418 protein-coding genes, 7 tRNA genes, 1 other RNA gene, 6 pseudogenes, 1 riboswitch and 1 other annotated feature (2 of these 434 running past the window's edge) are annotated in these 461,373 nt (G+C 53.1%); of the genes and pseudogenes, 198 read left to right on the top strand and 234 right to left on the bottom strand.

What is annotated here, in order from left to right; genetic code table 11:
- The 5 genes from FD428_RS10740 to FD428_RS21730 all read right to left on the bottom strand — a co-directional run.
- Nucleotides 1-1,244 carry the beginning of a YdbH family protein gene (locus FD428_RS10740; protein ID WP_114847879.1) on the bottom strand. 1,396 nt of this gene lie to the left of the window's left edge, so the window shows 1,244 of its 2,640 coding nt (coding positions 1-1,244); its start codon is at nucleotides 1,242-1,244; its stop codon lies beyond the left edge, outside the window.
- A 344-nt stretch (nucleotides 1,245-1,588) separates the two neighbouring features.
- Nucleotides 1,589-2,032 carry a DUF417 family protein gene (locus FD428_RS10735; RefSeq protein WP_114847878.1) on the bottom strand — a complete coding sequence of 148 codons (444 nt, stop codon included), beginning with the start codon at nucleotides 2,030-2,032 and terminating at the stop codon, nucleotides 1,589-1,591.
- A gap of 47 nt (nucleotides 2,033-2,079) precedes the next feature.
- Nucleotides 2,080-2,541, bottom strand: coding sequence for a helix-turn-helix domain-containing protein (locus FD428_RS10730; protein ID WP_114847877.1), 462 nt, complete (start codon nucleotides 2,539-2,541; stop codon nucleotides 2,080-2,082).
- Nucleotides 2,542-2,589: 48 nt separating this feature from the next.
- Entirely contained in the window at nucleotides 2,590-3,612 is a 1,023-nt protein-coding gene (locus tag FD428_RS10725) for a YadA C-terminal domain-containing protein (protein ID WP_114847876.1), read from the bottom strand.
- A 34-nt stretch (nucleotides 3,613-3,646) separates the two neighbouring features.
- Nucleotides 3,647-4,282, bottom strand: a complete 636-nt coding sequence (locus tag FD428_RS21730) for a hypothetical protein (RefSeq protein ID WP_123907487.1) — start codon at nucleotides 4,280-4,282, stop codon at nucleotides 3,647-3,649.
- Between the two features lie 788 nt (nucleotides 4,283-5,070).
- Here FD428_RS21730 and ldhA point away from each other — a divergent pair.
- Together ldhA and hslJ are read left to right on the top strand one after the other, a co-directional pair.
- Nucleotides 5,071-6,060, top strand: coding sequence for a D-lactate dehydrogenase (gene ldhA, locus FD428_RS10720; protein WP_012132304.1), 990 nt, complete (start codon nucleotides 5,071-5,073; stop codon nucleotides 6,058-6,060).
- A gap of 113 nt (nucleotides 6,061-6,173) precedes the next feature.
- Nucleotides 6,174-6,596 (top strand): heat shock protein HslJ, encoded by a 423-nt coding sequence (gene hslJ / locus FD428_RS10715; protein ID WP_047463583.1) that lies wholly within the window; start codon nucleotides 6,174-6,176, stop codon nucleotides 6,594-6,596.
- On the opposite strand, the gene FD428_RS10710 is transcribed toward hslJ, so the two are convergent.
- Entirely contained in the window at nucleotides 6,593-6,859 is a 267-nt protein-coding gene (locus tag FD428_RS10710) for a DUF333 domain-containing protein (RefSeq protein ID WP_012132302.1), read from the bottom strand. The two genes, hslJ and FD428_RS10710, sit on opposite strands and share 4 nt — an antisense overlap.
- A 275-nt stretch (nucleotides 6,860-7,134) precedes the next feature.
- On the opposite strand from FD428_RS10710, the gene nifJ reads away from it, so the two are divergent.
- The 5 genes from nifJ (at nucleotide 7,135) to ttcA (ending at nucleotide 14,189) form a co-directional block, all read left to right on the top strand.
- On the top strand, nucleotides 7,135-10,659 hold the full coding sequence (gene nifJ / locus FD428_RS10700) for a pyruvate:ferredoxin (flavodoxin) oxidoreductase (RefSeq protein WP_114847875.1): 3,525 nt from the start codon (nucleotides 7,135-7,137) through the stop codon (nucleotides 10,657-10,659).
- A 365-nt stretch (nucleotides 10,660-11,024) separates the two neighbouring features.
- Nucleotides 11,025-12,164, top strand: coding sequence for a porin OmpC (ompC, locus tag FD428_RS10695; RefSeq protein WP_114847874.1), 1,140 nt, complete (start codon nucleotides 11,025-11,027; stop codon nucleotides 12,162-12,164).
- Nucleotides 12,165-12,305: 141 nt separating this feature from the next.
- A complete protein-coding gene (locus tag FD428_RS10690) occupies nucleotides 12,306-12,524 on the top strand; it encodes a KTSC domain-containing protein (protein WP_012132297.1) in 219 nt (72 codons plus the stop codon).
- A gap of 75 nt (nucleotides 12,525-12,599) precedes the next feature.
- The gene (uspF, locus tag FD428_RS10685) at nucleotides 12,600-13,034 is read left to right on the top strand and encodes a universal stress protein UspF (protein WP_012132296.1); all 435 of its coding nucleotides are present in this window, start codon (nucleotides 12,600-12,602) and stop codon (nucleotides 13,032-13,034) included.
- Nucleotides 13,035-13,253: 219 nt separating this feature from the next.
- Nucleotides 13,254-14,189 (top strand): tRNA 2-thiocytidine(32) synthetase TtcA, encoded by a 936-nt coding sequence (ttcA, locus tag FD428_RS10680; protein WP_012132294.1) that lies wholly within the window; start codon nucleotides 13,254-13,256, stop codon nucleotides 14,187-14,189.
- 81 nt (nucleotides 14,190-14,270) lie between these two features.
- Here the strand turns inward: ttcA and dbpA are convergent, their stop codons facing one another.
- From dbpA to zntB, 3 genes and pseudogenes are all read right to left on the bottom strand, one after another.
- A complete protein-coding gene (dbpA, locus tag FD428_RS10675) occupies nucleotides 14,271-15,644 on the bottom strand; it encodes an ATP-dependent RNA helicase DbpA (protein WP_114847873.1) in 1,374 nt (457 codons plus the stop codon).
- A gap of 29 nt (nucleotides 15,645-15,673) precedes the next feature.
- Nucleotides 15,674-15,802 (bottom strand): annotated as a pseudogene (gene ynaL / locus FD428_RS21920) (protein YnaL); the annotation flags it as partial.
- Nucleotides 15,803-16,131: 329 nt separating this feature from the next.
- Nucleotides 16,132-17,115 carry a zinc transporter ZntB gene (gene zntB, locus FD428_RS10665; protein WP_012132292.1) on the bottom strand — a complete coding sequence of 328 codons (984 nt, stop codon included), beginning with the start codon at nucleotides 17,113-17,115 and terminating at the stop codon, nucleotides 16,132-16,134.
- A 537-nt stretch (nucleotides 17,116-17,652) separates the two neighbouring features.
- Between zntB and FD428_RS10660 the strand changes: the two genes are divergently transcribed.
- The gene (locus FD428_RS10660; protein WP_114847872.1) at nucleotides 17,653-18,885 is read left to right on the top strand and encodes a sensor domain-containing diguanylate cyclase; all 1,233 of its coding nucleotides are present in this window, start codon (nucleotides 17,653-17,655) and stop codon (nucleotides 18,883-18,885) included.
- Between the two features lie 40 nt (nucleotides 18,886-18,925).
- On the opposite strand, the gene smrA is transcribed toward FD428_RS10660, so the two are convergent.
- Nucleotides 18,926-19,489 (bottom strand): DNA endonuclease SmrA, encoded by a 564-nt coding sequence (smrA, locus tag FD428_RS10655; RefSeq protein ID WP_114847871.1) that lies wholly within the window; start codon nucleotides 19,487-19,489, stop codon nucleotides 18,926-18,928.
- A gap of 521 nt (nucleotides 19,490-20,010) precedes the next feature.
- Here smrA and ogt point away from each other — a divergent pair.
- The 4 genes from ogt (at nucleotide 20,011) to uspE (ending at nucleotide 23,398) form a co-directional block, all read left to right on the top strand.
- Nucleotides 20,011-20,526 (top strand): methylated-DNA--[protein]-cysteine S-methyltransferase, encoded by a 516-nt coding sequence (gene ogt, locus FD428_RS10645; RefSeq protein WP_012132287.1) that lies wholly within the window; start codon nucleotides 20,011-20,013, stop codon nucleotides 20,524-20,526.
- Between the two features lie 194 nt (nucleotides 20,527-20,720).
- A complete protein-coding gene (fnr, locus tag FD428_RS10640) occupies nucleotides 20,721-21,473 on the top strand; it encodes a fumarate/nitrate reduction transcriptional regulator Fnr (RefSeq protein WP_003020397.1) in 753 nt (250 codons plus the stop codon).
- Between the two features lie 511 nt (nucleotides 21,474-21,984).
- Nucleotides 21,985-22,188: a putative selenium delivery protein YdfZ gene (gene ydfZ / locus FD428_RS10635; RefSeq protein ID WP_024130312.1), complete on the top strand. Its 204-nt coding sequence runs from the start codon at nucleotides 21,985-21,987 to the stop codon at nucleotides 22,186-22,188.
- A 259-nt stretch (nucleotides 22,189-22,447) separates the two neighbouring features.
- The gene (uspE, locus tag FD428_RS10630) at nucleotides 22,448-23,398 is read left to right on the top strand and encodes a universal stress protein UspE (RefSeq protein WP_012132283.1); all 951 of its coding nucleotides are present in this window, start codon (nucleotides 22,448-22,450) and stop codon (nucleotides 23,396-23,398) included.
- Between the two features lie 56 nt (nucleotides 23,399-23,454).
- Here uspE and FD428_RS10625 read toward each other — a convergent pair whose 3' ends face one another.
- Nucleotides 23,455-23,715, bottom strand: a complete 261-nt coding sequence (locus FD428_RS10625; protein WP_012132282.1) for a DUF2534 family protein — start codon at nucleotides 23,713-23,715, stop codon at nucleotides 23,455-23,457.
- Between the two features lie 236 nt (nucleotides 23,716-23,951).
- Between FD428_RS10625 and FD428_RS10620 the strand changes: the two genes are divergently transcribed.
- Nucleotides 23,952-24,983 carry a mechanosensitive ion channel family protein gene (locus tag FD428_RS10620; protein ID WP_114847870.1) on the top strand — a complete coding sequence of 344 codons (1,032 nt, stop codon included), beginning with the start codon at nucleotides 23,952-23,954 and terminating at the stop codon, nucleotides 24,981-24,983.
- Between the two features lie 42 nt (nucleotides 24,984-25,025).
- Here FD428_RS10620 and FD428_RS10615 read toward each other — a convergent pair whose 3' ends face one another.
- Nucleotides 25,026-26,645 carry an ABC transporter substrate-binding protein gene (locus FD428_RS10615; protein ID WP_012132280.1) on the bottom strand — a complete coding sequence of 540 codons (1,620 nt, stop codon included), beginning with the start codon at nucleotides 26,643-26,645 and terminating at the stop codon, nucleotides 25,026-25,028.
- 228 nt (nucleotides 26,646-26,873) lie between these two features.
- Here FD428_RS10615 and mpaA point away from each other — a divergent pair, with 228 nt between their 5' ends.
- On the top strand, nucleotides 26,874-27,602 hold the full coding sequence (mpaA, locus tag FD428_RS10610; protein ID WP_012132279.1) for a murein tripeptide amidase MpaA: 729 nt from the start codon (nucleotides 26,874-26,876) through the stop codon (nucleotides 27,600-27,602).
- Here the strand turns inward: mpaA and ycjG are convergent.
- Nucleotides 27,577-28,542 carry an L-Ala-D/L-Glu epimerase gene (ycjG, locus tag FD428_RS10605; RefSeq protein ID WP_012132278.1) on the bottom strand — a complete coding sequence of 322 codons (966 nt, stop codon included), beginning with the start codon at nucleotides 28,540-28,542 and terminating at the stop codon, nucleotides 27,577-27,579. The two genes, mpaA and ycjG, sit on opposite strands and share 26 nt — an antisense overlap.
- 135 nt (nucleotides 28,543-28,677) lie before the next feature.
- On the opposite strand from ycjG, the gene tpx reads away from it, so the two are divergent.
- Complete coding sequence (tpx, locus tag FD428_RS10600; RefSeq protein WP_012132276.1) at nucleotides 28,678-29,184, top strand: thiol peroxidase; 507 nt, start codon at nucleotides 28,678-28,680, stop codon at nucleotides 29,182-29,184.
- A 58-nt stretch (nucleotides 29,185-29,242) separates the two neighbouring features.
- Here tpx and tyrR read toward each other — a convergent pair whose 3' ends face one another.
- The 3 genes from tyrR to FD428_RS10585 all read right to left on the bottom strand — a co-directional run bounded on the left by tyrR (nucleotide 29,243) and on the right by FD428_RS10585 (nucleotide 33,388).
- Nucleotides 29,243-30,784: a transcriptional regulator TyrR gene (gene tyrR, locus FD428_RS10595; RefSeq protein WP_012132271.1), complete on the bottom strand. Its 1,542-nt coding sequence runs from the start codon at nucleotides 30,782-30,784 to the stop codon at nucleotides 29,243-29,245.
- 148 nt (nucleotides 30,785-30,932) lie between these two features.
- Nucleotides 30,933-31,994, bottom strand: coding sequence for a YcjF family protein (locus FD428_RS10590; RefSeq protein WP_114847869.1), 1,062 nt, complete (start codon nucleotides 31,992-31,994; stop codon nucleotides 30,933-30,935).
- A complete protein-coding gene (locus FD428_RS10585) occupies nucleotides 31,991-33,388 on the bottom strand; it encodes a YcjX family protein (RefSeq protein ID WP_058669435.1) in 1,398 nt (465 codons plus the stop codon). The genes FD428_RS10590 and FD428_RS10585 overlap by 4 nt, the downstream gene beginning before the upstream one ends.
- Before the next feature lie 155 nt (nucleotides 33,389-33,543).
- On the opposite strand from FD428_RS10585, the gene FD428_RS10580 reads away from it, so the two are divergent.
- Entirely contained in the window at nucleotides 33,544-34,554 is a 1,011-nt protein-coding gene (locus FD428_RS10580) for a LacI family DNA-binding transcriptional regulator (protein ID WP_114847868.1), read from the top strand.
- 31 nt (nucleotides 34,555-34,585) lie between these two features.
- Here FD428_RS10580 and FD428_RS10575 read toward each other — a convergent pair whose 3' ends face one another.
- The 15 genes from FD428_RS10575 to pspA form a co-directional block, all read right to left on the bottom strand.
- Nucleotides 34,586-35,491 carry an OmpG family monomeric porin gene (locus tag FD428_RS10575; protein WP_071258376.1) on the bottom strand — a complete coding sequence of 302 codons (906 nt, stop codon included), beginning with the start codon at nucleotides 35,489-35,491 and terminating at the stop codon, nucleotides 34,586-34,588.
- A 73-nt stretch (nucleotides 35,492-35,564) separates the two neighbouring features.
- Nucleotides 35,565-36,647, bottom strand: a complete 1,083-nt coding sequence (locus FD428_RS10570; RefSeq protein ID WP_071258377.1) for an ABC transporter ATP-binding protein — start codon at nucleotides 36,645-36,647, stop codon at nucleotides 35,565-35,567.
- A 10-nt stretch (nucleotides 36,648-36,657) separates the two neighbouring features.
- Complete coding sequence (gene pgmB / locus FD428_RS10565; RefSeq protein WP_114847867.1) at nucleotides 36,658-37,320, bottom strand: beta-phosphoglucomutase; 663 nt, start codon at nucleotides 37,318-37,320, stop codon at nucleotides 36,658-36,660.
- The gene (locus FD428_RS10560) at nucleotides 37,317-39,587 is read right to left on the bottom strand and encodes a glycoside hydrolase family 65 protein (RefSeq protein ID WP_137675737.1); all 2,271 of its coding nucleotides are present in this window, start codon (nucleotides 39,585-39,587) and stop codon (nucleotides 37,317-37,319) included. Before FD428_RS10560 ends, pgmB begins: the two co-directional genes overlap by 4 nt.
- Nucleotides 39,584-40,639 (bottom strand): Gfo/Idh/MocA family protein, encoded by a 1,056-nt coding sequence (locus FD428_RS10555; RefSeq protein WP_114847866.1) that lies wholly within the window; start codon nucleotides 40,637-40,639, stop codon nucleotides 39,584-39,586. Before FD428_RS10555 ends, FD428_RS10560 begins: the two co-directional genes overlap by 4 nt.
- A gap of 10 nt (nucleotides 40,640-40,649) precedes the next feature.
- Nucleotides 40,650-41,438, bottom strand: a complete 789-nt coding sequence (locus FD428_RS10550) for a sugar phosphate isomerase/epimerase (RefSeq protein ID WP_071258381.1) — start codon at nucleotides 41,436-41,438, stop codon at nucleotides 40,650-40,652.
- 19 nt (nucleotides 41,439-41,457) lie between these two features.
- Complete coding sequence (locus tag FD428_RS10545; protein WP_114847865.1) at nucleotides 41,458-42,510, bottom strand: zinc-binding alcohol dehydrogenase; 1,053 nt, start codon at nucleotides 42,508-42,510, stop codon at nucleotides 41,458-41,460.
- Between the two features lie 28 nt (nucleotides 42,511-42,538).
- Nucleotides 42,539-43,381 (bottom strand): carbohydrate ABC transporter permease, encoded by an 843-nt coding sequence (locus tag FD428_RS10540; protein WP_071258384.1) that lies wholly within the window; start codon nucleotides 43,379-43,381, stop codon nucleotides 42,539-42,541.
- On the bottom strand, nucleotides 43,368-44,249 hold the full coding sequence (locus FD428_RS10535; RefSeq protein ID WP_110494216.1) for a carbohydrate ABC transporter permease: 882 nt from the start codon (nucleotides 44,247-44,249) through the stop codon (nucleotides 43,368-43,370). Before FD428_RS10535 ends, FD428_RS10540 begins: the two co-directional genes overlap by 14 nt.
- 21 nt (nucleotides 44,250-44,270) lie before the next feature.
- The gene (locus tag FD428_RS10530; protein WP_071258387.1) at nucleotides 44,271-45,563 is read right to left on the bottom strand and encodes an ABC transporter substrate-binding protein; all 1,293 of its coding nucleotides are present in this window, start codon (nucleotides 45,561-45,563) and stop codon (nucleotides 44,271-44,273) included.
- Nucleotides 45,564-45,576: 13 nt separating this feature from the next.
- The gene (locus FD428_RS10525; protein WP_114847864.1) at nucleotides 45,577-47,286 is read right to left on the bottom strand and encodes a sugar phosphorylase; all 1,710 of its coding nucleotides are present in this window, start codon (nucleotides 47,284-47,286) and stop codon (nucleotides 45,577-45,579) included.
- 164 nt (nucleotides 47,287-47,450) lie between these two features.
- The gene (gene pspD, locus FD428_RS10520; RefSeq protein ID WP_071258391.1) at nucleotides 47,451-47,681 is read right to left on the bottom strand and encodes a phage shock protein PspD; all 231 of its coding nucleotides are present in this window, start codon (nucleotides 47,679-47,681) and stop codon (nucleotides 47,451-47,453) included.
- 10 nt (nucleotides 47,682-47,691) lie between these two features.
- Nucleotides 47,692-48,051: an envelope stress response membrane protein PspC gene (pspC, locus tag FD428_RS10515; RefSeq protein WP_012132267.1), complete on the bottom strand. Its 360-nt coding sequence runs from the start codon at nucleotides 48,049-48,051 to the stop codon at nucleotides 47,692-47,694.
- On the bottom strand, nucleotides 48,051-48,275 hold the full coding sequence (gene pspB, locus FD428_RS10510) for an envelope stress response membrane protein PspB (RefSeq protein WP_012132266.1): 225 nt from the start codon (nucleotides 48,273-48,275) through the stop codon (nucleotides 48,051-48,053). Before pspB ends, pspC begins: the two co-directional genes overlap by 1 nt.
- 54 nt (nucleotides 48,276-48,329) lie before the next feature.
- The gene (gene pspA / locus FD428_RS10505) at nucleotides 48,330-48,998 is read right to left on the bottom strand and encodes a phage shock protein PspA (RefSeq protein ID WP_012132265.1); all 669 of its coding nucleotides are present in this window, start codon (nucleotides 48,996-48,998) and stop codon (nucleotides 48,330-48,332) included.
- 172 nt (nucleotides 48,999-49,170) lie between these two features.
- Here pspA and pspF point away from each other — a divergent pair, with 172 nt between their 5' ends.
- From pspF to FD428_RS10465, 8 genes are all read left to right on the top strand, one after another.
- Nucleotides 49,171-50,145, top strand: coding sequence for a phage shock protein operon transcriptional activator (gene pspF, locus FD428_RS10500; RefSeq protein ID WP_114847863.1), 975 nt, complete (start codon nucleotides 49,171-49,173; stop codon nucleotides 50,143-50,145).
- Nucleotides 50,146-50,322: 177 nt separating this feature from the next.
- Nucleotides 50,323-50,823 carry a DUF3828 domain-containing protein gene (locus tag FD428_RS10495; protein ID WP_080975402.1) on the top strand — a complete coding sequence of 167 codons (501 nt, stop codon included), beginning with the start codon at nucleotides 50,323-50,325 and terminating at the stop codon, nucleotides 50,821-50,823.
- A 178-nt stretch (nucleotides 50,824-51,001) separates the two neighbouring features.
- Complete coding sequence (gene sapA / locus FD428_RS10490; protein ID WP_012132260.1) at nucleotides 51,002-52,645, top strand: ABC transporter substrate-binding protein SapA; 1,644 nt, start codon at nucleotides 51,002-51,004, stop codon at nucleotides 52,643-52,645.
- The gene (gene sapB / locus FD428_RS10485) at nucleotides 52,642-53,607 is read left to right on the top strand and encodes a peptide ABC transporter permease SapB (RefSeq protein ID WP_114847862.1); all 966 of its coding nucleotides are present in this window, start codon (nucleotides 52,642-52,644) and stop codon (nucleotides 53,605-53,607) included. The genes sapA and sapB overlap by 4 nt, the downstream gene beginning before the upstream one ends.
- Complete coding sequence (sapC, locus tag FD428_RS10480; RefSeq protein WP_012132258.1) at nucleotides 53,594-54,484, top strand: peptide ABC transporter permease SapC; 891 nt, start codon at nucleotides 53,594-53,596, stop codon at nucleotides 54,482-54,484. Before sapB ends, sapC begins: the two co-directional genes overlap by 14 nt.
- Complete coding sequence (gene sapD / locus FD428_RS10475; protein WP_012132257.1) at nucleotides 54,484-55,476, top strand: peptide ABC transporter ATP-binding protein SapD; 993 nt, start codon at nucleotides 54,484-54,486, stop codon at nucleotides 55,474-55,476. Before sapC ends, sapD begins: the two co-directional genes overlap by 1 nt.
- 1 nt (nucleotide 55,477) lies before the next feature.
- The gene (gene sapF, locus FD428_RS10470; RefSeq protein ID WP_012132256.1) at nucleotides 55,478-56,284 is read left to right on the top strand and encodes a peptide ABC transporter ATP-binding protein SapF; all 807 of its coding nucleotides are present in this window, start codon (nucleotides 55,478-55,480) and stop codon (nucleotides 56,282-56,284) included.
- An 85-nt stretch (nucleotides 56,285-56,369) separates the two neighbouring features.
- Nucleotides 56,370-57,203: an SdiA-regulated domain-containing protein gene (locus FD428_RS10465; protein WP_114847861.1), complete on the top strand. Its 834-nt coding sequence runs from the start codon at nucleotides 56,370-56,372 to the stop codon at nucleotides 57,201-57,203.
- Between the two features lie 109 nt (nucleotides 57,204-57,312).
- Here FD428_RS10465 and FD428_RS10460 read toward each other — a convergent pair.
- Nucleotides 57,313-57,388, bottom strand: a tRNA-Thr gene (locus FD428_RS10460).
- Between the two features lie 477 nt (nucleotides 57,389-57,865).
- Here FD428_RS10460 and fabI point away from each other — a divergent pair.
- From fabI to osmB, 7 genes are all read left to right on the top strand, one after another.
- A complete protein-coding gene (gene fabI, locus FD428_RS10450; RefSeq protein ID WP_058669218.1) occupies nucleotides 57,866-58,654 on the top strand; it encodes an enoyl-ACP reductase FabI in 789 nt (262 codons plus the stop codon).
- Between the two features lie 243 nt (nucleotides 58,655-58,897).
- Nucleotides 58,898-60,055: a carboxymuconolactone decarboxylase family protein gene (locus FD428_RS10445; protein ID WP_114847860.1), complete on the top strand. Its 1,158-nt coding sequence runs from the start codon at nucleotides 58,898-58,900 to the stop codon at nucleotides 60,053-60,055.
- Nucleotides 60,056-60,143: 88 nt separating this feature from the next.
- Nucleotides 60,144-62,078: an exoribonuclease II gene (locus tag FD428_RS10440; RefSeq protein WP_047463557.1), complete on the top strand. Its 1,935-nt coding sequence runs from the start codon at nucleotides 60,144-60,146 to the stop codon at nucleotides 62,076-62,078.
- A gap of 248 nt (nucleotides 62,079-62,326) precedes the next feature.
- Nucleotides 62,327-64,318: a cyclic di-GMP phosphodiesterase gene (pdeR, locus tag FD428_RS10435; RefSeq protein ID WP_047463555.1), complete on the top strand. Its 1,992-nt coding sequence runs from the start codon at nucleotides 62,327-62,329 to the stop codon at nucleotides 64,316-64,318.
- 183 nt (nucleotides 64,319-64,501) lie between these two features.
- Nucleotides 64,502-64,684 (top strand): hypothetical protein, encoded by a 183-nt coding sequence (locus FD428_RS10425; RefSeq protein WP_024130304.1) that lies wholly within the window; start codon nucleotides 64,502-64,504, stop codon nucleotides 64,682-64,684.
- An 88-nt stretch (nucleotides 64,685-64,772) separates the two neighbouring features.
- Entirely contained in the window at nucleotides 64,773-65,525 is a 753-nt protein-coding gene (locus tag FD428_RS10420) for a DNA-binding transcriptional regulator YciT (RefSeq protein WP_024130303.1), read from the top strand.
- 279 nt (nucleotides 65,526-65,804) lie between these two features.
- Entirely contained in the window at nucleotides 65,805-66,023 is a 219-nt protein-coding gene (gene osmB / locus FD428_RS10415) for an osmotically-inducible lipoprotein OsmB (RefSeq protein WP_012132246.1), read from the top strand.
- Nucleotides 66,024-66,135: 112 nt separating this feature from the next.
- Here the strand turns inward: osmB and yciH are convergent, their stop codons facing one another.
- The 5 genes from yciH to pgpB form a co-directional block, all read right to left on the bottom strand.
- Nucleotides 66,136-66,462: a stress response translation initiation inhibitor YciH gene (gene yciH, locus FD428_RS10410; RefSeq protein ID WP_012132245.1), complete on the bottom strand. Its 327-nt coding sequence runs from the start codon at nucleotides 66,460-66,462 to the stop codon at nucleotides 66,136-66,138.
- Nucleotides 66,462-67,199 carry an orotidine-5'-phosphate decarboxylase gene (gene pyrF, locus FD428_RS10405; RefSeq protein ID WP_110494909.1) on the bottom strand — a complete coding sequence of 246 codons (738 nt, stop codon included), beginning with the start codon at nucleotides 67,197-67,199 and terminating at the stop codon, nucleotides 66,462-66,464. Before pyrF ends, yciH begins: the two co-directional genes overlap by 1 nt.
- Before the next feature lie 189 nt (nucleotides 67,200-67,388).
- Nucleotides 67,389-68,558, bottom strand: coding sequence for a lipopolysaccharide assembly protein LapB (lapB, locus tag FD428_RS10400; RefSeq protein ID WP_012132243.1), 1,170 nt, complete (start codon nucleotides 68,556-68,558; stop codon nucleotides 67,389-67,391).
- A gap of 6 nt (nucleotides 68,559-68,564) precedes the next feature.
- Complete coding sequence (lapA, locus tag FD428_RS10395) at nucleotides 68,565-68,873, bottom strand: lipopolysaccharide assembly protein LapA (RefSeq protein WP_047463550.1); 309 nt, start codon at nucleotides 68,871-68,873, stop codon at nucleotides 68,565-68,567.
- Nucleotides 68,874-69,032: 159 nt separating this feature from the next.
- The gene (pgpB, locus tag FD428_RS10390; RefSeq protein WP_114847859.1) at nucleotides 69,033-69,788 is read right to left on the bottom strand and encodes a phosphatidylglycerophosphatase B; all 756 of its coding nucleotides are present in this window, start codon (nucleotides 69,786-69,788) and stop codon (nucleotides 69,033-69,035) included.
- Nucleotides 69,789-69,975: 187 nt separating this feature from the next.
- Here pgpB and ribA point away from each other — a divergent pair, with 187 nt between their 5' ends.
- Nucleotides 69,976-70,566 (top strand): GTP cyclohydrolase II, encoded by a 591-nt coding sequence (gene ribA / locus FD428_RS10385; RefSeq protein WP_012132238.1) that lies wholly within the window; start codon nucleotides 69,976-69,978, stop codon nucleotides 70,564-70,566.
- A gap of 52 nt (nucleotides 70,567-70,618) precedes the next feature.
- Here the strand turns inward: ribA and acnA are convergent, their stop codons facing one another.
- From acnA to topA, 6 genes are all read right to left on the bottom strand, one after another.
- The gene (gene acnA / locus FD428_RS10380) at nucleotides 70,619-73,294 is read right to left on the bottom strand and encodes an aconitate hydratase AcnA (RefSeq protein ID WP_114847858.1); all 2,676 of its coding nucleotides are present in this window, start codon (nucleotides 73,292-73,294) and stop codon (nucleotides 70,619-70,621) included.
- 185 nt (nucleotides 73,295-73,479) lie between these two features.
- Nucleotides 73,480-73,575: a small membrane protein YmiC gene (gene ymiC, locus FD428_RS21840; protein ID WP_223849120.1), complete on the bottom strand. Its 96-nt coding sequence runs from the start codon at nucleotides 73,573-73,575 to the stop codon at nucleotides 73,480-73,482.
- Nucleotides 73,576-73,705: 130 nt separating this feature from the next.
- Nucleotides 73,706-73,876, bottom strand: a complete 171-nt coding sequence (locus tag FD428_RS21725; protein ID WP_096753854.1) for a hypothetical protein — start codon at nucleotides 73,874-73,876, stop codon at nucleotides 73,706-73,708.
- Nucleotides 73,877-73,879: 3 nt separating this feature from the next.
- Nucleotides 73,880-74,020 carry a YmiA family putative membrane protein gene (locus FD428_RS10375; RefSeq protein WP_213164932.1) on the bottom strand — a complete coding sequence of 47 codons (141 nt, stop codon included), beginning with the start codon at nucleotides 74,018-74,020 and terminating at the stop codon, nucleotides 73,880-73,882.
- A 324-nt stretch (nucleotides 74,021-74,344) separates the two neighbouring features.
- Nucleotides 74,345-75,319, bottom strand: coding sequence for an HTH-type transcriptional regulator CysB (gene cysB / locus FD428_RS10370; protein WP_012132231.1), 975 nt, complete (start codon nucleotides 75,317-75,319; stop codon nucleotides 74,345-74,347).
- Nucleotides 75,320-75,530: 211 nt separating this feature from the next.
- A complete protein-coding gene (topA, locus tag FD428_RS10365; protein WP_114847857.1) occupies nucleotides 75,531-78,128 on the bottom strand; it encodes a type I DNA topoisomerase in 2,598 nt (865 codons plus the stop codon).
- Nucleotides 78,129-78,528: 400 nt separating this feature from the next.
- Between topA and FD428_RS10360 the strand changes: the two genes are divergently transcribed.
- On the top strand, nucleotides 78,529-78,780 hold the full coding sequence (locus tag FD428_RS10360) for a YciN family protein (protein ID WP_003020616.1): 252 nt from the start codon (nucleotides 78,529-78,531) through the stop codon (nucleotides 78,778-78,780).
- A 176-nt stretch (nucleotides 78,781-78,956) separates the two neighbouring features.
- On the opposite strand, the gene sohB is transcribed toward FD428_RS10360, so the two are convergent.
- A complete protein-coding gene (gene sohB, locus FD428_RS10355) occupies nucleotides 78,957-80,003 on the bottom strand; it encodes a protease SohB (RefSeq protein WP_104868610.1) in 1,047 nt (348 codons plus the stop codon).
- Between the two features lie 237 nt (nucleotides 80,004-80,240).
- Here sohB and FD428_RS10350 point away from each other — a divergent pair, with 237 nt between their 5' ends.
- Together FD428_RS10350 and cobO are read left to right on the top strand one after the other, a co-directional pair.
- Complete coding sequence (locus FD428_RS10350; RefSeq protein WP_047463540.1) at nucleotides 80,241-81,002, top strand: YciK family oxidoreductase; 762 nt, start codon at nucleotides 80,241-80,243, stop codon at nucleotides 81,000-81,002.
- The gene (gene cobO, locus FD428_RS10345; RefSeq protein ID WP_104868609.1) at nucleotides 80,999-81,589 is read left to right on the top strand and encodes a cob(I)yrinic acid a,c-diamide adenosyltransferase; all 591 of its coding nucleotides are present in this window, start codon (nucleotides 80,999-81,001) and stop codon (nucleotides 81,587-81,589) included. The genes FD428_RS10350 and cobO overlap by 4 nt, the downstream gene beginning before the upstream one ends.
- A 91-nt stretch (nucleotides 81,590-81,680) precedes the next feature.
- Here cobO and rluB read toward each other — a convergent pair whose 3' ends face one another.
- The 3 genes and pseudogenes from rluB to rnm all read right to left on the bottom strand — a co-directional run bounded on the left by rluB (nucleotide 81,681) and on the right by rnm (nucleotide 84,154).
- Entirely contained in the window at nucleotides 81,681-82,556 is an 876-nt protein-coding gene (gene rluB / locus FD428_RS10340) for a 23S rRNA pseudouridine(2605) synthase RluB (RefSeq protein ID WP_012132223.1), read from the bottom strand.
- Between the two features lie 100 nt (nucleotides 82,557-82,656).
- A complete protein-coding gene (locus FD428_RS10335; protein WP_012132222.1) occupies nucleotides 82,657-83,277 on the bottom strand; it encodes an L-threonylcarbamoyladenylate synthase in 621 nt (206 codons plus the stop codon).
- Nucleotides 83,274-84,154, bottom strand: a pseudogene (gene rnm / locus FD428_RS10330) (RNase AM). Before rnm ends, FD428_RS10335 begins: the two are co-directional and overlap by 4 nt.
- 135 nt (nucleotides 84,155-84,289) lie before the next feature.
- On the opposite strand from rnm, the gene trpL reads away from it, so the two are divergent.
- From trpL to trpA, 6 genes are all read left to right on the top strand, one after another.
- Nucleotides 84,290-84,334, top strand: a complete 45-nt coding sequence (gene trpL / locus FD428_RS10325) for a trp operon leader peptide (protein WP_012905981.1) — start codon at nucleotides 84,290-84,292, stop codon at nucleotides 84,332-84,334.
- Nucleotides 84,311-84,405, top strand: a sequence feature (Trp leader region). It overlaps the preceding gene by 24 nt.
- A gap of 23 nt (nucleotides 84,406-84,428) precedes the next feature.
- The gene (locus FD428_RS10320) at nucleotides 84,429-85,991 is read left to right on the top strand and encodes an anthranilate synthase component 1 (protein WP_104868608.1); all 1,563 of its coding nucleotides are present in this window, start codon (nucleotides 84,429-84,431) and stop codon (nucleotides 85,989-85,991) included.
- On the top strand, nucleotides 85,991-87,586 hold the full coding sequence (gene trpD, locus FD428_RS10315) for a bifunctional anthranilate synthase glutamate amidotransferase component TrpG/anthranilate phosphoribosyltransferase TrpD (protein WP_104868607.1): 1,596 nt from the start codon (nucleotides 85,991-85,993) through the stop codon (nucleotides 87,584-87,586). The genes FD428_RS10320 and trpD overlap by 1 nt, the downstream gene beginning before the upstream one ends.
- Before the next feature lie 3 nt (nucleotides 87,587-87,589).
- A complete protein-coding gene (gene trpCF, locus FD428_RS10310) occupies nucleotides 87,590-88,948 on the top strand; it encodes a bifunctional indole-3-glycerol-phosphate synthase TrpC/phosphoribosylanthranilate isomerase TrpF (protein ID WP_104869128.1) in 1,359 nt (452 codons plus the stop codon).
- 10 nt (nucleotides 88,949-88,958) lie between these two features.
- Nucleotides 88,959-90,152 carry a tryptophan synthase subunit beta gene (trpB, locus tag FD428_RS10305; protein WP_012132217.1) on the top strand — a complete coding sequence of 398 codons (1,194 nt, stop codon included), beginning with the start codon at nucleotides 88,959-88,961 and terminating at the stop codon, nucleotides 90,150-90,152.
- Complete coding sequence (gene trpA, locus FD428_RS10300; protein WP_049009727.1) at nucleotides 90,152-90,958, top strand: tryptophan synthase subunit alpha; 807 nt, start codon at nucleotides 90,152-90,154, stop codon at nucleotides 90,956-90,958. The genes trpB and trpA overlap by 1 nt, the downstream gene beginning before the upstream one ends.
- Nucleotides 90,959-91,009: 51 nt before the next feature.
- Here trpA and FD428_RS10295 read toward each other — a convergent pair whose 3' ends face one another.
- The 3 genes from FD428_RS10295 to ompW form a co-directional block, all read right to left on the bottom strand.
- Nucleotides 91,010-92,479, bottom strand: coding sequence for a GGDEF domain-containing protein (locus FD428_RS10295; RefSeq protein ID WP_104868606.1), 1,470 nt, complete (start codon nucleotides 92,477-92,479; stop codon nucleotides 91,010-91,012).
- A 74-nt stretch (nucleotides 92,480-92,553) separates the two neighbouring features.
- Nucleotides 92,554-92,829, bottom strand: a complete 276-nt coding sequence (locus FD428_RS10290; protein ID WP_104868605.1) for a hypothetical protein — start codon at nucleotides 92,827-92,829, stop codon at nucleotides 92,554-92,556.
- A 125-nt stretch (nucleotides 92,830-92,954) separates the two neighbouring features.
- A complete protein-coding gene (gene ompW / locus FD428_RS10285; RefSeq protein WP_012132213.1) occupies nucleotides 92,955-93,593 on the bottom strand; it encodes an outer membrane protein OmpW in 639 nt (212 codons plus the stop codon).
- A gap of 250 nt (nucleotides 93,594-93,843) precedes the next feature.
- Between ompW and FD428_RS21835 the strand changes: the two are divergent.
- The 4 genes and pseudogenes from FD428_RS21835 to yciA form a co-directional block, all read left to right on the top strand.
- Nucleotides 93,844-93,933: pseudogene (locus FD428_RS21835) on the top strand (YkgJ family cysteine cluster protein); the annotation flags it as partial.
- 25 nt (nucleotides 93,934-93,958) lie between these two features.
- On the top strand, nucleotides 93,959-94,702 hold the full coding sequence (locus FD428_RS10280) for a YciC family protein (RefSeq protein ID WP_012132212.1): 744 nt from the start codon (nucleotides 93,959-93,961) through the stop codon (nucleotides 94,700-94,702).
- Between the two features lie 55 nt (nucleotides 94,703-94,757).
- The gene (locus tag FD428_RS10275; RefSeq protein WP_012132211.1) at nucleotides 94,758-95,297 is read left to right on the top strand and encodes a septation protein A; all 540 of its coding nucleotides are present in this window, start codon (nucleotides 94,758-94,760) and stop codon (nucleotides 95,295-95,297) included.
- Between the two features lie 131 nt (nucleotides 95,298-95,428).
- Nucleotides 95,429-95,830: an acyl-CoA thioester hydrolase YciA gene (gene yciA / locus FD428_RS10270; RefSeq protein WP_012132210.1), complete on the top strand. Its 402-nt coding sequence runs from the start codon at nucleotides 95,429-95,431 to the stop codon at nucleotides 95,828-95,830.
- Nucleotides 95,831-95,887: 57 nt separating this feature from the next.
- On the opposite strand, the gene tonB is transcribed toward yciA, so the two are convergent.
- Nucleotides 95,888-96,598: a TonB system transport protein TonB gene (tonB, locus tag FD428_RS10265; protein WP_071259038.1), complete on the bottom strand. Its 711-nt coding sequence runs from the start codon at nucleotides 96,596-96,598 to the stop codon at nucleotides 95,888-95,890.
- 224 nt (nucleotides 96,599-96,822) lie between these two features.
- On the opposite strand from tonB, the gene FD428_RS10260 reads away from it, so the two are divergent.
- Nucleotides 96,823-97,119, top strand: a complete 297-nt coding sequence (locus tag FD428_RS10260) for a YciI family protein (protein ID WP_012132208.1) — start codon at nucleotides 96,823-96,825, stop codon at nucleotides 97,117-97,119.
- A gap of 49 nt (nucleotides 97,120-97,168) precedes the next feature.
- Here FD428_RS10260 and FD428_RS10255 read toward each other — a convergent pair whose 3' ends face one another.
- Nucleotides 97,169-97,342 (bottom strand): YciY family protein, encoded by a 174-nt coding sequence (locus FD428_RS10255; RefSeq protein ID WP_012132207.1) that lies wholly within the window; start codon nucleotides 97,340-97,342, stop codon nucleotides 97,169-97,171.
- Nucleotides 97,343-97,484: 142 nt separating this feature from the next.
- Between FD428_RS10255 and cls the strand changes: the two genes are divergently transcribed.
- Both cls and FD428_RS10245 read left to right on the top strand, forming a co-directional pair.
- Complete coding sequence (gene cls, locus FD428_RS10250; RefSeq protein WP_012132206.1) at nucleotides 97,485-98,945, top strand: cardiolipin synthase; 1,461 nt, start codon at nucleotides 97,485-97,487, stop codon at nucleotides 98,943-98,945.
- A 34-nt stretch (nucleotides 98,946-98,979) separates the two neighbouring features.
- Nucleotides 98,980-99,309 (top strand): HI1450 family dsDNA-mimic protein, encoded by a 330-nt coding sequence (locus FD428_RS10245; protein ID WP_012132205.1) that lies wholly within the window; start codon nucleotides 98,980-98,982, stop codon nucleotides 99,307-99,309.
- 63 nt (nucleotides 99,310-99,372) lie between these two features.
- Here FD428_RS10245 and oppF read toward each other — a convergent pair whose 3' ends face one another.
- From oppF to FD428_RS10215, 6 genes are all read right to left on the bottom strand, one after another.
- Nucleotides 99,373-100,377: a murein tripeptide/oligopeptide ABC transporter ATP-binding protein OppF gene (gene oppF / locus FD428_RS10240; protein ID WP_012132204.1), complete on the bottom strand. Its 1,005-nt coding sequence runs from the start codon at nucleotides 100,375-100,377 to the stop codon at nucleotides 99,373-99,375.
- Complete coding sequence (gene oppD, locus FD428_RS10235) at nucleotides 100,374-101,387, bottom strand: murein tripeptide/oligopeptide ABC transporter ATP-binding protein OppD (RefSeq protein WP_012132203.1); 1,014 nt, start codon at nucleotides 101,385-101,387, stop codon at nucleotides 100,374-100,376. Before oppD ends, oppF begins: the two co-directional genes overlap by 4 nt.
- 11 nt (nucleotides 101,388-101,398) lie before the next feature.
- A complete protein-coding gene (gene oppC / locus FD428_RS10230; RefSeq protein WP_012132202.1) occupies nucleotides 101,399-102,307 on the bottom strand; it encodes an oligopeptide ABC transporter permease OppC in 909 nt (302 codons plus the stop codon).
- Between the two features lie 14 nt (nucleotides 102,308-102,321).
- The gene (gene oppB / locus FD428_RS10225; protein WP_012132201.1) at nucleotides 102,322-103,242 is read right to left on the bottom strand and encodes an oligopeptide ABC transporter permease OppB; all 921 of its coding nucleotides are present in this window, start codon (nucleotides 103,240-103,242) and stop codon (nucleotides 102,322-102,324) included.
- Nucleotides 103,243-103,365: 123 nt separating this feature from the next.
- On the bottom strand, nucleotides 103,366-104,997 hold the full coding sequence (gene oppA / locus FD428_RS10220; protein ID WP_012132200.1) for an oligopeptide ABC transporter substrate-binding protein OppA: 1,632 nt from the start codon (nucleotides 104,995-104,997) through the stop codon (nucleotides 103,366-103,368).
- 771 nt (nucleotides 104,998-105,768) lie between these two features.
- A complete protein-coding gene (locus FD428_RS10215) occupies nucleotides 105,769-106,416 on the bottom strand; it encodes a YchE family NAAT transporter (protein WP_024130298.1) in 648 nt (215 codons plus the stop codon).
- 477 nt (nucleotides 106,417-106,893) lie between these two features.
- On the opposite strand from FD428_RS10215, the gene adhE reads away from it, so the two are divergent.
- On the top strand, nucleotides 106,894-109,569 hold the full coding sequence (gene adhE, locus FD428_RS10210; RefSeq protein ID WP_047463440.1) for a bifunctional acetaldehyde-CoA/alcohol dehydrogenase: 2,676 nt from the start codon (nucleotides 106,894-106,896) through the stop codon (nucleotides 109,567-109,569).
- Nucleotides 109,570-109,732: 163 nt separating this feature from the next.
- On the opposite strand, the gene tdk is transcribed toward adhE, so the two are convergent.
- The gene (gene tdk / locus FD428_RS10205; RefSeq protein WP_012132197.1) at nucleotides 109,733-110,350 is read right to left on the bottom strand and encodes a thymidine kinase; all 618 of its coding nucleotides are present in this window, start codon (nucleotides 110,348-110,350) and stop codon (nucleotides 109,733-109,735) included.
- Nucleotides 110,351-110,891: 541 nt separating this feature from the next.
- Between tdk and hns the strand changes: the two genes are divergently transcribed.
- The gene (hns, locus tag FD428_RS10200; RefSeq protein WP_012132196.1) at nucleotides 110,892-111,305 is read left to right on the top strand and encodes a histone-like nucleoid-structuring protein H-NS; all 414 of its coding nucleotides are present in this window, start codon (nucleotides 110,892-110,894) and stop codon (nucleotides 111,303-111,305) included.
- 127 nt (nucleotides 111,306-111,432) lie between these two features.
- Here hns and galU read toward each other — a convergent pair whose 3' ends face one another.
- The 3 genes from galU to rssA all read right to left on the bottom strand — a co-directional run bounded on the left by galU (nucleotide 111,433) and on the right by rssA (nucleotide 114,552).
- Nucleotides 111,433-112,341 carry a UTP--glucose-1-phosphate uridylyltransferase GalU gene (gene galU / locus FD428_RS10195; RefSeq protein ID WP_012132194.1) on the bottom strand — a complete coding sequence of 303 codons (909 nt, stop codon included), beginning with the start codon at nucleotides 112,339-112,341 and terminating at the stop codon, nucleotides 111,433-111,435.
- 201 nt (nucleotides 112,342-112,542) lie between these two features.
- Entirely contained in the window at nucleotides 112,543-113,556 is a 1,014-nt protein-coding gene (rssB, locus tag FD428_RS10190; RefSeq protein ID WP_114847856.1) for a two-component system response regulator RssB, read from the bottom strand.
- A 90-nt stretch (nucleotides 113,557-113,646) separates the two neighbouring features.
- Nucleotides 113,647-114,552: a patatin-like phospholipase RssA gene (gene rssA / locus FD428_RS10185; protein WP_012132192.1), complete on the bottom strand. Its 906-nt coding sequence runs from the start codon at nucleotides 114,550-114,552 to the stop codon at nucleotides 113,647-113,649.
- Between the two features lie 111 nt (nucleotides 114,553-114,663).
- Between rssA and FD428_RS10180 the strand changes: the two genes are divergently transcribed.
- The 5 genes from FD428_RS10180 (at nucleotide 114,664) to FD428_RS10160 (ending at nucleotide 116,556) form a co-directional block, all read left to right on the top strand.
- Entirely contained in the window at nucleotides 114,664-115,119 is a 456-nt protein-coding gene (locus FD428_RS10180; protein WP_047464045.1) for a YchJ family protein, read from the top strand.
- 52 nt (nucleotides 115,120-115,171) lie between these two features.
- The gene (gene purU, locus FD428_RS10175; RefSeq protein WP_049011367.1) at nucleotides 115,172-116,014 is read left to right on the top strand and encodes a formyltetrahydrofolate deformylase; all 843 of its coding nucleotides are present in this window, start codon (nucleotides 115,172-115,174) and stop codon (nucleotides 116,012-116,014) included.
- Between the two features lie 158 nt (nucleotides 116,015-116,172).
- A tRNA-Tyr gene (locus FD428_RS10170) sits at nucleotides 116,173-116,257 on the top strand.
- A 36-nt stretch (nucleotides 116,258-116,293) separates the two neighbouring features.
- Nucleotides 116,294-116,378 (top strand) — tRNA-Tyr (locus tag FD428_RS10165).
- Between the two features lie 46 nt (nucleotides 116,379-116,424).
- A non-coding RNA gene (locus FD428_RS10160) (RtT sRNA) lies at nucleotides 116,425-116,556 on the top strand.
- 390 nt (nucleotides 116,557-116,946) lie between these two features.
- Here FD428_RS10160 and narI read toward each other — a convergent pair.
- The 5 genes from narI to FD428_RS10135 form a co-directional block, all read right to left on the bottom strand.
- Nucleotides 116,947-117,624 (bottom strand): respiratory nitrate reductase subunit gamma, encoded by a 678-nt coding sequence (gene narI / locus FD428_RS10155; RefSeq protein ID WP_012132187.1) that lies wholly within the window; start codon nucleotides 117,622-117,624, stop codon nucleotides 116,947-116,949.
- Entirely contained in the window at nucleotides 117,624-118,334 is a 711-nt protein-coding gene (gene narJ / locus FD428_RS10150) for a nitrate reductase molybdenum cofactor assembly chaperone (protein ID WP_012132186.1), read from the bottom strand. The genes narI and narJ overlap by 1 nt, the downstream gene beginning before the upstream one ends.
- Complete coding sequence (gene narH / locus FD428_RS10145) at nucleotides 118,331-119,866, bottom strand: nitrate reductase subunit beta (protein WP_012132185.1); 1,536 nt, start codon at nucleotides 119,864-119,866, stop codon at nucleotides 118,331-118,333. Before narH ends, narJ begins: the two co-directional genes overlap by 4 nt.
- A complete protein-coding gene (locus FD428_RS10140; protein WP_012132184.1) occupies nucleotides 119,863-123,606 on the bottom strand; it encodes a nitrate reductase subunit alpha in 3,744 nt (1,247 codons plus the stop codon). The genes narH and FD428_RS10140 overlap by 4 nt, the downstream gene beginning before the upstream one ends.
- A gap of 393 nt (nucleotides 123,607-123,999) precedes the next feature.
- Nucleotides 124,000-125,391, bottom strand: coding sequence for a NarK family nitrate/nitrite MFS transporter (locus FD428_RS10135; protein ID WP_024130296.1), 1,392 nt, complete (start codon nucleotides 125,389-125,391; stop codon nucleotides 124,000-124,002).
- 359 nt (nucleotides 125,392-125,750) lie between these two features.
- Between FD428_RS10135 and narX the strand changes: the two genes are divergently transcribed.
- Together narX and narL are read left to right on the top strand one after the other, a co-directional pair.
- Complete coding sequence (gene narX / locus FD428_RS10130) at nucleotides 125,751-127,547, top strand: nitrate/nitrite two-component system sensor histidine kinase NarX (RefSeq protein WP_114847855.1); 1,797 nt, start codon at nucleotides 125,751-125,753, stop codon at nucleotides 127,545-127,547.
- The gene (gene narL / locus FD428_RS10125) at nucleotides 127,540-128,190 is read left to right on the top strand and encodes a two-component system response regulator NarL (RefSeq protein WP_012132179.1); all 651 of its coding nucleotides are present in this window, start codon (nucleotides 127,540-127,542) and stop codon (nucleotides 128,188-128,190) included. The genes narX and narL overlap by 8 nt, the downstream gene beginning before the upstream one ends.
- On the opposite strand, the gene FD428_RS10120 is transcribed toward narL, so the two are convergent.
- The 7 genes from FD428_RS10120 to nasR form a co-directional block, all read right to left on the bottom strand.
- Entirely contained in the window at nucleotides 128,191-129,597 is a 1,407-nt protein-coding gene (locus FD428_RS10120; protein WP_024130295.1) for a YchO/YchP family invasin, read from the bottom strand.
- 94 nt (nucleotides 129,598-129,691) lie between these two features.
- A complete protein-coding gene (locus tag FD428_RS10115) occupies nucleotides 129,692-132,304 on the bottom strand; it encodes a nitrate reductase (protein WP_114847854.1) in 2,613 nt (870 codons plus the stop codon).
- Nucleotides 132,301-136,368: a nitrite reductase large subunit NirB gene (nirB, locus tag FD428_RS10110; protein WP_114847853.1), complete on the bottom strand. Its 4,068-nt coding sequence runs from the start codon at nucleotides 136,366-136,368 to the stop codon at nucleotides 132,301-132,303. Before nirB ends, FD428_RS10115 begins: the two co-directional genes overlap by 4 nt.
- 9 nt (nucleotides 136,369-136,377) lie before the next feature.
- A complete protein-coding gene (locus FD428_RS10105) occupies nucleotides 136,378-137,166 on the bottom strand; it encodes an ABC transporter ATP-binding protein (protein WP_114847852.1) in 789 nt (262 codons plus the stop codon).
- 10 nt (nucleotides 137,167-137,176) lie between these two features.
- A complete protein-coding gene (gene ntrB / locus FD428_RS10100; protein ID WP_012132174.1) occupies nucleotides 137,177-138,058 on the bottom strand; it encodes a nitrate ABC transporter permease in 882 nt (293 codons plus the stop codon).
- Between the two features lies 1 nt (nucleotide 138,059).
- Nucleotides 138,060-139,319, bottom strand: a complete 1,260-nt coding sequence (locus FD428_RS10095; RefSeq protein ID WP_114847851.1) for a CmpA/NrtA family ABC transporter substrate-binding protein — start codon at nucleotides 139,317-139,319, stop codon at nucleotides 138,060-138,062.
- Nucleotides 139,320-139,559: 240 nt separating this feature from the next.
- Nucleotides 139,560-140,756 (bottom strand): nitrate regulatory protein NasR, encoded by a 1,197-nt coding sequence (nasR, locus tag FD428_RS10090; protein WP_081353188.1) that lies wholly within the window; start codon nucleotides 140,754-140,756, stop codon nucleotides 139,560-139,562.
- A 74-nt stretch (nucleotides 140,757-140,830) separates the two neighbouring features.
- On the opposite strand from nasR, the gene FD428_RS10085 reads away from it, so the two are divergent.
- The 3 genes from FD428_RS10085 (at nucleotide 140,831) to FD428_RS10075 (ending at nucleotide 143,585) form a co-directional block, all read left to right on the top strand.
- Nucleotides 140,831-141,184 (top strand): DsrE/DsrF/TusD sulfur relay family protein, encoded by a 354-nt coding sequence (locus FD428_RS10085; protein ID WP_049010651.1) that lies wholly within the window; start codon nucleotides 140,831-140,833, stop codon nucleotides 141,182-141,184.
- A 160-nt stretch (nucleotides 141,185-141,344) separates the two neighbouring features.
- The gene (locus FD428_RS10080; protein WP_114847850.1) at nucleotides 141,345-143,129 is read left to right on the top strand and encodes a methyl-accepting chemotaxis protein; all 1,785 of its coding nucleotides are present in this window, start codon (nucleotides 141,345-141,347) and stop codon (nucleotides 143,127-143,129) included.
- A gap of 210 nt (nucleotides 143,130-143,339) precedes the next feature.
- Complete coding sequence (locus tag FD428_RS10075) at nucleotides 143,340-143,585, top strand: DUF1883 domain-containing protein (protein ID WP_012132167.1); 246 nt, start codon at nucleotides 143,340-143,342, stop codon at nucleotides 143,583-143,585.
- A gap of 30 nt (nucleotides 143,586-143,615) precedes the next feature.
- On the opposite strand, the gene FD428_RS10070 is transcribed toward FD428_RS10075, so the two are convergent.
- A complete protein-coding gene (locus tag FD428_RS10070; RefSeq protein ID WP_058669238.1) occupies nucleotides 143,616-144,311 on the bottom strand; it encodes a gamma-glutamylcyclotransferase in 696 nt (231 codons plus the stop codon).
- A gap of 168 nt (nucleotides 144,312-144,479) precedes the next feature.
- A complete protein-coding gene (gene chaB / locus FD428_RS10065) occupies nucleotides 144,480-144,710 on the bottom strand; it encodes a putative cation transport regulator ChaB (RefSeq protein ID WP_114847849.1) in 231 nt (76 codons plus the stop codon).
- A gap of 271 nt (nucleotides 144,711-144,981) precedes the next feature.
- Here chaB and chaA point away from each other — a divergent pair, with 271 nt between their 5' ends.
- Nucleotides 144,982-146,082: a sodium-potassium/proton antiporter ChaA gene (gene chaA, locus FD428_RS10060; RefSeq protein WP_012132163.1), complete on the top strand. Its 1,101-nt coding sequence runs from the start codon at nucleotides 144,982-144,984 to the stop codon at nucleotides 146,080-146,082.
- Between the two features lie 105 nt (nucleotides 146,083-146,187).
- Here the strand turns inward: chaA and kdsA are convergent, their stop codons facing one another.
- The 6 genes from kdsA to hemA are packed head-to-tail and all read right to left on the bottom strand — an operon-like array spanning nucleotide 146,188 to nucleotide 151,492.
- Entirely contained in the window at nucleotides 146,188-147,042 is an 855-nt protein-coding gene (kdsA, locus tag FD428_RS10055) for a 3-deoxy-8-phosphooctulonate synthase (RefSeq protein ID WP_012132162.1), read from the bottom strand.
- Nucleotides 147,043-147,077: 35 nt separating this feature from the next.
- A complete protein-coding gene (sirB1, locus tag FD428_RS10050; RefSeq protein WP_012132161.1) occupies nucleotides 147,078-147,887 on the bottom strand; it encodes an invasion regulator SirB1 in 810 nt (269 codons plus the stop codon).
- A gap of 3 nt (nucleotides 147,888-147,890) precedes the next feature.
- Nucleotides 147,891-148,283: an invasion regulator SirB2 gene (sirB2, locus tag FD428_RS10045; protein ID WP_047463430.1), complete on the bottom strand. Its 393-nt coding sequence runs from the start codon at nucleotides 148,281-148,283 to the stop codon at nucleotides 147,891-147,893.
- The gene (gene prmC / locus FD428_RS10040; RefSeq protein WP_114847848.1) at nucleotides 148,280-149,113 is read right to left on the bottom strand and encodes a peptide chain release factor N(5)-glutamine methyltransferase; all 834 of its coding nucleotides are present in this window, start codon (nucleotides 149,111-149,113) and stop codon (nucleotides 148,280-148,282) included. The genes sirB2 and prmC overlap by 4 nt, the downstream gene beginning before the upstream one ends.
- Complete coding sequence (gene prfA, locus FD428_RS10035; protein ID WP_012132158.1) at nucleotides 149,113-150,195, bottom strand: peptide chain release factor 1; 1,083 nt, start codon at nucleotides 150,193-150,195, stop codon at nucleotides 149,113-149,115. Before prfA ends, prmC begins: the two co-directional genes overlap by 1 nt.
- A gap of 40 nt (nucleotides 150,196-150,235) precedes the next feature.
- On the bottom strand, nucleotides 150,236-151,492 hold the full coding sequence (hemA, locus tag FD428_RS10030; RefSeq protein ID WP_012132157.1) for a glutamyl-tRNA reductase: 1,257 nt from the start codon (nucleotides 151,490-151,492) through the stop codon (nucleotides 150,236-150,238).
- Nucleotides 151,493-151,754: 262 nt separating this feature from the next.
- On the opposite strand from hemA, the gene lolB reads away from it, so the two are divergent.
- The 12 genes from lolB to FD428_RS09970 all read left to right on the top strand — a co-directional run bounded on the left by lolB (nucleotide 151,755) and on the right by FD428_RS09970 (nucleotide 163,466).
- Nucleotides 151,755-152,378, top strand: a complete 624-nt coding sequence (gene lolB, locus FD428_RS10025) for a lipoprotein insertase outer membrane protein LolB (protein WP_047463422.1) — start codon at nucleotides 151,755-151,757, stop codon at nucleotides 152,376-152,378.
- Complete coding sequence (gene ispE, locus FD428_RS10020) at nucleotides 152,375-153,226, top strand: 4-(cytidine 5'-diphospho)-2-C-methyl-D-erythritol kinase (RefSeq protein WP_012132155.1); 852 nt, start codon at nucleotides 152,375-152,377, stop codon at nucleotides 153,224-153,226. The genes lolB and ispE overlap by 4 nt, the downstream gene beginning before the upstream one ends.
- A 150-nt stretch (nucleotides 153,227-153,376) precedes the next feature.
- The gene (gene prs / locus FD428_RS10015; RefSeq protein WP_001518537.1) at nucleotides 153,377-154,324 is read left to right on the top strand and encodes a ribose-phosphate diphosphokinase; all 948 of its coding nucleotides are present in this window, start codon (nucleotides 153,377-153,379) and stop codon (nucleotides 154,322-154,324) included.
- Between the two features lie 124 nt (nucleotides 154,325-154,448).
- A complete protein-coding gene (gene dauA / locus FD428_RS10010; RefSeq protein ID WP_114847847.1) occupies nucleotides 154,449-156,128 on the top strand; it encodes a C4-dicarboxylic acid transporter DauA in 1,680 nt (559 codons plus the stop codon).
- Nucleotides 156,129-156,241: 113 nt separating this feature from the next.
- Complete coding sequence (locus tag FD428_RS10005; protein ID WP_110494184.1) at nucleotides 156,242-156,802, top strand: GNAT family N-acetyltransferase; 561 nt, start codon at nucleotides 156,242-156,244, stop codon at nucleotides 156,800-156,802.
- Nucleotides 156,803-157,002: 200 nt separating this feature from the next.
- Nucleotides 157,003-157,229, top strand: a riboswitch (cobalamin riboswitch).
- Nucleotides 157,230-157,427: 198 nt separating this feature from the next.
- Nucleotides 157,428-158,477, top strand: a complete 1,050-nt coding sequence (locus FD428_RS10000) for an ABC transporter substrate-binding protein (protein WP_024130290.1) — start codon at nucleotides 157,428-157,430, stop codon at nucleotides 158,475-158,477.
- 66 nt (nucleotides 158,478-158,543) lie between these two features.
- The gene (locus tag FD428_RS09995; protein ID WP_024130289.1) at nucleotides 158,544-159,608 is read left to right on the top strand and encodes an iron ABC transporter permease; all 1,065 of its coding nucleotides are present in this window, start codon (nucleotides 158,544-158,546) and stop codon (nucleotides 159,606-159,608) included.
- Nucleotides 159,605-160,426 carry an ABC transporter ATP-binding protein gene (locus tag FD428_RS09990; RefSeq protein WP_114847846.1) on the top strand — a complete coding sequence of 274 codons (822 nt, stop codon included), beginning with the start codon at nucleotides 159,605-159,607 and terminating at the stop codon, nucleotides 160,424-160,426. Before FD428_RS09995 ends, FD428_RS09990 begins: the two co-directional genes overlap by 4 nt.
- Before the next feature lie 18 nt (nucleotides 160,427-160,444).
- On the top strand, nucleotides 160,445-160,885 hold the full coding sequence (locus FD428_RS09985; RefSeq protein ID WP_012132148.1) for a pseudoazurin: 441 nt from the start codon (nucleotides 160,445-160,447) through the stop codon (nucleotides 160,883-160,885).
- Nucleotides 160,886-160,916: 31 nt separating this feature from the next.
- Nucleotides 160,917-161,468, top strand: coding sequence for a ubiquinol-cytochrome c reductase iron-sulfur subunit (gene petA / locus FD428_RS09980; protein ID WP_012132147.1), 552 nt, complete (start codon nucleotides 160,917-160,919; stop codon nucleotides 161,466-161,468).
- 1 nt (nucleotide 161,469) lies between these two features.
- Nucleotides 161,470-162,642, top strand: a complete 1,173-nt coding sequence (locus FD428_RS09975; protein WP_114847845.1) for a cytochrome b N-terminal domain-containing protein — start codon at nucleotides 161,470-161,472, stop codon at nucleotides 162,640-162,642.
- A gap of 5 nt (nucleotides 162,643-162,647) precedes the next feature.
- Nucleotides 162,648-163,466, top strand: a complete 819-nt coding sequence (locus tag FD428_RS09970; protein WP_114847844.1) for a cytochrome c1 — start codon at nucleotides 162,648-162,650, stop codon at nucleotides 163,464-163,466.
- Nucleotides 163,467-163,517: 51 nt separating this feature from the next.
- On the opposite strand, the gene ychH is transcribed toward FD428_RS09970, so the two are convergent.
- Nucleotides 163,518-163,796: a stress-induced protein YchH gene (gene ychH, locus FD428_RS09965; RefSeq protein ID WP_012132144.1), complete on the bottom strand. Its 279-nt coding sequence runs from the start codon at nucleotides 163,794-163,796 to the stop codon at nucleotides 163,518-163,520.
- A gap of 275 nt (nucleotides 163,797-164,071) precedes the next feature.
- On the opposite strand from ychH, the gene pth reads away from it, so the two are divergent.
- From pth to FD428_RS09950, 3 genes are all read left to right on the top strand, one after another.
- Entirely contained in the window at nucleotides 164,072-164,656 is a 585-nt protein-coding gene (gene pth / locus FD428_RS09960) for an aminoacyl-tRNA hydrolase (RefSeq protein ID WP_114847843.1), read from the top strand.
- A gap of 116 nt (nucleotides 164,657-164,772) precedes the next feature.
- Nucleotides 164,773-165,864 carry a redox-regulated ATPase YchF gene (ychF, locus tag FD428_RS09955; RefSeq protein ID WP_012132142.1) on the top strand — a complete coding sequence of 364 codons (1,092 nt, stop codon included), beginning with the start codon at nucleotides 164,773-164,775 and terminating at the stop codon, nucleotides 165,862-165,864.
- A 214-nt stretch (nucleotides 165,865-166,078) separates the two neighbouring features.
- Entirely contained in the window at nucleotides 166,079-167,227 is a 1,149-nt protein-coding gene (locus tag FD428_RS09950) for an integrase arm-type DNA-binding domain-containing protein (protein WP_114847842.1), read from the top strand.
- Between the two features lie 684 nt (nucleotides 167,228-167,911).
- Here the strand turns inward: FD428_RS09950 and FD428_RS09945 are convergent.
- On the bottom strand, nucleotides 167,912-168,769 hold the full coding sequence (locus tag FD428_RS09945) for a hypothetical protein (protein WP_114847841.1): 858 nt from the start codon (nucleotides 168,767-168,769) through the stop codon (nucleotides 167,912-167,914).
- Nucleotide 168,770: 1 nt separating this feature from the next.
- Entirely contained in the window at nucleotides 168,771-170,252 is a 1,482-nt protein-coding gene (locus tag FD428_RS09940) for a GIY-YIG nuclease family protein (protein ID WP_114847840.1), read from the bottom strand.
- Nucleotides 170,253-170,414: 162 nt separating this feature from the next.
- On the opposite strand from FD428_RS09940, the pseudogene FD428_RS09935 reads away from it, so the two are divergent.
- A pseudogene (locus FD428_RS09935) lies at nucleotides 170,415-170,612 on the top strand (Tn3 family transposase); the annotation flags it as partial.
- 176 nt (nucleotides 170,613-170,788) lie between these two features.
- Here the strand turns inward: FD428_RS09935 and FD428_RS09930 are convergent.
- From FD428_RS09930 to FD428_RS09915, 4 genes are all read right to left on the bottom strand, one after another.
- Complete coding sequence (locus FD428_RS09930; RefSeq protein ID WP_114847839.1) at nucleotides 170,789-172,261, bottom strand: hypothetical protein; 1,473 nt, start codon at nucleotides 172,259-172,261, stop codon at nucleotides 170,789-170,791.
- A 633-nt stretch (nucleotides 172,262-172,894) separates the two neighbouring features.
- Nucleotides 172,895-174,007, bottom strand: a complete 1,113-nt coding sequence (locus FD428_RS09925) for a hypothetical protein (RefSeq protein ID WP_114847926.1) — start codon at nucleotides 174,005-174,007, stop codon at nucleotides 172,895-172,897.
- A gap of 111 nt (nucleotides 174,008-174,118) precedes the next feature.
- On the bottom strand, nucleotides 174,119-174,319 hold the full coding sequence (locus tag FD428_RS09920; RefSeq protein WP_114847838.1) for an AlpA family transcriptional regulator: 201 nt from the start codon (nucleotides 174,317-174,319) through the stop codon (nucleotides 174,119-174,121).
- 515 nt (nucleotides 174,320-174,834) lie between these two features.
- Complete coding sequence (locus FD428_RS09915; RefSeq protein WP_114847837.1) at nucleotides 174,835-175,284, bottom strand: hypothetical protein; 450 nt, start codon at nucleotides 175,282-175,284, stop codon at nucleotides 174,835-174,837.
- A 415-nt stretch (nucleotides 175,285-175,699) separates the two neighbouring features.
- Here FD428_RS09915 and FD428_RS09910 point away from each other — a divergent pair, with 415 nt between their 5' ends.
- Nucleotides 175,700-176,314, top strand: a complete 615-nt coding sequence (locus FD428_RS09910) for a hypothetical protein (protein WP_114847836.1) — start codon at nucleotides 175,700-175,702, stop codon at nucleotides 176,312-176,314.
- Here the strand turns inward: FD428_RS09910 and FD428_RS09905 are convergent.
- The 5 genes from FD428_RS09905 to FD428_RS09885 form a co-directional block, all read right to left on the bottom strand.
- Nucleotides 176,301-177,230 (bottom strand): site-specific integrase, encoded by a 930-nt coding sequence (locus tag FD428_RS09905; RefSeq protein WP_114847835.1) that lies wholly within the window; start codon nucleotides 177,228-177,230, stop codon nucleotides 176,301-176,303. The two genes, FD428_RS09910 and FD428_RS09905, sit on opposite strands and share 14 nt — an antisense overlap.
- A 46-nt stretch (nucleotides 177,231-177,276) precedes the next feature.
- Nucleotides 177,277-177,729 (bottom strand): DNA repair protein RadC, encoded by a 453-nt coding sequence (gene radC / locus FD428_RS09900; protein ID WP_114847834.1) that lies wholly within the window; start codon nucleotides 177,727-177,729, stop codon nucleotides 177,277-177,279.
- A gap of 1 nt (nucleotide 177,730) precedes the next feature.
- Complete coding sequence (locus tag FD428_RS09895; protein ID WP_114847925.1) at nucleotides 177,731-178,192, bottom strand: hypothetical protein; 462 nt, start codon at nucleotides 178,190-178,192, stop codon at nucleotides 177,731-177,733.
- A gap of 119 nt (nucleotides 178,193-178,311) precedes the next feature.
- The gene (locus FD428_RS09890; protein ID WP_114847924.1) at nucleotides 178,312-178,704 is read right to left on the bottom strand and encodes a DUF2787 family protein; all 393 of its coding nucleotides are present in this window, start codon (nucleotides 178,702-178,704) and stop codon (nucleotides 178,312-178,314) included.
- 355 nt (nucleotides 178,705-179,059) lie between these two features.
- The gene (locus FD428_RS09885) at nucleotides 179,060-179,548 is read right to left on the bottom strand and encodes a hypothetical protein (RefSeq protein WP_168190567.1); all 489 of its coding nucleotides are present in this window, start codon (nucleotides 179,546-179,548) and stop codon (nucleotides 179,060-179,062) included.
- A gap of 121 nt (nucleotides 179,549-179,669) precedes the next feature.
- Here FD428_RS09885 and FD428_RS09880 point away from each other — a divergent pair, with 121 nt between their 5' ends.
- From FD428_RS09880 to FD428_RS09865, 4 genes are read left to right on the top strand one after another with little or no spacing between them, the layout of a single operon-like run.
- Nucleotides 179,670-179,939 (top strand): helix-turn-helix domain-containing protein, encoded by a 270-nt coding sequence (locus FD428_RS09880; RefSeq protein ID WP_114847833.1) that lies wholly within the window; start codon nucleotides 179,670-179,672, stop codon nucleotides 179,937-179,939.
- Between the two features lie 11 nt (nucleotides 179,940-179,950).
- On the top strand, nucleotides 179,951-180,478 hold the full coding sequence (locus tag FD428_RS09875) for a hypothetical protein (protein WP_114847832.1): 528 nt from the start codon (nucleotides 179,951-179,953) through the stop codon (nucleotides 180,476-180,478).
- A gap of 14 nt (nucleotides 180,479-180,492) precedes the next feature.
- Nucleotides 180,493-180,852, top strand: a complete 360-nt coding sequence (locus tag FD428_RS09870) for an acyl-CoA dehydrogenase (RefSeq protein ID WP_114847922.1) — start codon at nucleotides 180,493-180,495, stop codon at nucleotides 180,850-180,852.
- 34 nt (nucleotides 180,853-180,886) lie between these two features.
- Nucleotides 180,887-181,222 (top strand): hypothetical protein, encoded by a 336-nt coding sequence (locus tag FD428_RS09865; RefSeq protein WP_114847831.1) that lies wholly within the window; start codon nucleotides 180,887-180,889, stop codon nucleotides 181,220-181,222.
- Between the two features lie 220 nt (nucleotides 181,223-181,442).
- Here the strand turns inward: FD428_RS09865 and FD428_RS09860 are convergent, their stop codons facing one another.
- From FD428_RS09860 to FD428_RS09850, 3 genes are read right to left on the bottom strand one after another with little or no spacing between them, the layout of a single operon-like run.
- Nucleotides 181,443-183,242, bottom strand: coding sequence for a response regulator receiver domain (locus FD428_RS09860; protein ID WP_114847830.1), 1,800 nt, complete (start codon nucleotides 183,240-183,242; stop codon nucleotides 181,443-181,445).
- Nucleotides 183,235-186,207, bottom strand: a complete 2,973-nt coding sequence (locus tag FD428_RS09855) for an ATP-binding protein (protein WP_114847829.1) — start codon at nucleotides 186,205-186,207, stop codon at nucleotides 183,235-183,237. The genes FD428_RS09860 and FD428_RS09855 overlap by 8 nt, the downstream gene beginning before the upstream one ends.
- Nucleotides 186,204-187,415: a DNA cytosine methyltransferase gene (locus FD428_RS09850; RefSeq protein WP_114847828.1), complete on the bottom strand. Its 1,212-nt coding sequence runs from the start codon at nucleotides 187,413-187,415 to the stop codon at nucleotides 186,204-186,206. Before FD428_RS09850 ends, FD428_RS09855 begins: the two co-directional genes overlap by 4 nt.
- 282 nt (nucleotides 187,416-187,697) lie before the next feature.
- Here FD428_RS09850 and FD428_RS09845 point away from each other — a divergent pair, with 282 nt between their 5' ends.
- Nucleotides 187,698-188,411, top strand: a complete 714-nt coding sequence (locus FD428_RS09845; RefSeq protein WP_123907479.1) for a hypothetical protein — start codon at nucleotides 187,698-187,700, stop codon at nucleotides 188,409-188,411.
- A gap of 451 nt (nucleotides 188,412-188,862) precedes the next feature.
- Here FD428_RS09845 and FD428_RS09840 read toward each other — a convergent pair whose 3' ends face one another.
- From FD428_RS09840 to ybtP, 5 genes are all read right to left on the bottom strand, one after another.
- The gene (locus FD428_RS09840) at nucleotides 188,863-189,843 is read right to left on the bottom strand and encodes a Shedu immune nuclease family protein (protein WP_114847826.1); all 981 of its coding nucleotides are present in this window, start codon (nucleotides 189,841-189,843) and stop codon (nucleotides 188,863-188,865) included.
- A 334-nt stretch (nucleotides 189,844-190,177) separates the two neighbouring features.
- Nucleotides 190,178-191,494, bottom strand: coding sequence for a yersiniabactin biosynthesis salicylate synthase Irp9/YbtS (gene ybtS, locus FD428_RS09835; protein ID WP_114847825.1), 1,317 nt, complete (start codon nucleotides 191,492-191,494; stop codon nucleotides 190,178-190,180).
- Nucleotides 191,495-191,521: 27 nt separating this feature from the next.
- Entirely contained in the window at nucleotides 191,522-192,802 is a 1,281-nt protein-coding gene (ybtX, locus tag FD428_RS09830) for a yersiniabactin-associated zinc MFS transporter YbtX (protein WP_114847824.1), read from the bottom strand.
- Nucleotides 192,795-194,597, bottom strand: a complete 1,803-nt coding sequence (gene ybtQ / locus FD428_RS09825; protein WP_047066781.1) for a yersiniabactin ABC transporter ATP-binding/permease protein YbtQ — start codon at nucleotides 194,595-194,597, stop codon at nucleotides 192,795-192,797. The genes ybtX and ybtQ overlap by 8 nt, the downstream gene beginning before the upstream one ends.
- Nucleotides 194,584-196,296: a yersiniabactin ABC transporter ATP-binding/permease protein YbtP gene (gene ybtP, locus FD428_RS09820; protein WP_162790479.1), complete on the bottom strand. Its 1,713-nt coding sequence runs from the start codon at nucleotides 196,294-196,296 to the stop codon at nucleotides 194,584-194,586. The genes ybtQ and ybtP overlap by 14 nt, the downstream gene beginning before the upstream one ends.
- Before the next feature lie 381 nt (nucleotides 196,297-196,677).
- Here ybtP and ybtA point away from each other — a divergent pair, with 381 nt between their 5' ends.
- From ybtA to FD428_RS09775, 9 genes are all read left to right on the top strand, one after another.
- Nucleotides 196,678-197,637: a yersiniabactin transcriptional regulator YbtA gene (gene ybtA, locus FD428_RS09815; protein WP_047051938.1), complete on the top strand. Its 960-nt coding sequence runs from the start codon at nucleotides 196,678-196,680 to the stop codon at nucleotides 197,635-197,637.
- Nucleotides 197,638-197,827: 190 nt separating this feature from the next.
- On the top strand, nucleotides 197,828-203,935 hold the full coding sequence (gene irp2 / locus FD428_RS09810; protein ID WP_058649274.1) for a yersiniabactin non-ribosomal peptide synthetase HMWP2: 6,108 nt from the start codon (nucleotides 197,828-197,830) through the stop codon (nucleotides 203,933-203,935).
- A gap of 87 nt (nucleotides 203,936-204,022) precedes the next feature.
- Nucleotides 204,023-213,514, top strand: a complete 9,492-nt coding sequence (irp1, locus tag FD428_RS09805; protein WP_114847822.1) for a yersiniabactin polyketide synthase HMWP1 — start codon at nucleotides 204,023-204,025, stop codon at nucleotides 213,512-213,514.
- Complete coding sequence (ybtU, locus tag FD428_RS09800; RefSeq protein WP_064145963.1) at nucleotides 213,511-214,611, top strand: yersiniabactin biosynthesis oxidoreductase YbtU; 1,101 nt, start codon at nucleotides 213,511-213,513, stop codon at nucleotides 214,609-214,611. The genes irp1 and ybtU overlap by 4 nt, the downstream gene beginning before the upstream one ends.
- Nucleotides 214,608-215,411: a yersiniabactin biosynthesis thioesterase YbtT gene (gene ybtT / locus FD428_RS09795; RefSeq protein WP_064145964.1), complete on the top strand. Its 804-nt coding sequence runs from the start codon at nucleotides 214,608-214,610 to the stop codon at nucleotides 215,409-215,411. The genes ybtU and ybtT overlap by 4 nt, the downstream gene beginning before the upstream one ends.
- Nucleotides 215,412-215,414: 3 nt before the next feature.
- A complete protein-coding gene (ybtE, locus tag FD428_RS09790) occupies nucleotides 215,415-216,992 on the top strand; it encodes a yersiniabactin biosynthesis salycil-AMP ligase YbtE (protein WP_060816066.1) in 1,578 nt (525 codons plus the stop codon).
- Nucleotides 216,993-217,122: 130 nt separating this feature from the next.
- Nucleotides 217,123-219,144, top strand: coding sequence for a siderophore yersiniabactin receptor FyuA (gene fyuA / locus FD428_RS09785; protein WP_071258495.1), 2,022 nt, complete (start codon nucleotides 217,123-217,125; stop codon nucleotides 219,142-219,144).
- A 413-nt stretch (nucleotides 219,145-219,557) separates the two neighbouring features.
- Nucleotides 219,558-220,673 (top strand): zinc-binding dehydrogenase, encoded by a 1,116-nt coding sequence (locus tag FD428_RS09780; RefSeq protein WP_114847821.1) that lies wholly within the window; start codon nucleotides 219,558-219,560, stop codon nucleotides 220,671-220,673.
- A 65-nt stretch (nucleotides 220,674-220,738) separates the two neighbouring features.
- Complete coding sequence (locus tag FD428_RS09775; protein WP_114847820.1) at nucleotides 220,739-221,752, top strand: zinc-dependent alcohol dehydrogenase family protein; 1,014 nt, start codon at nucleotides 220,739-220,741, stop codon at nucleotides 221,750-221,752.
- 124 nt (nucleotides 221,753-221,876) lie between these two features.
- On the opposite strand, the gene FD428_RS09770 is transcribed toward FD428_RS09775, so the two are convergent.
- The 4 genes from FD428_RS09770 to FD428_RS09755 all read right to left on the bottom strand — a co-directional run bounded on the left by FD428_RS09770 (nucleotide 221,877) and on the right by FD428_RS09755 (nucleotide 225,957).
- Complete coding sequence (locus FD428_RS09770; protein ID WP_114847819.1) at nucleotides 221,877-223,253, bottom strand: NAD-dependent succinate-semialdehyde dehydrogenase; 1,377 nt, start codon at nucleotides 223,251-223,253, stop codon at nucleotides 221,877-221,879.
- 137 nt (nucleotides 223,254-223,390) lie between these two features.
- Nucleotides 223,391-223,801, bottom strand: a complete 411-nt coding sequence (locus FD428_RS09765) for a GFA family protein (protein ID WP_104868583.1) — start codon at nucleotides 223,799-223,801, stop codon at nucleotides 223,391-223,393.
- 98 nt (nucleotides 223,802-223,899) lie between these two features.
- A complete protein-coding gene (locus tag FD428_RS09760) occupies nucleotides 223,900-224,934 on the bottom strand; it encodes a LacI family DNA-binding transcriptional regulator (RefSeq protein ID WP_205208647.1) in 1,035 nt (344 codons plus the stop codon).
- A gap of 231 nt (nucleotides 224,935-225,165) precedes the next feature.
- Nucleotides 225,166-225,957, bottom strand: a complete 792-nt coding sequence (locus tag FD428_RS09755) for a PhzF family phenazine biosynthesis protein (protein ID WP_114847818.1) — start codon at nucleotides 225,955-225,957, stop codon at nucleotides 225,166-225,168.
- Nucleotides 225,958-226,206: 249 nt separating this feature from the next.
- Here FD428_RS09755 and FD428_RS09750 point away from each other — a divergent pair, with 249 nt between their 5' ends.
- Complete coding sequence (locus tag FD428_RS09750; protein WP_112002028.1) at nucleotides 226,207-227,160, top strand: NAD-dependent epimerase/dehydratase family protein; 954 nt, start codon at nucleotides 226,207-226,209, stop codon at nucleotides 227,158-227,160.
- A gap of 56 nt (nucleotides 227,161-227,216) precedes the next feature.
- Entirely contained in the window at nucleotides 227,217-228,194 is a 978-nt protein-coding gene (locus FD428_RS09745) for an NAD(P)H-quinone oxidoreductase (protein WP_114847817.1), read from the top strand.
- 40 nt (nucleotides 228,195-228,234) lie between these two features.
- Here the strand turns inward: FD428_RS09745 and FD428_RS09740 are convergent, their stop codons facing one another.
- Nucleotides 228,235-229,314 (bottom strand): trans-acting enoyl reductase family protein, encoded by a 1,080-nt coding sequence (locus tag FD428_RS09740; protein WP_114847816.1) that lies wholly within the window; start codon nucleotides 229,312-229,314, stop codon nucleotides 228,235-228,237.
- 325 nt (nucleotides 229,315-229,639) lie between these two features.
- Here FD428_RS09740 and FD428_RS09735 point away from each other — a divergent pair, with 325 nt between their 5' ends.
- Complete coding sequence (locus FD428_RS09735) at nucleotides 229,640-230,557, top strand: bestrophin family protein (protein ID WP_024130281.1); 918 nt, start codon at nucleotides 229,640-229,642, stop codon at nucleotides 230,555-230,557.
- 12 nt (nucleotides 230,558-230,569) lie between these two features.
- On the opposite strand, the gene moaA is transcribed toward FD428_RS09735, so the two are convergent.
- The 4 genes from moaA to FD428_RS09715 all read right to left on the bottom strand — a co-directional run bounded on the left by moaA (nucleotide 230,570) and on the right by FD428_RS09715 (nucleotide 234,224).
- Nucleotides 230,570-231,556 (bottom strand): GTP 3',8-cyclase MoaA, encoded by a 987-nt coding sequence (moaA, locus tag FD428_RS09730; RefSeq protein WP_114847815.1) that lies wholly within the window; start codon nucleotides 231,554-231,556, stop codon nucleotides 230,570-230,572.
- Nucleotides 231,557-231,632: 76 nt separating this feature from the next.
- Nucleotides 231,633-231,806, bottom strand: coding sequence for a DUF2474 domain-containing protein (locus tag FD428_RS09725; protein WP_072271878.1), 174 nt, complete (start codon nucleotides 231,804-231,806; stop codon nucleotides 231,633-231,635).
- Entirely contained in the window at nucleotides 231,806-232,816 is a 1,011-nt protein-coding gene (gene cydB / locus FD428_RS09720) for a cytochrome d ubiquinol oxidase subunit II (protein ID WP_047463333.1), read from the bottom strand. The genes FD428_RS09725 and cydB overlap by 1 nt, the downstream gene beginning before the upstream one ends.
- A gap of 1 nt (nucleotide 232,817) precedes the next feature.
- Nucleotides 232,818-234,224 carry a cytochrome ubiquinol oxidase subunit I gene (locus FD428_RS09715; RefSeq protein WP_047463330.1) on the bottom strand — a complete coding sequence of 469 codons (1,407 nt, stop codon included), beginning with the start codon at nucleotides 234,222-234,224 and terminating at the stop codon, nucleotides 232,818-232,820.
- A gap of 561 nt (nucleotides 234,225-234,785) precedes the next feature.
- Between FD428_RS09715 and FD428_RS09710 the strand changes: the two genes are divergently transcribed.
- Nucleotides 234,786-237,074, top strand: a complete 2,289-nt coding sequence (locus FD428_RS09710) for an FdhF/YdeP family oxidoreductase (RefSeq protein WP_114847814.1) — start codon at nucleotides 234,786-234,788, stop codon at nucleotides 237,072-237,074.
- Between the two features lie 201 nt (nucleotides 237,075-237,275).
- Complete coding sequence (locus FD428_RS09705) at nucleotides 237,276-238,178, top strand: LysR family transcriptional regulator (RefSeq protein ID WP_024130280.1); 903 nt, start codon at nucleotides 237,276-237,278, stop codon at nucleotides 238,176-238,178.
- 31 nt (nucleotides 238,179-238,209) lie between these two features.
- Here the strand turns inward: FD428_RS09705 and FD428_RS09700 are convergent, their stop codons facing one another.
- The 6 genes from FD428_RS09700 to FD428_RS09675 all read right to left on the bottom strand — a co-directional run bounded on the left by FD428_RS09700 (nucleotide 238,210) and on the right by FD428_RS09675 (nucleotide 244,150).
- Nucleotides 238,210-238,635, bottom strand: coding sequence for a LuxR C-terminal-related transcriptional regulator (locus tag FD428_RS09700; RefSeq protein WP_162790478.1), 426 nt, complete (start codon nucleotides 238,633-238,635; stop codon nucleotides 238,210-238,212).
- Nucleotides 238,636-238,886: 251 nt separating this feature from the next.
- On the bottom strand, nucleotides 238,887-239,402 hold the full coding sequence (locus tag FD428_RS09695) for a fimbrial protein (RefSeq protein ID WP_114847812.1): 516 nt from the start codon (nucleotides 239,400-239,402) through the stop codon (nucleotides 238,887-238,889).
- Between the two features lie 14 nt (nucleotides 239,403-239,416).
- A complete protein-coding gene (locus FD428_RS09690; RefSeq protein ID WP_114847811.1) occupies nucleotides 239,417-240,349 on the bottom strand; it encodes a fimbrial protein in 933 nt (310 codons plus the stop codon).
- Between the two features lie 29 nt (nucleotides 240,350-240,378).
- Entirely contained in the window at nucleotides 240,379-242,865 is a 2,487-nt protein-coding gene (locus FD428_RS09685) for a fimbria/pilus outer membrane usher protein (RefSeq protein WP_114847810.1), read from the bottom strand.
- A gap of 25 nt (nucleotides 242,866-242,890) precedes the next feature.
- Entirely contained in the window at nucleotides 242,891-243,568 is a 678-nt protein-coding gene (locus tag FD428_RS09680; protein ID WP_047463318.1) for a molecular chaperone, read from the bottom strand.
- Nucleotides 243,569-243,619: 51 nt separating this feature from the next.
- Complete coding sequence (locus FD428_RS09675) at nucleotides 243,620-244,150, bottom strand: fimbrial protein (RefSeq protein ID WP_024130278.1); 531 nt, start codon at nucleotides 244,148-244,150, stop codon at nucleotides 243,620-243,622.
- Between the two features lie 377 nt (nucleotides 244,151-244,527).
- Here FD428_RS09675 and FD428_RS09670 point away from each other — a divergent pair, with 377 nt between their 5' ends.
- The 12 genes from FD428_RS09670 to FD428_RS09615 all read left to right on the top strand — a co-directional run bounded on the left by FD428_RS09670 (nucleotide 244,528) and on the right by FD428_RS09615 (nucleotide 257,833).
- Entirely contained in the window at nucleotides 244,528-245,190 is a 663-nt protein-coding gene (locus FD428_RS09670; protein WP_024130277.1) for a winged helix-turn-helix transcriptional regulator, read from the top strand.
- A 72-nt stretch (nucleotides 245,191-245,262) separates the two neighbouring features.
- Entirely contained in the window at nucleotides 245,263-245,895 is a 633-nt protein-coding gene (locus FD428_RS09665) for a winged helix-turn-helix transcriptional regulator (RefSeq protein WP_012132105.1), read from the top strand.
- 242 nt (nucleotides 245,896-246,137) lie between these two features.
- Complete coding sequence (gene dhaK / locus FD428_RS09660) at nucleotides 246,138-247,208, top strand: dihydroxyacetone kinase subunit DhaK (protein WP_047463312.1); 1,071 nt, start codon at nucleotides 246,138-246,140, stop codon at nucleotides 247,206-247,208.
- A gap of 11 nt (nucleotides 247,209-247,219) precedes the next feature.
- Nucleotides 247,220-247,852 (top strand): dihydroxyacetone kinase subunit DhaL, encoded by a 633-nt coding sequence (gene dhaL / locus FD428_RS09655; protein WP_012132103.1) that lies wholly within the window; start codon nucleotides 247,220-247,222, stop codon nucleotides 247,850-247,852.
- A gap of 10 nt (nucleotides 247,853-247,862) precedes the next feature.
- Nucleotides 247,863-249,296: a dihydroxyacetone kinase phosphoryl donor subunit DhaM gene (gene dhaM / locus FD428_RS09650; protein ID WP_114847809.1), complete on the top strand. Its 1,434-nt coding sequence runs from the start codon at nucleotides 247,863-247,865 to the stop codon at nucleotides 249,294-249,296.
- A gap of 187 nt (nucleotides 249,297-249,483) precedes the next feature.
- Nucleotides 249,484-251,196: an alpha,alpha-trehalase gene (locus tag FD428_RS09645; protein ID WP_114847808.1), complete on the top strand. Its 1,713-nt coding sequence runs from the start codon at nucleotides 249,484-249,486 to the stop codon at nucleotides 251,194-251,196.
- Nucleotides 251,197-251,399: 203 nt separating this feature from the next.
- Nucleotides 251,400-252,422 (top strand): ABC transporter substrate-binding protein, encoded by a 1,023-nt coding sequence (locus FD428_RS09640; RefSeq protein ID WP_101744130.1) that lies wholly within the window; start codon nucleotides 251,400-251,402, stop codon nucleotides 252,420-252,422.
- 26 nt (nucleotides 252,423-252,448) lie between these two features.
- Complete coding sequence (locus FD428_RS09635; protein WP_370906253.1) at nucleotides 252,449-253,408, top strand: FecCD family ABC transporter permease; 960 nt, start codon at nucleotides 252,449-252,451, stop codon at nucleotides 253,406-253,408.
- Nucleotides 253,405-254,163: an ABC transporter ATP-binding protein gene (locus tag FD428_RS09630; RefSeq protein ID WP_071258548.1), complete on the top strand. Its 759-nt coding sequence runs from the start codon at nucleotides 253,405-253,407 to the stop codon at nucleotides 254,161-254,163. Before FD428_RS09635 ends, FD428_RS09630 begins: the two co-directional genes overlap by 4 nt.
- 9 nt (nucleotides 254,164-254,172) lie before the next feature.
- On the top strand, nucleotides 254,173-254,985 hold the full coding sequence (locus tag FD428_RS09625) for a class I SAM-dependent methyltransferase (RefSeq protein ID WP_114847807.1): 813 nt from the start codon (nucleotides 254,173-254,175) through the stop codon (nucleotides 254,983-254,985).
- Nucleotides 254,982-255,839, top strand: a complete 858-nt coding sequence (modD, locus tag FD428_RS09620; RefSeq protein WP_049009572.1) for a ModD protein — start codon at nucleotides 254,982-254,984, stop codon at nucleotides 255,837-255,839. Before FD428_RS09625 ends, modD begins: the two co-directional genes overlap by 4 nt.
- Nucleotides 255,840-255,862: 23 nt before the next feature.
- Nucleotides 255,863-257,833, top strand: coding sequence for a TonB-dependent siderophore receptor (locus FD428_RS09615; RefSeq protein WP_012132095.1), 1,971 nt, complete (start codon nucleotides 255,863-255,865; stop codon nucleotides 257,831-257,833).
- A 55-nt stretch (nucleotides 257,834-257,888) separates the two neighbouring features.
- Here FD428_RS09615 and FD428_RS09610 read toward each other — a convergent pair whose 3' ends face one another.
- Both FD428_RS09610 and FD428_RS09605 read right to left on the bottom strand, forming a co-directional pair.
- Nucleotides 257,889-260,003, bottom strand: coding sequence for a TonB-dependent siderophore receptor (locus FD428_RS09610; protein WP_012132094.1), 2,115 nt, complete (start codon nucleotides 260,001-260,003; stop codon nucleotides 257,889-257,891).
- Nucleotides 260,004-260,279: 276 nt separating this feature from the next.
- Entirely contained in the window at nucleotides 260,280-260,534 is a 255-nt protein-coding gene (locus tag FD428_RS09605; RefSeq protein ID WP_012132092.1) for a GlsB/YeaQ/YmgE family stress response membrane protein, read from the bottom strand.
- A gap of 203 nt (nucleotides 260,535-260,737) precedes the next feature.
- Between FD428_RS09605 and ycgR the strand changes: the two genes are divergently transcribed.
- Nucleotides 260,738-261,472: a flagellar brake protein YcgR gene (gene ycgR, locus FD428_RS09600; protein ID WP_047463290.1), complete on the top strand. Its 735-nt coding sequence runs from the start codon at nucleotides 260,738-260,740 to the stop codon at nucleotides 261,470-261,472.
- 12 nt (nucleotides 261,473-261,484) lie between these two features.
- Here the strand turns inward: ycgR and emtA are convergent, their stop codons facing one another.
- Nucleotides 261,485-262,096: a membrane-bound lytic murein transglycosylase EmtA gene (gene emtA, locus FD428_RS09595; protein WP_012132090.1), complete on the bottom strand. Its 612-nt coding sequence runs from the start codon at nucleotides 262,094-262,096 to the stop codon at nucleotides 261,485-261,487.
- A gap of 100 nt (nucleotides 262,097-262,196) precedes the next feature.
- Between emtA and ldcA the strand changes: the two genes are divergently transcribed.
- Together ldcA and FD428_RS09585 are read left to right on the top strand one after the other, a co-directional pair.
- Nucleotides 262,197-263,111: a muramoyltetrapeptide carboxypeptidase gene (gene ldcA, locus FD428_RS09590; RefSeq protein ID WP_114847806.1), complete on the top strand. Its 915-nt coding sequence runs from the start codon at nucleotides 262,197-262,199 to the stop codon at nucleotides 263,109-263,111.
- Nucleotides 263,112-263,207: 96 nt separating this feature from the next.
- Nucleotides 263,208-264,941, top strand: coding sequence for a potassium/proton antiporter (locus FD428_RS09585; protein ID WP_024130274.1), 1,734 nt, complete (start codon nucleotides 263,208-263,210; stop codon nucleotides 264,939-264,941).
- Nucleotides 264,942-265,045: 104 nt separating this feature from the next.
- Here the strand turns inward: FD428_RS09585 and dadX are convergent, their stop codons facing one another.
- The 3 genes from dadX to FD428_RS21900 form a co-directional block, all read right to left on the bottom strand.
- Nucleotides 265,046-266,116 (bottom strand): catabolic alanine racemase DadX, encoded by a 1,071-nt coding sequence (dadX, locus tag FD428_RS09580; protein ID WP_114847805.1) that lies wholly within the window; start codon nucleotides 266,114-266,116, stop codon nucleotides 265,046-265,048.
- A gap of 12 nt (nucleotides 266,117-266,128) precedes the next feature.
- Nucleotides 266,129-267,427: a D-amino acid dehydrogenase gene (locus FD428_RS09575; protein WP_114847804.1), complete on the bottom strand. Its 1,299-nt coding sequence runs from the start codon at nucleotides 267,425-267,427 to the stop codon at nucleotides 266,129-266,131.
- 117 nt (nucleotides 267,428-267,544) lie between these two features.
- A complete protein-coding gene (locus FD428_RS21900; protein ID WP_256372593.1) occupies nucleotides 267,545-267,667 on the bottom strand; it encodes a hypothetical protein in 123 nt (40 codons plus the stop codon).
- An 82-nt stretch (nucleotides 267,668-267,749) separates the two neighbouring features.
- Here FD428_RS21900 and FD428_RS09570 point away from each other — a divergent pair, with 82 nt between their 5' ends.
- On the top strand, nucleotides 267,750-269,282 hold the full coding sequence (locus FD428_RS09570; RefSeq protein WP_024130273.1) for a SpoVR family protein: 1,533 nt from the start codon (nucleotides 267,750-267,752) through the stop codon (nucleotides 269,280-269,282).
- Nucleotides 269,283-269,378: 96 nt separating this feature from the next.
- Here the strand turns inward: FD428_RS09570 and fadR are convergent, their stop codons facing one another.
- Entirely contained in the window at nucleotides 269,379-270,098 is a 720-nt protein-coding gene (gene fadR, locus FD428_RS09565) for a fatty acid metabolism transcriptional regulator FadR (RefSeq protein WP_024130272.1), read from the bottom strand.
- 222 nt (nucleotides 270,099-270,320) lie between these two features.
- Here fadR and nhaB point away from each other — a divergent pair, with 222 nt between their 5' ends.
- The 3 genes from nhaB to FD428_RS09550 all read left to right on the top strand — a co-directional run bounded on the left by nhaB (nucleotide 270,321) and on the right by FD428_RS09550 (nucleotide 272,988).
- A complete protein-coding gene (gene nhaB / locus FD428_RS09560) occupies nucleotides 270,321-271,865 on the top strand; it encodes a Na(+)/H(+) antiporter NhaB (RefSeq protein WP_114847803.1) in 1,545 nt (514 codons plus the stop codon).
- A gap of 141 nt (nucleotides 271,866-272,006) precedes the next feature.
- Nucleotides 272,007-272,537, top strand: coding sequence for a disulfide bond formation protein DsbB (gene dsbB, locus FD428_RS09555; RefSeq protein WP_024130271.1), 531 nt, complete (start codon nucleotides 272,007-272,009; stop codon nucleotides 272,535-272,537).
- A gap of 109 nt (nucleotides 272,538-272,646) precedes the next feature.
- Complete coding sequence (locus FD428_RS09550; RefSeq protein WP_047463267.1) at nucleotides 272,647-272,988, top strand: DUF1971 domain-containing protein; 342 nt, start codon at nucleotides 272,647-272,649, stop codon at nucleotides 272,986-272,988.
- Nucleotides 272,989-273,014: 26 nt separating this feature from the next.
- Here the strand turns inward: FD428_RS09550 and FD428_RS09545 are convergent, their stop codons facing one another.
- The 3 genes from FD428_RS09545 to FD428_RS09535 all read right to left on the bottom strand — a co-directional run bounded on the left by FD428_RS09545 (nucleotide 273,015) and on the right by FD428_RS09535 (nucleotide 274,577).
- Nucleotides 273,015-273,461, bottom strand: a complete 447-nt coding sequence (locus FD428_RS09545) for a YcgN family cysteine cluster protein (RefSeq protein ID WP_047464034.1) — start codon at nucleotides 273,459-273,461, stop codon at nucleotides 273,015-273,017.
- A 92-nt stretch (nucleotides 273,462-273,553) separates the two neighbouring features.
- Nucleotides 273,554-274,213: a fumarylacetoacetate hydrolase family protein gene (locus FD428_RS09540; protein WP_114847802.1), complete on the bottom strand. Its 660-nt coding sequence runs from the start codon at nucleotides 274,211-274,213 to the stop codon at nucleotides 273,554-273,556.
- Between the two features lie 70 nt (nucleotides 274,214-274,283).
- Nucleotides 274,284-274,577, bottom strand: coding sequence for a YcgL domain-containing protein (locus tag FD428_RS09535; RefSeq protein ID WP_024130270.1), 294 nt, complete (start codon nucleotides 274,575-274,577; stop codon nucleotides 274,284-274,286).
- Nucleotides 274,578-274,702: 125 nt separating this feature from the next.
- Here FD428_RS09535 and minC point away from each other — a divergent pair, with 125 nt between their 5' ends.
- From minC to minE, 3 genes are read left to right on the top strand one after another with little or no spacing between them, the layout of a single operon-like run.
- Nucleotides 274,703-275,410, top strand: coding sequence for a septum site-determining protein MinC (minC, locus tag FD428_RS09530; RefSeq protein ID WP_047463264.1), 708 nt, complete (start codon nucleotides 274,703-274,705; stop codon nucleotides 275,408-275,410).
- Nucleotides 275,411-275,433: 23 nt separating this feature from the next.
- On the top strand, nucleotides 275,434-276,246 hold the full coding sequence (minD, locus tag FD428_RS09525) for a septum site-determining protein MinD (RefSeq protein ID WP_012132073.1): 813 nt from the start codon (nucleotides 275,434-275,436) through the stop codon (nucleotides 276,244-276,246).
- 3 nt (nucleotides 276,247-276,249) lie between these two features.
- Nucleotides 276,250-276,516, top strand: coding sequence for a cell division topological specificity factor MinE (minE, locus tag FD428_RS09520; RefSeq protein ID WP_003859937.1), 267 nt, complete (start codon nucleotides 276,250-276,252; stop codon nucleotides 276,514-276,516).
- Between the two features lie 88 nt (nucleotides 276,517-276,604).
- On the opposite strand, the gene FD428_RS09515 is transcribed toward minE, so the two are convergent.
- Nucleotides 276,605-277,522 carry a LysR substrate-binding domain-containing protein gene (locus FD428_RS09515; protein ID WP_049008374.1) on the bottom strand — a complete coding sequence of 306 codons (918 nt, stop codon included), beginning with the start codon at nucleotides 277,520-277,522 and terminating at the stop codon, nucleotides 276,605-276,607.
- Between the two features lie 103 nt (nucleotides 277,523-277,625).
- Here FD428_RS09515 and FD428_RS09510 point away from each other — a divergent pair, with 103 nt between their 5' ends.
- The gene (locus FD428_RS09510; protein ID WP_104868558.1) at nucleotides 277,626-278,708 is read left to right on the top strand and encodes a tartrate dehydrogenase; all 1,083 of its coding nucleotides are present in this window, start codon (nucleotides 277,626-277,628) and stop codon (nucleotides 278,706-278,708) included.
- Between the two features lie 34 nt (nucleotides 278,709-278,742).
- Here the strand turns inward: FD428_RS09510 and rnd are convergent, their stop codons facing one another.
- From rnd to FD428_RS09485, 5 genes are all read right to left on the bottom strand, one after another.
- Nucleotides 278,743-279,870 carry a ribonuclease D gene (rnd, locus tag FD428_RS09505; protein WP_077956910.1) on the bottom strand — a complete coding sequence of 376 codons (1,128 nt, stop codon included), beginning with the start codon at nucleotides 279,868-279,870 and terminating at the stop codon, nucleotides 278,743-278,745.
- A 69-nt stretch (nucleotides 279,871-279,939) separates the two neighbouring features.
- Nucleotides 279,940-281,625, bottom strand: coding sequence for a long-chain-fatty-acid--CoA ligase FadD (gene fadD / locus FD428_RS09500; protein ID WP_080750364.1), 1,686 nt, complete (start codon nucleotides 281,623-281,625; stop codon nucleotides 279,940-279,942).
- Between the two features lie 204 nt (nucleotides 281,626-281,829).
- A complete protein-coding gene (locus tag FD428_RS09495) occupies nucleotides 281,830-282,411 on the bottom strand; it encodes a Slp family lipoprotein (RefSeq protein ID WP_047463245.1) in 582 nt (193 codons plus the stop codon).
- Nucleotides 282,412-282,510: 99 nt separating this feature from the next.
- Nucleotides 282,511-283,206 carry a tRNA (adenosine(37)-N6)-threonylcarbamoyltransferase complex dimerization subunit type 1 TsaB gene (gene tsaB, locus FD428_RS09490; protein ID WP_114847801.1) on the bottom strand — a complete coding sequence of 232 codons (696 nt, stop codon included), beginning with the start codon at nucleotides 283,204-283,206 and terminating at the stop codon, nucleotides 282,511-282,513.
- Between the two features lie 57 nt (nucleotides 283,207-283,263).
- Entirely contained in the window at nucleotides 283,264-285,174 is a 1,911-nt protein-coding gene (locus tag FD428_RS09485) for an ATP-dependent DNA helicase (protein WP_012132066.1), read from the bottom strand.
- Between the two features lie 129 nt (nucleotides 285,175-285,303).
- On the opposite strand from FD428_RS09485, the gene FD428_RS09480 reads away from it, so the two are divergent.
- Nucleotides 285,304-285,648, top strand: a complete 345-nt coding sequence (locus tag FD428_RS09480; protein ID WP_012132064.1) for a RidA family protein — start codon at nucleotides 285,304-285,306, stop codon at nucleotides 285,646-285,648.
- A 7-nt stretch (nucleotides 285,649-285,655) separates the two neighbouring features.
- On the opposite strand, the gene FD428_RS09475 is transcribed toward FD428_RS09480, so the two are convergent.
- On the bottom strand, nucleotides 285,656-285,835 hold the full coding sequence (locus tag FD428_RS09475) for a YoaH family protein (protein WP_012132063.1): 180 nt from the start codon (nucleotides 285,833-285,835) through the stop codon (nucleotides 285,656-285,658).
- Between the two features lie 72 nt (nucleotides 285,836-285,907).
- Here FD428_RS09475 and pabB point away from each other — a divergent pair, with 72 nt between their 5' ends.
- From pabB to FD428_RS09455, 4 genes are all read left to right on the top strand, one after another.
- Nucleotides 285,908-287,269 (top strand): aminodeoxychorismate synthase component 1, encoded by a 1,362-nt coding sequence (gene pabB, locus FD428_RS09470; protein WP_047463240.1) that lies wholly within the window; start codon nucleotides 285,908-285,910, stop codon nucleotides 287,267-287,269.
- A gap of 3 nt (nucleotides 287,270-287,272) precedes the next feature.
- The gene (locus FD428_RS09465) at nucleotides 287,273-287,851 is read left to right on the top strand and encodes a CoA pyrophosphatase (RefSeq protein ID WP_047463238.1); all 579 of its coding nucleotides are present in this window, start codon (nucleotides 287,273-287,275) and stop codon (nucleotides 287,849-287,851) included.
- Nucleotides 287,852-288,035: 184 nt separating this feature from the next.
- A complete protein-coding gene (sdaA, locus tag FD428_RS09460; RefSeq protein WP_024130267.1) occupies nucleotides 288,036-289,400 on the top strand; it encodes an L-serine ammonia-lyase in 1,365 nt (454 codons plus the stop codon).
- A 139-nt stretch (nucleotides 289,401-289,539) separates the two neighbouring features.
- On the top strand, nucleotides 289,540-291,138 hold the full coding sequence (locus FD428_RS09455) for an EAL domain-containing protein (protein ID WP_012132058.1): 1,599 nt from the start codon (nucleotides 289,540-289,542) through the stop codon (nucleotides 291,136-291,138).
- A 26-nt stretch (nucleotides 291,139-291,164) separates the two neighbouring features.
- Here FD428_RS09455 and yoaE read toward each other — a convergent pair whose 3' ends face one another.
- Together yoaE and FD428_RS21955 are read right to left on the bottom strand one after the other, a co-directional pair.
- A complete protein-coding gene (gene yoaE, locus FD428_RS09450) occupies nucleotides 291,165-292,724 on the bottom strand; it encodes a CNNM family cation transport protein YoaE (protein ID WP_047463233.1) in 1,560 nt (519 codons plus the stop codon).
- Nucleotides 292,712-292,852 carry a hypothetical protein gene (locus FD428_RS21955; RefSeq protein WP_371320444.1) on the bottom strand — a complete coding sequence of 47 codons (141 nt, stop codon included), beginning with the start codon at nucleotides 292,850-292,852 and terminating at the stop codon, nucleotides 292,712-292,714. The genes yoaE and FD428_RS21955 overlap by 13 nt, the downstream gene beginning before the upstream one ends.
- A gap of 315 nt (nucleotides 292,853-293,167) precedes the next feature.
- On the opposite strand from FD428_RS21955, the gene manX reads away from it, so the two are divergent.
- The 5 genes from manX to mntP all read left to right on the top strand — a co-directional run bounded on the left by manX (nucleotide 293,168) and on the right by mntP (nucleotide 297,358).
- Nucleotides 293,168-294,133 carry a PTS mannose transporter subunit IIAB gene (manX, locus tag FD428_RS09445; protein ID WP_047463231.1) on the top strand — a complete coding sequence of 322 codons (966 nt, stop codon included), beginning with the start codon at nucleotides 293,168-293,170 and terminating at the stop codon, nucleotides 294,131-294,133.
- Between the two features lie 58 nt (nucleotides 294,134-294,191).
- Nucleotides 294,192-294,992, top strand: a complete 801-nt coding sequence (gene manY, locus FD428_RS09440) for a PTS mannose transporter subunit IIC (RefSeq protein ID WP_012132054.1) — start codon at nucleotides 294,192-294,194, stop codon at nucleotides 294,990-294,992.
- 12 nt (nucleotides 294,993-295,004) lie between these two features.
- Entirely contained in the window at nucleotides 295,005-295,856 is an 852-nt protein-coding gene (manZ, locus tag FD428_RS09435) for a PTS mannose transporter subunit IID (RefSeq protein WP_012132053.1), read from the top strand.
- A gap of 55 nt (nucleotides 295,857-295,911) precedes the next feature.
- Entirely contained in the window at nucleotides 295,912-296,370 is a 459-nt protein-coding gene (locus tag FD428_RS09430; protein ID WP_012132052.1) for a DUF986 family protein, read from the top strand.
- A gap of 421 nt (nucleotides 296,371-296,791) precedes the next feature.
- Nucleotides 296,792-297,358: a manganese efflux pump MntP gene (gene mntP, locus FD428_RS09425; RefSeq protein ID WP_012132050.1), complete on the top strand. Its 567-nt coding sequence runs from the start codon at nucleotides 296,792-296,794 to the stop codon at nucleotides 297,356-297,358.
- On the opposite strand, the gene rlmA is transcribed toward mntP, so the two are convergent.
- From rlmA to mgrB, 6 genes are all read right to left on the bottom strand, one after another.
- Complete coding sequence (rlmA, locus tag FD428_RS09420; RefSeq protein ID WP_114847800.1) at nucleotides 297,355-298,164, bottom strand: 23S rRNA (guanine(745)-N(1))-methyltransferase; 810 nt, start codon at nucleotides 298,162-298,164, stop codon at nucleotides 297,355-297,357. The genes mntP and rlmA overlap by 4 nt on opposite strands.
- A 63-nt stretch (nucleotides 298,165-298,227) precedes the next feature.
- Complete coding sequence (gene ftsI, locus FD428_RS09415; RefSeq protein ID WP_071258574.1) at nucleotides 298,228-299,973, bottom strand: peptidoglycan glycosyltransferase FtsI; 1,746 nt, start codon at nucleotides 299,971-299,973, stop codon at nucleotides 298,228-298,230.
- A 219-nt stretch (nucleotides 299,974-300,192) separates the two neighbouring features.
- Nucleotides 300,193-300,402 carry a transcription antiterminator/RNA stability regulator CspE gene (gene cspE / locus FD428_RS09410; protein WP_001062678.1) on the bottom strand — a complete coding sequence of 70 codons (210 nt, stop codon included), beginning with the start codon at nucleotides 300,400-300,402 and terminating at the stop codon, nucleotides 300,193-300,195.
- A gap of 12 nt (nucleotides 300,403-300,414) precedes the next feature.
- Nucleotides 300,415-300,558 (bottom strand): DUF2627 domain-containing protein, encoded by a 144-nt coding sequence (locus FD428_RS09405; RefSeq protein ID WP_001537930.1) that lies wholly within the window; start codon nucleotides 300,556-300,558, stop codon nucleotides 300,415-300,417.
- A gap of 663 nt (nucleotides 300,559-301,221) precedes the next feature.
- The gene (locus tag FD428_RS09400; protein WP_012132046.1) at nucleotides 301,222-301,509 is read right to left on the bottom strand and encodes a YebO family protein; all 288 of its coding nucleotides are present in this window, start codon (nucleotides 301,507-301,509) and stop codon (nucleotides 301,222-301,224) included.
- Nucleotides 301,510-301,583: 74 nt separating this feature from the next.
- The gene (gene mgrB, locus FD428_RS09395) at nucleotides 301,584-301,727 is read right to left on the bottom strand and encodes a PhoP/PhoQ regulator MgrB (RefSeq protein ID WP_024130265.1); all 144 of its coding nucleotides are present in this window, start codon (nucleotides 301,725-301,727) and stop codon (nucleotides 301,584-301,586) included.
- Between the two features lie 158 nt (nucleotides 301,728-301,885).
- On the opposite strand from mgrB, the gene FD428_RS09390 reads away from it, so the two are divergent.
- Nucleotides 301,886-302,125, top strand: a complete 240-nt coding sequence (locus FD428_RS09390) for a YobH family protein (protein WP_024130264.1) — start codon at nucleotides 301,886-301,888, stop codon at nucleotides 302,123-302,125.
- Between the two features lie 170 nt (nucleotides 302,126-302,295).
- Here FD428_RS09390 and kdgR read toward each other — a convergent pair whose 3' ends face one another.
- Nucleotides 302,296-303,087 carry a DNA-binding transcriptional regulator KdgR gene (kdgR, locus tag FD428_RS09385; protein ID WP_012132042.1) on the bottom strand — a complete coding sequence of 264 codons (792 nt, stop codon included), beginning with the start codon at nucleotides 303,085-303,087 and terminating at the stop codon, nucleotides 302,296-302,298.
- A 177-nt stretch (nucleotides 303,088-303,264) separates the two neighbouring features.
- On the opposite strand from kdgR, the gene FD428_RS09380 reads away from it, so the two are divergent.
- Complete coding sequence (locus FD428_RS09380; RefSeq protein WP_114847799.1) at nucleotides 303,265-304,638, top strand: MFS transporter; 1,374 nt, start codon at nucleotides 303,265-303,267, stop codon at nucleotides 304,636-304,638.
- A gap of 50 nt (nucleotides 304,639-304,688) precedes the next feature.
- Here the strand turns inward: FD428_RS09380 and htpX are convergent, their stop codons facing one another.
- The 4 genes from htpX to FD428_RS09360 all read right to left on the bottom strand — a co-directional run bounded on the left by htpX (nucleotide 304,689) and on the right by FD428_RS09360 (nucleotide 309,111).
- The gene (gene htpX, locus FD428_RS09375; RefSeq protein ID WP_012132039.1) at nucleotides 304,689-305,570 is read right to left on the bottom strand and encodes a protease HtpX; all 882 of its coding nucleotides are present in this window, start codon (nucleotides 305,568-305,570) and stop codon (nucleotides 304,689-304,691) included.
- A 191-nt stretch (nucleotides 305,571-305,761) separates the two neighbouring features.
- Nucleotides 305,762-307,810, bottom strand: a complete 2,049-nt coding sequence (gene prc / locus FD428_RS09370) for a carboxy terminal-processing peptidase (RefSeq protein ID WP_012132038.1) — start codon at nucleotides 307,808-307,810, stop codon at nucleotides 305,762-305,764.
- 19 nt (nucleotides 307,811-307,829) lie between these two features.
- Entirely contained in the window at nucleotides 307,830-308,516 is a 687-nt protein-coding gene (proQ, locus tag FD428_RS09365) for an RNA chaperone ProQ (RefSeq protein WP_012132037.1), read from the bottom strand.
- Between the two features lie 97 nt (nucleotides 308,517-308,613).
- Nucleotides 308,614-309,111, bottom strand: coding sequence for a GAF domain-containing protein (locus tag FD428_RS09360; protein WP_012132036.1), 498 nt, complete (start codon nucleotides 309,109-309,111; stop codon nucleotides 308,614-308,616).
- A 129-nt stretch (nucleotides 309,112-309,240) separates the two neighbouring features.
- On the opposite strand from FD428_RS09360, the gene yebS reads away from it, so the two are divergent.
- The 5 genes from yebS to FD428_RS09335 all read left to right on the top strand — a co-directional run bounded on the left by yebS (nucleotide 309,241) and on the right by FD428_RS09335 (nucleotide 315,289).
- Entirely contained in the window at nucleotides 309,241-310,524 is a 1,284-nt protein-coding gene (yebS, locus tag FD428_RS09355; RefSeq protein WP_024130263.1) for a membrane integrity lipid transport subunit YebS, read from the top strand.
- On the top strand, nucleotides 310,493-313,126 hold the full coding sequence (locus FD428_RS09350; protein WP_114847798.1) for a PqiB family protein: 2,634 nt from the start codon (nucleotides 310,493-310,495) through the stop codon (nucleotides 313,124-313,126). Before yebS ends, FD428_RS09350 begins: the two co-directional genes overlap by 32 nt.
- Nucleotides 313,127-313,202: 76 nt before the next feature.
- Complete coding sequence (gene rsmF, locus FD428_RS09345) at nucleotides 313,203-314,642, top strand: 16S rRNA (cytosine(1407)-C(5))-methyltransferase RsmF (RefSeq protein WP_114847797.1); 1,440 nt, start codon at nucleotides 313,203-313,205, stop codon at nucleotides 314,640-314,642.
- A gap of 116 nt (nucleotides 314,643-314,758) precedes the next feature.
- Nucleotides 314,759-314,995 carry a YebV family protein gene (locus FD428_RS09340; RefSeq protein WP_024130262.1) on the top strand — a complete coding sequence of 79 codons (237 nt, stop codon included), beginning with the start codon at nucleotides 314,759-314,761 and terminating at the stop codon, nucleotides 314,993-314,995.
- A 102-nt stretch (nucleotides 314,996-315,097) separates the two neighbouring features.
- The gene (locus tag FD428_RS09335; RefSeq protein ID WP_012132031.1) at nucleotides 315,098-315,289 is read left to right on the top strand and encodes a YebW family protein; all 192 of its coding nucleotides are present in this window, start codon (nucleotides 315,098-315,100) and stop codon (nucleotides 315,287-315,289) included.
- On the opposite strand, the gene pphA is transcribed toward FD428_RS09335, so the two are convergent.
- Nucleotides 315,290-315,952: a protein-serine/threonine phosphatase gene (gene pphA / locus FD428_RS09330; protein ID WP_047464032.1), complete on the bottom strand. Its 663-nt coding sequence runs from the start codon at nucleotides 315,950-315,952 to the stop codon at nucleotides 315,290-315,292. It lies immediately after the preceding gene.
- Nucleotides 315,953-316,199: 247 nt separating this feature from the next.
- Here pphA and FD428_RS09325 point away from each other — a divergent pair, with 247 nt between their 5' ends.
- Entirely contained in the window at nucleotides 316,200-318,287 is a 2,088-nt protein-coding gene (locus FD428_RS09325; RefSeq protein ID WP_071259049.1) for a TonB-dependent receptor, read from the top strand.
- Nucleotides 318,288-318,656: 369 nt separating this feature from the next.
- Nucleotides 318,657-318,848: a YlcI/YnfO family protein gene (locus tag FD428_RS09320; protein WP_012132027.1), complete on the top strand. Its 192-nt coding sequence runs from the start codon at nucleotides 318,657-318,659 to the stop codon at nucleotides 318,846-318,848.
- 666 nt (nucleotides 318,849-319,514) lie between these two features.
- On the opposite strand, the gene FD428_RS09315 is transcribed toward FD428_RS09320, so the two are convergent.
- From FD428_RS09315 to yobA, 3 genes are read right to left on the bottom strand one after another with little or no spacing between them, the layout of a single operon-like run.
- The gene (locus FD428_RS09315; protein ID WP_012132024.1) at nucleotides 319,515-319,853 is read right to left on the bottom strand and encodes a YebY family protein; all 339 of its coding nucleotides are present in this window, start codon (nucleotides 319,851-319,853) and stop codon (nucleotides 319,515-319,517) included.
- Between the two features lie 16 nt (nucleotides 319,854-319,869).
- Entirely contained in the window at nucleotides 319,870-320,745 is an 876-nt protein-coding gene (gene copD, locus FD428_RS09310) for a copper homeostasis membrane protein CopD (protein WP_114847796.1), read from the bottom strand.
- Nucleotides 320,745-321,119, bottom strand: a complete 375-nt coding sequence (gene yobA, locus FD428_RS09305) for a CopC domain-containing protein YobA (protein ID WP_012132022.1) — start codon at nucleotides 321,117-321,119, stop codon at nucleotides 320,745-320,747. The genes copD and yobA overlap by 1 nt, the downstream gene beginning before the upstream one ends.
- A gap of 140 nt (nucleotides 321,120-321,259) precedes the next feature.
- On the opposite strand from yobA, the gene FD428_RS09300 reads away from it, so the two are divergent.
- From FD428_RS09300 to exoX, 3 genes are all read left to right on the top strand, one after another.
- On the top strand, nucleotides 321,260-321,490 hold the full coding sequence (locus tag FD428_RS09300; protein ID WP_024130259.1) for a DNA polymerase III subunit theta: 231 nt from the start codon (nucleotides 321,260-321,262) through the stop codon (nucleotides 321,488-321,490).
- A gap of 105 nt (nucleotides 321,491-321,595) precedes the next feature.
- The gene (locus FD428_RS09295) at nucleotides 321,596-322,252 is read left to right on the top strand and encodes a carbon-nitrogen hydrolase family protein (protein WP_114847795.1); all 657 of its coding nucleotides are present in this window, start codon (nucleotides 321,596-321,598) and stop codon (nucleotides 322,250-322,252) included.
- A 23-nt stretch (nucleotides 322,253-322,275) separates the two neighbouring features.
- Nucleotides 322,276-322,938: an exodeoxyribonuclease X gene (gene exoX / locus FD428_RS09290; RefSeq protein ID WP_012132019.1), complete on the top strand. Its 663-nt coding sequence runs from the start codon at nucleotides 322,276-322,278 to the stop codon at nucleotides 322,936-322,938.
- Here the strand turns inward: exoX and ptrB are convergent.
- The 4 genes from ptrB to yebG all read right to left on the bottom strand — a co-directional run bounded on the left by ptrB (nucleotide 322,920) and on the right by yebG (nucleotide 326,604).
- On the bottom strand, nucleotides 322,920-324,995 hold the full coding sequence (gene ptrB / locus FD428_RS09285; protein ID WP_058669275.1) for an oligopeptidase B: 2,076 nt from the start codon (nucleotides 324,993-324,995) through the stop codon (nucleotides 322,920-322,922). The genes exoX and ptrB overlap by 19 nt on opposite strands.
- 87 nt (nucleotides 324,996-325,082) lie before the next feature.
- Entirely contained in the window at nucleotides 325,083-325,742 is a 660-nt protein-coding gene (locus FD428_RS09275) for a tellurite resistance TerB family protein (RefSeq protein ID WP_058669276.1), read from the bottom strand.
- A gap of 93 nt (nucleotides 325,743-325,835) precedes the next feature.
- Complete coding sequence (gene yebF, locus FD428_RS09270) at nucleotides 325,836-326,192, bottom strand: protein YebF (protein ID WP_047463192.1); 357 nt, start codon at nucleotides 326,190-326,192, stop codon at nucleotides 325,836-325,838.
- A gap of 121 nt (nucleotides 326,193-326,313) precedes the next feature.
- Nucleotides 326,314-326,604 carry a DNA damage-inducible protein YebG gene (gene yebG / locus FD428_RS09265; RefSeq protein ID WP_058669278.1) on the bottom strand — a complete coding sequence of 97 codons (291 nt, stop codon included), beginning with the start codon at nucleotides 326,602-326,604 and terminating at the stop codon, nucleotides 326,314-326,316.
- 132 nt (nucleotides 326,605-326,736) lie between these two features.
- On the opposite strand from yebG, the gene purT reads away from it, so the two are divergent.
- Nucleotides 326,737-327,915: a formate-dependent phosphoribosylglycinamide formyltransferase gene (gene purT, locus FD428_RS09260; protein WP_071258714.1), complete on the top strand. Its 1,179-nt coding sequence runs from the start codon at nucleotides 326,737-326,739 to the stop codon at nucleotides 327,913-327,915.
- An 88-nt stretch (nucleotides 327,916-328,003) separates the two neighbouring features.
- On the opposite strand, the gene kdgA is transcribed toward purT, so the two are convergent.
- The 3 genes from kdgA to zwf form a co-directional block, all read right to left on the bottom strand.
- Nucleotides 328,004-328,645, bottom strand: a complete 642-nt coding sequence (gene kdgA, locus FD428_RS09255) for a bifunctional 4-hydroxy-2-oxoglutarate aldolase/2-dehydro-3-deoxy-phosphogluconate aldolase (protein ID WP_114847794.1) — start codon at nucleotides 328,643-328,645, stop codon at nucleotides 328,004-328,006.
- A 37-nt stretch (nucleotides 328,646-328,682) separates the two neighbouring features.
- Nucleotides 328,683-330,494, bottom strand: a complete 1,812-nt coding sequence (gene edd / locus FD428_RS09250) for a phosphogluconate dehydratase (protein WP_114847793.1) — start codon at nucleotides 330,492-330,494, stop codon at nucleotides 328,683-328,685.
- 233 nt (nucleotides 330,495-330,727) lie between these two features.
- Nucleotides 330,728-332,203 carry a glucose-6-phosphate dehydrogenase gene (gene zwf / locus FD428_RS09245; RefSeq protein WP_012132010.1) on the bottom strand — a complete coding sequence of 492 codons (1,476 nt, stop codon included), beginning with the start codon at nucleotides 332,201-332,203 and terminating at the stop codon, nucleotides 330,728-330,730.
- Nucleotides 332,204-332,560: 357 nt separating this feature from the next.
- On the opposite strand from zwf, the gene hexR reads away from it, so the two are divergent.
- Nucleotides 332,561-333,430 carry a DNA-binding transcriptional regulator HexR gene (gene hexR, locus FD428_RS09240; protein ID WP_012132008.1) on the top strand — a complete coding sequence of 290 codons (870 nt, stop codon included), beginning with the start codon at nucleotides 332,561-332,563 and terminating at the stop codon, nucleotides 333,428-333,430.
- Nucleotides 333,431-333,553: 123 nt separating this feature from the next.
- Complete coding sequence (gene pyk, locus FD428_RS09235; RefSeq protein WP_012132007.1) at nucleotides 333,554-334,996, top strand: pyruvate kinase; 1,443 nt, start codon at nucleotides 333,554-333,556, stop codon at nucleotides 334,994-334,996.
- Between the two features lie 84 nt (nucleotides 334,997-335,080).
- On the opposite strand, the gene lpxM is transcribed toward pyk, so the two are convergent.
- The 3 genes from lpxM to znuA all read right to left on the bottom strand — a co-directional run bounded on the left by lpxM (nucleotide 335,081) and on the right by znuA (nucleotide 338,451).
- Nucleotides 335,081-336,052, bottom strand: a complete 972-nt coding sequence (gene lpxM / locus FD428_RS09230) for a lauroyl-Kdo(2)-lipid IV(A) myristoyltransferase (RefSeq protein ID WP_047464025.1) — start codon at nucleotides 336,050-336,052, stop codon at nucleotides 335,081-335,083.
- Nucleotides 336,053-336,171: 119 nt separating this feature from the next.
- Nucleotides 336,172-337,491 carry a murein DD-endopeptidase MepM gene (mepM, locus tag FD428_RS09225; RefSeq protein WP_049008838.1) on the bottom strand — a complete coding sequence of 440 codons (1,320 nt, stop codon included), beginning with the start codon at nucleotides 337,489-337,491 and terminating at the stop codon, nucleotides 336,172-336,174.
- A gap of 15 nt (nucleotides 337,492-337,506) precedes the next feature.
- Nucleotides 337,507-338,451, bottom strand: coding sequence for a zinc ABC transporter substrate-binding protein ZnuA (znuA, locus tag FD428_RS09220; protein WP_060937470.1), 945 nt, complete (start codon nucleotides 338,449-338,451; stop codon nucleotides 337,507-337,509).
- A 78-nt stretch (nucleotides 338,452-338,529) separates the two neighbouring features.
- Between znuA and znuC the strand changes: the two genes are divergently transcribed.
- Nucleotides 338,530-339,285, top strand: coding sequence for a zinc ABC transporter ATP-binding protein ZnuC (znuC, locus tag FD428_RS09215; RefSeq protein ID WP_012132002.1), 756 nt, complete (start codon nucleotides 338,530-338,532; stop codon nucleotides 339,283-339,285).
- A complete protein-coding gene (znuB, locus tag FD428_RS09210; protein WP_012132001.1) occupies nucleotides 339,282-340,067 on the top strand; it encodes a zinc ABC transporter permease subunit ZnuB in 786 nt (261 codons plus the stop codon). Before znuC ends, znuB begins: the two co-directional genes overlap by 4 nt.
- An 86-nt stretch (nucleotides 340,068-340,153) precedes the next feature.
- Here znuB and ruvB read toward each other — a convergent pair whose 3' ends face one another.
- The 6 genes from ruvB to aspS all read right to left on the bottom strand — a co-directional run bounded on the left by ruvB (nucleotide 340,154) and on the right by aspS (nucleotide 345,410).
- Nucleotides 340,154-341,164 (bottom strand): Holliday junction branch migration DNA helicase RuvB, encoded by a 1,011-nt coding sequence (ruvB, locus tag FD428_RS09200; protein WP_012131998.1) that lies wholly within the window; start codon nucleotides 341,162-341,164, stop codon nucleotides 340,154-340,156.
- Nucleotides 341,165-341,172: 8 nt separating this feature from the next.
- Complete coding sequence (ruvA, locus tag FD428_RS09195) at nucleotides 341,173-341,784, bottom strand: Holliday junction branch migration protein RuvA (RefSeq protein ID WP_012131997.1); 612 nt, start codon at nucleotides 341,782-341,784, stop codon at nucleotides 341,173-341,175.
- An 80-nt stretch (nucleotides 341,785-341,864) separates the two neighbouring features.
- Nucleotides 341,865-342,386 (bottom strand): crossover junction endodeoxyribonuclease RuvC, encoded by a 522-nt coding sequence (ruvC, locus tag FD428_RS09190; protein WP_012131995.1) that lies wholly within the window; start codon nucleotides 342,384-342,386, stop codon nucleotides 341,865-341,867.
- 37 nt (nucleotides 342,387-342,423) lie between these two features.
- On the bottom strand, nucleotides 342,424-343,164 hold the full coding sequence (locus FD428_RS09185; RefSeq protein ID WP_012131994.1) for a YebC/PmpR family DNA-binding transcriptional regulator: 741 nt from the start codon (nucleotides 343,162-343,164) through the stop codon (nucleotides 342,424-342,426).
- Between the two features lie 28 nt (nucleotides 343,165-343,192).
- On the bottom strand, nucleotides 343,193-343,636 hold the full coding sequence (gene nudB / locus FD428_RS09180; RefSeq protein ID WP_012131993.1) for a dihydroneopterin triphosphate diphosphatase: 444 nt from the start codon (nucleotides 343,634-343,636) through the stop codon (nucleotides 343,193-343,195).
- Between the two features lies 1 nt (nucleotide 343,637).
- Nucleotides 343,638-345,410 (bottom strand): aspartate--tRNA ligase, encoded by a 1,773-nt coding sequence (gene aspS / locus FD428_RS09175; RefSeq protein WP_114847792.1) that lies wholly within the window; start codon nucleotides 345,408-345,410, stop codon nucleotides 343,638-343,640.
- Between the two features lie 265 nt (nucleotides 345,411-345,675).
- On the opposite strand from aspS, the gene FD428_RS09170 reads away from it, so the two are divergent.
- The 5 genes from FD428_RS09170 to cmoB are packed head-to-tail and all read left to right on the top strand — an operon-like array spanning nucleotide 345,676 to nucleotide 349,253.
- Nucleotides 345,676-346,242 (top strand): hydrolase, encoded by a 567-nt coding sequence (locus FD428_RS09170; protein ID WP_114847791.1) that lies wholly within the window; start codon nucleotides 345,676-345,678, stop codon nucleotides 346,240-346,242.
- Complete coding sequence (locus FD428_RS09165) at nucleotides 346,239-347,057, top strand: DUF72 domain-containing protein (protein ID WP_114847790.1); 819 nt, start codon at nucleotides 346,239-346,241, stop codon at nucleotides 347,055-347,057. Before FD428_RS09170 ends, FD428_RS09165 begins: the two co-directional genes overlap by 4 nt.
- Before the next feature lie 51 nt (nucleotides 347,058-347,108).
- Nucleotides 347,109-347,504 (top strand): MAPEG family protein, encoded by a 396-nt coding sequence (locus tag FD428_RS09160; RefSeq protein WP_012131989.1) that lies wholly within the window; start codon nucleotides 347,109-347,111, stop codon nucleotides 347,502-347,504.
- A 40-nt stretch (nucleotides 347,505-347,544) separates the two neighbouring features.
- The gene (cmoA, locus tag FD428_RS09155; RefSeq protein WP_049010371.1) at nucleotides 347,545-348,288 is read left to right on the top strand and encodes a carboxy-S-adenosyl-L-methionine synthase CmoA; all 744 of its coding nucleotides are present in this window, start codon (nucleotides 347,545-347,547) and stop codon (nucleotides 348,286-348,288) included.
- Nucleotides 348,285-349,253, top strand: coding sequence for a tRNA 5-methoxyuridine(34)/uridine 5-oxyacetic acid(34) synthase CmoB (gene cmoB, locus FD428_RS09150; protein ID WP_049010369.1), 969 nt, complete (start codon nucleotides 348,285-348,287; stop codon nucleotides 349,251-349,253). The genes cmoA and cmoB overlap by 4 nt, the downstream gene beginning before the upstream one ends.
- Nucleotides 349,254-349,418: 165 nt before the next feature.
- On the opposite strand, the gene cutC is transcribed toward cmoB, so the two are convergent.
- Nucleotides 349,419-350,165, bottom strand: coding sequence for a copper homeostasis protein CutC (cutC, locus tag FD428_RS09145; protein WP_012131985.1), 747 nt, complete (start codon nucleotides 350,163-350,165; stop codon nucleotides 349,419-349,421).
- A gap of 33 nt (nucleotides 350,166-350,198) precedes the next feature.
- The gene (locus FD428_RS09140; protein ID WP_071258724.1) at nucleotides 350,199-350,768 is read right to left on the bottom strand and encodes a VOC family protein; all 570 of its coding nucleotides are present in this window, start codon (nucleotides 350,766-350,768) and stop codon (nucleotides 350,199-350,201) included.
- 238 nt (nucleotides 350,769-351,006) lie between these two features.
- On the opposite strand from FD428_RS09140, the gene argS reads away from it, so the two are divergent.
- Both argS and mrdA read left to right on the top strand, forming a co-directional pair.
- On the top strand, nucleotides 351,007-352,740 hold the full coding sequence (gene argS / locus FD428_RS09135; RefSeq protein WP_114847789.1) for an arginine--tRNA ligase: 1,734 nt from the start codon (nucleotides 351,007-351,009) through the stop codon (nucleotides 352,738-352,740).
- A 285-nt stretch (nucleotides 352,741-353,025) separates the two neighbouring features.
- Nucleotides 353,026-354,867 carry a penicillin-binding protein 2 gene (gene mrdA, locus FD428_RS09130; RefSeq protein WP_114847788.1) on the top strand — a complete coding sequence of 614 codons (1,842 nt, stop codon included), beginning with the start codon at nucleotides 353,026-353,028 and terminating at the stop codon, nucleotides 354,865-354,867.
- Between the two features lie 94 nt (nucleotides 354,868-354,961).
- On the opposite strand, the gene FD428_RS09125 is transcribed toward mrdA, so the two are convergent.
- From FD428_RS09125 to flhB, 6 genes and pseudogenes are all read right to left on the bottom strand, one after another.
- Complete coding sequence (locus FD428_RS09125) at nucleotides 354,962-356,101, bottom strand: glycoside hydrolase family 105 protein (RefSeq protein WP_114847787.1); 1,140 nt, start codon at nucleotides 356,099-356,101, stop codon at nucleotides 354,962-354,964.
- Between the two features lie 4 nt (nucleotides 356,102-356,105).
- Nucleotides 356,106-357,689 (bottom strand): MFS transporter, encoded by a 1,584-nt coding sequence (locus tag FD428_RS09120; RefSeq protein WP_114847786.1) that lies wholly within the window; start codon nucleotides 357,687-357,689, stop codon nucleotides 356,106-356,108.
- A 261-nt stretch (nucleotides 357,690-357,950) separates the two neighbouring features.
- A pseudogene (gene flhe / locus FD428_RS09115) lies at nucleotides 357,951-358,250 on the bottom strand (flagellar protein FlhE); the annotation flags it as partial.
- A pseudogene (locus tag FD428_RS21950) lies at nucleotides 358,222-358,281 on the bottom strand (hypothetical protein); the annotation flags it as partial. The pseudogenes flhe and FD428_RS21950, both read right to left, overlap by 29 nt.
- A 61-nt stretch (nucleotides 358,282-358,342) precedes the next feature.
- Nucleotides 358,343-360,421 (bottom strand): flagellar biosynthesis protein FlhA, encoded by a 2,079-nt coding sequence (gene flhA / locus FD428_RS09110; RefSeq protein ID WP_012131976.1) that lies wholly within the window; start codon nucleotides 360,419-360,421, stop codon nucleotides 358,343-358,345.
- Nucleotides 360,414-361,565: a flagellar biosynthesis protein FlhB gene (gene flhB, locus FD428_RS09105; protein WP_012131975.1), complete on the bottom strand. Its 1,152-nt coding sequence runs from the start codon at nucleotides 361,563-361,565 to the stop codon at nucleotides 360,414-360,416. Before flhB ends, flhA begins: the two co-directional genes overlap by 8 nt.
- 510 nt (nucleotides 361,566-362,075) lie before the next feature.
- On the opposite strand from flhB, the gene FD428_RS09100 reads away from it, so the two are divergent.
- From FD428_RS09100 to FD428_RS09085, 4 genes are all read left to right on the top strand, one after another.
- Nucleotides 362,076-362,651, top strand: coding sequence for a fimbrial protein (locus tag FD428_RS09100; RefSeq protein ID WP_012131973.1), 576 nt, complete (start codon nucleotides 362,076-362,078; stop codon nucleotides 362,649-362,651).
- 149 nt (nucleotides 362,652-362,800) lie between these two features.
- Complete coding sequence (locus FD428_RS09095; RefSeq protein WP_012131972.1) at nucleotides 362,801-363,493, top strand: molecular chaperone; 693 nt, start codon at nucleotides 362,801-362,803, stop codon at nucleotides 363,491-363,493.
- Nucleotides 363,494-363,501: 8 nt separating this feature from the next.
- Entirely contained in the window at nucleotides 363,502-366,045 is a 2,544-nt protein-coding gene (locus tag FD428_RS09090; RefSeq protein ID WP_223849102.1) for a fimbria/pilus outer membrane usher protein, read from the top strand.
- Nucleotides 366,035-367,192 (top strand): fimbrial protein, encoded by a 1,158-nt coding sequence (locus FD428_RS09085; protein WP_058669284.1) that lies wholly within the window; start codon nucleotides 366,035-366,037, stop codon nucleotides 367,190-367,192. Before FD428_RS09090 ends, FD428_RS09085 begins: the two co-directional genes overlap by 11 nt.
- Before the next feature lie 44 nt (nucleotides 367,193-367,236).
- Here FD428_RS09085 and cheZ read toward each other — a convergent pair whose 3' ends face one another.
- From cheZ to tar, 6 genes are read right to left on the bottom strand one after another with little or no spacing between them, the layout of a single operon-like run.
- Nucleotides 367,237-367,881 carry a protein phosphatase CheZ gene (cheZ, locus tag FD428_RS09080; protein ID WP_012131968.1) on the bottom strand — a complete coding sequence of 215 codons (645 nt, stop codon included), beginning with the start codon at nucleotides 367,879-367,881 and terminating at the stop codon, nucleotides 367,237-367,239.
- 10 nt (nucleotides 367,882-367,891) lie between these two features.
- Nucleotides 367,892-368,281 carry a chemotaxis response regulator CheY gene (gene cheY / locus FD428_RS09075; RefSeq protein ID WP_012131967.1) on the bottom strand — a complete coding sequence of 130 codons (390 nt, stop codon included), beginning with the start codon at nucleotides 368,279-368,281 and terminating at the stop codon, nucleotides 367,892-367,894.
- A 16-nt stretch (nucleotides 368,282-368,297) separates the two neighbouring features.
- A complete protein-coding gene (gene cheB / locus FD428_RS09070; protein WP_012131966.1) occupies nucleotides 368,298-369,347 on the bottom strand; it encodes a protein-glutamate methylesterase/protein glutamine deamidase in 1,050 nt (349 codons plus the stop codon).
- Nucleotides 369,344-370,210, bottom strand: coding sequence for a protein-glutamate O-methyltransferase CheR (gene cheR / locus FD428_RS09065; RefSeq protein ID WP_047463139.1), 867 nt, complete (start codon nucleotides 370,208-370,210; stop codon nucleotides 369,344-369,346). The genes cheB and cheR overlap by 4 nt, the downstream gene beginning before the upstream one ends.
- Nucleotides 370,211-370,229: 19 nt before the next feature.
- Nucleotides 370,230-371,831, bottom strand: coding sequence for a methyl-accepting chemotaxis protein IV (gene tap / locus FD428_RS09060; RefSeq protein ID WP_047463136.1), 1,602 nt, complete (start codon nucleotides 371,829-371,831; stop codon nucleotides 370,230-370,232).
- 42 nt (nucleotides 371,832-371,873) lie between these two features.
- Nucleotides 371,874-373,532: a methyl-accepting chemotaxis protein II gene (gene tar, locus FD428_RS09055; RefSeq protein ID WP_012131963.1), complete on the bottom strand. Its 1,659-nt coding sequence runs from the start codon at nucleotides 373,530-373,532 to the stop codon at nucleotides 371,874-371,876.
- Nucleotides 373,533-373,936: 404 nt separating this feature from the next.
- Here tar and FD428_RS09050 point away from each other — a divergent pair, with 404 nt between their 5' ends.
- A complete protein-coding gene (locus FD428_RS09050; RefSeq protein ID WP_114847784.1) occupies nucleotides 373,937-375,205 on the top strand; it encodes a dicarboxylate/amino acid:cation symporter in 1,269 nt (422 codons plus the stop codon).
- Between the two features lie 106 nt (nucleotides 375,206-375,311).
- On the opposite strand, the gene cheW is transcribed toward FD428_RS09050, so the two are convergent.
- The 6 genes from cheW to flhD all read right to left on the bottom strand — a co-directional run bounded on the left by cheW (nucleotide 375,312) and on the right by flhD (nucleotide 380,744).
- Entirely contained in the window at nucleotides 375,312-375,815 is a 504-nt protein-coding gene (gene cheW / locus FD428_RS09045; protein WP_024130249.1) for a chemotaxis protein CheW, read from the bottom strand.
- A 21-nt stretch (nucleotides 375,816-375,836) separates the two neighbouring features.
- Nucleotides 375,837-377,870: a chemotaxis protein CheA gene (gene cheA / locus FD428_RS09040; protein WP_047463131.1), complete on the bottom strand. Its 2,034-nt coding sequence runs from the start codon at nucleotides 377,868-377,870 to the stop codon at nucleotides 375,837-375,839.
- A gap of 4 nt (nucleotides 377,871-377,874) precedes the next feature.
- Nucleotides 377,875-378,801: a flagellar motor protein MotB gene (gene motB / locus FD428_RS09035; RefSeq protein ID WP_012131957.1), complete on the bottom strand. Its 927-nt coding sequence runs from the start codon at nucleotides 378,799-378,801 to the stop codon at nucleotides 377,875-377,877.
- On the bottom strand, nucleotides 378,798-379,688 hold the full coding sequence (gene motA, locus FD428_RS09030; RefSeq protein WP_049010960.1) for a flagellar motor stator protein MotA: 891 nt from the start codon (nucleotides 379,686-379,688) through the stop codon (nucleotides 378,798-378,800). The genes motB and motA overlap by 4 nt, the downstream gene beginning before the upstream one ends.
- Nucleotides 379,689-379,812: 124 nt before the next feature.
- Nucleotides 379,813-380,391 (bottom strand): flagellar transcriptional regulator FlhC, encoded by a 579-nt coding sequence (gene flhC / locus FD428_RS09025; protein WP_024130246.1) that lies wholly within the window; start codon nucleotides 380,389-380,391, stop codon nucleotides 379,813-379,815.
- A 2-nt stretch (nucleotides 380,392-380,393) separates the two neighbouring features.
- Complete coding sequence (flhD, locus tag FD428_RS09020) at nucleotides 380,394-380,744, bottom strand: flagellar transcriptional regulator FlhD (protein WP_024130245.1); 351 nt, start codon at nucleotides 380,742-380,744, stop codon at nucleotides 380,394-380,396.
- A gap of 793 nt (nucleotides 380,745-381,537) precedes the next feature.
- Here flhD and uspC point away from each other — a divergent pair.
- On the top strand, nucleotides 381,538-381,966 hold the full coding sequence (uspC, locus tag FD428_RS09010; protein ID WP_012131952.1) for a universal stress protein UspC: 429 nt from the start codon (nucleotides 381,538-381,540) through the stop codon (nucleotides 381,964-381,966).
- A 6-nt stretch (nucleotides 381,967-381,972) separates the two neighbouring features.
- Here uspC and otsA read toward each other — a convergent pair whose 3' ends face one another.
- The 6 genes from otsA to FD428_RS08980 form a co-directional block, all read right to left on the bottom strand.
- A complete protein-coding gene (gene otsA / locus FD428_RS09005; protein ID WP_114847783.1) occupies nucleotides 381,973-383,394 on the bottom strand; it encodes an alpha,alpha-trehalose-phosphate synthase in 1,422 nt (473 codons plus the stop codon).
- Nucleotides 383,369-384,172, bottom strand: a complete 804-nt coding sequence (gene otsB, locus FD428_RS09000; RefSeq protein WP_058669454.1) for a trehalose-phosphatase — start codon at nucleotides 384,170-384,172, stop codon at nucleotides 383,369-383,371. Before otsB ends, otsA begins: the two co-directional genes overlap by 26 nt.
- Nucleotides 384,173-384,337: 165 nt before the next feature.
- Nucleotides 384,338-385,324 carry an arabinose ABC transporter permease AraH gene (araH, locus tag FD428_RS08995; RefSeq protein ID WP_024130242.1) on the bottom strand — a complete coding sequence of 329 codons (987 nt, stop codon included), beginning with the start codon at nucleotides 385,322-385,324 and terminating at the stop codon, nucleotides 384,338-384,340.
- Nucleotides 385,325-385,339: 15 nt separating this feature from the next.
- Nucleotides 385,340-386,854, bottom strand: a complete 1,515-nt coding sequence (gene araG / locus FD428_RS08990) for an arabinose ABC transporter ATP-binding protein AraG (protein ID WP_024130241.1) — start codon at nucleotides 386,852-386,854, stop codon at nucleotides 385,340-385,342.
- A gap of 114 nt (nucleotides 386,855-386,968) precedes the next feature.
- Nucleotides 386,969-387,958 (bottom strand): arabinose ABC transporter substrate-binding protein AraF, encoded by a 990-nt coding sequence (gene araF, locus FD428_RS08985; RefSeq protein WP_112001987.1) that lies wholly within the window; start codon nucleotides 387,956-387,958, stop codon nucleotides 386,969-386,971.
- A gap of 318 nt (nucleotides 387,959-388,276) precedes the next feature.
- Nucleotides 388,277-388,834 (bottom strand): DJ-1 family glyoxalase III, encoded by a 558-nt coding sequence (locus tag FD428_RS08980; RefSeq protein WP_047463114.1) that lies wholly within the window; start codon nucleotides 388,832-388,834, stop codon nucleotides 388,277-388,279.
- A gap of 486 nt (nucleotides 388,835-389,320) precedes the next feature.
- Here FD428_RS08980 and FD428_RS08975 point away from each other — a divergent pair, with 486 nt between their 5' ends.
- Nucleotides 389,321-389,824, top strand: coding sequence for a non-heme ferritin-like protein (locus tag FD428_RS08975; protein ID WP_012131943.1), 504 nt, complete (start codon nucleotides 389,321-389,323; stop codon nucleotides 389,822-389,824).
- Nucleotides 389,825-389,886: 62 nt separating this feature from the next.
- Here the strand turns inward: FD428_RS08975 and yecJ are convergent, their stop codons facing one another.
- Both yecJ and FD428_RS08965 read right to left on the bottom strand, forming a co-directional pair.
- Complete coding sequence (gene yecJ, locus FD428_RS08970) at nucleotides 389,887-390,138, bottom strand: DUF2766 family protein YecJ (RefSeq protein ID WP_012131942.1); 252 nt, start codon at nucleotides 390,136-390,138, stop codon at nucleotides 389,887-389,889.
- A gap of 111 nt (nucleotides 390,139-390,249) precedes the next feature.
- Nucleotides 390,250-390,888, bottom strand: a complete 639-nt coding sequence (locus tag FD428_RS08965) for an RpiB/LacA/LacB family sugar-phosphate isomerase (protein WP_114847782.1) — start codon at nucleotides 390,886-390,888, stop codon at nucleotides 390,250-390,252.
- A gap of 259 nt (nucleotides 390,889-391,147) precedes the next feature.
- On the opposite strand from FD428_RS08965, the gene FD428_RS08960 reads away from it, so the two are divergent.
- Together FD428_RS08960 and ftnA are read left to right on the top strand one after the other, a co-directional pair.
- Nucleotides 391,148-391,483, top strand: a complete 336-nt coding sequence (locus tag FD428_RS08960; RefSeq protein ID WP_012131940.1) for a YecR-like lipofamily protein — start codon at nucleotides 391,148-391,150, stop codon at nucleotides 391,481-391,483.
- Nucleotides 391,484-391,677: 194 nt separating this feature from the next.
- Nucleotides 391,678-392,175: a non-heme ferritin gene (gene ftnA, locus FD428_RS08955; protein WP_012131939.1), complete on the top strand. Its 498-nt coding sequence runs from the start codon at nucleotides 391,678-391,680 to the stop codon at nucleotides 392,173-392,175.
- A gap of 33 nt (nucleotides 392,176-392,208) precedes the next feature.
- On the opposite strand, the gene FD428_RS08950 is transcribed toward ftnA, so the two are convergent.
- Nucleotides 392,209-392,448 (bottom strand): YecH family metal-binding protein, encoded by a 240-nt coding sequence (locus FD428_RS08950; protein ID WP_114847781.1) that lies wholly within the window; start codon nucleotides 392,446-392,448, stop codon nucleotides 392,209-392,211.
- A gap of 228 nt (nucleotides 392,449-392,676) precedes the next feature.
- Here FD428_RS08950 and tyrP point away from each other — a divergent pair, with 228 nt between their 5' ends.
- Nucleotides 392,677-393,888, top strand: a complete 1,212-nt coding sequence (gene tyrP / locus FD428_RS08945; protein WP_024130240.1) for a tyrosine transporter TyrP — start codon at nucleotides 392,677-392,679, stop codon at nucleotides 393,886-393,888.
- A gap of 32 nt (nucleotides 393,889-393,920) precedes the next feature.
- Here the strand turns inward: tyrP and FD428_RS08940 are convergent, their stop codons facing one another.
- The 7 genes from FD428_RS08940 to uvrY form a co-directional block, all read right to left on the bottom strand.
- Complete coding sequence (locus FD428_RS08940; protein WP_047463105.1) at nucleotides 393,921-394,586, bottom strand: YecA family protein; 666 nt, start codon at nucleotides 394,584-394,586, stop codon at nucleotides 393,921-393,923.
- Nucleotides 394,587-394,770: 184 nt separating this feature from the next.
- Nucleotides 394,771-394,857: transfer RNA gene (locus FD428_RS08935), tRNA-Leu, on the bottom strand.
- A 12-nt stretch (nucleotides 394,858-394,869) separates the two neighbouring features.
- Nucleotides 394,870-394,943, bottom strand: a tRNA-Cys gene (locus tag FD428_RS08930).
- A 52-nt stretch (nucleotides 394,944-394,995) separates the two neighbouring features.
- Nucleotides 394,996-395,071 (bottom strand) — tRNA-Gly (locus FD428_RS08925).
- A gap of 151 nt (nucleotides 395,072-395,222) precedes the next feature.
- Entirely contained in the window at nucleotides 395,223-395,771 is a 549-nt protein-coding gene (gene pgsA, locus FD428_RS08920; protein WP_012131934.1) for a CDP-diacylglycerol--glycerol-3-phosphate 3-phosphatidyltransferase, read from the bottom strand.
- A 56-nt stretch (nucleotides 395,772-395,827) separates the two neighbouring features.
- Nucleotides 395,828-397,660 (bottom strand): excinuclease ABC subunit UvrC, encoded by a 1,833-nt coding sequence (uvrC, locus tag FD428_RS08915; RefSeq protein WP_012131933.1) that lies wholly within the window; start codon nucleotides 397,658-397,660, stop codon nucleotides 395,828-395,830.
- Nucleotides 397,660-398,313, bottom strand: a complete 654-nt coding sequence (gene uvrY / locus FD428_RS08910) for a UvrY/SirA/GacA family response regulator transcription factor (RefSeq protein ID WP_110494116.1) — start codon at nucleotides 398,311-398,313, stop codon at nucleotides 397,660-397,662. The genes uvrC and uvrY overlap by 1 nt, the downstream gene beginning before the upstream one ends.
- Before the next feature lie 299 nt (nucleotides 398,314-398,612).
- Between uvrY and FD428_RS21830 the strand changes: the two genes are divergently transcribed.
- Together FD428_RS21830 and FD428_RS08905 are read left to right on the top strand one after the other, a co-directional pair.
- Nucleotides 398,613-398,780 carry a hypothetical protein gene (locus FD428_RS21830; protein ID WP_223849103.1) on the top strand — a complete coding sequence of 56 codons (168 nt, stop codon included), beginning with the start codon at nucleotides 398,613-398,615 and terminating at the stop codon, nucleotides 398,778-398,780.
- Nucleotides 398,777-399,001, top strand: a complete 225-nt coding sequence (locus FD428_RS08905) for a DUF2594 family protein (protein ID WP_012131931.1) — start codon at nucleotides 398,777-398,779, stop codon at nucleotides 398,999-399,001. The genes FD428_RS21830 and FD428_RS08905 overlap by 4 nt, the downstream gene beginning before the upstream one ends.
- A 66-nt stretch (nucleotides 399,002-399,067) precedes the next feature.
- On the opposite strand, the gene sdiA is transcribed toward FD428_RS08905, so the two are convergent.
- From sdiA to FD428_RS08835, 14 genes are all read right to left on the bottom strand, one after another.
- The gene (gene sdiA, locus FD428_RS08900; RefSeq protein WP_012131930.1) at nucleotides 399,068-399,790 is read right to left on the bottom strand and encodes a transcriptional regulator SdiA; all 723 of its coding nucleotides are present in this window, start codon (nucleotides 399,788-399,790) and stop codon (nucleotides 399,068-399,070) included.
- Between the two features lie 233 nt (nucleotides 399,791-400,023).
- A complete protein-coding gene (tcyN, locus tag FD428_RS08895) occupies nucleotides 400,024-400,776 on the bottom strand; it encodes an L-cystine ABC transporter ATP-binding protein TcyN (RefSeq protein WP_047463102.1) in 753 nt (250 codons plus the stop codon).
- Nucleotides 400,773-401,441 (bottom strand): cystine ABC transporter permease, encoded by a 669-nt coding sequence (gene tcyL, locus FD428_RS08890; RefSeq protein ID WP_012131928.1) that lies wholly within the window; start codon nucleotides 401,439-401,441, stop codon nucleotides 400,773-400,775. The genes tcyN and tcyL overlap by 4 nt, the downstream gene beginning before the upstream one ends.
- A 21-nt stretch (nucleotides 401,442-401,462) precedes the next feature.
- Entirely contained in the window at nucleotides 401,463-402,449 is a 987-nt protein-coding gene (dcyD, locus tag FD428_RS08885; protein ID WP_114848767.1) for a D-cysteine desulfhydrase, read from the bottom strand.
- Nucleotides 402,450-402,556: 107 nt separating this feature from the next.
- Nucleotides 402,557-403,357 (bottom strand): cystine ABC transporter substrate-binding protein, encoded by an 801-nt coding sequence (gene tcyJ / locus FD428_RS08880; protein WP_024130238.1) that lies wholly within the window; start codon nucleotides 403,355-403,357, stop codon nucleotides 402,557-402,559.
- An 87-nt stretch (nucleotides 403,358-403,444) separates the two neighbouring features.
- Nucleotides 403,445-403,996, bottom strand: coding sequence for a flagella biosynthesis regulatory protein FliZ (gene fliZ, locus FD428_RS08875; RefSeq protein ID WP_012131925.1), 552 nt, complete (start codon nucleotides 403,994-403,996; stop codon nucleotides 403,445-403,447).
- Nucleotides 403,997-404,056: 60 nt separating this feature from the next.
- Nucleotides 404,057-404,776 carry an RNA polymerase sigma factor FliA gene (gene fliA / locus FD428_RS08870; protein ID WP_024130237.1) on the bottom strand — a complete coding sequence of 240 codons (720 nt, stop codon included), beginning with the start codon at nucleotides 404,774-404,776 and terminating at the stop codon, nucleotides 404,057-404,059.
- 146 nt (nucleotides 404,777-404,922) lie between these two features.
- Nucleotides 404,923-406,095 carry a DegT/DnrJ/EryC1/StrS aminotransferase family protein gene (locus FD428_RS08865; protein ID WP_052194516.1) on the bottom strand — a complete coding sequence of 391 codons (1,173 nt, stop codon included), beginning with the start codon at nucleotides 406,093-406,095 and terminating at the stop codon, nucleotides 404,923-404,925.
- Between the two features lie 44 nt (nucleotides 406,096-406,139).
- A complete protein-coding gene (locus tag FD428_RS08860; protein WP_071258758.1) occupies nucleotides 406,140-406,829 on the bottom strand; it encodes a WbqC family protein in 690 nt (229 codons plus the stop codon).
- Complete coding sequence (locus tag FD428_RS08855) at nucleotides 406,826-407,893, bottom strand: FkbM family methyltransferase (RefSeq protein WP_081353199.1); 1,068 nt, start codon at nucleotides 407,891-407,893, stop codon at nucleotides 406,826-406,828. The genes FD428_RS08860 and FD428_RS08855 overlap by 4 nt, the downstream gene beginning before the upstream one ends.
- A gap of 11 nt (nucleotides 407,894-407,904) precedes the next feature.
- Entirely contained in the window at nucleotides 407,905-409,185 is a 1,281-nt protein-coding gene (locus FD428_RS08850; protein WP_047463093.1) for an ATP-grasp domain-containing protein, read from the bottom strand.
- Nucleotides 409,172-410,182 carry a hypothetical protein gene (locus FD428_RS08845; RefSeq protein WP_123907470.1) on the bottom strand — a complete coding sequence of 337 codons (1,011 nt, stop codon included), beginning with the start codon at nucleotides 410,180-410,182 and terminating at the stop codon, nucleotides 409,172-409,174. Before FD428_RS08845 ends, FD428_RS08850 begins: the two co-directional genes overlap by 14 nt.
- Nucleotides 410,183-410,248: 66 nt before the next feature.
- Nucleotides 410,249-413,491, bottom strand: a complete 3,243-nt coding sequence (locus tag FD428_RS08840) for a methyltransferase regulatory domain-containing protein (RefSeq protein WP_071258761.1) — start codon at nucleotides 413,489-413,491, stop codon at nucleotides 410,249-410,251.
- A 291-nt stretch (nucleotides 413,492-413,782) separates the two neighbouring features.
- Nucleotides 413,783-414,655: a flagellin gene (locus FD428_RS08835; protein ID WP_071258764.1), complete on the bottom strand. Its 873-nt coding sequence runs from the start codon at nucleotides 414,653-414,655 to the stop codon at nucleotides 413,783-413,785.
- Nucleotides 414,656-414,992: 337 nt separating this feature from the next.
- Here FD428_RS08835 and fliD point away from each other — a divergent pair, with 337 nt between their 5' ends.
- The 4 genes from fliD (at nucleotide 414,993) to amyA (ending at nucleotide 418,757) form a co-directional block, all read left to right on the top strand.
- On the top strand, nucleotides 414,993-416,420 hold the full coding sequence (gene fliD / locus FD428_RS08830) for a flagellar filament capping protein FliD (RefSeq protein ID WP_012131916.1): 1,428 nt from the start codon (nucleotides 414,993-414,995) through the stop codon (nucleotides 416,418-416,420).
- A gap of 9 nt (nucleotides 416,421-416,429) precedes the next feature.
- Nucleotides 416,430-416,840, top strand: a complete 411-nt coding sequence (gene fliS / locus FD428_RS08825) for a flagellar export chaperone FliS (RefSeq protein ID WP_012131915.1) — start codon at nucleotides 416,430-416,432, stop codon at nucleotides 416,838-416,840.
- Complete coding sequence (fliT, locus tag FD428_RS08820) at nucleotides 416,840-417,202, top strand: flagella biosynthesis regulatory protein FliT (protein WP_012131914.1); 363 nt, start codon at nucleotides 416,840-416,842, stop codon at nucleotides 417,200-417,202. Before fliS ends, fliT begins: the two co-directional genes overlap by 1 nt.
- Before the next feature lie 67 nt (nucleotides 417,203-417,269).
- Complete coding sequence (gene amyA, locus FD428_RS08815) at nucleotides 417,270-418,757, top strand: alpha-amylase (RefSeq protein ID WP_114848769.1); 1,488 nt, start codon at nucleotides 417,270-417,272, stop codon at nucleotides 418,755-418,757.
- An 80-nt stretch (nucleotides 418,758-418,837) separates the two neighbouring features.
- Here amyA and yedD read toward each other — a convergent pair whose 3' ends face one another.
- On the bottom strand, nucleotides 418,838-419,251 hold the full coding sequence (yedD, locus tag FD428_RS08810; RefSeq protein WP_047463076.1) for a lipoprotein YedD: 414 nt from the start codon (nucleotides 419,249-419,251) through the stop codon (nucleotides 418,838-418,840).
- Nucleotides 419,252-419,437: 186 nt separating this feature from the next.
- Here yedD and yedE point away from each other — a divergent pair, with 186 nt between their 5' ends.
- Both yedE and yedF read left to right on the top strand, forming a co-directional pair.
- Nucleotides 419,438-420,643 carry a selenium metabolism membrane protein YedE/FdhT gene (yedE, locus tag FD428_RS08805; protein ID WP_114848770.1) on the top strand — a complete coding sequence of 402 codons (1,206 nt, stop codon included), beginning with the start codon at nucleotides 419,438-419,440 and terminating at the stop codon, nucleotides 420,641-420,643.
- Complete coding sequence (yedF, locus tag FD428_RS08800) at nucleotides 420,640-420,873, top strand: sulfurtransferase-like selenium metabolism protein YedF (RefSeq protein WP_000790504.1); 234 nt, start codon at nucleotides 420,640-420,642, stop codon at nucleotides 420,871-420,873. The genes yedE and yedF overlap by 4 nt, the downstream gene beginning before the upstream one ends.
- Nucleotides 420,874-420,936: 63 nt before the next feature.
- On the opposite strand, the gene fliE is transcribed toward yedF, so the two are convergent.
- Nucleotides 420,937-421,251: a flagellar hook-basal body complex protein FliE gene (gene fliE, locus FD428_RS08795; RefSeq protein ID WP_012131910.1), complete on the bottom strand. Its 315-nt coding sequence runs from the start codon at nucleotides 421,249-421,251 to the stop codon at nucleotides 420,937-420,939.
- A 216-nt stretch (nucleotides 421,252-421,467) separates the two neighbouring features.
- On the opposite strand from fliE, the gene fliF reads away from it, so the two are divergent.
- From fliF to rcsA, 14 genes are all read left to right on the top strand, one after another.
- A complete protein-coding gene (gene fliF / locus FD428_RS08790; protein WP_058669296.1) occupies nucleotides 421,468-423,144 on the top strand; it encodes a flagellar basal-body MS-ring/collar protein FliF in 1,677 nt (558 codons plus the stop codon).
- A complete protein-coding gene (gene fliG / locus FD428_RS08785) occupies nucleotides 423,134-424,132 on the top strand; it encodes a flagellar motor switch protein FliG (protein WP_012131907.1) in 999 nt (332 codons plus the stop codon). The genes fliF and fliG overlap by 11 nt, the downstream gene beginning before the upstream one ends.
- The gene (fliH, locus tag FD428_RS08780; RefSeq protein WP_058669297.1) at nucleotides 424,125-424,829 is read left to right on the top strand and encodes a flagellar assembly protein FliH; all 705 of its coding nucleotides are present in this window, start codon (nucleotides 424,125-424,127) and stop codon (nucleotides 424,827-424,829) included. Before fliG ends, fliH begins: the two co-directional genes overlap by 8 nt.
- A complete protein-coding gene (gene fliI / locus FD428_RS08775) occupies nucleotides 424,829-426,199 on the top strand; it encodes a flagellar protein export ATPase FliI (protein WP_012131905.1) in 1,371 nt (456 codons plus the stop codon). Before fliH ends, fliI begins: the two co-directional genes overlap by 1 nt.
- Before the next feature lie 21 nt (nucleotides 426,200-426,220).
- On the top strand, nucleotides 426,221-426,664 hold the full coding sequence (fliJ, locus tag FD428_RS08770) for a flagellar export protein FliJ (protein WP_012131904.1): 444 nt from the start codon (nucleotides 426,221-426,223) through the stop codon (nucleotides 426,662-426,664).
- Entirely contained in the window at nucleotides 426,661-427,875 is a 1,215-nt protein-coding gene (gene fliK / locus FD428_RS08765; protein WP_058669299.1) for a flagellar hook length control protein FliK, read from the top strand. Before fliJ ends, fliK begins: the two co-directional genes overlap by 4 nt.
- 104 nt (nucleotides 427,876-427,979) lie before the next feature.
- Nucleotides 427,980-428,447 carry a flagellar basal body-associated protein FliL gene (gene fliL / locus FD428_RS08760; RefSeq protein ID WP_047462901.1) on the top strand — a complete coding sequence of 156 codons (468 nt, stop codon included), beginning with the start codon at nucleotides 427,980-427,982 and terminating at the stop codon, nucleotides 428,445-428,447.
- A 4-nt stretch (nucleotides 428,448-428,451) separates the two neighbouring features.
- On the top strand, nucleotides 428,452-429,456 hold the full coding sequence (fliM, locus tag FD428_RS08755) for a flagellar motor switch protein FliM (protein WP_012131901.1): 1,005 nt from the start codon (nucleotides 428,452-428,454) through the stop codon (nucleotides 429,454-429,456).
- Nucleotides 429,453-429,866 (top strand): flagellar motor switch protein FliN, encoded by a 414-nt coding sequence (fliN, locus tag FD428_RS08750; protein WP_012131900.1) that lies wholly within the window; start codon nucleotides 429,453-429,455, stop codon nucleotides 429,864-429,866. The genes fliM and fliN overlap by 4 nt, the downstream gene beginning before the upstream one ends.
- 2 nt (nucleotides 429,867-429,868) lie before the next feature.
- Nucleotides 429,869-430,243: a flagellar biosynthetic protein FliO gene (fliO, locus tag FD428_RS08745; RefSeq protein ID WP_114848771.1), complete on the top strand. Its 375-nt coding sequence runs from the start codon at nucleotides 429,869-429,871 to the stop codon at nucleotides 430,241-430,243.
- Nucleotides 430,243-430,980 (top strand): flagellar type III secretion system pore protein FliP, encoded by a 738-nt coding sequence (fliP, locus tag FD428_RS08740; RefSeq protein ID WP_012131898.1) that lies wholly within the window; start codon nucleotides 430,243-430,245, stop codon nucleotides 430,978-430,980. The genes fliO and fliP overlap by 1 nt, the downstream gene beginning before the upstream one ends.
- A 9-nt stretch (nucleotides 430,981-430,989) precedes the next feature.
- Nucleotides 430,990-431,259 carry a flagellar biosynthesis protein FliQ gene (gene fliQ, locus FD428_RS08735; protein WP_012131897.1) on the top strand — a complete coding sequence of 90 codons (270 nt, stop codon included), beginning with the start codon at nucleotides 430,990-430,992 and terminating at the stop codon, nucleotides 431,257-431,259.
- A 6-nt stretch (nucleotides 431,260-431,265) separates the two neighbouring features.
- A complete protein-coding gene (gene fliR / locus FD428_RS08730; RefSeq protein WP_112001980.1) occupies nucleotides 431,266-432,060 on the top strand; it encodes a flagellar biosynthetic protein FliR in 795 nt (264 codons plus the stop codon).
- A 280-nt stretch (nucleotides 432,061-432,340) separates the two neighbouring features.
- The gene (gene rcsA / locus FD428_RS08725; protein ID WP_047462896.1) at nucleotides 432,341-432,964 is read left to right on the top strand and encodes a transcriptional regulator RcsA; all 624 of its coding nucleotides are present in this window, start codon (nucleotides 432,341-432,343) and stop codon (nucleotides 432,962-432,964) included.
- Between the two features lie 55 nt (nucleotides 432,965-433,019).
- Here rcsA and dsrB read toward each other — a convergent pair whose 3' ends face one another.
- Nucleotides 433,020-433,208: a protein DsrB gene (dsrB, locus tag FD428_RS08720; RefSeq protein ID WP_012131894.1), complete on the bottom strand. Its 189-nt coding sequence runs from the start codon at nucleotides 433,206-433,208 to the stop codon at nucleotides 433,020-433,022.
- 130 nt (nucleotides 433,209-433,338) lie between these two features.
- On the opposite strand from dsrB, the gene yodD reads away from it, so the two are divergent.
- Complete coding sequence (yodD, locus tag FD428_RS08715) at nucleotides 433,339-433,566, top strand: YodD family peroxide/acid resistance protein (protein ID WP_024130232.1); 228 nt, start codon at nucleotides 433,339-433,341, stop codon at nucleotides 433,564-433,566.
- 170 nt (nucleotides 433,567-433,736) lie between these two features.
- On the opposite strand, the gene dgcQ is transcribed toward yodD, so the two are convergent.
- The 3 genes from dgcQ to FD428_RS08700 all read right to left on the bottom strand — a co-directional run bounded on the left by dgcQ (nucleotide 433,737) and on the right by FD428_RS08700 (nucleotide 436,723).
- Nucleotides 433,737-435,452 carry a cellulose biosynthesis regulator diguanylate cyclase DgcQ gene (gene dgcQ / locus FD428_RS08710; protein WP_110494109.1) on the bottom strand — a complete coding sequence of 572 codons (1,716 nt, stop codon included), beginning with the start codon at nucleotides 435,450-435,452 and terminating at the stop codon, nucleotides 433,737-433,739.
- A gap of 98 nt (nucleotides 435,453-435,550) precedes the next feature.
- Nucleotides 435,551-435,733 carry a YodC family protein gene (locus FD428_RS08705; protein WP_024130230.1) on the bottom strand — a complete coding sequence of 61 codons (183 nt, stop codon included), beginning with the start codon at nucleotides 435,731-435,733 and terminating at the stop codon, nucleotides 435,551-435,553.
- A 78-nt stretch (nucleotides 435,734-435,811) separates the two neighbouring features.
- Nucleotides 435,812-436,723, bottom strand: a complete 912-nt coding sequence (locus FD428_RS08700) for a DUF808 domain-containing protein (RefSeq protein ID WP_071259069.1) — start codon at nucleotides 436,721-436,723, stop codon at nucleotides 435,812-435,814.
- A gap of 177 nt (nucleotides 436,724-436,900) precedes the next feature.
- Here FD428_RS08700 and yedA point away from each other — a divergent pair, with 177 nt between their 5' ends.
- Nucleotides 436,901-437,821, top strand: coding sequence for a drug/metabolite exporter YedA (gene yedA / locus FD428_RS08695; protein WP_114848772.1), 921 nt, complete (start codon nucleotides 436,901-436,903; stop codon nucleotides 437,819-437,821).
- Here the strand turns inward: yedA and FD428_RS08690 are convergent.
- From FD428_RS08690 to FD428_RS08680, 3 genes are all read right to left on the bottom strand, one after another.
- Complete coding sequence (locus FD428_RS08690) at nucleotides 437,810-438,280, bottom strand: very short patch repair endonuclease (RefSeq protein ID WP_047462890.1); 471 nt, start codon at nucleotides 438,278-438,280, stop codon at nucleotides 437,810-437,812. The two genes, yedA and FD428_RS08690, sit on opposite strands and share 12 nt — an antisense overlap.
- Nucleotides 438,261-439,694 (bottom strand): DNA cytosine methyltransferase, encoded by a 1,434-nt coding sequence (locus tag FD428_RS08685; RefSeq protein WP_071258789.1) that lies wholly within the window; start codon nucleotides 439,692-439,694, stop codon nucleotides 438,261-438,263. The genes FD428_RS08690 and FD428_RS08685 overlap by 20 nt, the downstream gene beginning before the upstream one ends.
- Before the next feature lie 72 nt (nucleotides 439,695-439,766).
- Nucleotides 439,767-440,462, bottom strand: coding sequence for a phosphohydrolase (locus FD428_RS08680; RefSeq protein ID WP_049010001.1), 696 nt, complete (start codon nucleotides 440,460-440,462; stop codon nucleotides 439,767-439,769).
- Nucleotides 440,463-440,870: 408 nt separating this feature from the next.
- Here FD428_RS08680 and ompC (FD428_RS08675) point away from each other — a divergent pair, with 408 nt between their 5' ends.
- A complete protein-coding gene (gene ompC / locus FD428_RS08675) occupies nucleotides 440,871-442,052 on the top strand; it encodes a porin OmpC (RefSeq protein ID WP_114848773.1) in 1,182 nt (393 codons plus the stop codon).
- 64 nt (nucleotides 442,053-442,116) lie between these two features.
- Here ompC (FD428_RS08675) and FD428_RS08670 read toward each other — a convergent pair whose 3' ends face one another.
- Entirely contained in the window at nucleotides 442,117-443,013 is an 897-nt protein-coding gene (locus FD428_RS08670; protein WP_071258796.1) for a siderophore-interacting protein, read from the bottom strand.
- A gap of 15 nt (nucleotides 443,014-443,028) precedes the next feature.
- The gene (locus FD428_RS08665; RefSeq protein ID WP_114848774.1) at nucleotides 443,029-444,240 is read right to left on the bottom strand and encodes an MFS transporter; all 1,212 of its coding nucleotides are present in this window, start codon (nucleotides 444,238-444,240) and stop codon (nucleotides 443,029-443,031) included.
- A 132-nt stretch (nucleotides 444,241-444,372) separates the two neighbouring features.
- Here FD428_RS08665 and iucA point away from each other — a divergent pair, with 132 nt between their 5' ends.
- From iucA to FD428_RS08625, 8 genes are all read left to right on the top strand, one after another.
- Nucleotides 444,373-446,097, top strand: a complete 1,725-nt coding sequence (iucA, locus tag FD428_RS08660) for an aerobactin synthase IucA (RefSeq protein WP_123907469.1) — start codon at nucleotides 444,373-444,375, stop codon at nucleotides 446,095-446,097.
- The gene (gene iucB, locus FD428_RS08655) at nucleotides 446,098-447,045 is read left to right on the top strand and encodes a N(6)-hydroxylysine O-acetyltransferase IucB (protein ID WP_114848775.1); all 948 of its coding nucleotides are present in this window, start codon (nucleotides 446,098-446,100) and stop codon (nucleotides 447,043-447,045) included.
- Nucleotides 447,045-448,778: an NIS family aerobactin synthetase IucC gene (gene iucC, locus FD428_RS08650; protein ID WP_114848776.1), complete on the top strand. Its 1,734-nt coding sequence runs from the start codon at nucleotides 447,045-447,047 to the stop codon at nucleotides 448,776-448,778. The genes iucB and iucC overlap by 1 nt, the downstream gene beginning before the upstream one ends.
- 3 nt (nucleotides 448,779-448,781) lie before the next feature.
- Nucleotides 448,782-450,116: an NADPH-dependent L-lysine N(6)-monooxygenase gene (gene iucD, locus FD428_RS08645; RefSeq protein ID WP_114848777.1), complete on the top strand. Its 1,335-nt coding sequence runs from the start codon at nucleotides 448,782-448,784 to the stop codon at nucleotides 450,114-450,116.
- A gap of 25 nt (nucleotides 450,117-450,141) precedes the next feature.
- Nucleotides 450,142-452,343: a ferric aerobactin receptor IutA gene (iutA, locus tag FD428_RS08640; protein WP_012131873.1), complete on the top strand. Its 2,202-nt coding sequence runs from the start codon at nucleotides 450,142-450,144 to the stop codon at nucleotides 452,341-452,343.
- Nucleotides 452,344-452,519: 176 nt separating this feature from the next.
- A complete protein-coding gene (locus tag FD428_RS08635) occupies nucleotides 452,520-453,233 on the top strand; it encodes a flagellar brake protein (RefSeq protein WP_114848157.1) in 714 nt (237 codons plus the stop codon).
- 75 nt (nucleotides 453,234-453,308) lie between these two features.
- Entirely contained in the window at nucleotides 453,309-453,833 is a 525-nt protein-coding gene (locus FD428_RS08630; protein ID WP_114848158.1) for a helix-turn-helix transcriptional regulator, read from the top strand.
- 142 nt (nucleotides 453,834-453,975) lie between these two features.
- Nucleotides 453,976-454,692, top strand: coding sequence for an EAL domain-containing protein (locus tag FD428_RS08625; RefSeq protein WP_058669307.1), 717 nt, complete (start codon nucleotides 453,976-453,978; stop codon nucleotides 454,690-454,692).
- Between the two features lie 59 nt (nucleotides 454,693-454,751).
- Here the strand turns inward: FD428_RS08625 and FD428_RS08620 are convergent, their stop codons facing one another.
- The 6 genes from FD428_RS08620 to FD428_RS08595 all read right to left on the bottom strand — a co-directional run bounded on the left by FD428_RS08620 (nucleotide 454,752) and on the right by FD428_RS08595 (nucleotide 461,005).
- A complete protein-coding gene (locus FD428_RS08620) occupies nucleotides 454,752-455,402 on the bottom strand; it encodes a fimbrial protein (RefSeq protein ID WP_104868514.1) in 651 nt (216 codons plus the stop codon).
- 14 nt (nucleotides 455,403-455,416) lie between these two features.
- The gene (locus FD428_RS08615; RefSeq protein WP_114848159.1) at nucleotides 455,417-456,412 is read right to left on the bottom strand and encodes a fimbrial protein; all 996 of its coding nucleotides are present in this window, start codon (nucleotides 456,410-456,412) and stop codon (nucleotides 455,417-455,419) included.
- Complete coding sequence (locus FD428_RS08610) at nucleotides 456,403-458,889, bottom strand: fimbria/pilus outer membrane usher protein (protein ID WP_012131867.1); 2,487 nt, start codon at nucleotides 458,887-458,889, stop codon at nucleotides 456,403-456,405. Before FD428_RS08610 ends, FD428_RS08615 begins: the two co-directional genes overlap by 10 nt.
- 11 nt (nucleotides 458,890-458,900) lie before the next feature.
- Nucleotides 458,901-459,602 (bottom strand): molecular chaperone, encoded by a 702-nt coding sequence (locus tag FD428_RS08605; protein ID WP_012131866.1) that lies wholly within the window; start codon nucleotides 459,600-459,602, stop codon nucleotides 458,901-458,903.
- 95 nt (nucleotides 459,603-459,697) lie between these two features.
- Nucleotides 459,698-460,306, bottom strand: coding sequence for a fimbrial protein (locus tag FD428_RS08600; RefSeq protein ID WP_114848160.1), 609 nt, complete (start codon nucleotides 460,304-460,306; stop codon nucleotides 459,698-459,700).
- A 609-nt stretch (nucleotides 460,307-460,915) separates the two neighbouring features.
- Nucleotides 460,916-461,005: transfer RNA gene (locus FD428_RS08595), tRNA-Ser, on the bottom strand.
- Between the two features lie 93 nt (nucleotides 461,006-461,098).
- Between FD428_RS08595 and mtfA the strand changes: the two genes are divergently transcribed.
- Nucleotides 461,099-461,373 carry the 5' portion of a DgsA anti-repressor MtfA gene (gene mtfA, locus FD428_RS08590; RefSeq protein ID WP_012131863.1) on the top strand. It continues 523 nt past the right edge of the window, so only the first 275 of its 798 coding nucleotides appear in the window; it begins with the start codon at nucleotides 461,099-461,101; the stop codon falls past the right edge of the window.

Raw genomic sequence — 461,373 nt, 5'->3', positions numbered from 1 at the left:
AAGTCGCCCATCTTATTTTCGTGCGCGCGTAAAATTGCCTGTAATCGGCCATCAACTCCGCGTTGGGTGACTTTTACACCAGCCAGCGGCCAGCGAATTTCGTCAATATCCAGAGAGTCGATCACCCGGCCACGAGAACGCAACAGCGCGCCGGGTTCAAAGGTCAGTTGTGGATCGGCCAGACTGCCGGTGAGCTGTGTCGGCAGTACCGCATAAAAAATCAGATCGTCCTGTTTCGCTTCACCGGTTAAACGCAAGGGCATGTCGCTGTTATCCATACTCAGCTTGCCTGGCCCAATCGTCAGCACCGCATTGCCTTTACCCGCATCGCCTTGCGTCAGAACATTCAACCGGCCGCTTATCACCGCATTCTCAGGACCTGCCTGCCAGTTATTAATGTTGATCCCCAGACGTCCGCTCAGCGGAAAGCCCTGATACGGCCAGTTCCAGCGTCCATCGCTGATGGCAAGTTGCTGGCGAGTAACCTGCCAGGGGAGATCGAGCAGCGGCTCCGGGTTACCGCGCGCCATGACGATCAGCTGTCCGGCGTTGTCCCGCCACTCCAGTTCCGCATCCACCAGCGACGGTTCCTGCGGCAGGCTCAGCGTTGCGACGGCGTGTCCGTTCACCGGCAGCCCGTCCGGCACCAGAGGCAGCGTAAATTCTCCTTCCAGTTTTACAGGGGGCTGATTTTCGAAGGCGCTCACCTCCAGTTGGCTGACGGTGAAGTTTTGCCCGTGCAGCCGCCCCTGAAAGTTGACCTTCTCGCCCTGATAACGAATCTGTTGGAGGGCTGGCGTCAGCGAAAGCGACAATTTCCCCTGCCATTCCTGCCAGGGAGAAAGAATAAGCCTGTCGATATTAACCCAGGTATTAGGCAGCATAGACTGCCATTCTGCGAGCGTGCGCGGCGCCGCGGGCGATGGTTCAGATTCAGGGAGTTTTGCCAGACAGGCGGAGTCCAGTTCAAGCGTACCGATATTCAGCTGCCAGCGGCTGGGATGGGTGAGTTCCGCGCCGCTCATGCGTGCTAACGGGCAGTCCTCCACCAGATAACGCAGCTCCGGGATATGCAGGCCGTGGCGCGTAAGTTTCGGGCTTTCATCCAGCGCGATACGCGTACCAACCGGTAACCAGATGCCCGCCAGCGTAGGAAGCCACAGGCCAAGCGTCATGAGCAGCGTTAACGGTATAAGGATCAATAATAAAAGTAGCGCGAGAACGGCTTTGTATTTACCCTTCATGGGTAGTTAATATCCTGATTTAGCAAAAATTAAGCCGGTAAGGCCCGTATTGTGGCATGTTTGGGCGCTCAGTTGAAGGCGTCGCCCTCACTAAGGATAGATGTTCTGCCGCGACCCAACAATTTTGAGGCCGTCTTAGAAATGATAAAGTTGATGATATAACAGAGCGTTAGTATCCGTTCTTTCTGCCATCTCACCATGATGGCGCACATCCGCAGTCAGGCAAACATTTTGTACTGAATTAACTCAGTCTCCTGATTTATTACGGAAAACAGAGGCGCAGAGGACTGAGCATTTGCAGATCCTCTGCCAGGGCTCACATTCCTGCCATCCTGTAGCAGCGTTTATACCCGGTATGTTCCATTCCTGAATGCCAGATACCGGGTAAGGTCATATTTCAGCAAAACTGCGCCAGCGCCAATCAAGAGAACATCCTTGATAATGAAGCTGTCAATTTTCCCCAGTTGTGGCAGCAGGCTCAGAGTCGTTACTCCTGTAGTGATAACAATGAGATCGCCAGATATGCCAACACCAGGTCGGGCGAAGCCAATGATCAACGCAAGAAATGTAATGGTTTCCATAACGCCAAGGAAATAACTTCCCCCGTGGACACCAAAAATCAAATACAGAATATTGAGCCATGTTGATGAAATCAGAGGCTCCAGGGCCATAACTTCAAAATCAAACCATTTATAAGTACCAAACAACATAAATACACCGATAACGCTCAGGCGAAGAATGACGATATCGTAATCTGAGTGAATAAATCGATTAATGAAATTCTTCATTCATATTCTCCGGGAAGATAATAATGAGATGCCAGCCAGATTTTATCTCAGATGAGAAATATCAGTTCAAAAAAAGCATTCCGATCAATGCCGTTACTTTTAAATGGCAGGTGCATTCCATTTTTTAAGCCGATTTTTTTCTTGATATTGTAAATATGCGAATATACTGTTTTCTTACTTCGACCTCTCACCCTGGCGATTTGCTCTACACTAAAGTGTTTATAGTATAAAAGGAAAGCGATAATTCTTTCATTATGTGTTAATGATTTACCTTGATCATTCAAACAAGATCCATGCTTCATATTGCAAGGCTCTGACTTGCAGGCAAGGTAAAAATCATACCCGTAGAAAAGTATGCTCATGAGTCCGGCGAACTCATTATCACAGATAATAAAATACGTTTCTCTTTCGCTGTTAAAATGTTCAACGCCAAGTGCCTCACACGAATTGAATAATACTTCAGCGCCTTGCTGAAAATAAAAATCATGCGTCGCGATGATAATTTTCATTATTGCTCCCTGAGCAGGGAGTAAAATACCCCCTGCTGTAAGCTTTAATCAGAACTCCAGACTAATACCCGTGTTCCATGAAACGGAGTCTCCACCGGCCGCAACTGCCATTTTACCTGCAACATTGTCTGTAAAGCGGTAGCCGATCCCAACGGCTACTGCCTGCTTATCTGAATATCCTCCCAATGCCGCAGTAGCATTAAATTTACCCACGCTATAAGGCTGGAATAAACCTGCAAGCGCCGCATTCTGAGCTGCACTTTCACGAATTTCTTTGCGGTTGTTAGATATCTGTTTTTGCAGACCATTCATTCTGTCTGCCGCCATTTTTTGCCAGGATTCATGAAGATCTAAACGGCGACTATTCTTACTGGCCGCAGACTGGTTAGCATTGATTTTTCCAGATAAATATTTGCTGGTCTGAGAAAGCTCGCCACGAACAGTTTCCGTATTGTTGTCTATACGCGCGTAAGCATCCCTTTTGACACTGCCGATTTCGCCGCGCAGGGAATCACCCTGCTGCTTAAGCTCGCCACGCACGGCTTTTGCATTACTGTCGGCCCGTGCGTAGGCATCCCTTTTGGCGCTGCCGATTTCACCACGCAGGGAGTCACCCTGCTGCTTAAGCTCGCCACGCACGACTTTCGCATTATTGTCAGCCTGTGCAATTGCATCAGCTTTGGCCTGGCCGATTTCGCCGCGCAGAACATCCTTTTGTTCATCCAGTTCTTTATTAACCTTTCCAACGCTTACGGTCACGTCCTGTTTTAGCTTATTTACTGCCTCCTGCTGTAAAGCCAGTGAGCGATTTTGAGTATTAACCTGTTCATTAATATAATTTTTCGTCGTATTTGTAGCGTTACTTACACGTCCGTCTACAAATCTAACCACCTCATCTCGATAATTCTCCCCTTTTTGAGAAATGGTTTGAGCTAATTCAACCAGGTGGTTAAATAGTTCTTTTTTGGTAATTGGTGCGTTGGGGTCGTCCTGGTCCGCTGCCCAACTGATATTGCTTAGAGCCCCGAACAAAACCACACCTAACATAGAGGCCATAACATTCTTATGCATGTAAACACCCTTAAATTAAAATTAGGAACAATTTTTATCTATTGCAGAAATAAACAGACTCAACCAGAGAACAACAATCTGGAATTCGCCATCTTTTGCGTAGGAAGTTTTCAATCAACCAGACTTGCCTGATTCCAACTTTTAAATTAATTGCTATCATCTCTCGACTGAAGCCAGAAAGTATTAGTGCAAGAACACTTTTAGACAGCTTCGATAACCTCCCGGAAGAAAGTCGCGCATGTGTTATTTCATTAAGTAAAGGTACTGTATCCGTAAGATATGCTGTATCCTGAACAGATTCTTTCCTTAGTAAAACAGGAGGAAGAAAATAAATTACACGCTGTATTGTTTTATCGTGGTGTTTTACACCGCTTCTCCCTTCAATAGTGAAGTAGTTAAAAAACTCAGCAATGGTCTCATCCACAGGCAAAAAATAGCCATGCTTAAATATCAATGCTGCGCACGGGTAACATTCCCGAACATGCAGCCAGAAACTCAAAAATAAAGACGGCCGCCCATATATTACGACAGTAGCTGAAGGATACCTGTGAAGCTGCTCCAGTAGACTACATGTAGAGCAGGCATTTTCAGTTATTGAAATTGGTTTATTCAATAAGGTTATCTTGCTTACTGTTCCAGGCTTATTCATCGACAGATTCATCGCGTACATTTTTATTCCATTAAAAAGTCGCTACGATACTGCGCGCAGTCATAATAACACCTCCAACTTAACTTCGCCGGATAAGACAGGATTTAACATGCTGTGTTGTTAATAGTATGTATTAAGTTAAGGCAATATCATCCCTCCACTCTCGTTTGTATTAAACGTGTTAATAAAAATCACGAAGATTCCAGTTAAAATAACAAAACTAATTTCTTGGTTAAATTATGCTTATTTGGAATCCTTTGACAATCCCTTGATAAACGGGATAACAGGAGCATATCAACGCCTGTTTAAATAAGTGCAAAAAATAAAAGGGAAATTACTGCTGGTCACACCAGACAGGACAATTGGTGAAATTTACAGAAATGTGATAAATATCACAGCAAATGAAAAAGTTCATGAAATTCATCATGGAATGGAGCGATGGGCGGAGCAATTATTAATTTTTGTCAATCAATTGAAGCGATAGGTGATTTCGTATGAAAGTGATGGTTTGCAGGTTATGTCTGTCGGTTGTTCGACGTTACGAACGTCTGTCAGCCTGATTCGCTACAGAAAGGATACGTCAGTCTATGGAAGAGTAACTGACCCACTGATAAGGCGTGGGTTCAGAATGACCGGAAGGGAAATATGTGTTAAAGAAAGTTGTTTAATTTTAGTATGATAGGTGCCTTAAGAAGAGATGTTCTAAAATTATTCATTATGTCATGGTCACTTCTATCAATTATTTTTTAAATTTTGTAAGATAATTTTAATTAATTCAATGTTATTCCACCATCGCTGGAGAAAGTCTTATGAAACTCGCTGTTTACAGTACAAAGCAGTACGACAAGAAGTACCTGCAACATGTTAACGAGTCCTTTGGTTTTGAACTTGAATTTTTTGACTTTCTGCTGACTGAGAAAACGGCAAAAACCGCCAACGGTTGCGAGGCGGTATGCATCTTCGTTAACGACGACGGCAGCCGCCCGGTTCTGGAAGAGCTGAAAAAACACGGCGTAAAATACATTGCGCTGCGTTGCGCTGGCTTCAATAACGTCGATCTGGACGCCGCAAAAGAGCTGGGTCTGCAAGTCGTGCGCGTCCCGGCCTATTCTCCTGAAGCCGTCGCCGAACATGCGATTGGTATGATGATGACGCTGAACCGTCGCATTCATCGCGCTTATCAACGTACCCGTGATGCAAACTTTTCACTGGAAGGTCTGACCGGTTTTACCATGCACGGTAAAACGGCTGGCGTGATCGGGACGGGCAAGATCGGCGTCGCCGCGCTGCGTATTCTGAAAGGTTTTGGTATGAGACTGCTGGCGTTTGATCCTTACCCAAGCGCCGCCGCGCTGGAGCTTGGCGTGGAGTATGTCGATCTGCCGACGCTGTTTGCAGAGTCTGATGTCATTTCTCTGCATTGCCCGCTGACAGCTGAAAACTACCATTTGCTTAATCATGCCGCGTTCGATCAGATGAAAAACGGGGTGATGGTGATCAACACCAGTCGTGGGGCGTTGATTGATTCGCAGGCGGCAATTGAAGCGCTGAAAAACCAGAAGATTGGTTCACTGGGGATGGACGTCTATGAAAACGAACGCGATCTGTTCTTTGAGGATAAGTCCAACGATGTGATTCAGGATGACGTATTCCGTCGTCTGTCTGCCTGCCATAACGTGCTATTCACCGGGCACCAGGCTTTCCTGACCGCGGAAGCGTTGACCAGCATCTCGGAAACCACTCTGCAAAATCTGGAACAGCTCTCAAAAGGTGAAACCTGCCCGAACGCCCTGTTCTGACCCTTCTGCTCCCCTGCGTTCAGGGGAGCACTTTCAGATAATCCCCGATGATATACCAGGCTATATCATTACAATTATGAATGATTTCCCGTCAGCAAATGTAGAGAGTTTTAATGAAGAAGATCGTCGCACTGGTTGCACTCAGCATGCTTATGGCAGGCTGCGTCAGCAATGGAAAAGTCTCCGTTAACCGTGATCAGCTACAGCATCACCGTTTTGTTCTGGAGAGTGTAAACGGAAAACCAGTCGCTGCGGGTAAGAACGCCCCGGAGTTAAGCTTCGGTGAAAAAATGACGGTTTCCGGCCGCATGTGCAACCGCTTCAGTGGCCAGGGCAAGCTGTCTGATGGCGAGCTGAAAGTCAAAGAAATGGCGATGACGCGTATGATGTGCGCCGACCCGCAGTTAAATGAACTGGATCACACCATCAGCGCGATGCTCAAACAAGGCGCGCAGGTCGACTTAACGGCTAACCAGTTGACGCTGGCGACCGCAGAACAAACGCTGATGTTCCGACTGGCTGATTTAGTGCATTAATAGCTGCCGCAGCTTCCAGCAGCGAGCGACTGTTCACTACAGCGTTTGCCGTTGGGTAATGCGCACATGCCGATCGCCGACCCGTCAAGCTGACGGGCAACAGAGAGCGACCCGCCAATCATGGCGCAGTTAGCTTCCCCGGAACTGGACATTGCCGCCTTTAACCCCGGCGCAACATGCGCTGCCGTCGCCTGCTGAACAGGCTCATTACTACAGGCCGACAATAATAACGCGGCACACCCCACTAAAAACGCTGCGCGCATCTCTCTCCCCTCTGAACGTTAGCCAAAACGACACCGCCATAAATAATAGGCAGGCTGCCCTGCGTCGTCGAGAGGCAAACTGCCCATTTATGCGGTTCATTGACATTTTTTAGCAATTTTTTTGCCCTCTCTTTGATCAAATCATTCATTCCCTCTATTCCAGGGACACAAAAGCGAAAATGGTAGAGATCGGGGTTTGCTAAAATAGAGAGATAACTATCAGGGCCCGCCGATGTTTCGCGAGTCCCTCTTTTTGTGCAATGTAAGGGTGTCATATGATCACTATTGACGGTAATGGCGCGGTTGCTTCGGTCGCATTCCGTACCAGCGAAGTTATCGCCATCTACCCAATTACGCCCAGTTCGACAATGGCTGAGCAGGCGGATGCCTGGGCCGGAAACGGGCTTAAGAACGTCTGGGGCGATACCCCTCGCGTCGTAGAAATGCAGTCGGAAGGCGGCGCCATCGCCACCGTTCACGGGGCATTACAGACCGGCGCGCTCTCGACCTCATTTACCTCATCTCAGGGCCTGCTGCTGATGATCCCAACGTTGTACAAACTGGCGGGACAGCTCACGCCGTTTGTACTCCACGTCGCCGCACGCACCATTGCTACTCATGCCTTGTCTATTTTTGGCGATCACTCTGATGTGATGGCGGTTCGCCAGACCGGCTGCGCCATGCTGAGCGCCGGTAGCGTTCAGGAAGCGCAGGATTTCGCGCTCATTTCGCAGATTGCCACGCTGAAAAGCCGCGTACCATTTATTCATTTCTTTGATGGTTTCCGCACCTCGCATGAAATCAATAAAATTGTGCCGCTGGCGGATGACACCATTCTGAAACTGATGCCGCAGGCTGAAATTGACGCGCACCGCTCCCGCGCGCTCAATCCTGAACATCCGGTGATTCGCGGCACGTCTGCCAACCCGGATACCTACTTCCAGTCCCGTGAAGCCACGAACCCGTGGTACAACGCGGTTTATGACCACGTTGAACAGGCAATGAATGATTTCGCCGGAGCCACCGGTCGCCAGTACAAGCCGTTTGAATACTATGGCCACCCGCAGGCGGAACGCGTCATTATTCTGATGGGTTCCGCAATCGGCACCTGTGAGGAAGTGGTGGACGAGCTGCTGGCGCGCGGCGAAAAAGTGGGCGTACTGAAAGTCCGTCTGTTCCGTCCGTTCTCAGCAAAACATTTATTACAGGCGCTGCCGGAAACCGTACGTACCGTCGCCGTACTGGATCGCACCAAAGAGCCTGGCGCGCAGGCCGAACCGCTGTATCTGGATGTGATGACCGCGCTGGCGGAGGCATTCAACAGCGGCGAGAGAGAAACCTTACCGCGCGTGATCGGCGGGCGCTATGGCCTCTCTTCAAAAGAGTTTGGCCCCGATTGCGTGCTGGCTGTTTTCAACGAACTGGCGCGCGCCAGACCCAAATCCCGCTTCACGGTTGGCATCTATGATGATGTCACTAATCTGTCTCTGCCCCTGCCGGAAAACACCCTGCCCGGTACAGCGAAACTGGAAGCGCTATTTTATGGTCTGGGCAGCGACGGCAGCGTTTCTGCAACCAAAAACAACATCAAGATTATTGGTAACTCCACGCCGTGGTATGCACAGGGTTACTTTGTCTATGACTCGAAGAAAGCTGGCGGGCTGACGGTCTCTCACCTGCGCGTCAGCGAGCAGCCGATTCGTTCCGCTTATCTGGTGGCGCAGGCTGATTTTGTCGGCTGCCACCAGTTGCAGTTTATTGATAAATATCAGATGGCGGAACGTCTGAAACCAGGCGGTATTTTCCTGCTCAATACGCCGTACAACGCAGATGAAGTCTGGGCACGTCTGCCGCAGGAAGTTCAGGCGGTGCTGAACCAGAAAAAAGCGCGGTTCTTTGTGATTAACGCGGCTAAAATCGCCCGCGAATGCGGACTGGCGGCACGTATTAATACCGTGATGCAGATGGCCTTCTTCCACCTGACGCAGATTCTGCCTGGTGAAAGCGCGCTGGCGGAATTACAGGGAGCGATAGCGAAAAGCTACAGCAGTAAAGGCCAGGAGCTGGTTGAGCGTAACTGGCAGGCGCTGGCGCTGGCGCGCGAATCGGTAACAGAAGTTCTGTTGCAGGCGGTGGACCCGCACAGCGCAAATCGTCCTCCGGTGGTGTCTGACGCAGCGCCCGATTTCGTTAAAACGGTTACAGCCGCCATGCTCGCCGGGCTTGGTGACGCCCTGCCCGTTTCAGCGTTGCCGCCAGACGGCACCTGGCCGATGGGGACGACCCGTTGGGAAAAACGCAACATCGCCGAAGAGATCCCTATCTGGAAAGAAGAGCTGTGTACCCAGTGTAACCACTGTGTCGCCGCCTGCCCGCACTCGGCGATCCGCGCTAAAGTGGTTTCGCCGGAAGCAATGGAGAACGCCCCGGCCAGTCTGCACTCGCTGGATGTGAAATCACGCGATATGCGTGGTCAGAAATACGTGTTGCAGGTGGCGCCGGAAGACTGCACGGGTTGTAACCTGTGTGTTGAAGTTTGCCCGGCGAAAGACCGCCAGAACCCTGAAATCAAGGCCATCAACATGATGTCCCGCCTTGAACATGTCGAAGAAGAAAAAGTGAATTATGACTTCTTCCTCAATCTGCCGGAAATCGACAAGAGCAAGCTGGAGCGTATTGATATTCGCACCTCTCAACTGATCACGCCGCTGTTCGAATACTCCGGCGCCTGCTCCGGTTGTGGTGAAACGCCGTATATCAAGCTGCTGACCCAGCTGTATGGCGACCGCATGTTAATTGCCAATGCGACCGGCTGTTCTTCTATTTATGGCGGTAACCTGCCTTCAACGCCTTACACCACCGATGCCAACGGTCGCGGCCCCGCATGGGCGAACTCGCTGTTTGAAGATAACGCCGAATTCGGTCTGGGCTTCCGCCTGACAGTTGATCAGCATCGCGTGCGCGTCATGCGGCTGCTGGAACAGTTCGCCGATCGCATCCCAACGGATTTAAACGACGCATTGCACGCCGACGCGACGCCGGAAGTTCGTCGTGAACAGGTCGCCGCATTACGCCAGCATCTGAAAGATGTCGACGGCGCGCATGAACTGTTAACCGATGCCGATGCGCTGATTGAGAAATCAATCTGGCTGATTGGCGGTGACGGCTGGGCCTACGATATTGGCTTTGGCGGTCTGGATCATGTGCTGAGCCTGACCGAGAACGTCAATATTCTGGTTCTGGACACGCAGTGTTATTCCAATACCGGCGGACAGGCGTCGAAGGCGACGCCACTTGGCGCGGTCACGAAGTTTGGCGAACACGGCAAGCGCAAAGCGCGTAAGGATCTGGGTGTGAGCATGATGATGTACGGTCATGTGTATGTCGCGCAGATCTCGCTGGGCGCGCAGTTAAACCAGACGGTGAAAGCAATCCAGGAAGCGGAAGCGTATCCGGGGCCATCGCTGATCATTGCATACAGCCCATGTGAAGAACACGGCTACGACCTGGCGCTGAGCCACGATCAGATGCGTCAGTTAACGGCTACCGGCTTCTGGCCGCTGTACCGCTTTGACCCGCGTCGCGCCGATGAGGGTAAACTGCCGCTGGCGCTGGATTCCCGTCCACCGTCAGACGCGCTGGCAGAGACGCTGCTCAACGAGCAACGCTTCCGCCGCCTGAATGCACAGCAGCCAGACGTTGCTGAACAGCTCTGGAAGGATGCGACGGCGGATCTGCAAAAACGCTATGACTTCCTTGCTCAACTGGCAGGTAAAGCAGAAAAGAGCGGTGCTGAATAATACGGCTGTTTGAGTATTCGTCAGGACGAAAAAAAAGCCCGAACCTTGGTTCGGGCTTGTCAATTCATTCGCTGGAAGATCAGTACTTATCGCAATGGCCCAACGAAAAAAGCAAATTGTGACAATAAAGGCATATAACCCGCGCAGAATATCGCAACAAAATTAAATTGTATAATTTTTATTTTATATGTTTTATTAAAAAACATTCATGTCAATTATCATCATTTCTGTAGAATTATTTAATTAAGATTTTACTTAAGACGTAACAATTCATATTTATCTCTTTACGGAACTTCTCCTTTAGCATGATTTCACTTCCCTTATGGGGAGTCACAGGTAAATAAAAAAACTAAAGGGTTATTTCAATGAAAAGAAAAGTACTGGCTCTCGTAATCCCTGCCCTGTTAGCAGCAGGCGCGGCCCACGCCGCTGAAGTTTATAATAAAGACGGCAATAAATTAGATCTCTATGGCAAAGTAGACGGTCTGCATTATTTCTCTGATGACGCAAATTCTGACGGCGATCAAACATACATGCGTATGGGTTTCAAAGGTGAAACTCAGGTTAACGATATGATCACGGGTTACGGCCAGTGGGAATATCAGGTTCAGGCTAACGGTACCGAAGGTGATAAAGGTGACTCCTGGACTCGTCTGGCATTCGCAGGTATTAAAGTCGGTGACTATGGTTCATTCGACTACGGCCGTAACTACGGCGTACTGTACGACGTGGAAGGCTGGACCGATATGCTGCCAGAATTCGGCGGCGACTCTTATACCAAAGCAGACAACTTCATGACCGGCCGTGCTAACGGCGTAGCAACCTACCGTAATACCGACTTCTTCGGTCTGGTGGATGGTCTGAGCTTTGCGCTGCAATATCAGGGTGCGAATGAAAACCAATCCGGCAGCGAAGACACGTATTCCCAGGAGGGGACAAATAACGGCGGTGACCGTAACGTGAAAAACTCCAACGGCGACGGCTTCGGTATCTCTTCAACTTACGATCTGGGTATGGGCGTCAGCTTCGGTGCGGCATATACCACTTCCGACCGAACGAATCAGCAAGCAAATCACTCTACTGCTGGCGGTGATAAAGCAGATGCGTGGACTGCTGGCCTGAAATATGACGCTAACAACATCTATCTGGCGACCATGTATTCTGAAACCCGTAATATGACGCCATATGGTGGAAAAGATAGCTGGAGTGATAGCACCATTGCCAACAAAACCCAGAACTTTGAAGTTACAGCTCAGTACCAGTTCGACTTCGGTCTGCGTCCTGCCGTATCTTTCCTGATGTCTAAAGGTAAGGATCTGGCCGGCGGTGAAGATAAAGACCTGGTTAAATATGCTGACGTAGGCGCGACCTACTACTTCAACAAAAACTTCTCCACTTATGTTGATTACAAAATCAACCTGCTGGATGAAGATGACAGCTTCTACACTCGCAACGATATGTCTACCGACGACGTCGTTGCTCTGGGTATGGTTTACCAGTTCTAAGTCCGTCAGCCCGCTGGCAACGGCGGGCTTTTCTCATAACAACAGTGTTTTATCTATACTAAAACAATATATTTGTTGCGCTAAAACTCTCCATTGATAGATGATATATTGCATAAAGATCTGCTGTAGAGGACGCCGGCAATGAACCATCATCCCGTTAAATCATCCCGTATTGCATCCGTCGGCTATGACGAAACCTCCAGCACGCTGGAAATTCGTTTTCATCGAACCGGTACTCTGCAATATCTCGGCGTCCCGTCGCGTATTTTTCGTGATTTTCTTGTCGTGGTTTCTAAAGGCCGCTTTTATGACGGCGTGATCAAAGGGAAATTTCCAGAGCAGAAACCAAACTCACGCTAAAATGTGACTCCTGTCATTGTACATAAAGTGCCATTAAGGGTTAAACTTTAATCGGATACTTAAACAGGAGGTTTTATGAGCAGAACGATTCTTGTGCCCATCGATATTTCAGATTCAGAATTAACTCAACGCGTTATCACCCATGTTGAAGCCGAGGCAAAAATAGATGACGCAGAGGTCCATTTCCTGACCGTTATTCCGTCACTGCCCTATTACGCCTCTTTAGGCCTGGCCTACTCAGCAGAGTTACCGGCTATGGACGATCTGAAAGCCGAAGCAAAATCTCAACTGGAAGAGATTATCAAGAAGTTCAGTATTCCTGCCGACAGAGTACAGATTCATATCGCGGAAGGTTCTCCGAAAGATAAAATTCTGGAAATGGCTAAAAAATTACCGGCAGACATGGTGATTATTGCTTCTCACCGCCCGGACATCACCACGTATCTGCTGGGCTCCAACGCCGCAGCGGTCGTACGCCATGCCGAATGTTCCGTCCTGGTGGTTCGCTAAACGCATCAGCCCGCACGCCGTTGCGGGCTTTCATATCCACTTTTCAACCCTGCACGCGCTTACCTGCAACCTGAGGTATAACGGGTATAAATGTGCTGACATTCTTCTCGCCAATCCGTACCATACACGCCACAGTTTTTATATCAGATTTCTTTTGCCGGTCTTTCCGGCGTGATGCATACTTTTCTGATGCCACACAATGAATTGAGCCTCTATTAAATGTCGCAAAATCAAGATATTAGCAAGAAAGAACAGTACAACCTGAACAAATTACAAAAGCGTCTGCGTCGTAACGTGGGCGAAGCGATTGCTGACTTCAATATGATCGAAGAAGGCGATCGCATCATGGTGTGCCTTTCCGGTGGGAAAGACAGCTATACCATGCTGGAAATTCTGCGTAATTTGCAGCAAAGCGCACCCGTCAACTTTTCACTGGTCGCCGTTAACCTTGACCAGAAGCAACCGGGTTTTCCCGAACACATTCTGCCGGAATATCTTGAGAACCTGGGCGTAGAGTATAAGATCGTTGAAGAAAACACCTATGGGATCGTTAAAGAGAAAATTCCTGAAGGCAAAACGACCTGCTCTCTGTGCTCCCGACTGCGCCGCGGTATTCTCTATCGCACCGCAACAGAACTGGGTGCAACCAAAATTGCGTTAGGCCACCACCGCGACGATATTCTGCAAACGTTATTCCTGAACATGTTCTACGGCGGGAAAATGAAGGGGATGCCGCCGAAGCTGATGAGCGATGACGGCAAACACATCGTTATCCGCCCGCTGGCCTACTGCCGCGAGAAAGATATTGAGCGTTTTTCAGAAGCCAAAGCGTTCCCTATTATTCCGTGCAACCTGTGCGGGTCGCAGCCAAACCTGCAACGCCAGGTCATCGCCGACATGCTGCGCGACTGGGATAAGCGTTATCCAGGGCGTATTGAAACCATGTTCAGCGCGATGCAGAACGTGGTGCCTTCTCATCTGAGCGATATTAATCTTTTTGATTTCAAAGGCATTAATCATGATTCCGATGTGGTGGACGGTGGTGATTTAGCCTTTGACCGCGAAGAGATCCCTCTGCAACCCGCAGGCTGGCAGCCAGAGGAAGACGATAACCAACTGGATGAACTGCGTCTGAACGTCGTGGAAGTGAAGTAATTTCTGACTCAGCCGGATGGCGACGTAAACGTCTTATCCGGCCTACGGTGCGCATAAGCACCTGTAGGCCGGAACGGGCATTTATTTCAATAAACGAACCCGACAGCTCTTCCCTTTTATCTTTCCGTTCTGCAATTGCTTCCAGGCTTTCTGCGCCACAGGCTGGCGAACCGCCACATAAACATGGGCCGGATGTACGGTAATTTTGCCAATATCAGCGCCATCCAGACCAATATCTCCCGTTAATGCTCCCAGCACGTCGCCCGGGCGCATTTTTGCTTTTTTACCGCCATCAATGCACAGCGTCGCCATTTCAGCTTCCAGCGGTACAACCGGAACGTTGCCCGGCGGCGTCAGCCAGTTCAGTTTAAGCTGCAACATTTCAGACAGAATATTGGCGCGCTGCGCCTCTTCCGGCGCGCAAAAACTGATCGCCAGACCGCTGTTGCCTGCACGGGCGGTACGACCAATACGGTGTACGTGAACTTCCGGGTCCCACGCCAGCTCGAAGTTTACGACCAGCTCCAGCGACTTGATATCCAGCCCACGCGCGGCGACGTCCGTCGCTACCAGTACGCGCGCGCTGCCGTTTGCAAAACGAACCAGCGTCTGGTCACGATCGCGCTGCTCAAGGTCGCCATGCAGCGATAATGCGCTCTGCCCAACAGAATTGAGCGCATCACAAACCGCCTGACAATCTTTTTTGGTATTACAGAAAACAACGCATGACGCAGGCTGATGCTGGCTCAGCAGCTTTTGCAGCAGCGGGATTTTCCCCTGCGAAGATGTTTCAAAAAACTGCTGCTCGATAGATGGCAGCGCATCCACCGAATCAATTTCAATCGTCAGTGGATTTTGCTGAACCCGACCGCTGATCGCCGCGATGGCCTCAGGCCAGGTGGCGGAAAACAGCAGAGTCTGACGGCGTGACGGCGCAAAGCGAATCACCTCGTCAATAGCGTCGCTAAAGCCCATATCCAGCATCCTGTCGGCTTCATCCATCACCAGCGTTTGCAGGGCATCCAGAGAAACGGTGCCTTTTTGCAGATGGTCAAGCAGGCGACCCGGCGTCGCGACAATAATATGCGGCGCATGCTGGAGAGAGTCTCGCTGCGCGCCGAAAGGTTGCCCGCCGCACAACGTCAGAATTTTGGTATTAGGCAGAAAACGCGCCAGACGACGCAGCTCCCCTGCCACCTGATCGGCCAGTTCGCGCGTAGGACAAAGCACCAGCGACTGGGTCTGGAACAGACTGGCATCAATATGCTGTAAAAGCCCGAGACCAAATGCAGCCGTTTTTCCGCTGCCGGTTTTTGCCTGCACGCGCACATCTTTTCCGGCCAGGATCGCCGGTAACGCAGCGGCCTGGACAGGCGTCATCTCAAGATAGCCCAACTCGTTAAGATTCTCGAGTTGGGCGGCAGGCAGGACATTCAGAGTAGAAAAAGCGGTCACAATTTAATCTCGCGGTAAAAGACACACAGTCAGCAGGCGCGTATCCTCGCAGATCTCCGCTCTTGATGCGACAATTTAATCGGTTCTTCATCCGGCGGCGGATCTGGCATAGGTTGTGGGCGCGGGATAGGATCGGGAATCGGCACCGGATCGGTTGGTACGGAATCCGACTGGCGCGTTTGCATTTGCAACAACGTGAACAGGCTGGTCATATTACCCTCCGGTCATACAGATTGACTCTTTTAGGGTAGACGCTGATATCCCGCAGGCAAAAAAAAGCCGACTAATCTAAGTCGGCGTCGTACGAATCAATTGTGCTATGCAGTAATTCAAAAAAGGAAGTAAGACAATATGGAGCGCAACGCCCATCGCTTGACGTTGCATTCACCTGAGAGAGAGATATTGCCCCGAATGGGTAGATTGTTTATTGACTTCGCTCAAATTATGCGGCGTTTTTCTGCTCAAAGGACGATGAAAAGCGTTGTTGTTACAACCATTTACTACGATGCAACCATAAGGTAACACCACCAATCAGGACAACTAACAGAATACAGAACATAGAAAACCCAAAATGCCATGCGCCGCCCGGAATTCCCCCGAGATTCACGCCGAACAATCCGGTTAAAAATGTGCTGGGCAGAAAGACCATCGCCATCAGCGACATCGTATAGGTTCTGCGCGCTAAGGACTCCTGCATAACTTGCGCGATTTCATCGGCCATCACGCCCGTGCGCGCAATACACGCGTCGATCTCATCCAGCCCCCTTCCCAGACGATCCGCGATATCCTGCATTCGACGACGCTGATCATCATTCATCCAGGCCAGACGCTCGCTTGCCAGCCGCGCATAAACATCACGCTGAGGCGCCATGTATCGACGCATCACAATCAGTTGCTTACGCAGTAACGCCAGGAATCCACGCGGCGGGATCTGCTGATCGAGCAGATTGTCTTCCAGGTCGATAATTTTATCGTGTAATTGCTCGATAAATTCGCTGGCGTGATCCGTCAGGGCGTCACACACGTCGACCAGCCAGCCGCCGCAATCGGACGGGCCCGTCCCTTCCTGCAAGTCGCTAACCACCTCATCAAGCGCCAGAACTTTTCGCTGTCGCGTTGAGACGATAAAACGTTCATCCATATATACACGCATCGCCACTAGCTGGTCAGGGCGTTCATCGGTACTGCCGTTGATGCAGCGTAAGGTGATCAGCGTGCCTTCCCCCATCCGACTGACGCGTGGGCGCGAACTCTCGCCAGCCAGCGCATCGCGTACAGAATTCGGTAACAAAGGCGTCGACGCCAGCCACTGCGCGCTGTCAGGGTGGGTGTAATTGAGATGCAACCAGCAGGGATGCTGGCTGTCGATAATATCGTCATTTTCAAGCGGTTTAATGCCGCCGCGACCATCCAGTAGCCAGGCAAAAACGGCATCCGGCACATTGACTTCCGATCCCTTGATGGCTTCCACAACGCCTCCACATTCATTCAACGCTTTTTCGTTAGTCTAGCCTTCGGCGTATGTTAAGCAATACCTCATTATCCCATTGCGCTGAAATGATTCAGAAAAGTACGATATGGCAGGAAAGGCGCCGGCATCACCGGCGCAAATGTGTTGTGCGAGACAATATGGGGTGTTCAACGGATGATAATTTACTTAATCGAAATTTATGAATTTTAGTCTGTAGATCGATAACCTTGCGTTGCATCATCAGCTTTAATATGTCGTACGGGAAAGGGTTAACCTCTTTCAGAATGATTAGCCTGAGTAATGTTTATATAAGTCGCCATCAACCTTTCTTCCTTTTTACTCGTTCACACTTATATCGACCATTGAAAAAAAACTTATCATTCGTGGATTTGTCCTGGTTCCCTGCTAGATTTATCTGCACGTCTATTGTTGTCTCCCGATTTGTGAAAAAACGCTCCATATCACTGTAAGCTGTTAATAAAAAAGCCATTCACCAATAAACCGGCAACACAGCATGTGAAGATAACGGGATTATCGATGATTGCTCACGAACTCAATGCTCTGGATTTATTAAGTTTTCCTGTCTGGATTGTTTTACCACACACAGAAGAGTTAGTTTTCGCTAATACCGCCGCACGCGAACTGACACAGGAACAGACTTTCAGCCGTCTCAGAAAGGGGATATTTTCAACTTATGCGCAAAATGAACTGCGCATGTACGTTGCTGATTTACACCACCATCACGATATTGTTGAAATTCTGACGGTCTGTCGTGATGGTAAAGAAATCGCCTTAACCTGCCGCCTCTCGGTTAAAACCCTGTCGACGCAGGGAGACGTTATTATTTTTGAAGGCATAGAGACACCCACGGCGCAAGGTCTCAAGGCCAGCCGTTCGGCAAACTATCAGCGTAAAAAACAAGGGTTTTACGCCCGTTTTTTCCTGACGAACTCCGCGCCGATGCTGTTGATAGACCCTTCGCGGGACGGTCTGATCGTCGATGCCAATCTGGCCGCACTCAATTTCTATGGCTACAGCCATGAAGCGATGTGCCAGAAACATACATGGGAAATCAACGTATTAGGCCGCCAGATCTTACCCGTTATGCATGAGATTGCCCGTCTGCCCGGCGGGCATAAGCCCTTAAACTTCGTCCATAAACTCTCTGACGGCACCACCCGGCACGTACAAACCTATGCGGGTCCCCTTGAGATATACGGCGATAAGCTCATGTTATGTATCATTCATGACATTACCGAGCAAAAACGGCTGGAACAGGAGCTGGAACGCGCTGCCCTGCATGATGCGCTGACCGGCTTACTGAACCGCAGGCAATTTTATCTTCTTACTGAGCAAAACCATACGCCCCATCTGTCGATGACAATGGATTACAGCCTGCTGCTCATCGATACCGATCGCTTCAAAAGCATTAACGATTTATACGGTCATTTGAAAGGCGATGAAGTGCTGTGCGCTCTGGCGCGAACGCTGGAAGCCTGCGCACGTAAAGGCGATCTGGTCTTTCGCTGGGGCGGTGAAGAATTTGTCTTGCTGCTGCCGCGAACCTCGCTGGAGGTTGCGCTTAATCTTGCAGAATCAATACGCGCCGCCGTAGCGAAAGTCTGTATTCCTGGCCTGCCCCGTTTTACCGTCAGCATCGGCGTCGCACGGCACGAATCGAATGAAAGTATTGATGAATTATTTAAGCGGGTGGACGATGCCCTGTACAAAGCCAAAAACGACGGCAGAAATCGGGTGCTGGCGGCGTAATAAACGTCACAGGCTGCCCGTAAGTAGCCTGTGAACACCCTTAACGGCTGCGTTTCGCGTGACGCTCCCAGTTTTCCTGCTTTGCCTGCGCCGTTTTACGCAACGCAACATAACACGCTCCGCTGCCGCCATGATGAGGCAGCGCCGTACAGTAAGCCTGAACGTCGTCAAATTCCGTCAGCCAACGCACCACATAACTGCGCACAATATTGGCATGCGCGTTATCTTCCCGCCCTTTGCCATGAATGATCAGCACGTTGCGTAAACCATCCTGACGCGCCTGGCAGATGAAGCTAAACAGCATCTTGCGACATTCCTCAACCGGCTGACGAAGCAAATTGAGACTCGCCTGCTGGCTGTATTTTCCCGAACGCAGTTTGTCGAGCACGCCCTGCTGCAACCCTTCCCGGCGAAATTCCAGCGGTTCGCCCAAAGGAAGAATATCCAGAAACCCGGTGGTAAGAAAATTGTCGAGCTGGAGCGTATCGATACGCTGCGGCGCCCGTGAATTGCGTGTGGGCTGCCAGTGTACATCAGCGCAACGTTTCAACGGTTGGACATCCTCCATGGCGTCAAGAAACAGCGTTTTGTCGTCAAGGTTCATGATTCCTCCTCCAGCGCGTTAAGACAGGCACTATCATAACCTCGCGCTATTATACCGACAACGGTTTACAGTTATTTCCAATAAACGACACTGGCTCAATTATCTGGCTATGCGCATCTCACTATTTCATCCCCGGTAAAGCCACGTTTTATCCTGCGTTAACCGACAATTTCAGCGGGGCTTTTGTAAAATCAATTATGCCCTGAAAGTGGAATATCTCTTTTATAGCCGTTATAACTTTATTACCCGCTGAGGGAAAACCAGGCCGGGAAAAGGTTAAGGAAGCACTGCTGTGTAGATTTTAGGGGCTGGCGGATGTCGACAGTCCCTGTTTTTTATTCTCCTGCCGTGCTTCATTTTTTCAGCATCTTTATTTGTTCGCTTTTTCAACAAACAATGACGCTAAACGTATTATGCCCGCTTATCTTTTTAGGGGTATGGTTGCGGATATTGGTCGCATGGTATCTTGTTGACCTGCTGATGAGTCCGGGAATTATCCCGCCTGCAATGAGAGATAACGGATGCTGAGATTACTTGAAGACAATATCGCGACCCCGCTGGGGCCGTTATGGGTGATTTGCGATGAGCAATTCCGCCTGCGCGCCGTCGAATGGGAGCAACACAGCGACCGTATGGAACAGTTACTGGACATACATTATCGTTCAGAGGGATACGAGCGCATCGCCGCCAAAAATCCGGGTGGCCTGAGCGATAAGCTCACCGCTTATTTTGAGGGAAATCTCAGCATCATTGATACGCTGGAGACCGCCACCGGGGGAACACCTTTTCAGCGGGAAGTGTGGCAGGCGCTGCGCACCATCCCCTGCGGTCAGGTTATGCATTATGGTCAACTTGCCGAAAAATTAGGCCGTCCGGGAGCCGCTCGCGCCGTAGGCGCCGCTAACGGATCTAACCCGGTCAGTATCGTTGTACCCTGCCATCGCGTAATCGGACGCAACGGGACAATGACGGGATATGCTGGCGGTGTGCAGAGAAAAGAGTGGTTATTACGCCATGAAGGGTATCTGCTGCTGTAGAAACCAGGCATTTTGTGCCTTACCCGTCACACTTTGATGTAAAGTAACCACTTATAAAGCATGGATTTTCAAAGGGATATAAATATTTCTCCTGCTTATGCCTGAATTATCCTCTATTGGGAGTAGCTCAGGCTTACGTGCTCACCAAAAAGATGTTAAAATTGACAAATATCAATTACGGCTTGAGCAGACCTATGATCCCGGAAAAGCGAATTATACGGCGCATTCAGTCTGGCGGTTGTGCTATCCATTGCCAGGATTGCAGTATCAGCCAGCTTTGCATCCCGTTCACACTTAACGAACATGAGCTTGATCAGCTTGATAATATCATCGAGCGTAAAAAGCCTATTCAGAAAGGGCAAACGCTGTTTAAAGCAGGTGATGAACTGAAATCGCTCTATGCTATCCGCTCCGGTACGATTAAAAGCTACACCATTACCGAGCAGGGCGACGAGCAAATCACTGGTTTTCATTTAGCAGGCGACCTGGTCGGCTTTGACGCGATTGGCAGCGGGCACCACCCGAGCTTTGCCCAGGCGCTGGAAACCTCAATGGTATGTGAAATCCCGTTTGAGACTCTGGACGATCTCTCCGGTAAGATGCCTAACCTACGTCAACAGATGATGCGTCTGATGAGCGGCGAGATCAAAGGCGATCAGGATATGATCCTGTTGCTGTCGAAGAAAAATGCGGAAGAACGTCTGGCAGCCTTTATCTACAATCTGTCCCGTCGTTTTGCCCAGCGCGGTTTCTCTCCGCGTGAATTCCGCCTGACGATGACCCGTGGCGATATCGGTAACTACCTTGGCTTAACGGTCGAAACGATCAGCCGTCTGCTGGGTCGTTTCCAGAAAAGCGGTATGCTGGCGGTGAAAGGTAAATACATCACCATCGAAAACAGCGATGCGCTCGCAGTGCTTGCTGGTCATACTCGCAACGTTGCTTAATCTTTCCGCAAATAAGTCAGTTATCCTTCTGTTAAATCATTAAATTTTCCTGATTTATTGGTTTGACAGAAGGTATCACACCACGTCAATAAGCTAAAGAAATCTCAAATACATAGCCATCACTCCAGTTGGACACCACTGGCATGGTTTACGCCCTGCCAGGCCGTTTTCGGATTAACCACATTGATTCATCATGCCGGAAAAGTACAATCCACAGCGGCTGGCAACCGTTCTATATTCATTCGCACTATCGAACGATCGCCAGCTGGCCGCAGTTGCGTTCTTGCATACGACGCAACTGCGGCAACCCTAACACCTTGTCATTTACAATGATTATTGATTTAACTCCCACCGAAAACAGCGGTTTGGTGAGTATAGAAAAAGTGTGACATTGATCAAAAACAAAAAAAGATTATGACAAAGGTGTATTTATATTACGTTCGCTTCTGGACTGCGGCCCGGATTGTTAAGCGGATTTTTTGATACCCAGATATTAAGAGGAGAAATAACCATGATCACTTATGATCGTAACCATAATCCTATTACTAATGGCAGTCGGGTTATGATTAATGGGACGGGCAGAACGGGTAAAATCGTTGCCATACATTCTAACGGGTTAACTCCAGCCCAGTTACGCCGCAACAAAACCGTCGAAGTGGAAGGCTGTGAAGGCCAGTTCGAACCCGTTGAACTGATCCGTCTTGGTTCCCACTAACGATAAGAATGCCGCTATGGCGGCATTCATGAATCAAACAGATTTAATTACAGACTCTACTAAGCCGCTATTTACCCCAGGTATGCCCCGGAAGTCTGATTTTACTGATAGAAATTGTTTACATTCAATACACTGCCCTATAGAACAGCAAATTTTCCTGATTTATTGATCTGGCAGAAGGTTCCCCCCTGTTTCATTCAACATATATGGGTTACTCTTTTAATTACAAACTGCGGTGACAGTTGTAAGGAGACCCTGTATGGCTATGTATCAAAATATGCTGGTGGTCATCGACCCAAACCAGGACGATCAACCCGCATTACGACGCGCTGTTTATTTGCATCAACGGATTGGTGGCAAAATTAAAGCCTTTTTGCCGATCTATGATTTTTCCTATGAAATGACTACCCTGCTCTCGCCTGATGAGCGTACCGCGATGCGTCAGGGCGTCATCAGCCAGCGAACAGCCTGGATACGCGAACAAGCGAAATACTACATCGAAGCAGGTGTTCCCGTTGAGATAAAAGTGGTCTGGCACAACCGTCCCTTTGAAGCCATTATCCAGGAAGTGATCAGCGACGATCACGATCTGGTGCTCAAAATGGCGCACCAGCATGACCGCCTGGAAGCGGTAATCTTTACGCCGACTGACTGGCATTTGTTACGTAAATGCCCAAGCCCGGTATGGATGGTCAAGGACCAACCGTGGCCTGAAGGCGGTAAAGCGCTGGTGGCCGTGAACCTGGCAAGCGAAGAACCTTATCACAATGCGCTGAATGAAAAGCTGGTCAAAGAAACGCTGCAACTTGCAGAACAGGTGAACCATACCGAAGTCCATCTGGTTGGCGCCTACCCCGTGACGCCCATCAATATCGCAATCGAACTGCCTGAATTTGATCCGAGCGTTTACAACGACGCGATTCGCGGTCAGCATTTGCTGGCGATGAAGGCGCTACGGCAGAAATTCAGCATTGATGAGAAAGTGACGCATGTTGAAAAAGGGTTGCCTGAAGAGGTTATCCCGGATTTAGCCGAGCACCTACAGGCGGGTATCGTTGTACTGGGTACGGTTGGTCGTACCGGGATATCTGCGGCCTTCCTGGGCAATACGGCGGAACAGGTTATCGACCATTTGCGCTGCGATCTGCTCGTCATTAAACCCGATCAGTATCAGACACCGGTCGAACTGGACGACGAAGAAGACGATTAAGCCTATTTTCGTGCCGGGTAGCGCTTATGCCTACCCGGCGAAGCCGCTCACTCACGTTACTGTTTGTCCTCACCACCGAGGAAATAGATCCCCAGCGGAATGGCCAGCAGAATGGTGAAAACCAGACTGTAGACGCAAATCATTGATGACTGGATGAAATACATCGAGGTTGTCCACTCAGACAACGGAATATCATACTGTTCGATCACGCCGCCGATAGTCGCCCGCGTAACCACTGATGCCGCAATAATAAACACCGCCAGCAGGCCCAACAGAAATTTCTTCCCCTTTGCTGTCTTCAGCTTTGTCATAATCATGGTATCGTCCTTTTGCAGATGAAAGCTCTGTTACTTGCGCGTAACAATACCATGACAATCCCCCGTTGTCTGCCACACAAGTAGTGACATAATATTCACATCGCGCGTCCCTGTCTGAAAATGCGCTACGTCTTATTCTTTTTGATCAATGACCAGCGCATTCGAAGCGGATAAAATATCTGCACCTCAGGATCTTTTAGCGTTATATCAACCATACGGGGTAGTGACAGACCAAAATGATTGCAGAATTTTTTTTCAAAAACGCGTTTAATCTGGCAATAATTTTTGGCAGTGGCGCCGCCTTACTTCTGATGAGTATTGTGTTTCGTCGTGGCGAGAAAAGAAGAAAAGGACTTATATTTCATGCCGTACAGTTCTTCGTTTATGCCCTTATCATCGGCACGCTGGGCAGTATCGCCAATAATGTTATTGAAAACTACGATCTGAAATTCATCTCTCCAAATGCCGTCGATTTTATCTGCACATCTCTGATTGCGCTGATTCTGACAATAAAACTGTTTTTACTCATCAACCGCTTTGAAAAATCACAGATCGGTAAAGGCAGAGACGTCACCAGTGCGAAGATCCTGTCTCGCATTATTAAGATCACCATTATTATCGCCATCGTTTTACTCTATGGCGAACACTTTGGCATGAGTCTGTCCGGGTTGCTGACTTTTGGCGGCATTGGCGGCATCGCTGTTGGGATGGCGGGTAAGGACATTCTGAGCAACTTTTTCTCGGGGATTATGCTCTATTTTGATCGCCCCTTTAGCATTGGCGACTGGGTCCGTTCCCCGGACAGAAATATTGAAGGCACTGTGACTGAAATCGGCTGGCGAATGACCAAAATTAACACCTTCGACCACCGCCCTTTATATGTGCCGAATTCGATTTTCTCCTCCATTAGCGTGGAGAATCCCGGCAGGATGACCAACCGACGCATTAAAACGGTGATCGGGTTACGTTATCAGGATGCCAGTAAAACAGGTGTTATTGTTGATGCGGTCAGAACGATGCTGCAAAACCACCCTGATATCGATCAGCGCCAGACGCTACTGGTCTATTTCAATGAATTCGGCGAATCATCGCTGAATATCATGGTCTATTGCTTTAGCAAAACCACCGAATGGGAAGCCTGGCTTGCGGTTCAGCAGGATGTTTATCTGAAGATTATCGACATTGTTCAAGCGAACGGCGCAGATTTTGCGTTTCCAAGCCAGACGCTTTATCTGGATAACGCCGCGTCACCGCAACCCGCAAATTAAAAAAGACGCGGTATTCCGCGTCTTTTCGCTCACTGCTGCATATTATTTGTCGTGCTTCACAATATACATTGTCCGGCTATACGCCACGTCTTCCGGGTTATTAATGGGATAACCTTTCAGCCACGGTTTGATCAAACGTCCGTTGGTGTACTGGTAAATCGGCGCAATCGGCGCCTGTTCCATCAGGATTTTCTCTGCCGCGTTATAGTCCGCATTGCGCGCCTTCGCCGTATTTTCTACTGTCGCCTGCGTCATGATTTTATCGTAGGCCGGGTTATTGAAGCGCGAGATATTGCCCGTATGGGTCGAGGTTAACAATGACAGGAAAGTAGACGGTTCATTGTAGTCCCCCACCCAGGAGGCGCGGATAACATCAAAATTACCGGTGTTGCGGCTGTCGATATAGGTTTTCCATTCCTGGTTTTGCAGCTTCACCTCTACGCCCAGATTCTTTTTCCACATCGAGGCGACTGCAATCGCGATTTTCTGATGATTTTCAGATGTGTTATATAACAGCGTCAATTTGAGCGGTTTCTGCGGGCCATAGCCAGCCGCAAGCAATAACGTTTTTGCCTGAGCATTGAGTTCTTCCTGGCTCATTTGTTCAAATGGCGAAGGATCGGGAGTGAAGCCAGCCGTCACGTCCGGGGTGAAGCGCCAGGCCGGTTTCTCCCCGGTTCCTAATACTTTTTCCGCCATGATGCGGCGATCAATCGTCATGCTCAGCGCCAGCCGAACCCGGGAATCCGCCGTCGGGCCTTTTTGGGTGTTAAACGCATAATAATAGGTGCCCAACTGCGGCGGCGTGTAAACCTGCCCTGGTATATCCTTCAGCAACTTCTGGTACAGATTTTTCGGGAAAGATTCGGTGATATCGATATCGCCAGCCAGATAACGTTTAGTCGCTGACGACTCCTGATTAATCGGCAGGAAAGTCACTTTTTGCAGCACCGTCTTCGCATTGTCCCAGTAGTGGGTATTGGGCACCACCACCAGTTTTTCGTTGACCACGCGATCATTCAACACATAGGCGCCATTGCCGATCAGGTTTCCGGGCTTCGTCCAGTCTTTACCGCTTTCTACATTGGCTTTCTGTACCGGGTAAAAAGCAAAGTTGGCAGTCAGGTTAACAAACCACGGCAGCGGTTTATCCAGCTGTATTTTTAGCGTGCGGGCGTCCACGGCGCTAACCCCAAGCGTATCCGGCGACGCTTTACCATCAATAATCGCCTGGGCGTTATTAATGCCAGCAAGGGCGGCAAACCAGGCAAACGGTGACAGGGTTTTCGGATCAACCAGACGTTGCCAGCTGTAGACAAAATCCTGCGCGGTCACCGGAGTGCCGTCCGACCACTTTGCGTTATTGCGCAGGGTAAACGTCCAGATCCGGTTATCATTGGTCTTCCAGCGCGTAGCGACGCCAGGAATGATTTCCCCTTTCTCGTTCTGATTCACCAGACCTTCAAACAAATCGCGAATGACCTGAATCTCCGGCAGCCCAACCGCTTTTGCCGGATCTAACGACGCCGGTTCATCTTTAATATGGCGGACCAGTTCTTGCTTCTCTGCCAGTACCGTTCCGCCGGGAACATCCGCAGCGTGTGTCAGGGAGACGCTGCTAATCAACAGCGCACAACAGGTAACTGAAACAGAGTGCTTCATAAGATGCCCTTAAATGATGAAGTTAGATGACTGCGTAATTATTTGTTTCGCATGAAGGAAATGCAAACGTCTTCCTACAGAAAGTTGATATTAACCCGATATACGCATCCGCTTCCAGGAAGCCAGATAGAGGATATTGCATAGCGCGCGCAACGCGTGAAAACGATTTGATTATCTGGACAATTTGCACAACACTGCGAGTAATAACAACAGCATTCAGAGACACTTATGACCGTTACCCGTCCTCGTGCCGAGCGCGGCGCATTTCCGCCAGGAACCGAACATTATGGGCGTTCATTGCTGGGAGCGCCGTTGATCTGGTTTCCGGCTCCGGCTGCCGATCGCGAAAGCGGCCTGATTCTGGCCGGAACGCACGGCGATGAGAACGCGTCGGTGGTGACGCTCTCGTGTGCGCTGCGTACGCTGAATCCTTCACTCCGCCGTCATCATGTGGTGCTGGCGGTGAACCCGGACGGTTGCCAGCTTGGTCTGCGCGCCAATGCCAATGGCGTCGATTTGAACCGTAATTTTCCGGCGGCGAACTGGAAAGCGGGTGAGACGGTTTATCGCTGGAACAGCAGCGCCGAGGAGCGCGATGTGGTGCTGCTTACCGGCGAACATCCGGGATCTGAACCCGAAACCCAGGCGCTGTGCCAACTGATACACCGGGTGCATCCTGCCTGGGTGGTCTCCTTTCACGATCCTCTTGCCTGTATTGAAGATCCCAGACATAGCGAGTTAGGCGAATGGCTGGCCCGGGCATTTGAGCTGCCGCTGGTCTCCAGCGTAGGTTACGAAACGCCCGGTTCGTTTGGAAGCTGGTGCGCCGACCTCAATCTGCACTGTATTACCGCAGAGTTCCCGCCGATCTCGTCCGATGAAGCCAGCGAAAAGTATCTGATGGCGATGTCTACTCTGCTGCGCTGGCACCCTAAAGATGAAGTTGCCCGGTCGTAAACCGTAAAGCGGGCTCGACATCCACCGCCAGCCAGGTGGGGCCATCGAGGTCAGCAAAACGCACCTGTGGGGCCAGCGGCAACGCTGCGCTGATGGCCCTGGAGGTACACAGCATACATCCCAGCATCAGCCCAAAACCCTGTTCTCTGGCTTCGGCGGCCAGCGCCAGCGCTTCCGTCAGACCACCGGTTTTATCCAGTTTGATATTGACCATATCGTAGCGCCCCTGTAACGCTTTCAGGCTACTGCGGGTATGGCAACTTTCATCCGCACAAATAGGGAGCGGATGAACAAAATTTTCCAGCGCGGCGTCATCCTGCGCAGGTAACGGTTGTTCCAGCATCGCGACGCCTAAATCCGCCAGCAGCTGGCATCGCGCCGCCAGCCCCTCTGTACGCCAGGACTCGTTTGCATCCACGATTAGCGTCGCATCAGGCACGACGGAGCGAATCGCGACCATTCGTTCGCTGATCAGGCGATCGTCCAGCTTAATTTTGAGCAGTTTCGCCCCTTTTTCCCACAGTGCCGCCGCGCTGGCCGCCATCTGTTCAGGCGTACCGATCACGACAGTCTGTGCTGTTGTCAGCGTAGCGGGCAATTCAACGGCCACAAACTCCGCCAGCGTTTGCTGCTGCTGGCGAGCGCTCAGATCCCACAGCGCGCAATCGACCGCATTTCTGGCCGCGCCGGCAGGCAGCAATTTTTGTAGTGCTTCGCGGGTCAGCCCCTGTTCCAGTTGCGGCGCGATACTCATGATCTGCGCCAGCACCGAGGCATCGCTTTCGCCATAACGTGGATAAGGCGTACATTCCCCTACGCCTTTTACGCCCTCTTCCTCCAGCTCCACGACCACAACATGCGCTTCGGTACGACTTCCCCGGGCAATCACAAAGGGCGTGTGCAGCGGCCAGGCCTCCTCATACACCTTAACAGATCTCATTGGTTCTCCTTTTCTCGCCGTTTTTCACGTTGCAGATGCGTGGCGGTGGATTAAACACAAATAGCGTTTGCCGTGTTAACTGCTGATGGCATAAACTAGCCACGACGTTAACTATATGTAAACAGGAAGATAACCATGTCACAAACCGTTCATTTCCAGGGCAATCCAGTCGCCGTCGCCAACACCATTCCTCAAGCTGGTAGCAAAGCACAGGCTTTTACCCTCGTGGCAAAAGATCTGTCTGACGTCACACTGGCTCAGTTTGCAGGCAAGCGCAAGGTACTGAATATTTTCCCAAGTATTGATACCGGCGTTTGTGCGGCATCGGTACGTAAGTTTAACCAACTGGCGACAGAAATCGACAACACCGTCGTACTGTGCGTTTCTGCGGATCTGCCGTTCGCCCAGTCTCGTTTCTGCGGCGCGGAAGGTCTGAGCAACGTCATTACCCTTTCCACTCTGCGTAATCCTGACTTCCTGAAAGACTACGGCGTTGAAATCACTGAAGGCCCGCTGAAAGGTCTGGCGGCGCGTGCCGTGGTGGTCATTGATGAAAACGACAACGTCATTTTCAGCCAGCTGGTGAACGAAATCACCAACGAACCTGACTATGCTGCTGCGCTGGACGTGCTGAAAGCGTAAGACGGTAAAAAAGCCCGATGGCGCAACGCTCATCGGGCTTCTAATACTTGTGTCGTTTCTACTCTTCGCTTTTCTTCTGATTCAAACCGTATTCACGTAACTTATTGGCAATCGCGGTATGTGAGACGCCCAGGCGTTTCGCCAGTTTGCGCGTGCTCGGATAATTGCGATAAAGCTGCGTCAACACGGAGCGTTCAAAACGGCTGGTGATCTCATCCAGCGAGCCTTCCATCGCATCTTCACCAACGGCAACGGTCGTGGCGTCGTAATCCGGCAGCAAGATATCCTGCGGACGTAATTCGTACCCTTCAAGCTGCGTCAGCGCCCGGTAGATGGCGTTTTTAAGCTGGCGCACGTTGCCCGGCCAGCCATAACGGGTTAATACGGTGCTGAGATCGGCAGAGAGTTTTGGACGCGGCACGCCCTGCTCATCGGCAAAACGCGCCACGAAAAGTTCAGTGAGCGGCATGATATCCTGCGGGCAATCACGCAGCGGCGGCAGATTGAGCGTCAGCACATTCAGACGGTAGTAGAGATCCTCGCGGAACAGCCCTTTTTGCACCAGTTCCACCAGATTCTTCTGCGTGGCGCAGATCACCCGGACATCAACGTGAACCTCATGATCCTCGCCAACGCGACGGAAAGTGCCGTCGTTAAGAAAACGCAGCAATTTGGTCTGCATGCGTGGCGACATCTCACCAATCTCATCCAGCAGCACCGACCCCCCGTTGGCCTGTTCAAAGAAGCCTTTTTTACCTTCCGGCGCATGACCAAACAGTTCGCTTTCAACCGCATCTTCAGGAATGGAGGCGCAGTTCAATGCCAGATACGGTTTTGCCGCACGCGGGCTTGCCAGGTGACAGGCATGGGCGAAGAGATCTTTACCGGTTCCGGTATCGCCGGTAATCAGCAGTGGCGCGCTCAGCGTAGCCAGCTTGCGAGCCTGCTCTACGACATGCTTCATTTTCGCGCTGACGGCGATAATCTGGCTAAACGCGCTCAAATCCTGAGTCGTCAAATTCTGCAACTGACGCCCCATTCGGATGGTGGAACGTAACATAACGACAGCGCCCGTGAGCATGTACTCGTCATTTTCCCCTTGCAAATGAACCGGGGTAATCTCCATCAGGAAGTTCTGCCCATTAATCACCACATGCTCGTTGTGAGAGACCTGCGGGTTGCTCTCCAGCCAACGCTGGAAGTTGAAGCCGTTGATCAACTGCGCGGCAGTGTGATTGCGCATACGCTCCTGATTTTGTGCGAAAAGCTGACAGCTCGCGGGGTTCGCCATCTCTATTTTACTTTTCATATCCAGAGAGAGGACGGGTTCCGGCAACGCTTCGAGCAGTGCGCTCAGCGCCAGATGCTCGCGTTCAGACGGCATCCACGGCACCGTACGGACATCGGTCACGCCGGAAATGCGGCGGATCTCCGCCATCAGGCTGCTGAAGTTGGTGAACTCCAGTTCAGCAAAATTAAGGTAAATTCGCCCGATGGGGTCAATCTCAATACCGCGTAAATCAATGCTACGAAGCACCAGCAAATCGAGTAACTCGCGGGTCAGACCAAGACGGTCTTCACAAAAGACTTCCAGACGCATGGGAACTTTCACCTAAAACAATGAGCTATTAGATAGATGATAAGCCAGTATTCGATTAGCAGGAAGGATTCTGTCAACAATTATTGACAGCATGACGGAAAATTGGGCGCCGGGCCGTAAAGTTATACGGTCAGCGCCCTTCCAGCGATCAGTTTTCGCGCGGGGTTTTGCTTTTCTGCAAGGTCTCTTTGACCTGAACGATAAGCTGGCGACGAAAATCCCCCAGACGCGGCTTATCATCGTCGATCCACGGTAAGGGACGACACAGTTCCATCGCTTTAATGCCCAGACGAGCGGTTAACAGCCCGGCACCAATACCCTGCGCCGCACGGGCAGACAAACGCGCCGCCAGATCCTGCGACATCCAGTCCATCCCGACTTCACGCACCAGCTCGCTGGCGCCCGCAAACGCAATATTGAGCAACACCAGACGAAACAGGCGCAGGCGGCTGTAATACCCCAGTTCAATGCCATACAGCGTCGCAATGCGATTGATCAGCCGCAAATTTCGCCAGGCGATAAATGCCATATCCACCAATGCCAGCGGGCTGACGGCGATCATTAACGTGGATTCGGCGGCCGAACGGCTGATTTCACGTCGCGCCTGGGCATCCAGCACCGGTTGCACCAGTTGAGCGTATAAGCTGACCACTTCCTGATCGTTTTGCGTTTCGTGAATCGAAGCATACCAGCGCTGCAACGCCGGGTGAGACTGATCGATACCGGCCTGCTGCGCCAGCTTTTCGCAAAACGCACGGCCCTTTCCCGTACCGTGGCTGTGCAACAGGTCGCGCGCTTCATCCCGTTCATGCGCCCGCTGGCGTAATCGCCATAACCGACGCCATTCTGTCGCGACCGAGCCAACGCCTGCGCCAATGATCAACGCCCCGGCAGCACAACCGCCCAGCGCCACCCAGTCCTGGGTTTGCCATGCGTTCATGGTCCATTGCACGCCCTGGCCCACAACGCTGACGCCAAACAACGCCAGTCCCCCCATCACCATCTTGCGCCACAAACTGCGTTTAGGGCGCAGTGCGGCATCAATGACCGCTTCCGCCTGTCCCTCGTCTTCCAGAGGTTCATCCACCTGCGCGGGGGCAAAGGTCTGCGCCTGCGTCTCGCTGAAGGTCTGTTGCGTTTTAAGCATCTGGTTTTGCTCCACCTCCAGTGGACCTGCGAAATCGATACGCGGTTTTAACGGTTCGCTCATCGCAATTTGTCTCCTATTAAAAATTCCAGCGCGGCATCCAGACGAATGTGCGGCAATGGTTTGTCCACATCCATCACCTGCGGGCGAAACGCTTCAAACTGGAAACCCTGACTGTCCCAGAACGCTTGTCCCGGCAGGCGTGCGGGCACTTCGCCGGGGTACACCGTTAACGGCGTTCCGTCGCTTAAACGGTTACCGCGTAAAGCCGGGATCTTTTCACCATTCACGTCGATCAATCCACTGGTCGTCGCCTGTACGGACGCCAGTCCCAGACAATCCATGCTGATGCCTTCAAACGCCGCGTTTTGCCAGGCATCCTGAATCAGTTGCTGGAGCAAAGAGACCATATTGGCATGTTGATCGACAGTCACATGGTCTGCCTTGGTCGCCGCAAACAGCAATTTATCAATCACCGGGGAAAAGAGTCGGCGAAATAGCGTTCGCTGACCATAGTGGAAACTCTGCATCAATTGCGTCAGCGCCAGACGCATATCGTTGAACGCCTGCGGCCCGCTGTTCAACGGTTGCAGGCAATCCACCAGTACAATCTGGCGATCAAACCGCAGGAAATGATTTTTATAGAACCCTTTCACCACTTTTTCACAGTAGTAATTAAAGCGTTCACGTAACATTCCGGCGTTGGTGTGTTTGTCCGCCTGCGCCAGTATCGATTCGCCATGCGCATCCACATCCGGCCACGGGAAAAACTGCAACGCAGGCGCGCCCGCCATATCGCCCGGCAGCACAAAGCGGCCAGGCTGAATAAAGTGCAGCCCCTGCTGTTTGCATTGGTGCAGATACGCCGTCCAGGCCGCGGCGATCTCCGCCAGGCGGTTTTCATCAGCAGGCGCCAGCGGGTCCAGCCCCTGGCATAACTGACGCCATTTGGCCGACCATTCGCCCCGCTGCCCTTGCAGTAAGCCGGTCATTTGCCGGGACCAGCTCAGGTAATCCTGCGCCAGCATCGGCAAGTCGAGCAGCCATTCGCCGGGATAATCGACAATCTCCAGGTATAACGTCGAGGTGTCTTTAAAATGGCGCAGCAAAGAATCATTGGATTTGTAGCGTAACGCGAGACGGATTTCGCTCACGCCGCGCGTTGGCGTCGGCCAGGCAGGCGGCTGGCCATAAAGCTGGGCCAGCCCTTCATCGTAGGTAAAACGTGGAATACCAAAATCACGTTGTGGAACGCGTTTCACGCCCAGCAAACGCTCCTCACGCACCGCGCTTAGCAGCGGCAGTCGCGATCCGGCATGGATGTTGAGCAGTTGGTTAACCATCGCAGTGATAAACGCGGTTTTTCCACTGCGGCTAAGTCCGGTAACGGCCAGACGTAAATGCCTGTCTACACCGCGATTAACCAGCGAGTTAAGTTCGTTTTTGAGTCGCTTCATCGCCATCCTGTTGTGCCTGAAGACCAGAAAAAAATTATAACCTATGCGTATTGATGTGGGGGCAGGCTGTTGATAATCAACCGCCTTGTGTTGTCATCCGCCAGTTAACTCCATAAGATGTGCGTCATTAACTCTCGAACGGAGTTCCCCCGACTATGTCCCCTACTATTTATGATATCGCGCGCGTCGCCGGAGTATCAAAATCCACGGTATCGCGCGTGCTGAATAAACAAACCAATATCTCCCCGGAAGCACGGGAGAAAGTATTACGCGCCATTGATGAACTGCAATACCAACCGAATAAACTGGCGCGCGCCCTGACCTCTTCCGGGTTTGACGCCATTATGGTTATTTCTACTCGTTCAGCAAAAACAACGGCCGGTAATCCTTTTTTCTCTGAAGTTCTGCATGCGATTACGGCAAAGGCCGAAGAGGAAGGTTTTGATGTCATATTACAGACCTCCCGCAGTACGGAAGATGACTTGCAAAAATGCGAAAGCAAAATTAAGCAGAAAATGATCAAAGGCATTATTATGCTGAGCTCCCCGGCGGATGAGTTCTTCTTTTCGCGTCTGGATAAGTATGATGTTCCTGTTGTCGTCATTGGCAAAGTGGAAGGCGAATACGCTCATGTTTACTCTGTCGATACGGATAATTTCCAGGACAGTATTCAACTCACAAATGCATTAATTGACAGTGGTCATCAGCATATTGCCTGTCTGCATGCGCCACTTGATTTCCATGTTTCCATCGACCGTGTTAATGGTTATAAAGCCAGTCTGGAAGTCCATAAAATCCAGTGCCGTGATGAATGGATCGTTGATGGTGGATACACGCATGAAAGCGCGCTACTGGCCGCCAGAAAACTGTTAAGCCAGACTCCATTGCCAAATGCCGTTTTCGCAACAGACAGCTTAAAGTTAATGAGTTTATACCGGGTGGCGGCAGAGAAAAATATCGCGATTCCACAACAACTCGCCGTTGTCGGTTACAGTAATGAACTGCTCTCGTTTATGCTGACTCCCGCCCCAGGCGGCATTGACGTTCCCACGCAGGAATTAGGCGAGCAAAGTTGTAATCTGTTATTTAACCTGATTGCCGGCAAGAAAGGCCTGCAAAATATTATCGTAAAAACGCAAATATCATTAGCCGGCTCCCTCGCTTAAAAACTGGGGCATGAATATGCCCCAGTACATTTTAGAACGCGTAGTTGATGCCGATCCCCGCATAATGGAATTTGTCACTCTCACCTTCGTCGTGATCTTCCCACTCAAAGGCATATTCCAGCGACATTGATAACCCATTCTGGAAATCATATGCATAAAGCAAACCGAGACGGTTAAAGTCGTGACCTTCACGCTCAGGATCATCCTGCCAGTCCCAGTTGGACCAGCGATCCAGACCGATACGGGTATAAGGCGTGAGGGTGGTATTGCCTAATGCTATCGGTAAATAGGCACGGATTTCCTGTGTGGAGAATTCACCGTTATCACGGTTTTCGGCAAGATTGAAGCCACGTTCCAGGTAATAATTCACCGTCAGACCAACCGTTTCATTAAAAGTGTAATTCAGGCCGGTTTCACTTTCAACACGACTGTCTGAGTAGCCGGTGATACTCAGGTCATTGACGAATTGATACATCGCCAGCCAGCCGCTGAAACGTAAATCGTCGGTCAGTTTCACATCCCAGTCCGGTTGTACTTTCCAGCGTTGCATATTGGCGGTGTCTTTACCCGCTTCATTTACGTAATGGTAGCCATAGTTACGAAAACCGCCGGTTAAACCGAAATTAACATCATCGCTTTCGAGGAATTGATAACGAACTTCCAGTTCCGGGCGATCAAACCATGTACCGCGTTTACCGGCACTATAATCGAAAGGTCCTTCCTGATAATACGCCAGTGAAATTTTCCACGGACCGGTTGCCGCATTAAAATAGATGGACGGTTCACCCAGCCCATCCATATCTTCACCATAGCCTTCGACGTTTTCTATTTCATACATAGCACCGATATTAAAATGCCAGTCATTGTTTTCAGCAGCCTGCGCGCAAGCCATTCCTGCGCATATGACCAGCGCAGTAGAGTACAGTAAGGTTTTCATTTTTATTCCTTGTTAAAATACCGACAAAAAAAATGCACCTGCTACCGGGGGATAATTCCCCCGGAGGAATTATTTATTGAATAGCCAGTTCGGTTTCAGCATCAAAGAAATGGCATTTCGCCATATCAAAATGTATGGTGATATTTTCTCCCGCAGAATAATCGTTAATCGCCCCGGCACGGACGACCAGCTCGTGCCCCCCAACGGTGGTATAAAGCATAAATTCCGCACCGGTTAACTCAGCCACGCTAATACGCGCCGTTATGCTATTACCATCCTGTTTTTCAGGATGGATATCCTCCGGGCGAATCCCCATTACCACCGCTTTATGCTCGTGGCCTTGTTTTATTAACGCGTTCAGCTTGTCATCCGGGATTGTTAATTTCAGCGTTTCGGTAACGAATTTATCGCCATCAATTGCACCACGAATAAAGTTCATTGCAGGAGAACCAATAAATCCTGCGACAAACATATTGGCCGGATGGTTATATACCATCTTAGGCGCACCGACCTGCTGAACAATGCCATCTTTCATAATGACGATTCGCGTTGCCATCGTCATGGCTTCAGTCTGATCGTGCGTAACGTAAATCATGGTGGTATTCAGCTTCTGGTGCAGCTTACTGATCTCTGCGCGCATCTGGACACGTAATTTTGCATCCAGGTTAGACAGCGGTTCATCCATCAGGAACACACCCGCTTCACGAACGATGGCGCGCCCAAGCGCAACACGCTGACGCTGTCCGCCGGAAAGCGCGCCCGGTTTGCGTTTCAGGTAATCCCGCAATCCAAGAATTTGCGCCGCCCAGTTCACGCGTTCATCAATAATGCCCGGGTCCATCTTTTGCATTTTCAGCCCAAACGCCATGTTGTCGTAAACGGTCATGTGCGGATATAAGGCGTAATTCTGAAAGACCATGGCAATATTGCGCGCTTTTGCCGGTACATCATTCATCCGCTTACCGTCGATCAATAATTCACCGGCGCTGATCTCTTCCAGCCCCGCAATCATGCGTAGCGTGGTGGATTTGCCGCAGCCCGACGGACCGACAAAAACGATGAACTCTTTATCCTCAATCTCCAGGTTAAAATCTTTAACCACATGCACCTGGTTATCGTATATTTTTTGGATATGTTGCAACGAAAGCTGTGCCATATTGATTCCTTTACTTTGCGTTTAGCCAGAAAGCCGATAAGCACGGCCACGTCAGAAATTCCGTTGAAGGAAGATGTAACTCCGCGCCGGTTAACCCCGGACCGATACCGACAGAATGCATACCGCAGGCATTGATGGCATCAATACCCGCCTGTGCATCTTCAATACCGATGCACGCATCAGGCCTCACCCCAAGACCGTTGCAGGCGGCAAGAAAAATCTCAGGATCCGGTTTCGAGCGGGATATGTGCGCTGCGTCTGCACAAAAATCAAAAAAGTCAGCAATCTCCAGCGCCTGTAAGATTGCAGGGGCATTGAGAGAGACGGATGCCAGCCCTACCGGAATCTGTAATTCATGCAGCGAGGTCAATAACGCCCGAATACCGGGCAGGACAGAGTCGGTCGTTAACTGGCGCAGAGTGTGAACGTACAGGGCATTTTTACGCGCAGCTAGCTGCAAACATTCAGCATCGGTAAACACCCCTTCTTTACCGCCATGCTGCAAAATGCGGCACAACGATTCATTACGGCTAATGCCTTTCAAACGTTCATTGAACGCCTCATCAATCACGATCCCCGTCTCATCGGCTATCTGTTTCCACGCCAGAAAATGCAGGTGCGCGGTATCAGTAATCACGCCGTCTAAATCAAAAATGATGGCCTGAGGTTTCATTTCCCCTCCCTGGTAGCGGTCCCATTAACAGGTAAAATAACGTCACTGCATTTGAATGACCGCTCACCGTCGACAGTAACCTTGCGGTTGCAAATCCACACATCGACGGGGCCGATGCTGGTGATGCTGATGTTATCTGCATCCATGGTGATAAACAGTTCTCTGCCCTGCCACTGCAACGGAAAAGCGAGGCGTTTCCACTGCGCCGGGAGCGCCGGATGCAGATGCAGTTCGCCATGACGCACGCTTAACCCTGCAAATCCTTGTATCGCGCCCAGCCAGATAGCCCCTGTCGCTGCGGCATGAATGCCGTCATCGCAACTGTGCGGATCGTCGCCAAGATCGATTTGCCCCCCATCGCGCCAGAACTGATACCCCATTGCTGGATCTTTACAGCGCGCCGCCACGATACCGTGGATCGCTTTACTCAGAGAGGAGTCATGAATCGTGCGCGCCTCATAAAAGCGCAGGTTCGCCAGGCATGTCTGCGGCGTAAACAGATCCGGCAGCATATACATCAGCATTACCACGTCCGCCTGCTTGAGAATTTGCATCTCATTAACTTCAGCGCGTGAATAATCAAGCAGGATCGTCTGCTTGCCCGCATTGGCTTTATATTTCGCTAAATCGATAACCGGTTTGCTGAGAAACGCATCATCCTGCGGCAAAATGCCATCCTGCTGAATGTCAGGCCGCCAAAGTTTCTGCAAAAAGTATTCCGCGCGATAAATAAACGTGTCATCAGCACAACCCTGCGCACGCGCAAAACGCAGCGCCTGCTCCACGTTGTACCAGGCCATGTAGTTGGTGAAGGCATTGTTATTAACGTGCTCGGTGTACTCATCCGGGCCAATAACGTCATGAATCTCCAGACGTCCGTTCACGTCAACCGCACGACTTATCCAGAATTTGGCGGTTTCCAGCAGCAGCGCCATGCCTTCACGCGCCATAAAACTCATGTCGCCTGTGGCTTGCCAGTAGCCGATAACAGCCCAGGCAATATCGGCGACAAGATGGTGTTCCGCTAATGCCGACGCCACTTTTTGCCGCAGGCCAGTACGGATGTTGATCGCCGCAAACTCCGGCGTCTCTTCCTCACCGCTACGCGCGCTTTCCCATGGAAACAACGCGCCTTGCCAGCCGTTACGTCTCGCTTTCTCACGCGCGCCGGACAGATTATGCCAACGGTAACGTAACAGGCCTCTGGCAGTGTCTGGCTCGGTAAACAGATGAAACGGCAGCAGAAAAACCTCGGTATCCCAGAATACGTGGCCCTTGTAACCTTCTCCGGTTAATCCTTTTGCCGCGATGCTGCTGCGCTCATCATGAACCGGCGTCATGATACGTAAGTGATAGAGCGCGAAATCTAACGCGCGCTGATCGCCAGGCGCCACGCTGCTGACCTGAACACGGCGACGCTGCCACCAGCGATGCCAGTTAGCGGCGGTTTCTGCTCTTAGCGCGTCGTACCCCTGCTCAGCACAGGCTTCAAGTTGACGAAGGGCCTGACTCCCCCAGGTTTCAGGCGAGGTATTCCGTTCAGATGTCCACTCAATCCAGACCAATTTCTCCAGCGTGATACGCTGGCCCACTTTTACACACAAACTGTTGTGTTGCATCAGGCGGCGATCTTTTGCCGTAAAGCAACGTTGCACATCGCCTTTCACGCGGCAGAAAGCGGAAATGGAAATATCGTTGCGGCCATCCTGAGTCGTATAGACCCCCTGCAAAAGGTGCTGTCCGAACACTCTGACCTGTGTTTCGTCCAGATGCTGACGGCCATGGTTAGTTATCGTCGCGTCAATGCCGGTCGAGAGAGAAAGCGTGGCGTCGGCGTCCAACGGCGTAATAGTCATTTCCATCGCAAACAGCGGTAACTTTTCTGCGGATGCAAAACGGCGGCTTTCGATCGCAAAGCGCATGCCGCCAGGCGAGCGCCATATCAGCGAACGGCGCAACTCTCCGGTGGCAAAATCCACATCGCGCCGCCAGCTTTCAATTGTGCCGCTCAGCAGGGAGAAAATATCGCCATTCAGCGTTATCTCTACGCCAACCACATCGGGGAGATTGACCAGTTCATTAATCTCTCCCTTGCCAGCCTGATGATAGAGGCCCGCCAGAAACATGCCGCGAGTCTGTACTGTATACGCTTCTTCGTGGCTTGCGCGGATCCCCATATAACCATTACCTGACGCCATAAGTGAGGCATATTTATTCAGGCTGTGCAGGCAAAAAAACGGGTCTGTTAACATTACAGGCTTCATCATAATTCCACGCAGGTTCCTGTTTCAGCAGAGTGATACAACGCAGCCACAAGTTGTTGAATGACAAAACCTTGTTCTGCATCGGCGATCGTCACTGGCTCCCCTTTCACATGATTGACAAAAGCATCCATACTCCGAAAATGGCGGTGATCATCCGCAACGTCACGCTGAAACAGGACCGCCAGCTCCCCCTCCCGGTCGGTGTAAACCTGTGCCGGGAAAAGCGTTGCTCCGGCCTTATCACCGCAAAAATTCACGTTCATGACCGACTGCTCTGGAATGTTGAGCGCAAAGGAGGTTTCCAGCCGCAAGATGCCGCCATTGTGAAATTCGATTGTGCCGAACAGCGCATCTTCAACGGTGTACGTTGCCGGGTCCCATTCACCAAACTGCCCGCTGTTTTTGCAGGTGCCGATTTTTTGAAAGCTGTGCGCGCAAACCCGTTTAACCGCCGGGAACCCTAAGACATACATTGCCGCATCCAGCATATGCACGCCGATATCGATCAACGGCCCCCCGCCCTGCAAGGCTTTGTTGGTGAATACACCCCAGCCGGGCACTCCGCAGCGGCGCAAGGCTCTGGCATTGGTGACATAGATTTCACCCAGCACGCCAGCCACAACCTGTTCACGCAACAATTGCGTGTCCAGCGCAAAGCGATGATGAAAATCGTAGGCCAACACCTTTCCCATTCGTCGCGCGGTTTTGCACATCTCCAGCGCCTGTTCTGGCGTCATGGCGGGAGGCTTCTCACACATCACATGACAACCGGCTTCCAGGGCCAGCATGGTGTGTTCGTAATGAAAACGATTTGGCGAACAGACGCTGACGATATCCGGCTGAGCGTCGCGCAGCATCTTCTCTGGGTCATCCCAGACCTGTGCATTACCGTATTTATCTGCCAACGCTTGCGCCTGGGACAGGCGGCTGTCACAGACAGCCACCAGTTCCAGATCCTCGCGGGTGCAGTAGTACGAAGCATGAACCTTATCCGCCACCTGCCCGGCGCCAATGATGGCGACACGCAACGGCGCGCTTGTCATTGCACTTTTCACGGGAACCCTCTTAGCAGGTACGCAACCAGGCCAATGACTGACGGTAGGCTTCCGGCAGATTATCTGCGCGTACCCGCCCTTCATACACCACATACCCCTGATAATTGTCCTGCCGCAACTGATCAAACAGCGCGCCGAAATTCAGGGTGCCGGTTCCCGGCTGATAGCGGTGGTTGTCGGCAATATGCACATGGCCAAGCAGATCCCGGTTGTCATGCAGCGCCTTCGCCATATCGTCTTCTTCGATGTTCATGTGATAAAAATCACCGATAATCTCTACATGTTTGAGATCGTTTTCGACGATATAGCGACGAGCGTCGGCAAGCGTATTGATCATGTGATCCTGGTAGCGGTTAAGCGGTTCCAGGTACACCACCGTTCCAGTGCGCTCAGCCACGTTGTCAAGGAAACGCAGCGAGTCGCTCACCGCTTTGCGATCGCCTTCCAGGCTGCGCGGCGAGGCCATTGGCGGCAAACGGAAGGTAAACATTCCCCACGCGGCCGGCACGATAATGCCTTTGCCGCCCACTTCCGCCAGCGCTTCAAGAATGCGTTCAATTTGTTTCAGGCCGTTCAGACGGCGCTCTTCAATAAAATCGCCAATCCAGCCGTCGTAACCACCGCAGGCTGTGGTAACAGGCAGACCCGTTTCTTTAATCGCCGCTTTGACGTCATCAAGGTTATTGACCAGCAATTTGCCGTCGATCTCAAACCCGTCAAACCCCATCTCTTTGATATAGCGAAATTTATCCAGAATATTTTCTGGAAAGAAAGCCTGATTCTGAGTTCCAATTTTCATAGTATTCATTCCCTTAGAATTAAAACGTCACGCCCATTTTGATGCTCTTTTCCGGGTGCTTGTCGACAAACTCCATATAGCTTTCCGGGCTGTTGGCAAACGTTACGATGGGGTCGATAATCTCTTCGCAATCGAGATAACCATTCATCAGCAATTCCCAGCAGGTTTCTTCAATACGCTTACGGTTCCAGCGCGGGTAATCAGGGTTCGGCTCACTACAGGCACGAGCGAAAACGATTTTGGCGTTATTGAAGTGCGCTTCACGCCCGAGATTGAATCCCGCCGCAAACGGTTTAGCGAAAGCCACGTAGGAGATAGTGCCGCCGTAGGCCAGCCCGCGCAGCGCCGACTGTAACGCGTCAGCATAACCACAGGTTTCGATGATCACATCAGCGCCCTGTTTCCCGGTCAGTTTTTTAATTTCCATACCGACATCCGTGCCGACCGGGTTCAGGTAGTAATCCGCGCCATGACGACGCGCAATATCACAGCGGTGAGCGATCGGGTCTACGCCGATAACCACTGACGCTCCCGCTTTTTTCGCCAGTTGCACCGCAATCTGACCAATCGCGCCCAGCCCGACAATCACGACAAAGTCACCCACGCGCACATTCGCGTCACGCACGCCGCTCATCGCGAATTGTGCCGGGTCATAGCAGACTGCGTTTTTCCAGGAACACCCTTCCGGCATTTTGCGCAGCTTATAGTTATTAACGGCGTTGATGATGACCGTCTCAGAAAGCGGACCATAACCACATACGCGATCGCCCACGGCATAGTCCGTCACGTCACTGCCGCATTCGATAATGTCGCCCACCACCATGTTACCGAGCTGGAACTTACCGAATTCGATACCGCGCGGCGCGCCTTCCGGGCGTGGCATAAACATCTGCCATTGCGCATCAAAATCTTCATCAATGAACGGGCTGGCAGCGCGGAAATCAACCACCTCAGTACCATGCTTCGGCGCGCCAAACAGAACGCGGATTTTCACTTCGTTGGCTAAAATCGCGCGATCTTCATACTCCACAAGCGCCGCAACGCGCGGTTCGGTGGCAACTAACTTTTTCATTTACAACTCCTTAATTAAACTGGCCGCCTTAGCCCTTCACGCCACCAGCGGTCAAACCACTCTTAATAAAACGTTCGGAAAGCGCATACATAATGACGACAGGTAATGCCGTTACCAGCGACGCCGCCATCATGCGTCCCCAGATATAATCCGGCGTGCTAAACAGCGTATTCAGCCCTACCGGAAGGGTGAAATTGCTGGCGCTGGAGAGGAAAATCGACGCAAACAGATAGTCATTCCAGGCCACCATAAAGCAGTAGACAAACACCGAGACCAGACCAGACATCGCCAGCGGAACGGTAATGCGGAAAATAATTTGCAGACGGTTCAAGCCATCCATCATGGCGGCCTCTTCAATCTCATCCGGGATGGTGTCGAAGTAGCTTTTCAGCATGAACACCGCGGTCGGCAGCGTCTGAGTGACCATCGTGATAATGAGCGCCATTTCGGTGTCATAAATGCCTAACGCAGTGATGATTTTGAACAACGGCACCACCAGCAAAATGCCGGAGAACATGTACACGGTGTAAAAGCTGGCATTAATGGTCATGCGACCTTTAAAGCGCAGACGTGACAGCGCGTACGCGCCAAGCGTGCCCAAAAATACGGCCACAACGGATGACACTACCGACACCACCATGCTGTTGCGGAAATAATCGACAAACGGGAAAATCAGCGGATTAAAAATGTCGATATAGTGTTCCAGCGTCCAGTGCTGCGGGAAAAGGGTCGGATGCAGTGAAATCGCCTCTTTCGCGCTTTTAAACGAGGTCATCAGCATCACAAAGAAAGGAAACAGCGTGATGAGAAGAAAGACGATCAGGCCACAGTAAAAGCCGACACGCTCAAGTTTGCGTTTATTTGTTGCCATTGAGATTCACCCGTTTTCTGGTCAGCAAGATGACGGCAAAAATAATGATGAAGAGCACCACGGAAATGGCGGCTGCTTTACCTAAGTCATTAAATGCAAATGCTGTTTTGTAGAGATACACCCCGAGAATATCGACCTTCGTCGTCAACAGATAAACATCGGCGAACATGTAGAACATCCAGATGGTGCGTAAGGTCACGACCGTCGCCAGCACCGGCATGATGGCGGGCAGCGTTACGATGCGAAATCGCTGCCAGGCATTCGCGCCATCCATTTCGGCTGCTTCATACAGCGATTTATCGATAGTCTGTAAGATCGCCAGGAATGAAATGAACGCATACGGGAAGTAACGCCAGATCGCAAACAACACCACCAGCGCGAAACTACTGCCCGGATTGTCGAACCACAGCGGCGCATGATCGTAGAGATGCAGCAGATCCACGCCGAGGTAGTTCACAATGCCGTAGCCGTTGTTGAACATGTACTTCCAGGCGAACACCAGCGAGATGGACGGCGTCACATAAGAGAGGATCACCAGCGAACGTGCCGTTTTACGCAGGCGAAACTCCCGGTTAAAGAACATCGCGACGCCCAGCCCCAGTGCGGTACTACCGGCCACAACCAGCGCGGTATACCAGATCGTCATCCACAGCGCGTGCCAGAACCCAGGATCGGAGAGAATGTTAATGTAGTTGCTAAACCCCACGAACGTTGAGGCAATTCGCGGATTAAGCGGCAAACGCAAAAAACTGATTTCGATATTCGATATCATCGGCCATGCCACCAGACCGCCCAGCAGTAATAAACTGGGCGCCAGCAGCAACATCGCGAATGGCATATCGGAACGACCGGAAAAAAGCCTGGTCATAACTGCTTTCCTCTTTCCGCATTAGCGCTGTTCAACAAGGGTATCCAGCTTTTTCTGGCTTTCCTTAAGGGCCGAAGACAGGCTGGCGTTACCCACCGTCACGTTATGCACCAGCGAACTCACCACGCCAGAGCCCGTCACGTCGCCCATACGGGTAAAGTTCTTGTCGCCCACCGCGCCAAACACCTGGATATTAGGCAGTTTTGCAATCAACTGATAAGGCAGATCGCCAAGCGCGTTGATCACATCGTTTTCCTTCCACACGGGCGTGTTCACCACGGCTTTGTTGACCGGCAGTGCCGCTCCCGGAGACATCATCACCCAGTCCGCAATGTTGTCCGCCTGCTCCATAAAGGTGACAAATTTCTCGGCCGCCTCCGTCTCTTCCGCTTTCTGTCCGCTGGTGATAGTCAGCGAAGTCAACATGCCATAGACAGCAGAGGTTTTTTCCGTCGGAACGACAAACCCCACGTTCTGCGGTTCGCCTTCTTTAATGACGGCCGGGAGGATATAGGTGGAATAAATCGCCATTGGTGCAGTCCCGTTCATGAAAGCGTCTTTCACTTCCATAATGTCGTTAGAACCCGGCATCGTATTTGCCGCCAGCGCACGATAATATTCCAGCGCCTGCGCCATCTCTGGCGTATCAAGGGTTATTTTTCCTTGTGCATCAAAGACGTTGGCCTGATTTGACAACGCAAACTGCGAGAAAGACTGTTCAGTCAGCACGCTCTCCGCCGTCGGTAGCGCAATACCGTATTTCTTACTGGCGGGATCGTTGAGTTTTTGCGCGACGGTCAGCAATTGCTGCCAGTTTTTTGGCTCTTCCAGCCCGGCTTTCGCCAGAACATCTTTGCGATACCAGATACCGCCAATCCAGGCACTTACCGGAACGCCGGTCCACGCCGCGCTATCTTCAGTACGCACAATGCGCAGCACACCGTCATAAAACGCGCTTTCACCCACGTTCTGAATAACATCCGCAACAGCATCACGGTCGATCAGTTGCTCTTTATCCATCACTTTGGCGTAATCATGGCTGGTCTCAATAACCTCCGGCAGCGAGCCGCTGCGCGCCAGCGTGATCACTTTGGTGTTATAGGCATCTTCCTCAACAGGAACCTGTTTCACTGTGATTCCAGGATTTTCTTTCTCAAAACGCGTAATCAGTTTTGTAATAACGGCCTGACGCTCCTGTTCCACCGACGAATGCATAAATTCAATGGAGACATGAGATTGTTTGTCATCTTTGCACCCTGAAATCAGGGCGCAGGAAACCAGTGCTGATAACAGCACAACGTTAGATTTAAGCATTAGATGTTCCTTATTATTTTTTAATCCACATAACCTGCCATGGGTGCAGCGTTAATGTTTCCCCGGTGATATAACTTTCACTAATTAAGTCATAACCACCCGAGCAACAAATATTCACAGTTTGAATTTGATCGCTCACATTAAACAATGCAGTAATGGCTTCGCCATCTTTTGTTGTACGCGTCACTCGCATAACTTCTGATGTGAGACTCTCTATTTCAAAAGCGCTTTTCGGATGAAAGGCATTATTATGACGACGTATAATAATAAGCTTTGATAATGTCTGAAAGACGTTATGTCTTAGCGTGTCGTCATCGTTTAAAGCCGATCCAATTGTTGCCAGATCATATTTTTTACGATTAATAGCGCGGTTATACCCCAGTTGTTCCACACCATCATAGTCATTACGAGAACCCAGAATACTTTGAATATATACCGCAGGTACGCCAGGGAAACTCAATAATATGGCATGCGCTAAAATAAACCGGGCGAGTCTCTCATCATCACTACTGTCGCGCTTGCTGAGCGCATCCATATAAGTAACATTGATTTCGTAAGGGCTTCGACTCCCGTCCGGGTTGTTTTTCCAGTTGACTAACGCCCCTTCCTGCTGCAACGCTTCAACTAATTGCAGTATTTCCTCTTCCGGCAAAATACCGCGTAATGGATTCAGGCCTATTCCGTCATGGGAAGCCAGAAAGTTAAACCAGGTCGTTTTCGAGGATGGCAGCGACAGCGTTTTCGCCCAGTCGCACAACGCACGCGTATCCTGGCGTTGCACGGCATGCAATACCAGCGGCGGAAGAGAAAACTGGTAGACCATGTGCGCTTCATCATAGCCATTACCCAGATAGGAAATGTTATCCTGATGCGGAACGTTGGTCTCAGTAATGATGACGGTCCCCGGAGCCACCTCATCAGCAATAGCCCGGAACAGCTTGATTAACTGGTGCGTTTTTTCCAGGTGAATACACGTTGTACCCGGTGCTTTCCACATAAACCCGACGGCGTCCAGACGAATATAGTCCGCCCCTTGTTCGAGGTAGGTCAGTAAAACATCAACCATCGCCAGCAGCACGTCAGGGCAAGCATAATTCAGGTCAATCTGATCATCACTGAATGTCGTCCATAAATGACGGACGGTGCCATCGTGCAATGTAAAAGGCGTCAGTAACGGTAATGCGCGCGGACGCGTCACTGCACTCAGGTCTGTCGAAGGGGCCATTTCAATAAAGAAATGCTCATAGCCCGGCTTTTGCTGTAAATAGTTTTTAAACCATTCACTTTTGGCAGACATATGATTGCAGACAAAATCAAACATTAATTGACTTGTTTGATTCAGTTCACCGATATCTTTCCACTCCCCTGTTTCCTGCGCCACCTGGTGATAATCAATGACCGAAAATCCATCATCAGATGACCATGGATAAAAAGGTAACAGATGGACATGAGAAAAACTCGCGCTTAGCCGTTCACGGAAGAACTGATTAAATGCGGGAAGCGGTTTTGACATCTCACAGTGAAATTGGTCGGCATAGGTAATAAGCACAACATCACTTTCATCCCAATGCAACTTACGCTGTTTTTTAATTAATGAACGTGATTTTTCAATACGCCTTTCCAGTACGTCGTAGTGGCGTTGCGAAAATGTTTTCCCATAGACTTCAAGCAGGTATTTCTGGATTTTTTGGCTCACTTTTGTTTTCCGTGGTAGCGGTCCCATGAAAGAAGAGACTACTCCGTGAAAAATAAGCTGTCAATCAGGCGAGCGGGTTTAGAGGGGGGATAAAAAAGAATTTTGGCAGCCCAAAAATCGTATTTGTGAGCTGCCGCAAATTACCGGGGAATATGTAATCGAAGTGTTACTCTGCGTACACAGAATCGTAGTCAGGGATGATTTCCGGTATAACGCCGGGATAATTTAGCCGCTGCCCGGCTCAGTAAAGGCTCAAGCGCCAACGCCAGCAACATCTTCAGCGGGCGCCGGGCCACGGATTTCACCGCCCACCCCGCTACGCCTGCGGGACCGTAGCGTAACGCGGTCAGGAGAACCAGCTTCCCTGCAAGTTTAAAGCCCGGCTTCACCTTTTGCCCGGCGCGTTGCCAGCGAGTATTCATCTCTGTCCTCTTACAATTGACGGAAGCGGCTGCGTAACGTGAAGGTATCAGAGGTCACATAGCGCTCCATTTCGCGTAAACGTTTTTCGCCAGCGGCCAGTTCACGATCCACCGCATCTAACAGTTCACCGCTGGAAGGCTGTTGCTCGCCCGTTGCCATGCTGTCCGGCATCGGGTCCAGTACAAAAGAGAGAATGATGTAAGCCACCAGGGTGAAAAATGCCAGACCAAAGAAGATCGATAACACCACCAGGATACGCACCAGTTTCACCGGTACATCAAGGTACTGCGCGATACCGGCACACACCCCTCGCACCATCCCTTGCTGCGGCATACGCCATAATTTCTTGTTCAGGTTAATTCCTCCCATTAGCGATCCCTCCAGTTCGGATGTTCGGCGTCAAGAATGGCTTCCAGCGCCTGAATACGCTCGCGCATGCGTTGTGCTTCGTCGGTTAGCTGCATTAAACGTTGCTGTTCGCTTTGCGACAGTTCGCCCCGACCGGAACGGTTGCTGTAATGCAGCCATAACCAAATCGGTAACACGAACAGCACGAAAATGGTTAACGGTATGGCCAGAAATAACGCGCTCATGAGTGCTCCTTACAGGTGATGAGCGGCGGCGCGTTCGGGCGCCGCCAGGTATTATTATTGGTTATCTTGCTTCATTTTGGCTTTCAACTGCGCCAGTTGTTCGCTGATTTCATCATCTGCTTTCAGATCGGCAAACTGCTGATCCAGGGTTCTCTGCTTGCCAAAGTTTTGGCTTTCCGCTTCCGCCTCCATCTGATCGATACGGCGTTCAAACGATTCAAAACGCGCCATAGCCTCATCCAGTTTGCCGCTGTCCAGTTGACGGCGGACATCACGGGAAGAGCTTGCCGCCTGGTGGCGCAACGTCAATGCCTGCTGACGGGCACGGGTTTCACTGAGTTTATTTTCCAGCTCGCCAATCTCTTTCTTCATCCGCACCAGCGTGTCGTCAACCAGTGCCGCTTCCTGATCGAGAGTGGCGATCAAATCCGTCAGTTTTTGTTTCTCAATCAGCGCGGCGCGCGCCAGATCCTCTTTGTCTTTACGCAGCGCCAGCTCGGCTTTCTCCTGCCACTCCGCCTGTTGCGCGGCGGCCTGCTCAATGCGACGGGATAACTGTTTCTTTTCTGCCAGCGCGCGCGCGGAATTAGAACGGACTTCCACCAGCGTATCTTCCATTTCCTGAATCATCAGGCGCACCAGCTTTTGCGGATCTTCCGCTTTTTCCAGCAGCGCATTAATGTTGGCGTTCACGATGTCGGCAAAACGAGAAAAAATACCCATAATTCAATCCTCACACGGTATGTTCTGATATCGGGCTATGCCCTGCTACAGGGTTAATACAATCTGCGTGCCAACTTTTTAATATATTGATTATTAAAACAATGTACGATTTTACCTCACGAGAGAAATAGGCTAAAGTGGTGAGTAACACTAACAAGTGGTGAATCTCATCATGGCAGAATACAAAGATAACCTTCTCGGCGAAGCCAACAGCTTTCTTGAAGTGCTGGAGCAGGTTTCCCATCTGGCGCCGCTGGATAAACCCGTGCTTATCATTGGCGAACGCGGAACAGGGAAAGAGCTGATCGCCAACCGACTGCATTTTCTCTCAACGCGCTGGCAAGGGCCGTTCATCTCCCTTAACTGCGCCGCGCTCAATGAAAACCTGCTCGACTCCGAGTTATTTGGTCATGAGGCAGGCGCATTTACCGGCGCGCAAAAACGTCATCCCGGGCGCTTTGAACGCGCCGATGGCGGTACGCTCTTTTTGGATGAGCTGGCGACCGCTCCCATGCTGGTTCAGGAAAAACTGCTGCGGGTGATCGAATACGGCGAACTGGAGCGCGTCGGCGGCAGCCAGCCGTTGCAGGTTAATGTGCGTCTGGTCTGCGCGACAAATGCCGATTTGCCGCAAATGGTGAGCGAAGGGACATTTCGCGCCGATCTGCTGGACCGGCTTGCTTTCGACGTCGTGCAACTCCCTCCTTTACGCCAGCGTCAAAGCGACATCATGTTAATGGCCGAACACTTTGCCATTCAGATGTGCCGTGAGATTCATCTGCCCCTCTTCCCGGGTTTTACCGCGCGGGCGAGAGAAACCCTGCTTCAGTACCGCTGGCCGGGAAATATTCGTGAGCTGAAAAACGTGGTTGAGCGTTCGGTTTATCGGCATGGCAGCAGCGATTATCCGTTAGATGAAATTATCATCGACCCGTTTAAACGTGACATTCCCGAACCGACGACGCCGGAAACGCCCGTTTCTGTGCCATCATTGCCGCTGGATTTACGCGAATTTCAGCAACAGCAGGAGAAAGACTTTCTGCAAATCAGTCTGCAACAGGCGAAATTTAATCAAAAACGGGCAGCAGAATTGCTGGGTCTGACCTACCACCAGTTGCGCGCATTGCTCAAAAAACATCAGATTTAGCGCTCATGCCCGGGACAGTTGTTCCCATTCTGTGGGGGTAATATGTTAAGTGAATTAATTAGGTTTCTTTATAATTAATTTCGATATTGGTTAATAACATAATAAAAATAATTACAAAGGTGATTGAATTTCCAGCGTAATGTTATGCCCAACGATTTTGCATACAAGGGAAATGCCATGAATTGGGATAAACACGCAGCCGTAGAATACGCACGCAGACACGCTATGATGGGTGCGAGCCTGGCTGGCTTGTTAATCAGCTCTTCTGCTTTTGCGGCGTTGTCTCCCGGCGGACCCGAAGCTACAGCTTTAACATTTAATCGCTGGTACATATCCCAGTTAATACAGGAGAAAAATCCACTGGCTGATTATGAGGGACTCCAGCCCTACGTTACAGCAAACACCATTGCTGCGTTAAAGACCTCAAATACAGCAGACCCAGACTCCGAAGATGTACCCGATTCTGATATGTTCATCAAAGCCCAGGATTTTGACGATGACTGGCAGCAAATAGAGATCGTCTCATCAGACTTAGATCCCGTATGTACACAGGTCTATGTCTCTTTCGGCGCTGAACAGAAACACACAGTAATAGACTGCATGGTGAAAGAAAACGGTACCTGGAAAGTACAATCTGTCGCAGGCCAGAAAATATTGCGAAACGTAAGCCTGAAGTAATCATGTATCAAAGCCCGTAACTTAACTGAACGGGCATTTCCTTTGGTGTTTATTCCATCAGTATGACGATTCCTTCATCGCAATTGTGTACATTTACGCCAGTTGTCCGCAGTCATTTTTACCTGGCGGGCCGAAGTGCGATACACTTTGCAGATCGAATCTAAAAACCTTAAAAATTATGCGCCTGGTTTTATCGTCTCTGATCGTGATGGCTGGACTCCTGAGTGGTCAGGCTGCGGCTGCGCCTGAACCGACTACGCACGCTGATATTCGCGACAGCGGCTTTGTCTATTGCGTCAGTGGGCAGGTCAACACCTTCAATCCACAAAAAGCGAGCAGCGGCCTGATCGTTGATACGCTTGCCGCCCAACTGTATGACAGACTGCTGGATGTGGACCCTTATACTTATCGTCTGGTGCCGGAACTGGCAGAAAGCTGGGAAGTGCTGGACAACGGCGCGACCTACCGTTTCCACCTGCGTCGCAACGTCTCCTTCCAGAAGACCGCCTGGTTCACCCCTACCCGCAAGCTGAACGCGGATGACGTGGTGTTTACCTTCGAGCGCATTTTTGATCGCAAACATCCCTGGCATAACGTTAACGGCGGCAGCTTTCCCTATTTCGACAGTTTGCAGTTTGCCGATAACGTACAGAGCGTGCGTAAGCTGGACAACAATATTGTCGAATTTCGCCTGACCCAACCAGACGCCTCCTTCTTATGGCATCTGGCGACGCACTATGCGTCGGTCATGTCAGCGGAATATGCGGCGCAGCTGACAAAGCAGGATCACCCGGAACTGATTGACCGCCAGCCGGTCGGCACCGGCCCGTTCCAGCTCTCGGAATATCGCGCCGGACAATATATTCGTCTGCAACGTCATGAGGGATTCTGGCGTGGTAAACCGCTGATGCCGCAGGTGGTGGTTGACTTAGGCTCCGGCGGCACAGGCCGTTTATCGAAATTGCTCACCGGCGAATGCGATGTGCTGGCCTGGCCCGCCGCCAGTCAGCTCACGATTCTGCGCGACGATCCGCGCCTGCGTTTGACGCTGCGCCCCGGTATGAACATCGCCTACCTGGCCTTTAATACCGATAAGCCGCCGCTGAATAATCCCGCCGTACGCCATGCGCTGGCGTTGTCGATCAACAACCAGCGGCTGATGCAGTCGATCTACTACGGTACAGCGGAAACCGCCGCCTCTATTTTGCCGCGCGCCTCGTGGGCCTATGACAACGAGGCTAAAATTACAGAATACAATCCGGCTAAATCCCGCGAGCAGTTGAAAGCGCTGGGGCTGGAAAACTTAACGCTACAGCTGTGGGTGCCGACCAGTTCCCAGGCCTGGAACCCCAGCCCGCTGAAAACCGCCGAGCTGATCCAGGCGGATATGGCGCAGGTCGGCGTAAAAGTGGTGATTGTTCCGGTAGAAGGTCGTTTCCAGGAGGCGCGGTTGATGGACATGAACCATGATCTGACGTTGTCCGGTTGGGCAACCGACAGTAACGATCCAGACAGTTTCTTCAGGCCGTTGCTGAGCTGCGCCGCCATTAACTCACAAACCAACTTTGCACACTGGTGCCATCCTGAGTTTGACGGCATTCTGCGAAAAGCGCTCTCGTCCCAGCAGCTTGCGGCGCGTATTGACGCGTATGATGAAGCGCAAAATATTCTGGCAAAAGAGCTGCCGATACTGCCGCTCGCCTCCTCGCTGCGTTTACAGGCTTATCGCTATGATATTAAAGGACTGGTTTTAAGTCCCTTTGGTAACGCCTCGTTTGCCGGTGTTTCGCGGGAAAAAGAAGATGAGGTGAAAAAACCATGATTATTTTCACCCTGCGTCGGTTTCTGCTGCTGTTGGTCACGCTGTTCTTTCTGACCTTTATCGGCTTTAGCCTGAGCTATTTCACGCCCCATGCGCCATTACAGGGCGCATCGCTGTGGAACGCCTGGGTTTTCTGGTTTAACAGCCTGATCCACTGGGATTTTGGCGTTTCCAGCATTAACGGCCAGCTGATCTCTGAACAGCTCAAAGAGGTTTTTCCCGCCACGATGGAGCTGTGCATTCTCGCCTTCGGCTTTGCCCTGATGGTCGGAATCCCGGTGGGGATGCTGGCAGGCGTAACGCGGAATAAATGGCCAGACCGTTTCATCAGCGCCCTCGCCTTAGTGGGATTTTCGATTCCGGTCTTCTGGCTGGCGCTGCTGTTGACGCTGTTCTTCTCGCTCACGCTCGGCTGGCTGCCGGTATCAGGTCGTTTTGATCTGCTTTACGAAGTGAAGCCGGTCACCGGTTTCGCCATTATTGATGCCTGGATTTCCGACTCGCCCTGGCGCGATGAGATGGTGATGAGCGCAGTGCGCCACATGGTATTGCCGGTGCTGACGCTGGCCGTCGCCCCCACCACGGAAGTAATTCGTCTGATGCGCATCAGCGCTATTGAAGTGTATGACCAGAATTACGTGAAGGCAGCGGCGACGCGCGGTCTGTCACGGCTGACGATTCTGCGTCGGCATGTGCTGCACAACGCGCTGCCGCCGGTGATCCCGCGTCTCGGCTTGCAGTTTTCCACCATGCTGACGCTGGCGATGATCACCGAGATGGTCTTTAGCTGGCCGGGGCTGGGACGCTGGTTGATCAACGCTATCCGCCAGCAGGACTACGCCGCTATTTCCGCAGGCGTAATGGTGGTTGGTTCGCTGGTGATTATCGTCAACGTGATCTCTGATATTTTGGGTGCTATGGCTAACCCTCTGAAACATAAGGAATGGTATGCCTTACGATAGTGTGTACAGCGAAAAGCGCCCACCGGGAACGCTGCGCACTGCCTGGCGCAAATTTTATGGCGACGCTTCTGCGATGGTCGGTCTTTACGGCTGCGCAGGTCTGGTGGTGCTGTGTATTTTTGGCAGCTGGTTTGCTCCCTACGGCATCGATCAGCAGTTCCTCGGCTACCAGTTGCTGCCGCCGTCCTGGTCGCGCTATGGCGAAGTCTCATTTTTTCTGGGGACGGACGATCTGGGGCGTGACGTTTTAAGTCGCCTGCTGAGCGGCGCGGCGCCCACCGTCGGCGGCGCGTTTATCGTCACGCTGGCGGCAACGCTGTGCGGCCTGATTCTGGGCGTTGTCGCCGGGGCTACGCACGGCTTACGCTCCGCCGTACTCAACCATATTCTGGACACCCTGCTCTCTATTCCGTCGTTGCTGTTGGCGATTATCGTTGTTGCCTTTGCCGGGCCGCATCTGAGTCACGCAATGTTTGCCGTCTGGCTCGCACTGCTGCCGCGTATGGTGCGCTCGGTCTACAGCATGGTGCATGACGAGCTGGAAAAAGAGTATGTGATCGCCGCGCGCCTCGATGGCGCCACCACGCTCAATATTCTCTGGTTTGCCATTCTGCCCAATATTACCGCCGGTCTGATTACCGAAATCACCCGCGCGTTGTCGATGGCGATCCTCGATATCGCCGCGCTCGGTTTTCTCGACCTCGGCGCGCAACTCCCCTCTCCTGAATGGGGCGCGATGCTCGGCGACGCGCTGGAACTGATATATGTCGCGCCGTGGACGGTGATGTTACCTGGCGCGGCAATTATGATCAGCGTTCTGCTGGTGAACCTGCTCGGCGACGGCATCCGGCGCGCGATTATCGCGGGGGTGGAATAATGCCGTTACTGGATATCCGCAACCTGACCATTGAATTTAAAACCGGCGAAGACTGGGTTAAAGCCGTAGATCGGGTCAGCATGACGTTAAATGAAGGGGAAATTCGTGGACTGGTCGGCGAATCCGGCTCCGGGAAAAGCCTGATTGCGAAAGCCATTTGCGGTGTGGCGAAAGACAACTGGCGCGTCACCGCCGACCGTATGCGCTTTGACGATATCGACCTGCTGCGTCTTTCCGCGCGCGAGCGCCGCAAACTGGTCGGCCATAACGTGTCGATGATCTTTCAGGAACCGCAGTCGTGCCTTGATCCTTCGGAGCGCATTGGCCGTCAACTGATGCAGAATATTCCCGCCTGGACCTATAAAGGTCGCTGGTGGCAGCGTATTGGCTGGCGAAAACGCCGTGCCATTGAACTGTTGCACCGGGTCGGCATTAAAGATCACAAAGACGCGATGCGCAGTTTTCCGTATGAGCTGACGGATGGCGAATGTCAGAAAGTCATGATCGCCATTGCGCTCGCCAATCAACCGCGCTTGCTGATTGCCGACGAACCGACCAACGCGATGGAACCCACCACCCAGGCGCAGATTTTCCGCCTGCTGACGCGCCTGAACCAGAACAGCAATACCACTATTTTGCTGATCAGCCATGACCTGCAAATGCTCAGCCAGTGGGCAGACAAAATCAACGTTCTGTATTGCGGGCAGACGGTTGAAACTGCGCCCAGTAAGGATCTGGTGGCTACGCCTCACCACCCTTATACTCAGGCGCTCATCCGCGCGATACCGGATTTTGGCAGCGCCATGCCGCATAAAAGCCGCCTGAATACCATGCCAGGGGCAATCCCGCTGCTGGAACAATTACCGATAGGTTGTCGTCTGGGGCCGCGTTGCCCGTATGCTCAACGAGAATGCATTGAAACCCCGCGTCTGACCGGGGCGAAGAATCATCTCTACGCCTGTCATTTTCCGCTGAATATGGAGAAAGAGTGACATGGTGGAAACCCTGCTCGAAGTGCGTAACCTGAGTAAAACCTTCCGCTACCGTACAGGATGGTTCCGGCGTCAGACCGTCGAGGCGGTAAAGCCGCTCAGCTTCACTTTACGCGAACGCCAGACGCTCGCCATTATTGGCGAGAATGGCTCCGGCAAATCCACGCTGGCGAAAATGCTGGCAGGAATGATCGCGCCGACCAGCGGCGAACTGCTGATTGACGATCATCCGCTGAAATACGGCGACTACTCGTTTCGCAGCCAGCGCATCCGCATGATTTTTCAGGACCCGTCAACGTCACTCAATCCGCGACAGCGCATCTCGCAGATTCTGGATTTCCCGCTGCGGTTGAACACCGATCTGGAACCGGAGCAGCGACGTAAGCAGATTATTGAAACCATGCGGATGGTCGGCCTTCTCCCTGACCACGTCAGCTATTATCCGCACATGCTGGCGCCAGGGCAGAAACAGCGTCTGGGATTAGCCCGCGCCCTGATTTTACGCCCGAAGGTGATCATCGCCGACGAAGCGCTGGCTTCGCTCGATATGTCGATGCGCTCGCAGCTCATCAACCTGATGCTGGAACTCCAGGAAAAACAGGGGATTTCGTATATCTACGTCACTCAGCATCTGGGGATGATGAAACACATCAGCGATCAGGTGCTGGTCATGCACCAGGGCGAAGTGGTCGAACGCGGCAGCACCGCTGATGTTCTCGCCTCTCCGTTACATGAACTCACCCGCCGTTTGATCGCAGGACACTTCGGCGAAGCCCTCACCGCCGACGCCTGGCGAAAAGATCGCTAGCCTGAAGGAGCGTTATGATGTTGTTGTCTGAATCAATTAACGGCCATTTGGCCATCTACCGCGCGCCCCGGATACAGGAGTGCCCATGAGAAAATATTCCCGGTTGATCCTGTGTCTGGCGCTGGCTGTGCTACTGGCGTCTACTTTCGCATTCACTCGCGCTGACAACCAGACTGAACCGGCATTCGGCTACACTCTGGACTTCAAAAAACCGTTGTCCGGGATCGACAATTTATCCTCCCTGAGCTACGTGCCCGAAGAAGATGTTTTTGTCGCCACCCTCAACAGACCCGCCACCATCCTCAAACTGTCTAAAAATGGAGAAATACTCGCCAGAAAAAGCATCGCAGATCGGATTAAAGATGCTGAATCAATTGAATACGTGGGTAACGGGACATACTTACTGGTCGATGAAGCAGACTCCGCGATGTATGTTTACCAGCTCAGCCAGAATCTGGACGTCAGGTCAGTGAGAAAAATAGAAACAGATCTGTTTGAGAACGCGCGCAACCGGGGAATCGAAGGCATTGCCTGGATGGCCGGACGAAATGAACTCTATTTCGCCAAAGAACGTAAACCGGTCATGCTGTACCGGACTCAAAGCGACAGTGGCCTTACTCATTTTTCTGAGATCGTCCCGCTGGATGATCTGATTAAAAATCTGGACGTAGACGATATCTCCGCCCTTCACATCCACGGTGAACATCTGCTGATCTTATCTGATGAGTCACGCAGCCTGACAGAGATAGACCTGAACGGCAATGTGCTGCGCCGGATGTCATTAACGCAGGGCGAAAATGGTCTTGAGGAAGATATCCCGCAGCCTGAAGGCGTGTCGATGGATAAGGCCGGCAACATTTATATTATGAGTGAGCCGAACCTGTTTTATCGATTTGAAAAGGTCTCGACTGGCAGGTAAACCGTAAGTTCAGACTCTTCTTTCCCGTTGAAGCCCGGTTTTGACGGGAGAGAAGAAACGGCGATACGCGGGCTTTTATGAAGTCAGAAAACACTGGAAACGTTTGAAATGGTGCCGACTACCGGAATCGAACTGGTGACCTACTGATTACAAGTCAGTTGCTCTACCTACTGAGCTAAGTCGGCCTGGGCCGCCATCGAGGCCTCGAACCCCGTTCCCTACAACACCCACAATAAATGTCGTTCGCTCTTCCAGATGAGCTAATGGCGGTTTGACAGTTCTTGTGAGTTATCACGCACTTACGCGTCATAACGAACCGGCTGCGAATAATACATAAGTAGAATTAGTCATGCAACCATTATGATTCGTCCAAATGTATTTATCCCTTATATTCGCAGCGCGTCACCCGCTCGTGCTGGTTGGATGAGGCGAACCTGATAGCGGGTGATATACTGGACGGATGCAGGAAAATATCGAAAGTAAACAGGCTCGTCCTGCGCCGCCCCGGAGCTAAGTCACGGGAAATGACGGAAAAATATCGTGACACAAAGGGCTGTGAGTGGGATATAATTTCGAGCTAATTTCGAATAACTTTGAAATGTTGCTTTTAATTTATTGATATTAAAAGCAAAAAATAAGTAATGACTATAAGGATTAAAGCTATGGGTTTTCTTTCCGGTAAGCGCATTCTGGTAACGGGTGTTGCCAGCAAATTGTCCATCGCCTACGGTATCGCTCAGGCGATGCGCCGCGAAGGAGCTGAACTGGCGTTCACCTACCAGAACGACAAACTGAAAGGCCGCGTGGAAGAGTTTGCCGCTCAACTGGATTCCAGCATCGTGTTGCAGTGTGATGTGGCTGAAGATGCCAGCATCGACGCTATGTTTGCCGAGCTGGGTAAAGTCTGGCCGAAATTCGACGGTTTCGTTCACTCTATCGGCTTCGCGCCTGGCGATCAGCTGGATGGCGACTATGTGGATGCCGTTACCCGTGAAGGCTTTAAAATCGCGCACGACATCAGCTCTTACAGCTTTGTGGCGATGGCAAAAGCTTGCCGTACCATGCTGAATCCGGGTTCCGCCCTGCTGACCCTGTCTTATCTGGGTGCTGAGCGCGCAATCCCGAACTACAACGTCATGGGTCTGGCAAAAGCGTCTCTGGAAGCAAACGTGCGTTACATGGCTAACGCGATGGGCCCGGAAGGCGTTCGTGTTAACGCAATCTCCGCAGGTCCGATCCGTACTCTGGCCGCGTCCGGCATCAAAGATTTCCGTAAAATGCTGTCGCATTGCGAAGCGGTTACGCCGATTCGCCGCACCGTTACCATTGAAGATGTGGGCAACTCTGCCGCCTTCCTGTGCTCCGATCTGTCTGCCGGTATCTCCGGTGAAGTCGTTCACGTCGACGGCGGTTTCAGCATCGCAGCCATGAACGAACTGGAACTGAAATAATCGTTTCACTTCCCGCAATGGGCGGCGCAGCGTCGCCCATTATTCCCTTCTCTGATGACGCCTTTCACCCCCTTCCATTCTTCGCGCGCTGTCGCATCGCGGTATATATCATTCTGATATTTATTATCACCTAACAATCTTTTATCCCCTCTCTTGCTTACGCCAGGATAATGCAGCGAAAACGATCCGGCGTGATTCGACGACGACGTGTCCGGGTCGCCACTTTTAGACCAAGGAACGCCCATGGAACAACGCCGAATTGAAGGCAAAAGCCACTGGTATCATGAAACCCAGTCCAGCACTTATCCGCAAGAGGTTCTCCCGCTGGTGCCGGAAGCCGCGAACGTCGAAGACAGTTTTCTGCTGGATTTAGCGATCGCCGAAGACGTGCTTTTACCCTTTCAGTCCTGGTTGCACCCTGCCCGTCAACTTGCTCAACGCCTCTTTCCCGAGCGCGTCACACAGAATCGTCTCCACACGTTCAGCGCCTATGAACGGATGAGTACCGCATTGACCGTTGCCCAGGTCTATGGCGTACAGCGGCTCTGTAACCATTACGCCGCGAGACTGACCCCGCTTCCCGGCCCGGACTCCTCCCGGGAGAGTAACCACCGACTGGCGCAAATCACGCAATACGCGCGTCAACTGGCCAGTTCCCCTGCGGTCATTAATGCCCGCGACCGCCAGCATCTTGACGATGTGGGTCTGACGACCTGCGACATCATTCTGATAAACCAGATTATTGGTTTTGTGGGTTTTCAGGCGCGCGTCGTGGCGATATTCCAGGCTTATCATGGACACCCCGTCCGCTGGGTGCCGGGCCTGGATATACAGCAATTCGCCGATGCGCAGCTTTTCCAGGAAAGGGACGCGCAATGGCACCCGGCTCAGGAAGCCGTGGAAATACGTTACGCCAGCGCCGAACAGCTGGAGTGCCTGTCTCACCATCAGCCGGTTGCAGAACTGCTGACGCTCGCGCCAGTCCTGGTTCACGAACCCGCCCTGCTTTCTTTACTTGGCACACTGCTCACCAGCGCCCTGCGTACGGATGCGCCACCGGCGTCGCTCCTGCTCGCCACGCTGCTCACGTCACGCATCAATGGCAGCGTCGCCTGTTTTAATGAACAGTCGCGCCACGCGGGCGAATGGGCAGAGACAATTTCGGTGTTCCGCCGGGGTGAACGGGAGATACAGCACTGGGAAAGCCAACATCCGGTTGAGCGTCCTGTCACGCAAGCGATACAATGGCTGACCAGGGCGCCCGATCGTTTTAGCGCTGCGCAATTCACGCCGTTACTCGAACAAGGGGCGTCACTGGAACAGGCCGTCAACTTGCTGGGCTGGTGTGGATTGTGCGGTTGGTTGAACCGTTTAAAAATCGCGTTGGGCGAAACACATTAACCGCGCCTTTACTGAAAGAGCGCTTGCTGCGCCAGGCAGAATCGCGTAAAACTGTCAGCCGCTCTTTTGGCCACGAAAATAGACAATTATGTTTCAGGACAACCCGCTGCTAGCGCAGCTTAAACAGCAACTACATTCCCAGACGCCGCGTGCTGAAGGGGTGGTAAAAGCCACGGAAAAAGGCTTTGGCTTCCTGGAAGTCGATGCACAAAAAAGTTATTTCATCCCGCCGCCGCAGATGAAAAAAGTCATGCATGGCGACCGTATTGTCGCGGTGATCCATACGGAAAAAGAACGCGAGTCCGCCGAGCCAGAAGAACTGATCGAGCCGTTCCTGACCCGCTTCGTGGGCAAAATCCAGGGTAAAAACGATCGTCTGTCCATCGTACCGGATCATCCGTTGCTGAAAGACGCTATCCCATGCCGTGCCGCCCGTGGCGTGGAACACGAATTTAAAGAGGGTGACTGGGCCGTTGCTGAAATGCGCCGTCATCCGCTGAAAGGCGACCGCTCTTTCTACGCCGAGTTAACCCAGTTTATCACCTTCGCCGACGACCACTTCGTACCGTGGTGGGTCACGCTGGCTCGCCATAATCTCGAAAAAGAAGCGCCGAACGGCGCGGCGACAGAAATGCTTGATGAAGGTCTGGTACGCCAGGATCTGACCGAGCTGGATTTTGTCACTATCGACAGCGCCAGCACCGAAGACATGGATGACGCCCTTTATGCGCAAGAGTTGGGCGAAGGTAAGCTGCAACTGACGGTTGCGATTGCTGATCCGACCGCGTGGATTGCGGAAGGCAGCAAGCTGGATAACATCGCAAAAATCCGGGCGTTTACCAACTATCTGCCGGGCTTCAACATCCCGATGTTGCCGCGCGAGCTGTCTGACGACCTCTGTTCCCTGCGCGCGCAGGAAGTTCGTCCGGCACTGGCCTGCCGCATGACCATTGCCGCCGACGGCACTATTGAAGATGACATCACCTTCTTTGCGGCCACGATCAAGTCGAAAGCCAAACTGGCCTACGACAATGTCTCCGACTGGCTGGAAAATACCGGCAGTTGGCAGCCTGAGAGTGACGCTATCGCCCAACAGATCCGCCTGCTCCAGCGCATTTGCCTGAGCCGTGGCGAATGGCGTCACAACCATGCGCTGGTGTTCAAAGATCGCCCGGACTATCGCTTTATTCTTGGAGAGAAAGGCGAAGTGCTGGATATCGTCGCGGAACCTCGCCGCATTGCGAACCGCATTGTGGAAGAGTCCATGATCGCGGCGAACATTTGCGCCGCCCGCGTGCTGCGCGACAAACTGGGCTTTGGTATTTACAACGTTCACATGGGCTTTGACCCGGCCAACGCCGACGCGCTGGCAGCGTTGTTGAAAACGCATGGCCTGCACGTTGACGCAGGAGACGTATTAACCCTGGAAGGCTTCTGCAAACTGCGCCGCGAGCTGGATGCCCAACCGTCCGGTTTCCTGGACAGCCGTATTCGTCGCTTCCAGTCATTCGCAGAGATCAGCACCGAACCGGGCCCTCACTTCGGACTGGGTCTGGAAGCGTATGCAACCTGGACCTCTCCGATTCGTAAATACGGCGACATGATTAACCACCGCCTGCTGAAGGCCGTCATCAAAGGCGAAACCATCGCGCGTCCGCAGGAAGAGACAACGCAGCAGATGGCTGAACGCCGCCGCCTGAACCGTATGGCGGAACGTGACGTCGGAGACTGGTTATATGCGCGCTTCCTGAATGATAAAGCCGGTACAGAAACACGCTTTGCGGCGGAAATCGTTGATATCAGCCGCGGCGGGATGCGCGTTCGCCTGGTCGATAATGGCGCAATGGCCTTTATCCCGGCGCCGTTCCTGCATGCCGTACGTGACGAGCTGGTTTGCAGCCAGGAAAGCGGCACCGTGCAGATCAAAGGTGAAACGGTATACAAAGTGACTGATGTGATCGATGTAACGATCGCGGAAGTTCGCATGGAAACCCGTAGCATTATCGCCCGGCCTGTCGCCTGACGTTTTTGATGTAGCGGCCTTTCTTTAACCGGAAAGGCCGTTTTTTTTCTGCCCGCCCCACCCACCGCACGCTACACTTCACTCATCCGTTCAGAATTATTTTTATCCGCTCGCTATGCTTTTTTCTGAATCTGGATTACATATAAATACATAAGTAAAACAATATGTTCAGCCATAATTACCTCGTACGAATCATGGCTAACCTTTCTCCTGAGGCTGTATGCGCTTTAAACGGGATGGTAAGCATCATGAAAGACGTTCTGGAGCCTGTTTCATTGTTTAGCGATTTGGGAACCCATAGCCCTTACTGGCGTTTATCGGATGACTGCGACACCCTGCGTTTATCCGCGACTGAGGCTGCCGACGCTGACCAGACCGTTGCGTTATCTTCCGAGCAGGCTGACCGCATCCGGGAGATGACCGTCATCACGTCAAGCCTGTTACTCACCCTTCCCGGTGAACATAATGCCGTTCCCGTGCAACTTGTCGGGCGAAAAATCAACAAGCGCGAATGGGCAGGAAATGTATCGGTCTGGCATGATGCGCCCTCAGATACGCAGGAGGCCGTTCTGGGACTCTCCTTTGCCGAGCAGGTGGTATCAGAGGCCAACTCAGCGATCGTAATCCTTGACAGCCGCGGGAATATCCAGCGTTTTAACCGTCTTTGCGAAGAATACACCGGGTTAAAAGAGCATGACGTCATTGGGCAAAGCGTCTTCAAATTATTTATGAGCCGGCGCGAAGCCGCGGCCTCCAGGCGCAACATCAGCGGTTTTTTCCGCAACGGCAACTCTTATGAGATCGAACGCTGGGTAAAGACCCGCAAAGGCCAGCGCCTGTTTCTGTTTCGGAATAAATTTGTCCATAGCGGCAGCGGTAAGAACGAAATCTTTTTAATCTGTTCAGGCACCGACATTACCGAGGAGCGGCGTACGCAGGAGCGTTTACGCGTACTGGCGAATACGGACACAATCACCGGGCTGCCTAACCGGAATGCCATTCATGAGCTGATTAACGATGCCATTGAAAACGCGGGCGACAATCAGGTCGGTATCGTCTATCTGGACCTGGACAACTTCAAAAGGGTGAACGACGCCTACGGGCATATGTTTGGAGACCAGTTGCTACAGGCCGTCTCGCTGGCGATCCTGAGTTGCCTTGAGGAGAATCAACTGCTGGCCCGCCTCGGCGGCGATGAATTCATCGTTCTCGCCACGCAGACTTCGCAAGGGTCGCTGGAGGCCATGGCATCGCGAATTCTCACACGCTTACGTCAACCCTTTCGCATTGGCCTTATCGAGGTGTATACCGGCTGTTCTATCGGTATCGCCCTTGCGCCACAGCACGGGCATGACAGTGAAAGCGTGATTCGTAATGCGGATACCGCAATGTACACCGCGAAAGAAGGCGGACGTGGACAGTTTTGCGTGTTCTCTCCCGAGATGAACCAGCGCGTCTTTGAGTATCTTTGGCTGGATACCAATCTGCGCAAAGCGCTGGAAAACGATCAGCTCCTGATCCACTACCAGCCGAAGATGACCTGGCGCGGCGAAGTCCGCAGCCTCGAAGCGCTGGTGCGCTGGCAATCACCGGAACGCGGGTTAATTCCCCCGCTGGAGTTTATCTCCTACGCCGAAGAGTCTGGGCTGATTGTCCCGCTGGGGCGATGGGTGATGATGGATGTTGTACGGCAGGTCGCCAAATGGCGCAGCAAAGGCATCAACCTGCGCGTCGCGGTGAATGTATCCGCCCGCCAGCTCGCGGATCAAACTATTTTTACCGACCTGAAGCAGGTGCTTCATGAACTGAACTTCGAATATTGCCCGATTGATGTCGAACTGACAGAAAGCTGTTTGATTGAAAACGAAGAGCTGGCGCTGACCGTCATCCAGCAATTCAGCCAGCTTGGCGCGCAGATACATCTGGACGATTTTGGCACCGGCTACTCGTCGCTTTCTCAGCTTGCCCGCTTCCCCATTGATGCGGTCAAGCTGGATCAGACGTTTGTCAGAGACATTCATAAGCGGTCGGTTTCGCAATCGTTAGTACGCGCGATCGTCGCCGTAGCGCAGGCGTTAAATCTACAGGTGATTGCGGAAGGCGTCGAAAGCGCAAAAGAAGATGCGTTTTTAACCAAGAATGGCGTCAACGAGCGCCAGGGTTTCCTGTTTGCCAAACCCATGCCCGCCGCCGCTTTTGAACGCTGGTACAAACGTTATCTGAATAAAAAGATGCGCTGAGATGGGCAAAAAACAGGCGTTCGGGACAGGGTAAGAGGCCTCTGGTAACAAACTTATCTGCATGTAATAACAGAATATATAATATTACCCAATGGTTTTGGCGAATCCTGTTTTTCCCCTTCTCTTTTGGCATTATTTTTTGCATCATGAAATTCATACATTTTTGACGTAAGGATGATAACCATGTCTGATATCGACGCCCAACGTGTTGCCGAACGCATTGATACCGTGCTGGATATCCTTGTTGCTGGCGATTACCACTCTGCCATCCACAACCTTGAAATTCTTAAAGCGGAGTTGTTAAGTCAGGTGAAAGAAGATACCGACGCCTCCTCGACGAAACCCCGGGCTCCGTGGGAGATCTAAGTGACGCGAGCTTTTCGTGGCACCTGACTCAGGAAACGCAGCATCCCTTATACTCCCCGGTACTGATACCGTTATAAAAATTAAAATTATGAATTCCCGACAACAATCAATTTTGCAAATGGTCATTGATAAAGGCCAGATGAGCGTGGCTGAGCTGGCGAAAATCACCGGCGTCTCTGAAGTCACGATCCGACAGGATCTTAACACCCTGGAAAAACAGAGCTATCTGCGCCGTGCGCATGGTTTTGCCGTCTCGCTGGACAGCGATGACGTCGAAACGCGCATGATGACCAATTACACGCTCAAACGCGAACTGGCTGAATTTGCCGCATCACTGGTCAGCCCCGGCGAATCCGTATTTATTGAAAACGGCAGCAGCAATGCCCTGCTGGCCAGAACGTTAGCGGAACAAAAGGATGTCACCATTATTACGGTGAGTAGCTATATCGCTCACTTGCTCAAAGAGACGCCGTGCGAAGTGATCCTCCTTGGCGGAATCTACCAGAAAAAAAGTGAAAGTATGGTCGGGCCATTGACCCGCCAGTTTATCCAGCAGGTTCACTTCAGTAAGGCCTTCATCGGTATCGATGGCTGGCAGCCAGATACCGGTTTTACCGGACGGGACATGATGCGATCGGATGTGGTTAATGCCGTACTGGAAAAAGGCTCTGAAGCCATTGTTCTGACGGACAGCTCTAAATTCGGCGCAGTACATCCTTATACGCTGGGGCCGTTAACACGTTTTAGCCGCGTTATCACCGATTCCAGAATAAGTGCGGACCATCAAATGCAACTGGAACGCACCGGGCTGACGGTGAACATCATCGAACCCCGCGCCTGAGCGCATTGCAGATGATTTGCCGGATGGCAAATCATCTCTCCCCTCTGAGATTTTTCCGACAATCTAATTAAGACTATTTACCTGTTATTAACAGGGTAAAGTCGTAAAATTTATATTAGCGATATAACAGGAAGTGACTATCACCTGCGTGATTTTAAGCTGTTACCCCTGCGCAACAAGGTTTTGCGGACAGTCTCTTTAATGGCTTTAATGAACATCATTTTAGCTATAATTAAAGAGAACTTACTTCCGTGAATCAATTATTCAGGAGAAAGTATTATGTTTATGACGAGCAAAAAAATGACCGCCGCTGTTCTGGCAATTACCCTGGCGATGTCTCTGAGCGCTTGCTCTAATTGGTCTAAACGTGACCGTAACACTGCGATCGGTGCAGGGGCTGGGGCGTTGGGCGGTGCCATTTTAACTGATGGTAGCACGCTGGGTACGCTTGGCGGGGCTGCGGTAGGTGGTGTTATCGGCCATCAGGTAGGTAAATAATCTACGGTCGACCGGCTCGAAATAATAATACGGTAATTCTTTACAGGTCTTTACTCTAAATATACACAGTGAAATTTAAAGCCACGATAAATAACTATCGTGGCTTTTTTCATTAGCCGCCAGCCAGTTTAACTTTCATTCCTTTGGCTTCCAGTAATGATTTAATCAGATCGCGCTTATCACCCTGAATTTCAATTATTCCCTCTTTAACCGCCCCACCGCAGCCGCATTTTTTCTTCAGCTCTGCGGCCAGTTTGGTCAGTTCAGCATCATCCATATCAATGCCGGTAACGAGGCACACCCCCTTACCTTTCCGCCCACTGGTCTGGCGCTGAATACGGACGATACCATCACCCTTTGGGCGTTCAACCGCCGCTTTCGGTTCGTCAATCCGGCCCGTTTCCGTGGAATAGACCAGACGGCTGTCAGAATTGTTCATCAGGCTCCCCGTTTCAGTGATGCATTAATGGCCTTCAGGGTTTGCGCAGGGTCAGCAGACTGCGTAACCGGTCGTCCTATAACCATATAGTCCACGCCCGCCGCCAGCGCCTGTTCCGGCGTCATGATACGACGCTGATCGCCAGCGTCAGACCCCTGAGGACGGATACCCGGCGTTACCAGTTTAAACTCTGCGCCAAATTCCTGCTTAAAGCGCACCGCTTCCTGCGCCGAGCAGACCACGCCATCCAGCCCGCAATTTTGCGTCAGGCGCGCCAGACGTTCCGCATGCTCAGCCGGTGACAACGTCACGCCAAGATCCGCCAGATCGCTGGCTTCCATGCTGGTCAGTACCGTCACCGCAATCAGCAATGGCGCATCCTTACCCAGCGGCAGTAAGGCTTCGCGCGCTGCGGTCATCATTCGCGCTCCACCCGACGCATGGACGTTAACCATCCATACGCCCAGATCTGCCGCCGCCGCAACGGCATGTGCCGTGGTATTTGGAATATCATGAAATTTCAGGTCAAGAAAGATATCGAAGCCGCGCTGCTGCAAATCACGAACTAACTGCGGGCCGAACAGCGTGAACATCTCTTTGCCGACTTTCAGGCGGCAATCACGCGGGTCGATTCTGTCGACGAAAGCCAGCGCGTTATCACGATTATTGTAATCCAGAGCAACAACGACAGGAGAATCGGTAACAGCGCGGGAAGAAGATGAAGCAGTAAACGTCATGACCAGACCTTCTTGATGATGGGCGCCGGGTGCGGCGCGAAATGGGTAAACGGCGTGCATTCTACCTGCGCAAGGGCAAAATGAACAGGCGCGATTGTGCCTCTGCGAGGCGATATTGCCCGGATGCCAATGTGAGGAACAGGTAAAAACCAACAGGATGTTGTAACTAAAATACAGGTTTTTTTTAAACTACTGCCCGTCAAGGCCGCGAATAGGTTTAATCGTCGACCACGCCCGGCAGGAAGGACAATGCCAGTACATGGTATAGGCGGTAAACCCACACTTCTGGCAGCGATAACGCGGTTTGCTGCGCACCTGCTCACCGACCATATCACGCAGCACCATCAGGCTCTCTTTCGCGCGCCCTTCTTCTGCCTCATTGAGGTGATAATCCATCAGCTTATGAAACACCCGCATGGTCGGATGGCGCTGTAACTGGCGAGTAATATAGACCTGCGCAGTGTCGTGCCCTTCCCGCGCTTCCAGAATATCGGCAAGCATCAACTCAGCGGCGGCGCCGGTGTTTTCTTCCACGGCCCGACGTAAGAACTCCGCCCATTCATCATTTTTACCAAGCTGCTGATAGCACGTCTGCAACATCTCCAGCGTTTCACTGACCAGCTCTTTATCCTGGGAGATAACCCGCTGTAAGCTCTCCACCGCTTTAGCGTATTCCCCCTTTGCCATAAACACACGGCCCATCATGATAGAAACACGGGCGCTGTTTTTGTCTGCGGCGGCGCCTTTTTTCAGCAACGTCATGGCGCGATCCATATCATCGCAGCCCATCTGTTGCAGCGCCAGCTCACAATAGAAATGTGCGATCTCAATACGCTGTTTGTCTTTGCCGAGCTTCACCAGCCGCTCTGCCACATCAATCGCTTTCTGCCAGTCGCTGGTCGCCTGATAAATTTGCAACAGCTGTTGCAACGCTCCTACGCGGAAATCCGTTTCATCCGTGAGCTGGTTGAACATATCTTCCGCCCGGTCATACAACCCGGCCGCCATGTAATCACGCCCCAGTTGCTGCACAGCCAGCAGACGCTGCTCATAAGTCAGCGACGCGCTTTCCATTAAGGTCTGGTGGATGCGGATGGCGCGGTCTACTTCACCGCGAGAGCGAAACAGGTTTCCAAGAGTGAGATGAGCCTCAACGGTGCCAGTATCCTCTTTCAGCATGTCGAGGAACAGATCCACCGCCTTATCCTGTTGGTTACTCAGGAGGAAGTTAACCCCCGCCACATAGTCGCGAGAAAGACGGTTAGCTTCGTCCTGTTTTGTTTGTTGCGCACTTCTGCGACCCATATACCAGCCATAGGCTGCCGCTACAGGTAAAAGCAGAAACAACAACTCCAGCATAAATGATTATTCCTTCACAACCGACGAATCGGCAGATACCGCAACGTCGGTCGCAGGCGAAAGCTGGTTTTCCAGTCGTTTGATTTTACGTTCGGCACGCACCAGGGAGACGCGAACACGCAGCCAGAACAGGCCGCAAATTAGCCAACCAATAGCAAAGCCTGCGGCAAATAAAACGGCAAGCAACGTAGAAATACGGTACTCCCCTTGAGCCAGCAGGTAATTAAACGTTACCTGTTGATCGTTCTGCGCACCCAATGTCACCGAAATAACAAAAATCGCCAACACCAGTAAGAAAATGAGTAAATATTTCACATTACTTCCCGTTATGTGGTTTGAGCGAATAAATCGTGTTCAACTTACCGCATTCAGCCCTTTAAATTACCATTTTCGCGACGCGCGCGAAACGGAAAAGCGTTCTGTCCACTCATGATTTAAGGGCAAATTACGGAAAATCAACCACCGTCAACGTTCTTACTCCCGCTGCGCTATCTCGCGAGCCTCTTCAACGGGTGGCGTAAGCGGCCCGCAAATGCGCTGAGCAAGCCAGGTCGCCAGCGTCACCAGAAGCCAGGATATCAACGTCGCGACAACTAAATCACGCGGCCAATGCATACCCAACAACAGGCGACTGCCCATAACACTTGTCGCCCAGACTAACAAAATCGCAATCGTAAGGGTACGCCTGCGCGGCCATAATAGTCCTACCGCCAACAACGCCCAGCTTGCGGCAAACAGGGTATGCCCGGAAGGAAACGCGAATCCGGTCTCTTTTTGCCAGTGTTGACGCAGAAAAGCCGGAATATCCTGCTGCCCGGACAGCTGTTCTTTGACTAAGTGCCCGCGTTCTTTACGTTTTAAAGTGTAGAACTCATCAACGGGAATATGGTGCGTTTTTTCCAGCCAAATAACAAAGGGTCGGGGTTCCTGCACCCGCTCCTTCACCAGCGATTTTACCCCCTGCCCCAGCAGGATCGCACCGGCCAGAATAGCAAAAAGCATCATTGCGGCTTTCAGGCGAAATCTCAGGCACCAAAGAAACCAGGCGCACAGAAGCACATGCGTAATAATTCCCCACGGCTGCGTCACCGTTTCTGTCACCCAGTATAAGGATTTTAACCACCAGACCGAGTGTCCGGGTTGCCAGTTCCAGCCTGAAATCCATACGCTAACCGGCATCACAAGCAACAGAGCAGCACCTACGGTTGTGCGCTTCGCAATCGAAAGCATGACCTCTCCTTTCGTCGATAAGTGCCACAATCATAACTGAAAACCTGGCGTGCCGGAAAATTGACAAATTTGTGCCATTCCAAAAGCGATCGCACGGCAGCGATTAGGTGAAGTCCGCCGCCTTATGGCAAAATAGAAACATACAGAAGCCAATTGGCGATGACACCAGCATTATCTGGAGAAATACATGCAGCTTAAACGAGTGGCAGAAGCCAAACTGCCAACCCCATGGGGCGATTTCCTGATGGTGGGATTTGAAGAACTGGCAACCGGACACGACCACGTCGCGCTGGTTTATGGCGATATCTCTGGTCAAACCCCTGTCCTGGCTCGCGTCCATTCAGAATGTCTGACCGGCGACGCATTGTTTAGTCTGCGCTGCGATTGTGGTTTTCAGTTAGAGGCGGCGCTGACGCATATCGCGGAAGAAGGTCGCGGTATTCTGCTCTACCATCGTCAGGAAGGACGTAATATTGGCCTGCTCAATAAGATTCGCGCCTACGCGTTGCAGGATCAGGGCTACGATACCGTGGAAGCCAACCACCAACTGGGTTTTGCCGCCGATGAGCGTGATTTCACCCTGTGTGCCGATATGTTTAAACTGCTGGGCGTCGATGAAGTCCGTCTGCTGACCAATAACCCGAAGAAAGTCGAAATTCTGACGGAAGCAGGTATCAATATTGTTGAACGCGTACCGCTGATTGTTGGCCGTAACCCAAATAACGAACACTATCTGGATACCAAAGCCGCTAAGATGGGGCATTTATTGGGTAAATAAATTTTTGATTAAAGGCCTGATAAGCACCGCGCCATCAGGCCTTTTTTATGTCTTAATGCAGCATATTACGAATCACATAATGCAGAATGCCGTCATTCTGGTAGTAGGTTAATTCAGTTGCGGTATCGATACGGCACCGGCACGAAATCACCTCTGTGCTGCCATCCACTTTGGTTAACGTCACCGGAATGGCGGCGCCAGGCTTCAGGTTTTGCAAACTGGCAATATCAATTGTCTCCTCACCGGTTAACCCGAGCGTTTTACGCGTAACGCCCTGCGGCAATTCCAGCGGTAGAATCCCCATACCAATCAGGTTTGAACGGTGAATACGTTCAAACGACTCGGCAATCACGACGCGAATACCCAGCAAACGCGGGCCTTTGGCCGCCCAGTCACGGCTGGAACCGGAACCGTACTCTTTACCCGCAATCACCGCCAGCGGCGTTTTCTCCTGCTGATACAGCATCGCTGCATCATAGATGGAGATCACCTCCGTCCCCGGCAAATGTCGGGTCATTCCTCCTTCAACACCGGGAACCATTTCGTTGCGGATACGAATATTCGCGAACGTACCGCGCATCATCACTTCATGGTTTCCACGGCGCGAACCGTAGGAGTTGAAGTCCCGACGCTCAACGCCATGATTCTGCAAATAGCGCCCTGCCGGGCTGTCCGCCTTTATGCTGCCCGCCGGGGAGATGTGGTCAGTGGTGACGGAATCACCCAGCATGGCCAGAATACGGGCGCCATGAATATCCTCCACCGGATCGGGTTGAACCTGCATTTCGTCAAAGAACGGCGACAAGCGGATATAGGTGGAGTCATCCTGCCAGCCATAGGTGTCTGAGCGATCAACATTGATCGCTTTCCATTCCGGCGTCCCTTCAAAAACCTCTGCATACTCTTTGTGGAACATTTCTGACGACACCAGCTCAACGGCGCGGGCGATCTCCTGCGCGGAAGGCCAGATATCCTTCAGATAAACCGGGTCGCCTTTGCGATCGTGGCCCAGCGGCTCTTTCGCCAGGTTAACATTCATATTGCCCGCCAGCGCATAGGCAACAACCAGCGGAGGCGACGCCAGCCAGTTGGTTTTCACCAGCGGATGGATTCGGCCTTCAAAGTTACGGTTGCCGGAAAGTACCGCGCCCACCGTCAAGTCGCCTTTTTTGATTGCCGTTTCGATAGGCTCCGGCAGTGGGCCGGAGTTACCAATACAGGTGGTGCACCCATACCCCACCAGATTAAAGCCAAGTTCATCAAGATAAGGCGTGAGTTTCGCCTGCGCCAGGTAATCCGAGACCACTTTCGATCCCGGCGCCAGCGAGGCTTTCACCCACGGCTGCCGTTTCAGTCCCAGCGTTACCGCTTTTTTCGCCAGCAAACCGGCGGCCATCAGCACGCTGGGGTTTGAAGTATTGGTACAGGAGGTGATAGCTGCAATCACGACAGCGCCGTCCGGGAGCTGGTATTGATGGCCGTTCATAACATAATCGATTGGCTGCCGGTCTTTTTGCGCGGTGTTCAGTTCCAGCTCCGTGCTCGCGGCGAAGGCTTTCGGCACATCTGCCAGCGCAACCCGATCCTGCGGGCGCTTCGGCCCGGCAAGGCTCGCCTCGACATCCCCCATATCCAGTTCCAGCGAACTGGTGAAAACAGGTTCATCGCCAGGGTTTCGCCACATCCCCTGCGCTTTGGCATAGGTTTCGACCAGCTCAACCTGCTCCTCGCTACGGCCGCTTAAACGCATATATTCGAGGGTGATGCCGTCAATCGGGAAGAAGCCGCAGGTCGCGCCATATTCCGGCGACATGTTTGCTATCGTCGCGCGATCGGCCAATGGCAAGGAGTCCAGACCGTCGCCGTAGAATTCAACGAATTTACCAACGACGCCGTGTTTACGCAGCATCTGAGTCACGGTCAGCACCAGGTCGGTCGCGGTGATACCTTCACGCAGCTTACCGGTCAACTTGAAGCCAACAACATCGGGAATGAGCATTGAGACCGGCTGGCCCAGCATCGCGGCTTCCGCTTCAATCCCCCCGACGCCCCATCCCAGCACGCCAAGGCCGTTGATCATCGTAGTGTGGGAGTCGGTACCGACCAGCGTGTCCGGGTATGCGACCCACTCTCCCGCCTGCAATTCGCTCCAGACGGCCTTACCAAGGTATTCCAGGTTCACCTGGTGGCAGATCCCGGTTCCTGGCGGCACCACGCTGAAGCGACTAAAAGCCTGTTGCCCCCATTTCAGGAACACATAGCGCTCGTGGTTGCGTTCCATTTCCAGACGCACGTTCTCTTCGAAAGCGTCATCATCGCCAAAGCGATCGACCGTTACCGAGTGGTCAATAACAAGGTCTACCGGGGATAGCGGATTCACTTTCGCAGTATCCCCGCCGAGGCGTTTGACCGCTTCGCGCATGGCGGCCAGATCCACCACCGCCGGGACGCCGGTAAAATCCTGCATTAATACACGGGCGGGTCGATAGGCAATTTCGCGGTCAGCATGGGCTTTTTTCAGCCACCCGGCTAACGCCTGAATATCTTCTTCGGTAACAGAGTCACCGTCCTGCCAGCGCAGCAGGTTTTCAAGCAGAACTTTTAGCGACTTGGGCAAGCGGGTAATATCGCCCAGTTTTTTGGCAGCCAGGGGCAGACTGTAGTAATGATAGGTTTTGTCTTTGGCCTGCAACGTGTCCTTACTGGCTTCTCGTAGGGTTGACGACATAGCTCCTCCTTAATAACAGGGTTGGATACCCTGACTCTCCTCAGGGTTAGTATTAAAGATAACACAAACAGAATGTAACGTTTTGATAACAACCCGAATTGATAAAAGAGGAGAAACCTTACGGACGGGAATCGGCATGCGCAGGCCCGATGACGTTGCGCCATCGGGCATTTACCGGCATACGATCAGAAAGAGACAATCCAGATAAGTTGAGCCCAGAACAAGAGCGATACTGAGAACGCCCCAATCCATGACCAATATTTAAGATTCACAGTTTGCATAGGCTACACCGACATTTGTTTAATACTTTATGCTGAGATTTACTCAGCGCTTATTGCTGTGGTGTATAAGGAAATACAGTACGGGATGTTAATGACCTGTACTGGAAATGATGATTAAAAAAATCGCCAATTATTGTTTCTGTTGCTCATCTTCAGCGAATGAATCAATAAATGCCTGTTGCTGTTGTGTGAGTTTCCAGGATTCTGGAATATTCGTCACACATTCGCTCCGCGCTTCCTTCACGCTATCACGAGGCTGACGTGCTGGAGTTGAGGGTTGCTGATGTTCCTGCGAAACCATGACTTACCCCCACACTTGCCAGATAACCAGCGCAATCACAACCCAGAACAGCGCAGAGCCGAGGAATACCGCCAGCCATGCTTTGCGTTTAAGCTCGGGGTCCCTGCGGGGTTCCTGGTTTCCAGAAGGCATTGCTAACCTCATACAATCGGCATCACTTATCATTTCAGCACCAAACAATCGGTACAATTAATCATCAGATGAGACAAATCCTAAAGAAACTTTAGTCAAAAATCCAGTGAATTTACGAATCGTTTCCCATGAATAAATCAATCTTTTGACCGGAAATAAATATTTGAAAGGCGGAATTTGCGAGGCGGGTAATTCGAAACTACTTTACTGGCGCTTTTCCATGAATACCATGCAGGTAATATGATCGCAGAAAAAACGAAAACCATAATCCATAAATTTAGTGGTTATTCAGGTATCTCCTCGTGTCTGGAGATACCTGAAAACTCACGCGCGTGATTACTTTTCCGGTAATTTAATATCGTTAAACATGGCTTCAATTTCTTCGTTAGAACGCAAGGCCACGGCGGTATCCACAACATCGCGCGTCAGATGCGGCGCAAAGCGTTGAATAAAGTCGTACATATAGCTGCGTAAAAACGTGCTGCGGCGAAAACCAATTTTCGTGGTGCTATGGCTGAAAATATCATGCGCATCGACACGCACCAGGTCCGGGTCGGAAATTGGATCGACGGCCATGCTGGCAATCACCCCAACCCCCAGGCCAAGCCGGACGTATGTTTTTATCACGTCCGCATCGGTTGCCGTAAAGACAATACGCGGCGTCAGCCCGGCGCGATTAAACGCGGTATCCAGCTCGGAGCGCCCGGTAAAGCCAAAGGTGTAGGTCACCAGCGGATACTGTGCCAGTTCCTCAATCGTCACCGATGATTTAGCGGCCAGCGGGTGCTCTGGCGTGACGACGATAGAGCGATTCCAGTGGTAGCATGGCAGCATCACCAGATCGTCATACAGGTGCAGCGCTTCAGTGGCGATAGCGAAGTCGGCATTCCCTTTCGAAACCGCTTCCGCGATTTGCGTGGGCGACCCCTGATGCATATGCAATGAAACGCGAGGATAGCGCTCAATAAAGCCCTTGATCACATTTGGCAGCGCATAGCGCGCCTGAGTGTGCGTGGTGGCAATATACAGAGAACCTTTATCCGGCCAGGTGTGTTCGCCCGCCACGGACTTGATGGCATCGACTTTGGACAACACTTCGCGCGCAATGCGAATAATTTCCTGCCCCGCTGGCGTCACTTGCGTCAGGTGTTTACCGCTGCGCGCGAAAATCTGGATGCCAAGCTCATCTTCCAGCATACGAACTTGCTTACTGATGCCCGGCTGGGAGGTGTAAAGCCCTTCGGCGGTGGAAGAGACATTAAGGTTGTGATTAACCACCTCAACAATGTAGCGAAGCTGCTGTAATTTCATGTTAAACCATCCAGATTAGCGCCGTCATGTCATCGTTTGATAAGCAGCACGTCACGCGCTGCTAATACGATTTAATAATAAAAAAGCCGTTAACTATAACCACTATATCATTTATATCAGAGCTGTATAGATGCGAAGAAAAAATAATAAGCCCGGAATAAAAAAGGGCCGCTTGCGCGACCCTCTTAAGTGAAATTCAGCCAGGTGACTGTTATTTCTTACCTTCTACCCACTTGCCATCAACGAAGAATGCGGACCATCCCGTCGCTTTCCCGTCTTTTTCAGCGGCAACATACTGCTGTTTCGTCTTACGGCTAAAACGCACCAGCGTCTTATTGCCTTCCGGGTCCTGCTGCGGCGCATCGGCCAGATAACGCAGTTTTTCCGGCAGACGGTCGCGGAAGCGGTACAACTCTTCCACTAACGGCGCACGCGTTTCACGCGATTTCGGGAAGGTATTCGCCGCGAGGAAGATCCCTGCGGCGCCGTCACGCAGCACGAAATACGCGTCCGATTTCTCGCACGGCAGTTCCGGCAACGGTACCGGATCTTCTTTCGGCGGCGCGACTTCACCGTTACGCAGAATCTTACGGGTATTTTTACATTCGTCGTTGGTACAGGCCATGTACTTACCAAAACGCCCCATTTTCAGGTGCATTTCAGAGCCACATTTTTCGCACTCAACGATCGGGCCGTCATAACCTTTAATACGGAACTCGCCCTCTTCGATTTCGTAACCGTCGCAGGTCGGGTTATTACCGCAGACATGCAGCTTGCGTTTCGGATCGATCAGGTAGCTGTCCATTGCGGTGCCGCACTTCTGGCAACGACGTTTTGCACGCAAAGCGTTGGTTTCCGCATCATCGCCTTCCAGTACGTTCAGCACTTCATTTTCCGGCACCAGGTTGATGGTGGTTTTGCAGCGCTCTTTCGGCGGTAGCGCATAGCCGGAACATCCCAGGAACACGCCGGTGCTGGCGGTGCGAATCCCCATTTTGCGCCCGCATGTCGGGCAGTCAATGCTGGTCAGCACCATCTGGTTAGGACGCATGCCGCCCTCTTCAGGATCTTTCTCCGCTTTATCAAGCTGCTGAGTAAAATCGCTGAAGAAGTTATCAAGCACGTTTTTCCACTCGGCTTCGTGGCTGGCCACCTTGTCGAGGCTGTCTTCCATCTGGGCGGTGAAATCGTAGTTCATCAGCTCGCGGAAGTTTTCTTCCAGTCTATCGGTGACAATCTCACCCATTTTTTCAGCATAGAAGCGACGGTTTTCCACGCGGACATAACCGCGATCCTGAATGGTCGAGATGATCGACGCATAGGTGGATGGACGACCAATACCGCGTTTTTCCAGCTCTTTAACCAGCGATGCTTCACTGAAGCGCGCCGGTGGTTTGGTGAAGTGCTGCGCCGGGGTCAGTTCAACCAGCGTCAACACATCGCCTTTATTCACCGCAGGCAACGTCCGGTCTTCATCGCCTTTACGCAGCGCAGGCATGACTTTCGTCCAGCCGTCGAAACGCAGAATGCGGCCACGCGCTTTCAGGCGGAAATCACCCGCACCGACCGTCAGCGTGGTGGAATCGTACTGGGCTGGCGTCATCTGACAGGCGACAAACTGACGCCAGATCAGCTGATACAGTTTCTGCGCGTCCGCTTCCATATCCTTCAGCGCTTCGGCCATCACCGCGACATCAGAAGGACGGATCGCTTCGTGCGCTTCCTGTGAATTTTCTTTGCTGGCGTACTGGTTCGGGTTCTCCGGCAGGTATTTCTTGCCGAAGCTATCGCTGATATAACCGCGAACCATGTTTACCGCATCCTGGCTCAGGTTGGTGGAGTCAGTACGCATGTAGGTGATGTAGCCCGCTTCGTACAAGCGCTGCGCCATCATCATGGTTTTTTTCACGCCAAAGCCCAGACGCGTGCTCGCCGCCTGTTGCAGCGTCGACGTGATAAACGGCGCGCCAGGCTTGCTGCTGGTCGGTTTATCTTCACGCTCCAGTACGCTGTAACGCGCTTTTTCCAGTAGGCTGACCGCCGCCAGCGTTTGCTCGCGGTTAACCGGACGGAACGGTTTATCATTCTGGTGCGTAACGTCAAGCGGCAAGGCATCGCCAGAAGGCGTTGTTGTGCTGGCGTTCACTTCCCAGAACTCTTCCGGTACGAACGCTTTGATGTCACGTTCGCGCTCAACAACCAGACGCACGGCAACGGACTGTACGCGGCCTGCCGACAGGCCTCGCGCAATTTTTTTCCACAGCAATGGCGACACCATATAGCCCACAACGCGGTCCATAAAGCGGCGCGCCTGCTGCGCGTTAACACGGTCGATATTCAGTTCGCCTGGCTTATCAAACGCCTGGCGAATCGCGTTTTTGGTTATTTCGTTAAACACCACGCGGCTATAGCGCGTGTCATCACCCCCGATTACTTCCCGCAGGTGCCAGGCAATGGCTTCCCCTTCGCGGTCAAGGTCGGTTGCGAGATAGATGTGGTCGGCTTTTTCAGCCAATTGTTTCAGTTCAGAGACGACCTTCTCTTTACCGGGCAGCACTTCATAATGCGCATCCCAGTTATGCCAAGGGTCAACCCCCATTCGGTTGACGAGAGCGCCACGTTCATCCTTTTTGGGCTTTTTAGCCGTTTTGGTGGAGGTAGAGTCGGCGCTCTTTTTAGCTGCTGAGCCACTGGTCGGCAAATCACGGATATGACCGACGCTGGACTTAACCACGTAATCATTACCCAGATACTTGTTGATCGTTTTGGCTTTTGCCGGGGACTCAACGATGACAAGAGCTTTACCCATATTCACCTTTACCTAAATTGATTCTTCCTGGAATGCGTCGCACGTTGATTCACCTTCCACTGGCGACGAGACACCGATATGGTCTCTGTGTCGGCGGATATCAACCCCTTGTACTGACTCAGTGCGCGAAACGTGATCCTCAGGTGACTGAGTTAACAGGCTTTTTAGCACACAAGCGCTATAGCACGACGGAATTTTGGTCGAATGTCAAGCAAATCTGTTGCCAGATTGACGAAAGCGTCACACTGTACCTGATAAAATTCGTTACGCAACTTTATTAGCATGCAAAAACAAATCTCGCCAGTAACAGCACCTTTACAAGACCTTCGTGTTTATCAGGGAATATTTGCCCATAAGCAGCGCCCGGCGTAGACTAATGTCCTTGTTTAAGGAGTAAATAATGCATAAAGACACCCAACCTATCGATCGTGAAACACTGCTGATTGAAGCCAACAAAATCATTCGTGAGCATGAGGACACGCTGGCGGGGATTGTCGCCACCGGTGTGACGCAGCGAAACGGCGTGCTGGTCTTCAGCGGCGATTACTTTTTAGACGAGCAAGGTTTACCGACGCCCAAAAGCACCGCCGTGTTTAATATGTTTAAACATCTGGCGCATGTGCTTTCTGAGAAGTATCACCTGATCGATTAACGCTGGAAAGGTTTTGCCGGATGGCGGCTGCGCCTTATCCGGCCCACAAAACAGTCCGCAGGCCTGGTAAGCATTAGCGCCACCGGGCTGTTTGCCGGATGGCGGCTGCGCCTTATCCGGCCTACAAAACAGTCCGTAGGCCCGGTAAGCGTTAGCGCCACCGGGCAATGACAATTTTACATCAGCGGTTTTTGTCCGCGCTGCCACCAGCGTAGCAACAAACGATCGGCGCTTTCTGCGGCGCTACCCGTAAACCGATCCATCAATTTCTTACGCTGCATAAAGCGAACGTTGAACACCTCATAACCGTCCATCAAGCGGAGAATGACGTCATCACTGGTGTTGATTTCGTCCACCAGACCTTTCTCCAGCGCCTGTTGGCCATACCAGTGCTCGCCTGTGGCCACCTGTTCGATATCCAGCACAGGGCGCATCTGCTGCACAAAATGCTTAAACAGGTGATGGGTTTCATTCAGATCTTCACGGAATTTCTGACGCCCTTCCTCCGTGTTTTCGCCAAGCAGCGTTAGCGTGCGCTTATACTGGCCCGCCGTGTGCAGCTCAATATCGATATCCTTCCCTTTCAAAAAGCGATTAAAGTTAGGGATTTGCGCCACAACGCCAATAGAGCCGACAATCGCAAACGGCGCCGAAACAATTTTGTCGGCCACACAGGCCATCATGTAACCGCCGCTGGCGGCGACTTTGTCCACCGTTACCGTCAACGGGATCTGCTTATCGCGCAGACGCTGCAATTGCGAAGCCGCCAGGCCATAGCCATGCACAACGCCGCCGGGGCTTTCCAGACGCACGACCACCTGATCCTGCGGTTTAAACGCTGCTAACACCGCCGTCACCTCCTCACGCAGCGCGCTGACTTCGTGGGCATCCATACTGCCTTTAAAATCCAGCACCCAGGCACGAGGTTTCTCCGTCGCGGCATTTCCCCCCTGCTTTGCTTTCGCTTTCGCCGCTTTTGCCTCCAGCTTCTGCTTCTTTTTCTGCGCTTTATGCCAGAGTTTTTGTTGATGACCGTCCATCAGCGCCGTCGCCAGATCGTCCTTCATCTCTTTATATTGCTCGCTGAGATTCGTTACCCGCAGCTCCCCACGCTGGCGTTTACGCTGGGCAGCATTCACGATCAGCATCACAATGACGGCGATTGCCACCACGACAGTGACGATTTTTGCCAAAAACAACCCATATTCAGACAACAATTCCACGAGTCCCACCTTGGTTACACAACGCTATTTTGGCTCAGTGTACAACAGGCGTGTTAGCCCGTCTCGTTTGATCCTGCGTTGCGGTTACTGGGTGAAAAGTATGACAAAGTGTTCATTTTTCGGCGTTATCGCCGTTGACTGATTGAAATGACGCGGGCTTTCAGGCATAAAGCCGAAAAGTTAAAGAGAAGATAAGACAACTGGCAGGGTGACCCAACGCGTCGCCGAGGAGTAGCCGTGCATTACCAACCTAAACAAGATCTATTGCAAAATCGCATTATTCTGGTCACCGGCGCCAGTGATGGCATTGGTCGCGAAGCCGCGCTCACCTATGCGCGTTACGGCGCAAACGTTATTTTGCTGGGTCGAAATGAAGAAAAACTGCGTCAGGTCGCACAGACTGTCGCCGAAGATACAGGCGCATTGCCACAGTGGTTTACACTGGATCTACTGACCTGCACCGCTGAAGAATGCCACCAGTTAGGCCAGCGGATTGCGGCACACTATCCACGACTGGATGGCGTTCTGCATAACGCCGGGTTACTGGGCGATATCTGCCCAATGAGCGAACAAAATCCGCACGTCTGGCAGGATGTTATGCAGGTTAACGTCAATGCGACATTCATGCTGACCCAGGCGCTGCTTCCTTTATTACTTAAATCCGACGCCGGTTCGCTGGTCTTTACCTCATCAAGCGTCGGTCGTCAGGGACGCGCCAACTGGGGCGCTTACGCCACCTCTAAATTCGCCACCGAAGGCATGATGCAGGTACTGGCGGACGAATACCAGAACCACCCCTTACGTGTAAATTGCATCAACCCAGGCGGCACGCGCACGAGTATGCGCGCCAGCGCCTTCCCTACGGAAGATCCGCAGAAGTTAAAAACGCCCGCCGATATCATGCCCCTCTATTTGTGGCTGATGGGCGACGACAGCCGCCGTAAAACCGGTATGACTTTTGATGCCCAGCCGGGCCGTAAACCAGGAATCGCCCAATGACTGAAGAACGCTATCAACAACGCCAGCAGCGTGTGAAAGACCGGGTCGACGCCCGCGTTGCGGCGGCGCAGGACGAACGCGGCGTCATCATCGTGTTTACCGGCAACGGTAAAGGCAAAACCACGGCGGCATTCGGCACCGCAACGCGCGCCGTCGGCCACGGTAAAAAAGTGGGCGTGGTGCAGTTCATTAAAGGCACATGGCCTAACGGCGAGCGCAATCTGCTGGAGCCCCACGGCGTGGAATTTCAGGTGATGGCGACCGGGTTCACCTGGGAAACGCAAAATCGCGAAACCGACACCGCAGCCTGTATGGCTGTCTGGGAACATGGCAAACGTATGCTGGCGGACCCAACGTTGGATATGGTCGTGCTGGATGAACTGACCTACATGGTGGCGTATGACTATCTGCCGCTTGAAGAGGTCATCAATGCCTTAAATGCCCGTCCGCAGAATCAGACGGTGATTATTACCGGTCGCGGTTGTCATCGCGATATTCTGGAACTGGCCGACACGGTCAGCGAGCTGCGTCCGGTCAAACATGCTTTTGAAGCGGGCGTGAAGGCCCAGATGGGAATTGATTATTAGGAAACGGTGCCGGATGACGGCGTAAACGCTTTATCCGGCCTACGGCCAAAACGTAGGCCCGGTAAGCGTAAGCGCCACCGGGCATTCAGCATCAACCGTTGTTGTTACGACCGCCTGAACGACGACCGCCGCCAACCTGGCTGTGACGCTTCACCGCACGGCGAATCTGGTTCGCCTTCATACGACGTCGGTCTTTCTCCACGGCCACTTTGGAGGTGGTTTCCGGCGCCAGTTGCACCAGTTCACGCAGATAGTTGGTCTGCGCCAGATCCAGTTCAGTCCAGCCACCGCGCGGCAGCCCTTTCGGCAATGGAATATCACCATAGCGCACGCGGATCAGTCGGCTAACCTGCACGCCAACCGCTTCCCACAGACGACGCACCTCACGGTTACGCCCTTCGGTCAGCGTGACGTTGTACCACTGGTTAATACCTTCACCACCGCTGAATTTGATGGTTTTAAATGCCGCCGGGCCATCTTCCAGTTGAACGCCACGACTCAGGTCACGCAGCTTGGCGTCATCAACCTGACCAAATACGCGCACGGCGTATTCACGCTCAACTTCACGACTCGGGTGCATCAGACGGTTCGCCAGTTCGCCATCCGTCGTGAACAACAGCAAACCACAGGTATTCACATCCAGACGACCTACGGCAATCCAGCGTGCGCCGCGCAGTTTCGGTAAGCGATCAAAAACGGTAGGACGACCTTCCGGGTCGTTACGGGTGCACAGCTCACCTTCTGGTTTGTAATAGGCCAGAACGCGACAAATTTGTTCCGCAGACTCTTTCACCGAGATCAGATGACCGTCGATACGGATTTTCAGACCCGGCGTGATTTCAACGCGATCGCCAAGCGTGGCGATTTTGCCGTCAACGCTTACACGGCCTGCTTCAATAATGGATTCAATTTCACGGCGAGAACCGTGGCCAGCGCGAGCCAGCACTTTTTGTAACTTTTCGCTCATAGAGCTTCCTTCAGGTGTCGCCTTCACAGGCGTCGAACAGGAGAATCAACGGCGCTTTACAGCGCCATTTTAAGGCCGCGTAGTATACAGAGTTGCGCCCTTATAAGAAAGGTTTAACGTCACCAACGCCTTCGCGCAAGACAACCGGAGAATCATCGGTTAAATCAATCACCGTGGTCGGTTGCTGGCCGAGGTAACCGCCGTGAATGATCAAATCGACCTGTTTTTCCAGGCGGTCTTTGATCTCTTCCGGGTCGGACTCGGTAAATTCGCTGCCGGGCAGCATCAGCGAGGTGGAGAGCATCGGTTCGCCCAGCGCTTCCAGCAGTGCCAGCGCGATCGGGTTCGACGGCACGCGCAGACCGATTGTTTTCCGTTTTTCCTGTAACAGGCGGCGCGGCACGTCTTTCGTTCCCTTCAGGATAAAAGTGTAGTTGCCCGGCGTATTGTTTTTAATTAAGCGAAAAGCAACGTTATCGACAAACGAATAGGTCGATAACTCAGACAGATCCCGACACATCAGCGTGAAGTTATGCCCGTCCGGCAGGTGGCGAATGCGGCAGATGCGCTCCATCGCCCCTTTATCTTCGATTTTACAACCCAGCGCATAGCCGGAATCGGTTGGATAAACAATCACCCCACCTTTACGCACAATTTCAACCGCCTGATTGATCAGCCGTTGTTGCGGGTTTTCAGGATGAATATAAAAAAACTGGCTCATACTTCCCTCACTGTGGTGTTTGTGGCTCTTCCCACAGCTGCCATACGCCTTCGACGCCTGCTGGCAGCCAGAGCTTGCGACCCAGTTCAATCCACGGGCACGGCTGATGAAAATCAGAGCCTTGTGATGCCCATAAATGGTGCTGGCGCGCATAGGTCGCCAGTTGGGTTCGCTCATTGGGCGACTGCTGGCATTGCGCCACTTCCATCGCATCACCGCGATGCAGCGCAAAATACGCAATCAACCTTTTCAGCCACTTAGCGCTAAGGTCGTAGCGGCCTGGATGGGCCAATACTGCCTTACCGCCAGAATGATGAATCACATCAATAGCTTGTTCTATTGTACACCACTGTGGCGGAACGTATCCGGTTTTCCCACGCGCAAGGTATTTTTTAAAAACATCGGCAATGCTCCCGGCTTTGCCGCACTCCACCAGAAAACGGGCGAAATGCCCGCGCGTCACGGCCCCACCGTCGGCAAGCCGCAAAGCGCCTTCCCACGCCCCAGGAATATGCGCTTTCTCCAGACGCTCGGCAATCAGACGCGCACGCTGCTGACGACGTTCGGTTTGTTCCGCCAGGAACGCACACATCGCCGGATGCGCAATGTCGATATTCAGACCCACAATATGGATCTCATGATTTTCCCAGACAGTTGAAATTTCCACGCCAGGAATCAGGTTCAGGGCAAGCCCGGAACGTGAAATTTCTTCTCTTGCCGCCGGAATAGCGGCTGTGGTGTCATGATCGGTGATCGCCAGTGTGCCGACTCGCATCTCTACCGCACGATGTACTAACGCTTCTGGCGTTAACCGACCATCGGACGCCGTTGTATGACTGTGCAGGTCGTAAATCACTGCGTAATTCGTGTCGCTCAAGGCGGCTCCCGTCTTAATAAATGTTCTTTCACAAACATCATAACGGTTCCGGCAAATATACTGAAATCAGGTGTTGACTTTATTTCATCGAACTAGTTAACTAGTACGCAAGTTCACATGAAGAAGGTATCTGAGATGAAAGCAACATTCGTACTGCACGGTTGGTGGCGCACTTCCTGATTTCGGGCAGTGTATGACGTCTGCAATAAGCAACCAGATACCCGGCCCGCCAGATGAGCGGGCTTTTTTTTGAACAGAATGAATGAGAATAACGATGCAAATACAAAAACCAACACTCGAATTGCTTTCCTGCAATGCCGCCTACCGTGAGAACCCGACGGCGTTGTTCCATCAGGTTTGTGGCGACCGCCCGGCAACGCTGCTGCTGGAATCCGCTGATATCGACAGTAAAAATGATCTGAAAAGCCTGCTATTGGTCGATAGTGCGCTGCGCATTACCGCTTTGGGTGACACTGTCACTATCGAAGCGTTAACGGATAACGGTGCATCCCTGCTCCCGCTGCTGGATGCCGCGCTGCCCGCAGGCGTTGAAAATACAGCGCAGCCCGGCAACCGGAAGCTGCGCTTTCCCGCAGTAAGCTCGCTGTTAGATGAGGATGCGCGTCTGTGTTCGCTGTCGGTATTTGACGCATTCCGTCTGTTGCAGAACCTGGTGAATGTGCCTGCTGAAGAGCGCGAAGCCATGTTTTTCGGCGGTTTGTTTGCCTATGACCTGGTGGCGGGATTTGAAGCGTTACCGCAACTGGAAGCCGGTAATCGCTGCCCGGATTACTGCTTCTATCTTGCGGAAACGCTGATGGTGATTGACCATCAGAAGAAAAGCACCCGTATTCAGGCAAGCCTCTTTACCGATAATGAAGCGGAAAAACAGCGTCTGACGGCGCGCCTCGTGCAGCTGACGCAGCAATTAACCGAACCCGCGCCGCCGTTGCCCGTTACACCAGTGCCGCAAATGCGCTGCGAATGCAGCCAGAGCGACGAAGAGTTTGGCGCCGTTGTGCGTACCATGCAGAAAGCGATTCGCGCAGGAGAGATTTTCCAGGTGGTGCCTTCCCGCCGCTTCTCATTACCCTGCCCGTCACCGCTGGCGGCCTATTACGTACTGAAAAAGAGCAACCCAAGTCCATACATGTTCTTTATGCAGGATAACGATTTCACCCTGTTTGGCGCCTCCCCGGAAAGCTCGCTGAAGTACGACGCGACCAGTCGCCAGATTGAGATCTACCCCATCGCCGGCACGCGCCCGCGCGGTCGCCGTGCCGACGGCTCGCTGGATCGCGATCTCGACAGCCGCATTGAGCTGGAGATGCGCACCGACCATAAAGAGCTGTCTGAACACCTGATGCTGGTCGATCTGGCGCGTAATGATCTGGCGCGCATTTGTACTCCCGGCAGCCGCTACGTTGCCGACCTGACGAAAGTCGATCGTTATTCGTTCGTTATGCACCTGGTGTCCCGCGTGGTGGGTGAATTACGCAGCGATCTGGATGTGCTGCATGCTTACCGCGCCTGTATGAATATGGGCACGCTGAGTGGCGCGCCAAAAGTTCGCGCCATGCAGCTTATCGCCGGTGCCGAAGGGCGTCGTCGCGGCAGTTATGGCGGTGCGGTGGGCTACTTCACCGCGCATGGCGATCTCGATACCTGCATTGTGATTCGCTCTGCTCTGGTGGAAGACGGCATCGCCACCGTGCAGGCCGGTGCCGGAATCGTGCTGGATTCTGTTCCGCAGTCTGAAGCCGACGAAACCCGTAATAAAGCGCGCGCGGTTCTGCGTGCTATTGCCACCGCGCACCATGCACAGGAGATTTTCTAATGGCTGACATTCTGCTGCTCGATAACATCGACTCTTTTACTTACAACCTGGCAGATCAGCTACGGGCCAACGGCCACAATGTGGTGATTTACCGTAACCATATCCCGGCGCAGACCTTAATCGACCGTCTTGCGACGATGAAAAACCCGGTGCTGATGCTTTCCCCTGGACCAGGCGTCCCCAGCGAAGCCGGTTGTATGCCGGAGTTGTTGACCCGTTTGCGTGGCAAGCTGCCCATTATCGGCATCTGCCTCGGACACCAGGCGATTGTTGAAGCCTACGGTGGCTACGTCGGTCAGGCGGGCGAGATTCTCCACGGCAAAGCGTCGAGCATTGAACATGACGGACAGGCGATGTTTGCCGGTCTGGTGAACCCGCTGCCGGTTGCTCGTTATCACTCTCTGGTGGGCAGCAACGTGCCTGCGGGGCTGACGATTAACGCCCATTTTAACGGCATGGTGATGGCGGTACGTCACGACACGGATCGCGTCTGTGGTTTTCAGTTCCACCCGGAGTCCATTCTTACTACGCAAGGTGCGCTGTTGCTGGAACAAACGCTGGCCTGGGCGCAACAAAAACTGGAGCCGACCAATACGCTGCAACCGATTCTGGAAAAATTGTACCAGGCGCAAACCATGACCCAGCAGGAAAGCCACCAGCTTTTCTCTGCCGTGGTTCGTGGCGAACTGAAGCCAGAACAACTGGCGGCGGCGCTGGTCAGTATGAAAGTGCGTGGCGAACATCCGAATGAAATCGCTGGCGCCGCTACCGCGCTGCTGGAAAATGCCGCGCCGTTCCCGCGCCCGGACTATCTGTTTGCCGATATTGTCGGCACCGGCGGTGATGGCAGCAACAGCATCAATATCTCCACCGCCAGCGCCTTTGTGGCGGCGGCCTGTGGACTGAAGGTGGCCAAACATGGCAACCGCAGCGTCTCCAGTAAATCCGGTTCGTCCGATCTGTTGGCGGCATTCGGTATCAATCTGGATATGAACGCCGATAAATCGCGTCAGGCGCTGGACGACCTGGGCGTCTGCTTCCTGTTCGCACCGAAATACCATACGGGTTTCCGTCATGCGATGCCGGTTCGCCAGCAGCTTAAAACCCGCACCTTGTTCAATGTGCTGGGGCCGCTGATCAACCCGGCTCACCCGCCACTGGCGCTGATTGGCGTCTACAGCCCGGAGCTGGTACTGCCCATTGCCGAAACTCTGCGGGTACTGGGTTATCAGCGTGCGGCGGTGGTTCACAGCGGCGGTATGGATGAAGTGTCGCTGCATGCGCCAACCATTGTGGCTGAACTGCACGATGGTGAAATCAAGAGCTACCAGCTCACGGCGGAAGACTTCGGCCTCACCCCGTATCACCAGGAACAGCTGGCAGGCGGCACGCCGGAAGAAAACCGTGACATTCTCACCCGCTTGTTACAAGGTAAAGGTGAAGTCGCTCACGAGGCCGCTGTCGCTGCGAATGTCGCCATGTTAATGCGCCTGCATGGTAAGGAAGATTTAAAGGCCAATGCGCAAACTGTGATTGATGTACTGCGCAGTGGCGCAGCTTATGACCGGGTTACCGCACTGGCGGCAAGAGGGTAAATGATGCAAACCGTTTTAGCGAAAATCGTCGCGGATAAGGCGATCTGGGTAGAAGCCCGTAAACAACAACAACCGTTAGCCAGTTTCCAGAATGAGGTTCAGCCAAGTGCCCGCCATTTCTATGATGCGCTGCAAGGCACGCGTACCGCATTTATTCTGGAGTGTAAAAAAGCGTCCCCCTCCAAAGGGGTGATTCGTGATGACTTCGACCCCGCGCAGATTGCCGGTGTTTATAAACATTACGCGTCGGCGATTTCCGTTCTGACCGATGAGAAATATTTCCAGGGGAGTTTTGACTTTCTCACTGTTGTCAGCCGTATCGCGCCGCAGCCGGTTCTGTGTAAGGACTTCATCATCGATCCTTACCAAATCTATCTGGCGCGTTACTACCAGGCCGATGCCTGTCTGCTGATGCTCTCCGTACTGGATGACGAGCAATATCGCCAGCTTTCCGCCGTCGCCCACAGTCTGAAAATGGGCGTGCTGACGGAAGTCAGTAACGAAGAAGAACTGGAGCGCGCCATCGCACTGGGTGCGAAAGTCGTCGGCATTAATAACCGCGACCTGCGCGATCTGTCGATTGACCTTAACCGTACCCGTCAGCTTGCGCCGAAACTGGGGCACGGCGTGACCGTGATCAGCGAGTCCGGGATTAATACCTATGCACAGGTGCGCGAGCTAAGCCACTTCGCTAACGGTTTCCTGATCGGTTCTGCGTTGATGTCCCATGCCGATCTGCACGCCGCCGTGCGTCGCGTGCTGCTTGGCGAGAACAAAGTCTGCGGCCTGACGCGCGGGCAGGATGCAAAAGCCGCTTACGAAGCTGGCGCCATTTATGGCGGGCTGATTTTTGTTCCCTCGTCGCCTCGCGTCGTAAATCTCGACCAGGCGCGCGAGGTGATAGCCGCCGCCCCCCTGCAATATGTCGGCGTATTCCGCAATACCGCTATCACCGAGGTATGTGAAAAAGCGACCACCTTGTCGCTCAAGGCCGTGCAACTGCATGGCAGTGAAGACCAGGCTTATGTCGATGCTCTGCGCGCCGCATTACCGGAACAGGTACAAATCTGGAAAGCGCTTAGCGTGGGCGACGCACTGCCAGCTCGTGATTACCAGCACGTTGATAAGTACGTTCTCGATAACGGTCAGGGCGGCAGCGGCCAACGTTTTGACTGGTCGTTATTGAACGGTGAAACGCTGGACAACGTATTGCTGGCGGGCGGATTAGGCGCAGACAACTGCGTGGAAGCGGCAAAAACCGGCTGTGCCGGTCTCGATTTTAATTCTGGTGTAGAGTCACAGCCGGGCATCAAAGATGCACACCTTCTGGCCTCGGTCTTTCAGACACTGCGCGCATATTAAGGAAGAAAACATGACAACATTACTCAATCCCTACTTTGGTGAATTTGGCGGCATGTATGTCCCGCAGATTCTGATGCCTGCCCTGCGCCAGCTGGAAGAAGCGTTCGTCAGCGCGCAGAAAGATCCGCAGTTTCAGGCCCAGTTTGCCGATCTGCTGAAGAACTATGCAGGCCGTCCAACCGCGCTGACCAAATGCCAGAATATCACCGCCGGCACCAAAACCACGCTGTATCTGAAGCGTGAAGATTTACTGCACGGCGGCGCGCACAAAACAAACCAGGTACTGGGTCAGGCGCTGCTGGCGAAACGCATGGGTAAAACAGAGATTATCGCCGAAACGGGCGCAGGTCAGCATGGCGTGGCTTCCGCGCTCGCCAGCGCCCTGCTCGGTCTGAAATGCCGTATCTATATGGGCGCAAAAGACGTCGAGCGTCAGTCGCCAAACGTCTTTCGTATGCGACTGATGGGCGCGGAAGTGATCCCTGTACACAGCGGCTCCGCCACCCTGAAAGACGCCTGCAACGAAGCGCTTCGCGACTGGTCCGGCAGCTATGAATCCGCGCACTATATGCTCGGTACTGCGGCAGGCCCGCACCCGTTCCCGACCATCGTCCGTGAATTTCAGCGCATGATCGGGGAAGAGACGAAAGCGCAGATCCTCGAAAAAGAAGGTCGTCTGCCGGATGCCGTGATTGCCTGCGTGGGCGGCGGCTCCAACGCAATCGGCATGTTTGCGGACTTCATCAACGAAACCAGCGTGGGTTTGATTGGCGTCGAACCTGGCGGCCACGGGATTGAAACAGGCGAGCACGGCGCGCCGCTGAAGCACGGTCGCGTAGGCATCTATTTCGGCATGAAAGCGCCGATGATGCAAACCGAGGAAGGGCAAATTGAAGAGTCCTACTCCATTTCCGCCGGGCTGGATTTCCCGTCCGTTGGGCCGCAGCACGCGTATCTGAACAGCATTGGTCGCGCCGATTATGTGTCGATCACCGATGACGAAGCGCTGGAAGCCTTTAAAACGCTCTGTCTGCATGAAGGGATTATTCCGGCGCTGGAGTCGTCCCACGCCCTGGCTCACGCCCTGAAAATGATGCGTGAAAATCCAGAAAAAGAACAATTGCTGGTCGTTAACCTTTCCGGTCGCGGCGACAAAGACATTTTCACCGTACACGATATTCTGAAAGCGCGAGGGGAAATCTGATGGAACGCTATGAAAACCTGTTTGCACAGCTGAAGGATCGCAAGGAAGGCGCATTTGTCCCCTTCGTGACCTTGGGCGATCCTTCCGTTGAACAGTCACTGAACATTATTGATACGCTGATTGAAGCCGGCGCCGACGCCCTTGAACTCGGCATTCCGTTCTCCGATCCGCTGGCAGACGGGCCGACCATCCAGGAAGCCACGCTGCGCGCGTTTGCCGCAGGCGTAACGCCTACGCAATGCTTTGAGATGCTGGCGCTGATTCGTCAGAAACACCCGACGATTCCGATTGGTCTGCTGATGTACGCCAACCTGGTGTTCAGCAAAGGGATCGACGAATTTTACGCGCAGTGCGAGAAAGTCGGCGTGGATTCCGTACTGGTGGCGGATGTGCCTGTTGAGGAGTCTGCGCCCTTCCGTCAGGCGGCATTACGCTACAACGTGGCGCCGATTTTCATCTGCCCGCCCAATGCCGATGACGATCTGTTGCGCCAGATAGCCTCTTATGGACGCGGTTATACCTATCTGCTTTCGCGGGCAGGCGTGACGGGCGCAGAAAACCGCGCCGCATTACCGCTGCATCATCTGGTGGAAAAACTGAAAGAGTATAACGCCGCGCCCCCGTTGCAGGGCTTTGGCATCTCTTCCCCGGAACAGGTTACAGGTGCCATTGAAGCCGGCGCCGCCGGGGCGATTTCCGGGTCAGCGATCGTTAAGCTCATTGAGAAAAACGTCGCAAACCCCGGGCAGATGCTGACCGAGCTGAAAGCGTTTGTCACGGCAATGAAAGCCGCGACCCGCGCATAATATTGCGCAGGCAACAGGCCCGATAATGCCATGCTTATCGGGCCAATCCCGTCATTCCCTCACCTGCTTCATTTTGTACATTTCGTTATCCGCATGCTGAATAGCCGTATCCAGATCGCGGGTTACTTCTGCGACGCCCCATGACACCGACAGCGGTACAACATGACCATCAACCATAAATGCATAATCATTTATCTGGCCGGTTATCCGCTCCGCGATGGCTATCGCGTCACCAATCTGCGCACGGTAAAGCAAAATAACGAACTCATCGCCGCCGGTACGAATCACCAGGTCATGACTGGTGCGGGTGTTAGAGAGCATTCTGTTGGCGATGATTTGCAACGCCCGGTCTCCCGCCACATGCCCCCAGGTGTCGTTGATGGCTTTAAACTTATTACAATCCAGCAGCACCACGCAGCTGCGCGTTAAATCCCTGCGCTTCACAATATCAAGGATCTTGCGGTTAAAGCAGCCCGTCAGCGAGTCGATATACACCTTCAGGTCGCTCGCGTTCAGCCAGAATTTTAAGCCGAGGAAGATCAGGATAAAGAAGAATGGCGCCAGCAGAATCGCAATCCCGGCCTGCGTGTCGTATCTGACGAACCGATGCAGAGAGAGCGAGGAATGGAACGCATATTTTGCAGACATTGCACGGATGGACTCCCCGGCGACAGGCTGGCAATCACCGCTCAGGCAGAGATTTTCCTGCGTGGGCGTATGCACCAGAGCCACATTAAGGCCGGGTGGAATATGATGTTCAAAGGCCTCCGTCAGCGCCTCCTGTAGCTCAGGTTTAGAATGGTCATACACCAGATACGCAACGATATGATCGGAGATCTCTTTTCCAGAAAGATCGTAAATATAACTGACTACGCTGTACGCTTTTTCATTCGTGATTTTGTCCGTATAAAAGTCCGTTGAACTGAGCGACTTGGATTTGACATTCTTTTGCAGCAGACGCGTATAAAAGCCCACGGGCGGTAAGAAAAAGTCGGTGATATCGCCCGCCATTTTAGAGTCGCTAAAATAGAAGGGTTTTGCATCTGCTGGCGTGAACCAATAAAAATAGCTGGCATCTTTGGCGATAATGTAGCGATGCGCGGCATAATCCCCCGGATTAAGGGTGTTCATCCGATCCCGAATAAACTCCGCCGCCGCAAACATACATAAAGCGTTAATATTGGGCTGACGGGAAACAATAGTGCCCGTTGCGGAATGGATCCGCGCCCGGTCGGCATTGATACCCCATGAATCCGCATCTCTGGGGGAAAACCTTGAGAGGTTGCCGCACTGCCCGGCATTTTTGATCTGGTGATAGCGAACCCCTGTCGCATCGGCGATGAGTTCGTTATCGTTGAAAATATCCATCATCCGCGTTTGCAGACGACTCATCCCTTCATTCACAACGGCCTGTCGTTGTTCGTAAATAATAAAGAGATACAGTGAAGTAAAAAGTAAAGTGATAAGCGCTGACATCAACAACGCCTGGCTATTTCTTAGGCTGTCCTGAACAATCTTCACTGAGGCACCTTAAGCCTGAATCGCGGGGCCGAATACGTTAGTAGATTTTGCTGATACAGTACAGTTTTCAGTGATTAATCATCTCCTTCAATCGGGTATCCCGCCCTGCGAATAGCCTCACGGCAGTCACTGACGCCAGCGGCGTACCCGGCTTCAATCTCACAAACCGGACTCGAACTGCAATAAGGTAAACGGACGGGCGTAGTAATATTCTCTTCCAGCGAATCAATCTTATGCATTGCATCCAGCAGCATACGCAGCGCCTGTAAAGTGAACTCAGTCTCTTCATCTCTGACTATCGATTCCAGGGTCGCGATTTTTTGTTGCAGAAGGGCTTGAGTTACTATCATCGTCAATGCTCTCAAAACAGGCTTGTTTCAAAGATAGCATCTCAGGGAGAGGTATGATGTTGAAATCAGCAGAATATAAAAAGCGGGCTGTATGACAGCCCGCTTTTTAGATGGGTCACATAAACTCAGAAACGATAACCGGCAGAGAACATAAATACCCACGGGTCGAGGCGGACGCTGTCATGCTGCTGGGCACCACCGAGTTTATAGCTTGCGGTAGTATCGATATCCATATACCAGACCGACATGTTAATTAACCAGTCCCGGTTAATCAGGTAATCCATACCCACCTGCCCGGCCATTCCCCAGGAATCCTTCAGACTCAGATCGGACAACCCTGTCTCTTTACCATTGTTGTTGAAACCTTCGTCAAAGAAGGTGGTGTAGTTTACACCTGCGCCAATATAAGGGCGCAGTTTGCTACTGGCGTCGCCAAAGTACCACTGCGCCATTAATGTCGGCGGCAGGTGACGCACGGTAGCGATATCACCGGTATCCCCTGTCCCAATTTTATGGCGGAACGGCGTCGCCGCCAGCAGTTCAATACCAATGTTGTCGGTTGCCATATAAGTAAAAGTCAAACCGAGTTGCGTATTGTTACTGACATCAAAACCGTTCAGACTCCCCAGCGTTCCGCCTGCCCCTTCCGTCGGTCTCACGGTCGCCGAGCCCGCACGGATAAAAAACTCACCGCTCTCATGCGCAAGCGCACTACCAGAGAGAAGAGTACTTACTGCCAGGGCTGCCACTGTTAACTTTTTCATATCCGCTCCATCGTTATGGTTATAAATGCGTCACGAATATACCTACAATGGAGTAATAAGTGATCCAATACAGATCACATTAGGCCCTGTAATTTAACCTTTATTGATCCAGATTAATTTAGAACTTGCATCTAAAATCCTGGTTAAAGCCGTTTGAATCAAACTTTCCGAATTTTAGTGATAAATGGCTTTTTTCAACCAGGCGGATGGATTGTAAAAGAGAGGACGGCTGGCGCTTTCGCAGCCAAAATTACCCGCGCTTTACAAAGATATGCTTTTCCATACACCCCGTGATGCTGCCACTGTAGAGTTATCCAGGGTACAATTGCCCGCAAATTAACACCTGCAAAACTCAAGGAGAGTGCATGTCTATCACGGCGAAGTCCGTTTACCGTGACACGGGGAACTTTTTCCGTAATCAATTTGTAACCATCTTGCTGGTTTCGTTGCTGTGCGCATTTATTACGGTGGTTTTAGGTCATGCCTTTTCCCCCAGCGATGCCCAAATCGCGCAACTCAGTGAAGGAGATCATCTGACCGGTAGCGTCGGCCTGTTCGATCTGGTGCAGAACATGACGCCGGAACAGCAGCAAATATTATTACGGGCTTCAGCGGCATCAACATTTTCAGGACTCATTGGCAATGCGATCCTGGCTGGGGGCGTTTTGCTGATGATCCAGCTGATTTCCGCCGGTCATCGGGTCAGCGCATTACGTGCTATCGGTGCCAGCGCGCCGGTTTTACCTAAATTGTTTGTCCTGATTTTTCTGACTACCCTGTTAGTGCAAATCGGTATTATGCTGATTGTCGTACCGGGGATTTTGATGGCGATTCTGCTGGCGCTTGCGCCGGTGATGCTGGTTCAGGACAAGATGGGCGTATTTGCCGCCATGCGCAACAGTATGCGTCTGGCGTGGTCTAATATGCGACTGGTCGCTCCGGCGGTGATCGGCTGGTTACTGGCGAAAACGCTCTTGCTGCTGTTTGCCCCCAGCTTTGCAGCGCTGACGCCGAATGTTGGCGCAGTGTTGGCGAATACGCTGAGCAATTTGATTTCCGCCATATTGCTCATCTATTTGTTCCGCCTGTATATGTTGATTCGCCAATAACCCTGAACGTGTTAAGGGCCAGTTTGCCCAAAACTTTTGATTACGGAATCGAAGAATGAAGCAGTTTCTTGATTTTTTACCGCTGGTTGTCTTTTTTGCTTTTTATAAGCTGTACGACATCTATGCGGCGACCTCCGCCCTGATTGTCGCGACAGCCATTGTGTTGATCTACAGTTGGGTTCGCTATCGCAAGGTCGAAAAGATGGCGTTGATCACTTTCGTTCTGGTTGCCGTGTTCGGCGGCCTGACCATTTTCTTCCACAACGATGAGTTTATTAAGTGGAAGGTGACGGTGATTTACGGCCTGTTTGCCGGTGCGCTGCTGATAAGCCAGTGGGTCATGAAAAAGCCGCTGATTCAACGCATGTTAGGGAAAGAACTGACGTTGCCGCAGCCGGTCTGGTCTAAGCTGAACCTGGCATGGGCCGTATTTTTCATCCTCTGCGGGCTCGCCAATATCTACATCGCGTTTTGGCTGCCGCAAAACATCTGGGTCAACTTCAAAGTGTTCGGTTTAACTGCGCTGACGCTGATTTTTACCCTTCTGAGCGGAGTCTACATTTACCGCCATCTGCCGCAGGAAGATAAATCCTGAGTTCTGTTTGCCAGACCGTCTGGTCTGGCATCCCCTTCACGCCAGCCTGGCGCGCGTTTCCCCCTCTGTTCTCCCTGCGCAAATCATAGTAGCATTCGCGCCTGAAATCTTTCTTCACAGTCGGTTCTACAATGACAACAACAAATAACGCTCCTCAGGGCGAACTGGTTTTACGCACGCTGGCCATGCCCGCCGATACCAATGCTAACGGCGATATTTTTGGCGGCTGGCTCATGTCTCAAATGGATATTGGCGGCGCGATTCAGGCTAAAGAAATTGCTCATGGTCGCGTAGTGACCGTGCGCGTTGAGGGAATGAGTTTTCTGCGCCCTGTCGCCGTAGGCGACGTCGTATGCTGTTATGCCCGCTGCGTTAAGCGCGGCACAACGTCTGTCAGCATTAATATTGAAGTGTGGGTGAAAAAGGTGGCGTCAGAGCCAATCGGTCAGCGTTATAAAGCAACCGAGGCGCTGTTCATCTATGTGGCGGTAGACAGTGACGGTAAACCTCGCCCGCTGCCGGTTCAGGCATGAATTACCGGATAAGGCGGTGCGCCGCCTTATCCGCTCTACGATTTAAGGGGATCGCGATTACTCGATCTGCGTGGTGCCGTTCAGACGGAAGATGATATTAACCACTAAGCCCGACCCCGGTTTCCCTGCTTCATAGCGCCATCTGCGCATCGCGTTTTTCACTTCACGCTCAAACATGTTCGCCGGCTGAGCGGAAAGCACCTGAACATTCTCCACTCGCCCGTCCGAGGTGACGTCGAATTTCACTTTCACGCGGCCTTCAATACGCAACGCTTGCGCTCGTGCCGGATACTGCGGCTGGTTGCGGCTCAATGCGCGAGGCCCCGCAGGAACACTGACGGCCGGTTTGCTGGTTGCCGCTGCGGTATTCGTTGTCGGACGTGACGGCGCCGTATTTTCAAACGGTGCGGCCGGGCGCGGTTCAGCAGGCTTAACATCACGTTTAGGCTGCTCCTGAACCTTTTTCACCGGTTTAGGTTTTGGCTTCGGCTTAGGTTTCGGCTTCTCAATCACCACCGGCGCCTCTTTTGGCGGCTCAGGAACAGGTTCCGGCTCAGGTTCGACGACGGGTTCCGGCGGCGGCTGAACCGCCTGTGGTGGTTCAAGATCGGCAGGCGCGACCATTGTGATTGAGATCGGCTGCGCGGGCGCAGGCAGTTCAATAACCTGATGTACCGAGGTATACAGCAGACCCGCCACTACAGCACCATGAATGCCAACGGAAAGTAACGTCGGCCAGGGAAAGCGACGAGGTAAATCAAGGGTCATTGAAGTCATAATCGTTTCAGTTAAAAAACCAGGTCTCGATTTTAAATGCAAATAGCAATCATATTCAATAAGACATCACGGTAAGCCGCATTTAAAACGCAATATTACCGCAAAAAGTCCCTGTGTTATGCACGGTCTTAACAAAGTCGTTATCTTTGCGTTGCAGTTGAAAGACCTTTCCAATAACGTAATTAACGACTTTTACCGATTAAGGAGCTCTACCCGTGCTGTATGTCATTTACGCTCAGGATATCGCCGATTCTCTTGAAAAACGTCTTTCCGTCCGCCCTGCCCATCTGGCGCGCCTGCAACTGCTCCATGATGAGGGCCGACTGTTGACCGCAGGCCCTATGCCAGCCGTCGACAGCAACGATCCCGGTGCCGCCGGGTTTACCGGCTCAACCGTGATTGCACAATTCGAATCGCTGGAAGAAGCGCAGTCCTGGGCAGACGCAGACCCGTATGTGGCTGCGGGCGTGTATGCGCAAGTCTCTGTAAAACCGTATAAAAAAGTCTTTTAAATCAGGCGGGGCTGCATTCATGGGCACCGAATACGGTGCCCTGGTTGTATCAGATGCTGTGAATCGCAAACAATAACGTGTTACGTTGATGATTGAGAATGCATTTTCTGATTGAGTGGATACGCATATTACGACGCGATTGTCCTTCAAGCCAACGCGCTTTACGGCGGCTAGCCTGACGTTGCATGCGCCAGCGTCCCACTTCCGTTCTACTACGCTTCATGTTAACTACTCTTACAGTGCCAGAGCAGGCATTATACCCTCTCGTCAGGAGCAGACCAGCGCTTTTCCGGTGTTTTTATTTGCCAGATGAAGCCTGATGCGTAAACTCTTAACAATACGCTTTCAAAAGGATTTTTAAATTTATGACAACCTTCTACACAGTGGTGAGTTGGCTGGTCATTCTGGGGTACTGGATACTTATTGCCGGTGTGACGTTACGTATTTTAATGAAACGACGCGCCGTTCCCTCCGCGATGGCCTGGCTCTTAATCATCTATATTCTGCCGCTGGTAGGGATTATTGCTTATTTATCATTCGGCGAGCTGCATTTAGGGAAACGCCGCGCCGAACGCGCCAGAGCAATGTGGCCGTCCACCGCTAAGTGGCTGAACGACCTCAAAGCCTGTAAACACATTTTCGCCGAAGAGAACAGCAGCGTCGCTTCGTCACTGTTTAAGCTGTGTGAACGACGCCAGGGAATCGCTGGCGTTAAAGGCAATCAGCTGCAACTGCTGACCGACTCTGACGATGTGATGCAGGCGCTTATCCGCGACATTCAACTGGCGCGCCATAACATTGAGATGGTGTTCTACATCTGGCAGCCCGGCGGCATGGCGGATCAGGTTGCAGAGTCGCTGATGGCGGCGGCGCGACGCGGCATTCATTGCCGTCTGATGCTGGACTCCGCCGGGAGCGTGGCCTTTTTCCGCAGCCCGTGGGCGGCCATGATGCGTAACGCCGGAATTGAAGTGGTTGAGGCGCTGAAGGTCAATCTGATGCGTGTCTTTCTGCGCCGTATGGATTTGCGCCAGCACCGCAAGATGGTGATGATTGATAACTACATCGCCTATACCGGCAGCATGAATATGGTCGATCCGCGTTTCTTCAAACAGGACGCCGGCGTGGGACAATGGGTTGATCTGATGGCAAGAATGGAAGGCCCGGTAGCGACCGCGATGGGGATTGTCTACTCCTGCGACTGGGAAATCGAAACGGGTAAACGCATCCTGCCGCCGCCTCCAGACGTCAATATCATGCCGTTTGAACAGGCCAGCGGACACACCATTCATACTATCGCCTCAGGACCCGGCTTCCCGGAAGATCTGATTCACCAGGCGCTGCTGACGGCAGCCTATTCCGCTCGTGAATATCTGATCATGACAACGCCCTATTTCGTCCCCAGCGACGATTTACTGCACGCGATCTGCACAGCGGCGCAGCGCGGCGTGGATGTCAGCATCATCCTGCCGCGTAAAAATGACTCCATGCTGGTCGGTTGGGCCAGCCGCGCCTTTTTCACTGAACTGCTGGCCGCCGGAGTCAAAATCTATCAGTTTGAAGGTGGATTATTGCACACCAAGAGCGTGCTGGTGGATGGCGAGCTGAGTCTGGTTGGCACCGTGAACCTGGATATGCGCAGCCTGTGGTTAAATTTTGAAATCACGCTGGTAATTGACGACGCCGGATTCGGCGGCGATCTGGCTGCGGTTCAGGATGATTATATTTCACGTTCTCGCCTGCTTGATGCCCGCCTGTGGGTAAAACGGCCATTATGGCAGCGGATTACTGAGCGACTGTTTTACTTCTTCAGTCCGTTGCTGTAAAACGTGCCCAAGAGACGGTAAACGGGTAGTCATTATGGAAATGGATCTGAACAATCGCCTGACTGAAGATGAAACGCTTGAGCAGGCTTATGATATTTTTCTCGAACTGGCGGCAGATAATCTCGATCCGGCAGATATTATTCTGTTCAATTTACAGTTCGAAGAGCGCGGCGGCGCGGAGTTATTCGATCCGTCAGAAGACTGGCAGGAACACGTTGATTTTGACCTCAACCCTGACTTTTTTGCCGAAGTCGTGATTGGCCTGGCGGATAGCGAAGACGGTGAAATTAACGATATTTTTGCCCGCGTGCTGTTATGCCGCGAAAAAGATCACAAACTTTGCCATATCCTTTGGCGTGAATAAGAAAGACGTCGAGCGATCGGGCTGATGCCAAAAAAAGGGCTGACATCATGTCAGCCCTTAAATTTATAGCGGGTCCACCTTCAGGCAGGAAACCGCATGCCTGAAACTGCCCTCCAGCACCGGTCGGGTTTTCGCACACTCCGGCCCGGCAATCGGGCAACGCGTGCGGAAAACACACCCCGACGGCGGATTGATGGGTGACGGTAATTCCCCTTCCAGCAACTGAATCGTCTTGTTCTTTTCCAGATCGGGGTCGGGAATCGGCACGGCGGACATCAGCGCTTTGGTATAAGGGTGCAGCGGATTATGATACACCTCATCGTAGGTTCCCAATTCCACCGCATGACCCAGGTACATCACCAGCACACGATCGGAAATATGCTTCACCACCGCCAGATCGTGAGCGATGAAGATCAGCGATAATCCCATTTCACGCTGTAGCTGTTGCAGCAGATTCACCACCTGCGCCTGAATCGATACGTCCAGCGCCGAAACCGGCTCATCGCAAATAATCAGCTTCGGCTCCAGGATCAGAGCACGCGCGATACCAATACGCTGGCACTGCCCGCCAGAAAACTCATGCGGGTAACGGTTAATCAGATTCGGCAGCAGCCCCACCTTCATCATCATCGCTTTCACCCGATCGCGCACTTCCTGGCGCGGCAATTTTGGATGATAAGTGCGTAATGGTTCAGCGATGATTTCTCCAATGGTCATGCGTGGGTTCAATGACGCCAGCGGGTCCTGGAAAATCATCTGAATATCGCTGCGTACGTCCCGCCATTCATCAGGTTTCATCCCCAGCAGATCTTTCCCTAACCACGCCACGCGGCCATCGGTTGCTTTCACCAGACCAATAATCGCCCGCGCAAAGGTTGATTTACCGCAGCCGGATTCCCCAACCACCCCCAGCGTTTCACCTTCATACAATCGCAGCGTAACGCCATCGACCGCTTTCAGGGTTTTCGCCGGCTGCCAGAACCACTGTTTGCCATCTTTGATATCGAAATGCACTTTGAGATCGGCAATTTCGAGGAGCACTTTTCTCTCCTGGGTCACAGCATTCATACCAGCTCCTCCACCGGTTTAAAGCAGGCGCGCAAACGCCCCGGACTGAACTCCTCCAGGGGTGGAGTTGAACTGCAAATCTCCATCGCATACGGGCAACGCGGCTGGAATGGACACCCTTTAGGCAAGCGCAGCAAATTCGGCGGGTTGCCCGGAATGGTCAACATCGTTTCCCCTTCGGCATCCAGACGCGGAACCGCATTAAGCAAACCGATGGAATACGGATGAACAGGCTGGTAAAAGACGTCGCGCGCCTTGCCGTATTCCATCGTACGACCAGCGTACATCACCAGCACCTTATCGCAAATACCGGCCACGACGCCAAGGTCGTGCGTAATCATGATAATCGCCGTGTTAAATTCGCGTTTCAGTTCATTAAGCAGCGTCATGATCTGCGCCTGAACGGTCACGTCCAGCGCGGTTGTCGGTTCATCCGCAATCAGTAATTTCGGCCGACACAGCAGCGCCATCGCAATCATCACACGCTGGCGCATCCCGCCGGAAAACTCATGCGGATACATCTTCATCCGTTTCCGCGCTTCCGGCATTTTCACCGCGTCCAGCATTCTGACAGACTCTTCAAACGCTTCAGCCTTGCTCATACCTTTATGCAGCATCAGCACTTCCATTAACTGCTCGCCAACCCGCATATACGGGTTAAGAGAGGTCATTGGGTCCTGAAAAATCATTGAGATTTGTTCAGCGCGTAGCCTGTTGAGTTCACGCTCCGGCAGGTTGAGAATTTCGCGGCCGTTAAACGTCGCAGAACCACCAATGCGGCCATTCGCCGCCAGTAGCCCCATCAACGCAAACGCCGTTTGCGATTTGCCTGAACCTGACTCGCCGACAATGCCTAAGGTCTCCCCGGCACGCAGCGTAAAGTTCAGGTCGTTTACGGCCGTCACATCGCCGTCGGGTGTACTAAACGTCACGCGAAGATCTTTCACGTCCAGCAGTGCGTTAGCCCGTTGTTGCGCGAGTGGCGCGGTTGAGGTTTCAATTACGCTCATGGCTGCACTCCTTAACGATCTTTCGGGTCGAGGGCGTCACGCAGGCCATCGCCGATAAAGTTAAAACAGAATAAGGTCACAACGAGAAAACACGCCGGGAACAGCAGCAACCAGGGTGAGACCTCCATAGAGTTCGCGCCATCGCTCAACAATGCGCCCCAACTACTCAGCGGCTCCTGCGTCCCTAAACCCAGAAAGCTGAGGAAGGATTCAAACAGGATCATGCTCGGCACCAGCAGCGATGCATAAACCACCACCACGCCCAGCACGTTCGGCACAATATGACGCACAACAATGCTGACCGTTGAAACCCCGCCAACCTGCGCCGCTTCGATAAACTCTTTGCGTTTCAGGCTTAACGTCTGCCCGCGAACGATACGCGCCATATCCAGCCAGGAGACCATCCCGATCGCCACAAAAATCAGCAGGATGTTTTGGCCGAAGAAGGTCACCAGCAAAATGACGAAGAACATAAACGGAAAGGAGTTGAGGATTTCCAGCAGACGCATCATTACGGAGTCAATTTTGCCGCCAAGATAGCCGGACAGCGACCCGTACAGCGTACCGACAACCACCGCCACCAGCGCGGCAGCAATGCCGACCATCAGCGAGATTCGCCCGCCTATCGCCACACGAACCAGCAGATCGCGCCCGGAGGAGTCCGTACCAAAATAGTGGCCCGACTCCATATCCGGCGCGCTGGACATCATGCCCCAGTCGGTATCGAAATAGGTGAACTGCGACAGCATCGGCGCCAGTGTGACAAACAGCGCGATAATGACCAGAACGACAAGGCTGGCCACCGCCGCGCGGTTATGCATAAAACGACGGCGAGCATCCTGCCACAGGCTGCGCCCTTCAACCTCCAGCTTCTCACTGAAATTCTCCAGCGTCTCGCTGTTTTTCTTACTTAACATCATAGCGAGCTCCAGTATCAGTAACGAATTTTCGGGTCGATAACGGCGTACAGCACATCGACAATCGCATTAAACAGAATGGTGAGCGTACCGACGAGAATGGTCAGACTCAGCACCAGCGAATAGTCACGGTTCAGCGCCCCATTCACGAAAAGTTGCCCGATCCCCGGCAAACCATAAATCGTCTCGATAACCATTGAACCCGTAATGATACCGACAAAGGCCGGGCCCATATAAGACAGTACGGGTAACAACGCCGGTTTTAAGGCATGACGGAAGATAATCCGGCGCATCGGCAAACCTTTTGCGCGCGCGGTACGGATAAAGTTGGAGTGCAACACTTCAATCATGGAGCCACGGGTAATACGGGCGATACTGGCGATATAGGCGAGCGACAGCGCGACCATCGGCAAAATCATAAATTTCAGCGCCCCGCCATTCCAGCCGCCGCCGGGCAGCCATTTTAAGGTGATGGCAAATATCATGACTAATAAGGGGGCGACCACGAAACTGGGAATCACGACCCCGGTCATTGCCACCCCCATCACCGTATAATCCCAGCGCGTATTTTGTTTCAGCGCCGCAATCACGCCCGCGCTCACGCCAATAATCACGGCAAGGAAAAAGGCGGCTGCACCCAGCTTCGCCGAAACCGGGAAACTCGATGCCACCAGATCGTTGACCGTATAGTCCTTATATTTAAACGAAGGCCCAAAATCGCCATGCGCCAGTTGTTTCAGATAGCTGAAGTACTGCGTCATGATGGGATCATTAAGATGGTATTTCGCTTCAATATTCGCCAGCACTTCCGGCGGTAATGCGCGCTCTCCGGTGAAAGGGCTTCCCGGTGCAAGACGCATCATAAAGAACGAAATCGTAATAAGTATAAAAAGCGTCGGAATCGCTTCCAGACAGCGACGTAAAATAAATTTTAACATTGCCCGTACCTTCTGGCGTGTGCCTTTACATCTCGTCATTCAGACGCACTGAAAGAGAGATGTTTATAGTGCGATGAAAATAAGACACTGTGGGGCAAAACACATTTGCCCCACGCTTTGCCATTAATGCTTGATAATATACAAGTTCTTAACGTAGATATTATCCATCGGGTCTTTACCGGTATAGCCGCCTACCCACGGTTTCACCAGACGCGCGTTCACATAGTAATAGAGCGGCACAATCGCAGAATCTTTATCAAGCTGCTGTTCCGCTTTGGCATACAACTCGGTGCGTTGTGCTTCGTCGGTCACTTTCAGCGTATCGGCAATCAGCTTGTCAAACTCCGGGCTCTTATAGTGAGCGGTGTTGTTTGAGCTGTCGGACAGCATGGTGTTCAGGAAGGACGTCGGTTCATTGTAGTCTGCGCACCAGCCCGCACGCGCGACATCAAACGTCCCCTGATGACGGGTATCAAGGAAGGTTTTCCACTCCTGGTTTTCCAGCTTCACGTTGGCGCCCAGGTTTTTCTTCCAGATTGATGCGACCGCGATCGCCAGTTTTTTATGCAGATCGGAGGTGTTGTACAGCAGGTCAAACGTTAACGGCTTATCGGCGGTATAACCGGCTTCCGCCAGCAGTTTTTTCGCTTCTTCGTTACGTTTTTCCTGTGACCATGTGAACCACTCAGGCTCAACCAGTTTCGCGCCATCGGTATACGGAGGGGTGTAGCTGTAGGCTGGCAAATCGCCCTGGTTCTTCACTTTATTAACGATAATGTCGCGATCCATCGCCAGTTTCAGCGCGGTGCGAACGCGCACGTCGTTAAACGGCGCTTTCTGGTTATTAATTTCGTAATAGTAAGTGCACAGATACGGGTCAACGCGCACTTCATTTGGGATCTCTTTTTTCAGCTTCTGGAATAACTCAATCGGCATGTTGTTATAGGTCATGTCGATTTCACCGCTGCGATAGCGGTTCACATCCGTCACTTCAGAAGAGATTGGCAGATAAGTCACCTGGTTGATAACCGTTTTATCGTTATCCCAGTACTGGGTATTACGTTCCAGAACAATCCGCTCGTTGACGACCCAGTTTTTGAGTTTATACGCGCCGTTGGTCACGATATTCGCAGGTTGGGTCCATTTCTCGCCAAATTTTTCCACAGCCGCTTTAGGAACCGGAGAAACGGACGGGTGAACCAACAGTTTGTAGAAATAAGGCACCGGTTCGCTCAGCGTCACTTCGAACGTATTATCGTCGATGGCTTTTACGCCGAGATCGGTCGCCGGTTTTTTGCCCGCAATAATGTCATCGATATTCGCGATGTGCCCGTATTGCAAATAGCTGGCATACGGTGATGCGGTATTCGGATTCGCCAGGCGCTGCCAGCTATATACAAAATCGTGCGCGGTAACAGGCGTGCCGTCTGACCATTTTGCGTTTTTACGCAGATGGAATGTCCAGACTTTAAAATCTTTATTTTCCCACTTTTCAGCGACGCCCGGTGACGGGTGGCCTTCAACGTCGCTGATCAGTAAACCTTCAAACAGGTCGCGGCTGACGTTTGACTCCGGGACACCCTCAATTTTATGTGGGTCGAGAGACTGAACTTCAGAACCATTATTGCGAACCAGCGTCTGCTTGTCAGACAGCTGAACACCCGCCGGGACATCTGCGGCCATTGCGACATTCCCGCCGATTAGCGCAGTTAAAATCCCCGCCGCCAGCAAACTTTTTTTTGTGATGTTGGACATTGTGTTTGTACTCCACTCATTATAATTACTGGTTTTCTTAACCAGCCTGTTTAATCCCGTTAGGGTCCTGTACAGCACTGGAGATTTTGCTGCTGCCAGGTCGTTTACTGCTTTGCTATCACCGACTTTATTTATTCTGACGATTCGTACGATCGCCTTACGTCGATTCCGTATCCGCCTCCCCTGTCAGAGACGGACATTTATTCTGTCTGGTGCAAGAAGCTTATTGAAAATAATTCTCATCACCGCAAAATCTTCTGCAAAATATCTGGCCGGAAAGTACCAAATGCGTTTCTTAACCGCCAATACATTTTACAGATTTGTTAACTAATTCTCTTTTACGGAAAAATTTTTGACCAGAAAGACATATCCAAAAGAGACGTTTAGGAAAAATTATTTGCCCAGTCAATACGTTAACTACTCACCCACAGTCTGACCTCGTTCTGTTGCTGCCGTCAGGCAAAAATGCACATAAATTTAACAATTGGTTATTATTTAGCACATTCATCTGAGAGAGCGTTGAAATAACTAATAACATTTCGATAATCCTTCATCAAGCCCCAGAGTATGATGTTAAGAAAATAACAGGCGGCATAACGGCAGGCGTGAGTGTTATTAGAATAATTTATAATAGAATCAATAACAAAGAGGCATAAACATTATTAGTATCTTTTATTATTTCAACGCTGAATTTCAACTTTAGTGAGAAGATTTACTGATAATGGAAAAGAAACGGAGCCTGAAGCGGCTCCGTTTTATCGGTCAGGATCGTTAATTCAGTAAACCGGGGAAAATCGCTTTAATCCCCGTAACAATGAATTCAATGCCCAATGCCATCAGCAACAAGCCCATAATACGCGTAATGACGTTGATACCCGTTTGCCCCAATAACCGCACCAGCCAGGGCGCCATGCGGAACACTCCCCAACAACAGAACGCAAACAGAGCGATGGCCACAGAGAAGCCGATTAAATGCATAATGGTGTGGTAACGCGTTCCCCACACAATCGTCGAACTAATGGCCCCCGGCCCTGCCATTAATGGTAAGGCCAGCGGAACCACGCCAATACTTTCGCGAATGGCGGTCTCTGATTTTTCCTGTTTGTTTTGCTTATCTTCACCCAGCTTCCCGCTGATCATCGACATCGCGATCGTCACCACCAGAATCCCACCGGCAATTCTGAACGAATCGATCGAAATGCCGAAGAGTTGCAAAATGCCATCTCCGAGAAAGAGCGAAATCCACAAAATGATGGCTACCGACAGGTTTGCCGTGAGATTTGTTTTGTTGCGCGCCGCTGCCGTCTGGTAGCTGGTCATGCTGATAAAGACGGGGATAATCCCCACCGGGTTTACCAGCGCAAATAACCCTATGAAAAACTTGGAATAAACAGGAAAATCAAAAAGCGTTTGGGTCACGGTTAGCTCCGAAACGTTAGCCGGATAAATGATGTCGATAAAAATGGTGAAAAACGCGCTGAAGATACGCCTTTTGTCAGCATATTTCACCTCCTGACTGCTTGAAATTACGACTATTTCTCGGTGTTATAAATATGTGTAGATTATGCTAACTTCACCTCTATTCATCACCACTATTTATTAACACTTGGCGGAAATGGCTCAAATGGGCTGCTGAAAGGTGTCAGCTTTGCTTAAATTTGATCTGGATCACGCAATTACTACTCAGAAGTGAGTAACCTTGCTTACGCCACCTGGAGGTAACGCGTTAGAGTTAGATAACGCTATCGCTTAAGCTCTTTTAGTAAATCAGAGCGAAATGGACGTTAAGTAACCGTTTGATTTTCAGACTGTTATACAAACTTTCGTCAATCTGTCTATACTCTCGTATCGAGCAGATGATTTACTAAAAAAGTTTAACATTATCAGGAGAGCATTATGGCTGTTACTAATGTCGCTGAACTTAACGCACTCGTAGAGCGTGTGAAAAAAGCCCAGCGTGAATATGCCAGTTTCACTCAAGAACAGGTTGACAAAATCTTCCGCGCCGCCGCTCTGGCTGCCGCAGATGCTCGAATTCCCCTCGCTAAGATGGCCGTTGCCGAATCCGGCATGGGTATCATCGAAGATAAAGTGATTAAAAACCACTTCGCCTCCGAATACATCTATAACGCCTATAAAGATGAAAAAACCTGTGGTGTGCTGTCTGAAGACGACACCTTCGGAACTATCACCATTGCTGAACCGATTGGTATCATCTGCGGTATCGTACCGACCACTAACCCGACGTCTACTGCGATCTTTAAGTCTCTGATTAGCCTGAAGACGCGTAACGCAATCATCTTCTCTCCGCATCCGCGCGCCAAAGATGCAACGAACAAAGCGGCTGACATCGTTTTGCAGGCGGCTATCGCTGCGGGCGCGCCGAAAGACCTGATTGGCTGGATCGATCAACCTTCCGTTGAACTGTCTAACGCGCTGATGCACCACCCTGATATCAACCTGATCCTGGCGACAGGCGGTCCGGGCATGGTTAAAGCTGCATACAGTTCTGGTAAACCGGCTATCGGCGTTGGTGCAGGTAATACGCCGGTTGTTATCGACGAAACAGCAGATATCAAACGTGCGGTGGCTTCCGTACTGATGTCCAAAACTTTCGATAACGGCGTAATCTGTGCATCTGAGCAGTCCGTTGTTGTTGTTGACTCCGTTTATGACGCAGTTCGCGAACGTTTCGCCAGCCACGGCGGCTACCTGCTGCAAGGCAAAGAGCTGAAAGCCGTTCAGGACGTTATCCTGAAAAATGGCGCGCTGAACGCGGCTATCGTTGGTCAACCGGCATATAAAATTGCTGAACTGGCAGGCTTCACCGTACCAGAAACCACTAAGATTCTGATCGGCGAAGTAACGGCTGTTGATGATAGCGAACCGTTCGCTCACGAAAAACTGTCTCCGACGCTGGCAATGTATCGCGCTAAAGACTTCGAAGACGCTGTTGATAAAGCAGAAAAACTGGTTGCAATGGGCGGTATCGGTCATACCTCCTGTCTGTACACCGACCAGGACAACCAGCCAGAACGCGTTGCTTACTTCGGTCAGATGATGAAAACCGCGCGTATCCTGATTAACACCCCGGCTTCTCAGGGTGGTATCGGCGACCTGTATAACTTCAAACTCGCACCTTCCCTGACTCTGGGTTGTGGTTCCTGGGGTGGTAACTCCATCTCTGAAAACGTTGGTCCGAAACACCTGATCAACAAGAAAACCGTTGCTAAGCGAGCTGAAAACATGTTGTGGCACAAACTTCCGAAATCTATCTACTTCCGCCGTGGCTCTCTGCCAATCGCGCTGGATGAAGTGATTACTGATGGCCACAAACGTGCGCTCATCGTGACCGACCGTTTCCTGTTCAACAATGGCTATGCTGACCAGATCACCTCCGTGCTGAAAGCGGCTGGCGTTGAAACTGAAGTCTTCTTTGAAGTTGAAGCTGACCCGACGCTGACTATCGTTCGTAAAGGCGCAGAGCTGGCGAACTCCTTCAAACCAGACGTGATCATCGCGCTGGGCGGCGGCTCCCCGATGGATGCGGCGAAAATCATGTGGGTCATGTACGAACATCCTGAAACCCACTTCGAAGAACTGGCGCTGCGCTTTATGGACATCCGTAAACGTATCTACAAGTTCCCGAAAATGGGCGTGAAAGCGAAAATGGTCGCAATCACTACCACTTCCGGTACCGGTTCTGAAGTAACGCCGTTTGCTGTTGTTACCGACGATGCGACCGGTCAGAAATATCCGCTGGCAGACTATGCGCTGACGCCGGATATGGCGATTGTCGATGCGAACCTGGTTATGGACATGCCGAAGTCTCTGTGTGCTTTCGGTGGTCTGGATGCGGTCACTCACGCTCTGGAAGCCTACGTTTCCGTACTGGCATCTGAGTTCTCTGACGGTCAGGCTTTGCAGGCACTGAAACTGCTGAAAGAAAACCTGCCAGCGTCCTACCACGAAGGGTCTAAAAACCCGGTAGCGCGTGAACGCGTTCACAGTGCAGCGACTATCGCCGGTATCGCGTTTGCGAACGCCTTCCTGGGTGTGTGCCACTCTATGGCGCATAAACTGGGTTCTCAGTTCCACATTCCGCACGGTCTGGCAAACGCCCTGCTGATTTGTAACGTTATCCGTTACAACGCGAACGACAACCCGACCAAGCAGACTGCGTTCAGCCAGTATGACCGTCCGCAGGCTCGCCGTCGCTATGCAGAAATCGCCGACCATCTGGGTCTGAGCGCACCGGGCGACCGTACTGCCGCTAAGATCGAGAAACTGCTGGCATGGCTGGAAAGCGTGAAAGCGGAACTGGGTATTCCTAAGTCTATCCGTGAAGCTGGCGTGCAGGAAGCTGACTTCCTGGCTCATGTAGACAAGCTGTCTGAAGATGCATTCGATGACCAGTGCACCGGCGCTAACCCGCGTTACCCGCTGATCTCCGAGCTGAAACAGATTCTGCTGGATACCTACTACGGCCGTGAATTCACTGAAGGTGAAGTTGCTGCGAAGAAAGAAGCTGCCGCACCGAAAGCTGACAAGAAAGCGAAGAAATCTGCTTAATTCGTTAGCCCAGGCGACATTCTGAAAAAGCCCCCGTCTTCGGGGGCTTTTTTTTGCCTGATGGCGGCACAAGCGCCTTATCAGGCCTACAGGTTCTGCATAGCGTTGTAGGGGTTGCCTGATGGCGGCGCAAGCGCCTTATCCGGCCTACAGAACGCACGAATCACGCGTGGCGGTGTTTCTCCTGAATCGACGTCAGGGAGCCTTCGGCAAGGGCTTCTTTGTAATGCTTGCGGCATACGGAGACATAACGCTCGTTCCCACCAATCACAACCTGCTCCCCTTCATTATAAGGTCTGCCAGCCTGATCAAGACGCAATACCATGCTTGCCTTACGGCCACAAAAACAGATTGTCTTTAATTCGACGAGTTTATCTGACCACGCGAGTAAGTATTGGCTGCCGCCAAATAACTCGCCACGAAAATCAGTACGTAGCCCGTAACACAACACCGGAATATCCAGTTGGTCAACAACCTCAGATAATTCGTACACCTGCTGGCGAGTCAAAAACTGACACTCATCAACCAGAACGCAATGTATTGTCTGTTGCGCATTCTCGGTGCGAATCTCTTCAAACAACGATGAATTTTGGTTAAACAATTTTGCTGGCGAGGAGAGACCGATACGCGAACTGACTTTACCGGCGCCGAAGCGGTCATCAATTTCCGCTGTATATACAACGGTACGCATCCCGCGTTCCTGATAATTGTATGAAGATTGCAGCAATGCAGTCGACTTACCCGCATTCATTGCCGAATAGTAGAAATATAGCTGTGCCATTGGCAGCAGGCCCTCACCTGGCTGAAATAAAGATTGGGCGGGATTGTATCATAATTTACCGGCATGTCGGGGGCGCCTCGTCACGCCTCCAGTATAAAGAATTGAGCAAACATCGTTCGGTTATACACATTCCTTCACAAATTGTGCCTAAGATATTCATCAATGCTGCTTATCATCTCATCGCATAACCGGGCGCTCATACTTATTGTTACGCTTCCTCATAAATGTGGCAACGTATTAGGACTTTCCCGTAAGGGAAACTAATACAAAAGGTTGAAATTACTGCAATGACAGCCTATTCCACCCTGATAAAATGTGACTAAAATCCTGGAATTTTAACGTTATGCCATGAGTAACCTCGTTGCCAATAAGCTCTTTTTTGTGCGGTTCTTCAAGAAAAATTTAAGATGGGATAATTAATATCTGTACTTAATAAAGAGCAATTTTGAATTCCTTACATTCCAGGCTATTGCACATCTGAATTTATCGCTCTATTATTAGCTCAACAAACCACCCCCAATATAAGTTTGAGATTACTACAATGAGCGAAGCACTTAAAATTCTGAACAACATCCGTACTCTTCGTGCACAGGCAAGAGAATGTACCCTGGAAACGCTTGAAGAAATGCTGGAAAAATTAGAAGTTGTTGTTAACGAGCGTCGCGAAGAAGAAAGCGCCGCAGCAGCTGAAGTTGAAGAGCGTACCCGTAAACTGCAACAATATCGTGAAATGCTGATTGCCGACGGTATTGATCCGAACGAACTGCTGAATAGCATGGCTGCCGTTAAATCTGGCACTAAAGCTAAACGCGCTGCTCGTCCGGCTAAATATAGCTACGTTGATGAAAACGGTGAAACGAAAACCTGGACTGGCCAGGGTCGTACACCGGCAGTGATCAAAAAAGCGATGGAAGAACAAGGTAAACAACTGGACGATTTCCTGATCAAGGGATAATTCGGAATATGTTTGCTTAAAATCCCGCCAGTGGCGGGATTTTTTTTGCCCTTCCCCCATACCTCGTCTGTTCAGGGCAAAAAAAACGGCGCTGTTAAACAGCGCCGCGCCTTTCAGATTATACCGCTTACTTCTTAATACCCAGCTCGTCTTCAAGCCATGCTTTAAATTCAGCGCCCAGAGAATTATGACGGATGCCATATTCAACGAACGCCTGCATGTAACCTAATTTATTACCGCAGTCGTGGCTTTTGCCCTTCATATGGTAGGCTTCGACCGTTTCTTTTTCGATCAGCATATCAATCGCGTCGGTCAACTGAATTTCGTCGCCCGCTCCCGGAGGGGTTTTCGCCAGCAGAGGCCAGATGTCCGCGCTCAGGACATAACGGCCAACTACCGCGAGATTAGACGGCGCGACATCCGCTTTCGGCTTCTCTACAACGCCAACCATCGGCACGCTTTCGCCCGGTGCCAGCGCCGCGCCTTTGCAATCAACAACGCCGTACGCGGTAACATCTTCAACAGGCTCAACCATAATCTGGCTACAGCCGGTTTCGTCAAAACGACGAATCATTTCAGCAAGGTTATCCTGAGACAGATCGGATTCGTATTCATCCAGAATAACGTCCGGCAGAATCACCGCGACGGGCTCATTACCAACAACAGGATGCGCGCACAATACGGCATGACCCAGGCCTTTCGCCAGCCCCTGACGCACCTGCATAATCGTTACGTGCGGAGGGCAAATAGATTGCACCTCTTCCAGCAGCTGACGCTTAACACGTTTTTCCAGCATAGCTTCCAGCTCGAAGCTGGTATCGAAATGGTTTTCGATCGAGTTTTTGGAAGAGTGCGTCACCAGTACAATTTCAGTGATGCCCGCAGCAATACATTCATTCACGACATACTGAATTAATGGCTTATCAACCAGCGGCAGCATCTCTTTCGGGATCGCTTTCGTCGCCGGTAACATCCTGGTTCCTAATCCCGCGACCGGGATAACGGCTTTTTTGACTTTCGAATTTAGGGCAGCCATTTAAAAATCTCCTGGACTGTTCATGTATTGAACGTGTTCATCAATCTGTATCGCATCCGAGTATATCAGCACTGGTACAAGCCTCAGTTCCGAAAAGGACGCGTGTTAGTATAATTAAGACAAATACGTATAATCTGGCGCTGATAGTAGCACCCACAGAGAAAGGCGGGTAAATCAATTTCACTTTGCCTTTTCATTTGCTCATTCCGCAGACAACATAAGACGCAAACGCCCACCCGCGCCCCAAATTTGGCACTGCCATGACTCACAGCGTTGGCTTAATTGGTTCAGGTAGGTATTGCCCAATGTGCCCAGCGGAACGCCATTACTGATCTGTACCTGGTGAGAACCGGTATTTAACGTCGCATTCAGGCCTGCTGAAACCAGTATCAAATTTTTAAGACCGCTGTGGTAATAACCCACTAATAGCGGAAACTGTCCCGGCAAATTCGCCTGCCGAAGCAGATGATTGACCTGTTTCAATAACGCCCCCAGTTCCGGCAGACGCTGATTCTGATGAGTGAGCTGTTCCTGCAATAAGCCATTAAATAGCGCCCGCAGTAATAACGCGGCCAGTACGCCATTATCCCCTGCCCGCGTCACGTCGAGGCAATAAAAAGCGAGATCGTTATCAGACAGCGGCGCAATATCCAGCACCAGACCGGGTTTGTCTGCCGCAACAAGTTGGCGGTAATTGATTCGGCAATGCGAGATAACCTGCTGAACCGGAGGTTGCAACTCCTGCAACAGCTTTGCTGCCGCCACCGGGTTATCAACCATCGCATCCCAATCCCGAAACAGGCGTTCTTCTTCTTCAACCCGAGAGTTAAACATATTGGGATAGAGGCAGGCGAAGACGGTTTCCCGCAGACGATTGAGATCTTTCACTGGCTTTAGCAGGACGTCCTCAACGCCCAGTCGCAGCGCTTTGGCGATATCTGCCATATTTTCTGTCGCCGAGATAACCAGAATGGGGGTCTGATCGCCCCGATTACGTAAATGCTCTACCAGTTTGAGACCGTTCATCCTTGGCATCGCAAGATCGCAGATCATCAGATCAGGCGTAAAACTTCCCAGTAACTCCAGGGCGTCAAGACCATCGCCCGCCAGTGCCGTTGTCGCTCCCAAAGAGGAAAACCACGAATCCAGAAGCGAGCGAAATACAGGCTCGTCCTCCACAATAAGAATCTGTTTTCCGACCAATGGCTGCGTCATGTTTTCTCCCCTGACTGGCTTTAGTAAATAGTGGCATGCTATTGCCGCTCGCGCCTGTCAGAATTTGCTTAAGTGTGTATAAAAGGTGCGTTAAACGTCGGTACGCACCAAAGGCAAAAGTTCGTCCATCTTTTTCTCTACCGCCAGTTGTCCCGCAGCAATAGCGGCACTGGCACGGTGGAAGTCCAACGTGGATATTTGCGGACAGAACGGTTGAATCAGAATATCCGGCGGGTCGCCTGCCATTCGGTTGCGTTTAAGGCGGTTTTCCAGCACCTGAATGGACGTTGTCATAATCTCCATCGCCGTTGGCGCGGTGACCGCACGGCGTGAAGTCATGCTGCTGAGGCGCTCTTTCAAACGCGCATGCCAGGAGAGCGAATCATCACTCTCGTCGTTATCATTGCTGACATTCAAAGACAGAAGATCTTGCTGCATGAGGTGCGCATCGTGCTGAAGATCGACCGCAATAACAATATCGGCGCCCATCGCACGCGTCAGAGAGACAGGAACAGGGTTAACGACGGCGCCATCCACCAGCCAGTAGCCGTTATGCGCCACCGGAGACATCAGGCCAGGCATACTGCAAGACGCGCGAACCGCAAGGTGCAGGTCGCCTTCGGTAAACCACAATTCTCGCCCTGTACTCAGGTTGGTCGCCACCGTACCAAAACGTCGGGTGCATTGTTCAAAATCCAGTACCGGCATAACATTCCGGTACTGATTGAAAACGCGCTCGCCGCGCAATAACCCTCCTCTGCGCCAGGAGAGATCCATCAGGCGCAGGACATCCCAGTAGCTGAACGAACACACCCACTGTTCAAGCGCGGGCAGCTTATTGCAGGCGTATGCGGCGCCAACCAGCGAACCAATTGAACATCCCGCCACGATATCGATATCAATGCCCATGTGTTTCAGGGCTTTGATGACACCAATATGCGACCATCCTCTTGCGGCGCCGGAACCTAGCGCCAGCCCTATTTTAATTTTTCTCATCGTACGTAAAAACTTCCCCTGGCTTCCAGACGTAGCAACATCGTCACCACTCGGTTAACATAGCGCTACCCTGGCGTTTGTACGCCGTTTTTTTTATCCAGGGAGATGATTGTGTCTCAGCTTTGTCCCTGCGGTAGCGCTGTCGAGTATAGCCTATGTTGCGGCCCTATTGTGTCCGGTGAGCGAGTTGCACCCGATCCGTCACATCTCATGCGTTCTCGCTACTGCGCTTTTGTGATGAAAGACGCAAATTACCTGATTAGAACCTGGCACCCCGCGTGTGGTGCAACCGCCTTTCGGGACGATATTGTCGCGGGGTTCGCCCATACTGAGTGGCTTGGGTTGACCATTTTTGAAGAGAGCGGGTCAGACGCGGAAAACACAGGGTATGTTAGTTTTGTGGCCCGTTTTATCGAACAGGGAATACCCGGCGCGATTATTGAACGTTCGCGTTTCTTAAAAGAAAACGGTCAGTGGTACTATATTGACGGTACGCGCCCCCAGTTTGGTCGAAACGATCCCTGCCCCTGCGGGTCCGGCAAAAAATTTAAAAAGTGCTGCGGCTAAAACGCCTGACAGTGCTGATACAGCAAACACATTAAACAGGATTTACCCGGTAATGCATTCACTACAACGAAAAGTTCTGCGCACTATCTGCCCCGATCAGAAGGGCCTCATCGCGCGTATTACAAATATCTGCTACAAGCACGAACTCAATATCGTGCAAAACAACGAATTTGTTGACCACCGGACCGGGCGCTTCTTTATGCGCACAGAGCTGGAAGGCATTTTTAATGATGTCACGCTGCTTGCCGATCTCGACAGCGCATTACCGGAAGGTTCGGTACGCGAGTTAAATCCTGCCGGGCGTCGCCGCGTCGTTATTCTGGTCACCAAAGAAGCGCATTGTCTGGGCGATCTGTTAATGAAAGCCAACTATGGCGGGCTCGACGTTGAGATTTCCGCCGTAATCGGCAACCACGAAACCCTGCGACCTCTGGTTGAACGTTTTGATATTCCTTTCGAGCTGGTCAGCCACGAAGGGTTAACGCGCGATGAGCACGATAAACAGATGGCGGACGCCATTGATGCGCACCAGCCTGATTATGTCGTGCTGGCTAAGTATATGCGCGTCCTGACGCCGGAATTCGTTTCCCGCTTCCCGAATAAGATTATCAATATTCACCATTCGTTCCTGCCGGCTTTTATTGGCGCGCGTCCTTACCATCAGGCTTATGAGCGTGGCGTGAAAATTATCGGCGCTACCGCGCACTACGTGAACGATAATCTGGACGAAGGCCCGATCATTATGCAGGACGTAATTCATGTCGATCACACCTATACGGCTGAGGATATGATGCGTGCAGGGCGTGATGTTGAAAAGAATGTGTTAAGCCGCGCATTGTATAAGGTGCTGGCCCAGCGTGTGTTTGTTTACGGGAATCGCACCATCATTCTGTAATCGTCAACGATATGAATTGATTAGCTTTACTCCGTTACGGATGAAAAGTACGCAAACAGTTCATTTTAAGCAAAGGAATGCTTTACAGCGGCGTGTCATTTGATATGATGCGCCCCGCTTCCCAACAGGAAGCAGGCCAGTACAAAGCATTACCCCGTGGTGGGGTTCCCGAGCGGCCAAAGGGAGCAGACTGTAAATCTGCCGTCATCGACTTCGAAGGTTCGAATCCTTCCCCCACCACCATCTCTTCGCAAGACCTCTACAATTTGAATTACCCTTGGTGGGGTTCCCGAGTGGCCAAAGGGAGCAGACTGTAAATCTGCCGTCATCGACTTCGAAGGTTCGAATCCTTCCCCCACCACCATTATTTCCTGAAAGCACACAAACTACTTTTAATAACCTTGCCCCATATTCTGCCCTCACGGGGAAGGATGAGAAGCTTCGACTAAGGTTCGATTCGAGCGGAAGCGAGAAAGCGTTGCCGAAGGCAACGACCCGAAGGGCGAGGCGCAACGCGCCGAGTAATCCTTCCCCCACCACCATTACTTATCTGTTGCACCCCAGCCAAATTAAATTCCTGTACTCCATATTTTGCCCGGTGGCACTCCGTTTACCGGGCCTACATGATTACATATGTCCGATCGTAGGCCGGATAAGGCGCAGCCGCCATCCGGCAGACAGGCATAAAAAAACCTGCCAAAGCAGGGTTTAGCAACGCGCCGAGTAATCCTTCCCCCACCACCATTATTTATCTGTTGCACCCCAGCCAAATTAAATTCCTGTGCTCCATGTTTTGCCCGGTGGCACTCCGTTTACCGGGCCTACATGATTACATATGTCCGATCGTAGGCCGGATAAGGCGCAGCCGCCATCCGGCAGACAGGCATAAAAAAACCCTGCCGAAGCAGGGTTTAGCCGCACGCAAAGCCGTATCAGCGACGGGCGCGCACGACCTGGTATTTACGCGTCAGGTACTCGACCGGCGCGCTCCAGATGTGAACCAGGCGCGAGAACGGGAACAGCAGGAACAACGTCATCCCCAGCACCAGGTGCAGGCGGAAAATGAACGCTACGCCCTCTAAATGCTCAGACGCGCCGCCGTGGAACGTCACCACAGATTGCGCCCATCCCACTAGTTTCATCATTTCGCTACCGTCCATGTGTTGCGCAGAGAACGGAATAGTCAGCAGTCCCAGCGCGCACTGAATCACCAGCAGAGAAAGGATCAAAATATCCGCTCCCGTGGTCGTTGCACGCACGCGTGGGCTGAACAGACGGCGTTTGAGCAGCAGTACGCCACCGACCAGCGTCATCACGCCACAGGCGCCACCGGCAATCATCGCCATTTTCTGCTTCACTTCAATCGGCAGGAACGCTTCGTACATCCAGTGCGGCGTCAGCATCCCCAGGAAGTGACCCGCGAAGATCCCCAGAATACCGAAGTGGAACAGGTTCGAAGCCAGGTTCATCCCTTTGCGATCCAGCATCTGGCTGGAAGCCGCACGCCAGGTGTACTGACCGTAGTCATAGCGCAGCCAACTGCCAATCAGGAACACTGACCCGGCAATGTACGGATAGATATCAAAGAAGAACATATTCAGGAAGTGCATTATTGCTGTCCTCCGGTGGTGATATTCAAATATTGCGGAGCGACAGCCCCGGCAAAACGACGCTGGTGAGCGGAAATCTCCGACTCGCCGCAACCCTGCTCAGCAAAGAATTTCACCTGTTCTTCTTCCCAGACGGCATCCAGTGCTTGCGGGGTATCGTCACGGACTTCATCCGCAATTTTCTCTGCCACTTTGTCGCTGTCGATAACGGTATTAGCCAGCTTCAGCAGCAGATCGAACAGCACCGCATAGCGACTTTCCCGCTGTTGCAGACGTGCGCCCAGCAACGCCAGAATCGGCGCGATGTCCTGCAAGCCGCCAAGCGCGTCGTTTTTCGGCAACTGCGCCAGATACTCCAGATACAGCGGCAGATGGTCAGGCAACTCACGACTGTCGAGTTGCAGGCCGTGCTGCTCGTACTGCGCCATCAAATCGACCATTGCCTGGCCGCGATCGCGGGATTCGCCATGAACATGCTCAAACAGCAACAGCGACGTGGCGCGACCGCGATCAAACAGTTCGCTGTAGCTTGCCTGTACATCCAGCATCTCCTGCGCAGTGAGATCGCGCAGGAAAACCGCCAGACTCTGGGCATCTTCTTTATCCAGGTTTTCGGATGACGCGAGTGCATCGAAAAGTTCCTGTTGATGCTGCCATAAGGCAGCATCCGGGTACTCGAGCAGACGCGAAACAATGACGAGTTCAATCATTGGTGCGGCTCCGTTTTGCTGCTCACATCGATGGCATCAATGCGGCGGCTGTTGAACAGGTTGAATTTGGTATCTGAACCGTGGCAACCATCGCCGAACGTAAAGCCGCAACCGCTTTTCTCCGGGAACGCCTCACGCGCCAGCTCACGATGGCTGCTAGGGATAACGAAACGATCTTCATAGTTCGCAATTGCCAGGTAACGGTACATTTCCTGCGCCTGCGCTTCGCTCAGACCCACCTCTTCCAGCGCGCGGGTATCCAGTTTACCGTCAACGGTTTCCGCACGTTTGTAGTGACGCATCGCCAGCATACGTTTCAGCGCCAGCAGTACCGGCTGGGTGTCGCCTGCGGTCAGCAGGTTCGCCAGGTACTGAACCGGGATACGCAGGCTTTCCACGTCCGGCAGGATGCCGTTGCTGCCCAGTTCGCCGGCGTCCGCCGCAGACTGAATCGGTGACAACGGCGGCACGTACCAGACCATCGGCAGCGTACGGTATTCCGGGTGCAGCGGCAGCGCCAGCTTCCAGTCCATCGCCATTTTGTAAACCGGGGACTGCTGCGCCGCATCGATAACGCTCTGCGGAACGCCGTCTTTCAGCGCTTGTTCAATGACCGCTGGATCGTTCGGATCGAGGAACACATCCAGTTGGCGTTGATACAGATCTTTCTCGTTCTCGGTGCTGGCTGCGCTTTCAATCGCATCGGCGTCATACAGCAGCACGCCAAGGTAACGGATACGACCCACGCAGGTTTCGGAACATACGGTCGGTTGACCCGCTTCAATACGCGGATAGCAGAAAATACACTTCTCGGACTTCCCGCTCTTCCAGTTGAAGTAGATCTTCTTGTACGGACAACCGGTGATGCACATACGCCAGCCGCGGCATTTGTCCTGGTCGATCAGCACAATGCCGTCCTCTTCACGCTTGTAGATGGCGCCGCTCGGGCAGGTCGCCACGCACGCCGGGTTGAGGCAGTGCTCACACAGGCGCGGCAGATACATCATGAAGGTGTTTTCGAACTGGCCGTACATCGCCTTCTGCATGTTTTCGAAGTTCTGGTCTTTGGCGCGTTTTTCAAATTCGCCGCCCAGAATTTCTTCCCAGTTCGGACCGCTGGTGATTTTGTTCATCCGCTGACCGGTGATCAGCGAGCGCGGGCGCGCAATCGGCTGATGCTTGCTTTCCGGCGCGGTATGCAGGTTCTGGTAGTCGTAATCAAACGGCTCGTAGTAATCATCAATGCCCGGCAGATGCGGGTTAGCGAAGATTTTACCCAGCAGCATCGCGCGGTTGCCCATGCGAGGTTGCAGTTTGCCGTTAATTTTACGGACCCAGCCGCCTTTCCATTTTTCCTGATTTTCCCAGTCGTTCGGGAAACCGACGCCAGGCTTACTTTCCACGTTATTGAACCAGGCGTATTCCATACCTTCACGGCTGGTCCAGACGTTTTTACAGGTCACTGAACAGGTGTGGCAGCCGATGCATTTATCGAGATTCAGCACCATGCCGACTTGTGAACGAATTTTCATTTTACGCTCTCCTGTACCTGGTCATTGCCTTCGCCATCCAACCAGTTAATGTTCTTCATCTTACGCACCACAACAAACTCATCGCGGTTTGAACCGACCGTACCGTAGTAGTTAAAGCCGTAGGCCAGCTGCGCATAGCCGCCGATCATGTGGGTCGGCTTCGGCGTGATACGGGTTACAGAGTTGTGAATACCGCCGCGCTGCTGGGTAATTTCTGAACCCGGCAGGTTAACGATACGTTCCTGCGCGTGGTACATCATGGTCATCCCGGCCGGAACACGCTGGCTTACCACCGCGCGTGCCGTCAGCGCACCGTTGCTGTTAAAGACCTCGATCCAGTCGTTATCTTCAATACCCAGATCTTTGGCATCGGTTTCGCTCATCCAGACAATCGGCCCACCGCGCGACAGCGTCAGCATCAGTAGGTTGTCGCTGTAGGTAGAGTGGATACCCCACTTCTGGTGCGGCGTCAGGAAGTTGAGCGCTTTTTCCGGGTTGCCGTTAGATTTCTCACCCATCACCGCTTTCACTGAACGCGTGTCGATCGGCGGACGGTAAACCAGCAGGCTTTCGCCAAAGTCACGCATCCACTGATGATCCTGATACAGGGACTGGCGGCCAGACAGCGTACGCCACGGAATCAGCTCGTGAACGTTGGTATAACCGGCGTTGTAAGAGACGTGTTCATCTTCCAGGCCAGACCAGGTCGGGCTGGAGATAATCTTACGCGGCTGCGCCTGAATATCGCGGAAGCGGATTTTCTCTTCTTCTTTATTGGTCGCCAGATGCGTATGGTCACGACCGGTGAACTCACTCAGCGCCGCCCAGGCTTTCACCGCTACGTGGCCGTTAGTTTCCGGCGCCAGCGTGAGGATCATCTCGGCGGCATCAATCGCGGTATTCAGCATCGGCTGGCCTTTTGCCGGGCCTTCAGCTTTGGTGTAATTGAGCTTGCGCAGCAAATCCATTTCGCTCTGAGTGTTCCAGGCTATGCCTTTGCCACCGTTGCCGATTTTCTCCATCAGCGGGCCGATAGAGGTAAAGCGCTCATACGTCGCCGGGTAGTCGCGTTCCACCGGAATAATGTGCGGCGCGGTTTTACCTGGGATCAGGTCGCATTCGCCTTTTTTCCAGTCTTTCACGTCCAGCGGCTGCGCCAGTTCGGCAGCGGAGTCGTGCTGAATAGGCAGCGTCACCACATCGGTTTCTTTGCCAAGGTGTCCCACGCAGACTTCAGAGAATTTCTTCGCGATGCCTTTATAGATTTCCCAGTCGCTTTTCGATTCCCAGGCCGGGTCAACGGCGGCAGACAACGGGTGAATAAACGGATGCATATCCGAGGTATTCATGTCGTCTTTTTCATACCAGGTCGCGGTCGGCAGCACGATGTCGGAGTACAGGCAGGTGCTCGACAGACGGAAGTCCAGCGTCACCACCAGGTCCAGCTTGCCGTCAAGACCGTTATCCTGCCATTCCACTTCTTCCGGCTTCACGCCGCCCTGCATACCCAGATCTTTGCCCTGAATACCGTTTTCCGTACCCAGCAGGTACTTCAGCATGTACTCATGCCCTTTACCGGATGAACCCAGCAGGTTCGAGCGCCAGATAAACAGGTTACGCGGGTGGTTTTTCCCGTTTTCCGGCTGTTCCGCCGCAAAACGAATCGAGCCTTCTTTCAGCGATTTAACGGTGTAATCCACCGCCGTCATCCCGGCTTTTTCCGCTTCACGCGCGATGTACAGCGGGTTGGTGCCCAACTGCGGCGCAGACGGCAGCCAGCCCATGCGTTCAGCACGCACGTTGAAGTCGATCAGATGACCGCTGTAACGGGATTTATCCGCCATCGGCGACAGCAGTTCCTGCGCGGTAACCGTCTCGTAGCGCCACTGGCTGGAGTGGTTATAGAAATAGGAGGTGCTGTTCATGTGACGCGCCGGACGCTGCCAGTCAAGAGCAAACGCCAGCGGCTGCCAGCCGGTCTGCGGACGCAGTTTTTCCTGGCCGACATAGTGCGCCCAGCCGCCGCCGCTCTGACCGATACAGCCGCAGAACACCAGCATGTTGATAAGCCCACGATAGTTCATATCGAGGTGATACCAGTGGTTCAGACCGGCGCCAACGATGATCATTGAACGACCATGCGTCTTATCGGCGTTATCCGCAAATTCACGAGCGATACGAGTGATTTGCGCACGCGGTACGCCGGTTATCTGCTCTGCCCACGCCGGAGTATAGGCTTTAATGTCGTCGTAGCTGGTTGCGCAGTTTTCGTCGTTCAGACCGCGTTCCAGGCCATAGTTCGCCATCGTCAGATCGTAAACGGTAGTCACCAGCGCGGTGGTTCCGTCCGCCAGTTGCAGGCGTTTCACCGGCAGCTTGTGCAACAGAACGTTTTGCAACTCGACTTTGTTGAAGTGTTCAGTGCCTTCACCGCCAAAGTACGGGAAGCCCACTTCTGCGATATCGTCCTGGCTACCCAGCAGGCTGAGTTGCAGTTCGGTTTCTTCGCCTGACGTACCGTCACGCTGTTCGAGGTTCCATTTGCCTTTCTCGCCCCAGCGGAAGCCAATAGAACCGTTCGGCGCAACCATATCGCCGCGGGTGTTGATGGCAACGGTTTTCCATTCCGGGTTGTTTTCCTGACCCAGCGCGTCAATAAGATCGGCGGCGCGCAGCATACGGCCAGCGGCATAGTAACCGTCGCGTTCTTCAAGCATCACCAGCATCGGCATGTCGGTATAGCGACGGACGTAATCGGTGAAATACTGGCTCGGGTTATCAAGGTGGAATTCACGCAGCATAACGTGGCCCATCGCCAGCGCCATCGCGGCGTCAGTCCCCTGCTTCGGCGCCAGCCACAGGTCGCACAGCTTGGCGATTTCAGCGTAGTCAGGCGTAACGGCAACCGTTTTGGTGCCTTTGTAACGCACTTCAGTAAAGAAGTGGGCATCCGGGGTACGGGTCTGCGGAACGTTAGAGCCCCAGGCGATGATGTAGCTGGAGTTGTACCAGTCAGCGGATTCCGGTACGTCCGTCTGCTCGCCCCAGGTCTGCGGAGACGCAGGCGGCAGATCGCAGTACCAGTCGTAGAAGCTCAGGCAAGTCCCGCCGATCAGAGACAGGTAACGAGCGCCGGATGCGTAAGAGACCATCGACATTGCCGGAATCGGCGAGAAGCCCGCCACGCGATCGGGACCGTAATTTTTGATGGTATAAACGTTGGATGCCGCAATCAGTTCGTTCACTTCCTGCCAGGAAGAACGAACGAAGCCACCACGACCACGCGCTTGTTTGAAGCTTTTTGCTTTATCGGCGTCTTCGATGATGGAAGCCCAGGCTTCTACCGGATCGCTGTGCAGTTTTTTCGCATCACGCCACATTTTCATCAGGCGCTTACGCATCAGCGGATATTTCAGGCGGTTTGCGCTGTAGAGATACCAGGAGTAGCTCGCGCCGCGCGGGCAGCCGCGAGGTTCATGGTTCGGCATATCCGGGCGGGTGCGCGGGTAGTCTGTCTGCTGGGTTTCCCAGGTGACCAGACCGTTTTTCACATAAATTTTCCAGCTGCAAGAGCCGGTACAGTTTACCCCGTGGGTTGAACGCACGACTTTGTCATGCTGCCAACGTTGGCGGTATCCATCCTCCCAGTCCCGGTTTGTTTCGAGAAGCTGGCCGTGCCCATCGGCAAAGGTTTCGCCCTTCTGTTTGAAGTAGCGAAACCGGTCCAGGAATTTACTCATCGGGTTTCTCCTGTTTGGAGCCTGACGGCTCTCTGATAAATCGACATTGCTGGATTGGCTGTGAAGGTAACGCTCTGAAAGGGCGTCAGAATTGATAACGATCAAGGCAGACGGGGATGAAAATCGGGGGTGTTTTTTGACATACCCCTTAAGGAGGATGATTTTTATTCATTCAACATGCTGATTAATATAAATATTTTCAAATTCATCCATTATGTAAATGTTAAATTCTTTATAAGTGGGTATTAAGGGGTATGCCCCCTGCAAGGCATAAATGAACGCTGTTCTGACAAACCGGCGCTATTTATTTATAAATAAGTATGTTGTAACTAAAAACAGGCAAAAAAAAGCGCGGTCTAACGCCGCGCAATGGATAATCAAACAATTACTTTTTTATTTTTTAGAATGACGTCCGTATACCGCCCAGGTGATGACTACGCAGGCGATATAGAAAATCAGGAACACTTTCATCGCATCGACCGGTGAGCCGGTTAATGCCAGAGATGTCCCGAATGCTTTCGGAATAAAGAAACCGCCGATTGCGCCAATCGCAGAGATAAAGCCCAATGCGGCTGCGGTATCGGTCGCAGCTTCACGCAGCGCTTTCTCTTCAGAGCCCCCTTCCGCTTTAACCCTGTCCATCGTCAGCTTGCGGAAAATAACGGAGATCATCTGGAAAGTAGACCCACTGCCCAACCCGGCAGTCAGGAACAGCGCCAGGAAGACAACGAAGAAGGCGATAAAGCTGCCGCCCTGGCCGTTAGAAGGCAAGGTCAGGAACAGTAAAGCGCTGAAAATCGCCATCAGCACAAAATTAACCAGCGTCACCCGCGTTCCGCCCAGACGGTCGGAAATTGCCCCGCCCGCAGAACGGGCCAGCGCGCCGATTAACGGGCCGAAGAAGGCATAATGCAGGATCTGTACTTCCGGGAACTGCGTTTTAGACAGCATCGCAAACCCGGCGGAGAAGCCGATGAATGAACCGAACGTCGCCAGATACAGCAGGCTCATCATCCACAGGTGCCCACGTTTAAGTACCGGCAACTGATCTTTCAGCGAAGCCTTCGAGGTCGCCAGCTCATTCATACCGAACCAGGCGGCCAGGGTGAAAATGGCCAGGAACGGCACCCAAATCCAGGCGGCGTTCGCCAGATACAGCTGCGAACCGTCCGGCTGTTCCACACCGTGACTGCCAAATACGGCAAAGACAGACAACGAGACCACCAGCGGCGCGACCAGCTGCATAACGCTCACGCCCATGTTGCCTAAACCGCCGTTCAGACCCAGCGCACCGCCCTGTTTCTGTTTTGGAAAGAAGAAGCTGATGTTAGCCATGCTGGAGGCAAAGTTCGCGCCGGCAAAACCGCACAGCAGAGAAATCAGAATAAAGGTGCTAAACGGCGTGGAGGTGTCCTGCACGGCAAAACCTAACCATACGCAAGGAATGACCAGAATCCCGGTGCTGAACGCCGTCCAGCGGCGGCCGCCAAACAGAGGAACCATAAAGGAGTACGGCACACGCAGTAATGCGCCAGAAACAGACGGCAAGGCGGTCAGCATGAACAGCTGATCGGTGGTGAAGTTAAAACCGACCTTCGGTAAATTCACCGCGACAGCGCTGAATAACATCCATACACAAAACGCCAGCAGCAAACAGGGGACGGAAATCCACAGGTTGCGGCTGGCAACACGATGACCACGCTGTTCCCAGAAAGCGGGATCTTCCGGCCGCCATTCTGTGATTACAGCTCCAGATGCCCTTTCGGGGGCAGATGAGTGACTCATAGACACCTCTGTTACTCGATTCGATGTCTGCCACATTAGGGTTTACAGCCGGGGGTAAGTTGATATAAATCAAAGGAAAAGCCGTCATTATTCGCGGCTAAAAATTATCATACCCCTTAGTGAGTAGGCTTTGTCGACAAAAAAGATGTGGTTTTTCACGGTGCTGTATAACCCTACCCCCCGGCTTCGCGATCCCCTCCCACCACCAGCAATTAAGAGGTAACTCGTTATAGGTATGGGTATACTCCAGGGTATGGCTGAGAATAACGTCACTGTCGAAACGCCCCTCGGTGAGCATCCCGGCAGAATCGTCATTCATTAAGGTTTCCTGAGCAGGAAGCCTGAAGGAAGAAGTCTACATGTTTAAACGTTGTCTCTCTCCACTCACGCTGGTCAACCAACTGGCGCTTATTGTTCTCCTGTCCACCGCTATCGGTGTGGCGGGCATGGCTATCTCTGGCTGGCTGGTTCAGGGCGTACAAGGCAGCGCCCATGCGATCAACAAGGCCGGTTCGCTGCGTATGCAGAGCTATCGCCTGCTGGCAGCAGTGCCGCTGAGCGCCCACGACCAAAAACTGCTGGATGAGATGAAACAGACGGCGTTCAGCCCTGAACTGACCCGCGCTGCGGAACGCGACGGGCAACAAGAGCAGCTTCGCGCGCTACAGGACTACTGGCATACGGAACTGGCGCCTGGGCTGCAACGCGCGCAGGACAGAAACGCCGTTGCCGGAGATGTTATGCGTTTTGTCTCCGGTCTGGATCGGTTAGTCACCGCCTTTGATCACACGACCGAGCTGCGCATTGAGCGCGTGGTGATGGTGCATCGGTTAATGGCCATCTTTATGGCGCTGCTGTTCGTCTTTACGATCATCTGGCTACGGGCGCGCCTGCTGCAACCGTGGAAACAACTGCTTTCGATGGCGCGAGCCGTCAGCCAGCGCGACTTCACCCAGCGGGCGCATATCAGCGGGCGCAATGAGATGGCGATGTTAGGCTCAGCGCTCAACAACATGTCGGAAGAGCTGGCCGAAAGTTACGCCGTACTGGAACAACGCGTGCAGGAAAAGACAGCCGGGCTGGAGCATAAAAATCAGATCCTCTCATTCCTGTGGCAGGCCAACCGCCGCCTGCATTCCCAGGTGCCGCTGTGCGAGCGCCTCTCCCCGGTGCTGAACGGCCTGCAAAACCTGACGCTGCTGCACGATATTGAACTGCGGGTTTATGACCTGGAAGATGAAGATAATCATCAGGAGTTCACCTGCCAGTCCGACAGCAGTTGTGATGACAAAGGGTGCCACCTCTGCCCGCGCGGCGCGCTGCCCGCGATCAACGGCGGCACCACGCTGAAATGGCGACTTACCGATGCCCATACGCAATACGGCATTCTGCTGGCGACGCTGCCGCACGGGCGCCATCTGAGTCACGATCAGCAGCAGATGATTGATACGCTGGTCGAGCAATTGACCGCTACGCTGGCGCTGGACAGAAATCAGGAACGCCAGCAACAGTTGATTGTGATGGAAGAGCGTGCCACCATTGCCCGCGAACTTCATGATTCTATTGCACAATCGCTCTCCTGCATGAAGATGCAGGTCAGCTGTCTGCAAATGCAGGGCGCGACGTTGCCGGAAAGCAGCCGCGAGTTGCTCAGCCAGATCCGCAACGAACTGAATACCTCCTGGGTACAGCTACGTGAACTGTTGACCACCTTCCGGTTACAGTTGACCGAACCCGGCCTGCGGCCTGCGCTGGAGGCGAGCTGTCAGGAATATAGCGCCCGATTTGGTTTTACGGTGAAGCTGGATTATCAGCTCCCGCCGCGACGGGTGCCGTCGCATCAGGCTATCCACCTGTTGCAAATTGCCCGCGAAGCGTTAAGTAACGCCCTCAAGCATTCCCATGCCGATGAGGTGGCCGTCGCCGTGGTGCAAAATGGCAATCAGGTCAAACTGACAGTAAAAGACAACGGCTGCGGCGTACCAGAAAACGCCGAGCGCAGTAACCATTATGGCATGATTATTATGCGTGACCGCGCGCAGAGCCTGCGTGGCGATTGTCGTGTACGCCGTCGTGAGACGGGCGGTACGGAAGTTGCTGTCACCTTTATTCCCGAAACAAACTTCACAGAAGTCCAAGGAGATACCCATGAGTAATCAGGAACCGGCTACCATCCTGCTGATCGACGATCATCCGATGTTACGGACCGGTGTTAAACAGCTTGTCAGCATGGCGCCCGATATTAGCGTGATCGGCGAAGCCAGTAATGGCGAGCAGGGTATTGAGCTGGCAGAGTCTCTTGATCCCGATCTGATCCTGCTGGATCTGAACATGCCGGGCATGAACGGTCTGGAAACCCTGGATAAGCTGCGTGAGAAATCACTGTCAGGCCGTATCGTGGTATTCAGCGTGTCCAATCATGAAGAAGACGTGGTGACGGCGCTGAAGCGCGGCGCAGACGGCTATCTGTTAAAAGATATGGAGCCGGAAGATCTGCTGAAAGCCTTACAGCAAGCGGCCGCTGGCGAAATGGTGCTGAGCGAAGCGTTAACGCCGGTTCTGGCCGCCAGCCTGCGGGCAAACCGCGCGACCTCTGACCGCGACGTGACCCAACTGACGCCGCGCGAACGCGATATCCTGAAGCTGATCGCCCAGGGACTGCCGAATAAAATGATCGCCCGCCGCCTGGATATCACCGAGAGTACGGTCAAAGTGCATGTGAAACATATGCTGAAGAAGATGAAGCTGAAGTCACGCGTCGAAGCGGCGGTATGGGTGCATCAGGAACGCATCTTCTGATTACTCCTCCGGGAGCAGCTTCCAGCGCGGATCGTTATCGGGCATCGCCATAAACGGTTCAGTCAGTGATAGCGTGATCTCATTGGAGGAGACACGCTGGCCCTGCTCATCTTCAACAACGACCGACAGCCGCCAGCGATTTGTCGCCCCTTCGCTGCTGTCCCAGGCAGGCATGATAATGGTCCAGCCCTCTGCGCTGTCCGCCTTCGCTCCTGCCGTCAGACTCAGCGCCTGCGTATCGCCCTGCCACGTCACATGACGAACGCCATGCCGACTGCGAATCTGCACCTTCAGCGGCACCGTCTCGCCAGGCTGGAGATCCCACGGCGGCGTCGCCAGAAAAACAGTGAGCGTTTTACGCTGACGATACTCCATCGTCGGGAGATTATTGCGCTGCGGGTTGTCATAGCGACTGCCGCGCAACGACTGACTCTCCGCCACCTCGCTGGCCGACAGCTGTTTGTTCAGCGGCACGCCGAAACGGTAATTCAGGTTCAACCCCAGATTATTCTGGCTCACCCCGCTCTCGCCCTGTTTATGTTGCGCCGTCACCGTCACCAACGGCACCGGCGTGTAATTAAGCCCCAGTTTTACCGCTACCGGATTATGGTATCCCGTGCCTGAGTCAAACAGATCCACCCGTTCGCCGAAATACTGTTCCACGCTGACGCTGGTGTTGAGGTGTTGATAAAACGGCATACGCATCTGCGCGGTAACATCGTAGCCGCGCGCCATACGCTGCTCTAAGGCGGTGGTCTGTTCATGCCAGGAAGCGAAAGGCTGGTAGTAATTGGCGGATAATCGCAGGTATTCGCCCCACGCTTCCGCGCCAAATCCCGCCCGTTGCAGATTTTCATCCAGCAGATTGTCATAAAAAGTGTTATACCCTAACAGCCAGCCGTCGCGTGCCCAACGTTGGCCGATGCCGACATTACTGACCAGGCCATCGTCCTGCTGAGTCAGCCCGAGTTGACTCCAGGTCAGATACCGCGTGTTGTCCTGCCAGGGAATAAACCAGCCTCCACGACTGCCGGTAAAGCTCCCTTCGTTATCAATCCTGAGATCGACACTCGCATTCCCCCAGGGCGAAAGCCAGGACTCCAGTTGATGATTAACCTGTTCACTCACGGCGTCCCGCACCTGGCCAAACGCAAACTGACGCGCCTGCTCGCCGGTATCCAGCCCATTGTCGGTCATGCTCGCTTCGCCAAAGGCTTTCACCATCTCAGCAAACTGTTTTTCACCTTCGTGTGACTCAGGCGTCATGCCCAAATCAGGTAAACCATCCTGGTTGTTATCGAAGGGATTTTCCGCCTGTTGAATAAACGAGGATTGCGCGCTGGCAGTACCGCCTGCCAGCAGCAAGAGTATGCAAAGGGAAAGAGGGCGATAAACAATACGGCTCAAATTGTCAGCTGCTTTTACATTAAACGAATGAAATCTCACACTTAACTAAAACCATAACGTTTCCATCCGCGTTTTGCAGCCCTTTATCGCATTTTCAGGAGAATCCCAGGCTTCCGGCGGATGCCGTTTGCGCCAGCAGCGCTTTCAGCTCCGGTACGCATGAGCCGCAGTTGGTGCCGCAGCGTAATGTTTTGCCCAGCGCCTGAACGGAGTCGCACCCTTGTGCGATAGCCTGCTGAATAGCACACTCCCCCACGCTAAAGCAGCTACAGATAATGCGTCCCTGGTCGGGCATCCCGCCGCCCGGTTTGCCACTCAACAGGCCATGCCGTTCAGGGGCGTTTTCCGGCGGATGGCGGAACGCGGCAATCACCGCCGCATCGTCTGTTTCGGGTTTTATCGCATCTGACCAGAACCCCAGCATTAATTGTCCCGCCTGCCAGGCCAGAATATTCAGCCCCTGCGACGTCTGTGCGGTCTGCAATTGCCAGCGCTGTTCGCGGCACATCGCCAGCAACCAGTCGCGATCGTCACGATCGCTTGCGAGAGTGAAACGCGCCACGCCTTCCGCCGCTTTACGCCACCAGTGAACAAAAGGAGGAAAGGTTATCTCCTCGCGGATGAACAGTTCCCCCTGCCAGCGCGGCTGCCACGGCGTGATGCGCACCGCCGTTTGTTTACTCTCCGGCTGCCCAGATTGAGGATCGCAGACAGGCGCGACCAGCGCATTCACCCTTCCCTGACGGGCAAAGCGATTATTCCAGTGCATCGGCGTAAACGCCGTCCCTTCCCGCAAGCCGGCCTGAATCACCACTCTGGCGACCATTACCCCACGTGAAGAGCTGATACGGCCAAATGCGCCATCCACCAGGTGAAAACGGGCGGCATCGGACGGTGAAACCTCAACAATCGGTTCGCTAATGTGCTGCATAAGCCGAACCACCGTTCCGGTTCGGGTCATGGTGTGCCACTGATCGCGCAGGCGGCCACTGTTTAAAATAAGCGGATAGAGCGCGTCACAGCGTGTTCTCATGCCCTCCGGTTCAACGGGCACCAGCCGCAGACGCTTATTGCGATGCCAGCCGCGAGCCAGGTCCAGCGCTCCGTGGTGACGGCTGACCGGCCAGCGGACAGGCGCCATTTCATCCCACGCCGCGCGGTTCAGATCCGCCAGCGCGCCAATATCAAACGCGCGGTCGCCGTCATTTTCAAACCCCGACAGCGCAGCGTGTTCCCGAAAGACATCCCACGCATCCTGCCAGGCGAATGCCTCACCAAAACCGAGTTGTTTCGCCATCTGCGCGACAATCCACCAGTCTGCTCTGGCCTCGCCGGGGGCGGTTAAAAATGCGCGCTGACGCGAGATGCGCCGTTCAGAGTTGGTGACGGTGCCGTTTTTCTCCCCCCAGGCCAGCGCCGGAAACCGGATATGCGCCAGTCGACTGGTATCGGTATCGGCCACCACCTCCGAGACAATGACCAACGGGCAGGCAGACAGCGCCTGGCAAACGGCATGAGTGTCCGGCAGCGATACCGCCGGATTCGTGCCCATGATCCACACCGCCTTCACCTCGCCGCGCGCGATAGCGTCGAACAGATCCACCGCCATCAACCCCGGCGTCTGCGCCAGCCGCTCCGTGCCCCAGAAACGGGCAACCCGCGACAGATCCTGTGGCTCAAAATTCATGTGCGCCGCCAGCTGTGTCGCCAGCCCGCCGACTTCACGCCCTCCCATCGCATTTGGCTGTCCGGTCAGCGAAAAGGGCCCGCAGCCTTCCCGCCCGTATTTACCGCAGGCAAGGTGTACATTAATGATCGCGTTACATTTATCACTGCCGCTGGCGGACTGGTTAATCCCCATCGTGTAAAGAGTGATTGCGCGCGGCGCGGTCAGAAAACCATCATAAAACCGGCGAATTTCCGCGGGTTCCAGACCACAAAATTGCGCGACTCGCTCAACAGGCCAGCGGCTGGCGCGGGCAAACGCCGCCTGCGCATCATCAAAATCGACGTCATATTCGCCGCTTGTCGCGATGGCGTGCAGCAGCCCGACAAACAGCCCGCCATCGCTGCCGGGCGTCAGGGCAAGGTGCATATCCGCAATATCACAGGTGGCGGTGCGCCGGGGATCAATCACCACCACTTTCATGGACGGGTTCTCTTTTCGCGCCTGCACCAGGCGCTGATAGAGCACCGGATGCGTCCACGCCGCGTTCGAGCCGACCAGAATCACCAGATCGCTGCGTTCTATATCTTCGTAGCTGCATGGCACCACATCCGCGCCAAACGCGCGTTTGTAGCCCGTAACGGCTGACGACATGCACAGGCGCGAATTGGTATCGATATTGGCCGCACCGATGAATCCCTTCATCAGTTTATTCGCCGCATAGTAGTCTTCCGTCAGCAGTTGTCCCGAGGCGTAGAAAGCCACCGACGTTGGGCCATATTGCGCGATGATGCTGCGCAGGCGCTCGCCCGCCGTGTTCAGCGCCTGCTGCCAGCTTACCGTTTCACCGTTAACCTGCGGATGTAATAACCGTCCGGTCAGTCCGGTGGTTTCCCCCAGCGCGGCGCCTTTCACACACAGTCGCCCAAAATTGGCCGGGTGATCGGGATCGCCCTGAACCGTGACGCCCTGTTCGCTGACGCGGGCAATCACCCCACAGCCGACGCCGCAGTAAGGGCACGTTGTCCGGGTTTCATTCATGACGCCTCCGCGCGCAGCAGTAGTGCCTGATTCCCGACCCATACCTTGCCCGCTTCGACTTTCACTGGCCAGGCGCGCACAACGGGCTCACCGCTGTCATACTGCCGACCATCGCGCAGGCGAATACGCTGTTTGTAGAGCGGTGAAATGACAACGGGCTCACCGCCGGCATCCCCCAGAATTCCCCGGGAAAGCACGTTTGCGTCGCTGCCGGGTTCATGGTTATCAAGGGCGTAAATCGTCTGACCAAAGCGAAACAGCGCAATTTGCAGGTTGCCTAGACGGGCGCCAATGCCCGCCTGCTCGGGGATCTCCTCCAGTTGACAAACCTCCTGCCAGGGTTTTGTCGGCAGGATGGCTCTCGCTGGCGCCGCCGGTTTCGCCAGCTGCGGCTGTCCACGTAGCATCTGGCGCGCTACGGCTTCATCCGGTTCGTCACCGTTCACGCTGGTGCGGAACAGCGCCAGACGCTGCGGATCGTTCAGCGTGGTTTGCCATTCACACTGGTATGTTTCCACAATCCGCGCCATCTCCTGTTCAAGCTCCTCGCCGATACCCAGGCTGTCGTGTATAACCACCTCGCGCAGATAGTCGATGCCCCCTTCAAGATTATCCATCCAGGTGCTGGTGCGTTGCAGGCGATCGGCGGTACGGATATAGAACATCAGGAAGCGATCCACGAATTTAATCAGCGTGGCATCATCCAGATCGCTGGCGAACAGATCCGCATGACGCGGCTTCATACCGCCGTTTCCGCAGACATACAGGTTCCAGCCCTTATCGGTGGCGATCACGCCAACGTCTTTCCCCTGCGCTTCGGCACACTCGCGGGTACAGCCGGAGACCGCCATTTTGATTTTGTGCGGGGCGCGCAGTCCCTTGTAGCGGTTCTCCAGCGTGACGGCCAGACCGGTTGAATCCTGAACGCCATAGCGACACCAGGTTGACCCGACGCAGGATTTCACCGTGCGCAACGACTTCCCGTAGGCGTGCCCGGTTTCAAAACCGGCGGCAACCAGATCGCGCCAGATATCCGGCAGTTGTTCGAGGCGCGCGCCAAACAAGTCGATACGCTGCCCGCCGGTAATTTTGCTGTAGAGCTGATAACGTTTGGCGATTTCGCCAATGGCGATCAGCCCATCCGGCGTCACCTCGCCTGCCGCCATGCGCGGTACAACGGAATACGAACCGTCTTTCTGGATATTGGCAAAATAACGATCGTTGGTGTCCTGCAACGGCAGATGCGCAGGTTTTAGCAGATACTCATTCCAGCAGGAGGCCAGCACCGAGCCCACCAGCGGTTTGCAAATCTCACAACCATGCCCGCGACCATAGCGGCTAATCAGCTGCTCAAAGGTGTGGATGCGGTTCACCCGCACCAGGTGGTAAATCTCCTGTCGCGAGTACGCAAAGTGTTCGCAGATATCCTTTTTAACCTCCACGCCCTGTGCCGCCAGTTGGAACTCCATCACCTGTTTCACCAGCGCGCTGCACCCACCGCAGCCGGTTGCCGCTTTGGTGCACTGCTTGATTGCGCCCATCTCCGTTGCGCCCGCGCTGACCGCCTGGCAAATATCTGCCTTGCTGACGTTATGACAAGAGCATATTTGCGCGCTGTCCGGTAATGCCGCAACGCCCAACGCTTTCGGCGCGCTGCCCGCCAGTGCAGGTAAAATCAGCGATTCCGGCTGCCCAGGCAGCGCCATACCGTTAAGCATCATTTGCAATAACGTGGCGTAATCCGCCGCATCCCCCACCAGCACGCCGCCCAGCAGCGTCTTGCCGTCCGCGCTGACCACAATTTTTTTGTAGATTTGCTCCGGGCCATGCGTCCACTGATAGCTTTGCGCGCCTGGCGTGCGCCCCTGCGCATCGCCGAACGAGGCCACATCCACCCCCAGTAATTTGAGTTTGGTGCTCATATCCGCCCCGCTGAACGCCGCATCTTCACCGGCCAGCTGCGCTGCCGCCACGCGCGCCATCTGGTATCCCGGCGCAACCAGCCCAAACACCCTGCCGTCCCAGAGCGCACATTCACCGATGGCAAAAACATCCGCGTCAGAGGTCAGACAGTGGTTATCAATACACACCCCGCCGCGTTCTCCGATACGAAGTCCGGCGCCGCGCGCCAGCGCATCCTGCGGGCGAATACCGGCAGAAAACACCACCATATCCGTCTCCAGACGCTCACTATCCGTAAACACCAACTGTAACCCTTGCGGGGTGGAGACAATTTCCGCAGTGGATTTCGAGGTATGCACGCTCACGCCCAGCGCCTCGATTTTTTCGCGCAGCATCGCCGCGCCAGCGTTATCAAGCTGAACCGCCATTAACGATGGCGCGAACTCGACAACATGCGTCTCCAGCCCTAATTGCCGCAAGGCGTTCGCCGCCTCCAGCCCCAACAGCCCGCCGCCAATCACCACCCCACGGCGAGAGTGTTTTGCCTTCGCGGCAATCGCATCCAGATCGTCCAGCGTGCGATAGACGAAACACGCCGCTGAATCACCGCCTTTCACCGGCGGAACAAAGGGATATGATCCGGTTGCCAGCACCAGTTTATCCCAGTGCGTTTCATGTCCGCCGGCGGTGCGAATAACGCGGGCATCCCGATCGATCGTCGTAACGCATTGCGACAACCGCAGTTCAATACCGTGGCGGGCAAAAAAATCGCCTTCCACCAGCGAGAGCGATTCTGCGCTGCGCCCGGCGAAATACTCCGACAGATGAACGCGGTCATAGGCGGCATAACGCTCTTCGCCAAAGACCACAATCTGATAGTCAAGATGCAGATTGCGGCTAACGCATTGCTCAAGAAAATGGTGGCCAACCATACCGTGTCCAACAACAGCCAACGTGGGTTTTGTCATAGTCACCTGTCCTGCAGCCGCAGGCTGCGTATCAAATCTGTCGAATAACCAGTCAGGATTCGCCGACGCAGCCTGCGCCAGCAAATCAGTCAACGGCGCGGCGCTACGGCAATCGCCCATCAGCAGCACCCCCTGTAACCGTCCATTGCGGATCAGCAGACGACGGTAATGGCCGCTCAGCGGGTCAAATGTGCGCATCAGATCATCACCTGCCGTGGCGTTTACCTCCCCGGCGCTGAACAGATCGATGCCCGTCACCTTCAGACGCGTACCGCTGTCCTGCCAGTGAAAATCAGCGCAGGGGATTCCCGCCAGGCGGGCCGCCAGCACCTCCGCGTGCGCCAGACAGGGCGCGACCAGCCCCCAGGTCTGGCCGTCGATTTCACAGCACTCGCCTATCGCGCTGATCCCCGCCACCGCCGTGCGCAGTTGCCCGTCCACCACAATTCCACGCTGACAGGGCACCCCGCTTGCCTGCGCCAGCGCCGTATTGGGTTTTACGCCAGTGGCAATCACCACGCGCGTTGCAGACAGCACGCAACCGTTCGCCAACGTGACGTCATCAGGCGTAATCCTGTCGATACCGGACGACAGCACGCAGTCAATCCCGCGTGCGGCAAGGTGTTCCGCCAGCAGTTCCCCGGCCTGCTCATCCAACTGTTGCTCCATGAACCGATTGCCACGATGAATCAACGTGACATTGTCACATTTTAGTCGCAGCGCGGCCGCTGCCTCGACCCCAAGCACACCGCCGCCCAGCACGGCAACCGGCCCGCAGCCATGCAGGATGCTGTCCACATCGTTAATCGTGCGAAAAGCATGCACATGGGGTAAATCAGCGCCGGGGATCGGCGGAATAAACGGAACCGAGCCGGTGGCAAACACCAGCGCATCCCACGCCAGCGTTCGACCGGTGGTGGTGGCGGTACGCGCTATCGCGTCAACGGCGATGACGGTTTCCCCCGTCAGCACCGTGACGCCGTGGCGCTGATACCACTCAGGCGGATGCAGCAGCGTCTGCGCAAAGCGCTTTTCGCCGCCCAGTACGGGCGAAAGCTGAATGCGGTTATACGCATGCTGCGGTTCTTCCCCCACCACGGTTATCGTGAAGGCCTGCGGCGCCTGCGCCAACAGCGCCTCCACCAGACGGGTGGCAGCCATCCCGTTGCCGATAATGACCAGTCGCTGCGTCATACCGCCTCCCTACGCCGCCTTCGGCTGCTTTTCGTAGAGGAAGTGAAGAATCTGCTGGCGCAACTGGTGGTATCGGCTGTCGTCAGCCAGCTGCACGCGATTACGCGGGCGAGGAAGCGTGGCGGGCAAAATGTCGCCTACCGTCGCCGCCGGGCCGTTGGTCATCATCAGCACGCGATCGGAGAGCAGCACCGCTTCATCCACATCGTGGGTAATCAGCACAATGGTGGTATTGAGCGACTGCTGGATTTGCATCACCGTGTCCTGCAAGTGCGCGCGCGTCAGGGCGTCCAGCGCGCCAAACGGTTCATCCATCAGCAGCACTTTGGGTTTCATCGCCAGCGCCCTGGCGATGCCGACGCGCTGCTTCATCCCCCCGGACACTTCTCCCGGATGCTTGTGCATGGCGTGCCCCATTTGCACCCGTTCAAGATTGTGTTCAATCCATTCCCGACGCTCTGTTTTCCCCATCGTGCGGCGAAAGACCCGATCAACCGCCAGCGCAACGTTATCGAAGCAGGTCAGCCACGGCAGCAGCGAGTGATTCTGGAAGACCACCGCCCTTTCCGGCCCCGGCCCGGCGATTTCCCGGTTGTCGCAAATAAGCCCCCCGTCGGTAGGGAGCGTAATTCCGGCAATCAGATTCAACAGCGTCGATTTCCCGCAGCCGGAATGCCCAATAAGGCTGACGGTTTCACCTTCATGAATGTCGAAAGAGACGTTTTGCAACGCCAGAAATTCGCCGCTGGCGGTAGAAAAACGCTGACTGACAGCCTGTACCTGAATTAACGGTTTCATGGTGTTCCCCTTATTTTTCCTGCCAGCTAAAACGACGCGCCACCAGCATTAAGCCCTGCTCCAGCAACAGGCCAACCACGCCGATGATGACGATAGCGATGAGAATGTTTTCCACATTGAGGTTGTTCCACTCGTTCCAGATCCAAAAGCCAATGCCGAGGCCGCCGGTGAGCATTTCCGCCGCCACAATCACCAGCCAGGCGATGCCGATAGACAGGCGTACGCCGGTCAGCACCGCAGGCAGAACCGCCGGAAAGAGAATACGGCGCATCACCGTCCATTCCGGGAGTTGCAGGACACGGGCAACGTTAAGGTAATCCTGTGGGATGCGTCGCACGCCTTCGGCGGTGTTGATCACCATCGGCCAGATAGAGCAGATAAAAATAGTCCAGCTTGATGCCGGTTCCGCTTTCTGAAACAGCAGCAAGCCAATTGGCAACCAGGCCAGCGGGCTGACCGGTCGCAGCAGCGCGATCAGCGGGGTAAACATGCGTGAGAAAAAGGTGAACCGGCCGATCAGGAAGCCAAGCGGAATCCCCACCAGCGCCGCCAGCCCAAAACCAATCGCCACGCGCTGTAGCGACGCCAGCACATTCCAGCCAATCCCCATATCATTAGGCCCACCGTTATAAAACGGGTCGGCAAACAGCGTCAGCGCGGAATCAAGGGTGCTGAGCGGCGTCGGGAAGCCTTTGCTGTTAATGGCCGCCAGTTGCCAGCCCACCACCAGCAGCGCCAGCCCCAGCAATGCGGGAACGGTTCGCTGCGCCAGCGTTCGCATCAGATGCGACAGCGGCGGATTACGCCTGCGCACCGTAACGGGCGGCAGCGTAATCACTTCACCGGCGGCGGGTTCAGGAATGCGTCTTTGCGCGTTTTGTACTGTTTTCATGTCAGGCCCCTTGATGATGGAGAGTGAAGCTGTTGGCGTAACGTTCGGGGTCCCGCCCGGTCCATACGGAACCATCCATGAGGGTGCTGGTGCGTAACAGCTGAGAAGGCGGCGTGATGCCGCCTACCGCTGCGGCGGCGTCCCGCCAGATGTCCGTGCGGTTAATCCGGGCGGCGATGGCGTTATAATCCGGCGCGTCCTTGAGCAGCCCCCAGCGACGAAACTGCGTCAGGAACCACATCCCGTCGGAATGCCACGGAAAACTCACTTCCGCATCGTGATAAAAACGAATGGCGTGCGCGTCCTGCCAGCGATGCCCTGCGCCGTTGTCGTACTCGCCCAACATACGTCCGGTCAGGTACTGCTCTTTGGTGTTAAGCCAGGCGCGACGGGCCAGTATTTGTGCGGTTTCACGTCGGTTTTCCACTGAGGCGTCGATCCAGCGCGCCGCCTCCAGTACCGCGCTGACCAGCGCTCTGGCGGTGTTTGGATGCTGTTCGACCCAGTCACGGCGCGTTCCCAGGATTTTTTCCGGGTGATCGGGCCAGATGGCCTGCGAGGTCGTGGCGGTAAAACCAATGCGATCATTAATCGCGCGGGCATTCCACGGCTCACCGACGCAAAAGCCCACCATGTTGCCAATACGCATGTTCATCACCATTTGCGGCGGCGGCACGACGACCATTCGGACATCAGAGAACGGGTTAATCCCCGCACTGGCCAGCCAGTAATAGAGCCACATCGCATGCGTTCCGGTCGGAAAGGTATGCGCAAAGGTGTAAGTGCCGGGCGCTTGTCCGGCGATCATGTTTTTCAATCCGCCAGCGTCGGTAATGCCTTTCTCCTGGAGCGCCGTCGACAGCGTGATTGCCTGCCCGTTCTGATTTAACGTCATCAGGTTCGCCATCGGCTGCGGCTTACTGGCAATACCAAGCTCAAGACCATAGAGCAGGCCATACAGCACATGCGCCGCGTCCAGTTCGCCGGAAACGAGTTTGTCGCGCACCGCCGCCCAACTGGCCTCTTTGGTCGGCACAAGGGTAATGCCGTATTTCTTATCAAACCCTTTCAACGCGGCGATGATCAGCGGCGCGCAGTCGGTGAGCGGAATAAAGCCGACTCTGACGGTTTCAAGTTCGGGTTTGTCCGACCCTGCCGCCCACACGGACTGCATCAAACCGGGTACCAGCAGCGCCCCGCCCATCGCGGCCCCTGCCTGCAATAATCGACGTCGCGTCAATGAAACAGACCTGTCACCCATACATGCTCCCCATTGCAAAAAAAAAGCGCCCGGCAATGCCGAAGCATTGCAGGACGCCTTTATCCCAAACGCGCGCAAACCGTCGTTGGTTTGCCGCTAAACTGTTTTCAGAACTCTTTTACCATTTCAGTCCTGCAATTCAGATGCCAACATCAACATGCCCTTATCCCGCCGCTTTTCAGGCGGTACGCGAACGCGCTTGCACCCGAATCTGGCACGCGATGCCCAGCCGTTGTGCAGCTACCCTTTGGTTGTCACCTGCCAGAGCGATTTCACCGTGAGCAGCGCACGCGCGATGTCCACCATCCGCTGGTTCTTATCCATCGCCATTTTGCGCAGCGACTGCCAGGCCTGCTCTTCAGACAGATTCTGGTGATGCATCAGCACATATTTGGCCTTATCAATAACCTTTCGCTCCTCCAGCGCATCCTGTAGCGACGCCAGTTGCCCGCTGAGCTGCTCCAGCTCCCGCGCCTGTTGCCGCACAACCAGCAGCAACTGCTTATCCCGACGCAATGAGAACGTATCGTCGGTGGCATCATCCAGCCAGCTGGCGAGCGGCAACGTTGTCTCATCCTGCGCCAGACGGCGCTCCACCGCAGACATTAACTCGGCGATCAGCATCTCCTCGATGCTGCGCAGTTGCTCCAGCCGTTGCGTCTGGAGCGTGAACCAGCGTAAAGCGCTTTCGCCCTTATCGGGCGCAGGCTGGCGCGTACAGGCCAGACGGCGCCACTGTTCGATAGCGGCTTCCGCTTCGCACTGTTGGCGAAATGCGTGAACCACCGCCGGTGACGCCAGCGATATAAAGGTGTCAAAGCAGAGCTGCTGTCCGTCAATGCGATCCACCAGTTCCTGTCGCATCTCGTGGCTGAATGCCCCTTGCGTGAACCCTATCGCCCCCAGCGCCCGCTCTTGCCCCACCAGCTCCTTACCCTGCATAAAGCTGTACAGCGCGACCATCCCTCCGGCGATGTGGGGATGGTCGATGTTGTCGTTAAGCTGCGGCACAATGCTTAGCAGGTGGCGCAGCGTGCGGCTGTACTGATCCATCGCCTGTGGCGCATCGCTATGCCGTCCACTGACCGCTTCGCGCAGCTGCGGCAACTGCTCCAGACACCAGACAGCCCCGGCGATGCGATGACAGAGCGCGCTGTTCGCCATCGGCCTCATCTCCTGTAACAGGGACTGCAACCGGGCGTGTTCTTCGTCCACCAGCGCGCGGCTGGCGCGTATCTCCGGCCCATAAAGTTGCCCTGCGGAACACAACCAGATGTTGGATGCGCCGCGTTCGCACTGTAGCATATGCACCAGATGGCTAATCCGGGACACCAGCTTCCCTGACTGCGCCAGTTGGCGAAGCTGCGTATTCTCAAGCTGGCGCGCATAATGAAACCATTGGGTGGCGCCGGGGCGGCTTTCCATATTCGTCATCATCGTTGCTCTCCCGGGTAACAGGTCTACCCGTAACTACAAGCAATATCCATGCCCCCCTGACAACAGGAGTCAAAATGCAAAAGATAGTGATCGTCGCAAACGGTGCGGCATACGGTAGCGAAGCGTTATTTAACAGCCTGCGTCTGGCCATTGCGCTACGTGAACAGGCCGGCGACCTCGACCTGCGTTTATTTTTAATGTCGGATGCCGTCACCGCAGGATTACGCGGACAGAAGCCTGCGGAAGGTTACAATATCCAGCAAATGCTGGAGATCCTGACCGCGCAGAACGTCCCGGTGAAACTGTGTAAAACCTGTACCGACGGGCGGGGAATCACCACATTGCCGCTCATTGACGGCGTGGAAGTCGGTACGCTGGTCGAACTGGCCCAGTGGACGCTGGCGGCGGATAAAGTTCTGACCTTCTGATCCCAGGCGCGGGAATTGCCCCTGGTTTCCGCGCACCTTCATTAGCGCTTAACGCGCGTTTCGCCCTGCTGATACTATTTTCTTATGGACGCGGTTGCAGCCTCAAGATTCGTCGCCCGGTAGCCGATAGGATTTCCAATACCACACTGAAGGAAATACTATGTTCAGCTCAATTCGCGCCCGTATTATTGCAGCGACAACGGGATGTCTGGTTGTCGCCCTCCTCCTTAACACGCTGATTAACCTTCAGGTAACGCGTCTCGATAACCGACAAGCGCAGCAGGATACGCTCACCAGCACCAGCGCCAGCCACAGTCTGGCGATTACCGACTGGGTTAGCAGCAAAATGAATATGATTTCCTCGTTGCAGCAGGCGGCGCTAACCGACGATCCGGTGCCGGTATTTCGTCAAATGGCGCTGGGCGGCGGCTTTACGAATATCTATGTCGGGTATGCCAGCAAAACAGCAAAATTCTCCGACCCGGCAGGCATACCGCCAGATTTCGATCCGACATCACGTCCCTGGTATCAACAGGTTGTCAGCGCTGACGCCGCCGTCGTTACGGCCCCCTATGTTGATGCCGGAACCGGCAAGCTGGTGGTAACGTTCGCCGTTCCGGTGAAAGAGAATGGCGAACTGAAAGCGGTGGTCGCCGGTGATGTCGCGATGGATGCCGTCGTGGCGAATGTACACGGTATTCAACCGACGCCCGCCAGCAGCGGTATGTTGCTCGACCAAAACGGAACGCTCATCGCCGCCAACGATCCGGCGCTGACGATGAAACCTTTCGCGCAGGTCGTCAGCGGCGTGGATTTCAATCAGGTAAAAAGCGGACACCCTGTTCAGGCGCTGATCGGCGAGAGCAGTAAAACGCTGCTGGCGACGCCGGTGCAAGGAACCCACTGGTGGCTGGTCGTGGCGTTAGACGAAAAAGAGGCGACCTCCGGCATGCTGGCGCTGCTGAAGGCGTCCACCCTGTCCCTGCTGCTGTTGGTTCTCGCGGGCGGCGCAGTGATGCACCTTCTGGTGGCTCGACTGATGAAGCGTCTGTCCACGATCCGCGACGCGATGCATGCCATTGCCAACGGGACGAACGATTTGTCTCAGCGTTTGCCGGACAACGGCACGGACGAAGTCGCGCAAATCGCCAGGGCGTTTAACGGTTTTAGCGATAAGCTGTCCGTAGTAATGGTACAGCTACGCGATGCCAGCGCCTCGGTGAAAATGGCCGCGCAGGAGATTGCCGCCGGTAACCGCGACCTTTCAGGCCGTACCGAGCAGGCCGCCTCCAGCCTGCGTGAAACCGCCAGCGCCGTTGAGCAAATCACCGCATCGGTCGCCCAGTCCACGGAATCTGCCGCCGAAGCCAACGATCAGGCGCAAAAAGCCTCACAGGCCGCCACGCGCGGTGGCGACGTGGTCTCGCAGGCAATCACGACAATGCAATCCATTGAAGGAGCATCGGCGAAAATCGGCGATATCACCAGCGTGATCGACGGCATTGCGTTCCAGACCAATATTCTGGCGCTGAATGCTTCGGTCGAAGCCGCCCGGGCGGGAGAGCAAGGCCGCGGGTTTGCCGTTGTCGCAGGTGAAGTGCGCAACCTTGCCAGCCGCAGCGCGCAGGCGGCAAAAGAGATTAAATCGCTGATCGACTCCACAACCACCAGCGTCGCGACAGGTTCACGTTATGTTCATCTGGCCGGAGAAAGTATGCAGGAGATCCTGTCCAGCATCGGCCATGTCTCCGGCATCATGCATGAAATCAGCATCGCCACCAGTGAACAGATGAAAGGCATTCAGGAAATAAATCACTCCGTGAACCACCTTGATCGCATGGTGCAACAGAACGCTGAACTGGTGGTGCAGTCTGCCGCCGCCGCAGGCGCCTTGCAGAGCCAGGCAGGCGAGCTGGCTGAAACTGCCGGGCATTTCCGAATTTAATCTTATAAGGGCGTGTTTTTGTCGAAAGTTACCACGCCCTTTCAATGATTTTCAGGCATTTTGTCATTTTTGTTTAATGGTTATGCCATTTTTTGATCAAAATCAGCATCCGTGAGCTCACCCTTTGGTGTTATGCAGTGAGTGAAATGTGAACAACATCACGCAGCACTTCCGCAAGGGAGTACGTTGTTTTCAAGAACGGGGTGAAAAATGGCATTAGTGAAAGCAAGTTTGAAATTGTTTGGTGGGGATACGGTGATAGTGCGTTGTTCTGAACGCTGCCACATCCATTTAATGAGCGAGAAAAAACACGTCAAAGACACGCAGACCGATATTTTAAGCGTGCAGAACCGTGATAATGCCTGGCTGACCGTACCGTACACCGGTGTCTGGAACGTGCTGATCGACAGCCACAGCCAGTCACTGGAACACTCCATCAGTTATATCGCAGCCTGATGTTTTTGCCCCTGGATTCAGGGGCAACGCTCAGGCAAATCCGGGGTTGAATCCCCTTTCCGGCTGATTCTCGCCTAACAAGCCTCTGACTTTCGCCACCAGATCGTTCAGGCAATCGTCCCGCATCCCCAGTCTGGCAAGCTCCTGTTCCAGCGAGAACAGATATTGCGCGTTGGTGCCCAACGGCCCACTGGCGGCAGCAATCAGCGGCGCGATAATCTGAGCGCGAGTATCCGACTCATACAGCGGGTGTCGCGGGTCCATAATAAACACCAGCGCATTGACCGTCCGGCCATCATCCAGCGCCAGCTGGCACCAGGTGGGAAGATAGCAGCCGGTAATCATTTCCCGCTTCCACAGCAGCGTCAGCTCCTGCTCCAGCGCGTTCTCCGGCAGTTTATAAGCCACGCCAGTAGTTCGCCCGCCCTCTTTCAGCGCCAGCATCCGTCCGGGCTGGCACACCGTTCCACGCCCTGCCGTCAGACGCAGACAAAACGCCCGGTGCCAGCCGACCAGCGTACCGGTACAGGACTCGTCAAATTCTAACGCCGGATTCCACATCAACGATCCATAACCGAAGATCCACACCGGTCCATCATCGGGCCTGCAAGCAAGCGTCGCCGCCAGTGAAGCGGCCCGTTGTTCTGCTGACCAAAGTAGTGATTCTTCAATAGCGCCAAACGCCGTTTTACAATCGGCATTCAGTAAAAAATCACGCGTTAACACCTTACACCTCCGCCACTGCAAACTTCCCTGCAACACTTTTTTGACGCCTTCCGGGCATTTTAACTGCTCATTTTGAAACCACTAACAGGACAATATGCAATTCAACCGCCGCTTGCAAGGCAACAGACGCTCAACGCGCATCATTTGCCTGGTCTGGCACGAAGACGATCAGCGCTTTTTATGCCACTTATCATCATCCCCTTTTTGGTAATCATTTTTGACGGCAGCCCAGGCAACCTTATGCGCGGTCTCCTCCCGGCTGGCGTCGTCACGTCTGTCCGCTTTATCTTTATATTGTTCCCAGGCGCTATTAAACGCCTCTTTATAGATATCCTGCGCGTGTGCAGGCAGCACATCCTGAACGCTTTCCGGCAAATCGCTTTTCGTTTTATAAGGCATTGCTGACTCCTCTTTTTGCTGTAAACCTTTAGTGTGGTCAACAATGTTTTGTCTCGCCAGTCGGGTGCTATTTTACTTTTTATTTGTCACTAACCCACTGTTATTCATATACTCTCTAAACAAGACGTACTTTTTTATTCACTCTGCGGGGAAAAATAGCCCATGCCGTAAAATTACGTAAAAACACAATGATGAAGCCGCGATTTCTGTTATTTTTTACAATCTTTAATACATTTATAATTAAAAACACCTGCGGAGATGGAGAATCATAATGACACACGCACATGAGGCGGTGAAAACCCGCCACAAGGAGACCTCGCTTATTTTCCCGGTTCTGGCACTGGTGGTGCTGTTCTTATGGGGAAGCAGTCAGTCACTACCAGTGGTCATCGGTATTAATATACTTGCCCTTATTGGTATTTTAAGCAGCGCTTTCAGCGTTGTCCGCCATGCGGATGTATTAGCGCACCGACTCGGCGAACCCTACGGTTCCCTGATCTTAAGTCTTTCTGTCGTTATTCTGGAAGTGAGTTTAATTTCCGCATTGATGGCCACCGGCGACGCCGCGCCAACGCTGATGCGCGATACGCTCTATTCAATCATCATGATTGTAACTGGCGGACTGGTCGGTTTTTCTCTGCTGCTTGGCGGTCGTAAATTCGCCACACAATATATGAACCTGTTTGGCATTAAACAGTATTTAATTGCCCTGTTTCCGCTGGCGATTATCGTACTGGTCTTCCCTATGGCGCTGCCAGGGGCTAATTTTACTACGGCTCAGGCGCTGTTAGTGGCGCTTATTTCCGCCGCGATGTACGGCGTTTTCCTGCTGATTCAGACGAAAACGCACCAGAGTTTATTCGTTTACGAGCATGAAGATGAAAGTGATGACGATGACCCGCACCACGGCAAACCGTCCGCGCACAGCAACATCTGGCACGCTGTATGGCTGATCGTACATCTGATTGCCGTTATCGCCGTGACGAAAATGAACGCCAATCCGCTGGAGACGCTGTTAACCGAACTGAATGCGCCAGTGGCATTTACCGGTTTCCTCGTGGCCTTGCTGATCCTCTCCCCTGAAGGGCTGGGCGCGCTGAAAGCGGTGTTGAATAACCAGGTACAGCGAGCCATGAACCTGTTCTTTGGTTCGGTACTGGCAACCATCTCCCTGACCGTACCGGTGGTGACGCTGATTGCATGGGCTACCGGAAATGACCTGCTCTTCGGTTTGGGCGCCCCGGAGATGGTGGTAATGGTGGCCTCGCTGGTGCTGTGCCACATTTCCTTCTCGACCGGGCGAACCAATGTGTTGAACGGCGCGGCGCATCTGGCTCTGTTTATCGCTTACCTGATGACCATTTTTGCCTGACGGACAAAAAAGCCCGGTAGCGCTTACGCTTACCGGGCTTACGAAACCGCGTTTATTGTAGGCCGGATACGGCGTCAGACGCCATCCGGCACACATCATCCCCGCTTAGTGTTCGGTATCCAGCTCGCCGAAGCTTTTCACCAGATCGTCAATCGCTTTAATTTGCTTCAGGAACGGTTCCAGCTTCGCTAACGGCAGCGCGGACGGACCATCACATTTCGCATGCTCCGGGTCCGGGTGCGCTTCAATGAACAGACCGGCCAGACCTACCGCCATACCGGCGCGCGCCAGTTCGGTAACCTGCGCGCGACGACCGCCAGACGCGGCGCCAAACGGGTCGCGGCACTGCAACGCATGGGTGACGTCGAAAATAACAGGCGAGTTACCGGAAACTTTCTTCATCACGCTAAAGCCCAGCATATCAACAACCAGGTTGTCGTAGCCGAAGTTCGCACCGCGATCGCACAGGATCACTTTATCGTTGCCGCCTTCGTGGAATTTGTCCACGATATTGCCCATCTGACCAGGGCTGACGAACTGCGGTTTTTTCACGTTAATGACCGCGCCGGTTTTTGCCATCGCTTCCACCAGGTCGGTCTGGCGAGCGAGGAATGCCGGAAGCTGAATGACATCCACCACGTCGGCGACAGGCTGCGCCTGACTGGCTTCATGAACGTCGGTGATCACTTTCACACCAAACGTTTGTTTCAGTTCCTGGAAAATCTTCATCCCTTCTTCCAGACCCGGGCCACGGTAAGAGTGAATAGAAGAACGGTTGGCTTTATCAAAAGAGGCTTTGAACACATAAGGAATACCCAGCTTCTGGGTCACGGTTACGTAGTGTTCACAGATACGCATCGCCAGATCGCGTGATTCCAGCACGTTCATACCGCCAAACAGCACGAATGGCAGGTCATTTGCCACGTTGATGTCGCCAATGCTAACCACTTTTTGTTTCATAAGATCGCCTTAACCATGGGTAAAATGTCGATTAATTAATGCAAAACAATTTGCTTGTGCGCAATGGTATTAATCTGCGCACGAATCATTTCGCTGATCGGGTCTTCTGGACACTGTTCAACAAAATAACTTAAATCCGTCAACGCAACATGTTCACACTCCAGTTGCGCATAAATCAGGCCCCGGTCGCGGATCTCGTAAGGGTCTTCCGGGTTAAATTGCAGTAACGCTTCGCTGGCGCGCAACGCCAGTTCCATTTGCCGCTCTTCCATCAAGGAAGATTTCAGCGTATCCAGCAACTTGCGAATGACCTCAGCGTTATCCGCCTCATCCAGATCTTCGTTAAACAGCTCAGCGACCGGGCTAATATTGCCCTTCAGCCAGACTTCCAGCGTATGCTCATCGAGCGTTTCGCCGTTAAATGGGTTGATCAGCCACATTTCCCCCTCCAGCGATTCAATACGCAGAATCAACTGGGTCGGGAAAATGACCGGCACCAATGGGAGACCCAGCCGGTGAGCCAGCCACAATAAGATTGCGCCTAACGATACCGCGCTCCCCTGGCGGTTTTTCAGAACCTGATCGAGCCACAATGCATCAGAAAGACGGTAGACGCCGTGGGTATCTCTGAACCCCCACTCGCCATAAAAAAGTGCCAGCAATTTTTCCAGTTGCTCATCCTGAGACAGGAGCTGGCTAATTTCTTCATGCGCCAGACTGGCCAGACGTTCCAGTTCGTCATAGACCGCTTGCGTCGGAAAATCCAGGCGGATCGATTCCGATGCCAGGATCATCCCATCGCACAGTGGCGCTTTATTAAATTCGAAATCAGCTAACGACCTCATGACTTACCCCAGTAACGGTATTTTTGTGGTGGCGAGTTTAATGATGATGTACAGCACCACCAGCGCCAGCGGGAAGGCGATAACGCGCGCCTGCTGACTGCGCGCCTGACGATAATCAAGCGCAATAAAACCCAAAACGATGTAGATGATAACGCCAAACAACTTCTCAGTCAGCCATGTCCCCTGTTCGGTGAATGGCAGGATGTGCGTTTTTATGATCAACCCCGCTCCGCTAAGCAGCAAAACGGTGTCAATAATCGGCGGGACAACCCGCGTCCAGCGTGCGGATGCCAGCGCATGGCGGGTATAGCGCCACCAGAAACGCAGCACGAACAGGCTAACGGAAAGCGTAACGCTGGTCAGATGGACGCCCAGCAGCAGCGTAAATGTATTCATGGCGCGATCCGCCCAAGCGTGATTCGTTCGTTGTCGCCATAATCACGGCAGGTCTCAACCTGAACGTACCCCGCCTGCGCCAACGCGGTTCTGACCGCCGCCCCTTGCTGCCAGCCGTGCTCCAGCAACAGATACCCCCCCGGCACCAGCGCATGGCGCGCCTGCGCGATAATGTGCATGATATCCGCCATGCCGTTATCGTCTGCGACCAGCGCCGACAGCGGTTCAAAACGCACATCGCCCTGCGCGAGATGGGGGTCATGCGCATCAATATATGGAGGGTTGCTGACGATCATGTCAAATTGCTGCCCCGGCAACGCCGCGAACCAGTCGCTTTGCAGTATGCGAACATTGTGAATCGCCAGATGTTGCGCATTACGGCCAGCCAGCGCCACGGCGTCCGGCATACGGTCTACCGCCGTAACTTCGCAGTCCGGTCGCTCTGTCGCCAGCGCCAGCGCAATCGCGCCGGTTCCGGTGCCGAGGTCGAGAATCCGACACGGCGAATCAGGCAGACGCGCCAGCGCCTGCTCGACCAGACATTCGGTGTCCGGGCGCGGAATCAGCGTAGCGGGCGAGACAAACAGCGGCAGTGACCAGAACTCGCGCATGCCAGTCAGGTGTGCGACCGGTTCGCCGCGCTGACGACGCGCCAGCAACTGCGCCAGTTGCTCACGCTGCGTGTCGGTCAGCGCCGTTTCGCCAAATGCCAGAATAAAGGTGCGCGCCTTACCGGTAACGTGGCCCAGCAAAATCTCGGCATCACGTCGGGGGCTTTCACTCTCCTGTAAGCGGCTTATCGCCTCACGCAACCAGTGCTGGTAATCCATTATTCCTGCTCGGACAACGCCGCCAGTTGGTCGGCCTGATGTTCCTGAACAATCGGTTCAATGAGCATGTCCAGTTTCCCCTCCATCGCCTCATCCAGACGGTAGAGGGTCAGGTTAATACGATGATCCGTCACGCGACCCTGCGGGAAGTTATAGGTACGGTTGCGATCGCTGCGGTCGCCGCTGCCTAACAGGTTACGCCGGGTTGAGGCTTCAGCCTGCTGACGCTTCGCCGTTTCTGCGGCGTGGATGCGCGCGCCCAGCACCGACAGCGCCTTCGCTTTGTTTTTATGCTGTGAACGTTCGTCCTGGCACTCCACCACGATACCGGTCGGCAAGTGCGTAATACGAATTGCGGAGTCGGTGGTGTTAACGTGCTGACCGCCCGCGCCCGAAGAGCGGAAGGTGTCGATACGTAAATCAGCCGGGTTAATATCCGGCAGTTCGGCCTCCGGCAGTTCCGGCATAACGGCGACGGTACAGGCGGATGTGTGGATACGCCCCTGCGATTCGGTCGCCGGGACGCGCTGAACGCGATGGCCGCCGGACTCAAACTTGAGTCGCCCGTAAACGCCATCGCCGCTGATTTTGGCGATGATCTCTTTATAGCCGCCATGCTCGCCTTCACTGGCGCTCATGATCTCTACTCGCCAGCGACGCGCTTCAGCGTAACGGCTGTACATGCGGAACAGATCGCCTGCGAACAGCGCGGCTTCATCGCCGCCTGTTCCGGCGCGCACTTCGAGGAAAGCGTTACGTTCGTCATCGGGATCTTTTGGCAGCAGCAGAACCTGCAACTGTTGCTCCAGTTGTTCACCTTTTTCTTTGGCTTCGCGCAGTTCATCCTGCGCCATCTCGCGCATTTCAGGATCGTCGAGCATCATCTGTGCCGTTTCGATATCATCCTGAACCTGTTGCCAGTCCGTAAAACAGCGAGAAACATCGCTTAATTGCGCATACTCACGCGACAGCGCGCGAAAGCGTTCCTGGTCTGCGATGGTTCCCGCATCACCCAACAGCGCCTGAACTTCTTCATGGCGTTCGTGCAGGGCTTCCAGTTTGGCAACGATAGAAGGCTTCATAGGCGTAAATGCACCCTGTAAAAAATAGATTGGTGTGCTGCTACTCCAGCCCGAGGCTGTCGCGCAGAATATTCAGGCGTTCGTCATCCCCGTCACGGGCGGCCTGTTGAAGAGATTTAGTTGGCGCATGGATCAGGCGGTTGGTCAGTTTCCACGCCAGATCCTGCAAAATGGCTTGCGCGTCGCCGCCCTGTTCAAGGGCTGCCAACGCTTTAACTGTCAGTTCATCGCGTACGTGCTCTGATTGACTACGGTATTCGCGGATGGTCTCGCTGGCGCTTTGCGAGCGCAGCCAGGCCATAAATTCGCTGGCTTCCTGCGCGACAATCGTTTCGGCTTCCACTGCCGCCGCTTTACGCTGCGCCAGGTTATGCGAAATGATGCTTTGCAGGTCATCAACGCTGTACAGATAGGCATTCGCCAGTTTCCCGACTTCCGGCTCCACGTCGCGCGGCACGGCAATGTCCACCAACAGCATCGGCTGGTTACGACGGCTTTTTAATGCGCGCTCTACCATCCCTTTGCCGATAATCGGCAGCGGACTGGCGGTTGAGCTGATAATAATATCGGCTTCCCGCAGACGTTCGTCGATGTCGCTCAACGAAATAACCTCGGCTCCCACTTCATCCGCCAGCACTTGCGCGCGTTCGCGGGTGCGGTTGGCGATGATCATTTTCTGTACTTTATGTTCACGCAGATGGCGCGCGACCAGTTCAATGGTTTCACCCGCCCCGACCAGCAACACCGTCACCGTGGAGAGGGATTCGAAAATTTGACGCGCCAGCGTACAGGCGGCAAAAGCAACGGACACGGCGCTGGCGCCGATGTCTGTTTCGGTGCGTACGCGTTTGGCGACGGAAAACGATTTCTGGAACATGCGTTCCAGCGCGCTGGCATGCAGATGGCCTTTTTGCGAATCCGCAAACGCTTTTTTCACCTGACCGAGAATTTGCGGTTCGCCCAGTACCAGCGAGTCCAGCCCGCTGGCGACGCGCATCAGGTGGCTGACGGCGTCGTTGTCCTGGTGCCAGTAGAGGCTATTGCGCAGGTCGTCTTCATTGAGATTATGGTAATCACATAACCAACGAATCAGCGCCTCTTGCAGGTTATCCTGTTCTTCAACGCTGAGATACAGCTCCGTACGGTTGCACGTCGACAACACCACGCCGCCCTGCACCATCGGCTGCGCAAGCAGGCTGTCCAACGCCTGATCGAGCGTATCTGGCGAAAACGTTACGCGTTCTCGCAGCGATACAGGTGCCGTTTTATGGTTAATACCGAGCGCTAAAAGGGTCATGTGTGCGGGAATAGTACCAGCGTTGATAAGGTTAGACTGGGTGCATCATACAGGATGCTCGTGGTCAATAAAAGAGACAGCCTCCTTTTGGAGTAATAGCTTACTGTTTAAATTAAGATAACGTGAACGTAGACGATGTACCCGGTCAGCGCTAGCATTAAGGGTTATAACTGCAACCAACCGACGGGTTCAGTTTGTCGGCCTGATAAGCATAGCGCCATCAGGCAATTATCGCACCGTATTACAAGGATTCGTCATCACTATGACCCTGCCTGATTTTCGCCTGATCCGCCTGCTCCCGCTGGCTAGCCTGGTCCTCACCGCCTGTACGATCAATGCGCCGAAAGGTCCTGGCAAAAGTCCCGACTCCCCTCAGTGGCGTCAGCATCAGCAGGACGTGCGCAAGTTGAATCAGTATCAGACGCGTGGCGCGTTTGCTTATATCTCCGACGATCAGAAAGTGTATGCCCGCTTCTTCTGGCAGCAAACCGGTCAGGATCGCTACCGTCTGCTGTTGACCAATCCGCTGGGCAGTACCGAACTGGAGCTGAACGCCCAGCCGGGCAATGTGCAACTGGTCGATAATAAAGGGCAGCGTTACACCGCCGACGACGCCGAAGAGATGATCGGCAAGCTGACCGGGATGCCCATTCCGCTTAACAGCTTACGCCAGTGGATTCTCGGTCTGCCGGGCGACGCCACCGATTACACCCTCGACGACCAGTACCGCCTGAGCGAAGTGAACTACCGCCAGGACGGTAAAAACTGGAAAGTGGTATACAGCGGATACGACAGTAAAACGCAGCCCGCCATGCCGGCAAATATGGAACTCTCTGACGGCGGTCAGCGCATCAAACTGAAGATGGATAACTGGATTGTAAAATGATGACCCACTGGCCATCTCCGGCAAAACTGAATCTGTTTTTATACATCACCGGACAGCGTGCGGACGGTTATCACACATTGCAAACGCTGTTCCAGTTTCTTGATTACGGCGACACAATCGGCATTACGCCGCGCGGCGACGGCGAAATTCATCTTTTGACGCCTGTCGAGGGCGTCGAAAATGACGACAATCTGATCGTCCGCGCGGCGCGGTTGCTGATGAAGACAGCGTCCGCCCACGGGCGTTTGCCCGCAGGCAGCGGCGCGGATATCAGCATCGAGAAACGTTTGCCCATGGGCGGCGGTCTGGGTGGCGGCTCGTCCAATGCGGCGACCGTTCTGGTGGCGCTGAATCATCTCTGGCAGTGCGGATTATCGGTCGATGAACTGGCGGAAACAGGCTTAACGCTGGGCGCGGACGTCCCGGTGTTTGTCCGTGGACATGCGGCCTTCGCCGAGGGCGTGGGTGAAATCCTGACGCCGGTAGACCCGCCGGAGAAGTGGTATCTGGTTGCCCACCCAGGGGTAAGCATCCCCACGCCGGTTATTTTCAAGGACCCCGAATTACCGCGCAACACGCCAAAAAGGTCAATAGAAACGTTATTAAAATGTGAATTCGGCAATGATTGCGAGGTTATCGCAAGAAAACGTTTTCGCGAGGTTGATGCGGCGCTTTCCTGGCTGTTAGAATACGCGCCGTCGCGCCTGACTGGTACAGGGGCCTGTGTCTTTGCTGAATTCGATACAGAATCCGCTGCTCGTCAGGTGCTTAAGCAAGCCCCGGAATGGCTCAATGCGTTTGTGGCGAAGGGTGTCAACCTCTCTCCATTGCAAAAAGCCATGCTTTAAGCCGGGCAAGCTGAGTTTCGGTGACAACGTCACCCTGTTCCAGACGTTGCATCGCGCTCTTTAATACACCGCCTGGATAGGATATTGCCTGGCCCGCACAGTTTTCGGCAGATTCTATCCACCAATGGACGCATGCCTGAGGTTCTTCTCGTGCCTGATATGAAGCTTTTTGCTGGTAACGCCACCCCGGAACTAGCACAACGTATTGCCAACCGCCTGTACACTTCTCTCGGCGACGCCGCTGTAGGTCGCTTTAGCGACGGCGAAGTCAGCGTACAAATTAACGAAAATGTACGCGGTGGTGATATTTTCATCATCCAGTCCACTTGTGCCCCTACTAACGACAACCTGATGGAATTGGTTGTTATGGTCGATGCGCTGCGCCGTGCTTCCGCAGGCCGTATCACCGCCGTTATCCCTTACTTTGGCTATGCGCGTCAGGACCGTCGTGTACGTTCCGCTCGTGTACCGATTACCGCAAAAGTCGTCGCTGACTTCCTGTCCAGCGTTGGCGTTGACCGCGTTCTCACCGTTGACCTGCATGCTGAACAGATCCAGGGCTTCTTTGACGTTCCGGTTGATAACGTATTCGGTAGCCCAATTCTGTTAGAAGATATGCTGCAACTGAACCTGGATAACCCGATTGTGGTTTCTCCAGATATCGGTGGCGTTGTGCGTGCCCGCGCTATCGCTAAGCTGCTGAACGATACCGATATGGCGATCATCGACAAACGTCGTCCGCGCGCTAACGTTTCTCAGGTGATGCACATCATCGGTGACGTTGCCGGCCGCGACTGCGTACTGGTTGATGATATGATCGATACCGGTGGTACGCTGTGCAAAGCAGCAGAAGCACTGAAAGAACGTGGTGCCAAACGCGTATTCGCCTACGCGACTCACCCGATTTTCTCAGGCAATGCGGCAAACAACCTGCGCAATTCGGTGATTGATGAAGTCGTTGTCTGTGACACCATTCCACTGACCGACGAAATTAAAGCACTGCCGAACGTGCGCACGTTGACACTGTCGGGTATGCTGGCCGAAGCGATTCGTCGTATCAGCAACGAAGAATCCATTTCAGCTATGTTCGAACACTAATCGAACCCGGCTAAAAAACCCGCTGCGGCGGGTTTTTTTGTCTGTAACTCTTATTTGTATGACCAATGCCTCCTTCACCTGCCATTTAGTTGACAGATGATGCGCTCATGGATGAAACATTATTGTGAACAGAATATTTTCCTCACATGTGATGCCTTTCCGCGCCCTCATCGACGCTTGCTGGAAAGAAAAATATACCGCCTCACGGTTCACCCGTGATGTGATTGCCGGGGTAACCGTCGGGATCATCGCTATCCCGCTGGCGATGGCGCTGGCAATTGGCAGTGGTGTTGCACCGCAGTACGGTCTTTATACGTCCGCTGTGGCGGGAATTGTTATTGCCTTAACCGGCGGGTCACGCTTCAGCGTCTCCGGCCCGACCGCCGCATTTGTCGTTATTCTCTACCCGGTATCGCAACAATTTGGGCTGGCAGGCCTGCTGGTCGCCACCCTCATGTCCGGGATGTTCCTGATCCTCTTCGGCCTCGCGCGTTTTGGCCGCCTGATCGAATACATTCCCGTATCGGTCACGTTAGGTTTTACATCAGGGATCGGCATCACCATCGGGACAATGCAGATTAAAGATTTCCTCGGTCTGCAAATGGCCCATGTGCCGGAGCATTACCTACAAAAAGTCGGGGCGCTGGTTATGGCGTTGCCGACCATTAATCCGGGCGATGCCGCTATTGGCGTGGTGACGCTCGGTATGCTGATTTTCTGGCCGCGTCTGGGGATTCGTCTGCCGGGCCATCTTCCGGCGCTGCTGGCGGGCTGCGCCGTTATGGCCGTGGTTAATCTGCTGGGTGGCCATGTGGCGACGATTGGTTCACAGTTCCACTATGTGTTGGCCGATGGTTCGCAGGGCAACGGCATTCCTCAGCTGCTGCCGCAGCTGGTGCTGCCGTGGAATCTCCCGGATTCAGATTTCACGCTAAGCTGGGATTCATTGCGGGCGTTATTGCCAGCCGCTTTCTCGATGGCGATGCTGGGGGCGATTGAATCCCTGCTGTGCGCGGTCGTGCTCGACGGCATGACGGGCACCAAACACAAAGCAAACAGCGAACTGATCGGCCAGGGGCTGGGGAATATCGTGGCGCCGTTCTTTGGCGGGATCACCGCGACGGCGGCGATCGCCCGTTCTGCGGCAAACGTGCGCGCAGGCGCGACCTCGCCCATTTCCGCCGTTATCCACGCAATTCTGGTCATCCTCGCCCTCCTCGCGCTGGCTCCCCTGTTGTCATGGCTGCCGCTTTCCGCCATGGCCGCGCTGCTGCTGATGGTTGCGTGGAACATGAGTGAAGCCCATAAGGTGGTCGATTTACTGCGACATGCGCCCAAAGACGACATCATCGTGATGATGATGTGTATGTCGCTGACGGTGCTCTTCGATATGGTGATTGCGATCAGCGTCGGGATTGTCCTGGCTTCCCTGCTGTTTATGCGCCGTATTGCCCGTATGACGCGCCTCGCGGCGGTAAACATCACGGTTCCCGATGATGTGCTGGTATTACGCGTTATCGGGCCGCTCTTTTTCGCCGCCGCGGAAGGGTTATTTACCGACCTCGAATCACGCATTGAGGGTAAACGCATCGTGGTGCTGAAGTGGGACGCCGTTCCGGTGCTGGATGCCGGTGGTCTGGACGCCTTCCAGCGCTTTGTGAAGCGTTTGCCGGAAGGCTGTGAACTGCGCGTCAGTAACGTGGAATTCCAGCCGCTGCGCACCATGGCCCGCGCCGGTATCAAACCCATTCCGGGTCGTCTGGCATTCTTCCCGAACAAAGATGCCGCACTGACGGATATCTAATTCCGGCTGCCGGTCTGTACCTCAACAGACCGGCAAGTTTTCTTGTTGAAAACTGGTTTTCTGCGTCTGGCTTGTTATTATCGTTTTCCTGATATTTGTTAGCGATAACCGATATGAAACCAACCTCTCCGTTTGTTTTTCGTGAAATAACGCGGGACGATATTCCTGCCGTACAGTCCTTTATTATTCGGCATCTTAATCTTTATTTTAATGCCGGCAGAGCATTACCCACTGCGAGTGACGACGTATTCGACCTCCGGGGAAATTATCTTGAGCGGGAAAGAAACCAATTGTTCGGCGTCTGGAATGAACAACAGCAGATAATTGGAACGCTGGCGATATGTCAGTACGATGACAGAATAGAGATGTTGCACGGTCGTTATAATTTACCGGAGACAGCTGAGATTTGTCGCTGCTATGTCGATCAGCATTATCGCAGGCAAGGTATTGGCAGCCAACTGGTCTCGCTGGCTGAACAATTTTGCGAGCAGCAACACTATAAAATATTATATTTGCACACCCATCATTTTTTACCCGGCGGGTATCAATTCTGGCGGCGAAATCTGTTTAACGTCTTCATGGATGTGGGCGACGAGTGGCAGATCGTGCATATGGAAAAACCGTGTAAATATATTGTTACCAGCAATAATATTGATAACATTCACTGTTTATAATAACGCCTTCTTTCTCATCGCGATTAATTGATCAACGTCAATCAATTCTCATTTGCCTTTCCGTTATTACTTGCGGTTGCAATAATCACCACCCCAACAAAAACACAACCATTTGAATTTAAATTAATTAATATAAAAATCGCCATAAAGTATGATGTTTTTGCTATTTTTTCATACGGTTGACGAGGTTATTGATTGCCGATACAGTCGCCAGTGACAGTATTCATAACACAGCCGTTGTTTTGAAAGGAATATGGTGCGGATTATTTTAATCTCATTCCATAGCTGCCCCCGCAACTGTAGGCGGATACCGAATATCTGCGTGTGGTTATTGTAACCACCGGTCACTGTAAAGATTTGCTTTATGGGAAGGCCGATATTCTGATTACCGCGAGCCAGGAGACCTGCTGTCAGGGTTGTACGCATTGAGTGGACGGGATGGTCCATGGGATGATTTATTTGGCATAAATACCATTATGAATTGATGAGCCTATTCCTGCTGAGATTTTGCATTCTCATAATTTCATCATTCAATGTCATCTATCGTCATGTACCTGTCCCGATATATGGAACCAAATAAACCATGACCAGACGTTCAGATTCTGGCATGTACAGGACGATAACAATGTACGCAGACTTTACTTTACCTCATAAAAAATACCTTCTGGCTGTGGCTGGCGCAGCGTTATTATTCACATCAGGATTGACTCATGCGGCAAAAACAGTCTATCCGTTGACGATTAAAAACTGCGGCCGTGATATTACCTTCAATAAAGCCCCGGAACGCGTTGCCACGGTCGGGCAAAACAGCACTGAAATTCTTTATTCCCTGGGGCTGGCCGAGCGCGTTGTCGGCACATCGCTGTGGTTCGGCCCCGTCCCGGATGCTTACAAAGCGGCAAATGAAAAAGTGGCCGTGATTGCGCAGAACATCCCCAGCTTTGAAGGCATTATTGCCAAAAAACCGGATTTGGTCGCCAGTCAGTTTGAATGGCAAATTGGGCCTGCCGGAACCGTCGCCTCTTACGAGCAGTTTAGCGAGTTGAACGTGCCGGTATATACCGCGCCTGCGGACTGCGCTAAAGACAACGAAGACGGTGGAGACGGTGTACGTAAAGGCATGTTTGATATTGCTATGGTTTATCAGGAAGTCTCCGATCTGGCGAAAATTTTTGACGTGCAGGACAAAGGTGATGAATTGATCGCCAGTCTGAAAGCCCGTGAAGCTGCCGCCAAAGACAAAATTGCCGGAATGGATAAAAACGTCTCCGCCGTATTCTGGTTTTCCAGCGCCGATCTGCAACTGGACCCCTATGTGGCCGGGAAATTTGGCCCTGCCGCATGGATCGCCCAGACGCTGGGGGTGAAAAATGTGATTGATTCTGCTGAAGAGTGGCCAACCGTTGGCTGGGAAACCATCGCGAAAGCCAGCCCGTCCGTCATTGTTCTCGGTGAAATGAGCCGTCGTCGTTTCCCGGCAGATGACTGGCAGGTCAAACTGGAATATCTCAAGTCCGACCCCGTGACTAAACTCATCCCCGCCGTGAAGGAGAACCATCTGCCGGTGGTGGATGTACAAACAATGAACGCCGGCATCAGAACGATAGATGGCGTCGAAAAACTCGCAGATGCGTTGGTTGAATACGGTCTGGCTCATCCGAAAACGGCTCAATAATCTTTATGTCGCGCTATGTCTTACCGGGCATAGCGCGCCTCTGGTATTCAGGATTGCAGGTAGATGATGAGCGAAACTCGCAGGACGCGTCGCGCTGTCGGCCAGTTAACGATAAGAATCGGGGGACACGCCCTTTGGGTCAGCGTGCTGATGTGCTGCGTTCTACTGGCGGGGATCTCCATTGGCGAGACGTTTATCCCCTGGCAGCATGTCATCCATACGCTTTCTAACCAGTTCTTTGATACGCGCTATGCCGTTGATGCGCTGGATGCGGGCATTATCTGGAACTATCGCCTGACGCGGGCGTTGGTTTCTGCCTGTTGTGGCGCATGTCTGGCGGTTTCCGGCGTCGTATTGCAGTCATTGCTACGAAACGCGCTGGCAGAGCCTTATCTACTGGGGATCTCTGCCGGCGCCTCGACCGGCGCTGTTCTGATCGCCTTAACAGGGCTTGGCGCTGGGATCGTCAGCATGTCGCTCGGGGCTTTTATTGGGGCGTTAACGGCTTTTCTTTTCGTGGCGTTACTGGCGATCGCCGCCGGGGGGAGACAGGGAAGCGCCACCACACAAATCATCCTGGCCGGGATCGCCAGTTCACAGTTGTTTAATGCCCTCACCTCGCTAATCATCACTCGCTCAGCGAATGCGGAACAGGCCCGTGGGATTATGTTCTGGCTGCTGGGCAATCTGAGCGGCGTTCGCTGGCCAGATGTCGTTTTGGCCGTCCCTACCGCGCTGGTCGGTGTGGCGTTATGTTTTTGTTACGCCCGTCATCTGGATGCGTTTTCGTTTGGCGCAGAGTCCGCAGCGTCACTTGGCATCCCGGTAAAACGCACGCGCGGAGTCCTGATTGCCGCCGTTACCGGGATGACGGCAATTATGGTCTCCATTGTCGGGGCGATTGGTTTTGTTGGCCTGGTGATCCCTCATGCCGCCCGCCTGCTGGTGGGTAATCAACACCATCGATTGCTGCCGGTCAGCGCCATGATCGGCGCCATTTTTCTCATTATCGCCGACGTAATCTCCAGAACATTACTTCCCGGGCAGGTGTTACCCATCGGGGTGATTACGGCGCTTGTAGGCGCACCTGCGTTTTCCATCATTTTGATCAGAGGAAACCAGACAAAATGACGGTAAATTCTGCTCTCGCCGCTCCACGCTATCCTTCTGCAACAGTCCGAAGCCTGGTGCAGGCGCAGCAACTGCACTGGGAAGTAAAAGGCAAAGCCATCGTCAGCGACGTCTCTTTTCACGTCGCTCCCGGTGAGTTTGTCGGCATTATCGGCCCCAATGGCTCAGGCAAAACATCACTGATCTCATTGCTTGCCGGTTTACTGAAACCCTCGTCAGGCAGCGTAACGCTGGAGAATAAAAATATTCGCCATTACTCACGCCGCCATTTAGCGCAAAAAGTGGCGCTGGTGGAACAACAAGCGGAAACCAGTGAACGTCTCACCGCATTGCAGGCTGTCTCTCTGGGGCGCACCCCGTGGTTGAGTCTGCTCTCGCCCTGGTCTAAACAAGATGACGATATTGTCCAGACCATGCTGGAGAAGGTAGATCTACAGCGCGTACAAAATCGCTGCTGGAATACCTTTTCTGGCGGGGAAAAACAGCGTCTGCATATCGCCCGGGCCCTGGCGCAGCAACCGAAAGTGCTGCTGATGGATGAACCCACGAACCATCTCGACATTCAACATCAGATAGGTCTGCTTAATCTGGTGAAACGCCAGAAGCTCACCGTCATTGCGGCTCTGCACGACCTGAACCATGCCGCCATGTTCTGCGACCGCATTCTCGTAATGAAAGCGGGTCAACTGGCGATGCAGGGCAGCCCTGCAACCATTTTTACGCCTGAAAACCTCAGCCAGTGGTTTGGCATTAATGCCATCGTTGAGCAGGCGCCGGATGGATTGAGCTGCTTCATCCGCTACCAACGACCGGAATAAACACCTAAGGGAGAACCCATGAAATTGATTAAGCAAAGCCTGAGCATGTTATGTCTGTTAGCGCTGACCACCACGGCTTTCGCTCAGACCCACGAAGTGCTGATGAAAAACAGAGGCGCGGGCGGCCCGATGGTATATGAACCTGATTATCTGGCGATTCAGCCAGGCGACACCGTGAAGTTTATTCGCAAGCATAAGAGCCATAACGCTGCGTCAATCGCAGAGCTTTCGCCAGCAGGCTACCCCGGATTTGTCGGCAAGATTGATGAGGAAATTGAGGTCAAGTACGACAAACCAGGATTTTACGGTATTAAATGCACCCCGCATTACGCGCAAGGGATGGTGATGCTCATTAAAGTGGGTGATGCAACCCTGCCTGACAGCTATCGAACCTTTAAGGCGCCGGGGATCGCGGATAAGCGTTTCCAGGACATTTATACACGCATTGAGAAACAGTAATCCAGATACGCGAAAATGGTGGGGGCGCACGGTGGCGGATAAAAAACAGGGCAATGAAGATGTTCAGGTACAGCGGCGAGAATGCCTGTGTAAACTCACAAAATTTGTCGGGGCTGCGGGTGTCACCGCCGCCGTCTGGCCGCTCATCTCCGCACTGGGGCCGGATGATAAAACCGTAGCGGAAAACGAACCTGTCGATGTCTCTCTCGCCGGAGTTGCCGTCGGCCAGACGGTGAAAAGAGTCTGGCAGGGAAAACTTATCCTTATTCATCACCGTACCCCGGAGGAAATTCGCTCAGCGCAGCAGGCGGATGTCCATCGTTTTATCGATCCGCAGGCTGACGGCGAACGTATCAAGACAGAGTATCCGCAGTGGCTGGTCATTCAAGGTTACTGCCCCCACGCAGGCTGTGTGCCCAATGCCAAACCCGGTGGGCAAGGCTGGGTATGCCCTTGTCATGGCTCGGAGTTTGACACTTCAGGGCGCGTCACGCGGGGGCCCGCTACGGCAAATCTCGCAATCCCCGATTACGCGTTTCATCCCGATGGCCTGACGGTGCGTATCGGCGCGAAGGAAGTCTGAAATGGCGGCAGAACATCTATCCGTACCCCGACGAGAACGAGTGTGGCGTATTCCCTTCCCTCGTACGGTCGCAGGCGTCTGGTTTTTTGCCGTCGGGATCATTCTGCTGGTGATGCTCGGAGTACAAATCCTTTCTGGTCTCGTTCTGGCGATGTTTTATGTACCCACGGAAGGGTTGGCCTTTGATTCAATCATTCATATTATGCGATCCGTGAGACACGGCGAACTGGTGCGCAACGCGCATTCTATTGGCGCATCGCTATTTTTCTTCGCCTGTTACCTGCACATCTTCCGCGCCATGTATTACAACGTGTACCGAAAGCCTTATCTCAAAATGTGGATGATAAGCGTGACGTTATACGTGTTACTGATGATCACCGCATTTCTGGGATATAGCCTGATTTGGGGGCAAAAAAGCTACTGGGCCGCCACCGTTATTACCGGATTCACTCGTGCGATCCCGTGGGTGGGAGATACGTTGTATTCGTTTTTAGTCGGCGGGTATGCTCCAGGAACACCCACATTAGGCCGGTTTTATGTGCTTCATTTTATTATTCCCTTCGTCATTGTCGGGGGAACGATATGGCATATCCGCACCGTACAGTCCGCATTTGCGCAGGCAATGAAAAAGACATTTACGCAGAGCGAGTCCCGGAAACTGTTTTTCGATTATAAAATCACCGACAGTGATGCCATCAAGCTCACTCTTTTCATGATGTTGTTCGCCTGGTTTTTATTCTTTGCCCCGCACTATCTCAGCAGCGCCGACAATTTTATCCCGGCAGATCCCACCGTAACGCCCGCTGTCGTGGCGCCTGAGTGGTATTTTTTGCCGTTCTTTTCCATTTTGCGCTGCTTCCCAAACGAACTTCTCGGGATAGCCGCCATGTGTGCTTCAGTGCTGATTTTTTATTTTCTCCCCTGGCTCGACACTTCACGCGCCCGCTTTCGCAATTACAGCAAGCTCGTTAAATGTGGTTTTTGGCTCTGGGTTGCTAATGCATTCTTTTTAGGATGGCTGGGTTCAAAAGCGCTGGTCGGCCCCGACCTGCCTGACGGTTTCAGTAATGAAGAGGGCTGGATACGCGCGGCATCGCAACTTTCAACGCTGGTTTACTTCGGATGGTTTGTCATCGTACTGCCCTGCCGACGTTTTCTGGAAAAGCAGGATTAACCGCCATGAAGGGATTAGTAAGATATAGCGTTTTATGGCTGTGCATTCTGGGTGCCAGCGCTGTCTGTGCGCAAGAGACGCCACCTCGCCAGGCGTGGAGTTTTAGCGGCATAACGGGCCACTATGATAAAGAACAACTGCGGCGCGGTTTACAGGTCTACGAAGAGAAATGCCGCGCCTGCCACGGGATGGTTCATCTTAATTTTCGCACCCTGACAAAGCCAGGCGGGCCCGAACTCTCGCTCACAGAGGCAAAGCGTCTTGCCAGCGGCTACGTCTTTCCCGACATTCAGGATGATGGTCAAACTGGCGAGCGGGAAGGCAATCTCAATGATACGTTTGTCTCGCCCTACCTTAACGATCAGGAAGCAAGATATCTTAATAATGGCGCCCTTCCCGTCGATTTAACCTATATCGTTCGCGCCAGAACGTACGACCGGGGGTTCCCGCAATTTCTGTTCGATGCCTTCTTGCCCTATACCGATCAGGGGGCGGATTACGTCTATGCCTTGTTGACAGGTTATCTGCCTGACGACCCGGAAATGAAGGCAAACCGATACGCTCCCGGCGGCATAATTAACATGCCGAAGCCGTTGTCTGATGGGGAGATCAACTGGTCAGAAAAGGACGATATACCAGAAACCGAAGAGCAGTACGCGCGGGACGTTACGGCTTTTCTGGCATGGGCTGCCGATCCGGCGCTTGAACAGCGAAAGCATCAGGGCCATTACGTAATGAGTTATCTGGTCATTATGCTGGCATTGCTGCTGATTTTGCGCCGATTAAAGAAACGCTCGTCAGAAAAAACGAGTGAGAATGGTTAAGACAATGACCAGTCAGTTCAACGCTGACTGGTCTTAAACCGACGCGATACCTTAGCTGTGACGGCGATTGTCGTTACGGCGGCAGCGTTTGTCGTAGTGGCGAACCCACCAGTAACGATCGCTCACCTGTTCATGTCCACCTACACGGGCGCCTGCCAGCCAGAGAATGGCACCGACAAAGATGCTCAGCACCGCACCATGTGCAAAAAATTGTGGCAGGTTAAACTGCGGTAACTGGTTTAAAATAGAATAACCAACACCAACCACCATGACCACTAACCCCAACCCCATGAGCACGTTACCGAGTAACGAAGCGTTTTTGCGTTTCATATGTCACCTCCGGAACTTTTGGGTTGTTTCAGGGAATACCCCTAATCCTTATGTGTAAAGTATAGACAACACTGTGCTTTATGAGTGCGTGGGCGATCACAATTACAACCTGTTATTCAACAAAACTTTACAAATAACCCTCTGAACAGCTTGACTTTCCAATAGTTCAAACAGGCAATTATTCAGCTTCCGGCGCAATCCACGCTGTTTTTTGTCAAGCGCGGCCGCAGACAGTAAACTACGCGCCAGTTATGGACACACTCAGGACAAAAAACGTGACGATTAAATTGATTGTCGGCCTGGCGAACCCCGGCGCAGAATACGCGGCGACACGCCATAATGCGGGCGCATGGTACGTCGATTTACTGGCAGAGCGACTACGCGCGCCTCTGCGTGAAGAGCCGAAATTCTTCGGTTACACCTCCAGAGTGACCCTCGAAGGGGAAGATGTTCGCCTGCTGGTGCCGACCACGTTTATGAATCTGAGCGGTAAAGCCGTCGGTGCGATGGCCAGTTTTTACCGCATCATGCCCGATGAGATTCTGGTTGCCCACGACGAACTGGATCTCCCCCCTGGCGTCGCGAAATTTAAGTTAGGCGGCGGACACGGTGGTCATAATGGACTGAAAGACATCATCAACAAACTGGGTAATAACCCTAACTTTCATCGCTTACGTGTCGGAATTGGTCATCCGGGCGATAAAAATAAAGTTGTCGGTTTTGTTCTGGGTAAACCGCCGGTGTCAGAACAAAAGTTAATTGACGACGCCATTGACGAAGCGGCACGTTGTACTGAAGTCTGGTTCAAAGACGGGTTAACCAAAGCGACGAACCGATTACATGCCTTTAAAGCACAATAAGCAGTGATGTGCGGCATTTTTGCCGCGCGATGTGTATAATAGGCAAAGTTGTTTACTTTTCTACAATCTGTTTTCTGCAACAGGTTGATTATCAAGATATTAAGGTGATTTAAATCATGGGATTCAAATGCGGTATCGTTGGTTTGCCCAACGTCGGGAAATCCACCCTGTTCAACGCCCTGACTAAAGCCGGTATTGAAGCGGCAAACTTCCCGTTCTGCACCATCGAGCCAAATACCGGTGTAGTGCCGATGCCCGATCCGCGTCTGGACAAACTGGCTGAGATTGTCAAGCCGCAGCGCATTCTCCCTACCACTATGGAGTTCGTCGACATTGCCGGTCTGGTAAAAGGCGCGTCGAAAGGCGAAGGCCTGGGTAACCAGTTCCTGACAAACATCCGTGAAACCGAAGCGATTGGTCACGTAGTACGCTGCTTTGAAAACGACAACATCATCCACGTTGCGGGGAAAGTAAACCCGGCGGAAGATATTGACGTTATCAACACCGAGCTGGCGCTGTCCGACCTTGATACCTGTGAACGCGCCATTCACCGCGTGCAGAAGAAAGCCAAAGGCGGCGATAAAGACGCGAAAGCTGAGCTGGCCGCGCTGGAAAAATGTCTGCCGCACCTGGAAAACGCCGGCATGCTGCGCTCACTGGATCTGACAGACGAAGATAAAGCGGCGATCCGCTATCTGAGCTTCCTGACGCTGAAGCCGACCATGTATATCGCTAACGTCAACGAAGATGGCTTCGAAAATAACCCGTACCTGGATCAGGTTCGCGCCATTGCCGATGCAGAAGGCTCTGTCGTGGTTCCGGTTTGTGCCGCTATCGAGGCCGACATCGCAGAACTCGACGATGCTGACCGTGACGAGTTTATGGCTGAGCTGGGTATTGAAGAACCGGGTCTCAACCGCGTAATTCGCGCTGGCTACAAGCTGCTGAATCTGCAAACTTATTTTACCGCTGGCGTGAAAGAAGTACGCGCATGGACGATTCCTGTCGGCGCAACCGCACCGCAGGCTGCGGGTAAAATTCACACCGATTTTGAGAAAGGCTTTATTCGTGCGCAGACTATCGCTTTCGACGATTTCATCACGTACAAAGGTGAACAAGGCGCGAAAGAAGCCGGTAAGATGCGTGCGGAAGGCAAAGACTACATCGTTAAAGACGGCGATGTGATGAACTTCTTGTTCAACGTCTAAATAAAATTTGTTGTCTCGTGAGATTTCGCTGAATCTCATGAAAATTAACAAACCCTATAAAATCCACGCAGTTGCGTGGATTTTTCATTTCATAATGTCTCAACTCATCTCGTAACAACGCTGTCAAAAATGAGTACATGGATGAGTACAATATTCTTCCATCTTCATTTTAAGTGAGTACAATAACGGTATAATAAATAAACAGGGCCCCGTTATGCTCACCGATACACAATGCCGCACTGCCAAGCCGAAAGAAAAACTCTATCGACTTAATGATTTCAACGGTCTCTACCTGGAAGTGAAGCCCAATGGCAAAAAGGCCTGGCGTTATCGGTTTAAACTCAACGGTAAATCCAGCATGTTTGCACTAGGTGAGTACCCGACGGTCAAACTTGCCGAAGCCCGCGAGAAATGCGAGCAAGCGCGAAAGCAGGTCGCGGATGGAGTTAGCCCAACACAGGCTCGTCAGTTAGATAAGATTCGCAAGGTCAACGACGCATCCAACACCTTTGAGCTGATCGCCAAAGAGTGGTTGCAGATGAAAGACTGGGCCGAAATTACCAAAACGCGGCGACTGGATATGCTTGAACGTGTGGTTTTTCCCGCAATCGGTAAGCTCCCAGTCAGAGAGATCACTCCACACCATATACTTAAAATTCTTCAGGAAACGGCTAAACGAGGAGCGCCAACAGTTGCCGCTGAAGCCCGTCGCACCATTTCATCAGTTTTTGAGTTGGCAGTCGCGACACTTAGAGCTGATAGTGATCCTGTCTGGCCCGTGCGCAAAGCTCTTCCGGCCAATAAGACACAGCATAAACAAGCACTAAATCCTCAGCAAATCGGAACGTTATTAAGCTGTTTTGACAATAGTCGTGGCTCGTATCAGGTTAACTATTGCATGTGGCTTATGTGGTGGACATTGGCGCGTCCTGCAGAAGCCACCGAAGCAGAATGGAAAGAATTCGATCTTGATAACGCCCTATGGACCATTCCGGCAGCGCGAATGAAAGCCCGCAGAGAACACGTTATTCCCCTACCCTTCCAAGCTGTCAAAATGCTCAGAACACTACAGGGGTTAACCGGGCATCGGCAGCACCTTTTCCCGGGCAGAGATAATCCGCTAGGGCCAATGACATCGCACTCGCTGCGCCAGCTACTTAAAAATCTCGGCTGGAGTGGCACTTATAGCCCCCATGCCACCAGAACTACAGGGAGTACGCGTTTAAATGAGATGGGTTATCGGCCAGATGCTAATGTTCGTCGCACATATAACCATGCGACCTATCTTGGTGAACGTGAAGTGATGATGCAGGAATGGGCAGATAAGCTTGATGTATGGGTAAGCAGTACTGATGTTTCGTAAACGCTGATGCGTTGGTGTTTCACCGTTGATTAATATATTAAATTTGTGATTATTTAAAATAACCTACAATTCAACCTATATTATGTATAAAGCATGAATAACGGATGTTGATTAACCTCATTATCAAGCAACCGAAATTTTCACATACCCTGGCTTGATTTAGCTGATAGGAGGTACCCTGGCGCTACGCGGCCATCTGCGTTGTCAGGTGCCGGTCGACAACACCCTGAATGATTTTAAGTCGGTTGACGTCATCCAAAGTAAAAAACTCCGCTGCATGGGCCGTTATCAGAATCCCTTGATGGTAAATCTCGTGACGGACGTCTTAAACCTAGCCCAGAACGGACATTACAACTTTGCTGTTATATAGATTATTAAGGCTCGATAGGAATGTCTAACAGCTGGCTCATTAGCAATGTCCATATGTTTCAAAAACTTTGAGACACTCAGACCGAATGACCGCTGTTTACCGCTGTTTACCGCTGCTTAAATGGTTCTAAATGGGGTCCACTTGGAAAACGGAAAACATCATACGTTAAGCCTATTTTTTGTACAGATTGCTATCTACTGAGCATAACGAACGGTATTTTCCCTGTCCCAACTTGAGGTTTGTTCGCCAGACGCAATCTCCACTCAGGTTGATGTGTTCCCATCCCAGCGGAGATAGATGTGTAAACCTCGCCGTTAAATAACGCCGTTAAAACGCATCACTTCGATAACGACCAGTCCGGCGGCAAGAGCGCTAGTCGCAAACAGCAAGTAATCGCGCAGTCCTGCACGTTTTAATCGAGACGTCTTCTCTAATTCGCTGACCCGCGCTGCCATGCCTGTTGCGACGTTTTCCTGCAAGGTCAGCTTGTCCATCAGTAAGGCCAACTGTTGCTGGTACTGATCCGCCTGCTCTTCAAGGGCCAGAGCCAGCTTCCCTGACTGTTGCCATTGCTCCTGCTGCTGTCGCTCGAATTTTGGGACAACCTGCTTCAGGAGGGCAAGCTGTGTTGCGTGCTCATCCTGACTTGCCTGCAAACGTTGAAGTATCTCCTGCTGCTGCCAGCTCAATGACTGTAACCGGTTAATCTCCTCTTCATGTTCCTCGACACGCTGTGCCTGTTCCAGTTTGTCTTCCACCTGGGATTTCAGATGTTCAAGAATAGCCAGTGAGTTTTCGCGGCTGCTGAGATCCAGCATCGTGTCGTTGTGTTTCAAGTCTCGAATCGTATTCATTAACGCCAGATGAAACTCTTTTAGCACGACATTTTTTTCTGACTGGATTTGTAATAAACACTCGATCACTTCCTGGGTGATATTCAGACTGCCGCCCAGGTTTGCAATCATCGTCGCTAAGTCAGTGTCATTACTCGAGGTGAGACTGCCAGCCCAACGCCCCAAAAAACCACGATTATTGAAGTCATCTGCCGCTTTTTGTATCCCTTTACTTCTCTCTTGTTCCTCTTTCAGCTTTTTGCCTATTTCGTGGAGATTTTTTTTGAAACTGGCGATGCTGGGATCTTTGTTCTTCTCAACAATCGTGACAACCGTCATATTAGTGCGCTCCCAGCTTTTTAATCTCTTCGGCAAGAGAGAAACGAGTCAGTCTGATGACATCATTGTTCAGTTCTGCAGTATGCTCCCGGGTTTCACTCATCAGATTCACCGTGCTACCTGCATATTTTTGCAGTTCAGCCACCATACCCACACTGCTTTCATGGTTAGTAATCAACTGCTGGAAAGCCTCCCGTCCTTTTGCGGTATAGGCAGGTTCCGTTGAGAGTATCAGGCTGACGGCTTTAGGGACGATATCGGCCAAGAGGTAACTGCTCAGCCCAAATCCCATCGCGCACAGGGAGGCAGAAATATAAGGGGCAAAGGGAGCCAGTGGAGCAAAAAGAGCCACCATACCGGATTCAATCACCGGTTCAACCGCGTCCCAGAACACCAGAGTCCCGCTGGTGATTATGACCTCAGAGACTTTATAGATGGTTTCTTCCATGGTCATGGTTTTGCTACCCTTCATCAGCGAGAGTGCCGCCATGCCCAGATCATAGATATTTTTTGCTAACTGATAAATTTTGCCGATGGCCTGAGACAGTGCATTTAACACGAACTCGAATAAACCTCTAAGCAGATTTAACGGGGCTTTTATCAGGTTAACGATAACCTGCCATATTTTATCAAAAAAGCGTTTCAGACGGATTTTCACCTGCGCTTTCTGTGTGATAAACAGGTCAACAACTTCATCCTTCAATGCTTTAATCATCGTGGTACTGAGCGTTTCAAACACATCCCACCCGACATTTTTTAATGCCTCTTTCCCTGCGCCAAAGGCCAGACCTCCCGCCTCGTTTGCCGCATCTTTCATTTTTTTTGCTTCGATATTAGAACGCGTACCCTGTTCTTTACACAGCTCTTCTTTCTTATTTACCGGGGGTTTCTCATTTTTTAAAATGTTAGCCTCGACCGCTGCAGCCGTCTCTGCTGAATCCATCACCATAAATTTGACGGTGCAGCCCTCTTCAAACTCCGCCTCCATTTTGTATTCGGTGCCATTCTTTTTGGCGTTTTTATTTTCATTAAGATGCCCGGCATGCCACCGTTTCTGTAAATCCTTAGCATCGCCGATATACCGTACCTCACCGGCGCTGTCATAAACCACATAGACACCCGGGGAATTAGGAACATCTTTCAGGCCTTCCGGCACACCATTCTTGATCGTGAACTGGCCATCAAACTTCATGGTGGAAATAGATGAAATGCCATGAGTGAAACTTTTGCTTATCATTTCCTTCCACTGAACACCCCGATTCGCTACGGCAAGCACACTCGCAGACGACGTGGCGTTAAGCGTATCATCCACCGTTGTACTGAAGTTGGGGGCCTTGGCATTCGGTTGAGAATTTCGTTTATTACGAAAACCGCCAATCAGTTTTCGTGCAACATTATCAACGGTTTTATCAACAATACTGTTCAGCAGGGGGTTAAGAGTATTGAGTTCCGGGTATTCCTGAACCATGGTAGGTGATGACATAATGGTGTGTCTCTCTAGCTGTGGATGAAAGGCCTATAAAATAACGAAAGCACTCGAATGGCAGGCTCCGAGTGAAGGTGTTCAGGTCCGTTACGGGTAATCAATCTGTTGATTTTATCAAGTTTGAGTTGATTCTACGTTGGAATCGCCAGCCATGCATCTATAGAAAGAGCCATTGAGTCATTGAAACGAAAAGGCATCCCGATTAATGAGCAACTGGTATCTCATCTTTCTCCCCTGGGTTGGGAACATATCAATCTAAGTGGAGATTACGTCTGGTGTAATAATCTTAAGCTGGGATCCGGGAAATATCAGCCATTACGCACAGTCGATGCCAAATTGTACAAAAAGCAGTCTTAACGTGGGATAATTTCCGTTTTCCAAGCGGCCCCCTAAATAACCGGGTGTAATATCGTTACACTTTTACCAGACCATGTTCCTCTATGGGGAAGGGGCTTACGGTTTCCATAACAGGCAACATCTGCTAATCGCTCAAAGCAGCCCAACTCCCCGGACAGTAAATGACATAACCTTCCCTAATGTTTTTTCTCAATCAACAGGTATGGATGTGACCAGTCCGTTACCTCCTCATATGAAACAAACCCATCGTGCTCCAGTGCGCAAACACCCTTATGGCTGGCAACGTAATCGTATACAGCCTGACTTTCCAGCCCCTGTAACATGTGCGACAACAGCTTTCGGCGCATCACATCTGACTTCCTGCGTTTACGCGCTGCCACATCTTTGTAGGTAATGTTGAAAGATTGCCCTACCGCGTTGGTAACGCATTTACCGTAACGATTGGTTTTAGCAGTGCCTTCATAATGATCCAGCAGTAAAGCCAGATCTCGCCTCAGGGGTTCCAGAAGGTGCTTCCAGCGTTTCAGTACTCGCTTTGCTTCTACCTTACCTAGCCCACGATTCAACAAGCGTCGGGTACTGGATTTAAGCGATAGCGTAACGAACCCAGCGTTGAATACACTGGAAAACCGGAATTGTTTCACCAGTTCTTCAGCAACACGTAATACCCGGCAGATATAGCCCGTTTCCAGCACCTCCAGCGACTTGGCCGAAATGCCAATACTCAACAACTCATGTCGTAGTATCTCAAGCTGGCATCCCTTGATGTCATAGTTCACACCACGCGCCAGACACGCCCACTTCATGTCAGACGGTAGACTTTGAAAGCCAGTGCCAACCTCAAAGGATCTTCCGCCAATGTACGCGGTTTTATACGATTGCCTGTAAGAAACCGTTAACGGTGACTCCTTCACCAAATCCACGCCTGTTTCAGCCAGTCGCGACAGGAAGTTGAAAATGAATATTTTGTTCTTTTTCGTGGGATTCTCATTATAGTAATCCAGCAATGCATCCAGATTGATTTCAAGCGGCTCAAGGTTGTCCCATACACTCACAACCCGTTCCCTGAAAGCAGCGTTAGGGATATCGCGTTTAGACTGCTCATGTTTGGCATGCTGCCCACGATCAATGGCAATCCCAATCAGTTCATCAAATGAGTAGCTTTTACGCTTGGTGAAAATGTCAGTCAGATAATGGTAACGATCCTGGCGGCTAAGGTATGCCTCGCGGTCGTTGCCAAACAACTTACGCAGAACACGTTGAGAAACAGCATATTCCCGGCATAAATGGTTAGTATTTGAATACCCGGTTAGCTTGATAATTCCCGCGCTTGCCAGTGCCTCCATTGCACGTTCATAGGCTGGCCCACTTTTCTTAAATACTCCGGGAAGTTTATCCCTACCCAGCTCAAATGGTACTGGCACAGAATAAGACCATTTTTTATTCGCTTTAATCTTTGCTTTTTTCCTATTCTTACGGCTACAGGTAGCGACACATATAACATGCTGAAGAAATACTGCTATATTACGATAAAATGGACGCCGCAGACTTGGTACACCATTATAAGGAACACTGAAAACGACCGACTTGAAATAGTCCAGCGTTGAATCTGTCACAAGAATATTGTTATGCGTAATGTATGGCTTCATAATTCACCTGTATATATGGACAGAGCACCATGCCCTGACCCCATTTATTTACAACTGAATTACGCAAATCTTGTGTGAACCCAACAAGGTTCAGATGCTGGATAATGATAATAATATTGGAGGCTGGAGCCTCATGATAGCTGATACTGGATAATGGCTATAGTATGTAATGACATATATACAGTAATATAGAGATAGAGTGTATACAGAGCATAATAGATACGTCTATATACCTTGTAGACGTAAATAGCGATTAAATATCAGCTTGGTCAGAATGGGATTAGCGGATACGTAAAAAGTTACCGGTTATTAAGCGGTACAACTTCCTCCCGGTGATATTCAATAGCGGTTGTAGACGCATGTTATTCTCTGGTTTTATTCTTTTGATACCTCGAATTTGCTCAAAACCGCCGCTCCTTGCAATTGTCAGAGTCAGGGAAAACCATAGGCGGTTTTCCCCTACCATTGTACGAGGTGCGAATCTGACACTAAACAGCAGCGGTAGTTAGCTGGTCTGTCACACCAAAATCCTGCAACGATGGGCGGTTTAAAACCTTCATTTTCAGGTTTCTGATTCAACATATCTGCCATTACCATACCATGAAAACAAACGGCATCCCTGCCCAACTGCCATTACCCGTCGTTCAGTCGCAACTGAAGCCACTTCTGGCGATGCTTAAATTGCCAGTATTGCGGTTGCGCGAGAATCCCAAGTTTTGCCACAACAAGCGGTAACATAGCCCATACAGCCTCTGAATCGAATAATTCCACACGGTAGCGCTCCATGAGTTTATCAACGCGCTTATCAGCAGCTTTTTTTGCCGGGCTGACCTGCTTACCATTCAGGCTGGCAGAAGGCTGGTAATCCGCTCTGGCAACCGGGTAAGGGACATATTCACGTAGCAGGCGAGAAAAATCAGGTTCAAGCTCAGAATCTACCAGCGCGTTACGGTCATAAAATGCGAGTTTAGATACCAGATTCTCCATGTTTAGCAGGTTGTTCAGCATGAGCTTTTGCTTGCCGGGTGATAAACGCAATTCCAGTCGCAGAAACCGTCGGAACTGTTGCTCATTAAGCAGAAGGACAGCTTGTTCATACCTTCTCTCAGTTGCCACACCCGGAGCATCGGCCTTTTCATATATTGACGCGACGATAGTCGTAGACCCCAGCCGTAATCCTTCCTGCTCTCCATGCAAATCATTAAAGTCGCCGCTCCTTGCACCAACCAGCCTGATTAAATAGTCGTGGATCTTCATTCCCACCACATCCAGCGCGTAATGAATAGTTGTTATCCAGGCATTACGTAATCCCCGATATAGATACTTGCCGATGCGTCCCTTCCGCCCCAGCCACACAAACAAGTCCGTTATCTGTTTCGCAGAATAGTGCTGGGGACTAAGTTCCATTCGCTGAAATCCACGCTGACTACTGGTTGGGGCAAAATGGATTGCCAGCAATATGGGGTGCTTGCGCGATTTAGCTTTCAGTCGGATTTCCACCACCCAGCGATAGTGCCCGCCACACTCATACTTACCAGCCGGTCGAACTTTGATCAGGTAGCGCCCACCTGAAGCGAGGCTAAACAAACGCTGTCTGAGTATCTGATTCTCTTCCTGGACATGCATGTCCGTTACCCATGCTATTTTGTCTATACTGCCATGCGTAGACTGGCCTGCACCATTAACTCCAAGTGAGGTTTTGTCACGTAAGGATGTTACCCGTTTACGATTAAATTGTTGCGTCATATTCTGTTCCGATAGCTCATAGCAGTAACAGTGCCCCCCTTTCATATGCAGGTATCATCACTGTTATTGGTTATATGGTTGGTGTGTCAGGGGTTGGATAAGGCTTACAGATCACTGCGTAGTGCTAATCCCGCGCGACTCAATCCAGCTTTGAATTTCATTTGATTCCCATCCCACTGCCCGCCCACTGTCTCCAGTCAGTTTCTTAGATTTTGGAAAATCTCCTTTAGCTATGAGTCGGTACATCGTGGCGGTGGAGATCCCGGTCAGGTGAAGAACTTCTTTTTTGCGGAGAATACGGTTGGTGTTCATACTTGTGCTCCTTTGAGCTGTTTCAGGAGCTGCGCTATTTACAAGCATGAAAAATCTCAAGGATTTGCTTCGGATTGGGCTACAGACGTCAATCTTTGGCTTTCTTTCGAAATTAGTACGTCATGGGACGACATAAATCATCCCAATAATGACCATTAAATCACGCCACACCCACTGAGGCTCAACGGTTAAATAACAACCAAAAAAATATAGAAATGGCGATTATTATGCTGAGAAAAAATAGCGCTCTTTGGAGTGGGAAAACAGAAAATCACATGTAATGAACAGGAGTTGAATTTAATAACGACTGGAAGGGTCATCGAATGCAGGCGAAATGATTGCCTTGATAAAATTTGGCTGGGTAAAAATGCTGGAAAGTTACATGAGAAATTGTGATGGCAGGCTCATAAGAACTACAGGCAAGGAATTACCCGTAGCACTTAAGTTTCCCCGCTAACAGCTGCATCAACGGGGAACTGTTTATTTAATCAACTTAAAGGTGTTGTTAGCAATAACTACCTACCATTATGAGACCATGAAAGGTTATGCATATCGAGCAAATCACCCGCCGACAAATCTGTGCTGCTGTACCTGACGATAACATGGTTGCGATGAATATTAAAATCACCGTATAAATCAATAGCTTGCTGGTGTAGTTGTTTTGCTGTAACACACTGTGAACAGGCCTGACTTCCACAAGGAATGTATGTGCACCTCTGTAGTATCATTGCTAACTGGCCGGCCCCTCCAATCCCCCACGCAACTTGTTTGTAGTTTTCATGATCCTCCATACTGATACGAACGTGTCGGGATCCTTCCTTATTGAGCTTTCTTATCCGCGACTGATTATCCGCTATAATGGCATCGATGGTGCGTTGCGATAAACCAATCTGTTGCCCCATAGTTTCAAACCACGGCGTTAACTTTATTGTGGATGCAGAAGTTTCACGTTTAATCGTTTTCATTTTACTCCTCCGCCAACAGTTGGATGTTGGCCCTTAAATCAATATTAGTTTCTAGGTAAGCTAATTTTTTGCTATCAAGTAGCGTCACAGCGCGGAAAATAAACCTTTCTTAATGCGTTGGTTCATTGTGGTTACAGTTCCTTATGTCATACGATGAATCTCGTTTTTACAGTGATTACGGTGGGTGTTCATACCTGTGCTCCTTATAAGCTGTTTTTGGAAGGCTTTGTTTACAACCACCAAAAAACGCAAGGATTCGCCCAACGATGCCTTCGTTGAGCAGGTTAAGGGCATCTTTCAAGTGGATGTCATTCGAGAGCACCTATTTCTGCCTCCAGAATGGTCATATAAAGACGCAATGCTCACTGAGGCTCAATGATGATATTTCGTACAAATAACTGTCACGGAGGTGACGATGATTGGTAACCAAAGCAACAAGGCTGACGCTAAATGCCACCGGGAACGGAAAAGCAGTAACGAGGTCTTTGAATTTCTGGAGAAGAAGCTTTATCTGGGACGGGATACCCGGCAAAAACTGGCACTGATTGCCCGGAAACTAACGGGAGCGGGTTTTAGCCCGGATAAATTCGACGCAGAGAAAGCGGCGGATGTGCTAAGTGCCTGCGTGAATCACATGTTTAATGACCTGCTCAATGAGGGAGAGCTAAACGGGATTTATGGGCTGGAGGAGCACCCCATGATAGTTCCGGCCAGGTCCCCAAAGGCACTGGAAATCAACACTGTTTACCAGCTTGTAAAAGGTCGTTTTGACAAGCTTCATACAGGGGAGTCAGATCGTGAGAAATATGCTTCGGTAGCAAAAAAACTTAATGAGTATGGAATATGGAAACCCCGGTTAAAACGTCTCTCTGACGGTAAAGAATGGGCGCGTGAGGATGTTGCGTGGATGCTTCAGCCTGAAAATATCAATGCACTGATTAAAGTCCAGAATCAAAAGTATGCGCGGTTAAGTGCTGAAGATAAAAATGAAGCCGAGTCTGGCAACGGCTCAACAGCTAAAAACACCTGATGCGTTTACTGGCGCTGATTTTCATGCTCTCACCACGACAGTCATAGCGGGTTGTCGTGGATATGTCGCTGTGACCTGCCAACTGGCGGACGGTGTTGATATCCACACCCTGCTCCAGTAAGCGGGTAATGAAGGTCCGCCGCATATCATGCGGGGTGAAACGTGCTATACCTGCCGTTTGCTGTAACTCAGCCAGGATACCCGTTAACCCGGTCGTAGTCAGCGGCTGGCTGGCGACCTTACCGTTGCGCTGGATACGGTTGAACAGTGCGCTGTCAGCTTCATCTGCGCCAACTTTCAGCCATGCGCGGATGGCCTTGTCCACCGCATCCGCCACGTGAATTTCACGGTATTTACGCCCCTTCCCTTGCCTGACCGTCAGGATGCCATTGTCATAGTCCCGGCGCTCAAGTTTAACCAGTTCCCCGGCCCGCAGGCCTGTTCCGCAAAGCGTCAGCACAATAGCGACATCACGGCAGTGCCGTACTGGTTGCGGATGCTGTTTTGCGGCCTGAATCAGCGCCCGGATCTCCGACTTGTCTAACGCCCTTCCCTTGCGCTGGATATCGCCGCTCACGCGCTTAACTGACCGGATACGTGCTAGCGTTTCGGCATCCATGCAATTGAGGTTAAAGGCCGTCTGCGCTACGCCCCGAAGTGCTGACAATGCCATGTTGACCGATGACACGGCGTAACCGTCATCCAGCAGTGCCGCGCGCACTTTGGCTACGGCGGCGTAGTTAAGTTGTTCCCACGGATAGTCTGCTGCATCCGCACCGTGTTTAAGTATGCCAGCGCAGCGGTTTAACAGGCTGATGATACCTCTCCGCCCCGAGGGGGCCAGACCGCCAATATAGGCGTCCAGCACGGTGGTTTGTACCACCGAAACGACCTGACGTAACGCAGCCCTGTTCATGCGCCTAACCCGCAATAACGTACATTAAACCAGGTAACTTTCAGCATCACACCAGCCCCCGTTCAGCCATCGACACCGTTTCAGTTCCTGCCACAATAAAGTGATCAAGTAACCGCACATCCAGCATTTCGAGTAGCTCCTGAAGCTTTTTGGTCAACTTGATATCGCAGCGGCTGGGTTCAGGCTCGCCGCTGGGGTGGTTGTGGACAAGGATGGCTGCGGCGGCGTTATGTTTCAGCACACGCTTGATAACTTCACGGGGGTGAACGCTGACCGAGTTTAGCGTACCCCTGAACAGGATTTCGCGGTGCAGCAGCTGATTCTGATTATCGAGCAGGATGATGCCAAACTCTTCATGTTCAAGCGGAGCCAGCTCAACCATCACACACCGCCGGACATCATCAGGGGAGCAGAGCTGAACCCCACGCTGGTAGTATCTACTGATAATGTCACGCGCCTGGTCGAGGATACGGGTTTCACGCTGGGTAAATAGGGTCATTTCAGAACTCCCGTTCAATGAAGTAAATGGCGTCGGGAAACAGCTGGCGGCGGGTTACGCCAGTACGCAGGGAGAAAGCTTTACGTGGCATGGTGGTTCGCCCGTTGCTGTCGAAGAAGCAGAGCGTTTCTTCATCCATTTTGACCAGAAGGGACCAGTGAAACTGGTCGCTGAGCATAATCAGGCGGGAGTAGTCAGTGACGTCCAGAAACCGCTGCATTTCCCTGAAAAGCCGCCCGTCTGATAATCCCCGCTTCCCGGCAAAGGGTCTGGTGATTTGAACCGGAAACTGGCGGCTGTAATGTCCTTTCTGCAACACCTGAGCTATCAGCCAGTCTAAACGGTCTTCTTCAATCCCTTCAGTCAGCCATTCCTGCAAAGGCCAGCGCTGCTGATAAGTCTGAATAAGCCGGTTCATTAACGGGCGTCGTTTCACCCTGCCGTCAAACAGCCAGCTCAGCATGTTAACCATGCAATAAGCACCGCAAAGACAGTCCAGTTCGCCCTGTTGAGACGCACGTATACCTCTGTCAGTTCTCACAGATAATTCCCCATAAAGTAGTGATAGTTAGTGCAGAGGGGTTAGCTTTCCCACAGGACGGTAATGGTGTAGACGTTCATGGTGTGATACTGAATAAAGTTGGATTGCCAGAGTTCAAATAACTCCCTTCCTGCATTAACAGGCAGATCACCAACATGAGCAAGAAAGACATATTGCTGACTCCAGCTGATATCAATTTCCTTTTCCAGTTCGGGGTATACCACTCCCATATAACTGAAGTCGGTAATGTAATCAAAATACCATTCGTCATTGCGTGTAATAATCCGTATTTCGACAGGATGGTAACCGCCCGTTTCGGCGCTGTAAGTCAGATCTTTAAATAACAGACTAACAGCGGTAATTCTGGCTTTATGCGGCGGTGGATTTCCCGCTTCATTTAATATGATATTTATTAATTCCTGATCGACGGGCATAGCTAGCCCTTCCTGATGGACAATATTCATCAGTGATTTTCCTGTTCAACATATTCTGATAAGACGTTATGTTTGCACCAGCACAGGTGGGGTTTAATCACCTAATAAATGGTAAGTGCATGACAACGTACTGACTGGGTGAAAATATAGTTCACCCACAATATTATTATACCAAAAATACACTTTCAATGCAAATAGTAACACCAAGAAACTAATATGTGGTTCAGAAATGAAATAACTGACAATAGGTTTTTATTCATTATTAAGTGATGGCATACTTTCCATTCTGCCATGTCAGACAGGTCAGGATTCCGGGGTGGTTCCTTCTGTCTGGCATAGCGGAAAACTGACGCTATCACACCTTCCCGTTCAGCTTTTCAAAGAGGCGCTTACGCTCATCTTCGGGCAGCTTCATGATTTGTACCGCCAGTTCAGAAACATTAGGACCCTGAGACATCAGATCGTCCTTTACCAGCCTGAGGGCCTGCTCCATCAGTTGCGCCCGCGAAGCTGGCGACATATTGCGATACAACTGTATCCAGAGGCTAAGCTGGCGATCGCTGTCGGTGATAGTAAACGCTTCACCCTTAGCCCTGTTTCTCTCATCATCAAGCGACATTGTGGCTGCGCTGATATGGTAAACCACACCTTTCCCGGCAGTCCTTTTACGACGTATTTCCGGGTGCAGAGATGCCAGCTTCTCCAGGCGCATCCTGGCGCCACGCGCAGTGCCTGGCATCCCCTCAACATGAGTGAATTCCTCTGCTGTCAGCCAGTCTTTTCCCTCTTCAACAGAAGCTTCAGGATGGGTCGGTATAGACGATACTGCTTTCTTGCTGCTCATATAAATTTCACCAGATATCAATGCGTTAATATGAAAACCAACAAATAGATACCAAAAGAACTTGAAAGGTATCTTTTATTCGCATTTAATATCCATGTACTGATTCCATGGAGTTAATACTGTGCGTAACTCAACAGCATCGCAGAAAAAGCAAAGCAAAGGAAGTTCAGGGAACTGGCATCGTGCCGATATTGTGGCAGCACTTCACAAGCGAGGGTTAACGCTGGCGTCACTGTCACGCAGTCACGGCCTTGCGCCACGGACATTAAATAACGCCTTAGAGCGTCATTATCCCAGGGCTGAGTGCATTATTGCCGGAGCTCTGGATACCACACCGGAAGCATTATGGCCGGAAAGGTATGCCCTTAAAAACGGAACTAAAAGCAGGTAAAGGATGTAGTAATGGCAACCACCATCACTGAAATAACGGAATGCTTTGAGTATTTTTTCAGTTCTCTTTATCGCAGGGAGTTCGTCAAAACCCTGCGTCTGAACGAATGTAGCGAGCGGGAATTACTGCCTCTGGTACGTTGCTATTTGCTGGGTTGGTTTGCAGATAACGTCTCACCGGAAGTAAAAAGCAAGCTGCCAGGAACTGTATCCGGGCACGGTTACATTGATTTTGTCATTGATGATGTAGCCGTTGAGTTTGCAGTACGTAAACCAACTGCGGCACGTTCCAATGTCTCCGCGACAGTCAACAGTACAGAAGTAAAGAAATTGATGAAGCACGATGGCAAAGCCTTGCTTGTGCTGTTTGATTTCTCTGACACGCCCTACTCAGAAGAACAGATCGAATCTTTCCGTAATTGGCCCTCCCTGGGTCGGGGGAATCACCGTAAATCAGCTTTCAACGTTGTGTATTTCTTTGTGGAAAAACGCAGACCGCCGGCACTGGGGAAAATCACCAAAAACATTCGTATCAGCTAACAGGATATTTAATGATGAAGAGAATTGTTACTGCATTAGTACTGACAGCCTTAGCCCTTCCGGCAATCGCAGCCCAATACGCTAAGCCGGGTGCTGTCTTAACGCTAAAACCAGGGAATGGTAATGCAGAGTTCAGCATCAACGCATCAACCAAAGATGGTTCAGGGACCTGCAACATGGACGGTACAGCACAACAAATAGCTGCTGGTGAGAATCAGAAACGCCGTTGGATCTGGAACGACAGTTCCAGTCAGTGTGTTGCAGTGCTGAGTGAAATGAAAAATGGGAAAACCAGCGTTATGACTCGTGGTTGCGAAGGATACTGCGGGGCTTCGGCAGCAGGCGCAATGGATGGTCAATACAGCAAAAATTAATAAAACGGCACTTTGATTTGAAGGAAAAAAACAAATGAAAATAAATATACTTCTGTTACTGATTGCAGCGGGTTTAATAGTAGCCTGCGGCGATAAGACACCAAAATGTAATAGTGATGACGCTAAGAACCTGGTCGTTGATATAGCACGTAAAACGATAGAGAAAGGAATGACCCTAGATAAGGATGTGCGTATTTGGGTCGAGAACGTCAGGACGGTAAGTCATGAGTCGGGTCTTGATATCTACCAGTGCGCCGCCGATTTAACTTTCGCCAAACCAAACATGAAAGACTCATTACCTATTACGTACCGGGTACAGAAAACAGAGGATGGAAAGGGGCAGTTTTATATAAATGTATATGGCTTATAAAAGTAAGTTTTATATTATTATTTAAAAAATTCATCCTCAAGTTTAATTTAACACACCTTCAAAAAAATATTTCTCCTGAATTAATTATTGTAGTAGAAGCAGCCATTACTGGTCACTTCTACTACATTACCTAACTTTTACCGATGATAATGTTTCTGTTTCTACGTTCGGATTAATATTCCAGTTAAAACATTCTCGCCATAGAGGATTTTTTAAGCACTTAAACCCACATATTAGTATTTTCTTGGAAATCAAGCCCTACTCGGGTTTGCGATACACCAAACTTATGCAACAGATTCAGAGCATACTCATAACGCAACTCTGCTACAGCGTAAGCAGCTAAGGGACGTATAACTAATGGTTTACCTTCGACAGCAGAATCTTCACGAACAGCGGTTACAGATACTTTATGTCCGTCTCCATATCGACCTAGGTTGTTGGCATAAAATGTATCCCAAGGTGGGTTATCTGTACCCAACCAATATGCTTTCGGTGTACCATCAATGTTGAGGTAAATATATTCATTCCGATTCGCTTTACTATTTGCTGTTTCTAAGTTCACATTGGTAAATCTAACCGCTTTAAAAACCATGTGTGATTCCCCAATACGTGACTGCCATTGAGTCACCTTTTGCCCAGGAACCAGATCACAGGCAGGAGTAATGCATACCCATATATCACCTTCGATATCCAAAACTGTACCAGTGATAAGATGATCATTATTTACTTCCATAGAACAAGAGAAGGCATTTAGATGTCCTAACGCTAAGTCTTTATTATTCATACATTCACTAAAGAATTTCTGAACAAATTCTTTACCGTCGTTTGGGCTGTCATTTTTAGCAACTGACATTATCTTTTTAGAAAAATCACGGAGTACTAAGCGTGAGGCTGTTGCTAATTGTTCCCAATGTAAGTTAATTGCCTTGTCATGAGCTGAATCATCATTAGCATGTTGAAGAAGATTGTAGAGCCAACCTGCTTGGGCATATCTATTACTTATAATTCTAGAAGCTTGTTCTATCCCATTTTCATCTAATTCATAACGCATTTTTGCCATTAAAAGATGCATGGGAGAAGCATTATGTTTGGTTAACGCCACGATAAGCGCGTCAATAAGTTCGCGCTCGGGGTTTTCCTCACTTTTTCGGATAACCGAAATGAAGGTTTTACCCGTGCTAATATAATTGGTATCGCTATCCCAATGCCATTGTAAATCAGCTCTAGATAATCCGTCGATGTTAACTTCATTTCTCACCAAAATCTCATGAAAACGCCATTTCATTAGATCGATACAAGTTAAACCAGACTCTTGAACAACATCATTTATCTCGGATAAAAATGGATTTAGTGGATGTGTTGGTTTTCGTGGATTGATAAACTTTTCAGGGGAATCCGAAAAATAAACATTAAATACTTCACGAAGGTTTATTTCTTCATTGACCCAACGGTAATCCCTTCCGTCCTCATGCGCATCCAACCACTCATTCATTCTTTCAATTGTATCTTCAGAGGGAATCAACGGATGAGCAGGATCAATATGAATAAAATCTATTAAAATTTCTTTAAATACATCTTCTATATCACCTACATATCCCTTGGTATGCACCAGAGTTATATTGTAGTGATTATTCTGATCAAGCGACTGAATGATTTTACGGGCACGAATACCTTTATCTGCGGCTGCATCTCCATCGAGATGATAGTCTAACACAATTAGATCACTATGATGAATATGTGGAGGTATCTCTTCATCCCCACCGAAATTTGGTGTTCCACCATTGAAAACATCTATACTCCACTTATAAGTAGAGTGACACATAGTAATTATTTTCTTGAGTCTCTCTGTATTTGCACCTACTAATGCAAGAGTTTCCTCACCACCAACAACCTCTTGATTTCTTTGTTCAATCAATGAAATAAGCGTAGGATACTCATCATCAATAACAGTAACGTTACGGATAGGTTTTATAAAAGCTTCCTTTATAAGATCAGGATAAGTCATTACCATATCAGTCATTGATCAATCCTTTAAACGCAATTGCAAAATTTGCACCGTTAAGTTTTTTGAAAGAGTCTCGAGCCTCATAGCGAATACGATGTCCACCAGCCATTAGGTTTTGTTTACATAGATAAAGCCCTACACCTCTCCCACCTTTTTGTTTCCGAGTGAAGAACAGGGTAAAGAGACTTTCGAGATCATCAACATCTACACCAGGACCATCATCACTGATAAACACCTCATTATCCGAATATGATAGTAATATTTCTTTTTTATTGCCTTCACTCCTCTGCACCCAATATATGGAATTGTTTATTATATTTATAAATACTGGGAAGATTCTTGACTGCAAATCCATAATCGATATATTCCTGAATTCAGGAGTGCATGAAAGCTTTATACCTGCTGTCGAGAGTTGTTTAGAAAAATATCCTGTTATATATTCCTCTATACCTAAACCTGTAATTTTCTGAATCTCTTTCTTCCCGGATAGTTTTAGAGGAGAAAGAAATTTAAGCTTATCAATTAATGAGTTATGGCAATTTAATGCCACATCGATATTTTTCGCTTGAGTAGGAGTCAACTGATCATCTTTTATCACTTTCAATGCATAGGTAAGCTCTTGATCTAATCCATCAAGTTCATGACCGATAATTTCGACTGTAATTCCGAGCTGCGCTAGCGAATGCAACCGAGCTAATTCATCTCTATAACGAACGGACTCATTCATGCTGTGGATGGCGAGGCCTTCCAGATCAATCTGTTCATTAATACGCTCAAGTGCTGTGACATATGGAGATAATTTTTGAGCATTTTCTATTTCAATTTTCTCTTGTTCGTGATCTAATTTCTCAAGCACTACTGGTAATGATATTCTCCTAAGGTTTAAGTCCTCAAGACTTTCTTCCATAACAAGTTTATATTGCTCTCGGCAATTTTTAATTAACTCTTCGAGTTCAACCTGCTGCTTGACAAGCATTTCTTTACCGCGGGAAGCATATCTTGTAATGCTATTATTGATACTTGCCAATTTGCTGCGATAAACTTCATGTGCTTTTTCGTAGTCACTTTTTTGTGTAGAATCTGCAATAGCTTTGTTTATTACATATGAGAGACCCTTGACCATCTCTTTGCAAAGTAATTCTTCTTTCCTATAAGCTCGATAATCTTCTTCCAAACGACCAAGATTTGTAGGTATAGGACTCAATGAATAGCCCTGAATTTTCTCAATAAATTCATCGGTAGTTTTCTTAAGCGCTTGTAGCTCATCAATTGAATCTAAACTCAATCTCCCTGCCAGATTATCTTTAAATTCAGATAATGTGGTTACAAGATTTATTAGAGATGCCATATTACGTTTTATTGACGTCCGTATACGTGTGCGTTCCTGGTTAAGTAATTTACTCCTATCCTCATCGGCCTTTAACTGAGCTTTCTTTTCTCTGAGATCATCAATTGTGCTTTTTCGCTCTTTAGCAAGCCTACCAAAGTGTTTTTCTGCTGAATCTAAGAGAATCTTCTCAACTATTTCACGAAACAGTTTTGAGGCGCGATTTTCAATAAACCCTTCTCGACCAGCTTTGTCCTTCAAGTTAGGATTGTCTTCGCGCGTTATAGCGATACGCCCAAACATACGACGGTTAGACCAAAAGTACCGTCCAGCATTCTTAGATCGCCGTTCTTCAATTGAGAAGTAATCACTGTCAGCCCGTCCATATGGCATAACTCTTAGCCCATCTCGATAAACTTTCAATCCACCATATTTTTCTGACTGTTCAATAAAATATGCATGCTGGGAATCATTCAATGACGAACTATTATAATTCCATTCAAAAGATCCAATTCGTAAGTGAAATGGACCAAAAGCGCTATCTTTTCGTGTTTTGTACACTTGTTTCGGTTTTATTGAATATTCTTCAATCCATTCGCCAAAAACCCTAATTCTACCTTTGAAATAACCTTCAGCATCTACTTTCCCTTCAATGATATGCTCTAAATCCTCAAGATTTCTTAGATCAAACTCTCGATTTTCTCCAATGATTGTCCTCGGCACATCATTAATCCAACCAGTGACGCTATATGAAAAATCGTCTATTACCGATTCATCATTATTACGGGAGAAAGGGTCAGTGAAATTTGAAAGTGTTTGAAAGAATCGCTCCCGAGTACTTTTTTCAGTGTCATCAGCTTGATTAAGCTCAGTATTTGATAACTGGATATAAATATCATATTGAACATCAGCGATAAACATGGCTGTTCCATGTGAAGAATCACCTGACCATACACCCCATTTACTAAAATGGTTTTCTTTGAATACATCTTGTATCAATGTTTTTTCTATTTTTTCTTGAGTAGTAACTTCTAATCCATCTTCATTTTCTTGTTTGCTAAAAGCATTCCAGGCATCCGCTATCCGTTTTGTACGAGCAGGATCATCTGAGTTGCCCCATATATTCCCCATCATCTGGTCAAATAATTTTGGAAGTACCTCTGATAGATCATTTTTATGGTTAAACTCGCTGACAGGGATTTGAACATCATTCAAAAATAAGAACGGGTTTTCAAACAACCGCCAATCTATAAGAGCCGCAACATAATCACTGTTTTTTCGTTTTGAGATGAGTAATAACAGTGGTCCCAAAGCTGCCGATGACAGGCGACCAATCCCTTTTTGACCTTGCTTTGGACGCTCCGGTAAACCATCTCGATCATTTTCAGGAATAGAGAAACCATTAGTTTTTGATTCCGTCCCTACAATGAGCCATTTTGATTCAAATTCGTTACGATTCATACCGTGGCCATCATCAACAATGGCTGAAATCTTCAAATCCCCATCAAAGATGTGAAGACTTACTTGTCTTGCATAAGCATCATAAGCGTTCTTCCAAAGCTCCGATATAGCTGTAGGACAGTCAGCTATCTGCTCTCGCCCTAGATGATCAATCGTCCTTGCTCTAGTCTGAAACGTAACATGTTGAGTCATTTTGTACATTCCTTACCATAATCTACTTCCCTGGAATTATTTTTAACCTCATGGGAAGGCTGCGTTGATAGTAGTTTCATTATTGTTCCCAGCAGCACTTTACCAAGTTCCACAGGGACAGCATTTCCAATTTGTTTAGCAACAGACATTGATCCCCCCAAAAAGGCATAATCGTCAGGGAATGTCTGTAAACGCGCAGCATGCCTGAGAGAAATCCCCTGCGGTAGCCACGGATGAACAAAACGGCCTTTCGAAGGGTTATTACAACCCGTAGTAACAGTATTTGATGGTATATGGGGATAGATTCTTCCATACACATCCAGATGGCCACTGTAATTTTTATGACAATCCAATATCCTTCCCGATTCAGTTCTGTCCCCTAAGAGAGGGGTGTTTTCAAACAGAGAAGTCAGTTCAGGAGAATGCATCATATGAACATGACATGGATCATTGGAATCTACGGGTTGACCCCAATTTAACGACTTAATGCAGGTTTCAGCGTCTTCCATTGTGAAATCAAATTTCTCAATAAGTCTATCTTTTAGCTCAATCAATACTGATTGAGGAGGACGTTCAAACACAGTAGAAGATGTTGCCCACGCCCTTGAACCCGATTTGGTATGAGTCGCTTTTGGAGGCCATTCAAAACCATCAGTGCATATGTCTTTTCTTACTGCGAGTATGAAAGCACGCTTACGGCTCTGTGGAACACCATAATCTCTCGCATTAAGAATGAAGGGTTGATCACCAACGATTTGATAGTCATGTGCTCTCGTGAGAGCGATAAAATTGTTCAAATACTCTGCATGGCGAGGCCAAAGGAGACCCGGCACATTTTCAACCAGAAATACTTTTGGTCTTAGATTCTTAACGAAATCAAAGTAACGTATCAATAGAGCATTTCTTGGGTCATCTTTTCCTGCATCATTAATGCGGTGTGATGAAAACCCTTGACATGGCGGACCACCGAGCAAAATGTCAAGCTGACCCTGCTTGATGCCCTGAAACTTCATCATAGAGCCAATATCAACATCATTGATGTCTTGGGAAAACACCTGAGTCTGTGCGCCAAGCTTCTCAACAAGGTTATAGTAGTAAGTATCAGAGGCTTGCTTATCAAGCTCAATTGCGGCTTGAACATCAATGCCAACCTCAAAGGCTGCTAGCGAAAAACCTCCCGCACCAGCAAATAAATCAATTGCTTTCAATTTAATCTTACTCAGACTTTTTAAGTTTTGATGCCAGCATTATACGCAACATTTGTATCAGATACCCCCAGTTAATGTTACTAGTGGAAAATCGTGTGATCCGTGTTATCTCTATGATATCAAAAGCACCAAACACTCTTTACTGCGACTAACAACAGGATTGATACTAGTTTTTATGTACATGGGATGGCCTGGTTGATGCATCAGTAACTTTTTAATCGTTGAAACTGCGTGGCTTACAGAACAAAAAAGCAACAGCAATATGACATTTAGAGAGGATGTATGGAAGAAATAGAGCATTTTACCGATGATCGGCACAAAGCCTGGTGTATCCATTGCGGTTCGCCCATTATTGATCGTCATACAAACAGAGATCACGTTCCGACAAAAGGGTTACTAGAAAGACCTCTGCCGCCCCATGTACCACAAGTCGAAGTATGCAAGGAATGTAATACCAGCTTTTCATTGGATGAAGAGTACTTCGTTACTTTTCTGAGTTGTGTGGAGGCAGGAAGCACAGACCCTTCAGCGCAGAAAAATCCAAAAATCGGGAGGGCACTTACACGTAACCCATCCCTGGCTGCTCGACTACAGGCAGCTAAGCAGATTACAGTGGATGAATATGGCAGACAGCAGATTCTTTGGCTACCTGAAATAGAACGCATACATCGGGTTATTTTGAAAAATGCCAGAGGCCATGCTTTCTACGAGTACGGAGAGCCAATGTTGGACGATCCAGTCTCTGTAAGTGCCGTTCCGCTAATGTCTATGAATCAAAACCAACGTAACGACTTCGAAGAAACTGGTGGACCCTTTGCTGGCTGGCCTGAAGTTGGAAGTAGAATGATGACTCGTGTCATGACAGGTCAAGACTTAGATGATGGTTGGGTTATTGTTCAAGATGACATCTATCGATACGTGGTATTTCAACAAGGCATACTGACAGTCCGCTCAGTAATACATAACTATCTCGCAACTGAGGTGGTTTGGGAATAACGGTTTAATGGACACCATTTGATCACCAACGCATAGATTTTTTGACCAGTTTTCGGCCAAAAGTGAATGCCATACTTCCTAAATTGTTGCTTTTGATAAAGTGAGTACATAAATGAGTACGAATTATTAAAAATTAAATAAAAATCGATTAAATCAAAAGAATAAAGAATAAATCACGGTTCAACGTCTAATTGTTGTCTTATGAGGTTTCAATAAACCTCGTAAAGGCCACAAAAAGCCATAAAATCCACGCAATTGCGTGGATTTTTTATTTATAGCGTATCCGTTGATATCATGGAAGTGCGGTCGGAACTGAGTATAGCGGTGGTTATAATCTGAATAGCCACCCATTTTGTAGACGCCTTAAGTGGTTGTAGTTATAAATTATCCTTTGTATGAGGCTTCTTGTCCGCAATGACAGGCGGAAGTCGGCTAAAAACGATATTACATGTTATTTGATCATATCCAGAATGTCTTGAGCCTTTTGAAATAGCTCGTCATAAGTGACAATCTCAACGTTTGTCATACTATTTCTGAATAGCTCAAATGATTTGTATTGACTATTATCTTTAAGCTCCGACTCAAGTGTACCAATAACAATTAAGCATTTAGGGTTGAATGCCAAAAATGAATCACCTCCGTTACCTTCACTTAGTTTGAAATATTCCTTCATTAATTGGTCTTTATAATTTAACACCTGAACAAATGCCCCAGATAGTTCTTCGCTAATTGAATAGGCATTAGTTCTATATCTTTTCCCCAGCAATATCGTCTTTGGGGTCTTTATTTCGACCAATACTATATTTCCAGTCAGTCTGCTTGCGTAGATAAAATCGACAAGATTACCACCCGAATTGTTTATCGATTTTCCACCAACATAGCATTTACTGCCTAACTGAAACATACTTTGCGGAAATATCTGTGATAATACAGCTGGACATTTTTGTAGAAGAGTTTGCCAGAATTCCTCGGATGCATTTTCACGATTTACTTTCCAAACACCTATTGCTTCCTCTAAAGAGATTTCGACCTGCTCATCCAGCTTGACCTCTGCTACACACTTCGAGGCAGACACTATTTCTGATATTTTATTTAAATGTTCTTCCCTGGCCTTTCTTAGCCACTCAGTCGAATATATTTCCGGCTGTCTGTCAATAATCGCATGATGATTCGGGCACAACAGAAGATAGTTTTCTGTTTGAAATAGTTGGTCTGCATTTTTAGAAGGGTTGTGTCTTGGCCCGTGAGAGTGAATGGCTTCAATCGAAGCTATTTCACCAATAAATGATGAGTCCTGAAGCATGAGGTTTTGATCACAACCTGGAAACGAGCATCGATAGCCGCTCAATATAGCTACCTGCCGCTTCACGCTAGCGGAGAGATAACGTCTTATCTTTCTCTCAAAGGTTACTTGTTCCGCCTCAAATTCCATTAGCACAACCTCAACTTTCGCAGTGTATTTTATTTATCCTGACGCACATCTTGCAGATGCGTACAACATATTCGAGTATCTTTACCTGCATCATACGATTTTGTCAGTAGATTTCCACTCACCGTTTTTGAGTGAAGATTCTCCGCAATGAGCATAAATCTGCCCGAAACGGGTATTCATGAACGGAAGCTTTACTCGTCATTGACCCATCTTCGTGAAAGAGTCACCTTTCACGAATAACAAAAATCCACGCCAAAGCGTGGATTTTTTTCATAACGCTGCACTTCACATTAATAACCAGCCGCTGACTGCCTGGACGGGCAATCTCACCCGACTACCCCTGCTCTGCCGCTATTAAATAGGGCGCAATGCTCGCTAATTTCTCCCGGGTTTCCGTCAGTTCGCGTTCCGGCGTAGATTGCGCGATGATTCCCGCCCCCGCCTGTATCCAGCAGCGCTGGCTGTCCTGAAATACGGAACGCAGAACTAGCGCCGCATCAAAGCGCGTATCGTCCAGCAGCAGGATTGCGCCGGAATAAAGCTCTCGCGGCGTCTTCTCAATTTGCATAATCGCGTTCAGGGCAGCATTTTTAGGGATACCTGAGGCGGTAATCGACGGAAACAGCACGGTAAACGCATCCCAGGCATCCTTGTTTTCCGCAAGCTGACCGCTCACGCCAGACCCCAGATGCTGAACGCTGCCGCGCTGGCGAACCGACATTAAATCTTCAACCACCACGCTGCCCGGCTGGCAAACGGCCTCCAGTTCAGCAATAGCTTCTTTGACAGAAAGGATATGCTCAAGCACCTCTTTACTGTCGTGCAGCAGTTCTGCCTCTTTCGCCTTATTATGCTCCGGGTTTCCCATGCGATCGCGGGTGCCCGCAAGCGGTTCAGTGACCACTTTATTGCCCGTCACTGACATCACCAGTTCCGGGCTAAAGCCCAGCGCTTCGCGTCCTTCCTGACGGAACATAAACGAGCGCACAGGCGTGTTTGCCTGCCGCCCGTATAACAGCGTGGCAGGCATATCAATCCGCGATGGCAGGGGAATGGCGCGCGAGACAATCACTTTGACATACTCACCACGGCGGATCTCTGCAACGGCGCGTGCAACCTGTTGTTTATACGCCTCGCCATTGAGGGCGGTATCCACCGCCAGTGGTGCGTTCTGCGTCGTTGTACTGGCCTCTTTTACCCACTCGCACAAACGTCGGCACCCGTCGGCGGAGTCCGCATAAACGGTGACATTTCCCTTTTCAAAAATAAGCTCTTCACGGGGAACGGTTAACGTCAGCAGCGGCCACTCCCCGGCGTCAAAGGCAATCCCCCGCGCATGCGCCGCAAAATTGAACCCAACCTGTCCATATACCCGACGTCCTTTCACCTGAGGATGCGCCATAAAACGACGCGCGCAGTCGGCAATGGAATCCACCGCCCATTTTTGCTCCCCGGCATCATCAATAAATGTCGCCTGCGTTCCGTCGGCATTAATGTGCAGCCGTGCCTGGCACCCTTTGCCTAAATACCAACAGGGTTGACGCTCATAGACATAACACTCTTCTTCTGCGAACTGGCGTAAAACGCCAGAAATCGTCGGCAGCCATTGTTCCTCTGGTAACGCCAGGTGTAAAAATTCACTGATTTTCATCCCTTACCTCTCTGTGTTATTCCCGGATCAATCAATTGCGCTGGTCATCAGTTTTCTTGCCGAATGCAGCCGGATATAAGCAACCCACGCCGCCAGCAACGTGAATGCCCCGGCAAACAGGAAGCAGGCCGCATAGCCAAAATGTTGAGCAACAACGCCGCCGATAACGCCTGCCAGAATGGCGATTGCCGCGTCAGTACATTGAAAGAGGGTGAAGTCGACACCGGCCTGCAAAGGCGATGAAAGCGACATCAGCGTGGCGTAAAGACAGACCAGCGCGCAGGCCAGCGAAATGGACTGGACAATGACCAGACACTGGAGAATCGGCAGCAGCAGATGACCCGGCGCCATCATGAGCGTCATCACCACCGCCAGCAGCGCGATCCCCTGGACGCCATAAGCCGTCAACAGCGCTCTGCCGGGTGAGGTGTATTTCATCAGTAATCCACCGGCCAGCGTTCCTGCTATGCCCGCTGCAATATTGCCGCCGCTGAACAGCGCGCCCAACGCGGACATGCTCAACCCATGATCCAACAACAGCGGCGCCAGGAGAGGCAGCACAAACCGCATGCCTGAATTCAGCATCAATACCAGCAGTAAGCCCAGGCGTGCCTGTTTCCTCCTTAGCGCATAACCTAACGCCGGAACATGCGGGATAGTCGCTGTTCGCGTCGGCTCCGTAATGCGCCACAGCGGGAGTGACAGCGCCATAATCAGCACCGCCATCATCAGCATGGCGACAGGCCAGCCGGATGCTGCCGACAGCATCAGAAACACCCCGCCGCCGCACATCATTCCCAGATAGCTGCCGCCAACCTGCACGCTGTTTCCCCAGCCGTAACCCGCGCGGGTCAGTTGATCGACGCAAAAGCCGTCGCTGGCGATATCAATGGTGGAGGCGACCGTGCCTGCCACCATAAACAGAACAAATAACGCGACGATTTGCGTATCGGGAAATCCCCCTTCTCGCCCAAACCAGCCAATCGCTGCGGCAATCATCAGGATCGCCGCTAGCGCGACCTGACCACGCAGGATTAACATCCGCGAACGGCGTTCCTGGCTACCGGGCGGAAGCCGCCAGCGCTCGATCCACGGCGCCCAAATAAACTTCAGCGCCCAGGGCAGCATGAACAGGGTTGTCGCACCGGCAAGCGCCAGCGAGCCGCCAGCAGCGCGCACCAGCGCGGGTAAGGACTGCATAGACAGCGCCGATACCAGGCTCTGCGTCACATAGACGCCGGCAATAGCAAAAATCACCCGCCCGGTCGTCAACGTCAGCGGTTTCACATTCGACTGAACATCACTCATGCACCCACTCTCCAGACGCGGAAACCTCTTCGTCGCGCCACACGCGCGCGGCCATTTGCGCCTGCCACAGCGCCTGATAACGTCCATGACGGGAGATCAATTGCGCATGAGTACCCTGCTCCACCACCTGTCCCTCTTCCATCACCAGAATGTTTCCGGCCCCGGCGATGGTGGATAAACGGTGAGCGATGATAATCACCGTCCGGTTGTGAACCAGGTTATCGATCGCTTTTTGCACCGCCAGCTCGCTTTCAATATCCAGCGCGGCGGTCGGTTCATCGAGAATGACGACCGGCGCGTTTTTCAATAACGCTCTGGCAATGGAAATCCGCTGGCGCTCGCCGCCCGATAGCTGGCCGCCCATCTCCCCCATTGGCGTCAGCCAGCCTTGCGGAAGACGGGAAATAAACTCAAGGCACTGCGCCGCGCGGGCGGCCTCTTCCACCTCCTGTCGCGTCGCCTGTGGGCGCGCGATACGGATATTCGCCAGCAGCGTGTCATCAAACAGCCAGACATCCTGGAAAACAACAGAAATCAGGCTATTGAGCTGTTCCGGCGTCAGGCGGCGAATATCGACGCCGCCAATAGAAATCTGCCCTTGCTGCGGATCGGCATAACGCATTAACAGTTTAGTGACCGTGGTTTTGCCTGCGCCGGAGGCACCCACCAGCGCGCTCATACTGGCTGCCGGGAACGTCAAAGAAACATGATTAAGCGCGTGGCCGTCGCCTTCTTCGTAGCGATAGCTGACGTTGTCAAAGCGGATATCATAACGTTCCGGCATCTCGCTTTGCGCTGCGACGGGAAGCGGCGCTACCGCCATAAACTGCTCAATCCGTTGCAGGGCGCTGGCGATCAGTTCCACAACCGAGGTGTAGCTGATAAACATCGCCATCGGTTCTGCAAAGCGCATAATCATCGCGACGGCGGCAATCAGAAAGGCGAGGTTCAGAGTGCCCGTCACCACCCAGACGATCCCGGATAACACCACCACCTGTAGGCCCAACTCCACGACGCTGGCGATCAGCATCGTCGCGCCAGCGCCCTGACGGTGAGTGCGGGTCTGTAAGTTTTCCAGCGCATTGAAATGCGCCAGCAGCGCCCGGCTTTTATCGGCATCGCTGCCGCAGGTGCGCAATACCATCATCCCCTGAGCAAATTCAACGATATCGCCGCTCAGACGCTGGTGCGCTTCCCCCAGCGTCTGCATTTGTCGCCGCATCGCCGGGCGGCGCCAGTAATAAAACGGCACCAGCAGAGGGAAGATCAGCAACATCACCAGCCCCAGCCGCCAGTCTATCCACAATGTCGCCAGCGACGCCGTCAGCGGCGTGACAATGGTGAGCAGCAAAATATTGGCTATCGCAATAACATAATTAAGGTTTTCATCCACGCTGCCCAGCAGCAAGGCGTTCATTTCGCCCGCCCTGCCGCGCTGGAGCTTCTCCAGCGGCACGCGGCGTAACTGCTCGCCAAGTCGCAGGCGCAACTCATGGGTGGCCTGCGCCAGATGACCACGGTATTCAAAGCCCAGGCCATACCAGCGTAGCGCCAGCGTCACAATCGCGGCAACGCTGAAGGCCATAGCCCAGTTAAGAAGTTGCGGCGCGTCTCCCCGTAACAGCGCATCAATGATTGGATAAAGACAGGCAAAAGCGATCCCCTGCATGAATGCCGCCAGCAACAGCGCCAGCATACTGCGCCGCAGCATCCTGGCCTGACTGCCAACGCTGGAGATAAGCTGGCGCCAGATGACGCGCCAGGCCAGGTTATCCGCAGGATTATTGTCTTTCATTTTCCACCACCTCTTCCTGTGTTCCACCCGGCACCCAATGCTGCGCCTGCTGATAGTGTTGCCAGAGCCGTTGATACAGGCCGCCCTGCGCCAACAGTTGCGTATGGTTCCCCATTTCCCTGAGCTGTCCGTCGGAAAACAGCAATATCACATCGGCCTGAGTCACCATTGAGAGACGATGCGCGACCATGATGACCGTCCGGCCGCGCATGGCCGCCGCGAGCGCTTTGATAAGCGCCGCTTCGTTTTCCGGGTCAGCAAACGCCGTCGCCTCATCAAGCACCAGGATGGGGCGATCCTGCAAAAGCGCCCGGGCGATAGTGATGCGCTGCCGCTGGCCGCCGGAGAGAAATACCCCGCGCTCCCCGACTCGCGTGTTGTAACCTTCTGGCAGCGCGCTAATAAAATCATGGGCCTGCGCCACTCTGGCCGCCGCTATTACCGCCTCCAGCGGCGTATCCGGCGCGCCCAGACGAATGTTATTGGCTATCGTGTCGGCAAAAAGGAAGTTGTCCTGAAACACAAACGAGAGTTGCTTCATCAGGGTGTCCGTCTGCATATCACGCAGATCCACGCCGCCAATACGGATATGGCCTTTGTCCGGGTCGGCATAACGCAGCAGCAAGCGCGCCACGGTGCTTTTTCCGGCGCCGCTTGGCCCGACCAGCGCCACAATTTGCCCGGCAGGCACATGAAAGCTCACCTCCTGCAACGCGGCGCCAGTACGCGCTTGCGGATAATGAAAGCTCACCTGCTCAAAGGTAATGCTCGCCTCTTTCGGCTGCTGGTCAGACAGCGGCAGCGATAACTCCGGCATCGCGAGAACCTGATAAATACGTTGAATGCTTAAACGCGTTTGCGCGACCAGGTTATTGAGCATCATCATTGGCATTACGGCTTCGGCCATTCCGCTGCCCAGCAGTAAAACGGCCACCCACGCGATAAAATCGAGACTGCCATAGTGCAACAGGCCGTATCCCGACCAGATTAGGACAAACAGGGTCGGGAGAGGATTCAGAATCGAGAAGGAAAAACGCGCTGAAAAACCGGCTTTGCGATACCAGGTTTTGAGCACATCGACCCACTCTTCAAGGGCGCGTTGATAGCGCAAAAAACTGGTGCTGCCGCTATCAAACGTTCTCACCACGGGCATGGCCTGCACGAACTCAATAACCGCCGCACTGACCTGCTCGCGCGCCTTATGATAACGCTGAGCCATATCTTCCGAACGCTGGCGGGCGAGCACGAGAACAACCGATCCAAACGCCAGTACCCCCAGCGTCGCGATTGCCAGCCGCCAGTCCAGCCAGAACAAGATAACGATTGTCGCCAGCGGCATGATGATCGCGCGGGCATAGAGCGGCGTGCTGTCGGCCACAAAGATATGTAACGACTTCACGTCATCCAGCATCACTTTCGCCACTGACCCGCTACCCATTTGCTGTAACACACCAGGCGGAAGCTGCAATGCTTTACGGGCTAACCTGCTGCGCAGAATGTTCTCCAGATGAAAAGCCGCGTAATGAGAGGTATTGAACGCCTGCAAGCGCAGAACAAAAGTTAAGACCACGCAGCCGATCACGCCGCCCAGCGGCCAGGCCGGAATAGCGTCAGGCGTCGCGCGAATGTCACGCAGGCTCCACGCCAGAAAAAGGAGCGCCCCCAGGCTGGTTAATGCCGCCAGCCCCGCCAGCGCCATAGCTAAAATAACCTTCCTGCGAACCGGTGTAATCACCTGCCAGAGAGGAAATCGGGACAGCGATTCAGTATTGGATGATTGAGATGACATGGGAGTAACTGAATTTCCTGATGAATTTTTACGGACGCCAAAAACGACAATTCAGGGTGGCGTTCTGAGAATTAATGTGAATAATAACCATTATCAATAACTCATCTACCCCATTCGGTTCTATTTATACCCTAAATAGTTCGAGTTGCAGGAAGGCGGCAAGCGAGGGAAGCCCCAGGAGCTTACAGAAGTAAGTGACTGGGGTGAGTGAGCGTAGCCAACGCACATGCAACTTGAAATATGACGGGTATATGCCCGCATTGGTCTAAGCCACAGGGAGATAACCAGGTCATGACGGAGTCACCGCAAACGCAATCTGAAATCTCTATTCACCAGTTGGTGGTCGGGAAACCTGCAAACGATGGCAATATTCCTGCTCAGTGTGAACTGCTGCGCTGTTCGTTGCAGGAAGGTATGGATATTTTGCTCTGGAGGGGCCATTTTGCGCGGCCTGAGACGTTGCAGCTACACGACGATCTGGGCAGGATTAACTTCTCGTGCATCCTGGAAGGCACATCGCGCTTTGCGATTCAGGGACTCAGGCGCCGCACCGACTGGGAGCTTGCGCGCAATCGCCATTACATTACCCATACGCCAGACTGCCGCGGCAGCGCCTCCTATTGTGGCCGATTCGAGAGCATTACCCTCTCCTTCAGCCCTGAAACCCTCGCGCTGTGGGTGCCGGATATTAGCGCGGTCATTAAGAATAAGATCGACTCCCACTGCTGTTGCCAGCAGCAGCGTTGTAATGCTGAAACCCACTTAACGGCTCAGGCCTTGCGTCACGCGCTGATGCGCATGCACGGCGGCTTCAGCCATGAACAAAAGCCGTCAACGCTATGGTTGCAGGGGCAAAGTCTGGTCATGCTCAGTCTGGTGCTGGATGAACATCGCGAAGACGCCAGTTGCCTCTCCTGCCACTTCAACCCGATGGAACGCCAGAAACTGCTGCGAGCGAAGGATCTGCTGCTGGCTGATCTGACGCAAGCGCCGGGCGTCGCGGAGCTGGCCAGAGAGTCCGGTCTGAGCGTTCTCAAAATTAAGCGAGGCTTCCGCGTTCTGTTCAACAACAGCGTCTATGGCCTGTTTCAGGCTGAACGAATGCAGGAAGCCAGAAGACGCCTGGCCAACGGCAATACCTCCGTCATGACGGTGGCGGCCGATCTGGGCTATGCCAACGCCAGCCATTTTTCTGCCGCCTTCCAGAAACAGTTTGGCGTAACCCCTTCGACCTTTAAACGCGTGATGTAACCGGGGTCGCGCCCCCCTAAACTCCTCCCTGACAGAGGCCCGGATACCCCATCCGGGCCTCTGTTCTTTCCGCCTGTTACCAACCCGAAACGGGCATAAATAAACCCGTTTCGGGTAGCATCCAATTGTTAATAATTATTATTCTCATATGAGCAATGTTTTTCGGTAAGACGTGCCATCAGGAGGAAGAATGATTTCTGGCGCACCATCTCAGGATTCGCTGTTACCGGACAACCGCCACGCGGCTGATTACCAACAATTACGCGAGCGGCTTATACAGGAACTGAATTTAACGCCGCAGCAGTTACATGACGAAAGCAACCTGATCCAGGCCGGCCTGGATTCAATAAGATTGATGAGATGGTTACACTGGTTTCGTAAAAATGGCTACCGCCTTACCCTTCGCGAGCTGTATGCCGCCCCCACGCTGGCGGCATGGAACCAGTTAATGCTCAGCCGGTCGCCGGAGAACGCGGAAGAAGAAACGCCGCCCGACGAATCATCCTGGCCGAACATGACCGAAAGTACCCCCTTCCCATTGACGCCGGTACAGCACGCCTACCTGACGGGCCGCATGCCGGGGCAGACGCTTGGCGGCGTGGGTTGCCACCTGTATCAGGAGTTTGAAGGCCATTGTCTGACGGCGTCGCAGCTGGAGCAGGCCATCACGACCTTGCTGCAACGCCACCCAATGCTGCATATCGCCTTTCGCCCCGACGGGCAGCAGGTCTGGCTACCGCAACCTTACTGGAACGGCGTCACCGTTCATGATTTACGCCATAACGACGCTGAAAGCCGCCAGGCCTATCTGGACGCACTGCGCCAGCGCCTGAGCCACCGTCTTTTACGCGTGGAGATCGGCGAAACGTTTGATTTTCAGCTGACGCTCTTGCCGGACAATCGCCACCGCCTCCATGTCAATATTGACCTGCTGATTATGGATGCCTCCAGCTTTACGCTTTTCTTCGATGAGCTTAACGCCTTGCTGGCCGGAGAATCGCTGTCGGCTATCGACACCCGCTATGATTTCCGCTCGTATTTGCTGCACCAGCAGAAGATCAATCAACCACTGAGAGACGACGCGCGCGCTTACTGGCTGGCGAAAGCATCGACGCTTCCCCCTGCGCCCGTCTTGCCGCTGGCCTGCGAACCCGCCACGCTGCGTGAAGTCCGTAATACCCGACGCCGCATGATTGTCCCGGCAACACGCTGGCACGCCTTTAGCAACCGGGCCGGCGAATATGGCGTGACGCCAACAATGGCGCTGGCGACCTGTTTTTCTGCCGTGCTGGCTCGCTGGGGCGGCCTGACGCGTCTGCTGCTTAACATCACCTTATTCGACCGCCAGCCGCTGCACCCGGCGGTTGGCGCGATGCTTGCCGACTTCACCAATATTCTTCTGCTGGATACCGCCTGCGACGGCGATACCGTCAGCAACCTGGCGCGTAAAAACCAGCTCACGTTTACGGAGGACTGGGAGCATCGCCACTGGTCCGGCGTCGAATTACTCCGTGAACTCAAACGCCAGCAGCGCTACCCCCACGGCGCCCCGGTGGTATTTACCAGCAATCTGGGGCGTTCCCTCTACAGCAGCCGCGCAGAATCGCCGTTGGGCGAGCCGGAATGGGGCATCTCGCAAACGCCGCAGGTCTGGATAGATCATCTGGCGTTCGAGCATCACGGCGAGGTCTGGCTACAATGGGACAGCAACGACGCGCTGTTCCCTCCGGCGTTAGTCGAAACATTGTTCGACGCCTACTGCCAGTTGATTAACCAACTCTGCGATGACGAAAGCGCCTGGCAAAAGCCGTTCGCAGATATGATGCCCGCCAGCCAGCGCGCGATACGCGAACGGATCAACGCCACCGGCGCCCCCATTCCCGAAGGTTTGCTGCATGAAGGCATTTTCCGTATCGCTCTGCAACAGCCGCAGGCGCTGGCGGTAACGGACATGCGTTATCAGTGGAATTATCATGAGCTGACAGACTATGCCCGCCGTTGCGCAGGCAGGTTAATCGAGTGCGGGGTTCAGCCCGGCGATAATGTGGCTATCACGATGTCGAAAGGCGCAGGACAACTTGTTGCGGTTCTGGCCGTCCTGCTGGCCGGGGCGGTTTACGTTCCGGTTTCGCTGGACCAGCCTGCCGCACGGCGCGAGAAAATCTACACTGACGCCAGCGTCCGGCTGGTGCTTATTTGCCAGCACGACGCCAGCGCCGGGTCAGACGATATTCCCGTCCTTGCCTGGCAGCAGGCCATTGAGGCGGAGCCGATCGTCAACCCGGTGGTACGCGCCCCCACGCAACCGGCCTACATAATCTACACCTCCGGCTCTACCGGCACGCCGAAAGGGGTAGTCATTTCTCACCAGGGAGCGCTCAACACCTGTTGCGATATCAATACCCGCTATCAGGTTGGCCCACATGACAGGGTGCTGGCCCTCTCCGCCCTGCATTTTGATTTATCGGTTTACGACATTTTTGGCGTACTGCGCGCGGGCGGCGCGCTGGTGATGGTGATGGAAAATCAACGGCGCGATCCTCACGCATGGTGTGAGCTGATCCAGCGCCATCAGGTCACGCTCTGGAACAGCGTCCCGGCGCTGTTCGATATGCTGCTGACCTGGTGTGAAGGTTTCGCCGACGCCACGCCGGAAAACCTGCGCGCAGTGATGCTTTCCGGCGACTGGATCGGGCTTGACCTCCCCGCCCGTTATCGGGCCTTCCGGCCACAAGGACAATTTATCGCGATGGGCGGCGCCACCGAGGCGTCTATCTGGTCTAACGCCTGCGAAATTCACGACGTCCCCGCCCACTGGCGCTCCATCCCTTACGGTTTTCCGCTAACCAACCAACGCTACCGGGTGGTGGATGAACGGGGCCGGGACTGCCCTGACTGGGTGCCGGGTGAATTATGGATTGGCGGCATCGGGGTCGCGGAAGGCTATTTCAACGATCCCCTGCGCAGCGAGCAGCAATTTTTGACGCTCCCGGACGAGCGCTGGTATCGCACCGGCGATCTCGGCTGCTACTGGCCAGACGGCACAATAGAGTTCCTCGGTCGTCGCGACAAGCAGGTCAAAGTCGGAGGATATCGCATCGAGCTGGGCGAAATCGAAAGCGCGCTCAGCCAGCTGGCGGGGGTGAAACAAGCAACCGTTCTGGCGATCGGCGAAAAAGAAAAAACGCTGGCGGCATACGTTGTTCCTCAGGGCGAGGCTTTTTGCGTTACCGATCATCGGGACCCGGCACTGCCGCAGGTGTGGCACACGCTTGCGGGAACGTTGCCCTGTTGCGCCATCTCGCCAGAGATCTCCGCAGAACAGGTAGCCGATTTCCTTCAGCATCGCCTGTTAAAACTGAAGCCGGGTCACACCGCTGGCGCCGATCCTCTCCCCCTGATGAACTCACTCGCTATCCAGCCGCGCTGGCAGGCCGTGGTGGAACGCTGGTTAGCATTTCTGGTGACACAACAGCGACTGAAGCCCGCTGCTGAAGGTTATCAGGTCTGCGCTGGTGAAGAACGCGAGAATGAGCACCCGCATTTCAGCGGACATGACTTAACGTTATCGCAAATTCTTCGCGGCGCCCGCGACGAACTGTCGTTACTGAACGACGCGCAGTGGTCGCCGGAAAGCCTGGCCTTCAACCATCCGGCCAGCGCCCCGTATATTCAGGAACTGGCGACAATTTGCCAACAGCTTGCACAGCGCTTACAGCGCCCGGTACGCCTGCTTGAGGTGGGAACCCGCACCGGCCGCGCCGCAGAATCGCTGTTAGCACAGCTCAACGCCGGACAGATTGAGTATGTCGGGCTTGAGCAGAGCCAGGAGATGCTGCTGAGCGCCCGGCAGAGGCTCGCCCCCTGGCCTGGCGCCCGTCTGTCCCTCTGGAATGCAGACACGCTGGCGGCGCACGCTCACTCGGCGGACATTATCTGGCTTAATAACGCCCTGCATCGTCTGCTGCCGGAAGATCCCGGGCTCCTTGCAACATTACAACAGCTTGCCGTTCCCGGCGCGCTGCTCTACGTGATGGAGTTTCGCCAGTTAACGCCGTCCGCCTTGCTCAGCACGCTTCTGTTAACCGATGGGCAGCCGGAGGCCTTGCTGCATAACAGCGCCGACTGGGCGGCATTATTTAGCGCAGCCGCCTTCAATTGTCAGCATGGCGATGAGGTCGCGGGGTTACAACGCTTCCTCTTACAATGCCCTGACAGGCAGGTGCGCCGCGATCCCCGTCAACTTCAGGCCGCCCTCGCCGGGCGCCTGCCGGGGTGGATGGTGCCGCAACGGATCGTTTTCCTCGACGCCTTACCGCTGACGGCTAACGGGAAGATTGACTATCAGGCGCTGAAGCGTCGTCATACCCCTGAAGCGGAAAACCCGGCCGAAGCGGATTTACCCCAGGGCGACATTGAAAAACAGGTTGCCGCCCTCTGGCAGCAACTCTTATCGACTGGCAATGTCACCAGAGAAACCGACTTCTTCCAGCAAGGCGGCGATAGCCTGCTGGCGACCCGTCTGACCGGGCAACTTCATCAGGCAGGTTATGAAGCGCAATTAAGCGACCTGTTTAATCATCCCCGGCTGGCGGATTTTGCCGCCACGCTGCGGAAAACCGACGTCCCGGTCGAACAACCATTCGTCCACTCCCCTGAAGATCGCTACCAGCCCTTTGCGCTTACCGACGTGCAGCAGGCTTACCTGGTGGGACGTCAGCCAGGCTTTGCCCTGGGCGGCGTCGGCTCACATTTCTTTGTTGAATTTGAAATTGCCGATCTGGATCTCACCCGGCTGGAGACGGTCTGGAACCGATTAATCGCCCGCCACGATATGCTGCGCGCCGTCGTGCGTGATGGACAGCAACAGGTGCTCGAACAGACGCCCCCCTGGGTGATACCCGCACACACCCTCCATACGCCTGAAGAGGCGTTGCGGGTACGCGAAAAACTGGCGCATCAGGTACTCAACCCCGAAGTGTGGCCGGTATTCGATCTCCAGGTCGGATACGTGGACGGGATGCCCGCCCGCCTGTGGCTGTGTCTGGATAACCTGTTGCTTGACGGTCTGAGCATGCAGATCCTGCTGGCGGAGCTGGAGCACGGCTACCGCTACCCGCAACAGCTGCTTCCGCCGCTGCCCGTCACCTTCAGGGATTATCTGCAACAGCCCTCGCTACAGTCGCCCAATCCAGATTCTCTGGCATGGTGGCAGGCGCAGCTTGATGATATTCCTCCGGCGCCTGCGTTGCCGCTGCGATGCTTGCCTCAGGAGGTTGAAACACCGCGCTTCGCCCGCCTGAACGGCGCGCTGGACAGCACGCGCTGGCATCGGCTGAAAAAACGGGCGGCTGACGCCCATCTCACCCCGTCGGCCGTGCTGTTATCGGTGTGGTCAACGGTTCTCTCTGCATGGAGTGCGCAGCCTGAGTTCACGCTTAACCTTACGCTTTTCGACAGGCGACCGCTGCACCCGCAAATCAACCAGATTCTGGGCGATTTCACCTCGCTGATGTTGCTGAGCTGGCATCCCGGCGAAAGCTGGCTGCACAGCGCACAGTCACTACAGCAGCGGCTGAGCCAGAACCTCAACCACCGCGATGTGTCAGCTATCCGCGTGATGCGTCAACTGGCGCAACGGCAAAACGTGCCTGCCGTTCCGATGCCCGTCGTCTTTACCAGCGCGCTGGGCTTTGAGCAGGATAACTTCCTCGCCCGGCGTAATCTGCTCAAACCGGTCTGGGGCATCTCCCAGACGCCGCAGGTCTGGCTCGATCACCAGGTTTATGAATCCGAAGGCGAACTGCGCTTTAACTGGGATTTTGTCGCCGCGCTGTTTCCTGCCGGGCAGGTGGAGCGCCAGTTTGAACAGTATTGCGCATTGCTAAACCGAATGGCCGAGGATGAAAGCGGCTGGCAACTGCCGCTCGCCGCGCTGGTGCCTCCCGTTAAACACGCAGGGCAATGCGCAGAGCGCTCACCGCGCGTATGCCCTGAGCACTCTCAGCCACACATTGCGGCGGACGAGAGCACCGTCAGCCTGATTTGCGACGCCTTCCGCGAGGTGGTTGGCGAGTCTGTCACACCCGCAGAAAACTTCTTTGAGGCGGGCGCAACGTCGCTGAATCTGGTGCAACTGCATGTTTTGTTACAACGTCACGAATTTTCCACCCTGACGTTGCTTGACCTCTTCACCCACCCTTCTCCTGCCGCCCTGGCCGATTATCTGGCCGGCGTCGCCACGGTGGAGAAAACAAAACGTCCTCGCCCTGTTCGCCGTCGTCAGCGGCGGATATAGCGCGAAGCAAACTGATTTTCCCCGGAACGCCATCGCGAACGCATGGCGTTCCATTGACTTTGTGAATCTTAGGAAACGGGACCGATTATGGATAACTTGCGCTTCTCTTCTGCGCCGACAGCAGATTCCATTGATGCATCGATCGCTCAACACTACCCGGACTGCGAACCTGTCGCGGTTATCGGCTACGCCTGCCATTTTCCTGAATCGCCGGATGGCGAAACGTTCTGGCAAAATCTGCTGGAAGGTCGTGAATGCAGCCGACGTTTTACGCGCGAAGAGCTTCTGGCCGTGGGTCTGGATGCCGCCATCATTGACGATCCTCATTATGTCAATATCGGTACGGTGTTAGACAACGCCGACTGCTTCGACGCCACCCTGTTTGGCTATTCGCGACAGGAAGCGGAGTCGATGGACCCGCAGCAGCGCCTGTTTTTGCAGGCGGTCTGGCATGCGCTGGAACATGCCGGTTATGCCCCCGGCGCCGTCCCCCATAAGACCGGCGTTTTCGCCTCTTCCCGGATGAGTACCTACCCCGGTCGCGAAGCATTGAACGTGACAGAAGTCGCGCAGGTAAAGGGTCTGCAATCTCTGATGGGCAATGATAAAGACTATATTGCCACCCGCGCCGCGTACAAACTCAACCTGCACGGCCCGGCGTTATCGGTACAGACCGCCTGCTCCAGTTCGCTGGTTGCCGTGCATCTGGCCTGTGAAAGCCTGCGCGCAGGCGAATCCGATATGGCGGTTGCCGGCGGCGTGGCGCTCTCTTTCCCCCAGCAGGCGGGCTACCGCTACCAGCCCGGAATGATTTTCTCTCCTGACGGTCACTGTCGTCCCTTTGACGCCTCGGCTGAGGGCACCTGGGCCGGTAACGGTCTCGGCTGCGTGGTACTGCGTCGCCTGAGAGACGCGCTGCTGTCAGGCGATCCGATTATCTCGGTGATCCTCTCCAGCGCGGTCAACAACGACGGCAACAGAAAGGTCGGCTATACCGCCCCTTCCGTCGCAGGGCAACAGGCGGTCATCGAAGAGGCGTTAATGCTGGCGGCCATCGACGACAGGCAGGTAGGTTACATTGAAACCCACGGCACCGGCACACCGCTGGGCGACGCGATTGAAATTGAAGCGTTACGCAACGTCTATGCGCCTCGCCCGCAGGATCAGCGCTGTGCGCTCGGTTCCGTGAAAAGTAATATGGGGCATCTGGATACCGCGGCGGGCATTGCCGGACTGCTGAAAACCGTTCTGGCAGTCAGTCGCGGGCAAATTCCACCCTTACTGAATTTTCACACCCCCAACCCGGCGCTGAAGCTTGAAGAGAGCCCCTTTACCATACCGGTGTCGGCGCAGGCGTGGCAGGACGAAATGCGCTATGCGGGCGTCTCCTCCTTTGGTATTGGCGGCACCAACTGCCATATGATCGTCGCCTCGCTGCCCGACGCGCTCAACGCGCGCCTCCCCAATACGGATGGCGGCAGAAAAAGTACCGCGCTGCTGCTCAGCGCCGCCAGCGACAGCGCGTTGCGGCGGCTGGCGACGGATTATGCCGGGGCGCTGAGGGAGAATGCGGATGCCAGCTCTCTGGCCTTCACGGCCCTGCACGCGCGCCGTCTCGATCTTCCCTTCCGCCTGGCGGCGCCATTAAACCGTGAAACTGCTGCGGCGCTCAGCGCCTGGGCCGGTGAGAAATCGGGGGCGCTGGTTTACAGCGGCCACGGCGCCAGCGGCAAGCAGGTGTGGCTGTTTACCGGCCAGGGCTCGCACTGGCGCACTATGGGTCAGACAATGTACCAGCATTCAACGGCGTTTGCCGACACGCTGGATCGCTGTTTTTCCGCCTGTAGCGAAATGCTCACGCCGTCACTGCGCGAAGCGATGTTTAACCCCGATTCGGCGCAGCTGGACAATATGGCCTGGGCGCAGCCAGCGATTGTCGCGTTTGAAATCGCGATGGCGGCGCACTGGCGCGCTGAAGGACTGAAGCCAGACTTCGCCATTGGGCATTCCGTCGGTGAGTTTGCCGCTGCCGTTGTCTGCGGACACTATACGATTGAACAGGTCATGCCACTGGTTTGTCGGCGCGGCGCGCTAATGCAGCAGTGCGCAAGCGGCGCGATGGTGGCGGTATTTGCAGACGAAGACACGCTGATGCCGCTGGCTCGCCAGTTTGAGCTGGATCTCGCCGCCAACAACGGTACGCAACATACGGTATTTTCCGGGCCGGAAGCCCGTCTCGCGGTATTTTGCGCCACGCTCTCGCAGCATGACATTAACTATCGTCGCCTGAGCGTAACCGGTGCGGCGCACTCCGCTTTACTGGAACCGATACTCGATCGGTTCCAGGACGCCTGCGCGGGGCTGCACGCGGAGCCGGGGCAAATACCGATTATTTCCACGCTCACCGCCGACGTCATTGATGAGTCAACGCTCAACCAGGCGGATTACTGGCGCCGACACATGCGCCAGCCGGTGCGTTTTATCCAGAGTATTCAGGTGGCGCATCAGCTCGGCGCCCGCGTTTTTCTGGAGATGGGGCCCGATGCCCAGTTGGTTGCTTCCGGGCAGCGCGAATACCGCGATAACGCATACTGGATAGCCAGCGCCCGGCGTAACAAAGAGGCGAGCGATGTCCTCAATCAGGCTCTGCTCCAGCTTTACGCTGCCGGCGTCGCCTTACCGTGGGCCGACCTGCTGGCGGGCGATGGACAACGTATCGCTGCGCCATGTTATCCGTTTGATACTGAGCGTTACTGGAAAGAGCGCGTCTCCCCGGCCTGCGAGCCTGCCGACGCAGCGCTGTCTGCCGGGCTGGAGGTGGCAAGTCGCGCCGCGACAGCGCTCGATCTCCCCCGCCTGGAAGCGCTTAAACAGTGCGCCACGCGCCTGCACGCCATCTACGTCGATCAACTGGTACAACGCTGTACCGGCGATGCCATTGAGAACGGCGTGGACGCCATGACCATCATGCGCCGTGGACGTCTGCTGCCCCGCTACCAGCAGCTACTCCAGCGCCTGCTGAATAACTGCGTGGTCGACGGCGATTACCGCTGCACCGACGGGCGATACGCTCGCGCCCGCCCCATTGAACATCAACAGCGGGAATCACTGCTGACGGAACTTGCCGGTTATTGTGAAGGTTTTCAGGCTATTCCCGACACCATCGCCCGTGCCGGCGATCGGTTATATGACATGATGAGCGGCGCGGAAGAACCGGTGGCGATTATCTTCCCGCAAAGCGCCTCCGACGGCGTGGAAGTGCTGTATCAGGAATTCAGCTTTGGCCGCTATTTCAACCAAATCGCCGCCGGGGTATTACGCGGCATTGTCCAGACGCGTCAGCCCCGCCAGCCGTTACGTATTCTTGAAGTTGGCGGCGGCACCGGCGGCACCACCGCGTGGCTGCTGCCGGAACTCAACGGCGTTCCGGCGCTGGAGTACCACTTCACCGATATCTCAGCGCTGTTCACCCGCCGCGCCCAGCAGAAATTCGCCGACTATGATTTTGTGAAGTATAGCGAGCTGGATCTCGAAAAAGAGGCGCAGTCTCAGGGCTTCCAGGCGCAGTCTTACGATCTTATCGTGGCGGCGAACGTGATTCACGCCACCCGCCATATTGGCCGCACGCTCGATAATCTGCGCCCCCTGCTCAAGCCGGGCGGGCGCCTGCTGATGCGCGAAATCACCCAGCCAATGCGTCTGTTTGACTTCGTTTTCGGCCCGCTGGTTCTTCCGCTACAGGATCTCGACGCCCGCGAAGGTGAGTTATTCCTCACCACCGCTCAGTGGCAGCAACAGTGCCGCCACGCCGGATTCAGCAAAGTGGCATGGCTACCGCAGGATGGCAGCCCGACCGCCGGGATGAGCGAACATATCATTCTCGCCACGCTGCCCGGTCAGGCGGTTAGCGCCGTAACATTCACCGCGCCATCAGAACCCGTGTTGGGGCAGGCGCTGACGGATAACGGTGATTATCTCGCCGACTGGTCTGATTGCGCAGGTCAGCCCGAACGGTTTAACGCCCGCTGGCAGGAGGCCTGGCGTCTGCTCTCACAGCGTCATGGCGACGCTCTGCCTGTGGAACCGCCCCTCGTCGCCGCCCCGGAGTGGCTGGGGGAGGTTCGCTTAAGCTGGCAAAACGAAGCCTTTTCCCGCGGTCAGATGCACGTTGAAGCCCGTCATCCTTCTGGCGAGTGGCTGCCGCTATCGCCCGCCGCGCCTCTTCCTGCGCCGCAGACGCATTATCAATGGTGCTGGACGCCCCTCAACGTCGCCAGCGTTGACCATTCGCTTACCTTCAGCTTCAGCGCCGGTACGTTTGCGCGCCGCGACGAGCTGGCGCAATACGGCATCATTCACGATCCGCACGCCTCTTCGCGACTGATGATTGTTGAGGAGAGCGAGGATACGCTGGCCTTAGCGGAGAAAGTGATAGCAGCGCTCACCGCCAGCGCAGCCGGATTGATTGTGGTCACCCGCCGCGCGTGGCGAGTCGAGGAAAATGAGGCACTCTCTGCGTCCCATCACGCGCTATGGGCCTTGCTTCGCGTCGCGGCCAACGAACAGCCGGAACGGTTGATTGCCGCCATCGATCTCGCCGGAAACACCCCGTGGGAAACGCTGCATCAAGGGTTGAGCGCAGTCTCACTATCACAGCGCTGGCTTGCCGCGCGGGGTAACACCCTCTGGCTCCCTTCACTGGCGCCCAATACGGGATGCGCCGCCGAATTACCGGCAAACGTGTTTACCGGCGATAACCGCTGGCATCTGGTGACCGGAGCGTTTGGCGGATTAGGCCGCCTTGCCGTGAACTGGCTCAGAGAAAAAGGCGCGCGACGCATCGCCCTGCTGGCGCCACGCGTGGATGAGTCATGGCTACGCGACGTGGAGGGCGGGCAGACGCGCGTCTGCCGTTGTGATGTGGGCGATGCCGGGCAACTGGCCACGGTTCTTGACGATCTGGCGGCCAACGGCGGCATTGCCGGAGCGATTCATGCCGCTGGCGTATTGGCTGACGCGCCCTTGCTGGAGCTTGACGACCACCAGCTGGCTGCCGTTTTCGCGGTAAAAGCGCAGGCGGCAAGCCAGCTGTTGCAAACCCTGCGCAACCACGACGGACGCTATCTTATTCTCTACTCTTCCGCTGCCGCCACCCTCGGCGCGCCGGGTCAGAGCGCCCATGCGCTGGCCTGCGGCTATCTGGACGGGCTGGCCCAGCAGTTTTCCACCCTTGATGCGCCGAAAACGCTCTCTGTCGCCTGGGGCGCATGGGGAGAAAGCGGTCGGGCGGCCACGCCGGAAATGCTGGCGACGCTCGCCAACCGTGGTATGGGCGCGTTAAGCGATGCCGAAGGCTGCTGGCACCTGGAACAGGCGGTGATGCGCGGTGCCCCGTGGCGACTGGCGATGCGCGTTTTTACCGACAAAATGCCCCCGTTACAACAGGCTCTGTTTAACATCAGCGCCACAGAAAAAGCCGCAACGCCTGTCATTCCTCCTGCTGATGACAACGCCTTTAACGGCAGCCTGAGCGATGAAACGGCGGTGATGGCATGGCTGAAAAAGCGGATTGCGGTTCAGCTAAGGCTGAGCGATCCGTCGTCACTGCGCCCAAACCAGGATCTGTTGCAACTCGGCATGGACTCGCTGCTCTTCCTTGAACTCAGTAGCGATATTCAGCACTACCTGGGCGTACGCATCAATGCGGAACGGGCATGGCAGGATCTGTCTCCTCATGGACTCACGCAGCTTATCTGTTCTAAGCCAGAGACGACGCCTGCCGCTTCGCAGCCGGAAGTGTTGCAGCACGACGCCGACGAGCGTTATGCGCCCTTCCCTTTGACGCCCATTCAGCACGCCTACTGGCTGGGGCGAACCCACCTCATTGGCTATGGCGGCGTCGCCTGTCACGTCCTGTTTGAGTGGGATAAACGCCACGATGAGTTCGATCTCGCCATACTGGAGAAAGCATGGAACCAGCTCATCGCACGCCACGATATGTTGCGCATGGTGGTTGATGCCGACGGGCAGCAGCGAATCCTGGCGACAACGCCGGAGTATCACATCCAGCGTGACGATCTGCGCGCGCTTTCCCTGGAAGAACAGCACATCGCGCTGGAAAAACGGCGGCATGAACTGAGCTATCGCGTTTTGCCTGCCGACCAGTGGCCTCTTTTTGAGCTGGTGGTCAGCGAAATCGACGATTGCCATTACCGCCTGCACATGAACCTCGACCTTTTGCAGTTCGATGTGCAGAGTTTTAAAGTCATGATGGACGATCTGGCGCAGGTCTGGCGCGGCGAAACGCTGGCACCGCTCGCTATTACCTTCCGTGATTATGTGATGGCTGAACAGGCGCACCGACAGACATCGGCATGGCACGATGCCTGGGATTACTGGCAGGAAAAACTGCCGCAACTGCCTTTAGCGCCAGAGCTGCCGGTGGTTGAGACGCCCCCGGAAACGCCACACTTCACCACCTTCAAATCGACGATCGGCAAGACAGAATGGCAGGCCGTGAAACAGCGCTGGCAGCAGCAAGGCGTCACACCGTCTGCCGCGCTGCTCACGCTGTTTGCCGCCACCCTTGAGCGCTGGAGCCGCACCACGGCATTTACGCTGAACCTGACGTTCTTCAATCGCCAGCCGATCCATCCGCAAATCAACCAGTTGATTGGTGATTTTACCTCCGTCACGCTGGTTGATTTTAACTTCTCAGCGCCGGTGACGTTGCAAGAGCAGATGCAACAGACCCAACAGCGCCTCTGGCAAAACATGGCGCACAGTGAAATGAACGGTGTTGAGGTGATCCGTGAGCTGGGCCGCCTGCGCGGGTCACAACGTCAACCGCTAATGCCGGTGGTGTTTACCAGTATGCTGGGGATGACGCTGGAAGGCATGACTATCGATCAGGCGATGAGCCATCTGTTCGGCGAACCCTGCTATGTGTTCACGCAAACGCCGCAGGTCTGGCTGGATCATCAGGTCATGGAGAGCGACGGCGAGTTGATGTTTAGCTGGTACTGCATGGACAACGTGCTGGAACCCGGCGCTGCCGAGGCGATGTTTAATGACTATTGCGCCATCCTGCAAGCCGTCATCGCCGCCCCTGAAAGCCTGAAGACTCTCGCCAGCGGCATCGCCGGGCACATTCCCCGCCGACGCTGGCCGCTGAACGCGCAGGCGGACTACGACCTGCGGGATATTGAGCAGGCGACGCTCGAATACCCCGGCATCCGGCAGGCCAGAGCGGAAATAACCGAACAAGGCGCGTTGACGCTGGATATCGTAATGGCCGACGATCCGTCGCCATCAGCGGCGACGCCTGATGAGCACGAACTTACCCAACTGGCGCTGCCGTTGCCTGAGCAGGCGCAGCTTGATGAGCTGGAGGCGACCTGGCGCTGGCTGGAGGCGCGTGCGCTACAGGGGATCGCGGCCACGCTAAATCGTCACGGCCTGTTTACCACGCCGGAGATCGCCCATCGCTTTAGCGCAATAGTACAGGCGCTGTCCGCGCAAGCGTCTCACCAGCGTCTGCTGCGCCAGTGGCTACAGTGTCTGACGGAAAGAGAGTGGTTAATCCGCGAGGGTGAAAGCTGGCGCTGCCGCGTTCCGCTCAGCGAGATTCCTGAGCCTCAGGAAGCGTGCCCGCCAAGCCAATGGAGCCAGGCGCTGGCGCAGTATCTGGAAACCTGCATCGCCCGGCACGACGCCCTCTTCTCCGGGCAGTGTTCTCCGCTGGAATTGCTGTTCAACGAGCAGCATCGCGTGACCGACGCGCTGTATCGCGACAACCCCGCCAGCGCCTGTCTGAATCGCTATACCGCGCAGATTGCCGCCTTGTGCGGCGCAGAACGGATTCTGGAGGTTGGCGCCGGAACCGCAGCCACTACCGCGCCGGTGCTGAAGGCCACGCGGAACACGCGGCAGTCGTACCACTTCACGGACGTCTCCGCGCAGTTTCTCAATGACGCCAGAGCCCGTTTCCATGATGAATCGCGGGTGTCTTATGCCTTGTTCGACATCAACCAGCCGCTGGATTTCACCGCCCACCCGGAGGCGGGTTACGACCTGATCGTTGCCGTCAATGTGCTCCACGACGCCAGCCATGTCGTCCAGACGTTACGCAGATTAAAACTGTTGCTGAAAGCCGGCGGACGTTTGCTGATCGTTGAAGCGACGGAGCGAAACAGCGTATTCCAGCTGGCGAGCGTGGGCTTTATTGAGGGATTAAGCGGATACCGCGATTTCCGCCGCCGGGATGAGAAACCGATGCTCACCCGCTCCGCATGGCAGGAGGTTCTCGTTCAGGCCGGGTTTGCAAACGAGCTTGCGTGGCCCGCGCAGGAATCGTCGCCGCTGCGCCAGCATCTGCTGGTGGCGCGTTCGCCTGGCGTAAATCGCCCGGATAAAGAAGCCGTGAGCCGCTATTTACAGCAGCGCTTTGGCACCGGTCTGCCCGTTTTACAGATCCGGCAAAGAGAAGCGTTATTTACGCCGCTGCATGCCCCGTCTGATGCGCTGATTGAGCCAGCCAAATCCACGCCAGTTGCCGGGGGGAATCCGGCGCTGGAAAAACAGGTGGCTGAACTCTGGCAATCGCTGCTGTCTCGCCCCGTGGCAAGGCATCACGACTTTTTCGAACTGGGCGGCGACAGCCTGATGGCGACAAGGATGGTCGCGCAGCTAAACCGGAGAGGGATTGCCAGGGCTAACCTTCAGGATCTGTTCAGCCATTCGACGCTGAGCGACTTCTGCGCCCATCTACAGGCGGCTACGTCAGGAGAGGACAACCCGATACCCCTTTGCCAGGGCGACGGTGAGGAAACCCTGTTTGTCTTCCACGCTTCGGACGGCGATATCAGCGCCTGGCTGCCGCTCGCCAGCGCGCTGAACAGGCGCGTTTTCGGCCTGCAAGCAAAATCGCCGCAGCGCTTCACCACGCTTGACCAGATGATCGATGAGTATGTCGGGTGCATCCGTCGCCAGCAGCCTCACGGCCCTTATGTGCTGGCGGGTTGGTCGTATGGCGCGTTTCTCGCGGCGGGCGCCGCACAGCGCCTGTACGCCAAAGGCGAGCAGGTTCGGATGGTGTTAATCGATCCCGTGTGCCGACAGGATTTCTGTTGCGAAAACCGGGCGGCCCTGCTGCGCCTGTTAGCCGAAGGACAAACGCCTCTGGCGCTGCCCGAACATTTCGACCAGCAGACGCCCGACAGCCAGCTTGCCGACTTTATCGGCCTCGCTAAAACGGCCGGTATGGTGTCGCAAAGCCTGACGCTGCAAGCGGCAGAAACGTGGCTCGACAACATCGCGCATCTGCTGCGTTTACTGACTGAGCATACGCCGGGCGAAAGCGTTCCGGTCCCCTGTCTCATGGTGTATGCCGCCGGGAGACCCGCGCGCTGGACGCCAGCAGAAACCGAGTGGCAGGGCTGGATAAACAACGCCGACGACGCTGTGATTGAAGCCAGCCACTGGCAAATCATGATGGAAGCCCCCCACGTTCAGGCTTGTGCGCAACACATTACGCGCTGGCTTTGCGCAACCTCAACGCAACCGGAGAACACGTTATGATGCCGTCCGCCTCCCCAAAACAACGCGTACTGATTGTGGGCGCCAAATTTGGCGAAATGTACCTGAATGCCTTTATGCAGCCCCCGGAGGGGCTGGAACTGGTTGGCCTGCTGGCGCAGGGAAGCGCCCGCTCAAGAGAGCTGGCCCATGCGTTTGGCATTCCGCTGTATACCTCGCCGGAACAGATAACCGAGATGCCGGATATCGCCTGTATTGTTGTGCGTTCGACCGTCGCCGGAGGAACCGGTACGCAGCTTGCCAGACACTTTCTGGCGCGCGGCGTACACGTCATTCAGGAGCATCCCCTCCACCCGGATGACATCAGTTCCTTACAAACGCTGGCGCAGGAACAGGGCTGCTGCTATTGGATAAACACGTTTTATCCGCATACGCGCGCGGGACGCACATGGATTCGCGATGCGCAGCAGCTGCGTCGCTGCCTGGCTAAGACGCCGCCGGTAGTCCACGCCACCACCAGCCGACAGTTGCTCTACTCCACGCTGGATTTGTTGTTGCTGGCTCTGGGCGTTGATGCCGCCGCCGTAGAGTGCGACGTGGTTGGCAGCTTTAGCGATTTTCACTGTCTGAGACTCTTCTGGCCGGAGGGAGAAGCCTGTCTGCTGCTTCAGCGCTATCTCGATCCTGACGATCCAGATATGCATAGCCTTATCATGCACCGCCTGCTGCTGGGCTGGCCGGAAGGTCATCTTTCGCTGGAGGCGAGCTACGGCCCCGTCATCTGGTCATCCAGCCTGTTTGTCGCAGACCATCAGGAGAACGCCCACAGTCTCTACCGCAGACCGGAGATCCTGCGCGATCCGCCGGGTCTGACGCGCAGCGCGGCGCCCCTGAGCTGGCGTGACTGCTGCGAAACCGTCGGGCCGGAGGTCGTCAGCTGGTTGCTACACCAGTTGCGCAGCCATCTGGCGGGCGAACATCCACCAGCGGCCTGCCAAAGCGTACATCAGATCGCGTTATCACGGTTATGGCAGCAGATTTTACGTAAGACCGGCAATGCGGAGATCAGACGCCTGACGCCGCCGCACCACGACCGGTTAGCCGGTTTCTACAACGATGATGATAAGGAGGCGCTGTGACGCAATCTGTAATGTGCATCCCGCTGTGGCCCGCCCGGAACGGCAATACTGCGCATCTGGTCATGTGCCCTTTCGCTGGCGGCAGCAGTAGCGCGTTTCGCCACTGGCAAGCTGAGCAACTGGCTGATTGCGCGCTTTCTCTGGTGATCTGGCCGGGGCGCGATCGCCTTCGCCATCTGGAACCGCTCAGAAGCATTACACAACTGGCGGCACTGCTGGCGAACGAGCTGGAAGCATCCGTATCGCCTGACACGCCGCTTTTACTCGCCGGGCACAGCATGGGGGCGCAGGTGGCGTTTGAAACCTGCCGGCTTCTGGAGCAACGGAGGCATGCGCCGCAAGGACTGATTATTTCCGGGTGCCATGCCCCGCATCTGCATTCTGAACGCCAGCTCAGCCATCGCGATGATGCCGACTTTATCGCTGAACTGATAGACATTGGCGGATGTTCTCCTGAACTGCGGGAAAACCAGGAATTAATGTCGCTGTTTCTTCCTCTTCTGCGCGCTGATTTTTACGCCACCGAGAGCTATCACTACGACTCGCCCGGCGTCTGTCCGCCGCTGCGCACGCCTGCGCTGTTATTGTGCGGCAGCCACGATCGCGAAGCCTCCTGGCAGCAGGTTGATGCCTGGAGCCAGTGGCTGAGCCACGTTACAGGCCCGGTGGTGATTGACGGCGATCATTTCTATCCCATTCAACAAGCCCGGTCCTTTTTTACGCAGATTGTCCGCCATTTTCCCCACGCATTTTCTGCAATGACCGCGTTGCAAAAACAGCCCAGTACTTCAGAAAGGTGACGCATGAACTCTTCCTTTGAATCTCTGATTGAACAGTATCCCTTACCCATTGCCGAACAGTTGCGCCACTGGGCGGCTCGTTATGCCTCGCGAATTGCCGTCGTTGATGCAAAGGGGTCGTTAACCTACAGCGCGCTTGATGCACGGGTTGACGAACTTGCCGCAGGTCTGTCATCACTGGGTTTGCGTTCGGGGGAGCATGTAATTGTGCAGCTTCCCAACGACAACGCGTTTGTTACCCTGCTGTTCGCCTTGTTAAGACTGGGCGTTATCCCCGTGCTGGCGATGCCCTCGCAACGGGCGCTGGATATCGACGCGCTGATTGAGCTGGCGCAACCCGTCGCTTACGTTATTCACGGGGAAAACCACGCAGAGCTGGCCCGACAGATGGCGCACAAACACGCCTGCCTGCGTCATGTTCTGGTCGCAGGAGAGACCGTGAGCGACGATTTTACGCCGCTCTTCTCCCTTCACGGTGAGCGACAGGCGTGGCCGCAGCCTGATGTCTCCGCCACCGCGTTGCTGCTGCTCTCAGGCGGCACAACCGGCACGCCCAAACTCATCCCGCGCCGACATGCCGACTATAGCTATAACTTCAGCGCTTCTGCTGAACTGTGCGGCATCAGCCAACAGAGCGTGTATCTCGCCGTCCTCCCGGTGGCGCATAACTTTCCGCTGGCCTGCCCCGGCATTCTGGGAACGCTTGCCTGCGGCGGAAAAGTGGTGCTGACCGACAGCGCCAGCTGTGATGAGGTGATGCCTTTAATCGCGCAGGAAGGCGTGACTCACGTCGCCCTGGTTCCGGCGCTGGCGCAATTATGGGTGCAGGCCAGGGAGTGGGAAGACAGCGACCTCTCGTCGCTGCGCGTCATTCAGGCAGGCGGCGCCCGGCTCGACCCGACGCTTGCTGAGCAGGTTATCGCCACCTTTGACTGTACCCTGCAACAGGTCTTCGGTATGGCGGAAGGCCTGCTCTGTTTTACCCGGCTGGACGATCCGCATACCACCATTCTCCACAGTCAGGGGCGCCCGTTATCCCCTCTGGATGAAATCCGCATCGTTGATCAAGACGAGAACGACGTCGCGCCGGGCGAAACCGGGCAATTGTTAACGCGCGGCCCTTATACCATTTCGGGCTATTACCGCGCCCCTGCTCACAACGCGCAGGCCTTTACCGCGCAAGGGTTTTACCGCACAGGCGACAATGTCAGGCTGGATGAGGCGGGGAACCTGCACGTTGAGGGGCGCATAAAAGAGCAGATCAACCGCGCCGGAGAAAAAATAGCCGCGGCTGAAGTGGAATCGGCACTGCTGCGTTTAGCGGAAGTGCAAGATTGCGCGGTGGTCGCCGCACCGGACACGCTGCTTGGCGAGCGGATTTGCGCGTTTATCATCGCGCAGCAGGTGCCAACTGACTATCAGCAGTTGCGTCAACAACTGACCCGTATGGGGCTCAGCGCGTGGAAAATTCCTGACCAAATCGAGTTTCTGGACCACTGGCCGCTCACCGCCGTCGGCAAGATAGACAAAAAACGCCTGACGGCTCTCGCCGTCGACCGTTATCGCCATTCTGCCCAATAAGCGCAAACCGACCCGAAACAGGTTGAAATAAACCCGTTTCGGGTAGCACCACTATTAGAAATAGTTATCATTTTCAATTCACCATTGTCGGTATTTTTGGCGTTTCGCCGTCTTACAGGGACTCACAACAATGAAAATGACACGGCTTTATCCTCTGGCCTTGGGGGGATTATTGCTCCCCGCCATTGCTAATGCCCAGACTTCACAGCAAGACGAAAGCACGCTGGTGGTTACCGCCAGTAAACAATCTTCCCGCTCGGCATCAGCCAACAATGTCTCGTCTACCGTTGTCAGCGCGCCGGAGTTAAGCGACGCCGGCGTCACCGCCAGCGACAAACTCCCCAGAGTGTTGCCCGGGCTCAATATTGAAAATAGCGGCAACATGCTTTTTTCGACGATCTCGCTACGCGGCGTCTCTTCAGCGCAGGACTTCTATAACCCCGCCGTCACCCTGTATGTTGATGGCGTCCCTCAGCTTTCCACCAACACCATCCAGGCGCTTACCGATGTGCAAAGCGTGGAGTTGCTGCGAGGCCCACAGGGAACGTTATATGGCAAAAGCGCTCAGGGCGGGATCATCAACATCGTCACCCAGCAGCCGGACAGCACGCCGCGCGGCTATATTGAAGGCGGCGTCAGTAGCCGCGACAGTTATCGAAGTAAGTTCAACCTGAGCGGCCCCATTCAGGATGGCCTGCTGTACGGCAGCGTCACCCTGTTACGCCAGGTTGATGACGGCGACATGATTAACCCCGCGACGGGAAGCGATGATTTAGGCGGCACCCGCGCCAGCATAGGGAATGTGAAACTGCGTCTGGCGCCGGACGACCAGCCCTGGGAAATGGGCTTTGCCGCCTCACGCGAATGTACCCGCGCCACCCAGGACGCCTATGTGGGATGGAATGATATTAAGGGCCGTAAGCTCTCACTTAGCGATGGTTCACCAGACCCGTACATGCGGCGCTGCACTGACAGCCAGACCCTGAGTGGGAAATACACCACCGATGACTGGGTTTTCAACCTGATCAGCGCCTGGCAGCAGCAGCATTATTCGCGCACCTTCCCTTCCGGTTCGTTAATCGTCAATATGCCTCAGCGCTGGAATCAGGATGTGCAGGAACTGCGCGCCGCAACCCTGGGCGATGCGCGTACCGTTGATATGGTGTTTGGGCTGTACCGGCAGAACACCCGCGAGAAGTTAAATTCAGCCTACGACATGCCGACAATGCCTTATTTAAGCAGTACCGGCTATACCACCGCTGAAACGCTGGCCGCATACAGTGACCTGACCTGGCATTTAACCGATCGTTTTGATATCGGCGGCGGCGTGCGCTTCTCGCATGATAAATCCAGTACACAATATCACGGCAGCATGCTCGGCAACCCGTTTGGCGACCAGGGTAAGAGCAATGACGATCAGGTACTCGGGCAGCTATCCGCAGGCTATATGCTGACCGATGACTGGAGAGTGTATACCCGTGTAGCCCAGGGATATAAACCTTCCGGGTACAACATCGTGCCTACTGCGGGTCTTGATGCCAAACCGTTCGTCGCCGAGAAATCCATCAACTATGAACTTGGCACCCGCTACGAAACCGCTGACGTCACGCTGCAAGCCGCGACGTTTTATACCCACACCAAAGACATGCAGCTCTACTCTGGCCCGGTCGGGATGCAGACATTAAGCAATGCGGGTAAAGCCGACGCCACCGGCGTTGAGCTTGAAGCAAAATGGCGGTTTGCGCCAGGCTGGTCATGGGATATCAATGGCAACGTGATCCGTTCCGAATTCACCAATGACAGTGAGTTGTATCACGGCAACCGGGTGCCGTTCGTACCACGTTATGGCGCGGGAAGCAGCGTGAACGGCGTGATTGATACGCGCTATGGCGCACTGATGCCCCGACTGGCGGTTAATCTGGTCGGGCCGCATTATTTCGATGGCGACAACCAGTTGCGGCAAGGCACCTATGCCACCCTGGACAGCAGCCTGGGCTGGCAGGCGACTGAACGGATGAACATTTCCGTCTATGTCGATAACCTGTTCGACCGTCGTTACCGTACCTATGGCTACATGAACGGCAGCAGCGCCGTCGCGCAGGTCAATATGGGGCGCACCGTCGGTATCAATACGCGAATTGATTTCTTCTGATCCTTTAAATAAACAGGGATGCCGTCACGGCATCCCTGATGCGCTTATCCCGCCCAGGGCAGCTCCGCCCAGGTTATCAATTGCCACATCCCCCCTGCCTCTTTGTCTATGATGTACGTTTAAGAGGATGCTATGGGTGTACAGAAATCTTCGCCTGAAAAGGTAGTATTGGAAGGTGTTATCCCTGGAACATCCCGTCTATCGCCCCCTCATTTGCGATGCAAATAACAATTGATCTTTACCCATTCAAGCTAAACCTGATTACTCAGTAAAACCAAGCAATGTCTTTTCCTTGTTTCGAAAACGATTTCCTTAAATGTGCGCTTATGGTGACTAAAAACTACACTTGTACTTAAATTTAAGTGTACACTCTTTACGAAAACGTTTTCGATAAATAACGGCAGGAGATGAGTATGAGCTGGAGTGGACGTGCAATACGCTCGACGATTGATAAAAGCGGTGAACTTGTGCTGTCTCTGGAGCAGGTCGAACTGACCGAACCGGGCGACGATGAGGTGATCGTCAGGATCGAGGCGACCCCGGTTAACCCCAGCGACAGCGGCATGCTGTTAGGCCCGGCGGATCTATCTGATATTCGGGAATTCGACAGCCGTGTCACGATGACTGTCCCATCAGAACGTCTGGCGGCTATCGCTGGCCGCCTGGGACAACCCATGCCTGTTGGAAACGAAGGCGCGGGTACCGTCGTGGCCGCAGGGAAAAATGCACAAGCCTTTATCGGTAAACGTGTCGGGATGTCCGGTGGTGGTATGTACGCCGATTACCGCAGGACAGATATGCACAATCTGATTGTGCTGCCCGAGGGCGTGGAAGCAGCCGATGGCGCCTCTATTTTTATTAATCCACTCACCGCACTCGGTTTTGTGGAGACGGCACTTCGGGAAGGCCATAAAGCGCTTGTTCATACCGCAGCGGCATCGAATCTTGGTCAGATGCTACAGCGCATCTGTCTGGCCGATGGTATTCCGTTAATCAATATCGTGCGCTCCACTGAGCAGGAAAAGATCCTGCGCGAACTGGGTGCGACTTATGTGCTCAACAGCAAAGAGCCTGATTTTGCTGCCCGGTTGACCGATGCGATTGAAGAGACCGGCGCGACCGTTGCTTTTGATGCCATCGGCGGCGGCAAACTGGGTATTGAAATTATAAATGCTATGGAGCGCGCTGCCGCCCGCAAAACCGCAGCCTATAGCCGCTACGGTTCCACTCTCTTTAAGCAGCTGTATATCTATGGCGGGCTGGACAGTGCCCCGACAGTCCTCGATCGTGGCGGGCTCGGCTATGCCTGGAGCATATCGGGATGGCTGCTGTTTAACTATCTCAACACGGTTTCCCCGGCGGTTCTTCAGCGACTGCGCCAGCGGATCGTCGATGAACTGACGACCACCTTCGCCAGCCGCTACACGCGGACCATCGGCCTGGCCGATCTGCTTGATCCTGATGTCTTACGCGCGCTTGAACGCAAAGCAACGGGCGAAAAATTCCTGATTGATCCGCGAGTGGGCTGAATGCCCACCTGCGAAAAACCCACTTTAACCAGAATAAGCCTTCTCATGAGGCATGGAGAATCCGCATGACAAATTTAGTGAAAATTATCCGGTTCCACGAAAAAGGAAGCGCAGATGTTTTACGTATCGATGAGCTCACTCTACCGGAACCAGGTCCGGGTGAAGTTCGCCTGCGGGTAAAAGCCATTGGGCTGAACCGCGCCGAGGTGATGTTCCGCGAAGGGCAATATTTCCTGGAACCTACTCTACCATCAAACATTGGTTATGAAGCCTCCGGGATTGTCGAGGCGGTTGGCTCGGGCGTGGATACAGGGCTTATCGGGAAAATCCGCTCCACAGTTCCCGCTTTCCCACTTAATCAATACGGCGTGTATGGCGAAGTCGCTATCGTGCCCGCCGAGGCGCTCGCCGCGTATCCTGAGCGCTTATCATTCGAGGAAGGAACAAGTATCTGGATGCAGTACATCACAACCTACGGGGCGCTGGTGCATAACGGCCATGTCACCAAGGGCGATTACGTCGTGCTGACAGCAGCAACCAGCTCCATTGGGATCGCGGCAATTCAGATTGTTAAAGCAGAGGGCGGGATTGTCATCGCAACCACGCGCGGCGCCGACAAACGGGATGAACTGCTTGCTGCCGGGGCGGATCACGTTATCGTGACTAGCGAAGAAGACGTTGCAACCCGAATTATGGAAATCACCCAAGGCGCTGGCGCGCGGATCATTTTTGATAGCGTAGCTGGTTCCGGTCTGGCCGAACTGGCGCGCGCGACGGCCAAAGATGGCCTGATCATGATTTACGGTAACCTTGCGCCGGAACCGACACCGTTCCCGATTTATGAATCCTGGGGTCAGGGGGCGCAGGGTAAGCCATTCAAAATAATGGGCTATACCATGTTCTCAATTACCGGCGACCCGGTCGCGCTCAAAAACGCGGAACGCTACATTTTCGAGAAGCTGGAGAGCGGGCAGATGAAACCGCGCATCGACCGCACCTTCCCGCTTTCCGAAATCGCCAATGCACACCGCTATATGGAAAAAGGTCAGCAAATCGGGAAAATTGTTGTCGTGATATGAGGTTGAGCCTTCGTAAAAGGAGGTTGCGAATCAGCTTATCTGCACTTCGCTGATTTGGGCGCGCTGATTCCCAAATTATTTCCATAGACAAATAAAGCCACCTGTATCTCAGGTGGCTTTATTATTATTCGATTTCCGTTACCCGGATTAATTTTCGGTTCAGGAATTCCCCCATCCCGATTTCCGATAACTCGCGCCCGAAACCGGAGTTTTTCACACCGCCAAACGGCAGGCCCGGAGAGTCAGCAAAACAGGAGTTGATATAAACCATCCCGGAGTCAATATGCGACGCAATGCGCTGCGCGTTTTTCGTATCAGCATCAAAGACGTAACCGCCCAGGCCGTAAGGCGTCGCGTTTGCCAGACGAATCGCCTCTTCTTCGCTGTCGACAACATAAAAAGAGAGTACCGGTCCAAAGGCTTCCTGAGTATAGAGTGGGTTAGCCTCAGTAATATCCGTAATAATGGTCGGTTCAAGATAGAAACCCGGACGGTCGACTCTGTTGCCACCAAAAACAATGTTTGCCCCTGCCGCTTTCGCCTCTTCAATCTGTTTCAGCAACCCCTGCAACGCACGTTCGCTTACCAGCGGGCCGAGCAGCGTCGACGCATCCTCAGGATCGCCAACGTTGATTGCCGCAAACTTCTCTTTGAGAGCCTCCAGCATGCGTTCGCCACGCTCACGGCCAATCACAATGACGCGCTTAATATTGACGCAACCCTGCCCCGAGTTCCAGGTACGCCCCATCACAACCTGCTCTACAGCATGATCCAGCGACGCGCCAGGCATAATAATCGCCGGATCGCTACCGCCCAGCTCAAGAATGACCTTCTTCAGATTTCTCCCGGCACGTTCGCCAACGGACGTTCCCGCCCGCTCGCTGCCCGTCAGCGCGACCCCGCGCACCCGGAAGTCGTCAATCAGGCTGGCAATCTGATCGATACTGCAAAACAGGTTGGTGTACGCCCCTTCCGGCGCGCCCGCCTCCTCAAACAACCGTGCGAACGCCAGTGCACACTGCGGGACGTTTTCCGCGTGTTTGAGCATAACGACATTACCGGCGATGAGCTGCGGCGCCGCCACGCGCACCAGCTGGTAATAAGGGAAGTTCCAGGGTTCGATCGCCAGGATAACCCCGATAGGTTCGGAGAGTAACGTCGCACCTGGCTCGCCTGGAATGGCCTGTGCCGCGAGCAAACGCTCACCGTTGGTGGCATAGTAGTCGAGAATATCCGCGACTAAATCAATTTCCATATAGCCAAAGCGCGTCACTTTACCCATTTCAAGCGTCGGGTAGGTCACATACTCATCGCGTTTCTCACGCAGGATTTTTGCCGCCTTGCCGACAATCGCAGCACGCTCAGCCACAGACCGTAAACGCCAGTCGTCGCGATAAAGCGTGTCGGCTTTTTCCAGAGCGGAAAAGACCTCAGCATCGGTCTGCAACGGGAAAGTTTTGAGTAATTCACCTGTTGCCGGGTTAATACTTTGAAAGCTCATAAAAGGCTCCTGATGATAAATGCATAAGAGAAAATATAGGGGAACGGCGAGCCTGGGCAAACCGCATCATTTTCCCCTGTCCGTTTCATACTTAACGAAAACGTTTTCGAAAAGAATTAAAAATAAAGTCATCGTGTTCAGGCAACAGGGGCCTGAACAAACCGTACACAACCCGCGATCGGCGCGTGCCATTTAACAGCATACCGGGTATAAATTTCGGCCTGCGGGGAAAACTCTCCAGGGTTATCGAGCGTGCCGGCCTTAACCAGTAACATGCCGGGCATATTTGTCGCTTCGGTTACCACTGGCGAGCCGCATTCCCGGCAAAAGTGGCGGTGTGACGGCAGTCCGCTGTCGCCTGTATCGGTAAAGCATGCCGTTACTCCCTGCTGTTCATAATCACTTTTTTCCACCAGAAGGTTAACCGAGAATGCACTTCCGCTCGCTTTCTGACAATGGGTACAATGACAAACCACCACCGAGCGGGGCGGTGTTTTCATTCTGTAGCGGACGGCACCACACAGGCATCCTCCTTCCACCAACGTCATGTTCTTTCTCCTTTGTTAATTTTATCGAAAACGTTTTCGATAATTAAATAGACAATACCCTGACCGCGTGTGGCCGTCAAGGCAGGGAAATTGGCAGGTTATGCTTTCTGGAAAAATTCACTACCGTGCGAGGAGCGCAGGATCAGCTCGGGCGACCACACCTCCTGTAGTGTTTCGACCGGTTTACCGTTCATGTGCGCCAGAAGCAGCTGGACCATTCGCTGGCCCGCTTCCTGGGTTGGCGCGGAAAAGGTGGTTAACGGCGGATTCAGGTAAGGTCCGAGCGGGTGGTTGTCGCAGCCAATAATTGCCACATCGGTACCGGGGCGCTTTCCGGTTTCCACAATGGCCTGCATCGCGCCGCTGGCAATCAAATCGTGGCCGCACATGATCGCCGTTGGCGGATTTTTCATCGCCAGCAGCTTTCTGGCACCCGCTAATCCGCCTGTTTCGGACAGCTCCCCGTCAACGATCAGAGCAGGATCAAAAGACAGATTTGCGGCATCCAGCGCCGCCATGTAGCCTGCCCGCAAGTGGTGGCTGAGCATGAGGTAGTCTGGAGTATTGAGAAGCCCGATGCGGCGGTGCCCCAGGCCGATAAAGCGCGCGGTGCCGTTTCGCCCGGCAACAGTGCGGTCAATATCAACGAACGGGAAAGGATTGCCCGTTTCACTTCGTCCGAGAGTGGCAAATGGCACGCTGCGATCCTGCAAAAACTGGATTCTGGCATCCTCTTTACGCGTTCTGCCAAACATCACCGCATCAACACGCTGTTGTTCAACCAGGCGTCTGAAGCTGTCTATCTCCGATTCAATGCTTCTTCCGGTGACAATAACCAACTGATAAGGCGTTTTTTCCAGTTCCTGGTCGATTCCGGCCATTAGATCGAGAAAAAAAGGTTGTGCAAAGTGGGCCTGAGGATACGAAAGCACAAACCCGATGGTTTCCGACGTTCCGCTGCGCAAACGCCGTCCCGCCGGATCGGGCGAGAAGCCCAGTTCAGACGCGGCGGCAAGCACGCGTTGCTTCGTGGCTTTACTCACATCCTCCCGGCCATTCAGCGCCTTGGATACCGTAGAGACGGACAACCCGAGGTACTGTGCCAGTTTTACGATATTGATCCTTTGCTTCATCCCATGCCACCAGAATTGATTGATTTATCGAAAACGATTTCGATTAAATATAACAGATTGGCTTTTTTAAAACTATCAGGATGCCCTGTCCCCACATCATTAGTACCGTGCGGACATTAGCAATGTCCCCTCCTGGCACAACACAGTCAGTCTAAAGCGCCGTCAGGTCTGCCATAATCGTACAGCAGACCTTATACCTGAAAGCCCATTCCGAACCGCATTCTGGACGTTCTAGCGCAACAGTATCTTACCCAGCAGATAAGTTGTTGCCTGTCCGCCGATGTGGACTCGATCCCCCACTCGCTGGCAGCGTAAATCGCCGCCACGTTCGGCGCCCTGGTGCGCCAGCATCTGCGTTTTTTTCAGTTTTTCAGCCCAGTACGGAATTAGCATGCTATGTGCTGAACCTGTAACGGGGTCTTCCGCTACGGCCTCTCCCGGGCAAAAGAAACGGCTGACAAAATCGTATTTCTCTTCGCCGGGCGCGGTTATGCAAACCATTTTTCCCAGAGGGAGCATGGCATTAATGTTCGGGCGTAGCGCTTCTACCTGCCGTTGATTATCCAGCACGACCATGTAATCACGCGCCACGCGCACTTCTTTGTATTCTGTGATGCCCAACGTTTCCAGCAATAAGGACGGCGGCACGACGGGCTCGGTTTCCCAGGCAGGAAAATCAAGCGTCAACCACTCGCCGCTGCGTGCTACTGTCAATGGGCCAACAAACCGGGTATCAAAATGGATAGTCGCGCCCGGGTAATCAAGATGTTCAAAGATGACGTGCGCAGCAGCAAGTGTGGCATGCCCACACAGATTTATTTCCCCCTGAGTGGTAAACCAGCGCAACTCAAAGCCGTTTTCATTTGGGACAAAAAAAGCCGTTTCTGACTGGTTATGCTGTTTAGACATTTTCAATAATGTCTCATCGGGCAACCACTCGGTGAGTGGACACACGGCTGCGGCATTGCCGCCAAAAGTAGCCGAGCTAAAGGCATCAACCATGTAAAAATCAATTTGTTGCATAGCGCAAACCTCGAATCGTTCTTTGAGCCCCCACACTCTACCATGCCTCGACAACGCGCAATCTCGTATTTTTCATCGCTTGATGTTCGGCTTCGGCGCCATTCCGTTGCTGGCGGTGTATCCCAATACCAGACGACATTTAAACAACGTCGCAACACCCCATTGACCTTCAAGTGAACTTTAAACTTATACTTTGAAAAAGGCCAATGGGCCGGGACACCCGTCTGAAATTGTCGAAGAGGAAGTGAGATGCAAACGATTCTGGGGGCAAGCGGACAGATTGCCCGGGAACTTGCTCGCGAGTTAACGCATTCTTACAGTGCTGAACTGAGGCTTGTAAGCCGTAATCCACAGAAGGTAAATGACAGCGATAGCCTTATGCCCGCTGATTTACTGGATGCCCGTCAGACACTGGAAGCGGTTAAAGGAAGCCGCATTGTCTATTTTGCGGCGGGTCTGCCGCCGGATGCCGACCTCTGGGAACAGCAGTTTCCGATAATGCTGCAAAACGCGCTGAACGCGTGTCGGACAGTGGGGGCAAGTTTTGTTTATTTTGACAATACTTATATGTACCCACAGGACAGCAGATTGCAGACCGAGGAAACGCCGTTCCTGCCGTCAGGGCGCAAAGGACGGGTTCGGGCCCTGATGGCAAACAGGGTGCTGGAGGAGATGCGCCGGGGCGACATCCCTGTGCTTATCGGGCGCGCGCCCGAGTTTTATGGGCCGGGAAAAACCCAGAGTTTTACCAATGCCTTAATTTTAGACAGACTTAAAGCAGGGAAAAAACCACGCGTGCCATTACGTGACGACACATTACGTACGCTCATATGGACCCCCGATGCCAGTCGGGCTTTAGCGTGTCTTGGCAACACCCCTGATGCCTTCGGTCAGACGTGGCACCTGCCCTGTTGCGATGAACGGCTCACCTATGCGCAGTTCGTTTCTCTGGCCTGTAACGTGTTCGGGAAAGAAACGTCATGGTCTGTCCTGAGCAAATTCGCCTTGTTCGCCGCCGGTATCTTTTCCAAAGGCCCACGGGAACTCCGGGAGCTCCTGCCCCGCTATCAACATGATAACCTGTTTGATTCATCAAAATTTAAGCGGCGATTCCCGGACTTTCAGATAACAACGTACCGTCAGGGACTGGAAACCCTTTACCGTGAATGGAAAGCGTCGCTCACCGTAAAGAAAGACAAATAAACAACCACGCAGGTGGTATCGCTAATCAACCCCTGACATTAAACAGGTAGAATCAGATGAAACTCATTGAGATAACAGAAGCTGGCGGCCCTGAAGTTCTGAAGGTAAGCCAGGGAAAAATGCCGGAATGTGGCGAGAACGATGTCCTGATCTCAGTTAAAGCGGCCGGCGTGAATCGCCCGGATATTATGCAGAGAGAGGGAAAATATCCCATGCCAGAGGGTGTTACGCCGGTTCCCGGGCTGGAAGTCGCGGGTATCGTACACTCAATCGGGAAAAACGTTGCTCACTTTTCAGTTGGCGATCGCGTCTGTGCGCTCACCAATGGCGGGGGATATGCAGAATTTTGCGCCGTTCCGGCAGGTCAGGTATTGCCTGTCCCACAAAATTTAAGTTTTACAGAAGCAGCAGCGCTTCCGGAAACATTCTTTACGGTATGGGCCAATCTTTTTTCGTTGGGAAAAGTGAGAAAAGAGGATGTTGTTTTGATCCACGGTGGCGCAAGCGGCATAGGGACGACCGCGCTGGCGTTGTGTAATGCCATGAATATTAAAGCGTTCAGCACCGTCGGAAGTGACGATAAAATTCCGTTCCTGCAACAATATGGGGAAGTCATTAACTACAAAACCCATGATTTTGAAGAAGAAATCCTCAGCAGAACCGACGGAAAAGGCGTTGATGTTATTCTTGATATTGTCGGCGCCGCTTATTTTAACAAGAACCTTCGCCTTCTTAAAAAGGACGGCCGACTCGTACTGATTGGATTTATGGGGGGCAGGATGGTTAAGGAATTTGATATCCAGGAACTGGTCCTTAAAAGAGCGGTGATAACCGGTTCAACGATGAGGAGCCGGGACGCTGCTGAAAAGGAAGAAATCGCCCAACAGCTCATACAAAAAGTATGGCCTTTAATCGAAGCCGGAAAGTGTAAACCCGTCATTCACCAGACAGTTAAATTTGAGGATGTCCGTCAGGCACATACATTACTGGATGCCGGAACTCATATCGGTAAAGTTATCCTTACCCTTGAATAAGCGCAAAGGGCGGGAGCATCCCCTGTCCCGCCCTGCACAATTATACAATCCTCAACGGGCCAGCCCCTGGTAACCGGGTTATCAGATTTGCGCCCATTAACGTTGCCGGCGTGTAGGCCCCTCCTGCAATCCGGTTCATCATCAGGTGCTCAACCACCGCTAACGCCCCCATAATGGTCAGGGTATAACCATTCGGTGTACGGATACGGGCAGTTTTTTTGTCGCCACGGGCGTTGATGGCCTCTCCCCACACAAAAGAGGGCGTCTGTTCACGTTTCATTTCTCCGGGGCCTTTCACCGTTCGGGATATATAAGCCTTGAGGAGCTTCTGCACCCATGCCAGTCGCAGCAATGGTCTGATGTAGTTTGCTCTCCGGGCCTGGGAAATCATGCGCGTCGAACCCGGCACAAAGACCTGAATGTCTGGAATACCTGTCGTGTAATACGCCGTGGACACGTCCCCCCAGGGGATTGTCATCGCGTCCTTCTCGCCATCGCCGAAGTCAATACGGCGAACTTCATAAGCAAGCGGCACGGTAATGATCTTCCCTCCTCGCCGAATTTTTCCGCCCTGCGCCAGCCCCTCGATCGCCGTTTTCGCCGTACCCGGAGAAAAAACAGAGCGTGAATCGAATCCCAGGTTAAGGCGGATCGCATCCGGCAGGGCCTCCTTCAGGGCGGCCGCCACGCAGTCCGTAGGAATAACGTCAAACCCGACGCCGGGGCACAATACAACACCGGCATCCCGGGCACGGGTATTCAGCAGTTGTGCCGCCTCGAACACGTCTATCTCCCCTGTAATATCAAGATAATGAGTTCGGGTTTGCAGGCAGGCCTCCATCAAAGGCGCCGCAGTGGCGGAGAACGGCCCCGCACAATTTAATACCAGAGCACACCCTTCAAGCTGTCTGAGCAGTTCAGCCGGGTTATCAAGGGCGAAGGCGTGAGCCTCAAGCCCGAGATTGCGAGCCAAAGAGTCTACCGTTTCTTGCCTGCGCCCCGCCAGAACTGGCCTGAATCCTCGCCGTACGGCCTCACGGGCAATCATTTCTCCGGTGTAACCGTTCGCGCCATAGATCATCCAGCGCGGAAATTCTGGATGGGAATGTTGCTCATTCATTGCATTAACCCCTTTAATAAATAAATTGCCCGGCTTACGTCACAGCATAACCTTAAAGTTAACTTCAAGGTCAATATACCCGTCATACTTCACGTTGCATGTACATTGGTTGTGCCATAACGGTGACAGTTCAAATCTAAGCCAACAGACATAACGTAATGATTAAATTCACCAGCGAATGATAAAGCCAATACCATTACTTTTATTCCGCCTTATTTTTATTCGTCATTGATTGTCAGACGGCAAGATAACGATTAAAATAGTTTCTATCGCATTCACCCTTCGTTGAATCCTTCTCATTACATCTTCAGAGAAATCGTCAGTCATGATTATCAGACCAGAGCAACATTGGTTTTTTCGATTATTTGATTGGCATGGCTCGGTATTGTCAAAAATAACATTTCGGTTATTTTTAAACCTTGTCATGTCAGCTATCGCAATTATCATTTATCAATGGTATGAGCAACTGGGCATCCACTTAACCGTTGCCCCTTTTAGCCTGCTGGGGATCGCAATCGCTATCTTTCTTGGCTTTCGCAACAGCGCCAGCTACAGCCGTTTCGTTGAGGCACGGGGACTGTGGGGAACCTTACTGATTGCCGAGCGTTCCATCATCCGTCAGTTAAAAAATTTGTTGCCGAATGACGTTGAGCTACATAAAAGAATTTCAGGTTATCTGATTGCCCTTTGCTGGAGCCTGAAACATGAATTACGTAAAACCGACGCCGGATATGATATGTACCGAATTCTGCCCCGACATATTCTTACCCAGGTCATGTTCAGCCCGATGAAAACCAACCGGATATTATTATTGATCGGCGATGAAATGGCAGCATTGCGTGAACAAGGCAAGCTGAGCGATATTACATTTGGCCTCATCGATAATAAAATAGATGAAATCGCCCACGTTATTGGCGGCTGTGAACGAATTGCAAATACCCCGGTGCCGTTTGCTTATACATTAATACTCCAGCGAACCGTTTATCTTTTTTGTACCCTTCTTCCTTTTGCGCTGGTTGGCGACCTGCATTACATGACGCCATTCGTGTCCGTTTTTATTTCCTATACCTTTTTATCCTGGGATTCCCTGGCGGAAGAACTTGAAGATCCCTTTGGCACATCGGCTAACGATTTACCGCTCAACGCGATTTGCAACACCATTGAGCGCAATCTGAAAGAGATGACCGGGCAACAGCCCCTGCCGGAGCCGCATCAGCCCGATCGCTACTTCAATCTGACCTGAGTCCATTGCCCGCTACCCACCAATGTACGACAGGTTTTGCGTAATGCCGGTGTTCCCCTGATGTAAAAAATGCGTCTGTTTTTTATGCGTCAGCGCATCGGCAATACGCATCTTAAGGGCATCCTGCTGCGTATCGTCTTGCAGCACGTCTCGTAAGTCGACCCCGCCATCACCAAAAAGACATAAATGCAGTTTGCCGATGGAAGAGACGCGCAGCCGGTTGCAACTGGCGCAGAACGTTTTTTCATAGGGCATGATCAGGCCGATTTCGCCTGCAAAGTCCGGGTGGCAAAAGACCTGTGCCGGGCCATCACTGCGCTGGCGAATCTGGCGCACCCAGCCGCGTCGCAGCAGTTCATCACGCAGCACCACGCCCGAAATATGATGGCGTTGAAACAGCTCGCTGCCCTCACCCGTTTCCATCAGTTCGATAAAGCGCAACTGAATGCGGCGAGGCTTAATCCAGGCCAGAAACGTATCCAGTTGATGATGATTCACATCGCGCATCAGAACCGTATTCACTTTGACCTTTTCAAAACCGGCGGCAAACGCCGCATCAATACCGTTCATCACTTCCTGAAATTTATCCTGCCCGGTGATGGCATAAAACTGGCGAGCGTCCAGACTGTCCACGCTGACGTTGATGGCGGTTAATCCGGCCTCACGCCAGCGTGCGACGTCACGCGCCAGGCGATAGCCATTGGTCGTTATCGCAATCTGGCGAATCGCCGCATTTTCACGCACCGCCGCGATAATATCGATAAAGTCGCGGCGCAAGGAGGGTTCCCCGCCGGTAAGACGGACTTTTTCCGTACCCAGCGCGGAGAACGCGCGGATGACGCGGCGAACTTCATCCACCGACAAGAATGACTTGTTGCTCACGCCACCGGGTTTGTACCCGTCCGGCAGACAGTAGGTACAACGAAAATTGCACACATCGGTAACGGACAGACGTAAATAGGTGAATTTACGCTGCCATGAGTCCATAAGCGGTTGCATAGATAACCTCGGGAGACAACGAACAGGCAGGCCACATCACGCTGATGTGGCCTGAGACAGGAAGTAAGACGTGTTGTTAGTGGGTTTTCATCCCCGCCGCCAGCATCAGCAGCTTAAACCCGGATGCGACGACGGCCAGCGCCATAACGCTTGCCGCCCAGATGATGACCATCCAGCCCACCCTTTTCCACCAGGCGCGTGGGGCGGTATCCGCAGGTTTAGCGTGCTCTGTGTCTGATAGTGAAGCCATTAATGATACCCCTCATCAGGATTAATTTTTCCGCGAAAGACGTAGTAACTCCAGCAGGTGTACATCAGAATTACCGGGATAATCAGTAGCCCCCCCACCAGCATAAAGCCCTGGCTTTGCGGCGGTGACGCGGCCTGCCAGATAGAGATCGACGGCGGAATGATATTGGGCCAGATGCTGATGCCCAGCCCGCTGAATCCCAGGAAAATCAGTCCAAGGGTCAGCATAAACGGCCCATAGCTCGCTTTGCGGTTATAGGCGGAACGCACAATTCCCCAGCAGCAAACCAGCACTAACAGCGGGACAGGCGCAAACCAGATGATCTCTGGCAGGCTGAACCAGCGTTGAGCAATCGCCGGATGCGTCAACGGCGTCCACAGGCTGATAATGACGATGATCGCCAGCAGCAGCAGCGTCAGGATAATCGCCTTCTCCGACATGCTTCGGTGCAGCGGGCCTTCCGTTTTCATGATAAGCCAGGTGCAGCCCAGTAACGCATAGGCCACCACCAGCCCCACGCCGCAGAACAGCGGGAAAGGCGCCAGCCAGTCCATCGTCGAGCCGCTGAACGCCCGTCCGGTTACCTGCAAGCCGTTAACCAGCGTTCCCACGGCGACGCCCTGGCTGAAGGTTGCCAGCACAGAACCGCCGATAAAGGCTTTATCCCAAAGCGGACGGTGTTCCGGCGTCGCTTTAAAGCGAAATTCAAACGCCACGCCCCGGAAAATCAGCCCCAGCAGCATGGCGGTTAACGGCACGCTGAGCGCATCGACAATCACCGCATAAGCCAACGGAAACGCGCCATATAACGCCGCGCCGCCCAGCACCATCCAGGTTTCATTGCCATCCCAGACGGGGGCCACGGTATTCATCATCATGTCGCGCTCTTTCTCGTTCTTATTGAACGGAAAAAGAATGCCGATCCCCAGATCAAAGCCGTCCATCACGATGTACATCAACGTTGCGAAGACAATGATGACGAACCAGATTATTGACAGGTCGATGCCCATTTTATTCTCCCCTGCGTGTGTTCATGGGTTCGCTCACCGCCGATAACGGACGCGCTGGCGTACCCCCCTGAGCGATATCATGCGCATGTTCGCGCACTGGCCCCTTTTTGATCAGCCGCACCAGGTAGAGGTAGCCCACCCCAAAGACGGACGAATAGACGAGGATGAACGCCAGCAGGCTGACGGACATGTGCATGTCGCCGTGTGCGGAAACAGCATCACGCGTGCGCTGCAAACCGTAGACTACCCACGGCTGGCGGCCAATCTCGGTGGTAAACCAGCCCGCCAGAATAGCGATTAACCCCGATGGCCCCATGCAGAATACGAACCACAGGAAAGGACGACACTGATACAACCGGCCACGCCAGCGCAGCCACGCGCTCGCCACCCCGGTCAGGATCATCAGCATCCCCAGCCCCGCCATTATCCTGAACGACCAGAAAATGATGGTTGAGTTCGGGCGATCCTCTTTCGGGAACGACTTCAGCGCGGGCACTTGTTTGTCGAGGCTGTGCGTCAGAATCAGGCTTCCCAGATAAGGGATTTCAAGGCTGTACTTCGTTTTTTCCGCATCCATATCCGGTACGCCAAACAGAACCAACGGCGTGGCTTCGCCTGGCGGGTTTTCCCAGTGCCCTTCAATCGCCGCAATTTTCGCCGGCTGATGTTCCAGCGTATTGAGACCGTGCGCATCGCCAATCACCGCCTGAACCGGTGCGACAAACAGCGCCATCCACAACGCCATCGAAAACATCTTTCTGATCGCGGGCGTGTCGTTTCCTTTCAGCAAATGCCAGGCCGCCGAGGCGCCGACGAAGAACGCGCTCGCCAGAAACGCCGCCGTGGACATATGCAATAAACGGTACGGGAACGACGGGTTAAAGACGATGGCCATCCAGTCCACCGGCACGACAACGCCATTCTCAATCGCGTAACCCTGCGGCGTTTGCATCCAGCTATTGGAAGAGAGGATCCAGAACGTTGAAAACAAGGTTCCCAGCGCAACCATACAGGTCGCGAAGAAATGCAGCCCCGGCCCGACGCGCTTCCAGCCGAACAGCATCACGCCCAGAAAGCCCGCTTCAAGGAAGAATGCCGTCAGAACTTCATACGTCAGCAACGGACCGGTGATACTTCCGGCAAATTGTGAAAAGCCGCTCCAGTTAGTCCCGAACTGGTAAGCCATGACTAGGCCTGAGACCACCCCCATCCCAAAATTGACGGCAAAGATCTTTGACCAAAAGTGATAAAGGTCGCGATACGTTTCATTTTTGGTTTTGAGCCATAGCCCTTCAAGGACGGCGAGAAAACTTGCCAGGCCAATTGTTATTGCGGGAAAAAGAATGTGAAAAGATACGGTAAAGGCAAATTGTATCCTCGCAAGGTGAAAAGCATCTATTCCAAACATAATTCCCCCCACGGAGTCGACATTGACTGATTTATTTTGTACAACGCTTTCATTTCCAGCCTTTTTCTTTGATTAATAGCGATTTTCTGAATATTTCAGAGCAGGTGAATCTAATAATTTTCGGCGTATTTAATTATTCTCAAACAATTATTCAAAAAGTTCAAATAGGTTAAATTTAATAAGTGATAGATAACATTTATTATGATAATGATAAAATCCTGTTATAATTTCTTTAAATCGACAGCACAGACGCCGCATAATCCGGGCAAACCCCGCGAATTAACTGGGTTCTACCATCTGTTATATAAAATTTTATATAACGAATAATAAAAGATGTTGCTGTTATCTCCCGTGTAGAGACAACTGTTTGTATTTATTAACCATCACCATTACCCATTTTTTAAATAAGGTTAATGGCTTTTCAAATGGATATTTGTCCGGCTGGCTTTTATTTATATAACGCGCAGCCGCTAAACGTAATTGTTAAATACACTGGAATAACCCTACCTGTTATGTAGCTATTTCAGGATGCCAATGTGACCAGAATAGTCAGGAGTTCATATGAATAAGAAAAGACGTTCAGTTCCCGGAGTCAGACACTATGACGGTCCTGCTGGCGGCTGGGGCGCGTTAAAAGCAACGGCCATTGCCGTTCGTACACAAATGGACGCGCTTGAAGCACCCGTTACCCTGTTACGCACAAATCAGCCAGACGGCTTTGACTGCCCAGGATGCGCATGGCCGGATAAAGAACATAAATCAACGTTTCAGTTTTGCGAAAACGGTGCGAAGGCCGTAACGTGGGAAGCGACAAGCAAGCGCGTCACACCGGCGTTTCTGGCCAAAAATACCGTCAGCGCGCTGCTGGAGAAAACAGATTTCGAACTTGAAGGGTATGGTCGCCTGACTCATCCTCTGGCCTATCACAAAGAAAGCGACACATTTCGCCCTGTCGAATGGGAACAGGCCTTTGCCCGCATCGGCGAAGTGCTTCGCGGTCTCTCCCCTGAACAGGTGGAATTTTACACGTCCGGTCGCGCCTCCAACGAAGCGGCATATCTGTTCCAGCTTTTTGCGCGCGAATACGGCAGCAACAATTTTCCCGACTGTTCCAATATGTGCCACGAAGCCACCAGCGTAGGCCTGCCGCGCTCAATTGGCATCGGTAAAGGAACCGTATCGCTGGATGATTTTGAAAAGACGGAACTGGTGATCGCCATCGGCCATAACCCAGGGACAAACCATCCCCGTATGATGGGGACGCTTCACGAGCTTGCGCGCCGCGACGTGCCGATTATCGTCTTTAACCCGCTGCGAGAAAGAGCGCTGGAACGCTTTGCCGACCCGCAGAGCATCATCGAAATGGCGACCTACAGCTCAACCGACATCGCCTCAACCTATTTCCAGGTCAGGGCTGGCGGCGATGCCGCCGCGCTGAAAGGCATTGCCAAACATGTGTTGCAGCTGGAAGCCGAGAGTGGCGATGTTCTGGATCGCGAGTTTATCGCCGCCCATACGCTGGGCTTTGACGATTTTGCCGCAGATATTGCCGCAACCTCCTGGGAATCCATTGAGCGCGAATCAGGTTTAAACCGTGAGCAACTGGAAAAAGTCGCGGAAGCCTACGCCAGATCCAACGCCACCATCATCACCTATGGCATGGGCATTACCCAGCATAACAAAGGGACGGCGAACGTGCGTCTGATTGCCGACCTGCTGTTAATGCGCGGCAATATTGGCAAACCCGGCGCAGGTATTTGCCCGCTTCGCGGACACTCCAACGTTCAGGGGAACCGCACCGTCGGCATTACCGAGAAACCGGCGCCAGAATTCCTCGAACGGTTGAGCGACGTTTTCGGGTTTGTTCCCCCGTCGAAACACGGACACGACGCCGTACAGGCGACGCAGGCCATGATCGACGGGCGCGCCAGGGCGCTGATCTGCCTGGGCGGTAACTTTGCCGTGGCAATGCCCGATCACGAACAGGGGTTCCCGGCTATGAACGGGCTGGACTTGAGCGTCCACATCGGCACCAAACTGAACCGAACGCATCTGCTGGTCGGGAAAGAGACGTTCATCTTCCCCTGCCTCGGACGCACCGAACTGGATATTCAGCGCACCGGCAGACAATCCATCACGGTAGAAGATTCTATGTCGATGGTGCATGCCTCCTCCGGCAAACTGAAACCAGCGTCGCCGTTATTGCGTTCGGAACCTGCCATTATTGCCGGAATGGCGAAAGCCACGCTGACAAACAGCAAAATCGGCTGGATGGAGCTGGTTGCTGATTACGATCTCATCCGCGAACTGATTGAACAAACCATTACCGGTTTCGACAATTACAACGATCGTATCCGGGTGCCTGGCGGTTTCCGTATGCCGCTGCCGCCAACCGAACGCGTCTGGCCGACATCGACGGGCAAAGCCATGTTCTCCGTATTCCACGGCGTTAACGAGAACGTGACCGGCGAAGGTGAAAATACGCTGCGTCTGATTACCCTGCGAAGTCACGATCAGTACAACACCACCATTTACGCGATGGACGATCGTTATCGCGGCGTATTTGGCCGTCGTGACATTATCTTTATGAACGAAGGCGATATGGAGCAGTTAGGGCTTGAACATGGCGATCGCGTCGATATCCGAACGGCCCTGCCTGACAGCGATCTCTGCCTGGAAGATATCACCGTCGTGGCCTACAGCATTGCGGCAGGTTCTGTCGGCGCCTATTATCCTGAGGCCAATGTTCTGGTTCCGCTCAATTATATTGATAAAGAGAGCGGTACGCCTTCTTATAAATCCGTACCGGTAAATATCACCTTGCGTTCAAAAGAAATTCGCGCGCTGTAAAATTCGCCCCTTATTCATGGCGTTCTGCTGAATAAGGGGATTTATTTTTCAGCCACTGACGCGCAGAAACGGTATTGTTACGCCGCAATTCGGTTACAAAATTTATACATTCATGCAATAATGTGAACCCATGTCGTAGCGCAAACGGCTGCCGGAGCCTCTTCTTTGCCCCCAACAGACCGTCTGCCGAAGAGATGAATGATGGACATAAAACAACTCAAATATTTAATCGCGCTGGATCAGACCCGTCACTTTGGTAAGGCCGCATCGCAGTGTAATATCACGCAACCCACCCTCTCCATGCGCATTCGCAATCTGGAGGAGGAACTTGGTCTGGTGCTTATCGTTCGCGGGCAACGCTTTGAAGGCTTTACCCCGGAAGGCGAACGTATTCTGGCATGGGCAAAATCCCTGCTGGCCGCGCACGATGGCTTACAGGCCGAGGCCGCGCTCTGCAAAGGACAGGTTGTCGGCGTGCTCCGTCTGGGTATGGTGCCGCTCGCCAGCGTCGATCCTATGCTGTTTATTCGCGAATTAACCCCCAAATACCCGGAACTGCAATTTAGTCTCTATTCCATGACCTCGGAGCAAATTGCCGAAGGCGTAAACAGCAACCAGCTGGAGCTGGGAATATGTTATCTGAATAACATTGATGTTAGTCCGTTTGATGTTATCCCGTTAGCGAAAACCCGGATGGGTCTGCTGCACGACACGCGCCATTTTAAAATAGAAAATGAGAGCCTCTCCTGGAACGATCTCATTAATTTCCCGCTGGGTTTTCTGACCAAAGGTATGCATTACAGAGAGCACATGGATATGAGTTTTAAATCAGCCGGAATCTCGCCTAAGCATATTTTCGAAAGCGATTCGACATTCCAGATTATTCAGGCCGTGCAGCGTGGCATATGTTGCGCCATTATGCCGCTCAATAATGGGCTGGAGAATTTAAACAGTAATTTCCATATTACGCCGGTCGTCAATTCCAACATTGAAGCCCCTGTCGGCCTGATCATGCGTAAGCAAGCGCCGGTTTCCTCGCTCGCGCTGCGCTGCTTTACGGACGCGCGCGACATCTACGCCGCCCACAACCCACAGCATTCGTAATACCCGCAATCCGCGCCTTTGCGTGGATTGCTTACACAAGCCATCCATCGTCATCATTGCAGGATTCGCACATGCCGTTTCTGTGCCGGTTTTTTTCCTTTACGGCATTTAAAAACAGTAATAATTCACGATCGGTTCTTAAGCGGAATTTCGTCATTAACGCGTTTCGATGCGCCAGCACCGTTTTCTGACCGATCGCCATTTTGTAAGCAATCTGCTTTGACGTCATCCCCGCATAAAGAAAGGCAGCGAGCTGGTTTTGTTGCCCGGTAAGCGTCTTATGCGGGCAATACCCGCAGTGGTGTACGGCATGGGGCGTTTTTGCCTGCTGTAAAGAAAACCAATGCTGCTTAATCACTTTACTGATCTTACTGACGCTTGCATTGAGCGGAATAAACACGATGTTTTCTATACAGGAGGGAATTTCTCCTCGCGCAGGAATATGTTTTTTATCCACCAGGCCAATCATCAGGCGTGGCGCACGAAATCGCATTTCAGCATGACAAATATACTGTTCACCGGGGTGCAGCATCAGAATTAAGATATCGGCACAGGCGGCGTTTGCGTGGTCATAGTCGTTAAAGGTGAGCGTGGTCTGATTCAGGTTCGGTGGAAATATTTCGCACAGTAACGCGCGCAATCCGTATTGATAAAAACGATCCTGACATCTGATGACAATATTCATGTATACGCGGCTCCGGGTAATAATTACTGATAGCTCAATGAAACCGTCACAACCGAATCAATGGTTCCCGGTGAGACCTGCCCCTGTTCACTGTAGAGCCGGGCGCGTAAATTCCAGGTGTAACGCTGTGCGACAATTTCACTGGTCAGAACCTGACCGTCGCCCAGCGGTCGGCCGTCCGCCGCCTGCAACTGTATCGCGACAGGGGTAGCGGTTCCCAGATTGCGATACATATCATCGCGATGCATGTCATCAGCGTTGCCGTTAAACTGAATCATCACGCCGGTTGTGCCTTCCGGGCAATGTTCAATGCTGAAATCAAAACTTACCCACGGCGTCGTTGACCCTGCGGTATACATTGATGAGGCCGTTACCGGACTCCCTGCCGTTAAATCAACGGTTTTAGTGATGCTGTCGCTGCTCACCTGACACGGCGCGGCTTTCACATTCCCTTTGATGTTTAATGCGATCGGATCGCCCTGACCCCATACCTGACCAGTAAGCATCAGGGCCAGCAGCCAGCGTTTTCTTCCAGGCATACTTTTTCCTTGGGTTATTGGTAGGTAATATTCAACGTGGCGGTGGCATTCGCGCTGCCCGGCTTCACCTGGCTTTTGGTCTGGTAATAACGCGCCACCAGCGGAAATGTCTCCTGCCCGCCTGCGGATTTTTTCAATACGATGCGGTTATTCAGTTGCAGCGGCACATCGTTATAAACTATCTGGACTCCCACGCCGCCTGCCGTTTCGGGGCCACCCTGCCCGGTCAGCGCCAGAACGCTGGCGTCAGCCGGCGCGTCAGGGTTTTGCGTTCCCGCCAGTTCAACATTGATATTCGCCCCCGGATCGCAGTTCAGCCCCAGATTTTGCGTATCGCTGTGCGACAGCACGGCTCCGGGCTGGCCGGTGAACTCGGCGGCATTAATATCACCGAGCTGAAAATTAAGAATCTGGCTGGAAAACGAACATGCGAGCGCCGTCACCTGGGTATCGGCGCCCATTGAAATCTGCATAAAAGAATGATCCGGCGTACCAAACCATCCCTGTGCAACCACTCCCGGCGTCAAATATCCCGATTGGATCGTTGCTGTTTTAATCAGCATCACGTCATAGTTACCGAGGTTATAGATATAGCTGGCGCCATTTGACGGCAGCACAAAATCCCCTGCGGGAATGGATAGCCTGATTCCCACCCCCTTCAGATTGGTGTTGTAAACATGATTTATCGGCGAAGGCGTCGCTGACAGGTAATTGATCGCATAAGCACCGTTGCAATAGACGGCACCGCCAGGCGCCGTGACCAACAGTTTGGCATACCCGGAGACCCTGGCGCGGGCGATTTCTGCCCCTACCGGCGCATCTCGCTGCACGACAATATTCCCCATTGAGACGGTATTAAATAATGTCGTATTCACGGTACAGTCATCGGCAACGCTGAACCCTGAAAAAAGCATCAGTAAACTGAATAAGAGATAAGTTCGTTTCATTGTCAGATTCTCACGAGAGGTCAGCCCACTTAGCGGCAAAGAGAGCCGGTCACGCTAACGCCGCTGTAGGTCTCGGCTGCGGTTAATGAATAATTTGCCGTGCAGCGCTGCTCGCCGTCACGTCCCCAGACCACATTCAGCGTCCCTTCCGGCGGCATGCCGCTTAAATAGACCTGCCCCTCGTCACCAACAATAAATTGTTGTTCTTGCGCGCCTTTTAACGTCACCATCGCCCCAAATGGCACCATCGAACCGTGGTGTCTGGTCAACGTCAACAGCACGCGCTGCCCAACATTAGCGACATAGTCCGCCCTCACGACCGCGCCACGGGTTGGCACAACGGTTTTGTTGGTAAGCGCCAGTTCAACATCGTCCGCAACGGATGCCGTATCCAGGCCGATATCATTTTTGCGATACGGTGAAACATTGGCGGAAACGGTGTAGCCACGAAAATCAGTTCGTACGCCGCTCTGGTTTTTAATCCCGACCCCCGATGCGCCAGGCGCGCCAATCAGCACGTTGGTTTCCCCCAAAGGCTGAGAGAACGTTACGCCATCGGCATATGCCAGCACGCCCCCCGCGAGAGCGTAATTCACGCGCTGCGAGTGGCGATCGTAACGATACCCCCCGCTAACATCGGCGTAAGTACCCTTATAATCCGCGCTCAGACTACCGGTATACCCTACGTCATCCGTGCCGTAACCTTGCTGAATATTCCAGTTCAGCGCGTTACCAGCCAGCGCCGTTCCACTCAGCCCTGTGCTATGAGTCGCGCCCTTCCCGCTGCTGGCATTCATGCCATAACTGGCCCAGGTATTGCTCATAAAGCGATCCAACGGAATGCTGACATTCAGCGCCAGCTGTTGGTCTTTATCATAACGATCGCCGCTGCCGTTTTTACTCAGCGTCCAGGCGACGCTATAGCTCACGCCGTTCCAGGCATTGTGATACCCCACGCTCCACGACTGCATCGGTTTTCCGGTATGCCAGTAGTCCTCCTGTACCGCGCTTAACGCCAACGATCCGCCGCCTGCGCCCAGGGACTGGTTGACGTTGGCTTCCATACGGTTACGTCGTTTCGTTATCTGCCCGGAACTACCGCCATACGTATCGAAAGTGTCCTGCATACCGTAGTAACCGCGCGTTGAATATCGGTAACCCGCAATCGAAAAGTTTGTTCCTGTCGCGACGCTATTTTTGCTATAGCGCACACGCCAGGATTGCCCCTGAGTCTTGCTGCCATCAGCGGGTTGCGCCCATGACTGGATTACGTCGGCAGAAAGCGCGCCAATCGTTCCCAGATTTTTACCGACGCCAGATGCTATCGCCCGATAGTTACGGGAAGTCTGGACGCCGCCATAAAGCGTGAAACCGCCCGGCAAACCATAAATCGCGGTTCCCTGGCCGAAATCGGTTTGTTCCACACGACTGTCGCTGGAGCGATAGCGCCCGCCGGTTAACGCATATTTGAACCGGCCTTCACGCTGTAACACCGGTAATGATGCGAACGGGACGGTGAAGTGCTGCTCACTGCCATCCGCCTCTTTAACCGTGACCTCCAGATCGCCGGCGCCTCCCGTGGGGAACATGTCGGTAATGTCAAACGCGCCAGGGGCCACGTAACTTTGGTAGATTTGGTAGCCATTTTGCCGGATGACGATCTGCGCATTGGTGCGGGCAATACCGCGCACCACGGGCGCATACCCCTTCAGCGAATCGGGCAGCATGTCGTCATCCGACGCAAGCTGGCCGCCACGAAACGGTATACTGTCAAAAACATCCGCAGGAGAGGCGCTGTCTCCCAGCACCAGTTGCGCTTTCAGCGGGACGATATTGCGCTGGACATAGGTATAAATCGAATCCCAGTCCTCATCGCCCTGACCGCTGCGCCGCCAGGTGGTGTAATTGCGCAAACGCCACGGGCCGATATTTATTCCGGGGCGCAAATTAGCGTACTGACTATTACTGTTATCACCGCTCAGACTGTAGTTAAGCATCGCGGCGGTAATGCCCTCATCCCAGAGTTCCGGCGCGACATCCCCCCGCGCTCTGGCAGATAACGCCGCCTGCGGAATACTTAACAACAGCTTTTGCGTCGAAAACTGGAACTCACTTGAAGCCTGTGGAATAGCGGACAAATCGGCGCAATCCCCTTTGCCCTGCACACCCGGATATTGCGCGATGTTAACGCCATAGCGTTGCAACATTTCCCCCGACAGGCAGGGCTCAAGCGCATCCTCACCTGAAGGCGTTGGTGTTTTATTGAATGCGATATCCTGCGTGTCCAGAAACTGCCCGTTGAGGATAATATCGACATGGTAAGTGCCCTGCGCCTGCCCCCCCATTTCAAAACCAGAAAGTTCGATATTCTCGCTACCGGATGATATATGCTCCAGTAGCGCCGGATTAAAGTAATCCCGACCCAGAACCTCATTCAGCACGCTGAATATTCCCAGGGAGATAAGCAATACAAGCCTGGCCGGATACGGATTAATTATATATTTGGCTATCATCATTAACGTAATTCCGACCCGTCGCTACTTAAACAGAACCGCTGTACTCCTCGCTGATTCCACCGTAATCATTAATAATCCTGAATTTCACGCTTCCGCCATTTCCGCCCGAAGGCAGTGCAAAACGGGCGGTACTCCCCGGCGCCACAAACGTTACATTGTCAACTTTCTTACCGGATACGGTAATTTCATTGAAATTAACGTAATAAGGCGTGGGGTTATTTACCTGAATAAACGCCCCGCTCCGGCTCCAGCTTAACTTTCCGAGTTGCGCTTCAGGCGTTGACTTGCTCAGCAAAGCAGGCCGATAAATCAGTTTTATTCGTGTTTTAACCGCAATCTGTAACGTATTATCCTTACGTTGGGCCGACGGTATCGATTTAATATTCAGCCAAAACAGGGACTCTTTATCCTCAGGCAGATTTCCCGCCCGAATAATACGCATTACGTTTTGCTGCCCGTTATCAAGCCGGTAAAGCGGCGGTGTAATAATAAAAGGGGCTTTGGCCTTACCGTCATTTTGCGTTTCGATCCACGACTGAATTAAATACGGAATATTATCGGGATTACTGACGCTTAATGACGCTTCTTTTTTACCGCCATCGTAAATAACCCGTGTTCCGCCAATGGAAACGCCAGCATTCACACTGGAAACGCCGGTAACAAACAGCGCCAACGCGGTGGCGCAAACACGTAATACTCTCATGGTAAACCTCTGAGAGGGCCGGTTATCGGCCCCCCAAACAACATATACTCGTCAGTTATAGTTAACGGTGAAGTTCGCTACGGCGTTCACGACGCCCGGCACAACAGGCACGCTGGTGGCGACATAGGCGGCGTAGAAATCCAGTTGGTTGTCAACCATATCTAACAGTGAATAGGAATAGCCATTGATCTGATTAAGGCCTAAAGGCGCTCTGTCTGCCGTCATCAGTCGAATGGCCACCCCGCTTGCCGAACCAGGATCGGCGGACAGCGCTAACAGATCGGTATTACCCGAATGATTAACGCCATCAAATTTCACCCGCGCAGACGTGACGGAAGAGGGGCAGTTAATCAGACGCAAGGTAAATTTAGTCGTTGACGCTTCATCCCCTGCGTTGGTAAACGCTGTTTTATAGACACTTCCCATATCAACGGTCATCGTATTATTGGCGCCAATATCTACGGTACAGGCGGTATCAAGAACCTGTCCCACAAATTTGACCGTGCCGTCATACGCTATCGCATGTGATATTGACAAAATGGCCGCAGCGGAAAGCGCCATTGCTATCATATTTTTTTTCATCATCGCTATCCTTAACACCTGTTTATTTATCGCGTTACGACATAATGTCCATACATTTTCTGCTCTGGAAATGGGCTGCCGGGAAACGCTTATTTTTGGCTATCATCGTAAAGACAAGGAGATAAATAACATGCGATTTCCCCTTCATCATTCCGGGCCGCATCACGTTAGCGGTTTGAATCCTGAATCAAGGCGCGATGTCAATTAAGTTCTCCTTAATTTAAATTTTCATATAAATGCACATATTTGCTCAAGTGATTTTTTGGTGTAATTTTACACCTTGTTCTGGATTCACTTATTTTTAGTCTGTCACCATAATTATTAGCTCAAGCAAGACGTTACGCTATTACAGAGACTATTATATGGGAGGACAGATCATGCCTGAAACCAAAATAGCTATTGAATCAAGTATGTATAAGGCTCTGCCTCTGAAGCCAATTGAACATGTAGAAAAACTGATTGCGCACCTGAAGCCACACGCAAACACACGAGAAACAAAATGCAGACAAATTATTAACAACGAAAATAATAGACCACATCAATGTTATTTATTGCTGAAGGGAACCATTGGGGTTTTCAGAGCACGGGACGGCTTCATGCTTAACTCAGAAGTCGCCCCCTTTATTTTTGGCCTCAGCAATCAACTGGTTGATGCTGAATATTTGCTGATGCGCAGTGAGGAGTGCTCTGAGATCGCCTTTATTCCACTGGAGAAAGTTAACGACGTTATAGCAAATGAGAATCTTTGGGAAAGTCTGGCGAAGGTGCTTATCTACACCGCCGGTCGGGTGTACGACCACTGTACGCGCATTTCAGCGCCGACATCCTATGATATTATTCGCGCTCAGTTGTATGAATTAATGCGCGAGTCTAATGAATTCAGGCAAAATATAACTGCCGCAAATTATATTCAGTCAAGAACATTTCTGTCGCGCAGCAGCGTGATGAAGATACTGGCCGATTTAAAAAAAGGCGGCTACATCGTGACCGATCGTGGTGTTCTGAAGCAAATTCAGCAGAATATTCCCCTGAAATACTAGCTATGCTCAACACGCATTAACGCAGAGCCACTAAAATAGAATGACAATGACAGTGACCGGATAACACCTACCATGCCCCTGGATTCTTCCTTTAATCAACTGAAGCAGCCTTCGCCCTATGCAATTGCGCTGCTCAACGCACTCACGTCAGAACAGGATTTCAAACGGTATCCTCGCGGAAGTCGCTTTGTCTTCGTCCAGGGGGGCGAGCACCAGTGCCTGTTTTTCCGCACGGGCGTCGTAAGCATTGAGAACATCGAAAATAGTCTGTTGCTGGGGATAGCTTCTGCCCCGGTATCCCTGGGGTTCACCAGCGCCCTGTCGGATAAACTGCTGATTCGCGCGCTCGAAGAGTGCGAAGCGGCGACAATTCCCCTCGATGATGTGATGGAAACCATTGAGCGCAAGCACCTGTGGGAGATCATGGCAAAGCATATGATCATCGTCACCAATAAATTGTTTATCCAGAATGAAATGGCGACAGCGCCGACCGCTTACGATCTGCTGTGCTACCAGTTGCAGGCGCTAAGCCAGGAGCCGGAAAGCATCCGCTCTCAGATGGCGGCCTACCAGTATATTCTTGAACGTACCCGCCTTTCGCGCAGCAGCGTGATGAAAATGCTGTCAGCGCTGAAAAAAGGCGGCTATATCGAACTGGAACAGGGCAAATTAATCGCAATTAATCACCTCCCTTCTCGTTTCTAACCCCCCGTTTTTTACGCTTAAAGCGGCGGCATTCGTTGGTCGGGATCGCAATTCTGACGATTACCTCGCCTTTGCGTTCCATAATGAAACATGATTAAGCATAAATGTTCCGTTGATGAAACATGTTATGGCCGAATTTTCTTTTCCGCTCACTGTTGCACAATAAGGTTATCGGCAGTGAGTGGTAGCCGTGTCATGGTACACAACCGATACCCCTACAGCAGAAGATGCGGAGCAAAATAATGAAAAAGCTGATTAACCGTGTAGAAGAGGTACTGAACGAACAACTCGCTGGTCTGGCAAAAGCGTACCCGACGCTGACGCTGCATCAGGACCCGGTTTACGTTACCCGGTCAGATGCGCCAGTGGCAGGAAAAGTGGCGCTGCTTTCCGGCGGCGGCAGCGGGCATGAACCCATGCACTGCGGCTATATTGGGCCAGGCATGCTCTCCGGCGCCTGCCCGGGCGAAATTTTCACCTCACCGACGCCAGACAAAATGTTTGAGTGCGCCATGCACATTGACGGCGGCGAAGGCGTCTTACTGATCATTAAGAATTACACCGGCGACATCCTGAATTTTGAAACCGCCACGGAGCTGCTGCACGACAGCGGCGTAAAAGTCACCACCGTTGTGGTAGATGATGATGTAGCGGTCAAAGACAGCCTTTATACCGCCGGTCGTCGCGGCGTCGCCAATACGGTATTAATTGAAAAACTGGTGGGCGCGGCCGCAGAACGCGGTGACACGCTGGAAGCCTGCGCGGAGCTTGGCCGTAAGCTGAATAATCAGGGGCATTCAATCGGCATCGCGCTCAATGCCTGTACCGTGCCTGCGGCGGGCAAACCGTCCTTCACATTGCAGGATAACGAAATGGAGTTTGGCGTGGGAATTCACGGCGAACCCGGCATTGACCGTCGCCCCTTCTCTTCTCTCGATCAAACTGTCGATGAAATGTTTGACACGCTGCTGGAAAACGGCGCATACAGCCGCACGCTGCGTCACTGGGATCATCATCAGGGAAGCTGGCAGGAAGATAAGCAGAGCAAACAGCCGTTGCAGCGTGGCGATCGCGTCATTGCGCTGGTCAACAACCTCGGCGCCACGCCGCTGTCTGAACTGTTCGGCGTCTATAACCGGCTTGAAAGCCGCTGTCAGGAAACCGGCATTACCATTGAACGCAACCTGATCGGCTCTTACTGCACCTCTCTGGATATGACCGGCTTTTCCATCACCCTGCTAAAAGTGGACGATGAAACGCTCGCGCTCTGGGATGCGCCGGTTCACACGCCTGCGCTCAACTGGGGCAAATAAGGAGATTATGTATGTCACTCAACAGAACACACATTGTTAACTGGCTCTATCGCTGCGGTGAGATTTTCACCAAAGAGAGTGATTATCTGACGGGTCTGGACAGAGAGATTGGCGACGCCGACCACGGGCTGAATATGCATCGCGGCTTCAGTAAAGTCGTCGAAAAATTACCCGCGATTGCGGATAAAGACATCGGCTTCATTCTGAAGAACACAGGGATGGTGCTGCTCTCCAGCGTCGGCGGCGCCAGCGGCCCGCTGTTCGGCACGTTCTTCATTCGCGCCGCCCAGGTGACACAGGCGCACCAGAGCCTGACGCTCGACGAGCTGTACCAGATGATGCGGGAAGGCGCGGAAGGCGTGACCAGCCGAGGTAAAGCGGAGCCTGGCGATAAAACCATGTGTGACGTCTGGGGGCCGGTTGTGGAGTCGCTGCGCCAGTCATGCGAACAGCACCTGTCGGTGCAGGCGGCGCTGGATGCCGCCAGCGCCCAGGCCGAAGCGGCGGCGCAGAGCACCATCACCATGCAGGCCCGCAAAGGGCGCGCCAGCTATCTTGGCGAGCGCAGCATCGGCCATCAGGACCCGGGCGCAACCTCCGTGATGTTCATGATGCAAATGCTGGCGGCAGCGGCAAAAGAGTAAGGATAACGCGATGGTAAACCTGGTCATTGTTTCGCACAGCGCCCTGTTGGGTGAAGGCGTCGGGCAGTTAGCCCGGCAGATGTTAATCGGCGATGGTTGTAAACTCGCGATTGCAGCCGGTATCGACGACCCACAAAATCCGATTGGCACCGATCCGCTCAAGGTGATGGAAGCCATAGAATCCGTGGCTGATGCGGACCATATCCTGGTCATGATGGATATGGGCAGCGCATTATTGAGCGCCGAAACCGCCCTGGATTTGCTCGACCCGGCGATTGCGGCGAAAGTCCGCTTATGCGCGGCGCCGCTGGTAGAAGGCACGCTGGCGGCGACGGTCAGCGCGGCAATGGGCGCCGGTATTGATAAAGTCATCAATGACGCCATGAGCGCGCTGGATGCCAAGCGTGAACAACTGGGTTTACCGTCACCCGCGCAAGCCGGGGGCGTCGCCACAAAACCAGCATTTCAGGATAACGACGCCCACTCCATTTCTGTTGTGGTGAAAAATCCAAACGGGCTGCATGTTCGTCCGGCATCGCGGCTGGTCTCCACGTTGTCGGGGTTTCGGGCCGACATGCTGCTGGAGAAAAATGGCAAATGCGTGACGCCGGACAGCCTGAATCAGATAGCGTTATTACAGGTGCGCTGCAACGATACTCTGCGCCTGATCGCCAAAGGAGAACAGGCCGACGAGGCGCTGGCGGCGTTCAAACAGCTGGCGGCGGAAAACTTTGGCGAGTCCGTGGAGGAGACGCCAGCCAGCAGCACGGCGCGTCAGCTCCCCGCGCAGGTCTCCGGCGTGGTGTTCTGCTATTCCCCCGCTGCACCGGACGTCGCGAATCCGACGACCGTCAATTTGCCGGAAGAGCAGCAGCGCCTGCAAACGGCGATTCGTCAGACGCTGGACGATCTCAACGCGCTGACCACGCTGGCGGAAGAGAAATACTCCGCCGACCTGGCGGCGATTTTTTCCGGGCATCACACGCTGCTGGATGACCCCGAGCTGTACGAGATGGCATGTGAAGTGATGCGTGATAAACCGTGTCGGGCGGAAACGGCGTGGCGCAGCGTGCTGGACGATCTCCGCGATCAGTACCGACAGCTCGACGACGCCTATTTGCAGGCCCGCTATATCGATATCGACGATATTCTCCATCGGACGCTGAGGCACCTGAGCGGAATAAACGCGCGCTTGCCGGTATTCACGCGCCCGACTATCGTGGCGGCGGAAAATATCTTCCCGTCCACCGTGTTGCAGTTCGACCCACAGACGGTTAAAGGGATCTGCCTGAGCGCAGGCAGCAATGAATCACATTCGGCAATCATCGCCCGTGAAATGGGGATCGGCTGGCTTTGTCAGCAAGGGGAAGCGGTATATGCCCTGAGCACCGGCGAGTCGATTACGCTGGATCTCGCGGCACAGCGCATTCTCTTTTCTGACTGATCGCTCTCCCATCGCGCGTCCTCTTCTGAGGGCGCGCTGTCGCATTCCCACGCTTCAACCGGCGATAACGGGAAATGTTTACCAGTTCCCAAAATAGCGGTTCGATCACGCGCACATGGCAATCCTGGACTAAGGTTTTGTCATGGTTCATGCCGCTGACTGCGGCACGCCGTTAAGGAGAATATTGATGATAACACCTGCGCTTCGCCATTCCGGTACGCTCTCTTTCGCCATAAAACTGACCGTTGCAGGCACCCTGCTGACATTCGCGTCGCTCTCGGCGCATGCTGAGGAGCAGCCGGCCAGTCCTCCGCAGCCCCCGGATATTCTGCTGGGGCCGCTGTTTAATGACGTGCAGAGCGCCAAACTGTTCCCCGACCAGAAAACGTTCGCCGATGCCGTGCCTAACAGCGATCCGCTGATGATCCTCGCGGATTACCGGATGCAACGAAACCAGTCAGGCTTCGATTTGCGTCACTTTGTTGATGTGAACTTTACGCTGCCCAAAGATGGGGAAAAATACGTTCCGCCGGAAGGACAGTCGCTGCGTGAACATATTGACGGTCTGTGGCCCGTGTTGACCCGCACAACGGAGAGCGCCGGAAAATGGGATTCGTTATTGCCGCTGCCGGAACCGTACGTGGTGCCTGGCGGACGTTTCCGGGAAGTCTATTATTGGGATAGCTATTTCACCATGCTGGGACTTGCCGAAAGCGATCACTGGGATAAGGTCGCCGATATGGTGGCGAATTTCGGCTATGAACTGGACTCCTGGGGGCATATCCCCAACGGCAACCGTACCTACTATCTGAGCCGCTCGCAGCCGCCTTTCTTCGCATTTATGGTGGAATTGCTGGCGCAGCATGAGGGCGACGACGCCCTGAAAAAATACCTGCCGCAGCTGCAAAAAGAGTATGCCTACTGGATGGAGGGCGTGGAGAATCTCCAGCCCGGCGAGCAGAATAAGCGCGTGGTGAAACTGGATGACGGCACCGTCCTGAACCGCTACTGGGATGACCGGGACACGCCGCGACCGGAGTCGTGGATGGAAGATATCACCACCGCGAAGAGCAACCCGAACCGCCCGGCAACCGAGATTTATCGCGACCTGCGATCTGCCGCCGCATCGGGCTGGGATTTCAGCTCGCGCTGGATGGACGACCCGAATCAGCTGAGCACCATTCGCACCACCAGCATCGTCCCTGTCGATCTCAACGCCCTGCTGTATAAACTGGAGAAAATGCTGGCGCGCGCCAGCAAAGCGGCAGGCGATGACGCCAACGCGAACCAGTATGAAGCGCTCGCCAGCGCCCGTCAGAAAGGCATTGAAACGCACCTGTGGAACAATCAGGAAGGCTGGTATGCCGACTACGATCTGAAGAGCAAAAAGGTGCGTAACCAACTGACGGCGGCCACGCTGTTCCCGCTGTATGTCAACGCGGCGGCGAAAGATCGCGCCAGCAAAGTGGCTGCCGCGACCCAGGCGCACCTGTTGCAGCCTGGCGGACTGTCCACCACCTCGGTGAAAAGCGGGCAGCAATGGGACGCCCCCAATGGCTGGGCGCCGTTACAGTGGGTGGCGACCGAAGGGTTGCAGAATTACGGGCAGGACAACGTCGCGATGGATGTCACCTGGCGCTTCCTCACCAACGTTCAGCATACCTACGACCGCGAACAAAAGCTGGTTGAGAAATATGACGTCAGCAGTACGGGAACCGGCGGCGGCGGTGGAGAATACCCTCTTCAGGATGGTTTCGGCTGGACCAACGGCGTGACGTTAAAAATGCTCGACCTGATCTGTCCAAAAGAGAAACCGTGCGACAGCGTACCGGCCACTCGCCCCGCAGCGCCAGGCGCTTCCCAGCCTGCGCCGCAAAAACAGGTTGAAACCACGCCGTAATGTGACCCGACCATCATGCTGACAAAAATCCGCGCGCCGTCGCGGATTTTTCTTCCTGGCAATGCCGCGCGTTCATCTCTGCCCCTCATAGCTCTTAAGGGTTAGACCCCCTTTTCATCGGTGAGAATTTGATACTGAACAAGTTTTTTAACGTTATATATGTAAACATATAGCGATTTTTTAACCATTTCAGGATGAAAACAATGCCGCTCACAAGACGGAGATTCGCTCAGGCAATGGCCTCTGCGCTGCTGTTTCGCCACCTCCCTGGCATTGCGCAGACACCGCTGACGTTTGCTATTGGCCGCCCGCCGGAAGGCAATATTATTCGCCGCGTGGTGAGCGCCGGTGCGCCCGCCGATGTGTTACTGCTGGCCGTCGCGCCGGAAAAGCTGGTGGGTTTCTCCTCTTTTGATTTCTCGCGCCAGGCGGCGATTCCCTTCCCCGAGTCCATTCGGGCGTTGCCCAAACTGGGCAGGCTGGCGGGGCGCGCCAGCACGTTGTCTCTGGAAGGACTGCTGGCCCTGCATCCCGATCTGGTAGTGGATTGCGGCAACGCCGATGAAACCTGGCTTTCGCAGGCGCGCCAGGTCAGCGCTCAGACCCGGATTCCGTGGCTGCTGATTAACGGTGAACTGCGGCAAACGCCGGAACAACTGCAAGCCGCAGGACAAGCGCTGGGAATGGAGGCGCGTACTGCCGCTCAGTCGGCGCTGGCTCAGCGCTTCATTGCGCAAGCGCTCGCGTTTTCCCACACGCCTGCTGCCGGTATTCGTTTTTATGCGGCGCGGGGCGCCCGAGGTCTGGAGACAGGATTACAGGGATCGCTGCATACGGAAGCGGCAGAGTTGCTGGGATTACACAACGTAGCGCGAATCCCCGGACGAAGCGGACTGGCCCAGGTCTCTATGGAAAACTTACTCACCTGGCAGCCCGACATCATTCTGGTACAGGATGCCGCCACGGCGCACTACCTGCGTCACGACCCCGTCTGGCAAGGCGTTAAGGCGGTTGCGGACAAGCGCATTCTTTTCCTGAGCGGTCTGCCGTTTGGCTGGCTGGATGCGCCGCCGGGCATTAACCGTTTACTCGGGCTGCGCCGGTTGCATGCCTGGCTGGACCCGAACGTTAATCAACATTTTAAAGACGATATGGTGCGTTATGCGCGCCTGTTCTGGCATACGTCGCTGACTGACGAACAGTATCAACAGTGGGCGATCATCTGATGAGAACGACCACCCTTTCTGTCCTGATGCTGGGGATTGCCCTTCTCTGTATTGCCTTTGCCAGCGTATCGGGCGCTTATCACCTCGATGCCCGGCAGGTGCTGGCGATGATCTTCAGCCATGACACGGTGCCGACACAGGATCAAATCGTGTTCTGGCAGATCCGCCTCCCCCGCATTCTCGCCGCGCTGCTGCTGGGCGCTGCGCTGGCGGGCGCGGGCACGACGTATCAGGGGATGTTTCGCAATCCGCTTGTCTCCCCGGATATTCTCGGCGTTGCCGCCGGAGCGGGTTTAGGCGCATGTACGGCGATTTTGCTGGGCCTGCCGATTTTGTTTATCCAGCTCTACGCGTTCGGCGGCGGTCTGCTGGTGGTTGCTGGCGTCTGGCTGATTACCCGTCGGGTGACACGTCACGACCCCGTATTAACCCTTGTGCTGGTAGGTATCGCGCTCGGCACGCTGTGCGGCGCGGGAATTTCCCTGATAAAAACGCTGGCCGATCCCTATACCCAGTTGCCTTCCATCACCTTCTGGTTACTCGGCGGACTCTCTACCATCACGCTGCATGATCTTTGTTTCTCGGCGCCGCTGATTCTGTTCGGCGCCATCCCTTTGCTGCTACTGCGCTGGCGTATGAATTTACTGACGCTTTCAGATGATGAAGCCCGTTCCCTGGGCATCAACGTTACCCGCCTTCGGCTCGCGCTGATTGTCTGCGCGACGCTCATCACCGCCAGCACGGTGGCGATTGCCGGGATTATCGGCTGGATAGGCTTAGTCGTGCCGCATATCGGCAGGTTGCTCACCGGCAATAACCACCAGCAGTTGCTTCCTGTCTCAATGGGCGCTGGCGCCATTTTACTGCTGCTGACCGACACGCTCGCGCGCGCAATCAGCAGTACGGAGATTCCACTCGGTATCCTCACCGCATTTATCGGCGCCCCTTTCTTTTTGCTGCTTCTGCTGCGCGGAGGACGCCAATGACACGACTGACGGTTCGCCACGCCAACCTGGGATACGCCCGACGCCCGGTTTTGCGCGACGTCTCTTTTACCGTACCGGCGGGAGAAATTTGTTGTTTACTCGGCGCAAACGGCAGCGGCAAGACCACGCTGATGCGCACCATTCTTGGCGTTCTCCCCTTGATCAGCGGCGACATCCTGCTTGATGGCGTGGCGGTGCAGCGTTTTTCAGACCGGGAGCGCGCCAGCGCCATTGCCTGGGTGCCACAGGCGCACGACGGCGCGTTCGCCTTCACCGCTCTGGATATGGTGATGATGGGGCTGACGCCGAAAATGGCAGCATTCGCCGTTCCCGGCGCCAGGGAGCGAGAGATTGCCCACCAGCAGCTCGCCGCGCTTGAAATCGTCCATCTGGCGCACCGACGCTGGAACACCCTGAGCGGCGGAGAGCGTCAACTGGTGCTGATCGCCCGCGCCCTGGCGCAACGCCCTCGCCTGCTACTGCTGGATGAACCCGCCTCCAGCCTCGACTTTGGTCACCAGATCCGCCTGCTCGACACGCTGGTGACACTGAAAAAAACGGGGATGGCGCTACTGATGTCAACCCATCATCCGCTCCATGCCAGGGCGATAGCCGACAGCGTCGTACGCGTGGAGTCCGACGGCCAGGTATCGCAAGGCGCGCCAGAGCGCCAGCTCGCTGCCGACAATCTGGCCGCGCTTTATCGGGTCTCGCCCACACAAATCCACCGCCATCTTTTTGGCGATCAGCAATAAGGGACAGCCATGCTCATTGATGACATTGATTTTGCAGACCTCTACCGCCAGCAGCTATTGCAGGCGAAACGAACGGAAAAAACGCCCGACCATTGGGATAAACGGGCAGAGAAAATGGCAGAAAACTGCGCGTCGCCGACGGACACCTACCTGCAACAGCTGATGGAGAAAATGGATTTGCAGGGCGCGAACTCGCTGTTTGATATGGGCTGTGGCCCGGGCACCGTCTCGCTGGCGTTAGCGGGCAAAATACCGCATATCTGCGGCGTGGATTACAGCCCCGGAATGCTGCGCGTTGCCGCCCGTCGCGCGACAGAGCAACGGGCAACCCATGTTCACTGGGTGCAACGCGCCTGGGAAGATGACTGGAGCGATCTTCCGCGCTGCGATATCGCCGTTGCCTCCCGCTCAACGCTCGTTGCGGATATGCGCCAGGCGATGACAAAACTCAACAACCAGGCGCGGCTGCGCGTCTATACCACGCACCTGGTCAGCTCCTCTTTTGTTTCCCCCACTATCCAGCGCGCGTTGGGTCGCGAGGTTATCGAGCTGCCTAACTATATTTATGCCCTCAATGTCCTGTACCAGATGGGGATCTGCGCCCATGTCGATTTTATCCGTGGGCAGAACTGCCAGCAGGACAACAGCACCTGGGAACGCTTTGCTGAGAACGTTCGCTGGAGCATGGGCGACATCAGTGATGAAGAGCGTGAGCGTCTGTACCGCTGGTATCAACAGCAGGATGCCAGCGCCCTTGCCCCGGCCAGTCGGGACTGGGCGCTGATCTGGTGGGACAGCATTCCACAAAAGGCGCTGAAATGATCTACTTCTCACACGCACAGACGGACGCATTGCTGCTGGAGGATATTCAGGGAGGCGACCTGACCACGCGCGCTCTGGGCATCGGCAATCTGCCAGGCCGCATGACCTTCCGCCATCGCCAGGGCGGCTGCGTGAGCGGCATTGCCGTGGCCAGACAAATGTTGCAGTCGCTGGGGCTGACCGTCCTGGAGCAGATGAACGACGGCGAGCGCGCCGCTGCCGGTCAACGATTGATCAGCGTCAGCGGGAATGCGGCGGCGCTGCACCAGGGCTGGAAGGCCGTACAAAACGTACTGGAGTGGAGCTGCGGCGTTTCACACTATCTCGACAGCATGCTTCACATCCTGCATAGCCGTTACCCCGACGGGCAAATAGCCTGCACGCGTAAAGCCATTCCCGGCACCCGGCTGTTAGCCGCACAGGCGGTGCTCGCCGCAGGCGGAATCATTCACCGCGCCGGGTGCGCGGAAACCGTGCTGCTGTTTGCAAATCACCGCCGCTTTCTCGCCCCCGGTAACGACTGGGCCGGGGCCATTTCGCAGTTGCGCCGTCATGCCCCGGAAAAAAAGATCGTCGTCGAAGCAGACACCCCAGAGGAAGCCCTTGAAGCGCTCCGCGCAGGCCCCGACGTTTTGCAACTCGACAAATTTACCCCACATCAGGCGGCGGAGGTGGCCCGGACGGCGCCTTCACTGGCCCCCCATTGCACGCTGGCGCTGACTGGCGGCATCAACCTCGCCACTCTGGCGAGTTATCTCGACTGTGGTATCAGGCTCTTTATTACATCCGCACCGTACTACGCACCACCGATGGATATCAACGTCATCCTGAACCCGGACGAAAGTGACATATAACATTGATAAATGGAATAAAAACAATGAAATTCACTCAGAGTTGTCTTTACACGGCATTATCGGTAGCTTTTGCGCATAATGCGTTTGCTGGGCAAGAAAGCGACACCATGACCGTCTGGTCGAGCCCCGCCTCTGCGGCGACCACCACGGTGCTTGGTCAACAAACCATGCAGGATCTGGATAAGCAGAATGTGGCGCAGGCATTAAGCGTCATCCCCGGCGTGGCGTTGCAAAAATCAGGCAACCGCAACGAACAGCAGGTCAAAGTTCGCGGTTTTGACAGCCGCCAGGTTCCGATCTTTTTCGACGGCGTGCCGGTTTACATCCCTTACGACGGCAACCTCGACTTAGGGCGCTTCCTCACCTCGGACATTGCCTCCGTTGAGGTGTCCAAAGGCTACTCATCGCTGTTGCAAGGCCCTAACCAGATGGGCGGCGCGATCAACATCACCACCAAAAAACCGACAAAACCTCTCGAAGGGAGCATCGGTTATCGCCAGGGATGGAGCCGGAGCAAAGATAACGCCCACGATATGCACGCCTCGTTTGGCGCCAGTAATGAGCTGGGTTATCTGCAAGTCAGCGGTAGCCAGTTGAAGCAGGATTTCCTGGGTCTGCCGCACGGGGTGGACAACGCCATTGCAGGCAGCAACGGGAAGATGATCAACTCGTCGGCAGATGATAAACGGGGCATTGTTAAGTTGGGCTTCACGCCGCGCGAAAATGACGAGTACACCCTGACCTATATCAACCAGGACGGTGAAAAAGACAACCCGCCATACGCAGGCACCAGCAGCCAGAAGTCGCGCTACTGGCAGTGGCCGCAATACGATAAAGAGAGTTATTACTATCAGGGCACCACGCATCTGGGCGATCGCTTCACGCTGAAAAGCCGGCTTTATCGCGACACCTTTGAAAACACGCTGATGATGTACAACTCCCTTGCCGACCTGAAAAACAAGAAAGGCAGCTATAGCCACTATTCCGATTACAGCGATGGCGCAGGGTTACAACTCGCTGCCGAAATGCGTGAAAACGATCTGCTCTCGTTCGCCGTTAACTGGAAAGATGACGTCCACCGTGAAAAAGGCGCGCCGCATGCGGCATACGATCGCTATGAAGATCGCACCTGGTCGTTAGCCAGCGAATACCAGTGGGCCGCCGCCGATAATGTGGATGTCGTGGCCGGTATTAGCTATGACTGGCGTGACAGTCTGGAAGGGATGAAACACGAAAAAGACGGCAGCGTAACCCACTACGACGACAACAACCAGTCGGCGTTTAACTGGCAGGTCATGACCAAATACCACTTCGCAAACGAGGACACGCTGGCGCTCTCTTACTCTGACCGGACGCGTTTCCCGACGCTCAAAGAACGGTATACCACGTCGAAACCGGCGTATAACCAGGTGGCTATCGTCAACCCGCAGTTAAAACCCGAACGCGCCCGCAGCGTGGATCTGACCTGGAACGGTTCGCTGACCCGCGACTGGGGATTCGAGGTCAGCGTGTACTATAACCGCGTGACCGACGCAATCCTGTCGCACAACATTGATGCCGATACGATCCAGAACCGCAATAGCGGCCGGGTGGATTACACCGGTCTGGATGCCGGAATCAAAGGCAATGTGTCTGAAATGCTGGATGTCGGGCTGAGCTACGGGCTGATCCACGCGGACGTCAAGCGTGATGAAATCGGTGAAATCACCGATTTGCCAACGCAGACGCTCACCGCATGGATGACGCTCAAACCGTGGGAACCGCTGAGTGTTACGCTGTCAGAAGAGGCGCGTTCCTCCAGCTACAGCAATTCAGACGGTTCACAGAAAGCGGGCGGATTTGCCATTACCCATATCCGCGCGGATTATGCGGTGGGCTACGGTTTTAGCGTCAATGCGTCTGTGAACAACCTGTTCGATACGAAGTATGCCTACAGCGAAGGGTTTATCGAGGAAGGCCGTAATTTCTGGGCCGGGGTGGAATATAAGTTCTGATTGTTCCACCGAATGAAAACGAACCCGGCCTGCGCAATTGCAGGCCGGGTTGCTATCAGAAGCTGTAGCTGGCGCCAACCTGAACGGTGCGGTCGCGACCAATCCAGCAGTTGTTGTCGTCGTAACAGCTAAACGTCTCTTTGTTGGTAATATTCTGCGCGCTGGCCTTCAGCGTCACCCCGCTCAACGATGGGATCGCCTCTCCCAGACGGTAAGAGACGGCCATATCATACTGCGTCGTGCCGCCGAGTTTGCCTTTATCGTTAGCTGGCGAGATCTCCATCGGCCCGGTATAACGGACGCCCGCGCCAACGTTCAGCCCGCGCAGCGGCGTATTATCAAAGGTGTAATCGCCCCACAGGTTAAACGCGTTTTCCGGCACCTGAGTCGGACGTTTGCCTTCATACGTCTCATCTTCCGTGTTGATCGCATGGGTATAGGCATAGTTGGCGATCAGCGTGACGTTATCCGCCGGACGGCTGACAATCGACAGTTCGGCCCCTTTTGACTCAATCTCGCCGGTCTGACGGTAATCCCAGGTCGGCGTGGCGGAAAGCACATTTTTCTGGCGGATATTAAACACCGATGCGGTAAAGGTGGTCGCGTATTCCGCCAGCAGGTATTTCACCCCGCCCTCAACCTGCTTGCTGGTGGTCGGCTTCACCTCTTTCGAGGTCAGAGTCCCTTGCGGCGAGATCGGCTTAAAGCCTTCGGAATAACTGATAAATGGAGAGATCCCATTTTCAAACGCGTATAACGCACCGAAACGCTTGGTGACGCGATCCTGTGAAATCCAGGTTTTATCGCCGTTTTGCAGATAGTCGGTCGTGGCGGAACGATAGTCATCGTAACGCACGCTCGCCAGCAGGTTCAGGCCGCCAAACGCAATCTGATCCTGAAGATAATAACCATTCTGCTGATAAGAGAGACGGTTATTCTGCGCAGTACTCAGCCCTAAATCGTCGGTATGAATCTGACGATAGTTCGGGTGGCGCATGTCGATCCCCGGCGTGCTGCTGGCATAGCGGTAGAAGTAATGGCTGTCGAGCTTCTGGTAATCGAAGCCTGCCAGCAGATGGTGCTGCCAGTCGCCTGACACTACCGTTTTCGTAACCTGGTTGTCGATGTTAAAACTTTTCAGATCTTCATCGGTCGTGTAGGCAAACCGGTTCAACTCCCAGACCGGATTCCCCGTATTTCCGGTGGAGTAGACGCTGCGCTGGTGGGTATCCACATCAAAGTAGCGCGCTTTCTGATTGAAGCCCCAGCCGCTGTCAAACTGGTGTTCAAAGCTGTAACCCAGCATCCATTGACGCTGCTTAAAGCCGCTCCACTCATCTCCGGCAAAATCACGACGCCCCGCATACTCTGAACGCAGATAAGAAATGGGCAGCGGGTTGGAAGGCGACAGCGACGGTGTATTCTGCGCCAGCGCATCAATCGTCAGACGCGTTTTGTTGTCCGGTTGCCAGGTAACGGACGGGGCAACCAGATAGTTTTCATAGCGGGAGGTATGCGGTTGATCATCCCCTTCCGTCGCTTTGCCGAGTAAACGGTAGTTCCAGTCGCTGTCGCTGATTTGCCCGGTTGAATCCAGATAACCCTCTTTCAGATTACGGGTGCCGGTGTTGAAGCCCACTTCCGTTTTCTGTTCCGCCTGCGGTTTTTTACTCTGGATGTTTACCAGTCCACCCGGCGATCCATTGCCGTACAGCACCGAGGCCGGGCCTTTCAGAATATCCACGCTTTCAATCAGCAGCGGATCAATACGCGCTTTGGTATTCCCGGTCACGTTGTACGGCAGTTGCAGGCCGTTGTAATACTCCTGATCCACCGTAAAACCGCGAATCTTATATTCGCTCATATAGGAGGTATTACCGCGAACTTCCGTTGACACGCCCGGCGCGTAGCGCAGAATTTCATTCACCGAGTTGGCGTGGCGTTGCTCAATCTCCTGCCTGTCGATGGTGTTGATCACCTGCGGCGTTTTGCTTTCCGGCACGGCGGATTTGGTGGCGCTGTTGGTCCAGGCCGGAAGAAGGCTCTCCTGCCCGGCGGCAGTGACCACAATGGTCGACTCTTTTGCCTCTTCAGCATAAGACGGGACCGTCAGGGCTAAGGTGATACATCCAGAGAGCGCGCGTAATGTGAAACGATGAGTTGTTTTCATGAGCAAATTATTATATGTGAAATGGAATGACAATTATTCTCATTTTTATTCACAAATCAAGCCAGCTTTCGCCGTTAATCCGGCCAGGCGTTGCTCAGGAATACAGATTGTTCTGACGTCTGTTGAATCCCCGTAAACGTGCCGGGAAGACGCCTCCCCTGACACGTTCACGACTGATAATGCGCCAGAGCGATAATGGGCATCAAGTGAACGGAAAACACACCTGGGTAGCATGTCGCCGATTTACGCACTCATCCCCACATCCGCTCTGTTCATTTAATTGCGCCGCAGAAGGCGAAAAACGCCGAGCACAACAATCGCCCCGACGACGGCCACCAGGAAACTGTGAAGATTGAACCCGCTGATGCTGCCGCCGATACCAAACATGGTTGCCAGCCAGCCGCCGACAACCGCACCAACGATACCGAGAATACAGGTCAGTATAAAACCACCGCCATCGCGACCCGGCATAATCAGCTTAGCGATAACACCTGCAATCAGACCAAAAATAATCCAGGCAATAATTCCCATATTCAGGCCCTCTTTCCAGTGAAAGCATGCGCAAGACGTTCTTGCGCCAGTCCCTTAAGTATAGGCAAATCAACCGGCCATGCTTTTCATCCTGCGACGTTATGCGCTGGCGTTGATAAAAATTTCACCCATTTGTCTTAAGTTCCGTCATGCCATGCCGATAACCAAACGATAATCTGTCAGGCATCCAGGAGTCATTACGCGTGAGTCACTACAGTGAGCAGTTCCTGAAGCAAAACCCGTTGGCGGTATTAGGCGTACTCAAAGATTTAAACAAGAGCCAGGTGCCGCTACGCATCTCCTGGGCCGGGGGGCAGTTCATCAGTAAGATTCTGGACGTTAACGCGGAAAAACTGGTGATGGATTTCGGCAGCCAGGACTATGAAAACATCGCCGTTCAGCGCGCCAGACAGATAACCATTACCGCAGAAACGCAGGGCGCGAAAGTGGAGTTCACGCTGGATCAGCTCACCCGTGGCGAATACCAGCAGCTTCCGGCATTTATTACCGCGCTGCCGCCCGAGCTGTGGTTCGTTCAGCGCCGGGAGTATTTCCGTATTTCCGCGCCTTTGCATCCCCCCTACTACTGCCAGGCGAAAATGCCGGACGACAACACGCTACGTTTTCGCTTGTTCGATCTCTCGCTGGGCGGCATGGGCGCATTGCTGGAAGCGACAAAACCCGCCGGATTAACCGAAGGCATGCGCTTTTCGCAAATTGAGCTGAACATGGGGCAATGGGGCGTTTTCCACTTTGACGCCCAGCTTATTTCCATCAGCGAACGCAGAGTGATTGACGGTAAAAATGAGACGATTACCACTCCCCGCCTGAGCTTTCGTTTTCTCAACGTCAGCCCGGCGGTGGAGCGGGAATTACAGCGGATTATTTTCTCTCTTGAACGGGAAGCGCGGGAAAAATCCAATAAGGTGCGTGAATAACCCCCGTGCGGGTTACATCGCATCCAGCGCTTGCTGGAGTTTCCAGATATAACGCGGCGCCTGTGGCGCAGGATGATTTTTGGCAACGTGCTCGAAAAACTCATCCGCGCTCAGATCGTTGATTTTCTCAATCGCTTTTTTGCGATCGGAAGAGAACGTGCGCAGCAGCGCGCCCGCGCCATTGGCATAAGAGACCACCAGCGCGTACTGCATCACCTGCGGATCGTTAATACCGGCCAGCGACCCGTGTTCCAGAATACTCAGGTACGCCGTCCCCATCGAGATATTCCGCTCCGGGTTTTTCAGTTCGCTGGTCGACGGTTCTCCGCTCCAGCCCATATGACGATAAACATCGCGCCCGGATGTCGAGGCCTTCAGTTGCATTAACCCAACCGCCCCGGATTTACTGACCACCGTCGGATTACCGCCCGATTCAATCGCGATGATCGCGGTAATCAGACGCGGGCTGACGCCCCAGGCTTCCCCGGCTTTTTCACTTATCGGCATCCACTGCATTGCCCGTTTAACCGGGACTTCGGCGTTCCAGGGCGGATTCTTGTAATCCTGCTTTGAACTACAGCCCGCCAGCAATACAACCAAAAAAGCAAACCATCTCAATTTCACGTCATCTATCCTTATAGCCGGAATTCGCCGCTGCGAGTGACAACGACATGCTCAATCGGCATGATATACATTTGGTTTTAGATGTCAGCAAGGAATTGCCATGTCCCTGTTTCACTTAATCGCCCCATCGGGTTACTGCATCAATCAGCAAGCGGCTTTACGCGGCGTACAACGGCTGATCGAATCCGGCCACCAGGTGGATAACGCCGCCGTCATTGGCCGCCGTGACCAGCGTTTTGCCGGTTCAGACGCCGAGCGTCTGGCGGATGTTAACGGCCTCGCCCGCCTGACGACGCCCGATACCATTGTGATGCCGGTTCGCGGCGGTTACGGCGCCAGTCGTCTGCTGGAGAGCATTGACTGGCAGGCGCTCATCGCACGGCAGCAGGCGAACCCGCTGCTGATCTGCGGCCACAGCGATTTTACGGTGATTCAGTCCGCCCTGCTGGCGCTGGGCAAGGTGATAACGTTTAGCGGCCCCATGCTGGCGGCGAATTTCGGCGCGGAGGAGATGAACACCTTCACCGAGCGCCATTTCTGGCGGGCCTTGTGCAACGCGCAGTTCACGGTGGAGTGGCAAGGTAACGGCCCGACATGTGAAACGGAAGGCACGCTGTGGGGCGGCAATCTGGCCATGCTGATCTCCCTTATCGGCACCCCGTGGATGCCCGCCATTGAAAATGGCGTACTGGTGCTGGAGGATATTAACGAGCATCCTTTCCGCGTTGAGCGAATGCTTCTGCAACTGTATCACGCGGGGATTCTGTCCCGGCAGAACGCACTGATATTGGGCAGTTTCAGCGGTAGCGCGCCGAATGATTACGATGCCGGTTACGATCTTGACGCGGTTTACGCGTTTCTGCGTTCCCGTCTCTCCATCCCCGTCGTGACCGGTCTGGATTTTGGTCATGAGCAACGCACCGTTACGCTGCCGCTCGGCGCCCACGCGGTGCTAAAAAATGGCGAAAATGGCAGCCAACTCACACTCTCCGGCCATCCTGTCCTCAAATCATAAAAAAAGCCGTCGCCTGGGCTAAGTAAAACGCTGTTTCTGTCGTTATTATGTTAGGGTTTATTATTAGAAACAGCGTAATTCAGGAGTAACATAACGTTGGATGCCGCAGCCATTATTAGTCTTTTCATTTTAGGTTCAGTCCTCGTAACCTGTAGTATCTTATTAAGTTCATTCTCATCTCGTCTTGGCATCCCTATTCTGGTTATCTTTCTCGCGATTGGCATGCTCGCGGGTGTTGATGGCGTTGGCGGTATCCCGTTTGATAATTATCCTTTCGCGTACATGGTGAGTAACCTCGCGCTGGCAATTATTCTGCTGGATGGCGGGATGCGTACCCAGGCCAGCTCCTTTCGCGTCGCCCTGGGCCCGGCGCTCTCGCTCGCGACGGTAGGGGTACTGATTACCTCCGGTCTCACCGGCATGATGGCCGCCTGGCTCTTTCATTTGGATCTCATTGAAGGGCTGCTGATTGGCGCCATCGTCGGTTCAACGGATGCGGCTGCCGTTTTTTCTCTGCTGGGCGGTAAAGGGCTTAACGAACGCGTCGGTTCGACGCTGGAAATCGAATCCGGGAGTAACGACCCGATGGCGGTTTTCCTGACCATCACGCTGATAGAGATGATTCAGAAACATGAGACCGGCCTGAGCTGGCTTTTCGTGCTCGATATCATTCAGCAGTTTGGACTGGGGATCATGCTGGGGTTAGGCGGCGGATATCTGCTTCAGCAAATGATTAACCGGATTGCCTTGCCCACCGGGTTATATCCGCTGCTGGCGCTGAGCGGGGGAATTCTCGTTTTCGCCGTGACCACCGCGCTGGAAGGCAGCGGTATTCTGGCCGTTTACCTGTGTGGATTCCTGCTGGGCAACCGCCCTATCCGCAACCGGTTTGGCATCCTGCAAAACTTTGACGGCCTGGCCTGGCTGGCGCAAATCGCCATGTTCCTCGTGCTCGGACTGCTCGTTACGCCATCCGATCTGCTGCCTATCGCCGTTCCGGCGCTGGTGCTGTCGGTCTGGATGATTCTGGTGGCTCGCCCACTCTCCGTTTTCGCGGGCCTGCTGCCGTTTCGGGGCTTTAATCTGCGTGAGCGGATCTTCATCAGTTGGGTGGGGCTGCGTGGCGCCGTACCCATTATCCTGGCGGTTTTCCCGATGATGGCCGGGCTGGAGAATGCCCGACTGTTTTTTAATGTCGCATTCTTTGTGGTGCTGATATCGCTGCTGTTCCAGGGAACGTCCCTGACCTGGGCGGCCAAAAAAGCCAAAGTGGTGGTGCCTCCCGTCGGCTGGCCGGTTTCGCGTATCGGGCTGGATATTCACCCGGAAAACCCCTGGGAGCAGTTTGTCTACCAGTTGAGTGAAGATAAGTGGTGCGTCGGCGCCGCACTGCGCGATCTGCACATGCCGCAGGAGACCCGCATCGCCGCCCTGTTTCGCGACAACGTGCTGTTCCACCCGACCGGAAGCACCCGTTTACGCGAAGGCGACGTTCTGTGCGTTATCGGACGTGAGCGCGACCTTCCGGCGCTGGGCAAACTGTTCAGCCAGTCGCCGCCAGTCGCGTTGGATCAGCGCTTTTTCGGCGATTTTATTCTCGAAGCCAATGCGAAATTTGCTGACGTCGCCCTGATTTACGGTCTGGACGAAGGAACGGAATATCGCGATAAACAGCAGACGCTGGGGGAAATCGTACAGCAGTTGCTGGGTGCCGCGCCGGTTGTGGGCGACCAGGTGGAGTTTGCCGGCATGATCTGGACGGTCGCAGAGAAAGAAGACAACGCCGTGCGTAAGGTCGGGGTTCGCGTCGCGGGGGATGAAATGGAATAATGGAGACGCTGCCGGATGGCGGCGTTGATACGCCTTATCCGGCCTACACTCTGCCTTCTGTAGGCCGGATAAGCACAGGCGCCATCCTACGGCGCCACAAAAAGTTACGCCGTCACAACCGGAACACGCGGCGCCAGCGCGCACATCAGTTCATACCCCACCGTTCCCGCCGCAGAGGCGACATCATCAATCTTGATCTCTTTCCCCCACAGTTCCACAGACGTACCGATACCCGCCTGCGGGCACGGCGTCAGGTCCACCGCCAGCATATCCATCGACACGGTGCCAACCGTTCCGGTACGCACACCGTCCACCAGCACTGGCGTGCCGTTTGGCGCATGACGGGGATAACCATCCGCGTAGCCCGCCGCCACAATCCCGATGCGCTGCTCCTGGGTCGCGGTATAACGTCCGCCATACCCGACCCGATCGCCCGCTTTCAGCGTCTGTACGCCAATAATCTGGCTGCTCAGGGTCATAACCGGTTTCAGCCCGGTATTGGCGATATCCCGCCACTGCCCTGACGGCGATGCGCCATACAGAATAATTCCGGGTCGCACCCAGTCGAAATGGGCTTCAGGATGCCACAGCGTAGCCGCTGAATTCGACAGCGAGCGACGGCATTCAAGCCCTTCCGTCGCATGGGCGATTTTCGTCATCGCCTGGTCGATCCCTTCCGGGTGCTCAGCATCGGCAAAGTGCGACATTAACGTCATTTCGCCCACATTCGGCAGCGCCCGCAGTTGCTGCCAGACGGTCTGTACCCGCTCGGGTAAAAAACCCAGCCGGTTCATGCCGCTATTCACTTTGAGATAAACATCCAGCGGCGCGTTCAGGCGCGCGTTTTGCAACACTTTGAGCTGCCAGTTGCTGTGTATGCAGGTCGTCAGACGGTATGTGTCATATATGGCCAGCTCGTCGGCATGGAAGAACCCTTCCAGCATTAAGATCGGCCCTTTCCATCCCCGCTCTCGCAGCGTAATCGCCTCTTCGAGATTGAGCATGGCAAAGCCGTCGGTCGCCCCCAACGCCGTCCAGATACGCTCGATACCATGTCCGTAGGCATTGGCTTTCACCACCGACCAGACGCGAGCGTCCGGGGCGGCCTGGCGCACAATGCCAAGATTTTGTTTCATCGCCTTCAGGTCAAGGCTGGCCAGTATAGGGCGGGTCATCTCGCTTCCTTATTAGTTATGCGCGCCATGAAGATGCTGGGGTCGTGACGGCGTAAAGCCAGGGCTGTACCGCGCTACGCTCAGGTCGTCATAAGGAATAGCAGGTGTACGACCTGAAAGAATATCGCTCAGTAATTGCCCTGAACCGCAGGCCATTGTCCAGCCCAGCGTCCCATGCCCGGTGTTCAGCCACAGGTTTTTGAAGCGCGTCCGTCCGATCACCGGCGTACCATCCGGGGTCATTGGCCGCAGCCCGGTCCAGAACGTGGCTTGTTCCACATGCCCTCCGCGCGGGAAGAGATCGCGTACGACCATCTCCAGCGTTTCACGACGCGGTTGTAATAATTCAGTGTTAAAGCCGACAATTTCCGCCATTCCCCCCACGCGAATGCGCTTATCAAAACGGGTAATGGCGATTTTGTAGGTTTCATCAAGGATAGTCGAAACTGGCGCGCCATCGTCCTGTGCGACCGGAATCGTCAGCGAATAACCTTTAAGCGGATAGACCGGAATATCGACGATCCCTTTAAGCATCGCCGTCGAGTAAGAGCCAAACGCCATCACGTAAGCATCGGCTTTGATGATGTCATCCCCGCACTTCACGCCGTAAATTTGTTCACCTTCGTACAGCAGTTTTTCCACCGGCGTGTTGAAGCGAAACGTCACGCCCGCCTGTTCCGCCATCTGCGCCAGGCGCTGAGTGAACAGCTGGCAATCTCCGGTTTCATCATTGGGCAAACGCAGGCCGCCGGTCAGTTTGTGCGCCACTTCCGCCAGCGCAGGTTCAACCTCCGCCAGACGGCTGGATTCCAGTAGCTGATACGGTACGCCGGCATCTTCCAGAACGGCGATATCGCGGGTGGCGTTCTCATACTGTTGCGCGGTACGGAATAACTGCAATGTTCCGCCTTGACGCCCTTCATACTGAATGCCGGTTGAGGCACGCAGCGCTTTCAGGCAATCACGGCTGTACTCCGCCAGACGCACCATGCGCCCTTTGTTCTCCATGTAATGGCGGGTGTCGCAGTTACGCAACATTTGCCACATCCACTTCAACTGAAACTGCGTCCCGTCCAGGCGAACAGCCAGCGGCGCATGGCGCTGGAACATCCACTTGATGGCCTTCAGCGGCACACCCGGCGCCGCCCATGGCGCGGCATAGCCCGGAGAAATTTGTCCGGCGTTTGCCGCGCTGGTTTCCAGCGCCGGGCCAGGTTCACGATCGATGACGGTGACGTCATGCCCAGCCTGACACAGATACCAGGCGCTGGTTACGCCAACGACGCCACTTCCCAGTATGACAACTCGCATAGCCACTCCGTTAACAGTAAAAGAACAATCTTCTAATTACATCTTGATAACTCAGTTGAAAATATTATTCAACATATGGCTTTTTTATGGTGACGCACCTCACATCTGCCTCTGCTGTCAGGGATCTCTCTGCTTTGGCATCTCCTGCTGCGCGTCATTTTTATCCAGCATAAAATATTGCAGCCATGCCAGTTTCTGGCGTGCCAGCGCTGCGAAATCGCAAAGAAAAATTTTCTTCATCAGCACGTTTTTTAACACGGTGTTCTATGCTTGAAATGAGGTGCTCCAGACAGAGAGTGCCGCCAACAATGAGGGTGCGCGAATGGCTACGATTGATTCCATGAACAAGGACAGCACACGTTTGAGCGATGGACCCGACTGGACGTTTGATCTGCTGGATGTCTATCTGGCGGAGATTGACCGCGTCGCGAAACTCTACAAACTGGATACCTACCCGCACCAAATCGAGGTGATCACCTCTGAGCAGATGATGGATGCCTATTCCAGCGTCGGGATGCCGATCAACTATCCTCACTGGTCGTTTGGCAAAAAATTCATTGAAACCGAACGCCTGTATAAGCACGGTCAGCAAGGGCTGGCCTATGAAATCGTCATTAACTCCAACCCGTGTATCGCTTATCTGATGGAAGAGAACACCATTACTATGCAGGCGCTGGTGATGGCGCACGCGTGCTATGGGCATAACTCTTTCTTCAAGAATAACTACCTGTTCCGCAGCTGGACTGACGCCAGTTCGATTGTCGATTACCTGATCTTTGCCCGTAATTACATTACCGAATGCGAAGAACGCTATGGCGTGGACGAAGTTGAAAAACTGCTGGATTCCTGCCATGCGCTGATGAACTATGGCGTCGATCGCTACAAACGCCCGCAAAAAATTTCGTTGCAGGAGGAGAAAGCCCGGCAGAAAAGTCGCGAAGAGTATCTGCAAAGCCAGGTGAATATGCTGTGGCGTACTCTGCCGAAGAAAGAGGAAGAGAAAGCCGTCGCCGAAACGCGGCGTTACCCGTCTGAACCGCAGGAAAACCTGCTCTACTTTATGGAAAAGAACGCGCCGTTGCTGGAGTCATGGCAGCGCGAGATCCTGCGCATCGTGCGCAAGGTCAGCCAGTATTTCTATCCGCAAAAACAGACGCAGGTGATGAACGAAGGCTGGGCGACGTTCTGGCACTACACCATCCTGAATCATCTTTACGATGAAGGTAAAGTGACCGAGCGCTTTATGCTGGAGTTTTTACACAGCCACACCAATGTGGTGTTCCAGCCGCCGTACAACAGCCCGTGGTATAGCGGAATTAACCCTTATGCGCTTGGCTTCGCGATGTTCCAGGACATCAAACGCATTTGCCAGTCGCCAACGGAAGAAGACAAATACTGGTTCCCGGATATCGCCGGTTCAGACTGGCTGGAAACCCTGCATTTCGCGATGCGTGATTTTAAAGACGAGAGCTTTATCAGCCAGTTCCTGTCGCCGAAAGTGATGCGTGATTTCCGTTTCTTTACCGTGCTGGACGACGACCGGCACAACTATCTGGAAATTTCGGCCATTCACAATGAGGAAGGTTATCGCGAGATCCGCAATCGGCTTTCGTCACAGTACAACCTGAGCAATCTGGAGCCGAATATTCAGATCTGGAATGTGGATTTACGCGGCGATCGCTCTTTGACGCTACGCTATATTCCTCACAACCGCGCACCGCTGGACAAGGGACGTAAAGAGGTGCTGAAACATGTGCATCGCCTGTGGGGGTTTGATGTCATGCTGGAGCAGCAGAATGAGGATGGCAGCGTTGAGCTGCTGGAGCGGTGCCCGCCGAGAATGAACAGCCTGTAGTTTAATTGCCGGATGGCGGTGTAAACACCTTATCCGGCCTACAAGCAGCACATCACCGTAGGCCGGATAAGCGAAGCGCCATCCGGCGTATAACGCTTAGCGGCCCTGAATGGCCAAATCGCCTGGCAAATTCTTCTGCATACGATGCCAAATCTCACCGCTGTCATGACCGTAACGGCGTACCGTTTCGTACACCTGGTCATGCGCGCCCTGTTCGCAAAGCGATGACAGCTTATGGTAGAAACCGAGCGCCAGGCTCCGGGCTTCCGGGTTGGCGAAATAGTGACGACCAATGCGGGTATACAGCCCTTTCATCCCGTTCAGGATCAGACCGTAAATCGGATTACCGGAGGCAAACGCCAGACCGCGGAAAATGTTGTAATCCAGCTCCGCGAACGCATCGGCGTAGTCGGCCACTTCATTCGCCGTCGCCAGTACCTCCTGCGCCTTATCAGGATGCTGACGAAACGCGGTGCGGATAAAAATCGTAGAGATATTGGTGCGCACCGACAGCAGATTATCAATCAGTTGCGGCACGCTTTCATGATCAAGACGCGCGAGCGTTTCAAGAATATTCAGCCCGGACGTTTCCCAGAAATTGTTCACCTTTGTCGGTTTGCCGTGTTGAATCGTCAACCAGCCGTCTCGCGCCAGGCGCTGCAATACTTCGCGTAACGTGGTGCGCGTCACTCCGATAAGTTCAGAGAGTTCACGTTCGGCAGGCAAAATAGTGCCAGGTGGGAAGCGGTTATTCCAGATACTTTCAATGATGTACTCTTCCGCGAAACCCGCCGGGCTCTGCGCCTTAATGACCATAGTGAGATTTCCATTACACAGCAAAACATAGTTACACTCATCATACCAGACGGGTTTCATGGCTGATAGCGGACAGGATGAAGAAAAAGGGGATCAAGGCTTCATTTTCTGGATAACGCCGCGCCATCACGTTAAGGACTTGCCTGCTTTTACCCTGACCGCTAAGCTTTGCGCCTAAACATAAAAACATGATTCTCACATTTACAGGTAAGGGAAACTGCCATGGAGCTCTCCTGGGGTCGCGCATTCTGGCGCAACTTTCTGGGCCAGTCGCCTGACTGGTATAAACTTGCATTAATCGCTTTTTTAATTGCTAATCCACTGATTTTCTTCATCAACCCGTTTGTAGCGGGCTGGCTGCTGGTCGCTGAATTTATTTTCACGCTGGCGATGGCGCTGAAGTGCTATCCCCTGCTGCCAGGCGGATTACTGGCGATTGAAGCGGTCATCATTGGGATGACCAGCGCAGCGCATGTGCGCGAAGAGGTTGCCGCCAACCTCGAAGTGCTGCTACTGCTGATGTTCATGGTCGCAGGCATCTACTTTATGAAGCAGTTGCTGCTGTTCATTTTTACCCGCCTGCTGCTTAGCATTCGTTCCAAGATGCTGCTGTCGCTCGCATTTTGTATGGCTGCCGCCTTCCTGTCCGCTTTCCTTGATGCCCTGACCGTTGTCGCGGTGGTCATCAGCGTCGCGGTCGGCTTTTATGGCATTTATCATCGCGTCGCCTCTGCGCGCGGCGAAGAGAACGATCTCCAGGATGACGACCACCTCGACCAGAACAGTAAAGCGGTGCTGGAACAGTTTCGCGGTTTCTTGCGCAGCCTGATGATGCATGCGGGCGTAGGCACCGCGCTGGGCGGCGTCATGACGATGGTCGGTGAACCGCAGAACCTGATTATCGCCAAAGCGGCGGGCTGGCATTTCGGCGATTTCTTCCTGCGCATGTCGCCGGTGACGGTTCCGGTGCTAATTTGCGGGCTGCTCACCTGCGTGCTGGTCGAGAAGCTGCGCTGGTTTGGCTATGGTGAAACGCTGCCGGAGAAAGTGCGTCATATTTTGCAGGAGTTCGACGATCAAAGCCGTCAACGTCGTACACGCCAGGACAAACTCAATCTGTTTGTACAGGCGATTATCGGCGTCTGGCTGGTGACGGCGCTGGCGCTGCATCTGGCGGAAGTGGGCTTGATTGGTCTGTCGGTCATTATTCTGGCCACGTCACTCACCGGCGTCACCGATGAACACGCGATTGGCAAAGCATTTACTGAGTCCTTGCCGTTTACCGCGCTGTTGACGGTTTTCTTCTCCATCGTGGCGGTCATTATCGATCAGCATCTTTTCGCCCCGATCATCCAGTTCGTTTTACAGGCTTCCGAACATGCGCAGTTAACGCTGTTCTACCTTTTCAATGGCCTGCTGTCGTCCATTTCCGATAACGTGTTCGTCGGGACGATTTACATCAATGAGGCCAAAGCGGCTATGGAAAGCGGCGCAATCAGCATGAAACAGTACGAACTGCTGGCGGTGGCGATCAACACCGGCACCAATTTGCCGTCCGTAGCGACGCCAAACGGCCAGGCGGCATTTTTGTTCCTGCTCACCTCTGCGCTGGCGCCGCTGATTCGTCTCTCTTATGGCCGTATGGTCTGGATGGCGTTGCCATACACGCTGGTGCTCACCCTCGTTGGTTTACTCTGCGTCGAGTTTACCCTCACCCCCATCACGGAGTGGATGACGCAATCTGGCTGGTTAGCTACATTCTCATAACATCAAACCGGGCAAATCACTGCCCGGTTTGACTTTTTGCATGATAATTATCCGATTATACTTTATTTCATTTCCCACTACTGGCGCATAAATTGAATTGGTTTACACTGCGGTGTCTACGCATGTTGCAGGGAAATAATTATGTTGCGATTTTTAAACCAGTGCTCACGGGGTCGGGGCGCGTGGTTACTGATGGCGTTAACTGCCTTTGCGCTCGAAATGGTAGCGCTGTGGTTCCAGCACGTCATGCTGCTCAAACCTTGCGTGCTATGTATTTACGAACGTAGCGCGTTATTCGGCGTGATGGGCGCGGGTCTGGTTGGCGCTGTCGCCCCTAAAACGCCGCTGCGTTATGTGGCGATAGCGATCTGGATTTACAGCGCCTGGCGTGGGTTGCAGTTGGCTTATGAACACACGATGATCCAGCTTCATCCTTCGCCGTTCATGACCTGTGATTTTGCTGCGCGCTTCCCGACGTGGCTGCCGCTGGATAAATGGCTGCCGCAGGTCTTCCTGGCTTCCGGCGACTGCGCCGAGCGTCAGTGGTCGTTTTTAACCCTGGAGATGCCGCAGTGGCTGTTGGGGATTTTTGCGGCGTATCTGGCGATCGCGATCCTGGTGTTGATTGCTCAACCGTTTAAGCCGAAAAGACGCGATCTCTTTAGTCGATAACAGAACGCTCCTTCGGGAGCGTTTTTTTTCGCCTGACAGCGTTGCTTCCGGGCATCTATAAGATGTATATTAAATACATCTTATAGATGCCCCCACAAGGAGACGCCTTATGTCCCATTTACGCATCCCGGCAAACTGGAAAATTAAACGTTCCACTCCCTTCTTCACCAAAGAGAATGTGCCAGCCGCACTGCTCTCCCACCATAACACCGCTGCGGGTGTCTTTGGGCAACTCTGCGTGATGGAAGGCACGGTCACTTACTACGGTTTCGCTAACGAAGACGCCAAAGAACCTGAACTCAAAGTGGTCATTAACGCCGGTCAGTTTGCGACCAGCCCGCCGCAATACTGGCACCGCATCGAATTAAGCGACGATGCGCAATTCAATATCAATTTCTGGGTTGAAGACGACAACCACGGCGATGAAATGTATCAGGCGAAAAAAGCGTAATTAACGCTTGCTGAACAATGGGCGGTTCAGTCCGCCCATGAAGGTTTGTTTAAGATGTGATCCTGCCAGTCCCGCACTTCAGATTCTTTCACCGCAATATGGCGCACGGAAATACGCTCGCCGTGCATCGCCGCTTTCGACCCGGTCAACAACGGATGCCAGCCCGGCAGCCCCTTTCCTTCCGCTAACAAGCGATAGGCGCAGGTCATCGGCAACCATTCAAAGGTTGGCAGATTATCGCGGGTGAGTTTAATGCAGTCTGGCTCGTACTCGAACCGACGTTCATAGTTACGACACTGGCAGGTTTTGATATTCAACTGGCGACACGCCACGTTGGTGAAATAGATTTCGTCGGTGTCTTCATCCATCAGTTTGTGCAGGCAACACTGGCCGCATCCATCACACAACGACTCCCACTCGGCATCGGTCATGTCATCCAGGGTTTTACTTTGCCAGAAAGGTATGTCGCTCATCAGGGTATCCGCCATTGCTGTAAAGCTGCACCTTATAACCAGTCTGGCACGCTGATGCAAGTTTTGCCGCCCGAAAAGGCGGCAAGCAGAGATTACAGGACGCGCGTCGTCAGCGTTTGACCGTTAAAACTGACTTCCAGCTCGTCGCCGCTTTGCAACGGGCCGACGCCTTCCGGTGTGCCGGTCAGGATCACGTCTCCCGCTTTGAGCGTGAAGAAACGGCTCATGTAGGCGACGAGCGGCACGATGTGGTGGATCATCTCCGCCGTCGAGCCTTGCTGACGGATTTCGCCGTTCACTTTCAACCCGAGCGCGGTATTTTGCGGATCGCCATGAAACTCCGAAACCGGAATAAAACCTGACAGCGGGCAGGAATTATCAAACCCCTTTGCTTTTTCCCAGGGCTGACCGGCTTTTTTCATTTTGCCCTGAATATCCCGCAGCGTCAGATCGAGCGCCACGCCATAACCGGCAATCGCCTTGCGGACATGGTCTTCCGTCGCCTGGCGCAGAGTCGATCCAATCAATATCGCCAGTTCGACTTCATGGTGAACGGCACCCATGTCCATCGGAATCGCCAGCGGCTGGCGTAGATCGCACAGCGCCGTTTCCGGTTTAATAAAAAGAACGGGTTCATCCGGCGTTGCGCTACCCATCTCCTTAATATGCTTTGAGTAGTTACTGCCTACACAAACCACTTTACTTACCGGGTAATCAAGCAGAGCACCTTGCCAGTTGTGATGTTGATACATTATTTTCCCCTAACGTAATCGTGGATTTCAGGAACTGCATCGGCAGGGCATTCGCGTTGCCGGATACAGTTTAACTTTTAGCGTCTGGTTTATTTTCGCCCGGCGCAGAAAGATGTTGTTTGAGTAAATCTTCCGGCGGTGGCGGCAGTTGTAAATAATACCCCTGGTCGGTTAACGCTTGTTTTACTTTCTCCAGGTCGGCATTCACTAATTTCTTACGCCCATCCAACGGCAGAATCATTGCCAGCGTTGGCTGCCCGAATCCCTTCATCAGATCTTCAGGAACCCGTGAGAAATCGTCTTTTTTTTCGACGTATAAATAGGTCTGGTCGCGTTTGCTACTTCGATAGATCACACAAAACATACTTTTACTCTGAATTAACGGGATGGTGACTTGCCTCAATATAATACTGACTATAACATGCCTTCTAGTCTTCGGAATATCGCCCCGCATTGGGGATGATAAATAGCAAATTGAGTAAGGCCAGGATGTCAAACACGCCAATCGAGCTTAAAGGCAGTAGCTTCACCTTATCAGTGGTTCATTTGCACGAAGCTGAACCCAAGGTTATTCGTCAGGCGTTGGAAGACAAAATCGCTCAGGCACCTGCTTTTTTAAAACATGCTCCCGTGGTCATTAACGTCAGCGGCCTTGAAAGTCCAGTAAACTGGCCTGCGCTGCAAGAGGTGGTGACGTCTACCGGTCTGCGTATTATCGGCGTTAGCGGCTGCAAAGACGCGGCGCTAAAAGCGGAAATTGACGAGATGGGTCTTCCTTTACTGACTGAAGGTAAAGAGAAAGTCGCTCGTTCCGCCCCGGTCGAAGCCCCGGCACCGAGCGCGCCGCCGCAAAATGTTACCCCCATCACAAAAACGCGATTAATTGACGTACCGGTTCGTTCCGGTCAGCGCATTTATGCTCCACAATGTGATCTAATTGTTACAAGTCACGTCAGCGCTGGCGCAGAGTTAATCGCAGACGGTAATATCCACGTTTATGGCATGATGCGGGGCCGCGCGCTGGCAGGCGCCAGCGGCGATCGGGAAGCGCAAATTTTTTGTACCCATCTGACGGCAGAACTGGTGTCTATCGCAGGTGTTTATTGGCTGAGTGATAAAATCCCGGCAGAATTTTATGGCAAAGCGGCGCGTCTGCGGTTAGCAGATAACGCTTTGGCAGTTCAACCGTTGAATTGATCCCTTTTTAACAAGGAATTTCTATGGCACGCATTATTGTAGTTACTTCGGGTAAAGGGGGCGTTGGCAAGACCACCTCCAGCGCGGCCATCGCTACTGGTTTGGCCCAGAAGGGAAAGAAAACTGTCGTTATCGATTTCGATATCGGTCTGCGTAACCTCGACCTGATCATGGGATGTGAGCGTCGTGTCGTTTACGATTTCGTGAACGTGATTCAGGGCGATGCAACGCTAAACCAGGCGTTAATCAAAGATAAGCGCACTGAAAATCTCTTTATTCTTCCGGCATCGCAAACCCGCGATAAAGACGCGCTGACCCGTGAGGGCGTAGCAAAAGTTCTCGATGACCTGAAAGCAATGGATTTCGACTTTATCGTCTGCGACTCTCCGGCGGGCATTGAAACCGGCGCGCTGATGGCGCTCTATTTTGCCGATGAAGCGATTATCACCACGAACCCGGAAGTCTCCTCAGTACGTGACTCTGACCGTATTCTGGGCATTCTGGCGTCAAAATCTCGTCGTGCTGAAAACGGCGAAGACCCGATTAAAGAGCATCTGCTGCTGACGCGTTACAACCCAGGCCGCGTTAACAGAGGCGATATGCTCAGTATGGAAGACGTGCTGGAAATCCTGCGCATCAAACTCGTGGGGGTTATCCCGGAAGATCAGTCAGTCCTGCGCGCATCCAACCAGGGAGAGCCGGTTATTCTCGACATCACTGCTGATGCGGGTAAAGCCTATGCAGATACCGTAGAACGTCTGTTGGGAGAAGAACGTCCTTTCCGCTTCATTGAAGAAGAGAAGAAAGGTTTCCTCAAACGCCTGTTCGGAGGATAAGTTATGGCATTACTGGATTTTTTTCTCTCGCGGAAAAAGAGTACAGCCAACATCGCTAAAGAGCGACTGCAAATCATTGTCGCGGAGCGCCGTCGCAGCGACGCCGAGCCGCATTATTTACCGCAGTTGAGAAAAGATATTCTCGAAGTCATCTGCAAGTATGTGCAAATTGATCCAGAAATGGTCACCGTACAGCTTGAGCAAAAAGACGGCGATATTTCAATTCTCGAGCTTAACGTGACATTACCGGAAGCCGAAGAGTCCAGATAATCTCTTTTCGGATAACGCAACGCGATAAAAAGGCAGAGTATTCTGCCTTTTATTTGCTGCTGTGCCATAAACAGTAACGCGGCGGCGCTTATTCCAGGCTGAACTTCGGGTAACGCTCCTGAAAATAGCGGCGCAGAAATTCAACCGTAATGCGAATTTTTGCCGACGAGGAAAGACGGGAAGCAGAGACCGCCCAGATATTGGCAGGCTGATAATATTCCGGCAGAACCTGCACCAGATGACCGCTGGCAATGTTATCGCAGACATCCCACCACGACCGCAACGCAATGCCCTGCCCGTCCAGACACCATTGATGCACAATCTCACCGTGGTTGGAGGACAGTGACCCTGTCACTTTAATCGAATATTCCCGTTCTTTTGTGCGTAACTGCCAGATTCCAAAGGGATGGTCACGCTCTTTAATCACCAGACACGGAAAGGCTGCCAGATCGCTGAGCTGCTTCGGCGTGCCGTGCTGCGCCAGAAACGCCGGTGATGCGCATAAAATACGGTAATTGGTTCCAAGCTTATGCGCGATTAAATTAGAGGCAATCTCATCACCAATACGAATATCAAGATCGACCCCTTCATTCACCAGATCTACCAGCCTGTCCTCAACGTCAAACCGCAACTCCAGCTGTGGATACTGCTTCGCCAGCGCCGACAGCGCGGGCGCAACAATCCGCCGACCAAAGCCAAAACTGCTGATAATACGCAGCATACCTTGTGGGACTTGCCGCACGTCAGACAGCTCATCCATCATCTGATCCACATCCTGCAAAATGCGCTGCGCCCATTCGTAAATACGCTCGCCCTCTTCCGTGATCGTCACCCGCCGGGTCGTTCGGTGGAGCAGCACCACGTTCAGCGTCTGCTCCAGCAACGCCACCCGTTTGCTGATAAACGCCGGCGAAACGCCCAGCTCCTCCGCAACCGCGCTAAAACCCGCACGCCGGGCAACCCGCATAAAGACGCGTAAATCATTCAGGAGAGGCAGATTATTCATGATCTGTGTTTTATGTTTCACCAGTTGGAAGGATTAACTCTCAATCAGTCAATTATAGGATAAGGGGTAAGTCAATTTTGACTGCTGATAAGTGAGAGCTGGTATGAAGAAAACCTGTCGTATTGCCGCTATTCCCGGAGACGGTATTGGTAAAGAAGTCCTGCCTGAAGGTATTCGCGTATTGCAGACCGCCGCCGAACGCTGGGATCTCTCGCTCAGCTTTGAGCCGATTGAGTGGGCCAGCTGCGAATATTATGCGCATCACGGTACGATGATGCCTGACGACTGGCATGCGCAGCTAAAATCGTTTGATGCGATCTATTTCGGCGCCGTCGGCTGGCCGGATACCGTCCCGGACCATGTTTCATTGTGGGGATCGCTGCTGAAATTCCGCCGCGAATTTGACCAGTACGTTAACCTGCGTCCGGTACGACTGTTTCCCGGCGTTCCCTGCCCGCTGGCCGGAAAAAAAGCGGGAGATATTGATTTCTACGTCGTGCGCGAAAACACCGAAGGGGAATACTCCTCGCTGGGCGGGCGCGTTAATGCCGGAACCGAGCACGAAGTGGTGATTCAGGAGTCGGTATTTACCCGGCGCGGAGTGGATCGCATTCTGCGCTACGCCTTTGAGCTGGCGCAAAGCCGACCGCGCAAAACGCTGACGTCCGCCACCAAATCCAACGGACTGGCCATCAGTATGCCTTTCTGGGATGAACGCGTTGAAGCAATGGCGCAGCACTACCCGGAGATTCGTTGGGATAAGCAGCATATCGACATTCTGTGCGCCCGCTTTGTCATGCAGCCGGAGCGCTTTGACGTGGTTGTCGCCTCAAATCTGTTTGGCGATATACTGTCCGATCTTGGCCCGGCCTGTACCGGCACCATCGGCATTGCGCCTTCCGCAAACCTGAACCCGGAACGCACATTCCCGTCGCTGTTTGAACCGGTACACGGCTCTGCGCCGGATATATACGGTAAGAATATCGCCAACCCTGTTGCCACCATCTGGGCGGGCGCCATGATGCTGGATTTCCTCGGCAATGGCGATACGCGCTACCGGGAGGCACATGACGGTATTCTCGCGGCCATTGAGCAAGTTATCGCCGACGGCCCGAAAACACCGGATCTGAAAGGCGCCGCCTCCACCCGGCAGATGGCGGAGGCTATCTGTCAGGCGCTGCGCTAATGACGGAGCGGCCGGATAACGGCCATCACCCGTATTACAGCGGATATTCCTGCAACAGATTCCGCAGTTTTTCCGCCATCAGTTCCGCACGCCAGCCGGAGATAAGTTCCGGCTGCGTGGCCTGCGGTTTTAACTTCCAGTGCCAGTTAAGCAACTGGTTGATTTGCCGACGCGACGCCAGCAATTCCGCACTGACGTTGTGCGTCGCGCTAACATCTGCCACCAGCGCTTTGATGGCTTTAAACGCCTTGCGATAGCCTGGCATATCCATCAGGTTCAGCAAGGGCTCCGGCAGCGTCTCTTCCGGCAGCGCCTGCGCCTTCTCCACTAACGCGATCAGCGTCTTACCGTGAAAACGAATTTCGCTGCCAGAAAGCCCCAGGCTGTCCAGTTCGCCCAGACTCCCCGGCATATAACGCGCCACCGCCCACAGGTGCTCTTCGCGCACCACAAAGTTGACCGCCAGATCGCGCTCACGCGCCTTGCGCAGTCGCCAGTCAGCCAGCAGTTGCAGGCAGGCCAGTTGACGGGTACGCAACTGCCACGCATTGGTGATGTCACGCCAGGCCTCTTCCGGCGCCAGAATTTCCTGACGACGCTGCTGCATCAGACGGCACTCATCCAGCGCCGCAGGCAGCCAGCCGGATGCTTCGGTTTCGACCATCAGTTTTTTGGTGATCGGTAACAAATACCAGACGTCCGCCGCTGCATACTCGCACTGACGTTCGGTTAACGGTCTTGCCAGCCAGTCGGTACGGGACTCACTTTTATCCAGCGCGACGCCCGTAAACTCCTCGACCATCGCGGCAAAACCCCAGGACAAGGGGCGGCCACAAAATGCGGCAAGGATCTGCGTGTCGATCAGCGGTTGCGGCAACTCTCCGAAGGTGTTGAGAAAAACCTCCAGATCTTCGCTGCCCGCATGCAAAAATTTGGTTATCGCGGTATCACGCAACACGGCGCGCAGAGGCGACCAGTCGGTAATGCCGTGAGGATCAATCAGGGCGACATGCTCGCCATCAAACAGCTGGATAAGCCCAAGTTGCGGGTAATAGGTGCGCGTACGGACAAACTCCGTATCAAGAGCAATCGCCGGAAATGCCCGAACCGCTTCACATAACGTCGCCAGCGCGTCGTCCGTAGTGATCATTTGGTAATTCAAATCATATTCTCTTTAGTTTGCGCCAAAAAAAACGCCGGCTTAACCGGCGTCTGGCGACTTGCTTAAAGCTCAGGCTTTATTGTCTACTTTGCCACGCGCTTCGTCACGTAATTCTCGTCGTAAAATTTTTCCGACGTTCGATTTAGGCAGTTCGTCGCGAAACTCCACCAGCTTCGGCACTTTATACCCCGTCAACTGGCGACGACAGAAGGTAATCAATGCCTCGTCGGTCAACGCCGGGTCTTTCTTCACGACAAAGATTTTCACGCTTTCACCGCTGCTGCCCGAAGGCACGCCGACTGCCGCCACTTCCTGAACGCCAGGATGCTGCATCACCACGTCTTCAATTTCATTAGGATAGACGTTAAAGCCGGAAACCAGAATCATATCTTTTTTGCGATCGACGATGCGCAGGAACCCTTCGTCATCAATCACCGCGATATCCCCCGTGTAAAGCCAGCCGTCTTTGACGATTTCATCCGTCGCGTCCGGGCGCTGCCAGTATCCCAGCATCACCTGCGGCCCCTTCACGCACAGCTCGCCAGGCTCGCCTGTCGGCACCTCGTTGCCCTCGTCATCCACCAGTTTTACATCGGTAGAGGGAACGGGCAGCCCGATACTGCCGCTGTGATAATCGATATCATGCGGGTTCACGCTGACCAACGGCGCACACTCGGTCAGACCGTAGCCTTCAAGCAAATATTGTCCGGTCAGTTTCACCCAACGTTCTGCAACCGCATGCTGTACCGGCATACCGCCGCCAGCAGAAAGGTGCAACGTAGAGAAGTCCAGTTGCTGGAATTCTTTGTTGTTCAGCAAGGCGTTAAACAGGGTGTTAACGCCGGTCATCGCGGTAAACGGATATTTCGCCAGCTCTTTCACCATGCCCGGAATGTCGCGCGGGTTAGTGATGAGCAGGTTTTGCCCGCCCAGTTCAATAAACAGCAGGCAGTTCATGGTCAACGCGAAAATGTGATACAGCGGCAACGCCGTCACCACCAGCTCTTTCCCCTCATGCAGCAACGGCCCGTAGGTGCCTTTTACCTGCTCCAGGTTTGCCAGCATGTTGCGGTGCGTCAGCATCGCGCCTTTCGCTACGCCGGTTGTACCGCCCGTGTATTGCAGGAACGCCAGATCTTCGGTGACCAGCTCAGGCTTCACGTACTGCATCCGATAACCTGCGTGTAGCGCGCGGCGAAAAGAGATCGCGTCCGGCAGGTGATATTTCGGCACCAGACGCTTAATGTATTTCACGACAAAGTTAACCAGCGTACCTTTCGCGGTAGAAAGCTGGTCGCCCATGCGCGTCAGAATTACGTGCTGTACGGACGTTTTATCGACCACTTTTTCCAGCGTGTGGGCAAAGTTAGAGACGATCACGATAGCCGCCGCCCCGCTGTCATTGAGCTGATGCTCAAGCTCACGCGGCGTATACAGCGGGTTGACATTCACGACGATCATCCCGGCGCGCAAAATACCAAACAGCGCGACCGGGTATTGCAGCAGATTCGGCATCATTAGCGCGACACGGTCGCCTTTTTTGAGGCCCAGCCCTTCCTGCAAATAGGCCGCGAATGCCCGGCTGCGCTCTTCCAGTTTGCGGAAGGTCATCACCTCCCCCATATTGACGAACGCAGGCTGGTCGGCGTAACGCACGACGGCATGTTCAAATAATTCAACCAGGGATTGATAACGGTCAGGATTGATCTCCGCCGGGACATCAGCGGGATATCGGTTAAGCCAAACCTTCTTCAAAGCATCACCTCTAAAATGAGTGTTCGTCGTCATCGCAACCCCAGTTAATAAACAAGTCGTTAACATAATATTAACTCAGCGTACCAGTTTATTAATCACTCAACGAAAAGGTTGCGAAGCGCGTCACTATTTATTTTTCTTATGTCCGTATTAATGCAGAAACAGCGGACCAGCCGCTGTCTCTTTTATTGATAAAACAAGGGGTTATTCAGTTACGATCGTTTGAACCTGTGCGGGGCCTGGGTTATACCATCCCCAACCGCCATAGCCGTACGGCCAGCCTCGTCCACCGTAGAACCAGGGATCGATCGGCTGCGGCGGCATGACGATCTGCTGAGTAAGGTGCCAGCGTTTATAGCCCGTTGCCTGCATCAGCATAAACTTATACGGCGTACTGCCGACCTTACCGTCCACCGTGCCGGTAATCGGCCCGACGACCGTCACCAGTTGCCCACGGAAGTCTACCGGGTCAAGGAAGCCGTTCACGTCGGCATAAATCCGCCCTCGCGAAGCCTCACCGAGGATCGGACGCGCGCCGTTATCAAGCGGCACGCTGGCGATTTCCAGCCGCGTTTTTCCCTGCTGGTTTTGCACATCCACCACTTTACCGCCAAAACGCGCTTCCTGGCCGACGTACAGCTGCGGCGCATTCATAACCCGCACCAGATCCTGCTGCGGCGTGGGACTGGAACCTTTGATGGCATCCGGGACGGTAACGCAGCCACTCAGCGTTAACGCGACCACTCCCGCCAGAATTCCTTTCATTACCTGTTGTTGAACCGCCATAGTGCGACTCCTTTTTTCTCAGCACATATTCTCGTCATACTTCAAACTACCTGTGTGTAACAGCTACGTTCAAATTATTCAGGGTGATAATACTGAGATTCATTCTTTGCCCGGAAGTTTCTTCCACGCGACGTTGTTACGTAAATAAACCGGTTCGGCCTGTTCAACCGCGACGGTTTTCCCCGCTGCCAGCATCTGACTGGCGAGAGGCAGCATATCCTCCGCCTCCGGAAGCAGAACGTCGCCATCGCGCAAAGCCAGACCGCTGTCTTTACCCAGATCGGGCCATGCAGGCCAGCCTGTGCCAACAGTAGCCCACTCCCCGGAAAGCTGCTTCAACCGTTCGCTAACCAGCCCGGGATTTAACACGGCCTCGGTCTCTTCCCCGTGCCAGACGCCATTTTCATCACGCTGGTATTCCGCCCAGTAGACTTCACCCATACGTGCGTCAATCGCCGCCAGCACGCGCGTCGCGCCGCTTTTACGCCAGGCGCCCTGCGCCATTGTCGCCAGCGTTGAAACGCCAGTCATCGGCAGGTTCGCGCCCAGCGCCAGCCCCTGCGCAATGCCAATGCCAATACGCACGCCGGTAAAACTGCCGGGGCCGCGACCAAACGCCAGCGCGTCGATATCGGTAAGCGTAATGCTGTTGGCGGCCAGGATATCCTGCACCATCGGCAAAATACGTTGGGTATGTTCTCGTGGGCAAAGCTCAAAATGAGCGTTGATATTACCGTCATTCCACAGGGCAACGGAACACGCTTCTGTGGCGGTATCGATAGCCAGAATTCGCATGGGTCTTCGTGCTTAAATCAATAAAATGGCGCGCATCTTACCATACTCCGTAACAAATTACTCGGCCGTTGGTATGGCGAGAAATCTGACGGCGCGGGCGATGTCCCGGGTGCGCGGTGTGGGCGGCAGGCTCGCCAGGAAGGTGGCGCCATACGGTCGCATCACCAGCCGGTTATCACAAATCACCAACACCCCACGATCGTCGGAATCGCGAATCAGACGCCCCACCCCCTGTTTCAGCGTGATGACCGCGTCGGGTAGCTGCACTTCATCAAACGGATCGCCGCCGCGCAGACGACAATCCTCCATCCGCGCTTTCAGCAAGGGATCGTCAGGAGAGGTAAAAGGTAATTTATCGATAATCACCAGCGACAGCGTATCGCCGCGCACATCCACCCCTTCCCAGAAGCTGCTGGTTGCGACCAGTAGCGCATTACCGGCGCTGACGAACTGTTGCAGCAGTTGACCTTTGCTGGTTTCGCCCTGCAACAGGACGGGCAGCGTCATGGTGGCGCGGAACTGTTCCGCCAGATCGCGCATCATGGCATGCGACGTACACAGCATAAAGCAGCGGCCATTGTTAGCTTCGATGATCGGTCTTAACATTGCCGCCAGCTGTCGGGCAGAGCCCGGCTGGTTAGTTTGCGGCAGGTTACGCGGCACGCACAACAGCGCCTGGCGGGTATAGTCGAACGGACTGGGCAACAGCATCGATTCGGCCTGTTCAATGCCCAGCCGCGCCGTAAAGTGATGGAGATCGTCGTTCACCGACAGCGTGGCAGAGGTAAAAATCCAGCTGCCGGGTTTCTGCGCCATCACCTCTTTGAATTTATCCGCGACCGTAAGCGGAGTGAGCGCCAGCGTGAAATGGCGCGACGTGCATTCGTACCAGTAGCTGTACCCTGGCTGGTTGATCTCTTTTAAGCGTTTCAGCCGCGCGCGATACAAGGTCGCACGCTCGAAAGCGGCATCCAGCAATGCGGAACGCCCCAGAGACAGTTTTGCCACGTCGTAGCAAAGCTCAAGCGTATCGTCGAGCAGCAATAGCGCGCGCTGTACCCGTGGGTCGGCCAGCAGCTCACGTAAATTTCCGCGATAGCCCGGCTCGCCCAGTTGCAGGCGAAAATCCTGCGCGCTCTGCGCCAGTCGGTCGGCGCATTTCTGCAACTGCTGGGTGTCTTTCAATTCCGTGCGGTAGGCGATGGTAAAATCTTTCGCCAGGTCGAGGAGCTGTCGGCTGGAGAGCGACTGGCCGAAATACTGGCTGGCGATATCAGGAAGCTGGTGGGCCTCATCGAAGATCATCACCTCCGCCTCCGGGATCAGTTCGCCAAACCCACTCTCTTTGACCACCATATCTGCGAGGAAAAGATGGTGGTTGACGATAACCACATCGGCGTCCATCGCCTTTTTACGCGCTTTAACCACAAAACAGTCTTTATACAGCGGGCAGTCGCTGCCCAGACAGTTGTCATTGGTGCTGGTGACCAGCGGCCACGCCTGCGAGTCTTCCGCTACGCTGACGCAGGTACTGATGTCGCCGTCTTCGGTCTGATTCGACCACGACCGCAGCAAAATCACATCGCTTAAAATTTGTACCGGCAAATCGCCGCCCGCCAGCGCTTGCTGTTCGAGACGTTCCAGACAAAGATAGTTAGAGCGCCCTTTCAACAGCGCCAGTTTACCGGTGAATTTGAGGGCGTTTGAGACGGTGGGAAGATCGCGACTGTAGAGCTGATCCTGCAACGCTTTCGATCCCGTCGAGATGATCACTTTTTTTCCGGCGCGTAACGCCGGCGCGAGGTAGGCATAGGTTTTGCCTGTTCCCGTCCCGGCTTCGACAACAAGCGGTTGTGATTTTTCAATAGCATGCGTGACGGCAACGGCCATCTGCCGCTGTGGTTCGCGCGGTTTAAATCCCGGTATCGCTTTAGCCAACTGACCGTCTGCTGCAAAATCGTCCGTCACACTACCCCCTGTTGATTTGAACAGGGATTATGTCAGGACGCCGTCGCTTACGCCAGTTGAAGAGGTGACGGCAACGCAACATTATGGCAGTCTTGCCGCGTCGAACGGAAAGTTAACGAGGAATGATTTATGACTATCATACGTATTGATGCCGAAGATCGTTGGTCTGATGTAGTAATCCATAACAACACGCTTTATTACACCGGTGTGCCGGAAAACCTCGACGCCGATGCGTTTGAACAGACCGCCAACACGCTGGCGCAAATTGATGCGGCGCTGGAAAAACAGGGCACCCGTAAGTCACGTATTCTTGATGCCACTATTTTCCTGGCCGATAAAAGCGATTTTGCCGCCATGAACAAAGCCTGGGACGCGTGGGTCGTTGCCGGTCACGCGCCGGTACGCTGCACGGTGCAAGCCGGGCTGATGAACCCGAAATACAGAGTTGAGATCAAGATTATCGCCGCAGTGTAACGCGACGTTATTCGTCCTCATCCTCAAAACGCGCCACGATCCGCTCGCCGGTGTGGGTGGCGCGCAGTTCATCCGCCACCTGCGCGATTGCCTGTCCGCTGCTCATTCCTTGCGACATCAGTTCCTGAATGCGCTCTACCGCTTTTTGTTGCTGCTCGTGGCTGAGTGAAGGTAAACCTGCAAACATTGTTAACTCCTGCTAAATTGTCTGCGCTAATTATTTCATGCTACCCGGCACATAGCCAGTAGACCAGGACCGATGAAGACATTATCACCCGCTGTTATTATTTTACCGTGGCGCCCGGACGCCGCCGAGTACTATTTTGCCCCGCTGAGCCATCAGCCCTGGGCCATGCTGCTGCATTCCGGCCATGCTGAACATCCGCATAATCGTTTTGATATTCTGGTGGCCGACCCCGTGGCAACGCTGTCGACACACGGCGAAGAGACCCGCGTGCGCGATAAGCATGGCACGACCACGACCGCCGACGATCCCATGACCGTGTTGCAGGCGGCGCTGGCGTCTGCGGGCATCCAGCCGCCATATGACCCCAATCTGCCGTTTCAGGGCGGCGCGCTGGGGCTGTTAGGTTACGACCTTGGCCGCCGTTTTGAATCCCTGCCCACGCTCGCACAGCGCGATATCACCCTGCCGGATATGGCGATCGGCATTTACGACTGGGCCTTAATCGTCGATCATCGCAGACAGACCGTCTCTCTGCTGAGCCATACCGATGTTCACGCTCGCCTTGAGTGGCTGGCGCGCCAGCAGGCGCCGGTGCGAAAGCCCTTCGCGTTGACCTCCGCATGGCAATCAAACATGACCCGCGCGCAGTACGGTGAAAAATTCCGCCAGGTGCAGAGCTGGCTGCACAGCGGCGACTGTTATCAGGTCAACCTCGCCCAGCGTTTTCAGGCTGACTATCAGGGAGACGAATGGCTGGCCTTCGTGCGGCTTAATCACGCTAACCGCGCCCCGTTCAGCGCGTTTTTGCGCCTGGAGGACGGTGCGATTCTGAGCCTTTCTCCCGAGCGCTTTATTCAGTCCGAAGAGGGGCACATTCAGACTCGCCCAATCAAAGGCACCCTTCCCCGGCTGGACGACCCGCAGGCGGATCGCCAGCAGGCGCTAACGCTCGCGATGTCGGCAAAAGACCGCGCAGAAAACCTGATGATTGTCGATTTGATGCGTAACGACGTCGGCCGCGTTGCCGTTCCGGGGTCGGTCAAGGTTCCCGAGTTGTTTGTGGTTGAACCCTTCCCGGCGGTACATCATCTTGTCAGTACCATTACCGCCCGTTTGCCCGATAATTTACATGCCACCGATCTGCTGCGCGCCGCTTTTCCTGGCGGTTCGATTACCGGCGCGCCAAAAGTCCGGGCGATGGAGATCATTGACGCGCTGGAGCCGCACAGACGCAACGCCTGGTGCGGCAGCATCGGCTACCTGAGTTTTTGCGGCAACATGGACACCAGCATCACGATCCGCACGCTTACCGCTGTAGACGGGCATCTCTATTGCTCTGCGGGCGGCGGCATCGTAGCGGACAGCCAGGAGGACGCGGAATATCAGGAGACGTTTGATAAAGTGAATCGAATTTTGCAGCAACTGGAGAACTGAGTCGTGGAAAACAGCAGCCTGACCCTTGATGATTTTTTATCGCGCTTTCAACTTTTGCGCCCGCAGGTGAATGGTGAGACGTTAAACCATCGTCAGGCTGCCGTGCTGATCCCGGTGGTTCGCCGCGCCCGACCGGGTCTATTGCTGACTCAGCGTTCAGCGCGCCTGCGCAAACACGCCGGTCAGGTCGCGTTCCCCGGCGGCGCCGTTGACAGCAGCGATGCGTCGCTGATTGCCGCTGCGCTGCGTGAAGCGCAGGAAGAGGTGGCAATCCCGCCGGAATCCGTCGAAGTGATTGGCGTGCTGCCGCCCGTAGACAGCGTCACGGGTTTTCAGGTTACGCCGGTGGTCGGCATTATTCCCCCAAATTTGCATTATCACGCCAGCGAAGACGAGGTGGCCTCTGTCTTTGAGATGCCACTTTCAGAGGCTCTGCGTCTGGGGCGTTATCACCCGCTGGATATTTACCGACGCGGCGATTCACATCGCGTGTGGCTTTCGTGGTATGAGCATTATTTCGTCTGGGGAATGACCGCCGGAATAATTCGTGAGCTGGCGCTGCAAATTGGCGTGAGACCCTGACTATACTTATCTTTACACGCGCAGAACACAACTTGAGATTCCCGTCCCAACATTAGTAAATACGTGGTTATCCATTAGTTTAATTCATGTGAATAGTTAAGCCGATCGCCGCGTTCCCTCTTACACTATGCGCAGTTATTACATCGTAACCGGGAAGCCCGGTCACCCTGTCAGGAGTATTATCGTGATTAGTCTATTCGACATGTTTAAGGTGGGGATTGGTCCCTCATCCTCCCATACTGTAGGGCCTATGAAGGCGGGTAAACAGTTCGTCGATGACCTGGTCGAAAAAGGATTACTGGATAGCGTTACCCGTGTCGCCGTCGACGTGTATGGTTCACTGTCGCTCACGGGTAAAGGTCACCACACCGATATCGCCATTATTATGGGTCTGGCGGGTAACGAACCTGCCACCGTGGATATTGACAGCATCCCTGGTTTTATTCGCGACGTTGAAGCGCGCGGTCGCCTGTTACTGGCGCAGGGCCAGCACGAAGTGGATTTTCCCCAGGATAACGGGATGCGTTTTCACAATGGCAACCTGCCATTGCATGAAAATGGAATGCAGATCCACGCGTACAATGGCGAAACCGTCATTTATAGCAAAACGTATTATTCCATCGGCGGCGGCTTTATTGTCGATGAAGAGCATTTTGGTCAGGACGCCGCCAATGAGGTCAGCGTCCCTTATCCGTTTAAATCGGCGACCGAAATGCTGGAATATTGCAACAGCACCGGTCTGTCGCTCTCCGGGATGGTGATGCAGAACGAACTGGCGCTGCACAGCAAAAAGGAAATCGAAGAGTATTTCGCCAACGTCTGGCAGACCATGCAGGCGTGTATCGATCGCGGGATGAATACCGAAGGGGTTCTGCCGGGGCCGCTGCGCGTTCCGCGTCGTGCTTCCGCACTGCGTCGCATGCTGGTTTCCAGCGACAAACTGTCCAGCGATCCGATGAACGTCATTGACTGGGTCAATATGTTTGCGCTGGCGGTGAACGAAGAAAACGCCGCGGGCGGGCGTGTCGTTACGGCGCCGACCAACGGCGCTTGCGGGATCGTACCTGCGGTGCTGGCTTACTATGACCACTTCATTGAACCCGTCAGCCCGGATATCTACACCCGTTACTTCCTGGCCGCTGGCGCTATCGGCGCGCTGTACAAAATGAACGCCTCGATTTCCGGCGCCGAAGTCGGCTGCCAGGGAGAAGTCGGCGTCGCCTGCTCAATGGCGGCGGCAGGACTGGCAGAGCTGCTTGGGGCCAGCCCGGAGCAGGTGTGCGTCGCCGCTGAAATCGGCATGGAGCACAACCTGGGGCTGACCTGTGACCCGGTTGCCGGTCAGGTTCAGGTGCCGTGTATCGAGCGTAACGCGATTGCTTCGGTAAAAGCGATCAACGCGGCGCGTATGGCAATGCGCCGTACCAGCGCCCCGCGCGTCTCGCTGGATAAAGTCATTGAGACCATGTACGAAACCGGCAAGGACATGAACGCGAAATACCGCGAAACATCACGCGGCGGACTGGCGATTAAAGTCCAGTGTGATTAACAAAACATAGCCTGCCACTTCGCCCATCTCCCACTGATGGGCGAATTTTTCTCATCAATCTCGTCTGCGGTAAATTTCCCCACTACACTTGCTGTGTTGCAATTGGCTTTTGTGACCAACGGCTTATCAGGCGGCCCGCATGCAAACAGCACAACGGATCATTAAAAATTATCGCCGCAATCGTTTCATCGTCTGCACGGTCTGTGCGCTGATCACGCTTATCCTCACATTGAGTGTCCGATTTATTTCGGAGCGAAATATAAATCAGCATCGCACCGAAACGTTCGCCGCTCACGCCGTAGAGACGCTGGATGAAGTGCTCCGCCCTCTACAGGCAGGGCGCGATCTCCTGCTGCCCCTGGTAGGACAACCCTGCCCGGCCGCGCATTTTCCCTTGCGTAAGCAGGTCGCCAGACTGCAAACCGTGCGTTCCATTGGTCTGGTTCAGAACGGTATTCTCTACTGCTCCAGTATCTTTGGCTCACGCGACGTGCCGATTCACCAGCTACAACCCGATCTGCCTGCGCCGAACAACCTGTTGCTGCTGTCTACCGATCAGTCCCTGCTCAAAGACAGCCCGATTCTGATTCAGTGGTATCCGTCATCGCCTGATGGCAAAAACGGGCTCTTTGAGATCGTCAATATTGATCTTCTGGCGATGATGCTGCTTGAACCGCAACAGCCGCAGATCGCCAGCGCAAGCCTGACGGTCGGCAACCGCCACTTACTCTATGGTCAGGGGGTGGTGGAGGCGCTACCCGCCCTGAACGGTGAAAAACGTTATCAGCGCGCATCCCAGCACTTCCCCTTCACCATCAGCGTGACGGGGCCCGGCGCTGGCGAGCTGGCACTACGCCACCTGCCGACGCAGTTGCCGCTGGCGGTGATGCTGAGTTTACTGGTGGGATACCTTGCCTGGCTGGCAACGGCCAGCAGAATGAGTTTTTCATGGGAGATCAATCTCGCCCTTGCCGCCCGTGAATTTGAACTGTTTTGCCAGCCGCTGTTAAATGCCCGTACGCAGCAATGCGTGGGGGTTGAGATCCTGCTGCGCTGGAATAACCCGCGACAGGGATGGATTTCTCCCGATGTTTTTATCCCTATCGCTGAAGAACACAACCTGATCGCCCCCCTTACCCGCTATGTCATTGCGGAAACCATTCGGCAGCGGCATTTTTTCCCGATGAACAGCCAGTTCCATATCGGCATCAACGTTGCGGCCAGCCATTTTCGTCATGGCATGTTATTAAAAGATCTCAATCATTACTGGTTCAGCGCCCATCCTGTTCAGCAACTTGTGCTTGAGCTGACGGAACGGGATGCCTTACTGGACGTCGATTATCGGCTAATGCGTGAACTTCACCGCAAAGGGGTGAAGCTCGCCATTGATGACTTTGGAACCGGCAACAGTTCGCTGTCATGGCTGGAGAAATTGCGCCCGGACGTGCTGAAGATCGACAAATCATTTACCGCGGCGATCGGTACTGATGCGGTGAACTCCACGGTGACCGATATCATCATCGCGCTGGGGCAAAGACTGAATATTGAACTGGTGGCGGAAGGCGTTGAAACGCGAGAGCAGGCGCAATATTTGCGGGGACACGGCGTTCAGGCGTTGCAGGGATTTCTGTTCGCAAGGCCTATGCCGCTTCACGATTTTCCTCAGTGGCTGGCGGGTAGCGCACCGCCGCCCGCCCGGCATAACGGACACATGACGCCCGTTATGCCGTTTCGTTAGATCCCGGTTTTACCGGGGAACGGCGCTTATTCGTCTTCGTGGTGAGCAGGTTGTTCTTTAACAATACGAACCAAATCAACACGGTAGTCGTTCGCTTCGACAATCGTGATATGAAGCGGCGCAACGTCGATAACATCGCCCACCTGCGGGATATGACCGTTTACGGCGATAACCAATCCTGCGACGGTGGCGATGTCTTCCTCGTCGTTCACCAGGTTATCGACATCCAGCGCCTGTTGCAGGGCATGCAGATCCGTCCCCCCCTTCACCAGCCAGCCGCCCGCTTCGGTAATGATCTCAGGCGTTTCGTCGGCATCCGGGAACTCACCGGCAATCGCTTCCAGCACGTCCAGCGGCGTAACCAGCCCCTGCACGACGCCAAACTCGTTGGTGACGATGACGAAGCTGCCGCGAGCGCGACGCAGGACGCCCAGCAGATTAATCGGGTCCAGCGTTTCCGGGACGACAATCGCTGGTGATTCCGAAGCAATCGCGGCCACATCCACGCCCTCTTCCAGCGCCACCAGCAGTTCTTTCGCGCGAACAATACCGATGATCTCATCCAGTTCGCCGCGACACACCGGGAACAGGCTGTGCGGAGAAGAGAGTAACTGTTCGCGGATTTCATCCACGCTCAGGTCAGCATCCACCCAGCTGATTTCACCGCGAGGCGTCATGATGCCGCGCAGCGAACGGGACGCCAGGGTCAGCACGCCGTTGATCATATAACGCTCTTCTTCAGCAAACGCGCCTTCAGGTACAGGCACCGTCGCCGGGCTGTCAGACTCGTGCTGCGCGCTCGCCTGACGTTTACCGCCCATCAGTCGCAGGATGGCGTCTGCGGTGCGTGCACGCAGCGGTAACGTTGACTGATGGCGAATAAAGTTACGACGCGCAATCTGGTTGAACAATTCGATGACGATTGAGAAACCGATAGCAGCGTACAGATACCCTTTCGGAATATGGAAGCCAAAACCTTCCGCCACCAGGCTCAGACCGATCATCAACAGGAAGCTCAGACAGAGCACTACAACCGTCGGATGCTGGTTGACGAAACGGGTAAGCGGCTTAGACGCCAGCAGCATCACCGCCATCGCAATCACCACGGCAGCCATCATCACCGGCAGATGGTTAACCATACCCACGGCGGTAATCACCGCGTCAAGGGAGAAGACGGCATCAAGGATAACGATCTGCGTTACCACGACCCAGAAACTCGCATAGCCTTTGCCGTGCCCCGAGTCATGCTCGCGGTTTTCCAGGCGCTCATGCAGCTCCGTCGTGGCCTTAAACAGGAGGAAGAGACCCCCGATGAGCATGATCAGATCGCGCCCTGAGAAGGTGAGATCCCAGACGGTAAAGAGCGGTTTCGTTAAGGTCACCATCCACGAAATGATGGACAGCAAGACCAGACGCATCACCAGCGCCAGCGACAAACCGATAAGACGCGCCTTATCACGCTGCTTTGGCGGCAGCTTGTCAGCCAGAATCGCGATAAAGACCAGGTTATCAATACCCAGAACAATTTCGAGGATAACAAGCGTGAGCAAACCCGCCCAGATTGAGGGGTCCATTAAGAATTCCATGACAAGCTCCTGCTTAAGGAATAGCGAACAGGCGAGAAAGCAATATGCGAATTAAGGTTGCGGCCAAAAGAGCCAGACAGACAGGCCTGATACGGCCTCAAAGTGAAATGACGTCGGTGACGATCCATACGGCGGGCTACTGCCCTATACTCCTTACTAATTAAACGGAAGCTAAACATAACAGAGACAATGTCTTTTTGGCAAAGATTTACCTTCCTTTGCAATGAGATGTTACAGGGATATTTTACACTACGAAATTTCTCTGATGTGAAAGCTAAATTGCGGATCTTCATCACATAAAATATTTTTTTCGCTATCTAAAATAATTCCCGGAAATAACTGTTTTTTCATTATAACCCTTATCTGAATCGATTCGAGTGCGGACGGCGATTCAAAATACATCTGTCACGTTGATGTGTTAACGATAATAAAGGAGGTAGCAAGTGACCATTGCTATTGTTATAGGCACACATGGTTGGGCTGCAGAGCAGTTACTTAAAACAGCAGAAATGCTGTTAGGCGAGCAGGAAAACGTCGGCTGGATCGATTTCGTTCCAGGCGAAAATGCCGAAACGCTGATTGAAAAGTACAACGCTCAGTTGGCAAAACTCGATACCAGCAAAGGCGTGCTGTTTCTCGTTGATACATGGGGAGGCAGTCCATTTAATGCTGCCAGCCGTATTGTCGTCGACAAAGAGCACTATGAAGTCATTGCTGGCGTCAATATTCCGATGCTGGTGGAAACGTTCATGGCCCGCGATGACAATCCGAGCTTTGACGAATTAGTCGCTCTGGCGGTAGAAACCGGTCGTGAAGGCGTGAAAGCGCTGAAAGCAAAACCGGTTGAAAAAGCCGCTCCGGCGCCGGTTGCTGCGCCAAAAGCGGCGGCGCCCGCTAAACCAATGGGACCCAACGATTACATGGTAATCGGTCTCGCCCGTATCGATGACCGTTTGATTCACGGCCAGGTCGCCACCCGCTGGACCAAAGAGACCAACGTCACCCGCATCATCGTCGTGAGTGATGAAGTAGCGGCGGACACCGTACGTAAAACGCTGTTAACACAGGTGGCACCTCCGGGCGTAACGGCGCATGTGGTAGACGTTGCCAAGATGATTCGTGTCTACAACAACCCGAAATACGCAGGCGAACGTGTGATGCTGCTGTTCACCAACCCTACCGATGTGGAACGTATCGTTGAAGGCGGCGTGAAAGTGACTTCCGTAAACATTGGCGGTATGGCTTTCCGTCAGGGTAAAACGCAGGTTAATAACGCCGTTTCCGTCGACGAGACCGATATCGACGCCTTTAAAAAGCTCAACGAACGCGGTATCGAGCTTGAGGTTCGTAAAGTTTCCACCGATCAGAAACTGAAAATGATGGATTTGATTGCCAAAGTGGCGAAATAACCACCCGGCATTTAATTAGCATTCACACTTAAGTCTGTATAGCAATAGGAGAAGTACAATGGAGATTACCACTCTTCAGATTGTGCTGGTGTTCATCGTCGCATGTATCGCGGGTATGGAGTCGGTACTTGATGAATTTCAGTTCCACCGTCCATTGGTGGCCTGTACGCTAATCGGTGCCGTTCTTGGGGACATGAAAACCGGTATTATCATCGGTGGTACCCTGGAAATGATCGCGCTTGGCTGGATGAACATCGGTGCTGCCGTTGCGCCTGATGCCGCGCTGGCTTCCATTATTTCAACCGTGCTGGTTATCGCCGGTCATCAAGGCATTGGCGCAGGTATCGCGCTGGCGATTCCACTGGCGGCCGCAGGTCAGGTGCTGACCATCATCGTACGTACCATCACCGTGGCATTCCAGCACGCGGCGGATAAAGCGGCCGATAGCGGCAACCTGACGGCACTGTCCTGGATCCACGTATCCTCCCTGTTCCTGCAGGCAATGCGTATCGCGATTCCGGCGGTTATCGTGGCGATTTCTGTCGGCACCAGCGAAGTTCAGGGCATGCTGAATGCGATCCCGGAAGTCGTGACCAGCGGTCTGAACATCGCCGGCGGCATGATCGTGGTTGTCGGTTACGCAATGGTCATCAACATGATGCGCGCGGGCTATCTGATGCCGTTCTTCTACCTCGGCTTCGTCACTGCGGCATTCACTAACTTCAACCTGGTTGCTCTGGGCGTAATTGGCGCGGTAATGGCCATCCTCTACATCCAGCTGAGCCCGAAATATAACCGCGTAGCCGGTGCGCCAGCTCAGGCTGCTGGTAACAACGATCTCGATAACGAACTGGACTAACAGGTGAACGAAATGGTTGATATGACTAAAACTACCACTGAGAAAAAACTCACTCCGAGTGATATTCGTGGCGTGTTCATCCGTTCTAACCTGTTCCAGGGGTCATGGAACTTCGAACGTATGCAGGCGCTGGGCTTCTGCTTCTCCATGGTGCCGGCGATCAAACGCCTGTACCCGGAAAACAACGACGCGCGTAAACAGGCGATCAGACGTCACCTGGAGTTCTTCAACACCCATCCTTACGTTGCTGCTCCGGTACTGGGCGTTACGCTGGCGATGGAAGAACAGCGCGCCAACGGCGCGGAGATCGACGATGGTGCCATCAACGGTATCAAAGTTGGTCTGATGGGGCCACTGGCAGGTGTGGGCGACCCGATCTTCTGGGGTACGGTTCGTCCGGTATTCGCCGCGCTGGGCGCGGGTATCGCGATGAGCGGCAGCCTGCTGGGACCGTTGCTGTTCTTTATTCTGTTTAACCTGGTGCGTCTGGCGACCCGTTACTACGGCGTGGCTTACGGCTACCGTAAAGGCGTCGATATCGTTAAGGATATGGGCGGCGGCTTCCTGCAAAAACTGACTGAGGGGGCGTCAATCCTCGGCCTGTTTGTCATGGGGGCGCTGGTTAACAAGTGGACGCACGTCAATATTCCGCTGGTAGTATCACGCATCACTGACCAGACGGGTAAAGAAAACGTCACTACCGTGCAGACCATTCTCGATCAGTTGATGCCGGGTCTGGTTCCGCTGCTGCTGACCTTCGCCTGTATGTGGCTGTTGCGTAAGAAAGTGAACCCGCTGTGGATCATCGTTGGCTTCTTCGTCATCGGTATCGCCGGTTACGCGTGCGGCCTGCTGGGTCTGTAATTCTGTTGTACACTACCGGGGCCCTTTGGCCCCGGTTTTTTTATCTGGAGGATTAATGACTGTCACGGACCTGGTGCTGGTTCTTTTTATTGTCGCGTTACTGGCTTACGCCATCTACGATCAGTTCATCATGCCCCGCCGTAACGGCCCCACTCTGCTTGCAGTGCCTCTGCTGCGTCGTGGTCGTGTTGATAGCGTTATCTTCGTCGGCCTGGTCGCCATTCTTATCTACAACAACGTTACCAGTCACGGCGCGCAAATTACCACATGGTTATTATGTGCACTGGCGCTGATGGGGTTTTATATTTTTTGGGTTCGCGCCCCCAGGATCATCTTCAAACAGAAAGGTTTTTTCTTCGCCAATGTCTGGATAGAATATAACCGTATTAAAGAGATGAATTTATCGGAAGATGGCGTACTGGTGATGCAATTAGAACAACGGCGCCTGCTTATTCGCGTACGAAATATCGACGATCTGGAAAGAATATATAAGCTTCTTGTTTCATCTCAATGAGTTACAGATATAGCCTGAACTATGTTTTAAGTATATTCGCGAACAAAAAAACATAGCTAAGGCTATATTCATCCCGCCTGATTTGTTATTTATTTTAACGTTTTATTGATAATTAAATCTAAATGAAAATCGTTTTCAATTAGAAGTCAAATAATATTTCTCCATTGTTGTTTTATATTCTCAAAATATGTTAATGTTGCGCCGTCATTTGGGGAGTAGCCGATTTCCAGACTCAGGAAATGTACGTGTCAACATACTCGTTGAAAAACGTGGCGCGTACGGACTGATATCACTCTAGTTTCAGTCAGGCGAGACCATATGCACATCAACTGCTATGCATAGCTTATGAACGCCATGTTCAGGTATGCATGTTCGCTGGGGGCAGTGATGTGTTTTATGGAACCCCGGTCAGGACGCTGTTATGAATATCACCGCAACTGTTCTTCTCGCTTTCGGCATGTCAATGGATGCTTTCGCGGCATCGATTGGTAAAGGCGCCACGCTACACAAACCTAAATTCTCCGAAGCCCTGCGCACCGGCCTTATTTTCGGCGCGGTTGAAACGCTCACCCCGCTGATCGGCTGGGGGCTGGGTATGCTGGCCAGTAAATTCGTACTGGAATGGAATCACTGGGTTGCGTTCATCCTGCTGGTGTTTCTGGGGATTCGTATGATTATCGAAGGCGTTCGTGGCGGTAATGACGAAGATGACGAGCCGTTACGCCGCCACAGTTTTTGGCTGCTGGTCACTACCGCTATCGCCACCAGCCTGGATGCGATGGCCGTTGGCGTCGGTCTGGCGTTCTTGCAAGTGAACATTATTGCGACCGCGCTGGCTATCGGCTGTGCCACGTTAATCATGTCCACGCTAGGCATCATGGTGGGGCGCTTTATCGGCCCGCTGCTCGGCAAACGGGCGGAAATTCTTGGCGGGGCTGTACTTATCGGTATCGGCGCCCAGATCCTCTGGACACACTTCCACGGTTAACGCTCGCGTTGCCAGATGTGAAGGCTGAAATCCGTCTGGCAATCAAACTGCTGGCAAGCCGCCAGCCGCTCCCATACGTCAGGTTTTGCACGCCAGGCGAAAGGCGTCATCTGGAGCAACGCAACGGCCTCATTACCGCGCAACCGCATCTCATACCCTAACGCCATGCTTTGCTGCAACGTAAACCCTTCAAGCTGCTCAGTATGCGGGGCATGTAAGCGCACTTCATCATAGATCAGCCCTTTTAGCGCCATCAGATGGCGCGGCCCCGGCGTAACGGTAATTACCCAACCACCCGGTTTTACCACTCGCGCTAACTCTTCAGCCTTACAGGGGGCATAAATCCTGACAATCGCATCCATAGAGGCGTCGGCGAAAGGCAGACGATGGCTTGACGCCACACAAAACGTCACCTGCGGATAACGTTTCGCCGCCGCTTTAATGGCGACTTTCGCGACATCCAGACCAAATGTGGTGCCTGACGTCAGCGTTTCGGCGAAGGCATGCGTGTAATACCCTTCACCGCAGCCGATATCCAGAATCGACGTTGCATTCTCGTCCAGCCGTTCGGCAAGTATCCTGACGATGGCATCGCGTAACGGCTGATAATGCCCGGCATCAAGGAATGCCCGGCGCGCCTGCATCATTTCGGCGCTGTCGCCCGGATCCCGTGACCGTTTATGCTGCACGGGCAACAGGTTGACGTATCCCTCTTTCGCCACATCAAACTGATGCCGTTGTGGGCAGATAAAACTGTTTTTCACCTGCGCAAGTGGCTGATGACAAAGGGGACAAGAAAACGACATGACAACTCCGGCCGGTAATTTTAGGGCGCAAGTGTAACGCGAATTGCGCCCCGGGAAAATAACTTACAGCGAGGGGGACGACAGGCGGTTGCCGTGCATCACTAACAGGTGGTCGGAGTCGGCGGGCATACCGTCCGGTTTAACGTTTTCCAGGCGCAGAACATCGCCCATAATCTGGCTGAACACCGGCGCCGACACCGCGCCGCCATAGTAAGATCCGTTTTGCGGATTGTTAATCACAACCACCAGCGCAAACTGCGGATCGCTGGCCGGAGCCACGCCCGCCGTATAGGCCACGTATTTATCGACATACTTACCGTCATCGCCGATTTTCTTCGCCGTACCGGTTTTTACCGCCACGCGATAATCTCTGACTGCGGCTTTGGTTCCTCCCCCGCCGGGGAGCGCGACGCTCTCCATCATATGCTCAACCTGATGCACCAGTTCGGCGGGCATCACACGCGTCCCCACAACGGGCGGATCGATACGCGTAATGGAAAGCGGTCGGTAGATACCAAAACTGCCGATGGTGGCATATACGTGCGCCAGCTGGAGCGGCGTCACCATCAGACCGTACCCGAAGGCAAACGTCGCCCGATCCAGATCGCTCCAGTAACGACGCTGCGGCAGTAAGCCGCTGCTCTCCCCGGTGAGCCCCAGTCCCGTAGACTGCCCAAAGCCAAAGCCTTTATACGTATCCAGCAGTCGTTGAACCGGCATAGCGAGCGAGAGACGCGACACGCCGGTATCACTCGATTTTTGCAGGATTCCGGTCAAACTCAGCTCCGGGTAATACCCCACGTCACGAATCCGGTGGCCGTCAAGATTGAACGGATGCGTATCAATCACGCTGTCGGGCTGGACAATGCCCTGCTGAAGCGCCGTCATGATCACCAGCGGCTTGACCGTGGAACCCGGTTCAAAGGTATCGCTGATGGCACGGTTGCGAAAATCATCCAGCACGGCGCCTTCCCGGTTATTCGGATTAAAGTCCGGGAAGCTTGCCATCGACAGAATTTCCCCCGTCGCGATGTTGACCAGTACCGCCGCGCCAGACTCCGCTTTGTTCCAGGTGACGGCGTTATCCAGCGCATCCTCCGTCACAGTCTGTAGACGCTCATCAATACTGAGCTGAAGCTCATGCGCCGGCACAGGATTTGTTTCGGTTATGTTCTCGATGACATGACCAAATTTATCTTTGCGAACAAGGCGGGAGCCGGGTTTCCCCGTCAGTTGGGTATTAAAACTTTTCTCAACCCCCTCAATCCCCTGCCCGTCAATGTTGGTAAAGCCAATCAGGTTGGCTGCCACATGCCCTGCCGGATAAAAACGCCGGGACTCTTCACGCAGGTTAATGCCAGGAAGATTGAGCTTATCGATCCATTCGGCCTGCTGCGGCGAAATCTGGCGCGCCAGATAGATAAACCGCCCGGCAGGATTGCTGTTTACCCGCTCAACCAGCGTAGCCAGTGAAAGATGCAGCGTCTGCGCCAGCGCCTGCCAGCGTTGGTTATACCCCACGCCGCCTTTACTGACGATCGTCTTCGGGTCGGCCCAGACCGCATTGACCGGCACGCTAACGGCTAACGGACGCCCTTCTCTGTCGGTAATCATGCCGCGTGGCGACGCCGTGGTGACCTCACGTAACGAACGCCTGTCCTCTTGTTTAACCAGATTTGTGGGCGTGATGATCTGTAACCACGCCACGCGTCCCAGCAATAACCCCATGCTCAGCAAAATCGCCACGCACAGCAGAGCAAAACGGATAGGAGCAAAATTACGTACGGTGCCGTCGCTTTTCTTTTTCACCTGGTCTCCAGCAAGGTCGTTTTTCAGGTGATTGATTTAACGGGAATTGACGAGGGAAAGCGGGAAAAACAATGCTACGAACATCGCGGCTTTGCAACAAAGCGCTAACAGGAGTGTATTCAGAAATATTTTGAAGGAACCTGAATTAAAAAGCCCCGCACTGGCGAGGCTTTATATCTGAGGTTGATGCGCCTTGGCGCTTCAAATCAGTGGTGTCGATCAGATAGCTGTTACGTTAACAGCAGCCGGACCTTTCTGGCCGTCCTGAATTTCGAACTCAACGTTCTGGCCTTCAGCCAGGGTTTTGAAGCCGTTACCCTGGATAGCGGAGAAGTGTACGAACACATCTTTGCTGCCATCAGCCGGAGTAATGAAGCCAAAACCTTTAGACTCGTTGAACCACTTAACTTGACCTTTAATCTTTGCCATTTGCAAAATTCCTTAGAGTGTTTTCTTCGCCCGCAGGCATAACATAGATAAAACTGAGACATTACTGCTTGAGGCACTAATATAAGGTTCGGCAGAGAAGCGGTATTCAACGTCAACGTGTTTACTCAGGACTTCTTTACTGAAAATGCCACACATAAACAGAACTGTACCTCGTTTAACCCAAAACGTGTTATCACATACAACGTTAATTATGGCAAGCCATTTTTAAACGTGTCTCGATCAGTCGCACAAATCCAGAGAGATATCAAAGATCAACTGCACAGTTATGCGGCACAGTTCCCGACGATATATTCTCGCTTCTCCAGGCGCCTTTCGACAGGCTTACGCCCGTACAGCGGCTTTTCTACCATAGCTCAATAACTTCGGTTGTTCCAGGTCATGCGTTGATCTTATCGATACGGTAAACAGATATCACTTTTTATGCTTTGTAATGCATAAATTGTCACAACGCAAAAAAACCAATATTGTTTAAAAATGCGAAGTATTCGACCATTTTTCATCCGTTTCACTGATAGCCAATACGTGCTTTGGTTGTGCACCAAAATAATGAAAGAATGATGACAATGCACAAAAAAAGTGAGAGAAACGTTTCGCTATTAATAAAAACGATCGCTATCACAAAAGCGACATAATCACATTATTAGCGTATGGATAAATATATTTAAGGAGAGATTAAGTTAAAGCATTAAATGATCAATGAAATAACAGACCTGGTATACACAGGGTTACATTAATGAAAACAGGATGGGCCTGCCTGAAGGAATGGCTGGCAGACGCGCATCCTGTCTCTGCTTGTCGTTACCGTTCAGCGACCAGACGGATGATATCGTCATCCTCTTCCTGAGGTTTCGCTTCAGACTCGGCCTCAGCGACTTTTTCAGGCTCGTTAGCTTCGCACAGACGGCGTAGCAAGGCATTTTGCCGCTTTTGCTGATCCAGCAGCGCTTCAAGCAGCTCAATCTGCTCATTTGTTCTTGAACTTGCCCGGTTCACAAAAAACCACAGGACCAGCCCGACAATCAGAACCACCACCGATACAATCAAAGACGTAAAAGTCAGTACGCCAGAATTCAGAACTTCGTTCATGTTACCACCTCAATGTAGACGCCGTATTTTACCACTGCTACACGGGAAGGTAATCAACTGTTGTAAAAATGCTATCACCAGGGGATAAATTTATTGATGGCACAAATTCCGTTGAAAAATTGTACATCCTGATCGCACATTATGTTGAACACCTGCGCCCACAGCAGCAGACATACCAACGCAACAATAATCAGGATTACCCACCGAAACTTTTTCACTCCGCTCTCCGCATCCACATCTTATGCCATCAAATTACCACGCGTTATCTAAACCGGAACTAACTGGAGCGACATTATATACTTTTAGGAATGATACACTTGTTTCAGTGGGCGTTCAGGCTACCCTTATTCTAACCAAAAAAAGAAAAGAGGTAGTAATGCGTTTGATCATTCGCGCGATTGTTTTGATTGCTCTGGTATGGATTGGTTTATTGCTCAGTGGCTATGGGGTTCTGATTGGCAGCAAGGAGAACGCCGCCGGTCTGGGTCTGCAATGTCAATATCTGACCGCTCGCGGCACCAGTACAGCGCAATATGTCCATACTGACAGCGGCATCATTGGTCTGTCAGACTGTCCTGTATTCAGAAAAAGCGCCGTGGTGGTCGATAACGGCTAATCTGGCATCACATCCATTCATCTGCATAAATATCAGGCATAACGTGGTTATGCCTTTTTAATGCGTTTTTTAGCGGGAGAAACCACTCTCCCGCCCCTTTTCAGGGCAATAAAAAAGCCAGCAGGTATCTTCTACCGGCTGGCTTCTGAACGGCTCAGGGCGCACTCACCTCAGAATGGATAGTCGTTGTAACCCATCTGCTCAGAGATTTTACGCGCAGCCGTGTGCAGCATAGCGACATACTCATGCAGACGTTCTTCGGAGAAACGCAGCGTCGGGAACGAAATGCTCAGACCGGCGATCACCACGCCAAAACGGTCGAACACCGGCACGCCAATGCAGCGCAGACCTTCTTCCTGCTCTTCGTTATCTTCGCCGTACCCCTGCTCGCGCACCTGATCCAGCATCGGCAGTAACGCCTCGGTGCTGGTAATCGTGCGCGCGGTGCTACGCTTGTACTCCACGCCATCCAGTATCTGTTTGACTTCATCACGGTCGCGCCATGCCAGCAGCACTTTACCAATTGCGGTGCTGTACAGCGGGTTACGGCGGCCAATGCGGGAATACATGCGCAAATTGTACATGGAGTCGATTTTATGAATGTAGACAATGCTGTCTTCATCCAGCGCACCGAGGTGAATTGTCTCTTTGGTCAGACGGGAAATTTCACGCATCTGAATATCAGCGCTACGGATCAGATCAACGTTTTGCAACGCACGGGCGCCCAGCTCAAACAATTTCAGGGTCAGCGAATATTTTTCAGATTCACCTTCCTGCGCGACATAACCCAGCGTTTTCATCGTTTGTAAAAAGCGATAAACGGTGCTTTTTGACATCATGACACGTTGCGACAGCTCGGTGATCCCTATTTCGCGCTCTTCACCCAGCGCTTGCAGAATGCCAAAAACCTTCAGCACAGAAGAAACAGAATCAGGTTGTTTATCCAGATCTGCGATAGCCATTTATCACCTCATTGCGAGTGTTTTATAAAAATCAGAACCGGTTTTTATTATAATTTCACGTCATGGCGGTCGCAATCCATCTTTGCTTACTTAGTTACAAATCTGCGACATAACCCCGCGATATCAATGCTAAAATCATTACTCTGATCATAATCCCCCGAAAGATATTGACTCTCTATGGACAAAATCCAGGCCGATGGCCTGCCATTACCCCAGCGTTACGGCGCCATTTTAACCATCATTATTGGTATCTCGATGGCCGTGCTGGATGGCGCAATCGCGAATGTCGCGCTCCCTACCATTGCAACCGATCTCCAGGCATCCGCCGCCCGATCGATCTGGGTTGTTAACGCCTACCAAATCGCGATCGTGGTTTCCCTTCTATCGCTCTCATTTCTGGGAGACATGTTCGGCTATCGACGCATCTATAAATACGGCCTGGTCATTTTCCTGTTTTCGTCGCTGTTCTGCGCGCTGTCGGACTCCCTGGAAATGCTGACGCTTGCGCGCGTCGCGCAGGGGTTTGGCGGCGCCGCGCTGATGAGCGTGAACACGGCGCTGATCCGGCTTATCTATCCGCAACGCCACCTTGGGCGCGGAATGGGCATCAACTCCTTCATTGTCGCGGTGTCTTCGGCTGCGGGGCCGACCATTGCGGCAGCAATCCTGTCGATAGCGTCATGGAAATGGCTGTTCCTGATTAACGTTCCGTTAGGCATTATCGCATTACTGCTGGCTATGCGTTTCTTACCCCCAAACAGCGCTCGTAGCGCCAAACCACGCTTCGACTTGCCCAGCGCAGTGATGAACGCTTTAACCTTCGGCTTGCTGATCACCGCTCTCAGCGGATTCGCACAGGGGCAACCTTTAACGCTGATTGGCGCAGAACTGGCGGTTATGCTTGTCGTCGGTTTCTTCTTCATTCGCCGCCAGCTCTCACTCCCGGTGCCTTTGTTACCGATTGACTTACTGCGTATTCCGCTCTTTTCTCTGTCGATCTGCACCAGTATTTGCTCTTTCTGCGCGCAGATGCTGGCGATGGTTTCCCTTCCCTTCTATCTGCAAACGGTATTGGGGCGTAGCGAAGTCGAGACCGGGTTATTGCTGACGCCCTGGCCGCTGGCGACAATGGTGATGGCGCCGCTGGCGGGCTATTTAATTGAACGGGTTCATGCCGGGCTGCTGGGCGCGTCAGGACTGATAATTATGGCCACAGGACTTTTTGCGCTGATGCTGCTGCCAGCCTCGCCGTCAAATATCAGTATCATCTGGCCGATGATCCTTTGCGGAGCCGGTTTTGGCTTATTCCAGTCGCCCAATAACCACACGATTATCACCTCTGCGCCACGCGATCGCAGCGGAGGGGCCAGCGGAATGCTGGGCACGGCGCGTCTTCTGGGCCAGAGTACCGGCGCGGCGCTGGTTGCGCTCATGTTGAATCAGTTTGCGGACAACGGTACGCATATTTCCCTGATGACGGCGGGCATCCTGGCGACCGTAGCCGCCATTATCAGCGGTTTACGCATCACTCAACCCCGCTCCGTGGCGTAAAAAAAAGCGCATCATCTGATGCGCTTTTTTAGAATGCCAGGCATACCGCCTTACTTCAGGTACTCGCCGCTACGCAGCGCTTCAATACGCTTATCCAGCGGCGGGTGAGTCATGAACAACTCGCTCAGTGACTTCGACTTGCCGTTGATGCAGAACGCCATCATGCTGTTGGCTTCCTGCGGCTCATAGCTGGTTTTCAGGCGCTGCAACGCGGCAATCATCTTTTCACGGCCGACAAGCTTCGCAGAACCGGCGTCCGCATGGAATTCACGGTGACGTGAGAACCACATGGTGATAATGCTTGCCAGTATCCCGAACACCAGTTCAAGAACCATCGCCACCGCGAAATAGATCATTGGGTTGCCGTTGCTGCTTTCACCCTCATCACGGTTTCCACCGAGGAAGCCCGCGGCGATCTGCGCGATAATACGCGAGATGAAGATCACAAAGGTGTTCACAACCCCCTGAATCAGCGTCATGGTGACCATATCGCCGTTAGCGATGTGGCTGATCTCATGCGCGATAACGGCTTCGGCTTCATCCGGGCTCATGTTTTGCAACAAGCCGGTGCTCACCGCAACCAGAGACGCATCACGGCGCGCGCCGGTCGCAAACGCGTTGATATCCGGCGCATGATAGATAGCCACCTGCGGCATAGCGATTCCGGCCTGACGCGCCTGCGTCGCCACCGTGTTCATCAGCCAGCGTTCTCTTTCATTACGCGGTTGCTCAATGACTTCCCCACCCACGGACTTTAACGCCATCCATTTGGACATCAGCAGCGAAATGAAGGAACCACCAAAACCAAACAGCAGCGCCATAATCAGCAAGCCTTGTACGCTGCTTGACTGTATCCCTGTCAGGCTCAGCACCAGCCCGAAAACGACCATCACGGCCAGGTTCGTCAGCAGGAAGAGCGCGATTCGCATCATAATTTTCTTTTAACCTCAACTTAACAAAACGCACTATGCGATACCCACATCGTATGGGTCTTGTGGCTATTTTCAAGCATCTGCGGGCTGTAAGTCACCAGAAAGACACAACTTTACATTTTGTTGCATAAGACTGACGGCTTAATGCGCTTGTTAAAAAAACAGGCACAATTTCTTGTGCCTGCTTGACGCTATTTGCTGGTTGCGGGTTGCTCCGCGGGCTTCTCTTTCTCAAGATGCGCCAGATCCAGCGCTATCCGTACCGTTTCATCCAGATACGGATCCGGCTCTTTATAATCCTTCGGCAGATCGTCCAGTTTCTTCAGAAGCGGCTTGCCTTCACGTTTAAACCGATCGTTGATACGCGCCAGACGCAGGGCATCGTCTTCGTTATTCTCTTTTTCGCGCTGGGCGAAATTGAGAGAAGCGATATTACGCTTATCTTTCATCGCGTTAAAACGGGCAATGTCCTTCAGGATGTACTGGAACTCAGGATCGTTCGCGATGCGCGCGTTATGCTCTTTCAGCAGTTCCGGGCCAAACGGCGTTAAATCATCTGACTTCACGTACGTTGCCGCATCAATGCTGTCCCACGGCAAGGCGTTGTCTTCAAACTTCTCGCCGGTTTCCGTCTCTTCATTCCCCGTCGGCATGACGATATCCGGCGTGACGCCTTTACGCTGCGTGCTGCCGCCGTTAACACGGTAGAATTTCTGAATGGTGTACTGCACGGAACCCAGCGCAGGCCATTCAGGACGCAGCATCTGATCATAAATACGGTTCAGAGAGCGGTACTGCTGTACGGTGCCTTTACCGAAAGTCGGTTCACCGACAATCAATGCGCGACCGTAATCCTGCATCGCTGCGGCAAAAATCTCCGACGCGGATGCGCTGAAGCGATCGACCAGTACCACCAGCGGGCCTTTGTAATACACCACGCCATCGGTATCGGCGTCTTCACGCACTTTACCGTTGTTGTCACGAACCTGAACAACCGGGCCAGACGGGATAAACAGACCGGACAGCGAAACCGCTTCGGTCAGCGCGCCGCCGCCGTTGGTGCGCAGATCGATAACAATGCTGCTCACGTTCTGTTTTTCCAGTTTCTGTAGCTGGACTTTGACGTCATCCGTCAGCCCCACATAGAACCCCGGAATATCCAGCACGCCGACTTTCTCTTTACCGACCGTTTTCACCGTCATTTTAACAGCGCGGTCTTCAAGACGAATGCGTTCGCGCGTCAGCGTAATGGTTCGCGTTTTCGTGCCCTTACCGGCAGGCAGAATTTCAAGACGAACTTTGCTGCCTTTTGGCCCTTTGATCAGCGCCACCACGTCATCAAGACGCCAGCCGATCACATCAACCATTCCTTTCCCCGTCTGGCCTACGCCTACAATGCGATCGCCTACGCTTATCGCCTTGCTTTTCGCCGCCGGGCCGCCGGCAACCATCGAGTTGATGACCGTGTAGTCATCGTCCATTTGCAGAACCGCGCCAATACCTTCCAGAGACAGGCTCATTTCAGTATTGAACTGTTCGGTATTTCGCGGAGAAAGGTAGTTGGTATGCGGGTCGATTTCGCGCGCAAATGCGGTCATCGCCAGTGAGAACACGTCTTCACTGTTGGTTTGCGCCAGACGGCGAATCGCAGATTTGTAACGACGCGTCAGCGTTTCGCGAATTTCTTTATCGTTCTTGCCCGTCAGCTTCAGGCTAAGTTCGTCGAATTTCACCTTGCCATCCCACAACGCGTTCAGCTCAGCCTCATTTTTCGGCCAGGGCGCTTTGCTGCGGTCAAGGTTAAACGTGTCGTTACCGGTGAAATCCATCGGGCGTTCCAGCACGCTTAACGCGTACTGATAACGTTCGAAACGGCGTTTTTGCGCCAGGTTATAGAGGTCATAGAAGACATCCAGTTTTCCTGTACGCAGCTCATCGCCGAGGACAGTTTTGCTTTTCGCAAACTGCTCCACATCACTCGCCAGCAGCACATTGTGGCTGTAGTCGAGCAGATTAAGATAGCGATCGAAAATCTTTGCCGAAAACGCCTGATCCAGGTTGAACTGACGATAGTGGGAACGTGTAAAGCGCGAAGTCACGCGCTCACTCACGGTCGCATGCTGCGTTTCTTCCTTCAGAACGGGAATTTGATCGGCGCGCGTAATGTCATCGACGGCGAAGGACTGGCCTGCTATTGCAAGCAAGCCAGCTAACGCGGTAAGCCTAAAAAAAGTGTTCATGCCAGGCCTGGCCTCCGTTTCAGAACACCAGGTGTTCTGCGCGTACAATCAAAGACATACCCGAATTCAGCTGCACACGGACGCCATCTTTGGTGACTTCTAATACGGTGGCATCCATCGCATTGTTGCCTGCTTTCACCTTCAGTGACTGCCCTACCGTCAGCGCTGAAATATCAGACACCGGGGTATGCTGTTCTTCGCGTGGTGCGCGTGGTGCTTTAGCCGCCGGTTTTTCAGCGCGAGGAGTACGCGGAGTCGTCTCTTTACGACGTGGCGCAGGACGCGGTTTACGCTCACGGCGCGGAGCGTCTTCTTTTTCGCCTGCCGCAGCGGCAGCTTCGCGTTTTTTCGCCTGCTGTTCCGCACGTTGCGCCTGGACGCGTGCTTTCGCTTCTTCAAGCTGCTTACGCGCATGTTCAACGTGCTGCTCATCCAGCTCACCGCAAGGGTTGCCGTCGAGATCGACACGCGTTGCGCCCGGCTTAACGCCGTACAGGTAACGCCAGCTTGAAGTATAAAGACGTAAAGCGGAACGAAGTTGTGTCTTGCTGAGGTTCATTTCGCCCTCAACACGCTCTACCAGATCCTGAAAAATGCCAATTTTCAGCGGGCGCGCTTCGCCTTCCGCACTAAAACACTGTGGAAAACGTTCGGCCAGAAACGCGATAACTTCTTTACTGCTATTCAACTTAGGTTGATTTTCCATGAAATTTCCTGATTACAACGGACGTAGCCAACAAGCCGCAGGCATGAACAGGCGTCATTATAATGACGCCATCAGTAATTGCTACGTTATCCGTTGATTATCCTGCAACGGTCGCAAAGAATTTTTTGTAATCCGTCGTTGCAAGCACGGTTTCAAGCCGCGCGACAAGCTCACGCAGGCCTTGCTCATCCTCTTCGGTAAAGCGGCCAAATACCGTGCTATCAATGTCCAGCACGCCGATTATCTGATTGTCTACCGTCAGAGGCAGCACAATTTCAGCATTGCTGGCGCTATCGCAGGCGATATGTCCGTCAAACGCATGAACGTCCTCGATGCGCTGCACCTGGTTCTGCGCGACCGCCGTACCACAGACGCCGCGTCCAACCGGGATCCGCACACAGGCGAGTTTCCCCTGGAACGGCCCCAGCACCAGCGTGTCGTTTTCCAGCAGATAGAACCCCGCCCAGTTGACGCCCGAAAGGCGCTCAAACAGCAGCGCGCTGGTATTTGCCAGGGTAGCGAGAAAACTGGTTTCACCTGCCATTACTGCCTGAAAGTCGCGGTTAAGATCCGCGTATAGCTCTGTTTTGCTCATTATATAGTCACTTAGTTGTCTTACTCTAAAACTACAGCCTATTAAAATAAGCATTAAATGCGTTAATGCTCAAGATCATTCCCGTCATGAGTTAAGATTACATTAATCTAACACTTTGATTCACGATACATGGCCCTGAACACCCCGCGACTCACGCCAACAAAGAGAATAACGGTCTGGTCTATCAGTGAAGCGTTGCCCCGCGCCCATTATCAGCGCTGCCCCCAATGCGACATGCTGTTTAGCCTGCCGAAAATGCAATCGCACCAGAGCGCATATTGCCCGCGTTGCCAGGCCAAAATTCGCGATGGACGCGACTGGTCACTGACGCGTCTGGCGGCGCTGGCCGTTACGATGCTGCTGCTGATGCCCTTTGCCTGGGGCGAGCCGCTATTGCGTATCTGGCTGTTAGGGGTGCGTATTGACGCCAACGTGATGCAAGGCATCTGGCAGATGACCAGGCAAGGCGATCCACTTACGGCCGCTATGGTGCTCTTTTGCGTGGCGGGCGCGCCGTTAATTCTGGTCACCGCCATTGCTTATCTATGGTTCGGTAATATTCTCGGCATGAATCTGCGTCCGGTATTACTGATGCTGGAGAGGCTCAAAGAGTGGGTGATGCTCGACATTTATCTGGTCGGTATCGGGGTCGCCTCGATCAAAGTGCAGGATTACGCCTTCCTGCAACCCGGCCTGGGGCTTTACGCCTTTGTGGCGCTGGTGATCCTCAGTATTCTGACGCTGTCGCATCTCAATGTGGAGCAACTCTGGGAGCGCTTTTACCCACAACGCCCCGCCCGACGCCCGGACGAAAAACTTCGCGTCTGTCTCGGATGCCACTTCACCGGTTATCCTGACTCACGGGGACGTTGCCCCCGTTGCCATATCCCGCTACGCCTGCGCAGAAATCAGAGCATACAGAAATGCTGGGCGGCGCTGCTGGCCTCTGTCGTCCTGCTGCTGCCCGCAAACCTGATGCCGATATCCATTATTTATGTGAATGGCGGGCGTCAGGAGGACACGATTTTGTCGGGCATTATGTCACTGGCGAACAGCAATATCGCTGTGGCGGCCGTGGTCTTTATCGCCAGTATTCTGGTGCCATTTACCAAAGTTATTGTGATGTTTACACTGCTGCTCAGCATCCATTTCAAATGTGAGCAAGGGCTGCGTACGCGCATCCTGCTGCTACGGATGGTGACCTGGATCGGCCGTTGGTCCATGCTGGATCTCTTTGTTATTTCGTTAACGATGTCGCTGATTAATCGCGATCAGATACTCGCTTTTACTATGGGACCGGCTGCGTTTTATTTCGGCGCAGCGGTAATATTGACTATTCTTGCAGTGGAATGGCTGGATAGCCGCTTACTTTGGGATGCACATGAGTCAGGAAACGCCTGCTTCGCCGACTGAAGCGCAGATAAAAACAAAACGTCGTATTTCCCCTTTCTGGCTGCTGCCGTTTATCGCGTTGATGATCGCAGGCTGGCTGATTTGGGGAAGTTATGAAGATCGCGGCAACACCGTGACGATCGACTTTATGTCGGCGGATGGCATTGTTCCGGGGCGGACGCCTGTGCGCTACCAGGGCGTTGAAGTGGGTACGGTGCAGGACATCAGCCTGAGTAAAGACCTGCGCAAGATAGAAGTGCGCGTCAGCATTAAGTCAAACATGAAAGATGCCTTGCGCGAGGAGACCCAGTTCTGGCTGGTGACGCCAAAAGCGTCGCTGGCGGGCGTTTCGGGTCTGGACGCGCTGGTCGGCGGGAACTATATCGGCATGATGCCCGGCAAAGGGGCCGAGAAAGATCACTTTGTCGCGCTTGATACCCAGCCGAAATACCGTCTGGACAACGGCGACCTGATGATCCATCTTCACGCGCCTGACCTCGGCTCTCTTAACAGCGGGTCGCTGGTCTATTTCCGCAAAATTCCGGTGGGTCGGGTATATGACTATGCCATCAATCCCAACAAACAGGGCGTCACCATTGACGTACTGATTGAGCGTCGCTTCACCAGCCTGGTGAAAAAAGGCAGCCGTTTCTGGAATGTCTCCGGCGTCAATGCGGATGTCAGCCTTAGCGGCGCGAAGGTGAAGCTGGAGAGTCTGGCGGCGCTGGTAAATGGCGCAATCGCGTTTGACTCGCCCGACGATTCGCAGCCTGCAACCGCAGATGACGCATTTGGCCTCTACGAAGATTTAGCCCATAGCCAGCGCGGCGTCATCGTCAAACTTGAACTTCCCGGCGGCGACGGCCTGAAAGCCGACTCCACGCCGCTGATGTATCAGGGGCTTGAAGTGGGCGAGCTCACCAAATTAACGCTCAACCCCGGCGGGAAAGTCACGGGCGAAATGACGGTTGACCCCAGCGTGGTAACACTCCTGCGTGATAAGACGCGTATTGAGCTGCGCAGTCCAAAGCTGTCGCTGAGCGATGCCAGTATCAGTTCGCTTTTGACCGGCAAAACGTTTGAACTGGTGCCAGGCGAAGGCGAACCGCGCAGTGAATTCGTCGTGGTGCCTGGCGAAGAAGCCCTGCTCCATGAACCAAATGCGCTGACGTTAACCCTGACCGCCCCGGAAAGCTACGGTATTGACGCCGGTCAACCGCTGGTTCTGCATGGCGTGCAGGTGGGCCAGGTCATTGAACGTAAGTTATCCAGTAAAGGCGTTGCGTTCACGGTGGCTATCGATCCGCAACATCGCGCCTTGATTCAGGGTGACAGCAAATTTGTGGTCAACAGTCGCGTGGATATCAAAGTCGGTCTCGACGGCGTGGAGTTTCTCGGCGCCAGCGCCAGCGAGTGGGTGAGCGGCGGCATTCGTATTTTGCCCGGCACAAAAGGCGAAATGAAATCCAGCTACCCGCTGTACGCCAATCTGGAAAAGGCCGTGGAAAACAGCCTCAGCGACCTCCCCACGACCACGGTGAGCCTCACTGCTGAAACGCTCCCGGATGTACAAACGGGGTCAGTGGTGCTGTACCGTAAGTTTGAGGTAGGTGAAGTAATCACCGTGCGCCCACGCGCTAACGCCTTTGATATCGATCTGCATATCAAACCGGAATACCGCAACCTGTTAACCAGCAACAGCGTATTCTGGGCGGAAGGCGGGGCGAAGGTACAGCTTAACGGCAGCGGCCTGACCGTGCAGGCCTCTCCCCTGTCGCGTGCGCTGAAAGGCGCTATCAGTTTCGATAACCTGAGCGGCGCAAGCGCCAGCCAGCGTAAAGGCGACAAACGAATACTCTACGCCTCGGAAACCGCCGCCCGCGCGGTGGGTGGGCAAATCACCCTGCACGCCTTTGACGCCGGTAAACTCGCGGCGGGTATGCCGATTCGTTATCTCGGCATCGACATCGGCCAGATCCAGACGCTGGAGCTGATTACCGCGCGCAATGAAGTTCAGGCGAAAGCGGTGCTCTACCCGGAGTATGTCCAGACCTTTGCCCGAAGCGGTACGCGTTTCTCGGTGATCACGCCGCAAATCTCCGCCGCGGGCGTGGAGCATCTCGATACGATTTTGCAGCCCTACATTAACGTGGAGCCCGGACGCGGCAACCCGCGTCGTGATTTCGAATTGCAGGAAGCAACCATTTCCGACTCGCGCTATCTCGATGGTCTGAGCATCGTCGTGGAAGCTCCTGAGGCAGGTTCGCTGAACATCGGCACGCCAGTGCTGTTCAGAGGTATCGAAGTGGGCACGGTAACGGGCATGACGCTGGGTTCGCTGTCTGACCGCGTGATGATTGCCATGCGCATCAGCCAGCGTTATCAGCATCTGGTGCGTAATAACTCCGTCTTCTGGCTGGCCTCCGGCTACAGTCTGGACTTTGGCCTGACCGGCGGCGTGGTGAAAACCGGCACCTTCAATCAATTCATTCGCGGCGGCATCGCGTTTGCAACCCCGCTAGGGACGCCGCTGGCGCCGAAGGCGCAGGCGGGTAAACACTTCCTGCTGCTGGAAAGCGAACCGAAAGAGTGGCGCGAATGGGGCACCGCCTTGCCACGTTAACTCCCCCGCTCCGGCGTGCTCGCGCCGGAGCATTTATGCTACACTGCGCGCCTGTTTTATTGCCGGTGGTACCCAAGTGGCTCAACACGCTGTTTATTTCCCTGATGCCTTTCTGACGCAAATGCGCGAAGCAATGCCTTCGACACTCTCTTTTGACGATTTCCTCGCCGCCTGCCAGCGCCCGTTACGTCGCAGCATTCGCGTGAATACGCTAAAAATTTCTGTGACCGACTTTCTTGCCCTGACGGCGCCCTATGGCTGGTCGCTGACGCCTGTTCCCTGGTGCGAGGAAGGTTTCTGGATCGAACGCGATGATGAAGAATCGTTGCCGCTGGGCAGCACCGCCGAACATCTGAGCGGCCTGTTTTATATTCAGGAAGCCAGCTCAATGTTGCCGGTCGCCGCGCTGTTTGCTGAAGGGAATACGCCGGAACGCATTATGGATGTTGCTGCCGCGCCGGGTTCGAAAACCACCCAGATTGCCGCGCGGATGAATAATCAGGGCGCCATTCTGGCGAATGAATTCTCCGCCAGCCGGGTCAAAGTGCTGCACGCCAACATCAGCCGCTGTGGGATCAGTAATGTTGCCCTGACCCATTTTGATGGCCGCGTCTTCGGCGCCGCGCTCCCGGAGACATTCGACGCTATCTTGCTGGACGCGCCCTGTTCAGGTGAAGGCGTGGTGCGCAAAGATCCCGATGCGCTTAAAAACTGGTCTGTCGAAAGCAACCTGGATATTGCCGCCACACAGCGGGAACTTATCGACAGCGCATTTCACGCTCTGCGCCCTGGCGGTACGCTGGTCTACTCCACCTGCACGCTAAATCGCGAGGAGAATGAGTCCGTCTGTTTGTGGCTGAAAGAGACCTACCCGGAAGCGGTTGAATTTCTGCCTTTAGGCGATCTGTTCCCGGAGGCGGAGCGCGCGCTGACGGCAGAGGGTTTTTTACACGTTTTCCCGCAGATTTACGACTGCGAAGGTTTCTTTGTCGCCCGTTTGCGTAAAACCGCAGCCATTCCCCCGCTTCCCGCGCCTGGCTATAAGGTCGGCAAGTTTCCGTTCGCGCCGATGAAGGGGCGTGAGGCGACGCAAATCACTCAGGCGGCTAACGCCAGTGGACTTCAGTGGGGAGAAAACCTGCACCTCTGGCAGCGAGATAAAGAGGTGTGGTTATTCCCGGCAGAGATTGAAGCGCTGATCGGAAAAGTCCGCTTTTCCCGCCTGGGCATAAAACTGGCGGAAAGCCATAATAAAGGTTATCGCTGGCAGCATGAAGCGGTGATCGCCCTCGCCGATCCACATCATGCCAACGCATTCGAGCTGTCTCATCAGGAGGCGGAAGAGTGGTATCGGGGGCGGGATGTCTACCCGCAAACCGCGCCGTCTGCCGATGATGTGCTGGTCACGTTCCAGCATCAGCCCATTGGTCTGGCGAAACGGATTGGTTCCCGGTTGAAGAACAGTTACCCACGCGAACTGGTTCGCGATGGCAAACTCTTTACCGGTAGCGACTGAAAGCGGTCAAAAATAGCGCACTTTTTTACTGGCGCTTTTGCTGAAGTTGGCTACGCTGAAATTTGGGCGATCAAACTGGTCGTACCACAATCAGCGAACTAACGGAGAGCACGATGATGAAAACCAGTGTGCGCATTGGCGCTTTTGAAATCGACGATGCCGAGTTACATGGCGAATCGCCGGGGGACCGAACGTTAAGCATTCCCTGTAAATCCGACCCAGATTTATGTATGCAACTGGATGCCTGGGATGATGAAACCAGCATTCCCGCCATTTTAAACGGAGAGCACTCTGTTCTATTCCGCACCCGTTACGATCGTAAGTCCGATGCCTGGGTCATGCGTCTTGCCTGACTCAAAAAGAACCCGTCGCCAGACGGGTTATTTATTTCGCCCTTTCCCCCTTGCGACAACCTCTCCTACACTATCGATACGGCAGGACAATTTGAGGATGGAATGTTCGCACTGGTACTTTTTGTTTGCTACCTGGACGGCGGCTGTGAGGACATTGTGGTGGATATCTACAATACTGAGCAGCAGTGCCTGTATTCGATGGACGACCAGCGGATTCGTCACGGCGGCTGTTTTCCGGTCGAAGACTTTATTGACGGCTTCTGGCTACCCGCTCGCCAGTACAGTGATTTTTAATTACTGAAGTTGAACCAACGTTAGTTCCCCGCCAAATACCGCGCCGGTATCAATATAGTGCAAATTATCGATATCAACGCGATGACGCAGCGGCGTATGACCAAACCAGAAGTGATCGGCCCCGGCAATGCCGTTTCCCTGACCCGCATGCCGCTCGCTCAACCGGGAACGACGCCATAGCACCTGGTGTAAATCCACCTCTTTTTGCCAGGCATAGACCTGATGCGGATAATCAGCATGCGCCACAACATGCATGCCGTTCTGGCAGTGCAATTCCAGAATCCAGGGTAAACGCTGACAGTCGTCGAGCGCTTTTCTTGCCAGGCGCTGCTGGTTTGCCGACAATGCGGCATACCAGTCGCCGCCGTTCATAAACCATAACGACAACTGCGAAGCGGCCAGCGCGTCTAACGCCATCTGCTCGTGATTCCCTCTGACGGCGACCACCCACCGTTTGTGCAGAAGTTCCAGACACCGCAAGCTGTCAGGCCCACGGTCGATCACATCCCCCACCGACACCAGCAGATCCTGCCACGGATCAAACCGACACTGTCGTAGTTTCTCCATCAACTGCGAAAAACAGCCGTGGAGGTCGCCGACAATCCAGACATGTCGCCACTGACTCCCCTCAATTTTCTGATAGACGTTTTCCGGCTGTTTCATTGGTTCACCATCAGTAAAAATGAACCTGACATACTTAACCATAGCAGGAAATCTTCAGTCGCAGGCCGCCTCTCCTGAGACAATTAATTATTTTTATAGCAATAATTTAACCTGCAATAATTCTTGTTGATTTCAATAAAATCATATAAATGCCAACTTATGTAAAAGTGTAATGATAATTATTTTTATTATCATTTTCATGCATTATCTTATTGACTTTGCTTTTTTTAACAAAGGAAGTTCGATAATGCGTATTAAACCTCTCGCTTCACTTGTCTTATCTTGTCTGGGCGCCACAAGTTTTAATGTTTTTGCAGAAGATGTTATGGTCGTCACCGCATCGGGATACGAGAAAAAAATCACCAATGCGGCAGCCAGTGTTTCTGTTATTTCACAACAAGAATTACAGACCAATAAATATAATGATCTTGGCGATGCTCTCAGGGCCGTTGAGGGAGTGGACGTCGAAAGCAGTACCGGAAAAACAGGGGGGCTTGAAATAAGTATTCGTGGGATGCCTGCCAGTTATACCCTTATTCTTATTGACGGTATTCGTCAGAATGGAACATCGGATGTAACACCGAATGGCTTTTCTGCAATGAATACCAGTTTTATGCCCCCACTTTCAGCCATTGAACGTATAGAGGTTATACGCGGGCCCATGTCTACACTTTATGGGTCAGACGCCATTGGCGGCGTGGTGAATATTATTACCAAAAAAAGCACCGATAAGTGGAGCACGGCCATTAATACGGGAGTGAACCTACAGGAAAGTAATAAATGGGGAAACAGCACAACCGCAAATTTCTGGTCAAGCGGTCCCCTGGTGCCTGGCTCGCTGGATATGCAGGTTCGTGGAAGCACAACCCAGCGACAAGGCTCCAGCATTACATCACTGAGCGACACCGCAGAAACACGCGTTCCTTATCCCACTGAGTCGCAAAACTACAACATCGGCGCGAGATTTGACTGGAAAGCCAGCGCAAACAATACGCTATGGATGGATCTCGACACATCCCGACAGCGTTATGATAACAGCGACGGTCAGCTTGGTAGCCTCACGGGCGGATATGATAAAACGCTCCGCTATGAGCGCAATAAAGTGACGTTAGGACATGACACCGCCTTAACGTTTGGTACATGGAAATCGTCTCTTAACTGGAATGAGACAGAAAACAAAGGACGGCAGCTGGTTTCCTCCGCTCTGACGCCCGATCAGGCCTGGAGAGCGGGTGACGATCGTGAACTGAAAAATACCAATGTTATTCTCAACTCGGTGCTTCTCACGCCGCTGGGAGAATCACATTTACTGACGGTGGGTGGCGAATACTGGGACGCACGAATGAAAGATGGCGTCGTTCTGGCCAGTTCAGGTGAAAAGTTCCATCAAAAAAGCTGGGCGACTTACCTTGAAGATGAGTGGCATATCCTGGATTCTCTGGCGTTTACCGTAGGGAGTCGCTATGAACATAACGACGTATTCGGCGGTCATTTCAGTCCTCGTGGCTATCTGGTCTGGGATATGACAGATGAATGGACGCTCAAAGGGGGAATCACAACCGGTTATAAAGCGCCTTCTCTTAGCCAGTTACATAACGGCATCAGCGGTGTTTCTGGTCAGGGAACAATCAATACCGTCGGTAATCCAGATTTAAAACCTGAAGAAAGCACCAGTTATGAAACCGGACTTTATTACGATAATAGCAATGGGTTCAATGCCAATATAACCGGATTCTACACTGAATATCGCAATAAAATTGTTTCTTATTCGATTGATGACAATACCAGTAGCTATACCAATAGCGGAAAAGCGCGTACCGATGGTGTCGAATTTGCAACATCGTTCCCTCTCTGGTTGGATAATTTGAGTCTGTCGCTCAACTATACCTATACTCAGAGCAAACAGAAAGATGGAGATAATAAAGGCGCACCACTCAGCTATACACCAAAACATATGGCAAATGCCCGCGTTAACTGGCAGGCGACAGATGATTTAAATGCCTGGCTTAGCGCCCGCTATCGCGGTAAAGCGCCCCGCTTTACTCAGACCTATGACAATCTCAGTGCGGTACAGCAGAAAGTGTATGATGACAAAGGCGCAAATCTAAAAGCATGGACAGTGCTGGATATGGGACTATCTTATAAACTGACTAAAGATTTAACCCTGAATACCGCCGTCAATAACGTACTGGATAAAGACTTTAGCGACGTCAAATTATATCAATCTGGCCGTTCCAGCACCTATGCTGGCGATTATTTCCAGACAGCGCAGTCAACGACCGGATACGTTATTCCAGGTCGCAACTACTGGATGTCTTTAAACTATCAGTTCTAATAATACAGCAAGCGTCCATACACTCCGTATGCGGCGCTTGCTTATCTTTTTGTGAGTATAAACAGCCTAAAAACACACGGATATTAATTAATAAATATCTACCCTCACAATATGAATTACCCAATAAAATCAATCTGATTATCATCATCGCACATCTTGAAAAGATTCCAGGCATTAAAAAATAGAGAATAGTCACTGAACAACCCCACTCTTCAATGTGGTATCGCTAAGGCATTCTTTGTTGCGACGCAATTCACAACCAGGAAACCTCGCCGTCATCACCGTTGATTTCATTGATGTAAATCAATTCCCTTCATGCGTAGTTACGCGAAAGTAACAATGATGTGAATTAGTTGCGAGAAGCACCTTATGTCGATAAAGAACTTTACAGGCAAAACAGTGATAAAAAACATCCGTTTTTCATACAGTTTGCTGAAACAAATAGAGCAAGTGATGGCGAAGGAAAAAACCAGCAATTTTTCTGCATGGGTAAAAGAAGCATGTCGTGAAAAAGCCCTGAATTCCAGTACGCCCAAAGACGTAAATAGAAACAAAAATTAACTCTTTATAGCTACGACCAAAATGAAAAGATGCTTATTTATTAGTAAATACACCTTTATCCTGATATCTATTGGGAATGTTATCTATTTCATTTTGAATTATCACGCATTAGACGCGGTACTGATCATACTGTTTTATGTCGCTCTGATTTTTACCCCCGTCATCCTCATCCTGCGCGCCTTCTGTGCACAGCATGAGTAACTCATCGAGCATGATTCATAAACGTTCATCCATGTAAACCTGGCTTCACACGGCACTCTGACGCACAAAAATTAACATACCAATCAAAAAACCCTGGACGCACTCGGTACAGAGTATGTTATGGTTTGGACAGGATATGGAAAATTCGAGTAACTTTCGTGTGTTTTCGGGTTAGTATCTGAAAACACACTTCAAAACAAACAGATAAAAAGAGACCGAATACGATTCCTGTATTCGGTCCAGGGAAATGGCTCTTGGGAGAGAGCCGTGCGCTAAAAGTTGGCATTAATGCAGGCTAAGTCGCCTTGCCCTTTAAGAATAGATGACGACGCCAGGTTTTCCAGTCCACGACGAAAGTGGCCGGTAAAAAACGACCGTTGTCAGCCGCAACAACGAAAAAACCGCAAGTTCCTCTGCATGAGGCTTGCGGTTTTTTATTGGAAATCAGAAAGATACTTCTGGTAATTAGCAGAGCTTTTCCGCGCGTTCAATAAACGGTGCAAGGCTCATTTTTTCACCCGGTTTTGCCGGATCGTCAATCTGAATGACGGTGATAGCCTGCGCGTTGGTTTTGCCGCTTGCAACTTGCTGCTCTGCGACATCGTTCAGCGGGTATTGCACCAGCGTGCTCGGGTTGATGACATACAGGGCATGGCCCGGTCGGCAGGTCAGCATCACCTCTTCGCGGTTAAACGCCCACTTGTCTTTGCCCACTTCAAAGCGGCTCACGGTGATAACCTGAGGCGCCGCCAGCGCAGCGCCTGAACTTGCCAACAATAGCAGAGAGAGAATCATTTTTTTCATGAGTTTTGCCAGTCCATCAGAAGGGTTCCAGGGTTGCGAACAGGCTGACAATCGCCAGCACAACGGCTCCAATTCCCCATTCAATCTGAGTCATCCAGATAAACCAGAGATTCGCGCGGCGATTTTCCTGCCGCATACGTGGTACGAGAACATACCGGTTCGTTAGCGCAATTGCCACCATTAGCAGGACAAGGACACATTTTAACAAAAGAAACTGCCCGTACGCGGTATGCCAGGGGGCGGAAAACCCCGTAATAAAAAGCACATTTGCGATGCCGGTGCACAATACGCCCGCGACAAACAGATGACCATAGCGGGAGAAACGCATCATTGTTTCGATGGCCTGTTGTCGCCAGCGACCTTGCGCCATGCGCATACAGTAGATAACCGGCAGCAGGCCGCCAAACCAGGCCGCAGCGCACACCAGATGAGCCGCATGGTTAATCTGCTGTACCGCGCCCACCACGCCATCATTCAGCGTGGCGTGGCCAACGCCTGCCAGCAACATAAACTGGGCAACCATCAGGATGAGCAGCAGACGCGGTAAATTTCTCGGCACAACCAGCGTCATGGCCAACGTGACAAGCGCGAGAATAATCTGCCACAGCCATACGCCGCCAAATTGAGTCTGTAAAACCGCGCCCCATATCGAAACCGAGATTACGTCCTGCCAGCCCGCCCCCATTAGTCCACCCTGGATCGCCAGCATCAGCGTCGCGCTGACAAAGCTCCACACGGCAGCGTGCTGTTGCAGGCGCAGAAAGCGGCGCATCATCAGGCGACGAACAGAAACCGGCGCCAGCCACGCGCCATATAACGCGCAGCCAAACACCAGCATCATGGCGCTAAAATGGATAAAGCGAAGCGCTACCCAGGTAAACGTCAGCATGATTACTTCACGCTAAAGGTGTATTGCCCTTTTGTCTTATGACCGTCAACCGACACCACATGCCAGTTAACCGTATAGGTTCCGGGATTAAGCGTCTGATCCAGAGGAATAATGAGCTGTTTCGCATCCTGCTCATTGCGCTTCGCAGGCCGCGTTTTGATGCTTTCCTGCTTTGGCCCGGTCAGCGTCGCCCCGCTGAAGCCAGGCTCAATGCCTTCGGAGAAATTCAGCGTCAATGCCTGCGGCGCGGCAGTCACCTCAGCGTCAGCCGCCGGGTATTGATGCGTCAGATGTGCATGTGCCCAGGCCGCAGGCGCCGCCAGCGTTGAGGCGAGGAAAAGGAGAGCATAGCGCAAAGAAGGTGCAGTAGAAGCCATATCAATTATTCCTTTTTGTTATGTCTGATTTACAGAGAATAACCTTCTATAATGGTCGAGTCGAGAATCATCATTTCCGGCTTGCCATTGAGGCGCACTCTTAGTAACTTTTGCGCGCCATTGATGATAAGGAGAAGCGTATGCAAACGAACCTGGCTCAACTTGAACAAGCTGACATGGATAAGATCAACGTTGACCTGGCCGCAGCCGGTGTGGCGTTTAAAGAGCGTTACAATATGCCCGTCGTGGCAGAAGTCGTTGAGCGTGAACAGCCAGAACACCTGCGCGAATGGTTTCGTGAACGTCTGATTGCCCACCGTCTGGCGTCGGTTTCCCTGTCACGCTTACCTTACGAACCGAAAGTTAAATAAACTTATATAGCGTTACACTTCCTTACACATGAGTTGCTACAGTATAAGTACATTCTTAAACTAAGATTTAAGGATGATTGTAGACACTATGAAAAGGAAATCATTATGTCACACTGGAAAATCGCGGCGGCGCAGTATGAACCACCTCGCGCCACGCTGGCAGAACATGTCGCGCACCATCTGCAATTTGTTGAGATTGCTGCCAGCCAGCAATGCGAACTCCTGGTATTCCCTTCCCTGTCGTTAACCGGATGCAACGATACGGCGCAGGCGCTCCCTGTCCCGCCCGATGAGTCCTTATTACAGCCGCTTGCTTATGCGGCATCCGCGTACCGCATGACGATTATTGCCGGGCTGCCGGTTGAGCATAACGGCCAGTTAGTCAGAGGCATTGCCATTTTCGCCCCCTGGGTGACATCGCCGCTGATCTTTCATCAAAGCCACGGCGCCTGCGTGGCCCGCCACCGGAAAACGATAAGCGTGATGGATGAGCAGCCGGAAGGCATTGATATCGATCCCGCCTTTTCGTTATTCACCACCAGCCAGTGCGTCAGCGAACATGATTTATTTACCTCCACCTCCCGGCTACAACGTTTTTCGCATCGCTTCGCCATTGCCGTGTTGATGGCAAACGCCGGAGGCAACAGCGCGCTATGGGATGAAAGCGGCCAGCTCATTGTCCGCGCGGACAGCGGTTCTCTGCTGTTAACAGGTCAGCATACGACACGGGGTTGGCAAGGCGATATCATTCCATTACGCTAGGTGTTTTCGGTCGGGAGCACCCCATGTTGCGAGTTATAGATACGGAAACCTGCGGACTACAGGGCGGGATTGTTGAGATTGCCTCTGTCGATGTGGTGGCGGGGAGAATTGTCAATCCAATGAGCCATCTGGTTCGTCCTGACCGCCCCATCAGCCCGCAGGCGATGGCGATTCACCGTATCAGTGAATCGATGGTTGCCGATAAACCCTGGATCGAAGATATCATTCCGCTCTATCACGGAAGCGAATGGTATGTCGCGCATAACGCCAGTTTCGACCGGCGTGTGCTGCCAGAGATGCCGGGAGAGTGGATTTGTACCATGAAGCTGTCGCGCCGGTTATGGCCGGGGATCAAATACAGCAACATGGCGCTCTACAAATCCCGTAAGCTAAGCGTGCAAACACCGCCCGGCCTCCATCATCACCGCGCATTGTATGACTGCTATATCACGGCGGCATTGCTGATCGATATTATGAACACGTCAGGCTGGACGGCGGAACAAATGGTCGATATTACCGGACGCCCGGCCCTGTTAACGACATTTACGTTTGGCAAATATCGCGGCAAAGCCGTTTCTGAAGTCGCCGAGCGCGATCCGGGCTATCTGCGCTGGTTATTTAATAACCTTGACAACATGAGCCCGGAGCTGCGTTTAACGCTTAAACACTATCTGAGCGACGCCTGAGCGCCTGCCTGCCCTGGCAACGTGCCCTGAGCGAGACCGATCAGAAAAGCGAATTCCAGCGCCACTCCCTCATACGCTTTAAAACGCCCGGACTTCCCGCCATGCCCGGAATCCATATCCGTACACAGCAACAGCAGGTGGTCATCCGTTTTCAGTTCGCGCAGTTTAGCGACCCATTTGGCGGGTTCCCAGTATTGCACCTGCGAATCATGTAACCCGGTGGTAACCAGAAGATGCGGATAGTCCTGCGCGGTAACGTTGTCGTACGGACTGTAGCTTTTCATATACGCGTAGTATTCCGCATCCTGCGGATTTCCCCACTCTTCGAACTCTCCCGTGGTTAAAGGGATAGACTCATCAAGCATTGTCGTCAGGACGTCAACAAACGGCACCTGCGCGATGACGCCATGAAAAAGTTCAGGACGTTCGTTAATCGCGACGCCCATCAACATGCCGCCCGCGCTGCCGCCCATGCCATAGCAAAATGAAGGCGAGCCGTAGCCCAGTTTCAGCAACGCGTCGCAGGCATCAAGATAGTCATTAAACGTATTTTTCTTTTTCAGAAACTTACCGTCTTCATACCACTGATGACCTAACTCACCGCCGCCGCGAACATGCACGATGGCGTAAACAAACCCGCGATCCAGCAAACTTAACCGACTGCTGCTGAAATCGGCATCCATGCTGGCGCCATAGGAACCGTAGCCGTAGACAAGCAGCGGATTTTGCCCCTTGCGGAAATGTTTTCGATGGTAAACCAGCGAAACCGGAACCTCTACACCATCCCGGGCGACAATCCACAGGTGCTCGCTCTGATAATTCGCAGCGTCAAATCCCGGCACATCCGTTTGTTTGAGCACGCGCCGCTCGCCGGTATCCATATCCAGCTCAAACAAGGTGTCAGGCGTCGTCATCGATGAATAACCATAACGCAAGCGGGACGTTTCCGGTTCAGGGTTATAGGCAAGCCAGGTGACGTAGGCCGGATCGTCGAACGCAATCCCCGTTACTTCACGCGTTTTACGGTTAATCTGCCGCAGGCTGGTCAAACCACGCTGGCGTTCTTCCACCACCAGCCAGTCGGTAAAAAGGGTAAACCCTTCCAGCATGATGCTCTCGCGCGGCGCAATCAGCTCTTCCCAGGCATTTTCATCACGTACCCGGCTGCGATACAGACCAAAGTTTTTTCCGTGGCGATTGGAACGCAGATAAAACTTATGCTGGTAATGATCGAGACTGTATTCATGATCTTTACGCCGTGGTAAAAACGAGAAGGGTTCCGCATCGGCCAGTTCAGCATCCAGCAACAGCACTTCACTGGTGGTCGCACTGGCGAGATGGATCACCACATAATGCTGAGAGGTGGTTTTGTGCAAACTGACGTAAAAAGCGTCGTCCTTTTCTTCATAGACCAGTTGATCCTGCGTGGCCGGCGTACCCACGGTATGACGCCATACCTGGTAAGGCAGCAACGTGGTGCCGTGTTTACGCACGTAGTAAAGCGTCAACGAATCATTCGCCCAGACAAACTCTGGCGCCACGTTATCCAGCAGTTCCGGGTACCAGTTACCGCTTTCAAGATTACGAAAACGCAGCCCATACTGACGACGGGAAAGATAATCTTCCGCCAGCGCCATGATGGTGTTGTCCGGCGTAATGGCCATTCCACCGAGAGTATAAAACTCGCTGTGGGCCGCTCGCTGATTCGCATCCAGCAATAAATCCCACGCATCCGACTCTTCACTTCGCGCCGGCTGGCGTTGGTAAATAGCATATTCACACCCTGGCTCATAAATTTGCCGGTAGCGATAACCATTTTTGACGTAAGGTGCGGAAACATCTCTGGGCGGAATGCGATCGATAATCTCTTTCAGCACGCGATCCTGTAACGCCTGCTGTGACGCCATGACCTGATGTCCATAGGCGTTTTCCTGATGCAGATAGTCAAGGACATCAGGCTGCGAGCGGGAGTCGTCTCGCAGCCAATAATAGTTATCGACACGGGTGTCGCCATGCAGCGTCATGGTGTGCGGAATACGGGTGGCTTTTGGTAGCATGTCTTTGTTCTTTTGTCTTTAAACACCCTATAAGGGTGGCAAAAGTCACGCACGATGCAAGCGAAACATGCTATGCAGGGGATTACGTTAGCCTGGCAGAGCCTGTTTTTGCTGTTGCAGATCCTGCTCGATGCCGTCCCGCACATCCTGAGGAATTTTCAGCGCATCGCCCAACGCATTCAGATAACTGCGCTCCATAAAATGGTCGATATCAATGGCGGCACAGCTCAGGAAGTAAATTTCCAGCGCCTCTTCCTCATTACGGATGCCTTGCGCCAGACGCTGCGGATCGAGCGGCTGTTCAATCGCCTGTTCGATAAGCACACGTCCCTGCTCCTCCACCCCGGCTTCACGCAACTGGCGTTCGATGGCTGCACGCTCCTGGCTATCGATATGCCCGTCGCTTTTCGCCGCAAACACCAGGGCGAGGATCAACCGCTCGGTTCGTTGGTCCAGCGGCGTACTCTGCGCGCCGAATTGCGGCTCATCCTGATGCGCAGCACGTACCCTCTCTTTGTATTTGTTCCATAAGACGGTGCCTGCCACCGCGCCGCCGCCAACCAACAGGGCGCTGGTGCCATATTTAGTCAGTAACTTACGGGAAGATTTATTGGCGACCAGTAAACCGGCCAGACCGCCTAACGCGCCGGGAACCAGCAGTTTACTCAGCCCTTGTTCGCCTGAAGAAGATGCAGAGGCTCCGTTTTGCCCGAGAAGAGATTGTAATTGGTTTAGCCAGTTAGCCATTTTACCCCTCAAATACAAACGATGAATCGTCAAAGCGTACTTGAGGGGATGTCAGGAAGTGTCTAATTCAGCAAAAGATGCGCAAATTTGCCATTAGCGGGGCTGGTATTCCGCGGTTCCGGCTTTGCAATCAACCTTTACCAGATAATGAAGATCGGCACTTTTCCCGCGAACAGTCAGAGGAACCGTCCAGTTACCCTCTTTGCCGGTAATATCCTGAGTGTTGACCCACACTACCGGATTCGCCTGTCCGACCTTTTTTTGGTCATCAGCCCAACGTACGATACGGTTTTGCTGATAATCGCGCTTCACGCTGGCGGCGATCCCATCAGCGTTCAGCCCTTCACAGGTCGGGAATTTCACCGATTTGCTGGCCGTATCGGCAGCGAAGACCGATACGCTGGCGGACAACAACAGCAGGCTCAACAGCGCTCCTCTTTTTTTATTCATACTTTTTCTCCTTATATCTCCTTCGTCTTTCAGGCTGCATGTTTGCAACGCGAAATCCACGGGCATAGCACAATGATTCAGGAAAAAGCATGGTACAAAACGTCGGGAGCGCAAGTCAGACTCAGGCCGCTTGCGTGTCATCCTCCGCCGTCGCATCGCTTTTAACCACCTGCGGCGACGGCAATTTGCCGGTTTTCAGGATCGTGCTCAATACGTCTTTTTGTTCAGCCAGCCACAGAGAAAGCGCTTCGCGCTGTTCGTCTTCCATCGCTACCGGAGACTGCTCAAGCCATGTGTCGAGCAGGTCTGCCGTATCAAGCATTTTGTCATACGCATCGGCGTCCTTTTTGCTGGTAAACGACATTTTTTCCTCACCTTCCCGAATGACCACGTATTTAACTTCAACCGCCATTTTTGCAGCCTCTCAATTACCTGTAATTATGTACAGTATATTACTTTTCAGTAATGAAATCAACCTGGCAATAAAGACAGACGCAAACGTTTTCGTATATACTGCGCCCAGTTAAATCAGGGGATATATTTTATGACGTTATTAGGCACCGCGCTGCGTCCGGCGGCTACGCGCGTAATGTTATTGGGTTCAGGCGAACTGGGAAAAGAAGTGGCGATCGAATGCCAACGTCTGGGTGTGGAAGTTATCGCGGTGGATCGTTACCCGGATGCGCCTGCGATGCACGTCGCCCACCGTTCACACGTCATCAATATGCTGGATGGCGAAGCGCTGCGCCGCGTGGTTGAACGCGAAAAGCCGCATTTTATTGTGCCGGAAATTGAAGCTATCGCGACGGACATGCTGGTAGAACTGGAGCAGGAAGGACTGAATGTGGTGCCTTGCGCCCGGGCGACGCAACTGACGATGAACCGTGAAGGCATCCGTCGTCTGGCGGCAGAAGAACTGGCGTTGCCGACCTCTTCTTTCCGATTTGCCGACAGCGAAGAACGCTTTCGCGAGGCGGTGGCGGAGATCGGTTTTCCCTGCATTGTGAAGCCAGTGATGAGTTCTTCCGGTAAAGGACAGAGTTTCATCCGCAGCGCCGACCAACTGTCGCAGGCATGGGAATATGCCCAACAGGGCGGCCGCGCTGGCGCAGGGCGCGTGATTGTCGAAGGCGTGGTTAAATTCGATTTTGAAATCACTCTGCTGACCGTCAGCGCCATAGACGGCGTCCATTTTTGTGCCCCTGTCGGCCATCGTCAGGAAGACGGCGATTATCGTGAATCCTGGCAACCGCAGCAGATGAGCGATCTGGCGCTGGCGCGCGCGCAGGAGATCGCCCGCAAGGTTGTTCTGGCGTTAGGCGGCTATGGGTTATTTGGCGTCGAGCTTTTTGTCTGCGGCGATGAAGTGGTTTTTAGCGAAGTCTCCCCGCGACCGCATGATACCGGCATGGTGACGTTGATTTCGCAAGATCTGTCAGAGTTTGCCCTGCACGTTCGCGCTTTCCTCGGCCTGCCCGTGGGCGAAATTCGTCAGTATGGCCCTGCCGCGTCCGCCGTTATTTTACCGACGCTCACCAGCCAGAATGTAACGTTTGATAATGTACAAGCGGCCGTCGGAGCGGGTTTACAGGTGCGGTTCTTCGGCAAGCCGGACATCGACGGAACTCGTCGGTTAGGCGTCGCGCTGGCGACAGCGGAACGCGTCGAAGAGGCCGTTGAGCGTGCAAAATACGCGGCGGCACAGGTGAAAGTCGCGGGGTAAAAAAATGCCGGATGGCGCTGCGCTTATCCGGCCTACAACCCTATAAAACGTAGGCCCGGTAAGCGTCAGCGCCAGCGGGCATTTGAGCTTAGTGTTTCGCGCCTTCTACCGCTTCGCGAGCCAGTTTCGTGATGCGATCGTAGTCCCCCGCTTCCAGCGCGTCAGCCGGAACCAGCCAGGAACCCCCGATACACAGAACGCTTTTCAGCGCCAGGTAGTCACGGTAGTTCGCCGGAGAGATACCGCCAGTCGGGCAAAAGCGTACCTGAGAGAACGGACCTGCGATCGCCTGCAACGCTTTGGTGCCGCCGTTAGCTTCCGCCGGGAAGAATTTGAACTCTTTCAGGCCGTAGTCCATACCCAGCATCAGTTCGGAAACAGTGCTGATACCTGGAATCAGCGGAATGGTGCCTTCGGTCGCCGCTTTCAGCAGAGGCTCCGTCAGGCCCGGGCTGATAGCAAACTGCGCGCCCGCTTCCGTCACTTCCGCCAGCTGTTGCGCGTTCAGAACCGTACCCGCACCGATGATCGCTTCCGGCACTTCTTTCGCGATAGCACGGATGGCATCCATCGCACACGCGGTACGTAAAGTCACTTCCAGAACGCGCACACCGCCTGCAACCAGCGCTTTTGCCATCGGCACCGCGTGTTCCAGTTTGTTCACCACGATCACCGGTACAACCGGGCCTGTGGTCAGGATTGCTTCTGCACTTGTTTTCCAGTTTTTCATCAGAGTTTTCTCTCGCCTGAGTACAAAATTTGTCGTCTTAAAACGTCATACAGGTTGCGCCCTGCTCGGCGCCGGACAGTTTTTCACGCAACGCGCTGAACATCTCACGGCCTGTACCGATGCGCGATGCGCTCAGGTCAGGAATGTGAGGCTGGCGAGCGGCAAGTTCCGCATCATCAACCAGCAGCATCAGTTCGCCTGTCTGTCCATTCACACGAATAATGTCGCCATCGCGTACTTTCGCCAGTAGCCCGCCATCATAGGCTTCCGGGGTTACATGGATTGCTGAAGGCACTTTACCTGAAGCACCGGAAAGCCGTCCATCGGTAACTAACGCAATTTTGAAACAACGGTCCAATAATACACCAAGTGGCGGCATGAGTTTATGTAATTCTGGCATTCCGTTCGCTTTTGGTCCCTGATGGCGCACAACCACCACGCAATCGCGGTCAAGCAGACCCGCTTCAAAAGCCGGTAAAACATCATGCTGACTTTCAAAAACAACCGCTGGCGCTTCAATAATTTGATTTTCAACCGGCACCGCAGACGTTTTCATGACCGCGCGGCCAAGGTTGCCGCTCAGCACTTTCGTTCCGCCGTGGTGGGAGAACGGCTTATCAAAGGTGGCAATCACATTGCTGTCCAGGGATTTCGCCACCCCTTCGCGCCAGTCCAGCTCGCCGTTGTTCAGCCACGGTTCGAAGGTATAGCGAGACAGACCAAAACCCGCCACGGTATTCACATCTTCATGCAACAGTCCCGCATTCAGCAGTTCACGCATCAGTGCCGGTACGCCGCCTGCCGCCTGGAAGTGGTTAATATCTGCCGGGCCATTCGGATACAGACGCGCCATCAACGGTACGATTTCCGACAGATCGGAGAAATCATCCCAGTTAATCAGGATGCCTGCCGCCCGCGCCATCGCAACGAGGTGCATGGTGTGGTTGGTTGAACCGCCGGTTGCCAGCAGCGCCACAATGCCGTTCACGACCACTTTTTCATCAATCATCTTACCGATCGGCATCCATTCGTTGCCGTTACCGGTCAGGCGCGTCACCTGGCGCGCGGCGGCAGCGGTCAGCGCTTCACGCAACGGCGCGTCCGGGTGAACAAAGGATGAGCCGGGCAACTGCATCCCCATGAACTCCACCACCATCTGGTTGGTGTTGGCGGTGCCGTAAAACGTACAGGTGCCTGGCGCGTGGTAAGAGGCCGCCTCAGATTCCAGCAGCGCCATGCGATCGACCTTCCCTTCCGCATATAACTGGCGGATACGCACTTTTTCTTTATTAGGCAGACCGCTTGCCATCGGGCCGGAAGGCACGAAAACAGACGGCAGGTGGCCAAATGACAGCGCCGCCATCGCCAGACCGGGGACGATTTTGTCACACACGCCAAGGAACAGCGCGCCATCAAACATATTGTGAGACAGCCCCACCGCCGCCGACATTGCGATCACTTCGCGGCTCAGCAGAGAAAGCTCCATACCGTCCTGCCCCTGCGTCACGCCATCACACATCGCAGGAACGCCGCCGGCGACCTGGCCTACCGCATTCGCAGAATGCAGCGCTTTGCGGATGATCTCGGGATAGTGCTCATACGGCTGATGAGCGGAAAGCATGTCGTTGTAAGAGGTGATGATCCCGATATTGTTACGCAACATGCTCTTCAGTGACGCTTTATCGTCAGGCTGGCAGGCGGCAAAGCCGTGCGCCAGGTTACCGCATGCCAGCTGCGAGCGATGAACAGTGGATGTTCTCGCTTGTTCAATACGGGCGAGGTAGGCAGAACGTGTCTCACGCGAGCGTTCGACAATGCGTTTTGTTACGCGTAACAAATCTGGATTCATAGAGGCTCCTGAAATTTATTTGTCTGTGCCGCCGATTAACAAAGGGTTTCAGTAAGGTTAAATATTGCTGAATCGCTTGTTATATGGCGCACTGGGGCAAAATCACTTCCGGCAGTGTAATAAAAAAAGCCCCGCGGGTGAATCCACGCGAGGCTTAAAAGTGCAAAAATTGTTCTACAATCTGTGTTAGATCATGTTACCGGTAAAATAACACCTATGGGCTAGATGGAATTTTACTCAAACTCATTCCAGGAACGGCCATCACGGGTGATCATCGCCACCGAAGCGACCGGCCCCCAGGTCCCCGCCTGATACGGTTTTGGCGCATCATTATCCATTTCCCAGGCTTCAGTGATGGAGTCCACCCACTTCCAGGCCTCTTCAACTTCATCACGACGCACGAACAGCGCCTGAATACCGCGCATGGTTTCCAGCAACAGACGCTCGTAAGCATCCGCCAGATGCGTTTGATTGAAGGTTTCGGAGTAGCTCAAATCCAGCTTGGTGATCTGCAAATTGTGCTTGTGATCCAGACCCGGCACTTTGTTAAGCACCTGGATGTCCACACCTTCATCAGGTTGCAGACGGATGGTCAGCTTGTTCTGCGGCAGATCCTGCCAGGACTCTTTGAACAGGTTCAGCTCAGGCGTCTTGAAGTAGACGACAACCTCAGAGCATTTGGTCGGCAGACGTTTACCGGTGCGCAGGTAGAACGGTACGCCCGCCCAGCGCCAGTTGTCGATGTCCACGCGAATCGCCACAAAGGTCTCGGTGTTGCTGCTCTTGTTCGCACCTTCTTCTTCGAGGTAGCCCGGTACTTTTTTGCCCTGAGCAAAACCGGTGGTGTATTGCCCGCGAACCGTTTTCTCGCGCACGTTCGAGCGATCGATGCGGCGCAGCGACTTCAGCACTTTCACTTTCTCATCGCGAATGCTGTCGGCCGTCAGATCGGACGGCGGCGACATCGCAATCATGCACAGAATTTGCAGCAGGTGGTTCTGGATCATGTCGCGCATCTGGCCCGCCTGGTCGAAGTAGCCCCAGCGACCTTCAATGCCCACCTCTTCCGCAACGGTAATTTCCACATGATCAATCGTGCGGTTGTCCCAGTTATTCACGAACAGCGAGTTGGCAAAACGCAGCGCCAGCAGGTTAAGAACGGTCTCTTTGCCCAGATAGTGGTCGATACGGTAAACCTGACACTCTTCAAAGTACTCGCCTACCTGATCGTTGATTTCACGCGAGGTCGCCAGCGAGGTACCCAGCGGTTTTTCCATTACCACGCGAGCCGGTTTAGCGTTCAGCTTCGCTTCACCCAGACCTTTACAGATGGCGCCAAAGGTGCTCGGCGGCATCGCAAAATAGTTAATGGTGGTGCGCGATTTTTGATCCAGCATGGCTCCCAGGCGACCGAACGCCTCAGTGTCGTTAACGTCCAGATTGCAAAAATCCAGACGGCCGCTCAGGGTATCCCACAAGCCTTCATCAATCTTTTCTTTCATGAAGGTTTCGAGCGCTTCGCGAACCACTTTGGTATAGGCATCTTTGTCCCAGTCCGCGCGACCCACCCCGATAATACGGGTATCCGGGTTAATCTGACCGGCTTTCTCCAGTTGATACAGGGAAGGCAGCAATTTTCGGCGCGCCAGGTCGCCTTTCGCGCCGAAAATGACCAGGTCACATGCCTGGGCTGTTTGCGTTACCGCCATGTCATTCTCCTCAGTTAAATATCCCGGTGCTTTTGCCAGGGTATAGTTGTAATTTTATTACAATGCACTGTACTGCTTTTACGTGAATCCCGAAACTGTAAACGCTTATCCACCCGTGCGATTCGGGCGATCTTCGGTTTTCCCGCGGTTAATAGCCGTAAAACAGATAAAAAAATTGTCGTTTTCGTACATGTGACAGACAGCTAAAATCAGACACCGATCATGTAATGAAAAAAAACAACAACTATTCTATCCATTTTGCCCCCTTCCCGGATGCTCAGGGGTAATATCTAACAAAATCGCATCTCGATTTCTCACATCATTGAAATCGTTATTAACTGTGAGCTTTTCTACATCATGAATATGCTAGAAAAAATCCAGTCTCAACTGGAACATTTGAGCAAGTCAGAACGTAAAGTAGCCGATGTTATCGTTGCCTCCCCCGACCGCGCGATTCATTCAAGTATTGCTACGCTGGCCCAGGAAGCGAACGTCAGTGAGCCTACCGTGAACCGTTTTTGCCGCAGCATGGATACGCGCGGCTTCCCTGATTTTAAACTGCATCTGGCACAAAGTCTGGCGAATGGTACCCCTTATGTTAATCGCAATGTGGATGAAGATGACAGCGTTGAGTCCTATACGGGGAAAATCTTCGAGTCTGCGATGGCCAGTCTGGACCACGTTCGCCAGTCGCTGGATAAATCTGCGATAAACCGTGCCGTCGATTTGCTCACCCAGGCGAAGAAAATCGCCTTTTTTGGTCTGGGTTCCTCTGCGGCCGTGGCGCACGACGCCATGAACAAGTTTTTTCGCTTCAACGTGCCGGTGATCTACTCCGACGACATTGTCCTGCAACGTATGAGTTGTATGAATTGTAGCGATGATGACGTGGTCGTGCTTATTTCCCACACCGGCCGAACCAAAAGTCTGGTGGAACTGGCGCAGCTGGCGCGCGAAAACGATGCGATGGTGATTGCGCTAACCTCTGCCGGAACGCCGCTGGCACGAGAAGCAACGCTGGCAATTACCCTTGATGTGCCGGAAGATACTGACATTTATATGCCCATGATCTCTCGACTTGCTCAACTGACCGTGATAGATGTGCTGGCAACAGGATTTACTTTGCGTCGTGGGGCAAAATTCAGAGATAACTTGAAGCGTGTCAAGGAAGCGCTCAAGGAATCGCGTTTTGATAAAGAATTACTCATCAAGAGTAATGACAGCTAAAAGCAATAACAATGTTCTATCCTTTTCGTCATTCGGATACGTTCATTTTTAACCGTTAAGGTCTCAGAACGACCGGATCAATGTTCACGCAACACCAAGTTGTTTCAGTCAACGGAGTATTACATGTCCAGAAGGCTTCGCAGAACCAAAATCGTTACCACGTTAGGCCCGGCAACTGACCGCGATAACAACCTTGAAAAGATTATCGCTGCTGGCGCGAACGTCGTACGTATGAACTTCTCTCACGGCACGCCGGAAGATCACAAAGTGCGCGCGGATAAAGTTCGTGAGATTGCCGCCAAACTGGGGCGTCATGTGGCGATTCTGGGTGACCTCCAGGGGCCAAAAATTCGTGTATCCACCTTTAAAGAAGGCAAAGTTTTCCTCAATATCGGCGATAAATTCCTTCTTGATGCCAACCTGGGCAAAGGCGAAGGCGACAAAGATAAAGTCGGTATTGATTATAAAGGCCTGCCTGCTGACGTCGTGCCTGGCGACATCCTGCTGCTTGATGATGGTCGCGTACAGCTAAAAGTGCTGGAAGTTCAGGGCATGAAAGTCTTCACCGAAGTGACCGTCGGCGGCCCGCTCTCTAACAATAAAGGGATCAACAAGCTGGGCGGCGGTCTCTCCGCCGAAGCGCTGACCGAGAAAGATAAAGCGGATATCGTTACCGCAGCGCAGATCGGTGTGGATTATCTGGCTGTCTCCTTCCCGCGCTGCGGCGAAGATCTGAATTATGCACGTCGCCTGGCGCGCGATGCAGGTTGCGACGCCAAAATCGTCGCGAAAGTAGAACGCGCGGAAGCCGTCTGCGACCAGAACGCAATGGACGACATTATTCTTGCATCAGACGTGGTGATGGTTGCGCGTGGCGACCTCGGCGTTGAGATTGGCGATCCTGAACTGGTCGGGATTCAAAAAGCGCTGATTCGCCGCGCTCGTCAGTTGAATCGTGCGGTGATTACCGCCACGCAGATGATGGAATCGATGATCACCAACCCAATGCCGACCCGCGCGGAAGTGATGGACGTGGCGAACGCCGTGCTGGACGGCACCGACGCCGTCATGCTGTCGGCAGAAACGGCGGCAGGACAATACCCGGCAGAAACCGTTGCGGCAATGGCGCGCGTTTGCCTGGGCGCAGAAAAGATCCCGAGCATCAATGTCTCTAAACACCGTCTGGATGTCCAGTTCGACAACGTTGAAGAAGCGATCGCAATGTCCGCCATGTATGCAGCGAACCACCTGAAAGGGGTAACGGCGATTATCTCCATGACCGAATCCGGTCGTACGGCGCTGATGACTTCGCGTATCAGTTCCGGCCTGCCGATTTTCGCCATGTCCCGCCATGAACGCACGCTGAACCTGACCTCTCTTTACCGTGGCGTTACGCCGGTTCACTTTGACAGCGCGGCGGACGGCGTTGTTGCGGCAAGCGAAGCAGTTAACCTGCTGCGCGATAAAGGCTATCTGGTTTCGGGCGATCTGGTTATCGTGACCCAGGGCGACGTGATGAGCACCATCGGCTCCACCAATACCACGCGTATCCTGACCGTCGAGTAATCGTTGGTGATGAGCCTGATGGCGCTTCGCTTATCAGGCTTACAGGCCGGGTAACAAAAAAGCCTCTCTGACGAGAGGCTTTTTTTATTTGATGGGATACCACTCTTTGCGCTTATACGGCTGAATTTCACCCGGTTTGCGGGTTTTGAGCAGTTTCAGAATCCAGGTATATTGCTCAGGATGCGGTCTGACAAAAATCTCCACCTCTTCATTCATCCGTCTGGCGATAGTGTGGTCATCCGCAGTCAGAAGATCGTCCATCGGCGGTCGCACCAGAATGGTCAGACGGTGCGTTTTACCATCATAAACCGGGAAAAGCGGCACCACGCGAGCACGACACACCTTCATTAACCGGCCAATGGCTGGCAGCGTCGCTTTGTAGGTTGCGAAGAAATCAACGAACTCACTGTGTTCCGGGCCATGATCCTGATCCGGCAGATAGTATCCCCAGTAGCCCTGACGGACAGACTGGATAAACGGCTTGATGCCATCATTGCGCGCATGCAGACGACCACCAAAACGACGACGGACCGTGTTCCAGACATAGTCAAATACCGGGTTGCCCTGGTTATGGAACATCGCCGCCATTTTCTGCCCCTGGGACGCCATCAGCATCGCGGGAATATCCACGCCCCACCCGTGCGGCACCAGAAAGATCACCTTTTCATTATTCCGCCGCAGCTCATCAATGATCTCCAGCCCCTGCCAGTCGATGCGCTTTTGCAGTTTTTCAGGCCCACGAATCGCCAGTTCGGCCATCATGGTCATCGCCTGTGGCGCGGTCGCAAACATTCTGTCGACGATAGCTTCACGCTCTGCTTCGCTGTACTCAGGAAAACACAGAGATAAGTTGATCAGCGCGCGACGCCGGGCGCTTTTCCCCAGACGTCCGGCAAAACGTCCCAGCTTCGCCAGTAAAGGATCGCGAAACGACGCGGGCGTTAATGCAATACCCGCCATTGCAGCCACGCCCAGCCAGGCACCCCAATAGCGTGGATGACGAAAAGATTTCTCAAACTCAGGGATGTACTCAACGTTATTTTTTTTCGTTTCCATGCTTTTCCAGTGTTTGATGCCACGAAAAGTAAATCTGTTGATAGTGTAGCGGCGCGCTGTGCGCCACACAAAATAAAAAAGCCGGTACGCATCGCGTACCGGCTCCATAAGCGTATTTATTAATCGAAGCGCAACTGCGGCAGGACTTCTTTAACCTGCGCCAGATAAGCACGGCGGTCAGAACCTGTCAGCCCTTCGGTACGCGGCAGTTTTGCCGTCAGCGGGTTAACAGCCTGCTGGTTAATCCAGACTTCATAGTGCAGATGCGGCCCGGTAGAGCGCCCGGTATTGCCTGACAGCGCGATACGATCGCCACGTTTCACTTTCTGCCCAGGTTTCACCAGCAGCTTACGCAGGTGCATATAACGCGTGGTGTAAGTACGGCCGTGACGGATAGCGACATAATAACCTGCCGCGCCGCTGCGTTTCGCTACCACGACCTCGCCGTCACCAACCGACAGCACGGGCGTACCTTGCGGCATCGCAAAATCGACGCCTTTATGCGGCGCAACGCGACCGGTCACCGGGTTCAGACGACGCGGATTAAAGTTTGACGAAATGCGGAACTGCTTCGCCGTCGGGAAGCGCAGGAATCCTTTCGCAAGCCCTGTGCCGTTTCGGTCATAGAACTTACCGTCTTCCGCGCGAATCGCGTAATAATCTTTTCCATCTGAACGCAGACGCACGCCCAGAAGCTGGCTCTGTTCACGCTTGCCATCCAGCATTTCACGCGACATCAACACAGAGAATTCATCGCCTTTTTTCAGCTTACGGAAGTCCATCTGCCACTGCATCGCTTTAATGACGGCGCTGACTTCTGCGCTGGTCAAACCGGCGTCTTTCGCACTGGCGACAAAGCTTCCGCCAACCGCGCCTTTCATCAGGCTATTGACCCAGTCGCCCTGCTGCATTTCGCTGCTCATTTTGAAACCCGTTCCGCTACGATCGTAGGTACGCGTTTCGCGGCGTGAGACTTCCCAGGTCAGGCGTTGCAAATCGCCGTCCGGCGTCAACGTCCAGGAGATCTGCTGGCCGATTTTCAGATTACGGAGTTCCTTATCCGCAGCGGCCAGTCGGCTGATATCGCCCATATCAATGCCATACTGATTCAAAATGCTGCTCAGCGTATCGCCGGTGGAGACAACATATTCATGCACGCCCACTTCGCCAGACGTTTTGTCGTCCAGCTCATCCTGTGGGATCGCTTCATCTTCCTGCGCCGCCTGATCAATCGGTTCGCTGGCTTCAGGCAGCAGCGAACGAATTTCACTCTTTTCCAGTTCGATGGTTTTGACGATGGGCGCAGAATCAGGGTGGTAAACGTAAGGCCGCCATACCGCGACGGCCAGTGTCAGAACAGTAAGCGACCCCAGCATAACGCGGTGGGGTCGGGGCAGATTATTAAATGCCAGGGCGACAGAGCGGGCTATCTGTTGCACGTATTCACTTCCTCATTAATCTCCTTTCAGGCAGCTCGCATACTGGTTGGCTAATTGATTCAGAAACGCTGAATAGCTTGTTTTACCCAGTTTAATGTTCGTTCCGAGGGGATCCAACGTTCCCATTCGAACGGATGTCCCTCTCGCAACGGCTTCAACGACCGCTGGCCTGAACTGTGGCTCAGCAAAAACGCAGGTTGCTTTTTGCTCAACCAACTGTGTTCTTATTTCATGTAAACGCTGCGCACCAGGTTGAATCTCAGGGTTCACGGTAAAGTGACCAAGCGGAGTTAGCCCATAATGTTTTTCGTAGTAGCCGTAGGCGTCATGAAAAACGAAGTACCCTTTCCCCTTGAGCGGTGCGAGCTCGTTACCTACCTGCTTATCGGTTGCGGCTAATTGTGCCTCAAAATCCTTCAGGTTGGCGTCAAGTTTGGCTCGACTTTGCGGCATAAGTTCCACTAATTTTTCATGGATTGCAACCGCTGAAGCCCGCGCTATCTCTGGGGAAAGCCAAAGATGCATGTTGTAATCACCATGATGGTGATGTGCGTCACCTTTTTCACCGTGCGCATGCCCGTGATCGTCATCGTCATCGTCGTCATCAGCGCCTTTCATGAGTAGCGGTTTCACGTCGGCGAGCTGCGCAATCGTTACCTGTTTTCCGTCAGGAATGTTCTTTACTGACTTTTCCATGAACGCTTCCATCTCAGGGCCGATCCAGACAACTAAGTCCGCGCCCTGTAAGCGTTTTACGTCAGACGGACGCAGTGAATAATCATGCTCAGACGCCCCATCCGGCAATAAAACCTGGGTGTCCGTGACGCCATCGGCAATGGCGGAAGCGATGAAACCTAAGGGCTTGAGAGAGGCGACAACGGCGGCATTTGCGGCCTGTGTTGCACCACCCCATAGCGCAGCGGATAATGCTGCGAAAAGAAGCGTATTTTTATGTAACATAATGCGACTAATCATCGTAATGAATGTGAGAAATGTGATATTATAACATTCTATGACTTCTGCAAGCCTAAAATTGACATGACGACTTTGGTTTCACTGGAAAATGTTTCGGTCTCTTTCGGTCAACGCCGCGTCCTTTCTGACGTGTCGCTTGAACTCAGACCAGGAAAAATTTTGACGCTTCTCGGCCCAAACGGTGCCGGGAAGTCTACGCTGGTACGCGTAGTATTAGGGCTGGTAGCGCCTGATGAAGGGCTGATCAAGCGCAACGGTCAGTTGCGTATTGGCTACGTCCCGCAAAAACTGTATCTCGACACCACGCTGCCGCTGACGGTAAGCCGCTTTTTACGCTTACGCCCCGGTACGCAAAAAACCGACATTCTTCCTGCCCTGAAACGCGTTCAGGCCGGGCACCTCATTGACGCCCCCATGCAAAAGCTGTCCGGCGGTGAAACCCAGCGTGTTTTGTTAGCCCGCGCGCTGCTGAATCAACCACAGCTGCTGGTGCTGGATGAGCCGACTCAGGGCGTGGATGTCAATGGTCAGGTCGCCCTGTACGATCTCATTGACCAGCTGCGGCGCGAGCTGGATTGCGCGGTGCTGATGGTCTCGCACGACCTGCACCTGGTGATGGCGAAAACGGATGAGGTGCTGTGTCTGAATCACCACATCTGTTGCTCCGGCACCCCTGAAATCGTTTCCATGCATCCTGAATTCATCTCTATGTTCGGGCCGCGCGGCGCAGAACAGTTGGGGATTTACCGTCATCATCATAATCATCGCCACGATTTACAAGGTCGTATCGTACTGCGCCGGGGAAATGGACACTCATGATTGAACTGTTATTGCCTGGCTGGTTAGCCGGGATCATGCTGGCCTGCGCCGCTGGCCCGCTGGGCTCGTTCGTGGTCTGGCGTCGGATGTCCTATTTTGGCGATACGCTGGCGCACGCCTCGCTGCTGGGGGTCGCTTTTGGGTTGCTGCTGGACATCAACCCGTTCTATGCGGTGATCGCCGTTACGCTGATGCTGGCAGCCGGTCTGGTGTGGCTGGAGAAACGCCCTCACCTCGCTATCGACACGCTTCTCGGCATTATGGCGCACAGTGCCCTGTCGTTAGGTCTTGTGGTCGTCAGCCTGATGTCCAACATTCGCGTGGACTTGATGGCTTATCTGTTTGGCGACCTGCTGGCCGTGACGCCGGAAGACCTGATTTTCATCGCCATCGGCGTGGTTATCGTGCTGGCGATCCTCTTCTGGCAGTGGCGTAATCTGCTGTCGATGACCATTAGCCCGGATCTGGCTTTTGTCGATGGCGTGAAGTTACAGCGCGTTAAGCTCCTGCTGATGCTGGTCACCGCATTGACTATCGGCGTGGCGATGAAGTTCGTTGGCGCGTTGATCATCACCTCATTGCTGATTATTCCTGCCGCCACGGCGCGTCGCTTTGCCCGCACCCCGGAGCAGATGGCGGGTGTCGCAGTAGGAATGGGTATGATAGCGGTTACAGGCGGTCTGACGTTTTCTGCGTTTTACGACACGCCGGCAGGCCCGTCAGTGGTGCTGTGTGCCGCGCTGCTGTTTATCTTCAGCATGATGAAAAAGCAGGCGAGCTAAGCGTGTGTTTCCCGGTGGCGCTACGCTTACCGGGCCTACGGCAGGCCGGATAAGGCGCAGCCGCCATCCGGCCTAACGCACATAAATTAAGGCATTTCCGGCGGCGTTATTCCAAAATGATTCCACGCCCGCACCGTCGCCATTCGCCCGCGCGGGGTTCGTTGCAAAAAGCCCTGCTGAATCAAATACGGTTCCAGTACGTCCTCAATCGTTTCACGCTCTTCGCCAATGGCTGCGGCCAGGTTATCGAGACCGACGGGGCCGCCAAAGAATTTATCGATTACGGCCAGCAGCAGCTTGCGGTCCATATAGTCAAACCCTTCCGCATCGACATTCAGCATATCCAGCGCCTGAGCGGCGATATCCGCAGAGATGGCGCCGTTATGTTTCACTTCGGCAAAATCACGTACGCGACGCAACAGGCGGTTGGCGATACGCGGCGTACCGCGAGCGCGGCGGGCAACCTCCAGCGCACCTTCATCGCTCATTTCCAGCCCCATAAACCGCGCGCTGCGCCCGACGATGTGTTGCAGGTCAGGCACCTGATAAAACTCCAGACGCTGAACAATACCGAAACGGTCACGCAGCGGCGACGTCAATGACCCGGCTCGCGTGGTGGCGCCAATCAGCGTAAAAGGCGGCAGATCGATTTTTATCGAACGCGCAGCAGGCCCTTCGCCAATCATGATGTCCAGCTGATAATCTTCCATCGCCGGATACAACACCTCTTCCACCACCGGTGATAAACGGTGGATCTCATCGATAAACAGCACATCATGAGGTTCAAGGTTGGTCAGCATCGCCGCCAGATCGCCCGCCTTTTCCAGCACCGGGCCAGACGTGGTGCGCAGGTTCACGCCCATTTCATTGGCGACAATGTTAGCCAGCGTCGTTTTCCCCAGCCCCGGCGGGCCAAAGATCAGCAGGTGATCGAGCGCGTCGCCGCGCAGCTTTGCCGCCTGGATAAAGATCTCCATTTGCGAACGCACCTGAGGCTGACCAATGTACTCTTCCAGCAACTTCGGGCGAATGGCGCGATCGGCAACCTCTTCCACCTGGGTTCCACCTGCTGAAATCAGGCGATCTGCTTCTATCATCCTTTACCTCATAACGCGGCGCGGAGTGCTTCGCGAATCAATGTTTCACTGCTGGCGTCAGGGCGGGCAATTTTGCTCACCATGCGGCTGGCTTCCTGTGGTTTATAGCCCAGCGCCACCAGCGCAGCAACCGCTTCTTGCTCCGCATCATCCGTTGCCGGACTTGCCGGAGAGGTCAGCACCAGGTCGGCGGCCGGCGTAAAGAGGTCACCGTGCAGGCCCTTGAAGCGATCTTTCATTTCAACGATCAGGCGTTCTGCGGTTTTCTTACCAATACCCGGCAGTTTCACCAACGCGGCGGGTTCCTCGCGCTCAACGGCATTAACAAACTGCTGAGCCGACATCCCGGAGAGGATCGCCAGCGCGAGTTTCGGCCCGACGCCGTTCGTTTTGATCAGTTCTTTAAACAGGGTTCGCTCCTGTTTATTGTTAAACCCGTACAGCAATTGCGCATCTTCACGCACCACAAAATGGGTGAATACGGTCGCTTCTTTTCCAGATTCCGGGAGCTCATAAAAACAGGTCATCGGCATATGGACTTCATAGCCTACGCCGCCCACCTCAAGTAATACCAGCGGGGGTTGTTTTTCCAGAATAATGCCTCTGAGTCTGCCTATCACATTGCGCTCCTGCGTTGGGGCCGAAAAAGTAAAGTGGTATCATAAAAAAAGGCTGGATAGATATCCAGCCTCATTTGTCATTATCGTAGCCGCCCACGCGCCAGATTGAGCCGCGAGTCACTCATTTGCATCGCGTTCTGGCTAACGTGGCAGTGGGTGATGGCGATAGCCAGCGCATCCGCCGCATCCGCCTGGGGATTTGCCGGGAGTTTCAGCAACGTGCGCACCATGTGCTGTACCTGGCTTTTCTCGGCGCTGCCGATCCCGACAACGGTTTGCTTCACCTGACGGGCGGCATACTCAAACACCGGAAGATCCTGGTTTACCGCCGCGACAATCGCCACGCCGCGCGCCTGACCCAGCTTAAGCGCGGAGTCCGCGTTCTTCGCCATAAACACCTGTTCAATCGCGAAATAGTCCGGCTGGAACTGGGTGATGATTTCCGTCACGCCCGCATAAATCAGCTTCAGACGAGACGGTAAATCATCCACTTTCGTGCGGATACATCCGCTGCCCAGGTAAGTCAGTTGCCTGCCCACCTGACGAATCACGCCATAACCCGTGACGCGTGAACCCGGGTCGATACCGAGAATAATAGACATCACGCGCCTCCGATTAGAACGGAATTAAACCACGTCATTATAACGTAGCCGCAACCTCATCAGAGATCTCACCGTTATGGTAAACTTCCTGCACGTCGTCGCAGTCTTCCAGCATATCGATCAGACGCATCAGTTTCGGCGCGGTTTCCGCATCCATATCCGCTTTGGTGGACGGGATCATGGACACTTCAGCGTTGTCCGCTTTCAGACCCGCAGCTTCCAGCGCGTCGCGCACTTTGCCCATCTCTTCCCATGCGGTGTAGACGTCAATCGCACCGTCATCAAAGGTCACAACGTCTTCCGCACCGGCTTCCAGCGCGGCTTCCATGATGGTGTCTTCGTCGCCCTGTTCGAAGGAGATCACCCCTTTTTTGCTGAACAGGTAAGCCACGGAACCGTCAGTACCCAAGTTGCCGCCGCATTTGCTGAAAGCGTGACGCACTTCCGCAACGGTACGGTTACGGTTGTCAGACAGGCACTCAACCATCACAGCCGTGCCGCCAGGACCGTAACCTTCATAGATGATGGTTTCCATGTTCGCATCATCATCGCCGCCGACGCCGCGCGCAATCGCACGATTCAGCGTATCGCGGGTCATGTTGTTCGACAGCGCTTTATCGACTGCCGCACGCAGACGCGGGTTAGCGTCCGGGTCGCCGCCGCCCAGTTTGGCCGCCGTCACCAGCTCACGAATGATTTTGGTGAAAATTTTACCGCGTTTAGCATCTTGCGCTGCTTTACGGTGTCTGGTGTTGGCCCATTTACTATGACCTGCCATAAATAATATCTCCAAAAAGCGCGCCTTCTCAGGCGACGTTAATTACAAACTCTTCAATCGCCTGCCGGTTACTCCACGACTTGGTTAACTGCGCGGCTTCGTCCGCATTAACCCAACGATAGGTCAGATGTTCGGTGAACACGATCTCTCGTTCAGAGGGAAGAGCCAGGCAAAACCAGGATTCAGTATTACGCTCAATTCCCGGCGCGTAGCGATGACGTAAATGTGAAAAAATCTCAAATTCCACCGTGCGCTGACAGTCAATTAAGGTCAGTTGCTCTGCTGCAACATCTATTGTGACCTCTTCCTTTACTTCGCGCATAGCGGCTTGCGACGCGGTTTCGCCCTCTTCCAGACTGCCGGTAACCGACTGCCAGAAATCAGGATCGTCGCGTCGCTGTAACATCAGCACTCTCCCGGTGTCCTTTGCATAAATCACGACTAACACCGAGACAGGCTGTTTGTATGCCATATCAGTTATTCTCGGCCTTCTTAACGACATCAATACCCAGCTCAGCCAGCGCTGCCGGGTTCGCGAAACTTGGCGCTTCGGTCATCAGACAGGCAGCGGCAGTCGTTTTCGGGAAGGCGATAACGTCACGGATATTGTCGGTGCCGGTCAGCAGCATAGTCAGACGGTCCAGACCAAACGCCAGACCCGCATGCGGCGGCGTACCGTATTTCAGCGCATCCAGCAGGAAGCCGAATTTCTCGCGCTGTTCCTGTTCATTAATACCCAGAATACCAAACACGGTCTGCTGCATGTCGCCACTGTGGATACGCACGGAACCACCACCGACTTCATAACCGTTGATCACCATATCGTAGGCGTTAGCAACCGCGTTTTCCGGCGCAGCTTTCAGCTCGGCGGCGGTCAGGTCTTTCGGTGAGGTGAACGGATGGTGCATCGCCGTCAGGCCGCCTTCGCCGTCATCTTCAAACATCGGGAAGTCGATAACCCACAGCGGCGCCCATTTGGCTTCGTCGGTCAGGTTCAGATCTTTACCCACTTTCAGACGCAGCGCGCCCAGCGCATCGGCAACCACTTTTTTGTTGTCGGCGCCGAAGAAAATCATATCGCCGTCTTGCGCAGCGGTACGATCCAGAATCGCTTCCACGATTTCCGCGTTAAGGAACTTCGCCACCGGGCTGTTGATGCCTTCCAGACCTTTCGCGCGTTCGGTGACTTTAATATAAGCCAGCCCTTTCGCGCCGTAGATCTTAATGAAATTGCCGTAGTCGTCGATCTGCTTACGGCTTAAGCTTGCGCCACCCGGCACGCGCAGGGCCGCTACGCGACCTTTCGGATCGTTAGCCGGGCCGGCAAAGACGGCGAATTCTACAGATTTCAGCAGGTCGGCAACGTCCACCAGCTCCATCGGGTTACGCAGGTCCGGTTTATCGGAACCGTAACGGCGCTCGGCTTCGGCGAAGGTCATGATCGGGAAGTCGCCCAGATCCACGCCTTTCACTTCCTGCCACAGATGGCGTACCAGCGCTTCCATCACTTCACGCACCTGCGGCGCGGTCATGAAGGAGGTCTCGACGTCGATCTGGGTAAATTCAGGCTGACGGTCAGCACGTAAATCTTCATCACGGAAGCATTTTACGATCTGATAGTAACGGTCAAAACCGGACATCATCAGCAGCTGTTTGAACAACTGCGGAGACTGCGGCAGCGCGTAGAATTTACCTTTATGGACGCGCGAAGGCACCAGGTAGTCACGCGCGCCTTCCGGCGTCGCTTTGGTCAACATCGGGGTTTCGATGTCGAGGAAGCCGTGGTCGTCCATAAAACGACGCACCAGGCTGGTGATTTTGGCACGGGTTTTCAGGCGTTGAGCCATTTCCGGGCGACGCAGATCCAGATAACGGTATTTCAGACGCGCTTCTTCGGTATTGACGTGATTAGAGTCAAGCGGCAGAGAATCTGCACGGTTGATGATCGTCAAATCGGACGCCAGCACTTCGATTTCGCCCGTCGCCATGTCGGCGTTGACGTTTTTCTCGTCACGCGCACGCACGGTGCCGGTCACCTGGATACAGAACTCATTACGCAGTTCAGAAGCCAGCTTTAACGCATCCGCACGATCCGGATCAAAGAAGACCTGTACGATACCTTCGCGGTCGCGCATATCGATAAAGATCAGGCTACCAAGATCACGACGACGGTTGACCCAACCACACAGAGTCACCTGCTGCCCCACGTGGGACAGATGTAGCTGTCCGCAATATTCTGTACGCATGAGATATCCCTTAACTTAGCCGCTGGCGGATTGTTGCCTGCTTTACAGGCGACGTTGTCGCAGCTTTAGCTGAATGTCACAACTGAATGAAAAAAGGCGGCTATTATACTGGAAATTCTGCCGCACGATAAGTCCGATACTGACTGTACGCGTGTTTGCTACGCGGTTATTGCGTATTCTCACAAAAATTAACAATATTTGTCGTCACTTTCCTTCGGGAACGCGCTTAAGGTGTAGCGGAATCATCTATTTTACAGGAGTCATCATGCTGGAACTGAACGCCGCAACCACTGCCCTGGTCGTTATTGATTTACAGGAAGGGATCTTACCTTTCGCTGGCGGCCCCCATGCGGCAAGCGATGTTGTCGCCCGCGCAGCGAAACTGGCCGCAAAATTTAGGGCAAACGGCTCGCCGGTGGTGATGGTTCGCGTCGGCTGGTCCGACGATTATGCCGACGCGTTAAAGCAACCCGTCGATGCCCGGACGCCAGCCAACGCGCTGCCGGAAAACTGGTGGCGTTATCCGGCGGCGCTCGGTAAAGGCGACAGTGACCTGGAAGTCACCAAGCGTCAATGGGGCGCGTTCTATGGCACCGATCTTGAGTTACAATTACGCCGCCGGGGAGTCGACACCATCGTGCTGTGCGGCATCTCCACCAATATCGGCGTAGAATCCACCGCGCGTAACGCCTGGGAGCTGGGTTTTGGTCTGGTGATCGCCGAAGATGCCTGTAGCGCCGCCAGCACGGAACAGCATCAAAGCAGCATGACACATATTTTTCCGCGTATCGCCAGAGTGCGCAGCGTGGAGGAGATCCTTAACGCGTTATGATCTACATCGGATTACCGCAATGGTCGCATCCTAAATGGGTGCGTCTGGGTATCACCAGTCTTGAAGAGTATGCCCGCCACTTTAACTGTGTGGAGGGCAACACCACCCTGTATGCGCTGCCGAAAGCAGAAATTGTCGAACGCTGGCATGCGCAAACAACGGATGATTTTCGCTTCTGCTTTAAGTTCCCCGCAACGATTTCGCATCAGGCCGCGCTGCGTAACTGCGACGATCTTGTGCAGGAATTTTTTACCCGCATGTCGCCGCTGGAGGCAAGAATTGGTCAGTACTGGCTGCAACTTCCCGCGACGTTTTCACCGCGCGACCTCCCTGCGCTCTGGCGCTTTCTTGACGCGTTGCCAAAGGCATTCACCTATGGCGTCGAAGTGCGCCATCCCGTGTTTTTCGCCAAAGGCGAGGAAGAACAACAGCTCAATCGCGGCCTGGTTGAACGCGGGGTGAATCGGGTGATCCTCGACAGCCGCCCGGTACACGCCGCGCATCCTCATAACCAGGCCATTCGCGAAGCGCAACGCAAAAAACCTAAAGTGCCGGTCCATGCCATCGTGACTGCGAAGCATCCGTTGATCAGGTTCATCGGCAGCGACAATATGGTGCAAAATCAGACATTTTTTGCCGACTGGCTGGCGAAACTCCCGCGGTGGGAAACGACCTCTACGCCGTATCTTTTTCTACACACGCCAGATATCGCGCAGGCTCCCGAGTTAGTGAATACATTATGGGAAGATTTACGCGCAGCCTTGCCCGGCATTGGAACCGCACCGTCTATTCCACAGCAATCTTCTCTTTTCTGAAATTGCCACCTATCATAGACAGTGCCATCAGGCATTTTAAAGGGAGTTTGTATGGTAAGCGCGCTATATACCGTATTAGGTGCGTTGTTGTTGATGAAGTTCTCTTTTGATGTTGTCCGACTACGGATGCTGTATCGCGTTGCCTACGGTGACGGCGGTTTTAGCGAACTGCAAAGCGCCATCCGCATTCACGGTAATGCGGTGGAATATATTCCTATCGCTGTCGCGCTGCTGCTGTTTATGGAAATGAACGGCGCCGAAACATGGATGGTGCATATCTGCGGGATTATTTTAATCGCTGGTCGGCTGATGCATTATTACGGTTTCCACCACCGTCTGTTTCGCTGGCGGCGTTCCGGGATGAGTGCGACCTGGTGCGCCTTGTTGCTGATGGTGCTGGCGAATCTTTGGTATATGCCCTGGGAGTTGGTTTTCTCCTTGCATTAGCGCACAATACGCCACTTTATTTTTCCCGGATTTTTACGTTATGTCTCACCGCGACACGCTTTTTTCTGCGCCTATCGCCAGTCTGGGCGACTGGACCTTTGATGAACGGGTAGCTGAAGTCTTCCCGGATATGATCCAGCGCTCTGTTCCCGGCTATTCCAATATCATCTCCATGATTGGCATGCTGGCCGAACGCTTCGTACAACCCAATACGCAGGTCTACGATTTAGGCTGTTCACTGGGCGCTGCGACGCTCTCGGTGCGTCGTAATATTCATCATGCCAACTGTAAAATCATCGCCGTCGACAACTCCCCGGCGATGATTGAACGCTGCCGCCGTCATATCGACGCTTACAAAGCCCCGACCCCGGTTGAGATTGTGGAAGGCGATATTCGCGACATCAGCATCGAGAACGCCTCAATGGTGGTGCTGAATTTTACCCTGCAATTCCTTGAGCCGCTTGAGCGCCAGGCCTTGCTGGATAAGATTTATCAGGGTCTGAATCCGGGCGGCGCGCTGGTGCTGTCGGAAAAGTTCAGCTTTGAAGACACAACGGTTGGCGAATTGCTGTTCAATATGCACCATGACTTTAAACGCGCCAACGGCTACAGCGAACTGGAGATCAGCCAGAAGCGCAGTATGCTGGAAAACGTCATGCTGACCGACTCGGTTGAAACCCACAAAGCGCGTCTGCATCAGGCTGGTTTCGAGCATAGCGAACTGTGGTTCCAGTGCTTCAACTTTGGTTCGCTGGTGGCGCTGAAGTCCGGGGTGCCCGCATGATCGAGTTCGGTAACTTTTATCAGCTGATTGCCAAAAGCCCGCTTTCTCACTGGCTGGAAACCCTGCCTGCGCAAATCGCGACCTGGCAGCGCGATCAGCATGGTCTGTTTAAGCAGTGGTCGAACGCGGTGGAGTTCCTGCCGGAATTAACGCCGTACCGTCTGGATTTATTGCACAGCGTCACTGCCGAAAGCGAAACGCCGTTGAGCGAAGGCCAGCTTAAGCGTATCGACACCCTGCTGCGAAACCTGATGCCGTGGCGTAAAGGCCCGTTCTCTCTGTATGGCATCAATATTGATACCGAATGGCGTTCCGACTGGAAATGGGATCGCGTTTTGCCGCACCTGTCCGATCTGACCGGCCGCACCATTCTGGATGTCGGCTGCGGCAGCGGATATCACATGTGGCGCATGATTGGCGCGGGCGCGCATCTTGCCGTGGGAATCGACCCGACGCAGTTGTTCCTGTGTCAGTTTGAAGCGGTACGAAAATTGTTGGGCAACGACCAGCGCGCGCATCTGTTGCCGCTGGGCATCGAGCAGCTTCCGGCGCTGAATGCGTTTGATACCGTCTTTTCAATGGGCGTGCTTTACCACCGTCGTTCTCCGCTGGAACATCTCTGGCAACTGAAAGATCAACTGGTGAAAGACGGCGAACTGGTGCTGGAAACCCTGGTGGTGGAAGGCGATGAAAACACCGTGCTGGTGCCAGGCGACCGCTATGCGCAGATGCGCAACGTCTACTTTATCCCTTCCGCGCTGGCGCTGAAAAACTGGCTGGAGAAATGTGGTTTTGTCGATGTGCGGATTGCCGATGTCTGCGTGACCTCCACCGAGGAGCAGCGTCGCACCGGATGGATGGTCACCGAGTCGCTGGCTGATTTCCTCGATCCGAATGACCACAGTAAAACCGTCGAAGGTTACCCTGCCCCGCTGCGCGCGGTGCTGATTGCACGCAAGCCGTAATTGATTGCCCGGTGGCACTACGCTTACCGGGCCTACAAATCCCGTAGGCCTGATAAGGCACAGCCGCCATCAGGCATAAAAAGCGCAAAAAAAGGCCCCTGTTGAAATGGCAGGGGCCTGGTACGAGCAAGCATCATATTGGGCGACATGATGCAACGGTAAAAATCAATTGGCCTGATGGCGCACAATGACTCCTTTCATTTCAGCAACCGCCGCCCCGTCTACCGCATAGCGCGAATACTCGTCCGCTTGTGCGTCAGTTGACATGGACAATCCATGATTGCGATAACGCATTGGTGAGGCTTGCCACGCTCCTGCGGAGCTGTGCACTTCCTGCACCCCGGCATCAAGGAAACGTTGCAGATTCTCTGAACGTACCCCTGCTCCGGCCATAATGATTGGAGCATCGCCCTGCGCAATAAGTTCCATAATTATTGGCAAACCGTGCACCGCATCTGATTTTTGCCCTGAAGTGAGCACTCTGGCGACACCCAAATCCGCGAGATTCTTCAGTGCATTGAATGGATTAGCGCACATATCAAACGCGCGATGAAAAGTGACGGCCAGCGGCCCGGCGGCGGCCATTATTTTCTCCATTCGCGCGAGATCCACATTGCCATCGACATCCAGCACGCCAGTAACCAGACCTGGAAATCCCAGTTCTCTGACGGTACGCACATCCTCAAGCATTGCGGCAAATTCACCATCGGTATAACAGAAGTCGCCGCCGCGAGGACGAATAATGGGATGCACCGCAATCGCAACATGCTGGCGAACCGTGCGCAGCACGCCCAACGACGGCGTCAGTCCCCCCTCTTTTGGCGCCGCGCACAATTCAATGCGATCCGCGCCATTTTGCTGCGCGGTGAGCGCACATTCCATGCTGTAACAACAGATCTCCAGTAACGCCATGTTCACTCCTTTTTAGCGTTTTCGCGCGTCACGTCAGTCGGCTGACTGTTCGCTTGCCACAATGGCCTCAATTGACCAGGGATGAAATTTAATGGTCACCTTGCCGTCGGTCACGGCCAGCGTCGGATTCGGCAGACGCTCGCGCGCCCCTTTCGGCGAACTGGTTTTCACGACAATGCCCGGCTGGCTCAGCCCCTCGTCGGACAACAGCGCCAGCGCCCGCGCGTTCAGGCTCTCCGGCTCGCCAGGGAGGACAATTTCGATATGTTCCCAGCCTTCATGCGGGTAGCGTTTTTCACCCGGCCACGGCAATTCAACAATCGAAAACCGCCAGTGTTCGACGCAAACAGGCTCATGTAATTTGAACAGGCAGATCGGCCTGCCGTTGATGATATTTTCCGACAGCAGCGCGCCGCACTGTTCAAATCCGCGACGCCAGCGCTCAGCGGTCGCATTCTGGTGGCAGCGCAAAGAAATGTGATCGGCTTCAAGCGGTGCGAAATCCAGACCGAGGCGAGTGGAAAGTTCTCTGAACGCCAGAGTGAATCGCGGTAAATCTGCGGAAATATCATGCAGTTCGTCAATAGTCTGCCAGTTCGCCATAATCAAAACTCTTATCGGTGTACAAAGTCGCTAATTTACTCTGTTGTGCATCGCCAACCAACCGCTGATTTCTTTGAATATAAAATGAATGCTTATGCATAATTTTATTGCGCATATTTCCAGCGATACGGCGCGCGCGCAATGCTGACGCCAACGGGCATTTGCAGTATACTCCCGCCCTAAATTCTTAAACTGGCGCGGACTCAGTTAATCCGCGTCTTACACGTAAGGTATTCCGGTGAATATTCAGGCTCTTCTCTCAGAAAAAGTTAGTCAGGCCATGATTGCAGCAGGCGCGCCTGCAAATTGCGAACCGCAGGTTCGTCAGTCAGCAAAAGTACAGTTCGGCGACTATCAGGCCAACGGCATGATGGCAGTTGCTAAAAAACTGGGTATGGCGCCGCGACAACTTGCAGAGCAGGTGCTGACTCATCTGGATCTCAGCGGCATCGCCAGCAAGGTTGAAATCGCAGGTCCTGGCTTTATCAATATTTTCCTCGACCCGGCATTTCTTGCAGAACATGTTCAACAGGCGCTGGCTTCTGAGCGTCTGGGCGTGGCTAAGCCTGCGAAACAGACCGTGGTTATCGACTACTCCGCGCCTAACGTCGCGAAAGAGATGCATGTCGGCCACCTGCGCTCCACCATCATCGGCGATGCCGCCGTGCGCACGCTGGAGTTCCTCGGCCATCACGTTATCCGCGCTAACCACGTCGGCGACTGGGGAACACAGTTCGGTATGCTTATCGCCTGGCTGGAAAAACAGCAGCAGGAAAACGCAGGTGAAATGGCGCTGGCCGACCTCGAAGGTTTCTACCGTGATGCGAAAAAACATTACGATGAAGACGAAGCGTTCGCCGAGCGCGCACGTAACTACGTGGTGAAACTACAGGGCGGCGACCCGTACTTCCTCGACATGTGGCGCAAGCTGGTTGACATCACCATGACGCAGAACCAGATCACCTACAACCGACTGAACGTTACGTTAACCCGTGACGATGTGATGGGTGAAAGCCTGTATAACCCGATGCTGCCTGGCATCGTCGCCGACCTGAAAGCTCAGGGGCTGGCGGTTGAAAGCGAAGGCGCAACCGTTGTTTTCCTTGATGAATATAAAAACAAGGAAGGCGAACCGATGGGCGTGATCATTCAGAAGAAAGATGGCGGCTATCTCTACACCACCACCGACATCGCCTGCGCGAAATACCGCTATGAAACGCTGCATGCGGATCGCGTGCTGTACTACATCGACTCCCGCCAGCATCAGCACCTGATGCAGGCATGGACCATCGTACGCAAAGCCGGTTACGTGCCGGATTCCGTGCCGCTGGAACACCATATGTTCGGCATGATGCTCGGTAAAGACGGCAAGCCGTTCAAAACCCGCGCGGGCGGTACGGTGAAGCTGGCCGATCTGCTGGATGAAGCGCTGGAACGCGCACGCCGTCTGGTGGCCGAGAAGAACCCGGATATGCCTGCCGACGAGTTGGAAAAACTGGCTAACGCGGTTGGTATCGGCGCGGTGAAATATGCGGATCTCTCCAAAAACCGCACTACTGACTACATCTTCGACTGGGACAACATGCTGGCGTTCGAAGGCAACACCGCGCCATATATGCAGTATGCCTATACCCGCGTGCTGTCCGTGTTCCGTAAAGCGGAGATTGACGAGAGCGCCCTGTCCAGCGCGCCGGTCGTTATCCGTGAAGATCGCGAAGCCCAGCTGGCTGCGCGCCTGTTGCAGTTCGAAGAAACGCTGACCGTGGTCGCGCGTGAAGGTACGCCGCATGTGATGTGCGCCTACCTGTATGACGTTGCCGGTTTGTTCTCTGGCTTCTACGAGCACTGCCCGATCCTCAGCGCGGAAAACGAAGAGGTTCGTAACAGCCGTCTGAAACTGGCGCAACTGACCGCGAAAACGCTGAAACTGGGTCTGGATACGCTGGGTATTGAGACCGTAGAACGGATGTAATCACATCGGGTGATGTGAAAACCCGCGCTATGTCGCGGGTTTTTTATTTTCCCGAATAACCGCCCTCGTAGGCCTGATAAGCGAAGCGCCATCAGGCGGTAAGGCGCACCTTGCCGGATGGCGGCGTAAACGCCTTATCCAGCCTACGAGAAACGGCTACGTTAACTGTAATTTGTAACGACTCACAAGGAATGACACATTTCCGTAGAGAGATGGAACATCTTTTGTCTGTCATGCCAGTGACGCCTCCGTATTATTAGGCGGCGAATTTATCGGGTGTGGACAATGACGTTTAAAGATTTTGCTGCGGAAGAAAAACTCTTTCTGAGACGCGTGATAGTGGCCTTTGGCCTGGTGGTTGTCTGCTTTGGCGTCCTGATTGTCAATCTCTACGATTTACAAATCCGTCAGCATCAGTATTACACAACCCGTTCAAACGAAAATGACATCAAAATGCTGCCCGTCGCCCCGACGCGCGGCATCATCTACGATCGCAACGGTATTCCGCTGGTGCGTAATATCACCTGGTATGATATTTCCGTCACCCCATACAAAATTGCCGACATGGACGCGCTGTTACGTCAGCTTACCCCTCTCGTGGATCTCACGCCTGATGATATTGCGGCCTTTCACCATGCGTTGAAATCAGGCAGCCGCTATCGCCCGGTGGTATTGAAAAACGCGCTGTCGGACGTCGAAATTGCCCGCTTTTCCGTTAACCAGTTCCATTTCAACGGCGTGACGATCAACAGTTATGAAGACCGTCAGTACCCCTACGGCGCGGAGCTGGCGCATGTGCTCGGTTACGTGTCGAAGATTAACGACAGCGACCTGAAAGCGCTGGATGAAAAAGGTCTGGCTGAGAACTATGCCGCCGATCACAACATCGGTAAGCAGGGCATTGAACGCTATTACGAAAATGATCTACACGGCAAAACGGGCTACCGGGAGGTCGAAGTGGATAACCACGGACGCATCGTGCGCCTGTTAAAAAATGTCCCGCCCGTTGCCGGCAAAGACATCCACCTGACGCTGGATTTACATCTACAGGAATATATAGAAAGCCTGCTTGCCGGTCAGCGCGCGGCAGTGCTGGTCGAAGATCCCCACGACGGTTCAGTGCTGGCGATGGTCTCCACGCCCAGCTATGACCCAAACCCGTTTGTAAAGGGCATCAGCCATCAGGATTACGGCAGGTTACTGCATGATAAAGATCTGCCGTTGATTAACCGCGTCACCCAGGGGCTGTACCCGCCCGCCTCTACGGTGAAACCTTATATCGCGATGTCTGCGCTGTTAAACGGCGTTATCACGCCGCAAACCACCTTCTTCGGCGCGCCGACCTGGACGCTCCCCGGCACGCAACGCCATTACCGCGACTGGAAAAAAACCGGCCACGGTATGCTGGATGTCACCAAAGCGATTGAAGAATCCGCCGACACCTTTTTCTATCAGGTCGCCTGGATGATGGGGATCGATCGCATTAACACCATGCTCAGTCAATTTGGTTACGGCAAGCCCACCGGTATCGATCTGGATGAAGAGTATAACGGCCTGCTGCCCAGCCGCGAGTGGAAAGAGAGAGTACATAAAAAAGCCTGGTATCAGGGGGATACGATTTCAGTCGGTATCGGCCAGGGGTACTGGATTGCCACGCCGATCCAGATGGTGAAAGCGATGGTAGCGCTGATCAACAACGGGAAAGTGATCGCCCCTCACCTGCTTCAGAGTGAAGTGTCCGGCAAGACCGTCATGCCCTGGCAGGCACCTCAGACGGAAACGCAGATTGCCGATGCCGCCTCGCCTTATTGGGGGCTGGTGCGACAGGCGATGTTTGGTATGGCGAATGCGCCGAACGGCACCGGTTATAAATTCTTCCACACCGCGCCCTACGGTATTGCAGCCAAAAGCGGCACTTCGCAAGTGTTCAGTCTGAAAGAAAACCAGACCTATAATGCGAAAATGATCCCCATCCGTCTGCGCGACCATGTGTTTTACACCGCTTTCGCGCCGTATAAAAACCCGAAAGTCGCGGTGGCGTTGATTCTGGAAAACGGCGGCAGCGACGGCGTGACCGCCGCGCCGGTGATGCGGCAAATCATGGATCACCTTTTTGCGCCGCAATAACAGCACATGCCGGATGGCGGCGTAACGCCTTATCCGGCCTACAAACTGCGTCGAACCGTAGGCCCGATAAGCGCAGCGCCATCGGGCGTCCCCCTCAAAAATACTTACGCAAATACTCTGTCAGACACAGTATCGCCATCGCCTGCCCGTACGGCATCGATGTCAGCGGAATGTCGCGATAGAAATCCAGATCGTGCCCCATTCCCGTGCCAAAGGACGTTTGCAGCAGCTCGCCTTCCGGCGAAATGTGTTTCACGATACCGCGAATCGCGCTTTCAGCCGTCTGCGCATATTCCGCCCCAACATAGCGTTTACGCACCGCTTTCAGAATGCCGTAGGCGAACCCCGCCGTTGCCGAGGCCTCCAGATAGGAATCAGGATCGTCCAGCAGGGTATGCCATAGCCCACTCTCATCCTGACAATTTGCCAGCGCGGCGATCTGCGCGTTCAGAACCTGAATCAGATAGCGGCGAACCGCGTTCTTCTCCGGCAAATCGACCAGTTCCAGGAAATCTGGAATCACGATGGTAAGCCAACTGTTACCCCGCGCCCAGCGAGCCCTGGCAAAGTTATGATGTCCATCATAGCTCCAGCCGTGGAACCACAGACCGGTCTCTTTATCCATCAGATTCTGTACGTGCAGCAGGAACTGATAAATCGCCTCTTCCACATACTCCGGGCGGTTGAGCAGTTTGCCAATCTTCGCCAGCGGCATCACCGTCATCATCAGCGTGTCATCCCACATCTGCTGATGGTTTTCTTCCGCCAGCGTTATGTGCTGCATACCACCATGATCGGTGCGCGGCATCTCATTCATCGCCCACTCCGCCCAGGACTCAAGCCAGGGCAGATACGCCGGGTTACGCGTCTCTTCATAGCGATACGCCAGCGTCAAAAACGGCGCCATCGTGTTAACGTTTTTGGTGGTCGCGCCTTCGGCGAAACGCTCGGCAAACCAGTTATCGATAATGTCGCGCATTTTCTCATCACCGGTCTGTTGATAATACTGATGCATACCGTACAGACCGACGCCATGCGTCCACTCCCATCCTGCCCAGCCTTTGGTATCAATCACCCGGCCATCGTCCAGGCGCAGCAGAAATTGTCCGCTCTCATCCCTGATATTGACCAGATTGTTCGTCACCGTCTGAATCAAGGCTTGCAGCGCTTCCCGGGAGATAAATCGCTCCGGCTGACGTAATAATGGGCTGTGTTTGACGGGCCAAACTTTCATATCCTTAACCTCTGTTCAATGTCGAATTCAGCGCAGCGCCCTGTTGAAGCGAAGGCGCCGCAGGTTTATTACGGTTCAGATAACCAATATTGTTGTTACCCCACAGTGATTCATACGGCATACCGGAGAGCATCTCGACGGTCGCACGCGCCTGCGGCGTGATGGCTTCCGGCATCACCCGGCCCGACTCACGCATTTTGGCGGTCTCTTCACGCAGGGTGCCGTGCGTTTGCAAATTCAGTTTGAAACGCAAAGAAACCAGGAAACCAAAGGCCAGCACGGACAGCGTGCCGCAGCTCAGAATCAGCAGAATGGTATGACTGACCGCTTCAGGCTGTATGCTCTGCCCTGAGACAAAACCAGACATCTGCATCACAATCCCGACCAGCATGACGGCCCCGGCCTGAGAGGCTTTACGGGTCAGCGTCATGATGCCCGCGAAGATCCCTTCCCGCCGTTGACCGGTAATCACCTCATCAACATCGGCAATATAGGTGTAGGTATTCCACGGCACATAGTTGATCCCGCCGCGACCAAGCCCCGCCAGCGCTGAGATCAGCAGCAGCAGCGAATAAACATCGCTTAAGCCCGCATAATAAAGAACGGCATAAGAGAGAGAACTCAGACCAAAGAGCACCACGACCATCCGGTATGACGGCGCAGGCCCGAAGCGAATGCACAGCGGGATCATGGCAATCACCGCAATGAACTGGAAGATAGCCATCGTACCGAGCAGATTCGACGCCAGTGAGGCTTCCTGCATCAGGACAAAAACAACATACCAGGTAAAGACGGCGTTAAAGACGTCCTGTGCGATATATCCCCCAAGATACATCCCCAGATGCTGGCGGAAAATCTTGATGCACAGCGTCGAGCTCAGCTCAACAAACAAACGACTCATACTCTGGCTGAACGTCAGGCTTTTCTTCTCTTCTTCCGCGCGCAGCGCCGCCTCCGTCCACTCTTCGCGCGGGCGCTCCCAGGTAAAGAACCACACAAAAGTCAGCATCAGCGCGCACAGCACCGAGAACACCAGGCTGGCATAGAAAAAAGAAATGGGGTTGTCTTTACCAAAGGCAGTCAGCAGGATACCCGGCAGGAACGAGGCCAGAATCGCAGACATCTGCGCCATTGAGATACGCGCCCCGGAGAACCGGGTCTTCTGTTTGAAGTCATCGGTCATTTCCGGCACCAGCGTCTCGTAAGGGACAAGAATCATGGTGTAGACAATGTCGAACAGCAGATAAGTCAGCAGGTAGTACCAGAATCCCATGTCGCCAACCCACATGAGCGAGTAGCTAAAGACGCATGGAATACCAAGCAGAATAAAGAACTTACGACGGCCAAAACGTCTGCCGAACCAGGTCGAACCGAAGTTATCGGTCAGAAAGCCCATCAGCGGGCTGACGACCGCATCCAGAACCCTCGCGGCAGCGAAAATGAATGTCGCCTCAATCGGCGTAAGGCCACAGAAGGTCGTGTAGAAATAGAGTAACCATGCGGCGGTTAATGCAGTGGTTCCTGCGCCCAGAAAATCGCCCGAACCATAGGCTAAATAATTCGCCAATCCAATTTTACGTGTTTTCATGCCGTTAACCCTGCAAATTGTTGGGAGACCCCCGGCATATTGGCTTCGCCAAAGGGAGTTTTTACACGGCCACAGTAAAAGCTAACAGGAAGTGAAACCTTTTCATTTTTGCCACACCATCAGACGAGATGGCAAAAATACAAAGAGTCTGGCAACGCGCGTCACCGATTTATAAAACAGTGTTTCTATTGAATCAAAAGATGGGGTCAAAATTGTGAGGCAGCCAGCACGTTGTCTGCTGGCTGCTGTTGGCGCGGGGAGTTAACGATAGTTTACAATCACCTGATTACGCTGCACTTTTAATGCGGGAATCAGTCGCCCGCCGCCCGGCACCTCCCACACGAAGCGCAACGGTTCAGCGGCAGGCACATTCGCGAACCCGTGGGTGGTTCCGCTCTGTCCGTCCAGCTCCACGCAACGGGACTGTGAACACAAACGCGCCCGAAGCCCCGCCGGCGTCGGGCCATTCAGTTCATAGCGCCAGGCGACCAGCGTCATTAAACCGGACACCGGCTGGCCTGACGACAATGGAGCAGACGACGCCGACACCCCACGATGGTTCAGGGTAATGCCGATACTGCTGGCCTGCCACGCCCCTTCTCCGGCGGCCTGTACCGCCAGCGGAAATAACAATAAGCCGAGTAATTTACGCATTATTTCCCTCCAATTGTCGCCGTCATACGGATGTTGCGATTGTCAGAAAGCTCCATGTTCGACAACACCACCAATTGCGGCAAACTCCGGCGTAAAAAGCGCGACAGCAGCGGGCGTAGCGCGTGGTTCACCAGCAGAACCGGCGGTGCGCCCAGCATTTCCTGACGGGACAGCGCCTCCTGGGTTTGCGCCAGCAAGCGATCGGCCAGCCCCGGCTCAAGGCCGCCACCGCCCTGTAACGCCTGCAACAGCAGGCGCTCCAGCGGAGTATCCAGCCCAATCACCTGCACTTCGTCATTGCCCGGGAACCACTGCTGCGTAATCGCCCTGCCCAGCGCCACACGCACCACGGCGGTTAATTCATGCGGATCGCTTTGCAGCGGCGCATGTTCCGCCAGCGTTTCCAGAATTGTGCGCATATCACGGATCGGCACTTTTTCATCCAGCAGGTTCTGCAACACTTTATGCAGGGTCGTGAGCGTTACAACGCCAGGCACCAAATCTTCCGTCAGCTTTGGCATCTCTTGTGATACGCGATCCAGCAGTTGCTGCGCTTCCTGGCGACCAAACAACTCTGCGGCAAACTGACCAATCAAGTGGTTAAGATGCGTCGCCACGACGGTACTGGCTTCCACCACGGTGAAGCCCTGAATCTGCGCCTGCTCTTTCAGCGCGCTTTCGATCCAGATGGCGTCCAGGCCAAAAGCGGGATCGACAGTTTGTTCGCCCGGCAGCGTTCCCGCCGCTGTGCCTGGGTTAATCGCCAGCCAGCGCCCCGGATAGGCGTCGCCACTGCCAATTTCTACCCCTTTCATCAGAATGCGATAGCGCGCTGGCTGTAAGTCCATATTGTCGCGAATGTGTACCACCGGCGGCAGGAAGCCCATATCCTGGGCAAACTTTTTACGAATACTGCGGATTCGCCCGAGCAGTTCGCCGTCCTGCTGGAAATCCACCATCGGGATCAGGCGGTAGCCCACCTCCATGCCCAGCGAATCTTCAAGCTGTACATCGTTCCAGGTGGCTTCAACCACCGAATTATTTTCCGGCATCTTGACGGCCTGCGGCTCTGCCGGTGGTTTTTGTTCACGCCCGCGCAGCCACCAGGCAAGGCCCAATAGCGCCGCCGTAAACATCAGGAACACCAGGTTTGGCATCCCCGGCACCAGGCCAAGCAGGCCGAGAACCGATGCGCTGAGCAGCATCACGCTCGGGTTGCTGAACAGTTGCCCCACCATCTGTTCGCCCACATCCTGGTCGGTGCTCACGCGGGTGACGATAACGCCCGCCGCCGTAGAGATCACCAGCGCCGGAATTTGCGCCACCAGGCCGTCACCGATCGTCAACAGGGTGTAACTTTCCGCCGCGTGCCCCATGTCCATCCCGTGTTGCAGAACCCCCACCAGCAGGCCGCCCACGATGTTAATGACCATGATTAAGATACCGGCGATGGCATCCCCGCGCACAAACTTACTCGCACCGTCCATTGACCCGTAGAAATCCGCTTCCTGCGTCACTTCAGCACGCCGTTTTTTCGCTTCATCTTCGCCAATCAGACCAGCGTTCAGGTCGGCGTCGATCGCCATCTGTTTACCGGGCATCCCGTCCAGCACGAAACGCGCGCCCACTTCCGCGATACGCCCGGCGCCCTTGGTGATAACCATAAAGTTGATGATGACGAGAATGACGAACACCACGATACCGATCGCAAAGTTGCCGCCGACCAGGAAGTGACCAAACGCCTCGACCACCTTCCCCGCCGCCGCTGCGCCGGTATGCCCTTCCATCAGGATGATACGGGTTGACGCCACGTTCAGCGCCAGGCGCAACAGCGTGGTGAAAAGCAATATTGTCGGGAATGCGGCAAATTCCAGCGTGCGCTGGGTGAACATCGCCACCAACAGCACCATGATCGACAGCGCGATATTAAAGGTGAACAGCAGGTCGAGGATGAAGGCGGGCAGCGGCAGCACCATCATCGACAAAATCAGCAGGATGAGGATCGGCCCGGCAAGAATTTGCCATTGCGTGGATTTCAGGTTGCTGGGCAGGCGCAGCATCGCGACCAGATTAGCCATCAGTATTCTTCTCGTTCATAAAATCCAGTGCTTCAGGCACAGGAAGATTTTCAGGTTGTGGAGGACGTTGTCCACCGGCAAGACGCCAGCGTTTGAGCTGCCATACCCATGCCAGCACTTCTGCCACTGCGGCATAGAGCTGGCCGGGGATTTGCTGACCAATTTCAGCATGCCGATACAAGGCGCGCGCCAGCGGGGGCGCTTCTAAGGTCGGCACCCGATGTTCCGCGCCGATTTCGCGAATGCGCAGCGCCACCAGTCCCGCGCCTTTGGCGACCACTTTTGGCGCACTCATTTTGTTTTCGTCGTACTGCAACGCAACCGAGTAATGCGTCGGGTTAGTCACGATGACATCCGCTTTGGGCACATCTTCCATCATGCGACGCTGCGCAGCCGCACGCTGCATCTGGCGAATTTTCCCTTTGATGTGCGGATCGCCTTCACTCTCTTTAAATTCATCGCGAATATCTTTACGCGACATCCGCAGTTTCTTCAGGTGGCTGAAGATCTGGAAGACGACGTCAAACGCCACCATCGGAATCACGCCCAGTACAACCAGAAGCGCGCACAGCCCGACTAAATCAAGCGCGTTGCCCATCGCCGTAACCGGAGATTCCGCCATCAGGCGCATCATCTCCGGCCAGTGATGCCAGAGATAAAATCCCGCCACGCTTCCCACCAGCGTCGATTTCAGGATTGCTTTCAGCAGTTCCGCGCCGGTCTGGGCGGAGAACATGCGTTTAATCCCCGATAGCGGATTCAGTTTTGAAAATTTGGGTTGCAGTGATTTACCGCTGAAAATCAGGCCGCCGAGCATGACCGGCGAGATCAGCGCGACCAGCACAACGCCGGTGATGAGCGGCAGCAACGCAATCATCGCCTCTTTAATCAGCAAAATAATCTGCCCGAGGATCAAATTGGGGTCGTTCACCATGCTGTGATCGAAACGCAGCCCAGCCGACAACATCCCCGCCAGGCGACGCGCCAGCGACTCACCGCCGATCCAGATAATGCAAACGCCCACCAGCAAAATCAGCAGTGAGGTCAACTCCTTCGATCGGGGGACTTGCCCTTCCTCCCGCGCTTTTTCAAGTCGGTGGGGTGTGGGGGCTTCTGTTTTGTCGTCGTCGCTCTCTTCTGCCACTGCATACGCCTGCTGCCATTACGTTGCATCGATCATGCCAGAACACGCCGCAGTCAATAGGCGGAATAGCCCCCATAACGCCCTCTTTTTGTCTTGTTTGTCAGCAAGCGGATTTTCTCTGCCGGTCAGGCGTCTTATTTTCGGAATAAGGGAAGTGGGATCACATTTCATTGACATAAAATACAATGAGCATTTATATAAACCTGTATTACGGAGGTTAATTTCGCCTTCTGTCATCAAGATTAAAGAAGTCTTTAAAATATATTACCTGGTTTTCATTTCTTCAATTTATCTTTTCACCAGAGAAAAAATACTTTATTACAATATTTATGCGCAGAAAGCAGGCGACACTGACGGTATAATAGCCTTCATTGATTCACAGAATATATTTTAAATTCACACATATAGATATAATTTAATATTGACCCCGTTTTCTATTTGCAATAAATTCACCCCATCTGAAACTGAACAATTTCATATCATGGATATCACCGTTAAGGAACTACAGTTATGAACGCAAGAGGACATATTATATCAGGCGCACTGCTGGCACTGGCGTCAACGGGAACCTTCGCCGCCGAACTGAATGCCGGTACGATTCACTTCACAGGACAAATTATCGAACCCAGTTGTGAGATTCAGGGCGATGATGGAACGAACAGCACCGTGCCATTAGGTACTTACCCCACCTCGCTTTTTTCCACTCCAGGAACTGAATCAACGCTTGCCCCCTTTTCCATTGTATTAGTGGATTGCCCACTTAAAAGCGATGGTCTGCCCGCCGTTCAGTTAACGTTTAACGGGACAACCGCCCTGACAGGTTCTTCGACATTACTGGATGTCAGTAAAATCACTACCGCCGGAGATACGGCGGCAACAGGGGTCGGTATTGCCGTTAGCCCGGAAAATAAAGACACGCAACTCATTACAATGGATGGAGGAGAAGGACAGGTGTTTATCGAATTACCCACTCTGACGGGCGACTCTGTTCAGGCGAATTTCAATGCCCGTTATAAATCATTCGCGCAAACCGTCACTGCGGGCCCGGCCGATGCGGACATGACCGTAAATATACTTTATCGTTAATAACCTGACTTTACTCATTGATAAAATCCATAGCATCTTCTGGCATTAACAGATTTATTTCAGGAAGGCGAATCTGATAATAGTCCGAAAATGGACCCGGACTATTATCTCCCCCGCTTTTATATGTCCACTTAATATAAGTTAAGGTTATGCGTACTGTATCTCAGGTTTTATTATGCCTCCCTGTAATATTAACATCATTTAGCCATGCCGCTGGAATTCAGGTTGGCCGCACGCGCATTATTTATGACGCAGGGAAAAAAGAGGTCGCCCTTCCGCTGGTCAATAAAGAGAAGGAACTGCCGTGGCTGATCCAGTCATGGTCCGATACCGGCGACGGTAAAACGCGTGGGCCTTTTATTGTCACGCCGCCACTGTTCCGTCTTGACCCGCAGAAAGAACAAAGCCTGCGTATTGCCTGGAATGGAACCGCGCTTCCCACAGACCGGGAATCCCTGTTCTACATGAATGTGCGCACAATTCCCGGTACAGCCAAAGAAGACGATGATAAAAACGTGTTGCGTCTGATTTACAAAACGCGTCTGAAATTGTTCTGGCGTCCGAAGGGCTTGCAAGGTACGCCCACCGAGACCTGCAAGAACCTGCATTTTGTTCGTCGCGGCGAAATGTTAACGGTGGTCAATGAAGGCGCGTTTCACAGCATCTTTGACAGTCTGCTGCTCGGCAACACCAGACTTGAGAAAGCCGATATGGTCACTCCCAGGTCCAGCGTGCAAATCCCGGTGCCGAAAAGCGCCTCGGGAAACACCGTTAGCTGGCGTTGCATTACGGATTACGGCAACGCCTCTGACAAATATACTGTCACTCTGGCTCGGGATTAAACCACCTTATGGCTTTTGGCCCACCTCTTTTACGTCAGCGTCTCACCCCACTGGTGCGTTGCCTTGGCGGTATGTTGCTGGTCTCTTCCTGTGTCGCGAACGCGCGCGAGTATCGCTTTTCGCCTTCTGCGCTGGAGGGGAATATGCTGACGCAGCAGGATATCGATCTTTCCTTATTTTCTAAATCCAGTGCGCAATTGCCCGGCGTCTACGCTTCCCGGGTCATGATTAACGATGTGCGCCTGGATGATGCGGATATCACCTACCTCGGCACGCCTGGCGGCGAACTGACGCCGCAGCTCACGCCGGATATGCTAAGAAAATGGGGCGTGGCGGTCGATAAATATCCTGAATTAGCCGCACTCAATGCGGCGAAGCCACTGCCTGAACCGTTGAGCGCGTATATCCCACAGGCGCTGGCAACGCTCGATTTCTCCGTTATGACGCTGCGCCTTAGCATCCCGCAGGCCGCCATTGCCGGCACGGGTAAAGGTTATATTGATCCGTCACGCTGGGATGACGGCGTCCCCGTCGCCTTTGTCGACTACGCCTTTTCCGGTTCACAAAACCAGGACGACACGCAAAACAGCACCACTAACCAGTACCTGAATATGCGCAGCGGCACCAATATCGGTGGCTGGCGGCTGCGCAATTACGCCACCTGGAGCGACACTGACGGCAGCCATCACTGGGAAACCATCAACACCTATTTGCAGCACGATATTGACGCCCTGAAAGCGCAGTTTACCGGGGGAGAAAGCAACACCCGGGGCGACGTTTTTGACAGTCTGCAATACCGTGGCGTCAATATCGCCTCTGATGAAGAGATGCTGCCTTACAGCCAGCGCGGCTACGCGCCGGTGATTCGCGGCATCGCCAGCTCCAACGCCGAAGTGTCGGTACGTCAGAACGGTTATCTCATCTATCAGCAAAACGTCGCGCCCGGCGCATTTGAAATTAACGACCTTTATTCCACGACCAACAGCGGCGATCTGGAAGTCACGGTAAAAGAGGCCGATGGCACAGAGCGCCACTTTACCCAGCCTTATTCCAGCGTCGCCGTGATGCAGCGCCCTGGGCATATGAAATATGAAGTTACTGCGGGTCGCTATCGCGCAGACAGCGGGAGCGAACAAAATGAACCGGACTTCGTGCAGGGTAGCCTCATTTATGGCCTGAACAATAGCGTCACGCTGTTCGGCGGCGTGACCGCCGCGCAGGATTATCAGGCGATGAACAGCGGGGCTGGCCTCTCCCTTGGCATCGTCGGGTCGCTTTCCGCCGATGTGACGCTGGCGAAAACCCGGCTTGATGATGACACTCAGCACACCGGCCAGTCTTATCGCCTGCTCTACTCCGGGAAAATTGATACCACGGAGACGAACTTTACGCTGGCCAGCTATCGCTACTCTACCCGTGGTTATTACAGTTTCGCCGACGCGAATCAAAAGTACGACGATCATGAAGATGATCTGCTGTTTCGCTTTAACAAACGCAACCGGATTCAGGCCAGCATAAGCCAGAACGTGTCCGGCGCCAGCCTTTACCTGAACGGTTATCAGCAGGATTACTGGGGCACCGCCTACAAAGAGCGCAGTATTTCGGCGGGCCTGAATACCACGATTAAAAATATCAGCGTCCACCTTGCTTATACCTACAGCAAAAGCAACGGCGAAGAGAGCGACCAGATGATCGCCTTCGGCTTCAGCGTGCCGTTAAGTCAGTGGCTACCGGGAGCCTGGAGCAGCTACAACATCAGCAATAACAAGCATGGCTACACCCAGCAAAATATCGGGTTAAACGGTACGCTGCTGGACGATGAACGCCTGAATTACGCCTTCCAGCAGAGCCATTCCAACCATGACGGCGCAGACACCAGCAGCGTATACGGTAGCTATCGCTCACAATACGCCAACCTCAATGCGGGTTACTACACCTCCTCTGACGATACGCAGCGCTTGAGTTACGGCGTCAGCGGTGCGATTGTCGCCCATCCACACGGCGTCACGCTGGCTCAGCCTTTAGGCAGTCAGTTTGCTATCGTCAACGCCAACGGCGCATCGGGCGTACGCTTCCAAAACCAGCGCGGCATTCAGACTGACTGGCAGGGCAACGCCATCATCCCGTCATTAAGCCCCTATCAGGAAAACCGGATTCGCGTCGACACCAGCAGCCTGCCGGAGGACGTTGATACCAGTGAAACCGCCGTGACGGTGATTCCTTCGCGCAATGCCGCCGTTTCCGCCGCTTTTGATGCGCATGTCGGCTATCGCACGCTCATAAAATTAACCCGCCCGAATGGCATGACGGTGCCTTTTGGCGCGATGGCGACGGTCGACGCCCTCGCCATCAGCGGCATCGTGGATGATACGGGCACGCTCTACCTGGCCGGGGTCGCCGACGGCGTTCAGTTAAGCGTCAAATGGGGAAATTCACAGGATCAACAATGCACAGCCCACATCACGCTGAATCGCGAACGCCACGCGGTCAGCCCGACCGGCATCCATTACCTCAGCGCGACTTGTCAGCAGGAACCGCAAAATGTTAAGTAAAATGGGAAAATACGCACGTCTTTCATTGTCCGCAGCAGGTCTTTGCCTGATGGCGTCCGCAACAGCCCAGGCCGCGACCATTCTGCGTGACTGCTTTACCGCGCCACAGTATTACAGCGTCACGTTCAGCAACGAAATCAACGCAAACGACAACACGGCCAACAATATTGTTAAATTTGATGAGCATATTGTCGGGAACGGCGTTGAAATGGCGGCAAACTGCACATGCCCTGGCAATGTGTTTGAATCAACGGCAATAATGGAATTGACGCTGGCCGGAAGCCCGCTTAATGCCGGTATCGCCGGGTACGGTTATCTGACTGAAAACATAGATATTGATGTTGCAGGTTATAGCGATGCCGTTAATTCTCTGGACGGTACCGGCCTGATTCAGATCAGCATTAACCAGTATCCGACGCCGGTGTCGTCGATGGGGAAAGTGATCGAGTCAATGAAACCCACCGAAGGTTCCGCCAGCGTCTGTAGCGACAGCACCCATCCTGGCGCGCCCGCCCCCGCGAAGCGAACGTTCAGATGGAATGTTATCGCCGCCACGTTTTATATCAAAAAGCCCATTCTCGGTATCGAAGTCATTCCCCCAACGATACTCGTGCAAAACTACGCCTGTCTCTATTTTGACTCAGGAAGCTGCGACGCTGGCAGCGCACAGCACGTATCAAATATCTGGCTGAGTGGCTCACTCTCTGCCCCGCTGAGCTGTACGATTAATGCCGGAAGCACCATTGAGGTTGATCTGGGGAAAATTGTGAGTAAACAGTTTGTCACCAGGGGTCAGCCTCCCGAAGGCTATGCCCTGAAAAACGTTGATATCTCTTACCACTGCGACGGCAACGCCGTAGGAAATACCGACAGAATCAAGCTAACGCTCAGCGCCGACCAGGGGGTTGTAGACAGCAGCGATCCCCTGATAGCCAAAATGCTCGGCAGAGACGACCTGGGAGTGAGAATTTTTAGTGAGGACAACCAAAATGTTGCGCTGGACGGCACCTTTGAATTTCCGGTGACGATGGATGAGCAAGGTAACGGCGCGGTACGCATCAAAGCCGCACCGGTGAGCACGACCAGCGCAACGCCAGCACCCGGCGAATTTGAGGGCAATGTGACGGTAAAAATGGATCTGCGCTAAACGTTCCTCAGGTTGTCGGCACAACCTGAGGATACCTTACCGCATCAGAACCCGAGGCTATCCAGCAGGTCATCCACCTGATCCTGGCTGGCGACAACGCCGGCTTTGGTGGTGTCGACCTGTGGGCCATTGAGCAGGCTTTCATTCTCGCGTTTCGGACGTGAATTTTGCTCAGGGATGTTTTCCAGCAATACCATCAGCAGCTGACGCTCAATCTCCTGGATCACATCCATCATGCGCTTGATAACCTGACCGGTGAGATCCTGGAAATCCTGCGCCATCATGATGTCCAGCAGTTGCGCATTGGTGAAGCTGGTATGCCCCGGCACATCACCGAGGAATTTACGCGTATCCGTAACCAGTTCGCGGGCGTCGGCGAGTTCAATCGGGTTTTCGAACCACTCATCCCAGCGTTTGGTCAGCGCTTTGGCGCCCTTCTCCATTTCATCCTGGTGTGGCTGAGAGGCTTCAACGCTGTTCAGCGCACGTTCCGCCGCCTGCGCCGTCATCTGTACAACATAGTCCAGACGATCGCGCGCGTCAGGAATCGCTTCCGCCGCTTCTGCTATCGCCTGATCCAGCCCCAGTTCACGCAGGCTGTCACGCAGCATTCGGGTCAGACTGCCGATGCGCGCAATGATGTCCCCTGCTGAATGCTCATCAACAGGTTTAATTTGTGGTTGCATCATACTCAGACCCTCACATGCCCAGTTTCTCAAAGATTTTGTTGAGTTTCTCTTCCAGCGTCGCCGCAGTGAACGGTTTCACCACATAGCCGCTGGCGCCCGCCTGCGCAGCCGCGATAATGTTCTCTTTCTTCGCTTCTGCGGTCACCATCAGCACCGGCAATGACGCCATTGCGCCATCAGCGCGAATCGTTTTCAGCAGTTCCAGACCGTCCATGTTGGGCATGTTCCAGTCAGAAATTACGAAGTCAAAGCCGCTTGCCTGCAATTTGTTCAGTGCGTCAACGCCATCTTCGGCCTCTTCGACGTTATTGAAACCCAGCTCTTTTAGCAGGTTGCGCACGATGCGACGCATGGTGGAAAAGTCATCCACAACCAGAAATCTGAGCTCTTTGTCCGCCATAAAAAAATACTCCTCGTTAAATACGTATTGCCTGTCCGGCACTGATTTTCGCCAGCATCTGCTGGCTTACCTGGCTAAGATCGACCACTTCGCTCACGCCACCCATATTGATGGCCTCGCGCGGCATGCCGAACACCACACAACTTGCTTCGTTTTGCGCGATAGTCCAGGCGCCAGCCTGGTGCATCGCTAACATTCCGGCCGCGCCATCGTTGCCCATACCGGTAAGGATGACCCCTACCGCATTGCGCCCCGCATGTTTCGCGACCGAATGAAACAGCACATCCACTGACGGGCGATGGCGGTTAACCGGCGGCCCGTCATGAATTTTGATTTGATAGTTCGCCCCGCTGCGCGTCAGTTCCATATGCTTGTCGCCGGGGGCGATGTAGGCATGGCCAGGCAACACGCGTTCGCCGTCTTCCGCCTCTTTCACGCTAATCTGGCAGAGCTTATTTAACCGCTCGGCAAACGAACGGGTAAAACCGGGCGGCATATGCTGGGTGATGATCACCGCCGGACTGGAAAGCGGCAGCGGTTGCAGCACATGACGTATGGCCTCGGTTCCCCCCGTCGAGGCGCCAATCGCGATCAGTTTTTCAGAACTGAGCAGCGGCCCCGCTTTTAGCGTCACAGGCGCAGCCATCGGCTTATGCGCCGCCAGGCGAGCGCGTGACGCGGTGCGGACTTTCTCTGCGATCATCTCGCTGTACGCCAGCATCCCCTCGCGAATGCCCAACTGGGGCTTGGTGACAAAATCAATCGCCCCCAGTTCCAGCGCGCGCAGCGTCACCTCTGAACCTTTCCCGGTCAGAGAGGAGACCATAACCACCGGCATCGGACGCAGGCGCATCAGTTTCTCAAGAAAATCGAGACCGTCCATGCGCGGCATTTCCACATCCAGCGTCAGCACATCGGGGTTATATTTTTTGATTAAATCCCTGGCAACCAGCGGATCGGGCGCCGTCGCCACCATTTCCATATCGCTATGGCTGTTAATAATTTCGGTCATGATTTGGCGCATCAGCGCTGAATCGTCAACCGACAACACCCTGATTTTACTCATGCTTTGTCCTTACTTAGCGCATACACCGTCTGTCCGCGCAGGCTAAAGTCGCGCACGAGGTTGCTAAAGTTTTCTGAGTGACCCGCAAACAGCAGTCCGTCAGGCTTAAGGAGTGGAACAAAACGACGCAGAATGTCCTGCTGCGTTGTTTTATCAAAATAGATCATGACGTTACGGCAAAATATCGCGTCGAATGGCCCGGGAACGTTGTACTGTTTATCCAGCAGGTTGAGGGTGGAAAACTCAACGTAATTAGCCAGTTCCTGTCGCACGCGCACCAGCCCTTCATGCGGGCCTGTACCGCGCATGAAATAACGCTGCAACTGTTGTGGCGACAGCGTTTTCAACTCGTCCTGACGGTAAATCCCGCTTCTCGCCTTTTCCAGCACTTCGGTGTCGATATCGCTGGCGAAAACTTTCCAGCGCCCCGGTGCCATCCCTAAGGCATCCGCCAGCGTAATGGCGATGCTGTAGGGTTCCTCTCCGGTAGAGGCCGCCGCGCTCCACACACGGTATTCCCCGTTGCGGCGACGCGCGTGATCCGCCAGTACCGGGAAGTGATGCGCTTCACGGAAGAAGGCCGTCAGGTTAGTGGTCAATGAGTTAATAAAAGCCTGCCACTCAGCGCTGTTCTGGTTGGCTTCCAGCATGCTGAGATAACGGCCGAAATCATCCAGCCCCAGCGTTCTCAGGCGACGAACCAGGCGGTTGTAAACCATATCCCGCTTGTGGTCCGCCAGCACGATTCCCGCGCGCTGGTAGATTAATTGACATATCCGACGAAAATGCGCGTCAGACAGCGCGAGGCGCTGTGTCATCTGTAACAATAATGACGTTTGCCCGGTGGGCAGCGATGATGTCATAGCGCCTTCTCAATCACATTCAGGATACAACGGGTACCGCTTGCGGCGGCGCCGACTCTTGTTGTGTTACGACTTGCTCTTCAAGCTTAAATACCGCGACACGGGCAGAGAGATGGTCTGCCTGGTTCGCTAACTGATCGGTGGCGGCGGCAGCTTCTTCGACAAGCGCGGCGTTTTGTTGCGTCACCTGATCCATCTGGCTGACGGCTTGCGCCACCTGCTCAATTCCTCGGCGCTGTTCATCGGAGGCCGAAGCGATTTCGCCCATGATGTCGTTCACCTGGGTTACCGAGCTGACGATCTCCGTCATGGTATTCGCGGCGGTGTCCACCAGTTGCGATCCCTGATGCACACGGTTTACGGACTCCTCAATCAACCCTTTAATCTCTTTGGCCGCCTGTGCGCTGCGGCTCGCCAGGTTACGCACTTCGCCTGCGACAACGGCAAAACCGCGCCCCTGCTCACCGGCCCGCGCCGCTTCGACCGCCGCATTCAGCGCCAGAATATTGGTCTGAAACGCAATGCTGTCGATAACGCCGATGATGTCGCCAATTTTCTGCGAACTGGCGGCAATATCCTGCATTGTGCTGGCCATACGCGAAGCCTGGTCGCCGCCTTTTTTCGCGGTATCCGCCGCGCTTTTCGCCAGACCGGAGGCCTGACGGGCGTTATCGGCGTTCTGCCCGACCGTTGCCGTTAGCTGCTCCATACTGGCTGCGGTTTGCGCCAGCGACGCCGCCTGCTGTTCGGTACGCGACGACAGATCGTTATTGCCCATCGCGATTTCCGAAATGCCGGTATGCATCGCTAAACTGCCCTGCCGCACGTCGCTGACCGTTTCGCGCAGCGCCTGCTGCATGGCCTTCAGGCTGGCGAAAATAGCGGAAATCTCGTTGCGCCCATACACGGCGATCGGCCGCGCCAGGTTTCCGTCCGCAATGCTGTCAAAATGGCTGCCGATAATCGCCAACGGCTGAACAATCATTTTGCGTGACCAGAACAGCGCCCCGGTGGTTAACAACGCGGCGACGACCACCATCGTGATAAAAATGATCGCCGAGCGGTGATAATTGTCTTTTCCCTGTTCGCTGGCCGTCTCCAGAACACGGTTGATATCCTGCTGCCAGGTATTGACGTTGGCGTCAAAGGCGTCCTGCGATGCCTGTACCGGCGCGGTCAGAAAATCCGACAGCTGGTTGCTTTCAAGCCAGGTGGCCTGATGCTCCAGATCGCTATACCACTGCGTATAACTCTTTTCCGTGGCGGCCTGTAACGCTTTCCCCTCTTCTGTACTCGCCTCTGTCGCCATAAAACCTTTAAACACAACGCCGGACTGCGCCAGGCTTTCCCGGGCGGTGGTCATCAGCTGTTTGATATCCTCGGGCGGATAGCTCAGCGCGGTTAACGTTCCGGCTTTATTCAGCGCGGTACTGGCCTGTAATAAAACGGCGCGTGTTTGCGCCAATGCTGCGCGTTGCTGATTACTCTGCTCGACCTGGTTCAGACTCTGAAAACCATCGCGAAATGCCCAAAAGGACAAGCCATTACTGCCAATCTGCAAAACACCGCAGAGGATCAAGATTAAAAACAGCGTGGTCGAGATTCGAATACGATTAAACATCAACGCTCCCATTAGGCGGCAAAGGCCACGATTAAAAGACGATCAAAATGTTTCCCAGTGAGTATCTTGTTCAGTTGCAAGCTGGCGCGGTTGCGCTGTACGCGGCGCCGCTGCGGTTGTATTCAGGTCTGTTTTTACGGTTAATGGACGAGATGCAAGACGAAACGCGGATACCGCCATCGTTAAACGGCTGGCCTGCTCTTCCAGCGCGGCCGCTGCGGCCGCCGACTCCTGCACCAGCGAGGCGTTCTGCTGCGTGACGCGATCCATCTCAGAGACGGCCAGCGCCACCTGATCGATTCCACGGCTTTGCTCATCGGAAGCCGACGCGATTTCACCCATGATGTCCGTCACGCGGGTCACGGCATTGACAATGTCTCTCATCGTTTCACCGGCGCTTTCCACCAGCACGGAGCCGGTATCCACCCGCGAAACGGAATCTTCAATGAGCGCTTTGATCTCTTTCGCCGCCTGCGCGCTGCGGCTTGCCAGGTTACGCACTTCCCCTGCCACCACCGCAAACCCGCGCCCTTGCTCCCCGGCGCGCGCGGCTTCAACCGCAGCGTTCAGCGCCAGAATATTGGTCTGGAATGCAATGCCGTCGATAACGCTGATGATGTCAGCGATTTTCTTCGAACTGTCGGCAATTTCATGCATGGTGTTGACCACGCCATCCACCACTTTCCCGCCGTGTTGCGCGGTGTCGGAGGCGCTTTGCGCCAGGTGCGACGCCTGACGGGCATTGTCGGCGTTCTGTTTCACCGTCGCGGTGAGCTGTTCCATGCTGGCAGCCGTTTCTTCCAGCGCCGACGCCTGCTGCTCGGTGCGGGAGGAGAGATCGGTGTTGCCCGTAGCGATTTCGCTGGTGCCGGAATAGATGGCGTCAGACCCTTCACGTACCTGAGTCACCGTCTCTATCAGCGAACGCTGCATATGATCAACGGTTCCCGCCAGTTCGCCGATCTCATTGCGCCCGGAGACGGTCAGCGTATTGGTCAGGTTGCCGCTGGCGATATCACGAATATGGGCAATCACTCGCGCCAGCGGATTCAGCAAGGTATGACGAATGCCGTACCACACCACAACCAGAATCAGCACCAGGACGACCGCCAGAATGCCCAATTGCCACTGGGCAAAATGGTAGTCACGCGCGCTCTCATCAAACGCCTTGCTGTACAGTTTTTCGCTCACGCCAGCGTATTTGCCCAGCGCTTCGCCAAGTGCGTTCTGCATCCCCTGGGTTGGCTGCGCGAAGTAGGCATCCATGTTGCCGTTTTCGAGGAACTGAACCAGTTCCGCCAGCGCCGCATGGTATTGCTGGTATTTTTCATCCACATTGCCGCTGGCCTCCGCCATCTCCGGCAGCGGATTGATATTTTTGAAGTTGGCATAATGCGTTGCCGCCTGCTCCAGCGTGCTTTTGGCGTTTTTCAGCAGGTCGTTTTTCGCGCTGCTCTGCTGATTAGAGGCATCCATCATCATGCGGGCCGAAGAACGGCTCAGGTTAATACGCGTTTGCAGCATGAGATCCCATGTCGAGGTCAGTTCGCTCTGCTGCTGGCGTAAATCATTTGAAATAACAAAACTTTGCTGGTTCTGCTGTAATGACGAAAACAACAGACCACCGGAAACAAGCTGTAGCAGTGCGAAAACCCCCAGCACCATCATCAGCATTGTGACAACGCGGATACGGTTAAACATAAGGCACCTTCCTGAAAACGAGTTATCAACGTTATCGGCACCAGAGAAGAGAACTTTACATTTGCGAAAAGGAAATAGAAGCAGGAAGCGCCGATCGGCGGATCGCGGCTGGCGGTTTTGGGGCGGCAACCAGACATTGACAGAAAAACATCATTATTATCATTATATTAACATTCATCACCCTCCTGGACAGTTTGCATTTTGCCGACAAAAACGATGCTTACGTGACTCCGATCACATAAACACAGCCGTCAGAACACAACAAAATGAATAAATAATAAAAAATAGTTGTATCCCCCTGCGCTTTAATTCAATTTATATGATGAATATTTCAGTGCAACTCAATAAATAAAACAAAAGCGTTACTGACAACAACATGTTAAATCCAGCCAGAGGGCTTTTCAGTGGCAAGTGCAAACAAACTCACGTTATTTATCGTGATCTTCATGCTGGCGGGCATCCTGTCAGGCGCGGTGATTCACTCTTACGCGTCACAGGAGGCGATCGCCGCCTGGTCCGATAACATCACGCTCCTCACCGATATTTTCTTACGGCTCATTAAAATGGTGATTGCCCCGCTGGTCTTCAGCACGCTGACCGTGGGCATCATGCGTCTGGGCGAAACCGCCACTATCGGCCGCGTTGGCGGTAAAGCGATGGTCTGGTTTATCAGTTCTTCCGTGTTGTCCATTCTGGTGGGGCTGTTTATCGTGATGATTGAGCATCCGGGCAGCGGTTTGAATCTGGCAATTCCGGCAGAATCGGTCGACACCGGGCTTGCGGTGGGCGGCATGAGCTTAAAAGGATTCCTGTCGCACACCATTCCGACCAGCATTGCCGGGGCGATGGCCAATAACGAAATTTTGCAGATCGTCGTGTTTTCCATGTTCTTCGGTATTGGCGGCGCGTCGCTTGGCGAGAAATTCAACGCGCCGCTGGTCGCCGCCCTGGATGTGGTTTCACATATTATGCTGAAGGTGACCGGCTACGTGATGTACGTTGCGCCGTTGGCCATTTTTGCCGCGATCTCCTCGGTGATCGCCACCCAGGGGTTGGGGATTCTGCTTAACTACGCATCGTTTATCGGCGGCTACTATGTGGCGATTCTGCTGACCTGCCTGGTGCTGCTGGCCGTGGGCTATATGGTACTGAAAAAAGAGGTGTTCCGGTTAGTCAGCATGTTGAAAGATCCGGTGCTGGTCGCCTTTACTACCAGCAGCTCTGAAGCCGCTTACCCGAAAACGCTGGAACAACTGACGAAGTTTGGCTGCTCACGTAACATCGTGTCGTTTGTGCTGCCTATTGGTTACTCCTTTAACCTCGTCGGCTCAATGGTGTACTGCTCTTTCGCGTCGATGTTTATCGCGCAGGCTTATAATATTCATCTCTCTTTTGCGGAAATTACGGTGCTGATGCTGACGCTGATGCTGGCGTCAAAAGGAATTGCAGGCGTGCCGCGTTCTGCGCTGGTGGTGCTGGCCGCCACGATTCCGAGCTTCAATATTCCGGTGGCGGGCATTTTGTTGCTGATGGGAATTGACCATTTTCTTGATATGGGACGCTCCGCCATTAACGTGTTAGGAAACGGGATTGCTACCGCGATGCTGGCGCAGAATGAAGGTTTGCTGGAAGAGGACGCGGAAGAACGCGTTCCGCAGCAGTTAGTGGGGTAATGTATTTGCCGGATGGCGCTTCGCTTATCCGGCCTACACATGACTCATCGCCGTATGTAGGCCGGATAAGGTGTTTACACCGCCATCCGGCACGGGCAGTCAACGGTTATGCAACGTGGGAAGCAGCGATATCAAGCAGCGCCATCTCATCGCTGTTCAGCAGTTTCTCAATGTTCACCAGGATCAACATACGTTCGCCAAGCGCGCCCAGACCGGTCAGATATTCCGTAGACAGGGTAACGGCAAACTCCGGCGCCGGGCGAATTTGCTCCGCCGTCAGCGACAGCACGTCAGACACGCCGTCCACCACAATCCCTACTACGCGTTGTCCCAGATTCAACACGATGACCACCGTGTTATCGTTATACTCAACGTCGCCCTGGCAAAACTTCACGCGCAGATCGACAATCGGCACAATCACGCCGCGCAGGTTCGTCACCCCTTTAATAAAAGAAGGCGTGTTAGCGATGCGCGTGACCTGATCGTAGCCACGGATCTCCTGCACTTTCAGGATGTCGATACCGTACTCTTCATCTCCCAGTGTAAATACCAGGAATTCCTGACCTGACGGCTCGCCGGCCAGTTTGGTTACATTACTCATACCGGTCATATAATTACCTTTCTCACTCAATCAGGCGGCTGTGATCGCCATACGTTGTTCACGGTTTAAACCCTGCAATGCGGAGACATCAACGATCAGCGCCACGCTGCCGTCGCCCAGAATCGTCGCCGCAGAAATGCCAGGCACCTTGCGATAGTTGCTTTCCAGGTTTTTCACTACCACCTGGTGCTGTCCAATAAGCTGATCAACCAGCAGTGCGTAACGGCGACCGCCGCTTTGCAGGATCACCACAATGCCCTGCGTGGCTTCAGTTTTGGCGCCAACGACATCAAAGACTTTCCACAGTTCCACCAGCGGCAGATACTCGCCGCGCACTTCCAGTACGCGCTCGCCTCCGGCCAGCGGGTGCAGATCGTCTTCACGCGGTTGCAGCGATTCCATTACCGCATTCAGCGGCAGAATGAACACTTCGCCCGCCACGCGGACGGACATCCCGTCCAGAATAGCCAGCGTCAGCGGCAGCAGAATACGAATGGTGGTGCCCGTCCCCTGCTTCGACTGGATTTCAACGTGGCCGCCCATCTCCTGGATGTTACGTTTCACCACGTCCATGCCCACGCCGCGACCGGAAACATCCGTCACCTGCTCGGCGGTGGAGAAGCCCGGCGCAAAAATCAACATGCCCACTTCTTCATCGGTCATGTTTTCGTTGACCGCCATCCCCTGAGAGACAGCTTTCGCCAGAATGCGCTCGCGATTCAGCCCCGCACCGTCATCGGTCACTTCAATGCAGATATTGCCGCCCTGGTGTTCAGCGGAGAGGATCAGATTACCGATCGCATTCTTCCCGGCTTCAAGGCGTGTTTCCGGCATCTCGATACCGTGATCGAGGCTGTTGCGCACCAGGTGGGTTAATGGATCGATAATGCGTTCAATTAGACTTTTATCCAGTTCCGTCGAGCTGCCGACGAGGGTCAGTTCGACCTGTTTGCCCAGTTTACCCGCCAGGTCGCGCACCAGACGCGGGAAACGGCTGAAGACGTACTCCATCGGCATCATACGAATCGACATCACCGACTCTTGCAGATCGCGGGCGTTACGTTGTAACTGACCCATGCTGGTGATGAGATCGCCATGATTAACCGGGTCCAGTTCATTAGAACGCTGGGCCAGCATTGACTGAGTAATCACCAGTTCGCCGACCAGGTTGATCAACTGGTCTACTTTCTCAACCGCCACGCGAATACTGGTTGACTCTCGCTCACGGGCCGGCTTTTCACGCTCGGCGCGCCCGGACTGCGGTTCGCTGGCGGCGGCTTTGGCAACAGGAACCACTGCGGTCGGTTGCGGCGTAGTTGCCACGGCAACAGGCTCTTCGACCTGCGCGACCGGGGCTGAGGAGACCGTCTCAAAGGCTATCTGATCGGCTTCAATCACAAAGCAGAGCACCGCAATGATGTCATCTTCCGCAATCGTGCCGTCGAGGGTCGCGGACAGCGAATCCTCGCCTTTCACCACATCTGTTAAGGTGGCCAGGTTGCCCAACTCTTCTTCAAGCAGATCGACTTCATTGGCTTTCAGGCGCGAAAGAACCACGCGCAGTTTGCTCTCTTCCGCGCTGTTTTCCTGTGCGACTGCCTCTTCCTGTATCGCCGTACCGTCGACGACGCTCAGTTTGGCAGCGTTAACCACCGCCGGAGCGGTTTCCCCTTTCGCCTCGAGCGCTAACTGACGTAACGCGTTGCAGATATATTCGAAGCTTGCGGCATCCGGCTCTTCCGAGCTTTTATAGGCGTCGAGCTGTTCCTGCATAATATCTTTCGTTTCCAAAAACAGGTTGATAATGTCGGTATTGAGCTGCATCTCACCGCGCCGGGCTTCATCCAGCAGGTTTTCCATCAAGTGGGTTGTTTCCTGCAAAACGGTAAAGCCGAAAGTACCTGCGCCGCCTTTAATGGAGTGCGCCGCACGAAAAATGGCATTCAGTTGCTCAGAGTCCGGGGCTTCAGGCGCCAAATCAAGCAGGTGCTGCTCCATGTCAGCCAACAGCTCGTCAGCTTCATCAAAAAATGTCTGATAAAAATCGCTAATATCCATGCTCACGCTATCACCTCGGATTGGCTGGTGGCGATGTGGGAACGCTTACCGGCGGGAGTGCCGCTGGCTGTTGTAAGACACTTACCGGCTCATTCTGGCTTTCAGCGTTTTCATGCAAAATGGCCTCTTCTGCCTGCTTGTTCAACACCAGCAGACTTATACGGCGGTTGATGGCGTCATCAGGACCGCGATCGCTCAGACGCATCGTGGCGGCCATGCCTACCACCCGTAATACTTTTCCATCATCCAGACCGCCAACCACCAGTTCGCGACGCGAAGCATTGGCGCGGTCGGCCGACAATTCCCAGTTGCTGTATCCCCGTTCGCCGCTGGCGTACGGGAAATCATCCGTATGACCGGAAAGGCTGATGCGGTTAGGAATACCGTTCAACACCGGCGCAATACCACGCAGAATGTCACGCATGTAAGGTTCAACCTCCGCGCTGCCCGTCTTAAACATCGGGCGATTCTGGCTGTCGATAATCTGAATGCGCAGCCCTTCCTGAACCAGGTCAATCTTCAGGTGCGGCCGCAATGCGCGCAGTTTGGGATCGGACTCAATCAGCTGATCCAGGTCGCCGCGCAATTTGCTCAGACGGCTCTGCTCCATACGCTTTTTCAGTTCATCAATATTGGGTTGCTTGTTCACTTCACCCTGCTGCTGGGTGTAGTCCTCGCCGCCGCCAGGGATCGGACTTTCACTGTTCGCGATGCGATGTCCGCCCGTTATCGCTGTCGCCAGCGGCGTACGGAAATATTCGGCAATTTGAATCAATTCTTTAGGACTGGAGATAGAAATCAGCCACATGACGAGGAAAAAAGCCATCATCGCCGTCATAAAGTCGGCGTAAGCAATTTTCCAGGAGCCATGCGCCCCGCCGTGACCCTTATGTTTTCGCCGTTTTACGACGATAATTGGATGGGGCTGATTCTTCATGCTTCCTCGGTCGTCGTCTGCTGCTGGTTCGGGTTTCTCACTGCGCGTACGTGCTCTTCCAGTTCAATGAACGAAGGACGTTCGCTGGAATACAATGTTTTACGACCAAATTCGACGGCGATCGGCGGCGCATAACCGTTCAGGTTAGAAAGCAGTGTGATTTTTACGCACTGCATCATTTTGGTGGTTTCAGCGCTCTTTTGACGCAGCACGCTGGCGAGTGGCGAGATAAACCCATAGGCCAATAAAATCCCGAGGAATGTCCCCACCATCGCATGGGCGATCAGCGCCCCCAGTTCAGCCGCCGGACGATCGGCGGAAGCCAGCGCATGGACAACCCCCATGACCGCCGCAACGATACCAAATGCCGGTAATGAATCGCCCATCAGCGCCAGGCTGTTGGCAGGAACTTCCGCCTCGCTTTCGTGGGTTTCAATTTCCTCATCCATCAGCGCCTCAATTTCAAAGGTATTCATGTTGCCGCTGATGATCAGGCGCAGATAATCGACGATAAAATCAAGCATGATCGCGTCGGCCAGAATACGCGGATAGCTGGCAAAAATTTCACTCTCTTTCGGGTTTTCAATGTCACGTTCCAGCGAAAACATCCCCTGCTGGCGCGATTTGGCCATCAGGCGATAGAGCAACGCCAGCAAATCCATGTACATCGCTTTTGTGTATTTCGAACGACGAAACAGTAACGGGATCGCCTTTAACGTCCCTTTGATCGCTTTGCCGTTGTTACCGACAATGAATGCCCCGATCCCCGCACCACCGATGATGACGAATTCAGCCGGTTGATAGAGTGCTCCAAGGTGTCCGCCGGTCATCATGTAACCACCGAAAACTGTACCGAGAACTACCAGGTAACCTAATAAGATAAGCACGACATCATCCTTCCGCTGTTGACTAAAACAGGATGTACAGTCGGGCGAATAACACGTCGGCAAGGCAAAAAAAAGCAGCGGTAATCACTTACCGCTGCTGGAGTGTTTGTCCACACCGTATCGGTTAAACAGCCTGTTCGATCTGTTCATCCAGCAGTTGTGGAATAATATCGGCAGCATTTTGGGAAAGTTTACGTCTTTTTACTGCGCGGGACGGCGGCTGGCACAAACTACAGGCAAAACTCCCCGCAGGCTGATGCGCATGGGTAATAAAATTCCCGCCACAGCAATTACAGGTCGATAATTCAAGCAGCCCGCTTTCCACGAAACGCACCAGCGTCCATGCGCGTGTTAACGCCAACAATGGCCCGTCTTCCGCCTGCGGGCACTGTTCCAGATACAGACGGTACGCTTTAATGACCGCATCCACGCCGCTGCACAGACCGGTTTTGAGTAAGAACTGCCAGGCGTTGCAAAACATGGAGGCATGAATATTTTGCTCCCATGTCATAAACCAGTCCGTTGAAAAAGGAAGCATACCTTTTGGCGGAGGACTGCCGCGTAACTCTTTGTATAATTTGATGAGGCGACCACGACTTAACTGCGTTTCGCTTTCCAGCATTTGCAAACGGGCGCCCAAAGAGATCAATTCCATCGCTAACTGGATATCGCGAGCTTCCTGAACAATGCTTTTTTCACTCATCATCAAGCCCTTTTCTTACGCGCCGCATCATCGGCCTGATTCACATCGTGTAACAGGCGTGTTGAAAGCATGATACCGGTATGAATTTGCTGAAGATCGTCAACGCGAGAATCCTGGGTCAGCTGGGTAACTGTCTGGTGGTTGTCAAAACGGAAATGACATACCAACTGGTTTGTTTCGGCCAGTTTAACCATTTGTGGAAGAGTCAGAGTACCCAACGTGTTCGCCATCTCTTCACTGATACCAAGGCGGAACATCGCGGATGCTTTGTCCTGAACGATCAGACGCTGTGCAAGGAGTAAATATGACAGATTGATGTCATAAATGTGTTTCAGCAACTCGGATGTATGCATTGTTCCCATCCAGAATAACCAACTTTATTTTTATGCGGTGTAACCGCACCCCGTGATGTCGCCGGGAATCCCCGGTAAAAAAAGCAAAAAGGTCAAATGCATAGCCACGCCCAGGCACCGATGCATACAGTAAAACCCCCCTTAATGGGGTGTCAGGTTTTTACACGTTTACATGATTTATTACAAAATGCCTAAGATTTTTCCTAATTCGACGCAACTCTACTCGTCAGCACGAACACATACAACGGAGCCGGGCTGCGAATTTGAGAAATATGTGATCCAGATCACATAAATCATCCAAATACTTAACATAAATCCATCAGTTGAACTTTTATTTTGATTATTTTTTAGCCTTTCGTTCAGTTTTTCTATTCCAGATACACGAATATGTGCGTAAATAATCACTCATGCGTTATGTTTAGCACCGTTAAAATAACATCTGAAAATATCCCCCTTCCTGAATATTCCTGTCGGGGACGTAAAATAATTTAATCGTTTCTAAACAACCACTTAAATATTAAGCAGGGTTAACCAATAGACGGTATCTATGATGCATAACAAGTTAATTTTTGTTACATCGTAATTAACATTTTGTTTTCATAATTGGTCGATTTAAGTTAAAGCGCGTAATAACGTTTACAATGTGCGTTATGCCACTATTCCATTTATAAGAATAATTAATGAATTATTATGATAACCTTCACACTATCGTCACAGGAAAACATTGCAGAATTCGACTAAACAGAGTAAAGCTGAAGAAGAAACCTCATATTCTTGCAATAAGGAGCGAGTTATGAGCTATACGCATATTCTTGTCGCCGTCGCCGTTACCCCCGAAAGTCAGCAGCTGTTAGCGAAAGCTGTCTCCATTGCTCGTCCCGTCAATGCCCGCATTAGCCTGATTACCCTCGCCTCTGATCCCGAGCTGTATAATCAATTCGCCGCCCCCATGCTGGAAGATTTGCGGGAGGTGATGCATGAAGAGACGCAGGATTTTCTCGACAAACTGAGTGCGAAGGCAGACTACCCGATTGAACAAACATTCATTACTTACGGGGAGTTAAGCGCGCATATTCTGGATGTGTGTCGTAAGCAGCAGGTGGATTTGGTCATTTGCGGCAATCATAATCACAGCTTCTTTTCGCGAGCGTCCTGCTCAGCGAAAAGTGTCGTTAGCGCCAGTGAAGTTGATGTATTGCTGGTCCCGCTTGCCGGTGATTAGCGGGCGTCAGGCAAGCTTTGGGAAGGTGGCGACCTTATTGCGATGCAGCGTTTCAGCGCTACGTGGCGCGACATCCTTTAGGTCGCGAATAAACCGTTGCTGCCAGTGATTAATATCATTTTTAATAATCGTCTCAAGCATTTCCGCGTGGCGTGAAATGCGTTCGGCAAGCGGCATGGTCAACGCGCGGTGGAGCGCCACGGCCACATCGTCCCGATCATAAGGGTTAACAATGAGCGCGGACGTCAACTCATTTGCCGCACCGGCAAACTGCGACAAAACGAGAACGCCGGGATTTGCCGGGTCCTGCGCGGCGACAAACTCTTTCGCGACCAGATTCATGCCATCCCGCAGCGGGGTCACTAACCCGACATCCGAGTAGCGGAACACCTTCATCAGCAACTTGCGATCAAAGTGCTGGTTAAGATAGTAGAGCGGCGTCCAGCCAAGCTGTCCATATTTACCGTTGATACGCCCTGCTTCCGTCTCCAGTTGGTGACGGATATCCTGATAAGCCTGCACTTCACCGCGCGAGGTCGGCGCTATCTGCGTGTAGCGAATTTTCCCGTGGTGCTGGGGGTATTTCTCCAGCAGCGCTTCATACGCCTGGAAACGCTCCGGTAATCCTTTGGAGTAATCCAGACGCTCAACGGAAAAAATGTTTTGCACATTTTTCAGCTCCGCTTTTAGCTGCGCCAGTTTCGGCGGTAACGGCCCGGAAGCCTGTTGTGCGATCTCGTCAGGTTCAATGCCAATAGGATAGACCTCAGTGCGGAAGGATTTCCCCCATGCCGAATGGCTCTTACTGCCGCGCGTGGTTACTCTGGTCTGGCTTGACAGACTGTCCAGAAACGCCAGGCGGTCGTTTTCCGTCTGGAATCCCAGTAAGTCAAAATCACACAGTTGTTCCAGCAGCGTATCGTGCGGCGGCAAGGCATTGAAAATTTCCGGCGTCGGGAAAGGGATATGCAAGAAAAAGCCTATGCGATTATTCACGCCCCGCTTGCGCAATTCACTGGCAAACGGCAATAAATGATAGTCATGAACCCAGATAATATCGTCATCTTTCAGTAAGGGCAGCAGCTTATCCGCCAGCAGCGCATTCACCCGTGAATACCCTTCCCACGCGGGGCGCTGGAACTGCACCAGATCGAGTCGATAATGGAAGGCAGGCCATAAGACCGCATTCGAAAACTGGCAATAATATTCCTCGTAGTCCTGCTCGCTCAGATTAAAAGACGCCCAGGTCATATTGCCTCGTGTGACCTTTTTTAACGGCTTATCCTCGTTGCCCGTCTCGCCACTCCAGCCGAACCACAATCCGCCCGCCGCTTTCAACGCGCCCAGTACGCCAACTGCCAGGCCACCCGCGCCGCCTTTATTATCCGGGGGAGCAATTCGATTAGATACTACGACTAAACGACTCATAGCCATCTCTCCTGTCATTCATTAATTTTTTTTCTTGTTGTGGATTGTTAATTTCTTCCAGCCAGCGCCAGACCTCAGGAACGCCTGCCAGACGTCCTGTTGCCCGGGTCGCCCCGGCACCCACTTTGACTGAAATCCCTCCCAAATTATTGACGACGTCAAAGCCCGCCTCATCCGTCAAGTCATCGCCCACAAAGACAGGGATACGCCCTGCAAATGGCGCTTCTTGCATGAACGCGGCAATGGCCTCCCCTTTGTTCGCGCCTTTCGGTTTAATCTCCACCACGCATTTACCCGGCTGAAGCGCAAGCTGCGGCCATTTCTGCGTAATGTGCTGCGCCAGCGCCAGCAACGTCGCCTCATGCTGCGGCGCCTGCCGGTAATGCAGCGCAAAGGCCATGCCTTTCGCTTCCAGTTCCGCCCCTGGAAGATTTCCCAGCGCGGCGTGCAGCTGCGCGCTGACATCGCGTGCTATCGCCTGCGGAAGGCGCACGATATGGGTATTACCATTGATGTCACGGCGTTCCGCCCCATGCACCCCGGCAAGGGGAAAGCAAAAGGGGGCTGAGAGCGCATCAAGCTCAGCCATTGAGCGCCCTGAAATCAATGCCAGCGCCCCTGCGTTATGCGTCGAGAGGCGGTGTAACAGCTGGAGAATATTGTGCGGCACCACCACCTGATCCGGGTGTGGTTTAATCTCCGCCAGCGTCCCATCAAGATCGAAAAAATAAGCATAGTTTGCGGACAGTTCGGGGGATACGGTTAACGGTTCTGCCACCCTGTTCTCCTCCTTAATCATCGTTTTTGAGGCGCGCGGATCGGCCCCATTAGCCATGTAAGTATAGACAGTGTGACGCTGCTCGCCATTTAGAAAGACAATAGCCAGCCGGGGTAGCGGCTGGCTATCGGGAGGAGCTAAACTGAATAGTTACGGTTTATTTCATTAAACGGTGCGCTTCGCCTTTTGTTTGTAACGGTCGAAGATTACCGCTGCCAGCAGGATTAAGCCGCGCACGACGTACTGTGCAAAGGGGGAAATGTTCAGCAGGTTCATGGCGTTTTCCACCGTCCCCAGGATCAACACCCCCGCGACCACATATGAGATTTTTCCGATGCCGCCCTTGAGGGAGACACCGCCTAATACGCAGGCTGAAATCACAATCAGTTCATAACCAATGGAGGTCATTGGCTGGCCGCTGGTCATGCGCGATGCCAGGATAATCCCCGCCGCCGCCGATACCAGCCCGGAGAGAACGAAGATAATGATCTTCGTGCGTACTACCGGCACCCCGGCCAGACGCGCCGCTTCTTCATTCCCGCCAATCGCCAGCGTATTGCGGCCAAACGTGGTTTTATTCAGCAATAAACCAAAGATAACCAGGCACCCTACCGTTAACCAGATCGGCGCAGGCAGCCCAAACCAGTTGGCATACCCGAGGGTGAAGAAGCGCTCATCTTCAATCCCTACCGCTTTACCGTCAGAGATGATATAGGCCAGACCACGGACAATCTGCATCGTGGCGAGCGTGGTAATCAGGGCGTTGATCTTTAAACGCGCGATAACAAAACCGTTCACCAGTCCGCAGAGTATGCCCAGCAGCAGCCCGGCCGCCACGCCAATCCACAGGCTTTCGGTCATATTGATGACCACGGCGGTGGTGACGCCAGCACAGGCAATCACCGAGGCGACGGAGAGGTCAAAATCGCCGGACGCCAGACAAAACAGCATCCCACACGCCACCATACCCGACATCGAAATCGCCAGCCCCAGCCCCTTCATGTTGATGAACGTGGCAAAGTTAGGCACAAAGATCGCACACGCCAGGAACAGGACGGCGAACACCACCAGCATGCCGTATTGATCCCAGATACGCCCGAAGCTAAACGGCGACTTAGGTGCGCCAGAACCGGATGTAGTTACAGAAGACATCTTACTCTCCTTTACTCAGGCGACAGCCTGGCTGACTTTAGGCATAGCAAGGCTCAGGGCCTGCCGTTCATCCGCCTGTTCGTGAAGTAATTCACCGGCGATCTCACCTTCACGCATCACCACAATACGGTCGGCAACACCAAGAACTTCCGGCAGATCGCTGGAGGCAAACAGCACGGCCACACCGCGCGCCGCCAGCGCGTAAATAACGTTGTAGATCTCGTGTTTTGCGCCGACATCGATACCGCGCGTCGGCTCATCAAGCAAAATGACCTTCATCTCTTCCGATAACCAGCGTCCCAGAATCGCCTTCTGTTGATTCCCCCCGGAGAGATTCATAATGAGTTGCTCAGCACCTGGCGTTTTTATATTGAGGGAGCGAATATGGTGTTCGGCATTGCTCTCTTCCCAACCGTTATTGATCAGGCACCCGCCCAGCACATGCTTACGTCGGGCGCTGATGTTGATATTGTCGCGAACCGAATGCACAGGAATGATCCCCTCCGCTTTGCGATCTTCCGGGCACAGCATCATGCCTGCCGCAATCGCGTGCGCCGGTTTGCGGATATCAATGGGCTGCTCATCAATGAACACCTGCCCTCCGGTGATGCGCGTTCCGCCGAACAGCCCTTTCATTAATTCACTGCGCCCGGCGCCAACCAGACCAAACAGGCCGACAATTTCGCCGCTGCGCACGGATAAGCTGACAGGCGCGCGAACGCCCGGCGCTTTCACCTCTTGCAGCCGCAGCCGCTCTGCGCCACAGGCGCGAGGCTGCCAGCCGTAGATATCGCCGAGATCGCGCCCAACCATCGCCTGAACCAGCGCGTCATGGTTAACCTGCTGCATATCGGTAAACGTTTTAACGTAGCGGCCATCTTTAAACACGGTAATGGCATCGCTCAGTGCAAAGATCTCTTCCATACGGTGCGACACATACAGAATGACGCGCCCTTCTTTGCGCAGTTCGCGAATTACCCGGAACAGGTTCTCGATCTCCCTGGCGGAGAGCGAGCTGGTCGGTTCATCGAAAGCGATAATTTTGGCGTTACGCGCTAACGCTTTCGCAATCTCCACCATTTGCCACTGGCCAATCGAGAGGTATTTCAGCGGGGTATCCGGGGAGATATCCATCCCCAGATGTTGTAACTGAAGGCCGGCTTCGTAGTTGAGCAGCGTCCGGTTAACAATCCCCCCCTTATGCGGGAGCTGGCCGAGGTAGATATTCTCCGCAACGGTCATTTCCGGCACGAGGTGCAGTTCCTGATAAATAATGGCGACACCGGCATTCAGTGCAGCCGTGGTGTCGGCAAAGGTCATCTCTTGCCCACGGATCGCCAGCGATCCCGTGGTTGGCGCATAGTTGCCGCTGAGAATTTTTAAGAGTGTGGACTTCCCGGCGCCATTTTCGCCCATCAGCGCATGCACCTGACCGGCATAACAGTCAAAACTGATATCCGTCAGCGCCTTAACGCCAGGGAACGTTTTCCCGATGCCGCGAAATGAGAGATATGGGGTGGGCTGTTGCATAACGTCTCCGTGAGTCAGGATTTTGCCGGATGACGGCGTTGCCTTATCCGGCCTACTGAATACGCAATTCGCAGGCCGGATAAACCGTTTTCGCGTCGCCATCCGGCATTTGTGTTACTTGCCGCCTAAACCTTTTTTCGCCAGTTCTTCTTTGAAGTTGTCACGGGTGATCAGCACCACGTCGGTCACTTCAGTGAATTTTGGCGGTTCCGCATCTTTGGTTACCCAGTTGTAGAGCATTTCACTGGATTTATAGCCGTGTACGTCCGGGCTGGGCAGCAACGAGCCGTAGAATCCTGTCGCCTGCGCTTTTGACAGTTCGCTGATCGCATCCACACCGTTAATGCCGATGCCGATAACGTCCGCCGCCTTAAAGCCCTGACCTTCGGTGGCGCGCACGCCGCCCAGCACGGTGTTGTCATTCATGCCGACAATCAGCCAGTGTTTCACTTCAGGGTGTTGAACCAGCATAGAGTTAGCGGCATCGAATGCGCCGGGAATATCATTCGATTTCGTTGGAACCTGATAGATCTGTTTTTCCGGGAAGCCCGCAGCTTTCAGCGCGTCCATCGAGCCGGATGTGCGGCGACGCGCGGTATCCAGTTCATTAGCGGTAATCGCCATCACCGCCGTTTCCTTCACATCCCAGCCGCGGTTTTGCATCTCCTTATACAGCTCCTGCCCCTGGCGCTCGCCAATTTTCGTGGCCGCCATCATCACCAGCGGTACGGTGTCCATTGGCTTACCTTTCGCGTTGACGAACTGATCGTCCACAGCGATTACCTTCATGTCATACCCACGCGCTTTTGCAACGATCGCTGAACCCAGTTTCGGGTCCGGGGTACAAATAACGAAGCCTTTTGCCCCACTCGCCGCCAGGCTGTCGATGGCGTTCAGGGTTTTCTCACCGTCCGGCACCGCAATTTTAATGACCTCAAAACCCAGATCTTTCCCGGCTTTATCGGCAAATTTCCATTCTGTCTGGAACCAGGGTTCCTCCGGTTGTTTCACCAGAAAACCGAGCTTCATGGTTTCAGCGATAGCGGATTGTGACATAACGGCAGCCAGACCGATGGCTGCCAGCGCTTTAGTAAATTTGTGCATGGTTAACTCCAGCTTTAGCGTTCTTTTATGTAGGGTAAAATCGAACGATTTTTTGTAATTTAGCCGTAAAACAAGGTATTACCTTAAAAGCCAAGGATTGATACCCGTGCTGGTGTTAGTTGTAGCGGGAAATTGATTCTCCATAGGAGAGCGGCATCACACCGCAGAATTACAGTAATTGCGTACATAAATTCAGCGGAAAATGACATAAAAAAAGAAGGTTTTGTCAGACAAATAAAAAATAGGTAGCAGATTAGTCCATAACATCAGCCAGCAAATCCTTGTCCCCGAATGCAGGCGCATCCGGGGAAATATGCTTTACCAGGCATAGTAAATATGATCGGCATGATCGCGAACAGAAGCGTCATCCCCTGACAGACGAGCAGCCAGCGTCAGCGCAAAATCAAAAATATGCCCTAACCCTTTGCCGCTCAAGAGATTGCCATCTTCCACGACCGGCGCATCAACATATTCACCGTCAGTCACATTTTCCCATAGGTCGCCAGAGCAGACGTAACGGCGCCCTTTCAGCAGACCATTGCCCCCCAGCACACGCGCTGCGGCGGAGCAGACCGGACAGATCAGTTTACCCGCAGCGTCATGGCGGGAAACGAAGTCGATCACCTGCGCGCTGGCGGCCAGATTAGCGCTCCCCTGCGGGCCGCCGGGCAAGACGATGGCGTCATACAACGTGTCCAGACGCCCGGCGAGGGTGTTGTCCGCAACCATTGGAATATCGTGATAACTCACTACCGCGCGAGATTCCGCGCAGGCCAGCGTTTCAACATCAATATTCAGGCGACGCAGAATATCAATAGTGACCACGGCTTCTGCTTCTTCGAATCCTGGCGCCAGCAGGACAGCGACCTTTTTCATTTACGACTCCTCGCTTTACTCGTGTTAATCACACCGAAATGACAAATTGTTCATTCGGTTATATTTAAAAAATGGGCAAAAATGATCTGGCGCAAAAAACGTTGTCGATAATTTCGGCCAGAACTGTTTCGCCCGCTAATTATTCGATCCTAACACGCCGGTGTATTTTCTTTTGTGATATGAAACATCATTTCAAAAATAAATATCAAATTAAAATCACGTAAAATCAATCATGTATATCAACATCCGTTATATTCTTACATTCGCCGTCAGCGATATACCTTCAGCAAACTGTAAAAAAATATAAACATTGGGATTTAAGGATTTTCTTATAGCCGTACTGGCGCTATGCTTATTTTCGATCGGCAACGGAATCAGCTTTTTGATCACATAAAGGACCGGCAGAACGGATTTATTCTGCTAACAGTATTCATTGCGCATACATGAGTAACGCGCATCACCCTTTCTGGAAATAAGGATATTGATATGGCGACAGCTGGAATGGTTCATAAGCTCAACACCCAAATGAACCTTGAGTTTTACGCATCTAACCTCTATCTCCACCTGAGCGACTGGTGTTTTGACCACAGTCTGACCGGTACGGCGACTTTTCTTCGTACCCAGGCGCAGGGAAACGTGACCCAGATGATGCGCATGTTCAATTTTATGAAGAACGCAGGCGCCAACCCCATCGTGAGAGCCATTGATGTTCCCGGCGAAGAGTTAACCTGTCTTGAAGAGTTATTTCAAAAAACGCTGGATGAGTATCAGCAACGCGCCAGCACGCTCTCACGCTTAACCGACGAAGCCAAAGCAATGAATGACGCGCCAACGCTCAACTTTCTCCACGACCTGGAAAAAGATCAGCAGCAGGATGGCGTTCTGTTACAGACGATTCTCGATGAAGTTCGCAGCGCAAAACGCGCGGGATTGTGTATGGTGCAAACGGACAAACACTTACTCAACGTCGTCAACTATCAACACCACTAACCGCTATATTGCCACGACGTTACGCCTCCCGTACCGGGAGGCTGTTACACAGTCGCTTTACTTTAGTGCGCTTCGTCCTGCGGCGTGAATTTCAGCTCAATCAACGCAATCGCCTTTTGAATGGCCCGCATAGTAACCGGGTCCGCTGCGGCAGGGTGGCTGGTAAAATCGATGTTTTTCAACTGGCTGGACATCTTTTCCCGAACTTCAACCGGGGCAATAACGTCAATAACATCCAGAATCTGTTTGATAACTAACTGGCAGGCAACAACGTCAGAGACCAGTTCCTGATCGGCGTTCAGTGGTTGGGACATAGTAAGCTCCTTATAGAAAGGCCGCCATAGTACCCATTCAGGAGAAGAAACGGTAGCAAAGCAAACGCGGTAAGCCGGATAAACGCCGCGTTATCCGGCTTACATGACACATTAACCGAGAATGCCGCGAACGAACGCTTCGATCTCTTTATCCTGGCAATTGTCAAAGAAACACTGCTGGAAACGTGGGCCAGAGACCGCCGTTTTCACCAGTTCAGGATCGATGGCGCGCAGCGTATCCAGATAGTTTTCTTTCACCACCGCCGCTTTCACCTGGTTCAGAATGCCCGCGTTACGTACCTGCGGTTCTTTACGTTCTGGTGGATACCCTTCCCCGTTACGGCCGGTGAATGCTTTTTCAAAGATGAAACGCACATTCAACTCCGCACCCCAGCCAAAGCCTTTTGCGAATGGCAGAGAAAGCGCATTACCGTTGTTAATCTGCGCAAACAGGAACGCATCCGCCGGGTCGATGCAGTAGCCGCACACCACGCCCGGATGAATATTCAGCGACATCAGCGCGCCCTGCCCGGTGCCGCAACCCGTCACAACAAAATCCACCGCTTTGGCGTTAAGCAGAATGCTGGCCATAATACCAAGGTGGATATAAGTCAGATGATGGTCGTTTTCATCGCTCATCCCGACGTTGAAAACAGGGAATCCCTTTTCATCCGCTACCGCTTTAAGCTCGCGATGAATGGTGGCATTTTTACCTGCCTGGCTGTTTTCCATCATCAGTGCAATTTTCATTCTGTCTTCTCCTGAATGCGTCGCGGGAAATCCCGCCGTGAGTCGTTGACGTATACGTCACATTACTATCTCGCAAACATACTTTCAAATTTAGTGAAAAATGGTTTTAAAAAATTAAGATGTGCTCACACTTTTCCCGTATCGCACAAAGAGCCGGTGTCGTTGGGATTAATCATGGGCAATTCTTAAGCTATTCAGGCCATTGAATGTCTACTGTTCAAGATAGGATGTGCTGTCACCGGATTCTCAGAGCGATATTATGAAAACCTTTATCCTTGGCCTCTCACTCATAGCCCTGACGGGATGTACCCTCACCAAACAAGCGCAGGTCAGTGAAACCAACCCGACAAGCGGGATTGTCCGCCTCAGTTATAACCAGGCGATGATGCAAACGGCGCGCGCGGATGATTATGTTGCGCACGGTACGGCGACACGCGAATGTCAGCAGATGGGATACGCCAACGCCATCGCATTCGGTCAGCCAGTGTCAACCTGTAGCGTTTATGCCGGTTCGCTGTGCATGAACACCAGAATCACGCTGTCTTATCAGTGTCAGGGCGTAGCCATCCAGCCAATATCCGTTGGCGGGTATTAATATCTTTAGCCAGCATGACGCTGCTGGCTTTAATTATTCTCATTGCATATTTTTATATTTAATAGCGTTAATGCGTTTTATTCCCATTCGCATTTTTAATAATTAAATTTATTATTTTACCTTTTGCAAATAATTAAATAACAAATTATAGTGACGCCACATCAACGTATAATGATTCTTTGTGGAGCGGAACCATGCTGAAAACAGAAATGATCGACAAACTGAATGAGCAAATGAACCTTGAATTATATTCTTCTCTGCTCTACCAACAGATGAGCGCATGGTGCAGCTACCATAGCTTTGAAGGGGCGGCAGCGTTCCTGCGTCGTCACGCGCAGGAAGAGATGACGCATATGCAGCGCCTGTTCGATTATCTGACCGATACCGGTAGCTTACCGTGCATCAATACGATCTCTTCGCCTGCTGCCGAATATGCTTCACTGGATGAACTGTTCCGCGCCACCTACGAACACGAACAATTAATTACGCAGAAAATTAATGAACTGGCGCATGCCGCGATGACCAACCAGGATTATCCGACATTCAACTTCCTGCAATGGTATGTCGCTGAACAGCATGAAGAAGAGAAGTTATTTAAATCTATTATTGATAAATTAACGCTGGCAGGGAAAAGCGGTGAAGGTCTGTACTTCATCGATAAAGAACTGTCTACGCTTGATACCCAAAACTAAAATTAAACGGTGAGGCTCCCTCACCGTTTACGCTCAATGACGGCAGATCTTGCTTTCGTGCGTAGAGAAGCCGTCATCCTTCGCAATAAACTTCCCCTTCGCCGCCAGAAACGCCACCAGCTCCGCCGCCGTCATATCAGCAGCCGAACAGGTATGAAAACGCGCCTGTTCACCAAAACGCGCCGTAATCGCCGCTTCCAGGCTGGTATTCGAATACTGCTCGCCTGACTCAATCATCATATTCAGCACTTCGTGGCCGTGAATAGAATCCATACATCCTCCTCAATAAAGCCTGTAGCCTACCGGGAGCCGGTGAATAGCGCTTTGCGCTAACGCAGGTTTACATGCACAGCCGATGCAATCGTGGTGGCGCACGCCTTCATGCCAATTTTCGTAAACAATGGTATACACATGTTGTAACGGTCATTTGACGAAAATAATGTTATGCCTTACCCTGCGCCGCAGATATAACCGTTGATTATCTCTGGGACAGAGGAAAGCGTGAAAAATAGAACTCTGGGTAGTGTTTTTATCGTGGCGGGCACCACTATCGGCGCCGGTATGCTGGCGATGCCGTTGGCCGCCGCTGGCGTTGGTTTCAGCGTCACACTGGCGTTATTGATTGGGTTATGGGCATTGATGTGCTACACCGCGCTGTTGCTCCTGGAAGTATATCAGCACGTTCCGGCAGATACCGGGTTAGGAACGTTGGCAAAACGCTACCTCGGACGTTATGGGCAATGGATCACCGGCTTTAGCATGATGTTTCTGATGTATGCGCTCACAGCGGCCTATATCAGCGGGGCCGGCGAACTGCTGGCCTCAAGCATCAGCGACTGGACGGGCGCCGATATGTCTCCGGCGATGGGCGTTTTGCTGTTCACCGTGGTTGCCGGTGGCGTCGTGTGCGTCGGAACCTCGCTGGTCGATCTGTTCAACCGCTTTCTCTTCAGCGCCAAAATTATCTTCCTGATCGCCATGCTGGCGCTGCTGATGCCGCATATTCATAAAGTAAATCTGCTTACGCTGCCGCTGCAACAGGGTCTGGCATTATCAGCAATTCCGGTCATTTTTACGTCGTTCGGTTTTCACGGCAGCGTACCCAGCATCGTCAGCTATATGAACGGTAATATTCGCAAACTGCGATGGGTATTTATCACCGGTAGCGCAATCCCGCTGGTGGCATACATTTTCTGGCAGCTTGCCACGCTCGGCAGTATCAACTCCTCTACCTTTATGGGCTTGCTGGCCGATCATGCCGGGTTAAATGGCCTGTTGCAGGCCTTGCGTGAGGTGGTTGCCTCGCCGCACGTTGAACTGGCGGTACATCTGTTTGCCGACCTGGCGCTGGCGACATCGTTTTTGGGTGTGGCACTGGGATTGTTTGATTATCTGGCAGATCTGTTCCAGCGACGCAACACCGTCGCCGGGCGTCTGCAAACCGGCGCAATTACCTTCCTGCCGCCACTGGCGTTCGCACTCTTTTACCCGCGCGGCTTTGTGATGGCGCTGGGATACGCTGGCGTCGCGCTGGCGGTACTGGCGTTGCTGATCCCTTCCCTGCTCGCGTGGCAAAGCAGGAAGCATAATCCGCAGGCAACGTATCGCGTCGCGGGCGGCGTTCCGGCATTAGCCCTCGTCTTTACCTGTGGGATAGTGGTGATCGGCGTACAGTTCTGTATCGCCGCCGGCCTGCTACCTGAAGTGGGATAAAACAAAAGGGGCGTTAAGCCCCTTTTTTGTGTTTAGTGCAGACAGCACTGTTTATATTTTTTACCGCTGCCGCAGGGGCAAGGATCGTTGCGCCCCACCTTTACTTCCGCTCTTACCGGCACCTGCACCGGCGCTTCCTGCGGGTGCGCCATCCAGTATGCGTGTAAATCCAGGGCCGCCAGACGAATCGCGTTAACGCTCTCTTCAAACGCCTCTGGTGACATTTTTTCAACCACGGCGAAGTTCTCTTCCGTACCGTGCAGCGCAATGGCTTTCAGCGCGGGTTGTAGCGTATCCGGTAAGGTGGACCAGTCAGAGAGCGCGACCCCGCGCATATAGCCAAAGCACCACTCTTCCACGATGGTCAGCTCATGACCTTCGACTTCACGCAGACCGAACAGCGGTTCAAACTGTTCCGGGAACTCATTAAGCCTGTCTGCCGTATCCGCCATATGCTGAAACGCCAGTTCCATAAAACGCGTCATCTCCTTTTCAGAGGACCAGCGCGGAACATACTGCGCCCCACCCCATACCGCGACCAGCCATTGCTCTGGCTCAATCTCATACGGCGAACTGAGTACAGCCGTCAGTAAACCATCCAACTCTGACACATCCAGAATCGCGTGATCGGTATTGTACTTTGTCAGTACATCATCCAGCCATTCCAGCTCGCTTTCGTTTAACGGTCCTGTTTTCATAACGCTTTTCCTCAGTGAAATACTCTCGCCCGCAATTATCTTACATGGCTGACGAAGTAAGGGATACTTATTGGGGAAGGAATGGCAGACAAGATCATCAGCGAGCAGATGACAGACACAAAAAAACCACCCGGAGGTGGTTTTACGACACTGCTTATTGCTTTGATTATTCTTGTCTTTCCCATGGTACCCGGAGTGGGACTTGAACCCACACAGCGCGAACGCCGAGGGATTTTAAATCCCTTGTGTCTACCGATTCCACCATCCGGGCTCGGGAAGAAAGTGGAGGCGCGTTCCGGAGTCGAACCGGACTAGACGGATTTGCAATCCGCTACATAACCGCTTTGCTAACGCGCCATATTCTTCAGGCTTTTCAGCCAGACACCCGCTATTGCCGATGTCTTTAAACTGGAGCGGGAAACGAGACTCGAACTCGCGACCCCGACCTTGGCAAGGTCGTGCTCTACCAACTGAGCTATTCCCGCATCATCAAGTAACTTTGTTAATCACTTGATTTTGTTATCGTCTGGCAACCTGCGCCGCCGTTCGATGCGTTGCATTCTACTTACCTGACGCAACGAGTCAACGATATTTTTCGCCACCCACGATCGTTTGCTGAAATTTGCGGCGAAACGATCACTGATCAAGCAAATCCCCGCGTGCAGCGCTCAAATACTGGAACATAGACCACAGCGTCAGCACGGCAGCAACGAAGAAAAGCGCGATCCCGGCATATTCCACCCAAATGTTTGGACGCCACAGCAGCCACGCCAGCGCCGCCATTTGCGAGGTGGTTTTCACTTTGCCGATCCAGGAGACTGCCACGCTGCTGCGTTTGCCCAGCTCGGCCATCCATTCACGCAGCGCGGAAATAATAATTTCACGCGCAATCATGGTCGCGGCAGGCAGCGTCACCCACCAGCTGTGATAATGCTCCGTCACCAGCACCATGGCGATCGCCACCAGCACCTTATCCGCCACCGGGTCAAGGAACGCGCCAAAACGCGTACTCTGGTTCCAGCGACGCGCCAGAAAACCGTCGAACCAGTCGGTCACGGCGGCGATACAGAAGATTAGCGCGGTAACGAAGGGAGCCCATGTAAATGGCAGATAAAACACCAATACAAAGAATGGGATCAGAATGACGCGAAACAGCGTGAGCAACGTAGGGATATTAAATTGCATAGTGACGGGTAACTATCTGTTGTCAGAGAAATTACCCCTATGTTGCTACAGAGACCTCAATGTTTCAACGAGTAGAAGATCTTTTCTGCCAGACCTTGCGAAATACCCGGCACTTTTGCAATTTCCTCAACACTCGCGTTACGTAGTCCTTGCAAACCGCCCATATATTTCAACAGCATTTGTCGACGTTTTGGCCCGACGCCTTCGATAGTTTCCAGCGTGCTGGTGTTTTTCACCTTCGCCCGTTTTTTGCGGTGCCCGCTGATGGCGTGATCGTGCGATTCATCGCGGATATGCTGAATAACGTGCAGCGCAGGCGAATCCGGCGGCAGGCTAAAGCCCTCCCCTTCGGGTTCAAAGAACAACGTCTCCAGACCGGCTTTACGATCGGCGCCTTTAGCAACGCCCAACAATAAAGGATGATTTTTATCCCACGGCACATCCAGTTCTGCAAAAACGGCCTTCGCCTGACCAAGCTGGCCTTTACCGCCATCAATCAGAATAACGTCAGGAATCTTACTTTCTTCAATCGCCTTGCCATAGCGTCGGCGCAGAACCTGATTCATCGCCGCATAATCATCGCCCGGCGTAATTCCGGTAATGTTGTAGCGACGATACTCCGCACGCAGCGGCCCGTTAGCGTCAAAAACCACGCAGGAGGCCACCGTCTGTTCTCCCATCGTGTGGCTGATGTCAAAACACTCCATCCGCTTCACCGCAGGCAGCTTCAGTACGCTTGCCAGTGCGGTCAGACGCTGTGTGATCGTCGATTGCTGCGACAGTTTGCTGATCAGCGCCGTCGCGGCATTGGTTCGCGCCAGCTTCAGGTAACGAGCGCGATCGCCACGCGGTTTGGTCTGCACATTAATGCGCCGCCCGGCCAGTTCGGACAAAGAGTCCGCCAGCAGCGTTTTATCGCTCAGGTTGAAATCCAGCAGGATCTCTCCTGGCAGCGTGCGCATCTGGCTGCCTTGCAGATAGAACTGGCCGACGAACGTTTCCACCACTTCGCCCAGTTCCGTCCCGTTCGGCACTTTCGGGAAATAGCTACGGCTGCCCAACACCTTGCCCTGGCGGATAAAAAGCACATGTACGCAGGCCATACCCGCATCGAACGCCACGCCGATAACGTCCAGATCGTCGCCGGTATTGGAGACAAACTGTTTCTCAGTAACGCGGCGCACAGCCTGAATTTGGTCGCGTATGCGCGCGGCCTCTTCAAATTCCAGATTCTGGCTGGCTTTTTCCATTCGGGCGATCAATTGGGTCAGAACCTGATCGTCTTTCCCGGATAAAAACAGCCGAACGTACTCCACCTGCTGCGCATACTCATCTTCACTCACCAGTCCTTCTACGCACGGTCCGAGGCAGCGGCCAATCTGATATTGCAGACAAGGACGCGAGCGGTTGCGGTAGACGCTGTTTTCGCACTGACGAATGGGAAAGACTTTTTGCAGCAGGGCCAGGGTTTCACGCACGGCATACCCGTTCGGGAACGGGCCAAAGTATTCACCTTTGGCATGTTTCGCCCCGCGATGCATTGCCAGGCGTGGATGGGTGTCACCGCTGAGAAAAATGAAAGGATAGGATTTATCATCGCGCAATAACACGTTATAGCGCGGTTGATACAATTTGATGTAGTTGTGTTCGAGCAATAGCGCTTCGGTCTCGGTATGCGTCACCGTGACATCAATTTGCTGAATTTGCGCAACCAATGCTTCGGTTTTTCGCGAAGCAAGGTTGCTGCGGAAATAGCTGGAAAGCCGTTTTTTCAGGTCTTTCGCTTTACCGACATAAATAACCGTACCACCGGCATCATACATACGATAAACGCCGGGTTGGCTGGTCACGGTTTTTAAAAATGCTTTCGCATCAAACAGAACACTCACTAGCTTGTTAACGTCTCCGCATTACACAGGCCGTGGCGAATTGCCAGGTGAGTCAACTCAACATCACCATGAATGTTTAGTTTACTGAACATTCTGTAGCGATAGCTGTTCACCGTTTTAGGACTGAGATTCAGTTGTTCTGAGATCTCATTAACCTTCTGGCCCCTGGTGATCATCAGCATAATCTGCAACTCGCGTTCAGACAAACTGGCAAAAGGCGTTTCTGTTTTCTCAGGCTCAATCTGGCTCAACGCCATCTGTTGAGCGATATCTGAAGCAATATAACGCTGCCCGGAAAAAACCGAACGAATCGCGCTAACCACTTCCTGAGGCGCAGCGCCTTTACTCAGATACCCTGCGGCTCCGGCCTGCATGACTTTTGCCGGTAACGGATTTTCCGTATGGATCGTCAGCATGATCACTTTAATATCAGCGCTTGAGCGGGCAATTTTGCGCGTCGCCTCAAGACCGCCGATTCCGGGCATGTTCATGTCCATCAGCACAACGTCGACGGTGTTCGCGCGGCACCACTTTACGGCGTCCTCGCCACAACAGGCTTCACCGACAACCTTTATGCCCTTTATATCTTCCAGAATGCGTCGTATCCCTGCGCGCACCAGTTCGTGGTCATCAACAAGAAGAACGTTGATCAAAGGAATATCTCCAGAATAGGGATAACGCTACTGATAGTTAATCGACCCTATATTAGCGGGTTTTATCTCAACTTTGAAACGTAAAAAACGTGGGGCATTCGATTTTGCTCTCGTTTTTGGAAATTAGATTGTACGCTTCGTGGAAACTCCCACAGCTAACGACCTTTTTTTACCCTCTATTTCTGCATAATAGTTTCAGAATAGTGACAAAAAATTCACTCACTTCCGTCGAAATGCTAAATAGGCAAGTAACTTTGTAACAATAATTAACGCGCGAAATACGCGAGGTAAACAAAAAAATGAGGAAAATATATGCCTCGCAAGGCGTTGTTTATTTTAATGGCGCTGGTTTGATTTGCGATCAAAAAACAACCACTGCTATTTTTGGCGCAGCTTATGGTATACTCCGCCGCCTTAACATTTGCCATCGCACTTTTTCACTGAAACATAACGAGGAAAATAAATGAGTACGCCTGATTTTTCCACTGCCGAGAATAATCAAGAACTGGCCAATGAAGTCACCTGCCTGAAAGCCATGTTGACCCTGATGCTACAGGCAATGGGGCAAGCCGACGCAGGGCGCGTGATTCTTAAGATGGAAAAACAGATCGCGCAGATTGAAGATGAAACGCAGGCCGCGGTATTTTCCAGCACTGTTAAGCAAATTAAACAAGCTTACCGCCAGTAACAGGAAACCGGCTGAGAGTGAAACTTTCAGCCGGTTTTGCGTCTGGCACGCAGAACATTCGTTTTTTCAGATCAGGCCCGTCGCGGCCGCATAGCAGGCAATCTGCGTTTTATTCGGCGCGTTAAACTTTTTCTGCATGTTTTTCTGATGAAAGTTAACGGTGTTCTCTGAGATGGACAGAATCATCGCAATCTCTGATGACGTCTTTCCTTCCGCCGTCCACTTCAGGATCTCTTTCTCTCGCTTACTGAAGCGCATTTCTGGCGTCATCACCATTTCATCCTCCAGCCGCGTCAGCGCCGACAGGCTCTCACGCACCAGCAGTTGCAACCGGAGTTCAATTTCATCATGTGCAAACGGCGCATGGCGGGCGCTCGCCCGGGAGACAGAGAGGAAGCCCAGCGCCCGATTCGGCAGCATCAGGCATTGCGTCGCCCCCCGGCGTAGACCGTGCGCGCGCGCCGCGTCCCATAGCGACTGCGCTTCGCTAAATAAGGCATCATTCCATGCCAGATGCCCCTGGCGGAAATTTTCCGGCTTTAATACCGGATCAATAGAGAAATAGTTTTCAGACTGATAATGCGCCACCCACGCTTGCGGGTACGTGGTGTGAACGGAGATTTTTGGCCGCGTAAACGGGACGGGATGGCGAACGCACAGCGCATAATAATCATATTCAAGCTGCTGTGTCTGATGTTGCAATTCAGTGTAGACATCTTCTGCCGTCGCCATTTCCTGAAAGCGTACCAGCATACTCCGTCGCCAGGTGAAGAAATCATTTTCCTGCATACTAAACGGTAACACCCCTGAGATTGATAATCATTATAATGTTTAAAACAAGCTAACACATAAATGAAGTTTATATGTAGAAAATATCGGTCAGATGGCGAATTACTTGAGGTGTGTTTCACCCGGCGGGAGAACACAAAGGGATTACGGCTATAATCAGGCGGGTATTATTGATATTTATTTAAATACACTCGCCCAAAACGGGATTATTTCAGGCGAGTGCGCGAAAACACTTATTGCATCAGGAACTTCTCAAGAAACTGACGCGTGCGTGGTTGCTGAGGATTGGCAAATAACGGTTTGGCCGCGCCCTGCTCCACAATGCGCCCCTGATCCATAAATATCACCCGGTCAGCCACGTCGCGCGCAAAGCTCATTTCATGCGTCACGATGACCATCGTGCGCTTTTCCTGCGCCAGCTGGCGTATCGTACTGAGCACCTCCCCCACCAGCTCAGGGTCGAGCGCGGAAGTCGGTTCATCAAACAAAATCACCTCCGGGCGCATCGCCAGCGCGCGGGCAATCGCCACACGCTGCTGCTGCCCGCCGGACAGACGACGCGGATAGCTGGTCTCTTTCCCGGCCAGTCCTACCTTCGCCAGCAGTTCCCGCGCTAATGCCGTTGCTTCGGCTTTGGGCTCGCCTTTCACAATCACCGGCCCTTCAATGATGTTCTCCAGCACGGTACGGTGCGGAAACAGATTAAAGTTCTGGAATACGAACCCCACATGCTGACGCAACTGGCGAATTAGCCCTTTTTGCTTGCTTAACGAGCTTGCGGTATCAATGGTAATGTCGCCCACTTTGATGGTGCCCGCCTCAGGCTGCTCCAGCAAATTAATGCTGCGCAGCAGCGTTGTTTTACCGGAACCGCTGGGGCCGATAATCGCCACCACCTCACCAGGTTTCACCTCCAGGTCGATGCCGTGCAACACCGTCTGACCGTGGAACTTTTTCACCAGGTTTTTAACTTCAATCGCACTCATTTTGGATCTCTCTCCTGGCGGTTAAGCTGCTCTTCAAAATAGTTTTGCAGCGCGGAAAGTACCGTCGCCATCACCCAGTAGATCAGCGATGCCGCCAGATACATGGTAAAGACTTCCAGCGTACGCGAGGTAATCAGCTGCGCCTGACGGAACAGTTCCGGCACCTGAATCGTCGCGGCCAGGGAGGTATCTTTCACCAGGCTGATGAAACTATTGCTCAGCGGCGGCAACGCCACGCGGGCGGCCTGCGGCAAAATCGCGCGACGCAGCGTTTGCCACGGCGTCATACCGATACTTGCCGCGGCTTCCCACTGACCTTTGTCGATAGAAGAGATCGCCGCACGCAGCGTTTCCGAAGTGTAGGCTGCGGTATTCAGCGACAGGCCAATCATCGCCGCCGGGATCGGGTCCAGCTCAATGCCAAACTGCGGCAGGCCGTAGTAGATCATAAAAAGCTGGGCAATCAGCGGCGTACCGCGAAAAATGGAGATATAAAAACGCGCCAGCCAGCGGACAGGCAGCAGGGGCGACATACGCATCAGCGCGAGAATGAAGCCCAGCAGCAGGCCGAAAAACATCCCGCCAATACTCAGCTGTAGCGTAAACACCGCACCTTTAAGCAGATACGGCAGCGAGTCAATCACCAGTTGGATACTTTCTTGCATGAGTGTTTTTCTACCCGGAAGTTACACGTGAGGATGGTAGGCAAACAGCGCTGGCGCCCCACCGGTATGAATAAAGAGAATCGGGCCTTCATCTTTGAAGCGCTTCTGGCTGATGCCATCGATCAGGCCCGCCATCGCTTTCCCCGTATAGACCGGGTCAAGCAGAATGCCTTCCAGGCGCGCCAGCAGCTTCACGGCCTCCATCCCCTCTTCATTCGGCGTTCCGTATCCCGGCGCGAAATAGTCGTCCCACAGCAGGATGTCCGCCGAGGCGGTCAGTTCCAGCTCTTTAGCAATCGCTTGTTGCAGCGTAACCACTTTGGGCTTCTGATCGATAACCTTGCGCGACACGGTCACGCCGATCAACTCAACATCTGGCATCAGTTGTTCCAGACCTACCGCCAGCCCGGCGTGCGTACCGGCGCTTCCCGACGCCAACACCACGGAGGACAGCTGTACCGCGCCCTCGCACTGCTGGGCGATTTCCAGCGCGCTCTCCACGTATCCCATTGCGCCTAATGGGCTGGAGCCGCCGACCGGAATCACATACGGCCTGAACCCCTGCGCCTCAATATGGGTCGCCAGTTCCTGTAGCTGGGCATCAGGATCGGTCAGCGCGTCGCACATCTCAATTTGCGTGTTAAAAAGATCCAGCAGCAGACGATTGCCGTTGGTCAGGTAGTTTTCCGCCGTCGTACCGATGGGATTTTCCAGTAACGCAACGCAGTGTAATCCCAGTTTTGCCGCTACCGCCGCCGTCTGGCGAACGTGGTTCGACTGGATGGCGCCCGCCGTAATCAGTGTATCCGCGCCTTCACGCAGCGCATCGGCAGCCAGAAATTCAAGCTTACGCAGTTTATTCCCGCCCATTGCCATCGGCGTTACGTCATCGCGTTTAATGAAAATGTCGCGACCCAGATAATCAGATAAACGCGGCAGGTATTCGAGTGGCGTTGGCGCGCCAATAAATTCCAGGCGTGGGAACCGCGTTAAATTATGCAGTGGCATAAAGCCTCCGGTATTCATTGTTGTGATGTTCTTTTTATTATGCACGTTCAAACGGATGAAATAAAAAAGGCGCCGTATTAAAGCGCCTTTTTTTGCAATTATGACGATTATTTAGTCACATCTGCGCCAAACCATTTCTCAGACAGCGCTTTCAGCGTGCCATCTTTCTGCATATCGGCAATGGCGCCATCTACCGCTTTCAGCAGATCTTCATTGCCTTTACGCAGCGCCACACCGGCTTCCTGACGGGAGAACGCTTCGCCGGTAACGGCCAGCGTGTCTTTGGTTTTCTTCACCAGATCCAATGCGGCCAGGCGATCCACCAGAATAGCGTCAATACGGCCTACGCGCAGATCCTGGTATTTCGTCGGATCGTCATCATAGGTGCGAATGTCTACACCCTGTACGTTCTGGCGCAACCACTCTTCGTAGTTTGTTCCCAGACCGACGCCGACCTTCTTACCTTTCAGGTCAGCCGCCGTGTTGATGCTGCCTTCATTGCCTTTTTTCACCAGCGCCTGAATACCAGAAATAGTATAAGGTGTTGAGAAGTCGTATTTTTTCTTACGTTCGTCGGAGATGGTGACCTGGTTGATAACCACATCAATACGTTTGGAATCCAGCGACGCCAGCATACCGTCCCATTTGGTCGGTTTCAGCGAGGCTTTTACGCCGAGGTGTTTCGCCAGTTCTTCTGCGAACTCCACTTCAAACCCGGTCAGTTTGCCGTCATCACCCTGAAAACTGAACGGCGGGTAAGTCCCTTCCAGGCCTACCAGCAGCGTGCCGCGCTCTTTTACTTTGTTTAACAGACCTTCATCTGCATAACTCTTCACGCTCATCCCGGCGACAAGTGCAACTGCCATCACACCCATCAGAGCCTGACGTCCCAGAAGTGCTAATTTCATAGTTACCCCGAATGTTGTCATTAATGACCGTAGTGTAGAGGGTTTGCTGCTAATCACAAACACGACTCCGCTACATGTTATTCATTTTTAATATATATCAGAAGTAGCCATCCGGGATGATTTCTGCATCTGTCCGGCATGCGTATGCGTTTTATACTGTTCGTACTTACGCAGCGCGATCCGATAATTATTGGTGCTGGTTTCGGGTAACCACGGGGCCAGGTTTTCATCAAGAAAACCTTCCTGTAGCAGGTCGTGAGAGATGTTCTGTTCGGTGAGATGGTTGCCCAGGCGACGCAGGCGCACGACATATTCACGCACGGTGCCGTGGCTCATTTCGGTTTGCTCAAACAAGAATTGTTTAAAACCGATGATGTCAAAGAAGTCACTCTGCTCTTTGCAGTGCAGATCGCCGCAGAAACGGCACAGCGCCGACCACTCCTTCTGCTCCTCCTGCCATTGTGCGTCGTCCATCAGCGTATCCAGGCGGGAAATCGCGATTTTATTGACAATCTGCCCCCGGCGAACCAACGTGATCCTGTCGAGCAATTTATGGCAATGAGCGCAATGCGTCTGGCTGTGTTTAAAGTCTTTGAGGTAGCGGCTTAGTGGCCGTCTTTTAGATTGCTGCACCGTCATGAGAACTCCTGGTAGTCAATACGTTGTGCGGCACTATTAAGGGGCGACGACGATCGCCCTTTATAACTTACCCAGCTTGGTGCGTAGACGTTTGATGGCCTGGCTGTGCAACTGGCTTACCCGTGACTCGCCGACTTCCAGCACCGCGCCAATCTCCTTCAGATTGAGCTCTTCCTGGTAATACAGCGTCAACACCAGCTGTTCGCGTTCTGGCAACGATTCAATCGCATCCATCACACGCTGGCGTAAATTGCTCTCAAGGAGCTGTTGTAACGGGTTTTCCTGCTGGTGTTCTTCCGTCACCAGCTCAATGCTATCGCCATGCTCTTCCCGCCACTCGTCATAAGAGAAGAGTTGGCTGTTATTGGTATCAAGCAACATCTGACGATACTCTTCCACAGGAATCGCCAGCCGCTCCGCCACCTCAGTTTCCGTCGCGTTGCGCCCTAATTCCTGCTCCAGTTGCCCCATCGCCTGCGCCACTTCGCGAGCATTGCGCCGGACGCTACGCGGCACCCAGTCACGGCTGCGTAGTTCATCCAGCATCGCTCCACGAATACGCTGCACTGCGTAAGTGGTAAATGCCGTTCCTTGCAGAGCGTCATATCGGTCAACTGCATTCAATAACCCGATACCGCCCGCTTGTAGCAGATCGTCCAGTTCCACGCTCGCCGGCAAACGCACCTGCAGGCGCAATGCTTCGTGACGCACCAGCGGTACATAACGCTGCCACAGCGAGTGTTTATCCATTACACCTTCAGCGGTATACAGTGAATTCACGATAAACAGCCCTGCGTTAGTTGAGTTATCGGCATGATTATCCGATTCTGCAGGGGTTTTAATCGGGTGAATAGTGGGTGAAATGAGGGGTTATTTGGGGGTTACCGTTATTTATAACCCCCAATTCCCCTCAGGGGATCTAAAAATCAGGCAACGCGCTCGGCAAAAATCTCATCAGTTTTCAACGCTGATGAGTCACTACTCACATTTTCGCTCACTCCTTTTAACAATGAAGCAATTTCTACCTGTACCTCTTTCTCAAGGCCAGGATAGAGAGGCAAACAAAGGACTTCATCTGCACGTAATTGCGCAATTTTAAGTTTATCTTGTCTGGCGCTCTCCAGAGCACGATACATTGGGAAGCTACTAATTAATGGGTAGAAATAACGGCGGGGCATAATATTGTGGGACTTTAATAAATCATAGACCCCATCTCGCGAAACAGGAAACGCATCCGAAACCATAATTGGGCAATAAGCATGATTCCATGCAATATTATCCGGCGGGATCAGCAGTGAGATACCAGGAATATCGGCCAGGAGTGTTTTATAGTTATCAAACAGCGCCGCGCGCTCAGCTAATGCTTTATCGATATGGCGAAGTTGCAATAAACCAAACGCTGACTGAACTTCATTCATTTTGCCATTTATGCCAGGCGCCACAACGGTGGTTTCCCCGGCAAAACCAAAGTTTTTCAAATAATCAATGCGTTGTTTCGTTTTTTTATCATGGCAGATAATCGCTCCGCCTTCTATCGTATTGAATACTTTCGTGGCATGGAAACTCAAGACAGATAAGTCGCCTTCGCGCAAAATGGTTGTCCCTTCCCGCTTAACACCAAAAGCGTGCGCTGCATCGTAAATCACTTTCAGACCATAAATATCAGCAATCTGCTGAATATGCGCTGTGTCACAGGGGATGCCATAACAATGGACAGGCAAAATAGCGGTAGTTTGCGGTGTGATTGCCTCTTCAATTTTCCGTGGGTCCATATTACAGGTGACAGGGTCAATATCGACAAAAACCGGTTTTAAGCCATTCCACAGTAGCGAATGCGACGTTGCCACAAAGGAATACGGCGTGGTAATCACTTCACCTGTGATGCGTAACGCCTGAAATGCAGTTAGCAACGCCAGCGTACCGTTTGCAAACAGACACAAATGTTCAACGCCGAGATATTCCGCCAGCGCCTCTTCAAGTTGCTGGTGAAATGGACCTGCATTGGTTAATTGTTTGTTTTGCCATATTTCTTCCAGATAAGGAATAAACTCATCAAGAGGTGGCAATAAAGGACTGGTAACAAAAATGTTCTTATCCATAATTTCTCCGCCCGCACCGATAAACGAAAGCGCATCGCACCGCATTAAATTAACTGATACTGCCCCAATAACACTTTCACCTCAGAGGGGGAGCAGTTCATTAGCACATCAATAATTGACAATCCGGCATGGAATTTACCCCCACCCTGAGGGTAATGAACATCATCCATTTTAATAAATGACAGTTTCATCCCCTGAGCGACAAATTCATCAGAATGATAAAGATGCTGCCCACCAGGACTATTGATATAATGGTCTCCACCGAGAGTTCGGCAAATGTTCATCACCCTCCCGCTTGCAGTTTTATCACATGAATAATTCAAATCACTCGCCATGTGAAGTGACACTTCAATGCCAAGCCAGGCAAATATTTCTTTAAACGCATACTGGCAAAGCGTGGGAATCTGGCGCTGCTCGGCGGTCAACACCTTCTCAACAATACTAAAAACTGGTTCAAAATATGGCCTTTTATGATAAGCCTGATGAACTGTTTTCAGCACCTTAGCAACATTAACGTCAAAGCTTAACGTATTTATTTTTTTGAAAGATGAAGCGCCCGGCACAGCAACGGTAAAGCGCTGAGGAGAGTTCCCCATCAAAATGGTATTACGATTAATGTAGCCCTGACGGATATAATTTACGTCATCATAAATTACAAACTGATCGACCGCATTAATCAGTTGAAAATATCCCAGGTAAGGGAATAGATAGGGCTGCATAATGCCGATTTTCATTGTGCACCTTTTCTGGGGACAAAATAGTAAACGGTTTCCAGTAGCCCTTCCGTATAGTGACGCAGGTAGATGTCGTAGTCCTCACGATAACCCAATACCTGCTCAGGCAAGGTTCTGAAATCATCAGGTTTGTGATAGCAACAGACGGCAAGCAGTGGATGCTGTTGACGAATAATCCGTTTTGCTCCCTCCAGAGCCTGTGACTCAAAACCTTCGATATCCATTTTGATGAACGTCACTCGCCCTTTTAACACATCGTCAAGGGCCACCATTTCAACATCGATCCCCCCGTCTTCGCTCGCATGCGAAGTCGACCCCGAGGAAGAAAAACTCAGCTTCTGCTGGCTGTGCGAGACGCCACAGGGATAAACATAAACATTTTCCCTGCCCTGCATCGCCTGTTGAATACTCTGCGCCTGGCGCGGTTCTGGTTCAAAGATACATACTGTGTTATAGCTGGGAAATCGACGCATAAACTCAACGGAAGTGGCGCCGTCAAAACTACCGCAATCAATAAAATGTTCGGCATATTCGCCAATAAAGGGCAGATCGAAGTACTGATCGTTCAGGCAAATATTATACTGCGCAAGAAACTGTAGCTTGTTGGTAAGCCTGAAGTTGATGATATCGTCAAAAGTGCGCTTTGAAATATCATCCGCAAGGAGCGCACGGATACGCTCATAGGCTTCACGGTTCTCGGCGTAGTCGCGCACAAATTCGGGTTGATGATACCAGGTCGGCTTGCTTAACAGGTGGCTGAAATAGCGATAAAAGCTGAAATAATCGATCTGTTTATGTCCCGCTGCCGACAGCGTTCGCCATGCCGATACCGGGCGACCATCCATAATCGAAGAAACAATCAACGCGTCCGAAGGAACCTGACTTAGAGAGATAATCGGAAACCCGTCAATCTGAGTTTGCGTTGTTTTATTATCAATGATGCCCTCAACGTTAAATACCTTAGCCATTTCAATGCCATAACTCGTCAGCCCAAAGATATAACGAGGTGAGGCTTTCTCGATAAACGCATGGCAAAAATCGGCAGTTTGCTCGTCAGTCAACATAACAGGCTCTCTTAGCGCAAATAAAACTCAACGGCATCAACATCCAGAACGAGCACATCTTTCAGCGTTCGGACATCCATCCGCTCAGGAAAATAGTTATCAATAAACAAACTGTTTGGCTGTATATATTCTGACTTTCGCTCTCCAGAAGTCAGATGGATGACCTCATCGAAAAGGTTCAACGCAACCCCTGCGCACATAAGTGTTTCTTCAGGTTTCTGCGCATGGCGAGTGATCAGCGTAATGGCTTTTCCCTGCGCCCGACTCTGGTATAAAAACGCCATGACGGCAGGTACCGCAAAACCATCGATAATGAGGGTGTCGTCAAGATCGACATAGATTCGCTGATAGTTGAGTTCACTTCGCGTTCGGGACACAATGGCCCGATCAACGATACCGACACTCATTTCCGGGAGAGCGACAACATCGCGTCCCATAAAGTCATGGATAGCCATAAGCGGTAAATTCACCCCTCTGGCACGCTGAAAAACCATTGCGCCAGCAATCCTGCAGGCCACCTCCAGCAGTTTCCATTTCCCTGTTCTGTCGCGTTTTAGCTGTACAAACCAAGGGCCACGAAGCGCCAGTCGCGCATTTATCGTTTCGACAATGTCGGTTATTTCATCGTCAAGAACGACCTCTCGTGAACGCATGCTGATACCCGCCCGAACACGTTCACGGGTACGAGGCCCAGCCCAAATCAAACGGCGGTTTCGGTCAGTGAAACAGTCGACGGTGATCTCCTCTCCCGGCAGATATTCCACCACGATCGCCTGCGCGACGGATTCAATCGCCTGTTCCAGAGACAGGCGGTTATTTACTCGCTGTACACCATTTCCCCCCTGTCCACAGTCTGGTTTTACGATCGCCGGCCAGTCGTCAATTGTTGCAAGATCGCAGTATCGATGAGGGACCCAGTGGCAATCGTCAAATAGGGCATAGGTAGCGCTTTTATAACGTAGCGTCTCCGTTACCTGACGATCGCCATTAACCAAAAAGTAGTGCTGCCGGGGTTCATTAAGTTGTGCAAGTTTTAACGCGACAGAATCATGCGTAGCGAAAACGACATCAATCTGCTTCTCTTTCACCAGTCGCAGAAATTGCGCGTCGAAGTCGTCAGCATGAATATTGGGCATATCACCGGCATAATCGGGAAAACGAAACTCCCCGTGATCGCTTACGCTCGATGCCCCCAGCAGCAGACCAATATGGACGGAATAGCGCAGCGCGCTATAAATCTCACCCGCATTCTCTGCACCGCAAGGGAAAATAAGGACATTAATTTTTTTCATCAGAACCTTCCCCGGTATATGAGAGATACGCAATCACAAAATCTGCAAGAGATTGCATTTCATCCAGCCCATAACGATGGTCCACAGGCAACGGTAGGATGTGTCTGATGTAACGGTGTTCAATCGAATCGACACTCACTCTTTGCAAGGCATCAAGCCAGTAAACAGGAATAAAAATTCGGCGCTGACGAAGCGCTTCGCGCAGATTTTCATTTTCAGTCAGTAGTGGGTAGCAAAGCGGGCCGCATTCTGGCCTGGCAGGTAAATTTAGCGCATTGATACAGGCAAGACGCTGATACAGGTACTGGTAATTTTCAAGGCGTCGCTGCTCACAGGCTTGATAATCGATCCCGGCTAATAAACGATGAGTCAGCATAGACATGCCTTCCCCCGGTAGTTCCTCCAGCGTTTGCTCTGCCTGTCGGTAGGCGGTGTAGCCAGCCTCTGCGCCCTGCGCCAGGCGAATAAAAAGATGCTCAGTGCGCTGAAGAGAAGCTGATTCCTCTGTCGGAGGGATATCCACCTGTATTGCACCAGCCAGCATCCCGCCATCGGGAACGCCGAAAAATTTCCTGGGTGAGTAGATCGTTGCCAGACCGGGTTGCGGCGCGGAGAAAAAGGACTGAGAGTGATCCCAGACGATCTGCTGTGGATTAAACCGTTCCATGAGCGACTGAGCCAGGTTATCGACGAGGCCAAAATAGTTAACCGCAAGCACCCAGTCACCGTTTTCTGGCTGAAGATCGTCCGCAGGAGCAAACGCGGCGTCCAGAGAATAAAAACGTACGGGAATGCCTAACGTTTCGGCAGGCGATAGCATTGCATTGCAGATCCAGCGCGGCATCCAGAGTGCTGAAGGTTGCCCTTTTTTCAATAGAGCATAAAAGGCCGCACGCGCAGAACTGAAACACTGTGCATCAGAATACAACGTCTGGCTTATTAACGCCGTTTCGAGGGGGAAATATCCACCTATAGCATCAGTCAATGTGTTATTCACTCTCTTCCCCCACCAGCCCTACATAACCTCTTCGCCGTAAATGCCTCACTCACACCAGTTCGCCCATTATGTATCGCTATTAATCACCACTGGCGCAGGCGGCAACCCCTGACAATAACGCTGCCAGATAATCTCCAGCGCCCGCTCGAAATAAATGGCTTCTCGCACCTGAGATACACTCTTCTCTTTCAGGCGAGAGCGCAGCGACTGGCGCAACTCAGCCAACGCATGGGTTTGTTCAGACAACAAAACCGCCTTAGCGATGTACTGTTCTTTGTCAACGGCCACAAAATCCTGCAGCCCACAAAAATTCAGCCCGGCGCTGCACTGCCTGGAAGCGATGGTGTCCCCGGCAATAGTTAATGTAGGAACACCCATCCAGATCGCATGCCAGGTCGTCGTTCCCCCGGTATAAGGAAAGGTATCCAGCAAAACATCAATGTCGTTATGTAATGCCAGATACTCATGCAGCGACATCTTTTGCCTGAATAGCAACCGTTCCTCATTAATGCCCTGCTCCTTAAACAACATTCTGAAATGGTTAACCATATTGCTGTCAGACATATAGCCGATAAGCAAACGCGCATCAGGTATGCTGTGCAAGATCTTGCTCCAGACGCGAACAACCTCATCATTGATTTTTTTCGGGCGGTTAAAGCTGGCAAAAGTGATAAAGCCATTTTTCAGCGCAGGCAATGGGCCAACATCAGGGCTCTCTTTATTCGGATGGAACTGCTGAACCGCTGGAAGATAAATTAATTTTTCAACAAAGGCAGGATCCAGAACGCCCGGTTCCGCAAAACGACTATCAATAAGGTAATAATCTACCGTCGCCATCCCCGTGGTTCCGGGATAACCGATCCAGGAAAGTTGGACAGGTGCTGGTTTTAACGCAAAAGCCGGCAAACGGTTATAACCAGTGTGCCCGGAGAGATCGACAAGGATATCAATTCCATCCCTTTTAACCTGCTCAGCAAATTCGAGGTGGCTTAGATGTGTGACTTTTGACCATACGCAGGCACTTTCCATCAGTCGCTCGGTCACCTCATCCTGTAGTGGGGAGTTCTGGTAACCGTATATTTCAAAGCGATCGCGATCCAGAGAATACCAGACCGGCGCGAGGAAATTCGTCACCGGGTGGCGGCCAAAATCTCCAGAAACAAATCCGATACGTAAGCGAGATTTCTCTTCGCGCGTATGAGTAATAGTAAACGGCTGTTTACTCGCCCAACGCTCAGCGGCCTGGCCAAACTGCTTATGTTCTTCCAGCAGCTCCTGCGCTGTAAGCTCTGTGCTGTGCGTCAGCCCAAACAGCAAGCTGGTGAAGGCATTAAAATTACCCGGATCCAGCTCGACTACGCGGCGTAAATAAGGGATCGCCTCGCTCATTTTTGACTGATCACCAAGGATCGTTCCCAGATTCTCAATAATGCCCGCAGAACGCGGTTCTATCTCTATTGCTTTACGCAAACACATTTCCGCCAGCGTATATTCCATCATTTCACGGTAAAGAGAACTGAGAAGATCCCATGCCGCAGCATACCCAGGTTCGGCGCGCAAGATCGCCCGTGCCAGACGCCCTGCTTGCCAACGCCAGTTTTTACGATAAAAAATAGCGGAGAGCTCATAAAAAATACGCCAGCTACTCGACTGCAACGAGAGCAACGACATACTGGCTTTCAGCCCGGCGTCATAATCGGAAGTACGCAAATAGAAATTCGCCAGAAGATAGTGCACATGGACATTATCTGGTCTCTGTGCAACCAACCGTTCAATGCTCGCACGCGCCTGCTGGAATCTGCCTTCCTGCATTAACTTTTCTAGCTGTCGATGAAAAGCCTCTTCCACCGGGGCCAGAGCCGGCATGGATGTCTTTTTCTTGCCCGGCGTTGCCCTGGCGGAAGGTAAAAATCCGCCGTTGGCCTCCGTACCGGAATAAAGAATCAGCGAGAAAACAAGGGGCCAGGTTTCTTCAGCCGGAAAATGGCCGATAAGCTGCTGCAAAAAAGCCCGCCAGGCTTTGGGAGCAGCCGCCACCATCCCCTTCTTAACCAGACTAAACAAGATTTGCGCATTCTGCGCCGTTACCACCGGCGTCGGAGCAGACATCGCCGACAATTCTTCGTCATTCAGTTCTACAGTTTCATGCCAGCGGTTAATGGCATATTTACCTCTTGTCGCCGCCACCCACTGTGCCGGCGCAGCCTGGCAGGTATCGTAAACGCTCTTATCCAGAGAGAAATGTAAGTCAGGCAACCCTTTCAAAAAAAGAGCCGACAGTGACTGGCTGATATCCTCCCGCCATGCTTTATCCTCTAAGTCGGGCTGACGAACGTTATAAACGAGCTGTTCGAAAGTGAGGCTTGCGGGCCAGCCGTCGCCGAGAACATCAAGGAGAGCCAGCGTAGCGATATCATCCGTAGAGACAGGCGTTTCGCTATTTGCGGTTAACGTGTTGAGAATCCTTCCTTGCAGAGACTGACGGCGAAAACTTCCTGCCCAACGCAGATCTTTCAGTTTCGTCAGGTCCGGCAACACAGACACCGTTTGCGCATTGTCGCTATGGGTCAACAGGCTAAAACGCGTGCCGCGATTCACTGCGAAATCAAGATACTGTTGGATCAGAATTTTGTTATTGAGTGGACTGAGCACATTGTGTAGATGTTGGATCTTTTCATCATAATGCGCCGCAAGCTCTGTCCATGGTAGTAAGTCGCCGACATAAGCCAGGCCAAAAGTCTCGATCACACCCGCAAATTCAAGCAAGTAACGGTACTCGTTTGGTGTTTGCAGAAGGCTATGGCTAATCAGCAAATCTGATAATGTATCGCTACTTTTTAAAAATGCAGCCTCCCCGGTGACGCCGTTTAGCTTTAACCAGCTTAACATTGCCCGGGAACTGGCGATTTGCGTTTCGATATCATTCGCCAGACTGCTATGAATTTGTACCGCGTCGCGAATAATCTCGTTTATTTTTGCACCAGGATGGCATTCCCATTCAATGGCAATACAACCCTGAGGGCTTAAATGCTGTTGGCAAAACGCAAGGAGTTGGTCGCGAATATCATTACTCAACCAACTAAAGCTGCCATGAATAATAATATAATCATATTCACCGATATCCTGGCTGAGTAAGTCATCAAGAGAAAGTGAAAAAAGTGCCAGGTTATCCGGCGCACTGCCCAGTAGAGCCTGTTGCGAAGAAAGAGAGTTTTCGCTCTCAAGCTCCACGCCGACAAAGCGCGAGTTGGGATACATCAGCGCCTGCGAATACAGTGTATAACCTTCCCCTGCGCCCAGTTCAAGCACTCTGGCGGTATCAAGGACAGGCGTTGTCACGCCATACAAATGGTTAACAGCCCTGATATGGCCCGGGGTGGAATAGCAAATGCTGTAGCTCTTATCTGACTCTGTAGGCAATCCCAAAATTAATGCTCCCGCCGGTAATCTCTTTACAGTAATGACCAGATTTACAGTACAGGAGTGGGATATTTTTAATGGCGTAAGAAGAGACTTAATTTTTGCTTTATTCGTGGTATCTGCGCGGGAATAAAAAAACCAGTCCGAAGACTGGTTTTATAAAGAGGCTGGTCCGTGCGATTAACGCAGCAGGGACAGAACAGTCTGCGGAACCTGGTTTGCCTGAGACAGTACAGAAGTACCAGCCTGCTGCAGGATCTGCGCGCGGCTCATATTGGAAACTTCAGTTGCGTAGTCAGCATCCTGAATACGAGACTGTGCAGCAGACAGGTTGGTTACGGTGTTGTTCAGGTTAGAGATGGTGGATTCGAAACGGTTCTGAATCGCACCCAGGTCAGAACGCTGAGTATCAACAGCTTTCAGTGCAGTATCGATAGAGGACAGCACGTCAGTAGCCAGAACGTCGAAACCTTTGGTGGTAACGCTACGCGTTTCACCTGAAGCCAGACCCGTAGTAACACCAGAAGTACCGGTTGAATCAAATTTGTTCCAACCGCTGTTGCCATTAATGGTGATGTCGATTTTCTGGGTGTCGTTAGCGCCAACCTGGATAGAGATAGTTGTAGCAGAGCTAGTACCTGCCAGGATTTTGATGCCGTTGAACTGGCTCTGGCTGGCAACACGGTTGATTTCGTCCAGACGCTGGTTAACTTCAGACTGAATGGAGTCGATGTCAGAACCAGAGTTGGTGCCGTTCTGAGCCTGAACAGCCAGCTCACGGATACGCTGCAGGTTGTTGTTGATTTCGTTCAGAGAACCTTCAGCAGTCTGAGCAATGGAGATACCGTCGTTAGCGTTACGCGCAGCCTGAGTCAGGCCTTTGATGTTAGAAGTGAAACGGTTAGAAATCGCCTGACCAGCAGCATCGTCTTTAGCGCTGTTGATGCGCAGACCAGAGGACAGACGCTCGATAGCCGTGCCCAGAGCAGACTGAGATTTGTTCAGGTTGTTCTGAGTGGTCAGTGACATCAGGTTAGTATTGATAACTGCCATAATTTAATTCCTTCAAAAATGGGTTCTAAGTTCGGTGCCGAACACTCACGGCGTCTCTCACCGTCAACAAGGGTATCGGCGCAACTTCACAGTACTTTAGAAATAAACGACAAAAACTTTTAACTAATTATTTTTAAAGGTAATTAAATGCAGTTTTCTCATTTTTTAGAATCAAGAACACGATTGTTTTGTATAAAAATAAAACAAAAACAATCCCTCTATATGCCCTTCTCACCCCGCCCTTTTCTGCCGATTATTTTTTTACGGTCAATGTAAACTTTCACCAAAAGTTGCCGATACAGAGAGCTGTACACCCAAGACTTTAAGGAAAAAAGACATGCCTACTATTAGTAACCTGGGGGTTGGCTCTAATCTGGATCTGACGACGCTCTACAACCAATTGGAAGCTGCTGAAAAAACAAAATTAACATCAATTACAACTCAGCAGACAAACTATAACGCCCAGTTGAGCGCGTACGGTAAGTTACAAAGCGCATTAACCAATCTGCAGACTGCCACTGCGGCATTGGGTAAAACAACAACCTGGAACTCGACAACCGTTAGCAGCACTAACACGGCATTCACTGCCACAACAACCAGTGAAGCTACTGCCGGAAGCTACACAGTCAACGTGAGTCAGGTTGCCAAAGCACAGGTATTGATGTCCGGCAAGATTGACAGCAACACAACAAAACTGGGCGAAACAACGACGAACGGTACGCGCACAATTACGATTACGCAGCCGGGAACCAAAGATCCTTTAGAAATTACATTGTCGGATTCCGACACCAGCCTGAACGGTATTGCGAAAGCCATTAATAATTCCAATGGTAACGTCTCCGCCACGGTAATGAAGGCTTCTGACGGCGACTATCGTCTGATGCTGACATCAAAAACGACGGGTACGGACTCAGACATGACCGTAACGGTAACCGGTGACGACACGCTCCAGCAGGTTATCGGTCACGATGCTTCAACAAATGCGCTAACCGAGCAGACCGCATCGCAGAACGCAAAACTGACAGTGAACGGCGTCGAACTTGAACGTTCAAGTAATATCATTTCTGATGCGTTGCCAGGCGTCACGTTGACGTTGAAGAATAAAAGCACCGCCGATGAAACGCTGGAATTAACCCGTGCAACAGAAGAGAACAGCAAAGCAATAAATGACTGGGTAACAGCCTATAATGCGCTACAGTCAACCATCGCCAGCGTGACGAAGTACGTCAAAGTTGAGCAGGGCAAAGACCAGTCAGCAACTAACGGTGCGTTAATGGGCGACACCAACGTGCGTTCCATTCAATCGCAATTACGCAGTCTGCTGACGGATGTACAAGGCGGCGCTTACGCCATTATATCTCAACTGGGTATTACTCAGGATCCGGTGACCGGCGCCGACGGTTCGACAGGTAACCTGAAAATAGACAGCACTAAGCTGACGAAAGCATTAACTGATAACCCACAGGCGGTTCAGGAATACTTTATCGGCGATGGCAAAACGACAGGTTTTGCTACAGAAATGAACAATATGTTGACCAAAATGCTGGATACCTCCGTCGATCAATCTGGGGTTATTAAAAACGCGCAGGATGGCATCAACAAAACGCTCAAGACATTAGAACAGCGCTATGACGCGATGGAAGCCTCCATAGAAGCAACCATGGCGCGCTACAAAGCGCAATTCACCTCACTGGATAAGTTGATCAGTCAGATGAACAATACTGCAAACTACCTGACACAGCAGTTTAGCTCATCCAGCAGTTAAGGAACTGATATGTATAGTAAAAGTGGTGTTCTTTCCTACCAAAAAGTCGGGGTGGAAAGTGCGGTAATGAGTGCCGACCCACACCAACTGATTGTTATGCTTTTTGACGGAGCACTAAGCGCTCTCGTCAGGGCACGACTATTCCTGGAGCAGGGAGAACTGTTATCGAAAGGTGAAGCGCTGTCAAAAGCGATCAATATTATTGATAACGGCCTCAAGGCGGGACTCAACATGGACGTTGAAGGAGACCTTTCCCGCAATCTGGCATCACTTTACGATTACATGATACGTCGTTTGTTACTGGCCAACTTACATAACGACGTCGAAGCTATCATTGAAGTAGAGGGATTGCTAACCAATATCGCTGATGCCTGGAAACAGATTGGCTCACCGGTTTCACCCGTTCAGGATACCCTTTGATGACTAACTTCATCCCGTCACTTACCGACTGGCATGCCCTGCATGCCCTTAGTATCACAATGTTGGATCTCGCTCATTCAGGGAAATGGGATGAACTGATTGAGCAGGAGATGAATTATGTGCAGCTGGTAGAAGGTATTGCACGTAACCCCATCTCTCCCGGCAATACATTTCTGATAAACCAGGCAAAAGAGATCCTGAATGCCGTACTCCGTAACGAGGCTGAGTTAAAAACGCTGTTGCAGCACCGTATGGAAGAGCTACGTCAGCTTATAGACCAGACCGGAAAACAGCAGTCCGTCTCCACGACATACGGGAACCTGGCGGGAAATATTCTGTTCCCCAGTAACCTGAATCAATAATTTTTCCCAATCTGCAATTCTCATCCATACTCCAGAAGTTGGCCTGACGGCTTCTGGAGCACGGAAGATGAAAAACCCCACGCTATTGCAGTACTTCCACTGGTATTACCCTGACGGCGGCAAGCTCTGGCCAGAACTGGCTGAGCGCGCTGGCGGCCTCAATGATATCGGCATTAATATGGTCTGGTTACCGCCCGCCTATAAAGGCGCGTCCGGCGGGTATTCCGTAGGTTATGATTCGTATGACCTGTTTGATCTGGGTGAGTTTGATCAGAAAGGATCTGTCGCCACAAAATATGGCGACAAAGCGCAGCTGCTGGCCGCCATTGAGGCGCTAAAACAAAATGACATTGCGGTTTTGCTCGACGTGGTCGTCAACCACAAAATGGGCGCGGATGAAAAAGAGTCCATTCGCGTACAGCGGGTCAATGAAGATGATCGCACGCAAATCGATGACGATATCATCGAATGTGAAGGCTGGACGCGTTACACCTTCCCTGCCCGCGCCGGTCAATATTCGCAGTTTATCTGGGATTTCAAATGCTTCAGCGGTATTGATCACATCGAAAACCCGGACGAAGACGGCATCTTTAAGATCGTCAACGACTACACTGGCGACGGCTGGAACGACCAGGTCGATGATGAAATGGGTAATTTCGACTATTTGATGGGCGAAAACATCGACTTTCGCAACCATGCGGTCACCGAGGAGATCAAATACTGGGCGCGTTGGGTCATGGCGCAAACCCATTGCGACGGCTTCCGCCTGGATGCGGTCAAACACATTCCGGCCTGGTTTTATAAAGAGTGGATAGAACACGTCCAGGAGGTAGCGCCAAAGCCGCTGTTCATTGTGGCGGAGTACTGGTCTCATGAAGTGGACAAGCTACAAGCCTATATCGATCAGGTGGATGGAAAGACCATGCTGTTCGACGCGCCGCTACAGATGAACTTCCACGAAGCCTCTCGTCAGGGGCGTGATTACGATATGAGCCAGATTTTCACCGACACGCTGGTGGAAGCCGATCCTTTCCATGCCGTAACGCTCGTGGCAAATCACGACACCCAACCGTTACAGGCACTTGAAGCGCCCGTTGAAGCCTGGTTTAAGCCGCTGGCCTATGCGTTGATCCTGTTGCGGGAGAACGGCGTACCGTCAGTGTTCTACCCTGATCTCTACGGCGCACACTACGAGGATACGGGCGGCGACGGTGAAACCTACACCATTGATATGCCCGTTATCGAACAACTCGATCAACTGATTCTCGCGCGCCAGCGTTTTGCCCACGGCATCCAGACGCTCTTTTTCGACCACCCCAACTGCGTTGCCTTTAGCCGTAGCGGTACAGACGACGATCCTGGCTGCGTGGTCGTACTTTCCAACGGCGATGACGGCGAGAAGACCATTACGCTAGGTGAAAATTACGCCAACAAGACCTGGCGTGATTTTTTAGGCAATCGGGAAGAGCGCGTAACCACCGATGAACAGGGGGAGGCCACGTTTACCTGCAACGGTGGCTGCGTCAGCGTATGGGTCATTGAAGATGTGCTGTAAGTACAGGAGAGAACACCGGCCGGGTAAGCGTTAGCGCCCCCGGCATCAACATGATTACCGCCAGCGTTTACCGAAAATGTTTACGGTAACTGACTCGCGAGCGGATGTTTCGATAAATAGTCGGCGCATTCGGTCGTGGGTCGGTCCACGCGTTGCAGCGTCATACCATCATATTCCAGCGTGTTCCCTTCGCGCTCAATCTCATAGAGTTCGCGCTTCACCGTAACGTTGGTTAAATCACCGGAAAGCAGCGTCAGTTTACCCGGCAGGGCAATCACCCGCTGCCACTGACGGCAATCCAGGGTATCTCCTTCTTTGGTCACCACCAGACTGGCTATCGCCTCAGGGCTTACCAGTTTGCGCTGAGGGCCTTTTGACTGCCAATATCCTTCCAGACCGGCTGGCGCTGGCGTCTTCACCACATCGTTATAGTTCTGTACCTCTGCACACCCGGTAAGGACCAGAAATGCGCCAACGATCGCTATTTTTTTCATCATTCATCCTGCATGCGAAGAAAACAGGATTGTGGCATTAAAGCCCTGATGTCGCCAGCCTTTCAGGGCCAACAAGTAATATTGATCCAGTCGATATTACTTCTTATTAGTAGTAGGCAAAAAATCTGATCGGTGTACTATCCGCTCTTCTTTTATTTTCCTTCTGAGTTCAGAGGCTAAGAAAGCATGTCATGGCAACAATTCAAACAAGCCTGGTTAGTTAAATTCTGGGCGCCTGTCCCTGCGGTCATCGCAGCAGGTATTCTCTCCACTTATTATTTCGGTATCACCGGTACGTTCTGGGCTGTCACAGGCGAATTCACCCGCTGGGGTGGACAAATCCTCCAGCTGTTTGGCGTTCATGCTGAAGAGTGGGGTTACTACAAGCTGATCCATCTGGAAGGTTCCCCTCTTACCCGCATCGACGGGATGATGATCCTCGGCATGTTCGGCGGCTGCTTTGCCGCGGCACTGTGGGCCAACAACGTTAAATTACGTATGCCGCGCAGCCGTATCCGCATTATGCAGGCGATTATCGGCGGGATGATTGCCGGTTTTGGCGCGCGCATGGCGATGGGTTGCAATCTGGCGGCCTTCTTCACCGGCATTCCACAGTTTTCTCTTCATGCCTGGTTCTTTGCGCTGGCAACCGCCATCGGCTCCTGGTTCGGCGCACGCTTCACGCTACTGCCCATATTCCGTATCCCGGTCAAAATGCAGAAAGTCTCCGCTGCCTCGCCGCTGACGCAGAAGCCGGATCAGGCGCGCCACCGTTTCCGTCTGGGGATGCTGGTCTTTATCGGCATGATCGGCTGGGCGCTGCTGACGGCGATGAACCAGCCAAAACTGGGGCTGGCCATGCTGTTCGGCGTGGGTTTTGGTCTGCTGATTGAACGTGCGCAAATTTGTTTCACCTCGGCCTTCCGTGACCTGTGGATCACCGGTCGCACCCATATGGCGAAAGCCATCATCTTCGGGATGGCGGTGAGCGCTATCGGAATTTTCAGCTACGTGCAGTTAGGCGTGGAAGCGAAGATTATGTGGGCTGGCCCGAACGCCGTTATCGGCGGTCTGCTGTTTGGTTTTGGCATCGTGCTGGCGGGCGGGTGTGAAACCGGCTGGATGTACCGCGCCGTGGAAGGTCAGGTGCACTACTGGTGGGTGGGCCTCGGCAACGTTATCGGCTCCACTATTCTGGCATATTACTGGGATGATTTTGCCCCGGCGCTGGCAACCCGTTGGGACAAAGTGAATCTGCTCGACACCTTCGGCCCGCTGGGCGGCCTGCTGGTCACTTATCTGCTGCTGTTTGCCGCGCTGATGCTGATAATCGGTTGGGAAAAACGTTTCTTCCGTCGCTCCGGGTTAACCCCTGCTAAGGAATCCGCATGAAAAATATCGTTCCTGATTACCGTCTTGATATGGTTGGTGAGCCCTGCCCTTACCCGGCCGTCGCCACGCTGGAAGCGATGCCGCAGTTAAAAAAGGGAGAAATTCTGGAAGTGGTGAGCGACTGCCCGCAATCCATCAATAATATTCCGCTGGATGCGCGCAATCACGGCTATACGGTGCTGGATATTCAGCAGGATGGCCCAACGATTCGCTATCTGATTCAGAAGTAATCATTTGCCGGATGACGGCGCAAGCGCCTTATCCGGCCTGTATGATGCATTCAGCAGGTCTGGCTACACCTGCATCGACATCACTTCCTGGTACGCCGACATCAGTTTGTTGCGTACCTGAATACCCATCTGCATTGAGACAGACGCTTTTTGCATATCGGTCATCACATCATTAAGCGCAATGCCTGGCTCACCCAGAGTAAATTTTTCTGCCTGTACGCGCGCGGTGGTTTGCGTGTCACTGATGCGATTCAGTGCCGCATGCAGTTGACCGGCAAAACTTACGGTTGGTTGCGGCAGCGCGTCTTGCGCCCGTGCGGACATCGCCGTTGCCTGTAGCTGGCTGATAACCCCTTCAATCCCCTGTATTGCTGACATGCTAATCCCCTGGATGATTTTTTACACAGCAGAGATTACCAGTTTGTCAATAAGATAAAGGCGCTAAATAGCGATAAAAAACCTCGGTTTTTGGCGCATAGAAAAATTCGAAACCGCAAATAATGAGACCGTCAATTTTTCGAGTTTGCTGACCCGGGAGTGAGTCTTGTTCCACTTTGCAAAAAACGCCGTCCACGATCAGTCACGAGGTGCGAGATGAGTGCGACTGCATCGACTGCAACCCAACCTAAACCTCTCGAGTGGCTTAATCGCCTGCGCGCGAATCCCAGAATTCCTCTGATTGTGGCGGGATCAGCCGCCGTTGCCATCATCGTTGCTATGGTTTTGTGGGCGAAAGCGCCAGATTATCGCACGCTGTTCAGCAACCTTTCCGATCAGGATGGCGGGGCCATTGTCACGCAGCTGACCCAGATGAACATCCCTTACCGCTTCACCGAAGGAAGCGGTGCGATTGAAGTGCCTGCCGATAAAGTGCATGAGCTTCGCCTGCGCCTGGCGCAACAGGGATTGCCAAAAGGCGGCGCTGTTGGCTTCGAGCTGTTAGACCAGGAAAAATTCGGCATTAGCCAGTTCAGCGAGCAGGTCAATTACCAGCGCGCGCTGGAAGGCGAGCTGGCTCGCACTATCGAAACCCTGGGGCCGGTAAAACGCGCCCGTGTCCACCTGGCGATGCCGAAACCTTCTCTGTTCGTGCGCGAGCAGAAATCCCCTTCCGCTTCCGTGACGGTCAATCTTGAACCAGGCCGCGCGCTGGATGAAGGGCAAATCAGCGCGGTGGTGCATCTGGTATCCAGCGCCGTTGCAGGTCTGCCGCCAGGTAACGTCACGCTGGTCGATCAGGGCGGTCATCTGTTGACTCAGTCCAATACCAGCAGCCGCGATCTGAACGACGCGCAGTTGAAATATGCCAGCGATGTGGAAGGACGCATTCAGCGCCGTATCGAATCGATCCTTTCGCCAATCGTCGGCAATGGCAACGTCCATGCTCAGGTTACTGCGCAGCTGGATTTTGCCAACAAAGAGCAAACGGAAGAGCAATACCGTCCGAACGGCGACGCATCGCAGGCCGTGCTGCGCTCACGCCAGCTTAATGAAAGCGAGCAAATCGGCTCCGGCTATCCGGGCGGCGTACCGGGTGCGCTGTCGAATCAGCCTGCGCCGGCGAATGCTGCGCCGATCAGCACACCGCCTGCTAATCAGCAAAACGCGCAGAACACGCAGACGACCAACAATGCGAACAGCAATGTGCCGCGCAATACGCAGCGCAACGAAACCAGTAACTATGAAGTGGATCGCACCATTCGCCACACCAAACTGAACGTGGGCGATGTGCAGCGACTCTCCGTGGCGGTCGTGGTGAACTACCGCGCCCTGCCGGACGGCAAACCGCTGCCGTTAACCACGGAACAGATGAAGCAGATCGAAGATCTGACCCGCGAAGCAATGGGCTTCTCCGACAAACGCGGCGATACCCTTAACGTGGTGAATTCACCGTTTACCGCAACGGACGACCTGGGCGGCGAGCTGCCATTCTGGAAACAGCAAGCCTTTATTGAGCAGTTGATCTCCGCAGGTCGCTGGCTCCTGGTTCTGCTGGTTGCCTGGATTCTGTGGCGCAAAGCGGTTCGACCGCAGCTTGCTCGCCGCGCTGAAGAGACGAAAGCCGCGCAGGAACAGGCGCAGGTTCGTCAGGAAACCGAAGAAGCGGTAGAAGTTCGCCTCAGCAAAGACGAACAGACCCAGCAGCGCCGGGCGAACCAGCGTCTGGGCGCAGAAGTGATGAGCCAGCGTATTCGCGAAATGTCAGATAACGATCCGCGCGTCGTGGCGCTGGTCATTCGCCAGTGGATGAATAACGATCATGAGCAATAAACTTACCGGCACCGATAAAAGCGTCATCCTGCTGATGACCATTGGCGAAGACCGTGCGGCAGAGGTGTTTAAGCACCTCTCCACGCGCGAAGTGCAAACCCTGAGTTCGGCAATGGCGAACGTGCGCCAGATTTCCAACAAACAGCTGACCGATGTGCTGGCGGAATTTGAGCAAGAAGCCGAACAGTTTGCCGCACTCAACATCAACGCCAACGAATACCTGCGTTCCGTGCTGGTTAAAGCGCTGGGTGAAGAACGTGCCGCCAGTCTGCTGGAAGATATCCTCGAAACGCGGGATACCGCCAGCGGCATTGAAACGCTCAACTTTATGGAGCCGCAAAGCGCCGCCGACCTTATCCGCGACGAACACCCGCAGATTATCGCCACCATCCTGGTGCATCTCAAACGCGGCCAGGCCGCCGATATTCTGGCGCTGTTCGACGAACGTCTGCGCCACGATGTCATGCTGCGTATCGCGACCTTCGGCGGCGTACAGCCAGCCGCACTGGCGGAACTGACCGAAGTGTTGAATGGTCTGCTCGACGGTCAGAACCTCAAACGCAGCAAAATGGGCGGCGTGAGAACCGCGGCAGAAATCATCAACCTGATGAAAACCCAGCAGGAAGAGGCGGTTATCAGCGCCGTACGCGAATTCGACGGCGAGCTGGCGCAGAAAATTATCGACGAAATGTTCCTGTTCGAAAATCTGGTGGAAGTCGACGATCGCAGCATCCAGCGTCTGTTGCAGGAAGTGGATTCCGAGTCGTTGCTGATCGCCCTGAAAGGCGCCGAGCCGCCGCTGCGCGAGAAATTCCTGCGCAACATGTCGCAGCGTGCTGCCGATATTCTGCGCGACGACCTCGCCAACCGTGGCCCGGTACGTCTGTCTCAGGTGGAGAACGAACAGAAAGCCATTCTGCTTATTGTGCGTCGTCTGGCGGAAACCGGCGAAATGGTAATCGGCAGCGGCGAGGATACCTATGTCTAACGAATTGCCGTGGCAGATCTGGACACCGGACGATCTCGTCCCTCCCCTGGCCGAGTTTGTGCCAATGGAGCACCGCGACGAACCGATAGCCATCGATGACGAACCGGAGCTGAGTGCCGAACAGCAGCTTGAGCAGCAACTGGCGCAGCTGAAAATGCAGGCGCACGAGCAAGGGTATAACGCGGGCCTCACCGAAGGCCGCCAGAAAGGCCACGAACAGGGCTATCAGGAAGGATTAGCGCAAGGGCTGGAGCAAGGCCAGACACAGGCGCGCGCTCAACAGGCGCCGCTGAATGCCCGAATGCAACAACTGGTCAGCGAGTTTCAGAATACGCTGGACGCGCTGGACAGCGTGATTGCCTCGCGCCTGATGCAAATGGCGCTGGAAGCCGCTCGCCAGGTGATCGGCCAGACGCCAGCGGTGGACAACTCCGCGCTCATTAAACAGATCCAGCAATTGTTGCAACAGGAACCGTTGTTCAGCGGGAAACCGCAATTACGCGTTCACCCGGATGATTTACAGCGCGTCGAAGAGATGCTCGGGGCCACGCTCAGCCTGCACGGCTGGCGTTTGCGCGGCGATCCCACGCTGCATCATGGCGGCTGTAAAGTGTCCGCCGATGAAGGCGATCTGGACGCCAGCGTCGCCACGCGTTGGCAAGAACTCTGCCGCCTGGCGGCTCCCGGAGTCGTCTGATGACTACGCGCCTGACCCGCTGGCTGAATACGCTGGATAACTTCGAAGCCAAAATGGCGCAGCTCCCGGCGGTGCGTCGCTACGGGCGGCTGACCCGCGCCACCGGTCTGGTGCTGGAAGCCACCGGTTTGCAGCTGCCGCTCGGCGCGACCTGCGTCATTGAACGGCAGGACGGGACGGAAACACGCGAAGTGGAAAGCGAAGTCGTCGGCTTTAATGGCCAGCGGCTGTTTTTAATGCCGCTGGAAGAGGTCGAAGGCATTCTTCCCGGCGCACGCGTTTACGCAAAAAATATTGCCGGGGAAGGTCTGCAAAGCGGAAAACAGCTGCCGCTCGGCCCTGCCCTGCTGGGGCGAGTGCTGGACGGCGGCGGCAAGCCGCTGGATGGTCTTCCCGCGCCAGACACCACGGAAACCGGCGCGTTAATCACTCAGCCATTCAACCCCTTGCAGCGAACGCCCATTGAGCATGTGCTGGATACCGGCGTCCGCCCCATCAACGCGCTGCTTACCGTCGGACGCGGACAGCGTATGGGGCTGTTTGCCGGTTCCGGCGTAGGTAAAAGCGTTCTGCTCGGCATGATGGCGCGCTATACCCGCGCGGACGTTATCGTCGTCGGGCTGATTGGCGAACGTGGCCGCGAAGTTAAAGATTTTATCGAAAACATTCTGGGCGCTGACGGGCGCGCGCGTTCGGTGGTGATTGCCGCGCCTGCAGATGTCTCGCCACTGCTGCGAATGCAGGGAGCGGCCTATGCCACGCGTATTGCCGAGGATTTCCGCGATCGCGGGCAGCACGTACTGCTGATCATGGACTCCCTGACCCGCTACGCGATGGCGCAGCGTGAGATTGCGCTGGCGATCGGCGAACCACCTGCGACCAAGGGGTATCCGCCTTCGGTCTTCGCAAAATTACCTGCGCTGGTGGAACGTGCGGGGAACGGCATTCACGGCGGCGGCTCCATCACCGCGTTTTATACGGTATTGACCGAAGGCGACGATCAGCAGGACCCGATCGCCGACTCGGCGCGTGCGATCCTGGATGGACACATTGTGTTATCCCGTCGTCTGGCCGAAGCCGGTCACTACCCGGCCATTGATATTGAAGCGTCGATCAGCCGTGCGATGACGTCGCTGATCACCGAGCAACACTATGCACGCGTACGGAATTTCAAACAGTTGCTGTCCAGTTTCCAGCGTAACCGCGATTTGGTGAGCGTCGGCGCGTATGCCAAAGGCAGCGATCCCATGCTGGATAAAGCCATCGCGCTGTGGCCGCAGCTGGAGGCGTTTTTGCAACAAGGTATTTTCGAACGAGCCGACTGGGAAGATTCTCTCCAGGCGCTGGAACTGATTTTCCCGACGGTGTGATGAAGCAGGAGGGCATAGGTCATGGCACAACATGGTGCGCTGGCAACATTAAAAGATCTGGCCGAGAAAGAAGTGGATGATGCCGCTCTCTTATTAGGGGAAATGCGACGCGGATTCCAGCAGGCGGAAGAACAACTGAAAATGCTGATCGATTATCAGCATGAGTATCGCAACAATCTCAATGCCGATATGGGCCAGGGGATTGCCAGCAACCGCTGGATTAACTATCAGCAATTTATTCAGACGCTGGAGAAGGCCATTGAGCAGCATCGCCAGCAGCTGACGCAGTGGACACAAAAAGTGGACGTGGCGCTGAACAGCTGGCGTGAAAAGAAACAACGGCTTCAGGCCTGGCAGACCTTACAGGACAGACAAAGTGCGGCAGCGTTATTGGCTGAAAACCGCCTGGATCAGAAAAAAATGGATGAATTTGCTCAGCGTGCTGCAATGAGGAAAACCGAATGATCACCTTGCCCCAACTGATCACGACCGACACAGACGTAACGACAGGCCTTCAGGCCGGTAAAACAGCCGATTCAGCCCAGGATTTTCTGGCGCTGTTAGCCGGTGCTTTGGGCGCAGGCGACGCGCAGGGTAAAGATGCCCCGCTTTCGCTTGCCGATCTCCAGGCGGCAGGCGGCAAACTGCAAAAAGGATTGCTGCAAAAAAATGGCGATACGCCGCAGACGACAGCGCTGGCCGATCTTCTGGCGCGCCAGGATCTGCTGACGGATGACGCCACAGCAGACCTGACCGAGGCACAGCAGTTGCTGTCCACGCTGACGCCTTCGCTGAAAAGCAACGCCCTGAACGCGTTAAGTAAGACTGCCCGGCAGGACGACAACGCACCGGCGCTGAGCGATGAAGACCTCGCGAATCTGAGCGCGCTCTTCGCCATGTTACCGGGCCAGCCGGCGCTGACGCCAACCACGCGAACCGCGTCGGCTGAAGGCGCACTCTCCGCCCCGGCATCGCTGCGTGGCGATACGCGCGCCGCTATGCAGGATGCGGTTGCCGGGCTGACGACTGGCGAGCTGAAAAAAGGGAAAGTCGATGCCGCGCCTGACGTCACCGCAAACTCAGCAAGCAACCAGCCGGTAACGCCGCTGGTCGCCGCCGCTGCCGCTAAAGCCGACATGGAAAGCACGCCTTCTCCGGTCACGACCATTGGCGCCATGACCACGCCTGGCGGTATGACGACGCAGACGCAACCCGCGCCTGTCGCAGCCGCCCCGGTGCTCAGCGCGCCGCTGGGCAGCCATGAGTGGCAGCAGTCATTAAGCCAGCATGTGACGCTGTTTACCCGCCAGGGGCAGCAGAGCGCGGAACTGCGTCTGCACCCGGAGGAACTGGGGCAGATTCAAATCTCCCTCAAAATGGATGATAACCAGGCGCAACTGCAAATGGTGTCAGCGCATAGCCACGTTCGCGCCGCGCTGGAAGCCGCGTTACCCGTACTGCGTACCCAACTGGCGGAAAACGGCATCCAGCTGGGACAAAGCAGTATCAGCAGTGAAAGTTTCGCCGGACAGCAGCAGTCGTCATCCCAGCAGCAGCACGCTTCCCGCGCACAGGGACAAGAGGCTTTTGCCGCCGAAGATGACATCGCACTGACGACGCCGGGCTCGCTCCAGGCTGCCGCTCGCGGCGATGGCGCGGTGGATATCTTCGCCTAACGCCAGAGGTAGCATGATTATCCGCGTCTTTTCCACGCTTTGCCGTGGACAGGACACGGGATAATCAGCCAATAAGCTGTACCGAAACAGGAAGCCCGTATCTGATGACTGACTCCGCGATTAACAGAAAGAGCAAACGCTCAATTTGGATCCCTTTGCTGGTGTTGATTACTCTTGCCGCCTGCGCAACCGCCGGCTATAGCTACTGGCGGATGCAGGAGCACCCGACCGCCAGCGCTAGCGCGGCCCCGCCACCGCCGCCAGCGCCCGTATTTTTCGCGCTGGATACGTTTACCGTCAATCTGGGCGATGCCGATCGCGTGCTGTATATCGGGATTACGCTGCGCCTGAAGGACGAAGTGACGCGCGCGCGTCTGAGCGAATATCTGCCAGAAGTGCGCAGCCGTCTGTTGCTGCTGTTTTCGCGTCAGGATGCCACTGCGCTTTCGACGGAAGCCGGGAAGCAGACGCTGATCGCGGCAATCAAAGAAACGCTCTCTACTCCGCTCGTTGCTGGACAACCGAAACAGGAAGTCACCGACGTTCTTTATACAGCTTTCATTCTGCGGTAAAGACATGGGCGATAGTATTCTTTCTCAGGCTGAAATCGATGCGCTGCTCAACGGCGACAGCGAGGCCAAAGACGAACCCACCCCTGGCGGCGTGGGCGACAATGATATTCGTCCTTATGATCCCAATACACAGCGTCGCGTGGTGCGCGAGCGCTTGCAGGCGCTGGAGATCATTAACGAACGTTTCGCGCGTCAATTCCGTATGGGACTGTTTAACCTGCTGCGTCGCAGCCCGGATATTACCGTAGGCGCGATCCGCATTCAGCCATATCACGAATTTGCGCGTAATTTACCCGTACCGACCAACCTGAACCTGATCCATCTGAAGCCACTGCGCGGTACGGGTCTGGTGGTGTTTTCGCCGAGTCTGGTGTTTATCGCCGTGGATAACCTGTTTGGCGGCGACGGGCGTTTTCCGACCAAAGTGGAAGGTCGTGAGTTTACGCATACCGAACAGCGCGTTATCAACCGCATGCTGAAGCTGGCGCTTGAAAGCTACAGCGACGCGTGGAAAGCGATTAACCCGCTGGAAGTGGAGTACGTTCGCTCTGAGATGCAGGTGAAATTCACCAATATCACCACCTCTCCGAACGACATTGTGGTGAACACGCCGTTCCACGTCGAAATTGGCAACCTGACAGGCGAGTTCAACATCTGCCTGCCTTTCAGCATGATTGAGCCGCTGCGGGAGCTGTTGGTGAACCCGCCGCTGGAAAACTCGCGTCATGAAGATCAGAACTGGCGCGACAATCTGGTGCGTCAGGTTCAGCATTCAGAGCTGGAGCTGGTGGCGAACTTTGCGGACATCCCGCTGCGCCTTTCCCAGATATTAAAGCTGAAACCCGGCGACGTGCTGCCGATTGAAAAACCCGACCGCATTATTGCTCATGTGGACGGCGTACCTGTACTGACCAGCCAGTATGGCACCGTGAACGGTCAGTATGCGTTGCGCGTAGAGCATTTGATCAACCCGATTTTGAATTCGCTGAATGAGGAACAGCCCAAATGAGTGACATGAATAATCCGTCCGATGAGAATACCGGCGCATTGGACGATCTGTGGGCTGACGCGTTAAACGAGCAAAAAACAACGACCAGCAAAAGCGCGGCCGATGCCGTCTTCCAGCAGTTGGGCGGCGGCGACGTCAGTGGAAACCTACAGGATATCGATTTAATCATGGATATTCCGGTCAAGCTGACCGTGGAGCTGGGTCGCACGCGCATGACCATCAAAGAGCTGCTGCGCCTGACGCAGGGTTCAGTGGTCGCGCTGGACGGACTGGCAGGCGAGCCGTTGGATATTCTGATTAACGGCTACCTGATTGCCCAGGGTGAAGTCGTGGTGGTCGCCGATAAATACGGCGTGCGCATCACGGATATCATCACGCCGTCTGAACGTATGCGTCGTCTGAGCCGTTAAGCATGAAAACCCAGGCTACCGTTTCACAGCCCTCTGCCGTATCAGGCTCGCCGTTAGTTCAGGTGAGCGGCGCGCTGTTTGGGATCATCGTGTTGATTCTGGTCGCAGCCTGGGTCATTAAACGCCTGGGGTTTGCGCCCAAAGGCGCCGGTACGCGAGGGTTGAAAGTGTCAGCCAGCACCTCGCTGGTCCCGCGTGAGCGCGTGGTCATTGTCGATGTTGAAGACGCTCGGCTGGTACTGGGCGTCACGGCCACGCAAGTCAATGTGTTGCATACCCTCCCCCCTGCGCCTGTCGTTGCAGAAGAAAAACCGGCCGCCCCTGCGGATTTCCAGGCCATGATGAAGAGTTTGTTGAAGCGTTCCGGGAGATCCTGATGCGCCGTTTGTTATCCCTCACGCTGATGGCTTTGTGGTTTATCAGCCCTGCCGCGTTCGCACAATTACCCGGACTGGTCAGCCAACCGCTACCCGGCGGCGGGCAAAGCTGGTCCCTGCCGGTACAGACACTGGTCTTTATTACGTCACTGACGTTCCTGCCCGCCATTTTGCTGATGATGACCAGCTTTACCCGCATCATTATCGTCTTCGGCTTGCTGCGAAACGCGCTGGGAACGCCCTCTGCGCCGCCAAACCAGGTGCTTCTCGGGCTGGCGCTGTTCTTGACGTTTTTTATTATGTCTCCGGTTATCGACAAAATTTATGTGGATGCCTGGCAGCCTTTCAGCGAAGAGAAGATTTCCATGCAGGAAGCGCTGGAAAAAGGCGCTCAGCCGCTACGGGAGTTTATGCTGCGGCAGACCCGTGAGGCTGACCTGGGCCTGTTCGCGCGTCTGGCAAACAGCGGCCCGCTACAGGGGCCGGAAGCCGTGCCGATGCGAATTTTGCTCCCGGCCTACGTCACCAGCGAGTTAAAAACCGCTTTTCAGATCGGTTTTACGATTTTCATCCCTTTCCTGATTATCGATCTGGTTATCGCCAGCGTGTTGATGGCGCTCGGGATGATGATGGTGCCGCCGGCCACCATTGCGCTGCCGTTTAAGCTTATGCTTTTTGTCCTGGTCGACGGCTGGCAGTTGCTCGTTGGCTCTCTTGCTCAAAGTTTTTACAGTTAGAGGCGCAAAATGACACCCGAATCGGTCATGATGATAGGCACGGAGGCAATGAAGGTCGCGCTTGCGCTTGCCGCGCCTCTGCTGCTGGTTGCGCTGTTTACCGGCCTTATCATCAGTATTTTACAGGCCGCCACCCAGATCAACGAAATGACGCTGTCATTTATCCCGAAAATTGTGGCGGTATTTACGGCGATCATTGTGGCGGGCCCCTGGATGCTTAACCTGCTGCTGGATTACGTGCGTACGCTGTTCAGTAACTTGCCGTATATCATCGGATAAGACGCGATGTTGCAGGTCACAAGCGATCAATGGTTATACTGGCTTAACCTCTACTTCTGGCCGCTGTTACGTGTACTGGCGCTGATCTCTACCGCGCCGATCCTCAGTGAACGTACGGTTCCCAAACGGGTAAAGCTGGGGCTGGGGTTTATGATCACTCTCATTATCGCCCCTTCACTCCCGGCGAATAATGTGCCTGTTTTTTCCACCGAAGCCTTATGGCTCGCCATGCAGCAAATCATGATCGGCATTGCGCTAGGGTTTACCATGCAGTTTGCCTTTGCTGCGGTGCGTACGGCGGGGGAATTCATCGGTCTGCAAATGGGTCTCTCTTTCGCCACGTTTGTTGACCCGGGCAGCCGCCTCAATATGCCGGTACTCGCCAGAATCCTCGACATGCTCGCCATGCTGCTGTTTCTTACGTTTAACGGCCATCTGTGGCTGATCTCGCTGCTGGTAGACACCTTCCATACGCTGCCTATCGGCGGCGACCCGGTCAACAGCAATGCGTTTCTGGCGCTTGCCCGGGCAGGCGGACTGATCTTCCTCAACGGACTCATGTTAGCCTTGCCGGTCATTACGTTACTGCTCACCCTCAACCTGTCGCTCGGGCTATTAAACCGTATGGCTCCGCAGTTATCCGTATTTGTTATTGGCTTCCCGTTAACCTTATCCGTCGGCATTTTGTTAATCGCCGCGCTCATGCCATTAATTGCCCCTTTCTGTGAACACTTATTCGGTGAAATTTTCAATTTGCTTGCTGATATCGTTAGCGAAATGCCGACAACCAATAACCCATAATTTTTATCCTGTCTTACTAAGGATTTTCCTAAATTTAAAATCTAAAAACATCTACCAGGATATATCTGCTGCGCTTTATTTGTTTTTACCTTACTCACATAACATAACATTTACTTTACTTTGAGAAGATTCCTGGCAAATTATACGTAACTTTACGGGATAGTAAGTTCGCCTGAAAACAGCGAAAGCGTCATCTTAGGTCACTATTATTGTTCCGTTGGGTTGTGATGAGATATTCAGGTAAGGGGAATTATCGTTACGCATTGAGTGAGGGTATGCCATGTCAACGATTATTATGGATTTATGCAGTTACACCCGGCTAGGTTTGACCGGGTATCTGGTAAGCAGAGGGGTGAAAAAAAGGGAAATCAACGACATTGAGACCGTTGACGAACTCGCCATCGCTTGTGACTCACAGCAGCCTTCTGTGGTGTTTATTAATGAGGACTGTTTCATCCATGATCCATCTAACAGTCAGCAAATAAAGCAGATCATTAATCAGCATCCCAACACGTTATTTATTGTTTTTATGGCAATTGCTAATGTGCATTTTGATGAATACTTATTAGTAAGAAAAAACTTATTGATTAGTTCAAAATCAATTAAGCCCGATTCTCTGGATGATATTCTTGGCGATATTCTGAAAAAAGAGACGGATATTGTAGGAGTAGTAAATTTACCTACGTTATCTTTAAGCCGTACTGAATCCAGTATGTTGCGAATGTGGATGGATGGACAGGGAACAATACAGATTTCAGATCAAATGAATATCAAGGCAAAGACGGTGTCATCCCACAAAGGGAATATTAAACGGAAGATAAAAACGCATAATAAACAGGTTATCTATCATGTCGTGCGGCTGACGGATAACGTGACAAACGGAATTTTTGTTAACATGCGATGAGGCCCCCTGACTGGTGGATATTCCACCAGTCAGGATAAAAGCGACGAAAATCACATTACTCTGTTTTTTCCACAAAGATCCCATCCTGATGGCCTGACTCATTGAAGAACCAGATACCGAGCGGGTAGTCTTCCAGCGAAACCAGGTACATCGTACCTTCACTAAACTCTTCAACCGCCAATACCACGCCTGGCCGACGAGGGCCGCCGTCTGTTTTGACTGTTACCCGATCATTCACCTTCATCAATTATCCTCCTGTGGCTTTGTGCCAGTGTAGAACAAATTCCTTTTTCTGGCAGCGTCTGCCGCGCGTGATTGCTGGTTTTCTCAACGGTCTATACTTACAGATGCCACGGTTAAATGAGGTACTGAAGATGAAAACCGCGAAAGAGTACAGCGAAACGGCCAAGCGCGAAGTCAGCGTTGATGTTGACGCCCTGCTCGCGGCGATCAATGAAATCAGCGAGAGCGAAATTCATCGCAGCGCTGATGATCCTGAGAAAGTCAGTGTGGATGGCCGCGATTATCATACATGGCATGAATTAGCGGATGCGTTTGAACTCGATATTCATGATTTTAGCGTCACGGAAATCAATCGCTGATCTGGGGTGAAAAAAATCCCGGCTCGCAGAGCCGGGATCAAACTTGCTTATGCAAGAAGCACTTGAAAATTCGTTACACCAGAAAATCTGATGTGCGTTTTACCTTATCTGCAATTTTTTTGTATGACAAGCAAATATTTCTCGCAGAAATGATTAATACAGCTAATGGTTCAGCGTGTATCAGGCGACGGCGCGGGATGGTCGTCACGGACACAAACCTGATTGCGCCCGGCCTGTTTTGCCAGATACAACCGGCGATCCGCCAGCGACTGCAACTGTTCAAAATCGTAGTCTCCGTTCTCCTGCGCCCCGCTTACGCCCAGCGATGCGCTAATGCGCAGGGTCGTGCCTTTTGCGATCAGGATTTCTTTGTCGTTCACGCGCTGGCGTATCCGCTCTGCGATCTGTGCTGCCTGCACCAGCGTCGTCCCCGGTAAGACAATACAGAACTCTTCGCCGCCTACGCGCCCGGCAAGGTCATGCGAACGTATTGTGCCGCTAATAAGCCCGGCGGCATGGGAGAGCACCCGGTCTCCCGCCTGATGGCCGAAACGGTCATTGACGCTCTTAAAGTGATCCAAATCGATCTGAATAACGGAAAACGGCTGTCGCTGCTCGTGGCAGCGCTGTATCAGTACGCGCGCCCTCTCAAACAATGCGCCACGGTTATACAGCCGCGTCAAAGGATCGTGCCAGGCCTGCCATTGCAGGGAACTTTGCAGCACAAACATATTGCTGACCATCTTGCGGATAACAACCCATGAGATGAGCAACATCATCGTGAAAAGCGCCCACAGGAGACCAAGCGCAATACTGATACTGCCAAAAGCCCCCTGCACGCCTTCTCTCAGGGTATGAACACGCAAAAGCACGCCATCGAAATGATCCAGCCTTTCCCAACTGATATAGCGGCTGCCCATACGGATACCGCCATGCGTATCATGTTCGATGTCATTCGCGAGCAACGCCAGTTCAAGGTCATCAAAGGTATTAACCTGACGCTTTTCCGGCGTTGAGGTCGCCAGTAGCCTGAGCTGATAGTCGTAGAGCTGGTACTCCCCTTCAGAATCTTTTTCGACCGCATCCTCCAGGAAACGCTTCATGGATGACACCGGAATATCCATTGCCAGCACGCCATACCAGTGTCTTTCGTTATCCAGCGACAGGCTCACGGTGACTTTTTGTTGCACTTCGCCGCCCGGCACCGGCGAGCTAAACCAGCGCACGCCGCGCGCTGAATTTTGTCGTTGGGATTGCCCGCTGAACCAGGGTTGGATCACATACTGGTAATAGCGGGACATAATATCGCCGCCATTGGTTGTGGGTTCAGTTGAGACATAAAAGCCTGAACGCGAAACATACATTGTCCGCTGCGCCAGCATGGTAGAAGAATGCGCCAGCCGTAACAAATACCCCAGTTCCAGCGCGGCGCTTAACTCGTTTGCCAGCGCATCGTTATCCCGCGTGAGAAGTGTTGTACGGTTAACAAACGCGTCAGAGACGCCGTTAAGCGGTAACGTTCGCCGTCTGTCTAGCTCCAGTTGCCAGAAACTTTTGCCGCGCAGTTGCGCAAATTGCGCCACCGCATCGTGCAGGTCGGCAAAATCGAGCGGCGTGACCAGCGCTTCGTACATACCGTTGCGCAGAAACAAGAGTTTATCCACGCTGAATTGCAGCTGTCTGTCCAGCACATTAGCGACGTTTTCCAGATGGTTACGTTGACTGGCCCGGTATGCCGACTCCAGCACGACCACTTCACGCCAGGTCAGCAATGTTGAACAAATCATCACAACCAGAAAACAGATATTTACGACATGGCCTGGCCCAAAGCGTCGTGCTAACGTTCTCAGCCAGCTCCAGTTTCCTGGCGTTGTTTCATGCGGCACCTGACGGCTCCCTACTTTTATTCCTGAACTATGTGTCGCGACTCAACGGCTATTTTCTGGGGTAACAAAACGCCCGGCATTAACCGGGCGTTCCTTTATCAGACATCTTCCCGCAACCGCCTGCCATCACCGGGCATAAGTTCATTCTCGTGGAATGCTTCCCGTTTGACGCCAAAACCGTCATACCAACGGCACTCCACCATGCCGCTGGAATAACCGGTTACGATCATGCGTGGACCACCTTCTTTTGCGATAACTTCCTCACTGACAAAAAAGACCATACCTGCCTCCTGTATCCAGTGAAACTTTTTCACCTTAGACGACGATGGGCTTTTTTGCATAATCCGGCGAGGCATAAATTAGTGCGAACCACCGCGAACGTTGGCAACAGTTTTTACCAGCCCTACCACCACGCTGCCGATGATGAAACCGAGCACCAGATTAATCAACATGGGAAGCGTGAGCGCAATAAGACCATTCTGCTGCTGAGCAAAATGTTCGATCGCGTGGTGTAATGGCGCGATGCCGTGCACCACGATCCCGCCCCCCACCAGGAACATCGCGAGTGTGCCAACAATGGACAGCGCCTTCATAAGCCAGGGCGCTGTAACCAGTAGCCCTTTGCCCACCGCCTGAGCCAGTACGCTGCGTTTTTCCGCCAGCCAGTACCCCATATCGTCCAGTTTTACGATGAGTCCCACCAGACCATAAACGCCAATCGTCACCACCAGCGCGATACCGGACAACACCAGAACCTGATTGAGCAACGGCGCATCCGCGACAATTCCCAGCGTAATCGCGACGATCTCCGCAGAAAGGATAAAGTCGGTGCGTACAGCCCCTTTCACTTTCTCCTTCTCAAACGTGAGAGGATCTTGTGCGGCGATCGCGGCCAGACGCTGCTGACGCGCCTCCGGGCTCTCTTTGTGCTTTCGGGCCTCAAGCGTGTGTAAAACTTTCTCTACGCCTTCAAAACAGAGAAAAGCGCCCCCAATCATCAACAACGGTGTAATCGCCCACGGGATAAAAGCGCTGATCAGCAGCGCCAGAGGCACCAGGATGACCTTGTTGATCAACGACCCTTTCGCCACGCTCCAGACGACCGGCAGTTCGCGGTTCGCCCGCACGCCCGTCACCTGTTGCGCGTTTAGCGACAGGTCATCACCCAATACGCCTGCCGTTTTTTTCGCGGCCAGTTTTCCCATCATCGAGATATCATCCAACAGCGTGGCGATGTCATCGAGCAACGTCAGCAAACTACTTCCTGCCAAAATAAATCCCTCAATATTTTTCTTTTGAAGAGGTAAGTATGAAGTAAAAAACGTAATGCCGAAACGGGTAGCAATCGTCAACAAAAATTTAACAAAAGAGTGCAATTATAACGCTCGCCAGCGCGATAGTTTTGACGTTTACTATGTTGCACCTTTTTATTTCCGCCGTGAGGGATTATGCGTTTCAGGCAGTTACTACCACTTTTTAGCGCGCTCTTCGCGCTGTATATCATTTGGGGTTCCACGTACTTCGTTATTCGTATTGGCGTTGGGAGTTGGCCGCCGCTGATGATGGCGGGCGTCCGTTTTCTGTCTGCGGGGATTTTGTTAACAACATTCTTACTTCTTCGTGGGCATAAACTGCCCCCTTTGCGTCAATTACTCAATGCCGCGCTGATTGGCATTCTGCTGCTGGCGGTGGGGAACGGTCTGGTTACCGTAGCGGAACATCAGGATGTACCGTCCGGCATCGCCGCCGTGGTGGTCGCGACGGTCCCACTCTTCACGCTATGCTTCAGCCATTTCTTTGGCATTAAAACGCGAAAACTGGAGTGGGCAGGCATCGCCATCGGCCTGGCGGGGATCATCATGCTCAATAGCGGCGGAAATTTGAGCGGCAACCCCTGGGGCGCGCTGTTGATCCTGATTGGCTCGATGAGCTGGGCATTCGGCTCCGTGTTCGGCGCCCGCATCGCGTTGCCGACAGGCATGATGGCCGGAGCGATTGAAATGCTGGCTGCCGGTGTTGTGCTGATGTTCGCTTCCTTTATCGCCGGGGAAAAGCTGACGACGATGCCGACGCTCTCCGGCTTCATGGCGGTAGGTTATCTGGCGCTATTCGGTTCCATTATCGCCATTAACGCCTATATGTATTTGATCCGTAATGTCAGCCCGGCGCTGGCAACCAGTTACGCCTACGTCAACCCGGTAGTGGCGGTGTTGCTGGGAACAGGTCTGGGGGGAGAAAGCCTTTCTTCCGTCGAGTGGCTGGCATTAGGGGTAATTGTTTTCGCTGTCGTCCTGGTGACGCTGGGGAAATATTTGTTTCCCGCCAGACCCGCGACCGCAGCGAGCGAATCGGAAAAATCACTCCAGTAAATGAATACCCTGCGTGTCGATCTGCGCGGTGGGGCCACCGCCGCAGATCCACTCTTCAAGCCGTTCCGCCAGTGCGGCGTCGCTGAGTTTCAACCGGCCACGCAAAGCACACTCCCAGACAATCAGCACACGCCAGCCAAGCTCGCGAAGCCTCAGCATGTCTCGCCGATCGCGCTCCACATTTTTACCGATTTTGTTCAGCCAGAACTCGGTACGCGTGGCGGGAACTTTGAACAGGTGGCAGTCGTGATGATGCCAGAAACAGCCGTGCGTGAAGATAACGCAGCGATACTCATCCACGACAAAATCCGGGCGTCCGGGCAACGTGGCGTCCTGCACATGAAACGCCATCCCCTGCTCCTGCAACAGACCGGCAAGGCGTTTTTCTATCGCCGTATCGCGCGTGGCTATCGCCCGCATATTCTTGCTGCGCGTCGCCTTATCGTGTACGTCCGCCATGCTGGCTCTCTTTCTGGCGCAATGTAACGGCCTGTTTAATTCTCGACTCCAGCAGTTTTGCTACTGCGGCAAATGCCGGAACCACGACGGAGTTACCAAACTGACGGTAGGCCTGGGTGTCTGAAACGGGAATGCGGAACTGATATCCCTGCGGCGATTCAAATCCCATTAACCGCGCGCACTCTCTGGGCGTTAACCGGCGTGGACGGTGCTGCTGATTCACCGGATCGTCGAAATTCGCCTCTCCTGCGGCCATATCCCAGCCACGGTCAATCAGTATCTCCGCGCCATCTTTATAGTAACGCGCCGACAATGTGCGCGTTACGCTGCCGGGATTCGCAGGATAGACCATCCCATAGCCAAAACCGTTACCCCGAGCCTGATGCTTTTTCGCGTAGCGGTACAAATACTTCCACAATACCGGCGTCAGCACATATTTCGCTTCAACCGCCGGTTCAAGCAGTTCCGCCAGCGTGATGCGCTGCTGCGGATAGCGTGTGGCAATATCCCGCAGCGTAAAATCGGTTTTCAGATTAAGATCGCGGCGGAACCCCACCAGCACAATCCTCTCCCGATGCTGGGGTAAAAAATGGCGGCCATCAATAATTTTCGGGTCGTCCGGCCCGTTATCCGCAGCATCGGCGACGTCATACCCCAGTTCGTCAAGCGTTTGCATAATGATGCGAAACGTTTTTCCCTGGTCGTGGCTTTTCAGGTTTTTGACGTTTTCGAGCACAAAAATCGCCGGGCGTCGGGCGTCAATAACCCGCACGACATCGAAAAAGAGCGTCCCCTGCGTATCACAGGCGAAACCATGCGCCCGTCCCATCGCGTTTTTCTTTGATACGCCTGCCAGAGAGAATGGCTGGCAGGGAAAACCGGCCAGTAGAACATCGTGCTCCGGTATGTGCTGGCGAATATGCTCCGCCGCTTCGCTATCGCTCACGCCGTCGCGGTGGCTCAGCGTAATATCGCGAATATCTTCATTGAAATGATGCCGTTGCGGATCGCAGTAATAATTGGCTTTATAGGTGCGTACCGCGTGTTTATTCCATTCGCTGGTAAACACGCACTGCCCGCCTATCGCTTCAAAGCCACGGCGAATTCCGCCGATCCCGGCGAAGAGATCGACAAAACGAAAGGCATAATGCGGATGGTGTGCCGGAGGCGTTGGCAACAATGTCCTGAGGTGCGTATATTCGCTCTCGCTCAGACGATGCCACGCCGTTGCGTTCGCCACGACGCGTTTAAAAATAGCCGGGCTCCAGTGGTTCTCCCCAACGCCATTCAGATGCGCCACCAGCGTTTTCACATCATAGATTTCCAGCAGTTTGCCCAGCAGCGCCTGTACGGCAGCCCCGGCATTGTCTGTCATCAGATCCTGGAAACCTGTTACTGAAAGATTTTCCTGCATACATTTAACCGGCGAAATTGATATTCGACAGGTTAACACAAAATGAACGCGTTTACGTTTTGGGTATGGTCGCTACTTATCGCGGCTAAAAGCCTGAATTACCGTCTGATCCAACGTGTCGTACTCCCCTCTTAGCTCCGCGCTTAGCTTCGCCATCCAGGTCACCAGGAAGTCGGCGTTATGCTCTGCCAGCAGCTTTCCCCGCGCGGTTTGCATGGTTTGCGGCAAGGTCAGAAGTTTTGTCTGAAAATGGTCGAGGGCGAATTGCTTATCGTTAAGCGGGCGACGTTGCGCGAAGGGATCTTCAGCATCAAATAGCGAAACGCCCAGCCCGCCGGAAACGGCAAACACGCGCGCCAGACCGATTGCGCCCAGTGCTTCAAGCCGGTCGGCATCCTGCACAATCTTCGCCTCGCTGGTCATTGGCGCAATGTGGGCGCTAAAACTGTGCGCCTCAATCGCATGACTGACTGCCGCTAATTTCTCTTCAGGATACGCAGGGAAATCGTTCATTAATATGCGACGAGCCGCGTCAGCGGCCAGCACGGATGAACGATGGCGATCGGGATGATTTTTCGGCAGGCTGACGATATCGTGGAAATAACACGCGGTCAGCACAACAAGCCAGTCAACATCCTCATCCGTCGACAGCTTTTGTGCCGTTCCCCAGACGCGACGAAAATGAAAAATGTCATGGGCGCTATCCTGCTCGTGGTGATTTTTGCCCAACCACGCTTCGAACTGCGATTGCCAGTAGTGTAAATCCACGCTGCCTCCTCTGAATCAGAAAGCAACATTAGCAATATTCCGCCTTGTCTTCACGCTCAATGATTACGGGAGGAGGTATCAGACAGGTTGATGAAGGCAATAAATGGAATAAAAAGAAAATCCGAACGACGTTAAAATAGCGCTAATTACGATAAAACATTCACAAAATAAATTCCAAAAACGCAAATCATAATTTATTAAAAGAAAAACATAACACAGTTAAATATAAAGCAATAAATACATATTAAATTATTTATAATCACATCCAAAGAAACAATTAGAAATATTTTAAATACATTTGTTACATGTAATATTTAAAAAAGAATGAACTTCCTGGAATAGTATTCAACAGTGATCTTCAGGATTCGATCACTTATTCATATCAATTATTATTATAGGGAATACATAATGAAAAGAAAAGTTCTGGCGATGTTTGTCCCTGCTCTATTAATTGCAGGCGCTGCAAATGCGGCTGAAGTGTATAATAAAGACGGCAATAAACTGGACCTGTACGGTAAAGTTGATGGCCTGCGTTATTTCTCTGACGATGCAGGCAGCGACGGCGACATGTCCTATGCCCGTCTGGGTTTTAAAGGCGAAACGCAAATTGCCGAGCAGTTAACCGGTTACGGTCAGTGGGAATACAACATTCAGGCCAACGGTACTGAAGGTGATAAAGGTGACTCCTGGACTCGTCTCGGCTTCGCCGGTTTAGGTTTTGGTCAAAACGGTACTTTCGATTACGGTCGTAACTACGGCGTGGTTTACGACGTAGAAGCCTGGACCGATATGCTGCCAGAATTCGGCGGCGATACTTACACTCAGACTGACGTTTATATGTTAGGCCGTACTAACGGCGTAGCAACCTACCGTAATAACGGCTTCTTTGGTCTGGTTGATGGTCTGAACTTTGCGCTCCAGTATCAGGGTAATAATGAAGGCACCGGTTTTGGTCAGGAAGGTTCCGGCAATAGCGCAGGTCGCAAGCTGGCCAAAGAAAACGGCGACGGCTTCGGTATGTCCACCTCCTACGACTTCGACTTCGGTTTAAGCCTGGGTGCGGCATACGCCAATTCCGATCGTACCGATGCTCAGGTTGCTCGTGGTTACGGTGACGGCATGAACCAGCGTAATAACTATGCTGGTGGCGATAAAGCTGAAGCCTGGACCGTTGGTGCTAAATACGACGCCTACAATGTTTATCTCGCCGCCATGTACGCTGAAACCCGTAATATGACTTACTATGGCAATGGCGACAGCGAACTTAATGGCGGTATCGCCAACAAAACGCAGAACTTTGAAGTTGTTGCACAGTATCAGTTTGATTTCGGTCTGCGCCCGTCTATTGCCTACCTGCAATCTAAAGGCAAAGACTTAGGTGGTCAGGAAGTAAGACACGGCAACTGGCGTTACACCGATAAAGATCTGGTGAAATATGTTGATGTAGGTATGACCTATTACTTCAACAAAAATATGTCCACCTATGTTGATTATAAAATCAACCTGCTGGATGAAGACGATAGCTTCTACGCAGACAACGGTATCGCAACCGATGATATCGTAGCCGTCGGTCTGGTTTACCAGTTCTAATATTCATTAGATATTGCACTAAGCCCGCATAATGGAATAATTTCATGATGCGGGCTTTTTATTATCACGCGCGCCCTTTAGACCAATATGCCATAAAGTTAATCGCTTTGTGCTCGACGCCACGCTCGCCAATTAAATGGCGGCGCAGCAGTTTGACGACGGTGGACTCTGCGGCCACCCACCCATAAAACGCCGTGCTGCTGGTCGTGGCCTTATCCCAGAGAAGCTCCCCTTCGGCTTCTTCTTTCACCGTATCCACCGTATCGGGATGGCGACTTTCGGGTACTCTGGCATGCGTTTTCACGGCCTGAATCAGGCATTCACCGTGCTTCGCCGCTGCGGGGTTACGCGGCAACCAAAAAATGTCGGCGAACTTAAACTCGCTTAAATTCGCGCAGTCGCCCTGTTCAGGAACTTCAAAGAACGCCTGAACCTGTGGCGGATTGGTCTGTCTCGCCAGCATCTCAAGGATACCGCGCGCGGCGGGGAGCGCCGTCTCATCAGCAATGATTAACGCATTCCGCAGTCCCTGGGGAGGCGTCCATTCATAGCCACCGCTGTCTTCAGCATACGCCGCGTCAGGCGCCACCATCTGAATGGCGTCGCCGGGTCTGGCGTTAATCGCCCATGCCGAAGCCGGTCCCTCTGTACCATGATTGATAAATTCCACGGTGACCTCCTGGCGGGCAGGATCGACATGTCGCAGCGTATAAGTGCGGATAACCGGGCGCTTCTCTTTTGGCATCCCCAGTACAAGCTGATACCAGTGCCCTTCGGCAGGCAACGACGGCGGCGTACCGTCTTCAGACGGAAACAACATCTTAATGCGCTGATCCGGCGAGTCGCATTTCATCTGCGCCACCTCCTGCCCACTGAAAACCAGGCTCAGCAGCGAAGGGGAAACCTCCGTCTTACGCGCCAGTTGAACGTTGAACAGGCGGTAGCCCTGAACTCCAGCCATAACTTTTCCTTACGCTTAAATCGCGGAATGACGTGAACGGTAGCGGCTGCGCCAGATAAAGCCAGACACCACGGTAAATAACACAGCGACGAAAAAAGCCGCCACAATCAGCGCCGCTGCGGCGCCGGTTTTCGACACCAGCGGCACCAGCAATGCGCAAAGCCCATAGCCAAGCGTGTGGCTGGTCGCGATCCAGCCCGCGCCTGCGCCGTCTGTCAGCTTATCATTCAGTAAAAGCTGATAAGCGGGTGTTGCCAGAGCAGCCCCAAACGACAGCACCGCACAGCCGAGGTAAAACAACCATAGCTGTTCGGCGAGCATTATCGCCAGGCCACAAATCATCAGCGCTCCGGCACTCAAGAGCAGCGCCATCGGCGTCAGGCGCTGCGGGCGGAGCACCCCGAACTGTGCGATAAGCGCAGCAACTGCGGCCAGCCCCAACAACCACGCCACCTGGTGGCTAATGGCGGCGGTATCCGTGGCGAACTGGCGAGTAAGGGCGGGCGAAAGACCAAGCTGCATCATGCTCACCGCCGCGGCTAATAACAGCGCGCAAAGCAGATAAGGCAGGCAATCCAGCCTCAGGCTGGCGCTCTTGCGCTCCGCTGCGGGCTGCGGTGGCGTGCCAGGCAACCGCAGCAGCATCACCAGCGCCAGCAGTGGCGCTGCCATCAGCAGCCCCATCGGCGCCAGAGGGTGAATCGCCAGCATCGCCGCCGCGCACAACGGCCCGAATAGTCTGCCGCAGCTCAAGCCGGAGCTAATGGTTGCCAGAGCGACCATACGATTCCTTTCCCCCGCTCTCTGCAATGCCCAGACCTGACAGGCTGGCACCATCGCCGACACGGTAAGCCCGTAGGCGATCCGCGCGATGATTAATATTCCCAGCCCCACCGCTGTTGTTACGGCGCCGGTCGCCATCAGCATGCTTCCCAGCCCAAGCAGAGTAAAGCTTGCGCCGTATCCCCCTAATGCCCACAGCACCACAGGCTTACTGCCCACACGGGCAATTTGCTTTCCCCACCACGGGGAAGACGGCAGGAACAGCATTGAGCCAAGCATCAGCAAAGCCGCCCAAATCGACAGGCTCAGGTTTGTCTGAATCACCAGTACAGGGATCGCGACCAGCAGGCCGTTTTGCCCGACACCGAGTAACCCCGCACTGAACGCAAGCGGCCAGCAGGACAATGGTTTTTGCGGCGTTTCCGCGCTCTCAAGAGACGTCACGATGTTGCAATTCCATGTATTAATTGTGTTTATTTGTAAAATTAATTTTACCGATTCTAACAATTGTTATTGATAATGAGAAACCTTATCGGCAAAATTCGCATTATCATAACGAGTGGGATCTGTTTGATTATGACTTTGCCAACTAAAACGTCAGCCCTGGATGTGGCTGCGCAGTGCTTCCTGAATTCCCTGGTTCGTGAAACCAAAGACTGGCGGCTGACGGAATACCAGCCAACCGAATTGATCATCCCGCTGGGCGAACAGCAGGCGCTCCATTTCAGAGTGGCTTATTTTTCCCCAACCCAGCATCACCGCTTTGAATTTCCGGCGCGTCTGGTCACGGCCTCCGGCAGTCACCCCGTCGATTTCGCCACCCTCTCCCGGCTTATTGTTGATAAGCTCCAGCACCAACTCTTGCTGCCCGCGACCAGTTGCGAAACCTTCCACCAGCGCGTGATGGAAAGCCACGCCCATACGCAGCAGGCGATTGATGCCCGCCATGACTGGGCAGCCCTGCGTGAAAAAGCGTTGAACTTTGGCGAGGCGGAGCAGGCTCTGCTGGTCGGGCACGCCTTCCACCCGGCGCCTAAGTCTCATGAACCGTTTAACCAGCAGGAGGCCGAACGCTACCTGCCGGACTTCGCGCCCCACTTCCCGCTGCGGTGGTTTGCGGTGAACAAAACGCAGATCGCCGGTGAAAGCCTGCATCTCAACCTGCAACAACGGTTGACGCGATTTGCCGCAGAGATTGCGCCGCAGTTACTCAATGAATTAAGCGACAATCAATGGCTATTCCCGCTGCACCCGTGGCAGGGGGAGTATCTGTTGCAGCAGGAATGGTGCCAGGAGCTTGTCGCTAAAGGGCTGATTAAAGATTTAGGCGAGGCCGGCGCGCCGTGGCTACCGACCACCTCTTCCCGCTCGCTCTACTGCGCCACCAGCCGCGACATGATCAAATTCTCCCTGAGCGTGCGCCTGACCAACTCCGTCCGTACCCTGTCAGTGAAAGAAGTGAAGCGTGGAATGCGCCTGGCGCGCCTGGCGCAAACCGACGACTGGCAGACGCTACAGGCCCGCTTCCCGACTTTCCGGGTGATGCAGGAAGACGGTTGGGCCGGGCTGCGCGATCTCCACGGCAACATCATGCAGGAAAGCCTGTTTGCCCTGCGTGAAAACCTGCTGGTGGATCAGCCGCAAAGCCAGACTAACGTACTGGTCTCCCTGACTCAGGCCGCGCCGGATGGCGGTGATTCGCTGCTGGTTGCGGCGGTAAAACGCCTGAGCGATCGCCTCGGCATCACTGCGCAACAGGCCGCCCACGCATGGGTCGATGCTTACTGTCAGCAGGTGCTGAAGCCGCTGTTTACGGCTGAAGCGGATTACGGCCTGGTGCTGCTGGCGCATCAGCAAAATATTCTGGTTCAGATGCTTGGGGATCTGCCGGTCGGGCTTATCTACCGTGACTGCCAGGGCAGCGCGTTTATGCCTCACGCGGCAGGCTGGCTCGACACCATTGGCGAGGCGCAGGCGGAAAACGTCTTTACCCGTGAGCAGTTGCTGCGCTACTTCCCTTATTACCTGCTGGTTAACTCCACTTTTGCCGTGACCGCCGCGCTGGGCGCTGCCGGGCTGGACAGTGAAGCGAATCTGATGGCTCGCGTACGAACGTTGCTGGCTGAAGTGCGTGATCAGGTGACTCATAAAACCTGTCTCAACTACGTGCTGGAAAATCCGTACTGGAACGTAAAAGGTAACTTTTTCTGTTATCTGAACGACCACAACGAGAACACCATCGTCGATCCCTCGGTGATCTACTTCGATTTCGCCAACCCACTGCTGGCTCAGGAGGGCTAAATGTCTAAGGCAAACATCGTTCACAGCGGATATGGACTGCGCTGTGAAAATCTCGACAAGCCTCTGAATCTTAGCTGGGGGCTGGACAATAGCGCGGTGCTGCGCTGGCCGGGGCCTCTGCCGACAGGGTGGCTGCGCGACGCGCTGGATCAGATATTTATCGCCGCACCGCAACTTTCAGCTGTGGTTCTCCCCTGGGCCGAATGGCGCGAGGAGCCACAGGCGCTGACGCTTTTCGGGCAGGTAAAAAGCGACATCATCCATCGCACCGCCTTCTGGCAGTTACCGCTATGGCTGAGTTCTCCGGCAAACCGGGCCTCCGGCGAAATGGTTTTTGATGCAGAGCGTGAGATTTATTTCCCGCTGCGCCCGCCCCGTCCGCAGGGCGAGGTTTATCGCCGTTACGATCCACGCGTTCGCAAGACGCTGAGTTTCCGCGTTGCCGATCCCGTTCTTGATGCAGAACGTTTCACCCGCTGGATGAACGATCCGCGCGTTGAATATTTCTGGGAGCAAAGCGGCTCGCTGGAGGTACAGACCGCCTATCTGGAGCGCCAGCTCACCGGTAAACATGCGTTCCCGCTGATCGGCTGCTTCGACGATCGGCCGTTTAGCTATTTCGAAATCTACTGGGCGGCGGAAGACCGCATTGGCCGCCACTATTCATGGCAACCCTTTGACCGTGGCCTGCATCTGCTGGTTGGTGAACAGCAATGGCGCGGAGCCCACTACGTGCAAAGCTGGCTGCGCGGGCTGACGCATTACCTGCTGCTGGATGAGCCCCGCACGCAGCGCACCGTACTTGAGCCACGCGCCGATAACCAGCGCCTGTTCCGCCACCTTGAGCCTGCGGGATACCAGACAATTAAAGAGTTCGACTTCCCGCACAAGCGCTCGCGCATGGTGATGGCGGATCGCCATAACTTCTTCACGGAGGTCGGTCTGTAATGAATCACAAGGATTGGGATTTTGTTAACCGCCAGCTGGTGGCAAAAATGCTGGCCGAGCTGGAGTATGAGCAGGTTTTCCACGCGGAATCTCAGGGCGATGGCCGCTACTGCATTAACCTGCCGGGTGCACAATGGTGCTTCAGCGCTGAACGCGGCATCTGGGGCTGGCTGTGGATTGATGCTCAAACGCTGCGCTGCGCGGACGAACCCGTTCTGGCGCAAACGCTACTGATGCAACTAAAGCCGGTGCTGTCGATGAGCGATGCCACCGTTGCTGAGCATATGCAGGATTTGTATGCCACGCTGCTGGGCGACCTGCAACTGCTGAAGGCACGGCGCGGGCTGAGCGCCAGTGACCTGATTGATCTTGATGCCGACCGCCTGCAATGCCTGCTAAGCGGCCATCCTAAATTCGCTTTTAATAAAGGCCGCCGAGGCTGGGGCAAAGAGGCGCTGGAGCGATATGCGCCAGAGTACGCCAACACCTTCAGACTGCACTGGCTGGCGGTAAAACGTGAGCATATGGTCTGGCGCTGCGACAGCGAGCTGGATATTCAGCAGTTGTTGACGGCCGCGATGGACCCGCAGGAGTTTGCCCGCTTCAATCAGGTCTGGCAGGAAAATGGGCTGGATAACGACTGGCTGCCACTGCCGGTACATCCGTGGCAGTGGCAGCAAAAAATCGCCCTCGACTTCATCGCCGATCTTGCCGAAGGCAGGATGGTTTCTCTCGGCGAGTTTGGCGACTTGTGGCTCGCCCAGCAGTCGCTGCGCACCCTGACCAACGCCAGTCGCCAGGGCGGGCTGGATATCAAGCTGCCGCTGACCATCTACAACACCTCCTGCTATCGGGGGATTCCGGGCAAATACATCGCCGCCGGGCCGCTGGCCTCACGCTGGCTGCAACAGGTTTTTGCGACCGACGCCACGCTTAAGCAAAGCGGCGCGGTGATCCTCGGTGAACCGGCGGCAGGCTATGTGTCCCATGAAGGCTATGCCGCGCTTGCCCAGGCCCCCTACCGCTACCAGGAGATGCTCGGCGTTATCTGGCGTGAGAATCCGTGTCGCTGGCTGAAGCCGGACGAAACTCCGATTCTGATGGCGACACTGATGGAGTGCGATGAAAACAACCAGCCGCTGATAGGCGCATATATCGACCGCTCCGGGCTGGACGCTGAAACCTGGCTCACGCAGCTGTTCCGGGTGGTAGTGGTTCCGCTGTATCACCTGCTTTGCCGCTACGGCGTTGCGCTTATCGCCCACGGACAAAATATAACGCTCGCCATGAAAGAGGGCGTACCGCAGCGCGTGCTGTTGAAAGACTTCCAGGGCGATATGCGGCTGGTGAAAGATGCGTTCCCGGAGATGGACTCCCTGCCTCAGGAGGTGCGGGACGTCACCGCTCGCCTGAGCGCCGACTACTTAATTCATGATTTGCAGACCGGCCACTTCGTGACGGTTCTGCGCTTTGTTTCGCCGCTGATGGCTCGCCTTGGCGTACCGGAGAGGCGTTTTTATCAACTGCTGGCAGCAGTGTTGAGTGATTACATGCAGGAACATCCACAAATGTCAGCGCGCTTTGCGCTTTTCTCACTCTTCAAGCCACAAATCATTCGCGTAGTGCTGAACCCGGTAAAACTGACCTGGCCCGACCAGGACGGCGGCAGCCGCATGTTGCCGAATTACCTTGAGGATCTGCAAAACCCGCTGTGGCTGGCAACCAGGGACTGAATCATGACAAACACTGTAGATTTTATTGGCGTAGGCATCGGCCCGTTCAACCTGAGCATCGCGGCGCTGTCTCATCAGGCCGAAGGTTTAAGCAGCCGCTTCTTTGACGGCCGCCCGCATTTTGCCTGGCATCCCGGCATGCTGGTGCCGGACTGCCATATGCAGACCATGTTCCTGAAAGATCTGGTTAGCGCTGTGGCTCCCACAAGCCCGTACAGCTTTGTTAACTATCTGGTGAAGCGCAAAAAATTCTACCGCTTCCTGACCACCGAACTGCGTACCGTGTCCCGCGATGAGTTTTCCGACTACCTGCGCTGGGCCGCCGAAGGGATGAACAATCTGCATTTCAATCATACCGTTGAGAGTATTGATTTCGACGAGAGACACCAGAGGTTTGTGGTGCAGACCAGCCAGGGCGAAAGCGTTGCCCGCAATATCTGCCTTGGCATTGGCAAGCAACCGCACCTGCCGCCTTGCGTAAAAACGGCGACGCAAACCTGCTTCCACGCCAGTGAAATGAGCCTGCGCCAGCCAGACCTCGGCGGCAAGCGAGTCACCGTGGTTGGCGGCGGGCAAAGCGGCGCCGACCTGTTCCTCAATGCGCTGCGCGGAGAATGGGGCGACGTTGCAGAGATCAGTTGGGTCTCGCGCCGCAATAACTTTAACGCGCTGGATGAGGCGGCGTTCGCCAACGAATACTTCACGCCTGAGTACGTTTCAGGCTTCGTCGGTCTGAATGAAAGCGCGCGCCAGAAGATGCTCGACGAGCAGAAAATGACCTCCGACGGCATCACGGCCGACTCGCTACTGACCATCTATCGCGAGTTGTATCACCGCTTCGAGGTACTGAGGCAACCGCGTAACGCCCGTCTGCTGCCAAGCCGCTCGGTCAGCGGGCTGGAAAGTCGCGGCCAGAGCTGGCAACTGCTGCTGGAGCATCATCTGGATAACGGCTATGACACTCTGGAAAGCGACGTGGTGATTTTCGCCACCGGCTACCGTCCCGCGCTGCCGCAGATACTTTCACCGCTGATGTCGCGAATCGCCATGCGCGATGAGTGCAATTTCAAAGTACGCGACGACTTCACCCTGGAGTGGAACGGCCCGAAAGAGAACAACATCTTCGCGGTCAACGCCAGTATGCAAACCCACGGCATCGCCGAACCACAGCTCAGCCTGATGGCCTGGCGTTCCGCCCGTATTCTTAATCGCGCGCTGGGGCGTGATTTATTCGATCTCAGTATGCCGCCCGCCCTGATTCAATGGCGCAGCGGCAGCCGGGAAAAACCGCAGCCGGAGGCTGCTTCTTTAACTCGCTACACAGCATCTTTGGGCTGATTTTTTCCGCCCGTGTGAAGGAATAATGATGATAAGCAAAAAGTATACGCTTTGGGCTCTCAACCCGCTGCTTCTCGCCATGATGGCGCCAGCAGTCGCTCAACAAACCGATGATGAAACGCTCGTGGTGTCTGCCAACCGCAGCAATCGCACCGTAGCGGAGATGGCGCAAACCACCTGGGTTATCGAAAACGCCGAACTGGAACAGCAGATTCAGGGCGGCAAAGAGCTGAAAGACGCGCTGGCTCAGCTGATCCCTGGCCTTGACGTCAGTAGCCAGAGCCGCACCAACTACGGTATGAACGTGCGTGGCCGCCCGCTGGTCGTGTTGGTTGACGGCGTGCGTCTCAACTCTTCACGCACCGACAGCCGACAGCTGGATTCTATCGATCCTTTCAATATCGACCATATTGAAGTGATCTCCGGCGCGACGGCCCTGTACGGCGGCGGCAGTACCGGTGGTCTGATCAACATCGTGACCAAAAAAGGCCAGCCGGAAACCCAGATGGAGTTTGAGGCTGGCACCAAAAGCGGCTTTAACAGCAGTAAAGATCACGATGAACGCATTGCCAGCGCCATCTCCGGCGGCAATGACCATATCTCCGGGCGTGTTTCAGTGGCGTACCAGAAGTTTGGCGGCTGGTTTGACGGTAACGGCGATGCCACCCTGCTCGATAACACCCAGACCGGCCTACAGTATTCCGATCGCCTGGACATCATGGGCACCGGTACGCTGAACATCGATGAAACCCAGCAGCTTCAGCTGATCACGCAGTACTATAAAAGCCAGGGCGACGACGATTACGGGCTGAATCTTGGGAAAGATTTCTCCGCCATTAGCGGGGCCAGCACGCCATACGTCAGTAAGGGGCTGAATTCCGACCGTATTCCCGGCACCGAGCGTCATCTGATCAGCCTACAGTACTCCAACAGCGATTTCTTTGGTCAGGAGCTGGTCGGCCAGGTTTACTACCGCGATGAGTCACTGCTGTTCTACCCGTTCCCGACCGTAAATGCGAACAAACAGGCGACGGCTTTCTCCTCGTCACAGCAGGACACCGACCAGTACGGCATGAAACTGACTCTGAACAGCAAACCGCTGGACGGCTGGCAAATCACCTACGGGCTGGATGCCGACCACGAGCGCTTTACCTCCAACCAGATGTTCTTCGATCTGGCCCAGGCAAGCGCTTCCGGGGGGCTGAACAACCAGAAGATTTACACCACCGGGCGCTATCCGTCGTATGACATCACCAACCTGGCGGCCTTCCTGCAATCGAGCTATGACATCAATGATATCTTTACCCTCAGCGGCGGCGTACGCTATCAGTACACTGAGAACAAGATTGATGATTTCATCGGATACGCGCAGCAACAGCAGATTGCCGCCGGGAAGGCGACATCCGCCGACGCCATTCCAGGCGGCTCGGTCGATTACGACAACTTCCTGTTCAACGCCGGTCTGCTGATGCACATCACCGAACGCCAGCAGGCATGGCTCAACTTCTCCCAGGGCGTGGAGCTACCGGACCCGGGTAAATACTACGGTCGCGGCACCTATGGCGCAGCGGTGAACGGTCACCTTCCCCTGACCAACAGCGTGAACGTTGGCGACAGCAAGCTGGAAGGCGTGAAGGTCGATTCTTATGAGCTGGGCTGGCGCTTTACCGGCGACAACCTGCGCACCCAAATCGCGGCCTACTACTCGATTTCCGATAAGAGCGTGGTGGCGAATAAAGATCTGACCATCAGCGTGGTGGACGACAAACGCCGCATTTACGGCGTGGAAGGCGCGGTGGACTACCTGATTCCAGATACCGACTGGAGTACCGGTGCGAACTTCAACGTGCTGAAAACCGAGTCGAAAGTGAACGGTAGCTGGCAGAAATATGACGTGAAGGTGGCAAGCCCATCGAAAGCGACAGCCTACATTGGCTGGGCGCCGGACCCGTGGAGCCTGCGCGTACAGAGCACCACCTCCTTCGATGTGAGCGATGCAGAAGGCTACAGCATTGATGGCTATACCACCGTCGATTTACTCGGCAGCTATCAGCTTCCGGTGGGTAAACTCAGCTTCAGCGTTGAGAACCTCTTCGACCGTGACTACACCACCGTCTGGGGGCAGCGCGCGCCGCTGTACTACAGCCCAGGTTACGGCCCCGCGTCCCTGTATGATTACAAAGGCCGCGGCCGCACCTTTGGTCTGAACTACTCAGTTCTGTTCTAAACCGCCCTCCTTGCCCGGCACATGCCGGGCAAATTCACCGAATGTCAATACGCAATCAATAGCATTGAACTATTTTTGAAAATTCAACAATAGGCCGCATCCTTTTATTTTTAATAAACAGGCGATCGCAACATGGGATAATAATCTGAAAGGACATTGTATTTTAGAGAGATGGTATGTCAGAAGGAGTTTCGAAAAAATCCAGATATGAAATTATTGCTATCCTGAGAGAAGAATTCAGGGTTAAGTCTAAACTGGATTTTAGTTTTAACGATCTGAGCTGGCAATCAGATTTACGAAAAGTTGACAGTTCATCTTTTTATATCGATCTCCCTCCCTCTTTTCAGCCTTCGTTATCTGAAAACGGCGATGTCTGTTTTCAGATCCACAGTAAACTTGGCAGGATTGAGTTTGCCACCGCGCAGATAAATACTGAGCACAATAGCCCGGATAATATTTTCCGCTTTGCCATTCCTGAGAGCATAAACATACTGCAACGGCGATCGTCCCCCCGACTTAAGACAAGAGAGAGTTATCAATTCTGTTGTTCTGGTCGTTATAAAAATGGCGTTACTTTTAAACATACGTTAAATGATGTCTCTGACGGCGGGTGTTCTTTCATATCCACCCAATCTCAACTTAAATTTATGCGTAAAGATAATGTGTTAGAAAACGTTGAGATGAGCTTTGGTGAATATGGCAGCGTAATGACTAACTTAAAAATCATCAGCGTAACAGAACTCCATAGCGAAAAATCGTATGAAGAAGCAGATTTCCGCATCTCTTGTATGTTTCAGCATAAAAGTGACGATTATAAACATTACATAGAGAATGTTATCGTCAAATTAATTATTGACAATAAAATTAAAAATAAGATTTTTTTAGTTTAACAGACCGAGAAAACATTGAGTAATTTATTATTTTACACGGATGATAATCTCATTGGGCAATCAATCCTGCATTACATGGTGGACAATGAGATAAATATTACCACGCTGGGCTATCAGGAGATCGCCGGGAGAACCTGTGCCCCTCAGTCGGGTACGATTATTATCAATGTCATTCATAAGGATATCTCTGCGGCCCGGACGGTTGCCTTGCTCAATAGATTACGAATGTATCTCACGCACTGCACGCTGCTCGTTCTGATTGTAAAAAGCGACCTCGCCAGCTTATGCCGTGAACTTCTCGATCTTGAAAATGTACTGATTCTGACGGAAAACGCGTCTTGCTCCGATCTCTCGGCCATCTTGAAACATCCTTTAACGGCCCGCGAATATCAGCGCTTATACACCCGGCGAAAACTCACTACCAGGGAGCAGCAGGTGCTGGCGCTAATGATTGCCAGCCATAACAATAAACAAATAGCAGAGCTTCTCAATATTGACTATAAAACAGCCCACACTCACAGAGCGAGTATTATGAGAAAGTTAGGCATGAATAACTCGCAAGTGATGAACAAAAGAATCGTCAATATGTTTCGATGCTAAACATATTAAATGTGCAGATGACCAATCAAAAACCGATAATTAATTGTTAACCAGCCCCCTGTCAATCATTTTCACCGACAAAAATATCACTTATATTAATACCACCTCCTCCCACCGTTGACCTGATTTCTGACGAGATATAATGGACGCACTTATGTTTTTCAATCATAATTTGTCACGTAGCGATATATCCGTTCGATATGTCTTCCAAAAAATGTTTTCACCTCTCGGGGCGCTTGTCGCCGTTGAGTGCCTGAGCCGCTTTGACCATATCCCTGTTTCTCCAGAAGAGTTATTTCGTTATGCCAATGCGGACTTACGGGAAAGTATCTTTATGGAACAACTGGCGTTAATAGAAAAACATAAAGCGTGGTTTATAAAAAACAATGTTTCTGCCACGATTAACGTTGACGACCATATACTCAGCGTCCTGCTACGGCCAGAAGTGAAAGCGAAAGTCAAAGCACTGGGCTGCGTTCACTTTGAAATCACGGAAAACTCTAACGAACTGTTGAATAACTCTCTCGCCGCCTGGTGTGATTCCCACAGCACCCCACTCTGGCTCGATGACTTTGGCGCTGGCTACGCGGGAATTAACGCGATTCGCGGCTATCATTTTGATTATGTCAAAATCGACAGAAACTTCTTCTGGCATTTAATGCAGAAAGAGTCTGGTCGGCCATTGATGGATGCGCTGGTCACTTTCCTTTCCCGTAACCAACATAATGTGATTATTGAAGGCGTCGAAAGCGAAGCGCATAAGAAATGGTTGCAGGGTATGGAGTGGTTTGCCATTCAGGGGCATTACTGGAAAGAAGTCAGTATTGAACAACTGGTCAAAGAAGAGATTACGGTTTAAAAAAGCGAAAAAAATGCCGGAAGACTCCGGCATCAAAATCAACCTTCACACGCAAGAAATCAGTTATACACTAACTCCCAGGTTGCCCAACTGGTCAACGGGCCACTGGTCGCTTTCTCCGGCGCTGGCGTAACGTAACCGATGTAATAAGTAAACACACCGCCGCTTACCGCTTTTTCCACCAAAGGCACCCGGTTTTGCTGCGGGTCAGCCGGAACAATTTTGTTGCTTTTATCCAGCGTATTATTGTCGTTGGTCGACAGCGCCAAAAAAATATGGCTGGCCCCATCCGCTCGTGTATTCGCCAGATAACCGGCATTTTCGTTGCCGACGGTATTGACCGTGAATCCATCAATCCAGCGCACACTTACCGTACTGATCTCATCGTTATTCGCAGCGCCACCATCATGACGTAACTGACAGTTCGACAATTCCAGGGTGAAGGATTGCGGTTTCATAAATGCGCCCGCGCCACGGGCATGTACTTCCGCGAGGCTTACCGGAGCCAGCCAGACGCTACCGCTGCCCGCATTGTTGCCCCCGTTGAGTGCCACGCTACAGGAGATATCCGTTACTCGCCCTGCGAAGTCCACCCGTCCGCGATCGTAATTGGTTTCAAATCCCCACGCTGAAGAGGCGACAAGCATTCCGCTTATCAGGGTCAACTGAGTGAGTCGTCTGATATTTTTATACTGTGCTGAATCACGCATACCCACCTCCCGAATTAATCGTACGTCAGGTTAAAGATCATGTGCGACTCCACCTCACCGGTACTTGTGGTCGATGCGTATTGATAGAAGCGTGCACGATAAGGCAATGTAATGTAACGGGTTTCCTGGGTCTGCAAGGTGCCGATATTATATTTCTTGCTAAATTCCAGCGGGGTGCCATCTTTCAGTACCTGGACGCCAATCCCTTTCGCCGCAGCGTTTCCGCTTTTTTCGTTGATGAGCACGCCCTGAGCGGCAGTGGTGCTTGTCGCCAGGTTGCCGGAAAATGTCGTATGGATATTGGCGAAACCGGATTCACTTACGCCGCCGCTGCACTGCAACTGGATATTAAAATCTTTACCTCCCGCCGTGGTGCCAACGCCATTCAGATCGCTGCGCTTAATCGTACCGATATCAACGTTCATATTCTTACCGCTTAACACGGTACAGGAGGGCGAGACGACGGTGATGGCATTGGCGCTGAGGAACGTTTCAAGGATCGGGTTACTGCCGTTTTCCCAGTCATAAGAGGTATATTTCCCCGCCGCCAGGGTGCCACTGCCGGTCACGCTCGCAGTTTTAATCACTTCCAGCGTAAAACGGGAGCCTTCCAGTGAATAACTGGTCTGCCTGTTGGCATAGGAGGAGTAGACATCCGGGTAGACAATATTGACCGTTGCGCCACCGCGACTAAAACGCAAGCCGATGCCGTCTACGTTTGTCGAATAAATTTTATTCCCCAGGTCGGTGGCTCCGGGCACGACAATTTTCGCCGCAAAACGGTTAGTACCGGCTGAACAGCTATAGCTTGCTCCACCCGACGCCGACATTGTCCAGTCACGGGACACAATCACTGAGCCCACCGGCAGATCCGGCGGAACAACCACTCGCCCGATGGCCATGTCTAATGTCACCGTCGGCTGTGAAAGGCGCGAGCAGAAAGCCCATGCCGACGTTGTCCCCAGCGCCATTAATCCAATAAAAAGCGTCAGTCTTTTACTCAGCGACATAGCGTTTCCTTTGTTTTTGCCTGACTCAGATCCACCGTACATTGCCCGCCATTCCACTTAACCGTGGCCTTTGACGCGCTGGCGTCGCTGATAAACATCATACTGCCCTGCCCCACAACACCGATCTCTTTTCCGCTCGGGTCAAAGATCGTGGCGGCGAACGGCAACGGCAGGCCATTCGCCTGGCGCGCCTGCACCGTGATGTTGTTTTGCACCGTGGTATTGAAAGCAACTTTAACTACGCTCCCCTCCCACGGCACAACCTGCGCCACGGTACGATCGAAAGCGATATCGTCATTACTGCCTTTCGGGTCAATTTCAACGGCGTTAATCCGGTAAGGCCGCAGATACGGCAGAATGGCGTAGCCGTTGCTGTCAATGCGGGTCCCCGGCGAACCTGGCAACATGGCGCCTGCGGCATCTTTCGCTTCGATCAGCGCCATCGTGGTGCCGCTTTCCGGCGAGAACACCACGCCGTGCTGATGGGCAATCAGCGTCCCGCTGGCGCCCAGACCGCTCTGACGATACCCTTCGCCCTGGCTATAACTGCCATTCAGCGTAGTCCACGGGGTACGATAGCTGCCGTTCAGCGCCACATCGTGCTGGCCTCCAGTCGCGGTGGTGGTCGATACGCCGTAGTTGAGGTTGTTTTCACTGTCCAGCGAGCCGTTGACGCCAATCTGCGAGCTGGCGAAGTGCGAGTTGTTGAACGAGGTATTTGACGTCAGATTCGCGGTGCGATTCTCGCCGAACCACAGCGGGTAGCTAAAGTTGAGCGAAACGCGATCGTCGCGACGATGACCGGAGCTGTCCGGCGTATAGACGCGCTGAGCGCTGACCGACCATGAGAGGCGACCGAACATATTGTTATAGCTGAGCTGATACTGCTTCTCCGTGCCTGAACGGTTCCAGTAATCCGAAACCCGACCGCTTAAGTAGAAACCGCCCCAGCCGTCCGGCAGGTTCTGGTTTACGGTAAAGGTCATGCTGTTTTTCTGTCGCCACACGGTGTAGTTGCTGTTGTGGTTCTTTTCCTGATCGACGGCGTACAGCGCATCGTTCAGGTTGTAGTAGCCTTTGGTGGAGTACCGATACGCCGCCAGGACAATACTGGTCTGCGTTTCGGTGAACATACGGTTAAAGGTGGCGCGGTAGCTCTGACCATGCTCGTCAAGGGTATCGCTCTTTAACCGCGAATGGGTGACATCGAATGACAAGGCGCCGACGCCGGTGTTCATCCCGGTCCCCAGCAGGAATGCCTGATAGTCATCAAAACCGGTCACGCCAGCATAGCCGGTGAACAGGTTATTTAAGCCCTGTTGCCAGGTCGCCTGGTAGAGCATCGGCTTATTGCGCAGCGAACTATCATCAACCTTACCGGCAGAGAGCGCATAGCGGGTCATCCCCGGACGCAGTAATTGCGCTACCGAGGCATAAGGCACGCTGAACACCTGTACCGAGCCATCGGCTTCTTTTACTGAAACCTCAAGGTCGCTGCCATAGCCGGAAGGGTAAACATCCTGTAACGTAAACGGCCCCGGCGGTACGGTGGTCTGATAGATAATATTGTTGCCCTGACGTACCGTCACCAGCGCGTTACTTTGCGCCACGCCGCGAATTTCCGGGGCGTAGGAACGCATACCGTCCGGGAACATATTGTCATCGGTCGCCAGATTTACCCCTCGCAGGCCGATGGTGTCGAAAAACTCACCGTTGGTAAAAATCTGCCCACCGCTGACAATCGAGTTAATTTGCGGAATCGGACGTTGCAGGTAGGTCTGGTTGCTGTTCCAGTGCGCCTTCCCCTGCTGTTGTTGCCAGTTCAGGTTACCAATGTGTTTGAGCAGCCAGCCGTCCCAGGAAAGACCCGCGTTAACGCCAAGATAGGCGCTGCTGTTATCTGACCCGTTGGCCGATGACGTGTGGCTGTTCCAGGCGTTAGCCATCCAGCCTAAATTCAGCGCCGCAACGCCTTTATCCCAGAACTCCGGGCTGACAAAATTCTTAAAGCGCTGATCTTCGTAGATTTGCGGTACGGAAATGTCCAGCCTCAGAGAGGACTGGATCAGGTTGTCGCTGACATTTTCTTCGTTACGCCACTCTTGCAGTCGTCCGCAATAGCCCTCTTTCGCGCTAAGCTGTGGGTTAAATTTTTCTGGCGAGATACCGTATTGCATCAGCATCGCTTTGGTGTAGCAGACGCCCATTTTGCCGTCTTTTCCACGGGTGATATTCAGGTCGTAGCGGCCTTTCCACTCACCATTGGTATACACATCAAGTGAGTAAACGCCCTCGGAGATAGCGCTCGTGGAAAAGCGCGACAGATCGACCTTTTCGCGACTGCCGACAATAAAGCCATCGTTAAACTGATAAACCGTTCCTGGGTTTTCCTGGCCGCTTGAAAATGGCGGAAAGCAGTACAGTGCAATCGCAATTGCCGTACTTAATCTTTCCGGGCGGATTGACCTCTGCTTCATGATCGTTTCCCTTATTTAACGGCAACTTTCACTGCGACATCTGCGCCATAGTCATTAATGTTGTTAACAGTCAGGGTCTCGCCTTTGTTCACTGTCGAGGAAAGTGCGATGGTCTGACTGGACTGTGGGGCAAACATCACCGTTTTGCTGTTCAGCGCTTTGCCGCCGTCACGAGAGATACGGCTTACGGTGATATAAAAAGGCGTGGGATTGTTGACGGACAGACTGCTACCGTTGGCGGAAAGCACCAACTTTTCCGCTGCCGCATCACGGTTGCCTAATCCATTCGGACGATAGATAAACTTAAAGCGAGAACGAATCGCCAGTTGCAGAATATTCTGCCCTTCATTTTTCTGGTTAGCCTCTACCGGCGGAATTTCCAGAAGGTTCAGCCACCATAATGTCTCTTTATCTTTAGCGAGTCCTGCATTGCTGCCGAGCTTAATACGCAAAGTCTGACCGCTTTTAGCGTCAACGCGGGAAATAGGTGGTGTAATAATAAATGGCGTAGTAATCGTATCCGGCGTTGCATCGGCATTACCGTTATCCAGCCAGGCTTGTGCCAGTGCCGGACGATCTGCGGTATTAGAGAGCTGCACCGTTATTTCTTTTTCATTTCCTGGATAAATAAAGCGGGTGCCATTAACAATAATGTTATTAGCATTAGCCGCAAAACTAAAAATGAAACAGAAAAAAAGGGCAATAAGCTTCATGCTGACCTCTGAATAAAAAATAAGCGGCAGCAGCGGCCGCTTTATTATTGTTTTATACCGCCCCGGCGCGAGGCGGTTTTATCTCTCAGCCGATATTACTGGTAGGTAATTTCGTAAGTCGCATAGCTATTGACCACACCGGTTGTCACGCTGTCAGGCGTGCTGGTGGCATAACCAACATAGTAAGTGAAACGCGCGCCATCCTGAACGGCAGTCGCGTCGCCAGTCGCTTTCGGTTGAGCGGTGTCTCCCGGGATGATTTTCTTGGTCAGCGCGGTGGCATTATCGGTAGACAGAACCAGCTGGATATTCTTCGCGCCAGCCGCTTCCGTATTGGCCAGGTAGCCCTGTTGTTTGTCGGAAGCGCCCGCCAGCAGGTTGCCGCCGGTCCAGTTCACACCCAGTTTGCTCACGTCATCCTGTGGATCACCATTCGTCGCCTGGCAGTTAGAAACATCGATGGTGAAAGATTTTGGTTTCAGATAGGTATCCGCAGTCGCAGCTTTAACTTCCGTTAACGTTACCGGAGACAGATAAACATTAGCATCGCTGCCCTGGCCGTTTACGGAAACAGTACAAGATACGTCGGTAACTTTACCGAAGAAATTAACCTGACCGCCGCCGACATTAGTATCAGCAGCATTTGCCGCAGCCATGCCAAAAAATGCAGTCGCGATTGCAGCAGAGAGAAGAACCTTTTTCATTGCCATTTCCTTGTCAGAGTGAATTAAGTATCAATGAGCAAACAGTGAGTTCACACAAAAATCAGAAGCGATATGCGATTCTTACTTGTGCGACTGTTAATAGAAACTTCGACTGACCGGAAGCTGCTATATTTAAGGTATCAAAAACGAACTCGATAAAAACTCGTTGATGCTGTCGGCGTCAAAGAATGCTATTTCGGAGTCAAATATACATTTTTTCATATCTTGATTGAGGCCGTTTAACAGGATTACACCTATTAATCCTCACCTGAAAAATAGAAAAATCCACTCAATGGCATATTGCTATCTTAAAACTTCTACAATTTCTCTCTGTACTGCCTGTCAGTGCTTCACCAATATTGCCAAATAAGATAACCGGTTAAATTCGCGGCGAACCCGGCAAAGAGAAGCCGTTATTCTCCGGTCATAAAACGGAAAGCCAGAGGTTTGTTGCCGATCGCAAAGCGCAAGTGTTCCCCGACGCTGAATCGTCCTGTTCTGGAAAAATCGGAGGAGGATGATGGCGAGAAGCATACCCGGTGAATATACCAACACTATACCAAGTGTGACGGGGGTCGTTGAAAGGGAGTGAACTAAGTGCTTGAATAGTGGCGGAGAGAGGGGGATTTGAACCCCCGGTAGAGTTGCCCCTACTCCGGTTTTCGAGACCGGTCCGTTCAGCCGCTCCGGCATCTCTCCGTTCTGGTGGTTGCCATGATGCCAGGTAATTTGGCATTTTAACAGACCCTGTTCCTGCAATTTTGTTCAAGTGACGAGTTTGCGAGCAAAACGATGATTAAGTGGCCCTGGAAAGTACACGAAACAGACCAGAATGCGGCCTTGCCGTGGGATGACGCCCTGGCAATTCCCCTTCTGGTCAACCTGACTGCGCAAGAGCAAGCCAGATTAATTGCGCTGGCCGAGCGTTTTTTACAGCAAAAAAGGTTGGTCGCTCTTCAGGGATTTGAACTGGATGCGTTGAAAAGCGCGCGTATTGCGCTGCTTTTTTGTCTCCCGGTGCTGGAGCTGGGCATCGAATGGCTCGATGGCTTCCATGAAGTGCTGAT

The organism is Citrobacter sp. TBCP-5362, from assembly GCF_005406305.1.
Classification (GTDB): domain Bacteria; phylum Pseudomonadota; class Gammaproteobacteria; order Enterobacterales; family Enterobacteriaceae; genus Citrobacter_B; species Citrobacter_B koseri.
Note: the sequence above shows the minus strand (reverse complement) of the source record. Positions and strands in the feature narration are given on the sequence as shown.

Coding starts and splice junctions, on each gene's coding strand:
- rssB (WP_114847856.1), bottom strand. CDS start 113,556: ATGACGCAGCCATTGGTCGGAAAACAGATTCTTATTGTGGAGGACGAG.
- sapC (WP_012132258.1), top strand. CDS start 53,594: ATGCCTTACGATAGTGTGTACAGCGAAAAGCGCCCACCGGGAACGCTG.
- kdsA (WP_012132162.1), bottom strand. CDS start 147,042: ATGAAACAAAAAGTGGTTAGCATTGGCGACATCAACGTGGCAAATGAC.
- iutA (WP_012131873.1), top strand. CDS start 450,142: ATGATGATAAGCAAAAAGTATACGCTTTGGGCTCTCAACCCGCTGCTT.
- ntrB (WP_012132174.1), bottom strand. CDS start 138,058: ATGAAAACAGTACAAAACGCGCAAAGACGCATTCCTGAACCCGCCGCC.
- FD428_RS09715 (WP_047463330.1), bottom strand. CDS start 234,224: ATGTTTGGAATAGATGCTTTTCACCTTGCGAGGATACAATTTGCCTTT.
- cobO (WP_104868609.1), top strand. CDS start 80,999: ATGACTGAAGAACGCTATCAACAACGCCAGCAGCGTGTGAAAGACCGG.
- FD428_RS08835 (WP_071258764.1), bottom strand. CDS start 414,655: ATGGCAGTTATCAATACTAACCTGATGTCACTGACCACTCAGAACAAC.
- dcyD (WP_114848767.1), bottom strand. CDS start 402,449: ATGCCACTGCATAATTTAACGCGGTTCCCACGCCTGGAATTTATTGGC.
- pspB (WP_012132266.1), bottom strand. CDS start 48,275: ATGAGCGCGTTATTTCTGGCCATACCGTTAACCATTTTCGTGCTGTTC.
- iucC (WP_114848776.1), top strand. CDS start 447,045: ATGAATCACAAGGATTGGGATTTTGTTAACCGCCAGCTGGTGGCAAAA.
- pspC (WP_012132267.1), bottom strand. CDS start 48,051: ATGGGAGGAATTAACCTGAACAAGAAATTATGGCGTATGCCGCAGCAA.
- pspA (WP_012132265.1), bottom strand. CDS start 48,998: ATGGGTATTTTTTCTCGTTTTGCCGACATCGTGAACGCCAACATTAAT.
- ispE (WP_012132155.1), top strand. CDS start 152,375: ATGATGACCCACTGGCCATCTCCGGCAAAACTGAATCTGTTTTTATAC.
- rlmA (WP_114847800.1), bottom strand. CDS start 298,164: ATGTCGTTTTCTTGTCCCCTTTGTCATCAGCCACTTGCGCAGGTGAAA.
- fliF (WP_058669296.1), top strand. CDS start 421,468: ATGAGTGCGACTGCATCGACTGCAACCCAACCTAAACCTCTCGAGTGG.
- yebF (WP_047463192.1), bottom strand. CDS start 326,192: ATGAATAAAAAAAGAGGAGCGCTGTTGAGCCTGCTGTTGTTGTCCGCC.
- FD428_RS09990 (WP_114847846.1), top strand. CDS start 159,605: ATGACGGTAAATTCTGCTCTCGCCGCTCCACGCTATCCTTCTGCAACA.
- FD428_RS08625 (WP_058669307.1), top strand. CDS start 453,976: ATGGACGCACTTATGTTTTTCAATCATAATTTGTCACGTAGCGATATA.
- yciA (WP_012132210.1), top strand. CDS start 95,429: ATGACAACAACAAATAACGCTCCTCAGGGCGAACTGGTTTTACGCACG.
- yedA (WP_114848772.1), top strand. CDS start 436,901: ATGCGTTTCAGGCAGTTACTACCACTTTTTAGCGCGCTCTTCGCGCTG.
- FD428_RS10000 (WP_024130290.1), top strand. CDS start 157,428: ATGTACGCAGACTTTACTTTACCTCATAAAAAATACCTTCTGGCTGTG.
- cls (WP_012132206.1), top strand. CDS start 97,485: ATGACAACCTTCTACACAGTGGTGAGTTGGCTGGTCATTCTGGGGTAC.
- pgsA (WP_012131934.1), bottom strand. CDS start 395,771: ATGCAATTTAATATCCCTACGTTGCTCACGCTGTTTCGCGTCATTCTG.
- FD428_RS10535 (WP_110494216.1), bottom strand. CDS start 44,249: ATGACCAGGCTTTTTTCCGGTCGTTCCGATATGCCATTCGCGATGTTG.
- yedE (WP_114848770.1), top strand. CDS start 419,438: ATGTCATGGCAACAATTCAAACAAGCCTGGTTAGTTAAATTCTGGGCG.
- FD428_RS09920 (WP_114847838.1), bottom strand. CDS start 174,319: ATGAACACCAACCGTATTCTCCGCAAAAAAGAAGTTCTTCACCTGACC.
- sdiA (WP_012131930.1), bottom strand. CDS start 399,790: ATGCAGGAAAATGATTTCTTCACCTGGCGACGGAGTATGCTGGTACGC.
- FD428_RS09675 (WP_024130278.1), bottom strand. CDS start 244,150: ATGAAAAAAAATATGATAGCAATGGCGCTTTCCGCTGCGGCCATTTTG.
- tpx (WP_012132276.1), top strand. CDS start 28,678: ATGTCACAAACCGTTCATTTCCAGGGCAATCCAGTCGCCGTCGCCAAC.
- purT (WP_071258714.1), top strand. CDS start 326,737: ATGACGTTATTAGGCACCGCGCTGCGTCCGGCGGCTACGCGCGTAATG.
- FD428_RS09860 (WP_114847830.1), bottom strand. CDS start 183,242: ATGACTGATATGGTAATGACTTATCCTGATCTTATAAAGGAAGCTTTT.
- nifJ (WP_114847875.1), top strand. CDS start 7,135: ATGATCACTATTGACGGTAATGGCGCGGTTGCTTCGGTCGCATTCCGT.
- FD428_RS09575 (WP_114847804.1), bottom strand. CDS start 267,427: ATGCGAGTTGTCATACTGGGAAGTGGCGTCGTTGGCGTAACCAGCGCC.
- FD428_RS10375 (WP_213164932.1), bottom strand. CDS start 74,020: ATGAGGTTAGCAATGCCTTCTGGAAACCAGGAACCCCGCAGGGACCCC.
- lapB (WP_012132243.1), bottom strand. CDS start 68,558: ATGCTGGAGTTGTTGTTTCTGCTTTTACCTGTAGCGGCAGCCTATGGC.
- FD428_RS09705 (WP_024130280.1), top strand. CDS start 237,276: ATGGACATAAAACAACTCAAATATTTAATCGCGCTGGATCAGACCCGT.
- manY (WP_012132054.1), top strand. CDS start 294,192: ATGGAGATTACCACTCTTCAGATTGTGCTGGTGTTCATCGTCGCATGT.
- FD428_RS09755 (WP_114847818.1), bottom strand. CDS start 225,957: ATGCAACAAATTGATTTTTACATGGTTGATGCCTTTAGCTCGGCTACT.
- FD428_RS09545 (WP_047464034.1), bottom strand. CDS start 273,461: ATGAGCGACATACCTTTCTGGCAAAGTAAAACCCTGGATGACATGACC.
- cheB (WP_012131966.1), bottom strand. CDS start 369,347: ATGAGTAAAATCAGGGTGTTGTCGGTTGACGATTCAGCGCTGATGCGC.
- FD428_RS10625 (WP_012132282.1), bottom strand. CDS start 23,715: ATGATTATGACAAAGCTGAAGACAGCAAAGGGGAAGAAATTTCTGTTG.
- mrdA (WP_114847788.1), top strand. CDS start 353,026: ATGACGTTTAAAGATTTTGCTGCGGAAGAAAAACTCTTTCTGAGACGC.
- FD428_RS09295 (WP_114847795.1), top strand. CDS start 321,596: ATGTCACACTGGAAAATCGCGGCGGCGCAGTATGAACCACCTCGCGCC.
- kdgA (WP_114847794.1), bottom strand. CDS start 328,645: ATGAAAAACTGGAAAACAAGTGCAGAAGCAATCCTGACCACAGGCCCG.
- FD428_RS09550 (WP_047463267.1), top strand. CDS start 272,647: ATGTCCCATTTACGCATCCCGGCAAACTGGAAAATTAAACGTTCCACT.
- cheY (WP_012131967.1), bottom strand. CDS start 368,281: ATGGCGGACAAAGAGCTCAGATTTCTGGTTGTGGATGACTTTTCCACC.
- nhaB (WP_114847803.1), top strand. CDS start 270,321: ATGGAGCTCTCCTGGGGTCGCGCATTCTGGCGCAACTTTCTGGGCCAG.
- oppF (WP_012132204.1), bottom strand. CDS start 100,377: ATGAATGCTGTGACCCAGGAGAGAAAAGTGCTCCTCGAAATTGCCGAT.
- dadX (WP_114847805.1), bottom strand. CDS start 266,116: ATGACCCGCCCTATACTGGCCAGCCTTGACCTGAAGGCGATGAAACAA.
- moaA (WP_114847815.1), bottom strand. CDS start 231,556: ATGCAACCGCTTATGGACTCATGGCAGCGTAAATTCACCTATTTACGT.
- sirB1 (WP_012132161.1), bottom strand. CDS start 147,887: ATGAGGTCGTTAGCTGATTTCGAATTTAATAAAGCGCCACTGTGCGAT.
- fliO (WP_114848771.1), top strand. CDS start 429,869: ATGAAAACCCAGGCTACCGTTTCACAGCCCTCTGCCGTATCAGGCTCG.
- FD428_RS09765 (WP_104868583.1), bottom strand. CDS start 223,801: ATGACGTTGGTGGAAGGAGGATGCCTGTGTGGTGCCGTCCGCTACAGA.
- trpCF (WP_104869128.1), top strand. CDS start 87,590: ATGCAAACCGTTTTAGCGAAAATCGTCGCGGATAAGGCGATCTGGGTA.
- FD428_RS10115 (WP_114847854.1), bottom strand. CDS start 132,304: ATGAATGAAACCCGGACAACGTGCCCTTACTGCGGCGTCGGCTGTGGG.
- cmoB (WP_049010369.1), top strand. CDS start 348,285: ATGATCGAGTTCGGTAACTTTTATCAGCTGATTGCCAAAAGCCCGCTT.
- FD428_RS10360 (WP_003020616.1), top strand. CDS start 78,529: ATGCATAAAGACACCCAACCTATCGATCGTGAAACACTGCTGATTGAA.
- tdk (WP_012132197.1), bottom strand. CDS start 110,350: ATGGCACAGCTATATTTCTACTATTCGGCAATGAATGCGGGTAAGTCG.
- fliG (WP_012131907.1), top strand. CDS start 423,134: ATGAGCAATAAACTTACCGGCACCGATAAAAGCGTCATCCTGCTGATG.
- FD428_RS09950 (WP_114847842.1), top strand. CDS start 166,079: ATGCTCACCGATACACAATGCCGCACTGCCAAGCCGAAAGAAAAACTC.
- uspF (WP_012132296.1), top strand. CDS start 12,600: ATGAGCAGAACGATTCTTGTGCCCATCGATATTTCAGATTCAGAATTA.
- ruvB (WP_012131998.1), bottom strand. CDS start 341,164: ATGATAGAAGCAGATCGCCTGATTTCAGCAGGTGGAACCCAGGTGGAA.
- rssA (WP_012132192.1), bottom strand. CDS start 114,552: ATGAGAAAAATTAAAATAGGGCTGGCGCTAGGTTCCGGCGCCGCAAGA.
- FD428_RS10710 (WP_012132302.1), bottom strand. CDS start 6,859: ATGCGCGCAGCGTTTTTAGTGGGGTGTGCCGCGTTATTATTGTCGGCC.
- narX (WP_114847855.1), top strand. CDS start 125,751: ATGTTTAAACGTTGTCTCTCTCCACTCACGCTGGTCAACCAACTGGCG.
- FD428_RS09455 (WP_012132058.1), top strand. CDS start 289,540: ATGCAAACAGCACAACGGATCATTAAAAATTATCGCCGCAATCGTTTC.
- FD428_RS10290 (WP_104868605.1), bottom strand. CDS start 92,829: ATGATAGTAACTCAAGCCCTTCTGCAACAAAAAATCGCGACCCTGGAA.
- ybtA (WP_047051938.1), top strand. CDS start 196,678: ATGACGGAGTCACCGCAAACGCAATCTGAAATCTCTATTCACCAGTTG.
- FD428_RS10590 (WP_114847869.1), bottom strand. CDS start 31,994: ATGAGCGAACCGTTAAAACCGCGTATCGATTTCGCAGGTCCACTGGAG.
- cysB (WP_012132231.1), bottom strand. CDS start 75,319: ATGAAATTACAGCAGCTTCGCTACATTGTTGAGGTGGTTAATCACAAC.
- FD428_RS09635 (WP_370906253.1), top strand. CDS start 252,449: ATGCTGGGGATTGCCCTTCTCTGTATTGCCTTTGCCAGCGTATCGGGC.
- znuA (WP_060937470.1), bottom strand. CDS start 338,451: ATGTTACATAAAAATACGCTTCTTTTCGCAGCATTATCCGCTGCGCTA.
- trpB (WP_012132217.1), top strand. CDS start 88,959: ATGACAACATTACTCAATCCCTACTTTGGTGAATTTGGCGGCATGTAT.
- FD428_RS21725 (WP_096753854.1), bottom strand. CDS start 73,876: ATGGTTTCGCAGGAACATCAGCAACCCTCAACTCCAGCACGTCAGCCT.
- FD428_RS09745 (WP_114847817.1), top strand. CDS start 227,217: ATGAAACTCATTGAGATAACAGAAGCTGGCGGCCCTGAAGTTCTGAAG.
- FD428_RS09695 (WP_114847812.1), bottom strand. CDS start 239,402: ATGCCTGGAAGAAAACGCTGGCTGCTGGCCCTGATGCTTACTGGTCAG.
- ompW (WP_012132213.1), bottom strand. CDS start 93,593: ATGAAAAAGTTAACAGTGGCAGCCCTGGCAGTAAGTACTCTTCTCTCT.
- FD428_RS09360 (WP_012132036.1), bottom strand. CDS start 309,111: ATGAGCAAAACAGAGCTATACGCGGATCTTAACCGCGACTTTCAGGCA.
- dhaL (WP_012132103.1), top strand. CDS start 247,220: ATGTCACTCAACAGAACACACATTGTTAACTGGCTCTATCGCTGCGGT.
- fliS (WP_012131915.1), top strand. CDS start 416,430: ATGTATAGTAAAAGTGGTGTTCTTTCCTACCAAAAAGTCGGGGTGGAA.
- FD428_RS09300 (WP_024130259.1), top strand. CDS start 321,260: ATGCAAACGAACCTGGCTCAACTTGAACAAGCTGACATGGATAAGATC.
- adhE (WP_047463440.1), top strand. CDS start 106,894: ATGGCTGTTACTAATGTCGCTGAACTTAACGCACTCGTAGAGCGTGTG.
- FD428_RS10725 (WP_114847876.1), bottom strand. CDS start 3,612: ATGCATAAGAATGTTATGGCCTCTATGTTAGGTGTGGTTTTGTTCGGG.
- ompC (WP_114847874.1), top strand. CDS start 11,025: ATGAAAAGAAAAGTACTGGCTCTCGTAATCCCTGCCCTGTTAGCAGCA.
- pgpB (WP_114847859.1), bottom strand. CDS start 69,788: ATGCTTTCGATTGCGAAGCGCACAACCGTAGGTGCTGCTCTGTTGCTT.
- exoX (WP_012132019.1), top strand. CDS start 322,276: ATGTTGCGAGTTATAGATACGGAAACCTGCGGACTACAGGGCGGGATT.
- FD428_RS09275 (WP_058669276.1), bottom strand. CDS start 325,742: ATGGCTAACTGGCTAAACCAATTACAATCTCTTCTCGGGCAAAACGGA.
- dsrB (WP_012131894.1), bottom strand. CDS start 433,208: ATGAAGGTGAATGATCGGGTAACAGTCAAAACAGACGGCGGCCCTCGT.
- FD428_RS09390 (WP_024130264.1), top strand. CDS start 301,886: ATGCGTTTGATCATTCGCGCGATTGTTTTGATTGCTCTGGTATGGATT.
- FD428_RS10255 (WP_012132207.1), bottom strand. CDS start 97,342: ATGAAGCGTAGTAGAACGGAAGTGGGACGCTGGCGCATGCAACGTCAG.
- FD428_RS08965 (WP_114847782.1), bottom strand. CDS start 390,888: ATGAAAATTGCACTGATGATGGAAAACAGCCAGGCAGGTAAAAATGCC.
- FD428_RS09570 (WP_024130273.1), top strand. CDS start 267,750: ATGGCTACGATTGATTCCATGAACAAGGACAGCACACGTTTGAGCGAT.
- FD428_RS10525 (WP_114847864.1), bottom strand. CDS start 47,286: ATGGGACCGCTACCACGGAAAACAAAAGTGAGCCAAAAAATCCAGAAA.
- FD428_RS09910 (WP_114847836.1), top strand. CDS start 175,700: ATGATTGGTAACCAAAGCAACAAGGCTGACGCTAAATGCCACCGGGAA.
- FD428_RS08635 (WP_114848157.1), top strand. CDS start 452,520: ATGTCAGAAGGAGTTTCGAAAAAATCCAGATATGAAATTATTGCTATC.
- FD428_RS10615 (WP_012132280.1), bottom strand. CDS start 26,645: ATGAAGCACTCTGTTTCAGTTACCTGTTGTGCGCTGTTGATTAGCAGC.
- yoaE (WP_047463233.1), bottom strand. CDS start 292,724: ATGGAATTCTTAATGGACCCCTCAATCTGGGCGGGTTTGCTCACGCTT.
- pspD (WP_071258391.1), bottom strand. CDS start 47,681: ATGAATACTCGCTGGCAACGCGCCGGGCAAAAGGTGAAGCCGGGCTTT.
- FD428_RS10005 (WP_110494184.1), top strand. CDS start 156,242: ATGAAACCAACCTCTCCGTTTGTTTTTCGTGAAATAACGCGGGACGAT.
- tyrR (WP_012132271.1), bottom strand. CDS start 30,784: ATGCGTCTGGAAGTCTTTTGTGAAGACCGTCTTGGTCTGACCCGCGAG.
- FD428_RS08630 (WP_114848158.1), top strand. CDS start 453,309: ATGGTGGACAATGAGATAAATATTACCACGCTGGGCTATCAGGAGATC.
- FD428_RS09975 (WP_114847845.1), top strand. CDS start 161,470: ATGGCGGCAGAACATCTATCCGTACCCCGACGAGAACGAGTGTGGCGT.
- irp1 (WP_114847822.1), top strand. CDS start 204,023: ATGGATAACTTGCGCTTCTCTTCTGCGCCGACAGCAGATTCCATTGAT.
- ychF (WP_012132142.1), top strand. CDS start 164,773: ATGGGATTCAAATGCGGTATCGTTGGTTTGCCCAACGTCGGGAAATCC.
- FD428_RS08860 (WP_071258758.1), bottom strand. CDS start 406,829: ATGAAAATCGGCATTATGCAGCCCTATCTATTCCCTTACCTGGGATAT.
- yobA (WP_012132022.1), bottom strand. CDS start 321,119: ATGGCTTCTACTGCACCTTCTTTGCGCTATGCTCTCCTTTTCCTCGCC.
- FD428_RS09335 (WP_012132031.1), top strand. CDS start 315,098: ATGTTCGCACTGGTACTTTTTGTTTGCTACCTGGACGGCGGCTGTGAG.
- ldhA (WP_012132304.1), top strand. CDS start 5,071: ATGAAACTCGCTGTTTACAGTACAAAGCAGTACGACAAGAAGTACCTG.
- hemA (WP_012132157.1), bottom strand. CDS start 151,492: ATGACCCTTTTAGCGCTCGGTATTAACCATAAAACGGCACCTGTATCG.
- FD428_RS09430 (WP_012132052.1), top strand. CDS start 295,912: ATGACTGTCACGGACCTGGTGCTGGTTCTTTTTATTGTCGCGTTACTG.
- irp2 (WP_058649274.1), top strand. CDS start 197,828: ATGATTTCTGGCGCACCATCTCAGGATTCGCTGTTACCGGACAACCGC.
- FD428_RS09845 (WP_123907479.1), top strand. CDS start 187,698: ATGGAAGAAATAGAGCATTTTACCGATGATCGGCACAAAGCCTGGTGT.
- FD428_RS09475 (WP_012132063.1), bottom strand. CDS start 285,835: ATGTTTGCAGGTTTACCTTCACTCAGCCACGAGCAGCAACAAAAAGCG.
- sapF (WP_012132256.1), top strand. CDS start 55,478: ATGGTGGAAACCCTGCTCGAAGTGCGTAACCTGAGTAAAACCTTCCGC.
- FD428_RS09780 (WP_114847821.1), top strand. CDS start 219,558: ATGAGCTGGAGTGGACGTGCAATACGCTCGACGATTGATAAAAGCGGT.
- FD428_RS09315 (WP_012132024.1), bottom strand. CDS start 319,853: ATGAAAAAAATGATTCTCTCTCTGCTATTGTTGGCAAGTTCAGGCGCT.
- FD428_RS08615 (WP_114848159.1), bottom strand. CDS start 456,412: ATGTCGCTGAGTAAAAGACTGACGCTTTTTATTGGATTAATGGCGCTG.
- amyA (WP_114848769.1), top strand. CDS start 417,270: ATGAAAAACCCCACGCTATTGCAGTACTTCCACTGGTATTACCCTGAC.
- FD428_RS08620 (WP_104868514.1), bottom strand. CDS start 455,402: ATGCGTGATTCAGCACAGTATAAAAATATCAGACGACTCACTCAGTTG.
- dhaM (WP_114847809.1), top strand. CDS start 247,863: ATGGTAAACCTGGTCATTGTTTCGCACAGCGCCCTGTTGGGTGAAGGC.
- FD428_RS08940 (WP_047463105.1), bottom strand. CDS start 394,586: ATGAAAACAGGACCGTTAAACGAAAGCGAGCTGGAATGGCTGGATGAT.
- znuC (WP_012132002.1), top strand. CDS start 338,530: ATGACGACTTTGGTTTCACTGGAAAATGTTTCGGTCTCTTTCGGTCAA.
- FD428_RS08705 (WP_024130230.1), bottom strand. CDS start 435,733: ATGGTCTTTTTTGTCAGTGAGGAAGTTATCGCAAAAGAAGGTGGTCCA.
- FD428_RS09630 (WP_071258548.1), top strand. CDS start 253,405: ATGACACGACTGACGGTTCGCCACGCCAACCTGGGATACGCCCGACGC.
- FD428_RS10085 (WP_049010651.1), top strand. CDS start 140,831: ATGCAAAAGATAGTGATCGTCGCAAACGGTGCGGCATACGGTAGCGAA.
- narL (WP_012132179.1), top strand. CDS start 127,540: ATGAGTAATCAGGAACCGGCTACCATCCTGCTGATCGACGATCATCCG.
- FD428_RS09945 (WP_114847841.1), bottom strand. CDS start 168,769: ATGACGGTTGTCACGATTGTTGAGAAGAACAAAGATCCCAGCATCGCC.
- pabB (WP_047463240.1), top strand. CDS start 285,908: ATGAAGACATTATCACCCGCTGTTATTATTTTACCGTGGCGCCCGGAC.
- ftnA (WP_012131939.1), top strand. CDS start 391,678: ATGCTGAAAACAGAAATGATCGACAAACTGAATGAGCAAATGAACCTT.
- FD428_RS10280 (WP_012132212.1), top strand. CDS start 93,959: ATGTCTATCACGGCGAAGTCCGTTTACCGTGACACGGGGAACTTTTTC.
- FD428_RS09325 (WP_071259049.1), top strand. CDS start 316,200: ATGCGTATTAAACCTCTCGCTTCACTTGTCTTATCTTGTCTGGGCGCC.
- zwf (WP_012132010.1), bottom strand. CDS start 332,203: ATGGCGGTAACGCAAACAGCCCAGGCATGTGACCTGGTCATTTTCGGC.
- FD428_RS10530 (WP_071258387.1), bottom strand. CDS start 45,563: ATGCTTAAATCTAACGTTGTGCTGTTATCAGCACTGGTTTCCTGCGCC.
- FD428_RS08690 (WP_047462890.1), bottom strand. CDS start 438,280: ATGGCGGACGTACACGATAAGGCGACGCGCAGCAAGAATATGCGGGCG.
- acnA (WP_114847858.1), bottom strand. CDS start 73,294: ATGTCGTCAACCCTACGAGAAGCCAGTAAGGACACGTTGCAGGCCAAA.
- FD428_RS10575 (WP_071258376.1), bottom strand. CDS start 35,491: ATGAAAACCTTACTGTACTCTACTGCGCTGGTCATATGCGCAGGAATG.
- FD428_RS09870 (WP_114847922.1), top strand. CDS start 180,493: ATGAAGAGAATTGTTACTGCATTAGTACTGACAGCCTTAGCCCTTCCG.
- narH (WP_012132185.1), bottom strand. CDS start 119,866: ATGAAAATTCGTTCACAAGTCGGCATGGTGCTGAATCTCGATAAATGC.
- FD428_RS08855 (WP_081353199.1), bottom strand. CDS start 407,893: ATGTTGACTGACGAGCAAACTGCCGATTTTTGCCATGCGTTTATCGAG.
- lpxM (WP_047464025.1), bottom strand. CDS start 336,052: ATGGAAACGAAAAAAAATAACGTTGAGTACATCCCTGAGTTTGAGAAA.
- dhaK (WP_047463312.1), top strand. CDS start 246,138: ATGAAAAAGCTGATTAACCGTGTAGAAGAGGTACTGAACGAACAACTC.
- trpD (WP_104868607.1), top strand. CDS start 85,991: ATGGCTGACATTCTGCTGCTCGATAACATCGACTCTTTTACTTACAAC.
- cheZ (WP_012131968.1), bottom strand. CDS start 367,881: ATGATGCAACCACAAATTAAACCTGTTGATGAGCATTCAGCAGGGGAC.
- hexR (WP_012132008.1), top strand. CDS start 332,561: ATGAATATGCTAGAAAAAATCCAGTCTCAACTGGAACATTTGAGCAAG.
- cheR (WP_047463139.1), bottom strand. CDS start 370,210: ATGACATCATCGCTGCCCACCGGGCAAACGTCATTATTGTTACAGATG.
- prc (WP_012132038.1), bottom strand. CDS start 307,810: ATGAACACTTTTTTTAGGCTTACCGCGTTAGCTGGCTTGCTTGCAATA.
- fyuA (WP_071258495.1), top strand. CDS start 217,123: ATGAAAATGACACGGCTTTATCCTCTGGCCTTGGGGGGATTATTGCTC.
- FD428_RS08950 (WP_114847781.1), bottom strand. CDS start 392,448: ATGGATTCTATTCACGGCCACGAAGTGCTGAATATGATGATTGAGTCA.
- FD428_RS09495 (WP_047463245.1), bottom strand. CDS start 282,411: ATGGCGGTTCAACAACAGGTAATGAAAGGAATTCTGGCGGGAGTGGTC.
- fadR (WP_024130272.1), bottom strand. CDS start 270,098: ATGGTCATTAAGGCGCAGAGCCCGGCGGGTTTCGCGGAAGAGTACATC.
- FD428_RS21730 (WP_123907487.1), bottom strand. CDS start 4,282: ATGTACGCGATGAATCTGTCGATGAATAAGCCTGGAACAGTAAGCAAG.
- FD428_RS09090 (WP_223849102.1), top strand. CDS start 363,502: ATGGCTTTTGGCCCACCTCTTTTACGTCAGCGTCTCACCCCACTGGTG.
- mpaA (WP_012132279.1), top strand. CDS start 26,874: ATGACCGTTACCCGTCCTCGTGCCGAGCGCGGCGCATTTCCGCCAGGA.
- fliM (WP_012131901.1), top strand. CDS start 428,452: ATGGGCGATAGTATTCTTTCTCAGGCTGAAATCGATGCGCTGCTCAAC.
- edd (WP_114847793.1), bottom strand. CDS start 330,494: ATGAATCCAGATTTGTTACGCGTAACAAAACGCATTGTCGAACGCTCG.
- minD (WP_012132073.1), top strand. CDS start 275,434: ATGGCACGCATTATTGTAGTTACTTCGGGTAAAGGGGGCGTTGGCAAG.
- FD428_RS21900 (WP_256372593.1), bottom strand. CDS start 267,667: ATGAAGAAAATTTTTCTTTGCGATTTCGCAGCGCTGGCACGCCAGAAA.
- minE (WP_003859937.1), top strand. CDS start 276,250: ATGGCATTACTGGATTTTTTTCTCTCGCGGAAAAAGAGTACAGCCAAC.
- FD428_RS09710 (WP_114847814.1), top strand. CDS start 234,786: ATGAATAAGAAAAGACGTTCAGTTCCCGGAGTCAGACACTATGACGGT.
- flhD (WP_024130245.1), bottom strand. CDS start 380,744: ATGCATACATCCGAGTTGCTGAAACACATTTATGACATCAATCTGTCA.
- oppB (WP_012132201.1), bottom strand. CDS start 103,242: ATGTTAAAATTTATTTTACGTCGCTGTCTGGAAGCGATTCCGACGCTT.
- FD428_RS09165 (WP_114847790.1), top strand. CDS start 346,239: ATGATCTACATCGGATTACCGCAATGGTCGCATCCTAAATGGGTGCGT.
- FD428_RS09170 (WP_114847791.1), top strand. CDS start 345,676: ATGCTGGAACTGAACGCCGCAACCACTGCCCTGGTCGTTATTGATTTA.
- tap (WP_047463136.1), bottom strand. CDS start 371,831: ATGTTTAATCGTATTCGAATCTCGACCACGCTGTTTTTAATCTTGATC.
- FD428_RS09940 (WP_114847840.1), bottom strand. CDS start 170,252: ATGTCATCACCTACCATGGTTCAGGAATACCCGGAACTCAATACTCTT.
- araH (WP_024130242.1), bottom strand. CDS start 385,324: ATGTCTTCTGTAACTACATCCGGTTCTGGCGCACCTAAGTCGCCGTTT.
- sirB2 (WP_047463430.1), bottom strand. CDS start 148,283: ATGAATACATTTACGCTGCTGCTGGGCGTCCATCTGACCAGCGTTACG.
- yodD (WP_024130232.1), top strand. CDS start 433,339: ATGAAAACCGCGAAAGAGTACAGCGAAACGGCCAAGCGCGAAGTCAGC.
- FD428_RS08960 (WP_012131940.1), top strand. CDS start 391,148: ATGAAAACCTTTATCCTTGGCCTCTCACTCATAGCCCTGACGGGATGT.
- FD428_RS09760 (WP_205208647.1), bottom strand. CDS start 224,934: ATGAAGCAAAGGATCAATATCGTAAAACTGGCACAGTACCTCGGGTTG.
- ybtU (WP_064145963.1), top strand. CDS start 213,511: ATGATGCCGTCCGCCTCCCCAAAACAACGCGTACTGATTGTGGGCGCC.
- FD428_RS10105 (WP_114847852.1), bottom strand. CDS start 137,166: ATGAAACCGTTAATTCAGGTACAGGCTGTCAGTCAGCGTTTTTCTACC.
- chaB (WP_114847849.1), bottom strand. CDS start 144,710: ATGCCTTATAAAACGAAAAGCGATTTGCCGGAAAGCGTTCAGGATGTG.
- cmoA (WP_049010371.1), top strand. CDS start 347,545: ATGTCTCACCGCGACACGCTTTTTTCTGCGCCTATCGCCAGTCTGGGC.
- FD428_RS21955 (WP_371320444.1), bottom strand. CDS start 292,852: ATGGATCGTCACCGACGTCATTTCACTTTGAGGCCGTATCAGGCCTGT.
- fliT (WP_012131914.1), top strand. CDS start 416,840: ATGACTAACTTCATCCCGTCACTTACCGACTGGCATGCCCTGCATGCC.
- ybtE (WP_060816066.1), top strand. CDS start 215,415: ATGAACTCTTCCTTTGAATCTCTGATTGAACAGTATCCCTTACCCATT.
- FD428_RS09770 (WP_114847819.1), bottom strand. CDS start 223,253: ATGAGCTTTCAAAGTATTAACCCGGCAACAGGTGAATTACTCAAAACT.
- chaA (WP_012132163.1), top strand. CDS start 144,982: ATGACACACGCACATGAGGCGGTGAAAACCCGCCACAAGGAGACCTCG.
- fabI (WP_058669218.1), top strand. CDS start 57,866: ATGGGTTTTCTTTCCGGTAAGCGCATTCTGGTAACGGGTGTTGCCAGC.
- yedD (WP_047463076.1), bottom strand. CDS start 419,251: ATGAAAAAAATAGCGATCGTTGGCGCATTTCTGGTCCTTACCGGGTGT.
- fliH (WP_058669297.1), top strand. CDS start 424,125: ATGTCTAACGAATTGCCGTGGCAGATCTGGACACCGGACGATCTCGTC.
- topA (WP_114847857.1), bottom strand. CDS start 78,128: ATGGGTAAAGCTCTTGTCATCGTTGAGTCCCCGGCAAAAGCCAAAACG.
- lolB (WP_047463422.1), top strand. CDS start 151,755: ATGACCCTGCCTGATTTTCGCCTGATCCGCCTGCTCCCGCTGGCTAGC.
- FD428_RS09615 (WP_012132095.1), top strand. CDS start 255,863: ATGAAATTCACTCAGAGTTGTCTTTACACGGCATTATCGGTAGCTTTT.
- FD428_RS08610 (WP_012131867.1), bottom strand. CDS start 458,889: ATGAAGCAGAGGTCAATCCGCCCGGAAAGATTAAGTACGGCAATTGCG.
- cutC (WP_012131985.1), bottom strand. CDS start 350,165: ATGGCGTTACTGGAGATCTGTTGTTACAGCATGGAATGTGCGCTCACC.
- FD428_RS10620 (WP_114847870.1), top strand. CDS start 23,952: ATGATTGCAGAATTTTTTTTCAAAAACGCGTTTAATCTGGCAATAATT.
- rluB (WP_012132223.1), bottom strand. CDS start 82,556: ATGAGCGAAAAGTTACAAAAAGTGCTGGCTCGCGCTGGCCACGGTTCT.
- FD428_RS09140 (WP_071258724.1), bottom strand. CDS start 350,768: ATGGCGAACTGGCAGACTATTGACGAACTGCATGATATTTCCGCAGAT.
- motB (WP_012131957.1), bottom strand. CDS start 378,801: ATGAAGAATCAGCCCCATCCAATTATCGTCGTAAAACGGCGAAAACAT.
- FD428_RS10420 (WP_024130303.1), top strand. CDS start 64,773: ATGAATTCCCGACAACAATCAATTTTGCAAATGGTCATTGATAAAGGC.
- FD428_RS09405 (WP_001537930.1), bottom strand. CDS start 300,558: ATGTGTGGCATTTTCAGTAAAGAAGTCCTGAGTAAACACGTTGACGTT.
- FD428_RS09735 (WP_024130281.1), top strand. CDS start 229,640: ATGATTATCAGACCAGAGCAACATTGGTTTTTTCGATTATTTGATTGG.
- FD428_RS09855 (WP_114847829.1), bottom strand. CDS start 186,207: ATGACTCAACATGTTACGTTTCAGACTAGAGCAAGGACGATTGATCAT.
- fliP (WP_012131898.1), top strand. CDS start 430,243: ATGCGCCGTTTGTTATCCCTCACGCTGATGGCTTTGTGGTTTATCAGC.
- FD428_RS09905 (WP_114847835.1), bottom strand. CDS start 177,230: ATGAACAGGGCTGCGTTACGTCAGGTCGTTTCGGTGGTACAAACCACC.
- FD428_RS09970 (WP_114847844.1), top strand. CDS start 162,648: ATGAAGGGATTAGTAAGATATAGCGTTTTATGGCTGTGCATTCTGGGT.
- iucB (WP_114848775.1), top strand. CDS start 446,098: ATGTCTAAGGCAAACATCGTTCACAGCGGATATGGACTGCGCTGTGAA.
- FD428_RS09605 (WP_012132092.1), bottom strand. CDS start 260,534: ATGGGAATTATTGCCTGGATTATTTTTGGTCTGATTGCAGGTGTTATC.
- pyk (WP_012132007.1), top strand. CDS start 333,554: ATGTCCAGAAGGCTTCGCAGAACCAAAATCGTTACCACGTTAGGCCCG.
- fliK (WP_058669299.1), top strand. CDS start 426,661: ATGATCACCTTGCCCCAACTGATCACGACCGACACAGACGTAACGACA.
- FD428_RS09380 (WP_114847799.1), top strand. CDS start 303,265: ATGGACAAAATCCAGGCCGATGGCCTGCCATTACCCCAGCGTTACGGC.
- oppC (WP_012132202.1), bottom strand. CDS start 102,307: ATGATGTTAAGTAAGAAAAACAGCGAGACGCTGGAGAATTTCAGTGAG.
- narJ (WP_012132186.1), bottom strand. CDS start 118,334: ATGATTGAACTCGTCATTGTTTCGCGTCTGCTCGAGTACCCGGATGCT.
- FD428_RS08600 (WP_114848160.1), bottom strand. CDS start 460,306: ATGAAAAAGGTTCTTCTCTCTGCTGCAATCGCGACTGCATTTTTTGGC.
- FD428_RS10080 (WP_114847850.1), top strand. CDS start 141,345: ATGTTCAGCTCAATTCGCGCCCGTATTATTGCAGCGACAACGGGATGT.
- nudB (WP_012131993.1), bottom strand. CDS start 343,636: ATGGCATACAAACAGCCTGTCTCGGTGTTAGTCGTGATTTATGCAAAG.
- FD428_RS09865 (WP_114847831.1), top strand. CDS start 180,887: ATGAAAATAAATATACTTCTGTTACTGATTGCAGCGGGTTTAATAGTA.
- uspC (WP_012131952.1), top strand. CDS start 381,538: ATGAGCTATACGCATATTCTTGTCGCCGTCGCCGTTACCCCCGAAAGT.
- FD428_RS09725 (WP_072271878.1), bottom strand. CDS start 231,806: ATGGCTTCACTATCAGACACAGAGCACGCTAAACCTGCGGATACCGCC.
- fliE (WP_012131910.1), bottom strand. CDS start 421,251: ATGTCAGCAATACAGGGGATTGAAGGGGTTATCAGCCAGCTACAGGCA.
- ychH (WP_012132144.1), bottom strand. CDS start 163,796: ATGAAACGCAAAAACGCTTCGTTACTCGGTAACGTGCTCATGGGGTTG.
- prmC (WP_114847848.1), bottom strand. CDS start 149,113: ATGGATTACCAGCACTGGTTGCGTGAGGCGATAAGCCGCTTACAGGAG.
- FD428_RS09925 (WP_114847926.1), bottom strand. CDS start 174,007: ATGACGCAACAATTTAATCGTAAACGGGTAACATCCTTACGTGACAAA.
- ldcA (WP_114847806.1), top strand. CDS start 262,197: ATGTCCCTGTTTCACTTAATCGCCCCATCGGGTTACTGCATCAATCAG.
- FD428_RS09400 (WP_012132046.1), bottom strand. CDS start 301,509: ATGAACGAAGTTCTGAATTCTGGCGTACTGACTTTTACGTCTTTGATT.
- FD428_RS09995 (WP_024130289.1), top strand. CDS start 158,544: ATGAGCGAAACTCGCAGGACGCGTCGCGCTGTCGGCCAGTTAACGATA.
- proQ (WP_012132037.1), bottom strand. CDS start 308,516: ATGGAAAATCAACCTAAGTTGAATAGCAGTAAAGAAGTTATCGCGTTT.
- yecJ (WP_012131942.1), bottom strand. CDS start 390,138: ATGTCCCAACCACTGAACGCCGATCAGGAACTGGTCTCTGACGTTGTT.
- fliD (WP_012131916.1), top strand. CDS start 414,993: ATGCCTACTATTAGTAACCTGGGGGTTGGCTCTAATCTGGATCTGACG.
- FD428_RS09680 (WP_047463318.1), bottom strand. CDS start 243,568: ATGAGAGTATTACGTGTTTGCGCCACCGCGTTGGCGCTGTTTGTTACC.
- prfA (WP_012132158.1), bottom strand. CDS start 150,195: ATGAAGCCTTCTATCGTTGCCAAACTGGAAGCCCTGCACGAACGCCAT.
- ttcA (WP_012132294.1), top strand. CDS start 13,254: ATGTCGCAAAATCAAGATATTAGCAAGAAAGAACAGTACAACCTGAAC.
- pyrF (WP_110494909.1), bottom strand. CDS start 67,199: ATGACGTTTACTGCTTCATCTTCTTCCCGCGCTGTTACCGATTCTCCT.
- FD428_RS09185 (WP_012131994.1), bottom strand. CDS start 343,164: ATGGCAGGTCATAGTAAATGGGCCAACACCAGACACCGTAAAGCAGCG.
- ybtQ (WP_047066781.1), bottom strand. CDS start 194,597: ATGAAAGACAATAATCCTGCGGATAACCTGGCCTGGCGCGTCATCTGG.
- FD428_RS09670 (WP_024130277.1), top strand. CDS start 244,528: ATGCCTGAAACCAAAATAGCTATTGAATCAAGTATGTATAAGGCTCTG.
- FD428_RS08975 (WP_012131943.1), top strand. CDS start 389,321: ATGGCGACAGCTGGAATGGTTCATAAGCTCAACACCCAAATGAACCTT.
- pspF (WP_114847863.1), top strand. CDS start 49,171: ATGGCAGAATACAAAGATAACCTTCTCGGCGAAGCCAACAGCTTTCTT.
- FD428_RS10075 (WP_012132167.1), top strand. CDS start 143,340: ATGGCATTAGTGAAAGCAAGTTTGAAATTGTTTGGTGGGGATACGGTG.
- FD428_RS09510 (WP_104868558.1), top strand. CDS start 277,626: ATGAAGAAAACCTGTCGTATTGCCGCTATTCCCGGAGACGGTATTGGT.
- fliN (WP_012131900.1), top strand. CDS start 429,453: ATGAGTGACATGAATAATCCGTCCGATGAGAATACCGGCGCATTGGAC.
- FD428_RS09350 (WP_114847798.1), top strand. CDS start 310,493: ATGAGTCAGGAAACGCCTGCTTCGCCGACTGAAGCGCAGATAAAAACA.
- FD428_RS09610 (WP_012132094.1), bottom strand. CDS start 260,003: ATGAAAACAACTCATCGTTTCACATTACGCGCGCTCTCTGGATGTATC.
- FD428_RS21830 (WP_223849103.1), top strand. CDS start 398,613: ATGAGGAAAATATATGCCTCGCAAGGCGTTGTTTATTTTAATGGCGCT.
- FD428_RS09120 (WP_114847786.1), bottom strand. CDS start 357,689: ATGAAAACACGTAAAATTGGATTGGCGAATTATTTAGCCTATGGTTCG.
- FD428_RS09875 (WP_114847832.1), top strand. CDS start 179,951: ATGGCAACCACCATCACTGAAATAACGGAATGCTTTGAGTATTTTTTC.
- FD428_RS09895 (WP_114847925.1), bottom strand. CDS start 178,192: ATGCTGAGCTGGCTGTTTGACGGCAGGGTGAAACGACGCCCGTTAATG.
- FD428_RS10445 (WP_114847860.1), top strand. CDS start 58,898: ATGGAACAACGCCGAATTGAAGGCAAAAGCCACTGGTATCATGAAACC.
- FD428_RS08605 (WP_012131866.1), bottom strand. CDS start 459,602: ATGAAGCTTATTGCCCTTTTTTTCTGTTTCATTTTTAGTTTTGCGGCT.
- FD428_RS09890 (WP_114847924.1), bottom strand. CDS start 178,704: ATGCCCGTCGATCAGGAATTAATAAATATCATATTAAATGAAGCGGGA.
- sapB (WP_114847862.1), top strand. CDS start 52,642: ATGATTATTTTCACCCTGCGTCGGTTTCTGCTGCTGTTGGTCACGCTG.
- FD428_RS10135 (WP_024130296.1), bottom strand. CDS start 125,391: ATGAGTCACTCATCTGCCCCCGAAAGGGCATCTGGAGCTGTAATCACA.
- tsaB (WP_114847801.1), bottom strand. CDS start 283,206: ATGCGAATTCTGGCTATCGATACCGCCACAGAAGCGTGTTCCGTTGCC.
- FD428_RS08905 (WP_012131931.1), top strand. CDS start 398,777: ATGAGTACGCCTGATTTTTCCACTGCCGAGAATAATCAAGAACTGGCC.
- FD428_RS09540 (WP_114847802.1), bottom strand. CDS start 274,213: ATGTATCAACATCACAACTGGCAAGGTGCTCTGCTTGATTACCCGGTA.
- FD428_RS09640 (WP_101744130.1), top strand. CDS start 251,400: ATGCCGCTCACAAGACGGAGATTCGCTCAGGCAATGGCCTCTGCGCTG.
- galU (WP_012132194.1), bottom strand. CDS start 112,341: ATGGCTGCCCTAAATTCGAAAGTCAAAAAAGCCGTTATCCCGGTCGCG.
- znuB (WP_012132001.1), top strand. CDS start 339,282: ATGATTGAACTGTTATTGCCTGGCTGGTTAGCCGGGATCATGCTGGCC.
- fliL (WP_047462901.1), top strand. CDS start 427,980: ATGACTGACTCCGCGATTAACAGAAAGAGCAAACGCTCAATTTGGATC.
- FD428_RS10540 (WP_071258384.1), bottom strand. CDS start 43,381: ATGGCAACAAATAAACGCAAACTTGAGCGTGTCGGCTTTTACTGTGGC.
- FD428_RS10545 (WP_114847865.1), bottom strand. CDS start 42,510: ATGAAAAAGTTAGTTGCCACCGAACCGCGCGTTGCGGCGCTTGTGGAG.
- FD428_RS09160 (WP_012131989.1), top strand. CDS start 347,109: ATGGTAAGCGCGCTATATACCGTATTAGGTGCGTTGTTGTTGATGAAG.
- oppA (WP_012132200.1), bottom strand. CDS start 104,997: ATGTCCAACATCACAAAAAAAAGTTTGCTGGCGGCGGGGATTTTAACT.
- tcyN (WP_047463102.1), bottom strand. CDS start 400,776: ATGAGTGCGATTGAAGTTAAAAACCTGGTGAAAAAGTTCCACGGTCAG.
- FD428_RS09320 (WP_012132027.1), top strand. CDS start 318,657: ATGTCGATAAAGAACTTTACAGGCAAAACAGTGATAAAAAACATCCGT.
- cheW (WP_024130249.1), bottom strand. CDS start 375,815: ATGACCGGTATGAGTAATGTAACCAAACTGGCCGGCGAGCCGTCAGGT.
- FD428_RS09535 (WP_024130270.1), bottom strand. CDS start 274,577: ATGTTTTGTGTGATCTATCGAAGTAGCAAACGCGACCAGACCTATTTA.
- FD428_RS10425 (WP_024130304.1), top strand. CDS start 64,502: ATGTCTGATATCGACGCCCAACGTGTTGCCGAACGCATTGATACCGTG.
- FD428_RS09665 (WP_012132105.1), top strand. CDS start 245,263: ATGCCCCTGGATTCTTCCTTTAATCAACTGAAGCAGCCTTCGCCCTAT.
- cspE (WP_001062678.1), bottom strand. CDS start 300,402: ATGGCAAAGATTAAAGGTCAAGTTAAGTGGTTCAACGAGTCTAAAGGT.
- FD428_RS09645 (WP_114847808.1), top strand. CDS start 249,484: ATGATAACACCTGCGCTTCGCCATTCCGGTACGCTCTCTTTCGCCATA.
- ybtX (WP_114847824.1), bottom strand. CDS start 192,802: ATGAGTGATGTTCAGTCGAATGTGAAACCGCTGACGTTGACGACCGGG.
- sapD (WP_012132257.1), top strand. CDS start 54,484: ATGCCGTTACTGGATATCCGCAACCTGACCATTGAATTTAAAACCGGC.
- fliQ (WP_012131897.1), top strand. CDS start 430,990: ATGACACCCGAATCGGTCATGATGATAGGCACGGAGGCAATGAAGGTC.
- osmB (WP_012132246.1), top strand. CDS start 65,805: ATGTTTATGACGAGCAAAAAAATGACCGCCGCTGTTCTGGCAATTACC.
- FD428_RS08670 (WP_071258796.1), bottom strand. CDS start 443,013: ATGGCTGGAGTTCAGGGCTACCGCCTGTTCAACGTTCAACTGGCGCGT.
- ptrB (WP_058669275.1), bottom strand. CDS start 324,995: ATGCTACCAAAAGCCACCCGTATTCCGCACACCATGACGCTGCATGGC.
- FD428_RS10585 (WP_058669435.1), bottom strand. CDS start 33,388: ATGAAGCGACTCAAAAACGAACTTAACTCGCTGGTTAATCGCGGTGTA.
- htpX (WP_012132039.1), bottom strand. CDS start 305,570: ATGATGCGAATCGCGCTCTTCCTGCTGACGAACCTGGCCGTGATGGTC.
- hns (WP_012132196.1), top strand. CDS start 110,892: ATGAGCGAAGCACTTAAAATTCTGAACAACATCCGTACTCTTCGTGCA.
- FD428_RS10730 (WP_114847877.1), bottom strand. CDS start 2,541: ATGAAAATTATCATCGCGACGCATGATTTTTATTTTCAGCAAGGCGCT.
- FD428_RS09685 (WP_114847810.1), bottom strand. CDS start 242,865: ATGATGATAGCCAAATATATAATTAATCCGTATCCGGCCAGGCTTGTA.
- trpA (WP_049009727.1), top strand. CDS start 90,152: ATGGAACGCTATGAAAACCTGTTTGCACAGCTGAAGGATCGCAAGGAA.
- FD428_RS08865 (WP_052194516.1), bottom strand. CDS start 406,095: ATGGATAAGAACATTTTTGTTACCAGTCCTTTATTGCCACCTCTTGAT.
- tcyL (WP_012131928.1), bottom strand. CDS start 401,441: ATGCAAGAAAGTATCCAACTGGTGATTGACTCGCTGCCGTATCTGCTT.
- ydfZ (WP_024130312.1), top strand. CDS start 21,985: ATGATCACTTATGATCGTAACCATAATCCTATTACTAATGGCAGTCGG.
- FD428_RS10095 (WP_114847851.1), bottom strand. CDS start 139,319: ATGGGTGACAGGTCTGTTTCATTGACGCGACGTCGATTATTGCAGGCA.
- manZ (WP_012132053.1), top strand. CDS start 295,005: ATGGTTGATATGACTAAAACTACCACTGAGAAAAAACTCACTCCGAGT.
- iucD (WP_114848777.1), top strand. CDS start 448,782: ATGACAAACACTGTAGATTTTATTGGCGTAGGCATCGGCCCGTTCAAC.
- FD428_RS10465 (WP_114847861.1), top strand. CDS start 56,370: ATGAGAAAATATTCCCGGTTGATCCTGTGTCTGGCGCTGGCTGTGCTA.
- FD428_RS08850 (WP_047463093.1), bottom strand. CDS start 409,185: ATGAAAAAAATTAATGTCCTTATTTTCCCTTGCGGTGCAGAGAATGCG.
- minC (WP_047463264.1), top strand. CDS start 274,703: ATGTCAAACACGCCAATCGAGCTTAAAGGCAGTAGCTTCACCTTATCA.
- fliJ (WP_012131904.1), top strand. CDS start 426,221: ATGGCACAACATGGTGCGCTGGCAACATTAAAAGATCTGGCCGAGAAA.
- FD428_RS09340 (WP_024130262.1), top strand. CDS start 314,759: ATGAAAACCAGTGTGCGCATTGGCGCTTTTGAAATCGACGATGCCGAG.
- FD428_RS09125 (WP_114847787.1), bottom strand. CDS start 356,101: ATGAAAGTTTGGCCCGTCAAACACAGCCCATTATTACGTCAGCCGGAG.
- araF (WP_112001987.1), bottom strand. CDS start 387,958: ATGCACAAATTTACTAAAGCGCTGGCAGCCATCGGTCTGGCTGCCGTT.
- nasR (WP_081353188.1), bottom strand. CDS start 140,756: ATGATGACGAATATGGAAAGCCGCCCCGGCGCCACCCAATGGTTTCAT.
- ybtS (WP_114847825.1), bottom strand. CDS start 191,494: ATGAAAATCAGTGAATTTTTACACCTGGCGTTACCAGAGGAACAATGG.
- FD428_RS08685 (WP_071258789.1), bottom strand. CDS start 439,694: ATGCAGGAAAATCTTTCAGTAACAGGTTTCCAGGATCTGATGACAGAC.
- fliZ (WP_012131925.1), bottom strand. CDS start 403,996: ATGACGGTGCAGCAATCTAAAAGACGGCCACTAAGCCGCTACCTCAAA.
- tcyJ (WP_024130238.1), bottom strand. CDS start 403,357: ATGAAATTAGCACTTCTGGGACGTCAGGCTCTGATGGGTGTGATGGCA.
- hslJ (WP_047463583.1), top strand. CDS start 6,174: ATGAAGAAGATCGTCGCACTGGTTGCACTCAGCATGCTTATGGCAGGC.
- FD428_RS10580 (WP_114847868.1), top strand. CDS start 33,544: ATGTCCCCTACTATTTATGATATCGCGCGCGTCGCCGGAGTATCAAAA.
- FD428_RS10440 (WP_047463557.1), top strand. CDS start 60,144: ATGTTTCAGGACAACCCGCTGCTAGCGCAGCTTAAACAGCAACTACAT.
- ogt (WP_012132287.1), top strand. CDS start 20,011: ATGCTGAGATTACTTGAAGACAATATCGCGACCCCGCTGGGGCCGTTA.
- pgmB (WP_114847867.1), bottom strand. CDS start 37,320: ATGAAACCTCAGGCCATCATTTTTGATTTAGACGGCGTGATTACTGAT.
- fnr (WP_003020397.1), top strand. CDS start 20,721: ATGATCCCGGAAAAGCGAATTATACGGCGCATTCAGTCTGGCGGTTGT.
- FD428_RS10320 (WP_104868608.1), top strand. CDS start 84,429: ATGCAAATACAAAAACCAACACTCGAATTGCTTTCCTGCAATGCCGCC.
- FD428_RS09915 (WP_114847837.1), bottom strand. CDS start 175,284: ATGAAAACGATTAAACGTGAAACTTCTGCATCCACAATAAAGTTAACG.
- FD428_RS08980 (WP_047463114.1), bottom strand. CDS start 388,834: ATGAAAAAGGTCGCTGTCCTGCTGGCGCCAGGATTCGAAGAAGCAGAA.
- pdeR (WP_047463555.1), top strand. CDS start 62,327: ATGAAAGACGTTCTGGAGCCTGTTTCATTGTTTAGCGATTTGGGAACC.
- fliI (WP_012131905.1), top strand. CDS start 424,829: ATGACTACGCGCCTGACCCGCTGGCTGAATACGCTGGATAACTTCGAA.
- FD428_RS09095 (WP_012131972.1), top strand. CDS start 362,801: ATGCGTACTGTATCTCAGGTTTTATTATGCCTCCCTGTAATATTAACA.
- smrA (WP_114847871.1), bottom strand. CDS start 19,489: ATGAACCTTGACGACAAAACGCTGTTTCTTGACGCCATGGAGGATGTC.
- FD428_RS09515 (WP_049008374.1), bottom strand. CDS start 277,522: ATGAATAATCTGCCTCTCCTGAATGATTTACGCGTCTTTATGCGGGTT.
- FD428_RS09885 (WP_168190567.1), bottom strand. CDS start 179,548: ATGAGCAGCAAGAAAGCAGTATCGTCTATACCGACCCATCCTGAAGCT.
- FD428_RS10570 (WP_071258377.1), bottom strand. CDS start 36,647: ATGGCACAGCTTTCGTTGCAACATATCCAAAAAATATACGATAACCAG.
- nirB (WP_114847853.1), bottom strand. CDS start 136,368: ATGACGCAGCGACTGGTCATTATCGGCAACGGGATGGCTGCCACCCGT.
- FD428_RS09840 (WP_114847826.1), bottom strand. CDS start 189,843: ATGGAATTTGAGGCGGAACAAGTAACCTTTGAGAGAAAGATAAGACGT.
- iucA (WP_123907469.1), top strand. CDS start 444,373: ATGACTTTGCCAACTAAAACGTCAGCCCTGGATGTGGCTGCGCAGTGC.
- FD428_RS09985 (WP_012132148.1), top strand. CDS start 160,445: ATGAAATTGATTAAGCAAAGCCTGAGCATGTTATGTCTGTTAGCGCTG.
- FD428_RS10660 (WP_114847872.1), top strand. CDS start 17,653: ATGATTGCTCACGAACTCAATGCTCTGGATTTATTAAGTTTTCCTGTC.
- pphA (WP_047464032.1), bottom strand. CDS start 315,952: ATGAAACAGCCGGAAAACGTCTATCAGAAAATTGAGGGGAGTCAGTGG.
- modD (WP_049009572.1), top strand. CDS start 254,982: ATGATCTACTTCTCACACGCACAGACGGACGCATTGCTGCTGGAGGAT.
- yciH (WP_012132245.1), bottom strand. CDS start 66,462: ATGAACAATTCTGACAGCCGTCTGGTCTATTCCACGGAAACGGGCCGG.
- flhA (WP_012131976.1), bottom strand. CDS start 360,421: ATGGCTAATCTGGTCGCGATGCTGCGCCTGCCCAGCAACCTGAAATCC.
- ybtP (WP_162790479.1), bottom strand. CDS start 196,296: ATGGCGCTGGCGGGGCTGGCGGCATTAACCAGCCTGGGGGCGCTCCTT.
- yebS (WP_024130263.1), top strand. CDS start 309,241: ATGGCCCTGAACACCCCGCGACTCACGCCAACAAAGAGAATAACGGTC.
- ycjG (WP_012132278.1), bottom strand. CDS start 28,542: ATGAGATCTGTTAAGGTGTATGAGGAGGCCTGGCCGCTGCACACGCCC.
- FD428_RS09775 (WP_114847820.1), top strand. CDS start 220,739: ATGACAAATTTAGTGAAAATTATCCGGTTCCACGAAAAAGGAAGCGCA.
- FD428_RS09625 (WP_114847807.1), top strand. CDS start 254,173: ATGCTCATTGATGACATTGATTTTGCAGACCTCTACCGCCAGCAGCTA.
- FD428_RS10495 (WP_080975402.1), top strand. CDS start 50,323: ATGAATTGGGATAAACACGCAGCCGTAGAATACGCACGCAGACACGCT.
- purU (WP_049011367.1), top strand. CDS start 115,172: ATGCATTCACTACAACGAAAAGTTCTGCGCACTATCTGCCCCGATCAG.
- FD428_RS10550 (WP_071258381.1), bottom strand. CDS start 41,438: ATGAAAATTGGAACTCAGAATCAGGCTTTCTTTCCAGAAAATATTCTG.
- narI (WP_012132187.1), bottom strand. CDS start 117,624: ATGCACTTCCTGAATATGTTCTTCTTTGATATCTATCCGTACATTGCC.
- FD428_RS09480 (WP_012132064.1), top strand. CDS start 285,304: ATGACTATCATACGTATTGATGCCGAAGATCGTTGGTCTGATGTAGTA.
- ompC (WP_114848773.1), top strand. CDS start 440,871: ATGAAAAGAAAAGTTCTGGCGATGTTTGTCCCTGCTCTATTAATTGCA.
- ribA (WP_012132238.1), top strand. CDS start 69,976: ATGCAGCTTAAACGAGTGGCAGAAGCCAAACTGCCAACCCCATGGGGC.
- dsbB (WP_024130271.1), top strand. CDS start 272,007: ATGTTGCGATTTTTAAACCAGTGCTCACGGGGTCGGGGCGCGTGGTTA.
- tonB (WP_071259038.1), bottom strand. CDS start 96,598: ATGACCCTTGATTTACCTCGTCGCTTTCCCTGGCCGACGTTACTTTCC.
- FD428_RS10245 (WP_012132205.1), top strand. CDS start 98,980: ATGGAAATGGATCTGAACAATCGCCTGACTGAAGATGAAACGCTTGAG.
- sapA (WP_012132260.1), top strand. CDS start 51,002: ATGCGCCTGGTTTTATCGTCTCTGATCGTGATGGCTGGACTCCTGAGT.
- FD428_RS09930 (WP_114847839.1), bottom strand. CDS start 172,261: ATGAAGCCATACATTACGCATAACAATATTCTTGTGACAGATTCAACG.
- ruvC (WP_012131995.1), bottom strand. CDS start 342,386: ATGTCTATTATTCTCGGTATCGACCCGGGTTCACGCGTCACGGGTTAT.
- kdgR (WP_012132042.1), bottom strand. CDS start 303,087: ATGGCTATCGCAGATCTGGATAAACAACCTGATTCTGTTTCTTCTGTG.
- FD428_RS09690 (WP_114847811.1), bottom strand. CDS start 240,349: ATGAAACGAACTTATCTCTTATTCAGTTTACTGATGCTTTTTTCAGGG.
- araG (WP_024130241.1), bottom strand. CDS start 386,854: ATGCAACAGCCCACCCCATATCTCTCATTTCGCGGCATCGGGAAAACG.
- otsA (WP_114847783.1), bottom strand. CDS start 383,394: ATGAGTCGTTTAGTCGTAGTATCTAATCGAATTGCTCCCCCGGATAAT.
- cydB (WP_047463333.1), bottom strand. CDS start 232,816: ATGGGCATCGACCTGTCAATAATCTGGTTCGTCATCATTGTCTTCGCA.
- tar (WP_012131963.1), bottom strand. CDS start 373,532: ATGTTTAACCGTATCCGCGTTGTCACAATGCTGATGATGGTGCTGGGG.
- flhC (WP_024130246.1), bottom strand. CDS start 380,391: ATGAGTGAAAAAAGCATTGTTCAGGAAGCTCGCGATATCCAGTTAGCG.
- FD428_RS10690 (WP_012132297.1), top strand. CDS start 12,306: ATGAACCATCATCCCGTTAAATCATCCCGTATTGCATCCGTCGGCTAT.
- radC (WP_114847834.1), bottom strand. CDS start 177,729: ATGACCCTATTTACCCAGCGTGAAACCCGTATCCTCGACCAGGCGCGT.
- fliR (WP_112001980.1), top strand. CDS start 431,266: ATGTTGCAGGTCACAAGCGATCAATGGTTATACTGGCTTAACCTCTAC.
- FD428_RS09750 (WP_112002028.1), top strand. CDS start 226,207: ATGCAAACGATTCTGGGGGCAAGCGGACAGATTGCCCGGGAACTTGCT.
- mntP (WP_012132050.1), top strand. CDS start 296,792: ATGAATATCACCGCAACTGTTCTTCTCGCTTTCGGCATGTCAATGGAT.
- FD428_RS10560 (WP_137675737.1), bottom strand. CDS start 39,587: ATGATGAAGCCTGTAATGTTAACAGACCCGTTTTTTTGCCTGCACAGC.
- FD428_RS10275 (WP_012132211.1), top strand. CDS start 94,758: ATGAAGCAGTTTCTTGATTTTTTACCGCTGGTTGTCTTTTTTGCTTTT.
- aspS (WP_114847792.1), bottom strand. CDS start 345,410: ATGCGTACAGAATATTGCGGACAGCTACATCTGTCCCACGTGGGGCAG.
- FD428_RS09100 (WP_012131973.1), top strand. CDS start 362,076: ATGAACGCAAGAGGACATATTATATCAGGCGCACTGCTGGCACTGGCG.
- FD428_RS10140 (WP_012132184.1), bottom strand. CDS start 123,606: ATGAGTAAATTCCTGGACCGGTTTCGCTACTTCAAACAGAAGGGCGAA.
- uspE (WP_012132283.1), top strand. CDS start 22,448: ATGGCTATGTATCAAAATATGCTGGTGGTCATCGACCCAAACCAGGAC.
- FD428_RS09740 (WP_114847816.1), bottom strand. CDS start 229,314: ATGAATGAGCAACATTCCCATCCAGAATTTCCGCGCTGGATGATCTAT.
- FD428_RS09085 (WP_058669284.1), top strand. CDS start 366,035: ATGTTAAGTAAAATGGGAAAATACGCACGTCTTTCATTGTCCGCAGCA.
- ymiC (WP_223849120.1), bottom strand. CDS start 73,575: ATGCAAACTGTGAATCTTAAATATTGGTCATGGATTGGGGCGTTCTCA.
- rcsA (WP_047462896.1), top strand. CDS start 432,341: ATGTCAACGATTATTATGGATTTATGCAGTTACACCCGGCTAGGTTTG.
- FD428_RS10335 (WP_012132222.1), bottom strand. CDS start 83,277: ATGAGCCAGTTTTTTTATATTCATCCTGAAAACCCGCAACAACGGCTG.
- FD428_RS10735 (WP_114847878.1), bottom strand. CDS start 2,032: ATGAAGAATTTCATTAATCGATTTATTCACTCAGATTACGATATCGTC.
- yebG (WP_058669278.1), bottom strand. CDS start 326,604: ATGGCGGTTGAAGTTAAATACGTGGTCATTCGGGAAGGTGAGGAAAAA.
- yedF (WP_000790504.1), top strand. CDS start 420,640: ATGAAAAATATCGTTCCTGATTACCGTCTTGATATGGTTGGTGAGCCC.
- oppD (WP_012132203.1), bottom strand. CDS start 101,387: ATGAGCGTAATTGAAACCTCAACCGCGCCACTCGCGCAACAACGGGCT.